The organism is Paenibacillus guangzhouensis, assembly GCF_009363075.1.
GTDB lineage: Bacteria > Bacillota > Bacilli > Paenibacillales > Paenibacillaceae > Paenibacillus_K > Paenibacillus_K guangzhouensis.
Window position 1 is genome coordinate 2,422,198 of the sequence record NZ_CP045293.1, and the last position, 461,373, is coordinate 2,883,570.

General features: G+C 46.7%; 436 protein-coding genes, 3 pseudogenes, 1 riboswitch and 1 other annotated feature (2 of these 441 cut by a window edge). Of the genes and pseudogenes, 80 read left to right on the forward strand and 359 right to left on the reverse strand.

Annotated elements, in window-relative coordinates:
- The 4 genes from GCU39_RS10710 to GCU39_RS10720 all read right to left on the reverse strand — a co-directional run.
- Nucleotides 1-638, reverse strand: the 5' portion of a protein-coding gene (locus GCU39_RS10710) for an alpha/beta fold hydrolase (protein ID WP_227793538.1). Its footprint begins 292 nt before the window's first position; only the first 638 of its 930 coding nucleotides appear in the window; the start codon lies at nucleotides 636-638; its stop codon lies beyond the left edge, outside the window.
- Nucleotides 639-709: 71 nt separating this feature from the next.
- Nucleotides 710-838 (reverse strand): cupin domain-containing protein, encoded by a 129-nt coding sequence (locus GCU39_RS32515; protein WP_407671704.1) that lies wholly within the window; start codon nucleotides 836-838, stop codon nucleotides 710-712.
- A gap of 303 nt (nucleotides 839-1,141) precedes the next feature.
- Nucleotides 1,142-1,312, reverse strand: coding sequence for a LuxR C-terminal-related transcriptional regulator (locus tag GCU39_RS32520; protein ID WP_152393494.1), 171 nt, complete (start codon nucleotides 1,310-1,312; stop codon nucleotides 1,142-1,144).
- Between the two features lie 18 nt (nucleotides 1,313-1,330).
- On the reverse strand, nucleotides 1,331-2,740 hold the full coding sequence (locus tag GCU39_RS10720; protein WP_152393495.1) for an S-layer homology domain-containing protein: 1,410 nt from the start codon (nucleotides 2,738-2,740) through the stop codon (nucleotides 1,331-1,333).
- A gap of 945 nt (nucleotides 2,741-3,685) precedes the next feature.
- Here GCU39_RS10720 and GCU39_RS10725 point away from each other — a divergent pair.
- From GCU39_RS10725 to GCU39_RS10745, 5 genes are all read left to right on the forward strand, one after another.
- The gene (locus GCU39_RS10725; protein WP_152393496.1) at nucleotides 3,686-4,720 is read left to right on the forward strand and encodes a Cfr family 23S rRNA (adenine(2503)-C(8))-methyltransferase; all 1,035 of its coding nucleotides are present in this window, start codon (nucleotides 3,686-3,688) and stop codon (nucleotides 4,718-4,720) included.
- 185 nt (nucleotides 4,721-4,905) lie between these two features.
- A complete protein-coding gene (locus GCU39_RS10730) occupies nucleotides 4,906-5,169 on the forward strand; it encodes a CD3324 family protein (protein WP_152393497.1) in 264 nt (87 codons plus the stop codon).
- Between the two features lie 361 nt (nucleotides 5,170-5,530).
- Nucleotides 5,531-6,154 (forward strand): 50S ribosomal protein L4, encoded by a 624-nt coding sequence (gene rplD / locus GCU39_RS10735; RefSeq protein ID WP_152393498.1) that lies wholly within the window; start codon nucleotides 5,531-5,533, stop codon nucleotides 6,152-6,154.
- 121 nt (nucleotides 6,155-6,275) lie between these two features.
- A complete protein-coding gene (locus GCU39_RS10740) occupies nucleotides 6,276-6,737 on the forward strand; it encodes a DinB family protein (RefSeq protein ID WP_152393499.1) in 462 nt (153 codons plus the stop codon).
- A gap of 128 nt (nucleotides 6,738-6,865) precedes the next feature.
- Entirely contained in the window at nucleotides 6,866-8,635 is a 1,770-nt protein-coding gene (locus GCU39_RS10745; RefSeq protein WP_152393500.1) for a methyl-accepting chemotaxis protein, read from the forward strand.
- A gap of 249 nt (nucleotides 8,636-8,884) precedes the next feature.
- Here GCU39_RS10745 and GCU39_RS10750 read toward each other — a convergent pair.
- Together GCU39_RS10750 and GCU39_RS10755 are read right to left on the reverse strand one after the other, a co-directional pair.
- Nucleotides 8,885-9,307, reverse strand: a pseudogene (locus GCU39_RS10750) (bis-aminopropyl spermidine synthase family protein); the annotation flags it as partial.
- Between the two features lie 494 nt (nucleotides 9,308-9,801).
- Nucleotides 9,802-10,224 carry a GNAT family N-acetyltransferase gene (locus GCU39_RS10755; RefSeq protein ID WP_152393501.1) on the reverse strand — a complete coding sequence of 141 codons (423 nt, stop codon included), beginning with the start codon at nucleotides 10,222-10,224 and terminating at the stop codon, nucleotides 9,802-9,804.
- A gap of 273 nt (nucleotides 10,225-10,497) precedes the next feature.
- On the opposite strand from GCU39_RS10755, the gene GCU39_RS32265 reads away from it, so the two are divergent.
- Nucleotides 10,498-10,623: a hypothetical protein gene (locus GCU39_RS32265; RefSeq protein ID WP_265333512.1), complete on the forward strand. Its 126-nt coding sequence runs from the start codon at nucleotides 10,498-10,500 to the stop codon at nucleotides 10,621-10,623.
- A gap of 487 nt (nucleotides 10,624-11,110) precedes the next feature.
- Here GCU39_RS32265 and GCU39_RS10760 read toward each other — a convergent pair whose 3' ends face one another.
- The 12 genes from GCU39_RS10760 to GCU39_RS10815 form a co-directional block, all read right to left on the reverse strand.
- On the reverse strand, nucleotides 11,111-12,010 hold the full coding sequence (locus GCU39_RS10760) for a LysR family transcriptional regulator (protein WP_152393502.1): 900 nt from the start codon (nucleotides 12,008-12,010) through the stop codon (nucleotides 11,111-11,113).
- Between the two features lie 69 nt (nucleotides 12,011-12,079).
- Nucleotides 12,080-13,699 carry an alkaline phosphatase family protein gene (locus GCU39_RS10765; protein WP_152393503.1) on the reverse strand — a complete coding sequence of 540 codons (1,620 nt, stop codon included), beginning with the start codon at nucleotides 13,697-13,699 and terminating at the stop codon, nucleotides 12,080-12,082.
- Nucleotides 13,700-13,815: 116 nt separating this feature from the next.
- Nucleotides 13,816-14,856: a Gmad2 immunoglobulin-like domain-containing protein gene (locus GCU39_RS10770; RefSeq protein WP_152393504.1), complete on the reverse strand. Its 1,041-nt coding sequence runs from the start codon at nucleotides 14,854-14,856 to the stop codon at nucleotides 13,816-13,818.
- Between the two features lie 209 nt (nucleotides 14,857-15,065).
- Nucleotides 15,066-18,977 (reverse strand): glycosyl hydrolase family 95 catalytic domain-containing protein, encoded by a 3,912-nt coding sequence (locus GCU39_RS10775; protein WP_152393505.1) that lies wholly within the window; start codon nucleotides 18,975-18,977, stop codon nucleotides 15,066-15,068.
- Nucleotides 18,978-19,239: 262 nt separating this feature from the next.
- Nucleotides 19,240-20,091: an SPOR domain-containing protein gene (locus GCU39_RS10780; RefSeq protein WP_152393506.1), complete on the reverse strand. Its 852-nt coding sequence runs from the start codon at nucleotides 20,089-20,091 to the stop codon at nucleotides 19,240-19,242.
- Nucleotides 20,088-20,594 carry a sigma-70 family RNA polymerase sigma factor gene (locus GCU39_RS10785; RefSeq protein ID WP_227793539.1) on the reverse strand — a complete coding sequence of 169 codons (507 nt, stop codon included), beginning with the start codon at nucleotides 20,592-20,594 and terminating at the stop codon, nucleotides 20,088-20,090. The genes GCU39_RS10780 and GCU39_RS10785 overlap by 4 nt, the downstream gene beginning before the upstream one ends.
- Before the next feature lie 162 nt (nucleotides 20,595-20,756).
- Complete coding sequence (locus GCU39_RS10790) at nucleotides 20,757-21,653, reverse strand: DUF2268 domain-containing putative Zn-dependent protease (protein ID WP_152393507.1); 897 nt, start codon at nucleotides 21,651-21,653, stop codon at nucleotides 20,757-20,759.
- Between the two features lie 127 nt (nucleotides 21,654-21,780).
- Nucleotides 21,781-23,439, reverse strand: a complete 1,659-nt coding sequence (locus GCU39_RS10795; protein WP_152393508.1) for a glutamine--tRNA ligase/YqeY domain fusion protein — start codon at nucleotides 23,437-23,439, stop codon at nucleotides 21,781-21,783.
- A gap of 70 nt (nucleotides 23,440-23,509) precedes the next feature.
- Nucleotides 23,510-23,763 (reverse strand) — a binding site (T-box leader).
- 82 nt (nucleotides 23,764-23,845) lie between these two features.
- Nucleotides 23,846-24,472, reverse strand: a complete 627-nt coding sequence (locus tag GCU39_RS10800; RefSeq protein WP_152393509.1) for a TVP38/TMEM64 family protein — start codon at nucleotides 24,470-24,472, stop codon at nucleotides 23,846-23,848.
- 8 nt (nucleotides 24,473-24,480) lie between these two features.
- Nucleotides 24,481-24,981, reverse strand: coding sequence for a C40 family peptidase (locus tag GCU39_RS10805; protein ID WP_152393510.1), 501 nt, complete (start codon nucleotides 24,979-24,981; stop codon nucleotides 24,481-24,483).
- A gap of 211 nt (nucleotides 24,982-25,192) precedes the next feature.
- A complete protein-coding gene (locus GCU39_RS10810; protein ID WP_152393511.1) occupies nucleotides 25,193-25,471 on the reverse strand; it encodes a DUF2277 domain-containing protein in 279 nt (92 codons plus the stop codon).
- A 115-nt stretch (nucleotides 25,472-25,586) separates the two neighbouring features.
- Nucleotides 25,587-28,190 carry a glycoside hydrolase family 84 protein gene (locus GCU39_RS10815; protein ID WP_152393512.1) on the reverse strand — a complete coding sequence of 868 codons (2,604 nt, stop codon included), beginning with the start codon at nucleotides 28,188-28,190 and terminating at the stop codon, nucleotides 25,587-25,589.
- Nucleotides 28,191-28,506: 316 nt separating this feature from the next.
- Here GCU39_RS10815 and GCU39_RS10820 point away from each other — a divergent pair, with 316 nt between their 5' ends.
- The gene (locus GCU39_RS10820; RefSeq protein ID WP_227793540.1) at nucleotides 28,507-29,385 is read left to right on the forward strand and encodes a pentapeptide repeat-containing protein; all 879 of its coding nucleotides are present in this window, start codon (nucleotides 28,507-28,509) and stop codon (nucleotides 29,383-29,385) included.
- A gap of 121 nt (nucleotides 29,386-29,506) precedes the next feature.
- Here the strand turns inward: GCU39_RS10820 and GCU39_RS10825 are convergent, their stop codons facing one another.
- The 3 genes from GCU39_RS10825 to GCU39_RS10835 all read right to left on the reverse strand — a co-directional run bounded on the left by GCU39_RS10825 (nucleotide 29,507) and on the right by GCU39_RS10835 (nucleotide 32,239).
- Entirely contained in the window at nucleotides 29,507-29,881 is a 375-nt protein-coding gene (locus GCU39_RS10825) for a PadR family transcriptional regulator (RefSeq protein ID WP_152393514.1), read from the reverse strand.
- A 487-nt stretch (nucleotides 29,882-30,368) separates the two neighbouring features.
- Nucleotides 30,369-31,475, reverse strand: a complete 1,107-nt coding sequence (locus tag GCU39_RS10830; protein WP_152393515.1) for a kanamycin nucleotidyltransferase C-terminal domain-containing protein — start codon at nucleotides 31,473-31,475, stop codon at nucleotides 30,369-30,371.
- 95 nt (nucleotides 31,476-31,570) lie between these two features.
- The gene (locus GCU39_RS10835) at nucleotides 31,571-32,239 is read right to left on the reverse strand and encodes a P-loop NTPase family protein (RefSeq protein ID WP_152393516.1); all 669 of its coding nucleotides are present in this window, start codon (nucleotides 32,237-32,239) and stop codon (nucleotides 31,571-31,573) included.
- An 82-nt stretch (nucleotides 32,240-32,321) separates the two neighbouring features.
- On the opposite strand from GCU39_RS10835, the gene GCU39_RS10840 reads away from it, so the two are divergent.
- Nucleotides 32,322-33,224: a cupredoxin domain-containing protein gene (locus GCU39_RS10840; protein ID WP_152393517.1), complete on the forward strand. Its 903-nt coding sequence runs from the start codon at nucleotides 32,322-32,324 to the stop codon at nucleotides 33,222-33,224.
- A gap of 401 nt (nucleotides 33,225-33,625) precedes the next feature.
- Complete coding sequence (locus tag GCU39_RS10845) at nucleotides 33,626-33,832, forward strand: hypothetical protein (protein ID WP_152393518.1); 207 nt, start codon at nucleotides 33,626-33,628, stop codon at nucleotides 33,830-33,832.
- Between the two features lie 43 nt (nucleotides 33,833-33,875).
- Here the strand turns inward: GCU39_RS10845 and pdaA are convergent, their stop codons facing one another.
- The 8 genes from pdaA to GCU39_RS10885 all read right to left on the reverse strand — a co-directional run bounded on the left by pdaA (nucleotide 33,876) and on the right by GCU39_RS10885 (nucleotide 44,997).
- Nucleotides 33,876-34,640 carry a delta-lactam-biosynthetic de-N-acetylase gene (pdaA, locus tag GCU39_RS10850; RefSeq protein ID WP_152393519.1) on the reverse strand — a complete coding sequence of 255 codons (765 nt, stop codon included), beginning with the start codon at nucleotides 34,638-34,640 and terminating at the stop codon, nucleotides 33,876-33,878.
- A gap of 199 nt (nucleotides 34,641-34,839) precedes the next feature.
- Entirely contained in the window at nucleotides 34,840-36,648 is a 1,809-nt protein-coding gene (locus tag GCU39_RS10855; RefSeq protein WP_193726869.1) for a glycoside hydrolase family 30 protein, read from the reverse strand.
- Between the two features lie 276 nt (nucleotides 36,649-36,924).
- A complete protein-coding gene (gene rpmJ / locus GCU39_RS10860) occupies nucleotides 36,925-37,038 on the reverse strand; it encodes a 50S ribosomal protein L36 (RefSeq protein ID WP_152393521.1) in 114 nt (37 codons plus the stop codon).
- 98 nt (nucleotides 37,039-37,136) lie between these two features.
- Nucleotides 37,137-37,967, reverse strand: a complete 831-nt coding sequence (locus tag GCU39_RS10865; RefSeq protein ID WP_227793542.1) for an alpha/beta fold hydrolase — start codon at nucleotides 37,965-37,967, stop codon at nucleotides 37,137-37,139.
- A gap of 222 nt (nucleotides 37,968-38,189) precedes the next feature.
- Nucleotides 38,190-39,788 (reverse strand): acetate--CoA ligase, encoded by a 1,599-nt coding sequence (locus tag GCU39_RS10870; protein WP_152393523.1) that lies wholly within the window; start codon nucleotides 39,786-39,788, stop codon nucleotides 38,190-38,192.
- Nucleotides 39,789-39,939: 151 nt separating this feature from the next.
- Nucleotides 39,940-42,174 carry an ABC transporter ATP-binding protein gene (locus GCU39_RS10875; RefSeq protein WP_152393524.1) on the reverse strand — a complete coding sequence of 745 codons (2,235 nt, stop codon included), beginning with the start codon at nucleotides 42,172-42,174 and terminating at the stop codon, nucleotides 39,940-39,942.
- Nucleotides 42,175-42,187: 13 nt separating this feature from the next.
- Entirely contained in the window at nucleotides 42,188-42,718 is a 531-nt protein-coding gene (locus GCU39_RS10880) for a DUF1854 domain-containing protein (RefSeq protein ID WP_152393525.1), read from the reverse strand.
- Nucleotides 42,718-44,997 carry an ABC transporter ATP-binding protein gene (locus GCU39_RS10885; protein ID WP_152393526.1) on the reverse strand — a complete coding sequence of 760 codons (2,280 nt, stop codon included), beginning with the start codon at nucleotides 44,995-44,997 and terminating at the stop codon, nucleotides 42,718-42,720. The genes GCU39_RS10880 and GCU39_RS10885 overlap by 1 nt, the downstream gene beginning before the upstream one ends.
- Nucleotides 44,998-45,207: 210 nt before the next feature.
- On the opposite strand from GCU39_RS10885, the gene GCU39_RS10890 reads away from it, so the two are divergent.
- On the forward strand, nucleotides 45,208-45,495 hold the full coding sequence (locus tag GCU39_RS10890; RefSeq protein WP_152393527.1) for a hypothetical protein: 288 nt from the start codon (nucleotides 45,208-45,210) through the stop codon (nucleotides 45,493-45,495).
- 344 nt (nucleotides 45,496-45,839) lie between these two features.
- On the opposite strand, the gene GCU39_RS10895 is transcribed toward GCU39_RS10890, so the two are convergent.
- From GCU39_RS10895 to GCU39_RS10965, 15 genes are all read right to left on the reverse strand, one after another.
- On the reverse strand, nucleotides 45,840-47,285 hold the full coding sequence (locus GCU39_RS10895; RefSeq protein WP_152393528.1) for a bifunctional 2-methylcitrate dehydratase/aconitate hydratase: 1,446 nt from the start codon (nucleotides 47,283-47,285) through the stop codon (nucleotides 45,840-45,842).
- 22 nt (nucleotides 47,286-47,307) lie between these two features.
- Nucleotides 47,308-48,429: a bifunctional 2-methylcitrate synthase/citrate synthase gene (prpC, locus tag GCU39_RS10900; RefSeq protein ID WP_152393529.1), complete on the reverse strand. Its 1,122-nt coding sequence runs from the start codon at nucleotides 48,427-48,429 to the stop codon at nucleotides 47,308-47,310.
- Entirely contained in the window at nucleotides 48,426-49,316 is an 891-nt protein-coding gene (prpB, locus tag GCU39_RS10905; RefSeq protein ID WP_193726870.1) for a methylisocitrate lyase, read from the reverse strand. The genes prpC and prpB overlap by 4 nt, the downstream gene beginning before the upstream one ends.
- Nucleotides 49,317-49,350: 34 nt before the next feature.
- A complete protein-coding gene (locus tag GCU39_RS10910) occupies nucleotides 49,351-50,493 on the reverse strand; it encodes an acyl-CoA dehydrogenase family protein (protein WP_152393530.1) in 1,143 nt (380 codons plus the stop codon).
- A gap of 35 nt (nucleotides 50,494-50,528) precedes the next feature.
- Complete coding sequence (locus GCU39_RS10915) at nucleotides 50,529-51,386, reverse strand: 3-hydroxybutyryl-CoA dehydrogenase (RefSeq protein WP_152397193.1); 858 nt, start codon at nucleotides 51,384-51,386, stop codon at nucleotides 50,529-50,531.
- A gap of 9 nt (nucleotides 51,387-51,395) precedes the next feature.
- Entirely contained in the window at nucleotides 51,396-52,583 is a 1,188-nt protein-coding gene (locus GCU39_RS10920; protein WP_152393531.1) for an acetyl-CoA C-acetyltransferase, read from the reverse strand.
- Entirely contained in the window at nucleotides 52,583-53,734 is a 1,152-nt protein-coding gene (locus GCU39_RS10925; RefSeq protein WP_193726871.1) for an acyl-CoA dehydrogenase family protein, read from the reverse strand. Before GCU39_RS10925 ends, GCU39_RS10920 begins: the two co-directional genes overlap by 1 nt.
- Before the next feature lie 151 nt (nucleotides 53,735-53,885).
- Nucleotides 53,886-54,425 (reverse strand): methylated-DNA--[protein]-cysteine S-methyltransferase, encoded by a 540-nt coding sequence (locus GCU39_RS10930; protein ID WP_152397194.1) that lies wholly within the window; start codon nucleotides 54,423-54,425, stop codon nucleotides 53,886-53,888.
- Nucleotides 54,426-54,435: 10 nt separating this feature from the next.
- Entirely contained in the window at nucleotides 54,436-55,008 is a 573-nt protein-coding gene (locus tag GCU39_RS10935; RefSeq protein WP_152393533.1) for a bifunctional transcriptional activator/DNA repair enzyme AdaA, read from the reverse strand.
- A gap of 107 nt (nucleotides 55,009-55,115) precedes the next feature.
- On the reverse strand, nucleotides 55,116-56,795 hold the full coding sequence (locus GCU39_RS10940) for an ABC1 kinase family protein (protein ID WP_152393534.1): 1,680 nt from the start codon (nucleotides 56,793-56,795) through the stop codon (nucleotides 55,116-55,118).
- 45 nt (nucleotides 56,796-56,840) lie between these two features.
- On the reverse strand, nucleotides 56,841-57,149 hold the full coding sequence (locus GCU39_RS10945; protein WP_152393535.1) for a phasin family protein: 309 nt from the start codon (nucleotides 57,147-57,149) through the stop codon (nucleotides 56,841-56,843).
- Nucleotides 57,150-57,171: 22 nt separating this feature from the next.
- A complete protein-coding gene (locus tag GCU39_RS10950; protein ID WP_152393536.1) occupies nucleotides 57,172-58,104 on the reverse strand; it encodes a VanW family protein in 933 nt (310 codons plus the stop codon).
- 191 nt (nucleotides 58,105-58,295) lie between these two features.
- Nucleotides 58,296-58,451 carry a DUF1540 domain-containing protein gene (locus GCU39_RS10955; protein ID WP_152393537.1) on the reverse strand — a complete coding sequence of 52 codons (156 nt, stop codon included), beginning with the start codon at nucleotides 58,449-58,451 and terminating at the stop codon, nucleotides 58,296-58,298.
- 110 nt (nucleotides 58,452-58,561) lie between these two features.
- Nucleotides 58,562-60,754 (reverse strand): heavy metal translocating P-type ATPase, encoded by a 2,193-nt coding sequence (locus GCU39_RS10960; protein WP_152393538.1) that lies wholly within the window; start codon nucleotides 60,752-60,754, stop codon nucleotides 58,562-58,564.
- Nucleotides 60,755-60,903: 149 nt separating this feature from the next.
- A complete protein-coding gene (locus GCU39_RS10965; RefSeq protein ID WP_152393539.1) occupies nucleotides 60,904-61,725 on the reverse strand; it encodes an EcsC family protein in 822 nt (273 codons plus the stop codon).
- Nucleotides 61,726-61,923: 198 nt separating this feature from the next.
- Here GCU39_RS10965 and GCU39_RS10970 point away from each other — a divergent pair, with 198 nt between their 5' ends.
- Nucleotides 61,924-62,742, forward strand: coding sequence for an alpha/beta fold hydrolase (locus GCU39_RS10970; protein ID WP_152393540.1), 819 nt, complete (start codon nucleotides 61,924-61,926; stop codon nucleotides 62,740-62,742).
- Between the two features lie 68 nt (nucleotides 62,743-62,810).
- Here GCU39_RS10970 and GCU39_RS32270 read toward each other — a convergent pair whose 3' ends face one another.
- The 11 genes from GCU39_RS32270 to GCU39_RS11020 form a co-directional block, all read right to left on the reverse strand.
- Nucleotides 62,811-62,939 (reverse strand): hypothetical protein, encoded by a 129-nt coding sequence (locus tag GCU39_RS32270; RefSeq protein ID WP_265333513.1) that lies wholly within the window; start codon nucleotides 62,937-62,939, stop codon nucleotides 62,811-62,813.
- A complete protein-coding gene (locus tag GCU39_RS10975) occupies nucleotides 62,940-63,446 on the reverse strand; it encodes an RNA polymerase sigma factor SigV (protein WP_152393541.1) in 507 nt (168 codons plus the stop codon).
- Nucleotides 63,447-63,578: 132 nt separating this feature from the next.
- Nucleotides 63,579-64,499 carry an ABC transporter permease gene (locus GCU39_RS10980; protein ID WP_152393542.1) on the reverse strand — a complete coding sequence of 307 codons (921 nt, stop codon included), beginning with the start codon at nucleotides 64,497-64,499 and terminating at the stop codon, nucleotides 63,579-63,581.
- A complete protein-coding gene (locus GCU39_RS10985; RefSeq protein WP_193726873.1) occupies nucleotides 64,496-65,383 on the reverse strand; it encodes an ABC transporter permease subunit in 888 nt (295 codons plus the stop codon). The genes GCU39_RS10980 and GCU39_RS10985 overlap by 4 nt, the downstream gene beginning before the upstream one ends.
- A 166-nt stretch (nucleotides 65,384-65,549) precedes the next feature.
- A complete protein-coding gene (locus GCU39_RS10990) occupies nucleotides 65,550-66,014 on the reverse strand; it encodes a DinB family protein (protein WP_152393544.1) in 465 nt (154 codons plus the stop codon).
- Nucleotides 66,015-66,040: 26 nt separating this feature from the next.
- A complete protein-coding gene (locus GCU39_RS10995) occupies nucleotides 66,041-66,538 on the reverse strand; it encodes a HugZ family pyridoxamine 5'-phosphate oxidase (protein WP_152393545.1) in 498 nt (165 codons plus the stop codon).
- A 20-nt stretch (nucleotides 66,539-66,558) separates the two neighbouring features.
- Nucleotides 66,559-67,350 carry an ABC transporter ATP-binding protein gene (locus GCU39_RS11000; protein ID WP_152397195.1) on the reverse strand — a complete coding sequence of 264 codons (792 nt, stop codon included), beginning with the start codon at nucleotides 67,348-67,350 and terminating at the stop codon, nucleotides 66,559-66,561.
- Between the two features lies 1 nt (nucleotide 67,351).
- Nucleotides 67,352-68,341, reverse strand: coding sequence for a FecCD family ABC transporter permease (locus tag GCU39_RS11005; protein WP_152393546.1), 990 nt, complete (start codon nucleotides 68,339-68,341; stop codon nucleotides 67,352-67,354).
- A gap of 39 nt (nucleotides 68,342-68,380) precedes the next feature.
- Nucleotides 68,381-69,379: a helical backbone metal receptor gene (locus GCU39_RS11010; protein ID WP_152393547.1), complete on the reverse strand. Its 999-nt coding sequence runs from the start codon at nucleotides 69,377-69,379 to the stop codon at nucleotides 68,381-68,383.
- A 200-nt stretch (nucleotides 69,380-69,579) separates the two neighbouring features.
- On the reverse strand, nucleotides 69,580-70,338 hold the full coding sequence (locus GCU39_RS11015) for a MerR family transcriptional regulator (RefSeq protein WP_152393548.1): 759 nt from the start codon (nucleotides 70,336-70,338) through the stop codon (nucleotides 69,580-69,582).
- Nucleotides 70,339-70,465: 127 nt separating this feature from the next.
- On the reverse strand, nucleotides 70,466-71,461 hold the full coding sequence (locus GCU39_RS11020) for a glucosaminidase domain-containing protein (RefSeq protein ID WP_193726874.1): 996 nt from the start codon (nucleotides 71,459-71,461) through the stop codon (nucleotides 70,466-70,468).
- A 248-nt stretch (nucleotides 71,462-71,709) separates the two neighbouring features.
- On the opposite strand from GCU39_RS11020, the gene GCU39_RS11025 reads away from it, so the two are divergent.
- Entirely contained in the window at nucleotides 71,710-73,233 is a 1,524-nt protein-coding gene (locus GCU39_RS11025; protein WP_152393550.1) for an FAD-dependent oxidoreductase, read from the forward strand.
- A gap of 4 nt (nucleotides 73,234-73,237) precedes the next feature.
- Here the strand turns inward: GCU39_RS11025 and GCU39_RS11030 are convergent, their stop codons facing one another.
- The 4 genes from GCU39_RS11030 to GCU39_RS11045 all read right to left on the reverse strand — a co-directional run bounded on the left by GCU39_RS11030 (nucleotide 73,238) and on the right by GCU39_RS11045 (nucleotide 75,376).
- Complete coding sequence (locus GCU39_RS11030; protein ID WP_152393551.1) at nucleotides 73,238-73,759, reverse strand: hypothetical protein; 522 nt, start codon at nucleotides 73,757-73,759, stop codon at nucleotides 73,238-73,240.
- A gap of 32 nt (nucleotides 73,760-73,791) precedes the next feature.
- Nucleotides 73,792-74,295, reverse strand: a complete 504-nt coding sequence (locus tag GCU39_RS11035) for a GNAT family N-acetyltransferase (protein WP_152393552.1) — start codon at nucleotides 74,293-74,295, stop codon at nucleotides 73,792-73,794.
- Nucleotides 74,296-74,316: 21 nt separating this feature from the next.
- Nucleotides 74,317-75,048, reverse strand: coding sequence for an RNA polymerase sigma factor (locus GCU39_RS11040; protein WP_152393553.1), 732 nt, complete (start codon nucleotides 75,046-75,048; stop codon nucleotides 74,317-74,319).
- Nucleotides 75,049-75,109: 61 nt separating this feature from the next.
- Nucleotides 75,110-75,376 carry a hypothetical protein gene (locus GCU39_RS11045; RefSeq protein ID WP_152393554.1) on the reverse strand — a complete coding sequence of 89 codons (267 nt, stop codon included), beginning with the start codon at nucleotides 75,374-75,376 and terminating at the stop codon, nucleotides 75,110-75,112.
- Between the two features lie 987 nt (nucleotides 75,377-76,363).
- Here GCU39_RS11045 and clpP point away from each other — a divergent pair.
- Nucleotides 76,364-76,948, forward strand: coding sequence for an ATP-dependent Clp endopeptidase proteolytic subunit ClpP (clpP, locus tag GCU39_RS11050; RefSeq protein ID WP_152393555.1), 585 nt, complete (start codon nucleotides 76,364-76,366; stop codon nucleotides 76,946-76,948).
- Between the two features lie 39 nt (nucleotides 76,949-76,987).
- Here the strand turns inward: clpP and GCU39_RS11055 are convergent.
- From GCU39_RS11055 to GCU39_RS11165, 23 genes and pseudogenes are all read right to left on the reverse strand, one after another.
- Nucleotides 76,988-77,637, reverse strand: a pseudogene (locus GCU39_RS11055) (HAD family hydrolase).
- Nucleotides 77,638-77,675: 38 nt separating this feature from the next.
- Nucleotides 77,676-78,557, reverse strand: a complete 882-nt coding sequence (locus GCU39_RS11060) for an aminoglycoside 6-adenylyltransferase (RefSeq protein WP_152397196.1) — start codon at nucleotides 78,555-78,557, stop codon at nucleotides 77,676-77,678.
- A gap of 40 nt (nucleotides 78,558-78,597) precedes the next feature.
- The gene (locus GCU39_RS11065; protein WP_152393556.1) at nucleotides 78,598-79,179 is read right to left on the reverse strand and encodes a hypothetical protein; all 582 of its coding nucleotides are present in this window, start codon (nucleotides 79,177-79,179) and stop codon (nucleotides 78,598-78,600) included.
- Nucleotides 79,176-79,994 (reverse strand): hypothetical protein, encoded by an 819-nt coding sequence (locus tag GCU39_RS11070; RefSeq protein ID WP_152393557.1) that lies wholly within the window; start codon nucleotides 79,992-79,994, stop codon nucleotides 79,176-79,178. The genes GCU39_RS11065 and GCU39_RS11070 overlap by 4 nt, the downstream gene beginning before the upstream one ends.
- A 138-nt stretch (nucleotides 79,995-80,132) precedes the next feature.
- Nucleotides 80,133-80,681, reverse strand: coding sequence for an NUDIX hydrolase (locus GCU39_RS11075; protein ID WP_152393558.1), 549 nt, complete (start codon nucleotides 80,679-80,681; stop codon nucleotides 80,133-80,135).
- Between the two features lie 104 nt (nucleotides 80,682-80,785).
- Nucleotides 80,786-81,376, reverse strand: a complete 591-nt coding sequence (locus tag GCU39_RS11080; RefSeq protein ID WP_407671662.1) for an HD domain-containing protein — start codon at nucleotides 81,374-81,376, stop codon at nucleotides 80,786-80,788.
- A gap of 79 nt (nucleotides 81,377-81,455) precedes the next feature.
- Nucleotides 81,456-83,471: an endonuclease MutS2 gene (locus GCU39_RS11085; RefSeq protein WP_152393559.1), complete on the reverse strand. Its 2,016-nt coding sequence runs from the start codon at nucleotides 83,469-83,471 to the stop codon at nucleotides 81,456-81,458.
- Between the two features lie 419 nt (nucleotides 83,472-83,890).
- Entirely contained in the window at nucleotides 83,891-84,469 is a 579-nt protein-coding gene (locus GCU39_RS11090; protein WP_152393560.1) for a GNAT family N-acetyltransferase, read from the reverse strand.
- Nucleotides 84,470-84,503: 34 nt separating this feature from the next.
- Nucleotides 84,504-85,247 (reverse strand): type I methionyl aminopeptidase, encoded by a 744-nt coding sequence (map, locus tag GCU39_RS11095; RefSeq protein WP_152393561.1) that lies wholly within the window; start codon nucleotides 85,245-85,247, stop codon nucleotides 84,504-84,506.
- 51 nt (nucleotides 85,248-85,298) lie between these two features.
- Nucleotides 85,299-86,795, reverse strand: a complete 1,497-nt coding sequence (locus GCU39_RS11100; RefSeq protein ID WP_152393562.1) for an amidase family protein — start codon at nucleotides 86,793-86,795, stop codon at nucleotides 85,299-85,301.
- A 180-nt stretch (nucleotides 86,796-86,975) separates the two neighbouring features.
- Nucleotides 86,976-87,965, reverse strand: a complete 990-nt coding sequence (locus GCU39_RS11105; protein WP_152393563.1) for an inorganic phosphate transporter — start codon at nucleotides 87,963-87,965, stop codon at nucleotides 86,976-86,978.
- A 146-nt stretch (nucleotides 87,966-88,111) separates the two neighbouring features.
- Entirely contained in the window at nucleotides 88,112-90,025 is a 1,914-nt protein-coding gene (thrS, locus tag GCU39_RS11110) for a threonine--tRNA ligase (RefSeq protein WP_152393564.1), read from the reverse strand.
- A gap of 575 nt (nucleotides 90,026-90,600) precedes the next feature.
- Nucleotides 90,601-91,842 carry an aminopeptidase gene (locus GCU39_RS11115; protein ID WP_152393565.1) on the reverse strand — a complete coding sequence of 414 codons (1,242 nt, stop codon included), beginning with the start codon at nucleotides 91,840-91,842 and terminating at the stop codon, nucleotides 90,601-90,603.
- 64 nt (nucleotides 91,843-91,906) lie between these two features.
- Nucleotides 91,907-93,121, reverse strand: a complete 1,215-nt coding sequence (locus GCU39_RS11120) for a GNAT family N-acetyltransferase (RefSeq protein WP_152393566.1) — start codon at nucleotides 93,119-93,121, stop codon at nucleotides 91,907-91,909.
- A 361-nt stretch (nucleotides 93,122-93,482) separates the two neighbouring features.
- Complete coding sequence (locus GCU39_RS11125) at nucleotides 93,483-95,000, reverse strand: HEAT repeat domain-containing protein (RefSeq protein WP_227793543.1); 1,518 nt, start codon at nucleotides 94,998-95,000, stop codon at nucleotides 93,483-93,485.
- A 141-nt stretch (nucleotides 95,001-95,141) separates the two neighbouring features.
- Nucleotides 95,142-95,978 (reverse strand): helix-turn-helix domain-containing protein, encoded by an 837-nt coding sequence (locus GCU39_RS11130; RefSeq protein WP_193726876.1) that lies wholly within the window; start codon nucleotides 95,976-95,978, stop codon nucleotides 95,142-95,144.
- Nucleotides 95,975-96,787: a GNAT family N-acetyltransferase gene (locus GCU39_RS11135; RefSeq protein ID WP_152393568.1), complete on the reverse strand. Its 813-nt coding sequence runs from the start codon at nucleotides 96,785-96,787 to the stop codon at nucleotides 95,975-95,977. Before GCU39_RS11135 ends, GCU39_RS11130 begins: the two co-directional genes overlap by 4 nt.
- An 80-nt stretch (nucleotides 96,788-96,867) precedes the next feature.
- Nucleotides 96,868-98,235 carry an MATE family efflux transporter gene (locus GCU39_RS11140; RefSeq protein WP_152393569.1) on the reverse strand — a complete coding sequence of 456 codons (1,368 nt, stop codon included), beginning with the start codon at nucleotides 98,233-98,235 and terminating at the stop codon, nucleotides 96,868-96,870.
- A 191-nt stretch (nucleotides 98,236-98,426) separates the two neighbouring features.
- Nucleotides 98,427-98,810: a YybH family protein gene (locus GCU39_RS11145; protein WP_152393570.1), complete on the reverse strand. Its 384-nt coding sequence runs from the start codon at nucleotides 98,808-98,810 to the stop codon at nucleotides 98,427-98,429.
- A gap of 118 nt (nucleotides 98,811-98,928) precedes the next feature.
- Nucleotides 98,929-99,225, reverse strand: a complete 297-nt coding sequence (locus GCU39_RS11150) for a DUF6509 family protein (protein WP_152393571.1) — start codon at nucleotides 99,223-99,225, stop codon at nucleotides 98,929-98,931.
- Nucleotides 99,222-101,156, reverse strand: coding sequence for an ATP-dependent DNA helicase (locus GCU39_RS11155; protein ID WP_152393572.1), 1,935 nt, complete (start codon nucleotides 101,154-101,156; stop codon nucleotides 99,222-99,224). Before GCU39_RS11155 ends, GCU39_RS11150 begins: the two co-directional genes overlap by 4 nt.
- Before the next feature lie 98 nt (nucleotides 101,157-101,254).
- On the reverse strand, nucleotides 101,255-102,346 hold the full coding sequence (locus GCU39_RS11160; RefSeq protein ID WP_152393573.1) for a winged helix DNA-binding domain-containing protein: 1,092 nt from the start codon (nucleotides 102,344-102,346) through the stop codon (nucleotides 101,255-101,257).
- Entirely contained in the window at nucleotides 102,346-104,070 is a 1,725-nt protein-coding gene (locus GCU39_RS11165; RefSeq protein ID WP_152393574.1) for a proline--tRNA ligase, read from the reverse strand. The genes GCU39_RS11160 and GCU39_RS11165 overlap by 1 nt, the downstream gene beginning before the upstream one ends.
- Nucleotides 104,071-104,471: 401 nt before the next feature.
- Between GCU39_RS11165 and GCU39_RS11170 the strand changes: the two genes are divergently transcribed.
- From GCU39_RS11170 to GCU39_RS11180, 3 genes are all read left to right on the forward strand, one after another.
- Nucleotides 104,472-104,798 carry a PadR family transcriptional regulator gene (locus GCU39_RS11170; RefSeq protein WP_152393575.1) on the forward strand — a complete coding sequence of 109 codons (327 nt, stop codon included), beginning with the start codon at nucleotides 104,472-104,474 and terminating at the stop codon, nucleotides 104,796-104,798.
- On the forward strand, nucleotides 104,782-105,534 hold the full coding sequence (locus GCU39_RS11175) for a VanZ family protein (protein WP_227793544.1): 753 nt from the start codon (nucleotides 104,782-104,784) through the stop codon (nucleotides 105,532-105,534). Before GCU39_RS11170 ends, GCU39_RS11175 begins: the two co-directional genes overlap by 17 nt.
- 126 nt (nucleotides 105,535-105,660) lie before the next feature.
- Nucleotides 105,661-107,970, forward strand: coding sequence for a glycoside hydrolase (locus GCU39_RS11180; protein ID WP_152393576.1), 2,310 nt, complete (start codon nucleotides 105,661-105,663; stop codon nucleotides 107,968-107,970).
- A gap of 82 nt (nucleotides 107,971-108,052) precedes the next feature.
- Here the strand turns inward: GCU39_RS11180 and GCU39_RS11185 are convergent, their stop codons facing one another.
- The 8 genes from GCU39_RS11185 to GCU39_RS11220 form a co-directional block, all read right to left on the reverse strand.
- Complete coding sequence (locus GCU39_RS11185; RefSeq protein WP_193726877.1) at nucleotides 108,053-108,775, reverse strand: endonuclease/exonuclease/phosphatase family protein; 723 nt, start codon at nucleotides 108,773-108,775, stop codon at nucleotides 108,053-108,055.
- Nucleotides 108,776-108,919: 144 nt separating this feature from the next.
- Nucleotides 108,920-110,527 carry a sensor domain-containing diguanylate cyclase gene (locus GCU39_RS11190; protein WP_152393578.1) on the reverse strand — a complete coding sequence of 536 codons (1,608 nt, stop codon included), beginning with the start codon at nucleotides 110,525-110,527 and terminating at the stop codon, nucleotides 108,920-108,922.
- Nucleotides 110,528-110,608: 81 nt separating this feature from the next.
- Nucleotides 110,609-111,718: a YheC/YheD family endospore coat-associated protein gene (locus GCU39_RS11195; protein ID WP_152393579.1), complete on the reverse strand. Its 1,110-nt coding sequence runs from the start codon at nucleotides 111,716-111,718 to the stop codon at nucleotides 110,609-110,611.
- A gap of 98 nt (nucleotides 111,719-111,816) precedes the next feature.
- Nucleotides 111,817-113,046, reverse strand: coding sequence for an MFS transporter (locus GCU39_RS11200; RefSeq protein ID WP_152393580.1), 1,230 nt, complete (start codon nucleotides 113,044-113,046; stop codon nucleotides 111,817-111,819).
- Nucleotides 113,047-113,232: 186 nt separating this feature from the next.
- Nucleotides 113,233-113,685: a cupin domain-containing protein gene (locus GCU39_RS11205; RefSeq protein WP_152397200.1), complete on the reverse strand. Its 453-nt coding sequence runs from the start codon at nucleotides 113,683-113,685 to the stop codon at nucleotides 113,233-113,235.
- A gap of 167 nt (nucleotides 113,686-113,852) precedes the next feature.
- Nucleotides 113,853-114,869 (reverse strand): S-layer homology domain-containing protein, encoded by a 1,017-nt coding sequence (locus tag GCU39_RS11210; RefSeq protein WP_152393581.1) that lies wholly within the window; start codon nucleotides 114,867-114,869, stop codon nucleotides 113,853-113,855.
- 454 nt (nucleotides 114,870-115,323) lie between these two features.
- On the reverse strand, nucleotides 115,324-119,856 hold the full coding sequence (locus GCU39_RS11215; RefSeq protein ID WP_152393582.1) for an endo-alpha-N-acetylgalactosaminidase family protein: 4,533 nt from the start codon (nucleotides 119,854-119,856) through the stop codon (nucleotides 115,324-115,326).
- Between the two features lie 181 nt (nucleotides 119,857-120,037).
- Nucleotides 120,038-124,033, reverse strand: coding sequence for a family 20 glycosylhydrolase (locus GCU39_RS11220; protein WP_193726878.1), 3,996 nt, complete (start codon nucleotides 124,031-124,033; stop codon nucleotides 120,038-120,040).
- Between the two features lie 452 nt (nucleotides 124,034-124,485).
- Between GCU39_RS11220 and GCU39_RS11225 the strand changes: the two genes are divergently transcribed.
- Nucleotides 124,486-124,938, forward strand: coding sequence for a RidA family protein (locus GCU39_RS11225; RefSeq protein WP_152393584.1), 453 nt, complete (start codon nucleotides 124,486-124,488; stop codon nucleotides 124,936-124,938).
- Between the two features lie 28 nt (nucleotides 124,939-124,966).
- On the opposite strand, the gene GCU39_RS11230 is transcribed toward GCU39_RS11225, so the two are convergent.
- The 5 genes from GCU39_RS11230 to GCU39_RS11250 form a co-directional block, all read right to left on the reverse strand.
- The gene (locus GCU39_RS11230; protein ID WP_152393585.1) at nucleotides 124,967-125,545 is read right to left on the reverse strand and encodes a DUF1572 family protein; all 579 of its coding nucleotides are present in this window, start codon (nucleotides 125,543-125,545) and stop codon (nucleotides 124,967-124,969) included.
- A 14-nt stretch (nucleotides 125,546-125,559) separates the two neighbouring features.
- Nucleotides 125,560-125,928 carry a glyoxalase superfamily protein gene (locus GCU39_RS11235; protein ID WP_152393586.1) on the reverse strand — a complete coding sequence of 123 codons (369 nt, stop codon included), beginning with the start codon at nucleotides 125,926-125,928 and terminating at the stop codon, nucleotides 125,560-125,562.
- Nucleotides 125,925-126,425 (reverse strand): cysteine hydrolase family protein, encoded by a 501-nt coding sequence (locus GCU39_RS11240; protein ID WP_152393587.1) that lies wholly within the window; start codon nucleotides 126,423-126,425, stop codon nucleotides 125,925-125,927. The genes GCU39_RS11235 and GCU39_RS11240 overlap by 4 nt, the downstream gene beginning before the upstream one ends.
- Before the next feature lie 3 nt (nucleotides 126,426-126,428).
- A complete protein-coding gene (locus GCU39_RS11245) occupies nucleotides 126,429-126,887 on the reverse strand; it encodes a VanZ family protein (RefSeq protein WP_193726879.1) in 459 nt (152 codons plus the stop codon).
- Between the two features lie 144 nt (nucleotides 126,888-127,031).
- A complete protein-coding gene (locus GCU39_RS11250) occupies nucleotides 127,032-127,307 on the reverse strand; it encodes a hypothetical protein (protein ID WP_152393589.1) in 276 nt (91 codons plus the stop codon).
- A 119-nt stretch (nucleotides 127,308-127,426) separates the two neighbouring features.
- On the opposite strand from GCU39_RS11250, the gene GCU39_RS11255 reads away from it, so the two are divergent.
- A complete protein-coding gene (locus GCU39_RS11255) occupies nucleotides 127,427-127,642 on the forward strand; it encodes a small acid-soluble spore protein Tlp (protein ID WP_152393590.1) in 216 nt (71 codons plus the stop codon).
- 66 nt (nucleotides 127,643-127,708) lie between these two features.
- Here the strand turns inward: GCU39_RS11255 and GCU39_RS11260 are convergent, their stop codons facing one another.
- The 12 genes and pseudogenes from GCU39_RS11260 to GCU39_RS11310 all read right to left on the reverse strand — a co-directional run bounded on the left by GCU39_RS11260 (nucleotide 127,709) and on the right by GCU39_RS11310 (nucleotide 137,512).
- Nucleotides 127,709-128,221, reverse strand: coding sequence for a hypothetical protein (locus GCU39_RS11260; RefSeq protein ID WP_152393591.1), 513 nt, complete (start codon nucleotides 128,219-128,221; stop codon nucleotides 127,709-127,711).
- Nucleotides 128,222-128,236: 15 nt separating this feature from the next.
- Nucleotides 128,237-128,713: an SRPBCC family protein gene (locus GCU39_RS11265; RefSeq protein WP_152393592.1), complete on the reverse strand. Its 477-nt coding sequence runs from the start codon at nucleotides 128,711-128,713 to the stop codon at nucleotides 128,237-128,239.
- Nucleotides 128,714-128,963: 250 nt separating this feature from the next.
- Nucleotides 128,964-129,500, reverse strand: coding sequence for a GNAT family N-acetyltransferase (locus GCU39_RS11270; protein WP_152393593.1), 537 nt, complete (start codon nucleotides 129,498-129,500; stop codon nucleotides 128,964-128,966).
- 34 nt (nucleotides 129,501-129,534) lie between these two features.
- The gene (locus GCU39_RS31950) at nucleotides 129,535-130,056 is read right to left on the reverse strand and encodes a hypothetical protein (RefSeq protein ID WP_227793545.1); all 522 of its coding nucleotides are present in this window, start codon (nucleotides 130,054-130,056) and stop codon (nucleotides 129,535-129,537) included.
- Nucleotides 130,057-130,058: 2 nt separating this feature from the next.
- Nucleotides 130,059-130,265 (reverse strand): annotated as a pseudogene (locus tag GCU39_RS32525) (class I SAM-dependent methyltransferase); the annotation flags it as partial.
- Nucleotides 130,266-130,421: 156 nt separating this feature from the next.
- Nucleotides 130,422-130,700 carry a hypothetical protein gene (locus tag GCU39_RS11280; RefSeq protein ID WP_152393594.1) on the reverse strand — a complete coding sequence of 93 codons (279 nt, stop codon included), beginning with the start codon at nucleotides 130,698-130,700 and terminating at the stop codon, nucleotides 130,422-130,424.
- A gap of 14 nt (nucleotides 130,701-130,714) precedes the next feature.
- On the reverse strand, nucleotides 130,715-131,296 hold the full coding sequence (locus tag GCU39_RS11285; protein ID WP_152393595.1) for a TetR/AcrR family transcriptional regulator: 582 nt from the start codon (nucleotides 131,294-131,296) through the stop codon (nucleotides 130,715-130,717).
- 147 nt (nucleotides 131,297-131,443) lie between these two features.
- Nucleotides 131,444-133,291, reverse strand: coding sequence for an ABC transporter permease (locus GCU39_RS11290; protein WP_152393596.1), 1,848 nt, complete (start codon nucleotides 133,289-133,291; stop codon nucleotides 131,444-131,446).
- Nucleotides 133,292-133,307: 16 nt separating this feature from the next.
- Entirely contained in the window at nucleotides 133,308-134,069 is a 762-nt protein-coding gene (locus GCU39_RS11295; protein ID WP_152393597.1) for an ABC transporter ATP-binding protein, read from the reverse strand.
- Between the two features lie 197 nt (nucleotides 134,070-134,266).
- Complete coding sequence (locus GCU39_RS11300; protein ID WP_152393598.1) at nucleotides 134,267-136,114, reverse strand: ABC transporter permease; 1,848 nt, start codon at nucleotides 136,112-136,114, stop codon at nucleotides 134,267-134,269.
- A gap of 18 nt (nucleotides 136,115-136,132) precedes the next feature.
- Nucleotides 136,133-136,894, reverse strand: a complete 762-nt coding sequence (locus GCU39_RS11305) for an ABC transporter ATP-binding protein (RefSeq protein WP_152393599.1) — start codon at nucleotides 136,892-136,894, stop codon at nucleotides 136,133-136,135.
- A gap of 234 nt (nucleotides 136,895-137,128) precedes the next feature.
- Nucleotides 137,129-137,512 carry a c-type cytochrome gene (locus GCU39_RS11310; protein ID WP_227793546.1) on the reverse strand — a complete coding sequence of 128 codons (384 nt, stop codon included), beginning with the start codon at nucleotides 137,510-137,512 and terminating at the stop codon, nucleotides 137,129-137,131.
- A 124-nt stretch (nucleotides 137,513-137,636) separates the two neighbouring features.
- Between GCU39_RS11310 and GCU39_RS11315 the strand changes: the two genes are divergently transcribed.
- From GCU39_RS11315 to tatA, 4 genes are read left to right on the forward strand one after another with little or no spacing between them, the layout of a single operon-like run.
- A complete protein-coding gene (locus tag GCU39_RS11315) occupies nucleotides 137,637-138,413 on the forward strand; it encodes a gluconate 2-dehydrogenase subunit 3 family protein (RefSeq protein ID WP_152393601.1) in 777 nt (258 codons plus the stop codon).
- 31 nt (nucleotides 138,414-138,444) lie between these two features.
- Nucleotides 138,445-140,166, forward strand: a complete 1,722-nt coding sequence (locus GCU39_RS11320) for a GMC family oxidoreductase (RefSeq protein ID WP_152393602.1) — start codon at nucleotides 138,445-138,447, stop codon at nucleotides 140,164-140,166.
- Between the two features lie 8 nt (nucleotides 140,167-140,174).
- On the forward strand, nucleotides 140,175-140,924 hold the full coding sequence (gene tatC, locus GCU39_RS11325) for a twin-arginine translocase subunit TatC (protein WP_407671664.1): 750 nt from the start codon (nucleotides 140,175-140,177) through the stop codon (nucleotides 140,922-140,924).
- A gap of 24 nt (nucleotides 140,925-140,948) precedes the next feature.
- The gene (tatA, locus tag GCU39_RS11330) at nucleotides 140,949-141,146 is read left to right on the forward strand and encodes a twin-arginine translocase TatA/TatE family subunit (RefSeq protein ID WP_152393603.1); all 198 of its coding nucleotides are present in this window, start codon (nucleotides 140,949-140,951) and stop codon (nucleotides 141,144-141,146) included.
- Between the two features lie 77 nt (nucleotides 141,147-141,223).
- Here tatA and GCU39_RS11335 read toward each other — a convergent pair whose 3' ends face one another.
- Together GCU39_RS11335 and GCU39_RS11340 are read right to left on the reverse strand one after the other, a co-directional pair.
- Entirely contained in the window at nucleotides 141,224-142,114 is an 891-nt protein-coding gene (locus tag GCU39_RS11335; protein WP_227793547.1) for a DMT family transporter, read from the reverse strand.
- 99 nt (nucleotides 142,115-142,213) lie between these two features.
- Nucleotides 142,214-142,984: a DeoR/GlpR family DNA-binding transcription regulator gene (locus GCU39_RS11340; protein ID WP_152397204.1), complete on the reverse strand. Its 771-nt coding sequence runs from the start codon at nucleotides 142,982-142,984 to the stop codon at nucleotides 142,214-142,216.
- Nucleotides 142,985-143,273: 289 nt separating this feature from the next.
- Here GCU39_RS11340 and GCU39_RS11345 point away from each other — a divergent pair, with 289 nt between their 5' ends.
- From GCU39_RS11345 to GCU39_RS11360, 4 genes are all read left to right on the forward strand, one after another.
- Nucleotides 143,274-144,473 (forward strand): MFS transporter, encoded by a 1,200-nt coding sequence (locus GCU39_RS11345; RefSeq protein WP_152393604.1) that lies wholly within the window; start codon nucleotides 143,274-143,276, stop codon nucleotides 144,471-144,473.
- 186 nt (nucleotides 144,474-144,659) lie between these two features.
- Complete coding sequence (locus GCU39_RS11350) at nucleotides 144,660-145,514, forward strand: carbon-nitrogen hydrolase family protein (protein WP_152393605.1); 855 nt, start codon at nucleotides 144,660-144,662, stop codon at nucleotides 145,512-145,514.
- An 11-nt stretch (nucleotides 145,515-145,525) separates the two neighbouring features.
- Entirely contained in the window at nucleotides 145,526-146,197 is a 672-nt protein-coding gene (locus GCU39_RS11355; RefSeq protein WP_152393606.1) for a GNAT family N-acetyltransferase, read from the forward strand.
- A 37-nt stretch (nucleotides 146,198-146,234) separates the two neighbouring features.
- On the forward strand, nucleotides 146,235-146,906 hold the full coding sequence (locus GCU39_RS11360; RefSeq protein WP_152393607.1) for a GNAT family N-acetyltransferase: 672 nt from the start codon (nucleotides 146,235-146,237) through the stop codon (nucleotides 146,904-146,906).
- A gap of 76 nt (nucleotides 146,907-146,982) precedes the next feature.
- Here the strand turns inward: GCU39_RS11360 and GCU39_RS11365 are convergent, their stop codons facing one another.
- From GCU39_RS11365 to GCU39_RS11375, 3 genes are all read right to left on the reverse strand, one after another.
- Entirely contained in the window at nucleotides 146,983-151,530 is a 4,548-nt protein-coding gene (locus GCU39_RS11365; RefSeq protein WP_227793548.1) for a discoidin domain-containing protein, read from the reverse strand.
- Between the two features lie 261 nt (nucleotides 151,531-151,791).
- Nucleotides 151,792-152,220, reverse strand: a complete 429-nt coding sequence (locus tag GCU39_RS11370) for a GNAT family N-acetyltransferase (protein ID WP_152393609.1) — start codon at nucleotides 152,218-152,220, stop codon at nucleotides 151,792-151,794.
- Between the two features lie 113 nt (nucleotides 152,221-152,333).
- The gene (locus tag GCU39_RS11375; protein ID WP_193726880.1) at nucleotides 152,334-152,810 is read right to left on the reverse strand and encodes an HAD-IIIA family hydrolase; all 477 of its coding nucleotides are present in this window, start codon (nucleotides 152,808-152,810) and stop codon (nucleotides 152,334-152,336) included.
- A gap of 97 nt (nucleotides 152,811-152,907) precedes the next feature.
- On the opposite strand from GCU39_RS11375, the gene ku reads away from it, so the two are divergent.
- The 3 genes from ku to ligD are packed head-to-tail and all read left to right on the forward strand — an operon-like array spanning nucleotide 152,908 to nucleotide 155,627.
- On the forward strand, nucleotides 152,908-153,762 hold the full coding sequence (ku, locus tag GCU39_RS11380; RefSeq protein ID WP_152393611.1) for a non-homologous end joining protein Ku: 855 nt from the start codon (nucleotides 152,908-152,910) through the stop codon (nucleotides 153,760-153,762).
- A gap of 1 nt (nucleotide 153,763) precedes the next feature.
- On the forward strand, nucleotides 153,764-154,720 hold the full coding sequence (locus GCU39_RS11385; RefSeq protein ID WP_152393612.1) for an ATP-dependent DNA ligase: 957 nt from the start codon (nucleotides 153,764-153,766) through the stop codon (nucleotides 154,718-154,720).
- 4 nt (nucleotides 154,721-154,724) lie between these two features.
- The gene (gene ligD, locus GCU39_RS11390) at nucleotides 154,725-155,627 is read left to right on the forward strand and encodes a non-homologous end-joining DNA ligase (RefSeq protein ID WP_152393613.1); all 903 of its coding nucleotides are present in this window, start codon (nucleotides 154,725-154,727) and stop codon (nucleotides 155,625-155,627) included.
- Nucleotides 155,628-155,630: 3 nt separating this feature from the next.
- Here the strand turns inward: ligD and GCU39_RS11395 are convergent, their stop codons facing one another.
- The 9 genes from GCU39_RS11395 to GCU39_RS11435 all read right to left on the reverse strand — a co-directional run bounded on the left by GCU39_RS11395 (nucleotide 155,631) and on the right by GCU39_RS11435 (nucleotide 163,759).
- Entirely contained in the window at nucleotides 155,631-156,962 is a 1,332-nt protein-coding gene (locus tag GCU39_RS11395; protein WP_193726881.1) for an FtsW/RodA/SpoVE family cell cycle protein, read from the reverse strand.
- On the reverse strand, nucleotides 156,959-157,291 hold the full coding sequence (locus GCU39_RS11400) for a PadR family transcriptional regulator (protein ID WP_152393615.1): 333 nt from the start codon (nucleotides 157,289-157,291) through the stop codon (nucleotides 156,959-156,961). The genes GCU39_RS11395 and GCU39_RS11400 overlap by 4 nt, the downstream gene beginning before the upstream one ends.
- 237 nt (nucleotides 157,292-157,528) lie before the next feature.
- Entirely contained in the window at nucleotides 157,529-158,338 is an 810-nt protein-coding gene (locus GCU39_RS11405; RefSeq protein ID WP_152393616.1) for a PEP/pyruvate-binding domain-containing protein, read from the reverse strand.
- Nucleotides 158,335-159,057: a PEP-utilizing enzyme gene (locus GCU39_RS11410; RefSeq protein WP_152393617.1), complete on the reverse strand. Its 723-nt coding sequence runs from the start codon at nucleotides 159,055-159,057 to the stop codon at nucleotides 158,335-158,337. The genes GCU39_RS11405 and GCU39_RS11410 overlap by 4 nt, the downstream gene beginning before the upstream one ends.
- A 254-nt stretch (nucleotides 159,058-159,311) precedes the next feature.
- Nucleotides 159,312-159,686: a VOC family protein gene (locus tag GCU39_RS11415; RefSeq protein WP_152393618.1), complete on the reverse strand. Its 375-nt coding sequence runs from the start codon at nucleotides 159,684-159,686 to the stop codon at nucleotides 159,312-159,314.
- 188 nt (nucleotides 159,687-159,874) lie between these two features.
- Nucleotides 159,875-160,909, reverse strand: a complete 1,035-nt coding sequence (locus tag GCU39_RS11420) for a FecCD family ABC transporter permease (protein WP_152393619.1) — start codon at nucleotides 160,907-160,909, stop codon at nucleotides 159,875-159,877.
- Nucleotides 160,909-161,964: a FecCD family ABC transporter permease gene (locus GCU39_RS11425; RefSeq protein ID WP_152393620.1), complete on the reverse strand. Its 1,056-nt coding sequence runs from the start codon at nucleotides 161,962-161,964 to the stop codon at nucleotides 160,909-160,911. Before GCU39_RS11425 ends, GCU39_RS11420 begins: the two co-directional genes overlap by 1 nt.
- Nucleotides 161,965-162,235: 271 nt before the next feature.
- A complete protein-coding gene (locus tag GCU39_RS11430) occupies nucleotides 162,236-162,979 on the reverse strand; it encodes an SDR family NAD(P)-dependent oxidoreductase (RefSeq protein ID WP_152393621.1) in 744 nt (247 codons plus the stop codon).
- Between the two features lie 27 nt (nucleotides 162,980-163,006).
- Nucleotides 163,007-163,759 (reverse strand): SDR family NAD(P)-dependent oxidoreductase, encoded by a 753-nt coding sequence (locus GCU39_RS11435; RefSeq protein WP_152393622.1) that lies wholly within the window; start codon nucleotides 163,757-163,759, stop codon nucleotides 163,007-163,009.
- Nucleotides 163,760-163,905: 146 nt separating this feature from the next.
- Here GCU39_RS11435 and GCU39_RS11440 point away from each other — a divergent pair, with 146 nt between their 5' ends.
- Nucleotides 163,906-164,814 (forward strand): LysR family transcriptional regulator, encoded by a 909-nt coding sequence (locus tag GCU39_RS11440; protein ID WP_152393623.1) that lies wholly within the window; start codon nucleotides 163,906-163,908, stop codon nucleotides 164,812-164,814.
- A 65-nt stretch (nucleotides 164,815-164,879) separates the two neighbouring features.
- Here GCU39_RS11440 and GCU39_RS11445 read toward each other — a convergent pair whose 3' ends face one another.
- Nucleotides 164,880-165,638, reverse strand: a complete 759-nt coding sequence (locus tag GCU39_RS11445) for an SDR family NAD(P)-dependent oxidoreductase (RefSeq protein WP_152393624.1) — start codon at nucleotides 165,636-165,638, stop codon at nucleotides 164,880-164,882.
- A 210-nt stretch (nucleotides 165,639-165,848) separates the two neighbouring features.
- On the opposite strand from GCU39_RS11445, the gene GCU39_RS11450 reads away from it, so the two are divergent.
- The gene (locus GCU39_RS11450; RefSeq protein WP_152393625.1) at nucleotides 165,849-166,505 is read left to right on the forward strand and encodes a TetR/AcrR family transcriptional regulator; all 657 of its coding nucleotides are present in this window, start codon (nucleotides 165,849-165,851) and stop codon (nucleotides 166,503-166,505) included.
- Between the two features lie 51 nt (nucleotides 166,506-166,556).
- Here the strand turns inward: GCU39_RS11450 and GCU39_RS11455 are convergent, their stop codons facing one another.
- From GCU39_RS11455 to GCU39_RS11465, 3 genes are all read right to left on the reverse strand, one after another.
- On the reverse strand, nucleotides 166,557-167,549 hold the full coding sequence (locus tag GCU39_RS11455) for a polysaccharide deacetylase family protein (protein WP_152393626.1): 993 nt from the start codon (nucleotides 167,547-167,549) through the stop codon (nucleotides 166,557-166,559).
- A gap of 104 nt (nucleotides 167,550-167,653) precedes the next feature.
- Complete coding sequence (locus GCU39_RS11460; protein ID WP_152393627.1) at nucleotides 167,654-168,199, reverse strand: GNAT family N-acetyltransferase; 546 nt, start codon at nucleotides 168,197-168,199, stop codon at nucleotides 167,654-167,656.
- Complete coding sequence (locus GCU39_RS11465; protein ID WP_152393628.1) at nucleotides 168,196-168,888, reverse strand: oxidoreductase; 693 nt, start codon at nucleotides 168,886-168,888, stop codon at nucleotides 168,196-168,198. The genes GCU39_RS11460 and GCU39_RS11465 overlap by 4 nt, the downstream gene beginning before the upstream one ends.
- A 178-nt stretch (nucleotides 168,889-169,066) precedes the next feature.
- Between GCU39_RS11465 and GCU39_RS11470 the strand changes: the two genes are divergently transcribed.
- Entirely contained in the window at nucleotides 169,067-169,804 is a 738-nt protein-coding gene (locus GCU39_RS11470; protein WP_152393629.1) for an MBL fold metallo-hydrolase, read from the forward strand.
- A gap of 70 nt (nucleotides 169,805-169,874) precedes the next feature.
- Here the strand turns inward: GCU39_RS11470 and GCU39_RS11475 are convergent, their stop codons facing one another.
- Genes GCU39_RS11475 through GCU39_RS11485 form a run of 3 tightly spaced genes read right to left on the reverse strand, consistent with a single transcriptional unit; the run spans nucleotide 169,875 to nucleotide 172,314 of the window.
- On the reverse strand, nucleotides 169,875-170,357 hold the full coding sequence (locus GCU39_RS11475; protein ID WP_152393630.1) for a nucleoside deaminase: 483 nt from the start codon (nucleotides 170,355-170,357) through the stop codon (nucleotides 169,875-169,877).
- Between the two features lie 30 nt (nucleotides 170,358-170,387).
- Nucleotides 170,388-171,611: an amidohydrolase gene (locus GCU39_RS11480; protein ID WP_152393631.1), complete on the reverse strand. Its 1,224-nt coding sequence runs from the start codon at nucleotides 171,609-171,611 to the stop codon at nucleotides 170,388-170,390.
- A gap of 34 nt (nucleotides 171,612-171,645) precedes the next feature.
- Nucleotides 171,646-172,314, reverse strand: a complete 669-nt coding sequence (locus GCU39_RS11485) for an ankyrin repeat domain-containing protein (protein WP_227793625.1) — start codon at nucleotides 172,312-172,314, stop codon at nucleotides 171,646-171,648.
- 144 nt (nucleotides 172,315-172,458) lie between these two features.
- Here GCU39_RS11485 and GCU39_RS11490 point away from each other — a divergent pair, with 144 nt between their 5' ends.
- Nucleotides 172,459-173,346 (forward strand): LysR family transcriptional regulator, encoded by an 888-nt coding sequence (locus tag GCU39_RS11490; RefSeq protein ID WP_152393633.1) that lies wholly within the window; start codon nucleotides 172,459-172,461, stop codon nucleotides 173,344-173,346.
- Here the strand turns inward: GCU39_RS11490 and GCU39_RS11495 are convergent.
- Nucleotides 173,341-173,829 carry a GNAT family N-acetyltransferase gene (locus tag GCU39_RS11495; protein WP_152393634.1) on the reverse strand — a complete coding sequence of 163 codons (489 nt, stop codon included), beginning with the start codon at nucleotides 173,827-173,829 and terminating at the stop codon, nucleotides 173,341-173,343. The genes GCU39_RS11490 and GCU39_RS11495 overlap by 6 nt on opposite strands.
- A gap of 322 nt (nucleotides 173,830-174,151) precedes the next feature.
- Here GCU39_RS11495 and GCU39_RS11500 point away from each other — a divergent pair, with 322 nt between their 5' ends.
- The 5 genes from GCU39_RS11500 to GCU39_RS11520 are packed head-to-tail and all read left to right on the forward strand — an operon-like array spanning nucleotide 174,152 to nucleotide 177,822.
- The gene (locus tag GCU39_RS11500; protein WP_152393635.1) at nucleotides 174,152-175,129 is read left to right on the forward strand and encodes an ABC transporter substrate-binding protein; all 978 of its coding nucleotides are present in this window, start codon (nucleotides 174,152-174,154) and stop codon (nucleotides 175,127-175,129) included.
- Entirely contained in the window at nucleotides 175,129-176,196 is a 1,068-nt protein-coding gene (locus tag GCU39_RS11505; protein ID WP_321575634.1) for a FecCD family ABC transporter permease, read from the forward strand. Before GCU39_RS11500 ends, GCU39_RS11505 begins: the two co-directional genes overlap by 1 nt.
- On the forward strand, nucleotides 176,174-176,983 hold the full coding sequence (locus GCU39_RS11510) for an ABC transporter ATP-binding protein (protein WP_227793627.1): 810 nt from the start codon (nucleotides 176,174-176,176) through the stop codon (nucleotides 176,981-176,983). The genes GCU39_RS11505 and GCU39_RS11510 overlap by 23 nt, the downstream gene beginning before the upstream one ends.
- 33 nt (nucleotides 176,984-177,016) lie before the next feature.
- Entirely contained in the window at nucleotides 177,017-177,460 is a 444-nt protein-coding gene (locus GCU39_RS11515; RefSeq protein ID WP_152393637.1) for an ankyrin repeat domain-containing protein, read from the forward strand.
- Complete coding sequence (locus GCU39_RS11520; RefSeq protein WP_152393638.1) at nucleotides 177,457-177,822, forward strand: antibiotic biosynthesis monooxygenase; 366 nt, start codon at nucleotides 177,457-177,459, stop codon at nucleotides 177,820-177,822. Before GCU39_RS11515 ends, GCU39_RS11520 begins: the two co-directional genes overlap by 4 nt.
- A 144-nt stretch (nucleotides 177,823-177,966) precedes the next feature.
- On the opposite strand, the gene GCU39_RS11525 is transcribed toward GCU39_RS11520, so the two are convergent.
- The 17 genes from GCU39_RS11525 to GCU39_RS11595 all read right to left on the reverse strand — a co-directional run bounded on the left by GCU39_RS11525 (nucleotide 177,967) and on the right by GCU39_RS11595 (nucleotide 187,556).
- Nucleotides 177,967-178,404, reverse strand: a complete 438-nt coding sequence (locus GCU39_RS11525) for an NUDIX hydrolase (RefSeq protein WP_152393639.1) — start codon at nucleotides 178,402-178,404, stop codon at nucleotides 177,967-177,969.
- Between the two features lie 36 nt (nucleotides 178,405-178,440).
- Nucleotides 178,441-178,884: a GNAT family N-acetyltransferase gene (locus tag GCU39_RS11530; RefSeq protein WP_152393640.1), complete on the reverse strand. Its 444-nt coding sequence runs from the start codon at nucleotides 178,882-178,884 to the stop codon at nucleotides 178,441-178,443.
- 141 nt (nucleotides 178,885-179,025) lie between these two features.
- A complete protein-coding gene (locus GCU39_RS11535; protein WP_193726883.1) occupies nucleotides 179,026-179,847 on the reverse strand; it encodes a phosphotransferase family protein in 822 nt (273 codons plus the stop codon).
- A gap of 26 nt (nucleotides 179,848-179,873) precedes the next feature.
- Nucleotides 179,874-180,848: a hypothetical protein gene (locus tag GCU39_RS11540; RefSeq protein WP_152393642.1), complete on the reverse strand. Its 975-nt coding sequence runs from the start codon at nucleotides 180,846-180,848 to the stop codon at nucleotides 179,874-179,876.
- 1 nt (nucleotide 180,849) lies between these two features.
- Nucleotides 180,850-181,332: an NUDIX hydrolase gene (locus GCU39_RS11545; protein ID WP_152393643.1), complete on the reverse strand. Its 483-nt coding sequence runs from the start codon at nucleotides 181,330-181,332 to the stop codon at nucleotides 180,850-180,852.
- A 116-nt stretch (nucleotides 181,333-181,448) separates the two neighbouring features.
- Nucleotides 181,449-181,865 (reverse strand): GNAT family N-acetyltransferase, encoded by a 417-nt coding sequence (locus GCU39_RS11550; RefSeq protein ID WP_152393644.1) that lies wholly within the window; start codon nucleotides 181,863-181,865, stop codon nucleotides 181,449-181,451.
- A 22-nt stretch (nucleotides 181,866-181,887) separates the two neighbouring features.
- Entirely contained in the window at nucleotides 181,888-182,409 is a 522-nt protein-coding gene (locus tag GCU39_RS11555; protein ID WP_227793549.1) for a DinB family protein, read from the reverse strand.
- A gap of 79 nt (nucleotides 182,410-182,488) precedes the next feature.
- On the reverse strand, nucleotides 182,489-182,968 hold the full coding sequence (locus tag GCU39_RS11560) for a GNAT family N-acetyltransferase (RefSeq protein WP_152393645.1): 480 nt from the start codon (nucleotides 182,966-182,968) through the stop codon (nucleotides 182,489-182,491).
- On the reverse strand, nucleotides 182,965-183,888 hold the full coding sequence (locus tag GCU39_RS11565; RefSeq protein WP_193726884.1) for a GNAT family N-acetyltransferase: 924 nt from the start codon (nucleotides 183,886-183,888) through the stop codon (nucleotides 182,965-182,967). Before GCU39_RS11565 ends, GCU39_RS11560 begins: the two co-directional genes overlap by 4 nt.
- 38 nt (nucleotides 183,889-183,926) lie before the next feature.
- Nucleotides 183,927-184,070, reverse strand: coding sequence for a hypothetical protein (locus GCU39_RS31475; protein WP_193726885.1), 144 nt, complete (start codon nucleotides 184,068-184,070; stop codon nucleotides 183,927-183,929).
- Between the two features lie 9 nt (nucleotides 184,071-184,079).
- Entirely contained in the window at nucleotides 184,080-184,448 is a 369-nt protein-coding gene (locus GCU39_RS31480) for a VOC family protein (RefSeq protein WP_193727020.1), read from the reverse strand.
- Nucleotides 184,449-184,603: 155 nt separating this feature from the next.
- A complete protein-coding gene (locus tag GCU39_RS11570) occupies nucleotides 184,604-184,891 on the reverse strand; it encodes an NUDIX hydrolase (protein ID WP_227793550.1) in 288 nt (95 codons plus the stop codon).
- A gap of 30 nt (nucleotides 184,892-184,921) precedes the next feature.
- Nucleotides 184,922-185,284, reverse strand: coding sequence for an NUDIX hydrolase (locus tag GCU39_RS11575; protein WP_152393647.1), 363 nt, complete (start codon nucleotides 185,282-185,284; stop codon nucleotides 184,922-184,924).
- A gap of 87 nt (nucleotides 185,285-185,371) precedes the next feature.
- Nucleotides 185,372-185,878, reverse strand: a complete 507-nt coding sequence (locus GCU39_RS11580) for a GNAT family N-acetyltransferase (protein ID WP_193726886.1) — start codon at nucleotides 185,876-185,878, stop codon at nucleotides 185,372-185,374.
- A 113-nt stretch (nucleotides 185,879-185,991) separates the two neighbouring features.
- Complete coding sequence (locus GCU39_RS11585; RefSeq protein WP_152393649.1) at nucleotides 185,992-186,705, reverse strand: YebC/PmpR family DNA-binding transcriptional regulator; 714 nt, start codon at nucleotides 186,703-186,705, stop codon at nucleotides 185,992-185,994.
- A 156-nt stretch (nucleotides 186,706-186,861) separates the two neighbouring features.
- Nucleotides 186,862-187,062 carry a copper ion binding protein gene (locus GCU39_RS11590; protein ID WP_152393650.1) on the reverse strand — a complete coding sequence of 67 codons (201 nt, stop codon included), beginning with the start codon at nucleotides 187,060-187,062 and terminating at the stop codon, nucleotides 186,862-186,864.
- Between the two features lie 152 nt (nucleotides 187,063-187,214).
- Nucleotides 187,215-187,556 carry a metal-sensitive transcriptional regulator gene (locus tag GCU39_RS11595; protein ID WP_407671705.1) on the reverse strand — a complete coding sequence of 114 codons (342 nt, stop codon included), beginning with the start codon at nucleotides 187,554-187,556 and terminating at the stop codon, nucleotides 187,215-187,217.
- A 215-nt stretch (nucleotides 187,557-187,771) separates the two neighbouring features.
- On the opposite strand from GCU39_RS11595, the gene GCU39_RS11600 reads away from it, so the two are divergent.
- The 3 genes from GCU39_RS11600 (at nucleotide 187,772) to GCU39_RS11610 (ending at nucleotide 190,099) form a co-directional block, all read left to right on the forward strand.
- Nucleotides 187,772-188,695, forward strand: coding sequence for a prenyltransferase (locus GCU39_RS11600; RefSeq protein ID WP_152393651.1), 924 nt, complete (start codon nucleotides 187,772-187,774; stop codon nucleotides 188,693-188,695).
- A gap of 30 nt (nucleotides 188,696-188,725) precedes the next feature.
- The gene (locus GCU39_RS11605) at nucleotides 188,726-189,454 is read left to right on the forward strand and encodes a DUF6081 family protein (protein ID WP_152393652.1); all 729 of its coding nucleotides are present in this window, start codon (nucleotides 188,726-188,728) and stop codon (nucleotides 189,452-189,454) included.
- A gap of 129 nt (nucleotides 189,455-189,583) precedes the next feature.
- Nucleotides 189,584-190,099, forward strand: coding sequence for a DUF2179 domain-containing protein (locus GCU39_RS11610; RefSeq protein ID WP_152393653.1), 516 nt, complete (start codon nucleotides 189,584-189,586; stop codon nucleotides 190,097-190,099).
- Between the two features lie 71 nt (nucleotides 190,100-190,170).
- On the opposite strand, the gene GCU39_RS11615 is transcribed toward GCU39_RS11610, so the two are convergent.
- The 3 genes from GCU39_RS11615 to GCU39_RS11625 form a co-directional block, all read right to left on the reverse strand.
- Nucleotides 190,171-190,917 carry a class I SAM-dependent DNA methyltransferase gene (locus GCU39_RS11615; protein ID WP_152393654.1) on the reverse strand — a complete coding sequence of 249 codons (747 nt, stop codon included), beginning with the start codon at nucleotides 190,915-190,917 and terminating at the stop codon, nucleotides 190,171-190,173.
- 21 nt (nucleotides 190,918-190,938) lie between these two features.
- On the reverse strand, nucleotides 190,939-191,760 hold the full coding sequence (locus tag GCU39_RS11620; RefSeq protein ID WP_152393655.1) for a DUF4362 domain-containing protein: 822 nt from the start codon (nucleotides 191,758-191,760) through the stop codon (nucleotides 190,939-190,941).
- 149 nt (nucleotides 191,761-191,909) lie between these two features.
- The gene (locus GCU39_RS11625) at nucleotides 191,910-193,679 is read right to left on the reverse strand and encodes an ABC transporter ATP-binding protein (protein ID WP_152393656.1); all 1,770 of its coding nucleotides are present in this window, start codon (nucleotides 193,677-193,679) and stop codon (nucleotides 191,910-191,912) included.
- Nucleotides 193,680-193,856: 177 nt separating this feature from the next.
- Between GCU39_RS11625 and GCU39_RS11630 the strand changes: the two genes are divergently transcribed.
- Both GCU39_RS11630 and GCU39_RS11635 read left to right on the forward strand, forming a co-directional pair.
- Nucleotides 193,857-194,348, forward strand: a complete 492-nt coding sequence (locus GCU39_RS11630; RefSeq protein ID WP_152393657.1) for a PCYCGC motif-containing (lipo)protein — start codon at nucleotides 193,857-193,859, stop codon at nucleotides 194,346-194,348.
- 30 nt (nucleotides 194,349-194,378) lie between these two features.
- On the forward strand, nucleotides 194,379-194,924 hold the full coding sequence (locus tag GCU39_RS11635; RefSeq protein ID WP_152393658.1) for a glutathione peroxidase: 546 nt from the start codon (nucleotides 194,379-194,381) through the stop codon (nucleotides 194,922-194,924).
- A gap of 57 nt (nucleotides 194,925-194,981) precedes the next feature.
- Here the strand turns inward: GCU39_RS11635 and GCU39_RS11640 are convergent, their stop codons facing one another.
- Nucleotides 194,982-196,004 (reverse strand): phosphotransferase, encoded by a 1,023-nt coding sequence (locus GCU39_RS11640; RefSeq protein ID WP_193726887.1) that lies wholly within the window; start codon nucleotides 196,002-196,004, stop codon nucleotides 194,982-194,984.
- Between the two features lie 23 nt (nucleotides 196,005-196,027).
- Nucleotides 196,028-197,029, reverse strand: a complete 1,002-nt coding sequence (locus tag GCU39_RS11645; protein WP_152397208.1) for an LLM class flavin-dependent oxidoreductase — start codon at nucleotides 197,027-197,029, stop codon at nucleotides 196,028-196,030.
- 297 nt (nucleotides 197,030-197,326) lie between these two features.
- Here GCU39_RS11645 and GCU39_RS11650 point away from each other — a divergent pair, with 297 nt between their 5' ends.
- A complete protein-coding gene (locus GCU39_RS11650; RefSeq protein ID WP_152393660.1) occupies nucleotides 197,327-197,683 on the forward strand; it encodes a helix-turn-helix domain-containing protein in 357 nt (118 codons plus the stop codon).
- 1 nt (nucleotide 197,684) lies between these two features.
- On the opposite strand, the gene GCU39_RS11655 is transcribed toward GCU39_RS11650, so the two are convergent.
- The 23 genes from GCU39_RS11655 to GCU39_RS11765 form a co-directional block, all read right to left on the reverse strand.
- The gene (locus tag GCU39_RS11655) at nucleotides 197,685-198,482 is read right to left on the reverse strand and encodes a hypothetical protein (protein WP_152393661.1); all 798 of its coding nucleotides are present in this window, start codon (nucleotides 198,480-198,482) and stop codon (nucleotides 197,685-197,687) included.
- A gap of 153 nt (nucleotides 198,483-198,635) precedes the next feature.
- Nucleotides 198,636-200,930 carry a hypothetical protein gene (locus GCU39_RS11660; protein WP_152393662.1) on the reverse strand — a complete coding sequence of 765 codons (2,295 nt, stop codon included), beginning with the start codon at nucleotides 200,928-200,930 and terminating at the stop codon, nucleotides 198,636-198,638.
- 31 nt (nucleotides 200,931-200,961) lie between these two features.
- Nucleotides 200,962-202,296, reverse strand: coding sequence for a UDP-glucose dehydrogenase family protein (locus tag GCU39_RS11665; RefSeq protein WP_152393663.1), 1,335 nt, complete (start codon nucleotides 202,294-202,296; stop codon nucleotides 200,962-200,964).
- 35 nt (nucleotides 202,297-202,331) lie between these two features.
- Complete coding sequence (locus tag GCU39_RS11670) at nucleotides 202,332-203,699, reverse strand: sugar phosphate nucleotidyltransferase (RefSeq protein WP_152393664.1); 1,368 nt, start codon at nucleotides 203,697-203,699, stop codon at nucleotides 202,332-202,334.
- 35 nt (nucleotides 203,700-203,734) lie between these two features.
- Nucleotides 203,735-204,745 (reverse strand): polysaccharide pyruvyl transferase family protein, encoded by a 1,011-nt coding sequence (locus tag GCU39_RS11675; RefSeq protein ID WP_152393665.1) that lies wholly within the window; start codon nucleotides 204,743-204,745, stop codon nucleotides 203,735-203,737.
- A 1-nt stretch (nucleotide 204,746) separates the two neighbouring features.
- A complete protein-coding gene (locus GCU39_RS11680; protein ID WP_227793551.1) occupies nucleotides 204,747-206,084 on the reverse strand; it encodes an oligosaccharide flippase family protein in 1,338 nt (445 codons plus the stop codon).
- Between the two features lie 24 nt (nucleotides 206,085-206,108).
- On the reverse strand, nucleotides 206,109-207,014 hold the full coding sequence (locus GCU39_RS11685; protein ID WP_193726888.1) for a glycosyltransferase: 906 nt from the start codon (nucleotides 207,012-207,014) through the stop codon (nucleotides 206,109-206,111).
- A 3-nt stretch (nucleotides 207,015-207,017) separates the two neighbouring features.
- Nucleotides 207,018-208,049 carry a glycosyltransferase family 4 protein gene (locus GCU39_RS11690; protein ID WP_152393667.1) on the reverse strand — a complete coding sequence of 344 codons (1,032 nt, stop codon included), beginning with the start codon at nucleotides 208,047-208,049 and terminating at the stop codon, nucleotides 207,018-207,020.
- 28 nt (nucleotides 208,050-208,077) lie between these two features.
- The gene (locus GCU39_RS11695) at nucleotides 208,078-208,455 is read right to left on the reverse strand and encodes an acyltransferase (protein ID WP_152393668.1); all 378 of its coding nucleotides are present in this window, start codon (nucleotides 208,453-208,455) and stop codon (nucleotides 208,078-208,080) included.
- Nucleotides 208,456-208,633: 178 nt separating this feature from the next.
- A complete protein-coding gene (locus GCU39_RS11700; protein WP_152393669.1) occupies nucleotides 208,634-209,770 on the reverse strand; it encodes a glycosyltransferase in 1,137 nt (378 codons plus the stop codon).
- Nucleotides 209,763-210,938, reverse strand: coding sequence for a glycosyltransferase family 4 protein (locus tag GCU39_RS11705; RefSeq protein WP_152393670.1), 1,176 nt, complete (start codon nucleotides 210,936-210,938; stop codon nucleotides 209,763-209,765). Before GCU39_RS11705 ends, GCU39_RS11700 begins: the two co-directional genes overlap by 8 nt.
- A complete protein-coding gene (locus GCU39_RS11710) occupies nucleotides 210,935-212,326 on the reverse strand; it encodes a hypothetical protein (RefSeq protein ID WP_152393671.1) in 1,392 nt (463 codons plus the stop codon). The genes GCU39_RS11705 and GCU39_RS11710 overlap by 4 nt, the downstream gene beginning before the upstream one ends.
- Nucleotides 212,327-212,344: 18 nt before the next feature.
- Entirely contained in the window at nucleotides 212,345-213,397 is a 1,053-nt protein-coding gene (locus GCU39_RS11715; RefSeq protein WP_265333514.1) for a glycosyltransferase, read from the reverse strand.
- A gap of 84 nt (nucleotides 213,398-213,481) precedes the next feature.
- Complete coding sequence (locus GCU39_RS11720) at nucleotides 213,482-214,171, reverse strand: sugar transferase (protein ID WP_152393673.1); 690 nt, start codon at nucleotides 214,169-214,171, stop codon at nucleotides 213,482-213,484.
- Nucleotides 214,172-214,173: 2 nt separating this feature from the next.
- A complete protein-coding gene (gene galU / locus GCU39_RS11725) occupies nucleotides 214,174-215,076 on the reverse strand; it encodes a UTP--glucose-1-phosphate uridylyltransferase GalU (protein WP_152393674.1) in 903 nt (300 codons plus the stop codon).
- A gap of 278 nt (nucleotides 215,077-215,354) precedes the next feature.
- The gene (locus GCU39_RS11730; RefSeq protein WP_152393675.1) at nucleotides 215,355-216,050 is read right to left on the reverse strand and encodes a CpsD/CapB family tyrosine-protein kinase; all 696 of its coding nucleotides are present in this window, start codon (nucleotides 216,048-216,050) and stop codon (nucleotides 215,355-215,357) included.
- Entirely contained in the window at nucleotides 216,031-216,786 is a 756-nt protein-coding gene (locus GCU39_RS11735; RefSeq protein WP_152393676.1) for a YveK family protein, read from the reverse strand. The genes GCU39_RS11730 and GCU39_RS11735 overlap by 20 nt, the downstream gene beginning before the upstream one ends.
- Before the next feature lie 236 nt (nucleotides 216,787-217,022).
- Nucleotides 217,023-217,325: a hypothetical protein gene (locus tag GCU39_RS11740; RefSeq protein WP_193726889.1), complete on the reverse strand. Its 303-nt coding sequence runs from the start codon at nucleotides 217,323-217,325 to the stop codon at nucleotides 217,023-217,025.
- Nucleotides 217,326-218,132: 807 nt separating this feature from the next.
- Nucleotides 218,133-218,912, reverse strand: coding sequence for a tyrosine-protein phosphatase (locus GCU39_RS11745; protein WP_152393678.1), 780 nt, complete (start codon nucleotides 218,910-218,912; stop codon nucleotides 218,133-218,135).
- A gap of 186 nt (nucleotides 218,913-219,098) precedes the next feature.
- A complete protein-coding gene (locus tag GCU39_RS11750; RefSeq protein WP_152393679.1) occupies nucleotides 219,099-219,488 on the reverse strand; it encodes a DUF1634 domain-containing protein in 390 nt (129 codons plus the stop codon).
- A complete protein-coding gene (locus GCU39_RS11755) occupies nucleotides 219,485-220,318 on the reverse strand; it encodes a sulfite exporter TauE/SafE family protein (protein ID WP_407671706.1) in 834 nt (277 codons plus the stop codon). Before GCU39_RS11755 ends, GCU39_RS11750 begins: the two co-directional genes overlap by 4 nt.
- A 260-nt stretch (nucleotides 220,319-220,578) precedes the next feature.
- The gene (locus GCU39_RS11760) at nucleotides 220,579-222,870 is read right to left on the reverse strand and encodes a glycoside hydrolase family 3 C-terminal domain-containing protein (protein WP_152393681.1); all 2,292 of its coding nucleotides are present in this window, start codon (nucleotides 222,868-222,870) and stop codon (nucleotides 220,579-220,581) included.
- 191 nt (nucleotides 222,871-223,061) lie between these two features.
- Nucleotides 223,062-223,547, reverse strand: coding sequence for a glutathione peroxidase (locus GCU39_RS11765; protein WP_152393682.1), 486 nt, complete (start codon nucleotides 223,545-223,547; stop codon nucleotides 223,062-223,064).
- 130 nt (nucleotides 223,548-223,677) lie between these two features.
- Between GCU39_RS11765 and GCU39_RS11770 the strand changes: the two genes are divergently transcribed.
- Nucleotides 223,678-223,905, forward strand: a complete 228-nt coding sequence (locus tag GCU39_RS11770; protein WP_152393683.1) for a DUF3951 domain-containing protein — start codon at nucleotides 223,678-223,680, stop codon at nucleotides 223,903-223,905.
- Nucleotides 223,906-223,911: 6 nt separating this feature from the next.
- Here the strand turns inward: GCU39_RS11770 and GCU39_RS11775 are convergent, their stop codons facing one another.
- From GCU39_RS11775 to GCU39_RS11790, 4 genes are all read right to left on the reverse strand, one after another.
- Nucleotides 223,912-224,529, reverse strand: a complete 618-nt coding sequence (locus GCU39_RS11775; protein ID WP_152393684.1) for a TetR/AcrR family transcriptional regulator — start codon at nucleotides 224,527-224,529, stop codon at nucleotides 223,912-223,914.
- Between the two features lie 120 nt (nucleotides 224,530-224,649).
- Nucleotides 224,650-225,174: a hypothetical protein gene (locus GCU39_RS11780; protein WP_152393685.1), complete on the reverse strand. Its 525-nt coding sequence runs from the start codon at nucleotides 225,172-225,174 to the stop codon at nucleotides 224,650-224,652.
- A 62-nt stretch (nucleotides 225,175-225,236) separates the two neighbouring features.
- The gene (locus GCU39_RS11785; protein WP_407671707.1) at nucleotides 225,237-225,887 is read right to left on the reverse strand and encodes an MOSC domain-containing protein; all 651 of its coding nucleotides are present in this window, start codon (nucleotides 225,885-225,887) and stop codon (nucleotides 225,237-225,239) included.
- A gap of 44 nt (nucleotides 225,888-225,931) precedes the next feature.
- The gene (locus GCU39_RS11790) at nucleotides 225,932-226,858 is read right to left on the reverse strand and encodes a Gfo/Idh/MocA family protein (protein ID WP_152393686.1); all 927 of its coding nucleotides are present in this window, start codon (nucleotides 226,856-226,858) and stop codon (nucleotides 225,932-225,934) included.
- Between the two features lie 152 nt (nucleotides 226,859-227,010).
- Here GCU39_RS11790 and xerS point away from each other — a divergent pair, with 152 nt between their 5' ends.
- The gene (gene xerS, locus GCU39_RS11795; protein ID WP_152393687.1) at nucleotides 227,011-228,090 is read left to right on the forward strand and encodes a tyrosine recombinase XerS; all 1,080 of its coding nucleotides are present in this window, start codon (nucleotides 227,011-227,013) and stop codon (nucleotides 228,088-228,090) included.
- Between the two features lie 95 nt (nucleotides 228,091-228,185).
- On the opposite strand, the gene GCU39_RS11800 is transcribed toward xerS, so the two are convergent.
- The 6 genes from GCU39_RS11800 to GCU39_RS11825 all read right to left on the reverse strand — a co-directional run bounded on the left by GCU39_RS11800 (nucleotide 228,186) and on the right by GCU39_RS11825 (nucleotide 232,445).
- Nucleotides 228,186-228,926: a DUF4247 domain-containing protein gene (locus GCU39_RS11800; protein WP_193726890.1), complete on the reverse strand. Its 741-nt coding sequence runs from the start codon at nucleotides 228,924-228,926 to the stop codon at nucleotides 228,186-228,188.
- A gap of 50 nt (nucleotides 228,927-228,976) precedes the next feature.
- Complete coding sequence (locus GCU39_RS11805) at nucleotides 228,977-229,483, reverse strand: DUF4178 domain-containing protein (protein ID WP_152393688.1); 507 nt, start codon at nucleotides 229,481-229,483, stop codon at nucleotides 228,977-228,979.
- A gap of 38 nt (nucleotides 229,484-229,521) precedes the next feature.
- Nucleotides 229,522-229,926: a DUF350 domain-containing protein gene (locus GCU39_RS11810; RefSeq protein ID WP_152397212.1), complete on the reverse strand. Its 405-nt coding sequence runs from the start codon at nucleotides 229,924-229,926 to the stop codon at nucleotides 229,522-229,524.
- A 102-nt stretch (nucleotides 229,927-230,028) separates the two neighbouring features.
- A complete protein-coding gene (locus GCU39_RS11815) occupies nucleotides 230,029-230,697 on the reverse strand; it encodes a PspA/IM30 family protein (protein WP_152393689.1) in 669 nt (222 codons plus the stop codon).
- A 133-nt stretch (nucleotides 230,698-230,830) separates the two neighbouring features.
- Nucleotides 230,831-231,763: a dihydroorotate dehydrogenase gene (locus GCU39_RS11820; protein WP_152393690.1), complete on the reverse strand. Its 933-nt coding sequence runs from the start codon at nucleotides 231,761-231,763 to the stop codon at nucleotides 230,831-230,833.
- Complete coding sequence (locus GCU39_RS11825) at nucleotides 231,744-232,445, reverse strand: dihydroorotate dehydrogenase electron transfer subunit (protein WP_152393691.1); 702 nt, start codon at nucleotides 232,443-232,445, stop codon at nucleotides 231,744-231,746. Before GCU39_RS11825 ends, GCU39_RS11820 begins: the two co-directional genes overlap by 20 nt.
- A 279-nt stretch (nucleotides 232,446-232,724) precedes the next feature.
- On the opposite strand from GCU39_RS11825, the gene GCU39_RS11830 reads away from it, so the two are divergent.
- Nucleotides 232,725-233,540, forward strand: a complete 816-nt coding sequence (locus GCU39_RS11830) for a polysaccharide deacetylase family protein (RefSeq protein ID WP_227793553.1) — start codon at nucleotides 232,725-232,727, stop codon at nucleotides 233,538-233,540.
- 61 nt (nucleotides 233,541-233,601) lie between these two features.
- On the opposite strand, the gene GCU39_RS11835 is transcribed toward GCU39_RS11830, so the two are convergent.
- From GCU39_RS11835 to GCU39_RS11875, 9 genes are all read right to left on the reverse strand, one after another.
- Nucleotides 233,602-234,363: a 3D domain-containing protein gene (locus GCU39_RS11835; protein ID WP_152393692.1), complete on the reverse strand. Its 762-nt coding sequence runs from the start codon at nucleotides 234,361-234,363 to the stop codon at nucleotides 233,602-233,604.
- 2 nt (nucleotides 234,364-234,365) lie between these two features.
- A riboswitch (cyclic di-AMP (ydaO/yuaA leader) is annotated at nucleotides 234,366-234,540 on the reverse strand.
- Nucleotides 234,541-234,710: 170 nt separating this feature from the next.
- The gene (locus GCU39_RS11840) at nucleotides 234,711-236,057 is read right to left on the reverse strand and encodes an Nramp family divalent metal transporter (protein WP_407671708.1); all 1,347 of its coding nucleotides are present in this window, start codon (nucleotides 236,055-236,057) and stop codon (nucleotides 234,711-234,713) included.
- 331 nt (nucleotides 236,058-236,388) lie between these two features.
- Nucleotides 236,389-237,111 (reverse strand): amino acid ABC transporter ATP-binding protein, encoded by a 723-nt coding sequence (locus tag GCU39_RS11845; protein WP_152393694.1) that lies wholly within the window; start codon nucleotides 237,109-237,111, stop codon nucleotides 236,389-236,391.
- Nucleotides 237,104-238,540, reverse strand: a complete 1,437-nt coding sequence (locus GCU39_RS11850) for an ABC transporter substrate-binding protein/permease (protein WP_152393695.1) — start codon at nucleotides 238,538-238,540, stop codon at nucleotides 237,104-237,106. Before GCU39_RS11850 ends, GCU39_RS11845 begins: the two co-directional genes overlap by 8 nt.
- Nucleotides 238,541-238,837: 297 nt before the next feature.
- Complete coding sequence (locus tag GCU39_RS11855; RefSeq protein ID WP_321575635.1) at nucleotides 238,838-240,316, reverse strand: sensor histidine kinase; 1,479 nt, start codon at nucleotides 240,314-240,316, stop codon at nucleotides 238,838-238,840.
- A complete protein-coding gene (locus tag GCU39_RS11860; protein WP_152393697.1) occupies nucleotides 240,282-240,983 on the reverse strand; it encodes a response regulator transcription factor in 702 nt (233 codons plus the stop codon). Before GCU39_RS11860 ends, GCU39_RS11855 begins: the two co-directional genes overlap by 35 nt.
- Before the next feature lie 6 nt (nucleotides 240,984-240,989).
- A complete protein-coding gene (locus GCU39_RS11865) occupies nucleotides 240,990-242,270 on the reverse strand; it encodes a hypothetical protein (protein ID WP_193726891.1) in 1,281 nt (426 codons plus the stop codon).
- Between the two features lie 32 nt (nucleotides 242,271-242,302).
- The gene (locus tag GCU39_RS11870; protein WP_227793554.1) at nucleotides 242,303-243,265 is read right to left on the reverse strand and encodes a polysaccharide deacetylase family protein; all 963 of its coding nucleotides are present in this window, start codon (nucleotides 243,263-243,265) and stop codon (nucleotides 242,303-242,305) included.
- 138 nt (nucleotides 243,266-243,403) lie between these two features.
- A complete protein-coding gene (locus tag GCU39_RS11875) occupies nucleotides 243,404-244,132 on the reverse strand; it encodes a phosphonate ABC transporter ATP-binding protein (protein ID WP_152393699.1) in 729 nt (242 codons plus the stop codon).
- Between the two features lie 126 nt (nucleotides 244,133-244,258).
- Here GCU39_RS11875 and GCU39_RS11880 point away from each other — a divergent pair, with 126 nt between their 5' ends.
- Both GCU39_RS11880 and GCU39_RS11885 read left to right on the forward strand, forming a co-directional pair.
- Nucleotides 244,259-245,173, forward strand: a complete 915-nt coding sequence (locus GCU39_RS11880; RefSeq protein WP_152393700.1) for an ArsR/SmtB family transcription factor — start codon at nucleotides 244,259-244,261, stop codon at nucleotides 245,171-245,173.
- Between the two features lie 52 nt (nucleotides 245,174-245,225).
- Nucleotides 245,226-245,972: an HAD family hydrolase gene (locus GCU39_RS11885; protein WP_152393701.1), complete on the forward strand. Its 747-nt coding sequence runs from the start codon at nucleotides 245,226-245,228 to the stop codon at nucleotides 245,970-245,972.
- Between the two features lie 32 nt (nucleotides 245,973-246,004).
- On the opposite strand, the gene GCU39_RS11890 is transcribed toward GCU39_RS11885, so the two are convergent.
- The 10 genes from GCU39_RS11890 to pdhA all read right to left on the reverse strand — a co-directional run bounded on the left by GCU39_RS11890 (nucleotide 246,005) and on the right by pdhA (nucleotide 257,389).
- Nucleotides 246,005-246,520 carry a DUF1648 domain-containing protein gene (locus tag GCU39_RS11890; protein WP_152393702.1) on the reverse strand — a complete coding sequence of 172 codons (516 nt, stop codon included), beginning with the start codon at nucleotides 246,518-246,520 and terminating at the stop codon, nucleotides 246,005-246,007.
- A gap of 13 nt (nucleotides 246,521-246,533) precedes the next feature.
- Nucleotides 246,534-248,804 (reverse strand): type IA DNA topoisomerase, encoded by a 2,271-nt coding sequence (locus GCU39_RS11895; RefSeq protein WP_152393703.1) that lies wholly within the window; start codon nucleotides 248,802-248,804, stop codon nucleotides 246,534-246,536.
- A gap of 133 nt (nucleotides 248,805-248,937) precedes the next feature.
- A complete protein-coding gene (locus tag GCU39_RS11900) occupies nucleotides 248,938-250,425 on the reverse strand; it encodes a glutamate synthase subunit beta (RefSeq protein ID WP_152393704.1) in 1,488 nt (495 codons plus the stop codon).
- Nucleotides 250,426-250,542: 117 nt separating this feature from the next.
- Complete coding sequence (locus GCU39_RS11905) at nucleotides 250,543-251,034, reverse strand: dihydrofolate reductase (RefSeq protein WP_152393705.1); 492 nt, start codon at nucleotides 251,032-251,034, stop codon at nucleotides 250,543-250,545.
- Nucleotides 251,035-251,047: 13 nt separating this feature from the next.
- Nucleotides 251,048-251,842, reverse strand: coding sequence for a thymidylate synthase (gene thyA, locus GCU39_RS11910; protein WP_152393706.1), 795 nt, complete (start codon nucleotides 251,840-251,842; stop codon nucleotides 251,048-251,050).
- A 102-nt stretch (nucleotides 251,843-251,944) separates the two neighbouring features.
- On the reverse strand, nucleotides 251,945-252,418 hold the full coding sequence (locus tag GCU39_RS11915; protein WP_152393707.1) for an acyl-CoA thioesterase: 474 nt from the start codon (nucleotides 252,416-252,418) through the stop codon (nucleotides 251,945-251,947).
- Between the two features lie 102 nt (nucleotides 252,419-252,520).
- Entirely contained in the window at nucleotides 252,521-253,936 is a 1,416-nt protein-coding gene (gene lpdA / locus GCU39_RS11920; RefSeq protein ID WP_152393708.1) for a dihydrolipoyl dehydrogenase, read from the reverse strand.
- 3 nt (nucleotides 253,937-253,939) lie between these two features.
- Nucleotides 253,940-255,220, reverse strand: a complete 1,281-nt coding sequence (locus GCU39_RS11925; RefSeq protein ID WP_152393709.1) for a dihydrolipoamide acetyltransferase family protein — start codon at nucleotides 255,218-255,220, stop codon at nucleotides 253,940-253,942.
- A gap of 33 nt (nucleotides 255,221-255,253) precedes the next feature.
- Nucleotides 255,254-256,231 carry an alpha-ketoacid dehydrogenase subunit beta gene (locus GCU39_RS11930; RefSeq protein WP_152393710.1) on the reverse strand — a complete coding sequence of 326 codons (978 nt, stop codon included), beginning with the start codon at nucleotides 256,229-256,231 and terminating at the stop codon, nucleotides 255,254-255,256.
- Between the two features lie 90 nt (nucleotides 256,232-256,321).
- Nucleotides 256,322-257,389 carry a pyruvate dehydrogenase (acetyl-transferring) E1 component subunit alpha gene (gene pdhA, locus GCU39_RS11935; RefSeq protein ID WP_152397215.1) on the reverse strand — a complete coding sequence of 356 codons (1,068 nt, stop codon included), beginning with the start codon at nucleotides 257,387-257,389 and terminating at the stop codon, nucleotides 256,322-256,324.
- Nucleotides 257,390-257,638: 249 nt separating this feature from the next.
- Between pdhA and GCU39_RS11940 the strand changes: the two genes are divergently transcribed.
- The gene (locus tag GCU39_RS11940; RefSeq protein WP_152393711.1) at nucleotides 257,639-258,367 is read left to right on the forward strand and encodes an alpha/beta hydrolase; all 729 of its coding nucleotides are present in this window, start codon (nucleotides 257,639-257,641) and stop codon (nucleotides 258,365-258,367) included.
- Nucleotides 258,368-258,459: 92 nt separating this feature from the next.
- Here the strand turns inward: GCU39_RS11940 and GCU39_RS11945 are convergent, their stop codons facing one another.
- On the reverse strand, nucleotides 258,460-258,936 hold the full coding sequence (locus tag GCU39_RS11945; protein WP_152393712.1) for a low molecular weight protein-tyrosine-phosphatase: 477 nt from the start codon (nucleotides 258,934-258,936) through the stop codon (nucleotides 258,460-258,462).
- Nucleotides 258,937-258,957: 21 nt separating this feature from the next.
- Nucleotides 258,958-259,596, reverse strand: a complete 639-nt coding sequence (locus tag GCU39_RS11950; protein ID WP_152393713.1) for a trimeric intracellular cation channel family protein — start codon at nucleotides 259,594-259,596, stop codon at nucleotides 258,958-258,960.
- 141 nt (nucleotides 259,597-259,737) lie between these two features.
- Here GCU39_RS11950 and GCU39_RS11955 point away from each other — a divergent pair, with 141 nt between their 5' ends.
- Complete coding sequence (locus GCU39_RS11955; RefSeq protein WP_321575636.1) at nucleotides 259,738-260,427, forward strand: thiamine diphosphokinase; 690 nt, start codon at nucleotides 259,738-259,740, stop codon at nucleotides 260,425-260,427.
- Nucleotides 260,428-260,496: 69 nt separating this feature from the next.
- Here the strand turns inward: GCU39_RS11955 and GCU39_RS11960 are convergent, their stop codons facing one another.
- Entirely contained in the window at nucleotides 260,497-260,946 is a 450-nt protein-coding gene (locus GCU39_RS11960) for an MUN domain-containing protein (RefSeq protein WP_152393715.1), read from the reverse strand.
- 359 nt (nucleotides 260,947-261,305) lie between these two features.
- On the opposite strand from GCU39_RS11960, the gene GCU39_RS11965 reads away from it, so the two are divergent.
- Entirely contained in the window at nucleotides 261,306-261,839 is a 534-nt protein-coding gene (locus GCU39_RS11965; RefSeq protein WP_152393716.1) for a C40 family peptidase, read from the forward strand.
- A 46-nt stretch (nucleotides 261,840-261,885) separates the two neighbouring features.
- Here the strand turns inward: GCU39_RS11965 and GCU39_RS11970 are convergent, their stop codons facing one another.
- The 23 genes from GCU39_RS11970 to metH form a co-directional block, all read right to left on the reverse strand.
- A complete protein-coding gene (locus tag GCU39_RS11970) occupies nucleotides 261,886-262,605 on the reverse strand; it encodes a response regulator transcription factor (protein ID WP_152393717.1) in 720 nt (239 codons plus the stop codon).
- 112 nt (nucleotides 262,606-262,717) lie between these two features.
- Nucleotides 262,718-264,274 carry an ABC-F family ATP-binding cassette domain-containing protein gene (locus GCU39_RS11975; RefSeq protein WP_152393718.1) on the reverse strand — a complete coding sequence of 519 codons (1,557 nt, stop codon included), beginning with the start codon at nucleotides 264,272-264,274 and terminating at the stop codon, nucleotides 262,718-262,720.
- Between the two features lie 177 nt (nucleotides 264,275-264,451).
- Nucleotides 264,452-267,331, reverse strand: a complete 2,880-nt coding sequence (locus GCU39_RS11980; RefSeq protein ID WP_227793556.1) for a DUF5704 domain-containing protein — start codon at nucleotides 267,329-267,331, stop codon at nucleotides 264,452-264,454.
- A 491-nt stretch (nucleotides 267,332-267,822) separates the two neighbouring features.
- Complete coding sequence (locus GCU39_RS11985; RefSeq protein WP_152393720.1) at nucleotides 267,823-269,112, reverse strand: S-layer homology domain-containing protein; 1,290 nt, start codon at nucleotides 269,110-269,112, stop codon at nucleotides 267,823-267,825.
- A gap of 161 nt (nucleotides 269,113-269,273) precedes the next feature.
- Nucleotides 269,274-270,239, reverse strand: coding sequence for a hypothetical protein (locus GCU39_RS11990; RefSeq protein ID WP_152393721.1), 966 nt, complete (start codon nucleotides 270,237-270,239; stop codon nucleotides 269,274-269,276).
- Nucleotides 270,226-270,780: a hypothetical protein gene (locus GCU39_RS11995; protein ID WP_321575637.1), complete on the reverse strand. Its 555-nt coding sequence runs from the start codon at nucleotides 270,778-270,780 to the stop codon at nucleotides 270,226-270,228. Before GCU39_RS11995 ends, GCU39_RS11990 begins: the two co-directional genes overlap by 14 nt.
- Before the next feature lie 11 nt (nucleotides 270,781-270,791).
- Nucleotides 270,792-271,175 (reverse strand): hypothetical protein, encoded by a 384-nt coding sequence (locus GCU39_RS12000; RefSeq protein ID WP_152393722.1) that lies wholly within the window; start codon nucleotides 271,173-271,175, stop codon nucleotides 270,792-270,794.
- A 63-nt stretch (nucleotides 271,176-271,238) separates the two neighbouring features.
- Nucleotides 271,239-271,724 carry an ABC transporter permease gene (locus tag GCU39_RS12005; protein WP_152393723.1) on the reverse strand — a complete coding sequence of 162 codons (486 nt, stop codon included), beginning with the start codon at nucleotides 271,722-271,724 and terminating at the stop codon, nucleotides 271,239-271,241.
- Nucleotides 271,725-271,736: 12 nt separating this feature from the next.
- On the reverse strand, nucleotides 271,737-273,821 hold the full coding sequence (locus GCU39_RS12010) for a hypothetical protein (RefSeq protein ID WP_152393724.1): 2,085 nt from the start codon (nucleotides 273,819-273,821) through the stop codon (nucleotides 271,737-271,739).
- On the reverse strand, nucleotides 273,811-275,637 hold the full coding sequence (locus tag GCU39_RS12015; protein WP_152393725.1) for a pilus assembly protein CpaF: 1,827 nt from the start codon (nucleotides 275,635-275,637) through the stop codon (nucleotides 273,811-273,813). The genes GCU39_RS12010 and GCU39_RS12015 overlap by 11 nt, the downstream gene beginning before the upstream one ends.
- Before the next feature lie 3 nt (nucleotides 275,638-275,640).
- Nucleotides 275,641-276,474 carry a hypothetical protein gene (locus tag GCU39_RS12020; RefSeq protein ID WP_152393726.1) on the reverse strand — a complete coding sequence of 278 codons (834 nt, stop codon included), beginning with the start codon at nucleotides 276,472-276,474 and terminating at the stop codon, nucleotides 275,641-275,643.
- Nucleotides 276,475-276,478: 4 nt separating this feature from the next.
- The gene (locus GCU39_RS12025) at nucleotides 276,479-277,174 is read right to left on the reverse strand and encodes a hypothetical protein (protein ID WP_152393727.1); all 696 of its coding nucleotides are present in this window, start codon (nucleotides 277,172-277,174) and stop codon (nucleotides 276,479-276,481) included.
- The gene (locus GCU39_RS12030; RefSeq protein WP_193726892.1) at nucleotides 277,174-278,175 is read right to left on the reverse strand and encodes an SAF domain-containing protein; all 1,002 of its coding nucleotides are present in this window, start codon (nucleotides 278,173-278,175) and stop codon (nucleotides 277,174-277,176) included. The genes GCU39_RS12025 and GCU39_RS12030 overlap by 1 nt, the downstream gene beginning before the upstream one ends.
- Nucleotides 278,162-279,682 carry a serine/threonine protein kinase gene (locus tag GCU39_RS12035; protein WP_152393729.1) on the reverse strand — a complete coding sequence of 507 codons (1,521 nt, stop codon included), beginning with the start codon at nucleotides 279,680-279,682 and terminating at the stop codon, nucleotides 278,162-278,164. The genes GCU39_RS12030 and GCU39_RS12035 overlap by 14 nt, the downstream gene beginning before the upstream one ends.
- Before the next feature lie 184 nt (nucleotides 279,683-279,866).
- Entirely contained in the window at nucleotides 279,867-280,931 is a 1,065-nt protein-coding gene (locus GCU39_RS12040) for a 23S rRNA (cytidine(2498)-2'-O)-methyltransferase RlmM (protein WP_152393730.1), read from the reverse strand.
- On the reverse strand, nucleotides 280,928-281,713 hold the full coding sequence (locus GCU39_RS12045) for an ABC transporter ATP-binding protein (RefSeq protein WP_152393731.1): 786 nt from the start codon (nucleotides 281,711-281,713) through the stop codon (nucleotides 280,928-280,930). Before GCU39_RS12045 ends, GCU39_RS12040 begins: the two co-directional genes overlap by 4 nt.
- Nucleotides 281,710-282,036 (reverse strand): thioredoxin family protein, encoded by a 327-nt coding sequence (locus GCU39_RS12050; protein WP_152393732.1) that lies wholly within the window; start codon nucleotides 282,034-282,036, stop codon nucleotides 281,710-281,712. The genes GCU39_RS12045 and GCU39_RS12050 overlap by 4 nt, the downstream gene beginning before the upstream one ends.
- Nucleotides 282,020-282,370, reverse strand: a complete 351-nt coding sequence (locus GCU39_RS12055; protein WP_152393733.1) for a cyclic-phosphate processing receiver domain-containing protein — start codon at nucleotides 282,368-282,370, stop codon at nucleotides 282,020-282,022. The genes GCU39_RS12050 and GCU39_RS12055 overlap by 17 nt, the downstream gene beginning before the upstream one ends.
- 25 nt (nucleotides 282,371-282,395) lie before the next feature.
- The gene (locus GCU39_RS12060) at nucleotides 282,396-283,217 is read right to left on the reverse strand and encodes an Fpg/Nei family DNA glycosylase (protein WP_152393734.1); all 822 of its coding nucleotides are present in this window, start codon (nucleotides 283,215-283,217) and stop codon (nucleotides 282,396-282,398) included.
- Between the two features lie 60 nt (nucleotides 283,218-283,277).
- Entirely contained in the window at nucleotides 283,278-284,084 is an 807-nt protein-coding gene (locus GCU39_RS12065) for a TIGR01457 family HAD-type hydrolase (protein WP_152393735.1), read from the reverse strand.
- 89 nt (nucleotides 284,085-284,173) lie between these two features.
- On the reverse strand, nucleotides 284,174-285,259 hold the full coding sequence (locus GCU39_RS12070; RefSeq protein ID WP_152393736.1) for a Gfo/Idh/MocA family protein: 1,086 nt from the start codon (nucleotides 285,257-285,259) through the stop codon (nucleotides 284,174-284,176).
- Between the two features lie 339 nt (nucleotides 285,260-285,598).
- Entirely contained in the window at nucleotides 285,599-286,534 is a 936-nt protein-coding gene (rnz, locus tag GCU39_RS12075) for a ribonuclease Z (protein WP_152393737.1), read from the reverse strand.
- A 67-nt stretch (nucleotides 286,535-286,601) separates the two neighbouring features.
- On the reverse strand, nucleotides 286,602-290,039 hold the full coding sequence (gene metH / locus GCU39_RS12080) for a methionine synthase (protein WP_152393738.1): 3,438 nt from the start codon (nucleotides 290,037-290,039) through the stop codon (nucleotides 286,602-286,604).
- A 156-nt stretch (nucleotides 290,040-290,195) separates the two neighbouring features.
- On the opposite strand from metH, the gene GCU39_RS12085 reads away from it, so the two are divergent.
- Nucleotides 290,196-290,738 (forward strand): 1,2-dihydroxy-3-keto-5-methylthiopentene dioxygenase, encoded by a 543-nt coding sequence (locus GCU39_RS12085; RefSeq protein ID WP_152393739.1) that lies wholly within the window; start codon nucleotides 290,196-290,198, stop codon nucleotides 290,736-290,738.
- Nucleotides 290,739-290,808: 70 nt separating this feature from the next.
- Here the strand turns inward: GCU39_RS12085 and GCU39_RS12090 are convergent, their stop codons facing one another.
- The 6 genes from GCU39_RS12090 to GCU39_RS12115 form a co-directional block, all read right to left on the reverse strand.
- The gene (locus GCU39_RS12090; protein ID WP_193726893.1) at nucleotides 290,809-291,243 is read right to left on the reverse strand and encodes a FixH family protein; all 435 of its coding nucleotides are present in this window, start codon (nucleotides 291,241-291,243) and stop codon (nucleotides 290,809-290,811) included.
- A gap of 35 nt (nucleotides 291,244-291,278) precedes the next feature.
- Nucleotides 291,279-291,842: an SCO family protein gene (locus GCU39_RS12095; RefSeq protein ID WP_152393741.1), complete on the reverse strand. Its 564-nt coding sequence runs from the start codon at nucleotides 291,840-291,842 to the stop codon at nucleotides 291,279-291,281.
- 185 nt (nucleotides 291,843-292,027) lie between these two features.
- The gene (locus GCU39_RS12100; protein WP_152393742.1) at nucleotides 292,028-292,825 is read right to left on the reverse strand and encodes an HAD family hydrolase; all 798 of its coding nucleotides are present in this window, start codon (nucleotides 292,823-292,825) and stop codon (nucleotides 292,028-292,030) included.
- A 36-nt stretch (nucleotides 292,826-292,861) separates the two neighbouring features.
- Nucleotides 292,862-293,380 (reverse strand): hypothetical protein, encoded by a 519-nt coding sequence (locus GCU39_RS12105; protein WP_152393743.1) that lies wholly within the window; start codon nucleotides 293,378-293,380, stop codon nucleotides 292,862-292,864.
- A gap of 48 nt (nucleotides 293,381-293,428) precedes the next feature.
- Nucleotides 293,429-293,629, reverse strand: a complete 201-nt coding sequence (locus GCU39_RS12110) for a DUF896 domain-containing protein (protein WP_152393744.1) — start codon at nucleotides 293,627-293,629, stop codon at nucleotides 293,429-293,431.
- Nucleotides 293,630-293,737: 108 nt separating this feature from the next.
- Complete coding sequence (locus GCU39_RS12115) at nucleotides 293,738-294,007, reverse strand: LysM peptidoglycan-binding domain-containing protein (protein ID WP_193726894.1); 270 nt, start codon at nucleotides 294,005-294,007, stop codon at nucleotides 293,738-293,740.
- Nucleotides 294,008-294,281: 274 nt separating this feature from the next.
- Here GCU39_RS12115 and lexA point away from each other — a divergent pair, with 274 nt between their 5' ends.
- On the forward strand, nucleotides 294,282-294,908 hold the full coding sequence (gene lexA, locus GCU39_RS12120) for a transcriptional repressor LexA (protein ID WP_152393746.1): 627 nt from the start codon (nucleotides 294,282-294,284) through the stop codon (nucleotides 294,906-294,908).
- A gap of 139 nt (nucleotides 294,909-295,047) precedes the next feature.
- Here the strand turns inward: lexA and GCU39_RS12125 are convergent, their stop codons facing one another.
- Nucleotides 295,048-295,809, reverse strand: coding sequence for an N-acetylmuramoyl-L-alanine amidase family protein (locus tag GCU39_RS12125; RefSeq protein WP_152393747.1), 762 nt, complete (start codon nucleotides 295,807-295,809; stop codon nucleotides 295,048-295,050).
- A 261-nt stretch (nucleotides 295,810-296,070) separates the two neighbouring features.
- Between GCU39_RS12125 and GCU39_RS12130 the strand changes: the two genes are divergently transcribed.
- The gene (locus GCU39_RS12130) at nucleotides 296,071-296,547 is read left to right on the forward strand and encodes a stalk domain-containing protein (protein WP_152393748.1); all 477 of its coding nucleotides are present in this window, start codon (nucleotides 296,071-296,073) and stop codon (nucleotides 296,545-296,547) included.
- A 1,064-nt stretch (nucleotides 296,548-297,611) separates the two neighbouring features.
- Here GCU39_RS12130 and GCU39_RS31960 read toward each other — a convergent pair.
- From GCU39_RS31960 to GCU39_RS12225, 21 genes are all read right to left on the reverse strand, one after another.
- On the reverse strand, nucleotides 297,612-297,758 hold the full coding sequence (locus GCU39_RS31960) for a M23 family metallopeptidase (RefSeq protein WP_321575638.1): 147 nt from the start codon (nucleotides 297,756-297,758) through the stop codon (nucleotides 297,612-297,614).
- A gap of 299 nt (nucleotides 297,759-298,057) precedes the next feature.
- Nucleotides 298,058-298,426 carry a phage holin family protein gene (locus GCU39_RS12140; RefSeq protein ID WP_152393750.1) on the reverse strand — a complete coding sequence of 123 codons (369 nt, stop codon included), beginning with the start codon at nucleotides 298,424-298,426 and terminating at the stop codon, nucleotides 298,058-298,060.
- Nucleotides 298,427-298,514: 88 nt separating this feature from the next.
- A complete protein-coding gene (locus GCU39_RS31485; protein WP_193726895.1) occupies nucleotides 298,515-298,652 on the reverse strand; it encodes a hypothetical protein in 138 nt (45 codons plus the stop codon).
- Complete coding sequence (locus GCU39_RS12145) at nucleotides 298,652-298,999, reverse strand: hypothetical protein (RefSeq protein ID WP_152393751.1); 348 nt, start codon at nucleotides 298,997-298,999, stop codon at nucleotides 298,652-298,654. Before GCU39_RS12145 ends, GCU39_RS31485 begins: the two co-directional genes overlap by 1 nt.
- 11 nt (nucleotides 299,000-299,010) lie before the next feature.
- Entirely contained in the window at nucleotides 299,011-300,750 is a 1,740-nt protein-coding gene (locus GCU39_RS12150; protein ID WP_152393752.1) for a hypothetical protein, read from the reverse strand.
- Between the two features lie 4 nt (nucleotides 300,751-300,754).
- Nucleotides 300,755-301,369 carry a YmfQ family protein gene (locus GCU39_RS12155; protein ID WP_152393753.1) on the reverse strand — a complete coding sequence of 205 codons (615 nt, stop codon included), beginning with the start codon at nucleotides 301,367-301,369 and terminating at the stop codon, nucleotides 300,755-300,757.
- A gap of 1 nt (nucleotide 301,370) precedes the next feature.
- Nucleotides 301,371-301,676, reverse strand: a complete 306-nt coding sequence (locus tag GCU39_RS12160; RefSeq protein ID WP_193726896.1) for a hyaluronate lyase N-terminal domain-containing protein — start codon at nucleotides 301,674-301,676, stop codon at nucleotides 301,371-301,373.
- 11 nt (nucleotides 301,677-301,687) lie between these two features.
- On the reverse strand, nucleotides 301,688-302,713 hold the full coding sequence (locus tag GCU39_RS12165; protein WP_193726897.1) for a DUF2793 domain-containing protein: 1,026 nt from the start codon (nucleotides 302,711-302,713) through the stop codon (nucleotides 301,688-301,690).
- Nucleotides 302,714-302,719: 6 nt separating this feature from the next.
- On the reverse strand, nucleotides 302,720-303,133 hold the full coding sequence (locus GCU39_RS12170) for a phosphoglucomutase (protein ID WP_152393754.1): 414 nt from the start codon (nucleotides 303,131-303,133) through the stop codon (nucleotides 302,720-302,722).
- Nucleotides 303,134-303,136: 3 nt separating this feature from the next.
- Nucleotides 303,137-304,171, reverse strand: a complete 1,035-nt coding sequence (locus tag GCU39_RS12175) for a baseplate J/gp47 family protein (RefSeq protein WP_152393755.1) — start codon at nucleotides 304,169-304,171, stop codon at nucleotides 303,137-303,139.
- Complete coding sequence (locus GCU39_RS12180) at nucleotides 304,164-304,562, reverse strand: DUF2634 domain-containing protein (protein ID WP_227793557.1); 399 nt, start codon at nucleotides 304,560-304,562, stop codon at nucleotides 304,164-304,166. The genes GCU39_RS12175 and GCU39_RS12180 overlap by 8 nt, the downstream gene beginning before the upstream one ends.
- Nucleotides 304,559-304,912: a DUF2577 domain-containing protein gene (locus tag GCU39_RS12185; protein ID WP_227793628.1), complete on the reverse strand. Its 354-nt coding sequence runs from the start codon at nucleotides 304,910-304,912 to the stop codon at nucleotides 304,559-304,561. Before GCU39_RS12185 ends, GCU39_RS12180 begins: the two co-directional genes overlap by 4 nt.
- Entirely contained in the window at nucleotides 304,912-305,865 is a 954-nt protein-coding gene (locus GCU39_RS12190) for an XkdQ/YqbQ family protein (protein ID WP_152393757.1), read from the reverse strand. Before GCU39_RS12190 ends, GCU39_RS12185 begins: the two co-directional genes overlap by 1 nt.
- Nucleotides 305,866-305,878: 13 nt before the next feature.
- Nucleotides 305,879-306,565 carry a LysM peptidoglycan-binding domain-containing protein gene (locus GCU39_RS12195; RefSeq protein ID WP_152393758.1) on the reverse strand — a complete coding sequence of 229 codons (687 nt, stop codon included), beginning with the start codon at nucleotides 306,563-306,565 and terminating at the stop codon, nucleotides 305,879-305,881.
- The gene (locus tag GCU39_RS12200) at nucleotides 306,562-308,367 is read right to left on the reverse strand and encodes a hypothetical protein (RefSeq protein ID WP_152393759.1); all 1,806 of its coding nucleotides are present in this window, start codon (nucleotides 308,365-308,367) and stop codon (nucleotides 306,562-306,564) included. The genes GCU39_RS12195 and GCU39_RS12200 overlap by 4 nt, the downstream gene beginning before the upstream one ends.
- Nucleotides 308,368-308,577: 210 nt before the next feature.
- Nucleotides 308,578-309,000, reverse strand: coding sequence for a phage tail assembly chaperone (locus GCU39_RS12205; RefSeq protein WP_152393760.1), 423 nt, complete (start codon nucleotides 308,998-309,000; stop codon nucleotides 308,578-308,580).
- Nucleotides 309,001-309,015: 15 nt separating this feature from the next.
- Nucleotides 309,016-309,483, reverse strand: coding sequence for a phage tail tube protein (locus tag GCU39_RS12210; protein WP_152393761.1), 468 nt, complete (start codon nucleotides 309,481-309,483; stop codon nucleotides 309,016-309,018).
- Nucleotides 309,484-309,495: 12 nt separating this feature from the next.
- A complete protein-coding gene (locus GCU39_RS12215; RefSeq protein ID WP_227793558.1) occupies nucleotides 309,496-310,809 on the reverse strand; it encodes a phage tail sheath family protein in 1,314 nt (437 codons plus the stop codon).
- A gap of 15 nt (nucleotides 310,810-310,824) precedes the next feature.
- Entirely contained in the window at nucleotides 310,825-311,001 is a 177-nt protein-coding gene (locus GCU39_RS31490) for a hypothetical protein (RefSeq protein WP_193726898.1), read from the reverse strand.
- Nucleotides 310,991-311,428, reverse strand: coding sequence for a phage tail terminator family protein (locus GCU39_RS12220; RefSeq protein WP_152393763.1), 438 nt, complete (start codon nucleotides 311,426-311,428; stop codon nucleotides 310,991-310,993). The genes GCU39_RS31490 and GCU39_RS12220 overlap by 11 nt, the downstream gene beginning before the upstream one ends.
- Nucleotides 311,429-311,698: 270 nt before the next feature.
- Complete coding sequence (locus GCU39_RS12225; RefSeq protein ID WP_152393764.1) at nucleotides 311,699-312,124, reverse strand: ArpU family phage packaging/lysis transcriptional regulator; 426 nt, start codon at nucleotides 312,122-312,124, stop codon at nucleotides 311,699-311,701.
- A 335-nt stretch (nucleotides 312,125-312,459) separates the two neighbouring features.
- Here GCU39_RS12225 and GCU39_RS12230 point away from each other — a divergent pair, with 335 nt between their 5' ends.
- Nucleotides 312,460-312,894, forward strand: a complete 435-nt coding sequence (locus GCU39_RS12230; RefSeq protein WP_152393765.1) for a helix-turn-helix domain-containing protein — start codon at nucleotides 312,460-312,462, stop codon at nucleotides 312,892-312,894.
- Nucleotides 312,895-312,904: 10 nt separating this feature from the next.
- Nucleotides 312,905-313,318 carry an ImmA/IrrE family metallo-endopeptidase gene (locus GCU39_RS12235; protein ID WP_152393766.1) on the forward strand — a complete coding sequence of 138 codons (414 nt, stop codon included), beginning with the start codon at nucleotides 312,905-312,907 and terminating at the stop codon, nucleotides 313,316-313,318.
- Nucleotides 313,319-313,462: 144 nt separating this feature from the next.
- Here the strand turns inward: GCU39_RS12235 and glnA are convergent, their stop codons facing one another.
- From glnA to GCU39_RS12335, 20 genes are all read right to left on the reverse strand, one after another.
- Nucleotides 313,463-314,791 (reverse strand): type I glutamate--ammonia ligase, encoded by a 1,329-nt coding sequence (gene glnA / locus GCU39_RS12240; RefSeq protein WP_152393767.1) that lies wholly within the window; start codon nucleotides 314,789-314,791, stop codon nucleotides 313,463-313,465.
- 37 nt (nucleotides 314,792-314,828) lie between these two features.
- Entirely contained in the window at nucleotides 314,829-315,239 is a 411-nt protein-coding gene (locus GCU39_RS12245) for a MerR family transcriptional regulator (protein ID WP_152397219.1), read from the reverse strand.
- Between the two features lie 80 nt (nucleotides 315,240-315,319).
- Entirely contained in the window at nucleotides 315,320-316,573 is a 1,254-nt protein-coding gene (locus tag GCU39_RS12250; protein WP_152393768.1) for a methionine gamma-lyase family protein, read from the reverse strand.
- Between the two features lie 52 nt (nucleotides 316,574-316,625).
- The gene (spoVK, locus tag GCU39_RS12255) at nucleotides 316,626-317,627 is read right to left on the reverse strand and encodes a stage V sporulation protein K (RefSeq protein WP_152393769.1); all 1,002 of its coding nucleotides are present in this window, start codon (nucleotides 317,625-317,627) and stop codon (nucleotides 316,626-316,628) included.
- Between the two features lie 81 nt (nucleotides 317,628-317,708).
- On the reverse strand, nucleotides 317,709-318,305 hold the full coding sequence (locus tag GCU39_RS12260; RefSeq protein WP_227793559.1) for a YdcF family protein: 597 nt from the start codon (nucleotides 318,303-318,305) through the stop codon (nucleotides 317,709-317,711).
- A 26-nt stretch (nucleotides 318,306-318,331) separates the two neighbouring features.
- Nucleotides 318,332-318,916, reverse strand: coding sequence for a ribonuclease FAU-1 family protein (locus GCU39_RS12265; protein ID WP_152393771.1), 585 nt, complete (start codon nucleotides 318,914-318,916; stop codon nucleotides 318,332-318,334).
- 294 nt (nucleotides 318,917-319,210) lie between these two features.
- Nucleotides 319,211-319,894, reverse strand: a complete 684-nt coding sequence (locus GCU39_RS12270) for a peptidylprolyl isomerase (protein WP_152393772.1) — start codon at nucleotides 319,892-319,894, stop codon at nucleotides 319,211-319,213.
- A gap of 27 nt (nucleotides 319,895-319,921) precedes the next feature.
- Entirely contained in the window at nucleotides 319,922-322,504 is a 2,583-nt protein-coding gene (locus tag GCU39_RS12275) for a penicillin-binding protein 1A (RefSeq protein WP_152393773.1), read from the reverse strand.
- Between the two features lie 153 nt (nucleotides 322,505-322,657).
- The gene (gene hfq / locus GCU39_RS12280; RefSeq protein ID WP_152393774.1) at nucleotides 322,658-322,897 is read right to left on the reverse strand and encodes an RNA chaperone Hfq; all 240 of its coding nucleotides are present in this window, start codon (nucleotides 322,895-322,897) and stop codon (nucleotides 322,658-322,660) included.
- 18 nt (nucleotides 322,898-322,915) lie between these two features.
- Complete coding sequence (miaA, locus tag GCU39_RS12285) at nucleotides 322,916-323,899, reverse strand: tRNA (adenosine(37)-N6)-dimethylallyltransferase MiaA (RefSeq protein WP_152393775.1); 984 nt, start codon at nucleotides 323,897-323,899, stop codon at nucleotides 322,916-322,918.
- Nucleotides 323,880-324,668: a class I SAM-dependent methyltransferase gene (locus tag GCU39_RS12290; protein ID WP_152393776.1), complete on the reverse strand. Its 789-nt coding sequence runs from the start codon at nucleotides 324,666-324,668 to the stop codon at nucleotides 323,880-323,882. The genes miaA and GCU39_RS12290 overlap by 20 nt, the downstream gene beginning before the upstream one ends.
- 44 nt (nucleotides 324,669-324,712) lie before the next feature.
- Nucleotides 324,713-326,704, reverse strand: coding sequence for a DNA mismatch repair endonuclease MutL (gene mutL, locus GCU39_RS12295; RefSeq protein ID WP_152393777.1), 1,992 nt, complete (start codon nucleotides 326,702-326,704; stop codon nucleotides 324,713-324,715).
- Between the two features lie 26 nt (nucleotides 326,705-326,730).
- Nucleotides 326,731-329,439 (reverse strand): DNA mismatch repair protein MutS, encoded by a 2,709-nt coding sequence (mutS, locus tag GCU39_RS12300; protein ID WP_152393778.1) that lies wholly within the window; start codon nucleotides 329,437-329,439, stop codon nucleotides 326,731-326,733.
- A 57-nt stretch (nucleotides 329,440-329,496) separates the two neighbouring features.
- Nucleotides 329,497-331,020, reverse strand: coding sequence for a putative amidoligase domain-containing protein (locus tag GCU39_RS12305; RefSeq protein WP_152393779.1), 1,524 nt, complete (start codon nucleotides 331,018-331,020; stop codon nucleotides 329,497-329,499).
- A 195-nt stretch (nucleotides 331,021-331,215) separates the two neighbouring features.
- Entirely contained in the window at nucleotides 331,216-331,776 is a 561-nt protein-coding gene (locus GCU39_RS12310; RefSeq protein WP_152393780.1) for an outer spore coat protein CotE, read from the reverse strand.
- 191 nt (nucleotides 331,777-331,967) lie between these two features.
- Nucleotides 331,968-332,915: an aromatic acid exporter family protein gene (locus GCU39_RS12315; RefSeq protein ID WP_152393781.1), complete on the reverse strand. Its 948-nt coding sequence runs from the start codon at nucleotides 332,913-332,915 to the stop codon at nucleotides 331,968-331,970.
- 80 nt (nucleotides 332,916-332,995) lie between these two features.
- A complete protein-coding gene (locus GCU39_RS12320; protein WP_152393782.1) occupies nucleotides 332,996-333,805 on the reverse strand; it encodes an ABC transporter permease in 810 nt (269 codons plus the stop codon).
- On the reverse strand, nucleotides 333,802-334,590 hold the full coding sequence (locus GCU39_RS12325) for an ABC transporter ATP-binding protein (protein WP_152393783.1): 789 nt from the start codon (nucleotides 334,588-334,590) through the stop codon (nucleotides 333,802-333,804). The genes GCU39_RS12320 and GCU39_RS12325 overlap by 4 nt, the downstream gene beginning before the upstream one ends.
- Nucleotides 334,591-334,607: 17 nt before the next feature.
- Nucleotides 334,608-335,606: an ABC transporter substrate-binding protein gene (locus GCU39_RS12330; RefSeq protein WP_152393784.1), complete on the reverse strand. Its 999-nt coding sequence runs from the start codon at nucleotides 335,604-335,606 to the stop codon at nucleotides 334,608-334,610.
- Between the two features lie 214 nt (nucleotides 335,607-335,820).
- The gene (locus GCU39_RS12335) at nucleotides 335,821-337,404 is read right to left on the reverse strand and encodes an MFS transporter (protein ID WP_152393785.1); all 1,584 of its coding nucleotides are present in this window, start codon (nucleotides 337,402-337,404) and stop codon (nucleotides 335,821-335,823) included.
- A gap of 170 nt (nucleotides 337,405-337,574) precedes the next feature.
- Between GCU39_RS12335 and GCU39_RS12340 the strand changes: the two genes are divergently transcribed.
- Nucleotides 337,575-338,096, forward strand: coding sequence for a helix-turn-helix transcriptional regulator (locus GCU39_RS12340; protein WP_152393786.1), 522 nt, complete (start codon nucleotides 337,575-337,577; stop codon nucleotides 338,094-338,096).
- A gap of 103 nt (nucleotides 338,097-338,199) precedes the next feature.
- Nucleotides 338,200-338,517 (forward strand): DUF4190 domain-containing protein, encoded by a 318-nt coding sequence (locus GCU39_RS12345; protein WP_227793560.1) that lies wholly within the window; start codon nucleotides 338,200-338,202, stop codon nucleotides 338,515-338,517.
- Nucleotides 338,518-338,588: 71 nt separating this feature from the next.
- On the opposite strand, the gene GCU39_RS12350 is transcribed toward GCU39_RS12345, so the two are convergent.
- Nucleotides 338,589-340,106, reverse strand: a complete 1,518-nt coding sequence (locus GCU39_RS12350) for a carboxypeptidase M32 (RefSeq protein WP_152393788.1) — start codon at nucleotides 340,104-340,106, stop codon at nucleotides 338,589-338,591.
- Between the two features lie 134 nt (nucleotides 340,107-340,240).
- Between GCU39_RS12350 and GCU39_RS12355 the strand changes: the two genes are divergently transcribed.
- A complete protein-coding gene (locus GCU39_RS12355; RefSeq protein WP_193726899.1) occupies nucleotides 340,241-340,564 on the forward strand; it encodes an iron-sulfur cluster biosynthesis family protein in 324 nt (107 codons plus the stop codon).
- Between the two features lie 47 nt (nucleotides 340,565-340,611).
- Nucleotides 340,612-341,166, forward strand: a complete 555-nt coding sequence (locus GCU39_RS12360; protein ID WP_152393790.1) for a beta-class carbonic anhydrase — start codon at nucleotides 340,612-340,614, stop codon at nucleotides 341,164-341,166.
- A 68-nt stretch (nucleotides 341,167-341,234) separates the two neighbouring features.
- Here GCU39_RS12360 and GCU39_RS12365 read toward each other — a convergent pair whose 3' ends face one another.
- From GCU39_RS12365 to GCU39_RS12380, 4 genes are all read right to left on the reverse strand, one after another.
- Nucleotides 341,235-342,140: a DUF4097 family beta strand repeat-containing protein gene (locus GCU39_RS12365; RefSeq protein ID WP_152393791.1), complete on the reverse strand. Its 906-nt coding sequence runs from the start codon at nucleotides 342,138-342,140 to the stop codon at nucleotides 341,235-341,237.
- Nucleotides 342,137-342,694: an HAAS signaling domain-containing protein gene (locus tag GCU39_RS12370; protein ID WP_193726900.1), complete on the reverse strand. Its 558-nt coding sequence runs from the start codon at nucleotides 342,692-342,694 to the stop codon at nucleotides 342,137-342,139. The genes GCU39_RS12365 and GCU39_RS12370 overlap by 4 nt, the downstream gene beginning before the upstream one ends.
- A gap of 10 nt (nucleotides 342,695-342,704) precedes the next feature.
- On the reverse strand, nucleotides 342,705-343,034 hold the full coding sequence (locus GCU39_RS12375) for a PadR family transcriptional regulator (protein WP_152393793.1): 330 nt from the start codon (nucleotides 343,032-343,034) through the stop codon (nucleotides 342,705-342,707).
- Nucleotides 343,035-343,196: 162 nt separating this feature from the next.
- The gene (locus GCU39_RS12380; protein ID WP_265333515.1) at nucleotides 343,197-343,655 is read right to left on the reverse strand and encodes a DUF309 domain-containing protein; all 459 of its coding nucleotides are present in this window, start codon (nucleotides 343,653-343,655) and stop codon (nucleotides 343,197-343,199) included.
- A gap of 223 nt (nucleotides 343,656-343,878) precedes the next feature.
- Here GCU39_RS12380 and GCU39_RS12385 point away from each other — a divergent pair, with 223 nt between their 5' ends.
- Both GCU39_RS12385 and GCU39_RS12390 read left to right on the forward strand, forming a co-directional pair.
- A complete protein-coding gene (locus GCU39_RS12385) occupies nucleotides 343,879-344,307 on the forward strand; it encodes a hypothetical protein (RefSeq protein ID WP_152393795.1) in 429 nt (142 codons plus the stop codon).
- A gap of 3 nt (nucleotides 344,308-344,310) precedes the next feature.
- The gene (locus tag GCU39_RS12390) at nucleotides 344,311-344,589 is read left to right on the forward strand and encodes a YxcD family protein (protein WP_152393796.1); all 279 of its coding nucleotides are present in this window, start codon (nucleotides 344,311-344,313) and stop codon (nucleotides 344,587-344,589) included.
- Between the two features lie 69 nt (nucleotides 344,590-344,658).
- Here GCU39_RS12390 and GCU39_RS12395 read toward each other — a convergent pair whose 3' ends face one another.
- Genes GCU39_RS12395 through GCU39_RS12410 form a run of 4 tightly spaced genes read right to left on the reverse strand, consistent with a single transcriptional unit; the run spans nucleotide 344,659 to nucleotide 347,189 of the window.
- Nucleotides 344,659-345,306, reverse strand: coding sequence for a DUF2306 domain-containing protein (locus tag GCU39_RS12395; RefSeq protein ID WP_152393797.1), 648 nt, complete (start codon nucleotides 345,304-345,306; stop codon nucleotides 344,659-344,661).
- A gap of 23 nt (nucleotides 345,307-345,329) precedes the next feature.
- The gene (locus GCU39_RS12400; protein WP_152393798.1) at nucleotides 345,330-345,962 is read right to left on the reverse strand and encodes an NAD(P)-dependent oxidoreductase; all 633 of its coding nucleotides are present in this window, start codon (nucleotides 345,960-345,962) and stop codon (nucleotides 345,330-345,332) included.
- Nucleotides 345,959-346,798, reverse strand: a complete 840-nt coding sequence (locus tag GCU39_RS12405; RefSeq protein ID WP_152393799.1) for an SGNH/GDSL hydrolase family protein — start codon at nucleotides 346,796-346,798, stop codon at nucleotides 345,959-345,961. Before GCU39_RS12405 ends, GCU39_RS12400 begins: the two co-directional genes overlap by 4 nt.
- 37 nt (nucleotides 346,799-346,835) lie before the next feature.
- A complete protein-coding gene (locus GCU39_RS12410) occupies nucleotides 346,836-347,189 on the reverse strand; it encodes a DUF6220 domain-containing protein (RefSeq protein ID WP_227793561.1) in 354 nt (117 codons plus the stop codon).
- A gap of 193 nt (nucleotides 347,190-347,382) precedes the next feature.
- Between GCU39_RS12410 and GCU39_RS12415 the strand changes: the two genes are divergently transcribed.
- The 3 genes from GCU39_RS12415 to GCU39_RS12425 all read left to right on the forward strand — a co-directional run bounded on the left by GCU39_RS12415 (nucleotide 347,383) and on the right by GCU39_RS12425 (nucleotide 350,435).
- Entirely contained in the window at nucleotides 347,383-348,075 is a 693-nt protein-coding gene (locus GCU39_RS12415) for a response regulator transcription factor (RefSeq protein ID WP_152393800.1), read from the forward strand.
- Nucleotides 348,036-349,415, forward strand: a complete 1,380-nt coding sequence (locus tag GCU39_RS12420) for a sensor histidine kinase (RefSeq protein ID WP_193726901.1) — start codon at nucleotides 348,036-348,038, stop codon at nucleotides 349,413-349,415. Before GCU39_RS12415 ends, GCU39_RS12420 begins: the two co-directional genes overlap by 40 nt.
- An 81-nt stretch (nucleotides 349,416-349,496) precedes the next feature.
- A complete protein-coding gene (locus GCU39_RS12425) occupies nucleotides 349,497-350,435 on the forward strand; it encodes an aldo/keto reductase family protein (RefSeq protein WP_152393802.1) in 939 nt (312 codons plus the stop codon).
- A gap of 77 nt (nucleotides 350,436-350,512) precedes the next feature.
- On the opposite strand, the gene GCU39_RS12430 is transcribed toward GCU39_RS12425, so the two are convergent.
- Both GCU39_RS12430 and GCU39_RS12435 read right to left on the reverse strand, forming a co-directional pair.
- Entirely contained in the window at nucleotides 350,513-351,940 is a 1,428-nt protein-coding gene (locus tag GCU39_RS12430; RefSeq protein ID WP_152393803.1) for an alpha/beta hydrolase family protein, read from the reverse strand.
- Between the two features lie 196 nt (nucleotides 351,941-352,136).
- Nucleotides 352,137-352,709 carry a TetR/AcrR family transcriptional regulator gene (locus tag GCU39_RS12435; RefSeq protein WP_193726902.1) on the reverse strand — a complete coding sequence of 191 codons (573 nt, stop codon included), beginning with the start codon at nucleotides 352,707-352,709 and terminating at the stop codon, nucleotides 352,137-352,139.
- 192 nt (nucleotides 352,710-352,901) lie between these two features.
- On the opposite strand from GCU39_RS12435, the gene GCU39_RS12440 reads away from it, so the two are divergent.
- Nucleotides 352,902-354,011 carry an MFS transporter gene (locus GCU39_RS12440; protein WP_193726903.1) on the forward strand — a complete coding sequence of 370 codons (1,110 nt, stop codon included), beginning with the start codon at nucleotides 352,902-352,904 and terminating at the stop codon, nucleotides 354,009-354,011.
- A gap of 174 nt (nucleotides 354,012-354,185) precedes the next feature.
- Here GCU39_RS12440 and GCU39_RS12445 read toward each other — a convergent pair whose 3' ends face one another.
- Nucleotides 354,186-355,085, reverse strand: a complete 900-nt coding sequence (locus GCU39_RS12445; protein WP_152393806.1) for a LysR family transcriptional regulator — start codon at nucleotides 355,083-355,085, stop codon at nucleotides 354,186-354,188.
- A 109-nt stretch (nucleotides 355,086-355,194) separates the two neighbouring features.
- On the opposite strand from GCU39_RS12445, the gene GCU39_RS12450 reads away from it, so the two are divergent.
- Entirely contained in the window at nucleotides 355,195-355,812 is a 618-nt protein-coding gene (locus GCU39_RS12450) for a histidine phosphatase family protein (protein ID WP_152393807.1), read from the forward strand.
- 188 nt (nucleotides 355,813-356,000) lie between these two features.
- Here GCU39_RS12450 and GCU39_RS12455 read toward each other — a convergent pair whose 3' ends face one another.
- Both GCU39_RS12455 and GCU39_RS12460 read right to left on the reverse strand, forming a co-directional pair.
- Nucleotides 356,001-356,876, reverse strand: coding sequence for an amidohydrolase family protein (locus tag GCU39_RS12455; RefSeq protein WP_152393808.1), 876 nt, complete (start codon nucleotides 356,874-356,876; stop codon nucleotides 356,001-356,003).
- Complete coding sequence (locus tag GCU39_RS12460; protein WP_152393809.1) at nucleotides 356,863-360,036, reverse strand: GNAT family N-acetyltransferase; 3,174 nt, start codon at nucleotides 360,034-360,036, stop codon at nucleotides 356,863-356,865. The genes GCU39_RS12455 and GCU39_RS12460 overlap by 14 nt, the downstream gene beginning before the upstream one ends.
- 966 nt (nucleotides 360,037-361,002) lie before the next feature.
- Between GCU39_RS12460 and GCU39_RS12465 the strand changes: the two genes are divergently transcribed.
- Complete coding sequence (locus tag GCU39_RS12465) at nucleotides 361,003-361,254, forward strand: hypothetical protein (RefSeq protein WP_152393810.1); 252 nt, start codon at nucleotides 361,003-361,005, stop codon at nucleotides 361,252-361,254.
- Between the two features lie 31 nt (nucleotides 361,255-361,285).
- Here GCU39_RS12465 and GCU39_RS12470 read toward each other — a convergent pair whose 3' ends face one another.
- The 40 genes from GCU39_RS12470 to GCU39_RS12670 all read right to left on the reverse strand — a co-directional run bounded on the left by GCU39_RS12470 (nucleotide 361,286) and on the right by GCU39_RS12670 (nucleotide 412,973).
- Entirely contained in the window at nucleotides 361,286-363,343 is a 2,058-nt protein-coding gene (locus tag GCU39_RS12470; RefSeq protein ID WP_152393811.1) for a UvrD-helicase domain-containing protein, read from the reverse strand.
- The gene (locus GCU39_RS12475; protein ID WP_152393812.1) at nucleotides 363,344-365,413 is read right to left on the reverse strand and encodes an AAA family ATPase; all 2,070 of its coding nucleotides are present in this window, start codon (nucleotides 365,411-365,413) and stop codon (nucleotides 363,344-363,346) included.
- 306 nt (nucleotides 365,414-365,719) lie between these two features.
- Nucleotides 365,720-365,899, reverse strand: a complete 180-nt coding sequence (locus GCU39_RS12480) for a hypothetical protein (RefSeq protein ID WP_152393813.1) — start codon at nucleotides 365,897-365,899, stop codon at nucleotides 365,720-365,722.
- A 425-nt stretch (nucleotides 365,900-366,324) separates the two neighbouring features.
- Nucleotides 366,325-367,719 (reverse strand): ABC transporter substrate-binding protein, encoded by a 1,395-nt coding sequence (locus GCU39_RS12490; protein WP_193726904.1) that lies wholly within the window; start codon nucleotides 367,717-367,719, stop codon nucleotides 366,325-366,327.
- Nucleotide 367,720: 1 nt separating this feature from the next.
- Entirely contained in the window at nucleotides 367,721-369,082 is a 1,362-nt protein-coding gene (locus GCU39_RS12495) for an ABC transporter permease (protein ID WP_152393815.1), read from the reverse strand.
- Between the two features lie 5 nt (nucleotides 369,083-369,087).
- Nucleotides 369,088-370,266, reverse strand: coding sequence for an efflux RND transporter periplasmic adaptor subunit (locus GCU39_RS12500; RefSeq protein ID WP_152393816.1), 1,179 nt, complete (start codon nucleotides 370,264-370,266; stop codon nucleotides 369,088-369,090).
- A gap of 16 nt (nucleotides 370,267-370,282) precedes the next feature.
- A complete protein-coding gene (locus GCU39_RS12505) occupies nucleotides 370,283-371,218 on the reverse strand; it encodes a carbohydrate ABC transporter permease (protein ID WP_152393817.1) in 936 nt (311 codons plus the stop codon).
- Nucleotides 371,219-371,257: 39 nt separating this feature from the next.
- Nucleotides 371,258-372,157, reverse strand: coding sequence for a carbohydrate ABC transporter permease (locus GCU39_RS12510; RefSeq protein WP_152393818.1), 900 nt, complete (start codon nucleotides 372,155-372,157; stop codon nucleotides 371,258-371,260).
- A complete protein-coding gene (locus GCU39_RS12515; RefSeq protein WP_193726905.1) occupies nucleotides 372,135-373,622 on the reverse strand; it encodes a HAMP domain-containing sensor histidine kinase in 1,488 nt (495 codons plus the stop codon). Before GCU39_RS12515 ends, GCU39_RS12510 begins: the two co-directional genes overlap by 23 nt.
- An 11-nt stretch (nucleotides 373,623-373,633) precedes the next feature.
- Entirely contained in the window at nucleotides 373,634-374,314 is a 681-nt protein-coding gene (locus GCU39_RS12520; protein ID WP_152393820.1) for a response regulator transcription factor, read from the reverse strand.
- Between the two features lie 605 nt (nucleotides 374,315-374,919).
- A complete protein-coding gene (locus GCU39_RS12525; RefSeq protein WP_152393821.1) occupies nucleotides 374,920-376,059 on the reverse strand; it encodes a toxic anion resistance protein in 1,140 nt (379 codons plus the stop codon).
- 26 nt (nucleotides 376,060-376,085) lie between these two features.
- Nucleotides 376,086-377,771 carry a vWA domain-containing protein gene (locus tag GCU39_RS12530; protein ID WP_152393822.1) on the reverse strand — a complete coding sequence of 562 codons (1,686 nt, stop codon included), beginning with the start codon at nucleotides 377,769-377,771 and terminating at the stop codon, nucleotides 376,086-376,088.
- 12 nt (nucleotides 377,772-377,783) lie between these two features.
- Nucleotides 377,784-378,521 carry a hypothetical protein gene (locus GCU39_RS12535; protein WP_152393823.1) on the reverse strand — a complete coding sequence of 246 codons (738 nt, stop codon included), beginning with the start codon at nucleotides 378,519-378,521 and terminating at the stop codon, nucleotides 377,784-377,786.
- A 408-nt stretch (nucleotides 378,522-378,929) separates the two neighbouring features.
- On the reverse strand, nucleotides 378,930-379,541 hold the full coding sequence (locus GCU39_RS12540; protein ID WP_152393824.1) for a hydrolase: 612 nt from the start codon (nucleotides 379,539-379,541) through the stop codon (nucleotides 378,930-378,932).
- Nucleotides 379,538-380,764, reverse strand: a complete 1,227-nt coding sequence (locus tag GCU39_RS12545; RefSeq protein WP_152393825.1) for a multidrug efflux MFS transporter — start codon at nucleotides 380,762-380,764, stop codon at nucleotides 379,538-379,540. The genes GCU39_RS12540 and GCU39_RS12545 overlap by 4 nt, the downstream gene beginning before the upstream one ends.
- A 75-nt stretch (nucleotides 380,765-380,839) precedes the next feature.
- Nucleotides 380,840-381,670 carry an AraC family transcriptional regulator gene (locus GCU39_RS12550; RefSeq protein WP_152393826.1) on the reverse strand — a complete coding sequence of 277 codons (831 nt, stop codon included), beginning with the start codon at nucleotides 381,668-381,670 and terminating at the stop codon, nucleotides 380,840-380,842.
- 78 nt (nucleotides 381,671-381,748) lie between these two features.
- A complete protein-coding gene (locus GCU39_RS12555; RefSeq protein WP_152393827.1) occupies nucleotides 381,749-382,444 on the reverse strand; it encodes a DUF7002 family protein in 696 nt (231 codons plus the stop codon).
- 136 nt (nucleotides 382,445-382,580) lie between these two features.
- Complete coding sequence (hcp, locus tag GCU39_RS12560) at nucleotides 382,581-383,873, reverse strand: hydroxylamine reductase (RefSeq protein WP_152393828.1); 1,293 nt, start codon at nucleotides 383,871-383,873, stop codon at nucleotides 382,581-382,583.
- A gap of 106 nt (nucleotides 383,874-383,979) precedes the next feature.
- On the reverse strand, nucleotides 383,980-384,930 hold the full coding sequence (locus GCU39_RS12565) for a sugar phosphate isomerase/epimerase family protein (protein WP_152393829.1): 951 nt from the start codon (nucleotides 384,928-384,930) through the stop codon (nucleotides 383,980-383,982).
- A gap of 24 nt (nucleotides 384,931-384,954) precedes the next feature.
- Nucleotides 384,955-385,734 carry an HAD family hydrolase gene (locus GCU39_RS12570; RefSeq protein WP_152393830.1) on the reverse strand — a complete coding sequence of 260 codons (780 nt, stop codon included), beginning with the start codon at nucleotides 385,732-385,734 and terminating at the stop codon, nucleotides 384,955-384,957.
- Between the two features lie 27 nt (nucleotides 385,735-385,761).
- Complete coding sequence (locus GCU39_RS12575; protein WP_152393831.1) at nucleotides 385,762-386,559, reverse strand: DeoR/GlpR family DNA-binding transcription regulator; 798 nt, start codon at nucleotides 386,557-386,559, stop codon at nucleotides 385,762-385,764.
- A gap of 12 nt (nucleotides 386,560-386,571) precedes the next feature.
- Nucleotides 386,572-387,597 carry an ABC transporter ATP-binding protein gene (locus GCU39_RS12580; RefSeq protein ID WP_152393832.1) on the reverse strand — a complete coding sequence of 342 codons (1,026 nt, stop codon included), beginning with the start codon at nucleotides 387,595-387,597 and terminating at the stop codon, nucleotides 386,572-386,574.
- Entirely contained in the window at nucleotides 387,594-388,403 is an 810-nt protein-coding gene (locus GCU39_RS12585; RefSeq protein WP_152393833.1) for an ABC transporter permease, read from the reverse strand. The genes GCU39_RS12580 and GCU39_RS12585 overlap by 4 nt, the downstream gene beginning before the upstream one ends.
- On the reverse strand, nucleotides 388,400-389,248 hold the full coding sequence (locus GCU39_RS12590) for an ABC transporter permease (protein ID WP_152393834.1): 849 nt from the start codon (nucleotides 389,246-389,248) through the stop codon (nucleotides 388,400-388,402). Before GCU39_RS12590 ends, GCU39_RS12585 begins: the two co-directional genes overlap by 4 nt.
- A 40-nt stretch (nucleotides 389,249-389,288) precedes the next feature.
- Nucleotides 389,289-390,353, reverse strand: a complete 1,065-nt coding sequence (locus GCU39_RS12595; protein ID WP_407671709.1) for an ABC transporter substrate-binding protein — start codon at nucleotides 390,351-390,353, stop codon at nucleotides 389,289-389,291.
- Between the two features lie 235 nt (nucleotides 390,354-390,588).
- Entirely contained in the window at nucleotides 390,589-392,994 is a 2,406-nt protein-coding gene (gene galA / locus GCU39_RS12600) for a beta-galactosidase GalA (RefSeq protein WP_152393835.1), read from the reverse strand.
- A gap of 52 nt (nucleotides 392,995-393,046) precedes the next feature.
- Nucleotides 393,047-395,302, reverse strand: coding sequence for a glycoside hydrolase family protein (locus tag GCU39_RS12605; RefSeq protein WP_152393836.1), 2,256 nt, complete (start codon nucleotides 395,300-395,302; stop codon nucleotides 393,047-393,049).
- On the reverse strand, nucleotides 395,299-397,725 hold the full coding sequence (locus GCU39_RS12610; RefSeq protein WP_152393837.1) for a hypothetical protein: 2,427 nt from the start codon (nucleotides 397,723-397,725) through the stop codon (nucleotides 395,299-395,301). Before GCU39_RS12610 ends, GCU39_RS12605 begins: the two co-directional genes overlap by 4 nt.
- Before the next feature lie 29 nt (nucleotides 397,726-397,754).
- Nucleotides 397,755-399,692: an alpha-galactosidase gene (locus tag GCU39_RS12615; protein ID WP_152393838.1), complete on the reverse strand. Its 1,938-nt coding sequence runs from the start codon at nucleotides 399,690-399,692 to the stop codon at nucleotides 397,755-397,757.
- Between the two features lie 85 nt (nucleotides 399,693-399,777).
- Nucleotides 399,778-401,412: an extracellular solute-binding protein gene (locus GCU39_RS12620; protein ID WP_152393839.1), complete on the reverse strand. Its 1,635-nt coding sequence runs from the start codon at nucleotides 401,410-401,412 to the stop codon at nucleotides 399,778-399,780.
- A gap of 56 nt (nucleotides 401,413-401,468) precedes the next feature.
- Nucleotides 401,469-402,341 carry a carbohydrate ABC transporter permease gene (locus tag GCU39_RS12625; RefSeq protein WP_152393840.1) on the reverse strand — a complete coding sequence of 291 codons (873 nt, stop codon included), beginning with the start codon at nucleotides 402,339-402,341 and terminating at the stop codon, nucleotides 401,469-401,471.
- Nucleotides 402,335-403,306 carry an ABC transporter permease gene (locus GCU39_RS12630; protein WP_152393841.1) on the reverse strand — a complete coding sequence of 324 codons (972 nt, stop codon included), beginning with the start codon at nucleotides 403,304-403,306 and terminating at the stop codon, nucleotides 402,335-402,337. The genes GCU39_RS12625 and GCU39_RS12630 overlap by 7 nt, the downstream gene beginning before the upstream one ends.
- 119 nt (nucleotides 403,307-403,425) lie before the next feature.
- A complete protein-coding gene (locus GCU39_RS12635) occupies nucleotides 403,426-405,129 on the reverse strand; it encodes a sensor histidine kinase (protein WP_152393842.1) in 1,704 nt (567 codons plus the stop codon).
- Nucleotides 405,126-406,676: a response regulator transcription factor gene (locus GCU39_RS12640; RefSeq protein ID WP_193726906.1), complete on the reverse strand. Its 1,551-nt coding sequence runs from the start codon at nucleotides 406,674-406,676 to the stop codon at nucleotides 405,126-405,128. The genes GCU39_RS12635 and GCU39_RS12640 overlap by 4 nt, the downstream gene beginning before the upstream one ends.
- 169 nt (nucleotides 406,677-406,845) lie before the next feature.
- On the reverse strand, nucleotides 406,846-406,998 hold the full coding sequence (locus GCU39_RS12645; RefSeq protein ID WP_227793563.1) for a glycoside hydrolase N-terminal domain-containing protein: 153 nt from the start codon (nucleotides 406,996-406,998) through the stop codon (nucleotides 406,846-406,848).
- A gap of 70 nt (nucleotides 406,999-407,068) precedes the next feature.
- Complete coding sequence (locus GCU39_RS12650) at nucleotides 407,069-408,649, reverse strand: extracellular solute-binding protein (protein ID WP_152393844.1); 1,581 nt, start codon at nucleotides 408,647-408,649, stop codon at nucleotides 407,069-407,071.
- Between the two features lie 32 nt (nucleotides 408,650-408,681).
- Nucleotides 408,682-409,575: a carbohydrate ABC transporter permease gene (locus GCU39_RS12655; protein WP_152393845.1), complete on the reverse strand. Its 894-nt coding sequence runs from the start codon at nucleotides 409,573-409,575 to the stop codon at nucleotides 408,682-408,684.
- Nucleotides 409,576-409,579: 4 nt separating this feature from the next.
- A complete protein-coding gene (locus GCU39_RS12660; protein WP_152393846.1) occupies nucleotides 409,580-410,521 on the reverse strand; it encodes an ABC transporter permease in 942 nt (313 codons plus the stop codon).
- A gap of 432 nt (nucleotides 410,522-410,953) precedes the next feature.
- On the reverse strand, nucleotides 410,954-412,048 hold the full coding sequence (locus GCU39_RS12665) for a DUF3626 domain-containing protein (protein ID WP_152397222.1): 1,095 nt from the start codon (nucleotides 412,046-412,048) through the stop codon (nucleotides 410,954-410,956).
- A gap of 52 nt (nucleotides 412,049-412,100) precedes the next feature.
- Nucleotides 412,101-412,973 (reverse strand): LysR family transcriptional regulator, encoded by an 873-nt coding sequence (locus GCU39_RS12670; RefSeq protein WP_152393847.1) that lies wholly within the window; start codon nucleotides 412,971-412,973, stop codon nucleotides 412,101-412,103.
- A 131-nt stretch (nucleotides 412,974-413,104) separates the two neighbouring features.
- Between GCU39_RS12670 and GCU39_RS12675 the strand changes: the two genes are divergently transcribed.
- On the forward strand, nucleotides 413,105-413,455 hold the full coding sequence (locus GCU39_RS12675) for an antibiotic biosynthesis monooxygenase family protein (protein WP_407671710.1): 351 nt from the start codon (nucleotides 413,105-413,107) through the stop codon (nucleotides 413,453-413,455).
- A gap of 25 nt (nucleotides 413,456-413,480) precedes the next feature.
- Here the strand turns inward: GCU39_RS12675 and GCU39_RS12680 are convergent, their stop codons facing one another.
- The 7 genes from GCU39_RS12680 to GCU39_RS31495 form a co-directional block, all read right to left on the reverse strand.
- Nucleotides 413,481-414,356: an AraC family transcriptional regulator gene (locus tag GCU39_RS12680; protein WP_152393849.1), complete on the reverse strand. Its 876-nt coding sequence runs from the start codon at nucleotides 414,354-414,356 to the stop codon at nucleotides 413,481-413,483.
- Between the two features lie 130 nt (nucleotides 414,357-414,486).
- On the reverse strand, nucleotides 414,487-415,512 hold the full coding sequence (locus GCU39_RS12685) for a phosphotransferase (protein WP_227793565.1): 1,026 nt from the start codon (nucleotides 415,510-415,512) through the stop codon (nucleotides 414,487-414,489).
- A 117-nt stretch (nucleotides 415,513-415,629) separates the two neighbouring features.
- Nucleotides 415,630-417,366 carry an ABC transporter ATP-binding protein gene (locus GCU39_RS12690; RefSeq protein ID WP_152393850.1) on the reverse strand — a complete coding sequence of 579 codons (1,737 nt, stop codon included), beginning with the start codon at nucleotides 417,364-417,366 and terminating at the stop codon, nucleotides 415,630-415,632.
- Nucleotides 417,335-419,170: an ABC transporter ATP-binding protein gene (locus GCU39_RS12695; RefSeq protein WP_152393851.1), complete on the reverse strand. Its 1,836-nt coding sequence runs from the start codon at nucleotides 419,168-419,170 to the stop codon at nucleotides 417,335-417,337. The genes GCU39_RS12690 and GCU39_RS12695 overlap by 32 nt, the downstream gene beginning before the upstream one ends.
- A 241-nt stretch (nucleotides 419,171-419,411) precedes the next feature.
- Nucleotides 419,412-420,365 carry a DeoR/GlpR family DNA-binding transcription regulator gene (locus GCU39_RS12700; protein ID WP_152393852.1) on the reverse strand — a complete coding sequence of 318 codons (954 nt, stop codon included), beginning with the start codon at nucleotides 420,363-420,365 and terminating at the stop codon, nucleotides 419,412-419,414.
- A gap of 196 nt (nucleotides 420,366-420,561) precedes the next feature.
- Complete coding sequence (locus GCU39_RS12705) at nucleotides 420,562-420,954, reverse strand: SET domain-containing protein (protein ID WP_152397224.1); 393 nt, start codon at nucleotides 420,952-420,954, stop codon at nucleotides 420,562-420,564.
- Nucleotides 420,955-421,117: 163 nt separating this feature from the next.
- The gene (locus GCU39_RS31495; protein ID WP_193726907.1) at nucleotides 421,118-421,282 is read right to left on the reverse strand and encodes a hypothetical protein; all 165 of its coding nucleotides are present in this window, start codon (nucleotides 421,280-421,282) and stop codon (nucleotides 421,118-421,120) included.
- Between the two features lie 191 nt (nucleotides 421,283-421,473).
- Here GCU39_RS31495 and GCU39_RS12710 point away from each other — a divergent pair, with 191 nt between their 5' ends.
- Nucleotides 421,474-422,232: a YwaF family protein gene (locus tag GCU39_RS12710; RefSeq protein ID WP_152393853.1), complete on the forward strand. Its 759-nt coding sequence runs from the start codon at nucleotides 421,474-421,476 to the stop codon at nucleotides 422,230-422,232.
- Here GCU39_RS12710 and GCU39_RS12715 read toward each other — a convergent pair.
- Both GCU39_RS12715 and GCU39_RS12720 read right to left on the reverse strand, forming a co-directional pair.
- Entirely contained in the window at nucleotides 422,208-422,933 is a 726-nt protein-coding gene (locus GCU39_RS12715) for a hypothetical protein (protein ID WP_152393854.1), read from the reverse strand. The two genes, GCU39_RS12710 and GCU39_RS12715, sit on opposite strands and share 25 nt — an antisense overlap.
- A 9-nt stretch (nucleotides 422,934-422,942) precedes the next feature.
- Nucleotides 422,943-423,383 carry a flavodoxin gene (locus GCU39_RS12720; RefSeq protein WP_152393855.1) on the reverse strand — a complete coding sequence of 147 codons (441 nt, stop codon included), beginning with the start codon at nucleotides 423,381-423,383 and terminating at the stop codon, nucleotides 422,943-422,945.
- Between the two features lie 172 nt (nucleotides 423,384-423,555).
- On the opposite strand from GCU39_RS12720, the gene lepB reads away from it, so the two are divergent.
- Both lepB and GCU39_RS12730 read left to right on the forward strand, forming a co-directional pair.
- Nucleotides 423,556-424,104, forward strand: a complete 549-nt coding sequence (gene lepB, locus GCU39_RS12725) for a signal peptidase I (RefSeq protein ID WP_152393856.1) — start codon at nucleotides 423,556-423,558, stop codon at nucleotides 424,102-424,104.
- Nucleotides 424,105-424,278: 174 nt separating this feature from the next.
- Nucleotides 424,279-424,608: a helix-turn-helix domain-containing protein gene (locus GCU39_RS12730; protein WP_152393857.1), complete on the forward strand. Its 330-nt coding sequence runs from the start codon at nucleotides 424,279-424,281 to the stop codon at nucleotides 424,606-424,608.
- On the opposite strand, the gene GCU39_RS12735 is transcribed toward GCU39_RS12730, so the two are convergent.
- Entirely contained in the window at nucleotides 424,601-426,676 is a 2,076-nt protein-coding gene (locus GCU39_RS12735; protein ID WP_152393858.1) for a sensor histidine kinase, read from the reverse strand. The genes GCU39_RS12730 and GCU39_RS12735 overlap by 8 nt on opposite strands.
- 133 nt (nucleotides 426,677-426,809) lie before the next feature.
- Here GCU39_RS12735 and GCU39_RS12740 point away from each other — a divergent pair, with 133 nt between their 5' ends.
- Genes GCU39_RS12740 through GCU39_RS12755 form a run of 4 tightly spaced genes read left to right on the forward strand, consistent with a single transcriptional unit; the run spans nucleotide 426,810 to nucleotide 430,403 of the window.
- Entirely contained in the window at nucleotides 426,810-427,517 is a 708-nt protein-coding gene (locus GCU39_RS12740; RefSeq protein WP_407671672.1) for a response regulator, read from the forward strand.
- 45 nt (nucleotides 427,518-427,562) lie between these two features.
- Entirely contained in the window at nucleotides 427,563-428,426 is an 864-nt protein-coding gene (locus GCU39_RS12745) for a class I SAM-dependent methyltransferase (protein ID WP_152393859.1), read from the forward strand.
- 2 nt (nucleotides 428,427-428,428) lie between these two features.
- The gene (locus GCU39_RS12750; protein ID WP_152393860.1) at nucleotides 428,429-429,115 is read left to right on the forward strand and encodes an RluA family pseudouridine synthase; all 687 of its coding nucleotides are present in this window, start codon (nucleotides 428,429-428,431) and stop codon (nucleotides 429,113-429,115) included.
- Nucleotides 429,108-430,403, forward strand: coding sequence for a CapA family protein (locus GCU39_RS12755; RefSeq protein WP_152393861.1), 1,296 nt, complete (start codon nucleotides 429,108-429,110; stop codon nucleotides 430,401-430,403). Before GCU39_RS12750 ends, GCU39_RS12755 begins: the two co-directional genes overlap by 8 nt.
- Here GCU39_RS12755 and GCU39_RS12760 read toward each other — a convergent pair.
- On the reverse strand, nucleotides 430,400-430,810 hold the full coding sequence (locus tag GCU39_RS12760; protein WP_152393862.1) for a MarR family winged helix-turn-helix transcriptional regulator: 411 nt from the start codon (nucleotides 430,808-430,810) through the stop codon (nucleotides 430,400-430,402). The two genes, GCU39_RS12755 and GCU39_RS12760, sit on opposite strands and share 4 nt — an antisense overlap.
- A gap of 244 nt (nucleotides 430,811-431,054) precedes the next feature.
- Between GCU39_RS12760 and GCU39_RS31500 the strand changes: the two genes are divergently transcribed.
- Complete coding sequence (locus GCU39_RS31500; RefSeq protein WP_193726908.1) at nucleotides 431,055-431,222, forward strand: hypothetical protein; 168 nt, start codon at nucleotides 431,055-431,057, stop codon at nucleotides 431,220-431,222.
- A gap of 114 nt (nucleotides 431,223-431,336) precedes the next feature.
- Here the strand turns inward: GCU39_RS31500 and gyrA are convergent, their stop codons facing one another.
- The 6 genes from gyrA to purT form a co-directional block, all read right to left on the reverse strand.
- Nucleotides 431,337-433,769: a DNA gyrase subunit A gene (gene gyrA, locus GCU39_RS12765; RefSeq protein WP_152393863.1), complete on the reverse strand. Its 2,433-nt coding sequence runs from the start codon at nucleotides 433,767-433,769 to the stop codon at nucleotides 431,337-431,339.
- 14 nt (nucleotides 433,770-433,783) lie between these two features.
- Nucleotides 433,784-435,766 carry a DNA topoisomerase IV subunit B gene (parE, locus tag GCU39_RS12770; RefSeq protein WP_152393864.1) on the reverse strand — a complete coding sequence of 661 codons (1,983 nt, stop codon included), beginning with the start codon at nucleotides 435,764-435,766 and terminating at the stop codon, nucleotides 433,784-433,786.
- Between the two features lie 35 nt (nucleotides 435,767-435,801).
- Nucleotides 435,802-436,788: an ABC transporter permease gene (locus tag GCU39_RS12775; protein ID WP_152393865.1), complete on the reverse strand. Its 987-nt coding sequence runs from the start codon at nucleotides 436,786-436,788 to the stop codon at nucleotides 435,802-435,804.
- Nucleotides 436,781-437,749 carry an ABC transporter ATP-binding protein gene (locus tag GCU39_RS12780; protein WP_152393866.1) on the reverse strand — a complete coding sequence of 323 codons (969 nt, stop codon included), beginning with the start codon at nucleotides 437,747-437,749 and terminating at the stop codon, nucleotides 436,781-436,783. The genes GCU39_RS12775 and GCU39_RS12780 overlap by 8 nt, the downstream gene beginning before the upstream one ends.
- A gap of 15 nt (nucleotides 437,750-437,764) precedes the next feature.
- Complete coding sequence (locus GCU39_RS12785) at nucleotides 437,765-438,580, reverse strand: GDSL-type esterase/lipase family protein (RefSeq protein ID WP_152393867.1); 816 nt, start codon at nucleotides 438,578-438,580, stop codon at nucleotides 437,765-437,767.
- A gap of 212 nt (nucleotides 438,581-438,792) precedes the next feature.
- The gene (purT, locus tag GCU39_RS12790; protein WP_152393868.1) at nucleotides 438,793-439,971 is read right to left on the reverse strand and encodes a formate-dependent phosphoribosylglycinamide formyltransferase; all 1,179 of its coding nucleotides are present in this window, start codon (nucleotides 439,969-439,971) and stop codon (nucleotides 438,793-438,795) included.
- A gap of 155 nt (nucleotides 439,972-440,126) precedes the next feature.
- On the opposite strand from purT, the gene GCU39_RS12795 reads away from it, so the two are divergent.
- Nucleotides 440,127-441,275, forward strand: a complete 1,149-nt coding sequence (locus GCU39_RS12795; RefSeq protein ID WP_152393869.1) for an FAD-dependent oxidoreductase — start codon at nucleotides 440,127-440,129, stop codon at nucleotides 441,273-441,275.
- Nucleotides 441,276-441,343: 68 nt separating this feature from the next.
- Here the strand turns inward: GCU39_RS12795 and GCU39_RS12800 are convergent, their stop codons facing one another.
- Nucleotides 441,344-444,655: a DEAD/DEAH box helicase gene (locus GCU39_RS12800; RefSeq protein WP_152393870.1), complete on the reverse strand. Its 3,312-nt coding sequence runs from the start codon at nucleotides 444,653-444,655 to the stop codon at nucleotides 441,344-441,346.
- A gap of 63 nt (nucleotides 444,656-444,718) precedes the next feature.
- Nucleotides 444,719-446,092 (reverse strand): MATE family efflux transporter, encoded by a 1,374-nt coding sequence (locus GCU39_RS12805; RefSeq protein WP_193726909.1) that lies wholly within the window; start codon nucleotides 446,090-446,092, stop codon nucleotides 444,719-444,721.
- Between the two features lie 147 nt (nucleotides 446,093-446,239).
- Here GCU39_RS12805 and GCU39_RS12810 point away from each other — a divergent pair, with 147 nt between their 5' ends.
- Entirely contained in the window at nucleotides 446,240-447,109 is an 870-nt protein-coding gene (locus tag GCU39_RS12810; RefSeq protein WP_152393871.1) for an AraC family transcriptional regulator, read from the forward strand.
- Nucleotides 447,110-447,178: 69 nt separating this feature from the next.
- On the opposite strand, the gene GCU39_RS12815 is transcribed toward GCU39_RS12810, so the two are convergent.
- From GCU39_RS12815 to GCU39_RS12860, 9 genes are all read right to left on the reverse strand, one after another.
- Nucleotides 447,179-449,011 (reverse strand): ABC transporter ATP-binding protein, encoded by a 1,833-nt coding sequence (locus GCU39_RS12815; protein WP_152393872.1) that lies wholly within the window; start codon nucleotides 449,009-449,011, stop codon nucleotides 447,179-447,181.
- Complete coding sequence (locus GCU39_RS12820) at nucleotides 449,008-450,780, reverse strand: ABC transporter ATP-binding protein (protein ID WP_152393873.1); 1,773 nt, start codon at nucleotides 450,778-450,780, stop codon at nucleotides 449,008-449,010. Before GCU39_RS12820 ends, GCU39_RS12815 begins: the two co-directional genes overlap by 4 nt.
- 262 nt (nucleotides 450,781-451,042) lie before the next feature.
- Complete coding sequence (locus GCU39_RS12825; protein WP_152393874.1) at nucleotides 451,043-454,717, reverse strand: dynamin family protein; 3,675 nt, start codon at nucleotides 454,715-454,717, stop codon at nucleotides 451,043-451,045.
- 80 nt (nucleotides 454,718-454,797) lie between these two features.
- Nucleotides 454,798-455,070, reverse strand: a complete 273-nt coding sequence (locus GCU39_RS12830) for an NAD/NADP transhydrogenase alpha subunit (protein ID WP_152393875.1) — start codon at nucleotides 455,068-455,070, stop codon at nucleotides 454,798-454,800.
- Nucleotides 455,071-455,101: 31 nt separating this feature from the next.
- Nucleotides 455,102-455,767 carry an endonuclease III gene (gene nth, locus GCU39_RS12835; protein ID WP_152393876.1) on the reverse strand — a complete coding sequence of 222 codons (666 nt, stop codon included), beginning with the start codon at nucleotides 455,765-455,767 and terminating at the stop codon, nucleotides 455,102-455,104.
- 307 nt (nucleotides 455,768-456,074) lie between these two features.
- Nucleotides 456,075-458,963 carry an S-layer homology domain-containing protein gene (locus tag GCU39_RS12840; protein WP_193726910.1) on the reverse strand — a complete coding sequence of 963 codons (2,889 nt, stop codon included), beginning with the start codon at nucleotides 458,961-458,963 and terminating at the stop codon, nucleotides 456,075-456,077.
- A gap of 88 nt (nucleotides 458,964-459,051) precedes the next feature.
- Nucleotides 459,052-459,567 carry a GerMN domain-containing protein gene (locus GCU39_RS12850; RefSeq protein ID WP_193726911.1) on the reverse strand — a complete coding sequence of 172 codons (516 nt, stop codon included), beginning with the start codon at nucleotides 459,565-459,567 and terminating at the stop codon, nucleotides 459,052-459,054.
- 15 nt (nucleotides 459,568-459,582) lie between these two features.
- Nucleotides 459,583-461,061 (reverse strand): N-acetylmuramoyl-L-alanine amidase family protein, encoded by a 1,479-nt coding sequence (locus tag GCU39_RS12855; RefSeq protein ID WP_227793566.1) that lies wholly within the window; start codon nucleotides 461,059-461,061, stop codon nucleotides 459,583-459,585.
- Nucleotides 461,062-461,276: 215 nt separating this feature from the next.
- Nucleotides 461,277-461,373, reverse strand: the 3' end of a protein-coding gene (locus GCU39_RS12860) for an N-acetylmuramoyl-L-alanine amidase family protein (protein WP_152393880.1). It continues 1,418 nt past the right edge of the window; the window shows 97 of its 1,515 coding nt (coding positions 1,419-1,515); the start codon falls outside the window, past its right edge — the gene reads right to left on this strand; its stop codon occupies nucleotides 461,277-461,279.

Consider the following 461,373-nt stretch of genomic DNA (forward strand, 5'->3'; position numbering starts at 1 on the left):
TCCGTAGAAGGTTTCGTTACGAAGCCGTCTGGGCTGACTGCAAGTGTTTTAGGGCGGTCCTGGGTCAGACCGGTTACGAGGCCATCGATTGCTTCCTGCGGGATTCCCCATTTAGGTGTGGGGGCAGAGGTGAGTATTAATTTGGAAACCCTATTGTCTTTATATTGGCTCATATATTCGGTTGCGACGGTTGATCCCATGGAGAAGCCTACCAGTGTGGCGTCTTTTAAATTGAGTTTCTCGATGACGGCGCGAACATCATTCGCGTAGGTCTCCATATTATTGCCGTCATAAGGATGGTCAGATTTGCCGAATCCCCTGAGGTCGATTGCAATGAACCGAATACCTTTGGCAGGCAATGTGTTCTGTTGATACTCGAACATTTCATGGTTAAACGGCCAGCCATGAAGAAATATGACCGGTTTGCCTTTACCTACGTCCTCAACGTACAACCTCACGTTTTTATCAACGGTGACATAATGACCATTTCCTGTGTCGGTTACGTCATTGGAATAACTAGGAGTAGCTGCATTCGCAACGTTTGCTTTGGATACGCTGCCTGCGAGCCCGACTCCGGTTACGACGAGTGCTGCTGCCAGTGATGCGGTTAACATGGATTTGCTTTTGATGAATTTCATGATTTCTATTCCTCCTGAATTTATATGTATATTCCTATGAACCTAGCCAATAGCCGTGCGAAAGGGGAACTTCAACAAGATGCTGCATACCATTTTTCTTCCACCCAGGCTTCAATCTCCCCAGAAAGAACAAAGAATGTTTCTCGATCCTCATGACTATGAATAAGCACGAAAATCCCTGGACCAAACTCGCCTTTCATCAGACAGTAGGTTTGATCGTCCGATAATTCCGTAAAGTGCTGAATACGTGATCTAAGTACATCCAAAACCTCGGATTACCTCTTGTAAAGATTAAGTTTTTACACAGATTCCAATCAAATTTCCGACAGCATTCTCCGACAGTGCAAGAACTTTTCTTATTTCAATGTCCAACTTTATGCCTGTCCACCTCCTTGTTCTTTACACATCGATTGTAACAAGAAGGGAAAGAATGCAAACCTGTGAGAAGTCATGTATTACAAAGCAAAAAAGCATAACTTTTGACCATCAAAGCATGAAAAATTTCATGCATTAATGCCAAATGTCATGCCTCGCGATTTAAAGGAGATGTTGAACCGAAAATACAGTATAGCTTGCGTTCTGGCGTGCAGCCCAAGCTTGGCGATGAAATTTGAAACGTGATTTTTCACTGTTAGGGGGGTACACGATCCCGTTAGTATAGAAAAGGCTGCCATCCGGCAGCCCTAGACCCCTTACTTATTGGTTTCTTTCACAATCTCTTGCACACGATCGACCATAGCCGTCGCGTCTGCAAGTGTAACTCCGTTTTTCGGATTGAAGTTTCCTTCCGAGTCCAATTGCACGAATTTCAAAGCAAGCGCCGTCTGAATCGCGCCTTGGTATATGATACCAATTTTGTCATTATCCTTGATCTCTATCGGGATTAATTTCAACATCGGCAGCTTGCCTCCCGCTTGAAGCGTGTGGACCAGCAGGTACGTGAACGATTCGCGCGTCACGTCGGCCTTCGAATCGATCTTAATCTGCAGGTTCGTATCTCCGGCGGCTTTCTTGATTAATTCCGCGGCTTGTTCCACCGTGATAGTTTTGCTTACTCCGCCTTGCTCGGGTGCCGGGTGAGCTTTCAAGTATTTCACGGCTTTGCCCACGATATCGATCGCATCCTTACGAGTGATTCCGGCCTTAGGATTAAACTTGCCCTCTTGGTCTAATTGAACGAAGCCCAGGGCAATCGCTGTCTGAATGGCACCTTGGTTCAGGATATCGATGTTGTCGTTATCCTTGATCTCTGCTGGAACCAGTTTGAGTATTGGCAGCTGGCCGCTCGTTTGAAGCGTATGAACTAGCAGGTACGTGAACGACTCTCGGGTCACGACGGCTTTCGGATCGATCTTGATCTGCAGGTTTGCAGCTTCTCCGACAGCCCCTTTGATCAATTGCGCGGCTTGTTCCGCCGTGAGAGCTTCGCTCTCGCCGACCTGCTCCTGTGCGGAGTGAGCTTTCAGATAATTTAGCGCATTGCTAATTTCGATGGCCGCTTCAGCGCGGGTGATTTCTTTCTTAGGATGAAGCTTCCCGTTTTTATCCAGCTCGACGACGCCGTAGTTCAGGGCGCGCTGGATCGAACCGGCATAATCGACTTTGACTTGATCTTGGTCTTTGAATTCCACGACAACCGGCTTAATAATAGGCAGCTTACCGATAATTTCGATCGTATGAATGAGCTGGTGCGTGAAGGCTTCGCGCGTCAGCTTTTCATTCGGATTCAGATCGGAAGGCAGGTCCAGTCCGTTGACTGCTGCGATAATGAAAGCATTCGCGTACCAAGCGGAATCCTTAGCATTCTCATAATAATCGGAAGCCTTGGGCTCTTTAACGAAACGGACAAGGTCCAGATTCAACCCCAACGCGTTGACGAAAAACTGTACGCTCTCGGCCTGCGTGACGGTCTTGTTCGGAGCAAATAGTTCTGCAGTAATTCCCTTGATCAGGCCGCTGTCATACATGGCAATGATCTTGTCTTTGTCTTGCACGCTATTAATATCTTTAAAAGCGGCAGCAGAAGCGAAGTCTTGTCCGGCCAAGCTGAGTGCCAGGGCAACGGTTGCGGACAGGGTAATGATTTTGGACGGTTTTTTCATAAATATCACCTCTTGAAGTAGTGTGTTTGTCTAACTTGCCATCATTGACGTACCTCCGCTCAAAAAGGTTTCTCCGTTTACTACAAAAAATATCCATTTCATCTCCATTTGCTTGGAGCTGGTGAAGTTTAAGTATGGCGGTACGACTAACAGAAATAATGATTGCAGAATGGGCATTGGCGAATGCCCGCGGCCATGAACCAAAACTTAGAGGCTAACTCTTGTCCCTTTCACTCCATAATAAATGTACTCTTTCTCGAATAATAATTTCATAAATGGATAAAAGTTGAAATGTGAAATTGGTTGTGCTAGAATGCAACTAATTAACGTACGGGAGATGAGGAGAATAATGTAAAATTTCTTGCTTAAATTACGAATGATAAAACAAAACTGTTTTATTCTTTGTTAAGTAAGAAAGTTACTTATTCTCTTCACTCAAATAATATTACAATGTCTAATCCATTAATTAGGTTGGATTTTAGTTCTAGTTTATTTGAGCTACAAGAAAGGTAACTTTCTTGTAGCTCTTTATTTTTTCTATGGAGGGTTTTGACAATACGATAACATCTTCGAAAATGTTAGCTTTCATATCAATACGGATTGGAAATTAGGTTTTACTGGAAGTAAGAATACTTTTTATAGAGCATGATAACGAATTTTGTAAAAATACCGCCAGCAAGAACTGTAAATATATCTTTAGCTTTTTATCTTAGGAGGTTGAAATAGATGTTTGAAGTTGTAAATGTTCATGTGAACCGTTCATTGTCCGTCGGCACGGTTCACGATCAAACTAAACAGATGCCGGAGCATTATCCATCTATCGATAGATGCACGTAGCGTTCTAGCTGCAAGCTTCGTGGGTTTTCATATGGTTGGTTAATGTACATGTTAGGCACCTACAAAGGTTGCTAAAGGCATTTTCTCCGGCTCAAGAGGAGAAAAAACATGAAATCAACTTCGAAATACGAGATGATTCAAAACATATTGACAGAATTAAAACAACCTGCATATCGGTTTCAACAAATTGCAGACGCGATCTTTAAGCAAAAAATTGGTGAATATGACCGAATGACCATACTACCTAAAGCTATAAGAAACGAATTAATTATGAGGCTTGGCGAACATGTTTTGAACTTAACTCCTGTCATACAAAAGACATCCAGACAGGTGAATAAAGTACTTTTTGCCATTGAGGGCGGTGAACGCATAGAAGCAGTTCAACTAAGCTATGAGCGTGGCTGGAAATCATACTGCATTTCCAGTCAGTGCGGATGCGGATATGGTTGTAGCTTCTGTGCTACAGGTACAATTGGACTGAAACGAAATCTAACTGCTGATGAAATTACTGATCAATTGTTATACTTCCATTTAAATGGTGATGCCTTGGATAGTGTCTCGTTTATGGGCATGGGAGAGGCATTAGCCAATCCTAATATTTTCGACACGCTTAAGATTCTAACAGATCCACGAACTTTTGGATTGGGCCATCGAAGAATTACAGTTTCAACCATTGGAATTTTGCCGGGTATCGATCGTCTGACAAAAGAATTTCCACAGGTTAACCTGACCTTTTCACTGCACTCTCCGTTCGACGAACAGCGGAGCGAGTTAATGCCCATTAACAATCGGTTTCCGCTTAATGATGTCTTGAACAAGTTGGATCAGCATATTCGTGATACGGGTAGAAAAGTATATATTGCGTATATATTACTTCGGGGAGAAAATGATTCAAATGAGCATGCGGAAGCCATTGCTGCTTTGTTAAAGCACAGAGGTCCTTGGGAACATTTATATCACGTCAATTTGATCCCCTACAATTCAACTGACGTGACGCCTGATAGCTTTCATCAATCAGACAAAGAGCGGGTTCAAAAGTTTGTCAGTATCTTAAAGTCAAAGGGAATCAAAGTAACGGTGCGAACTCAATTCGGGACGGACATTGATGCAGCATGCGGTCAGCTATACGGACACAACAAGTAAGACTAAAGTAAAAAAAAAAATTCTATAAAGGAGAACAGATTTTGTCTCATAAGAATATTACAATCACCCATGTTCAATTCCATGCAAAGACAGATATTTGGTGATATTTGCATGGAATAACATGATCGCCAATCATGCTGGCTTTGCTACTTGAGATTTAACATTTATTCAAGGAGTGAGTCTACATGAGATATACCAACGCTAATGAAATTCTCCCAAAAGAATTGATTGAAAAATTGCAAGATTTTGTACAAGGTGAATACATCTACATTCCCGCAATAAAAGATCAACATAAAAATTGGGGAGAATTATCCGGTTTTCGTGAAAAGATTGATAAGCGAAATAGTGAAATAATACAAGCATATAAATCTGGTAATACGATTCAAGAACTTGCAGAATCTTACTACCTTTCTGTTTATGCGATCAGAAAAATAATTTATCACAAATAAAGATCGCTGAAATGTGATCCTAATTTGGACGAATTAAATACACTACGCGGTCAGAAGGATGATCCCTGTACTCACACGGGTCATCTTTTTTTAATGTCCTCTGATGAAGAAAGAAAAAGAGATTTGTTAATGGTTATACCAGACATTACAGAACCGTTTTGTATATAGTTTATGCGATCTCTATCTGTTACCTTTTTAACTATGGGCTCTTCTAAAATGTAGCAGGACAAATGGAGGTTAAAATAATGGATACCATTGTAAATATTCAACGAACGTTAATCAACAAGTTTTCTAATAATGAAGCTTTTAATGTGAGTATGGGACAGATAAAGTGAAAGTTGAGGATCTGGAGGAAAGAATAATGTTGAATGTTACTATTTTTAATATGGAAGGTAATCATGTTGGTGAAATGGAACTTGAAGAATCCATCTTCGGTATTATTCCCAATGAATCGGTTATGCATGATGCAGTAATAAACTATCTGGCAAATAAGCGCAGTGGAACACAATCTGCATTAACACGTGGTGAAGTTAGAGGCGGTGGCAGAAAACCGTATAAGCAGAATAAAATTGATAGATCTAGAGCAGGTTCGATTCGTATGCCTCATTGGCGTGGCGGAGGCGTTGTGTTTGCGCCTAAACCTCGCGACTACAGCTACAAACTCAACAAAAAGGTTAAACAGCTTGCAATAAAATCTGCATTATCTAGCAAAGTACAGAACAAAGAAATCATTGTCGTCGACGAGATCAAGTTAGAGAATTACAGAACAAAGTCTATAGTAGCTATGCTTCATGCTCTTGGGGCAGATAAAAAGGTACTGATTGTTATCCCTTCGATTAATAACTTTGTTATTAAGAGCGCCAATAACATACCTGGTGTAGAAACCGCCGTAGCTGATTCCATTAATATATACAATGTTCTGAATTGTGATAAATTGATAATCGCTAAAGAAGCTATCACTATGATTACGGAAATACACTCTTAAAAAAAGGCATCAAGCGGAGGAAGATCATTAGGATCACTACAAAAAAAATCTGATCGGCTGTAAGCTTATCCAGTTTGATTACCACATCTCTCTGGTTGACCATTATGAGGAGGTATGAAGCATGAGAACAGATTTTATTTTCGACATTTTGAAGAATCGTCACAATCAATTGGTTGAGCTGGTAGCCCAGTGTCCGGCGGACAAGCGAAATCTTGTGCTGGATGGCTTCAAGAACAGCATTCATTGGCACATTGGTCATGTGCTTACTGTGACAGAGTTCCATGTATTCGGCCTTTCGGAATTCGCACTGAATAAGAAGCTTCCTGCAAGCTACCAGGACTTTTTCGCCTATGGAACGAAGCCCGGAGACTGGCAGGGCGAACCACCTACATGGGATGTGCTGATTGACCAATTAAGGAAGCAGCCGGACGAGATCCGGGAATTGCTGGAGAGCAAGTTGGACGTACCGGTAAAAGAAAACTTTTTGAAGGCCGAGACTTTTGGCGAGCTGATTGTCTCCACGGTACTGCATGAAACCGATCATATCGGCTTTGTCTCCGCCATGCTGAAGTCATTGAAATAATCGATCTGATTCATGACAGCAGTTCAAAGGTTACTTTGGACTGCTGTTTTTGATCATCCGATTTCATCAGCGTGTACGATTTACTGCATTTGGGCAGGGGCTATAAGGGACTTTACGGGGGGATAATCATGAAAACAAAGACAAAACCAAGTACAAGACAATGGCGGTTCACCATCCGGAATAAATTACTGGTCATCTCGCTCGCAATCCTAATCATTCCCACATTGTTGGTAGGAAGCATGAGCATCTGGGTTTCAGCCCGTGAAAGCGACCTGCAGATGGAGACCAACCTCAGAAACACGGTTCATATGGCTGCGGAGCTTATCGTTTCGTTCGAGGATGCCGTCAAGAAAGGCGCATTACGCAAGGAAGAGGCTCAGGAGAAGATGAAGCAGCTGCTTCTCGGGGCAAAGCAGGCGGATGGTACACGGACAATCAATACAAATATAAATATTGGCGAGCACGGGTATTTTTTTGTTCTAAACGACCAAGGTGATCTGGTTGCTCACCCAACACAGGAAGGGGAGAAATTTTGGAACAAGCAGACAAGTGATGGCTTTCATCATATCCGGGATATGCTCCAGAAGGGGCAGCAGCCAGGCGGCGGAGTTACCGTATACAGGTGGCCGCTTCCAGACTCGAAAGCAGACGCTATGAAAATAGCCTATTCGCTAAGGGACCCAAACTGGGGATGGACGATTGTAGCTGGCTCCTACATCAAGGATTATAACACTGGACAGCAACATATTGTGCAGAGCACAGTGTATACGCTGCTAGGCTGCATTATAATCGGCGGAATATTCGTTATCCTGCTTGCGATGCGTCTAACCAGACCGCTTGTCCAGTTGACGCAGCAGGCCAAACAGGTCGCCGCAGGCGACTTGTCACAAAGAGTGATTGCCATACATGGCCGGGATGAAATTGACGACCTGTATACCTCCTTCCAGACCATGCATAACCGATTAAGAGAGCTCACGCAGGGGCTGCTTTCCCATGCTGACGCCCTGTCATCGGCCTCCCGTGACTTGTCCGTTACCTTCGGGGAGACGACAGCGGCTACAAACCAAATTTCCGTATCAGCACAGGAAGTGGCCTTGAGTAATGAAACACAAAAAAGAAGCCTGCAGGAGAGCACTCATGCTATGGATTGGCTGTCAGTCAGCGCACATCGCATCGCATCCACCTCATCGACAGCCTTTGAAGCTTCACAGGCTACCTTAAGCCATGCCGAAAATGGAAATAGGCTGATCACACAGTCAGCAGAACAAATGCTTGCCGTATCCACAACGGTAGGAGACCTCTCACTGATCGTCAATCAGCTGAACGAGCGGTCGCATCAGATAGGCGAGATCATTGATGCAATGACGACCATTTCATCGCAAACCAATCTGCTGGCGCTGAATGCAGCGATCGAGGCTGCACGAGCTGGCGAGGAGGGCAAAGGATTTGCAGTCGTTGCAGATGAGATCAGAAAGTTGGCGGAGCTCTCCAGGAAATCCGCCATGGAAGTCACTGAGCTGATTCAGGCAACTCTCACCGATATTAAAAAAGCCGCCACTGCTATGGATCAAGGCGAGCACGAGGTGCAGGCTGGTGTTGATTCCATTCGGCGCTCAGGTGAGACGTTTCAAAGAATTCTGCTCGCAACACGCAGCGCCGTGTATCACGTACAGGAGACCTCTGCTGCGGCTGAACAAATATTCGCAAGCTCCCAAGAGTTCAATGCTTCCCTGCAGGAGATCGATCACATGGCGCTTCGATCCAACGATCTGGCACAGGCAATTTCAACCGCCACGGCCGGACAGCTCACAGCCATGGAAGAAATCTCTGCATCGGCGGACTCGATGAGCCGGATATCCGAAGAAATGCTTCTACTCGTGAAGCAGTTCAAGCTGTAGACTTGCAACTGTGAGGAAGCCAAACGATGATCTCTAGCGTCTCCAAGTCCATCCATTTTCCGGTGATGAATGAACGGCCGAACGAAGACAAGCCATGCTCCAGTATTGATTACTGGGCATGGCTTGCTTGCTAGTATAATTCCTTGTATTTTCCTGGCGTAATTCCTTGCATTTCCCTGGCATAATACGTTCGCATTTTTTAAATATTCGGATTTTTGTATCCTCTGAAGAAAAAATTTGTCCACATGCAGCCCGACGCAGGCTCGTTTCCGGCGTGCATTTGGACTGGTCAATCTGAACATCCACGGAAGGCCGCAGCGATAAAAGTTCCTCCAAAATAGCCAGCGTATCTTTAAGACCCTCGCTCCATTTTGACTCATTAAGCAGATCATGATAAAGGGAATGATTCAAGCCGCGGTATCCCCATTCCTGTTCAATCGATGCGAGTCCGTCTGTTGTACAGCGGACACCGCGTTCCTGCACGAGCGCCCCCGCTTTAATTAATTCCCGTTTGATTGCCGCAGCCACAGGGGTAGGGAGTAGCGTTTTGCGTGCTAACTCTTTCGTTGAAATACCCGGGTTCAAGTAGCATTCGAGTAGTAGTTGCTCGATCACCTGTGGTCCTTCTTGCAGCCGGATATGCTGACTTGCTTGTTCAATATACGTATTCACACAATCCCTCCTAAAAACTGTAAATTCACCACAATAAAAATACAAAAAGGGCAGGAATGAACATACGTCATCCCTGCCCTTTTTGAACACTACCTAAATTTACACCGCAAAAAACAAAAAACCGCGCTGAAGACAGCACGGATTGTGGGTGCATAACAATAGGCAGCACTAAGGCTTTGATTATTATCCGCTGTTCTTAACTAATTCCGAAGCCTTCAAAATGCCCGTCAAAAAAAACCATGCTATATCAGCAATTGGTCCCTAGGACTGTTGAAAACTTCAAGTATGGAATTTGGTTAGTTAAGAACTACCGCCAACATCAACATTTCTCCCTTAGTAAATATTACTATATATTACTATACACGTTTACTAGAGTCAAGTTGATCAGTGCGGGCTAAAAATTATATTGAAATTCGCACTTGACTTGAGCCAAAAGAATGGCTGTCGATACTTTCGCGACAGCCCTGACAAGGAACCAAATGCGGTTCCTTGTTTTATTTATATTCCATAACCCAGTACTTCTCTTCTCCCGGACGGCCTTCCTCAACAACCTTCTTCCATCCGTTGCGTTCATAAAATGACAATGCCTTATAATTTTTAGATACGCATTTTAATCGCATCGGTTTATTCATTTGAACGTCAGCTGCTTGCAGCAAACGACTGCCGACTCCTTTCCCTGAGCAATCCGGGTGAACAAAAAGATTATGAATGAAGTTATCCGGCAAAAACAAGGAGGTAAAGCCCATAAGGATACCGGCCTCTTCTGCTACGATGATGAATTCGCCCTCCGTATGCTTGTCGAAATCCTCCAAAGTCATTTCATTAATATTGTCCCATACGAAGGTATTGTGCCGTGATTCGAGGTACAGCTTTCTTAGTTCAGGATAATCCCCTTCATGAGCCTCTCTAATATTCAATTGCTCACTCCCTCTGCACTGAAGTTTTGATGTGAGGTATGCCCCTTTTCAAATATTCACCATTAATACCCAACTATCCTGCACGTTAACAAAACAGATATCACTATTTCCAGGTCTATAGTTTCCACTTGCTAATGAGCCAATCACTACAACAGCTTTTAAGTTTCTTCCAGTAATTTTCCCGTTAGTTGAACGGTGGCTCCAATTTGAGCGAATCGAGCATGACTTTTGGCATAGCTTATGAGATTCGTCATGCGCAGCAGGCCCAAGGTGATGCTTTTATTGCGTCCGATTCATGACGTTCAACAGATTCGGCCGTCTGTTATTCTTGGTAAGATCAAAGGGCAAGAACAAGGGGAAGTCGGCAGCGAATCTCCTAATAAACTCAAGAATCGATAGGAGAGTGGACGTGATAGCGGAGAAAAAAATCGGTTTGGCGTTGCGGATCGTGACGGTGTCGCTCCTGCTGACGCTGGTGGTCGGATCTTTCTTTGAACTCAACTGCTTCTTGAATTATTGAACGCGCATGCGGAGGCAATGGATTCCTCAGAGGTGAAGGCTTGTGAACTTGAAACGATTCGTGCTTCCTGTCAGGTTGAGTGCCGTGGATTGTTTGCCGCATAGGGTTCCATCACAAACACGATACTACGGAGACGAAAGGTATGAGTAACAAGGTGAATCGACTCACCGACTTATGAGAAGGTGCCTACCGGGAAAGACAAGCCATCTAGAAGTGGCGCAGTCGAGGGCTCAACACGATACCATAGCTGTCTAATGCTGTTAAACTTGCTGTGAATAAAAAAACAAAACCATTGTTCGAGTCCGAACGATGGTTTTGTTTTTTATTTAATTGGAACTTCACCGTATTTGTCGGTTAGGGATTCTTTCATCGCGTGGCTGCAGTAAGCGCTTCGACATAAGCTAGGCCGAGTTTGGACATGGACGTATTCCGATGGGCAATCCAGCCAACATTGATCGTCTCCTCACAATCTAGCGGCACGGGAATGATCTCGTTCCCGTTCAGATCTTTACTTAGTACCCCTGTCGAAATGGTATACCCATTCAGACCGATTAATAGATTGAACAACGTCGCACGATCATTGACGCGAATACTCTTCTTATGCGACATGGTGCTTAGAATTTCTTCCGAGAAATGAAACGAATTGTATTCCCCCTGATCAAACGACAAATACGGGTAGTGTTGAAGTTCATCAATTGTTACCATCGACTGCTTGGCAAGCGGATTCTTAATGCTGATAAAAATATGCGGCTTCGCGACAAACAAACTATGAAACTCTAAATTGGCGCTTTTGAGCAGCTTATTGATGACTTTCCCATTAAACTCATTCACATATAAAATTCCGATTTCACTGCGCATGTTCTTGACGTCTTCGATAATCTCATACGTCTTCGTCTCGCGCAGCGCCAGCTCATATTCATCATGACCGTACTGCTCGACCAGACTTACGAAAGCATTGACCGCAAAGGCATAGTGCTGTGTCGATACCGAGAAATGCTGCGGAGAAGGCTTCGCGTTCAAATATCGGCTCTCGAGCAGTTCCGCTTGTTCGACGACTTGCCTTGCGTAGCTAAGAAATTCTACCCCTTCTTTGGACAGCGAGATGCCTTTATTGGATCGATCAAAGATCGCAATCTGCAATTCTTCTTCCAAGTCTTTAATCGCATTCGATAGACTGGGTTGAGAGATGAACAACCGCTTGGCTGCTTCATTGATAGAGCCGCGGTTAGCCACCTCGATTACATATTTCAACTGCTGTAGTGTCAATCCGATTCCCCCCTTCTACTAGATCATAACTCGTTTCCCCTTGATTCGTATAGTTAGATGTTCGGCTACCTACTTCATTTCCTGTGTGCTCAATAACTGCAGCATAAACGGCTTTAAATCGATTATTCGCAAATGTTCAGGTTTCTTGTCCGTCCCGCAGATGATGAGCGGTACCAGCGATTCTTCATGACGAAGCGAACCATGTCCGCCTCCGCCTTTATGCGTCGGTGAGCTTCGATCAGCCAGTTCATAGCCCGGCTTCGCCCCAACGACAAGGAATTCGCCTGGATGGGAATGAAGCGCACCGCTCAATCGCATGAGTGCATCTGGGTATTGTCCATAATTCAAGGTATGGTGTTCCTGGTCTACTCGCAAGTCCAGCACATCCAAATCTCCTTCCACAGTCCATGGCTGCTGGTAGGGATCCATAAGATGTCCGTCAGCTGTATACCTTAATTCTTTGACTGTGCCGCCTTGCTTGACGATCATCCCCTGTGGTTCACGCCATGCAACATAATCGATGCGCGGATCAAGAGCGATCTCATCCGCCAAATTTCGGAGTGAATATCGCTGTTTGAGGTTATACACGTAGGCCATCGTCTCGTTTACGGCAAGCACAATCTCCGTATCATCCATTACAGACTTCCCCGGTTGCAGTACGCGGTGATGCCTTAAGAGATCTGGCAGTTCGATAACCGGATGTTCGCTGGCAGGGAGAATTTGAGTCATACCGCTATCTCCCGCAATGATGATCACGGCTTGATCCAACATTTCTTTCGGAGAACCGAACGCTTGCAGCATAGAATGAAGTTGTTGATCTACAGCCTTGATCTCTTTTACATCCTTCATATTCGCTGGGCCCTTCTGATGCAGCTCATGGTCAATATCTGGCAAATATACGAATGAAAAATCGGGGAGTGCCTTGGTTCTGATCAGATAATTCAACGACTCGATTGCATACGCATTATTCATGCCCAGCCGGTGCAGTAGACTCTTAGACAACTTCGCTTTATCTTGTAACGGATCCGACAGAGCACCCAATGCCAAATATTCCGGACCAAAAACACTGATCTCTCCTGGGAGGGAGGTTAGGTCTTGAGCCCATGAAGGAATCGTTAGCTTGTGCATACTTCTCCCCCGATAGATCATCCCGTTAATGGATGCCGAACGTAATCCACGACTTGCTAACTCTTCGTAGAGGGTCGGTAGTCGCGGATTTAGATGCGAGCCATTCAGATGAACCAGGCCGTCCAATATCACCTTCTCCATCCCTTGCTTCATGATTTCCATCGGTCCGGTTCCATAGTTAATTAGCTTCTTGCTGTCCGTAGAAAACCATGTAAGTCCCGGCACGTGGTGTCCATTCGGATAACTTCCTGTAAGAAGTGAGCTGTCAATTGATACCGACATCGTCGGATAAGAACTCACCATATTCTTGTAATACTGACCTTGTTCAATCAGATATTGCAATGTCGGAAGCTCCTGGCGTTGTATACCTTGATCAATGGCTTGTGCCATTAGCGAATCAACCAGGATAAAGATCACTTTCTTCGATGTATGCTGCTGCGCTGTATGTAAATGTACAAGATCTTGTTCGGTTGACTTCGGCTGCTCATGCAGCGGCCGACAGCCCCACATCATCAGTAGTAATAGCATAATCGTTAAACACGATGTTAGTCGTTTTCGCATGTTATACCCCCTAGCCTATTCTTTATGGCATATTGTGTCAGCTTACGAACATCGTTATACATTTCACTCTCTTCATGAAAAAACCGCAACGCGATGCGCGCTGCGGTAACGGTTATTTATTTAATTGGCATTACCAGTTTATTCACTACTTTACCTGTGGCTTGATCGATTTCGAATAACTCGAACGTGAGCGGTTTATTCCCTTGCAACTTGTTCATCGGAATGCTTACTTGCTGCGAGAATGTTCCCCATTCCGGGCCGCCCATGGATGCTTTTCCATAGCCTTTGGCTAATGTCTTGCCGTCTTGCTTCACAGCATATTGGTACGTGCCTTCAAATACGCTTGCTTCACCTTTTACGGTAAAGGTAACGACAGGTGAAGAAGTTTCTACTTTACGGAATACTTTATTTTCATTCGTTAGTTCGGCTTGTTTCATTTGGATCGTCTTCTTATTGACAATTTTGCCAGTTGCTTGGTCTACTTCGTATAGTTCTAAGAACATTGGCTTATTGCTTACTACCTTACTGCTTGGAATCGAGATTTGTTGCGTGAATGTACCCCATTCCGGTGCACCGAAGGATGCGGTTCCGAAGCCTTTCACGAGAACCTTGCTATCTTGTTTGACAGCATAATGATAGGTTCCTTCGTGCACTTGAGCTTCCCCTTTAACGCTGTAAGTTACCTTGGATTCCGAGAGCTTCATGTTACGGAACACCTTATTTTTAGCAGATTTATCGGACTTATTCAGCGGAACCGTAATGTTATTTACTTGTTTGCCCGTTGCGGAATCGATTTCGTACATTTCAGCGGTTAAGCCTTTGTTACCTGCTAACTTATTGCTGGAAATGGAGATCTGTTGGTTGATCTTCCCCCATTCTGGTGCACCCATGGATGCTGTCCCGAAGCCTTTCGCAAGAATCTTTCCATTCTGCTTCAACGTGTAATGATATGTGCCTTCATGGACTTGTGCATCACCTTTAATCGTGTATGTGACGGTGGACTCAGACAATTTGACGTTGCGGAACGTTTGCTCCTTCACCTGCTGCTGCATGAGATCAGTAGGCTGCTGTGCCCAAATGGTGCCCACAGAACCTGCGATTGCTGTACCTGCTAATAGTGTTGCTGCTGTAAATAATGCAATGGTTTGTTTTTTCATAACGATATAGTCTCCCTTGTGAGTAAATGTTGTGTGTCATTTTGTTGTAGCTTCATGAAGTTTACATGCGTTAGACGGCGGTTGTGCAGAAAAAGTCTCAACGAGATATAGGTAATAATTCCCTACACAAAATAAAGACACCTCCACCCCTTCATGGGTAGAGATGTCATAAAATGATGGATACGCTACATCACATTATTACGCCGAAATTACGTCAAAATCTTGCCTGCAACCGTCGCGAGGTCGGTAATATCAATTTTACCGTCACCATTCATATCGGCCCGTTTCGCTTGCTGCCAATCTGGACTGCTCGTATTCTTCCCATAGTGGGAAGCAACAATTGCAAGATCGCCAATCGTCACTTTGCCATCGCCGTTGACATCTGGTGATTGCTCTGGATTAACGGTCGGCATTACCTCGATCTCTGTCTCGGAAGCGGTAGCCTCCACCTCACTCCCCTGGTCGTCTGCAAGGATCGCATTCGAGACAGTTAACTTCCCTTTCTCTGTTTCCGTGACTTCCTTCGCCTTGAACGTTAGCTCGATGACCTTGGTGGTGTTCGTAATGCCATGATCAGCGCCTTGGCTTGCAATGATTAGTCGGAGCGTTCCAGCCGGTTCTTGCTTCGCTTCCACGACACTCACCCCATCAACCAAGGATGCATGGCTCACGAATTCGAAGCGATCAGCATCATATTGAAGCCGCATATCTTGAGCGTAGACGGACTGGCTAACGCGATCGAGTCCTAATTGTACATTGAACGTTTTCCCTGACTGGATTTCTGTCGGACCGTTCAATGTCGTTGCTGGACTCGTGACTTTTGGGAACGGTATATATTCAAATGCATCAATCATTGCAATCGTATCGAGGGAAGATGTATTTTTTACCCCTTTGACGACAATTTTGATTGTATGCGTTCCTCGTGCTAACCCTGATTTTTGGAACAGGATCTGTTGTTTGTTCGTTGAAGGCGCATATCCATCCGTGTCCTCAGCCACACGTTCCCCATCAAGATACACGTCGAACTTCCCGTGGTTACGTTGTATGGCGCTAATGAATTTAATCTCTGATCCTTCGAAAGTCAAAGAAGCCGATGCATTCGCTGCATTGCTGTATGTTTCAGTTCCTTGATAATCGCCGCCATCCTCATAGTGGTTCCATGTGCCGGTATACACGATGTGTGGATCTCGATCATCGACCTTAATCGGCTTCACAGGCTCCTCAGGTAATTTCGTATTGATCACGATCCGGTATTGTTCCCCTGCAGTTGTCGCAAATTGAATCGTATCTTGATTAGCGGTATGTGTAATTGTCTTGCCATCACGGACACGCATAACCTTAATCACCTCATGCTGCGTAAAGGCCTTGTTCCGGATCTTCGCAGGATTGCCTTGCTTAGACGTAATGACAGCACCTGTTAACGTCGATGCTTGCCAATTCATCGTCACATCGAAAGCTCCTCTTGCGACCAGACCTTTTACGCTTCCTTTCGCCCATGCGTCAGGCAATGCCGGTAAAAGATCGATGCGGTCCGTATGACTCTGAAGCAGCATCTCCGCGATGCCGGACGTCGCGCCAAAGTTGCCGTCAATCTGGAACGGTGGATGCGTATCGAATAAATTGTCGAGCGTGCTGCCTTTCAATTGCTCCCCTAACAGCTTGTGAGCTCGGTTGCCGTCCAGCAGTCGTGCCCATAAGTTGATCTTATTCGCTTTACTCCAACCGGTTCCGCCATCCCCGCGAGCGTTCAGCGTTACTCGCGCCGCCGCGAACAAATCCGGGGTATCTACGTTATTGATCAATGTCCCTGGATAGAGTCCGACTAAATTCGAGATATGGCGATGCTGGTTGTTCGGATCGTCGATATCATTTTTCCACTCTTGCACTTGACCCCAACGGCCGATTTTCGGCATCGACAGCTTGCTGCGCATCGTGCTGACCTGTGCACGAAGATCTTGATCCACGCCAAGCGTCTCACTGGCTTTCATGAATTGTGTGAACAGCTCCCAGACTAATTCTTGATCATAAGCTACGCCAATTCCGACATCGCCTTGCTCTGGCGAATACGATGGGGACGACACCAGGGTTCCGTCCGTATCTTCCACGAGATACTGTACCCAGAACTGCGTTGCTTCCTTAATGATGTCGTAGATCTTGTCGCGCAGCAGGTCTTTGTCACCGCTAAATGCGTAATGATCCCATGCTTGCTGCACCATAAACGCGTTCGCTGCTGGCGACCATCCCCAGTAGAAATCGGATCCTGGCGCCGTGTAACCGAACGGATTGTTAACCGTATGAATGACCCAACCTTCGCCTTGAATGCCATGATGTCTCTTCGCTGTCTCCCGTCCCGGCTCACGTAAAGAATCGATGTAATCGATATAAGGAATATCCGTCTCCGCAAGATTGACCACCTCGGACGGCCAATAGTTCATTTGTACATTGATATTGGTATGATAATCACTATTCCAAGGCGGATTATTGACTTGATTCCATATCCCTTGCAGATTCGCTGGGAGAGCTCCTTCCCGTGAGGAAGCAATTAACAAGTACCGTCCGTATTGAAAGAACATTGCTTCAAGTTGACGCTTCTCTGCGTCGGTTGCGTTAGTCTTATATTTCGCCAAGAGTTCATTCGTTGGAAGCGGTGACACCTCCCCACCTAGATCAAGCGACACACGTTCGAACAGATTCGTATAGTCCGCGACATGCGCAGCTCTTAGCTGCTGATATGTTTTCGCCGTCGCCTGATTCATATAGGCTTGAACGATTTCCTTCGGCGTTTTATCTCCGCGGTAGGTTGGATACTTATTCGCATAATTCGTTGCAGCTGATAACAGAATCGTGACAGCGCTTGTATTGCTAACCGATAGTTTGCCCGCATTCGCTGTGACGGTGCCCCCTTCGTTCAATACCTTCAGCTGTGACTCGTACGCCATTTTATTGCTGGGGACAAGCCCGCTTAACACCAGGGTGTTGCTTCCTTCTGTCACAACCGAATTCGAAGGCTGTGCGCCAGTAACTCGTACATCAAAGTTTAATGGCGATTGATTCTCTGTCGTAACGCGCATGACCATCACTTTATCCGGATAACTTACGAAAAATTCACGATGATAACGCACGCCATCGCGCGTATAGGCGACTTTCGCCGTGCCATCAACGAGATTCAGCTCCCGCCGATAGTCCGTCACTAGTTTGTTCTCTCCTGCCGGGCCAGCAAAGCTCACCTCCGACATTTGAATCTGCGTACCGCCCTTGCTAACTAGATCAAACTTGAAGAACTTATACGCCGTCTGATTGTTGAACGTATAGGATTTCTTCATCTTCCGTGAAGCGAATTCCTCATTCGACCGCGTGTCGAGCATGGTCCATTGCTGTCCATCATTGGAGCCTTTGAGCGTCCAATACTTCGGATCGCGAGCAGGCACATCATTAGCAGAGGTGAAGGAATACCCGGTAATCACTCTCGGTTCGCTATATTCCCATTGCAACCAAAATGGCGGGGAACCGTCGCCTGAATACCATTTGGTATCCACCGACCCGTCCATCAGGTTCTCGACGCCTTCACCATAGGGCTTCTGGTCTGAGCTAGCTGTTAATTTGTAAGTAGCCTGCTTATCGAAGTCCAGATAGACATCCCCAAAGGCTTGATAAGCGCCAAAAGCAGAATCGTTCGCGCCCATGTCGCCTGTAATTTTGCCAAGTAGAGCCTTAGCTTCATTGATCTTTCCGCTCTTGAGCAATTGTCTGATTGTATCAACGTGAACCTGCGCGCCATCTTTAATCCCATATTGATAATTCGGATCCGAGCCAGGCCCGCCGCTCCATAATGTCTTCTCATTAAATTGAATGTGCTCTTGCTCTACCCCGCCGAACACCATGCCACCCAAATGTCCATTACCGATCGGAAGGGCCTGCGTCTCCCACTGCGTGGCGGGTTTGTTATACCAGAGCGATAAGTTATCATTGACGGTTGCTGCAGCAGCAGATGCATAAGCCTTCGAGCCTCGTCCCTCAGCGTCGGGATGGATCCAGCTCGTAAGTACCGAATACATCATGACCAAAGATAATACGGCCGCAATTCTTGCGATACGCTTTGTTGCATGAATGTGTATACTCATTTCATCGATACTCCTTTATTGTTCATCTCTCTGCCTTATTCGTCGTGTCGATACCTTATTTCATGTTCAGGGGTTCCATTCTTCGTATGTACGGTGTCGCATCACCTCCTGCAATCCTCAGTTTGTTTTCATTATAAGTGCTCAAAATAGCAATAAAAATAGATTTTTCTCCTCTGAAAGATTGAAAAAATTACGTTCTGATATCACGCAATAAAATACCGCAACCCCCATGAGGGGACTGCGGCTTTGTTACGTCAACTTCTTATTCCGGACTTGCATTGCTCATCCAATGATCCACGTGCAGCGGTTCGAAATAATCTTCCCGCTCCGACAGCTGCTTGAGGAGCGCCTCGGCTTCCTCTCGTGTGTTGAATCCGCCCATCGCCAAAATGAATTTGCCTTGCTTCGTCTTTATAATGCTGCTATCATCGGCCGAATACTGTTCCTCCAATATGGCGATCGATTCACCCTGCTCCATCGCTTGGCTGCGCACATAATAAACTTCATGCGGCTTCTTCGCTTCCGTTGCGCCGAACAATTTCAACTGAATATATCCTGGCTGCTGATACTCCGACACGGAATAATCGATGTTCTCTTTTAACTCAACGACGAATCGGAAGGCCGAATCATCCAGAATGATATTGTTGTAGACGTCCTTCACATTCGATAAGGCGCGCATATCCTTCTCCAGTTTCTCGTAATCCAGGTTACGCACCCCATAGAAAGAGAAGATCAAGCGGTTCGGCGCGGTTTTGTAATCCACCGTATAGGCAGGGGCCGTCGATGTCTGTTCTCCGTTCAACGAAAAATTAATGTTCAATTTGTTCTCTTCGACGTTTGTCGTAATGGAGACATTATCTGTACGTTGTCCGCCGCTGCCAATCTGCAGCACCTTCACGATCGAACCAATGACAGGAACATCGGATAGAGCCATCGCAACATTCGGCACATTTACCGTGATCATGATCGCCGCGGCACATGCCGCAGCCAAAGAAGATCTCCGCACCACGTTTCTTCTACGTTTCTCCATTCTCCCACGCAGCTGTGCCTGTTGAATCACTTCGGAAAGACGAGCCGGGATCTCGATATTGTCGTAGCGTTCCTTCCCTGTCATAGCGCATCTACCTCTTTTCTAATCAGACTTTTCTTAAGTTTTTCTATAATCCGGTAAAATTTCGTCTTCACTGTGTTTTCCGGCATCGATAAGACATCAGCCATATCTTTAAATCGCTGATCTTCGAAAATTTTGAGAATAATGATGGCCCGATCTTCGGGATCCAGCTGATCAAGCGCATCATATAAATCCATCTTCTCTTCGAGTGATACTGCACTTTCTTTTGCTGCAACTTCAACCTGGTTATCTTCGAGATAGGTTACTTTCTTCTTCCGCCTGATATGATCCAATGCACAGTTGATGACTATCCGTCCCATCCAGCTCTCGAAATATTCGGGACTCTTCATTCGCTTATAAGCTAAAAATGCCTTGTAAGTCGCTTCCGATACGATATCCAGCGCTTCCTGCTCATTCTTTACATAGCAGTAAGCAAATCGATACATTTTCTCTTTACAGGCTTCTATACGTTCACCGAACTCTTGTTCAGTTAGTCTCGTATTCACATGGTTCACCTCTTTAATGACGTTAGCACACATATGACTGACAGAGATGTGAAATAGTTTCAAATCATCTAAAATAAGATCCGCTTCTCTCTATTCTTGCCCTAATAGTGGGAATAAATGAAAAAACCGATCCGCGGATGAATCCAACGAATCGGTCGTATCTTATCGAAAAACACGGCTTCCTTCCATAATCTCCTGAGCAGATAAAATCGTTGCATCATAGATCGAGGCTTTCGTATTTCTCAGAAAAGCTTGTACAACATGATATCCTACCGCATACCCTGCCGCATAAGACACGCCAACAGGCTGGTATCCTTGTTGTCTTGCAATATCGTCCCCGAACATATAACTGCTAACTTCGGCGAACCCTTTGATATCCCGCGCTTCTTGCATCACAGCAATCGAGTATTCGAGATCTTCTGAATCCATTGAAGTCACCCATGGCCCTAGACTTTCCTCGCCATACAGCGCACTTGCGAAGGAATCGGCTAATCCCTCAATGATCATATATTCGGCCAACGTCACATTGCCATGATCCCAATCAAAATAAGAAAATCGAATATTATGATGAAACTCATGTGCAATAATGGCTGGAATTCTCGGAATGTTGTACGTATTCGGGTATATTATCAGTTGAATATAGCCTGGAATCCCTCCAAAACCTGTGTAGCCTTTCGTGTAAGCGAGCTTGTTCGGATCTGCAAGATACGTCCCTAAGCGCAGCGAATCTGCCTTAACCTGCAACCCAGCTTGTCCCATACATGCGATGCAATACAGTAGGGTCTCCTTAGCCGTCGACAGTATATCGATCTGCTTCAACTGATCAAGACCCCTCTGACCTAAATCTGTGTCATGCATGTTGAGGTACCCAAGCATTGTCGCAGCCATCACGACTTCGTAACCTCCAGCTTGATTCGCCTTCATCGGCACGTTAATGATCCGCCACATCGGTTCGAATGGCTTCATCATCGTATAACGAAAGTAATCTTCTCTCATTTCGTGCGGCAATTCGAACAATGATTCATAATCTTCAATGGTGTTCTCAATATAGAGTTTCAAGCTCCATCCCCTCCAATAAGGTCAAGATACAGTATGACGTAACGACAAGGTCAATACCTTGTTTTCTACAAAAAAACCGCCCTAGAAGGGCGGCTGCTTCATGCCTTGCAACATATTTGAATCGGTCTTACCGTTTATTCCACGAATCTTTGAGCGGAACAATCCGGTTCACAACCAATCGATCTACTGTTGTATTCTTCGAATCAACATGGAAATACCCATGACGGAAACATTGGAACTTCTGATCCGGTTGGATGTGCTTCATGGATGGCTCGAATAGAGCATCCTGTACGGCCACAAGTGACGCAGGATTCACACGATGGGCCCAATCCCCCTCATCGTCCGAAGCCTCTTCTTGCTCTAACAGGAGTCTATCATACAAATGCACATCAGCCGTTACCGCATGATCCGCAGACACCCATTGGATCGTCCCCTTAACCTTGCGATCGGTAAACCCTGTACCGCTCTTCGTAAGCGGGTCATAGGTGCAGCGGAGCTCCGTAATATCGCCGGTGACGGGATCTTTCACAACTTCCTCGCATCGGATAAAATACGCGCCTTTCAATCGAACCTCACCGTGCAATGTTAGTCGGTGGAAGCCCTTCGGCGGATCCTCCATAAAATCGTCTCGTTCAATATAGATTGTTCTCGTAAAGGGCACTTCTCTTTTCCCAAGTGATTCATTCTGCGTATTGTTCTCAATCGATAGCCACTCGAGTCCGTCCTCCGGATAATTCGTAATAACAACCTTCAGTGGTTGAATCACAGCCATGAGGCTGACCGACTGATCCTTCAGATCCTGTCTCAGACAGTGATCCAGCAATGAGATGTCTACGGTGCTATAGGATCGAATGCTCCCGATTTCGTCAATGAAGTTCCGAATGCTAGATGGTGTGAAACCTCTTCTTCTGAGCCCTTGGATAGTCGGGAGTCTCGGATCATCCCATCCATCGACGAATCCGCCTTCGACGAGTTGTCTTAAGAACCGTTTACTTGTCACAACACCGGTTAGATTGAGTCTGCCGAATTCCCTTTGCCTTGGAGGCTCAGGAACCTCGAGCTCGTGCAGCACCCATTCGTACAATGGTCGATGATCTCTAAATTCCAGAGAACATAACGAATAAGTGATCCCTTCCATCGCATCTTGGATCGGATGAGCAAAATCGTACATCGGGTAAATACACCAAGCATGGCCAGTACGATAGTGCGTAGCATGAATAATCCGATAGATAACAGGATCCCGCAGTGTTAGATTGGGTGAATGCATATCGATTTTCGCGCGCAATACTTTGGAGGCGTTAGGATAGATCCCTTTTTTCATATTCCGAAAAAGTTCCAAATTCTCTTCGATGGAACGCTCGCGATAAGGGCTGTTTTTGCCAGGTTCCGTCAGCGTCCCGCGATAATCCCTCATCTCCTCCGGTGACAAATCACAGACATAAGCTTTCCCTCGCTTGATCAATGTGATCGCAGCTTGATAGATTTCTTCAGAGTAATCTGAACCATAATAGATGTGTTCGCCAGGATCATAACCTAGCCACTTGATATCTTCGATAATGGCATTCACGTAAGTGATATCTTCTTTGAGCGGATTCGTATCGTCCAAGCGAAGATGAAATGTACCATTGAACTCCTTAGCCATCATATAATTCGTGTGGATTGCATATGCGCTTCCGATATGAAGAAAGCCATTGGGCTCCGGCGGGAACCGCGTGCACATCTCTCTGTTGAATTCATTCGTCTCAAGTTCATCGCAAATCAGTTTGTATAAAGCATTGTCATCCATGGTTGACGCCTCCTAATGAATGGTGATTGGTGCCAAGAAATAAAAAAAATTTCACCTCCAAGACCTCTGTCTTGGGGACGAAATTTTCGTGGTACCACCCCAGGTTCATTAATATGTCGCCATATTAACCTCTTCAAGTACGGCATGCGTATCACCATGCTTATACTCTAGCTCAATAACGGGAGCTCCCGTCATGCCATCCCCGACCGGTTCCGACATGATGCTCAGAGGCTTGGTTCAGGGAAATGTGCTTCGCTCCCTCTCAGCTGCCGGAGCTCTCTGTGCAAGTCCATTTTCCCTTACTCTTCTCATCATCGCATTTGAATATTGTTATATATCTTAGCAAAGAGCACCACAGTTGTAAATACCGGCCCGTAGAATCAAAAAATCACCCCGAAGGGTGATTTCATGTTGATTTTCGTAACATGACCAACTTGTACAATGAATACACGATGGCAAGAAAAACAAGATAAATCGCGATGGCGATAATCCATTGGTAGGCACCTGACCAGAGGTTATCCCCTACATAGGCGTATACAACCATGATCGGTATTTTGCCGATGAATGTCGTCATCATAAATGTAACGAAAGGAATACGAAATACACCGGCATAGATATTAATTGCGACCGCGGGGAGTATCGGAATCATTCGTGCAATGATCAAAGACCAGAACAGATGGCTATGAATATAGCGGTTACATCGATCGATCACATTTGATCTGGTCAGAAGAGCCTTTCCCCAAGATTGTAACAAATATCTCGTTACACCATAAATCATCACAGCGGCAAGCGTTGAAATGATCAAGTTGTACATACTGCCTGCCATCACGCCGTATTTCGCGCCTACGATCCCCCCAACAATTCCGTAAGGTATGCCAGGAACTGCTGCTATGACCGTCATCACCAATATGACCAATAGAGGATTTCGATCCTGATCGGAAGCAATCCAGCTGAACAGAGCGTCTCGATTCCACCAGATCAGCGATAATACAAGGATATTGATGAGTGCGACGAACCACTTCCTCCATTGCATAAAAGGAATTACTTAACCAAAACTTCTTCTTGTACTTGTGCAGGTTCAACGACCGCAAGGATGTTCGTGTCCGCCATGACGCGACGGGCACCCATGTAGCGCTGCTTGTAGTAGGTTTCGGATAATTTGCTGATCATGACCCCCTTGGAACTGGAGGAATGCGCAAATTGATCTTCGCCTAGATAAATGCCAGCGTGAGATACCCCTTTGCCATCTGTGTTAAAGAAGACAAGATCTCCGGGTTTCAAGTCAACTTGTTCTACCGCTGTACCGAACAAGGACTGTTCTTTGGATGTACGAGGAAGTTCAATCTTGAATTGGTTGAATACATGCAAGATGAACCCTGAGCAATCAAACCCCTCCGTGGTCGTACCGCCCCATTTGTAAGGGGTTCCTATCACTTCGTTGACTGCAACCTTCAGATCGGGCTTTTCCGCCGCAGCGACTGTTCCAGCACTTGCACCAAGCAAGATTGCAGCCGAGAGCAATGTGATAAGTAGCTTCTTCAATGTATTAGTTACTCCTTTCGTAGATGTATTCGCCGTTATTTACCAAAAAATTTACGACGTCCGCCTCTAACATTCGACTTTCGATGCCAATTTCCTTCTTTTTCTTCAAAAAAAGAAACGCTATTCGATCACATAATATATCCAATAGCGCCGCTCTCAACTAAAAAAGCATGACGCTCTTTCACTTAGAAAGATCACCATGCTTCATTGACTACTCCACGGCTGTGCCGAATCGTCTGGCGTTACGCTCGCGCGCCCGTTCCAATTCCGTTTCGCGGTTACGCGGTTCTGCTTGTGTGACGAGTGAATCCAACAGCTTTTTCGCTGCCTCAGCTACTTCATCGATCGCTCGGTGAAAAGCCTCTTCGTTGGCTTTGGATGGGCTGTTGTAGCCTGACAATTTACGTACAAATTGCAACGCAGCTGCTTGAATTTCGTCCTCCGTAGCTGGCGGATCGAAATTGAATAACGTTTTAATATTCCGACACATAACCATTCTCCTTCGACAGGTAGACTCTTGAATACCACGAATTATACAATAATTTGCATGATTTAGAAAATAATAAGATCCCGATCCGAAACCGGACCGAGATCTCTATCTATTACTATTGAACGTTGAAACCTTTGGAGGTTCGCGCACTCGCTAAATGATTTTTTGTCGTTCTCTCCACGTAGATGCGACCTTCCAGGTTGGACAAGGCCACCCCTTCAAAAACAACTGTTGAAGATTCCTTCGTCACTTCCTCAGATGTTGCGATAGGCGTATTGGAAGTAAGCGATGCATATAGGGAAATGACATCTCCTTCCTTCACATCATGGATCGTGATCGTTCCGGATGGATCAACCTGAATATCTCCGCTAAGCACCTTCTCTGACAGATTCGGATAACGCGCGTCGAATAATTCAAACGCATAAATTCGTGTATGACCGCTGCCATCGATACTAATCTGTGCAGGTTCGATAATTTGTAATCGAATAAATCGCGCAGTTACCTCATGCAATAGAATTCGATTGATCGTATGTCCTTTGTTATCCAGGATATCGTCGATGAGGATGAAGTTCTCACCATCATTACTGGCCAGAATCTGTGCTTGTCTTGTGTTCCAGAACGGCGTCTCTCTAGCCTCAGGATGACCACAGTTAATCAAGCGATACTGCTTAATCGTCTGCGGTTGCTGCAAATCAATCGTCAGATATGGTCTGTGCTCCGTCGAGCACCATTTACCGCCTGCGATGGACCCGGTGATGACCTTATCGGCATTTTCATTCTCGTTCGCACTGCTCGAAGCCGTTGCGGTTACGCCTAATGCGCTTAATGCGATATTGTTCATGTCATAAGCAGGTTCTACGGCTTGCCCTTCTGTCCCGGCTGCAACCGCCGTTAGGAGGATCATATCTGCAATGAACGGCTTAATGACATGTGTTCCGACATCCACCGTAAAGTCTGTTGGAACCCCCTCTTTGAGGCGATTCACTTTGCAATCTTCCATCGCATTCAGGAGGTCCCTAGCGGATTCATGATGTACTTCCATCGCTAGCAGGTCACCATTCCCCATACAGATCATCGCATGGATCACTTGCTGTGCTGCACGTGCCAGTAATGAGAATGCATCTAAGAATGGATTCAACTCCTGAACAAGGTTTACATTCGAGCATTTCGTCCGTATATTCGTTACCGCGTCTTCCATCCGAGTGAACTGCGTAAGAAGTCTATTCGCCGCTTGACGAACATCCGTGCCTTGTGCGATCCCTTCCTTGACGGCACGAACATCGTCTTTCAACATCCAACTCTCGTCAAATAGAAAATCACCGCTCACACCGCCATCATCCAAAAGATAACAGCTATTCGACGCGAAGATTTCGAGATCTTCCGCAACTTCAGGCGCCAGCGCCTTGAAAGAGGCGGAGAAGCTTATGTCACAGTCAAAAGCATCCGTATTCCAGTTATGATCAGCAATGCAGAACAATGCTTGCTTGGAAGCTTGCGCTTGGTTCATCGGATTGGAGAAAAAGCCGTTGACATTATTCAGATCAGAGCTGACGTTCTCGATCTTGCCCATCAAAATTTTGTTGTCGCAATAATCATTCACAGGGTAATTCCACCATACGGATAAGTTCTTATCGGATCCGATCGTCCGTTTCGGGGAATCAAATTGTTCTCTCGAGATATTGGACATCGTCGCTGCCCCGGTCCACATGACTTCGACATCCTCATGGAGGATTTCGACGAATGGTTTGAGATATTCCGTCATCGACGGTCCCCATGCTTCGCAATACCGCGTTCCGACCGTAAGCAACGGTCGAATATCGCCTTTTGCTTTTACAAATTCGGTATCAATGCGATTGATAAATTCCGCTTGCTCGGGTCCATTCGGAACGCCGACCAAATCATCGAATAATACACCGAACTGCCTTACACCAAGTTGATAGAGCTGCTCTAACTTCGTTATACAAGATTGGAAATCTTCCTCTAACGACAGATCAATCGAATCGCCAGGATGAATGGTCCATACGAAATTCAAATTATTGCGATGTCCAGCAGCAGCGAGTTCTGCAATCTCTTGCGCTTTCTCCGATGGATATAGTTCTCTCCAGCTTTTACGATGATAAGGATCATCTTTAGGTGCATAAATAAATGTGTTGAGCTTCTGCTCACCACCGAATTTCATCAGATCGATACGGTCCGCATGACTCCAAGGGTAGCCGTAGAAGCCCTCTATATAACCGCGATACAATATTTTAGGATAGTCCGTTATGCACACACGCTTAACCATCCGGTTGATCGATTGATTCAAAATTTGCTGCAAGGTAATAACGCCATAATGAATGCCGTCAGCGTCATGTCCGATAATAGCAATATGCGTTAGACGCTTACCGTCAATAATAAGTTGGTATCCTTCTCGACGTGTTACCGCTTCCATAGATTCTGAATCAATGCCGGCTGTTAATAATAGATCATGCTGCAATCCTTGCTTGGTGAGAATCAAATTCGTTACATGATCCTTGAATGTATCCGAGACGGAATACGAATAGCCATGCTGCGTTAACAATTCTTGCACCTTTGGCAGCGTTGCTATTTTAAGGCCTTGCTCGGCAATGATATGAATGTGATCCGTAAGATAGGTCTCGCCTCCGAGCGCTTGCACTTGTTGTGGAACGGGGAAAATTGAAAATTCATTGCTTAATGCTTCATTTGTAGGTTTCATCATCGCTGTCCTCTTCTCCCTCCCGTGTCGTCGTGCTGAAGTAAGAGCTGCACGGGTTTCTACGTTTTGTATTTAATATCGAGGTGTTTTTGACTAGTTCAATATATCACACTACTCCATCCTGTCAATAAAAATGACCAGGCCACTCATCTCAGATGAGCGATCTGATCATTATTGCTAGTCCCTGCATGTCCAACGCTGAAAAGAAGGTAGACGATAGGCAAGTTCTAAGCTTATAGGGAATTGCAACATTGACGATGCAGAAAAACCTATTGTACGATATGGACAATAGTAGATGACGGAAAGAAGGATATTCACCTTGAAAGAGAATCAAACCCACCCGCTCGTGAACTTCGAGGAGCGTAACGCTACGCTGCGCGCCGATTGCGAGCAATGCTTCGGATTATGTTGTGTATCACTAGCCTTTGCAGCCTCCGCTGACTTTGCTATCGATAAAAATCCCGGGCAACCCTGCCACAATCTGCAAGAAGATTACCGATGCGGTGTTCATACGGATCTTGTCAATCTTGGATTTCGAGGCTGTACCGTATTCGATTGCTTCGGTGCAGGACAGAAGATTTCACAGTTCACGTATGAAGGCAAAGATTGGCGTCAGGACAAGTCCTCCGCACAAGAAATGTTCGAGCTCTTCCCGAAAATGTGGCATCTGCATGAGCTGCTCTGGTACTTGAGTGAAGCGCTTATGCAGCCTGCTGCGAATTCAATTCATGAGCAGCTGCACGAAATGCTGGCAGAGACGGAACGATTAACCCTGCTCAGTCGTAGCGAGCTGATCAACGTGGATGTCGCCTTACACCGCATGCACGTCAATACTCTTCTCCTTCAAGCGAGCGAACTGGTCAGAGCCGAGGCACTTCGTGGATTGAAGAATCCTCCACGTTATCCTAAAAAGGTTGGCCGGGGCGCCGATCTCATGGGGGCGAATCTTCGAGGTGCCAATTTGCTCGGAGCGAACCTGCGAGGAGCTTATCTGATCGCGGCAGACCTTCGCGGCGCGAATCTACAGCAAGCCGATCTCATCGGTTCGGATTTCAGAGATACGGATCTGCGCGGGGCAGATTTGAGTACAAGCTTATTTCTTACGCAATCACAGGTGAACGCTGCAAAAGGCGATGAGTCGACTAAGCTACCCGCTTCGCTAATACGACCGCCGCATTGGTCCAAGAAAACGGGTTGAAGGTGCGCGCACAAGCGGACAAAGCAAAGACTTCATCATCCATGATGGATGATGAAGTCTTTTTGTTGCATCACATGACGATAACGCCTACCAGGCAGCGTGTCCCCAGTCCGCTTGACGTTCATTTGCTCAAAAATTCCTCAAACCGCTTATACACCTTCATCGCAATCGCCACTCGTTCCGGCAAATCGCGCTTCAGTTGATTAAAATACTCATGTCCGCTGTCGGTAATCTCGTAGAATCGGTTAAATCGATTATCCGACTCCCACTGGCTAGTCACATGTCCTTTCTCTGCGAGCACCTTCAGCCGTTGCGCGAGATAGGAATCGTTCACACCAACGCCGCCTAGCGATTTGGTTATCATCAAATCGAGCTGCTTGCCGTAACGCCGGCCATGCCGAAGTTCACTGAGCACCATGAAGTCCATCACCTGCTGAACTTTGACGATATGTCCAAGCGAGTTCGTCTTCACCATTTTATCTTCTGAATTGCGCATCGATCATGCCCTCCTTATGTACTATAAATCTATGATTCTAGTATATTCCAACTTGAAAGTAATACCTAGCAGAGATCTAACACGCCACCATTCATGCTTCCGATCGGTATTATACTCTTTTCTGCCTTTTTCCAAGGTTTTCTGATGCATACCGTATTCGTAGGAACAAAGTCCGATCGTCGTATGGAGATCATATATCAGAAATAGAGTGCGCAAACGGATGGCTGATGCAGAACGGTAAGAGAATTATGTGCAAACACGTATTTTTATATCACGCTGTTATTGGATGGTCTACCTATTTATTTTGAGCCTTACCCCAGTTTATTCTAGAACATTTGTTCCCATTTTGTCAAATTTCGACTTGTTTCCTTAACAATAAAAACCTAACGAATCCTCACTTGGCTCTCTGCTCTTTCTATTTCGTGTTAGAAAAACCCCAGGATCTCTGAGGTTTTAACGATCTAATGACCTATGGGACTCAAGCCATTCACGCTCGAGTATGAAGAAATTCACGAAACTGCTCTACGGAATGAAATTCTAAGATCTCCACGCCACGTGCTACGATGTGCTCTCTAAACTTAGACTCAAGTTGTTGTACGGCTCGTTCAAGCGGCAATAAATTCTGCGCATCGAATAGGTCGACCAAATTCGGAAACCCGGCTTTCACATATATGTCTTGGTACACTAAATTCGGTTCCAGTTCAACGGGCCAATATCCACGTTCTGAATAATACAAAAACTTGGCGATGATATCTTGCAGACTAACGGACCAGAAATAGGCTGTATCCCTATCCTTCTTTTCACACGCTTCCGTCAATTTGTTGAATATCCCTTTGAACTCCTCATAGAATCCTCTCATCCGATCCGTATACGAGGGTCCATTCGTATACGATTCCTTCTGCTGAACGAGAAGTTCAACCGTCTCTTGTACAAGCTCCTCACCGTTGACTTGCATTTCTTGGCAGGAATTCGAATGCACCAGGGTATGTATGTAATCAGCAAGTCTCGCAGGTCGTATCTCGAAATTTAGGATCTGGTCCATGTTCTTGCCCCACCCTTTTCGCAGGTATGTCCCGTTGATTAACGCGAGACTATAGAGCACTTTCGTTAGCACCTCTTGTGATTCGATTCGGAAAAATGCTAGATTCTCCCGACCCGACGTAGATCTCATTTTGTACAAATGCACATAGGCGCGTTGAAGTTCAGTCTCTGCTCGATCGAGCAAATTCAGACCCGACGGATTCTTAATTTTCTCTTGCAATTGATAAAAACGTTCACGATCCGCATCCGATCGCGCATACAACAGACGGCAGTCCGCAATAATCGAAGTATTCGATTCCTCGTAATTCGCCATTCGTTCGGCTCGATCCCAACCGATCGGCCAGAAATCAAAGCTAATGCCATCAATGATGAACTGGATACTCGCACGATAACCATCGGATGTCGCTGGAATGAAGAAGAAATCGAGATCCGATTTAGGGTTCGCTGTCCCTTGGACATATGAACCGTAACAGGCGACAATTGCAATATCATCTGGGCAGTGCTGCTCGATATGTGACACTAATGCGCTAGAAACATCAAATACATGAAACATATTGGATTTCAACTCCGATGCGTATTATTTAATCGTCATTTAGCTCATAGGGTCAATACAATCTCGGATCGCTTCGATGACGACGCTTGGTTCGGTCAGCGATGTTCCTGGCTCCGAGTCCATTCCGATTGAACAAATGCTCTCATCTGCTGCGTATATTCCTCCCACAGGTAATCTTTATTCTCAATAATCAATTTCGGTACGTTCCACGCTTCAATCGCCTCTCGTACGAACGTCTGGCTGCGCGACCATAACGCCGCGGCTTCTCTGAAATCTTCATCCGTGTGCAAAGATACAGGTCCCCATTCGTTCCCACGAACGCCGCAAATGTAGCGCCACTGCCCTTCTACATTTAGATGATAGGTATAGATGACTGCAGGTGATAGAGGCGACAGAATTTGCTGAATGGAACGGACTAAGCTTGCCAATCGACCACGCTCCATGCCCATATGCACCGCCATGCTAACCGTATCTTGGAACAATACGCTTTCAATAATCGTCACTTCATAGTTACTACTAAGCTGGTCGGTTACAAATTGCTGATAGCACGATTGGAAAAGCTGGCTGAATCGATCTGCCTCAGCTTCTGATGCCAGACTTTCGAAAGATTCATTCAGCAGCATCAGCGGATGGTTCTCTTCCAACTCTAAAATACACCGATGGTTCACCCCCCACTGTGACAAGGATTCAGACAGCATCTTCGCACTTGTCGTCTTTCCTGAACCAGGCATGCCATCAATAATAATTAATCTCGTACGGTTCATGTACATCTCCTCCTTCAATTTCATTTGATTCGCATAAAAATAAGGGGCAAGCATATCCATATAGGGATAGGGGGCATCGTATATGCAACTCATACTATTTGCTATTTTATTCGTTCTACTCGCTATATGGTTGATAAGCTTTACTTTCACATTCCGTAGCCAAATTCCTAGCATGACGGGCATGATGTCTGCTATGACGCTTGGCATGACAGTTGGGCTTGTCTTAGGCAGCATGATCCCGCTATGGTTGCCAGGACTCTTCTTCCAATCGACTGTCGTTAGCATGATGATCGGCGGATTAGCCGGGGTGATCATCGGATGGCCCATTAGTCTTATGGCCGTCTTGGATGGTCTATTGTCCGGGATGATGGGCGGTATGATGGGCGCGATGCTCATGTTCATGATGCCTGAAGCGTACATATCCGTCACGGTCAAAATCATCTCCATCCTGTGCAGCGGCATTCTGTACGTGTTGTTCATCATGCTGCAGGCCGAGGTAGGAACAGAACTGCTCAAGCAGCGTTCGTTCCTAGTCGCCAGACCTGCACCGATGTTCTTCGTGATTCTTGTTCTACTCGTCATTGGGCTGCAGGTGCCAACAGACACTAGGGACGCCCGTTCACCTCTCGCGAACCTTACGCCTGATGCGTCCAACACGAAGCATCATCATGGGAATTCAGCCTTACCAGAGCAACATTATGATAACGCGGATCAAGAACTTCGTGTGACAGCAAGCGAATTTACCTTCGTCCCTAACAACATTCAGGTGCGTGCGAACCAGCCAATACGGCTAACGCTCCACAACTCCGGTCAGATGGAGCATGATTTCGAAGTCGTCGGTACGGACATTCACATACATGCCGCAGCCGGCAAGCAAATAAGCAACATCGTTCAGTTCACAGAGCCTGGAACCTATGAAGTCATATGTACTTTGCCAGGACACCAAGAACCCGGAATGACTGCAACGATCCAAGTCGATGCGTAGGCGGTCATGACACCTCCAAGTTCGGTCAGCAGCCACTCGCAACCCTTCCGCTTCCAAGCACGCTAAAAAGCCGTGAATGAACAACGTTCACCACGGCTCTGTTAACCATACATGCAAATGGGTAGCGGTAATGCTTCAATTGCGGGATGGACAAATCCAATTCGATCGGATGATATCGTTCAAGAAGGCAGTATGCAGTTGATATAATGTGTTCTTGAACTTAGCCATCAGAATGTGATCCCACCATTTCCACGATTTGTTATCAGTATACTGGAATACCATGAAATTACAACCCTTTTTTTTCCACATCTCTGAACCATGATTTACATGATGTAGATCATATCCTTTCTACACATTTATCTTATATGCTTCAATCGTACAGTCAACTGGAGGTGACATCGATGAAAATGAAAGTTTTTGCCGTTCTCATGACCGCTGTAATTACCATCGGCATTGGAACCGTAGCGTATGCGTCAAATGTTCTACCGGGCTCTTTCAAAGAAATGCTTCCGTTCATGAAGGAAATGCATCCACAGATGAATGATACGGAATTAGAGCAAATGTACAATAACTGCCATTCCATGATGAATGGTTCATATGATGCCTAATGAGCATGCAAAAAAAAGACCCGGCAATGGCCGGGTCTTTTTGCTAATAATTTTTCGTTTGCAGTTGATCTAAGCTTTTGAACTCATAACCTTGGCGCTTCGCTTCGGTGAGAATTGCCCCCAACGCCATGGTGTTGTCTCTCGATACCGAATGAAGCAAAATAACGGCGCCCGGATGCAGTTGGTTCATAACCGAATCATAAGCATATTTCCAGCCGCGCTGTGCATTCGTATCCCAATCCTTATAGGCAATGGACCAGAAGACACTTGTGTAACCAAGTTCCTTGCTCGCCTGCAGGATTCGTTCATTAAAAATGCCTCGCGGCGGTCGTAAATACGTCATCGGCTTCTGATTCGTGAGCTGTTGCACTTCAGACTTCACCTTATCCAATTCCTCACGCAGCTTCGCGTTCGAGATTTGGCTCATATCCGGATGACTCCAGGAATGGTTGCCGATCAGATGGCCTTCCGCGACCATACGCTTAATGAGCTCCGGTTCTTCCTTTACATAATGCCCTGTCACGAAGAAAATCGCAGGTACCTTATGCTCCTTGAGGATATCGAGAATTTTTGGCGTAAACCCGTTCTCATACCCGTTATCGAAGGTGAGATATAATTCCTTCTTCGTCACATCGCCAAGGAATATGGAGCTATGTCTCACCAGAATATCTTTGAACCCTTCTTCTTGAATCGAGGCTGACTGATGATTTTTGCTCTTCTTAAATCCAAAATGATAAGGATTACCGCTAGATGCATGTGCTGTGTGCGTCATATATGGCAGCGCCGTTGTGACGAACAACATGATCATAACGGTCAGATATCGTACGTGTTTGATGTCTGTGTTCCCCTTTCTATCCGATCGTGGTGTCGATCAATCCATAGATAATATCCCCGATCCTGCCAATGCTATTCCTTATCATGGTAAAAAAACGGCGAAAGGGTATGAATTGAAAAAGAAAGGGCATCCATGCCCTTCAGATAAACTGAATGCACCGATGCCCCTATTGCTATGGCAGTGAATGAATCGATACTTTCGAGACTTGCTTCTCCCAAGAATCGCTGCCGGACAGCTCAATCTTGAAGTAATTCGTTCCTGCAGGGATCGCGGACTGCGGCGTGTAAACCTTGCGGTACCACTGACTTCCCGTATAGACACCATCTGTACTCACATGAACGATTTGACTCCAATTGACGTTATCCGGTGAGGCATAGAAAGCTACGCCATTCCACTGATTGAATTGGTAGAGCGTTGCCGAGAAATTCGTCATATTCGGGATGTTATAGACGAAGCTCTCTGTCGTGCCACTCGTTCGCTTCACTCGCGATGTATCGCCATTGAAATAACCGCTGTTCGACGAGTCCAACGCGAGACCGCTCGTATGCGAGAATGTCTTCGACCAATCATTTAGGTCATCCGTCATACTAATTTCCGGATCTGGTGTTGAGCCATTCTCCCCAACGAATGTAACGACACTCTTCGGAGGAATGACACTATTGAACTTTCCATTCACGAGCTGTATGTTACGGCCTTGGCCTAGGCTTAAGCTATCATTGGTTGTGTATGGCGTAATTTTACCGGCTGTAAACCCATTCGGTACGAAATTGAGATCGGCGGAAGCATTCGTATCATTCACGGCAACGATTGTGAACTTGCCCGTAGCCGGATCTTTGTAGGCAGACGTATAGACACCGGATTGCGGATTATCGGTTGCACCGATCCGAACATAACCAGGCTTAATGAACTTGCTATAGTTGCCGAATGTAAAGTAACGTTTCGTTAACTGGTATGTGCTCGTATCTTTATATACATTGATCAGACCTTCGTCATTATTGCCTGGGATGGCACCCGTCCAATACATCCATGCGTTGACGTTCGCCTTCGTCATGAAATCATGGATTTGTCTCGCAAATTTGAGGCCCGATCCCATGCCCGGGTCATACGAATCGACTTTGGACACTTCGGTCATCCATACCTTTTTCCCTTTGGCCACCGCTGTGCTGAAAGGCTGTGTCGGGAGCTCGACATTAATGACGGGTACAGGATAATTGTGCCCACCGACGATGTCGATGCGCTCCGCAGATGCCGGATTATTCAGCGCGTCCTTCATCAGATCTTCCGACCACCAGGACGGTTCGCCCACGACGACCTTCGTCGCTTGCACGCCTTCGTTAATCATTGCTTGTTTGAGATAGTCTTTCACGAATACTTCAATATTGGTGGAGTTCCATTCGCTTGAATCCCAAGTGAGGAAGGTCATGGAGTTGGGTTCATTGGCGATGGATACGGCATACAGATCGATGCCGAATTGGGATTTGTATTCTTTAATGAATTTGGACATGAGCTGCGCATAATCGCCATAGTTCCCGGATTTGAGATAACCGCCATTTGTTGTGGAGTTGTTCGTCTTCATCCAAGCCGGCGGGCTCCATGTGGTCGCCATAATCTTATTCACGCCTCGTGCCTGTGCTTGCTGCATGACCCAGACTTGATCCGGTCTAGCATTGAAGTCGTATTGCCCTGGGGATGGGTTAAATTGTGGGAATATCGCACCTCGAAAGATCGAAACGCCAATACCATTATTCGGATCGAACAATAGATCCATAATCTGACTTCTTGCCGGTTCTTGCAAATCGTAGATGGCATCTGACCATCCTGCTTGCGAGACGCCGAATCCATCAATGTCTTGCTTGACGTCGTTCCAATTCACTGTGACATCGGTAGCTGCGCTTACGGTCGTCGGTGCGGCTATGATCGTCATCATCAGCATGCTGCTTGCAAGTCCTCCAGTGAACAGCTTCTTGATCCATTTTCTCATCAACCATGTACCACCTTTCAACATTGAAATGGGTTTAGGAACATGTGAATCCGATGCTGATTGGATATGTGAGATTCATCACATCGCCATTATATTTCATTTTTAACTTATTTACTACTCATTTTGTGACTTTATTTGTGTATTTTTTTGACTTTAACGATAAGTTAATATTTCTTTGATACCCATTCCGTGTCTACTGGGCAAGACGAATTTCGAACAAACAAAAAGAGCACTGTCATGCTTGCGACAGCGCCCTTGAATCCTATAGATAGAGAATTAACCTTGTTTTTGCTTATGCTTGGCATTCTCACAGATGACCATAACAGTTCTATTTCTTCGAATGGTTTTACATTTCTCACACATCGGTTTTACAGATGGTCTGACTTTCATTCGTCATTCCTCCTTGTTCAATATGAAATGAAATTATTGATTATCATATCGATTTGGTCGTGACAAATCAATTGAAAATGACTGGAAACTCGCTATGACTATGTTTCCTTGAGAAAAGGTATGATCCGGCTCGTCTGCTGAATAATGATATGCCCGACATCCGGAAGAAGTGTGATGTGCGCATCAGGCCGCAGCTTGGTGAGTCTATCGACGGTCTTTTTAGCATCAAGCATCACATCTTTTGCGCCAGCGATTAACAGGATGGGCATTGTCAACTCGCGGAGCTCCGTATCTGTGAAGATAGGCACCGGTTCACTGCGAAAGCGAAAGTGGCGTGCGATTTTTTTGACATGCTTGGAGGCTTCTTCGGGAATGGTCTGGTTACCATTGACAAGACGCGTAACCTTATCCCTTCCTTTCTCGCCGAATAACAGGAGCGGCATGGCCCGAAACAGGAATGAAATTTTCTGAGGTCCAATGCCAGAAGGGGATATGAGAACGATATGATTAACCTTACTCGGATGTTTGACTGCATAATGGATAGCCATCCATGCGCCGAGCGAAATACCGATAAATGATGCACTCTCCAGTTGGAGCAAACGTAGAACATCGTCCAGCCACTCAGAATACGCTTGGCCTTTTAGTGTATATTGTTTCTCTTCGCTCTTCCCTGGATCACCGGGAATATCAACGGCATACACCCTGTAATGCTTCGAATACGCAGCAATATCGCCAATCCACATCGACGAATTAGAACCGGAGCCATGCAATAGAATAATCGGCGGCGAGGATGGTTCCCCACATGCAATAACACACGTTTCTCCATATTGCGTATTAAGCAGCATTTCTTCAAATGGAACAGTGCATTTGGCAAGAATTCGGTTATAGTCATTTAAGATCGCGTCTTTTCCTGATTTTGATTTAAACAATGATTTGTTATTCACCATAAATTCCTCTCTCATCTCAATTAGTTATTAATAACATAGGTTAAAAGTAACACAATAATCCGTGATAGTAAATAAGGTCGATATCATTTAGACACCTCGCGCGCCCTTCTGAAAAAACAAAAAAGAGCAGCTGTCTAAGCAGCTGCTCTATTTTCAATGTGGCATATGATGTAGACGACATGCGGCATGATGATCGTCCTAAGCTTAGATGTTGCCGTTGTCTGCGTTTCGCTTCTCCTGTTCACGCAGCTCGATTCGACGAATTTTACCGGAACTCGTCTTCGGCAGATCATCCACAAATTCGATTTTCCGCGGATATTTGTAAGGCGCCGTGAGATGCTTCACGTGATTCTGAAGCTCCCTGACAAGCTCGTCGGATCCATCGATATGTTCCTTTAAGACAATAAAGGCCTTAACCACATGACCACGGATCTCATCGGGACTTGCAACCGCTGCACATTCCTTCACAGCCGGATGCTTCATTAAGGCGTCCTCAACTTCAAAAGGGCCAATCGTATAGCCAGAACTGATGATGATATCATCTCCGCGACCCTCGAACCAGAAATAGCCTTCCGCATCTTTGGAAGCGCGGTCCCCGGTAATGAAGTAATCCCCGTGGATGTTCGCTTCCTTCTTCTGAGGATCCTTGTAGTATGTCTCGAATAATGCAGGCATGTTGCGATGAACCGCGATATCCCCGACTTCACCCGGAGGCAACACATTGCCTTCCGCATCGATCACTTCAACCAATCCTGGCGAAATGGATCTTCCCATTGATCCGAGCCGGAATGGCGCATCTTTCAGTGCTCCTATCAATAGCGTACTCTCGGTCTGACCATAACCATCACGAATTGTTATCTGATGCGCCTGTTGGAACGAATGGATGACTTCTTGATTCAGCGGTTCGCCAGCGGATACAGCACTGCGCAGTGAAGTCAGGTTAAAGTTACTCAAGTTCATCGATTTCGCCATCAACCGGTATTCCGTTGGTGTGCAGCATAAGACTTCAATTTGATATTGCTGAATCAGCTCCAAATATCGGTTGGGCTGAAATCCTCCATCGTAGACAAACCCTGTCGCACCGGAACCAAGAACAGATACGAACGGACTCCAAATCCATTTCTGCCAACCTGGCGCCGCAGTTGCCCACACAAGATCATCCTGATGAATATCTAGCCAAGGGTTTGTGATTCGCAAATGAGCATATCCCCAGCCATGACGATGCACGACGCCTTTCGGATTGCCTGTTGTTCCCGATGTATACGCGAGAATAGCCATATCATCCCGATGCGTTCTTACCGTCTCGAAAGATAATGGCTTGTCCTCGATCAGTTCATCTAGAATTTGCCAATGGGATGGTGCAGAATCGCGCGTCTCGAAGGCCGCAATCCGGTAAGCCAAGTTAGGAAGATCCTCATTGATCTGATCCACCTCTGTAATACCGTTCGCACAGGCGATGACAGCACGAGCTTCGGAATGCTGCAAGCGATAAGATAGATCCTTCGCACGCAGCATCTCGGAGGAAGGAATAATAGCCAACCCTTGCTTCAGGCAAGCGAGATAAATCACATAGGCCGTGATGCGTCGAGGAACCATGACGAGCACGCGATCTCCTTGACGTAATCCGAGCTCTCTCATCCCATTCGCTAATTGATTCGCTTGCTGAATCAATTTCCCATATGTAATCTCCTCATAGTCCCCAGCCGCATTCAGCCATTTGAGCGCAAGCTTGTTCGGATCGTGACGATCCATCTCCGAGGTCAAATTATAATATTCTGGTGCAATCCAATCCTGGTAATCCATCGTACCGTCTCCCTGTGTTTACATAATATTTCTTTCACCTATTTCATATTATAGCACGTGCGTGCGTTGAATCCATTTAACATCTCTCTTACGAACAAAAAAGAACCACGCATACACACGTGGTTCCCTCAAGATACAATTCCTATACTGCCTAACTATTCACCGCTTCTTCTAGCTCTAACACCGTCTCAGACTTCGCTTTGGACATATTTCGCTGTGCCATAACCAATTTATAATATATCCCTTCCTCGTGCATGAGTTCATCATGAGTGCCCACTTCAGCGACAGCCCCCTTCTCTAACACCAGTAGACGGTCTGCGTTCTTCAATGTTGCTAGTCGATGCGCAATGGCAATCGTCGTGCGATTCTGCGTTACCCGCTTCAGCGCTTCTTGGATTTCAGACTCGGTCTCAATATCGAGTGACGCCGTGGCTTCATCCAAGATGAGAATCCGAGGATTGTTAAGCACCGCCCGGGCAATGGCCAGACGCTGTCTCTCGCCTCCGGAAATATTGTTACCGTTCTCATCGAGCTTCGTATCATAACCGTCCGGCGATTTGATAATAAAATCATGCGCGTTCGCGATCTTAGCAGCCTGGATGACTTCTTCTAGTGTTGCACTCGGTTTCGAATACCGGATATTCTCCATAATCGTGCCGCTGAACAGTAAAGTCTCTTGCAGAACGACGCCGACTTGCGAGCGAAGATCCTCTTGCTTGATGTCACGAATGTCCACGCCATCAATCTGGATCGAACCCTCATTCACATCATAGAACCGAGAGATCAGATTGATGAACGTCGATTTGCCCGCACCCGAATGCCCGACAAGTCCGATCATCTCCCCTTGCTTGATCTCGAAATTAATCGATTTCAGGACCGGCTCATATGATTTATATCCGAATGTCACATCGTTGAAAGTTATTGTCCCATGCAATTGATGTGCGACTGATTTCTCGGAATCGTTAATCTCCGGCTGTTCATCAATAACCGAAAAAACGCGTTCAATCGAGATCAATGCATTCGCAATCCATCTTGGGATATTCATGAGCCAAGCGAGTGGACCATAGATCATTGCCGCATAACCTGTGAACTGGATCAATTCCCCAAGCGATAGTTCATTCCCCAGAATCATGTTGCAACCAACGAGCAAGACGAAATATTGTCCAATCTGAATGAGATAGAATGAAATCGGCGACAGATAGCTGTATACGTTTTCACTCTTTATCGCGGCCATTGCGAATTCACGATTATATTGCCTGAACCGTTTAATTTCCCGTTCTTCCTTCCCGAAGGACTTCACGACACGGATCCCACTCAAGACATCGTGGAGGAAGGAGTTCGCTTTATCGAAGACGCGCCATTGCTGATGGAATAATTTGCGCAGCACAACGCGCCACACGAAATATTGAATATAGGCAACGAGTGGTGCCGGCAAAATAATGATCAGAGCCAGCCGCCAATCCGTACTGAACAAGAGTGCGCCTACCGATATCAGCATGATGACTTGGAACAAGGCCATCGTGAATACTTCTTGAATCAAATTTCGAATCCGGTCTGTGTCCGACGTGATCCGATTCATCATATCGCCGGCGCGCTGGGACGTAAGGAATCCGAGAGACAGACTCTGCACTTTATCAAATACGAGATTTCGTAGATCCGCGGCAATTCTGGAGCTGACACGTGCCATGACTCTTCCTCGAAGAACACCTAGCAATTCCCCCGCAACCAATCCGAACACAATCCCGCCAATCGCAATCCAGAACATCGTTAGGTTAGCGCTCTGGCCAGCAGGCGGCGCTAACGCTGAGTTTACGAGGATTTTCTGAAAATAAGGTCCCGTTAACGTCACAACAGACATCACACAAAGGATAATAAGTCCAAAAACAAGCATTCGCCAGTGTGATTTTGAAACCTGCCAAAGCTTCTTGAAGGCTGCGGCTTTGTTCATGCATTTCGGACATAAGCGCGTACCTGGAACGAGTGCACCTCCACAGTTCGTACAGATCTGTTCTGCCTCATTATTATAGATTCGTATCTTGCTGTTCGAAGACATATAATTGAGGATTTGTGCCATGTAAGTCACTCGTGCCGCATGCTGCATCGTGCTCCGAATGATAATTCTTCGAATATCACGATGGGTCGCTTCCATAATGACGTTGCCAACGAGCGGAATCACTTTGTAATCGCTCGTCTCATGGATGGCACACGTCTCAAGCACTTCACCTTCCAAGACAACCGCCCATTTCGTCTCCCCGATGACAAAAAAACCGTTCGTTCGTCTTCCATCAAGCGCTAAATCTGCCGGAACGCAGTACGTAATGGGCTCATCCAGAGCTTCCATTACCGCATGATGATCTTGCTCGGACAGTTCGAATTGCAGATTCATCGCAGTCGACCTCCTATATACACATTTCCACCATCCGGTATTCCTTCTCGCTCAGCTGCTTCACATTTTCAATCACGAACCGATTGCCATCGACATCGATGACCAGCAGCTTGTTCTCAGTCACCGATTTCACATTTCCTCCGCCGCTGCGGACTGTAAAGTGACATTGTCCTGCACTTGTCTCTGCATGCCAATAAGAATAGCCGAACTCTTCTTTGATCGAGATCACTTTCGTTATGACGGGCGCGAAATAACGAATATCCATTTGCTCTTCCAGCAGCTGTGCAATTTCTGGCGGAAAGTCTTCATCCAATGCTTTGATGATGCCTATTTCTTTATGTTCACTTGTCCGTACGGAAATATAGATCCTTTTGTTCGTGTGCGGGAAGGAACAGTGCAAATACACCCCTTGAACATCTTCATCTCCCACGTGAACAGCGAGCATATTGCCCTCTGTCTTACGGAAAGTTGCATTCTCAGCCGTTAAGTAATTTAACTGTGCAGCCACTGATAAATCCGTACGTTCTTCAGCTGTCGATTGCATTAGACCACCTCTCTCATTTTCAACGCTTCATCATGCTTCTTCACCATGCCAGCATACATGCCATCCTTCGCAAGCAATTGTTCATGCGTCCCTTCTTCAACGACTTTCCCGCTATCCATGACGAGGAGATAGTCTGCATTTCTTAAGGTCGATAAACGATGTGCGATCGCGATCGTCGTTCTTCCTTCTACGAGCGATTCGAGCGCCTCCTGGATTTGGAGCTCAGTCTCTGTATCCAGCGATGCTGTTGCTTCGTCGAGGATCAGGATCCGCGGGTTATGCAGGACAGCTCTCGCAATCGAAATTCGCTGCTTCTCCCCGCCAGATAGATTATGTCCGCCAGTACCGACGATCGTATCGTAGCCGTCTGGGAGCTTCGTGATGAAATCGTGCGCGTTCGCGATTTTCGCTGCGTGGATAATATCCTCCATCGTACAATCAGGGTCAGCATAAGCGATGTTCTCCGCAATCGTACCGATGAAGACGTATACTTCTTGAGATACGATCCCGATTTGATTCCGCATGGATGCAATGCTCAAGCTGCGTACATTATGGCCGTCAATTCGAATCTCGCCTGCCGTCACATCATAGAGACGCGAGATCAGATTGACGAGTGTTGATTTGCCTGCACCTGAATGTCCGACCACCCCGATCATTTGACCCGGTTTCGCTCGAAACGTGACATTTTGAAGGACTGGCTTATTCGGTTCATATCCGAATGTCATATTCGATACATGGATCTCGCCTTTCATGCGCTCCAGGTGAACCGGATTCGGTTGTTCTGCAACTTCGGGCACAGCATCTTGTATTTCGAAAATCCGCTGCGCAGCCGTCATGCAATACGACCACCAGTTCACGATATTGTTCATGAATTGAATCGGTCCGTAGAGCATGTAAATGTAGCTGACGAACGTCATAATCTGACCGAAGGAGATTTCCCCGCCTATAACCTTCCAACCGCCGAATGCCCAGATGAGAATGCCTCCAATTTGCGTGAGCATATTCAGGATTGGGAAGATCGTGCTGCCCATGAGGTTAAATGACTGCTCCGCATCCGAGAAATTATAATTCGCCCGCTGGAAACGTTCCGACTCTTGACGCTCCTTGCCGAATGCCTTCACGACACGCGTTCCGCGGATCGAATCACTGATCAGGGCATTCAAAATGCTCACCCGCCGGTGTCTGCGCCAAGATAATCGCCATAGCTTCGGAAATACCCAGCGCATGAGCAGAATGACAATTGGAATCGGAATGAAACAAATCAACGTAAGCTTCCAATCCATGATAAGCATTACCATCGTGATTCCGATGATGTTCATCGCATTCACAATAAAAAACGATATGCCGTCGACGAAAAAATACTGTAATTCCGTTGCATCATTATTGACGCGAGTCATCAGCTGTCCCGTCTGCTTCTTCTGGAAGAAATTAAGCGAGAGGCGCTGCATGGACTCGAATACACTAGCTTTGAGATCAAAGGCAACATTCGCAGCGAGCTTGGCATTCAGCATGCTGAACACGACGCCAAATCCGAGTGATATCGTACGAAACGCAAGAATAAGTACAATGACAAGGCCAATCTGACCAGCAAAAGCACCTGTATTATTCAGCGCTTGATCGAAGAGTACCGTCCCTTGCAAGTAAGGGATGACAAGCCCCGATGCCGAATTCAATAACATAAATAGAACAATAAGAACAATAAGACTCTTGTACCCGCCTGCGATCGAGAGCAATCGGCCGAAGATCGCGTGTTTCTTCATACATTTCGGACAAATCTGCCTGCCTTCCTCCGGGTAGATCATGCCGCATTTCGGACACGACGTTTGTTCCGCATGCTCCTCAATCTCGTCCCCGTAAATCTCTTCCTGATTCTTCAGCTTCGTAACGAAGGAGGCCAGCTTAGCTGCTCTCGACATCTCCCCGTTCGTGAAGGCGCCGATGGCGCGATCTTCTTGTTCGCGGATGACGACGAGTCCGGAGGCAACTAAATTAACAATAGATATGGACTCCATACGGTGTAATGGAATGGATTCTACGAACTGATATGTAGGCGTTCGCGGTGCTTCTTTTGGCGTTCGATGAATCCCCTTGAATATTTTTTGTGTAATCTGACCCTCTGTACTCGATACGATATGAAGTGCGACGTTCGTAAGAATTAAATACGTACTGGCGAAACCTTTGCCATCCTTGCTCCGATCACAATGCATCCAATAGACAACATCGCCTGCTTCCACCTGTTGTAGAACAGACAGCACTTCAGCTTTCAACTTTTGGTTCATAGGCACCCCTTCCATTATTCAAATCATCATCATCGTTGTGACATGCAAGAAACGAAACACAATGATATTACCATAATTACTAGGTACAGGAAATGATAATATTTCGTTAAAAATTGTTTTTGGTACTGTGTATTGTCCTAGTACAACCTTGATAGATCTCACATATTGTATAGTACGCAGTCATTCCTCCTGCGGAGGAGGTGAGTTGAAATGACATTTGTGCTAACCGGTTGGATGCTCTACACGATGTGGGTTCTGTTTGGTTTAATGGGACTTAGCTTTTTGCTCGGATTGTACCGTGCAGTCGTAGACAAGAAGTTCTCCAGCTCTCTCGTGCTAGATTATTTGAAGGATGTGTTGTATTACGTTCTTCCGCTATTCGTACTTGCAAACGTTGTCTCCTTGGATTACACGGGCTGGTTACTCCTCGGCGCTTATTATGTCGGTGCATTTGGAGTTGCCCTGAAGTATCTATCCGACATGAAGAAAAAACTGTAATCGGATTCACGTTCATTCAACACGAATAAGGCTGCCGATGCGTCGGCAGCCTTTCTGTCTGTTCAAGTTCAAAAAGTCGGCATTTCAGCACCGAGAAGGTTGCGAGAACCCGAAGAAAGAGGAACGGAGTTTAGGCTGAACCTAAATGAGTACCGGATTTCAAGGGTGAACGCAAGATTCGATGTCGAATATGCTTCATGAACTACTTCATGATGTATAAACCTTTATCGAAGCAAATTCTTGGGTGAGCGACCGCGATCGTAATGTAGGTTTAGACGCCAATCAGAAAGAACATTACTTTCTGATGCGGACAAATGATGACTTTTTGAACAACCTCTGTCTGTTCAAGTAGATGCAAATCGATCCATGAACAGATGCACTGGCATCCGTTCGATCTCCTCTTGATTCGAACACATGTCGATGATGCCGCTTGCTTGCTTCGCTGCAAATCGGCTTCGCACATTGGATTCGAACTTCTCCATTAATAGAGGAATCCCCTCCTCTCTTCGCCTCCGATGTCCGATCGGATACTCAATCTCTACTTTATCGGTTGCTGTCCCATCTAGGAATATAATCTGAATACTATTCGCGATGGAGCGTCGATGCTCATCCAGATACTCACGGGAATACCGCTCATCTTCAATCAGGATCATCTTCTGACGCAAGGCATCAATACGAGGATCCGCCGCAGCATCATCCTCATAGTGATCCGCATGGAGCGTGCCATGAAGAAGAGCTATCGCCACCATATATTGCAGGCAGTGATCTCGATCCGCAGGATTATGCAGCGGACCCGTCTTATCGATAATCCGCAGCGCTGACTCATGTGTTGTGATCTGAATCAGGTCGATCTCTGATAGACGATGAATGACCTTCGGATGCAGCTGCAACGCGCACTCGACCGCTGTCTGCCCATGAAATTCCGCAGGAAATGCGATTTTGAACAAAATGTTCTCCATGACATAGGACTGAAGCGGACGTTCAAGCCGAAGGGGCTGACTACGGAACAATACATCTTGGAAGCCCCATATCTTCGCAGTTAAGGCTGTAGGGTACCCCATCTCTCCCTTCATTGTCATCAGTACTAATTGGACGGCGCGACTGGTCGCATCTCCCGCTGCCCACGACTTCCGCGTTCCCGTGTTTGGCGCATGTCGGTAAGCTCGCAGCGGATGCCCATCAAGCCATGCATGAGATACAGCTGTAATGACATCATCTTGCGTTCCGCCTAGCATCGCTGTAATGACAGCTGTCGATGCGACCTTAACGAGAATCACATGATCGAGGCCTACACGATTGAAGCTATTCGCCAGTGCGAGGACACCTTGAATCTCATGAGCCTTAATCATCGCTGTAAGCACATCCCTCATCAGCAGCGGAGCTACTCCAGCGGCAACTCGACATCGACTTAGGTAATCCGCCGTGGCTAGAATCCCACCTAAATTATCAGAAGGATGCCCCCACTCGGCGGCTAACCATGTGTCGTTGAAATCCAACCAGCGGATCATTGTCCCGATATTGAAAGCGGCATTCACCGGATCCGTCTGATAAGCAGTGCCAGGAATACGGGCACCGTTCGGCACAATCGTCCCAGGTACAATAGGACCCAGAAGCTTCGTACATTCAGGATACTTCAATGCTAGCAGTCCACAGCCTAAGGTATCCATGAGACACAATCTTGCAGTATGATACGCTTCTTCGCTATCAACCGAGTACTCTTTCACATAAAGCGCAATGTCAACAAAGAGTTGATCGGGATCAGGTCTCGCAGCAGGCTGATATTGGGACATACGTCTACTTCCCTCCCCCTCTTCATGTGCGCTGATGGATTGGCACCCAAGCTGTCAGCTCCGGACCTGTATAATCTGCTTGCGGACGAATAATTCGATTGACCTCACGCTGCTCTCGAATATGCGCTGACCAACCGCTAATTCGGGAGATGACGAAGAGCGGTGTGAAGAGTGGCGTAGGGATGCCCATCATTCGGTAAGCTGAAGCGCTGTAGAAATCAAGATTCGGGAACAGCCGTTTTTCGTTCCACATCACCGTCTCGATCCGCTCAGAAATCTCGTAGAGCATTATATCGCCTGCTTCTTCCGATAGCGTCCTCGACCAAGCCTTAATAATATCGGACCGCGGGTCAGATACGGAATAGACGCGGTGCCCAAATCCCATAATCAATTCCTTCCGAGCTAACATCTCGCGAATCCCAGCCTCCGCTGCATCCGCGCTATCGAATTGTTCAATTAACGCCATCGCCGCTTCGTTCGCGCCGCCGTGAAGAGGACCTCTAAGCGCTGCGACCCCGGTCGTGATCGCAGCGTAGAAGTCAGATCGCGTGGACGCCGTAATGCGGGCAGCAAACGTGGATGCATTAAATTCATGTTCCGCATAAAGAATGAGTGAGGCGTCCAAGGCTCGTTGATCGAGTTCACTCGCTTCTTTGCCATGCAACAAAGCAAGAAAATGGCCTGCGATAGACGGGCTATCGGTTGCCGTTTCTATTCGTACACCCTTGCCGTGGAAATGCACCCAATAGAGCAGCATCGATGCGCTAACCGCAATCAGACGATCCGCAATATCCTGAGCAGCACCACCATCGTACTCAGGCTCAAATGCACCTAGTGCAGAAATGCCCGTGCGCAGGACGTCCATCGGATGAGTCGAGGCAGGCAATTGTTCGAGTATATGCATAAGCCCGGCTGGCATTTCTCTTAATCCCATTAGCTTCGCCCGATATTGCTGCAGCTCATCACTGTTCGGAAGCTTCCCATAGAGGAGCAAGAAGGCCGTTTCTTCGAATGTCCCAGCGCGTGCAAGATCTTGAATCGCATAACCTCGGTACGTAAGTCCTTTCCCTTCTTTACCCACCGTTGATATCGCTGTCTCGCCTGCGATGACATCTGCTAAGCCGCTCTGATGCCGATTCGTCATGATGGATCACTCCTCTCCGCAGCGAATAACCGATCCAGCTTCTGTTCATAGCTCTCATAATCGAGCACATCATACAATTCTGCCCGCGTCTGCATTCGATCTACCATGTGAACCTGCGTCCCGTCCCGTCGAATAACCCGATAGACCTCCATGGCTGCCGCTGACATGGCTCGGAAGGCAGACAATGGATAGAGCGCGATGCGCACGCCCGCAGCTTGCAGCTCCTCAATCGTATAGAGCGGGGTTCGACCGAACTCCGTAAGATTCGCAAGCACTGGAACTTGGACATGTTCTGTGAACCGCCTGTAATCCTCCAGATTCGTCACCGCTTCGGGGAAGATCATATCCGCACCTGCCTGAACGCATGCGCAAGCGCGTTCAATTGCCGCCTCAAGTCCCTCAACGGCGATCGCATCTGTTCGCGCCATAATGACGAAATGTGGATCGATGCGTGCATCCACAGCCGCTTTGATGCGATCGACCATTTCCGCTTGAGGGACTATGGCTTTATTGGGGCGATGCCCGCACCGCTTGGCGGCAACTTGGTCCTCAATATGAATGCCGGCAGCACCGGCGCGATGCATCTCTTGCATCATCCTAGCGATCTGGAATGCGCCGCCAAAGCCTGTATCTGCGTCGACAAGCAGCGGTAAGTCCGTCGCGCTCGTGATTCGTCTAATATCCTCCAGACAATCTTGCAGTGTTGTCATACCAAGATCCGGAAGCCCATAGGATGCATTGGCTATCCCCGCGCCGGAGAGATAGAGCGCTTGAAATCCGACCTGTTCCGCCATCATGGCTGAATAAGCATTGATGGCGCCTACAACTTGAAGTGGCTGTTCCACCTCGATGGCCTGTCGTAATTTTTGACCAGGTGTATGCACCATGATTCTGTCACCACCTTTTCAGATATCCCACACCTTATCGCAGCATAGAACCACTAATTACAATGCGATGAATCTCATTGGTCCCTTCGTAAATTTGAGTCACTTTCGCATCGCGAAACAACCGCTCTGCTGCATATTCATCGGTGCAGCCTTGACGACCGAGCATGCTTACTACCGCGCCGGTGACTCGCATCGCCGTATCCGAAGCGAACATCTTCGCCATGGAGGATTCTTTCGTACATGGTAGACCGGCCTGCCGCATGGAAGCGGCACGATACACGAGCAGCCTTGCGGCCTCAACTTGCGTCGTCAGCTCTGCGAACAGATCAAGCTCAGACGAAGACCATCTTCGCCTTCTTGCGAGTGAGTCTCCCTTCCGTATTCTAGCTCCTTCCACGAGCTCCAGCGCTGCCTGGGCTATCCCTAAGGCTTGCGCTGCGATGCCGATGCGCCCGCCATCGAGCGTCCCCATCGCAATGACGAAGCCTTCCCCTTCGTGTCCTAAGCGTTGTGTGACTGGAATTCGCACGTCCTCGAGTGTTATTTCACACGTATTCGAGCCATGAAGACCCATTTTCTTCTCCGCTCTACCAACGATGAACCCCGGGCAATCCCGTTCAATAATAAATGCCGAGATCCCACGGGCACCTTGCGATGCATTGGTCACAGCAAATGTGATATAAGTATCCGCCTCACCCGCGTTCGTAATAAACATCTTCGAACCCTTCAAGCGATAATAATCCCCTTCGCGAATGGCTGTCGTTCGAATGGATGCCGCATCCGATCCCGCTTGCGGCTCCGTTAGCGCAAATGCGCCCAACGCATCCCCCGAAGCCAATTTCCGAACATATTTCTTCTTCTGCTCATCTGTTCCGTAATACAAAATAGGCAGTGTACCTACGGATGTATGCACCGAGAGAATGACGCCCGCAGCTGCGCTAACCTTGGAGATTTCATGGATCGATAGAATATAGGAAATGAAGTCAGCCCCTTCACCGCCCCACGCCTTTGGTATGGGAATGCCCATGAGTCCGTTCGCTCTCATCTCCATCAATAATTCCCTCGGAAAAGCACCCACTTGTTCCATACGAGCAGCATGAGATACAAGGATGGACTCCGCAAACTGCCTTGTTCTGTTCTGCCAATGCGCTTGTTCTCTCGACAATCGGAGTTCCATCTGCTGGCACTCCTTTCTCAGGAAGCACGTCATTCTTATTCGTCATATTCGAAGAACCCCCTACCCGTTTTTCGCCCAAGCCATCCTGCACTCACATATTTGCGCAGTAATGGACATGGTCGATACTTCGAATCACCGAAGCCTTGATGCAAGGTCTCCATAATGGCTAGGCATGTATCGAGTCCAATGAAATCAGCGAGCGTAAGCGGTCCCATGGGATGATGCATGCCCAGCTTCATGACCTGATCCACGGCTTCAGGAGCTGCTACCCCTTCATAGACGGTATAGATCGCCTCGTTAATCATCGGCATAAGAATGCGATTAGAGACGAAACCCGGGGCGTCCTGCACTTCCACCCCCGTCTTGCCCAATTGTTGCGTTACGAACTGAATCTGTTCGAAGGTGTCCACTGAGGTCGCTAATCCACGTATGATCTCAACAAGCGGCATGATCGGAACAGGGTTCATGAAATGCATCCCGATCACCTGCTCCGGACGTCTCGTTGCGGATGCAATCGCCGTAATCGAGATGGAAGAGGTATTGGTTGCGAATATCGTATTCTGCGAACATCGATCATCCAATTGCTTCAATATTGCTGTCTTCAATGCAATCTTTTCTGGAACGGCTTCAATTACAAGCTGTGAACGCGTTGCAATATTCAAGTCCGTAGACGGATGAATCCGTTGCAAGATCTGACTTTTGTCTTCCTCTGACAAGCTCCCTTTCCTTACGAACCGCGATAAAGATTCTTCGATCCCTGCCAATCCTCTCGTGACGGCGGCTGATTCAATATCATAGAGTCCAACCATATAACCATGCTGTGCAAAAGTCTGAGCGATTCCGCTCCCCATCTGACCTGCGCCCAGCACCGTAACTTCTCGAATCATTGGCATCACCTCGTTCTATCCGTCCACTCGAACCATAATGGCGTCGCCGTGGGCTCCACCGCTGCATATTGCAGCTACGCCTAAACCTCCTCCCTTGCGCCGAAGCTCCATAATCAAACTCCACAATATCCTTACACCGCTTGCGCCTAACGGATGTCCTAACGCAATTGCACCACCATTAACATTCACCCGCTCCAAATCCACCGGTATCATGCGGGAGCAAGTGAGAATGACTGCTGCAAACGCCTCGTTGATTTCAAAAAGATCAATATCCGAAAGCCGATGTCCCGTCTTCTGCAGCAGCTTCTGGATCGCTACTGCCGGTGCTTCGGCGATATGACGCGCGTCCAGCCCAATGGTCGCATGACCGACAATCTCCGCTAGTGGCTTAAGCGCTCGGCGCTCAACTTCTTCCTTCGACATCACGAGGAGCGCTGCAGCTCCATCGTTCACACCAGGGGCATTTCCTGGCGTTACGGTTCCTCCGGTACCAACGATAGGTTGTAATTTCGTTAACTTATTGAGATCCGTATCCTTCCTTGGACATTCATCTGTATCTGTTTCTATATCTGACTCGCGTAAAGCTATGGATGAGGGGACAGGAAAGATCTCATCGCTAAACTTCCCTTGCGTCATGGCAGCAACAGCACGCAAGTGGCTTCGCAGCGCCCATTCATCTTGCTCTGCCCGGGTAATTCCGTGCGCTCGAGCTGCGTCATCGCCGTATTGCGCCATGAGTACCTGCTCATAAGCACATAACAGACCGTCATGTTGGATTAAGTCCACTAGATGAGTGGGACCCAGCCTTGCCCCCCATCGCATGCTCTGTGCCGCATATGGAACTTGGCTCATATTCTCCATCCCGCCTGCGACGTAGATCGTTCCGTCACCCGCACGGATCATTTGATCAACAAGGGTAACGGCTCGCAGCCCCGAGGCGCAGACTTTATTTACCGTCTCCGCTGTGACAAGATGGGGAAGCCCTGCCTTCAAAGCCGCTTGTCTCGCCGGGCTCTGCCCTGCGCCGGCTTGAAGCGCCATGCCCATGAAGACGCCATCCACATCCGCTGGCTCCAATGCGCTTCGCTGCAAGGCACCTCGAATCGCTGCAGCTCCAAGGTCAATCGCCCTAATATCCCGCCACATTCCTCCGAATTTGCCGAATGCGGTACGAGCGCCCGATATGATCACCGTTCCCTGCATTACTTCACCGCCTTCGAATTCATCCGAATACGACTCCTTACATCCGATTGAAATCCTCCTGTCCCATAGTCCGATTCCAGACATTTCGCATCGCGCATATATCGCTCTAATCCCACCTCCTGCATATAACCGTATCCGCCGAAAATTTGAACCGCCTCGGTCGTAATGGATACAGCTGCTTCAGCAGAATACATTCTGGCCATCGCGGCTTCCCTTCGGCTAGGTAACCGTTGATCCATGTTCCAAGCAGCTTGATACGTGAGCATTCGTGCAGCCTCTAATTTCACGGCCATATCAGCCAATTTGAAAGCAATACCTTGCTGACGTCCTATCGCTCTACCGAACTGAACCCGCTCTCTCGCATAAGCTGCAGCTCGATCTACTGCGCCTTGGGCAATACCCACAGCCATTGCCGCAGCACTCAGATAAGTCAGATCGCCCCATAATACTGCTTTGCTATTCGAATGACTCGCGCGCCCTAGACGATTAATTTCCGGGAGTACGCATTGCTTCAGCACAACATTTGCTGTTGGATACGATCGAAGCCCAATTTTGCGATGCGGCTTGCCAATCTCGAATCCCATTGTTGATTTCTCAACGACGTAAGCTTGATACCGCTTCCGAGACCCGCTCTGAACCCTGGCGAAGAGGATGTACAAATCTGCAATTCCTGCATTCACGACACAGGGATGATTGCCTTGCAAAACATGGACATCGCCTGACTTATGTGCTGACAAGAGCGTGTCTTGATCCTCACCTCCCACATGACGAACCGGAAAACCGATCCCGCCAAGCTTCAGCCCCTGCGCCAAACCATGCATATGCTCCCATTTCAACCTCTCCGTCCCGCTGCTATGGATCACCCAACTCGTAAATGCAGTATGGGCTCCAAGGACAGCTGCGGAAGAAACGCATACCGCCGCCAACTCCTCCATGACAACCGCAAACGTGAGATAATCTCCCGCAGCACCTCCGTAATGTTCTGGTATGAGCATACCCGTAAGACCTATGTCCGCCATCTTCCTGACCAGAGCTCTGTCAAAAAGCTGGTGCTCATCTCGTTCCTTCACACGAGGCATTAATTCACTGCGAGCAAAATCTCGAAGAACAGATCGCGTCATCTCCAGCTCTTCTGAACCAAGAAACTGCATATCTCCTCCCTCCTCACCGCAATCTGCAGATGGACAAAGTTCGACGTAAACCGCAGTCATCGTATTATATGAGCGGACTAATCGGATTAAGTACGGAGATTTCAATACAAAAAAACCGCTGCCTAGGCAGCGGTATCTTCATTGATTCTTATCAGCACGTGATTTGCTCACGGCTCTGTTGTTGTTCCAATTGCAACAATTTGGTCTTCATGTCCAGACCACCTCGATAACCCGTCATCGCTCCATTTTTACCAATCACACGATGACATGGAATAACCACTAGCACAGGATTCGCACCGATGGCTGCGCCAACCGCACGAACGGCAGCCGGTTTCAAGATAGCTTGGGCGATCTCTGCGTAAGACCTGGTCTCACCATATGGAATCCGGCATAATGCCTGCCATACTGCGAGCTGGAACGGGGTGCCAATCAAATCGAATGTGAATGAGAAATCGCGCCTCGTCCCTTCCATGTATTCCACCAACTCCGCACGAACCGTCTTGAGTCCTTCATCATCTTGAATCCAAGTAGAATCCGGACGATGCCTGGAGACGGCCGTCACCATTTCTTCGTAAGGCCGGTCCGGTGACCCCACATAGCAGAGACCTTGGTCCGTAGCTGCGAAATAGAACTTCGAGCCACCATGTAAGGCGGTTGACCAATACAATGTATGATTCTTCGCTTTGGTTATTTTCATAGATTCACACCTCTTCCTTCCATCGATTACGATAAGATTCCCGGTATGCAGCTGGGGTATATCCCGTGTTTTTCTTGAACCAGGTCACGAAATAGGGAAAGTTCGGCATCCCTACCCGCCCCGCAATAGCCGAAATTGCCGTATCCGATTGACGTAACGATTCCTTCGCTGTCTCAAGTCTCTTTTGGTGAATATATTCTGCCGGCGTATATCCCGTAACACGTTTGTAAATTCGGTGCAGATGGTATGGACTTCCATGACAGGTATCCGCAATCATTTGGAGTGATATCGGATGTTGGAAGTTGCCATCAATGAAACGCGATATTTGCTCAGCCCACTCCGCATCAGGCAGTCGCTGACCCGTCGGCTTACATCGTTTGCAGGGACGATACCCCGCAGATAGCGCTTCATCCGCATTCCGGAATATACTCACATTATCTTTGTTCGGCGGTTTCGATTTGCAGGACGGCCTACAGAAAATACCTGTCGTCTTCACCGCGTAGTAGAATTGATGATCGTAATCAGCATTATTTTGCAGGATTGCCTGCCACTGTTCGTCTGGGATTTGGGCCTTCATTCGTTTCACCTCTTTCTACAGTATAACCAAGAGACTTTATCGATGATAGCCTGATGGAATGGAAGCGCAAGATTTTGAAATGAATGAACCGAGCGATCACACTCCACTCATCGCTGCTTCGAACGAATGGATCTGATCATCTCGTAGACAAGCCATAAGACGAACAATCCAGCAATACTCATCCCAATCTCTATTACTGGATAACTTGATAGACTCGTCTTATGACCTATCGATGACCCGATGATGAGTCCGACCATCAAAATGCTGAACGCGAGGAGTACGATACTGAACGATAATTTATCTGTCACGCGATCCAATTTATTGAGAAATTCCGTTAACTCTGGGGCCGTGACTTCAATTCGTACCTTGCCTCTTTGCACCTGCGTGAGGATATTCCTCAAACTTGCAGGCATTTGTGTAAGGAGATCAAAAAATTCCGGAATGTCATCGAGCCATCGCCGCCCAATTCGAATCGGATCGAATTGTTCCTTGAATAACCTCCGTCCGTAAGGCTCGGCGATTTCAAATATGCTAAAATCCGGGTCCAGTGCTGTAACTACGCCTTCCATCGTAAGCAGCGTCTTGCCGAGCATCGTTAATTCTGAAGGTATCCGTATGCGATGTCTGCGAGCAACCCGAAATAAATCGTTTACCGCTTCACCGATACGGACTTGACTAAGTGGCACTTGAATGTATTTATCTCTTAACTCGTCAACATCGAAGCGCAGGGCCGATTCATCTACATCCGTCGGAACAATCCCCATCTTCCCGATTGCGCGGATGACTCCTCTAGAGCTCTGATTGCGTAACGCAATGACGAGCAGCGCGAAATGCTTCTTCATCGCCTCTGTCAGCCGGCCCACCATCCCAAAATCTAGAAGGATAAGATCCCCGTTCTCTTGCACGATCACATTCCCCGGATGCGGATCACCATGGAAGAATCCTTCGATCAGAACTTGATGTAATATAATCGAAGCGAATCGCCGAGCAACGTCAGTAGGATCATGTCCGGCTTCCATTAATCCAGCGTGATCTGACAACTTAACCCCCGTTACATACTCCATCGTGAGGATGCGCCTAGAACAATATTTGGGATACAGCGTCGGCACACGAACGTGCTCCAGATGTTTGCATTGCTTCGCGAATTTCTCTCCATTCCGTGCCTCAGCTGAATAGTCCAGTTCTGCATGGAGCGATCGGGCTAATTCCTGCACGATCTCAGCCAAGCGGTAGTCCTTCGCCCATACTAATCGTTTCTCTGCCAGCATCGCAAATTCTTCGAGCATGCCGAGATCGGTCTCTATGATCTCTTGAATGCGAGGCCGCTGTACTTTCACAGCCACTTTTGTGCTGTCATGAAGCGTGGCTTCATGAACTTGCCCGATCGAAGCTGAAGCGATTGGCTCCACATTAAAATCAAGAAACAGATGCTGTAGACGCTCACCAAGCTCATCTTCCACGATCTCCACCACCTCATCGGAGTGAAATGGCGGCACCTGATCCTGCAGTTGTTCTAACGCGGAAATAACATCCGTGGGCAGTAGATCCGGACGTGTGCTTGCAATTTGCCCCAGCTTCACGAACGTCGGTCCTAACTCTTCAAGAATCAGTCGTATTCGTTCGCCAACGGATTTCTTATGTACATCTTGTTTTTCATTTCGAGGCAAGAACGGAACCAAATCCAGTAAATCCAAATCATGTACGATAAAACCGAAGCCATTGCGAACGAGCGCAATGGCAATTTTCCGGTACCTTTTTAGTTGGCGTATTCGTTTCTTAATCTGCATCTGCACCCTCCTCGGTACCGGATTGATCTACAATGATGTCAAGCCTTATTCACTCTCTCCAAGTCGTTGCTCCAGCTTCGTAATTCGCTCTAACAAGGCGTTGAACTCTTCCCGTGTCACACCTTCATCTCGACGCTCCCCGATCGTACGCTGGACACGTTCCATCACATTCGATTCGATCTTTTGCCTAGCTTCTTCACCTTTCTTAACGAGCTCGTCCACCCATTCTGCCGACTCCTTGCGCGTCAGTTCTCCTTTATTCACGAGTTCTTCCATGGTCTTCTCAATCTGTTCCTTACTCTGTGCGATGATACCAATCCCTAACGATAATGATCGATTCAATAAATCTTTCATATTGCACATACCCTCCTATGTTTTACTGTTGATTGCTCCTGTCATAGGTCTCAATGGAAATCTCTTCCGGAAGCTTCTCGGAAGCACTCGGGACACCCCTTGCTTTATAATTAACCCCTTCAGAGGAGTAGATCATCACTTGAACAAGACCGCCTTGCACCAATGCACGTATAAAAATCGGTTGGTTGTACTTATTCTCGAATACCAGATCCGGACCTCCCCAACTAACTGTCGCATCTCGGCCAGGTGGCACATAAGGGACGTTCCGACTATGAGAATAGCGCTCAATGATACGAAGTCCCGCTCGATCAACAGCGTTAAATAATGTAGAAGAGATCTGACATATTCCTCCCCCAATGCCTTCGGCGATTTCCCCTTTGACGATGATTTTAGCGCGTTGATAGCCCTTTGACTCTGTTCGTATGCCTACGACTTGATTGAAGGAGAACTTCTCGCCAGGAAACAGGACTTGATTGTTCACAGCTCGAGCCGCGAGCATGATATTCTGAGCACGATTCTTATTCCTCGGGTTGAAATAGGTTGTATAGTAACCTATTTGTTTCTCGCGAATAACGGAGAGCAGCTCCCGATCAACCTTAGGGAATGAGGGACGCTGCGGAATTTCAATCTTCGCCGGCCCGCCCTCATAGATAAATCGATAGAACTTTTCCATGAATAAACGCCGATCCAGCTTCCTCCCCATTTGTTCCGGGATAATTCTCCCAGCGTCATCAAGGCCTGCATTGACAGGTGCGAGATACACTTTGTTGCCGATATTATCGAGAAACAGCTGGAACTTCTTTTCATTGATAAGAGGAATTCCGGGTTGCGGCAATGAATAATCCGTACGATGAACGGTCGCTAAGGTCTCACCCTTCCATTCCACAACGAAACTGTCCGGTGAGATTAATCGAGATATGAGAACGATTACCGTCATAAGCCCATATGGCCCCATGATTGCTTACCTCCAGTTGACATCTCATTACGTTCTATAATGTGTATCAAAGTGCCTCGATTTATCCGATTTTTATCCTATTTACTTGAACCTTATGTGTAGTTGAAATATGTATGAATCCGATGGCGTTACATCCGTCATTTACGTGTAAATGGGGTAGCCCGGATCGATCCGATACTACCCCATTTACATTAGATTTTTGATTCGAATGTTTTACAATCCGTTTCTTCCGAATTTCTAGCATTCGTTCCGCGGTTGTTTACAACATAGATAGAAGTAGCATTACATTTGTTACCGTTCGCCCAGAATTTACAGTTATTCACTTCGCACATTACGTCTTTAGCCATGTGATTTTTTCACCTCCCTCTCTACTAGCATTGCGGTTTTGGGGAGGTTTATACACATGTGGAATATTCTCAATTGATTATCATTTTCATAGAGTATCGGCCGCCCGGATTCATTCGCTTCTATGCTGCTTCGTCAGTCGCAGCGCATTGCACACGACCGTCACGGAGCTGAATGCCATCAGGAGACAAGCGGTCATTGGCTCTAGGAATCCAACGGCTGCCATCGGAATGGTAATCATATTGTAGGCAAGCGAAAAACCCAGATTCTGGCGAATATTCCGCATCGCTCGCTGGCTTAATCGAATCGCGGCAGGCACTTGGGTCAGATCCCCCCTTAACAGAACAACATCGCCTGCTTCAATCGCTGTGCTCGTCCCCGAGTCCATTGCGATCCCAATATTCGCGGCTGTCAGCGCTGCTGAGTCATTCACGCCATCCCCGATCATGGCGACTCTGCGTCCTTCGGATTGCAAGCGATTCACTAACTGTAACTTGTCCGCCGGGAGCATCCCTGCGTAGACTGTCTCGATTCCGGTGCGACGCGCGACATCAACGGCTACGGCATGCTCATCTCCGGTAACCATCATAACCTTCCCATGTTGCTTCAATCGTGTAATCGCCTGCGATGAGGAGATACGAATGGGATCTGCAAGATAGATGGTCGCCTTCCACACGCCTTGGCATGCAACATGCAGCTTCGACTCTCCGGCATGCCGCACACGCGGTTTTATGTCACTTGGGATAGGGATATGCAGGGATTGCAACCAGGATTCACTCCCGATATGGAGATGAATCCCTTCGACATAACCTGTAATGCCTTGGCTTGCAACCTCCTTCACGTCTGTCGCATCAGGCAGCAACAACTGTTTCTTCTCCGCTGCCGTGACGATCGCACGGGCTAACGGGTGGGCAGAGTACCGCTCCAAAGCTGCAGCCATGCGTAAGAGATAGCTCACTGAAAGTCCTGGCGCATCGATCGATTGTACGCTGGGCTTGCCTTCGGTGAGTGTGCCTGTCTTATCGAGCAGGAAGCAATTCATGCGATACAGACCCTCAATATGCTTGCCTTCCTTGAATAATATCCCCCGTCTTGCGGATAAACTCGACGTGATGAGAATCGAGATAGGTGAAGCTAAGCCTAAGGCGCATGGACAAGAGACGAGTAGGACGGCCATCGCATGATGCCATGCCGTCTCAGGGCTTCCAGGTAAGATCCAATAGTTCCATACTAGGAATGTCAGCATGCCGCACAAAATCATGACGGGGACAAAAATAGCAGCCAATCTGTCTACCTGGCGCTGGATAAGCGGTTTACTGTGCTGTGCCTGTTCAACCAATTGAATCATTCTGGACAATTGCGAATCGGCATGATGTGTGGCCGTCCGAATATGTATCCTGTCTGTTATGTTCTTAGAGCCGTTATACACCATTTCTCCAATCGATTTCTGAACTAGCTTGCTCTCTCCCGTCAAAAAGGATTCATCGACCTCCGTCTGTCCTCTGGTCAGCTTTCCATCGACCGAGATCACTTCTCCTGGATAGACGATAACTGTAGCTCCTAAGCCTACATCCGTTACGGGGATCCACACCTCCTGCTTCCCATCCAGAATCCGAACCATTTGGGCTTGTAAAGATTGCATATGGCTCATGCCTTTGAGCGCTTTCCCTTTCGCAATGGATTCCAGCCATTTCCCTAATAGTACGGCGGTGAAGATCATTGCACTCGTATCGAAATAATAATGGGTATGATGCATCGCCTGCGTCTGAATGGCATTAAAGATTAGATAATGACTATACAGATAAGCCATCGTTGTACTCAGCGCAACGAGCACATCCATATTCGCTGATCGCTGCTTGATCGCTTGATAGGCTCCTTCATAGAACGGATATCCGATGAAGAATTGCAAGATTGTCCCGATGATTAGCTGCGTCCAAGGAGATGCGATTTGTGTGGGTACGCCCAGATCCGGCATCCAACTGAAATGGCTGAACATCACCCAGAATAGCGGAATCGACAGGATGGCTGAAGCAATGAAGCGGCGTTTGTAAAATCGGATTTCGCTGCTGGCATGCGTCTCGGCATCTTCCAGTTCCTCTTTCGCGCCATAGCCAATCTGCTGAATTTTCTCCATCACTTGTTGAACCTGAATCACATTCGAATCCAGTTCGATATGAGCTTGTCCGAATGGCAAATTGACCGAGATGTTATCGACACCTGGCAGCTTGCGCAGCGTCCGCTCGATCCGAGCGGAACAGGCAGCACAGGTCATCCCCGTAATCTGAAGCTGAATTTGGGTATTCATCACACGCTACCTCCCATGCTCTTCGTAAATCGATATATTATATGCCTCAGAACATAGAGCATGCCCCTGTCCAACCCAGAATGAGCAAATAAAAATAGGAGTCACGCCGCAGCATGCTCCTATGTCTTTTCGTGATTACGCTATCGCTATTATTCTGGATGATGATACTCCATCTCCGCGATACGAAGCTGTATCCGTCGCTTCCGATACAGCATGTGCGCTGCCTCAGCAACGTCCTGCAGCATGCCTCGATTGATCCATGCTCCGAACACCATCCCCGCGATGGGCACCATCTGAAAGAGCTTCTTCCAACCCCAATTATCCCGGTAGACCGTCATCACTTCACGCCAGCCTTGAATGCGAGATAAGGTTGCATTTCCCGCTTCGGAATCCTTGTACTCGGACGCGGATTCAGCATTCATATCGTCCAGAATAGCACGTTTTCCCACAATATCTGATGAGGTAAATTGCATCACCTTCACTGTGAATATGCGTTCTTGTTGTGAATTCGGATCGAACCCATAACATAATCCAATCTCTTGAATCACCTTCAAAGATAATCCGAGAATCGCTGGAATATCAATCGCTAGGGTGAAGATACCGCCAATTCCCGTCGTTGCGCCTTGTAGTGTAGCAAATGTACTCCGACTGTCCGATAGGTCCTTCGCAACAGCATCCATGACCGACAGCGGTAATTGATCAACGGGAAAGTTCCCCGGCAGATCGCCACTTTCACGTAGTTTCTGATGGATTTGCCCGCTGGATACGAGATATTTGCCCCCATCTTGAATGTAACCGCCTAGCTCATCGAGCGCTTTCCCAATTTTTTCATGAATGAATTTCGGTGTAAGCCGGTCTAATATTTTAAAAGGAAACCGAGCGATGCGATCCCATATCCACAAATCACGCTGCTCTTGTTCCCACTTCGTAATCCCATTAAGCGCTTGCTTCAATTCTTCTGCCGTTTCCATGCGAGCGGACCTCTGCTCATCCACAGTTACTCAATCCTTTCCTATTACCCCAATAGGGTTGACATGTATGTTCTGTACGTAGATTTATTCCTATTCGTTTCAATTTTTTAATATCTCTCCCGATTAACCAATTGGGCGCACTAGGCATATGGTAGAAACATGTAGAAGAGCCTATTCGATGAAAGGAATTGATTATGCATGTTTATCCCGTATACTCTCGTTCGTTATTCCAATCCATGGCCTTATTTCGTTCGATCTACGTATGATATACAGCCTAAACCACTGACGTTCGTCCTCATTCATGGATCATGGGCGGATACGAGCTTCTGGGATGAAATCGCAGCTGAGCTTCGGCAGTTGGGTCATACGGTGTATGTGCCGGAATACGCTGGACATGGCGCAGATCCGAATAAAGCCGTTACCCATGCGATGATCACCAAATCGGTGGTCGATTACATTGTGTCCCACAACCTTCACAATATCGTTCTCGTTGGCCACAGCTTCGGGGGGACTGTCGTTCAGAAAGTAGCTGAGCAAATTCCAGATCGCATTCGAAGAATGGTGTTCTGGAACGCTTTCGTGCTCAAGGACGGTGAAAGTCTTGCAGATGAGTTCCCCCCTGCAGGTCGTGAGATGTTCATACAACTGCGCAAAAGCTCGCCCGATGATACCATCAGGCTCCCCTTCCCTGTGTTCCGTGAGAACTTTGCTAACACCGCGAGCTTCGAGTTCGCCTCTCATATGTATCACAATTTACCAACAGAACCGGCTGCACCGTTATTCGAGAGGCTGGATCTGAAGAAGTTCTACACCTTGACAACGCCCCGCAGTTACGTCAATCTTACCGAAGATACGGCGATCCCCCCACAGGCCGACAGTGCCTACGGCTGGCATCCGCATATGTCGATCCGGCTCGGTTTATTTCGCTACATTCAAGGCGTTGGCGACCACTTCTCAACAGCCAAGACGGACCCGCGATCCGTCGCCTTCAGAATCTATGAAGCTGCGCGAGATTAATACCAACTACGACAAAAGCAGCGACGACAGAACTTCCTCTGCAATCGCTGCTTTCATTGTGCCACTGTTCATGATTTCAGCCCAGGTCTTTTCATTCCTTTGCTTTGCTCTATCGCTCCCTGGACTACCTTCTTTAATGATTCTGGGACGGGAATGGCTTGGTATCTTTTCTTTAGCTCCTCCATTTGATCGGACATCTATGGATCCTCCTCATCTGCATCGTACTTCAATTGTACGCGCAAGATTCGCAGCGCTTGATATAACCTTGTCTTGACTGTATTCACATTCTCCTGCAAAACTTCGGCAACTTCATCAATTTTCATATCTTCAAAGAACCTAAGGATAATAATACTGCGGAACTTCCACGGCAGCTCCTCAAGCGCTCGTTCTAGGTCAAGATCGGTGTAAATATCTATTGTACCGGTGCTATAAGCATCTAGCATGACATCATCAACGACCTGAATTCTTTTGTGCTTCCGCAGGAAATCAAGCGACATATTCACCACAATCCGAAAAAACCAACTTTTCACCGCATTCGGATTTTTCAATGTGTCTGCAGAGACTAACGCGCGATGAATCGATTCATGCACAATATCTAGGGCATCCTCTGGATTTCGAACATAGCTATATGCGAGTCGGTAGATATTCTCCTGATGATCTGTCATGCAGCGGATTAAGCATTCTTCAAGTTGACGTTGAAGCATGAGAATCGAATACTCCTTCTGGATGGGCAACATGGCTCCAAAAAAAATAAGGACTGCATCAGTACCATTGGTACTCATCAGCCCTTTACTAGTATGTCTCATATCCGAATCAATCATGAAAACAATTGTACCTTAAATATGTGATACCTTCGAATATTTTTCTTTGTAGATCGACTCCAGTCCGACAGAAATCAGATGGAAGCCGAAAATAAAAATAATGTAAGCCGCAAGCGGGATGAGCAAGATCCATTGGTAGATGAACAAATAGTTCCTCGCTTGACCGATCAGGCCAGTCCATTCATTTGTTCGGCTCACATATTCAAAGGGGTCAAAGTACATTAAAGAACCGCCGACGAAAATATTGAATATAGCCAATTGACCCATTAATCCGAGAATCAGTACAATCTCTTGTACGAACAAAATGATGAGGCTTTCCTTCAGATGCGGTAAAATGTGCGTTCGTATAATCGTTACGGGACCTGCCCCGATGGATCTCGCTGAGATAATAAATTGCTTCTCACGAATGACCATGGTTTTATCTCTCACCGTCGAAGCGACAGACGGAATTCCGACGATCGTCATCACGACCGCGAGGAAGAGTGTTAGATCGAACGGCGAAGCAGCTGGATTGATTGATAGGCCTATCATGACCATCCATACGATGATGAATATCGGGATCCCATTGAGTACATTCCATATCGGCAACCTTTTGCCACGATGTGTCTTATCTTTACCGAAATAACCAAGGAACAGTCCTAAGATACCTCCTAGGCAAATACGAGTAAATGCAACAGCAAGCGAGACGAGGATAGTATATTTGGAGCCATCAATTAATTTCACCATAAGGTCGTTTCCTGCTTTATCTGTCCCAAAAGGGTACTCTGCATTCGGTGAGACCGGTGGTACGATCAGATTGCCTTGTCCATTCGCATCGACCGAGTAATGAACGTCAACTTGATCGCCCAGATCATGCGTTGTAAAGTACTGTCCGAAAAAAGAAGCAGCGATCATGGCAACGGTGATCATCAGACCAATAAGTAATGTTCGATTCATCGTGTCAACACCTTCTCCCACCCTAGAATCATGAGCCGAAGCAGCAGATACACAATCGCATAGAGCAGCAGGAACGTCAGTATGCCGTTGACGACAAGGCTATACTGGTAGTTTTTCAAACCAAACGCATTCGTGAATACCATCATCGTGACCCCATGTAGATTGTACAAATATTCGAAAATAAATAAGTTACCGAATAAGATGCCCATAAATTTATGCAAATCCGCCTTGATGAAAGGCAAGACATTGGGAAGCGCATGGCGGAAAATGATGTACCCTTTGCGAAGTCCCCTCGATTTGGCGAAAATGATGTAATCCTCCGTGAACGTGTGCTTCATGTGCAGCGCAACATTACGGATCATGTAGTTCGCAGGAATGATGATCGTCGATAGTAACGGGAGCAGGATGGCTGGTTCATCCGGCTTGAAGCTTGCCACTTTGGCGATGACGAACCCCGTCTTCATCGCGACGAGCACAATCAGGAATTGCAAGACAATGACAATAATGAAATCTGGCAGCGCTCCCGTCAATTCCAAGAGACGCTTGAACCATTCCGCACGTGTAACGGCGAAATAAACACCAAGCAAGACGCCTATCGTCATACCCATCAATGCACCGAGAATCATATAGAAAGACGTGACTGCGACGCTGCTTCCAATTTGTTCCCAGAACGATAACTCATTCTGCCCAGCATAATATAGGAAGGAATGTCCTGTTCGGATACCTTCTAAATACTCCCCGATCTTCGAGAAACCATTGGACCACTGAAAATGTATTGCGCCTCCAAATGGATCAGCTTGCAGCACTGCGGGTAACGTGGCAAATAGAAGAACGATCAATAGAATCCCAGGAACAAAAAGTGAAACTTGTAATAATTTTGGCATGTAAAGTTTCCTTTCAATCAAAATGGCGAATGAATCATCGGCACCTGCACAATGTTCAAGTATGTTGTATTCGACAACATCAGGTAATTTCCTCCATTTTTCTGTAAATTGTCTCATCTGAGAGCACAACAAAAAGAGCACCAATATCGGTGCTCCTTGATATGTATTATAATCGACTGATTTGCCCTGCAACTTTGCGGATCAAAGCAATCTGGCCCGCATGCAGACCCGCGTGATAGAGTACGCGGCCCAATGCTTCGCGCGGTGTCGAAAGTCCCATCGGCGATGTCACCGGTTGATCCCATGCCTCATCCGGAAGACTCTCCATCGCTTGCGATAAATATTGATCCGATGCTTCGGAGAACGCAATCAGCTCAGATAAGTCAGTGAATGCGGAATCATCTGTCGATGGGCCATTCGTCTGATAGATCAAACCTTCCGGTGCTTTCCTTTGGAAGAACCACTCTGCGAACATGTACTCGACTTCGGCATTATGCCGAACCATGAAACCAATAGAGGATGTATCATCTGAGAGTTTAAGGGATAACTCTTCCGATTTCAAGGCAGACATTGACTTCTGGAACCGATCTCGGACGGCTCTCCAGACGGGACGAACAGATTCATAAGACATGAACGCGTGAACCTCCTTCGGTTTCGTTATTTATCTTTCTTATCGACGACGACATGTTCAAACTTATCGCCTGACAAACTCACATCGAATGCTTGCCCGAACCCAACCACGAATCGGCCTTCGACTGGCGTTAATTCGAACAAGGAGAAATCTAGTCCACGCAGCATGGTCATCAATTTCTCATTGAACGACGTGTTGAATAAATCAAAAATCTCTTCATGCCCTTCTTTGCCAAGGTTCGCCGTCGTGCATGACCAACGTGCACGCTCACGAGCAAATACATTCTGTGTCGCACTCTCGTCCGCAATCATCATGACATGAACGCGTTCGTTGCTCTCGACATAGCGATAGTGATCGGAAATCCGGCTAATGTAAATGTACAGTCTGTCATGATGCTTCACGAACGGCGCATAGCTGATGAATGGCATGCCTTGATCATCGATGCTGCTAATTACTAATGTCTTGCGACTGCTCGTAAAATCAATATATTTCTGCTTCATGGTTCCGATATCCATTGTCTTCATTTCTGATTTCCCCCTCTAATTCAGCCTACATTGGCAACTGCTCTACGAATCGGATGGATGCGAGGCGAAGTTGATTCCGGTAGATATTCTACTTCGGCCTCGACGCCATATACATCGCGGATCATTTCGTGCGTCAAGACTTCAGATGGTTTACCGACCAGCTCTACAACGCCTTTACGGATGACACAAATTTTATCGCTATATGTGCTTGCCTGATTCAGATCATGCAAGACCATAATCACGGTAATGCCAAGCTCTTTGTTCAGTGATCTTACCAGTTCTAATACTTCAAGCTGATGCGCGATATCAAGGTAAGTCGTTGGCTCGTCAAGCAAAAGTACCTTCGGACGCTGAGCCAAAGCCATCGCAATCCATGCACGTTGTGCTTCACCTCCTGAGAGCGATACGACGAGCCTTGTGCGGTACGAAGTCATTCCCGTCTGTGACATTGCCCAATCAATGATCTCATGGTCCTCGTTCGTTAATCGCTCGAACCATTTCTTATGCGGCGTCCTACCGTAAGAGACAAGCTCCTCCACCGTCATATCGACCGGTGTCTGATTGGATTGGCATAAGATGCACATCATCTGCGATATTTGCTTGCTGCGCATGGAACTTAGCTCTTGTCCCGCGATACAGACACGTCCGCTCTCGCAGGGAATTAATCGAGACATCCCTTTGAGCAGCGTCGATTTACCCGATCCATTCGGTCCTATGATCGAGACGATCTCCCCCTCTTGAACGTGAAGCGAGACATCTTTCACAATACGATTCCCATCATAACTAATGGATAACGAGGTCGCTTCCAGCATGCTACACATCACCTTTCCTCATCAGATATAGAAAGTACGGTCCGCCTACGACGGCCATCACGATCCCAGCCGGAATATCCAGCGGAGCGAAGAACGTTCGACCGATTGTATCCGCCACGAGCAATACGAGTGCTCCGAGTCCGATGCTCATCGGAATAAGATGCTTGTAATCCGATCCAACCAGCATCCGTGCCATGTGAGGTACGACAAGGCCAACGAAGCCGATCATCCCTACCGTCGATACCGATACCGCTGCCAAATAGACGGCGACGAATGATAGGAGAATGCGGACACGATTCAGGCTCTCGCCAAGATTTAAGGCGACTTGCTCGCCAAGACGCAAAATATTCGCTTGGCGAATACAGAATAACGCCACGATCCAGCCAACGACGGAGTATGGCAGCATCACGCGTAGATCCCCCATGCCTTTTCCGGACATACTCCCGTTCAACCATTGCAGAGCACCAGGAAGCTTATCGCTATAGAGAATCGACAGAAGGCCGATAATCCCGCCGAATACGGAATTGACTGCCACCCCCGCGAGGATCACTCTAATCGGTGTAATCCCTCTCTTCTTCCATGCCAATGCATAGACCATCAGCGCAGACAGGCTTCCGCCGATAATCGCCGCAAAAGGAATGAACGTCGAGAACTGCGGCACGACCAGCAAGATGAACAAGACGGCGACGGAAGCTCCGCTCGATACGCCTGTAAGTCCTGGGTCTGCCAACGGATTGTTCATGACCGCTTGCAGCATCGCGCCGGACAATGCAAGATTGATACCGATGACGGCCGCTAGCATGACGCGAGGAATTCGAATATCCCATAGAATGGTATCTGATACTTCTCCCCCATTGCCGAAGAGTGCCTTGATGATCTCCATAGGCGAGAAATGAACGCTGCCGAGCCCCATGGACACGATAATGGCCAAGATGAGTAGGACGAACGTCAAGCCTATGGTGATCCCGGTTGCCTTCTTATGTACAAGCACTTGTCATCCTCCTATTCCATGATCCTATGAGCCACATGATTATGGATACAGAATGCTTAGCATTTGCTGATAGGCATCCGATGCTTTGACAACCGATGCTACACCGAAGAGGTTATAATCCAATGCTTTGACTTTGTCGTTCTTGAAGGCATTCAACTTCTCCCATGCGCCGTTCTTCTTCACGTCTTCTTCGAACTTCTTCACCGTGGTATTCGCATCACCGTGTGCAACCAGCAGAATCACGTCCGGATTCGCGGCAACGACATTTTCCATATTTAGAGGTATATAAGTTTCTTCGGATTTCAGTACATCGGACACGACATTCGTCGCACCTAATTTCTTCGCGATGCTGCCTGCGAACGTATTCTCATTCATCATCATGAACGATTCGGCAGAACCAAAGAGAATCATAATTTTTGGCGCTGTCTTGTCGTTCGCCTGTTCCACACTGGATTTCTCTTGTTCCGCAAGTTTCGTTAAGAAGGCATTCGCTTGATCTTCTTTCTGGAAGATACGACTTAGAACGACGGTAGATAACTTGAGCTCTTCCAATGAATCTGCTGGCAAATAAGCGGTCTTGAGGTTTGCTGGCTTGAATTGCTTAACCAGACTCGTCTTGATCGATTCGGGTCCGATAATAACATCCGGCTGAAGCTTCGTCACCTGCTCTACATCCGGCTTAAGCGCCGATCCGATTCGCGGCAAGTCCTTAAAGGACGCGGGTAATTCCAATGTTGATGTCGGGACGCCGACAGGCATCACGCCTAATTCGTTCAAGATCTCCGAAATCGCTACAGAAGCAACAACAACCTTGCTGGGTGCAGCATCCCCGAATTGTGCTTGCAGCTCTGCAGCTTTGGCCTCATCTACGGTATACGCTGCAGCCGGAGCTTCCTTCTTCTCTTCTACTGTCGTCTGTGTTGTCGCAGGTGTCTCTTGGCCAGCTTCTGCGGATTGCTCTTTGCTGCTGCAGCCAACAGAAAGTGCCAATAGCAAGGCTCCCGTCAATAAACCCCATTTGCGAACTTGTGAATTCATTATGTATGTCTCCCCTATTATTCATTTGATACTGATAATCATTATCATAACTAGCAAGATATTAACATAGGAGGTGTGACATTTTCAATAGATTATTTTGAATATCTAATAATAAATCCAAGCAGAAGGTGAAATTGTACTATTGAGATAGATTAAAAAAAGCCCCTTCCATCAAGGAAGAAGCTTTTAAGTGCCTAAGACTAATGTCCTGTATAGATATGAATCGCATCACGCAGAAACGCCGCCGCACCCGGGTAATGGTTGTCGTAATAAGCGCGGAAACGTTCATCATCGACATACATCTGGGCGACTCCCGCATGAGCCTCTTTGCTGTATTCGCTCCAATAGTAGGTCAACCACTGCTTGTGCAAATCCGCTGCCCGCTGCGCGATATCACTCGCGGGGTCTCCTGTCTGAATCGCTTCGCCTAATGCTGCAATGACTTCATTCGCAAGGCGCGTCACTTCATCATGCTGTTCTTGGGTCATATTTTTCAGCTTTTCATTCGATTTATTGACGGTATCGTTCCCGTATTTTGCTCGAGTTTCAGCACCATATTTCTGTTCGTTCTCATCGATCATTTTCTGTTTGAATCCTTCGAATTTCTCACGGTCGGTCATCGTTATTCTCCCTTCGCTTAAGGCAATCGATTTGTCCACATTCGCGATTAACGCATCCAATTGCCGCCTTCTGTCAAGGAGTTGTTCTCGATGCTCTCGAAGCGCGATGGCCCCGTTGAAGCTCGGGGAAGTGACGATCTCTTTAATGCGATCCAGACTCATCCCAAGTTCACGATAGAATAAGATCTGCTGCAATCGGTCGACTTCCTTCTGACCATAGATTCGATACCCCGACGAGTTCACCTTAGCCGGCTTAAGGAGTTCGATCTCATCGTAATACCGAAGCGTTCGAGTGCTGATCCCTGCGAGTTTGCCTAGTTTCTGGACTGTATATTCCACTTGTTCGCCTCCTGACACCCTCAGGGTACACCTTTACGCAGCGTCAAAGTCAACCCTATGCCACAACATTTTTTTATGTCATTCCCATATCCCGTATGTACTTCATTCACACATGAATCTATGTCAATTATAGCTTCTTATAGTCGCTTTTCATAATCCCTTTGACCAGACTCGGCCATTTCGGATTGACTGGGCAATATTTCGTAGCAACCTTCTCGATCGTTGTATAGCCCTTTTTCACATAATTTTTGGAGAGCAGCTGTCCGAACTTCTCAACACTAGCACCCTTGGACTTGAAATTGAACGCATTTTTATTTGAACCACCTGTGGCATTTAGACCAAACAAATTATTTTTAGTTTTCGCGAGCTTGCTCTTACCATTCCCGCTCTCAAGCTTCATCACTGCAATCGTAAAATAAGCATTGATTCCATATTGTTCTTCAATTTCCAAGACAGCTTCCTCGAGTTCGTGTCCTGCCAAGGCCGTACCTTTAAAGAGCTGCGCAATATGTTCTTCTGATAATCCAGAGTCCGATTGTATCGACGATGTCGGCTTTGCCGGTTCGGTTGCGACTGGTTTCGGAATCGTTCGTGCTGGACGCTTCGTCATCTTCACAACATCTGGAAATAAGCGGTCTGGATCAATCTGTGGCATTTGCTCCGTGTACCCGCCATGGACGTATCCGCCATCCTTCAGCTGCAGCCAGCCATTCGGCATCTTTCGAACGACTTGCAAGACGGTCCCTTTCTTTTTCATATCCATTTTCTTAGACGTGGCATATGGATTCGCCCGCACATTAAGATAGGATGCTGTTACCTGATAACGATCGAAGGAAGGTTTTGCGACAGTAGCGATTTTTTGGGGTGAAGGCTTGCTAATGGACAGGGTTGTGACCCGGCTGGATTCTTTCGCGAGGGACTGGGCAGAGCTCAAATGCACCGGGAATACAGGACCAAGGATGGAAGCCTCATCGATTACAGGAGATGATACAGGACGGGGATTCGGCACATTAAGATGCGTACCCGCAGCTTGCGTGGATGTCAGGAAATCCATACCGACCGTCAGAAGCAATGTCAAACATAATACATATACGAACAATGAATGATTTAATAATTTACGCATGATTACACCTCTTCCTTCGTAGTGGTGAAGTATACCTGCTTCAATATAGGTAAGATTGTACACATTCGATCGCAAAAAGCGTGTCAAACCGTCTGTAAGGAAAACTTGTTTATTTGTCGACCAACGCTGAATCCAACCAATTTGACTCGTATTCATGGATCTTTGATGTCATTCTTTGGGATGTCCATACATTTTTTTGGTGCGAATTGGGAAAAATGCAGCGAGAACATCGAAGCAGGAGGATTCTTATGAACTCAACTGATGCATTCCCGCAATACCCCGATTCCTATTGGATCGCTTCATCCGAGAGGATGGCATTCCCCGCCTTGCAAGAAGATATCCAGGCCGATGTTGCCGTTGTCGGTGGTGGAATTTCCGGCATTACGACCGCATTGTTATTAGCCAGAGAGGGACTCCACGTCGTACTCTTGGAAGCTGGAGAACTGCTGAAGGGTACGACAGGCCACACCACAGCCAAGGTTACGGCACAACATGATCTGATTTATCACGAGTTGATTCAGCATGTAGGACTTGAGAAGGCGCAATATTATTATCGTGCGAATCAAGAGGCCATCCAGTTTATCAAAGAGCTCGTTCATCAAGAGTCCATCGATTGTGGATTAACGGACCAAGATGCTTATATTTACACGAACGATGAGCAATATTTGCGGAAATTAGAGCTAGAAATGCAGGCTTACGAGCAGCTCGGCATTCATGGCGAACTCGTCCACTCTATGCCCCTCTCACTGTCCATGAAGCAAGCGCTCGTCATGCGTAATCAAGCTCAATTCCATCCATTGCATTATTTATATGCACTTGTCCGGTTGTTCATGAAATTAGGAGGCAAAATTTATGAACACACGACTGTGATGACCGTCGAGAACGGGGATCAACCAAAGCTTGTCACTCGTGATGGGCATCATGTTACATGTCGTCATACGGTTTCTTGCTCCCATTTTCCGTTCTATGACGGGATGGGGTTTTATTTCTCAAGAATGCACGCTGAGCGTTCTTATGTACTGGGGGTCAAATGCTCCGATCCCTATCCTGGCGGGATGTATATTCGTGCCGAGAATCCTACACGATCGATTCGCAGCACGGCCATGGCGGACGGTCAGACGCTTGTGCTCGTCGGCGGCGAGGGACATAAGGCGGGGCAAGGTGTGTGTACAATACGTCATTATGAGGCGTTGCAGCATTTTGCAAAGGAACAGTTCAAGGTGGAAGACATCCCCTATCGTTGGTCTACGCAAGATCTCGTCACACTGGACAAAGTTCCATATATCGGGCAGATCTCTTCCAGCGTACAAAATGTCTTTGTGGCGACGGGGTACCGAAAATGGGGCATGACGCAAGGAACCCTGGCAGCGCTCTTGCTGCGGGATACCATTCTCGAACGTGACAATCCTTATCAAGCGTTGTATACGCCATCTCGATTCCATGCCGATCCTGATATAAAGACATTTGTCACGCAGAATGCGGATGTTGCGAAGCATCTTATTGCCGGCAAGCTCGAAATGGTACGTAAAAAACCCGAGGAACTAAAAGCTGGAGAAGGCGATGTCGTCACCGTGGATGGTCAACGCGCAGGTGCCTATCGCGACGAGCAAGGGATTCTGCATTTGGTTGATACAACGTGTACCCACATGGGCTGTGAAGTGGAGTGGAATGCTGGGGATTTAAGCTGGGACTGTCCGTGCCATGGATCACGGTTCTCGATCGATGGTGAGGTCATGGAAGGACCTGCGAAGAGGCCCCTCACACGCTTGTAATGCGTTAGTCGGAAATGGCGAAGCGATGTTGATATTGTGCGAGCCGTGGATGAAGTCGTGCAGGCTCTTCCGTTAGGACAAGACGCAACTTCACGATCCAAGTTTCGAAGGAATCGTAGGATGCGAACTGATTCGCTAAATCAGGAGTGACATATAAAAAATACGGGGCAGGATATTGGTCAGTAAGATGACGCAGCGCGGTATCAATAGGTGTATACTTCTTGCGTTTCCCATCAAACTGCTCAATCTTTACCGGAAATCCAGTATGCTGCTGTTGCCAGTCCTTCAATCGATCCAATCGTCTGTAGAAGGCACTAATCGGCTCCTTCGACATCCGCTTTACCGTCTCTTCATGCAGCGGATAGAGCACGAATTCCTTGAAGTCATGTGCTGCGGCATAAGCTGCAGCGCGGTCCAGGTCCAGATCGGAGATCTGTTCAAAAGCATCGTAAAAGATTAACGTCCCTTTCCGTGTTTGAACCGGGGGTTCATAACCGAAAGGGACTTGATGTGCGGATCGAGCCAAATTTGTTCCCTCCATGCTGAATCAATATATCGTTATGAGATGACTTTCTCGAGACAATAAAAAGGGACGTGCGTGTGCGGAAAAATAACCGTCCCTTTCAGTTCATACTGTAAATGCCGGTACAGTTCATAGGCTCTTCGATTCTTGGTGTAACAATCCATCCGTATACAGGAAAAAGATCGGTTACGTGCAATTTGCTCCGCATAAGCAATCAATTTCTTCGCGATACCTCTCCCCTGCCAGCTTGGGTCTACAGCCAGTCGATAGATGGTAAGCACCGACACGGTGTTTCCTGTTGACCATGGGATTTCTTCATATTCTGCAGGTTGTGTATCGCCGAGCGTGATGAGTCCGAGGATACATCCATCCTCACGATAGACATATACGTTACCTAATGCAATGTCTCCCCCAACCAGTTCTGTTGTAGGGTAATACTCATTCCATTGATCGATTCCCAATTGGTTCAGATGATCTGTGCAACGGTGAACAATGTCCATGATGCGTTCAAGGTCAGCTGGATTCGACTTCGTAATCATTAAGGTTCTCCTATCCTCATTTTAAGCGGCCATCATCTGGATCGTATGCTTGCTATATGTGCTAGCCTGGACCGCGTTCGATTTCTTCAGTAATTGATTCTGGATTTGGCCGATCATCGCGACCGATTCCATATTGTTCTTCTGAATCAGTTGAATCAACGTGCCGATGTCTCCTTCAAGATAGGTGGTCGCGAGCCGCTCAATTTGTTCTTTGGCTATGTGATCTTCAGTTGACGCGGAATCCTCCTTAACGTTATCCTCTCTTGCATCCGTAAGGGATTGCCTTGCCCGATGAAGTGCTGCTTTGATTGCTCCTTCGGAGGTCTTCAAGATGTGAGAAGCTTCCGTAATGGAATACCCGAGAACATCCCGTAGTAGAAATACGGTCCGTTGAAGTGGAGAAAGATGCTGCATGATATAGTGAAAGGCAGCCTCCACTTCCAGCCGGCTATGATCCGGATATGCAATCGAATCCTGCCGAGATTGCTCCACAATGCGGTTCAAATGTGTATTGCGGCGAATCTGATCAATCCAAGTATTCTTCGCGATCCGCAGCAGCAATGCTTCCGGGTTGATATGTGCAAGTTCAGGGCTTGCTTTTAGCGCTTTTACCCATGTATCTTGTGCCAAATCTTCCGCATCATCTTGGGATTTCGTCAGAGAAAGACAGTACCGCTGAAGAACAGGTTGCAGATGCTCCACACGCTCCTGTAGCGTTGATTGCGCCGTCTGTATGAGTTCGAGATAGACCATTGCGCATCCTCCTTTGCTCAATAAATATAGTTCCCCTTATGAAGAAAACGAATGGCTCTCTTCATAAGATACGCGCTTCAATAAAAAAGTGTATTTCGGGCGTGGGGCGCCCATGCGAGACATTTAACTGCTTTTTTGCAGATATTTCGGGCACAAGGCGCTCGGGCGAGGCAATTAACTGCTTTTTTGCAGTTATTTCGAGCGCTAAGCGCCCGGGCGAGGCAATTAACTGCTTTTTTGCAGTTATTTCGAGCGCTAAGCGCCCGGGCGAGGCAATTAACTGCTTTTTTGCAGTTATTTCGAGCGCAAAGGCGCCGGGGCGAGACATTTAACTGCTTTTTTGCAGTTATTTCGAGCGCTAAGCGATTGGGCGAGACATTTAACTGCTTTTTTGCAGTTATTTCGAGCGCAGAGCGCCCAGGCGAGACATTTAACTGCTTTTTGACAGTTATTTCGAGCTCTGAGCGCCTGGGCGGGCCCAATTAACTGCTTTTTTGCAGTTATTATGAGCGCAGCGCGCTTGGGCGAGCCAATTAACTGCTTTTTTGCAGTTATTTCGAGCGCAAAGGCGCTCGGGCGAGACATTTAACTGCTTTTTTGCAGTTATTTCGAGCGCTAAGCGATTGGGCGAGACATTTAACTGCTTTTTTGCAGTTATTTCGAGCGCAGAGCGCCCAGGCGAGGCAATTAACTGCTTTTTTGCAGTTATTTCGAGCGCAGAGGCGCCCAGGCGAGACATTTAACTGCTTTTTGACAGTTATTTCGAGCTCTGAGCGCCTGGGCGGGCCCAATTAACTGCTTTTTTGCAGTTATTATGAGCGCAGCGCGCTTGGGCGAGACAATTAACTGCTTTTTTGCAGTTATTTCGAGCGCAAAGGCGCTTGGGCGAGACAATTAACTGCTTTTTTGCAGTTATTATGAGCGCAAAGGCGCCGGGGCGAGACATTTAACTGCTTTTTTGCAGTTCTTTCGACCGCAAACCGCCCAGGCGGGCCAATAACTGCTTTTTTGCAGTTATTTCGAGCGCAAAGGCGCCAGGCGGGCCAATTAACTGCTTTTTTGCAGTTATTTCGAGCGCAAAGGCGCCCGGACGAGCCAATTAACTGCTTTTTTGCAGTTATTTCGACCGCAGAGCGCCTGGGCGAGACAATTAACTGCTTTTTTGCAGTTATTTCGAGCGCAGAGGCGCCCAGGCGGGCCAATTAACTGCTTTTTGGCAGTTAATGGCCCCATTTTCTTATCTATCGTATCTTATGCCATCCTTGAATCGTTTACTTTAAGAATAACAATAAACCAATCCCTTGGAGGTAGAACGATGAGCAACTATATCCCTTATGTCGTGGAGCAGACTCGCTTAGGCGAAAGATCCTATGATATTTATTCCCGATTATTGAAGGATCGAATCATTTTCCTCGGCTCCGCCGTTGACGATCAAGTCGCGAACAGCATCGTGGCGCAGATGCTCTTCCTATCAGCTGAAGACCAAGACAAGGACATCTATTTGTATATTAACAGTCCAGGCGGTTCTATCACAGCAGGGCTCGCGATTTATGACACGATGCAATACATCAAGGCACCCGTGCACACTATCTGTACAGGATTTGCTGCTTCCTTTGGCGCACTCCTGCTCTTATCCGGTTCACCTGGCAAACGATTTGCCCTTCCCAACAGTGAGATTATGATTCATCAACCAAGCGGCGGTGCCCAAGGTCAAGCGACGGATATAGAGATCTCGGCGAGACGGATTCTGAAGATGCGTGAGCAGACCAACAAAATCATGCAAAAGCATACAGGTCAACCGTTGGAACGGATCCAAAGAGACGTGGAGCGCGATTTCTTCATGTCCGCCGAGGAAGCGCTCGAGTACGGAATCATCGACAAAGTGATCTCCCATATGTAACCAGGAAGAAGAGAAGCGGAACGTACGCTTCTCTTTTTTCTATTGCCGGGAGAAGAACTGGATCAGTTCATCCACATTCTTTATGACGTATGTCGGCTGGATCTGCTCGATTTCATCACGGCTGCCATACCCGTATTCAACACCGATGGACGCGATACCATTCTTCTTGGCGCCAATCACATCATGCTTACGGTCACCGATCATGATCACATGGTCCTTATCTACTGAATAACGAGCTAGAATCGACTGAATAATCTCTCCTTTATCGGACATCGTACCATCCAGGTTACTTCCACAGATCTCGTCGAAATACTTGTCTAGATCAAAATGCTCAATTACCCGTTTCGCAAACACCGTCGGCTTCGAAGTGGCTACAATCAACCGCCGCCCCTGCTCTTTCAACTCAGCTAGAAGGTGATGAATGCCTGGATAGACATCATTTTCATAGATACCTGTGTCTTTGAAATATTCCCGATAATACGCAACCGCCTGGTTCGCTTGATCCGCATCGAATTGATAGACTTCCTGATAGGAATCCCAAGGGGCGGCCCAATGAAGGGGATAAGCGCATCCAGATCCTCCACGTGTATATCAAATTTACGAAGTGAATATTGAACCGATTTCGTGATTCCTAATTTCGGATCCGTTAATGTGCCGTCTAGATCAAATAGGATCGTGTGAAAATTCATTTTGTGTCCTCTCCTCCCATGCGCCGCATCTCGGATCATCAATAGATCCCTTCGGCATCATGCGGTAATGCGCGTACTCGCTTCAAATAACCGCTCATGTTCTCATCATCGCTCTTGTTATACATATATCCACAGTGACTCGCGACATCGGTTGCTAGTGTGCGGAACAAATCGCAAGCAGCGAATACGGCATCCCAGAAATGCTCAGGATCGGGGTTCGCATAAGTCGATTCGTATTTCTCCCAAATCTGAGATGGTAGAAATGTCTTTAAGTATTTACCCATTTTCCCAGTCGATACGTCAAAATGATGTTGTGCACCGACCCACCAGGAGACCATACGGTCCAACATTGCTTGTGACGTCTGTTCGTACATAGATCTCGCATACGGCATTTCATCCCGCCAAATGCCTTTGGCTACATTCTGCAGACACCACCAAAATTCATTGCACGCATTGTGAAATTCGGCCTCCGACGGCTTCTTCACATGGTAATCTTCGTCTGATGGCGGTGGGATCAACGGCAAGCACTGATCCTTATCTAGCAGCGGCATTGTCAGCTTATCACTCAGATAGCTTTCCTTCATCGATTCTTGCGTCTCGATGTGCAGGTCGATTCGATTGCCGTCCATGAACAGCATGAGATAGGTATAGGATCGATCGAAATTCATCGAGATTCCTGCGGCCTGATCCATTCTGTCCGGTTCTTGGATCATCAGTAGATCCCCGAATACATGAATCCACCCTTCATCTTGAATAAATGAAGCGGTCTCCGTTACAACATACACAATATCATAATCTTGAAAAATATCTTTTGGCGCATTCGGGTTCGTCCTCGAACCGTTCATATATACCGCACGAATGCGGTCATCTTCCTTCGCGACGCGCAAAATGAGATCGAACATCTCCTGTTCACTACGCATCGTCATTTGTTTCTTTTTCTCCGTATCCCCTCATCCTCTCTTACACGCGCACGTCAATTGATCTTATTTTTCGATTCGAGAAGCGGAACAGCAGTCGGATGAACAACACTTCCATGATCATTTGCAGTACACCAATGAGAAGTAATAGATTGATCCAACTCTGTTCGACATTGAATAAAAACGGATAGAAAACAAGTTGGAATATGGCTAGGAACATATAAAGATTCCTTCGGAACACAACGGATTGTTGCAACTCGGACATCCTCTCGGCAGCAGCAATATCCCGCATTCCCTGGCAGATCCAGTAGACGATCAGAACATGACAAGCCAACAATGCTTCAGAATAGATGTGCAGGGATAACGATATTTCGCCGAAACCATCGAAAGTCACATTCGATGCCATCAGGACATGCGGCAAAGATAGTGCGATCATGCCGATTGAGAGCCATTTCGCCTTCTTAAAGATACCATGCTGCGAACCTAACTGCTGCAAGGCAGTCGCAATCATGATATATCCTACGAAATCCGGCAATACATCGAAATAAAATACGCGGAAATCAATGACTTCAAAAACAAAGCCCCAACCTAAAAGCCTGTAGGCACGATATAACCCTGGATTCATTGTTGGTCACCTCCAGATCGAACCAAATGACGCACTTGCACTTCAGACAAATGCATGTTCTGACTTATCGGAACGTCATTCACGATTGCATGACCATCCTGCGTTCGGAAATGAAACCGAATGAAGGATTGGAATAAACCTTCAGAATCCAACTCATCGTCTGGGATGTCCCAGTGATACGACAAGGTGATCGCTTCGTTGTTATTCAATGCCATAGGGAATTTCAGATCTTCAACGGGTACACCATTTAGCTCCACATCTACCCATGCTTTCAATTGATCTTGTACGGCGACATCGACTTGATCAAGCTCCACCTTTTCCAATAGCCGTGCCATATAATCTCCAGCCCCGCCCGAAGAGCTGCTAGCAGATACCATGTCAAGGACACGCTTCTCAGACGCTTTCTCAATCCGAATCTCCCCGATCGGCACGGTCGCCGGCGGACCTTCATTGTAGTATACGAGCACTTCCTTGATCGTTAACGGAAGCTTTGCTCCAAGTTCGTCTTGGTTTAAGCCCGCTGCTGCTTTCATCATCACATGATGCGTATAGGTCTGATCCGGGTATATTTGAAAAAGGATTTGAGGATCATCGGGCAGCTGTATCGCCGTCACTTTCTTCCCCTTGTGTTTATTCTCAAGCACGTTGAAGTAGAGCATTTCAGCATAGTCGCTTTTTAGCGTCAACGTCATATCCTGCTTGAGGATAATCGGCTCCTTCAACTGCAGCTGTTGATAATACAAAATATTTCCTATCCAACTGCCAAGAATCAGCATACAGATCAAGCCGCCTAGCATCGCACGCTTTAACATCAAATGACTTCCCTCCCTAGAACATATTCTACCATTTATTAGGTGGTTGGTCAGCTTCGTCATTTCGCATGCATACAAAAGAAGAGCCCTCCACGATCATGTGAAAGGCTCTTTTGGTATGAATCTGCGCTCATTTCCTATTTAAGCCATTGTGAATTGCTTATGCCCATGCTGAGACAGATACTCATGAAGCAGATGATCATCATACTCCATCCGGGCATCGATAACGTGGGAGACCATCTCTCTCAGTTGCGATCCCTCATACATGCAATGATGATCATAACACACCGCGTCTTTCAGCATCATCGGCAGTGTATGCGGTATGTTCGTCGCGATACCGTGATTCTCCGGGTGTACGATCCAAGAGATCTTTTTCCAATCCAGAATCCCTTCGTCCGTTCGAATCGGCGTAACATACTCGAAATCTACCGGAACTTCAGCCATATAGACATACATCCCGCCGAAGCTTTCTTCATCAACCGTCCATGTAATCATGCCTTTGAACTGAAGATGATCAATCTCAATACCCGTTTCTTCCCGAATCTCACGAATCATGGAAGCACGTATGGTCTCATTGGCTTCGAGCTTGCCGCCTATCCCGTTCCAGCATCCCATCCAGCTCGATTTCTCGCGATTTAATAGAAGAATCTCTTCCCCTCGCTTCATAAAACAAATATTATATTTCAGCATGCTGCTTCACTCCTACACAATCTGGGCACAGGACTATCGAGGTCGAATACATCCTGATCTCATGACGTTCTCTACATCCTGAACCGTCTTAATCTCTTATAAACTTATTCCGGGAGAAAACCTTGCGCAATACTCTGATCGATGATCTCTTGCGCATATCTCCATAATGCTTCAGAACCTTCTCTGATCTTGTTGCTTCTTTCTCGCACTTGCGTACTCGTAATACCATTTGCCGCCCAAATGCTGCCTTGATTCTTATAGTTATGGATGAGCGGCTGCAAGCGATCCAGCGCGCTCGCGAACTTAGCCTCAGCGCTAATGCCGCCCTCGAATTCCTGCCACAGGTCCACATAGGCTTGCTTCTGATCCGCTGGCAATAATCCGAATATTCGTTCTGCCGCTTGACGTTCCCGCTCATATTTGTCTGCATGGCCAGATACATCGTAGGCGTACGTATCCCCGGCATCAATCTCCACAATATCGTGAATAAGCACCATCTGCATCACTTTGCCGATGTCTAAGTCCGGTTCATTGGCATATTCAACGAGGTTCATTGCCATCACCGCCAGATGCCAGGAATGCTCTGCATCGTTCTCGTTGCGATCCGCATAGATCAACTTGGTTCTACGCACAATGTTTTTCAGCTTATCGATCTCCATAATAAATGCCATCTGTTCTTGTAATCGTTCCATCATCACCGTCAGTACTCCCTTCGATGCACAATATCCCAATTATATCGACAAACTCATAGAATGGAAACCTATGCCGCTCAGCTTACTCTTCCGGAGACATCTCAATCCGCAGCCCTTCAACATGCTTGCGATGCATCAGTTTACGCTTCTTACGGTTCTCTTTGGAATCGAGAACAATGCTAAGATCATAATCTTCCCCATAGAGATCCTTGGCTTCGATATAGAGTTCGACCCGCTTCTTATTGATCTTCAGCTTCTGCTTCTGAATCATCACGCCAATGATGCCTTTGGCATCCTCTGTCTCATAGATGACCCCCGTTCGATCCAGATATGGAATCCGCACGCGATCTCCAAGCTGCAGCGGCCTTGGCGGACTGGGAACCTCTTCCGTCTCAGAGCAAGGATGATCATGCTCTTCGTTCGACCCAGATTCACGATCCTTATCGCGCGATTCGCCTTGTAATTCAACCACACCTTCCTTCCGTTGATGCTGGTTCGGTAAATCAATCGTGACATGACGAGCGGAAGATTCGGTAGCCTTTGACTTTAGGACCTCCGAAGGCAACGGTTCCGTCACACCTTGCGAAGTGATATCCCGTGAACGAGCGATAATCGCCTCTGGCAGACCGAGCTTCTTCGCGATCAAGAACGCATAGCTCTGTCCTGCCTCTCCGATAATTAACCGATAGGCTGGCTGCAATGTCTCTGGATCGAATGCCATACGGGCGTTCTCGAAGCCTGGCGTAACGGATGCGAAATTTTTAATCTCGGTAAAATGCGTCGTCGCGACGACCGTCGAACCCCGGCGATGCAGCTCTTCCAGAATGGCGATCGACAACCCGACGCCTTCACCCGGATCCGTACCAGAAGCCATCTCGTCAATCAAGATCAGCGTTCCAGGTCCAGCAACGTCGAGGATCTCAATGACATGTCGAATATGCGCTGAGAATGTGCTAAGTGCATGTTCAATACTCTGACCATCTCCAATGTCGACCATGACTTGATCGAAGACGGAGAATATGCTCTCTTCCGCCGCTGGAACCAGCAATCCGGACTGAACCATTAAGGTCAAGAGCCCAACCGTCTTCAGGGCTAATGTCTTACCCCCCGTGTTGGGGCCCGTAATAATAAGGGACTTGTAATTTCGTCCGATCGCGAACTGAAGCGGCACCATATGCCGTAGCAGTGGATGTCTTGCTGCAATGAGCTCCAATACCCCTGCATCATTTAATCGTACATTCCTGCCATCGATCGTCATCGCATATTTGGCTTTCGCGAATACGAAATCATAGATCCCTACAGTATCGACATTCACTTGAATCTCGTAAGTGTACTGCTCGACGTATGTCGTTAAATCGCTTAATATCTTGGCTTCGATCCGCGCTTCCTCCGCTCTGTAACCCGCAAGCTCGTGCTGAATATGGGCGATATCTGCTGGCTCCACGAAGACCGTCTGGCCGCTTGCCGATTCGTCCAGGACTGTGCCCTTGATGAGTTTGCGATGCTCCCGACGGATCGGTAGCACATACCGATCGTTGCGCATGCTTACGATCCGCTCCTGCAAGATCGAGCTATGCTTGCTCATCAGCGCATCGAGCCGGCTTTTCAGCCGCTCTTCGATGACTGCGATGCGTTTGCGAACCTTCGCAAGATCCTTGCTCGCGTAATCCGTCACGCGACCATTACGAATGCATCGTTCAATCTCCGTTCTGAGCGCAGACAGTTCATACATGGATGTGGCATAGGCATGAAAATGCGGAGCAATCTTGGCCTTCGTCCCCATATATTTGATTAACTGCGCACAACTATGCAGAAACGTATGAATATGCATGAAGTCTTGTTCCGTGAATACATACCCCGTATCCATTAAATCCAAAATGTGTTCGAGACCTTCAAGGGACGGGATGGGCACGCTCCCCCCGCTCTGAATGATTTCCTTCGCTTCAGCCGTCTCATCCAGCTTCTGGCGAATCAGCTTAAGCTGTGTCATCGGCTCCATCGCTTCAATATGGCGTCTACCGAGATACGAAGCGGCATGCTGAGCGACGAGTTCCTTCACTTTCACGTATTCGAGTCGTTGCAAATTGGCTTGATTCATCTTCGTTTATCCTCCTTAGAATAAAAAAAGGCAGAGCACGACCGTAGTCATGCTCTGCCTAAAAAATGTGTTCCCTATCTTCATATTCAACGAAAAAGTCCACAAAAAAATCCGCGCTGAAAACAGCACGGATCTGGGTCTCATGAATGATAGGTATACACCTAGGGCATTGTATGATATCCGCTGTTCTTAACTAATTCCGAGGCATTCCGCTAGTCAGCACAAAATAAACATTGTCTCACTCCAATTTCTGACAACGTTAAGAAGCGCGTGCGAATCCTCATTATGGAATTGATTAGTTAAGAACAACCACCAACATCAAATTCTCTCCCTTAAGTGCAAGATACCGATATTATAGCGAAGTTCAGAAGGAAGATCAAGGTACAATCATCACATGATGATTCCTCCGAACAAGGGGATTACCATAACTTTCGCTCGCCAAGCTCCACATATACATCCTTCATTCGAAAAGATTCCGCATCGCGCTTAGCTTCGTCTGAGAGGAAGCTAACCATCGTAGCAAGTCCGAATGAATCACTGCGAAATGGCTTCTTGCGCGTCCCGCCAATGAGATGGGTACCCGGCATATATGTCCAGCCAGCTTGCTCATAGAACGAAATCAAATGCGGCTCACATGTGAAAATACTCAAATCTGGCCGCTGATCTTGAATATAGGCAGCTGCTTCGCGCAATAGTTCTAATCCGTAGCCTTGTCTCCGATATGCCGGATTCGTCATCATTTCGCTAATGCCATATGCCGTATAAACTCTGCCTTCATGCTGAATCTTCTTGCGCGGCACCGCAACATGACTGATGATCGTATCACCATCAAGATATACGAGTGAGACGGGATGCGTATCGGGTGTATCCGGCCAGATGACTTGCTCATCACTGACATCGTCAAAAGCGTTAGGCCACGCCTGGCGCATCAGCTGGATCAGCTGAACTCTGATCGGTGTCGGACAATCTTCCTGTCTAAATTGCTTCTTCGTTACCATAAAATCGAATTTTTCTCCTCTGAATGTGTTACATCTATAGTCTCGTTAATAACTCAGGTCCGTGCTCCGTAATCGCTACCGTATGTTCATATTGGACACAGATTGAACCATCGATCGTGCGAGCCGTCCAGCCGTCCGCGTCAATAAACGCATTCCAATCCCCAAGCGTGAACATCGGCTCGATCGCAAGAACAAGTCCATTCTTCAATACAGGCCCGGAGCCTTGGCGGCCATAATGCGGAACGGCAGGCTCTTCCCAGAGGTCTTGACCGATGCCATGGCCTGTAAACTGTCTGACATTCCCGTAGTTATGCCGATCTGCAAAGGTCTGGATCGCATGACCAATATCGCCTATGCGCTTGCCGCTCACGGCTTGCTCGATGCCAAGCATTAATGCCTTGTGGCAGTCTTCCATCAGCTTCTTAATCGGATCGGATACTTGCCCTACAGCATATGTCCAACCTGAATCGCCGTGATAGCCTTTGTAATGCGCCCCAAGGTCAATAGTAATCACATCCCCGTCCAGCAGCGGCTCGTTGTCCGGAAACCCGTGACAGATCACATCGTTCCTGGCTGCGCAGATCGAAGCGGTGAAGCCATGATGACCTTTGAAGCTTGGCAGAGCACCTCTCTTGCGAATATGCTGTTCAACCATTCGATCCAATGCTAGCGTGGTTACGCCTGGTTTAATCTTCTCTGCGAGAAACGCATGACATTCAGCAACGATACGCCCCGCTTCCCGCATCCGTGCTAATTCTGGTTCTGACTTGATGATCATCGTGCACACAACCTCCAAGCAAATTTTCCTATAGAATTCGTCTTGATAGGCCTATGACTTCATTACATATTCATCAAGCGAAGGCTGTACGCGATGTCGCGTAGCTTGCTCGTAGCTATACGCAATCTTCAGCAAGGTTGGCTCGCTATACGCCGTGCCGATAAATGTAATGCCTTGCGGTCCTTTCGTGTTATAACCGCCTGGCGCCGTCACTCCATTCTCCGCGTATCCGCCCGGAACCGTAATGACTGGATAGCCCGCCATGGCTGCCAGATCGACGCCATCCTCGCAACCTAGAAGGACGAGCGCATCCAATTGATGCTCCTGTAGGACATAGTCTATACCTTGATCCGCAGCCAATGCCTTGTTCCGCGCGAGGCTCTCACGATATTCCGGCTCAGTCAGATCGCCGCGCGTCTCTTCTGCCCACGTCAACACATCCTGACCATATTTTAACGCAAGACTCGCATGGGCCTCATTGTACTGAATCACATCAGCTAATGTACGAACAGGTACGGTATCATCTAACCGCGCTAAATAATCGTTCAGGCCTTTCTTGAACTCATACCTCATAATATTAGATCCCCATGCCGCATGTTCGCAGGGAAGCGTCACGGGATCGACAATTGTGGCTCCCTTGTCCCGCAGCACCTCTATCGCCGCTTCAATCAGGTTACGACGATCTTGATCTAAATCCCGAATGTAACATCGAGGAACGCCAATGCGGGCATGCGGAAGATAATCTGCATCCAGGAATTGTGTATAGTCAGTATACGCATGTCCTTCACTTGAAGCCGTGGCCGGATCCCTCGGATCTACACCCGTCAGAGCCCCTAACAATATCGCGGTATCCCGAACTGTTCTTGTCATCGGTCCTGCTGAATCTTGGGATATCGCAATCGGGATGATACCTGACCTGCTCACAAGCCCAACGGTCGGTTTGATTCCAACGATGCCATTCTGACTCGCTGGACTGATAATCGACCCCGAAGTTTCGGTCCCAATCGCGGCTGCGGCTAAATTCGCGGCAATAGATGCGCCAGATCCTGAGCTGGAACCGCCCACGAAAATTTCTCCCGGTCCATAAGGATTTAATACAAGTCCACCTCTTGAGCTATACCCCGACCACATCGTGCTCGACATGAAATTCGCCCATTCGGTCATGTTGGCTTTTCCGAGCAAAATCGCACCGGCAGAACGCAACTTCGCCGCAACAAAGGAATCTTCTGCTGCATAGGAATTGGCAAGCGCGATCGAACCTGCACTTGTATGCATTCGATCATGGGTGTCGATATTATCTTTTACTAGAATAGGAATTCCGTGTAATGGTCCTCTGCTCCCATTGCGCTGCCGCTCGGCATCCAATGCCTCTGCGATGGCTAGTGCATCTGGGTTGATCTCTAGAATCGTATCTAACTTCTTGTCATATTGCTCGATCCGATCCAAATAGAACTGCACAAGCTCTACAGCGCTGAGTTCTCCCGACGCCATAGCGGCTTGCATTTGTTCGATATCTGCCTCAATTAACCAATCGAATGTTGCGGTCATTCGGGTGGGTGACCCCCTTTTCTAATCCTCATATTCGTTCATAGAACAACCCTATATTACCATTATGTGGAATTGTATGTATAGACGCTGCGTAACCGCACTTGAATACAAAAATAAAACCCACACGTCTATCCGTCTACCATGGATATCAGAAATGGGCTAATCCGCTTTATCAAGTTTTTAGAATAACAACTTCACGATGATACCCGCTAACACCGCCGTAATCGGAATCGTAATCAACCAAGTCATGACGATGCGTGTCGCAAGCGACCACTTAACTGAAGAAAAGCGCTTCGCGGACCCTACGCCAAGAATGGATGAAGTAATTACATGTGTCGTACTGACCGGCAAGTGTAACAGCGTACTCGTAATAATAACGCCGGCTGCAGATATATCGGCTGCGAAGCCATTGATCGGTTCAATCCGGAATATTTTGGTCCCCATCGTCTTAATAATCTTCCAACCACCAACTGACGAGCCTAATGCCATCGAGGTTGCGGCAGTAATCTTCACCCATAACGGCACATCCAGCGTATCTTGAATCCCACCTGCCACAAGCGCAAAAGTAATGATCCCCATCGCTTTCTGTGCATCATTGGTTCCATGTGCGAAGGATTGCATGGCTGCCGTGAAAATCTGCGTTATGCGGAAACCGCGATTAACAGCATGAGGACTGCGACTCGCGAAGATCCATTTGAGCAGTGTCATCACGAGATAACCAATTACAAATCCGATAACCGGTGAGAGAATAAGGCCCTTCACGATGCCGATAAATCCGCTCCAATTGACATGATCAGAGCCAGCTCCCATGAACACAGCCCCAGCCAAAGAACCAATAAGCGCATGGGAAGAAGATGAAGGAATGCCGAACCACCACGTCACTAAATTCCAGAAGATTGCGGCAATTAACGTTGCAATGACGATTTGAACACCATTATCCAGCGTCGCAGGGTCTGCGACACTGCCGCCAATCGTCTTCGCGACACCAGAGAACATGAGCGCACCAATGAAGTTCATCACTGCCGCGAGCAAGATCGCTGCTCTAGGTGTAAGCGCCCTCGTCGAGATTGACGTAGCAATGGCATTCGCCGTATCGTGAAATCCGTTAATAAAATCAAATGCGACCGCAAGAAAAATGACCAAACCTAATAACCATAAACTTACTTCCATGTTGTTCCCCTCCAATGATGAAACCTATCCAATGAATCCCAGTATGTGTCTAATTTTGCTCGAATTGAACCTGAATATACACGCCAAAAAGATCGCTTCATCGCAAACCTGCAAAATTAAGGTTTGTGATAAAGCGATCCGATGATCTAACGTCGCGCCTGTATCTCTTCTTTCAGCTTGTTGATCATTTCATCGAGTTGCTTGACGCCTAAATCTCCCTCATCTCTTTTTCGAACGGATAGGGAATTGGCAAGTCTCTCTTGGGCGCCCAGGACGAACATATAAGGCGTCTTCTCCAGCTGCGCCTCCCGAATTTTGTACCCGAGCTTCTCTTCTCGCACATCCACTTCAACGCGTATCTGTGCCGCCTCCAGCGCTTCCTTCACTTGGAACGCGTAATCCAGCTCATGCGTGGATACAGGCAGCAGCTTTACCTGCACAGGCGAGAGCCATAATGGAAAAGCGCCGGCAAAGTGCTCCGTAATAATGCCGATAAAGCGATCAATAGAACCGTAGACAGCGCGATGAATAACGACCGGGCGATGCTTCTGATTGTCTTCCCCAATGTAAGAGAGATCGAATTTCTCTGGCATCTGGAAATCAAGCTGGATCGTTCCGCATTGCCAGCTGCGCTTCAGCGCATCAAGAATATGGAAGTCGATCTTCGGTCCATAGAAAGCTCCGTCTCCTTCATTGATCCGATAGACTATCCCACGATCATCAAGTACGCGCTGAAGCGATTTCTCTGCAACATCCCATAATTCTTCGGATCCCATAGAATCCTCGGGTCTAGTAGATAACTCGATCGTATACGAGAACCCGAATACTTCATAAATCAGATCGATCAACGAAATAATCCGACCGATCTCTTCCTCGATCTGATCGGGACGAACGAACATATGCGCATCGTCTTGACAGAAGGAGCGTACGCGCATCATTCCATTTAAGGCGCCCGAAAATTCGTGGCGGTGAACTTGACCAAATTCGGATATCCGCAGCGGCAAATCACGATAAGAACGCAGCTTATTCTTGAACACGAGCATATGCCCCGGACAATTCATCGGCTTCAAAGCATACTTCGTCTCATCTACCTCTGTGAAGTACATATTCTCTTGATAGTGATCCCAATGTCCGGATTGCTCCCATAGACGTTGATTCATCATCAGCGGCGTCCGTACCTCGCTGTATCCTCGCGGCACTTGCAGCTCGCGGGCGAATTGCTCAAGTTCATTGCGAATCGTCATCCCTTTAGGTAAGTAGAACGGCATTCCTGGCGCCTCTTCTGAGAACATAAAGAGCTCCAGCTCTCTGCCGAGCTTGCGGTGATCTCGATTTTTCGCCTCTTCTAGCATCTGAAGATACTCATCCAGATCTGCTTTCTTCGGAAATGCTGTCCCGTAAATCCGCTGCAGCATTTTATTGTTCGAATCGCCGCGCCAGTAAGCGCCGGCAACATGCATCAACTTAAACGCTTTGATCCGTCCTGTCGATGGCAAATGCGGCCCGCGGCATAAATCGGAGAACTCCCCTTGATCATAAATCGTGATCACGGCATCATCTGGAAGACCAGCAATGAGTTCGAGCTTCAATGGCTCATGCAGCGCTTCATACATCCGAATGGCCTCTTCACGCCCCACCTCGCGTCTGATAATCGGAAGATTCTCTTGCACAATGTTACCCATTTCTTTGGCAATCGCTTCAAGATCATGCGTAGACAAGGGGTGTTCAATATCAATGTCATAGTAGAATCCATCTTCGATCACCGGTCCAATCCCGAGATGAACCGCGTCTTGACCATAAATTCGTTTGATCGCTTGCGCCATGACATGGGCTGTACTGTGACGATAAATCTCTAGCCCAGCCTTGCTATCTAACGTCACGATTTCAAGATGACAATCCGCTGTCAGCGAATGACTTAGATCATGGGGCTTCCCATGGATCAACCCTGCAATGGCTTGTTTCTTAAGGCTCTGGCTAATAGATTCTGCAACTTGTTCAATGGTCGTGCCTTGTGCATACCTCCTAACTGTTCCATTTGGCAAAGTGACTTGAATTTCCATGTGAATTCCTCCATTTCTTCGTAATCGCAATCTATTATTGAACGCAAAAAAACGCATCTCTCCCGACAAGGGACGAGTGCGTTCAGCTCGTGGTTCCACCCTAATTCAATCTCCTTCCAGCTCTGATAGACGCTTCGTCCGTTCGAAGCAGAAGGAAAATCCTTATTGGTATCCAATATCGTGGATAAAACGGTGCCGCTTACCGCCGCATTCTAGAACATGCAGGTTCAACGTCACAGCTACAAAGGGGTAACCTACAACCGGTAACTGAGGAAGCTCACACCACACACTTCCCTCTCTGACAGTTCGTATTGAAGATCATGTCTCTGATCATCGCCGAAATATTAACTTGCATTCATCATACCTAACATCGTAAGTAAAAGTCAATAACTTGTTATATGAAAGTATTTTTATCAGCGATTGTTCGGTATGCATGTAGAACCAACGACTTGCCCAATCTTGTCGTCATTCAATAACGCGCAGCACAAAAAACTACTCGGAGAGGGGCCCTCTTCACACAACACAAGAAGACCACGCAGAGCTCTTTGAAACTCTCATGGTCTTCTAGTCTTGCATTAAGATGTTACAATAACCCAGTTGCCTTGCCGGAATAACGGTTCCACTGTTCCGTCTTGCCGCTCGCCATCGATATCAAGTTGTGCGGAACCGATCATAAAATCAACATGGGTCATACTCGTATTTGCACCCCGTGCTTCGAGTTCTTCTTTGGATAGCTTTGTCCCATTCTGAACATTGAAAGGATATGCACTGCCAATCGCCAGATGACACGAAGCATTCTCGTCCAATCCTGTATCGTAGAAAATACGGTTCAAATTCGAGATCGGAGAATCTTGCGGTACCAGTGCAACTTCACCTAAATATTTCGCACCTTCATCCGTCTCAAGCAATTCTTTCAAAGATTCATAACCAACGTTGGCTGTAAAATCAACCACTTGTCCATCTCGGAAGGTAAGCGTGAACCCATCAATGAGTCCACCGTTATAATTGAGTGGCATCGTACTGGTTACATAACCGTTCGTACCGGAGCGGTGGGGCATGGTAAATACTTCCTCCGTCGGCATATTGGCAACAAAATAAACCCCGTCCTGATTCCATCCACCGCCGCCAATCCATACATGTTCTTGAGCGAGCGCTACCGTTAGATCTGTTCCTGGCCCTTTGTAATGCAATTTCTTATAGCGTTTCTCATTCAATATCCCCGACAAGTGCTGCAGGGATTGAATATGCTCCTTCCAGGATGCAACCGGATCTTCATGATCAATTCGATTGATCTTGAAGAGAACATCCCATAAGGCTTGAACCCGCTCAGCATCTGCAAGCTCGGCGAACACTTTATTAGCCCAAGCGCGTGTCGGAACATTGGCGAGGCACCAGCTTATTTTATTCGACCGAATATAGCTGCGGAACTTCTGTCTTGCGACCGATGCAGCCTTCGCAGCAGCCGAGATTTTGCCGGCGTCAATCCCATTCATTAGATCTGGATCGTCTGCCAACAGGCTTAGCAGTGCGCCTCCTGATTCGCATAGCTGCTCCATCGTCGACGCAGTCCACTGTGGGTAGTATGTAAACGAATCGTCTGGTGCTGACTCGAATCGAATTCTGGATATCGTCTCATCCACCCAGACAACCTGTACGAATTTCGCGCCTGCCTCATAAGCTTTTCGAACGACAATACGCGTAAATTCCGGGACTTCAATAGGAGATTCCAAGTACAATACTTGACCTGGCTGCAACTTCACGCCTACTTTGATCAGCAGATCTGCGTATTTGTTTAACTGCTGTTCATAATTATCCAATGGTTGATTCCCCCTCGACATCTTTCTCAACTCGCATTATATCAATGCATTAAGAATTCTGTCATTAAAAATAATCTGCGAACCAAGGCTGCGCATCAGGGATGATCTGCTCCAATTGGTCGATCCATTGCAGTGAGGCTTGTATTCGATCAATACTATGAAGATAGGCGGCGCTGCGATAACTGAACATCATTGTTGTAAATGTCTGGATATCCATCTCCACATCCACGATCAGATCTTCATTACGTTCGATCGAACTCACCTGACCAGCTTCGATACGAATGCGGAAGGTCCCTTGATTCCAGTCAGCCATCGGATCTAGTATACGGAGAACAAGCTCACAATCAGCCGATTTATGAAAAGCATACTTCATCAGGAACTGCTCGACATCAACGATGCGGGCCATATAATTCGGGCTGATCCGCTGCTCGATCTCTCCATCATGCAGGTAAAATGCAAGCTGCTCATTCGTATAGATCGTGCCCTTGACATGATATACCATTGAGAAATGCGCGTGAATAAAATTCCACAAGCCTTGGTGAGCTTCGTTATCAAGATAAACCATCTCCCGCACATGGAACATCTCTTCTTCCACTTTATAACAGAGATATCCTGAGGGCAGCTTCTCCTCATTGTAATAGATCGCAACGGACAGTTCATGCCGCTCCCAGCGGAATCGCTCGTCCCAGGCCAGATGCCCGCGGATCATGGCAGCATGGGTTCTTGCAGAGAACAACTCATAGACCCGTTCTTTATCCGGATGTTCCCAGTCTACTCTTGCGGTTCGACCGGGTACATCAAAGAGCTTCGGGAGCTGCGTGTCGCGTATTTTATATTTGACGAGATCCGAGATAATCTCCCAGCCTTGCTTCCGATAGAACGGAATAGAGTATGGATAAAGATAGGACACGCACTGTCCTCTCTCCTTCATACGTCGCAGCGCCTCTCGCATGAGCGCATGGATTAACCCATGACCTGCGTACTCGGGATACGTTCCTACCCCGGTAATGCCCCCCATGGCATAGATCACCCCATGAATATTCACATGGAACGGGTAAACCATCAATTGGGAGACAAGCTTATCATGATCGAACCATCCAATCACATCACATAAGCTAAGCAGCGGTCTCTTCTGTTCTTTCAAGAATTCGCTCCCGATTTCCTCGATATCATGATTCGTTATTTGAAAGACATAATTCAGCAAATCATAGAATTGCTCCATCTCGGATACATCCACTTGACGCATCACCAATTGATCTTGTAGGTCGGATTTCTTCATGGCTAGCCCCTTTAACCATAGCATGGATACATTTATTTCCTACCTAGAGGTTGTTCAAAAAGTCTTCATTTGATCACGAAGTCATTCAAGAAGCATTATCAACATCGAATCTTGCGATCACCATCGAACTCCGGTACTCATTTAGGTTTCGCCTAAACTCCGTTCCTCTACAAGTTTTTCGAAGAAAAACTCGCTACGGAAGCATACGCTCTTCAGGTTCTCGCAACCTTCTCGGTGCTGAAATGCCGAATTTTTGAACACGCACTCCTAGTGTGTCACCGGGGATCGCTTTTATGCTTAGGACTGCCTCCAAGACGCAAGAAAAAGCCGGGCGAATGGATCGCTCCGGCAATATTGTTGTTTATGGATAGAATGTGCTTGCTGGTGTAGTGGAAGGACACCAACGTGCAATTTTGAGGAAATGTATCAATGCGCGCTCCGCCTTCTCTGTTCCGATATAATATAGTGCCTCTGCGGCATGGGCTCTTACATATCGGTTCTCATCGTCCAACGCTGCAATGAGCGAAGGTACTGCCCCTTCGGCCGATTTGCCTAATTTGGCAAGGGATAGTCCTGTCATGAATCGGACTTGCGTATCGGCATCTTGGAGACAACGTGAGAGCGCATCAACGATAAGTTGTTGCGGTTGACCGATATTCCCGAGCGCTTCAACAACACTGATACGCACATCCGGTGCGGCATGTTGTAGCAATCCGATTAATAAAGGCACCGCATCGGATGCAAGCGTACGCAATTCACCCAGTGCAAATACCGCACGTGTTACGGTCTCTTCCCGATCGTTATCCAGCGCCTCCATCAATCCTTCAATCGCACCTGCACCTGCCACGGAAAGACCATATGCGGACGATAACGATACAATGCGATCTTCATGTCGTAATCCTTCAAGAAGCGCCTGAATGCCTTGGTCGCCATATCGTGCCAACGCATAGGCTGCATTGAGTGCTACGGGTTCATACGAATCACTTAATGCCTTCGCCAGCGCAGTCACCGCTTCAGATGCCATGTTGGTAGTTCGTAAGAGTCCGAGCTGATCGGCTGCTGCAACCCGTTCCTCGTTCGAACCTCCATTCAATTGTGAGATCAAGCTGGATGCGTCTCCGGCCTGAATCGAGGCTGCCGAAGCACTGCTTCCAACCTCACCGCGCAGCCAGTTCCAAGTTTCCTGCCAGATACATGCATGCGGATGAATCGGTGCGGAGAATGAAGCAGGTGTAACCCATTCTGGCTGCTGATGATCCCAACTTGGTACAGTCGGAACTTGTGTACGCATAAATTCGAATTTCAGCATGTAACGCTCTTTGCCGAGGATATTCGCCGTAGAACGGTGCCAGATATCGTAAGCAATCAGGGCAAAGGTACCTGCGCCTCCGCTCGCCTTCGCTTCTGACTCACACTCATCTTGTTCAAATACTCTCGTAGCGTAATTCTGTGTTCCAGGCATGATACCTGTTGGTCCTAGCTCTACAGGCGTGTCTTGCGGGAAGTACATGATCATAGCCCACCACGGGTGATGATTGCGAATCCGGCTATAGCCGAAATAACTGTCTTTGTGCCATCCGCCAGGCTGCGGAGAATTATTGAAATGACCATGATGATGTGCATGAAGCATATAATCTGGACCCAGTACACTCGTCAACGCACCGGTAATGATCGGATGATCGATCACTTTCTGCAGCTCGCGTACACGCGGCAAGAGGTTATTGCCAGGGTTTCCTTCTTGAGTGTACACGTAATTTAATTGCTCGAGTAATTGCTGATGGAACTCAGACGAAAAATCTGTCTGCAGCAGCAAGAATCCTTCTGTAATAAACTGTCTCATTTGTTCATCAGTCAATAAACGCGGTTCGTTCATGCTCATGGGTAGACCTCCTCAATTCTCCTGGTAAGGAATGGAATGTTTCTGAAATCTACCCTTATTCTAATCATGAACAACGCATGATAACATGGCTAATGCTCACACGTATTTGAACAATACTAACCTAAATTTCGTCAAATGAAATTAGAACATTTTACGATAACCAGAGGGCGGCAGCCCTGTATGTTTCTTGAAGACTCGGGAGAAGAAGCATAGCTCCATGCCAAGCGCACGCGAGATTTCTGAGACCGAATCGTCCGTTGCTGTAAGCATATACTTGGCTTTCTCCATCTTCATCTGATGGACATACTGGATAGGCGTAACCCCCATCATCTCGTTGAAGTAACGGATAAAATAGTTCGGATGGAAGTGCACCACATCGGCCATCTCTTGCACGGTAATGTTCTGATCCAAATGTTGATCGATATACTTCAGCACAGTTTGAATCTTGTGCATTCGGTGGTTCGCGTCATAATGCAGTTGATGCTCGTATTGCCCTTGCAGCGAACCTTCGAGGAACACGCTTACAATCTCCAGCAAGACGGAGCGCTGCATAATGATCGCAGTGAAATCCTTGCTCTCCTGATAATGAATCAGCCGCTGGAACAGGTCTGTCAGATGCGCGTGATCCGAGACATCAATATAATGCGGAAGCTTCAGCAGCTTGAACAAATCCAGATCGCCAATCTGAGCGGTAAAATGGCACCAGTATTTACTGAACGTATTCTCGTTCACGACGCTATACGATTGCCTAACCCCAGCAGGCATGACAAATAATTGGCCTGGCTTCGGACGATATGTCGTACCGTCGATGGTTAATTGACCTTCCCCTTCGAGAATATAATAGAAACGGTTAAAGTCAGGGACATAATTGATCGATCTCCAGCTGCGGTCTACCTTTGTGTGGGCAGCGACGGACAGATGTACCTGTACATTGGCAATCACATTGCGGAGCCTTGATAGCTGTTTGGTTGATTTCACGATTCTCGCTCCCAAGTTGCCCGAACATATCCGATCCGCATGCCTGCGCGTTCCATATTTCGATGACTGCTCGATAGAAATGCGCATTGACTAACAACGAGCCGGCACTGCTTGCGGTATGCTTCTTGAATCCGGTGTATGATCAGCCTGTATTGAAGGCCCCGATTGCGATATTCAGGCAACGTAGCTCCGAACGTCAATGAAGCGATATCATTCTGCACATACATGACACCAACGGCTGCAGGCACATCCTCTACGGTTGCAAGGTAGAATTTCCATCCCGCGCGATCATGTAAGATTCGGTTGTTCATAGCCACATAAGGCACGCCTTCCATCTCTAATCCCGTTGCTAGACAATGAATCGTTGCATACACATCGAACTCATCGCCATGCAGCTCACGAATGACGATCGAGCTTTGTTCATCAGATGGATCCACCCTTGGTTCCATATAGAGTGAAGTATGAAAGCCCGATTGATAGAACCCTTCCTGCGATAACTTCGCCATGAAGCTCGCATCGACTTGGGAAGGAATAAGCTCAAGCCGAGGTTTCCTCCCTCGCTCGCGATAGAAGGCTAACATCGATTCGAGATGTTCAAGATCTTCATTGCTTAGTCCCTTCACCGTATTGAACATCGGCCACGGCATCGACTTACTATAGAAACAAGTCGCATGACCCATATGTAAGATCTCGACACCCTCTGGATTGCCATCACGCAATTGAATGGATCGCATCCGATCCACCATGTAATCGATCTCAGATTGTTCAATATCTTCTATCAATGATTTGGTTGGCAAATAGCGGCTCATCTACGCCTATCCCTCTCTTCTTGGCACATGATCGTTTGCTAAGAAAGCAGCAGCCATAAATGACTACTGCCTATATCTACTTAATCTTCAATTGATATATTCTTGACTCGTACTCTACGCTCAATAATACGAAGACGCGAGAATAGTGCTATGGCTCCTACAGCAAGCCCCGTGATCAACCCCACCCAGTAACCATAGGCTTCGAGTGAAGTCAGCTTCGCAAGCGCCGTCCCGACTGGCAGGCCGATCACCCAATATGATACAAGAGCGATCACGAAGACGCTATTCACATCTTTGTACCCACGCAGCGCACCTTGAATCGGTGCTGCGATCGCATCCGATAACTGGAAGAACAACGCATAGACCAGGAAAGACTCTGTCATCGCAATGACAACCGGATCATGTGAATATAGACCTGCAATTTTGACGCGGAAAAGAACGAGGAATACCGCACAGATGATGGCAAGGGATACTGCAGAGGTCATCCCAATTCTCGCATACTGCTTCGCATCCTGATAGCGTTTCGCACCAACCTCAAATCCGACGAGAATCGTCAAGGACATGGCGATGCTAAGCGGGAGCATATATAGAAGTGAAGCGAAATTAAGCGCGGATTGATGGGAAGCGATTGTCACAGTATCATAGCCACTCATGAGCAGCGTAACCATGGAGAACACGCCGACCTCTAGGAAAATCGATAGCCCAATCGGCACTCCAATCCGAAGGATTTCTTTCCACTCTCCGAATCGAATGCGTTCCCAACGACTGAACAGCGCTAATTCTCGCATTGCTGCATTCCGTTTCACAAAGAAGACCGCCACAATCAAAATGACAATGTACGTGATTGCAGTTGCCACCCCGGAACCAACGCCACCTAGTCGAGGAAATCCAAAATTACCGAAGATGAACAAATAATTCAGCAATACGTTAACCGGGAATGACAGCAGCGTGATAAACATCGTTACTCGCGTCATCCCGAGCCCGTCGATCATTGCGCGAATGACTGTATATACGAAGAGTGGGACGACCCCAATCCCGATTGCCTTTAAGAATGATTTGGCCACACGATCCACTTCAGGTTCCAAGTTCATCATGTTAATTAACGGATCAATCGCAAGTACACCTAAGATGAGGACGGCAATGCCGATCAGGACCGATAAATAAGCCGCTTGCGTAACACTTGAAGCGATTCTAGAACGATTGCCCGCTCCTATATTCTGAGCAACGATCGGTGTTACTGCGAGGAATATCCCCGTTAACCCGGTGTACACCGGCACCCAGTAACTTACAGCAACGGCCACCCCAGCCAAATTCTCTTTATTGAAATTCCCTGACATGACCGTATCGAAGAAGCTCATACATTGCAGAGCCACCTGCGTCACGAGGATCGGAAGCAGGATAATGACGACCTGCTTCAACTTCTGATTCATAGTAAACGTCTGTTTCATGTTGTGTTGTTCAACCTTTCTCTCTTTCTCCTTACCAAGTGTAATTGTTATGTAACTAAAAAGATACTAGTTCATTGTAAAAAAATCGTGAGTAAATTAGATTCTCAGATGAAATAGGTTCGCCGGTTATTCGTATCAACTACAACAAAAGCGCAGCAGCTGCCTTGTGCAGCTTCATGCGCTTTTGCTTACTACTCCGACGTTAGGGTTCTGACGCTGCTCAGATGCTCGTGCACGATACGCCATGTTCCATCCTGGTGCCTGCGGAATACATTTGCTGCTCGCCCCTGACCGGAAGCAAACTCGCCTTTATATTTACCTTCCCAATGATACGTATATAGGCATACCGCTGTATTCGCATCCTCCGCGATCCAGGATATATCTGACGCGGAATAGACCTCATCCTCAATGATCTGCCATGCTTGCTCGAAGTAAGCCTGAATCTCAACCGGTGTAGTACAGGATCGATCCGAGAACCAATATACCGCTTCAGCATCGATGACTTGCGCCACTTGATTAAAATCATGTGTATTGGTCGCGGCAATATATTGCTGCAATGCTGCCTGATAGCCCATACCATGGCACTTCCTTCCCGCTTTTGGTTTCTTTACATCCTTATCATTCATCATGGATAAAGCCTGAGGCGCGCAGCAATAGCTTGGCTCAGGCTTTATCTATTTGCAATTCATCCAATTAAGCAGTTGCTTCCGCATAGTGCGCTTGACAGAAATCAGCGACTGCAGAGACTTCGTCCTCTTCGAGGTCGATATCCAAATACTTTCCTGTCGTTTTCTCATATAACTCATATTTCACAATGCCTGTCCGGCTCTCTTCGACAACATAGATAACGCGTACGTAAAGCCCATTCTCAGACCACAACTCATCATCTTCCGGCACCTCAATGTCTAATTTAAACTCATATCGTGTGCCGGATAGAATACCGAACGGGTCTTTAATCAATTCGACTTCAAATGCGGTAATATTCATTATACGTGTATCCCTTCTAATGGTTGTGGTAATAGTCCTTCGATTCTCGCTCGGATCGATGCTTGATCCATCTCCTTACTGAAGATGGTGACGATCCCCCGATCATCCCGTGAACGAATTAATCGGCCAATCCCTTGTCGAAGACGCAGCAGCATATACGGCATGTCCACTTCTTCCAGCGGATCCCCTGCATCCTTTCTTTTGGCTGCAAATACCGGATCATTTGGCGGGAATGGCAATGCCCAGATAATCACATGCGATAAGGAAGGGCCTGGAATGTCGAGACCTTCCCAGAGCGTCACTGCACAGAGGACACTCTGTTCATCACGCTGGAAGTCCGCAATCACGTGGCTAATCTCAGCTGAGCCTTCATATAAGAACCGATAGCTCGCAAGACCAGGTATCTGCGACTGCTTACGTTGGAATGTTTGCAGTTCCTCCTGCGACGGGAATAAGATTAGCGCTCTGCCTTCAGATTGCTCTAGCAGCTGGCGAATCTGATCCATCTTATCCGCTGTTGAATCATCTAAGATCAATTGACTTCGCATCTGATCTTCATAATCATACGGAGAAGGCACGGAGAATGATAAGAAATTTTGAATACCGAGACTGTTCGCCATATATTCAAAGGAACCCTCAACCGAAAGCGTCGCTGAAGAGAAGATGACAGGCATTTTCTTCGCAAATACCCGCTCGCTCAATATTTCCTTCACCGTCTTCGGCATCATAATGAGCGTAATGCCGTCTTCTTCCTTCGTAACCCACGTAATGAGCTGCTTAGGCTGATCGAATAGGGCTAATGCAATTTGGATCATCTCCAGATGTTCCTCGACAATTTTCAATTGATAGTCGTCAAGGGAGAACATGCCGCTCTCGAATACCAACTCTTCCTCGATCACGTCGATACGATTGCGGAATCGCTTCACTTCCTGCATCAACGCATCAGTTAGCATCAATTCTCTTCGATCCGAAGCCGATATGTGACGGCTATTCCGCTCCATCATGTCGAATAATAACTCACTCTGCATAATCGCTTCTTCGACCGCTACGGCTAAAGATTCTCGCACTTCCCCTTCAAGAAGCCTAACGACAAGACTCTCAAAGAGGTTGTGCTTCAATTTGTAGGTGAGCGCGTTCTGTGCTGCCGTCTCCAATAGATGTCCCTCATCGAATACGACGGAGCTATGTTCCGGGAGAAGCGGTAATTGCCCCTCGCGTTTCCTTGCTTCATAGGTCCAGACATGCTCCATATAGAAATCATGCGAGCAGATAATAAGGTCTGTTGATTTCCGGTAATGATCCCTCGATAACGTCTGACCGCACCGATGGCGCTGCTGACAGACAAGGCAATCTTGGAACACATCCCAGCCGATTCGTCCCCACTGCTCATCCGATAGATGCGGATATTCCTTGCGGTTGCCGTAGGGATGGAATGCCTGCATCGTGTCAGTAAAATGAACGAAGTCCGGCAGTTCTTGATAGATCGCTTGATAATGTTCCGCATCCTCGAATCCAGATCTTGCTTCATCCAGTTTATTAAGACAGAGATACTGTGTCTGGGATTTACTCAGTCGCGCGTCAATCGTAAGGTCGAGGTACCGAGCTAACTTCGCGATATCCCCTTCCGGCTTGACCAATTGCTCAATGAGCGATTCATCCGCACAAGCAATAATCGCAGGCTTGCGTGTATATCTTGCATAACTGATGGCATAGAGCAGGTAGACGAGCGTCTTGCCAGTCCCAACCCCCGCTTCAGCGAAAATCGTCTGCTTCTCATTGTAGGCGCGTTCCAGCTGGAACGCCATATAGATCTGCTCATCTCGAATTTCAAATCCAGCTTCCGGCAGAATCTCATAGAAGACATCCGCGATCCAATCACCAGCTTGTTTCATGAAAGGTTCTGCGGGGTTAAATGCAAATGGGTACGTAGTCAATCGAATTGTGCCTCCAAACCTATAACAAAAATACTTAAGCATGAGCTTCAAAAAAACACATCCTACTACTATACACTAAAAATGGTGATTTGTGTGCTTCAAATGCCTTGTATTTCCCGGAAAGCAGCGTCTCGTGCCGCAAAGGATAACAACTTTGCCCCCTCATCCATCAGTGCAGTCTTTATATCCGCTGTTATAGGAATAAAAGGTTCTATCGCTAATATGGCATGTTTCTTCTTGCACTCGAGTCTCCACACCCCCTGCACGAATCCATCGATCAATAGGGTCGATCGAATGATTCCATTATCGGTAAATACACGGGTGCGATATTCATCCGACATAATTCGGCTGCGGTCTGCGTAAGAGAGCAGCATATTATCGAATTCTCCAAGGAATCGCACTGGCACTTGAATATCCGGCGCCGGACGTGGAGCCCCTGGTAAATCGTAGAGGACGTTTCCATGCTCATCCTCGAATGTAATCAGTTGTTCCAGTCTACTGACCGCCTCACGAAGCTTTGTGAGACCGCTCCATATCTGCATATCCTTCACCGAAGCCGGACCGAACGCAGCAAGATATCGCAGGATCATGGCGTCAGGCTCCGTTGATGCAGCGAGAGGTTGGTGTAGCCACGACTCGACGGACGTATGCTTCGCGCTCCCGCTCTTCCCCCACAGGCCGCGCGGCGGGACTTGAACCAGCGGTACCTTGTTCCGAACAGCATTCGCGAGGGCTGCCGCATCATGATCAGGCCAGTAGTACGTCTGGAGCACCTTACCTAATTCAGCCAAGGTTCGCGGTTGCTCTTCGACCAGATGACGACCAACCTCCGCGATCTCATCCAGATCAGCACCCATTAGCTGACGTCCGAAGGAACCCTGCAGTCCACGATCCATCATAGGCTGGAGCACGGGTCTAAAAGCGAGGCTATCTTGATCTGTCACCAGATGAATCGTAGATCGCATAAGACCCATCCGAACAACACGTCGAGATGAAATTAATGATGATAAATCTTCAGGATGAAAATCTCGAAGCCTTGACCATAACCCAAAGTATGGCGGGCTCGGGACTTGTGACTGCATCCCTGCTAGATGCTCAATCGCCTCGTAGGCAGACATCGTCGAACGCTCTAATAATAATTGGCGCGCAAGCAGCGCTCGGTTCAATGCTCGTCGATGCAGCACTTGCATCAGCGTTCCTCTCCCTTAGAGGGTCCAACAATCCGCGCGAATAATTCCTCGACCCCGAGGATTTCCGATTCCTTGCGGCCCCGATGCTTCAGTTCAACCTTTCCTTCCGCTGCATGCTTCCCGATCACGATGCGATAGGGAATGCCAATCAAGTCCGAATCCTTGAACTTCGTACCTGGGCGTTCATCACGATCGTCGATCAGCACTTCCATACCAGCTGCGCTCAATCGTTGATAGATCGATTCTGCTAAGCTCATTTGAACGGAGTCCTGCGTGGAGATCGGAACGATATGAATACGGTATGGCGCGATGGAATCCGGCCATAGAATGCCCTGATCATCATGCCGTTGCTCAATAACGGAGGACAAAATTCTGGAGACACCAATTCCGTAACAACCCATCATCATCTTCTGCTCTCTTCCGTTGGCATCTAAGAAGGTTGCTCTCATCTTCTCACTGTACCGCGTACCTAACTTAAAAATCTGACCGACCTCAATACCGCGGCTGAACCGTAAATGTCCACCATCACAGCGCGAACAGCCATCCCCTGCGACCACGTTTCGTAAATCCAATACGTGATGAAGCGCAAAATCTCGTCCTGGCTGCACATGTCGAATATGATAATCCTGTTCATTGCCTCCGACTACCGCATCACGCATCCCTGCAACTGCTAGATCCACATAGATTGGTACCGATAAACCGAGCGGCCCAGCAAAGCCGACTGGCGCTCCTGTAATCCGTTCAACGGTCGCCGAATCGGCTAGCTCCATTTGTTCAAGGCCAAGCGCATGCATTAGCTTGATATCATTCACTTCATGGTCGCCACGCACCAAGACTGCAATTGCTGAATCGCCAGCCCGGTAAATTAATGTTTTGATCAATTTCTTCGCATCCAGCTGCAATTGCTGTACTAATTGATCGATGGTGTGGATGCCAGGCGTGTAGAATCGTTCAGGCTCTCGGCTCGCTGGATCGTGCTGATTGACCGGTGCCATCTGGCCTTCCCGAGCTACCGCTCTCTTCAAATTCGCAGCATAATCACAGTGATCGCATGATGCAATCGTATCTTCCCCGATATCCGCCAGCGCCATGAACTCCTGTGTGCCGCCTTCCCCGCCGATCGCACCCGCATCCGCTTCCACCGCTCTCACTTGGATGCCTAACCGATCAAAGATGCGATGATAGGCTGACGACATCATCCGATAAGATTGATCAAGGCCTTCCATGTCCACATCAAAGGAATACGCGTCTTTCATCAGAAATTCTCTGCCGCGCAGGAGCCCGAATCGCGGTCTTCGTTCGTCTCGGTATTTCGTCTGAATCTGATATAAGATGAGCGGCAGCTTACGATACGTATTGATCTCGTTGCGCACGATCGAAGTGACGACCTCTTCAGCCGTCGGACCCAGCGCAAATTCGCGCCCATGTCGATCATGAAGTCGCATAAGTTCAGGACCGTAGATCGAATATCGTCCGGATTCCTGCCAGAGCTCAGTCGGCTGCATGGAAGGCATCAACATTTCTTGCGCTCCTGCCGCATCCATCTCTTCCCGAATGATGTTCTCGATTTTCCGCAGCACTCTTCTTCCTAGCGGCATATAACTATAGATTCCTGCCGCTAACGGACGGATCATCCCTGCACGCAGCATAAGCTGATGACTAATCGCTTCCGCATCGGAAGGGACCTCCCGCATGGTAGGTAAGAACAATTGACTTTGACGCATACTGTATTCCTCCTTTATCGTCATACAACAAAAAGACACATTCGTTAGGGACGAATGTGTCGTGGTACCACCCTGATTCCATCATCGCAATACTAAGAATGATGCTTCATCGATATAACGGTCGAACCCGGCATTGGTCACATCAGACTCGCAACATCACCAACTCAGCTCCCAAGACAGGGGCATTCTTTCGTGGCTAGAGACCTTGCAGCCAAGGGTCCCCTCTCTGACGCGACGAAGGTGTGAATACCATGATTCCCGGTCAACGCTGTTAAATATTAACGACAAATCTACATGATCTCTAGGGCATTGTCAAGCAAAATATGGAAACAATAAATACCTTGTATTACGATATACCATGTGTTATTCTGGTAACCACAGACTAGAAAGGAGTGAAAACCGTGAACAAAGAACTGTTAAAAGGCAGTATCGATCTCATCTTGTTGAATCTCATTGCACAGAAAGATCAATATGGCTACGAACTATCCAAAAAAATTCGATTGCTCAGCAATGATGTCTATGAAATCGGGGAAGGCACACTCTATCCAGCACTCAAACGTTTAGAGTCACAAAAAGCCGTCGAATCCTATTGGGGTGAATCGATTGAAGGCGGTCGTCGCAAATATTACCGAATTACGAACGAGGGAACCAAAATCCTACAAGCGAAGATGAAGGATTGGCAGATGCTGACACGCCTCGTGACACTAACGCATGAAGGGAACGAGTAGCATGGATTTTGAACAATATACATCACAGATCGTTCAAGGACTGCCTTGTTCCAAGCGTGAGCAACGAGATATGCAGGACGAACTCAAGGATCATCTGGGCGAACTACATAGGGATCTGATGGAAGAAGGCTGCGACAAGCACACGGCATCAGCTATGGCGATTGAGCGCTTCGGCCAACCGAAGTTCATCCGGAGTCAGCTATGTCACGCGCTCCCGCTCGTGGACAAATATACGCGTAAATGGATTCTAGCGTTCTTCATCCTCTACACTTCCGTTCTGAGCTATGTCATGCTATTATCCAGTGACCGCTGGGCACGTCGTGCATTTACAATCGAATGGAAGCGCAAAATGCTGTCATTTGGCTATTCGCAGAGCATGCACTTATACGAGAATACGATTCCATTCCACACCTTGCGTGATTATATTGTGAATCATCATCGCTATTCCTTTATGACAATCTTCTTGAATCTATTCGGCAATATTGGGGCGTTCATCCCGCTTGGTCTATTATTACCGCTACTCTTCCCATACTTTCGTTCGATTCATCGTATCTTTCTCGCTTCTTTCACCGGATGTGTACTGATCGAAGTGCTGCAGTATGCCTTCACGTTAGGGAGCTTTGATGTCGATGACTTGATCTTGAACTTAATCGGCGGAATGATTGGATTTAGCTGCTACAAAGCCATTCATGCCATCGTGAATCGATACAAACAAACCAAATTTCAAATGGAATAAGCACAATACGTGCTGCACCCTTGCCAAGAAGGAATAAAAGATCCCTCACTTCAACAAGGGTTTTCATTTGCCTAAGTACATCGTATTACGATCTATATAGTGATATATTCTAGAAGGAGTTCTCTTATGAAAAAGACTATCTACATGCTATTCATTTTATTACTTAGCCTCTGCATCGGAATGACGGGTTGCTCGAATCCTGCGTCTACAGCAGACGTGGCTGACCCCATCCTCGTAGACCGAGCCGCCCTATTCACTTATGATGTCGATCCCGAGACTTTCCATGTCACCATAACGAAAGACGGAAAGACAGAGACGGCTTCCGAAGCAGGGCCTAAACGACAAGTCGATAATGTCAAGCGAGATGGCAACACGATCTCTTGGACCTACCCTGATGACGGCCTCCAAGTTCGCATCCATCAAACCCATCAAGCCCTAGAGGTTCAGATCACATCGACCACGGCGAAGTCCATTACTTGGCCGACGTTACAAGGGGACAGCTACATGATTCCATGGGGCGAGGGCAAATGGATTCCCAGTGATGATCCGAATTGGAAGGCGTTTCTTGCGGATGAAAGTTTATCCTTCAATGAATTCTTCTCCATGCGCTTCATGGCGGTGAACAAAAGCCAATATGCTATCATGTACGTGCTAGATAACCCTTATAACAATACGGTTGATTTCAAGGTCGACCCGCGAATCGGGATCACATTAACGCATGATTTCCCATCAATCAATCCAGATAAGTCGTATAACTTCCGGATTTATGTCACGGATAATGATCCCGTCGCAATCACAGGCATTTACAAAAATGAACTGCTCGAACAAGGCAAATTCACCACACTGAAGCAAAAAGCAGCGAACAATCCGAATATTGAGAAGCTCTATGGCGCGCCGCATATGTACATTTGGAATAAATCTTTTCTCTCCGAAGACGATATCCAATGGCCCAAACTTAAATCGAAGCTCGATCCACCTTTTCTCGATTGGATAACCTCAGTACTTCCAAGTGTAAGTGACGAAGGCAAAGAGCAAGCAGCCCAGTTCCGTGTGGTTATGAAGCAGGACTATTTCGATAAATACCAGAAAAAGAGCATCATTGGCGGGTTTAATGCCCTGCTCAAAATGAAAGATTTCTACCAGCCTAATCTGTTCAAATCTTTGGATCCGCCAACCCATGCAATCATCGATAAAGGGATCGACAAGCTCAACCCTGTACAATTATTCGAATTGAACAAACGATTACTGAAATCGAAGCTCGGTGATGCGGCAATCGACGTCGATCGCTGGAATGCAGAGAATACAACTCAATTGGTTCAAGAATTTCAACAAACCGGGATAACCAAGGCTTGGCTTGGTCTGCCGGATTGGACGGCTGCTTACATGCATCCGGATTTCGTAAAGGCAGCAGTGGACTCAGGCTATTTGATCGGTCCCTACGATTCCTATCATTCCATCCACCAAGAGAGGACGGGGGATTGGGAGACCGCGTTCTTCCCCGATGCCAGTCTCTACGAAGATGCCACGATTACAAAAGCGAATGGCGAGAAGAAGACGGGATTCCTCAAGAAAGGACGACTACTCAATCCAACCCTATCCTTGCCTAGCGTCAAGCAGCGTCTACAAGAAATTATGGACACAGGGCTTGCATTCAACTCTTGGTTCATCGACGTTGACGCCGCAGGTGATTTCAATGATGATTACACACCGGGCCATGAGACGACGGAAGCCCAAGATATGCAAGCTAAGCTTGACCGGATGACGTATATTCGTGATGAGCAGCATATGGTTATCGGCTCAGAGACGGGAAATGATTATGCAAGCCAGACCATTGCTTTTGCGCATGGCTTGGAAGCGCCCGTCATCAAATGGGGAGACGCTGACATGCGAACGAACAAACAAAGTCCTTATTATATCGGGGGTTATTGGGGTCCGCTCGGACAAATTCCAGAGCGGTACAACAAATCGGTACCAATCAAGGAACTCTATGATCATATCTACATTAATCCTACGTATTCCCTTCCGCTCTTCAAGCTCGTGTACAACGATTCTGTTATTACGACGGCGCACTGGGAATGGGGCTCCTTCAAGATCAAAGATGAAGTCGGCACGCGAATGCTAAAAGAACTTCTCTATAACGTTCCTCCACTCTATCATCTGAATGAGCATGCTTGGCAAATGAATAAGCAGCAGATTACGAACTACTTGAAGGTCTGGTCTCCGTTCCACGCAGCAGCGGTTCAGCAGCCGATGACGGACTTCAAAATCTTATCCGAAGATAAGCTCGTTCAACAGGCCTCGTACGGCGATAAATTGCAAGTTATTGCGAACTTCTCGAATCGCAAAGTCAACGTGTCGACCGATACGATCCCTCCACGCGCGGCGCTCATTCTCCAGAATGGGCAGTGTACGTTGTTCCAAGCGCCTGAGGAATAAGTTGTTCATAGCACAGAAGGACATCGCGTTCACATTCGGAACGGATGTCCTTCTTCGCAATAATTTACCTAACAACAATTCGTTACCCTCTCCAGGTTAACACCGCAAGAACTGGCCGATGATCTGATGCGACATCTTCTCTAAGCAGAAATGCCTCTTCCACATGCCATTGATTTTTCGTGCCAACCATAATGTAGTCGATTTTCCCGTCTTCGGGATTCGTCCAATCGGTGATGTTCGCCGTGGCATCGGTCCACGCTTCAGTCAAGCGTTTCATCGTATCTGAGCTGGGTACAGCATTCAAATCTCCTGCAAGAATATAAGGCGAGTCCTGCCCATGCAGCTTCAAGATCACTTCAGCCTGTGCCGCTTGGATCTCTTTGGGGTTCCATTCCAAATGTGCTGCGGAGAACGTGACTGGAGGCACATGGCTCCCAACATCCAGCTTTGCCGTTAACACGATGCGCTGTTCACCATGTTCCATGTTCGGCAGGTTCGTCTTCTGTGCTGAGATAATCGTGAATCGCGTTAAGATGGCCACGCCGTACTCGCCATCCATCAAGTCGATCGCATGTCCGAATACCCCCGTCATCCCCATCAGTCGGGCAAGCTCCGCTGTCTGATCCACATCATCGCTGCGCGGAACACATTTATCTACCTCTTGCAGTGCAATAATGTCCGGCTGCAGTGATTTCATCACCTTCGCGATCCGCTCAAGATCGACAACCCCATCCATCCCTTCTCCATGATGAATATTGTAGGTCAATACACGCAGCCTTACAGATGATTGCTCCTTCCTGTTCATCTCCATACGCTTACAACCCATCCTCTCCACTTAGACGGTTCATCTGCTTTTCTTCAAGATATCACACTTCCATCGAAAAAGGCATGCGCCTCAGGAAAAATCTTCTTGAGGGAATGCCTATATTCTCTTTGCGCTGAACAACGTTTACCTCAAGAGCACTTCAGTCTCCATATTCCGATACATAATCACGCGATTCCGTCCTGCATGTTTGGCCGCATATAACGCCTCATCCGCCTTCTTCAGTAAGAGATCCATACGTTCTTCCGAACCCTCTGCATTCGAAGAAATGCCTATCGATAACGTGACTGTCCGACCAATCGGACTAATGGACTTCTCCATCCTAGCTCGTATCCGCTCCGCAACGATAAAGGCTTCTTGTTCGGTCGTATCCGGCATAAGAATCGTAAACTCTTCCCCGCCATACCGACAGCAGAAGTCCTGGTCCCGTTTCTCTTCCATCATCACCATCGCGAGGAATTTCAACACTTCATCGCCACGTTGATGACCGTATGTATCGTTCACAGACTTGAACCGATCCAGATCCAACATTGCTAATGCATAAGATATTCCTTGCTCTTCCCAGAGCGACGTTAGGTCCATCATCGTTCGACGGTTCGTTAAGCCTGTTAATGGATCCGTCTTCGCTTCTTGCGAGAGCTCATCCGTCTTCTGCTTCATCCGATTGAATGCAATGGCAATGGTCTTCGCAAGCTCATTCGTCTCGTAATTCCAGCTCGGTTGAAGCGGAATCGAAGTTAGACTCTCATCCCCTTGCGAGAGTCGCGACGCCGCATTCGCGAGCTGGTATAAGGGCTTGGATAATCGGCGGGCAAGCCAGATCGACAACAACAATAGAACAATCAAGTACGGCATAGAGAACACGAGCATATTCTGAATAAGCTTGTTACTGCGTGCTTGAATATAGCTCTCTGGCGTCTGTGATACGATACCCCAACCGACTTCATCCACTTTCGCAAATCCAGCTAGATACGTAACTCCCTTGATGTTAGTCACGGTTTGTTGACCGCTGTTCCCTTGAATTAGATTCTGCACAACGGGATTCTGATCTACCTTCTCTGCAATACGTGATGAATCTGGATGATAGATCAATCGTCCCGACGCATCGACGACATAATAATACGATCCATTCTTATTTTTATTCTGAGTGCCTAGAATGTTCTGAAAAATATTCGGGTGCTGCAAATAGATAGAACCCGCAACGAATCCTTTGTACTCCCCTTTGGAGTTGAAGATCGGGTGACTGACGAGTACAATCAACCGCTTCGTAATCCCCATATAGGGCTCTGAAATGAGTGGGGTCCGACGTTCGAGCGCCTGCTGTGCAGCCTGTGAGCTCAGTTTCTGACCGATTAAGGACAGATGGCTTGGTGAAGTCGAGACGATCGTCCCCCCTGCATTGACGACGACAATGGAATTGAAATAATGATTCGTATTCATGAAGAAGTCCAGCTGTGACAGGACATTCGCATCCGTTAGCGGCACATCCTTGAAGTATTCTGCCGTCACTTTCATGCTCTTCTTCATCGATACCACCAACGATTGCGTCGTCTTACTTAAATCCGTCGCATTGATTTTGTTGAATTCTATCGTGTTGTTGTATAACGAGATTCGTTCTGCTCGATACCCGACAATCGTATTGATAATGATCGTGACGAAGACGGAAATGAGTACAACAATAGAGATGATTGCTGATAATTTTAAGCCTTTACGCGGCTGCCTGATCGGTTCCATATCGCTCCTTATGAATGGTTAATCGTCGATTACAAATATTGTCGAATCGATGGTAGAATCTAGTATCTACTTCCTAAAAGCCTATTGTAGCACTTTCTTTTTCGATTGTTCAAGATTTGGTAATTTCGATTTGGAGCTCTTTTTCTTCAATAACAGAAATTTGGCATACCGCAGCGGCGTTTCATACGTTTTATAGAAAGTCTTCTTCATATTGGCTTTCCGGAAAGAGTAACGTTGATCCCTGCAATTCATCTCAATTAATTTCACTTGTCCTGTCTCATCGATGCCAATATCGAGACCAACATCCGCTAAAAGAGGCAGCTTCGTGCTAAGATATTTAACCATTTGAAGCGAAGACTTCTCAACGGTACGCTTCATCTGGTCCGGGTGAAAACCGCTTCCTCGGAACAAGACCTGCATCCGCTTCACTTTCCCACCTTTGGCGACATTGGTCACATGACTTCCTTTCGCCGCCACCTTTCCAACGATTCCGGTAACCTGCCACTTCCCCGTTCCCCCGCGCTGAACGGAGACGCGCAAATCGTAGACATTCCCATCGTGTTTGGCTAATTGGATCGCTTCTTGAATCATATATCTTTGTTTTCCAACCTTTTTCTTGATCCAAGCGATTGCTCTGTCCTCACTTAACAGATAGGTATCTTTCTTCTTCCAAGTCAAGTTCCACAGTCCGTTTGTATTCTTCTGAATCTTGATGATCCCTTCTCCTATACTGCTGCTTGTTGGTTTAATATAAAGCGCACGATGATTGATCATCGCTTTTCGCAGTTGTTCACGAGAGAATTTCACAGACCATGGCAAGTAGCGCCGCATTCGTTTATCTTTGTACATCAACTGATAGATATAGAATTTATCAAACCGATTCACACGGTTAAATATCGTGCTGCGTGTGGCCAACCTCGCCATCATCTGTTTACTCGACTTCGACAGAGCCATGGCGCGATTATGTGTCACACTCGGAATCGGACGACGAACAAGATGGAATTTAGGATGTCTATAAATCAGTCCGACAACTGCATTACTCCGTATGGGCCGTAGTGACATAAAGAAGGGAGTAATGCCAAGTTCTTGACCCGCTTTCTGATAAAAAGCAATGCGTTCACTTCCTGTTTTCCCACTTCGTATTCCTGCATACGTCTTCGGATCGAGGAGAACACCAACGATTGCACCCATCTACTCACCACCATCTATTAATCATATGCCACTCACAGGGTATGCATGGCCTATTCGGAATAACACGGTGGAAGCCTACGGCACGGAATTAATGGCAACTATTGCGCTTCAGCGTCTTGAATCGAGGTCGAGACTCCCGCCGCACCTTGTACTTTTCTACGATATAGCGGCAATAATACCAGCATGCCGATGAAGAACAGACACCCGCTCATCAGATAGACGGTGGATAAGGATAATGCGCTCTTCAGCATCCCGGCCGAGGACATCCCGACGACCATCATCCCCATGAATAGCGGCGTCATCACGCCCCCGACGCGTCCAATGTACGCGCCTTCCGTATTCTGAATCATCAGCGTATTAATCCCGATCATAATGAACGGATAGAAAAATCCGCCGAAGATTTGACATAGGATCGTAAGCGGCAATGCATGCGAAAACCCGTTCCCAATCGTCGTGAACGTGCTGACGATCAGACCGATGGTCAGCAGCGTCTGAGGCCTGATACGCTTGGCGATCGCCATAACGACGGCCCCGCCTACGAGCATCGCCGCCCCGTTCGTCATCATGAGCCATTTCAATTGCCCCTTATCCAGTCCCAAATTCTCCATTGTGACGAAAATGAGCAGCGGCTGAATCAATCCTGCCGCGATACCAGAGAAGAAGAAGGCTCCACCTAGTGATTTCAGTTCTCTCTTGCGCCATACATAACGAAGTCCGTCTTTCAGATCCTGCAGAAAATGAGCCTTCTGCCCTTGCTGATAATCTTCGGTGTCCTTCGGCAGCCACGAGAGAATCCCCGCTGCCCCGAGGAACAAGACGGCCGTGGTCGCTAGCGCAATTTCCAGTCCATATTGTTGATAGATAAACGTTCCTACCATCGGCCCAATCACGACAAAGACCGCTGTTAACGTCTGGTAAATCCCCATGACTGCTTGCAGCTGTTCTTCCGGCACATGCTGCTTATAGAGCTTCATGGCGGAGGGTTGCGAGAATTGTGACAAGATCGAAGAAATTAACGTTGCGAAAAACAAGGCATGCCATGACCCGTACAAGATGATGAGTAACACCGCAAGGATCGATAGTGCGGATAATAGATCACTACCGATCATTGTCCTTCGCGGCTTGGACCGATCGGCAAATGTACCTCCGATAATCGCAAAAATAAAAATTGGCGCGTATTCCATCACCGAGATTAACGACACATAGCGTGGATCGTTATGCGTCATATCCGTGACATACAGCAAAATTGCAAAGTTCCTAACCCATATACCCAAGTGAATGAGCACGCGGGATAAGATGATCGTCCGAACATACGGATTCTTAAACATCGAACTTCCTTCCCCTTTCATGAAATAAATTAAGGTATAGACAAATTATCATGGCGTCTATATTAACAATGGATATATTAACATTATGTTTATAATAACGTCAAACATTTTTTCGTTTTGTCTAGTTTTAGAGAAGCACAAAAAATCTCCAGAGCGGTTGCTCTGGAGATGGATGATCTTCGTATATTACTTCTGAATCATGCGGAAATCGTCGAAATGAAACCCGGGTGCGACAACACAAGAGACGAATACAGGCTCATCGCCTAGCGGTTCTGCCTTCTGCCAGACATGAGCCGGAACCAACGCTTGTGGCTGCTGTCCCTTCAGGATGTCGGCGCCTAGAATAATTTCTTTCTCTGTCTGCGGTTGGTCTGCGAGTCCACCCAGGGTAAGGCGCAGCGGACTTCCTGAATGCCACAACCATAATTCATCGGACAATACCGTATGCCACGCCGAGGATTCACCCGGATGCAATAAGAAGTAAATGGAGGTTGCTGAGAATCGTGGACCGGAATAACTCGGGCCTAAGACATCCTGTGGAATGACGAATGATGATTTCCATAATTCTTTGTACCAACCGCCTTCTGGATGCGGCTGCAGATCAAGTGCATGGACGAGCGGCGAAATCTGTTGTGTAATCATAGCTGTCTCTCCCAACTGTATATTTATCTATAAACTAGGAGTTACCATACAAGATATACGCTTGATTGTAAAGCGAACATCATTGGTATATCGAATACAACTTGACGAAGGTCAGCGACGTCAACAAAAAGGACCCGCCAATTCGCGGGTCCAATCCGTATCTCTTATTTTGAATCCAACATGCGAAGTACGATTACCGTAGCTTCCGCACGAGTCGCTCCAGCTTTCGGAACAAACTTATTGCCGTCACGCCCTTTGATGATCGTCTTATCCACGGCCGCTTCGACCCAGCCTTTAGCCCACGCTGGAATCGCATTCTTGTCCGCGAAATTCAGAGTATCGCCCGAACCCTCTGTCAGCTTCAATCCACGTGCTGCCATTGCTGCAATTTCAGTACGTGAGATCGTGTTGTTCGCCCGGAAGGTATTGTCATCATAGCCTGTGATGATGCCTGCTTTGACTGCTTTGGCGACTTGCGGCTGCGCCCAATTCGGGATCTTCAACAGATCATTGAATTGCAGTGCGTCACCATCCGGCAATTGCAGCGCGCGTGCCAGAATAGCAGCGAATTCCGCGCGTGAGATCGGCGCATCCGGCTTAAATGTGCCGTCCGGATATCCATCGACGATGCCCTTCTCGACCGCTTCTAGAATTTGATCCTTCGCCCAATGGTTCTGAATATCCGTTAGTGCAGGTGCGCTCGCTTTGCCGGAAACCTTGAACGATGCCGAGCTATTTACCGTGACGTTCGATGAATTCAAGTTATGATCTACCGTCTTCATCGCCGTCCAAGTCACTTGAATATCGCCCTCTTTTTTCACTTTGAACGATATGGTGCCGATATCGAAATCCCCATCCTGACCATTCACTTTGCCAATTTTCGTATGCGCGATCGTTATCTCCTTATCCTTCTTGATTGGAGATACGGAGAACCCCTCCATCTTGGACTTCGCCGTGACGACTTCCAATTGATTCGGATCATAAGTGAATTTCGCTTCATAAGCGTACAAGTCCTTGATTCCTTTTCCGCTTAACGTCAGGGAGACCGTCTCACCGATTTTGGCTTGCTTCTGATCTGCTTTTAAAGAGAACACAGGTCCTGTAGCTGCGAATGCTGTATTCAATACGAGAGGCAGGCATAGAATGCCGGCGAGCAAAGTCGATAGGATTTTCGTTTTCATAGGATCGTCCCTTCAAATATCATTATATTTTTAGTATGGGTATGGAATTCACGTTTTAACACTTGCCTGACAACGCGAAGCATCACTCCTTCGGTCAACAAAATCTAGTAACGCTTTCAAAAGAGTTTTCATTTTCGAAACAAATGTTACTATTTGTATCTAAATTACCGCGATTCCGCACATTTTTCAAGGCATTCGACATAACTTCCAATAAACTTATAAAATTCATCATAGAACTATAAATTTATTGTAAAGACGCGGTTTCGACCATATGATTCGACAAAATGTCGAGGTAGTCTTCCGGATCTAGGTCTATTGTACGAAATGAAATGAATGGACCAAAAGTTACAATTTGTATCGAATTAATATAGCAAAAAATACCTATAGCTATGATCTGAAACATGAAGGAAGTCCCCATAGATTCATCGATGGGGACTTCCACCTATACAACAGGTTAGTTAATCAGCTTCTGCGCAATCGCAGCTAAATCGCTGATATCTATAACACCATTGTTATCGAAGTCGGCGAGCTGCACTTTGCTCCAGTTCGGACTTGTCTTCGTCGCGCCATAGTTCGCTGCTGCAATCGCAAGATCACCGATCGTCACTTTGCCGTCGCCATTCAAATCGCCCGTCGCAACCGGTGGCTGCTCCTTCGAGACTTGAATCGTTGCACTAGCATTGCCGATCGTCACTTCTGTTCCAGCAGCATCCGAGATGATCGCCTTCGTGATCGCGATGATACTGTTCACCGCCGCTTCGGCGACTTGCTTCGCTTTGAATGTCAGTTCAAGAACACCCTTCGTACCTGTGACGGCATTCCCTGGTCCTTCACTCGCCACGATGATACGCAACTTGCCGTCTGGCGTTGTCTTCTTATCGACAATACTTACGCCCGTGATCAGTGATTTGGCTCCCATAAATTCAAGTGTGGCTGGATCGAAATCGACCGATAAATCCTGAGCATATACGCCTTGCGTGACGCTGTCCAGGCCGACTTGTACCTTGAATTCTTTCCCCGAGTAGGCCGAATCAGGTGCTGTAATCGACCCCGCTGGAGCAGCTGTTGCGGTGACGGTTATTTTACTGACGGCTTTGAATTTGCCATCCTCTGTCGTTACCGTAATATCCGCGGTTCCCAGTTTCTTGGCCGTAACAACCGCTTTACCGTTCGTGATGGCCACGGAAGCCACGGTATCGTCGCTGCTCGACCATGTCACATTCTTATTCGTCGCATTCGCCGGCTCGACGGTTGCATTCAATTCGATCGTCTGACCCACGGTGAGGGTGGCTTCGGCCTTATCGACTTTCACTCCGGTTACCGCAGTCTGCGTCGTCTCATCGATGACGCGAATCGTATCGAGCACCATCGTGCCGGTTAATTCTGTTCCGGTATTCGACGTGAAGTTCTTGTTAATCGCAAGATAGATATCTTTAGCATTCGCCGTATCGAATCGTAAATCCAAGGTTCCTTTACCTGCATCCAGCTTCTGCGAAGCCAAGTCCTTCACCGTGCCTCCGACATTACCGCGCACTGCGATCGTATACATATCTTTGACTTCAGCGTTGTAGGCCATGGTGAGATGATATTTCTTATCCCCCTGGAACCGTATGGTTTGAGGCAGTGTGCGCAGCACCTCACCTGTGCTCTCCTCATTCGTCTTGAGTGAAGTTGCGCCGTCGATGACATAAGATTTGATCTGCCCATCGAGCTTCTCGACCAGATGCGTACGTACCGGACTGTTCTTCGAATAGACAAAAGGACCATACCCTTCGTCAACATTCTCGAAATCCTCATAGTAGAAGGCACCGCCGTCATGTTCATCCGTCTTCGATGGATTCTCCCATACACGCACATCGTCAAATTGAACAACAGCAGTACCAGGTTCCACATTCAGCGCCAGGGTTGCTGTCGTACCCGTCGCATCAAAATTCACTTTTAGCCGCTCGAAATTCGTATTTAAATATTTGTGCTGCTGTGCCCAGAACTTCACATTGGTGTTATCCAAGTAATTGCTATTCTCTTGCTCACCTTGCTTGACGCTGATGGTCGTGCGGCGCTCGCCATTCACCTTCACCCAGACAGAGGCACTGTATGTCTTCCCTGGCGTTAATCCCGTAAGCTGTTGCGTGACCTCTGCATCCTGAGGACCTGCAACTTGTAGCTTATCATCTGCGTTCCCATCCTTCACGATCGTAACGTGGTCGGTATTTCCGCCTGTCGAGGATTTCTGCCACTTCGTAAAGCCTTGGCTGTCAAATCCGACATCCTTCGCAGCGCCATTGCCTCCCCAATTCATATCTAACGCAGCAGGCGCGTCGCTCTTATAGAGGGCATAACCGATTTGTTTGTCCGCCGTGATCGTTACTTTACCACCCACAACTGGAACATCTGCAACGAATTCACGCCCTAAATCCGAGAGTTTATAGAGCTTCGCGCTGCCAACTTGGCTCCAGGAGGCTGGAAGATCCCAAGTCGTTGCGCCGCCCACCGGATTCCAATGATAGATCTTATCTTCTTTCACTGGGTCCCAAGGGATGAATACCGTGCTGTCGCTAATTTCGCTGCTGTACGTCATGATGGCGATATCTTTGCCATCCTTCGTCAGATGCACTTTGCCATCTTGTTGACGTGCAACCGATACGTTGTTCGTGAAATCTACGCGATCATTGGTCATTTTCGTAATCTGGAAATATTGCATATATTTCGTCGGCAGATTGTGCTCGAAGAAGGCTTCTGTTGTCTTTTTGTAATCGTAGAAGGCAGGATTGTTCTGCCAGTATCCTACACCGACCTGTTTATTGCCTTTCAATAGCGGATCGCTCAAGAAGCCATCCATCGTGTCATTTCGCAAGAAACGCATAATTTTGCTTATATTGCCTTGGTTCGGATAACCTGGATCTGTGCCCCAATGCACCCACGATACTTGTTCATTGAATGGTCCCGCAAATTCGGTGCCGAGCATCCAACCATTGTCTTTCGCATATTTCGCGAGCTGCGCCGCATTCCAGCCAAGGCCGGTATAGACATCGACGTAGAGGAAATCCAAGTTATTGCCAGTATCGGCTTTGAGCATATCGAGACGCCGCTTCAGCTCTCCTGATTCAATATCCTTCGTCTTATCAACATAATAAGCTTGATCGAGCCATCCCCAACCTTTGCTTAGCGGTTGAACCAAATTCTCCATCTTTGTCTCTTTGGCATCGAGAATATACTCAGTCGCGTTAATATGTACGCCGCCCTTAATGTTGTACTTCTTGCCTTCTTCCAGAATATAGTTGAAGTCCTTCGCTCCGCCTTGACGAATACCGATATGTCCGCCGTAATCCGGATGCGAGTCATCGTGACCTTCCGCTTGATATCCTTTGTGCAGCACGATTTGACCGAATCCATCCGTTAAGTTCGAGATTTTCTTCGCATCATCAAATGCGCGCATGAACGGATTCGTGTTCGTCGACCCCAGGTTAATTGCAATGTACGAGATATTATCGCGAATCATATCGCTTCGATATGGTGCAGGGGCATTCGCTCGATACGCGATCGCTCCGTCCTGCCAGTCGAGAGCCCCATCGCTATTCGCATCCGGCGTTAGAATGACTTTGGACCACGGCAGTTCCTCCGGTCCGAATCCAGGCGCTACGCTGCCGCGATACGTCCAGGCGCCATTCCATAACGCTGCCTTTTTCACGCTATCCGAACCCGTAGAGACCTTCACACGAACTTTATCATCGCCATTGATGACGTTATTCACGATCGTTGCTGCTAACTTATCATTATTAATGAAAGCATACGTGCGGCTGCCGCCGCCATCCGCTGCCGTGCCCTTCAAATCTTTGTATTCCTCATTGATCGTATTCCATTGGGATGTGACTTGTGCTGCCGTCTCTTGGGCTGCAGGCTCCGAAGAGAGCACGGACGCGAGATCATGATTCGGGAAATCGATGGTCCGCACCTTGGTCGTACCGTTCTCCGCAATCCGGGTCACGCGGAAGTTCAGCAGATTATCCTTTACTTCAAGCTCAACATCCATCTCCACATTCTGCTCAGGGAAGTTTAAGGTATAGGTAGCGAACTCCCCTTTTGTTGCCGTTGCAGCATGCTTCGTATAATTCGTTGCGATCGGGTAAGAGGATGCGCCATTGATCTTCACTTCATTTAACCCGTTGATCTGACCTTGCATCACAGCGCCCGAGGATCTCCACGTAAATTGCTTCACACGCGGGAACTCCTTATCGATCTCAGCCGTTACCTGGTTGGAAGAGATCGTGTCTGTAATCGTAATAGGTCTAGCATTGGCACTGCTGGATTCCTTCTCCGTCAATTTGATGTCATCAATATGGATAGTCTTATTGTTGAACCAGCTTCGAATGCCGATCTTGCCTGGAGCCATTGGGATATTCGTCAGTGTTGCATACAACACTTCCTTTCCATCCACCCATAATTGAACGCCATCATCGATATAGCGTAATTTGAACGTATATTCTTTGTTCGCCTCAAATACAGGGCTTGAGACCGTCTCGATTCCGCCGTAAGTCTCCGTGCCGTTCTTAAGGAAATCCCAACCCCAATCATTATTATCGTAATGGATGAGTGCATAGTTGTTGGCATCGACATAGCGGATGAGAAGACCAATTCGCGAAGGTACATCCTTGAATTTCATCTTGATCTCATATTCCCCGTTCTTGATCGAAGGCGAATCCGTGTCGACGAGAACGGTTGATCCAACCGTCTCAGCCTTCAATGCGCCATTGTCCGCCGAGAGCGTTGCCGATCCCTTAACGACCTTCCAACTGGACACATTATTATCGTTAAAATCCTTCGTATAGCTCGCTAATGCAGCAGCTGCAACAGCAGAAATGTTCGATGTCACGGCACTCGACGAAGCTTCATCAGCGAATACGAGCGTCGCTGGAACCCCCATCTGCACGCTCATAAATAGTGCTATGGCAGCGCTCGTCTGTTTCATGGCTCTTTTCTTTGTCTTCATTGGTTATATTATCCTCCCTTTTCAGATAATGTTGTTCCGCCTCGAAAGACGAATATTATGACTTAGCACCTTAGCGTTCATGGATCCCCCCTCCTACGTAGTCCGTCAATGCACACAGAAAGACACGGCGTTGTCTCTTCGTTCTCATGGAGCAAGCCGTGTCTGTTATCGAATCAATTATTTAATTGTTCGTGCCCATAATACGCTGTGCGACCCATACCAGATCATCAAGATCCACCTTGCCATCGCGGTTCACGTCGGCTTTCCGCGCGATTTGCCAGTCAGAATCTTGATCCGTCTTGCCATAATTCGCCGCGATGATCGCGAGATCCCCAATACTGATCTTGCCGTCGCCGTTCAAGTCGCCAGGTATGCCCGGTTCATCCACGGTGACTTGGATCGATATGGATGATGTCTTCGCAGTGACTTCAATACCGCCGCCATCCGATAGAACCGCATTGTTCACCGCTATGGTCGTATGTGTTCCTGTCGTTAATACTTTGGACTTGAAGGTGATCTTCAGCACATCGGCATTTCCCGTGAGCGTCCGTTCTGGATCAATACTCGCGAGAATGAATCGCAATGTTCCATCCGGTTTGTAGACGGACTTGATGACGCTGACGCCTTCGATCAACGAGCTGGCATCCACATACTCCAGCACCGCTGGATCAAATTGCATGGAGATGTCCTGTGCATATACGCTTTGCGTTACATTGCGCAGTCCTAATGTGATATCGAAGGACTGACCCGATACAACAGTCGAAACTCCTGTCAATGCCGTCGATAATTCCTTGTTCGCAGCTTTCTCAATTGTTACCTTGGAGATCGCCACGAATTTGCCGTCCGCGGTAGTGACTTTAATGTCTACCGTACCTTCCTTCAAGGCCGTAACCTTCGCTTGCCCAGCGCTTATTGACGTTACCATCGCTAGCGTATTGTTGCTCGTAGACCAAGTGACCTGCTTATTCGTCGCATCTGCAGGAAGAACGGTCGCTGTCAGATCCGCTGTCTCGCCTTCCTTCAAGGTGATCACAGCCTTATCCACGGTGACGCCTGTCACTGCAACATCTGTAACGGGGACATTATTGTTATAATGGAAGTCATCGAACACGGCAGTCGTCGTTCCGAATACCCTTGCGCCCATCTTCCCTGCTGTATTCGGAATTCCCGGAATGACGCCGTCATAATACGTCACGCCGTTCACCATCAATACGACGGCATTGCCTTCGAATTTGACCTTAACCGTGGCAGGAACGCCTTTCGTTAACTTCGCTGCCGCACTGCTCGTCATCAGACCGTAGCTGTCTTGCGCATTGACCCAATACCACGAAGTCTTATCAAATCCAACGGATGCCCATGAATCATTCGAGTCGTAACGGAACAGAATGCCAAGACGCATATTGTCCGTCTCAGGTAGAACCTTGAACTCCACTTCACCATCCTTCACGGCTGGAGAATGTTGATCTACAAATATGTTGTTCGTTCCGTTGGAAGCCAGGCGAAGCGCATGCCCGCTAGCAGCCGTCGGATCGTCCACCAATGCCATCGTTCCTACCCCTTTGCCAACCACATGCTCCCATCCTTCGATGTTGTTATCCTCGAAATTCTCCGTATAGCGAATCGCTACAGGCATGGGGACAGGATCATTTGGGTTCGGTGGGTAAACTTCGAACTCATAAAGGGAATAGCCATACGTACCCACCCGCTTCGTGCCTAACATCTTTACATATCGAGCCGTTGTCTCCGGGAATCGAATGATCTCCGTTCCGCCTGCACCTGCCGTTGTCGTATAGACATCTCGCCAGGTCTGATCATCGTCAGAGACTTGAATCTTATACCCTTTGGCATAAGCAGCCTCCCATTTCAAGACCACTTTATCGAATGCCTTACGTTCTCCAAGATCAACGCGAATCCATTCGTTATCCGTATACTTCGATGCCCAGCGAGAACTGCTCGACTCGATCTCATCGAATGCGAGATTCGGTGTCAGATAGTCCACTTCGCTCGACGATGCTGTCGCTGGTTGATGTGCAGCGATATTGATCGTCCATGGCGGTGAGCCAGCTGCTGCTGCAATTTCTTTCGCGGTTAGTCCGCGATTAACAACTTGCAGATCATCTAGCGCACCGACGAATCCATGGCTTCCGCCAATCGTCGCGATCGGCAGCAAGGTTGTATCCTTCAGCGTATCTTTCAGTACGCCTTCCAAGAAGAGCGATGTCCCGCTTAGATCGCCACGCAATGCAGCATGTACCCATTTGCCTGTTGGCATAACGGCATTGAAGCTGTAATCATATCCTTCACGCGAGAATCCGATTTTGCCTGTGCCGGTTTGTTTCCACTGGATTTTGCCATAACCCGATTGCAGGAAGGTTGCTTCAGATGCTGCACTCGTTGCGGCTTCATCCAGATTCACCCATGCCGAGACGGTCCACGGGAAGCCTTTGTCCGGGAGGCCTGTCGTAATGAATCCGCTCGCGTCATTGAATTGAACTGCTCTGCCATGCTTACCGTTATCAGACCATGTTCCACCCTGCATGGATCCATCATAGCCATTGCCCGATGTATCGCGCACCGTCTGTCCATTGCCCTCTTCGAACGGATACGACAAGATCACTTCGCTCTGTGATGCAACACGATGCTGTAGGTCGGTTCCTGGCACATCGCCAATCGATTTGCTGACTTGTTGGAACTGTGCGTAAGTCGAATCCGTTGTTTTACCGCCCCACATTTTCTGCGCCAACGCTGGAAGCGCTTCCTTTACGCGATCATGGACATCCTCCACGCTCACTTTTTTGCCCAATAAATCGTTCCATACCGCGAACATCGCACCTTGGAGCTTCGGCTCGTTCTCGCTTAACTTGATCGAACCGCTGAAATAGGTTGGATCCCAGTTCTCATAGATCCATTTCGTGTTCAGGTAATCGTTATAATAGCCTGCCTTCGGTACGATATATAAGTTGCCATCGACCGTGTTGATAATGTTGAATCCGTCGCGAATCGCCTCATTCGGATTATGCCAACCGTTATTCCAGATATTGATCGTGATGTCTTTGTTCACAGGCGTCGTCCCTGGGAAGTATGAGAGACTGCCCCACATCCGTGACTGCTTGCCCTTACTCTTGAAATAGTCGTCCATGTCATTCAGGAATTGTCGATAAGCCTCGACGGTCGACTTGTCATTCCGGTCGAATTCATCGCCGCCAAAATGAAGTTCCTTCGCGTCGAACCAACCGCCATCGATATACTCGCCCCAGATGTCCTTCACAAACTCAACCGCCTCGGGTCTCGTTATGTCTAGATGGTCAACTGGCAGCGTATCTTTGACGAGTTCAGGTCGAATCTTCGTCAAGGATAATGCGTGGCTTGGCGACTCCAATTCCGGGGTAATCGTCATCCCGTGCAGATTCGCCAGATCTTGCAGCTCCCGGAATTCTTTCTTCGTGTAATGCCCGTCTTTTGCCGTCAAATTCGGATACTTCGTGCTCTCCAACCGGAATGCCTCGTATTTATCCCAATGCGTTCGGCTATTATCTTTGAAAATCTCATTGTCATTCAAGTGAATCTGGAAATCATTCATCTTGTAATACGACAACAATTTCACATAATCTTTGAGAAAATCCATCGGGAAGAATTTGCGCCCGACGTCCAGCATGAAGCCGCGCACCTTATACTTCGGGAAGTCCTTCGCATTCCCCTTAGGGATCTGTGTATGCGCACTGGCTTGCGCTAGAATTTGGAGCGCTGTTCGCGTGCCATAGAATACGCCAGTATCCGTATTCGCTCGAATGGTGACGTAATCACCAACCTCGAAATAGTATCCTTCATCACCAATCGACTCATCTCGTTCCTTCGTCATAGTGAGCACGATATCGCCCGATTTCGGCAGGTTACTGACAGCGGATACATATTTGCGGCCGGATAATTCCTTGAGGTCATTCTGGAATACGACAGCGGTTGCGCCTAACTTGCGAGCATCACTCGTCGGAAGCACGATGCGCGAATTCTCGGACAAGGTGAAGCTTCCTGTCGCTCCCGACCATTCTTGAAGGCTCGGAATAACGGTTGGCTTCGGGTTCACACCGCCTTCCGCTGCATTCGCCGTTGATCGTGGTGCACATGAGAGAATCATACCTAGCAGACATAATAGTGTTGTGACGGATTTGATCTTCTTCACGATTCGTAGGACACCCTCCTTCAGCATATTTGCAATGATTACGCTAAGACTGACCCCTCAGCATCTCAAACCATTCATTACCCATTGCCCTCGATCCTGCGTGCCAAAACTTCATCGCTTCATCAGCTCCTTCGCTTTGAATTACCCAAATCGTTGCCTAAAAAGGGCGTAAAAAAAGCACGAGCAAAAAGAGTTGCCTCTTTAAGCTCATGCCTGATTCCAGTAACACGCTTAGAGTTGAGGGGTGGTATAACCCTAAAATAGTGGATTCCTCTTCCTATAGCAATACATTCGACAAAGGTTATCAGAATAACTGTTAATCCTACGCCACTGTCGATTTGCGCATGATTTTAGCGGTTTACGCAGGCAGATTCAGATAGAGCATTGAATCCCCCACTCCGTTGTGGTATGTTTTTCCATAATTTATAATTCCATATTGGAGGAGGATCAATATGACCGTAGAGCAGCGTCTCGCAGCGTTAGGATTCACCCTGCCAGAAGCCAGTCAACCCGCAGCGAAATACACGAATCTCGTGAACGTTAACGGCCTCGTATTTCTATCAGGGAAAGGGCCTTCCGGGCAGCCAAAAGGCAAGCTCGGCATCGATTTCTCGACAGAAGAAGGATATCGTTATGCTAGGCAGGTGGGGCTTGAGGTGCTTGCCGTGCTCAAAGCTGAACTCGGATCGCTCGAACGGGTGAAGCGCGTTGTCAAAGTGCAGGGCTTCATCAATGCATCCTCCGAATTCGAAGAACATCATAAAGTATTAAACGGCTTCTCCGAACTGATGATCGATGTCTTCGGCGACGAGGGATTGCATGCCAGATCCGTCTTCGGTGCCGTGTCTGTCCGAGACAATCTACCACTCATCGTGGATTCCATCTTTCAAGTTGACACGCACTAATCGAATAACCATAAAAAAGGTTGTAGTCTCATGACTCCAACCTTCTTACTTCCCCATCTATAAAATGGCGAACACCTTTGTCTTGGGCGAACTTCGCCTCATTGTATTGCTTGGACCGGTTCTTCGGAACCGATAGACTATTCCAAGAACCCTCCTTCAGCGCCTTGGCTGCGTAGATGATCTGACCGACATGATACGGATAATGCGCTAGCTGCCGATTGATCGCGTCCATAATCGTATGCCCCTCATTCCGGATATAGATGATATCCAACAATTGATCGGGTTCGATGGAATCCAGCGCATCGAAGAGACACGCCCAGCCTTCATTCCATTGCTTCATTAATTCAGTCGAATCTTGTTGATCGCTCTCGAATTCCGCATCGCGGTCACGCCACTCTTTCTCCCCATCCGTCGTACGGAACTCCGACCAACGTGAGCGCATATTGCCCCACAAATGCTTCACAACCGTTGCAATCGCATTCGAATCTTCATTCGGCTTGATAAATAATTGCTCTGGTGTCACCTGCTCCATTGCCTTCTCGCCCAGCATTTTATAATAGCGGAACTGCTTCTTCGCACTGTCAAGATAGATTTGATTGATCTCCATCCGATCCCACGCTCCTATCTTGCATCTACTTCATAGAATACCAATCGATTTCCAAAAGGATCCGTCACGGTCATCTCCATATTGTCCCACGGGGTACGTTCAAGGCCCGGCCTTGCATACTTGTACTTCTTCGCCAATAAATGCTTATGATATGTTTCTAGCCCCGTCACGCCGATCCGTATCGTCGAGCCTGGAATGGCATCGCCATGATGTTCAGACAAATGGATCGTCATATGAGACATCGTGATGGACATATATAACGGAAAACCCTCCTCAAAACGATGCTCAAATTCCACCCCGAATTCTAAAAAGTCCAAATAGAACTCCTTCGCCTTCTGTTCATCGAAGATGCGGAGGATCGGGGTCACGCTATGACAAATCATGCATTGCCCCTCCTGACCATGAACTCAATGACCGGATAGGAAATCATATGCCGATCACGCGTCGTCATTGTCACCACCTCTGGCGTACTCACAATGCCTTTCTCCAGCATCACAGTATTGAATCCCCGTTCAATCGCGCCATTATACGTGAACAGTACGCATTGGTCCGCCGAGAATCCGGACACGATCACCATCCCAACGCCCTGATCTCGAATCATTTGTTCGAGTTCGGTCTGCCAGAATGCATTCGAGTGCATCTTCTTCACGTGCAGATCATTCGCTTCGACATGAACCTCAGGTATAAAATCAAGCTGCGCTGCATTATCTTCCCTTGCATCTTCAACGTCCTGGACATGGACGACGCAATGACCGTTCGTACGAAGCTGATCTGCTACATGATTGATGTATTCGCAAGCTCTCGCAACCTCAAACTTCTCCATGTGATCTTCTAAAAATAAACGCTGCATATCCACGACGAGTAAAGCTATTTTCTCCATTGTTTACGCTCCTTTTGATGAATCGAATGAGGATGTTCCTTGCCTACATACTTTTTTTGTAATGACGAGCCCTAACCATGCCCCTAACGTGTTCAGCATAATATCATCGACATCGAAGCTACCGACATAAGTCAGCATCTGGATACATTCGACGACAAAGATCAAGACCGCCACGAAGATAACAAGATTTGCGACTCTCAGATACCGCTGATTCAACAGTGGAATGAATACGCCTAATGGCATGAATAAGATAATATTGCCGAACAGGTTCTTCACCCACGTCTCCGGGTTATAATGGTCTCGATGCATCACGAGTTGTTCAATCGTTGCGAACGGTATCATGTTGTAATGATACAAATCCAAGGTATGCCTAGATCGAAAGAATAATAATGCTGCTATCACAACGCAATAACCGAACAACGCGATGATCACGACCGTCGTAACAACTTTACTCTTATACATTCTGTGTTTGAACATGTCGATGCTGCCCTTTCCCATTCCATGCCGGTTCATTCATGCTCATTGTACCATAATCATCCATTTCTGATCACGCCAAAATAGGCAACATCCCGTGCACCCCGTACAGCTCGATTATTCGAAATTCATCTACGTCCTCTTCCGAAGCCGAAGAATGGCGATTCGAATGCCATAATACATTACGCTAAGTCCAAAACAACCAAGCAGTCCATATATCGAACTTGACCCATGACTTGTCCCAAAAGATACCTTCTCCTCTAACGTTTCGACGGACGTATACGTTTCAATCACATCAGGCGTATCATTTAATGTTAGCAGCATGCCGTTTAGAACTTGCCATCCGTAGTAACCGAGCAATAGCAGAACACATAGAATTGTCGATTCTACAAATATTCTTTTATTCATTTCATTTAAACTCCTTTTACGATGTAATCCCTTATGCGATGTATAATATCCTTCCATAATTGTCATCTTAAAGTTGAATCTGTTCTGCACTCTATATATGACAAGGAGCGTTATAACTCGTGACGACATCGAACGATAACTCTAAAAGCACAAAAATACTGCAAGACGCTGTGGATAGTTCAATCCAGCATTATCAAGCCGTTGAAAATTTCTTAGACGAGCATGCTGACGAACTGGCGCCAGAGAACGCAAGACGTATACGTGAGAAGAATATTCACTTGAAACATAGCATTCAAGGTCTACAAGCGGAGATTAAGAACGAGACCACGCCATAGGGAGTCTTCCCGATAGAGCAACAATCCGATAAGCCGAAGGCATGAAGCGCCCCGGCTTATTGCCGTTCACCTCCGGTGGTGCGTGATTGCAGCCCATAGATAGCCTAGCATGATCGAACCGACCCACCCCAGTATATACGTAATAATATTGAAAAATGCCGTGTTCGTATATTGATTCAGGACACCCCAGCCTTGGATCATCGAATAAGGACTGTTCGGCCACCCTCTGAGACTCCCGAAGATCAGGCTGGCGTATAGCCTTTCCAAGAATATCCCGATTGCTATCATTGCCATTAGGAACAGGAACATGCCAGCATGATAGGAACCTTGTCGGAATTGATCCCGGAATAAAGTGCCAGATAGGATGGCGATGATCCCAAGCATGATCAAATAGAGGGGTACGAAAATGAATATAAAGAGTAGGGCAGGGTTGCCATTGCCTGAGAGATGTCCTGACGGATTCATCCGGAAGGTGAATAAGTCTACCATCCCCAATAGCATAAGCGTGAGCACAAACAACACGATCATGATCTTACTGGCAATGCTATGCTCTTTGAAAAAAGCGGTCATCATTTCCATGAATTCGTTGCTCCTTCAATTCTTACGCTGATTCCGCCATTCTTCTTCAATGATTTGCTTCAGCTTGTCATTGCGGTATGTAATAAATTTGGTCATATATCTCTTCAGCACATATCGATCAGCCCATCGGCCGATGACACCATATGGAGCAGCAAATTTCAGCTCATCCCGCATAATGGTCATTTCGCCACGATCGAAAAAGACATGCTTATGACGCAAGAACTGAAAGGCGCCGGACACCATTTCATCTACAAAATACCGTGGCCTGTCATATTCCGTAACAGTTGAGGTTAGACGCTGACGAATACCGAAATGCGTTGCTTCGAAAGTGACTTGTTCACCGAAGGATACCTGACCTCGCATCTTGCCCTTCACGATCCGTTCTTTGGTGCGCGGCCATACCGTTCGAGGATGCAAATCCATATCCCGTGCCATGTCAAAGCATAATTCGATCGGTGCATGAATCACCGTCTCCGTTCGGATTGTAACCATGAACTCCCCCTCCCTGCATGCCAATCCTTTTCATTGCCGTGGTTGATCGCCCCAGTCGATAAAGTCGGCTATGCTGAGATGGCCGTCCACAGTCGGAATAGGAACATCGTTAACTTCATCCGATGGAATCCCTTTCACGTCCATTCAGGCATCAGCTCTGGACGCAATCTATGGATTATATCCTGATGAACTATCCACACCTTTCCTTCTCTCCACTCTATGCCAACCTAACCTGTCAACATGTTTCTTTTCATGGAAGCTTTGCAGCAGCATCCGACGATAAAATCGAGAATAGGTAAGAATCGTGATATTTGCCTTTATGATACATGTGCTCCCGTAAATGCCCTTCCTGCTGCATGCCCAGCCTTCGCATGACATTCGCTGAAGACGTATTGCCAGGCCGACAGGTCGCATATACACGGTGAACGCCTTTCTCCTGAAACCCAAAAGCTAACAATGCCTGAGCTGCTTCTGTCGCATACCCATGCCCCCAATGCGCTGGATTGAAGCAGTATCCGATCTCCGCATTACGGCCTTCGATGTGTATGCCGCATCCCCCAATCAATTGATTCGTATCCCGCAGCACGACAGCCAGCTCGTACCCAGTACGTTCTTGCTGCTCCTGCATTCCGATTGCATATTCCATATAGGCTTTCGTCTCTTCGATGGTATTCGGTCCCCAGATCATAAACGTCGCCACGCCAGGATCTGAAGCATACTGGTGAACCTGCTCCCAATCTTCTTGCACAAATTCGCGAAGAATTAATCTATTCGTCTCAAGCTGCATGATATACGCCTCTTTCTAATTAATTTTTACATCTTCAACCCAACCTCCTGCGGCGCAACACGACGACAGATGCTTGATGTGGAACATCGAGCATGGCTGGGTGCCCTTGTAACCTCTGCCTCAATACCTCCGTGATACGGATTCGCTCCCCTTCCGTCACATCCGCGAGCCAAGATACCGATCGAATTTTGCCGCACCAAGCGTCATGGTCGTATGGCAATCGATAGTCGTATTGCCACTCCCCAATCACGTCTAGATGATGCTGATCCCACTCTTCGAACCAACCCGCAGGAAATCCGTTCCGCCTCAGCTTGGAACTAGAATAACTTCCTACCGGATTCAACGCGATTCCTTGCGTCTGCAGCACCTCAAACGTTAATTGTGCAATATCCGAATCCGAACGAAAAACGGAATTCAAAATGATCAGCGCACCGTTATCCTCAAGGAATTGATCAACGCGCTGAAGCGTTCTCTCCCGATCGAACCAATGCCAGGCACGCACAGCCATAATGATCGGTACCTGTGTGCCCACTTCAAAGGATTCTGCCGCACACATACATAACGCACGGAACCTGATCCACTCGCCAAGACCGCGCTCTCCGCTTGTTCAATCATCTGCGGAGAAGGTTCAACTCCCGTGACATATGCGCCAAGCCTTGCTAAATCTCGGCTAATTATGCCTGTCCCCGAACCAAGTTCAATGACTTGCCGTCCTCCCCAAACGATGCCTAACGCCGCAATCTGGTCGTAAATCTCCTGCGGCAGTGAATCACGGTATTTCGCATAAAGACACCTTACCGAATTGACTTGTCATTCGCATCACCTAACACAAGAAATTTTGTTATATTATACCATCTTATATGCAATAACGGCCGTTTCCTTCGCAGAAAAAAAAGAGCGACAACTGTCGCTCTCTTCCGATCATGAATGTCTAGATCGACGCATCGCAATCATATTGGATACAATCGTTATCGCCCCCGCGAATACGCCGCTCAGCCCCCATCCCGTGCTACCAATCAGCAAACCTAACACCCCAACACCGATCAGTATGACTCCAAGTGTTGCGCCCACCCGATACCCAACTTTTAAAATACTTGGTGGCAAATGGGTCAGCCGCTCAACCGTTGCATTGGATTTACGCAGCGTGTCTTCCGATAATTTTTGAGACATCTTCAATAGCTTCTCATTATGACGTTTCATGCTCTACCCTCCGTTCACACATAAATGTCGTCCAGCGCGCTATCCAACAGGAAGCTGAACACTTCAAAATGATCATAACCTAGGATATCCTTGTTCAAAATCAGCGACAGCAGTCCGTTGAATATACCAACAGCCTTTGCCTGATCTATCTTCAACGTCAGATTGGCATTGAATAATGTATCCACCATAAAGTGATCGCTGATCATCTGACTCGACGCGACCCATTCGCTCGGCGCTCGGTTCAAAAAGGCAACAAACTCTGGACTGTTCCGCTGCGTAATGATATTTGTCTTCTCGTACTCACGGTAAATGAGCTTCAATACGCGACCAATCTCCTCCTTTGTCGGTGTATTCGAGATCGTTGATTGAACCAATGCAAGCAGTCTCGCCTGAATCACATCCAACACATCGCAGAACAATATTTCCTTCGATTCGTAGAACAAATAGAAGGCACCCTTGGAAATACCCGCTTTGGCACACAGCTCGTCAATGTTCGTTCGCTTATATCCGTTAAGAGCCCAGCTCTGTTCACAGGCTAAAATCAACTTCGCCTGTATGGCTTGTTTCTCCTCTTCCGTAAAACCTCTCGCCATCATGACACCTCTCACACAACATATGACTTAAAAATATATTATAGTCATATAGTAATTATATTGAAAATTTCTCCATCCTGTCAACTCGTGATCAGGGGAAAACCATATCAAAAAAACCTCCCGCATACGCAGGAGGATTCATGTGCCACTCTATTGCTGACGAGGCAAAACAATGCCGCGATAGAGTTGAACTGTTATGAAATAATAAACAGCATAGATCATGAGGAAAATGGCGATCGGCAGCCATACTTTAAAGTATGGATCCACGAGAATAAAGGAGAAAATGTTCATCCCGATCAACACGTGAACCATGCCGATCGCGGCCGGGAACAAGAAGACCATGAATAACTCTTTGTACATCGACCTCATCAATAATTGACGGCGTACGCCAATCTTGCGGAGCATCTCATAGCGATGCGTATCTTTGGCTGCCCCCGTAAGAATCTTGAACATGAGGCAGCTGGCCATCATAGCAAGGAACGCGATGCCGAGGAAGAAGCCCATGTATTCGGTACCGGACGACATAGCTTTGGATGCGATATAATTGCTGTACTTCGAACTCATGTACCCATCCGGCGCGATCCGATATTTGCTGCGTTGCAGCGCATCTAGCTGTTTCCATTCGGTCAAGTGCGATTCGAACTGATTCGATTTCACGAGGAGTGCTACGCCTTCTTCGCCTGGGATGCGATCATATGTCTTCTGATCTGCGATGATGACCCTTTGATCTTGATACACAAAGTAGGGCTGAACAATTTCCATCGCCCGAAGCCATTCGAATGGCATTGAGGGAGCTTTCTCATTCACTACATCTCCACGAACTTCCGATCCCGTAGGAAGCTCTGCAATCGGGAACTGCGTCTTGCCATATTCCTTACGATCTCCAAAGACAGGGATACGAGGCGGGTTCTTCACTAATTCATCCTTTGCGTAATAAATCGCCTTCTCATTCTTCTTGTAATGATAGGATTGCTGCACATCTAATGGAATTTTCGCAAGAATGGCTTGCTCCTGTTCCGTAGGATTATGAAGTGTCAGATCGTAATATGAAGTACCTTCGACCATAATCGCGACATTGTTCTTGAATGCCATACCAGCGGAGATTGCTCCCGCCGATAGTGCGATCAGCATTGTAACGGTTGCCAGGACTTTCGTGAGCGAGCGAACACGGAAATTAAGCTGTGCATAGGTGAAGGCATTAAGCCCCTTCTCCGTCCGCTTCTTGTTCCGCTTCATTCCAGCAATAATAAGTGGCAGGAACGTGATAAATAAAAGATACGTCCCCGAAGTGACTGTGATCAGTGCGATAATGATACCATTTTCACGAAGCCTCTCCATATTAATCATGGACGCATAACCGATCAACAACAAAATGATGGATAGAACCGCAGAGAAGACTCGCTTCTTGCCTTTCGTTACGACACGATCGGTTTGTGCCTCTGCATGAATCAGTTGAAGGACCGTTACGCGCATCATCTTGACTGTGTTTAATATCGCAGAGACGACGAATAACGCGAGGAAAAAGATCCCGGTTATGAGGAGCGACGGCATGTAGAAGGCATAATACCCTTCGGAGCCGAGATCCAGTTCTTTCATCAGGAGCAACCCGATGCCTTGAGCAAGACCAACACCAACAGCGATTCCGATGACAAGGGAGATGAGTCCGATCACAATCGTCTCGATGAACATGAGTCGCATAATTTTGTTCTTACGTGCGCCGAGCATCATGTACATCCCGAATTCTTTCTGTCTGAGCGACAGCAGGAATGAATTCGCATAGAGAATATAGAAGAACGTAACGATAGATAAGAGCACCGATCCCGCCTGGAAGACGAACATAATTGATTTGATCATGGAATTGGCTAGCAAAAATTGTTTATTCATCGCGAGCGTCTCGAACATATAGAAGATCGAGATCGACATCACAAGACCCGCGAGCAAGACGATATAATCCTTGAACTTACTGCGTAACCCGGACATGGATAATTTGAATAACATACGTGTGCCTCCTCCCCTAAACCTTCGTAGTCCCTAAATCCGCAAGGACGTCAAGAATTTCGCGATAGAAGTCTTCCCGGGAGAACTGACGGCGAATTTCCTTATACAACACGCCATCCTGAATGAATAAAATCCGTTCGCAGTAGCTTGCGCTATAAGCATCATGGGTTACCATCATAATCGATACGCCGTGTTCTCGATTCAGATTCGTCATCGCGGTTAGGAGACTTGTCGCATTCTTCGAATCCAAGGCACCCGTCGGCTCGTCACCGAGGATGATCGCTGGTTCATGCACGAGTGCACGGGCTGCCGCACAACGCTGCTTCTGTCCCCCAGATACTTCGGCAGGATTCTTATGCAGAATCTCCGAAATGCCTAGCGTCTCCGCTACCTTCTCGACCTTCGGCCCGATTTGTCGCGACGGCACGCCTTGTAGGGATAACGGCAATGCAATATTTTCATAGATGGTTAAGTTCTCTAAGAGATTGAAGTCTTGAAAAATAAAGCCGAGCTTCTGTGAGCGAAAATCCGATAACGCCCCTTGCTTCAGCTTCGTAATATCGCTGCCCGCGATACGAACCATCCCTTCTGTCGCATGATCCAAGGTGGAAATGACGTTCAAGAGCGTTGTTTTGCCCGAACCCGAAGGCCCCATAATGCCCACGAACTCACCTTCATGGATCGTAAAGGACACGCCATTCAGTGCGTAAGATTGATTTTCTCCGGCTTTGCCGTATACTTTCTTCACTTGGCTTACTTCAACTACTGGTGTTCTCATTTGAAACCTCCTATACGATATAACCGATCACGGTCAAATATCAAACGATGTAATATGTTCTGTCATTAAAAATAACATCAGCACCGCACAAACACGCATCGATTCTGATGACATCTGTCTTACATTGTTGTAAGACGACAATCAAATAGCGCACCCCTCCATCATGGAGAGATGCGCAATCTCGATGCGTCATTAATCTATTTCTTACGCGGCATCACAATGCCACGATAGAGTTGTACGGTAACGAAATAGTAGACGGCATAGATCACGAGGAAGATCAAGATCGGCAGCCATACTTTGTAATACGGATGCACAAGGATAAAGGAGAACATCTCCATCCCGATCAGCACATGGATAATCCCGATAATGGCCGGGAAGAGGAAGACATAGAACAATTCTTTGTACATCGATTTCATAAGCAGTTCACGTCGAACTCCGATCTTACGCAGCATCTCATACCGATGGATGTCCTTCGAGGCGCCTGTCAGGATCTTGAACATGAGGCAGCTCGCCATCATCGCGAGAAACGCAATCCCTAAGAAGAAGCCCATATAGACCGTTCCTGCCGAGAAGCTTCTGAAGCTGGTGTAGTTACTATATTTCGTATTGATATACTGATCTGCAGCAAGCTTCAATTTCCCCTTCTGCAGTTCATCAATCTGCTTCCAAGTCGATAAATGATCATCGAACTGATCCGATTTACCGAGCAGGACGAGCCCCTCTTTCCCCTCGATTCCATCATACATTTTCTGATCCGCGATCGTCACACGTTCGCCTTTGTAGACATAATACGGTTGGATCAGTTCCAGCGCGTCACGCCAGTCGGCCGGCATGGCAGGACCACGACTCTCTTCCTTCTCTCCACGAATACCTGCTCCGACCGGGAGATCTCCAGCTGGAATCTTGGTTTTACCGAAATCCTCTTTGCTTGATCTGATCATAATGCGCGGCGGCTGATTCATCAGATCGTCTTTCAAATAGAAGATCCCTTTGTCACTCATTTTGTAGCGATATTCCTTCTGTTCCGTAAAGGGAATGCTATCTAGCAACTCCTTCTCGGCCTTCGTCGGATTATGAATCGTCACATCATAATAATCAGCGCCATCGACCATAATCATTACGTTATTCTTGAACGACATTCCCGCAGTAATCGCTCCGGCAGATAGTGCAATCAGCATCGTGACCGTCGCAAGCACTTTCGTTAAAGAATTGATGCGGAAGTTGAGCTGCGCATAAGTAAACGCATTAAGTCCTTTCTCCGTGCGCTTCTTGTTGCGTTTCATGCCATGGATGATCAGCGGCAAGAACGTCATGAAGAGCAGATACGTGCCGGACGTAATCGTAATGAGCGCGAGAATGATCCCTAATTGCTGCAGATAGGACATCATGATCATGGATGCATACCCGATGAGTAATAGAATGATGGATAAGATGGCTGCAAATACGGTTTTCTTGCCGCGTTTCGCAATTTTATCCGTCTGTGCATCTGCATGTACGAGCTGCAAGACCGTAACACGTAACATTTTGAACGTATTCATGATCCCTGAGATCAGAGATAATATTGCAAAGAAAATCGCTGTCACAATCAAGGACGGGAGATAGAACGCATGGTAACCATCCGAACTAAACTCTAGCTCTTTCATGAGCATGGACCCGACCACTTGCGCGAGACCAATCCCCACCGTAACCCCGATGACAAGCGAGATGAGTCCAATAACGACCGTTTCCATGAACATGAGCCGCGTAATCTTGCTCTTACGAGCCCCGAGTGTCATATACATCCCGAATTCTTTTTGCCGAAGCGAGAGCAGGAATGAATTCGCATAGAGAATGTAGAAGAAAGTAACGATTGAGAGCAGCACCGAACCCGCGTAGAAGACGAACTGAATCGGACCGATCATGGCGTTTGCTTCGAGAAATGCATTGTTCATCGCGAGCGTCTGGAACATATAAAAAATCGAGATAGACATCACGAGACCCGCAAGCAGAACGATATAATCTTTATACTTGCTGCGCAGTCCTGACATCGATAGTTTGAATAACATGATCAATAATCCCCCCTTCTACGCCTTCGTCGTCCCTAAATCTGCGAGCACATCGAGAATTTCTCTATAGAAATCTTCGCGGGTGGATTGACGGCGAATTTCCTTGTAGAGCTCCCCGTCCTGTATGAACAAGATTCGCTCGCAATAACTGGCGCTGTATGCATCATGGGTTACCATCATAATGGATACACCATGCTGCTGATTGAGGTTCGTCATGGCCGTGAGCAAGCTTGTCGCATTCTTCGAATCTAGCGCCCCTGTCGGCTCATCTCCGAGAATAATCGCCGGCTCATGAACAAGTGCTCGTGCTGCTGCACAGCGCTGCTTCTGACCCCCGGATACTTCTGCCGGATTCTTATGTAGAATCTCGGAAATCCCCAGCGTGTCAGCAACCTTCTGCACTTTCGGTCCGATTTGACGTGATGGCACACCTTGAAGAGATAACGGCAATGCAATATTTTCATAGATGGTTAAGTTCTCTAATAGATTAAAGTCTTGAAAGATAAAGCCGAGCTTCTGTGAGCGAAAATCCGATAGAGCTCCTTGCTTCAGCTTCGTAATATCACTGCCCGCGATACGGACCGTCCCTCCCGAGGCTTGATCAAGGGTGGAGATAACATTCAGGAGCGTTGTTTTACCAGAGCCCGATGGCCCCATGATGCCGACGAACTCGCCTTCATGGATCGTGAATGACACGCCATTTAGCGCATAAGATTGGTTCTCCCCAGCTTTTCCATATACTTTCTTCACATTGTTTACTTCAACGACTGGCGTTCTCATAGATATCCTCCTATACGTGATATGCAGCCGCTTAGGCCGCATATGAGACGATGTTTTGTTTTCTTACTAGAATTTACCGGATTCACGCCTAATCGCCCATCGATTCAGATTACATCTATCTTACATTGTTGTAAGACTTCATCAGAAAAAGGCATCCTCTTGTAAGAGAGATGCCTAGAAGTACAAAAAAATGCAGCCGTTCATCGAAGAACAGACTGCATTTTATGCTCTCGCTTATTTCTTTGTCGATAACCAATCCGCAATGCCGGCAATTTCCTCACTCGATAACTGTCCTTTGAAGCTTGGCATCCCACCGCGTCCATTCGTGACAACCGCATCGATATCGCCTTTAGATAATTTACCGCCAACTTTTTGAAGGTTAGGGCCTACGGCACCCTCAAGATTATTTCCATGACAGCTTACACAATTTGCTTTGAATACCGCTTCTGCATCCACCTTCGTCGTTGTTGTTGTCCCAGTGCCTGCACCTGCACCTTCTTTGTTCGTCTCCGGCGCCTTACTCGTTGCACCTCCGCATGCGGATAAGCTGATGATGATCATACATGAAAAAAGTATCGCAGCTGTTCTTTTCAAATTGATGACCTTCCTCTCAATCATGCTCAAAAAATGACTTTGCTACGAATACCATGCCCCTTCTTTTCACATTTCATGTATAAGAAATTCCAATTGGAACAAAATACAATTGCATAAATTGTCCAGATTCGTAAGAGGAGGTACAACATTGGCAGAACAACACAATCATCAGCCACCAGATCGGTCCAGACGACAATTCCTTAAATATTCAGGCGCAGCCATCAGCGGTGCTGTCATTGGCGGCGTTATCGGTGGAGCCATTGCAGGCGGGTTCAAGAAAAAAGCCCCTGCTCCCGCACCTACGCCTACCACACCAGGTGGTCAAGCAGCTGCCGTAGCTGATTACAACCAAGCAACCATGTATTTCACACAGAGTCAGCTCCAAATTACGCAAGCAGCGGTGGAACGCATCTTCCCCAAAGATGATCTGGGACCAGGGGCGGCCGAGCTCGGCGTTGCTTACTATATTGATCACCAACTAGCCAGCCCTTGGGGAATCAATGGCCGCGAATATCGAACAGGTCCGTACGTCAAAGGCGAGGCGACGCAAGGTGATTATCAGAGCATTCACCGCACTGAAGTGTTCAACCTCGGCCTCATCGCCATTCAGGACGCGAGCATGAAGAAATACAACAATAAGTTCCCTGACCTCGCGGATGATCAGAAGGATGCCATTCTAACACTACTGGAGAAGGGCGATATAGAAGTCATCAACGGAATAACAGGTACCAGCTTCTTCAATCTATTACGGACCCTTACGTTAGAGGGTGTATATGCTGATCCGCTGTATGGCGGCAACAAGAACATGCAGGGCTGGAAAATGCGTAAATATCCGGGCAACCAGATGAGTTATACCAATATTATGGAGAAAGCAGAATTCGTCACCATGGAACCGATGAGTCTTCGCGACCACATCGCACATTAGTCCCTACTAAGCTAGAAAGAAGGTGCCTAACATGGCAACAAAAATGCCAAAAGTCCCTGTCGTGATCGTCGGGATGGGTTGGCTCGGAGGCATAATCGCCGCTGAATTATCCAAACAAGGCGTGAAGGTCGTCGGGCTCGAACGCGGAAAGCCGCGCGCAACGGAAGATTACTACATGGTGCACGATGAATTGCGTTACGCTATGCGCTATGACCTGATGCAAGATCTGTCCAAAGAGACGATTACCTTCCGCAATACCAGTAAAATGACCGCGCTGCCAATGCGTTCTTACGGCTCCTTCCTGCTCGGCGAAGGACTCGGCGGTTCGGGTATTCATTGGAATGGACAGACCTTCCGTTTCCTCCCGTACGACTTCGAGATCCACAGCAAGACCGTCGAACGGTATGGTAAGAAGAAGATCCCCGACGGGATGCTGCTCCAAGACTGGGGTATTACATATGACGAGCTTGAACCGTATTTCTACAAGTTCGAAGAAGTAGCGGGAATCTCGGGTGAACAGGAACAAACACCTATGGTAGGCAAGCGTTCCAAGCCTTTCCCAACCAAACCGATGCTGAAAACCCCGATCCTGAAAATGTTCGAGGACGCAACAAAAAAACTCGGCTACCATCCGTACATGATGCCGTCGGCCAACCTATCTGAGCAATACACGAATCCAGACGGGATTACGCGTGCCGCGTGCCAATATTGCGGATACTGCGAGCGGTTCGGATGTGAATATGGCGCAAAAGCGGATCCTGTCGTAACCGTCCTCCCTGTGGCGAATAAAACGGGTAATTTCGAACTCAGACCTTATTCCAACGTCGTCGAAGTGCTGCATGACGGCAAAAAAGCTTCCGGCGTCGTCTATGTCAACACCGTAACGGGAGAACGGTACGAACAGCCTGCGGATGTCGTCATTCTCGCGAGCTATGTATTTAATAATGTACGTCTACTCCTGACATCCAAATTAGGAAAACCATACGATCCGAAAACAGGAAAAGGTGTCGTCGGCAAAAACTATTGCTATCAGACAAATGGCGGTTCGGCAACAGGCTTCTTTGATGATAAAGAATTCAACCTTTACGCAGGCGCAGGTTCGCTTGGAATGGAGATTCCGGATTTCAATGGAGACAACTTCGACCATACGAACCTCAACTTCCTGCACGGCGCAGGCATTCGCATCTCGCAGACTGGGCAACGTCCGATCGCGACGAATCCCGTTCCGAAAGGGACGCCGACATGGGGAGCAGAATTTAAGAAACAATCCCTGAAATATGCGAACAACACCTTAACCGTATCACCGCAAGGCTCTAGTCTCCCATGGCAGCATCATTATTTGGACCTGGATCCAACCTTTAAGGATGCCTATGGATTACCACTTATGCGCATTACGTTCGATTTCGAAGATCAAGACCGTGAAATGATCAAGTTCATGGCTTCGAAGACGGAAGAAATCATGAAGGAAATGAATCCGACATCGATCGGCGTGTCGAACAAGCTTGGTCCGTACAATATCGTTCCGTATCAATCCACGCACAATACGGGCGGTGCGATTATGGGAGCTGATCCTTCGACGTCGGTTGTCAATTCCTATCTTCAAATGTGGGATGCAGAGAATGTATTCGTCGTCGGCGCTTCAGCATTCCCGCATAATAGCGGATACAATCCAACGGGGACCGTCGGGGCATTAGCTTACCGGGCCGTGGATGGAATAGCTAAATATTTGAAATCAGGCGGCATGGTTGTTTAATTAACACCATGGTTAGAAGCGGAGGGCTTCAGATGGAACAGGACAACTGGGTATTTCATTTTGCGGAAGCGCGCAAACGGTTAATCATCGTAGCCATTTGGTTCATCATGACCTTTAGTGCAGGGCTCTATGTCGCTCCCGCGATCTTGCTGTACTTGAAGTCGCAGCCGCTGGCGGAGCCAATCGCTTGGAATGTATTCTCCTTCACGGACGGGCTGTTGATCTATATGAAGTGCGCTCTATTATTCGCATTATTGTTCACTGTGCCTGTCATGCTCTATCAGTTGTGGGCATTCGCGAGACCGGGGTTAACCGACGAGGAAGCATCCAGCGCCTTCCCCTACATACCGGTGGCATTCCTGTTGTTCTTGACAGGGTTATCCTTCAGTTATTACGTTGTCTTCCCGATGATGCTGCGATTCATGAAGCGAATGAATCACACGATTGGTGCGATAGAAACCTATGGTATTGACCGATACTTTTCCTTTCTGTTCGACTTGGTCATTCCCTTAGCTGCCGCCTTTGAGTTGCCAGTGATCATCTTATTCCTAACCCGAATCGGATTATTGACACCGGACCGTCTCAAAATGACACGAAAATATGCTTACTTGGGACTTGCGATATTCGGCTCATGCATTTCGCCGCCGGATTTCATTTCCCATCTGTCTGTTACGATCCCTCTAATCCTGCTGTTCGAGATTAGCATCTATATTTCGAGTCGACAATGGCGCCATATGCAGACAAGAACTGAACCATGAAAGCATGAGAAAGGATGAAGTTACATGTTCAATAACATCGGAGTATCCGGATTGATTATTATTCTGGCGATCGCGCTTATTCTCTTCGGACCATCCAAGCTGCCGCAGCTTGGACGAGCATTCGGGGATACACTGCGTGAATTTCGCAACTCAACCCGAGGTATGGTTGAAGAAGAAGATCATGCAGAAAATACGCAGCCGAAGCAAATTGCTGAGAAATAAGTCGGATCGATAACGTCAAGACAAAAAAGGAAGCTAACCACTTAGCATGTGGAAGCTTCCTTTTTCAGTGAATTCGATTATAAACCCGAGAAGGCGATCAACAGAATCCCCGCTACGACACTGCACGCTGCCGCAATTCTTCGCATACCGCTCTTCTCTTTCAATACAAGAATACCTAACACAGTACCGAACACGATACCTACTTCACGCAGCGGCGAAATGTAGGACACCTCGACATGCTGCATCGCGAACAAGAACAATAAGTATGAGCCTGGCGAGAGGATGGATCCGATGACGAACGTCATCCGGTTAGACCGAAGCACGTTCTTCACCCGTCTGGATTTGATGACGCTTGGTGTCAGACCAAGAATGAATCCGATATTCGACAGAGCCAGTAGACTTAATGGAGATAAGTATAATAAGTTCTGTTTATCAATCAACGTATAACTTGTGACACACAATCCTACGGATAGCGCATATAACCATGGTTTGTACGAAGAAGGCAACGCGTTCTTCTTCCACGACCAACCGCTCATTAGAAAGAAACCGATTAACATGCATATTATACCGATCCATGCCCAAGACGCTAACGATTCACCGAATACAAGGACACCTAATAGGGGTATCAGCAACGTCGCTGTTCCGCGCATGACCGGATACACTTGGGACAAATCCCCCATCTGATACGTTCGAGACAACAAGGTTGCATATATTCCTTGCATCACCATCGATAGCCCCATCCATACAAAGGCAACGACCGGAAATGATTTCGATGCCAGTTCCACAATAAGCGTGGGTAATAAGACGACGGTTACAGGAATGAATATTAACCATAAAAATACACTCTTATCCTGACTTTGCTTCGTGAATAAATTCCATACGGCGTGAGCCATCCCCGAGCAAAGGACGAGGATCAAGGAGATTACGACCACCTGTTCCACCTTCACTTCTTCTGAATGTTGTATCAACACAATAACACACAAACACACATAAACACAATATTAATATTTGTATTTTTGTGTATAACATAAAAAACCCTAACACCTCACGTGTCAGGGTTGTTGAATTTACAGTTGATACGTAATTTCTATGCCATGCTCTTTGTACTTCTGAACGATCTCCTCCGAAACATGAGAGTCTGTAATAAATCGCTCGACTTCTGTTGCACCGCAGACTTTGATTAAAGAGACCGCATCGAATTTACTGCTATCTGCCAGTGCGAAGGTGCGTTTCGCATTCTGGTGCATGATTTTCTTGATCTGTATTTCCGCTATCCCGTAATCTGTTATGCCCTCGGTTAAAGTCACGCCGCTCATACTCATAAAGAATAAATCTGCATGGAACCGGCTCGCGAACTCCTGCGCTAGATCTCCGATGGTACCTTGTTCAGAATTTCGAATAACGCCTCCGATCAGAATGATCGTATAGTTCGGCTTCGACATCAGGTCATGCGCGATCGGGAGGGAATTCGTAATAATGGTTAACCGATCGAATTTCCGCTTGAGCACTTGCGCAAAATGATTATTCGTTGTACTCACATCTAATGCAATGGATTGGCCTTCTTCGACGAAGGACGCAGCAATCTCCGCGAGTTCATTCTTCTCTTCCAGGTAGGTATTCTCTCGCAGTGTCCGAGGAATTTCACGGCTGTAGTCCATTTCAGTCAGAATCGCACCACCATGAACCCTTCTTAGAACCCCTTCACTCTCTAGGAATTCCAAATCTCTGCGAATCGTCTCGAAGGACACCTGAAAAATCTGAATCAAATCCGAAGCTCGAACAGATTTCTCCTGCTGCAGCTTCTGTAATATGGCTTGATGTCTTTCTTCTACGAACATCATTTCCTCTCCTTTCTTCTTCTTCGAATATCGAAGGACAACCCCAAACACTCATTCCTTCAGTATATACGACCGCTGCCCAAAAAGAAACGTACTGGCGTATCCATCACTTTTCTGCCTTAATTTTCTGAAAAAGCTGGGTTAGCACCACCTAGTCCCCCCTCGTTCCGATTTTTGCTCTGATATGCGCTTATTTCAAGGTTGAATACAAATCCCTGTATTTATATTCATGGTACAATTAAGTTTCAAAATTGATCGTGACAAAATTGCAGAACAGGATGTGAACCCCATGGATTCTTGGAAAAAAAATCTCTATGTGCTCTGGGCTGGCGTTTTCTTCTGCAGTACCGCGTTCTCCATGTCAGTCCCTTTTCTATCCCTTTTTATCAGCAGTGACCTCCATGTGACAACGAATCTCTCTTTATGGTCAGGCATTGCTTTCGGCATTACGTTCCTCGCAAGCGCCATGATCGCCCCGTACTGGGGATCGCTAGCAGACAAATACGGCCGGAAGCCGATGCTGCTCCGCTCTGGCTTCGCACTTGCCGGCATTTACGTCTTAACCGCGCTCGTACAGAATCCTTATCAGCTGATTGCAGTCCGCATTCTATCAGGACTTCTCGCAGGATATGTACCCGCAGCGATTGCGCTCGTCGGAACCAACACGCCGGAGAAGCATGTCGGCCATGCCTTAGGAATTATGGCAACCGCAAGCGCAGCTGGAAGCATTATCGGACCGATGATTGGCGGAACAATGAGCCGGTTCTTCGGTTATCGCGAGACGTTCTTCCTCTCCGCGATTGTAGTTCTTATCTCAGCGCTAATCGCGCTTATCGGAATTAAAGAAGAGAAATTCGATCGCAACCGGTCCCGTTCGCATGTGCTCGATGATCTGAAGCAAGCGGCAAGCAACCGTCCGCTCATGAATCAATTTATGACGGTGTTGATCGTCAGTGGATCGGTCATGATCCTTGAACCCCTGCTCACGCTATATGTCCTCGATATGGGGATTACGCATGGCGATGCCTCGTTCAGCTCCGGCATCATTTTCTCCGCCGTCGGGATCGCAACCGTGATCGCCGCGCCGCAATGGGGTAAGCTTGGCGCCAAATACGGGTATCGTAAAATATTGATGATCGGACTAATCGGAGGCGGGATTGGGAATCTCCTTCAAATCTTCTTCCACCATATTGTAGGATTCGGCATTTTACGGTTCGTCTACGGGCTCTTCTTCGCCGCCGTCTATCCTGCACTCAATGCGCTTATCGTGCAGGCGACGACACCGGATTTTCGCGGACGCGCCTTCAGCTTGAACCAATCCGCGAACCAGCTCGGCACGATGGCAGGTCCAATGATCGGCGGAGCGCTTGGCGGATGGCTTCCGATTCCCTATGTTTTTGTCTTAAACGGCTTACTTCTCTTAATGACAGCCTTAACCATCCGCCTCCAAGACCGCAAACAGCAACAAGCCGTCAAAAAGCTTGCATAACTCCAAAGACGTTGCCCTGGCATATATTCAGGGTGAACGTCTTTCTTATTTCTAGGGCCTAACAGAATGATCTGAATTGATTCAAATCTCATGTACCCCTACAGGGTTATTTAATACTTGTTCAAAAGCCCGCCGTGCTTCATAATAGGTATGTTATTGGCAAGGTAAATTAAGGGAGGCGATGAAATGAAATTGCGGGTATCTGCCGTACAATATCATTTACACACCATTTCGAAATTTCAAGAATTCGCGGATCAAGTCGAACATTATGTTAGAACCGCGGATGAATTCAATACGGACTTTGTCCTCTTTCCCGAATTTCTGACAACACAGCTTATGTCCATCGGGAATGACAAAGCGGCTGCATTAACCATACAAGAACTGCCAGACTACACAGATGCTTACTTAAGCCTCTTCACCGGCCTCGCGAAAAAATACGGGATGCATATCATCGGCGGCACGCATGTGATTCGCCGGAACGATAAACTGTATAATGTTGCGCATCTCTTCTACCCGGATGGCCGCGTAGCGGAGCAAGCCAAAATCCATATCACGCCTACCGAAGTCACAGAATGGAATATGTCTGCTGGCGATGGCGTCGAAGTGTTCGAGACCGAGAAAGGGAAGATCGGGCTCTTAACCTGCTACGATATCGAGTTCCCTGAAATCGTGCGGATGGTGCGCGCAAAAGGCGCCGATGTCATCTTCTGCCCATCTTGTACCGATGACCGCCACGGGTTCCACCGTGTCCGTTACAGCTGTCATGCGCGTACAATCGAAAATCAAATCTACGTCGTGACGACCGGTACGATCGGTTCCTTGCCGACCGTCGACTTCATGCGCGGGAACTTCGGACAAGCGGCGGTCTTGTCGCCGAACGATGTGCCTTTCCCACCTCGCGGCATTATCGCAGAGGGCGAGATCAACAATGATATGATCATTACCGCGGATCTCGATCTCTCGCTCCTGCATCAAGTTCGGGAGAACGGTTCCGTAACGACATGGCGCGATCGCCGTACGGATCTCTACCCGGATTGGTAGGACCTGAATTCATGTCGTATAACAAATCATTTTACGTCTTTCAGGAAACGACGCCGCTGCCTGTCACGATTCGCAACTACCGGGTATCCGATATTCCGGAGATGATCGACATTCAACGGGAGTGCTTCCCGCCTCCCTTCCCTTCCGAGTTGTTGTGGAATGAGGAACAACTTCAGAGCCATATCGAACGATTCCCGGAAGGCGCGCTATGCGCTGAAGCCGATGGCCGGCTGATCGGATCCATGACCGGACTGATCACGCAGTTCGATCCCGACCATCCGCAGCATCGTTGGGAAGACGTCACGGATCACGGCTATATCCGCAACCATCAACCGGACGGGAACTCGCTGTACGTTGTCGATATCAGCGTCCGTCCTGATTACCGCAAATACGGCATCGGCAAGTGGCTGATGCAATCGATGTACGAGACTGTCGTCCAGCTGCGATTGGAGCGACTCTTGGGGGGCGGGCGCATGCCTGGATATCATCGCTTTGCGGACCGTATGACGCCTGAGGCGTATGCCGACGCGGTCATGAAGGGCGAGCTGCGCGACCCGGTCATTACTTTCCTGCTGCGCTGCGGCCGCACGCCCGTCGTCGTCGCACGCGACTATCTGGAAGACGAAGAATCGTGCAACCATGCCCTATTGATGGAATGGAAGAATCCGTTCCTGTCCACCTAATAAATCTACGAACGAATTGAGAGGAGCAACGTTCCCTATGGAATATATCCGCATTACATCCATTGATGACCCGCTATTCACGAAAATGCATAACTTAATGAAATCAATTTTCCCGCCGGAAGAGGTGCTAGCTTTCGATCTCTGGCGCGAACCGCTGCAAGATCCGGATATTCGCGTCTTCGTCGCTGTACATGAAGGCGAAGTCGTCGGCGCAACGGAATACCGCTACGTGAAGCCGCTGAATGTCGCGATGACGGACTTCACAATTATCGGCAAGCCTGGGCTTGGGATTGGTCGCTTCCTCTACAAGAACCGTGAACGCGATCTCGATCAGCTCGCTGCGGAAGCCGGTATCCCGATGCTTGGCATGTTCGCGGAAATCTATGATCCGTACCAATCCAACGACCATGCGTTCGGCGGCGTTGCGCCTATGAACCCGATCGTTCGCCGTGAAGTCTTATCGCACCTCGGTTACCAGCGTCTTGACTTTCCATATGTGCATCCATCATGGGGCAATGACGGCGAATCCGTCGAAGGTCTTGACTTCTGCTTCATGCCGATGGATGAGCAGACGACGACTCTGCCTGGTCAGTTAATCGTTGACTTCCTCTCTTGGTACTACGCTGTGCTTCCGAACAAACCACAAGCGTGGCTTGATATGGTTGATCAATTGAAGCAAACGCCGGAGGTTGCGCTTCGACCGCTATAATCAACAATCGATGACGATAGAAAAGACGCTCACATCACCCTGTTCAGGGGATGCTGAGCGTCTTTTGTTAGAATATCTATTCCTTGCCTGGGAAAGCCTTCAGCAACACCTTCATCGACTCCGCACGCGTCGTAGACGCATTCGGTGCGAATTGGTTGCTGCCTCGCCCTTGAATCCAGCCTTGCTGCACGGCTGCATCAATGGCTCCGAGCGCCCATGCCGGGATGAGCTTGTCGTCCGCGAAGCTCGTTCTTGTGCTGTCATCAGTCGACAGCTTCAAGGCTCTTGCGACCATCGTCACCATCTCTGCGCGGCTAATCGGCTGGTTCGGCATGAACCGCTGATCCGCATACCCTTGAATGAGTCCGAGTTCTATAGCTTGCGCCACAGCTTCGCTCGCCCATGCTGGGATCGAGGCTTGATCTGCGAACACCTTCGCATGCCCTTCACCGCTCAGCTGCATTGCCTTCGTGAGCCATACCGTGAACTCCGCGCGCGTTACGGACTGATCCGGTCGGAATGTTCCATCCGGGTATCCGTTCGTCATGCCACGCTGTACGGCTGCTTGAATATCCTTCGCAGCCCAGTGATCTGCGATGTCCTGGAAGACAGGTTTGGACTCGGCTGGCTTACGATCGACGGCGAAGACGGCGAAAATCCCGACACTGCGCGTATCCGCTTGGATCGTACTGCCCGTTACCGTGCCGCCGAGTTCCACCCAACGCGAAGCTGCTTTATCGTATTGGAACACGAATGCTTGTTGGTCTTTGCCTAGCTTACCGGCATCGAATGCCAAGCTGATCTGGATCGGCTTCTCGAAGTCGCCCTGCCCATCCTTCGACAATTCGAATACCGGACTTAAGACATTCGGCTGCTGCTTCAGTAAATCAGCGGCATTGTCGATTTTCTTCAGCTGCACCTTCGTCGTTGCTTTGACGGCGCCTGCCGGAATAGAGATGTTGATCTGATTTCCTAAGCTGACCGTTCCCGCTTTGCCGGCTTGAATTGTCGCTTCGCCTTCCTTCACGGCTGGCGGTTGGACGTTGCCTCCGGACGTTGTAGTTGAGCCAGGCCCAGGATTTTCAGGATTTGGATTTTCTGGTTTTGGCTCCGTTTCACTGAATGATTTCTCAAACAGGTCATTCAGACCGCGGAGTTTCTCCACGACTGTCTCAAAATGATACGGGTATCGATCGAGCAGGAACATCAATTGTTTACGAAGTTCCTTGTTCCCTTTGTTTTCCTTTTCACTTCTCTCGACCAATTTCTCGGCTGCGTCGATTAATTGTTTATACGGTACCATCAGATCTTCCCCGTACACTTCGAACTCATAGATGGAATAGCCGTAGTATTCGCCATAGACCGGCATGCGCTCTACGCCTTGGAATTTCACGTACCTGGCCTGCTTCGGCTCGAATTTAATTGTACTCGTCTCCCGCTTATCGCTAGCCGTCAGAATTTGATCGTCTTCCATTACATTATTCCATGTTACGTTGTCGGTAGAGTAGAGAATCTTGAACCGTTTCGCGGCTGTCTCCCATCCGATAACGACTTTACTAATATTTTGCGTTTTGCCCAGGTCAACAGTGAACCACGAATCGTCTTTGTACGTACTCGACCAACGTGAGAGCATATTACCATCAACGGCTTGACTCGAAGGAACCCATGCCGCCTCCAATCCCGACGCATCGGTTGGCTGGTGCAGCGCATAATTGTTCACATCAAGCAGCGGAGTGAACCGATTATAGACTTGCAGATTATCGATTGTTCCTTTGAACGCGTTGGTTGCACTGCCGATTTTCGCAACAGGCAGGACAAGCGTCTGAATGCGCTGTACAGGCTGCGCCAGCTTCTCAACGTATTCATTGCCGTTCACATAGAGCGAGACGCCGTTACTATCCCCTGTGAGGAGAATATGTGTCCATTGGCCAGCAGGCACTTCATAGTTGAAAACGCTGTTATATCCTTCTTTCGAAAACCCTAACTTACCTGTTTGGCCTTGCTTTAGCTTCACCGTTCCCGCAGGAGACTCCATCAAGACGGCATCATCCGGATTGTCTTGATCCGGATTAATCCACATCGAGACGGTCCAACCGAAGCCTAAGCTATTTAGCGGAGTCTCCAAATAACTCGCGCCGCCGTTGAAATGCGCGGCTTGCCCATATCTTCCTTTAACAAAGTCAACGTTCGTACCTGTTGCATGATATCCGTTACCAGAAGCGTCATTGAAATTGTTCTCGAACGAATAATTAAGGACGATCCCTTCCGCATTGTTGACTTTGACGTCATAAGTAAGTTGCGTATTCGGCGCATCGCCCATTTTCTCGGCCGTCTTCACGAAGGTATCGTAGTCCACGTCGCTTCTCGCGCCATGCCACATTTTCTCGGACAACACCTGGATGGCGGGTACTAAGCGGACATGCGTATCGTCGGAGGACAGTCCTGCCTCGTACGAAATATCATTCCAAAGTGCGAGCATGCCTCCCTTTAATTTAGGATGACCGAATGGCAATGTTTCGCCGTACCATTTCACTGGCTCCCATTCGTTATACAGCAGTGAGGCATTTAAATAATCCGCATACAGCCGCGGTACGAGATACAAATAGCTGTTATTTGTGTTAATGATGTCATAGCCTAGTTCGATCGCCTGACTTGGCCCGCCATACGGCAAATGCCAGATCGCCATCGTCGCTTGGTTGCTGATCGGTGTCTTCCCAGCATAAGCTTGCATGCCGCCCCATAAGATTGGATGCTTGCCCTTGTCATTGATGAACTTGATCATCGTGTCCATATACTTACGAAAATCTTCCGTAGGACCCGAGTATTCGTCCGTTCCAATTTGAACGTCAGGGCCGAGGAAGGTCGGTTCCCCGCCGTTGTAGCCGTCGATATACTCAGCGAAGAGGTTCTTCACGAACTCGACCGTTTCCGGCTTGGAGATATCCAGATGCGAATCGTTGCCAAGATCCTTGTTATACGTTGTAAACACACGTGAGTGTCCTGGCGTATCGATCTCCGGAATGATGTTAATGCCGTAATCTTGCCCTAACCGCTGCAAATCGCGGAACTCTTCCTTCGTATAGTGGCCGTTCTTACTCGCCAGCCCTGGGTAGAGCTCGCTCTCCAGCCTGAACGCTGCACGCTGGTTGTTCGGCGGCAATGGAGACCCAACATCGTCATTCAAGTGAATTTGCAGGTCGGTCATTTTGTACCAGGCCATCATCTTCACGTAATCACGCAAGAAATCAATCGTATAGAACTTGCGTGCCACGTCGATCATGAATCCGCGTGTCTCGTATTTCGGATAGTCGCGGGACTGTCCCGTCGGAATGTTCTGATGAGCCGCATCTGCTTTCAGAATCTGCAGTACGGAACGCGTACCGCCGAAGACGCCTTTTACCGCCAACGCCTTAATCGATACCATATCAGCGACATCCAGAAAATAGCCTTCCTCACCTAAGGTCGTATCGTTCGAATCAATAGCCAAGTAGATATCGCCTGCGGACGGAGCCCCCTGCACCACAGGAATATCCCATCCCGTAATCGCTTTCAAATCTTCTTGCGTAATGGCAGCCGTCTTCGCTAGCGCCTCGTTGTTATAGACAATATGCGCATCTTTCTTTAGCTCGAAATAACCATTGCCTCCATACCATTCACGCAGCGATGGAACGACCTTCGGCTCTGGATTCAAGCCTCCCGTCTGCTGATACAATCCTGGCACCATGACCTCATAATCTGGTGTAATTGCCTTCTGCGTCGGATCATTTATGTTCTGCACTTGCAGCATCACGTGAACCATTTGATCGACGAGCGGCGTATGGATGACGCCTTGCTTATCGATGACCGGCAGCGCATCCGATCCGTAAATGGATACCTGATAGCCTTCCGGCATCGCAGGGAACGGGAACCGCGTCTGTCCTTGATTGAGCGGCTCAATGCCCTTGATTTGATTGATCACTTTGACCAGCGGATCTTCGCTGTACACTTCGAACTCATAGAACGAATAGCCGTACAGAATGCCATCGACCGGTTTGCGTTCGACCCCCTCGAACTTCACGTATCTCGCTTCCCGCGACGGGAAATTGATGATTTCCGTCCCGCCTTTGCAGTTGATGAGATCGCTGTCGTTCTGTAGGACAGGCTCCCATTCTTCCCCATAGACGGACGTGAGGACGCGGTAAGAATTTGCTGGCGTCTGCCAGCGGATGATGACTTGGCCAACGTCTTTCTTCTCGCCTAGATCCACTTCGAACCACTGATCATCGAATTTGTCAGAAGACCAACGACTCGTTATATCGCCATCGACAGCGTTTTTAGGGAAATGTGCATAGTCGACTTCATTGCCCGATACCTTAACTTGCTTATGTAGCGCATAATTTTCCCTTGCGCCGCTTGACGCTGCTGCCGGTACAATTTCTTGCGCGTTAGGCATGTCAGGTGAGACGATCGCATCCGGCATATCTTCCGGAGGAGGTGCCGTCGGTAAGTCTGGCTGAGTCCCTGGTACCGGGTTCTCCGGTGCCGTCTGCACAATCTCGTCCGTCCCCCCGTCTCCTTCTGCAAACATCACTTGCGGGTGAACGGAAAATACGATCGAAAATAAGAGTACAAATGATAATAACAACGAACACCTTTGCTGATTCTTATGACTTCGCTTCATGCCTCATCCCCATTTCCTAGATTGAAATGAACCATTCTGTATTTGGAGCAGTTGCGACAGGTCCCGGGTGCCCGTCTTTTGACCAAGAAGCCTCTTCACAGTTAATACTATGAGACGTATTCACCTAAGAAAAATAGATAAATCGTTACATTCATATACATTTGTTTACTTTTCATCATAATATAAATAAAATCCCATCAAATATAATTGATGGGATTCGGAATTCTATGAAATTGACTTTTTCAGATAATAGCGTTGATGACCTAAGGGGCAGTCTTCTAGTACACCGAAAATCTCGTAACCGTGCTTCACATAAAAATCTTTGGCTTGGAAGTCAAACGTATCGACATGAATCAGATGACATCCATATGCCTTTACCGCATTCTCGATCTCTCGCAGCAACCGGGACCCCAGACCCTTTTTTCGATAGTCCTCTCGAACCCATAGTGCATCAATCGCGATGCATTTCCATGCATAATGGATACAGTTGATCCCTGCAACAATGTCACCGTATTCATCTTTTATATGCCTATTGATTGCCTCAACCGGAATGGGTGGTTCAAAAGGCACGTGTGATTCGTTATAATCGCAGATTCCTTTTTCAATAAAATCCATATCATGTTTTGTGCTTTCAACGATTCGAAATGAACTCATGATCTTTCTCCTACCTTTTCGTTTACTCCTGTATCCAGGTATTATCAATTGTATAGGAGTAGGAAATAATGTATAGGTAAAGAATCGTTCTAAATCAGTTATGCCCTGCGTTATCAAGCCGGAAAGAACTTATCTGTCCATACAAAATCAACCTCAGCATCCATCGCCGCAGCCTCGTCCTCCGGACGATCACCGATATAAATCACGCCTTCTGCCGCTGCATCTGGGTTCATGGCGATATGTTCTCGGATCATAGCTCCTGAAGGCTTCCGGCGTGCAACGGCATCCCGCTTCCGATACTTGTGAATCTTTGCTTTCGGATGCGCATAACACACCTGAACAGCTGGATAAGGCGAGAGTTCTAACGCTTCGAATACGGCATGGATTCGTTGCATCGCTTTTTTCTCCGTAACATGACCGAACGCTACACCCGCTTGATTCGTGACAATACCAATGGTATGCCCTTGGTCTAACAAGGCATGTAGGATCTCTTTTCGATATGGCAATAGAACCCATTGATCATAATTCCGATCTGGGTGATCCATGTAAGAGCTAATCAGCGTTCCATCAAGGTCGAACAAGACCAGCATTTTGCGATGCCTCCTCCCTTTTCCCATTATAAATCATCGTTTCCTCGACCATACTAATGACAAGCCTGTACGAAAATCGTTCAAGGAGGTTGATGTCATGCATACAGTCTGGAAAGGCGCCATTAGCTTTGGGTTGGTCAACGTTCCTGTGAAAATGTTCTCAGCAACAGAAGATAAAGATATCTCCATGCGTTACATTCATAAGAAGTGTAATACGCCCTTATCCTATGTAAGAAAATGCAAAACATGCGATACCGAAGTGGAATGGGAAGAAATTTCGAAGGGCTATGAGTATGAGCCTGGTAAATTCGTGATTTTCGAGAAGGATGAACTGGAGAAGTTGTCTGGAGAAATCACCAAAGAAATAAAAATATTAGACTTTGTTCATTTGAACGATATTGATCCGATTTATTTCCAGAAAACATACTACTTGTCTCCAATCGAGACAGGCGCCCATGCGTATAATCTGCTGCTCGAGTCCATGAAACAAACACAGAAAATTGGCATTTCCCAAGTATCGATTCGTTCCAAGAGCAGTCTTGCTGCCATTCGGGTGATTGACAATTGTATTGCGATGGAGACGATCTTCTATCCGGATGAGATTCGCCCGGTCAGCCAAGTGCCGAACTTGCCGCAGACGCCTGTGATGGTGAATGAAAAGGAACTCAATATGGCGAAAATGTTAATCGACCAATTGACGACACCATTCGAACCCGAGAAATATAAAGATAACTACCGCGCGGCATTGCTCGAGGCGATCGAGCATAAAATTGCCGGAGAAGAGATTAATGTGGCCCCTGCGGCGCAGAAGACCAATGTCATTGATCTCATGTCTGCCCTGCAGGCAAGTCTGGATGTCGTGAAACCGGTTATTGCAGCTGATACGGGCGCACCAACACCAACCAAGCCAAAGCCGCGCGGACGCAAAAAAGCGAAGGAGACTGCTTCATAACATGGGATTCACCGGACTGCAAGTATATGGCATGACCCTACCGGTCAAGCCGATGTCCCCCATCTATCAAGATCAGCTTCCGAAGGGAACCGATATGGGATATCAGTTAAAATGGGACGGCGTGCGGTCGCTCGCTGCCCTCTCGAAAGGGCAAGTGATGCTCTATTCCAAAAACATGCTGACACAAAATGCGGCTTTCCCTGAAATCGTGGCCGTGCTGCAGAACCAGTTCCCCGATAACAGTCTCTTGTTGGATGGGGAACTCGTGATGTTCGATACTGTCTTGCAACGGCCAGATTTCAAACGGATCCAACAACGTGTTCGGAGCAAACGGATCGTATCCACGGAATCGCAATATCCGAATCATCAGCCCATATACGTTGTTTTCGATATCCTCTATGAGAACGGCTATGATTGGTCCAACCAGCCTTTTGAGGCGCGTCACCACCGTCTTGGCGAATTACTGCCAGAGAAGCTGCCTCAGCTCTTCGTCACTGATCTATTCCTCGATGGCGATCTCCTCTGGAACTGGGTCGAAGAGCATCAATGGGAGGGTGTCGTCAGCAAACGGTTAACAAGCCGTTACCACGAGGGCAAGAAGCATCAGGATTGGTGGAAACGGAAGACATCCATCAACCTAGAAGTGGACATCTATGGGATCACAATTCGAGAAGGCCGTGTCGCAAGCATGGTGATGGTCTACGATGGCGCTTACTTCGGCCGCGTGTCTCTCGGACTAAATGGAGTAGATAAAGGCCGATTAATGGACTACGCGACATCTCACCCCGCTGCGCTTGCTCCATTCACTTCCTTACCAGAGGATCTAAAGAAAGAACAAGTCCTGTGGCTCTCTCAGCCTTTACGCTGTGAGGTGACAGGACTTGAAATTACGCACCAGGGCGTGTTGCGGCACCCTAAAATCAGCCATAAGCCGAAACTATTACTAGAGAGGAAGTAAATTCATGAGCGTTGGCCAGAAAGAGAAAATCATAGTCGAAGGCAACGAAATTACCATTTCGAATCCGCATAAGCTTCTCTGGCCTGAGGTGCAATTGACGAAGCTGGAATACTTGAACAAGCTCGTCTTCCTCGCTCCCTATCTGCTCCGCTACTGCTCCAACCGCCATCTGACGACGATTCGTTATCCAAATGGCGTCGCGGATAAGTCCTTCTATCAGAAAAATTGTCCAACAGGGAAACCTGACTTCGTGCAGATCGCTCCATTAGAGGACATTGACTATGTGAACCTTAACTCATTATCGACCCTCATGTGGCTTGGCAATCTAGCTTGTCTAGAATTCCATCCTTCGCTTCATTATATTGGACGTACGGCACCCGTGGAATGGATTATCGATCTCGATCCAAGCCGCGATCCTGAGCCGCGCATCATGGAAGCTGCACAAGCGATCGGCGAGATCCTCGACTCTTTGCGTATTACATCCATACCCAAAACATCCGGCGCGACCGGCGTGCAAATCTATATCCCACTTCCGTCCGATGAACGGTATTCCTTCGACCAATTGCGTCAGCTTGGGCATTTCATTGCTTCATTCGCCGTTCAGAAGTACCCGAAGTTGTTCACCATTGAACGATTCAAAAAAAATCGCGGAGGTCTCATCTATATCGATTATCTCCAGCACGGTTATGGAAGGACCTTATCTGCCCCTTATACACCGCGTGCGAGAGCTCATGCCACCCTCTCAACACCGCTGCTCTGGTCCGAAGTCGCACAACGTCCCGATGCGAAGGAATTCAATTTGCGTAACATTGAAGAACGCTTGAATAAACTTGGCGATCTTATTACCCGTGTTCCGGGACAGAATTTGGATGCGGTGTTGGGAAAGTTGAGCTCCGTGAGCCATTAAACATTATTTTGCAAATTGGCTGAGCATATTCTTCCGTCGATATACACTTAGCATGATCCCCATGACGGTCATATTCATAACCAAAGCATTCCCTCCATAAGAGATGAGCGGCATGGCTACTGATGTAATCGGCAGTAGACCGACTGACATGAGTATACTGTAGATAAACTTGAAGCTTATCACGGTTGATAATCCAATGATTAATGCTCGTCCGAAAGGATCTTTAAGTTGTAAGGACATTCGAATCGTATGCCCTATCAAAATACATACCATACTGACCAACAACAGCCCAAAGCACCAACCCAAGCTATATATCAAATAGGGAAAGATCATATCATTATAGATATACGGCAAGTGTTTCATTTGAACACCGAAGCCTTGTCCCCACAAACCAGCGGAACGAATCACTTTGGATAAAGTAAGATACATATACCCGCTACCTGACGGATCTTGTGTAGGGTTGAACCAACTCGTAAGTCGCATGAGGATGAAGCTCATCTTGTCCTGATTCATGAATACCGCGAGGGCAATCATTAACATGAATGAAGCCATGCAACCGAGCAGCAGCTTGAACTGACGCGTCATAACAATATGTAATACGGAAATTCCGACGCAGTGAACGATTAATCCATCCATTAAAGGGGACATGAGGTAGAAATAGCCTGGTAGGACGACATACACTAGGATAGTTATCCAAGTATTCATCTGTCGTTCTTGTCCTCTCCTCCGGTCCATAACAATCTTTCCTGCAAAGGCTATCATGAATAAATAAGGGACTACTTCATAAACGTTCACACCAAACCTCCCGATAGCAAGGAAACTTCGAGAACCATTTACCCACATGCCAAACCAATGACAGAGCACCATTAGTCCTAAGGCACACCCATAAATCCACCACGAATAGTTCTGTAATTTTCGATAATCCAAGTAGTAGACCAGGACCATCATGACAACTCCGATTCCCGCATAAGTTAATTGGTTAGGCAAAAATATGTCTCTGAAACTCTGGTCTACTGCAAATTTCATTGCATACATGGCCAAGAATCCAATACCAACTAGAATCGCAACAATTGCAGCTAGCCCCCACTCCATGACAGGCTTATGCGCCGCATGAAATTGCTTACCGATGAGAATTGGATCACCGATCTGCGATAGCGCTTGTTCAATAGCTGTTTCTAATGAGATCCCAACGCTTAACTTATCATCAATAAGTTCCTCCAGGTGACTTAACAACTCCATCTGAATGTCTTGATGTACTTCTTTCGCGCGGACTTGCTTGCATACCTGTTGGAGATAACGATGGACTGCCTCGTGTTTCAGTAATATCTCGTTCATGCTTGTCCCTCCCCGATCACTTGATCCAGTGTCGTTCGGAAGAGTGCCCATTCCTTCTTCTTCTCTTCTAGCTGTTTTCTCCCTTTTTCCGTTATACGGTAATACTTACGATTTCGTCCGCCTTCATCGGACCAGAACGACTCTACGAGGAGATCAGACTCGAGTGTGTGCAAAATCGGGTATAACGTTCCTTCTTTTAAAGTAAACAGTCCGCTGGACCGCGTCTCCATCTCTTTTGTCATTTCATAGCCATACATTTCTTTGCGGCTCAATAAGGTAAGGATCAAGATCACCGTACTGCCCTTCATTAATTCCTTGTTAATCTTCATTGCGGCCTCCCCATTTACATCGAAGTTAGATGCATCGAATATCTAGGTATAGTATAAATATAATCCCAGAATATAACAATAGAGAATGACGCAAAACAACAAAAAAGAATTTCACCTGCAATGATGAACCTGGACTGATCACAATCCCAAGCAACACATCTTTATAATTCAAGGAGTGGGAGCCCCAACAGTACTTCTTTTGTAACGATAGTTGCGGCCCCTAATGTAATTTCAATGTTAAATCGTCATTTTCCGGCACTGGAGTAGATATAACGAATTGCTCGCAAAAGCCCACTCCAAATCGAGTCCTGCTCCGAAATATGCCTCACAGCAATCGGCTAATCGATCTAGTTGTTGAATTTGATCATCACGAAGACTGGCTGTGTCCTTCAGATGATCGTCTAGCGGGACTTCAATCGTACCACCCTCCGAACGGGTATACACCCCCGTCTCCTTCGTCCCGATTATCAATTGCGTGCTAGTCGCACCTCTACTGACCATGTATTGATCAGGAATAATTCTTCCCCCTACGACACTCTCTCCGAACCCCCAACAGGATTCTATCATCCGTACATCGCCATGCGTCACTGGGTGCCGTGTGAACAGCACACCTGAACAATCCGCCATGACCGTTTTTTGAATAATTACAGCCATCTTAGGAGATGAACTAATCCCTATTCTGCTTCGATACACACGCACTTGATCGGAATAACGGGACGCAGCAACCCGCTGAATCGCCTGCACTAGCTGCGTTCGATTGGTCAGATGAAGTTCTGTCCGGAATAAGCCTGCATAACTTGCTAGCACCCCATCTTCACCTACAGCAGAAGATCTCACCACACATGAATCTCCTAAATGTGCCATAATTTCATCCAATTGATGCAATACACTCTGATTTTCAGTATCTATAATTTCCTCCACGAGCTGATGCGATATGCCGTATCCTGTTGGAACAGGTAATCCCGCTCGTGCCGCTGCCCCTAATTGCACGGCTTTTCCACCAAAAGAATGCTCATCGTATATATCTTCAAGTCTCAGAATGCTCATCGTTCCATCCTCACCACAATCCCAGTATCTGAATCAAGTCTAATTCGTTCTCCGTCTTGAATCGTCTTTGTTGCATCTTTGCAGCCGACAATACAAGGTAAGTTAAACTCTCTAGCGATGATTGCTGCGTGACACACTAAGCCCCCTTTATCTGTTATAAGACCAGATACAAGATTGGCATAAGGCACAAAGCTTGGTGTTGTCATTGCAGTAACCAAAATATCTCCTTGTCGGAGCTGTTGTAGATGACCTTCCTCCAGGATCACACGTGCGACACCTTCAATCACACCACAATTGACACTCACACCGCTCGTAATGTACTCGACAGCGGATCCATCACTGGCATTATCCTCAGACGATATATCCTGTCTCTCGTTCAATAGATCCCTTAATTCCTTACTCCATGGTAAGTCAGCGTACACACCTGCTTCTACCCGTGCATGCAACTCATATATGGCTCGATCAAAACAAATAATCAAATCATATGCAGCTAAAGTTTCTTGATTCTCCAACAATTCGATATATCGTTGTTTGTATGCGGGGATATTCGCCTTAAATAACTGTAGAAAAGGTAGTGTCGCCTTCACGGCTTCCCGCATCTTCATTTCGTTACGTAATATGCGCTCTTCCTGATACCTGAGTATGTCTTGATATACGATTCTTAGAATCCCTTTCAACTCTTCGATTTCATTAGGATACAAATTTCTAATTGTATTCATTCACGTACCTCCTTCATCCACATAGACGACAAAAAAGACCATGGCGTACATCACCATGGTCCGATTCCCTTTACGCAATCATAAATCACGCATCCAAAATATGCGCTTCCAATAAGGGAGGTACAATGAGATTACAACGCATGTTTATCATTCGATCGAACTTGAATTCAAACTGCTTCTTCATTGGACGCTCACCCTCTCACATCTTAGTAAATTTCTTCCACTATCATATGGTTTTTGGTGTGAATTGTCAATTACATCCATTCCAAAAATTCAATGCGATTCCCAAAAGGGTCTTGTACATAGAATCGCCTAACGGCTTCTTCCACCCGTGCCATATCATCGATCACATGGATGCCATTTTGGAGCAAATAAGCACGCAGTTCATCCAACCTCTGAACATGAAATGCCGGATGGGCTTTGGTCGCAGGCACAAAATCCTTCTGTACACCAATATGAACCTCATGCTTACCACAACGGAACCATACGCCCCCTCGCTGTAGTAAAGGTTCGGGCTTCGGGATTTCAGGCCATCCGAGGAGATGATGGTAGAACGCTCGGGCTTCCGATTCACAGCCCCCTGGCGCTGCAAGTTGAACATGATCCAGACCAACGTATTTGAATGTCATGAATTATCCGCCCTTCATTTGTTTCATTTAATGAAACTTAGTTTCATTAATTAACTCCCATTTTATAGGAATTCAACGAACATATCCAGTGAAACTTCTGCGTTAATAAAGAAAAAGCATATCGTCACCAGGCTATACACCTCGACGATATGCCGCTGCTAGTTCATGTTCACCACGAACACATTCGTTTAACTTCTTGATTTTGCGAGCAAATATAAGAAAAAAGGGGCGCCAATGACGGCCACGACGACACCTGTCGGGATTTCGGTCGGTTGAAGAATCGTCCGCCCGATCGTATCCGCCACGATGACGAGCAGCCCGCCCGTTAATGCCGACGTTGGCAACAGTAGTTGATGCTTGGGGCCAACAAGTCGATTCGCAAGATGTGGCGCAATAAGACCAACGAATCCGATCCCCCCGCTTACCGCTACACACGCACCGGCTATACCGACTGACGCACCGATTAACTTCATTCTCTCCCTCTCTACAGATGTACCCAATCCGGTTGCTAATTGATCCCCCAGATTCAAGATGTTCATCACTTTTGCCTTATAGATGACAAATGGAATGAGGATTACGATCCACGGCAATAGAGCAAGGACATGCTTCCACGTCGAACCCCAGATGCTACCAGCCAACCATGTGGCGACGAACTGATATTTTACCGGATCAATGATTAAGGTCAATACGATCGTCACGGCACTTATTCCCGCCGCGACGGCAATCCCGTTGAACAATAATCGGATCGGCGATATGCCTTCATGACGCTTGTACGCGAGGACATAGATCAGCGCGGCCGTCGCGCTCGCACCGATGAATGCAAGCACAGGCAGCATAAACACGGGTGCCCCTGCCGTATCCTTATAGAAACCGATGAATATCATGACCATTAGCCCCGAACCTGCATTAATGCCTAGAATCCCTGGATCTGCAAGGGCATTTCGCGATACGCCCTGAAGAATACATCCGGATACGGCAAGTCCTACGCCAACCAGGACAGAGATTACGATCCTCGGCAGCCGGAAGCCGAACAGAATCAAAGATTGTTGATCCGTCCCCATACCGAACAGCGTCTTGAGCACCTCGAGGGGCGATAAGCGAATGTAACCCGTATTCATGCTAACAATGAATACCCCGATGATGAGTATTCCTAAGATCGACATCACAATCGCACCATGACGTGCTCGAAGCCGATCCGTAGATAAGGCTGGCACAGATTTCATTACAATGCCCTCCTTTCTTTACGTGCGAGATACATGAAGAACGGAACCCCAATCAGTGCAATCAAGGCCCCAATTGGCGTCTCATAAGGCGGTCGGATCATTCTTGCAGTTAGATCCGCCAGCACAACCAGCAAGCTCCCAAGAACGGCTGAGCACGGAATGATCCATCGATAGTTAACCCCAACCAAGAAACGGGTTAGATGCGGGATAATCAGTCCGACAAAGCCTACCGCACCGACCACCGCAACCGCGGAACCCGCAAGGATCAAGACAATGATTGTACCGGCAAACTTGATGGTTCGTGTTCGTTGACCGAGCCCTGCAGCAATCTCGTCACCGAGACTGAGGAGTGTAATCGAACGGGACAACATCATAGATGCGATCAATGCACCTATAATCCATGGAAGCATGACCTTAAGCTGGAACCACTTCGTTCCAGCTAATCCGCCAGCATACCAGAATGCTAAATTTTGTCCAATATTATAATGAAGAGCTACCCCCTCACTCAAAGCACCGAATAAAGCACTGACGGCAGCACCAGCCAAAACGAGCCGCACCGGCGTAAGTCCGCCGCGCGACAGTGAACCGACACCAAATACGAGTCCAGCTCCAAGGCCCGCACCGATAAAAGCAAATAGGATCAGCTGATTAAAAGACAAACCAGGGAGAAATGCAAAGCACAGCGTAATCACCAAACCTGCCCCAGCATTTAGTCCGAGCAGACCGGAATCCGCCATCGGATTTCGCGTCATTCCTTGCATAAGTGCTCCTGCTACAGCAAAACTCGCCCCTACCATCGCTCCGCCAATCACCCTTGGAAGACGAAGTTCTTGAATAATTTGATGCTGCGTAATATCTGGATTGAAGGCGAAGACAGCTTTCCAGACCATATCAAAAGAGATGTCTGCTGCACCAAAAGTGACCGATAAAGCCATCGCGAGTGCTAATCCGACAAGACCTCCAATGATAATGACACTTGCAGCAGCCGGTCTTGAGCGCAGCTGGCTTGTCGCTGCATCTGTTGAATCTTTTTGTTTATTGGACACTGCTAACATGATTCCTCTCCTTTTTACCTCTATGTATAATAGTGACGAACAAGTTGACCAGGGTTGAACGAATACTCGAATAACACCTAGGATTTAATTGATAATAATTATCATTATCATTATATAGATGAATCTATCATCTCGCAACCAATAAATCGACAAAATTTAGGTAAAAAGACGTGTGAAACGAATCCGTCTCATGCAAATGAACAGCACAAAAAAAGACGACAGCCACCAATGAACGCTTGGTAACGATCGTCTTTTTCTTCGTTAAATCTAATTATTGAGCGGTATAACCGCCATCAACGAGCAAGCTTGTTCCGGTCACGAATGATGCATCATCGCTTGCAAGGAATAGAACTGCCTTAGCAACTTCTTCAGGTTTGCCGAGTCTTCCCATTGGATGAAGACTTACGAGATGTTCATTCAGCGCTTCATTCCGTCCTTCAATTAATGGCGTATCAATGTACCCTGGGCAAATGGCGTTGACCCGGATGCCTTCTTGGGCATAGGTAATGCCTAGCGTCTGCGTCAATAGCTTCACGCCGCCTTTGGCGGACGCATAAGCAGTTACTCCGTGCTTCCCGACATGGCTATGAATGGATCCACAGTTCACGATCGCTCCGCCTGTTCCTTGCTTAAGCATTTGTTCAATCGCATATTTGTCGCAAAGGAATACACCGGTCAAGTTAATATCAATGGTACGCTGCCATGCATCCATATTCAACACATGGGCAGGACCGTCTTTCGCAATCCCTGCATTGGCATACAGGACGTCCACTCGGCCATATTTCTGAACGGTCGTGTCGATCATATGCTTTACTTGTTCTTCATTCGTTACGTCCGTCTTAATGAATAGTGCATCTTTGCCTTCGGATTGCAACGCATCAGCCAGTTGCTGTCCACGGTCAGAGAAATCGGCAATGACCACTTTCGCGCCTTCAGCCGCAAATAATTTGACCGTCGCTTCACCAATACCACTTGCTCCACCTGTTACAATCGCTACCTTGTCCAATAATTTCATGGTTTGTGCCCCCTATTCGTCTTTTACTTACTTCGCTGTTGCCCCGCCATCGACTACGAATTCAGCGCCTGTGACATGCGATGCTTCATCCGAAGCTAGGAACAGCACCATGTTCGCAATATCTTGAACAGATCCCAATCGACCGTTCGGCGACAGATCCGCTAAGTTTTCTTTAGAAGCCTTCGTCGTTGCTGCCGCATAATCCACCATGCCTGTGTCAATGTACCCCGGATGGATAGAATTCACGCGAACGCCCGCAGCCGCGTACTCGATCGCAGCGTCCTTCGACATTAATCGAACCGCGCCTTTGCTTGCCCCGTACAACACATGGCCTGATGCGCCTTTGATCCCGGCGATTGACGAAGCATTAATGACAGAGCCTTTCTTCGCTGCAGCCATGATCGGCATCACATGCTTCATCCCGAGGAATACACCCGTGACGTTAATGCCCATCAATCGATTCCATTCCTCGATCGTAATCTCCGCTAGCGGCTTAATGATATAAATTCCTGCATTATTGAACAAAATATCAATATTCGCATAAGCTTCCTTTGCTTGCTTCACCACATCAATCCAGTCGGATTCTTGAGACACGTCATGGCGAATCGCCAATCCTTGTCCGCCCAGACGAGTGATTTCTTGCACGGTTTCCTGTGCGCTCTGTAATTGAATATCTGTGACAATGACGTTAGCACCTTCTTGCGCGAATCGGATCGCAGTCGCTCTTCCAATCCCTGTACCGCCGCCTGTTATGAGTGCAACTTTCCCTTGAAGTCTCATTGCCCAACACCTCTCAATTTGTGTGATATAATTCATTGCGTTATGTTGTTCTTTATGCATTCATTGTAGCACCATTGATCATTTATTAATAATTAATTATAGTTACTATTAGTTAAGTAATACTTAAGTAATAGAGGTGTATGGTATTGAATCTCGAACAGCTCGAATATATCGTGGAAGTAGCTAAGACAGGCTCGCTAACCAGTGCTGCACAGAACAAACATGTGACGTTATCTGCAATCAGTCAGTCCATCAGTCATCTAGAGACCGAATTAGGCATACATTTATTCACTCGCTCTCGCTTGGGGGCCACATTAACGCCAGAAGGCAAATTAATAATTCAGAAAGCTTATGAAATTCTACATAAAGTACAGGATTTACGCGATGAAGCGGAAGGATATTCGAACGATGTTAGCGGCGAACTCCGTGTTGCTTCAATCCCAGGCCCAATGTCTTTATGGGTTGATTCATTAATGGGATTCAAACGCGCCTATCCGAATATCCGTATGGAGATTACCGAGAAAGGATCCCAAGAAATCCTCGATGACATCCGGCATAACAAGCTGGACATTGGACTGATCATCAAATCGGAGCACATCCATCAGAATCTCACTGGGCTTACGTTCGAGCCGCTGTTGCAAGGGCGAATTGTTGCCGGAGTCAGCCGTCAATCTCCGTTAGCACTGAGGAGTACCATCACCGCCGAGCAGTTGCGTCATGAGACGTTAGCGATTTATCAAGACGACTATGTCACTTGGTTTGTTCAATACTTTCAGGAACAGTATGGTTCGGTCAATCTGCTCTATACTTCGAATAATACCGACGCAATCCGAACTTCTGTGATCAATCATCACGCCGTTACACTCGGTATGGATTTCTCTTTCCTGCATGGTCCTGATCTATTTGCATCGAAAATCATTACCCTCGAGCTCGAATCCATTGAACAGCAGCCAGTCTACTTAGGCTGGGTCCGCGCTGAAGGGAAGCACTTCTCCGGGATTTACCGCAATTTCATCGCAAGGCTGAAAGAAGATATTGAATCCTCCCATGGGTAAGCCAAAAGAAAAAGGACCTCCTAAGAGGTCCTTCTGATTTTCTTCGCCATAAGCATAAGTTCGTATTACAGTGTCAATCCGCCGTCCACAGCGACGATCGAACCTGTCATGTAACTATTTTTCGGAGATGCTAGGAAAGTCACCACTTCTGCAAGCTCTTCGGGCTGTGCATAACGGCCAAGTCTCATATTCGGCAATTCCTCAGGAATGTATCCCGACTCCTGCATCATCGCTGGAACCGCCTGTGTAAGCGTCGTATCTACGCCGCCTGGGCAGATTGCATTCACACGGATTCCTTTCTTCACATATTCGAGTGCTGCCGATTTTGTCAAACCGACAACCGCATGCTTGCTAGCGGAGTAGACTGCCAAGCTGTGTTCACTGCGAATACCCGCTGTCGAAGCTGTGTTAATAATGACGCCGCTGCCTTGCTTTTCCATCACTTTCAACACATATTTCATGCCAAGGAATACACCTTTTACGTTAACCGAGAGAATACGATCCAGTTCCGTTTCTTCAATATCCGCGAATAACGCCATCTTCTGCAGCACACCAGCATTGTTGAAGAAGACGTCAATTCGGCTGTAAGCTTCTACGGCTTTGTTCACATAATTCTGTACATCTTCAGTATTCGCTACGTTCGCTTGCACGAAAATTCCTTCGCCGCCTTGCTCCTTCACCATCTTCAATGTCTCTTCGCCTGTCTGCTGGTTGAAATCAACCAATACAACTTTGTCGCCATTTGCCGCAAATTTTAAGCTTGTCGCACGGCCAATCCCACTACCTGCACCTGTAATAACAACAACTTGTTTTGTTTCTGACATGTTCACCGACTCCTTAAAAGTAGTATAAAATCGTGTCGTGATAGCTATAATATCTGTGTGATAGTGTGACTATCATCACATACATCATTATATACCCTTTCATTGTGGAGTACAACTTTTTCGAAAAAGCGTTTCCATTTGACAATCGACGCCCATTCTGTTAATATCTATCACCAAAAATGTGCGCAAGGGAAGGAACGTGGGGAACACGTGAATACGAAGACTAGATGGGACCTTGAACGCGAGGATGCCAAGCAGCAGCGGATTGTTCTGATCATTGAAGCGGCTGAGCGCGTCTTCAATCGCAAAGGTCTCGATAAAACAACCATGCAAGATATCGCGACAGAAGCTCATATGGGCGTCGCAACGGTATTTCGGCATTTCCCGAAAAAGGATAAATTGATCGTTGCAGTTGCTACGCGAATCGTCGAATCACAGATTGAGACATTTGATCGCGTCGTAAATCGACCGGGAACTTGTTATGACAGGCTCGAGCATATGCTAGATACATTCATTGGGTTCATCGGCGCGGAGCATAGCCAGAATACGAAGCTCCTCGAGGCATTCGAGAGTTATGCCGCACAATCCACAGAACCGCTCGAGGATCTTCCACTCTATACAGAAGCGATCGGTCGGATCAAGAACTCCTTAAGCCAAATCGTCAAAGACGGCATCAATGACGGGTCTTTGCGAGCCGATCTACCGCTTGAAGAAACGCTTGCCACCGTCATGCATGCATTCGGATTATTCGCGAAGAAATTATCCCTTCAGAACAGTATCCCGATGCTGGAGTCCGATATCGATCCCGACAGACAACTCCTTATTCTCAAACGTGTACTGCTTGATTATTTGAAATCGAACACATGAATACGGATCGGCGCGAAAAAAGCCCAAGACTAATGTCTTGGGCTTTTCGTATTAGGCAGGTCTTAGCATCTCGAATAAGGAACCCATAAATGTAACTGGCGGCGAGGCCGCATTCCGTATTGATTGAACTAAATCCTGCGGCGAAATGCGGGGTGAGCCGCCATTAATGCGCGGCAGCAGCATCCGATCCGTATCTATTGCGCTCAGCCCCGGCTTTGTCGTAAACGCATAATGAATGCCGTTTGCTTCCAGTACCCGAATCGAGGCCGCATTATGGAGTCCATAAGGATATGCGAACGAATCAATGGCATGCCGATTCATTGGCGCAAGTTTCTGCACACAAGCCTTAATATCTTGCGAAATCCGAGCTAAATATTGCAGCTTCGTCTCCTTCTTGCCATCCACGTTGAGGAATCCTGTTAGCCCATCGTGACCCCGATCTACCTTAAAATGCAGCTGATCGGTATGTGGTTGGACCTCCGTTGCAGGATCTTGCTGCAGCATATCCCGTATTTCATCTGGCGTCATGTGCGGCGTGAAGACCGCAGCGCGCGGCGTGAGATCTCCCGTGATAACGAAGCTGACGCCCGAGATGTGCCGCTTCTTCATAATTGGATAGGCATATCGATAGTAACTCTCGTACCCATCGTCGAACGTCACAAGCACAGCATTGGTCGGCACATGGCCTCCTTTCATAAAGGAGCGGAACTGGTCCAAAGAAATGAACTGCATATGGTTCCGTATAAGCTCGTCGAGCTGTGATGCAAATAAGTCAGGTGTGATGGTATCTCCATTCTGCAGCTTCGGATCGATGTGATGATACATGATCACAGCGACCTTGTGGTCATATAAAGTGGTCGACGCATTGCTCGAAGTGTCCGCATCTTTCCCGGTCGTTGAAGATCGAACGGCGTTGGGCCGTAGCGGCACCGATCCAACTCTGGCCGCATGTTTATGCCCATGATGCCATGGCATCAAGATAATCGCCAGAATGGCTGCGGCCATTAATGCCAGCATTCGAAGATGTTGCATATTTAACTTCATGATCAATCCCTCTTTCTCTTCGAGCACACAATCTCATGTCGTCACCATACCATCCGAAGCTTAAAATAAGCTGAATTCAATTGGATTATTTTGGATAACTCGTCCTATGAGCCTTGGTACTCTTCGGCCGTCATCGCGAATAAGACATGATCCTCCCAGACACCGTTAATGTGAATATAACGTTCAGCGAGACCTTCTCGTCTGAACCCTGCCTTCTCCAGTACTCTTGCGGAACGGAGATTTCTTGGCATGACACCGGCTTGAAGACGATGAATGTTCAATTGCTCAAATGCGAACTTGATGCACAACCCGACCGCTTCGGTCATGATCCCTCTCCCATTATGAGCCTGATCCAAGAAATACCCGATATTCGCATGCTGCGCAGGGCCACGGGCAATTCCCGTAATTGCGATTCGGCCAATTAGCTCATCCGTCTCCGAATCAAAAATACCAAACGTATGCGATTGATCCGACTTTGCTCCGAATTCACAATTCTCAATGTCTTGAAGCTGCCACTCGAGCGTTAAATAGTTCGCCCCGCGAAGCGGTTCAAAAGGTTGTAAAAATTGATGGTTGCGCTGACGCAGCAACAGCAATGCTTCTGCATCTTCTACCGTTAACGTTCTTAAATAAATTCGATTCCCTTTCATTTTCCACCTCGTAATTGTTCGTTGTCATACGCAACTTGGTCTGCCATTTCATGCGAGAGATGAACATGAGTTCCCTTCTCCCTTTTCTCCGCCGTCAACGCCATGGCTAACGCCACAGTCTGCGCTTCAATCGATCGATATTTCCGCAACGGCCCCAGCAGCAGCGGATTAACGAAAGGACTGATTCTCTCGGCGACACGTTCTCCAAATCGATATTCTTCTCGATCTCCCGTTAACAGAGACGGTCTAAAAATATGTAATGCAGGAAGACCAAGTGCTGCAAGCTTGTCCTCCACTTCTCCTTTCACGCGGCTGTAAAATATCGACGAGGCTGCATTCGCTCCCATCGCAGTCACGATATAATAGCCGTCTACGTGTTGAGATTCGGCGAGACGGCCTGCTTCGACTGGGTAGTCATAGTCTACTTTGCGGAATGCCTCTCTCGTCTTCGCCTTTTTTATCGTCGTCCCCAGACAGCAGAAAACATCATTCACATCAAAAAGATGTTGATGCCGCTGAAGCTGATCCATATCGATGATATGCTGAACACAACGCTCTGAAGTGAGCTGTAGCGGTCTTCGAACAAGTAGATAAATTTGCTGGTAGTAGTCCCTTGAGGCAAGGATCTCAACCAATGCCTTTCCAACTAAGCCAGATGCTCCAAGCACGAGTGCCGTTTTGTTCCCCATAGGCAGACCATTCCTTCCTATTGCGATGTATCTTTTTATCATAATATATAGAATAGCCAAATTTATATATTGACAAATTTTAATTTTTGTGTTATGATTAAAATTTATTGTTTGACATTGTTTTTGTGACACGTTATGCTATTCTAGCATCAGTCATATGAACAATGGAGGGATTCATTTGAACACAGGGATCGCTATTCAAGCACTAGAAATATCAGCACATCTCATGGGAGAGCAGCGGACGATCTACCCTACCTTAATCTGGGATGAAAGCGACGCAGTTCTGATTGATACGGGGTATCCGGGGCAGCTCCCTTTATTTCAAGAAGCCTTCGAACGGATCGGCCTATCGCTTCAATCACTTCGCAAAATCATTATTACACACCATGATCTAGATCATATCGGCGGATTGCCAAGCATCCTCACGAATGCTGAATTTCCCATTGAAGTCATTAGTCATGCCATTGAGAAACCTTATATTCAAGGGGAACGCCGAATTATGAAATTTACGGATGAAGTGATCGCATCGATGGATACTTGGCCGCCCGAACGTGCAATACCTCTTAAGCGATTACTCGCCAATCCGCCTGCAGGACCTGTGAATACGCTAGTTGCTGACGGAGAGGTCCTTCCTTATTATGGCGGCATGATCATTATTGATACACCTGGGCATACGCCAGGACACATCAGCGTCTATCACCAACCGAGCAAGACACTGATTGCAGGTGATGCGTTAGTCGTCGAGCAAGGTCATTTGTTAGGTCCTGATCCGAGATTTTCAATCGATATTGCTCTAGCGAACGAATCCATCAAGCAATTCACGCAATATGATATTTCGCGCGTCATAGCCTATCACGGCGGCGTATATGAACATAACGTCAATGATCGCATCGCTGAACTTGCGGCGCAATCCTAAGAAAAACGTCCATCCCTGCCAGGCACAAGCCTAACGGGATGGACGTTTCATATTTCATATCTATTTATGATTAACGTGCATGTCGGCTCCACGCCTCTAACGGCTTCAGCTCGGAGCAGCTCGGATCAATTTGTTGCAATCGTACATCGCGTTGATCCATCGGCAAGGCAACTTGTTCATAAATGTATTGCGTACTTAGCCCTGCTTCTGCCGCCTCTGCTTCGCCGTAACCGTAATAGACACGCTGAATATTAGCCAAATAGATTGCGCTTAGACACATCGGACAGGGTTGACCACTGGCATATAACTCATAACCAGAGAGATCTGTCGACTTTTCCTTACGCGATGCTTCTCGAATCGCTTGCATCTCCGCATGCGTCGTTGGATCGCACGTCGCTACTACTTCATTAACTCCTGTTGCGATAACCTGCCCATCCTTCACGATGATCGCACCGAACGGTTTGCCATGATGCTTCGCTGTGTTGGCATAGGCAAGCGCAATTGCCTTCGCCATCATCTCTTGTCTGGATGCTTCGTCCTGTTGATGCTTCATCTTGTTACTCCTCCTTCAGGGCCTGCCGTCTTATCTCGACCCATCGCTAACTTTGTTGCCTCGATACCATACGGATTGACGCGGCGATCTTCTAGCGACCGCCTCTGCTGAACAACTCGCCTGAACGAGTACGAAATCCGCATCGTCTCCAACGCGTGGCCAGACTTGGTTACCGTTCGGATCGAGCGGCGTAATCCCGCCTGTAATGTATCGCAGCGATTGTGACAGTTTGCGTTCGTCATTGTAATGATAGAGCTCTGCGAAACGTCCTGCTTTCTCCAGCATATCCCCGTTACCAAAAGGAGACCAATGATCCGTCAAGCTATCGGTCCCGAGGCTGACACGGACACCCTTGCTATCAAGCATCGGGAGCGGCATATGTGTCCTGCCGATCGGCACCGTTGAAGCAATCGAAATACCGAGTTCGCTGAATCGATCCGCCATCAACTCCGCTTCAGAAGCTTCAGCGCCCGCGAACCAGAACGCATGACTCACGGTAACGCGCCCAATCAAACCAGCTTCTTCGGTCAAATCCGCTAGGCGCAAGAGGGTATGCTTCGCATATTCTCCGCCTTCATGCAGATGCATATCGATGCCAGCATTGGCTTCAATGGCAATCTCGAACATCGTTTGCAATGATCTCTCGATATCTCCGTCCACCGAACGTGGGTCCAGCCCGCCGACATGCGTCGCCCCCTCACGCATCGCTTCGCGGACCAATCCAACAGAATCCGAATGCAGCAACCCATGTTGCGGGAAGGCAACGATTTCTGAAGACATTTTATTCGCAAATGCTGCTAATGCCCGCTTGGTCGCCTCTAGACGATGCAAGCCGCTAACATGTTCGATATTGCAATGGGTGCGGACATGCGTCGTTCCTAATCCCTGAATCAGCGTCATTATGCCCTCAGCTTGCTGTTGAGACTGCGGTAATATGCGCGGCAGCAGCACCTTCTCTTCTTCAATCCGGTCAAAGATACTCGAGATTGGCTTCACCGCCTGCCACGCATCGCCATAATACGTCTTGTCCAAATGGATATGTCCATCTACGAAAGAAGGCAACATAAGTAGATTACTACCATCATAAGTCGCCAGCTCGGTATCGAGCGGCACATCGGCATCGATAATCTCAGCAATCTTTCCTTCTTCTATCTTTACATGGCAGCTCTTTGTTTTTGTTCCGGTAACCCGTTCATTTTCTACAATATAGGATTGCTCCAACAACACGCGGGTCAGCCAAAATGATGTTTTCATCCGATTTCACGCATCCTTTGCTTCATAGTATCGATTATGATGATTGCAGCGCCTCGATTAACAACTTTTCGATTTCCGTAAAATGACGGTTCTTCGCGTGCTCTAACGGCGTTATGCCATTTTTATCCGGAATCGTAACATCTGCTCCATGCGCAATGAGTAATTGAATGACTTGCTGTTGGTTCGGGCCACCGTTATTCAGAATGATGGCTTCCATTAGCGCCGTCCATCCCAGGTTATTTATGTGGTTCACATCAATCGAAGTTCTCGTTAGCAGCTCACGTACCATTTCAACATACCCATGCTCAGAAGCCGGGATGAGTGCGACGCCGCCATACCGATTCGTGATCGCGGGGTCTGCGCCAGCATCAATCAGCAGCTTCACGATGTCGAGCAACCCTTCGGCTCCAGCATAGAGGAACGGATTATCCAATTGATTATCCTGAATATGGATGTTCGCTCCCGCTTCTATCAATGCTTGCACCGTTTCTGGATGGTTCCCGTGGGTAGCTGCCAGGATTGCCGTCCGCCCTCGCTCATCACGCGCATCAATATGCGCCCCTTGCTCAAGCCACTGCAATACTGATTCCGTACTTCCTTGCTCGGCAGCTAGAATAAGCTGACTGTTCATCCTTGCCACATCCTTTGTCATAGAATTGTCTGGCTGCTGACATGCCGTCAACATGAAGAAACCGCAATACATGAGAATAATTCGTATCACGATGACGCTCCCCTCTTTCACCGGGTGTTGATGATATGGTACCATAGCCCATAACGAACGAAAAATATTTAAAAAGTTCAATTTGCATACTTATATCGTTCGCTAGTAAAAGGAGTGGATTCACGTATGGATATTCGTCAGCTTCGTTATTTCATAGCCATCGCAGAGGAAAAACAAATTACGGCAGCCGCGCATCGTCTACATATGGCACAACCTCCGCTAGGACAACAATTGAAAGGGATGGAACAAGAACTAGGTGTCCAGCTCGTGAAGCGCACGGGGAAAACGTTGGAGCTGACCGATGCAGGACAAGCCCTCTACCGGCATGCGGTTCAACTCACCAAGCTGCTTGAGGAGTCGCAGATCGAAGTCCAAGAAATCGGACAAGGGACACGCGGCAAATTAACGATAGGCGTCAATACATTATCGTCTGCTGCCTTGCCGAAGCTGCTGCGGATCTTCCAAGAACGGTATCCGCAAATTACGTATCGGATTCAGCAGAACGAATCGGCTCAGATCCTACGACTAATTCATGAACGCGCGATTGAACTCGGCATCGTACGGCTTCCGCTCGATGTAAGTGAATTTGAAGTAATGGCGTTACGATCAGAGCCATTCTATTTTGTCAGATCAAGTACGCATCCATTCGCTGGAGCGCCAATTACGTATGAGGATATTGAACCGTGCCCGCTTATTCTGCCCAGCACCGAGGGTCTCGGACTCTATCAGAATATTCTCGAGCAATTTACGATGCGGGGGTTACGTGCGAATGTCATTGGGGAATGCTCCGATATTGTCACACTGCTCGAATGGGTGTCTACAGGTCATGGAACGACGATCGTGCCTGCATCGATTCTGCAGTTGTATCGAGGCTACGACATCCAAGCCGACTCGATTACGGACAGCGAGAACGCCTTTGCGACCGGCTTAGTCTGGTTGAAAGACCGCTATTTGACGAAGCCGGCGGAGCATTTTATCGAACTAATGAAGGAATTAGAGCTGGGGGAACTATAGCAGGTTAACCAATCTTAGTACCCTCTCGCTCATATGATACGCTAGGATGATGTCACCATTCGCTTCGAATTCCCCGGTCTCGACGAATCCGCATTTCTTATACAATTGATTCGCGGCGGTGTTATGCGGAACATGTGACACGCGAATCTGTGTGCAATTTTTTCTGGTATGCAACTGATCTATCACTTCACGAATAGCTGCAGTCCCATAGCCATTTCCTTGATAACGCGCATCAATCATAAATCGAAGAATCCAATAATAGCCATCTGGATAAACTTCCTGATCGAATAAGACAAAACCGACCATGGTGCGGTCTGTGTATATCCCGTAAGGCTTGGAGGTTACCTCATTGTTGGCATGGATGAGTGAATCCGCGTTAGATGCGACGAGGTCCATTTGATCCGCGCCTGGACTGAGCTGGATGCAATCACGTTCATTCTCTGCCGTGATTGGGATCAGTGTAATTCGTTGTGGCATATTCATAGATCATCACTCCTGTTACTAGAATCATAGAATTATCCCAGCCATTCTCAATCATAGACACACCTTGGATAAAAGAATAAGCGTTGGAAAATATTACAGTCAATTTCACTTTATCACAACCAACTTCTATGATCTACGCTTTTGAACCTCTCCTCCAACCTCTGAACCCACGAATAATCCTTCCATTAAATTCAAAATAGATGTTGACACTGAGAACGATTATCAATTAGTATACTGATAATGAATATCATTCTCATGACCAAGGGCCCGGTTTGTTGATGATACTCCATCAAATGAACAAGATTCTAGGAGGAACTCTCGCATGAAATGGTCTATGTCTAAAATCAGTATGGCTATGCTATCCTTAGCACTTATCGTTGCATCTCCGCTCACTGCTGGCTCCCTCGCCTACGCTGCACCTACAAAAGCCGCACCAACTGCGAAGGCAGCGGTGACGAAATCTTTTACTGTGAAGGACTTTGCGAATCGAGAAATCACATTTACGAAACCCGTCAGCCGCGTTGTGGTCCTCAGCTCGGGCGATGCTAGAATCATGTCCGACTTGGGCGCTACGGTCGTAGGAAGACCAGCTATTCAAGATCCGACCTTCCCGCAAACCGTCATGAAGGCCGTTGAAGTCGGCTCGACGCACAAAGTAGATTATGAGAAGGTCACTTCTCTGAAGCCTGAGCTTATCATCGCGAATGTCGCCAATCTGAAAGATGTCAAATCGCTTGAAGCGACTGGAGCAAAAGTGTTCCTGGGCAGCGCCAGCTCGATCAACGACATCCAGAAGAGCATTACGCTATATGGTCAGATGACCGGCCGCGATAAACGCGCAACTGAAATCAATACATACATGAACAAACTGCTCAAAGAAATTAAAGTCGATAAAGAGAACCCAAAAAAAGTGTTGCTCGTCTATGGTGCCCCTGGCACTCTGCTCGCTGCACTCCCATCTTCACTATCCGGTGATCTGCTCGCCAAAGCTGGCGGTAAGAACGTAGCCGAAGATTACCCTGCTATGAAAGAATATAGCGGCTATGCGCAATTAAGCACGGAGCGGATCATTACGTCTGATCCGGATTACGTCATGCTCATTACACACGGCGATCCGGCTGAGGTCGAGAAAACCTTCATGACTGAAATTCAGAAAAATGCTGCATGGAAAAATTTAAAAGCGATAAAGAACAAAAAAGTGATCGTCTTGCCATCCAATTTATTTGGGGTCAACCCAGGCTCCAATGTAACGGATGCGCTGCAATTTTTAACGAAGAAACTTCAGGAAGAGGATAAATAATGAGCCTTGCTCGTCCATCCCAATCACCACTTACGAAATCGGCGATTCCGAAGGTCATAGCTCCCGTTGATCGTCGATTGTTCACGAGGCAAATTGCGATTGTGGTGTCGATCCTATTACTAATCGCAGCGATGCTGTACGGTCTGATCATCGGATCTGTACATGTCCCGCTGCAGACCATCTGGAATGTTCTCGTGTATCATGAACCCTCCACCGAAGAGCAGATTATTTGGAACTTCCGACTTCCACGTGTCCTAATTGGAGCATGTGTTGGCATGGTATTGGCCATGTCTGGCGCATTTATGCAAGGTGTCATGCGGAATCCTCTTGCTGATCCAGGCATAATCGGAGTCTCTGCAGGGGCTGGATTGATGGCTGTGCTTATCATGATTGTGTTCCCTGAGTACTATTATCTCATTCCTGTTGCTGCCTTCGCCGGGGCATGGATTGCTGTGATGTTGACGTATGCGCTCTCTTGGAAACAAGGGGCCGTGCCTGTTCGCATTATTCTTGCTGGGGTAGCTGTCAATTCGCTGCTCGCTGCAGTGACTTCGGGCATAATGCAGCTCTACAGCGATCGCGTGCAGGCGGTTCTCCCTTGGCTCGCAGGTGGTTTATCCGGAGTCAGCTGGTACCACCTCGATATGATATTGCCATATGTCGCTGTCGCGATCCTTCTCTCAATCTTCGCGATCCGGCACGCGAATATCCTATTGCTCGGGGATGAAGCTGCGAAGCTACTCGGCCATCCGACGGAGAAGAGTCGAATCTTCCTCATCGTCGTCAGTACGCTGCTCGCGGGGATCGCGGTCAGTGTATCCGGATTGATCGGCTTCGTTGGTCTCGTCATCCCGCATATTGTACGGATGATCGTCGGTAGCAATTATAAATTTCTACTGCCGATGTCCGCGATCTGCGGCGCAGCACTAGTCGTGTTCGCAGATACTGCGGCTCGAAGTTGGTTCGATCCGGTCGAGCTGCCTGTCGGGATCTTGTTAGCTGCGCTTGGCGGACCGTTCTTCTTGTACTTATTGCGGCGTGGAGGTGCTCGTATTGGCAATTCTTGATGCGGAACGAATCTCTTTTGCTCCTACTCCACGTTTTTCAATTCAAGATGTCAACATATCTGCTGAACAAGGCGAACGCATCGCCATCATCGGCCCTAACGGCTCTGGCAAATCAACGATGCTGCGGCTGATCACCCGCTTGTTGCAGCCGAAGACAGGTACCGTCATGCTCGACGGCCATGATATTCGCACGTTGCGCGGCAATGAGATTGCCAGAATATTAGCGATGCTTCCCCAAATGCAAGCGGGTCAGCATGATTTAACGGTACGTGATCTTGTTCGTTATGGACGGCATCCTCATCAGCGCTGGTTCTCCGGAATGAGCCCGGAAGATCATGAGATTGTTGCTTGGGCCATTCAATCGACGCGGATGACTCATCTAGCGGATCAGCAGCTTCAGTCCTTATCGGGTGGTGAACGACAACGCGCCTGGATTGCCATGTCTCTTGCTCAGCTGCCTAAGGTCCTATTACTCGATGAGCCTACCACTTTCCTAGATATCTCCCATCAATTCGAGATTCTAGAGCTCATCACGCAATTAAATAAAGAAATGAATATGACCATCGTGTCCGTCCTGCATGATATCAATCAAGCCGCACAATATAGTGATCGATTAATTGTGATGAAAGAGGGGCGTATGGTCACACAAGGCACACCTACGGAAGTTCTTACACATGAGATGTTCGAGGAAGTTTTTGAGATTCGTGTACGTATTCACCATGACGATCCTTATCCTTATGTTCGATTAATGCAATGCTTGCGCTGCGATAAACCGTCATGTCTCTAACCGAATAATTCAGGATGAAAGAAGGCGTTGAACATGGAACAACCATTAGAACAGCAATCCACCCCCTCTGCCATTCCAACAGAGCTCGTCCGGCAATTTGTAGCCAGTGCACATCATGATCTGGCAACGGTTCAATCCATGCTGGAAGTAGAACCCGGCTTGCTGCATGCCGCGATGAACTGGGGTGGTGCGGATTGGGAGACCGCCTTAGGAGCCGCTGCCCATGTAGGCAGGCAAGACATTGCTCGCTATCTGCTCGATCAAGGCGCACATTTGGATCTATTCGCAGCTGCGATGCTCGGGTATGTGGACGTGGTGAAGAGTATTGTTGAGGCTCATCCATCAGCGAGGTTTGCCACAGGTCCACATGGCATCTCCCTCCTCCGTCATGCTTATATGGGCGGAGAAGATGCACGAGACGTCGTAATTTTTCTAGAGCAAAACATAAATTCATTCCCAAGGAGTGTCGATCCATGATTGTTGTGACCAATACAATTCAAATCCGCAAAGGCCATGGCGAGTCCATCGCTGAGCGATTTCAGAACCCGAAAGGCGTTCACCTCATGCCTGGCTTCATCTCCATGGAACTCTGGCTAACCCAGAACTTAGAAGAATATGATGAGCTCAAAGTAAACACGGTCTGGGAACATCGCGAAGCATTCGATGGTTGGGTGAAAAGTGATTCCTTCAAGCAGTCCCATGGTGAACGGAGAAAAGAAAAAGCGGAGCGGAGCGAAACGGCGGAAGATGGATCCGGTGAAGGCACCATCATTCTCGGCAACAGAGTCTCCATGCACACCGTTCTGTTCACCGTGAAGGCTGATCCAGTAACTACCTAACAGCAACTGAAAAACCCCTGTACCACAGCTATTCACTAGAACGCTGTAGTGCAGGGGTTATATGCTGTTCACCGTACGATGAATTAATAGGACAACTTATTTCCTACAAAATGATAGTACGGGCCAAGGCAGAGCACATCATCTCTATGGCTTGACCCCTTCAAATGCATAAAATGCTAGCGATTTATCGTGATCCGTGTTCAATCGAAACCTCTCGATGAAGTCTGGCATGAGCTCCTTCGCTGTATGCACATCAACCCAACGCACATCGACAATATCTTGGTCCGGATCTTGTAATTGGATCGATCCGCCAATAATTATAGCGGTAAAAGTAATAATGAGGGCATGACTTTCCCGCGCAGTAAAGTACATCTCCCGCAAGGAATTTAATCCCGTAATCGCAATATCATATCCCGTCTCTTCTTTGGCCTCACGGATGGCGCCTTGTTCCAGCGTTTCACCCTCTTCTACTTCACCACCGGGCAGACTCCAGTAAGAGGAAGTTCCTTGACCGTTCTGTACGACTAGAATTCTTCCTTGCTCATCATGGATTAACACAGATGCGACATTTACACGTTTCATCGATATAGCCTCGTTTCTATTATCTAAGTTGTTCTCTCAAAATGTATACTTCGCAACGACTTCACCACCGGACCATGGCATGATACCTAATTCCTTAAAGCCTGCAGCGGTGTAGAGCCCTCTCGCCTGCTCATTCATAGGCGCATAGCTGATCATAAGAACATCGGTCCGATCCTCACGTTGTCTAATCGACTCGATGATCAGCTGGAATGCCGCCTTGCCATATCCAAGACCCTGAAACCGCTCATCGATCATGAAACGATAGATCCAATAGTTACTGTCATCGGAATCTAGTCCAAATAACGTGAATCCGACCATCTGCTGGTCAACATAAATCGCTTTAGCCTCAAATTGCTCAAGAAATTGAACTTGTGCAATCGAATAGAGATTTGACGCAATGAACCGTTCCTGTTCCTTTTTCGTCTTAAGACTGATACATTCTTCCCAATTTTGTTTATCAATCGCTTGCATCGTGATCATTCCGAACTCCTCCTAAGTGTTGTAGAGAAATCCGACGATAAATGGACTCTCTACGTTGTTAAATACCTGCCTAGTTTAAGTAATTGCTGATGATCCTTGTTATTCATACCACATCACTCCTTTCAAAAATATAACCATCGTTCACTTTGATCCTATTTGAGCCTTGTTGAGATTCTGCCTAATAAATTTAACAATCGTATGCTTTTCTTGATCGGGCACACCTTCGGCGAGTCTCGCGGCTGCGACCGGAATCATCCAATCATCAATCGATTGTTCGGTTACGTTCGAATTCGCCAGATACTGCCTGAGATATACGGAAAGAATGAGCCTTCTCCAACGTGAGAATACATAGACTACCCATCGCGGTGTATCATCCGGCATTGTACCTATCTTAAGCAAGATTACTGTACGCGCGATATCCGCTGCTGGTTGTCCCATCGTCCCCGTCATCCAATCGATAATCCATTCACGCTCTGACAGCACAATATTATCCGGATGGAAGTCCCCGTGACACAGCTTGGTATCTCGCTCTAGTTCGGACATCCTGTGCGTAACATCCACTTTTTCATGTTCTGTCAGCAGGGGAGCCTGAGCAATTTGCGCCATTAAAATGTCATATTGGGACGGCAGATCGATCATGTTCATTCGATGGATTGCGGTGTGAAGCTTCGCCATTCGTTTTGATTCTCGGATCATTGACCATGGTCTCTTCTTGATTCGATTTAGCATTGTCTCGCCCGCGATTCGTTCATAGACGATGCCTTTGCGATCCTGAATATGTACCATCTTGATCGCCTTTGGGACAGGTACGCCTGCATGATGCACAGATTGACTAATTCTAAATTCTTGATCAATGATCCCCTCAGGAATGCTAGATTTGAATAATTTTAAGACATAACCATCTTCATATTCGAATATCTCGGCCGTTCGACCTGATGCTATCGCTTCTTGCAATTCAATCATTCTCATATCCCCGATTTGCAGCATTTCTATAAACTGATCACATAACGAAAATTATGCTGTGAAGCCTCCCCGATCGATCGGGGTACTCTCTTTACATGGTTGTAATAGCTATAAGTAAATTTAAACACATGTCCAAAATCCCAATCCGACTTCTGATGATCGTGTGTCCAGAATGCCTTCTCGAGCGGCAGATATTGCACCGATTGCTTCTTCATCATTGGTAACCGGTCAACAGGAGAAAATAAAGGAACATTATCGTCCGGCTGCATGTTTTGACTCATTCTCAATACTTTGACCATCTTAAACAGTGGATGCAATCCCTTATGAAACAATGATTCATAGCCCAGATCATGCAGAATATTCAATGCATGGGCGAACGTAAGCATATGGCCGATCAAATCGTGGTGGGCTTCTGCGTGATAAATGACTTCAAATGCAGCTAGCTCCGATAATACAAACGCTGATAAGTCACTCGGGTTATGGATCTGTGGAAAAACATCATCAGCATCGATCCCTAGCTTCTTTACTTCCTTCGTTGATAGACCGAACCAAGAGCGGCCAGGAATGGTATTCTCAAAAGAGCGGACCAACTGTACAATTCCATCGATTTGGCTCTCTGTCCCCCATGCTTCGAGCTCTCGGATCGCAAGAAGAGCAATAGCCGAATAGATAACATGGTGCCCTACCCAATGCAGTTCATGAATCGTCCTCTCCAGCGCGCTAATTATTTGTTGTTCTGCGTATCGATACGTCTTGATTTGAGATTCGTCCTCAGTCATTTTTCCGAAAGTATGGGTCTTCAACATCTTGGTGGCTTGATCTAGAATCAATGTCCGAATGTCATCAGGCAACGGATTTTCTTTCACGAAAAAATAACTTGCGATGCCTGCTGCACCGTAATGAGCATGCCACACGTCTTGGGTCATGGCCTTACACAGCGCAATGATCTCTAATCCTTCTTCTAGCAGTCGTTCTTCCCATTTCACGGTCTCTTGTACCATATTAGACCTGTCTCGTAAGCTTCAATTCGAATTCAGGTTTGGTATCATACGCCACATAGTTCACTTGCCCCGTGAAATCAAGATAGGCTTGATACCGTAGACGAATTGCGAGGGCCGTGATCAGATCGAGAACTTCATCTTTCTTGACCCACCTACAATCCGACGTTTCCTCCGAAGTCGTCAGTTCACCGCCAACTGGAATACAGATAAAATCTAATATCACTTTGGTCGGGACATCCGTGATCCCGTCATACCACTTGTATGTACTTGTATTCGAATAGACACCGATCATCTGACGAACGACCGTATCTATGCCGCTCTCTTCCTTGATTTCTCGACTTAATCCTTCGATCAGGTTTTCACCAACTTCAACTTGCCCTCCAGGGAATACCCAGCCGCCATCTTTCGTCTTCACGAGTAAGATCTCCCCTCGCTCATTCTCCACAATACCGCCTACCGCTACAATGTGCGTTGGCATCATCATAGTCTTCACCTCCACTTTCATTCAGTCAGGACGCTCACCTTGTGCAGCAAGATACGTCACACAATCTCTTGTCAATACGACCGGTTCTCCATCTCGATCGATCTCATAGGCAAAGTCTACGTCAGCTCCTTCATGAAGTAGTAGTATTGATGACCCGTAGGCGCGTTATCGACCGTAGCAAAAACACGATAACCTAACTTCGGATAAAATTCAGGCGCCTGAAAACTAAATGTATGTAACTTTATCATCGTACATTGTTGTTCTCTTGCGATCCGTTCCGCCTCTGCTAACAATTGCTGTCCATATCCTTGCCGGCGGTGATCACGGTCAACCCACAAGATGTTAACCTCCATCCAATTCCATTTGATCGCCCCATTTAGTCCTGCAACAATCTCGTCCTGGGCATTTTTGACACATAACTTCACCTCCTCATAACGACCGTTCGGTACGTGCGAAGCATTATATTCAAGCAATTTGCTGAAGACATATTGCGATTCTTCGTCGGTACTGGTTACAATTCTTGTCTGATTCATCCTTGTCTCTCCATTCAGCTTCTTATCCGAATCTCTTACGAATCATTCTGATCTGGCCTCTGTGGTTAATCTCATCTTCAAAGACGTGATACCACATGAAATAATAATTGGCTGGCTTGTTGTACCAGAAGGATTCTTCCGTGTTCAACCAGTCATCATCGACCGTTGCGAACAATTCAAAAGTTCTCGTCCTTACTTGTTCCAACCGATCGATGTAGTAATTCAGTTCATTCCCCTTGATCATGCGACGCCCTTCGTCTCCTAATCGAAGCGCCGGGCCCCATTCTAACCATTCTTCTTCCGATAATTCTCTTTGCCCGAACGTCATTACTTGATAGGCATACTCTACCGCCGCAGAATGCAATAACAATGCACCGATCGAATTATGATCGGAATCGATTAAATAATCCAATTGCTCAACAGTTAAGCCGCGGGTCGCCTCCAGTGTCGTATGCCGCGCATAGTTCATCATGGAGATTAGACGACTGATTTGAGGGGTAAACCCGGGTATGTCAGTAATGAGGTATATCTGATCCATATTCATTATCCATCACTCCTCTTGTTCGTCATCAATCTGACCTAATCAGATTGATTGTCAGGTTCACGGCCTACCTCTCTAGACGTTATCGATTACGCAATACGACAGACGTCTCGATCTGTCTTCTCGGGACGTTCCAATATTTCTGCAGCAAGGTTTCTTTCTCCTCGTGAGAGACAAGATAGAATCCATTCTTCTCATAAAAACGAATGGCCCATGTGGCAGAATCCCATGTTCCGATGAGGATTGGTTTGTTCGTTAATCTTGTCAGGTGAGAGAGCAGCTTCGTACCCACGCCACTATTTCGTTGATTAGTTCTAACGTAAGCATGTCGAATTAAGGATACATCCCCTTTATCCTGAATGCCCATGACGCCAATGAAATGGTCATCCTCTTCATATCCCCAGAAAGTGACTCCGTCGGAGATTTCACGGGTTAACTCATCCAATGCCATATAGGGTTCATGATACCGATCATCCGGTATAATCCCTTTATACGCTGATGCTGCGTCATTAATAATCTGGAACATGGCATCGACATCCGTTGCCGTACATTGTCTAATCATTCTCGAACCTCCGCCGTTTCATAAATTGGTGTCGTATCCCGTAATCGAGTCGTGATCCAATGGAAAATAGGTCCTTCATGGAAACCTGACTTTATCGCTAATCGCTTCATCTCAGGCGTATCCGTCCAGAGGATGAACCGTTTGAACCCGAATACCGCACAGCTGTTATACATATGTGATAACATGGCATGCCCTAGACCTTGGCCCCGATACGCCTCTGAAATTTCAATCCATTCGATGGCAGCACAGCCTTCATCCGTTAAAGAACGAGCTTGGGCCGAAGGCGTCCAAACGTCGATTTCACCGATCATGTGATCATCTGCCATAAGTTCGTAACGGAGCTGCAGCTCTTGCAGATTGTTCGATAGATTCACATGATAACCATGCGGCAACTCTCGTAGTTGCAATGGTCCGTCAGACCAATAACATGTCCAAAGCTCCTCTTCATAACCATTTACGCTGCGTACAGCATCTAGTAAATGTGGCCAGCAATCCGGTATACCTGCCCAGCCAGCTCCAAAAGGATTCCGAGATATATGAATAGATTCGCATCCGTAATCAAGAGCGATTTGATGAAGATGATGATAGAACGCCTTGAGTTCCTTCAATGATACTGGGTCTCCGACCATCCAGAGCAAATCCACATCTTGTTCAGATGCGCCTTGCTCGCTTGGACAATCAGGCAACGGGAACGATAGCCCTGCCGCTGCAATCAACTCGCCTTCTTGGATCGCCAAGAAGATTTTGCAATCTCGTTCTTCGGCACCATACCATTGATCCGTCATGTGACCAGGGTGATGCAAGATCTCCAGGAACTCCTCATACTTCAATTCGATAAATGGAGGAACTTGACGCACATGGCTGCGAACCATGTCAAACAACTTCGTTTGATAGGATTCTTGATACATTGTAATCTTCATACGTTTCCCTTTCATTTCTCCCACATATTTGATTAGAATTAAAGTCTCATATGCCATGGCTTCAGCGTTCCGACAAGAGCTATAGGTTTCTCCTCTTGTATAGCCCGAATGATTCCAGCCGATAATGAAATCATCTGCTTATGTTCAGGATACGTACCGCCAACGATCAAAATATGTGCCATACCGCCACCTTATCGAGCGTGAGGTTGATATGCGCCGAGCTCATTGCCAAATGGATCCACGAACTTGAGGACAATACCGAATCCTTCATCTTGATACATTCGAATGAAGACGTTGTTCTCGATTAAAACGCGATGTAATTGCTCAATGTTGTTGGATAATAACATAAATGCCGGCATAGGAAAGTCCGTATCGGAACGCCAAGCAACCTTTGTATCTTTGTTGGTGTAGTGAAGCATAAGTACTGGTCCCTCGCTAAATTTCAACCACCCTTCGGACATGACTTCTAATTCGAGTATTTTGGAATACCATGCCGTAGCTTCTATTAGGTCACTAACAGGTAATTGCACATGATCTACGCATACAATACGCTTACTCATCTTCAGATTCTCCTTTGCGACTATACTCTGTTCATTAAAATAGGTAACTTCGACATCTCTACGAACAATCTCACGCAGCCCTTCTAGATAATAAGGCATCAATTGATCCGCTTGCTCTAAGTCAATCCATTGAATATCTTGAATCTCGTCAGGTCTTAATATGGTTTGTGTACCCCCAGTAATTTCTGCTTGAATGTAAAAAACACCGCATGCTCCTGCTGTTTCTCCAAGATGGCTTCATTGACTGCAACGATGCCATGAACTTGAATATCGAGGCCCGTCTCTTCTTTGGCTTCTCGAATGGCAGCAGATTCAAGTGATTCCCCCTCTTCTACGAGGCCGCCTGGGAGCGTCCATTTTCCGTTGTCATCATTCTTCACCATTAGGATCTTAGATTTCGTCTCATTCGTCATTAATGAATATACAATGTTTATCCTTCTCATCGTAGGCGCCTCCGCTCCTCACAGGTTATCTCAGTTACTCCTGATCAAATCCAATATCGGCCTGGTATAGGTATCGAACTTCGAATCATCTTGCATTGAAATCCAAGCAACTTCTACAATATCGTCATTGTCAGCATTGGACCTATCCAATCCTATCTCGCCGCCAATGATCTGAGCTTCATACGTGTATTTCCCATTTGTGTAGGATAGTAATTTCGATATTTGGATCTCATAGCCCGTCTCTTCTAATACTTCTCTTATACACGCACGTTCAGGCGTTTCTCCATCCTCAATTCCGCCGCCAGGATAATTCCAGATGATATCCCCTCTGTCGACGAACTGCCTGACCATCAACACGTTATGATTCTGTATAATGATTGCTTGTGATATCATCCAATCTACCAACTTTCTTCGTTCGCATTCTTATTCTAGGATTGGGAAATAATAAAATAAAGAGACCAGGGATCGTTACCAAGCGATTTAATTCTCTGCGATCATACATAGAAACTCCACATCTTGCCCCTGAACGCTGCTAATCACCAAGCCATGCTCTACGAATCCATTATCCCGATAGACTTGTATTGCTCTTTGGTTAAAACTCGCGACAACGAGACGGAATTTCGATTGATCGAATTGATGTCTAAGATAATCCATCCCTTCCTGCACAAAGGCTTTTCCCATTCCTATTCCAGTCCGTGACGGCGCGAGACCGAGCCCAATATCCATGAAGCTGTCATCCACATAGATTCCCGCCGCGTATCCCCCTGGTACTCTAGCGGTGTTGCCAATGCAGAAGAATCCGATGATCAACGAAGGATCTTGATCTTGATCTTGATCTTGAGAGACACTGTAATATTCACCACTCAGCAGTTCCATCAACACTTCATCATCATTGTCAAAATTATAGAAATCGTATGGCGTCTGGTAGCGCCAACGCATGATGTTCTGCGCATGCTCTCTTGTCATCGGTTGGAAAATGAAAGTCATAACCGAAAACCTCCTTTGCGTACCATATAAACCCATATAATCCAAGTCTAACATTATTCATGAAATAGACGCAAAAAAAAAGCCGCATCATCTGCGGCTTTCATCAGCAATTTCTATAGTTCTACGTTGTGATACACTTGCTGAACATCTTCAAGATCTTCGAGCGCATCGATCATTTTCTCGAATTGCGCTTGGGAGTCTTCAGGTAATGTTACATCAGACTGAGCCAACATTGTAAGCTCTGCAACGGTGAATTCCGTAATTCCCACTTGCTTGAAGGCCTCTTGAACAGCATGGAACTGATCAGGATCAGCGTATACCATCACTGTCTCGTCTTCCTCAACGACGTCACGAACATCAACATCAGCTTCGAGCAAAATTTCGATGACTTCATCGACAGTTTTCCCTTCAAGACCGATTACGGCAGTCGCATCGAACATATATGCAACGGATCCGTTAACACCCATGTTGCCGCCATTTTTGTTAAAAGCTGAGCGTACTGCGGAAGCCGTACGGTTAACGTTATTCGTCAGCGCATCGACGATCACCATCGATCCGTTCGGACCGAATCCTTCGTAACGAAGCTCTTCGTAATTCTCTTCTGCGCTGCCTTTTGCTTTATCCAACGCACGATCAATGATCGCTTTCGGAACGTTGTATGTCTTTGCACGCTCAAGAACAACTTTTAGGGCGCGGTTCGATTCAGGATCTGGTTCGCCTTTCTTAGCCGCAACATAAATCTCGACTCCGAACTTGGCATATACTCGACTCACGTTTGCGTCTTTCGACGCTTTCTTTTCCTTGATGTTATTCCACTTACGACCCATGCTGTACCTACTTTCTCAATATCTAATATGTACTTACCCTCTATTATAACGAAAAACAACAACTTTCGCATCCCTCTTCGTACAAGAGCGGCCCTGTCGAAATAAAAAAACCGTACCCCTTAACTACCGGAGATACGGCTTTCCACTATTATAGGATTATTTCACGTCGTAACCTTGGTCTTCAATCGCTTCTTTAATTTGTGCAGCGGATAATTTACTGCCATCGAACTCAACAGCAACCGTACCTGCCCCAAGATCAACCTTGCCATTCGCACCGATTTGTTTCAATGCACCTTCAATCGAATTCACACAATGATTACAAGACATACCTTCTACATTAAATGTTTTATTTTCCATGTCGCAGCAGCTCCCTTAGGCTCATTTGATGCAATGCATCGTCTTATGTTTTTAGTATACCCCTCTACCCTATAATTGTCAAGTGAAAAATAGGATTGCCCTTTATCTTCTTTTTTACCACGATTCGGGGCGCTCCCTCTTCTTATTCTGCATTACTTCATTAATTTATTCATCGTCGTCAGCAGCTCATCGAGCACCTCATTATCGCCTTCTTGAATCCGTTCGACGATACAGCTCTTCATATGATGCTCAAGCAACAGCTTCCCTACGCCATTCAGCGCGGATTGAATGGATGCGATCTGATTCAGCACATCATCACAATACGTATCCTTCTCAATCAAGCCCTTCACGCCTCGCACTTGACCTTCAATCCGATTCAACCGACTAATCAGGTTGCTCTTCGTTTTATCCGAATGATGACTCTTCCGATGGTTCCCACTTCCGCATGAATCATGCGTTGACATCTCTTGTTGCTCAACTTGCTCTTTCTCCATCATGAATCACTTCCTCTCTAACGTACATCCTCATGACTTTATTCTAACATAGCCCCCCCTCCTATGCAATTCCCAAGTGTGATCCCGATCCCCCCGCATCATTGACAGGTTTGAGAACATTAGGCAAGGAAATTTAGATAGATTAATTAATTAGATTGCTTTATAATTGGTTTGTTTATTATCATGGGACATTTGTCATAGAAAGGAGAATTTGCATGAACGACAAGTTAAGAGTCCTCATGCGAGCAACGCGGATCCGTGTGATTCCCGTCATGCTTATTCCTGTTGTATTAGGGGCTCTCGGCGCGTATGTCTGGGACGGCGTATTCCATCCCATTCTTCTACTCATCACTTTGCTCGGCTCTGGCGCAGCGCACTTATTTTCGAATATGATCAATGATCTATGGGATTACCGCAACGGTGTCGACGAAGCAGCCAAACAGACCGAAGGTTTAATCTCGACGAACTCCGGATTCCTTGCGAATGGCATCATCCCTGAACGAGTCTTCGCTTCTATTACTTGGAGCTTATTCGGGATTGCGGTGCTGTGCGGCGTCATTCTTAGCTTCCTGAGCGGTTGGTGGGCTTTCGTGCTCGGATTAATCGGCGGTCTGATTGCATATTTCTACGTTGCACCACCGCTTAAATTCGGCTACCGCGGCAAAGGCTATAGCGAAATCGCCATCTTATTATCTTTTGGGATTCTTCCCATTGCCGGTGCCTATTATGTACAGACGGGGCATTTCGATTACCGCGCGGTATTATTGTCATTGCCGGTAGGACTGCTTACGACACTGCTGCTATTTAATCACCATTTCTTGCATTGGCAAGCAGACAAGGCTTCGGGGAAAAATACGCTTGTCGTCGTCTGGGGAGAGCAGCGCTCGCTGAAATTCTCAAGATTTCTCATGTTCCTCTCCTACGGATCCTTAATCTTATGCGTGGCGTTAGGAATTCTACCGATTTATGGGCTGGTTGCGCTTCTTACGGCCTATCCGATCTATAACGTATACGGACGCCTTGCGAGCACGAATCAATCCCATGCTTATCTTCCGCTCATGGGTGCATCCTCCAAAGCTGCCATTCGATGCGGCGGCATTATGGCCATTAGTTTAATCATTCAAGGACTCATCCAATAATCGAACACTAGACAGAAATGAGGCGCTAACATGGAGAAACAACTTATTTTTGGAGATTTTGATACGATTCTATCCGAAGGGAAGGTCTGGAAAATTGGCGGTTTCCCGCTTCCTGACGGTTCTTTCTGGGAATATCGCGAGCCAGACGCCGTGGTTATCGTTCGAAACGGCATCCTCTACGTTCGTGCGCCGCTGAGCAGACAGAATAACAACATTCAGATCTTGGACAATGCCAAGCATATGTATTATTCCGTCGAGAACGTCATCGTCCCGGAATCGGGCGAAGTCAGCTTCGAGCTTCAAATTCGCGCACGAACGCAGAATACGATCCCAGGAGATTTGTATGATGGGTATGTTTCCCTAAACCTGCTTGATTTTACGACAGGTGCGGCGCTTGATTTCTTCGCAGGCAATGATAAGTATGCTAGCGTCTATGCCGTACTTCCCTTCCCAGGCGTTGAAGTGCCTAAAATGGATAGAACGCGATACTTCTGCATTTTCAAGGAAGATACGAACTTCAAACCAAGAGAATTCAACACATACAAAATAACATACAACCGCGTCAAAGATGAAGTCGTCTTCTATCTCAATGGCGAAGAGGTTCGTCGGGAGACCGGGGTACCGATTAAATTCAATCAGTTCACCATCGCCCTTGGCATCATGACCGAGAAGGATTTAACGCCAGAAGGCAGCGTATCCGTCCACGGGCAAACCGTGATCGCAGAGTATTCACCCGTAACCGTAACGATTACCGAATAACACCGGACACGTGCCGTACTTGTCAAATAGTACTAGTGTACACAGACTTTCTCCCGTCTTATGATTATGAAGTCACGTTTCGAACATGGACAACTTCGATCAATCATAGGAACGGGAGAGACGGATTTCATGTTATCTGTACTTATTAGTATATTTGCGATTCAAATCGTGTACGTATCTTTTTTTACTCTAAGAATGATTCTGACCTTAAAAGGTCAACGGTATTGGGCCGCAGGGCTCAGTACGCTGGAAATTACGATTTATGTGCTTGGATTGAATATGGTGCTGCAATATGTGAATCAACCGATTAGTCTGATTGTCTATGCCTTAGGATATGGACTAGGTGTTCTCGTAGGGTCATGGATCGAGGAGAAAATCGCCCTCGGTTATGTCACGATGAAGGTCATCGTAACGGACGTCCAATCCGGGATTCCGAATCAGCTGCGTGATTTAGGTTATGGCGTCACGTCGTGGTTAGGTGATGGCCGGGACGGCCATCGACTGATTCTGGAAGTCCTCGCGAAGCGGAAGAATCAGAACCAACTATACAGCTCCATCCTCGCTAGTGATCCAAAAGCCTTCATCGTCACAATGGAGCCAACACGATTGCATGGAGGATTCTGGACACGCGTAACACGAAGATAACGATCTATAGACAGCAAGAAGCAGCCGGTCGCTCGGCTGCTTCTTTCATTAACTCATCCCCTTCACTTTCATTAGGACTTGCGACACACATAGATCAATTCTCTGCTCTCCTCTGTGACCTCCCCCTTATTCCATGAACCATAACGATGTTCAATTCTAAACGCATGCTCTTGAAGCAACCGCTCTAATTCGAGTGGGAATGTATATCGGATTTGGCGTAATTCCTCCGTCTGTTCGGGATGGTTCCCTCTACCATAAATATTTTTCACGATATGGAACGACAATACCTGCGTCATTGGATTATAGATTTCCTCATATTCCTCGACGACAACTTGATTCAATGCATTCCGATAACGTTCCTCATAGTTCTGAATCGAGCCAAGCTCCTCGAGATTCGGCATGCGCAACCCAAATATAAAGATCCCATCCTTTTGCAAATGTTCATGTACGGTACGAAGCAATTGATCCTGCTCAAGGTTCGTCAGCAAGTGCTGGAATGTATTCCCGGCCATAAACATCATCGCATAGGGCTTATGTACATTCAGCTCTGTCACATTCATCACGTAGAATGGAATATCAAGGTTCCGTTCTTCCGTCTTCGATCTCGCGAGCTTCAGCATCGATTCACTGATGTCGACACCTTCTACATCAAAGCCTTGCATGGCCAGTGGAATCGCGAGTCGCCCCGTCCCGCAGCCCAGATCCAAAATCGTACCCTGAAGACGCTTCGCCCATTCTACTATCAGGTCATAGCCCTGCATGTCATTCGAATATTTCATATCATAATCATAAGCGCTTTCATAAGTACACTGAACCATTTAACCCTCTCCTATTAGTCGTTATGTCATTGCTCCTTTTGACTGTATGATCTGTAGAATACGTTCTGCCAACCGTGTCATTTGCTTCCCATGTGTGCTCTGATCACACGCGCTCCATTTCACATGCTGCTCACCTCCATTGATCCGTACCTTGAGGTCATAAAGAGTATGCGATTCCTCGCTGCATGCTGTGTCTAATGGCTTGTCGCTCAAAAAATTCGCGAGCACCATCTCTTTATAAATTCGCTGCCTTTCTTCGATTGCTAGTTCTAACTCACGCTGCACAGGTACTTCACCATTTGGTTGAGATTGCACCCATTTATGATCAAATGTACTCATCTCCATCATTTGTTCCGTCGTAGCCGACGTACTCGTCTTCACATTTAATATGAATTCGAAAACATCCTGTGCAGCAACATCAAAGGAGATATGGAGAACATCAACCGTACCTCTCCCATCGCATTCCTCTAAGGTATAGGTCAGAGCAGTCGCCGTCTCCTTCCTCTCCATCCGCGAACAAGTCGTCGTTGTCACCGCCGGTGTACCATATTGATCTTTCGAATTATCATGACGCATCTCGATCAACGACCCCTTATGTGCGAGATCAAGGAAGATCGGATCACCTTCGATCGTGTATTGCACGACGCGGACAGCATTGCGATCACGGTCAACAAACGCATCGAGCTTGTCCCGATTCTCGATCACGATCCCATGATAATTCAGCACATCTTCACGTTCATCGATGGCATAACGCACTTGCTGTCCGTTCATCGAATAGGCATCCGAGCATCCAAGATTGATGATGAGCACCACAAAAGATACCAGCACAAAGATTCGTCGCATGATGTCGGCCCCCTTCCCAACTCCCCTTCATGCATCTAACATTACCAACGCAAAGCGAATGGAAAATGTTTCAATCGATGAAATATTTATGCTGTTCTGGATGAACACGAATAAACCATGTAGCGTCCCTGCATGGCTCTTCGTTGACTCTAATCTGCATATACCGATTGTTCTTGCAGCCGCAGCTGCTGCGTCGCGAACTCATGATACATCGGATGTGACTCTAGCAGAGACTCATGTGTGCCAATCCCCGTCACGGCGCCTTTCTCAATAAACACAATTTGATCTGCATCCACGACGGTAGATAGACGATGTGCGATAACGAGTGTCGTACGGCCTTGCATCAAGTTATTTAGCGCTTCTTGTACGACAATCTCGGATTTACTATCTAGACTGGATGTCGCTTCATCTAACATTAGGATTTGCGGATCGCGAAGAAGTGCTCTTGCGATAGCAATCCGCTGCCGCTGTCCACCTGATAGCTTCACGCCTCGTTCTCCCACTTCCGTCTCGTAACCATTCGGCAGACCATCAATGAATTGATCGGCATAGGCCATCGCTGCAGCATGCTTCAACTCCTGCTCTGTTACTTTGCGATCGACCCCATAGCAGATATTCTCCCGAATTGTGCCGGCAATAAGCGGACTTTCCTGCGAGACATACCCAATTTGCCTGCGCCATGATTGAAGCGAGTAGCTCTCAATCGATTGATTGCCTAACTTGATCGAACCCGATAATGGCTTATAGAATCGTTCGACGAGTGAAAATAACGTCGTCTTCCCACCCCCGCTCGGGCCTACAATGGCTGTCACTTTGCCAGGTTCAATCGTGAAGTTCACTTTCCGCAGCACCGCTTCTTCCTCGCTGTATCCGAATGCGACATCCTTCAACGTAATCGGTTGGTTCGGATTCATCAGTCTTTCACCCGACGTATGATCTTCCTCATCCGCTTCAAGGGTAGCAATGATCCGATCTGTTGCGCCGATCGCCTTCTGGAATTGCGTGAAGAATTGCGTCAATTGCGTCATTGGAATCACGATTTGGAACAGGTAGAGGATAAACGCAACGAGCTCCCCTGCCGTTAGGGCGCCTGAAGAGACGCGCATTCCGCCATATCCGATAATCACAACAAGCAGCAGCATCATAACTAGCGAGATCAGCGGCGAGATAAGTGCTTGCACCTTGCCTTCTTTTAACCCATATCGGAAAAGATTCTGTATGCCTTGGCTTCCCGTCTCATATTCTCTCGACTCCGAATTGGAGGATTTCACGAGACGAATTTCGGATAGCACCTGACTGAGCACCGACGTGAACGATGCCGTCTCATCTTGCAAACCACGGGAAATCTTCATCATTTGTTTGCCGAGCGGCACAAGGATGAGGACGCATAACGGTATGATGAGCAGCATAATGAGCGTCATTTGCCAATCTAGATAGATCAATACGGCAAGTGAACCGATGACCGAAATAATCCCTCCGAAGAAGCCAGTTAGATGCTCGGCGATCAGTCCCTTCACCACCCCCGTATCATTCGTCATTCGGCTAATCGTCTCGCCTGTCCGGTTATTATCGTAATAAGAGACCGGAAGAACGAGCAATTTCTTCCAGAGTCGATCCCGTAAATTCGCTACAATTTGCTGCCCTACATAGTTCAGCATGTAAATGGATAACCCCCCGGCAATTGTCTGTGCGATGAACGCTGTAACAAGTCCTACAATTTGCCACGTGCTGAGTGAAGAGACGGAGAAGCTATCCACCAGCGTCTTCGTGAACATGGGGATGACTAACCCGACGAGGGTTGCGATGATACTTAGTCCCAAAGCTACCGTAAGCATCCAGATGGATGGTTTGGTCTGCTTGATCATCGCTAGAAATTGCCTCCAGTCTCCACTTTGTTGTCCCTTCTGTACTTCCTCCATATGCTCCAGCTCCTTCATTTCTTATCCCTCTATTTTCTATGGTGATAACAATACAGGACGAATGTAAACAGAATTTAAACAGCAAAATTCTACCGATATTTGTCATAAGAAATTCCGAAATCGGGCGTAAATCGTGATATAATTCATGTGAAAGATACGAACAAAGGAGTGAATTGATTGCGATCCGTACTTACACGTATGACAGCTGGTGTCATCCTTGCACTCATGATTCTTCTAGCGGGATGCGCAAGCAAGACGGCCGAGCATGAACAGCATCAACTTCCAAATGGGGATTTGCAGGAAACGACATCCTCGCTGTCCACGCTGCCTACTTTTCTTGATCAGGCTTCAGACACGATCCGCTCCGCCTATAAGACGGCTTCAACCGTGAAGGATACGCTTCCTTATATGCCTTGCTATTGTGGTTGTGCCGAGAGCGCTGATCATAAGAGCAACCTGAACTGCTTCATTCACGAAATCAAGGAGGACGGTTCCGTCGTCTGGGACGATCATGGCACGAGATGCGGCGTATGCATTGAGATCGCGACAACGACAGCCCTCTTGAAAGAAAAAGGCATTTCCGATCAAGATATTCGTACATATATCGATAAGACGTATGCCGAAGGCTACGCTGCACCGACACCAACACCAACACCAATGCCATCCTAATCAACGGCTTATTATAAGGAGGAAGATACAATGACCATCCACAACTATGCGTTAGAGACGATAAAAGGCGAACAAGTAAACCTATCAGACTATCAGGGCAAAGTTCTCGTCATTGTGAACACAGCGAGCAAATGCGGATTTACATCGCAATATGAGGGTTTGCAGAACCTGTATGCTGAATATCATGCACAAGGACTCGAAGTTCTCGGTTTCCCGTGCAATCAATTCGGTGGCCAAGAACCAGGAGATAACCATGAAGTGGATTCCTTCTGCCAAATCAACTATGGCGTGAACTTCCCCCTCTTCGCTAAAATCGATGTGAAAGGCGCCAATGCACATCCGCTATTCCAACAATTGACAGAAGAAGCGCCGTTCGCTGGATTTAATCTAGACGAGCCAGCCGGTGCCCGCTTCCAGGCCATGTTCGAGAACAATATGCCAGAAGAATTGAAATCGAATGATATTAAGTGGAATTTCACGAAATTCCTCGTTAACCGCGATGGCCAAGTCATCAAGCGTTATGAATCGTATGTGACTCCGCAGAGTATGAAAGAGGATATCGAGAATTTGCTCTAATCCGCTGCGAACGACCAAAAAGACGCACTCGACCGTGATCGAGTGCGTCTTCTTTTATTATTTTACGGCCATCTGTTCACGAATGACCTGCCGGTACATATGAAGGATCTGCTCTTCCTCTTGACGCAGCGTACCTAATCCTCTCGCGACATCCCGAATCTGCTGGCATAACACTTCGGGCGCGTCAACGCCATCGAGATACCTACCCAAGAAATGTATGAATACATCCAGCTTACGCAGCCGGACTAGCAATGGTATCGCATCGATCTCATCGTCGGTGAGAGATATGACCTTGTTGTAACCTCGAATAAATGCTTCAACCTGGATCCAGTCAGGCGATTCGGACAAATACCCGGATAATACGACAGCCGGTTCGATCGCTCTTACATCCCATGTACAGAATTCAAAATCAAGAACCGCAACCCCTTGCCCTTGATCCGAATCAGAGACAAGTACATTCGAATGATTGATGTCACCATGCACCAACTGATGCGGAAGCTTCCTAAGATGCGTTAAGTTCGCATGGAACATAGTGAATTCCTCATAGATCCGTACCAATGCATACGCTTGTTGCCGAAAAGCTTCCGGGGGAGATAAGCAGAACGATGCGATCCGTTCCTCAGTGCAGGTTGGATGTGCGGCTTCAAGCTCATAATAAGGCGGGTAAGCGGTTGCTCGCGAGACCTGAACTCGTGCTAATGCACGTGAGAGATGCCCCGTCATCTCCCCGATCGATACAGCTGTGTTCGGATGATTTGAATTCGGCCGAACACCGTCAATGTAGCGGAACATACAGGCATAACGACCTGTGCCATCTTCGAGCACCGTATAGGTCAGTCCCTTATCCGTTCGAAGCGGCAGTGGAACTGCGCAAGGCATCTGCTGCTCGGCTAGCGCAATTAACACGTCATGCTCGAATCGAACTTTACCAAGATCACGATGCGTCTCATAAATACGCAGTACAGCCCTTCCCTCGGGCGTCGTCACAAATCGTGTAGTATTATTCCAACCGCTCTCCCCTTGCTCCACTTCAAACGAAGCATGCGGCATATATTTCGATACAATCTGGTTGAATGGCATGTCCATTCTCCTCCATGAACCGGTTATAGATTGAATGCTTCTGCAATCAATTGATAGGAACGAACCCGAGCGTCAAAATCATGTATTGGCGAAGCAATCATGATGTTATCCGTCTGATAGCGCTCGCTAATGGCCAGAATTTCTTCTTTCACTTGCTTTGGCGTTCCAACAATTCGGCGTTGGCGTCCTTGATGAATCCGCGCGACATCATAATCAGAATAAGGGAAATTTAATGCAGTCTCTACCGATGGGAATGCAGGCAGTTCCATGCCTTTCTCTAATTGTAAGAAGAACAGGTTCGTACTAGCCGCTAGCTTCTGGGCTGCCATCTCGTCCTCAGCACAGATCGCGAGCACGCACACAAGCGGCTTCGGTTCAGCATACAACGTCGATGGTGTAAAATGTTCACGATAATACTTCATCGCCATCTCCCCGCCCGGCACACCGAAGAACTGTGCATAAGCGAACGGTAACCCTTGTTGCGCTGCAATTCTCGCGCTGCCGTCGCTTGAACCGAGGAGCCAGAGCTCTGGAGCTGTTGACAGAATCGGTGCAGCGATCAGCTTCTCGAAGGAATGCCCTGATGGTATCGAATCATGGAGGTATCCGTTCAAATCCGCAATCTGCTGCGGGTACCCATCAATCCCAGAGTACGCACCATTCTGGAGCGCCCTCGTTGCGAGCGGCATGCCGCCGGGGGCTCTTCCAAGCCCTAGATCAATCCGGCCTGGATAGAGTGCTTCAAGCAAACGGAAATTTTCGGCAACTTTATAGGCACTATAGTGTGATAACATGACACCGCCAGATCCGACGCGGATCTTGGATGTTGCTGATGCGATATGTGCGATCAATACTTCAGGACTGGAAGATGCTAATGCTCTCGTACCATGGTGCTCAGAAACCCAAAACCTAGCATATCCTAGTCTCTCAGCCTCTTGCGATAATCTCGTTGTATCCCTTAATGTATCTGCGGCTGATTGCCCTTCACCAATATGTGAATGATCAAGTACCCCTAATGTAATCATCATGTTCACCTCTCAATCTAGTGTATCTCATCTCTATATCTGATTCAAATCATACAGGAAGCAGTAGAAATAGCTCCCCTCGAATATAGAGGTGAGCTGCATGTCACATTGAACAAAGCTGGAATAAGGGAAAAAGAACGGGATTCATAACACAATAATAAATTTCACAATTTTCCGAGCTTCGTTGTGCACAGGACTAGGGAACATGCTATAATAAGGGTTGCGTTTATAAGGTGGGGATACACAAGTATCTCACTTTAAGAAAGTTGTTCTTGTGTATAAAAGGGGGGCCTGGAGATGTTCGCCAAGCGACTTAAACAATTGCGAAAAGAAAGAAAATTAACCATGCAAGAAGTAGCCGATTTCGTTGGCGTTGCAAAGAGTACCTACGCAGGGTATGAATCGGGATATCGCCAGCCAACTTTGGAATCGATTCATACCTTGGCAAGGAAACTTCGAACCTCTTCGGATTACCTTCTTGGGCTTACGGATTATCCCGAGCCGCCAGAAGAGTTAAATCATAATGCCAAAGAGTATTTAAATTACAAACAACTTCATTGGGATGGCGTTCCCTTGGAAAAAGAAGATCTGGACCTCATTCGCATATTGCTCGAACGTGTCATTCGCGATCGCAACTTACCAAAGGATCATTAACTTAACCCCCCATTAAACTTTGCAGCTTCGCTCTCGATTCATCTTGAAGTTTCACGATTAGCGCGTTATACGTTAGTGTCCACTCATCAATCTTACTCGCAGAGACAGCATCCTTCTCTGCTGCTTGGATGAGATCTAGATAGTTCCTTTCACATACCGATTCGGCATTGGATACCTCATTCGTGATCTTGTCTTGCCAGGCTTGAACCTCGACGGGATTTGTCTTATCCAGCTGCGGGATACTCGACTCCGCTCCTTCTAAGATGACATTCATATCCTTCATACATTTTGCCTTAAGCTCCACCAATTTCTGTTCATATTTGGATTCCTTAGACGCAATCGTTTCCGACGGAGAACTTGAATTGGAGTTCGTGTCTATACTGTTTGATGATTCATCAGATTGCTTAGACGTATTCGGCTTCGCTTGGCTTGTCTCATTCGATTTTGTCACAGGCCCTTTCGTCAGCTTGACAGTTTCCGAATGCTTATTATCTTTGACCTGCGTGGTTGGTGCTTCCGTATGCTCTGTTTCGGTTCCATTCTGAACCGCGTTTGGCTGCTCCGTCTTTATTTCCTGCTTGGAAGTTTCCGGCTGCTTCGCATCATCTTGTCCTTGTTGTCCACCTGATTGGCCATTTGCAACCGGTGTGGTCTTTTTGCCATCCTCTGAACCGATTGGCGGTAATGCGTCTAGCTCATCCCAATTGTGCATATACTCTTCCTTCGGATCATGAAGCGCTATCTTCGTAGACTCCCTCCAGTACAGTCCACCCCATACGATTATCAATAGGATCGTCATCGAAGATAGAATAACTATAGGAATATTCTGTTTTTGAATGCGACGGCGTCTTTTTTTTCGTATCCGTTGTTGTCCCATCGTTATGCAACCACTACTTTCTTGTAAAATATGGAATAGGCCAACCCTCCTTCTTCAAGGAGAGTTGGCTCATCATTAGAATTTCATTAAATGGTCGATGATCAAATCAATCATCTGATTTACCTGTTTTTTCACCTTATTGATAGCTTCGTTCTTTAATCCTTTAGGACCTTCTACTTTGTTAATCTGCTCGTAGCTATCATTTCCGGCTTGGATCACTTCAAGAATGAATTGCACCTTCTCCGAATCTGTCGTTGCCGTATCGAATCTCTTTTGAATATCAGCTAACTTGCCTTCGAATGCCTTCAGAATGTTTTGGATCAACACTTTTGGATCATTCGCTGCATCTTCGTTGATCAGTGTAATCTCTTGCTCAAAAATAACCTTCGAGCTGCCTCCCAAGAAATCCTCAAACGATGCTTGAATGACCGCAGTTCCTGTCGCAACTTTCTTGTCGATGGTTACTTTACCGTTCGAGTCCACCTTCACATCCTTGCTGCCTGATACTTTCTTCCACTTCAGGCTATTGGAAGGCAGTTCTACGCCTTGGACTGTCAGACCATAGAGATGCTGACGGCCACGGTCAGAAATCTTAACCGTCGATGCCGTCTCGGAACGAACAAATGCAGCAGTCAACGCTTTGGTCGCGGCCTCTTCCTGTTTAAGCTTATCTTTCCATCCAAGGATCATAGAAGCTACATCTGTCGATCTGACGTCTAGATTAGATAAGGCCTTGCTTAGCGCATACCCCTTCGTATCATTGAGCACTTTCGCCAAGGCTGTGCTTCGAATGATGGATAGCCCATTTTTGCTGCTTAATACGTTAGCTAACTCTTTCGAGCTCATCGAAGCGAGCTTGTCCCGAACACTTGCCTCTACGCCTCCATGACCTTTGTTATCGCCAAACATCAAAATGAGGATATCGTCAATGTTTATTGTAGGAACACCAGCAGCCTTCCCGATTATTTTCAACGCAGCCCGGTACTCTGGATTTGATCGAATCGATTCCAGCTGAGACGCTTCTACATCAACTGGGAGTGATCCTACTGCTTGAATGATCTTGAGCAAAGTTCTCTTCAGCTCAGCTTGATTGACGGAATCTGGAAGTTTTTTCGCTATCGGTTTCCAGATCGGATCAATCAAAGCTTGATTCTTCGCTAAATCCAGCCCCATTATCTCATCAAGCAACTTCTGAACGCTCTTCACATCCGAAGATCCCGCAGCGACAAGCGCATTTCGAATCTTTTCTAATCGTTTCAGGTATTCCGCCACCGGGAACACATTTTCTTCCGATGCAGATGTATCTGTCAGGGTCACTTCTTTCTCGAAGATCACCTTGGCGGGCCCTCCATTTGGATTGACTAACTTCGCTTGAATCACAGCCGTTCCGCTTGGCACCCCTTCAGGGATCCTAACGATCCCGCTAGCGTATACCTTCACATGTTCACTGCCCGATACCTTCGACCACTGCAATACAAAAGAAGGAATATCCACACCGAACAATTTCAACCGATAGACATGCTGACGTCCATTTTCACTAATCTCTGCTGATGCCTCTGTGGCTGAACGGATGTAAGCAAAGCTTATCGCTTGAAGCGCAGCATCATCCTGCTGGAGTTTGGCCTGAAGGTTCACGACCAATGTTCTAATATCTTGCGATGAAATATTCAATTTTTGGAGCATTGAACTGATTTTATAGTCACCAGTCTGACTGAGTTGGCTATCCAACGCTTGAAGTACAATCTCCGCAATCCCTTTACTATTGCCTACTAACTGGATCAATTGCGTTACGGACATTTTTCCCAGGATACTTTTCACTTTACCTTCCAAGCCATCGCGACTTCCGCCATCACCGAATACGAAAACGACAAGATCATCGACTCTAAGATTCTCGTCTCCTGCAGCAGCTGCGATCAGCTTGAGCGTCGCGCGGAATTCAGGATCAGTCCGAAGCGCCTCGATATCCGCAATCGATTGGATCGAACCAACCGCTTGGATCAGACGGAATAGACTTTCTTTCAGTTCCTTCGGATCGATATTCGCCGGAAGCTGGGCAATGACTTTTTTCCAGATCGGATCTACTAAATCCTTATTCGCCATCCAATCAAACTGAGCTAGTTCATCCCGCAAACGCATGACCGCTTGTACTTCTTGCGGACCGCCGGCTGCAAGAGCAGCATACCACTTTCTTATTTGTTCATATAAAGCGACCGACAACGGCGATACATCCGCAGCATTCGCTTTTTGAACCAAATTCAACTTCGCTGCGAAACCTTGCTGACTAAGTGGTATTCCTCCCAATGTAGCAGCAAGCATGGATAGTGCAACAGCAGACACCGTCACTTTCTTCGTCAAAGTCAACTTATTCAAGCTTTCAGCTCCTTACTAGAATCGTTATTTGTTACAACACAGGCATTGGTTGTCTAACGCCCTGGTTCAGATTAGGACGGCCTACCGAATAATAGATGAAATCCGTCCCTAGCAAATCCTCCTCATGGAACACATTGCGTCCGTCGATGAGAATCGGCTGTTTCAATACGTTCTGCAATTGATACAGATCAACCGATGCAAATTCATCCCACTCAGTTAATAAGCACAACGCATCCGCATCTTGAGCCGTATCAAGCGCCCTCACCCCCCATTCAACGCCATGCTTACCATATAGCGCTTGAAAACTATCCATCGCGATAGGGTCGTACGCTTTTACCTTCACACCTTGATTAACCAAGTGCTGAATAATTTCTAAGGCTGGTGAATCACGCACGTCATCGGTGTTCGGTTTGAACGCTAACCCCCATACCGCAACCGTCTTCCCCTTGAGCTCGCCATGGAAGATCGTCTCAAGCTTACGAATGACATTAAATCGCTGATCTTGATTCACTTCCACGACGGAGCGCAGCAATTTGAACTCGTAATCGACATGACCCGCAATTTGAATGAGCGCGCTGGTATCTTTCGGGAAACAGGATCCCCCATACCCAATGCCTGCCTTCAGGAACGATGGGCCGATGCGTTTATCATGACCCATCCCTTCTGCAACCTTGGTTACGTCCGCACCGACCTTCTCACAGATGTTCGCAATTTCGTTAATAAACGATATTTTCGTAGCGAGAAATGCATTGGAAGCATATTTAATCATTTCCGCACTCCGAATATCCGTGACGACGATTTGCTCAGTCAACGGCTGATGAAGCTGAATCATTAATTCGGCAGCACTCTGGCATTCAGCTCCTACGACGATCCGGTCAGGATGCAGTGTATCCTCAATCGCGGATCCCTCACGCAAGAACTCTGGTAACGAAATGCTGTCAAAATTGTAATGCGATCGTGACCGAATTAACGCTGCAACCCGCTCATTCGTTCCGACAGGTACAGTACTTTTCACAGCGATGATTTTGTACCCGTTCATCGCTGCTGCGATTTCTAGGGCAACTTCATCAATATATGCAAGATTGGCTTCGCCACTTGGTAACGGTGGCGTCCCTACCGCGATGATAATAATGTCCGATTGCTTCACAGCACTCGTTAAATCTCCCGTAAAAGACAGCTTCCCCGCTGCACGATTGACCGCAGCCATTTCCTTGAGTCCCGGCTCATAAATCGGGATGCCTCCAGCATTCAACATGTCAATCTTGCGAGGATCCTTATCCACGCAAATAACCTGATGACCGATCTCCGCATAACAAACGCCTGAGACGAGTCCTACATAACCGGTTCCGATAACCGTAATATTCATTCTTAACACTCCTTCATTGGATTTGTTCTCTCACACTAGGTGCACAGTTGTTTTATCTCATTCCAATCAAAGGCGAGCCTCACAATATCTTCTTCGATTAGCTCCGTCCCGGTCTGTACCTCGATAATCTCCATTTCCGATTCTGCGCGCAGGCTATGTCTGCTATCTTTCGTAATGACTAAGACATCACCTGACTTCACGGAAAAATGCTTCCCATCGAGAACCATCTCACCCGTGCCTGCTACGACCGTCCACACCTCGTCTCGAAGCAAATGGTATTGATAACTTAAATTCTGGCCCGCTGTGATGCAGATGCGTTTGGTCAACACTTCTTTGCCATCGGGATATTTCAAATAATCGAGTACACGGTAACGCCCCCAGCGCCGTTCTTCATACATCGGCCGCTGATCCGAATGTTTCATGACTTCTTTAATCATCGGACTCGCAGCTTTATCTGAGACGAGAATGCCATCCGGACTTGCCGCTACGACAATGTTGGATACATTAAGCAGCGTAATCGGGATGTCCAATTCATTAATGACATGGGTATTATGCGTCTCACCGCTAAGAATTCCTTTGCCGATGAGCGAGCTCTCGATTTCTTCCGTCAGCGTATTCCATGTCCCCAGATCCTTCCACTCGCCATGATAAGGCAGCGCGACGATATGATTCGCTTTCTCCACGATCTCGTAATCGAAGCTATTCTTCGGAAGCCTGCTGTACTGCTTTGACATCTCGTCGTATTGGATCGGATAGCCCTTCTCGATTAACATATTAATGAGGAAATCCAGCTTAAACGCAAAAACACCGCAGTTCCAAAGCGCAGCCTGCTCTATCATCGCTGCCGCTTCTTCCTCGCGGGGTTTCTCTCGAAAACTATGTACGGTTAGGTAAGGCTCATCAGCCTGTGTACCGATCTCAGGGACAATATATCCATATTTCTCGGATGGATAAGTTGGCTTTACGCCCATCAGCGCCAAATCCGCACCCGATTCATTCAGTACCTGATCCAGCTCTTTGGTCTTATGGAAGAACGACTCCTCTACATACGGATCAACCGGCATAACGACGACGGTCTCATTAAGACTTACGCCTTGCACCGTATATAAATAGGTAGCTGCCAATGCGATTGCAGGAAAGGTATCTCTTCTCTCCGGTTCAACGATGACTTCGACCTCATTACCGAGTTGACAGTGAATCATTTCCACTTGCGAATTACTCGTTGCGATAAAAGCATGATCACGAAGTCCGGCCCTTGAAATCTGCCCCCATACACGCTGCACCATCGATTCACGATTGCCATGTTCACTTGCCAGCACCTTCAAAAATTGCTTGGAGCGTGATTCATTCGATAACGGCCAGAGGCGTTTGCCTGATCCCCCAGATAGAAGCACAATTTTCATTCTGACTCCTCCTAAAATTTTTGTGGTATAAAAATTCACTTTGAAAGACTCAGCTTCGTTTTATTAAGCGTCGCTTCCTCATGCAGTCTCGCAATCTTGTGAGTTTGCACGGCGAGCTGTGCGGTTTCCAAGCCGCTGATCCACGTATTGTAGTAATTAGAGTTCTTGCCATAGGAGTTATCGAGCAGCGTATTGGGCTTATCCATCAAGCAAGCGAGAATATGACCATGGAGTCTAGACGTCTGGATATTCCGATAATCACTGAATCGCTTGATCGCTTTGTTCACCAAGTAATCGCTATACTTGTCCCAGATCTTATACATTGGTAAGGGTCCGCTGCCTTTTTTCATTGCGCTCGCGATCCATTTGATCGATCTCCGCTCCACACGGTTGTATAAGGAACCCCAGTCCAAGAAATCTCCATCCGCATCCGATTCGAACTGTAACTGATCCTTTGTTTTCTCGATATCGGTACGGAAGAAGCACAGCAATTCTTTGCTTGGGCTGCTTGTTGGCTTAATGGGCCACAATTGATGGGCCATATCCGGAGATAAATAAACTCTGCATCCGTGAAATTTCTGAACAGCCTTCTCATAAGTCAATGTATCTCTGACGAAGAGATGAATATCGCCATGTCGATTAAACAACTCCGCTGTCTGGTCGTATGCCGACTCTTCTTTGAAAAAGATCGTTTGCGGGAGCAATACAATCCGGTTCTCGGGATATTCTACGACGATTTTCTCACGTAATTTCTGATGTGCGTGATACAAATCTCCAAAGTTTCCACCGCCCTGGAGTACGATGATCTGATCTTTCGGAATCGTTAGCTTGTCAGGAAAATCAAGCACACTGTACCGCGCTTGAACGTGGATCTTATTGTCTCTAAAAAACGCCTCCGTGCCCTTCATGATCAGCAAATCGCCGCCATTGTTATATACGGGATAATCAATATAATAAATGCTTGACCTAGGCGGGATAACACTCAGAATGAGTCGTAGCCGTTTTTTCAATGCATCCATCGGATGGAAAGTCGGTTTCATTTGCATATTAGCGCGCTCCTTTGCCTTTTGTTTTTTCTATCATTCGGTCGATTAGAAAACGAAAATCGTTCTTGTCGAACATCATGTTACTTATCTTCACCTGAAAGACGATCCGCATCGAAGCCATCGTCACCGCGAGACGAATGATCGCTCCAATCAGTAAAGCAATCGCAATCCCGTTCAACCCATATAATGGTGTAAACACGAAGAATAACCCGATCGTGATCGTAAGGGCGATAATCTGACGTACAAATACTAGCCCCGGTCGTCCCATCGCATTAAAGGAGGAAGCGAGTATCCACGAACCGCCTCCGAGAATACATTCAATCGATAGGATGTAGAAAGCCCCACTAGCCTCTAGAAAAGGGGCGCCGAATAATATACCCATGAGATATCGACCGATGAACATACAAGGAATAACTACGATCGACATCAAGAGCATGGAAAGCCGAAACGCACGGCCCACCGTCGCAACAATCGCATCCTTCTCCATGCCGGTGACTTTCGGGAAGATCACGTTCGTAATCGCTGTCTGTACAACATTGAATACACGAGATAGCGCATAGACAACGGTATATAATCCCAAATCCCTTGCGGTTAGCATTGAGAGAATCACCATTTTATCGAATTGCGAATACAGCGTCCCGAGCAGCTCTACGCCAAATACTCGGCTGCCGTAGCCGAATAATGATTTTGCTACCTGCAGATTACCTACTCCCTTGAACCAATTCATGCGAAGTTCGTCTCTCATGCTGTAAATGGCCCACAAAATGACAAATACACTGGTTACGAGAAACACCAGTGCTGCAGAATGAAGGCTTAAATTGTTCATCGACCAGAGTGCCAACAGCCCTATCAAATTGATTAAAGGAAACCCTAGTCGAACGCCATTGTAGACGTTAAATTTCCCTGTGCTCTGTGCCAGCGCAGAAATTAAATTGACGGCCAACAATATTGGCAGCATAAGTACCGTGTACCACTTCGCCGTCTGAATAACCGCCTCCGGATAATTCCCAAGCCATGTTGGCAGCCAGATCCAAGCGACGATCCCCACAATGAGGCTGACTGGGATCTGGAACAGGAATCCCGCTCTGACGAAATCGGCTCCATTCCCTTTATTTTGCTTCAAGTTATAAATGAGTGACGTTGGCAGACCAAATCCAACAAGTCCTGCGAGCAACGTCGGCCAAAAAAGAATCGCCGAAAACTCCCCTTTGCCCACGACTCCGAACATCCGAGCTGTGACAATCGACGTCAACGTACTAATGATCATCACCAGTAGATTCGTTGCACTCGTACGAAGTATCGTTTGAAAGATTCCGTTGCTCTTTAATGCTTTATGCATAGTAAGCTCTGCCATAACCTAACTTCAACCCCTACCGGAATATCGCAAGATACCAACGAGTGAACCGTTGCGGTAACATACTTTAACCACTTGTCTGATAAAAGTCTTGAAATGAAAGATGGAGAACAGCGATGATAGAATCGCCTGGAGCATACGAACCGTGTGCTTCATGACGGCAATGCTGCTCGTATCGTTGCGCTTCACCGCATCGCTCACCCCCTGCCAGAAAATCCGTTTCAAGAACCATTTCTTTGTCGTTCGTTCTTTTGCGATTTTGTGTTGAACCGGAGCGAATGGCGTATAGTATACCTTGTACCCTACACGTAGTCTCGCAATCAGCTCGCTTTCTTCACTGGATAAGAGATTGGTTCCGACACGTCCCAAGTCTTCGCGAAATAGCTTCATATGATGGAAGACACTCATTCGAAAAGCGACATTCGCACCGTATGGGATGGACGGAGCCGGCATCTCCTTCACTTCACTTGCATAATCGAGAATCGTGAATACTGACCGATGTTCCTCCGGAATCCATTCTGGCTCCTCAGCCTCCCAGATCGGATCGATTCGTCCCCCGACACAGCCAATCGTCGCATCACGCTCAAATACTTCGACGATGTTACGTACCCAGTCACGCGAAGCCAGCGCATCATCATCTAAGAAAAGAATGTATTTCCCACTTGCTTCCCGAATGGCTCGATTGCGCGCAACCGATAATCCAAGCTTATCTTCGAAAATATATCGTATCCTGGAACCGTGCCGTTCCCTTAAATCATTCACGACCTTCGCGGTGCCATCTGTCGATCGATTATCTACCACGACAATTTCAATTTCATCACTTGTATAATTTTGCCGCAAGACGCTCTCAATGGCTTCACCTGTGTCCTTCGCTCGATTATGCGTGCAGATGGCTACCGTTACTGTAATCTTCATCGATCATCCACTTCCTTGATACACGTTTTTGATCTGCTGTGCTATGGTGTTCCAATCTAATTCCTGCAAGACTTCATCGTAATTGGGTGACTTGTCCTCATGTTTCATATTCAAGGCCACTTTCATCGCGTTCTTCAGCCCGTTATCATCTGTTGGATCATATCGAACAACCATATCTTCTTTAAAATATTCATCGATGAAATCGTTGTTCGGCATGACGATCAGCTTCCTGAATGACAGACCAAGAATGGCAGAACCGGACGTCGTAATCTCTTTATAGGGCATGACCATAACATCAACCGCACTGATCAGATCCGCGATCGATTCATTCGGGATGAATCGTACATCAAGCACGATATGATCCATATCCTTAACGCGCTTCAGATAGTCGTTCATTTTCTGATCAGCTTTGCCTGCAATGATGAGATAACTCCGCTTCGTCTTCACCGCATGGAAGGCTTCAATCAGATCCTCGACACCTTTATAGGCTTGGATGGCTCCTAAAAACAAGTAAACATCCGCATCCTCAGGAATGTTATATTTCTCTCTGAAATTAAGGCCATTCCGCTTATACACGCCCAAATAATGACCATGCTTCACGACGAACAGCTTCTTCGCCGGGACATCGAATTCAGCCATCACTTTTCGCTTGATCGAATCCGATGCTACAATCAATTTGCCGCAGAAGCGGCATATTAACCGACGCATGAATCGCTCCATCTTGTGATACTTCACGTGATGCGGGTACAGATTATGGATCGTCCAGATTAACTGAATATTCCGCACCTTCAAATACACCATCGTCAACACAAACAAGAACGATTTCACAAGAAACAACAGCAAATTTCGATTCTGATAGGCATGATGCATCCAGTGAATGTGGACAATGTCGCCCGGTTTTGCCTGGCCAACCCGTAAGAACAACTTGCCATGCTTCAAATCCTGAATATCTATGCCTACCCCGCATAACGAATCCGTTAATAAATTATTATAGAAATTCAACTCGCTTGATTTCGGCCACATCCATACTTTCATCGCTTTACTCTCCCTAAACTTGCTAGAATCAATTCCACCGGACATCTTTATGTATCACCTTGGCCGGTATCCCTGCTACAAGAGTATAAGGCTCTACATCCTTCGTAACGACGGAACCTGCAGCAACTACGGCACCGTTCCCTATCGTTACGCCTTTTAGAATAGTTGATTTGCAGCCGATCCATACCTTATCACCAATAACTATTGGCTTCGTCGATACCGATCCTTCGATCTCATGGTAATCCGTATCCGAAATTACGACGTCCCATGAAATCGCGCAATCATTACCGATCTTAACCAAAGATTTAGACATGATCTCCGTGCGACGGTTGATGTATGTTCGATCGCCGATCACAATCTCTGCTCCGGACGCATCGAGATAGAAATTAACTCGGTCATAGAGCATCACCCTATTGCCAAGAATCAACCTCGTATGGTGACATCTCGATATGAGATGAGAACCCGATACTTGAAGCATTGAACCACTTTTCGTTACTCGAAGTCCAAAAAGAAACCCTCTGAGCACACGGTTTGTCTTCTTTATGACATGCTTTACATGATGTAAAACCATGATGGAGCCCCTCTCAGGCATGATTCGCATTCCTAGCTCTCTTTGACTTTATGCGATTGGCGAGCAGCGCTTGGTAGGTTTTCTCAACCTTTCGGGCAATCGTGCTCATGTTGAAATCACTCATAACACTGGTATGGCCTAGGTTCGAAATCTCTTGATAATTGACTTGGTGATCGTAAACACGCTGAAGGATCTGATATAACTCTTCAACATCGCCATCCTTTACGATAAACCCTCCCTTAGTCTGGTGAATAATCTCAGGCGCACCGCCGGAATCGGATACAATGGCGGGTGTCTGAACTAACATCGATTCAATAATCACTCTCCCAAATGGCTCATTTAACGAGAAATTAATGGTCAGATCGCATTCCTTCATTAAATCAAGCGGTTTCTTGCTGTATCCATAAAAGATAACTTTTTCTTCTAAGCCATATGCAACCACTTGCTGGATCATATCGTTTAAATAACTCTCCGAACCATCAACGGCGGTGTCTCCTACGATCAGCAGCTTCCAATTATGACACTCATGATCTGACAGCTTCTTGACGGCTTCGATCATCAGATGATATCTCTTCCACTCGACGATCCGCCCGAACGTCCCAATCACGAGTGTATCATCCTCCATAAATCGCCGTGTTTTCATACTTAAAGCAAGCCCTGGATCAACGCCATTATAGATGATCGTCTTATTATCCCCATGGATCGAATTCGCGACAAAGCGTGAAATGCATATCACCTGATCGAAGAATCGGGGCAAAACACGATTGTACATTTTCGATTGCATGTAATCCCGATGATGCCAGATTAATTTACATTTCGTTAGGAATTTGAGCGGTGCAGCGTACCACGGCGCCCGCCAACCATTCGCATGAATAATGTCAATCTTGTATTTAGACACGAACGACTTGATTCGAAGCACTGTCTCCAAATACCCGAAGCCGAATTTCTTCTTAATGCTATTGAGGCGAAGCGGAATGTGCTTGTACGCCGTTCGAATCTCGCCCAGATATTCCGTATTTTTAGGACTTAAGAGAAAAATCTGATATTTTGAAGTATCCAAATAATTGATCAAATGAATCAGACTTTGCTCGGCGCCTCCCTTTTTTTCCGCATGGGTGATAAACATGACATTTATTTTTCGATTATCCATTCATAGCACCTGCTTCATGATAACGTGAATGTAGTGAATTGATGTAACGTTTCAATACTTCTTTATGGTCATAATTTGTGCGTATGTACCGCTGTGACGAAGCTAGCAGCTTCCGCGCTCTCGGCGGATGGTCGAATAACAGCTTAATTCGAAGATAGAATTCCTCCGGACTATCTGCGACCAAAATATGCTCGTTATCTACGAGTCCCGTGCCCTCGCAACCGATCGAAGTCGAGATGACAGGCAATCCATTCTGAATGGCTTCGATTGTCTTGAGCTTCACACCCGCTCCGTTCTGCATTGGATTCACAAACAGATATCCCTGTTGATAAATGTCATCCAGACTCTCCGGTGTATCATGTACAATCACATTCGTCATATCGTACCCATCAAGCCAGTTCAACCCTTGCTTTCTACTGTTACCAGCCACAATAAATTTGTACCCTGGCTCCTTCAGCATGGCCGGATGAATATGTTCCAAATACCACTGAATCGCTTCACGATTATTCGGCATGAATAAAGACCCGATAAATACAACATTCTTGCTCTCAAATGAACTTGTGAGGAACGTCTCCTTCGTCACAGGAGGTGGTAGAAATAAGCTTTTTGTTGTAGGATGAAGCGATTGAAATGTTTCAAATTCCTTGCTTGAGATAAATAAATACTTATCTACCTTCTTCAGCATGTTCTTCTGCAAATTCCTGAATTTGCTGCTCTCCATGTGATAGTACAGCTTATGAATCCGATTGGATGTGCTTCTAGCCAATGCCTTGAAGTAAACCGCCTCATCGTTATGAACTCTCAAAATCACATTTGCATGTTTGATTAGTGGGTTCTTCAAGATAGGATACACATAGTCGCCTTCCAACAGCACATAATCATAATCCTCATCAATATTCACATATCGCAGCTCATTTCTCGATTGTACCTGCATAGGTACTCGATAGAGGAGATCCACCAGCTTACTTCTCCGCTCACACAGCTTGATATCTTCCACGTAGCGATATACGACATTCATATCCTCTGGCGTAGGCATTTGTTTGCCGCATACGAGCAGATGGATTGTCCACCCAAGCTCGGCCAGCACCTGTATTCGGCCCCACGTATCAACTCTGCCCCCATGATCGGCGGGATATGGAAAATCACTACAAACAACAAGTATTTTCATTTGGATACCCCCGACATATTCGAATGATGTACTTCCTTTTCCCCTACAAACGTACTGATAAATGCGAACAACATCCAGATCTCATATTTAATTTCAAGAGCCACAAAAAGTAAGGAGAGCAGCATGAAAATAAGCGCCAAGTACAGGATAATGCTTGACTTCGCTTTGATGATCAAGTTTTTGGCTAGCAAATAGAAAAATACGAGTGAGAAGATCCCCCCGAACATAAACCATTGGAAAAAACCTGATTTAACACCTAAATTTTTAGCCGTTCCCGTATATTGAAGCAATTCTCCCGCATTGATCTGGCTTATGCCTAAGGTATTGTAATAGAACCTACCCATGAACTTAATCGAGTCATCTAAATAGTTATCGAAATACATTAAGTAAGCGCCTGTACCTACCCCAAGCGGATGATGCAAGACCGTCAAGATGGCGATAATGATCGTCCCCATCCTCGTATAAGACGATGTATAGTTCTCGATATCGTTCGTAAAGGAACTGATCAAGCCTGCCGAGAAATAAACAATAAACATATACACGGCTAGCAACGCGACGATGAGCACAATAAAGTTTTTCTTCTTCCTGAAATCCATAAATTTCATCATGGTCACGACAAGCGTCAATAGACAGACGATGAGAAACCCTTTTGATCCCGTCACGGATAAATAGGTTAGAAAAAAAATAGCGACATAAATGTTCGATAGAATCATAGCCACACGATTTAAATTAGAGCTCAAATAAACTAGAATCGCAGAATACGCCATAACGATGGTTCCCGTCGTACTGCTCTCCGAAGTAAGCAGCCTCACTCTCCAATAGGGCTGACTCCCGGAATGCAAGGCGGTGAACGCATTCGGCATCGCAGCTAATTCAACCATCATAATCACGAGCAATAGACTTACCGCGATAAAAAAACTGGCATACAGGAGCTTGTAGCTTTTCATTTTGGAGAACACAAGCTGCATGTGCCTGATATAGAGCAGAATTAATACAAAATAAATTAAGACCTTGATCCCTTTACCGAGCAGGCCCTCCGACCAGAAGCTATAGCTCCCTTGCATGAATTGAATGAGAATGTAGCCTAAAGTGACAAAAGTTAAATAAATAATAAAAGCGAACAAGTATTTCTGAAGCTTTGGCACAGCCATAAACCGCTTATATTTGGAGAGCATCGCGATCTCGCAAAAAACAAACAAAGGCAGCAGCAGGATGATCGGCGATCTGCCTATTTCTCCGACGATGTTGACAAGAGGGAAATCCTGATAGACTGTCAGCACCAATAAGATACTGAGATAGATCGTCAGGAAGTATCCCCCTTTGCCTGACTGCTTCTCGGCAAATGCTTCATTTATCGTATGACTGCTTTGTAAGCCTACGTTCTTCATCTCTTCAACTCCGTAAATCTAGACATATTTTTTGACAGTTACGGAATATCGATCACCTTGTTTCTTCAAGGCATCCATGTACAGTCGCTCGATTTGTGTGTTCATCTGATTCGAATGGAATTTCTCATAAAATATTTCTTCACCGTTCTCGCCCATCCACTCGAGCTGTTGCTTCGATAGTCCCTGAATGATGTTGACCAACGCTTCCTTGTTGTCAAAATCGAAAATATATCCATTCACACCATGCTGGACAATCTCCGGCAGTGCGCCGCGATTACTTGCAATGACTGGCTTCTTATTTCGTAATGCCTCGATCGCAACGATCCCGAACCCTTCCCAACGCGATGGCACGATAACAGCGTCACAGGCTTTCATATACCGGTCAATTTCCGAATTGTCCACCCAGCCGATTTTCACTGCATTGCTTGGATAATCGTAATCACAGTCCTTCAATACCGTATCGCCAACGAGATAGAGATGAACATCCGTAAATCGATTTTCTTTAAATACCTCCAGCAGCAAATCAAAGCCCTTTTGCCGATCGAAGCGGCCGACGTAGAGTAGATTAATCTTATCTCGCTTCACATCAAAGGGTACTGCCGGTGAAGACGGCGCATCCGATACGCCATTATACACAACGACCGATTTCTTCGCAGACAATCCATACTGGAGCGCCATCTCGTATTCATGTTTTGAGATGTGGATGATGAAATCCGTCCGCAGCGACAAGACTCGCTCTACCGTGGCGAACACCTTTCTCTTCCAGGAAGAGGTGTCCATGAGAAATGCCCAACCATGCGAACAATAAATCACGACAGGACGTTTCTTCTTGAAAAAAAACAACGTTCGCAGGAAAAAGCCTGCGAACGTTCCATGGACATGTACAATGTCCGGATTGATTTCTTTGATCTTTCGATGAATTGATTGCATCGCCCGGAAAAAATAATGCGGACTCCGCTTATATGGATAGAGTTCCAATCGATCTGAATGAATCTGTAACGTTTTGCTGTTCGAGTTCTGTTCAGATGCGATCAGGTAAATATCATGTTTCTCCGATTGATACCTAAGCACTTCATTCAGATGGGTTTCAATACCCCCCTTTGTAAATTCAGATATATGAAGGACTCTTACCATGATCTCCCCTCCATCTCTTCATTAGAACGCATCCTTGGAGCCAAGCATCGTCTTCACCGTCTGCAAAATAATTCGAATATCGAACAGAATGCATTTTTTCTCAATATAGGTCAGGTCGAGTTCAACCATTTGTTTGAAGCTAAGATTGCTTCTGCCACTCACCTGCCAAAGCCCTGTACATCCAGGTGTAACGGACAACCGTTGCTTATCATATCGCGTATATTCTGCAACTTCTCTCTTCAGAGGCGGTCTTGGTCCTACCAGAGACATGTCCCCACGAAGTACATTGAATAATTGAGGAAGCTCATCAATACTCGTCTTCCGAATGAATTTACCGACCTTAGTCACACGCGGATCGTCTTTCATCTTGAACATCGCTCCGCTGATCTCGTTCTTATCCAATAGATCCTTCAACTTCTCTTCCGCATCTGTATACATGGAACGAAGTTTATACATCCGGAATAGTCGCTCGTTCTTTCCTACTCGCGTCTGATAGAATAAGATGGATCCGGATGGATCCTCCAATTTGATAAGAATAGCAACAAGAACAAGCAATGGACTTAGTAGGATTAACCCGACTGATGCGCCAATGATATCAATGGTCCGCTTTAGTACCGAATATAAATTCATCCCCTCTTCTCTCACTTGTGTATTCGAATAATAATCCACAATGCCTAAGACCGCTTCTTCCCGATATTGTGAATACCTCATTGTTATACTCTCCTCCCGGTCATTAATGCCTTGCTAAGTTCCCGCTCCATGATCTCTTCCAGCCCTGCCATCAGTTGTGGTCTAAGTTCATTATTCCGAAGCGCAAAGTCGATCGACGTCATAATAAATCCGATCTTCTCCCCCACATCATAACGAGTCCCTTGGAAATCAAAGGCGTACACACCTTGATCTACGTTTAATTTCTGGATCGCATCCGTAAGCTGAATCTCTCCGCCTGCACCACGTTCATGCCTTCCCAAATACTCAAAGATGTCAGGTGTCAGAACATAACGTCCCATAATGGCTAGATTGGAAGGTGCTTGCCCTTGCGGCGGCTTCTCCACGAACCGATTCACTTGGTATAAATTAGCCATTCTCTCCCCTGGATCTACGATGCCATAACGATGCGTCTGATCCGCCCCTACCGTCTGAACGCCAATGACTGAACGTCCCGTGCGCTCATATTGTTCAATCAGCTGCCTTGTGCATGGGACATCCGCTTCGACGATATCATCACCAAGCAGGACGGCAAACGGCTCATTTCCGATAAAATTACGTGCACACCACACGGCATGTCCAAGGCCTTTAGCCTCTTTTTGCCTAATATAATGAAGGTTTACATTGGACGACTTACGCACTTTCTCCAAAATATCTAGCTTTCCTTTTTCCTCTAACGTATGTTCTAACTCAAATGCGATATCAAAGTGGTCTTCAATGGCGCGTTTACCTTTACCTGTGACAACGATGATATCTTCGACGCCAGATTCAATCGCTTCCTCCACGATATACTGGATGGTTGGCTTATCGACGATGGGAAGCATCTCTTTGGGCATCGCTTTCGTTGCTGGTAAAAACCTGGTACCTAGTCCTGCTGCGGGGATAATGGCTTTTGTTACTTTTTTCATTTGGAATCACCCTATCCTATTTTTTTTATTCGCATTGTAACGCGATGCTAAAAATGCGAGCTATGCTCTCCAAACGCGGAAAGCATAGCTCGGACTTTCAGATTTCAAATCCGAGGTGTTGCTATACTAACTAGGGCATTGAACCCTACCTCACATCACACCCTTGACGACGAGCGTCTAAGGTCAGTTGACCCACAGTGTGACCGAGTGCCTCCGGTGATAGAGGTGCAGGAGACATTACCTTCTTCATTCCTTGTATCTTTCATGAAGGAACAAGACTATTGGTCGTTACTTTCGCCGTAATAGTAGGAGTAAGAATAGGAATCGGATTGATTGCGATTGATGTTATTCAGCACAGCACCAATGATCTTGGCATTTACATGTTCTAGCGATGCTTTTGCTTTCAATGCCACATCTTTCTTCACGATTCCCGAATGGACGACAAGAACGACTCCATCACTATAGGTAGCTACAATTTGAGCGTCTGTGACGGACAAAATCGGCGGCGTATCGATGACGATGACATCGAACATCTCTCTTGTTGTTGCTAGCAAACCCGCCATATGCGCAGAAGAGAGTAACTCTGATGGATTAGGCGGTGTAGGTCCAGCATGAATAATCGATAGATTCTTCGTATTCGTAGACTGAATCACATCTCCCAGCGGCTTCTGTTTGAACAACGCTGTCGTTAATCCAATTCGATTCGAAGTCCCAAAGATAAAATGTTGAGATGGTTTTCTAAGGTCTGCATCGATCAGGAGTACACGTTTGTTCGCTTGAGCAAAAGCAACCGCCATATTGGCGCTGGTCGTGCTCTTTCCTTCATTTGGCTTCGATGACGTTACCATGATAACTTGCAGCTTCTGGTCGAGCGTTGAGAATTCGATGTTGGTTCTCAGCATCCGATATCCTTCAGAGATTGGTGATTTCGGATTACTCTCCGTAATGAGCTTCTTAGGAATCAAGCGAGACATGTACATCCCTCCCAGCAGTTGGCGTAAGCGATTCTTTATGATGATCTTGATCAATATCTCTTGATGTAAACTTCGGAATGGAGGTCAATACAGGCACCCCTAACACGTTCTCAATATCTTCTTCCGTCTTGATCGTGTCATCCAAGTAATCGAGCAGGAAGGCGATCCCAACACCGAGCATGAGCGCCAGCATGAAGGCAACAGCAATATTCATCTTCGGATTCGGCGCAACCGGATTGTGCTTTTCTTTTGGATCGGCTTTATCTAAGACCGAAACATTGTCCACCTTCATGAGGGCTGGAACCGTCTTCTGGAACACAACGGCTACCGCATTGGCAATATTGGCGGCCTTTGCATAGGAGTCATCCCGGACCGAAATGGACATGACTTGCGTTTCATTCACAGAGCTTACACTTACTTTTCCGATTAGCTCACCATAGCTCAACCCCAGATCAGGATACTCTTTGAGAACAATCTTCATCATGCGTGGTGTTTTAATAATTTCTTTATAGGTTTTGATCAGCCCAATGGTTGAATTGATGGAACCAAGATCGATACTCGGCAGCAATGACCCACTGTCCTTATACTGATTCACGATTAATTTCGCGGAAGCTTCATATTGTGGTGTCATGAAATAATTAGAGTAGATGCCAATCGATAAGCAGCTGACTGCGATAATCAATGCGATTAATAGGAGCCTTCTTTTGATAATTAACCAATATTGTTTAAGTTCCAAATGGTTCCCTCCGTTACTCTAGTTAGGTGATCTCTCTATTCATGAAGTTTAAATAGTTTTCATATCGAATATAATTTGTTTAGTTATTATTCAAAACGCGACCTTTGGGGTGCGCCTTGCCATAGCGAATGCTTCTCTATGGTTATCTTCTTTTTGAATATAGTCTCTCTATTATTATTCGTTTCGCGTACTTTAAGGCATCGTTAATTATATGCGTACGAACTTATTGATCTACGCTAACCTTCATTTTGAGACGATATCTCATGATTCATGAAGTCCTCGACTTTTCCACCATTCATGATGTACTCCATCATCTCTTCCGATCCAGATGAAATTCCCATCTTTCTCAAGAGTAAGGATGACAATTGAGCCATATCTACCGTTCCATCATATTGCCGATATCCCGAGACGATAAGAAGTTCGGATAACGGTCTCATTTCTGTTTGTCCCTGTTGATTCAATAGAGTAGGATCTTTGGATAGTATCTTTAGAAATTGCTTCAGCCTTGCTCGCTTCGGCTCCCGATCCGGACCATTCATCGCTTTACTTCCTCCATTCATCAAGGTATGCGATCATGTACATTGAATAATGGAGTTCACTATTCTGTTCTAACATATTCGATCGTAGCAAACCTTAAATTATTACAATTTTGTAAACAACTTTAGTTAGGATGATGCCACTATTGAATGTCCTCTGTTTACTAGTATGCCATAGATGGACAAATTTCTTGAGGGGATAAAGACATGGTTAAGCGCTCCTAATTTATTCAGAAAACTAACATAATTTTCATATTTTCAGAACAAAATCATAGAATTTTGTCATAAAAATACGGTTATTCTGATCCATGATTTGATCCTTTTTGGGATGTAATGATTGGAACTGAATTACCACTTCTTTCCCTTATATGATAAGGGATCTTGGGTAACAATACGCGACGCTTATGATTAGAAATTTCCACTCCATTTGTGCAGAATTAGGGACTATTGGTCACCCTCCTAAAAAAACAGGACAAAAAGGAAGTTTCGACATATTTTTCACTCGAAAAAATAATCATGTAAACGCTTTACTTTCTTAAAAAAATAAAAAAACCAAGCTTTTCCACCAAATCGCGGAGCTGCTTGGGCTATAAATTTCATGAAAATCCTGTCATTTCTCTAATTCTTAGCCTCACTGACTTACCATTGGATCACGAATCAGGATAATTTTGTTAAATGAGGTGGAATCCGCAACTTCGGTAATACAAAACCTGCTGATTTGTTATTACTCTACTCCCAATGTATCCGTTTAAAGCAGTGCAGTTGTCCTATGTCTATCGATTATTCCTGTGTACCTAGCTTTAGCCCTTCCTATCGAAAAAAGGATCTTAGTCGTTGTATGACGCCTACTGAGCTGGGATTATCCTTAGGCATGCTGCCAAAAGGTAGGTCTTCAATAATACGTCTGGCATTGTCTTGGAAATAGTTCTCCCATGGCTGACCCATACGCTCACGAATCACTTCATACGTCTCGCCTAATCGAAATCCTCTACGTTCGACATGATGGGCATCTGACGAAACAATATGTATAAGGCCGCTTCGGCATAATGACCAAGCCGCTCGCTCAATTTGTCTTCCGAAATCACCAAGGAGTGAATGAGTTGTCACCTGTGCAAAAGCGCCTATTTCAATCAACTGTGCCAGTCGATCCGGGTCCTTTACGATTTCTGCATTCCGCTCCGGATGCGCGATAATCGGTTTTAGCTTCATGACATGGAGCTCATGGATGAACTCGACGATCTTCTTCGGGATGTTCGATGAGGGAAGCTCGATCAAGATATAACTTGAATCGGCCAGTGGCAGTAATTCCTTCCTCAGCCAAGCATCTATGAGATCATGATGCAGCCGAATCTCTTGTCCAGACTGGATCGTTAGAGGCACCCCCATCCCCTTCAACTGTTCATTCATATGTCGAACGTGGTCTATGACTTCTAATGCTGTGTTATGGTACCTCCCATTGGCATGATGCGGCGTTGCAATGATGGTCGTTATGCCTTCTGCCACAGCCGCTCTAGCCATATTTATGGCATCGCTCCAATTCGCTGCCCCATCATCGATTCCTGGGAGGATATGCGTATGTATATCTATCATCTTCGTTTCACTCCATAGAACGATTTATTCAGCTTGCCAGCTCAACAAGCTCCTGATCATTCTATCATAGGAAGTTGAGATCGTCAGCTTACAATAATCTTCACAGAAAATCGGCTAATGGACAGAAAAAGCTCTAGATCTTAGATCTAGAGCTTTTATACGAACTCACAATAGATATGAAAATATTTAACCCGCTTTACCGAGAAGAAGACTAATAATCAGGATAACAAAGACAAGACTTGTAATCCCGACATAAAGATAGTCCTTCGCTTTCACGAAGACCAGAATGGTAATGCCAACACGAAGAACAGGCGTCAATATCAATAAGAACAGCCCTAGGAGTATCACGGCAGCAGGTTTCAAGCCCCCTGCCCCTTCGATGATTCCCCTAAGCGTCGTTGGATACGTATCTGCTGGGTAACCACTCTCCCCTGCGACAAGATACAAAATAAGTCCAATAAGAATAACCAAGCCACTGACAAGTACGCCGATTCGCAGCACTTTACTTACCACGATTTCGGCAGAGATGAGCTTCTGCTCCTCATTTGTTTGATGTTTCGATTGTTCTTCACTCATATTTTGATCCCCAATCCTTGCAGTATCATCTGAATCGCCACATAAGCCATAACCGGAATGAAAATTTTACGTATAGTTTTGCTCTTCATTCGCTGCATAATTCTCGCGCCGACCGTAGCTCCGATTAAGACGCCCAGCGCGACAGGTGCAGCGTAGAACGGGTTGATCTCCCCGCGAAATAAGTACACGCCTGCACTCGCAGCGCCGGTGACACCCATCATGAAGTTGCTCGTTGCGCTGGATACCTTGAGCGGCAGCTTCATAAAGACATCCATCGCCATCACCTTGAAGCTTCCGCTTCCGATCCCGAGCAGTCCCGAGATGACGCCTGCACCATACATGACGCCAAAACCACCATATACGCGATCCACATTGTACGCTACGTTCTTCTGGAGCGCCTTATCATAATACTCCCCCTGGAGATTCAACCTGGCGGCTGCGGGATGCAGCGGTACATCCTGTGGCAGCTCCTGCTTCGTCTTCTTCACCATCGCATACGCCGAGTACATCAGCAGCACGCCAAAAATAATATAAAGGACGCTCGGTGCCAGTAGGCCCCCGATAAATGCACCCGTTATCGCACCGACCGTCGTCGCAACCTCCAAGAACATCCCTACGCGCAAATTGGTAATCCGATCTCTTATGTACGCAATGGCTGAGCCGCTTGAAGTCGCTATCACGGAAATGATGCTCGCACCAATGGCATGCTTAATATCAACTCCGAATAGCATCGTCAGTGCTGGTGTCACGACGATCCCGCCCCCAAGCCCAAGGACGGATCCGACAATACCCGCTAATATGGCAATGCCGAAAATTTCGATCACCATCATGGACAATTCGTTTCGCCTCCGTTTGCTATTTATTCTGCATGCTCCATTGTAGCCCGAACTTCCTGAATGAACAACCACATTCCACATGGAAGCGTAATTAGCGAACGCTGCGGACACCGAAGAACATCTCCAGTATATCCATCTGGGTGGCGGCCTATCAGCAATTCTATCTTGCATCCCCCCTCGAAGTTGCAAAAATAAAAAACCGGCGTACTTGCGATTTAAGCAAGCATCCGGTTTAAGATTGTGATCAGATCTATCTATGAAGCATGGACACGGGATGCATTTAATTGCATCAGCAGCCCCTCGAGCATCTCGTCTGTGAACGCGCCTTGCGCAAAGGCGAGCAAAGATCGGATGGGCATGTCATTCATCATCGCCAGCATCATTTCCGGCGCATCTTGTTCAAGCCCATCGCCAAGTCCCGATTGCTCCCGGAATTTCCGAAGCAATGGCTCTGCGATCTGCGCACCATAAGGATCTCGCAAGATATCACCAAATGTTGAATTCCGCGTAAAGATGCGCTGCACTTGTACCGTAGATTCGATGTGAATTCGCTGCTCAAGCTCGATCTGCCGCGATGATTTCCCGATCAAAATATCGAAATCTCCGGTCTCCACATGCCAATCCTTTAACTCCACGTTGTAATATGCAAATGCACGGCGATCAAGTGAGAAGCTCACGACCTTCTCTTCGCCCGGCTGAAGATCAACCTTCACGAACCCTTTCAATTCCTTCTCTGGACGAATCACCTTCGACTCCACGTCGCGTACATAGAGCTGGATAATCTCTTTGCCCGCCATGGTTCCAGTATTCTTCACATGGACTTGGACCGTCACTGTGTCTTGATCCGTTAGCGCCGTATGATTCACCGTCAGGTTCGTATATTCGAATGTTGTGTAACTTAGGCCATACCCGAACGGGAACAGCGGCGCAATTTGCTTCGTGTCATAGTAGCGGTAACCGACGAAGAGCCCTTCTTTGTATTCCACGGTATCGCCTTCTCCCGGGAAGTTCAAATAGGATGGATTATGTGCAAGCTTCATCGGGAACGTCTCCGCTAGCTTGCCTGATGGATTCACGCGTCCGAAAAGCAGGTTCGCAATCGCACTGCCGAGCGCTTGGCCGCCTAAGTGACCTTCAAGGACAGCTTTGACAGATTGGATCCAAGGCATTTCAATCGCAGATCCATTCATTAGCACCACGACAATATTCGGCTGTACCTCAGCAATCGCTTCAATCAGCTGCTGTTGGTTGGCTGGGATTCGAAGATGCTTGCGATCATATCCCTCTGACTCATATCGATCCGGTAATCCTGCGAGTACGACCGCGACATCGGCCGCCGCCGCTTCGTTCATCGCTTGCTGAACTGCCGCATCATCGATATCATCATGTTCTAAGCTATAACCGGGCGCATAAGTGATCTGCACATCCCCCATACCCGCAACTTTGCACATTTCTTCATAGACGTTGTCGAGCTTCGTTGGATTAATATGGGAGCTGCCACCGCCTTGATAGCGTGGATTTTGTGCGAAAGCCCCAATCAAAGCGATTTTACGTTCCGTTGGAAGCGGGAGAATTCCCCCTTCATTCTTCAATAGCACCATACTTTCTTGTGCAACCTCCATCGCTAAGCGGTGATGTGCTTCTAAATCCACCGTTGCATTCGGCTTCGCGTTGTCCACAGCTCTGAATATAACATCTAACAATCTCCCCACTGCGTCATTGAGGACCTCTTCCGCAAGTTCTCCATTCTGAACGGCTTGCACGATCTTACGGTCCGAATAACCGTTCGTCGACGGCATTTCCAGTTCAAGCCCCGCGGCCAAGCCTTTTACGCGATCGACGACAGCGCCCCAGTCCGAGACGACGAAACCATCGTGGCCCCATTCCTTCTTCAGAATATCCGTCAGTAGGTATTCGTTCTGTGACGCGAACTCACCGTTCACTTGGTTGTATGCGCACATCACGGTCCAAGGTTTGCCTTTCTTGACAGGTGTCTCGAAGCAGGTTAAATATATTTCGCGCATCGTACGCTCATCGACCACCGCATTGACCGACATCCGGCGATGCTCTTGATTATTGACGGCAAAATGCTTCAGGGACGTTCCTACGCCTTGACTTTGTACCCCAAGGATATGCTGCGTTGCCATTTCCGATGTGAGATATGGATCTTCTGAGAAATATTCGAAATTCCGTCCACAGAGCGGCGAGCGCTTCAAGTTTACACCAGGGCCTAACAATACCCCAACATTCTCCGCCTGACATTCCTCACCAAGTGCGACTCCGACTTGGTAGATCAAGTCACGATCCCAGGAACAGGCCATACCCGCTGCCGAAGGGAAGCAAGTTGCAGGAACACTATTCAGGAGACCCAGATGATCACTATTCCCATCCTGTTTGCGAAGACCATGCGGTCCATCCGTGACCATAATCGATGGGATTCCTAGACGCTCAACAGCTTTTGTATGCCAGAAATTTAACCCTGAGCATAACCCCGCCTTCTCTTCCAATGTCATTTGTTCGATGAGTGTAGAAATGTCTCTACGCATACCAATCATCCTCTCATACTTATTTGAGTAGAACGCTTACAACTTTTCGTTATACTGTATATGTTAAAGGATCTTCGGTTTTATTTATGGTATTTATTCAATGTCTTTAGGATGATTTATAGCGTAAAAAAGCGAGTTATCCATGGTGCATGAATAACCCGCTTCCTTTTATACAGTATATGAATTCAACTCTATTGTGATAACAATGCCTGAATATCTTCTTCGATATGTTTCGGTTCTACCGTTGGCGCATATCGGCGAACAACTTGCCCTTTTCGGTCAACGAGAAATTTCGTAAAGTTCCATTTGATCTCGTTAATAAGGACACCTTTCGCTTCCTTTTTCAGGAATTTGTATAACGGATGCGTGGAACCGCCATTCACATGAATTTTGGCGAACATGGGAAATGTAACACCATAATTCAATTGACAGAACGATTCGATTTCCTCATTGGTCCCTGGCTCTTGCGACATGAATTGATTGGTCGGAAAGCCTAACACTTCGAACCCTTGGTCGTGATAAGTCCGGTATAATGACTCCAGCCCTTCATACTGCGGTGTGAATCCACACTTGCTCGCCGTATTCACAATAAGCAGAACCTTCCCGCTGTAGTCAGACAATGATTGTTCTTCTCCTGTAATCCGTGCTGCAGAATAATCATAGATCGAGGTCACCATGATCCCTCCATTCTTGTACTGTTCGTTCCTTCACTATAGCGAAGCAGCCGATTTGCTGTCAACTTCACTGAAACGAACCACCGCTTCAACCGTATGTAAGTCATACCGATCGTCAAAGGAGAACCGTCAAATGGACAATGTTACCCCATTCATTATATTGTCGCTCATCCTCCCGATTTTTGTATTACTAGGCATCATATCGGTGAAGATGATTCGACGTAAGGAACTACCGAGCAATCAGTACACCCCGTTCGATTATATTATGGGGCAATCGGCGGTTGAATTCCATGTCGAGAAGGAAGAACATGAAGAACAGGATGATCAAGGTGATGATAAGAACAAGAACACACGCCGTTGATGCGTCTTAGGCTCCATCTACTTTTCGATTATAACCGTGCATGATCTGTAAGAACGCACTCTTCACTTCCAGCAGCACCGTTGCGTCGTGATGTACCTCTGCTAACACGAGAGCACCTTCCAGCGAAGAGACTAGCAGCACCGTCGTTGATTCAATCGGAAGATGGGCCGACCAGGTTCCCTCTTCCACCCCTTGTTCAATCAGAGATCGGAATACCTGTGATTTCTGTTCAAAAAACTCATGAATTTGTGTTCGAATTAATCGTGCATCCATCGATACTTGATTCCATAGCGATATGAACGGGTTCCCCCCAACACAATTCCGTTCGTTGATTTCGCGATACAACTTCTCGAACAAGATATCAATCTTATTCGCAACCCCTAGCTGCAGCGCATTCAGTTCATCGATCAGCCGTTCATATCTTGAAATGCGCCAAGCAATAACCTCTAACGTCAATTCCTCCTTGCTCTTAAAATGATAATAAATATTAGACTTGGACACACCGCTGATCGCGACGACCTCATCCATACTCGAATCATGATACCCTTTGTGCAAGAACAATTCGGCCGCAGCTTCCACTGCTTTCTGACGGTTGGATCGTTTGGAAACATTTAATGTCATCATACTAGTACTATAGATAGCTACACTAGGACTGTCAACGGATAAAATTGCATCATAAATGGGTAATATTGTCTAATTCTCATGCAGTAAAAAAGCCGCCCTCAGCTAGAAGGCGGCTTTATATCAAGGTTTTTGGGCGCTTTTCATTACATAGGTGAGAATGAGATCGACTGTACCTGTGCTCTCATCCTTTGCGATGATCGCCGAAAATTCGGTATTGTCTTTCTTCCCGCCAAGTGTGGCTGACGTATCAACTACGAAGCTGCTAATGTCTTGGAATCCACCACTGTTCAAATAATCCGTAATCTCTTGAACCACTGCTTCAATCTTCGCATCACCACTGCTGGTGACCATAACGGATATATCGCCATTCTGTTCCGTTCTCGCAGAGCCTTTCAATTGAAACCCTGCTGGGATCGGAGCATCTTGCGGAAAATCCTTCGGCAGCTCTGTCATGGAATATTCTGATTTGATCTCCGTTCCGTCACTCGTCTTCCCGGTAATGGACACATTCCCGCCGTTCTGATCGCCTGTCACGGTCACCGTGCCCTGATCTGTCTTAATCGTTGTTGAATCTGAACGTCCGCATGCAGAGAGGACCATCATGCTGCTTAGCACGATCACTCCCCACATCCTTTCTTTCTTCATGGAACAACTCACCCTTTCATGATGTCAATAGAACATCATATGTGAGGAGCTCTTCCAACATACTAAGATTTTACATTCAATCGTTTGCCTAATGTCGTGCGCCAGCTTGCAGACAAGGCGGGGATCGCAAGAATTCGCTCAATCCCTTCACGGTTGTTCTTGTCGTGATGCATGATCTGATTTGCTGCTTCCAGCGTAACTCCACCCGGATCTTGCTGTATCCGTTCAAGTGTGGACTGAGGCGATACCCAGCCCTCCTGTAGCACCCGGAAATAGAATCCAGTAAACCCTGTATTTTGAACCTGTACAGCGAGGTCTGCAATACCGTGCTTTGCCGCTAGCTTATGACAGGGTTGGCGTGGCTGACTGACTTGCACTACAGCCTCATCTAACTGGAAGATATCACCGATGCAAATGTCCGTCTCGCGCATCCCCTGCACGGTCAAGTTCTCCCCGAACGCGCCATAAGCAAGTTTGACGGCTAAGATGGATTCCCAATACGGATAATGATCATACGAATAGACGCAGACGGCCTTATCTTCACCGCCATGATGCACCAAGTCGGCTTGTTCATCTCCCTTAAAATTCACTTTGGATAAATAGATCCGCTCCTGTACGGGCGCCTTATTGATTGCTGAGATGACCTCTCGTTTCTGGCCCGGCATCTGAGCTGGTCTGCCTACATTGAGCGACAGCAGTTCGTATACCATCATCACCACGCCTTTCTATCCTTATATGTTACACATCATCTGATCTATTATCGAAATGTACTAATCTGCTCTGCCAAGCGATGACTCTCCAAGACCTGGTCTGCGCGAACACTGCATTGTTCTGGGCGCTTCAAGCTCGATAGGAAATGATACACGATCCCTTCAAATCCCCTGCGCCGGAGCACCGTATCCCAGCTACCAAAGGTATGGTGGGTTGGTGCCTTCCCTTTCTGGGCGAACATCGCTTGCTCCATATTCGTGATTTCCGCGGAGCGTCCATGCCCGTGAAGCTCGAGCTTCTCGAGATCAGCGCCAGCGAGCCGAACCATACTGTAAGCAGCATCCGCATGATCATAATGAAGCATCCCCGAAGCTCGGAGCATTTGTCCTTCATCATTCGTGTAGAGCGACTTGGTGCCAAGCTTATACTTCTCGCCGCCAAGCCATAGCATCATATCTAAAATATGAATCAAGTCATCGTACACCGTCATCTTCGCATCGTGCGACTGCATGCGTGTTCGATGCTTCTGAACAGCGAGATATTCGATTCCCCCTTGTTCCTCGAGCCACTGCTTCGCATCCATATACTGCGGCGCAAATCTGCGATTGAACCCTACAGCAAGTAATACGGCTTTCTCCTCTGCACGAGCAGCCATCGCAATCGACTCATCTAGTTTGTAAGATAACGGCTTATCGACATATACCGCAATCCCTCGATCCAAACATGCCGTTACGAGCTCATAATGCGATTCTGTCGGACTATGAATGAAGACCGCATCCAAGCTGCGATCCAGTAGCTCTTCAAGCCTGGTTGTGCCGAAAGGCAAGCGATACTGATGCATCACCCGATCAACTGTTCCTTGCGTCGTACTCATCACACCCGCAATCTCCACTTCTATATGGACAGATAGCAGCGGCAAATATACCTTTTGTGCAATGTCTCCTAATCCAATGATACCAATACGAAATGTCATCCTGCGCCCATCCTTCCTTTTCTAATCCGTTTATCTATTCTCTAGAGTACAGGAACCGTCCCATTCGAACAAGTGAGCAGCAGACGACCCTAGGATAAACCACCGAAATCCACTATAATGATGAGGAGACTGAATCAAAGGAAGTGAATCTGTTGAACATCCAGAAGTTGAAAGACCGACAAGATCTGGACCAGAAGGTGCACCGATTCCCATGGTACGTTCAGCAGTTTATCGATTATAAGCTGCCGGACCTGTCGCCATCCACACTTTTGGAATATACCCGTGACTATGAGATATTCTTCTCATGGCTTATGGCTGAAGGACTTACAACAGCGCAAGAAATGAAAGATATATCCTTAACAGACCTTGAAGTGTTACATATGGAATCCATTGTGAACTATCGCATCTTCCTATCGACCTTCAAGGAAAATGCAAATGCGAAGATTACGATATCGAGAAAACTATCATCCCTTCGTTCATTATTCCATTATCTGAGCCAAATTGCAGAGGATGAGCAGTTCTATCCGTTGTTGAAGCGTAATATTATGGCCAAAGTAGAAATCAAACGGATCCATAAACCAAAGGATACCGCATCAAAGCTCAAAGGGAAGCTGCTCGAGGATCATGAGCTGAATGCGTTCATTCACTATATCCAAGAAGGGTATGGACAGGATGTTGCGACGAACAAGCAAGCACTATACGCGTATGAACTGAACAAACAGCGGGATGCATGCATCGCCAGTCTGATTCTGAACTCGGGACTTCGGGTATCCGAGGTCGTGAACTTAAATATTGAAGATGTTGATCTGGCGAACAAACTTGTCTATGTCTACCGTAAAGGGAACCACGACGAGACCTTCAAAGCGCCCGTCTATTTCCGTGAGGAAGCCAAAGGCGATCTTATTGCCTATCTGGAGATGCGTCCCGTACGTTACAGCGCACCGCGCAAGGAGAAGGCCATGTTTCTCGCGATCCCGAACGGACAGCAGGAAGGCAAACGCATGACCAAACGAGCGATGCAAGAAATGATTATCAAGTATGCTAAGCGGTTCGGAAAACCTTACTTGACGATCCATAAGCTTCGCCACTCTTTTGCCACCGATTATTATTTACAGAATGATATTTACAAAACAAAGGAGCAGCTTGGACACGCCTCCACAGAGACTACCGAAGTCTATGCGCATCTCACCGATAAGACGATGTCGGATGCCATTGAACGTCGAATTACATAAATCACCTGCTAAACGCCAAAAAACCTTTGCTGGCCCCACTGATTTAACGGGGTTGCAAAGGTTTTTTCCGTGTATCGCGAAACGAGCTCGCTAACTTATCGCCTGCCTCGCTTGAAGATCTTGCCTGTACCTGACTTCGTCTTCGGCGCCTTTGATTTCGATGGGGAGAAGAATGAGCCCGAACCGCTGCTCTTATTTTTGGATATACTGCCAGAAGATTTCTTCTTGCTGAAGAATCCGCCGGAATCATCCGATTTCGATGAGCTGCTGCTTGAGCTTCCTCGTTTGAAGATCGAGCCTTTCCGCTCTACAGTCATCGGAGGAATTGCTTTTTTCTCACTCGTGCTAGGCTTATGGTATTGCGTATTCGGCTTATACTTCTCATAACTCGTATAGCCGCGGTAGTTCCCATATTTCTTGCCGCCGAAAGAATCAAATAGATCGCTTACAAGACTGCCTATAAGATAAGCTTCCAAGAAGCTCGGATTATAATTGCGCTGGACATACTCTTTCGAATCCACCTCAATGAGCGAATCCTCAGGTTTCTTCTCATCCTTCATCACATGAATCCACTTGTCGGAATAGACAAGGAACATATGATCCGGATCTTCCTTCGATGTCTGCTCCGGCTTCTGCTGATCCGTCAGCTCCGCCGCTACGACCGGAACGGTCTTCCCTTCTGCACGATAGATATACGAGGTCTCGGAGCCCGATTTATTCACGGACTCAAGCGGATACGTATCGCTCACATTCGGAGAACCACATCCCGTAAGAACCGAAGCCATTAACGCAACGACGAGTACACTTTTGATGATATACTGCAGCCACTTCGACACTTGGTTCACGCTCCTGAAAAGCCGACTTTTTGAACTATTGATTATAGCAGTTACGTTCCTCTCAGAACCTGAACATCGCCAGGGATCACTTTCTCACCCTCATACAACATGAAACGACCGTTCTGCCATTCGATACGCAGCAGTTTATAATCATCCGATTGATACTGCCACACATATTGCTCTCCCGCTTGCATGAACGGTGTCTTGCCTGTTACGAGCACCATGCCGGAATACTGCTCTTCCATATAATAAGTACGATCTTCCATTTCGATCGTGGTCGGAACTTCATCCGGCTCATCGAGTCGGCCATCAATTGGCTCGTATAATGCATAGACGACTTGCTCGCGCTCCTCAATATGGAGGTAACGAATGGTATTCCCATCCTGCAAGGTCAAGACGACGGCATTTCGCTGCCGGTTATTCGTTCTTCCTGTAATCTGATACGTAACCAAGGATACTTCAACTGCATCTCCAGGCCCCAGCTGAAGGATACTTCGCTGCGCTTTGGGCGGCTCAGGCTTCGCTAGTATGTTCTTGATCCGATTGAATATACTCATATCTTACGCTCCTTCAATCTTAGATACCATCATTTCATTTATAGACAAGCAGAGATGATCAACGCTCCCACAATATGCAAGGAACCTGCGAATAATGCATGCGGCATGAATCCTTCCTTCGTGCCTTCATCCAGCTTCAGACCGAAGCTTCCGCGCAATACCAAGCGAACGAGCCATTCGAGTACGAGCAGGATGATAAAGGATACAACCGATATGACAAGCCCGTCCCAGAGACTGTCTGTCTTTGCGATGGATGAGGACAGGATATACCCTTGCGCTAACAGCTTCATGACGAAACGGGTGGTGACAGCTGTATTCCCCTTCTTCATCTCTTCCATATCTTTATACGGTGTAAAAAGTGAGTCCACGAACATGATGACACAGAGCAATACGGTGCCCATTCCCGTCCAGACAAGAATTCGCAGAATATCCTGAATTGCGATTGTCATGTTAAGCCTCCTCCAAAAAGGTTCCATTCATTGTGAAAGGAAGAAGAACGTTATTCACGTTCCCCTTCCTTCCCGCTTCAATCGTCATGATCGATATTATTTATTTTCGTATTGTTTCATCAAGGCTGCAAGCTCATCATCAACCGCTTTATCTTTGTTCAAAGCTGCGAATTCATCATCGAGCGATTTGCCTTTGGAAGCCATTTCGTTGCTTGCTTCAGCTTGGGCTTCCATTTGAAGCATTTTCTCTTCCATTCGTTTGAGGCCCGCTGCTGCTGTATCCGAACCGAACCCTGTCATCGCTTTGTTGATTTCATTTTGTGCTTTTGCCGCATTGTAACGAGCAATCAACGTCTCGCGTTTATTCTTCATTTCGGTTAATTGCTTACGCATTTCGTCCAGCTTGCCGCGAAGGTTATCCGCTGCCGCTTTATTCTGATCATACCCAATCTTGAATTCATCCATTTTCTGCTCAGCAGATCTCTTCTCTTCCAGTGCACGGCGAGCAAGATCAATGTTCTGTGCTTGTGCTGCCATGTGCGCTTGTTCTTCACGCTTCTTCACGAGCGCGACTTGCTCTTCATATTGCTGTTTGAATTTCTTCTCAATTGCGATTTGCTGTGCAACAGCCTTCTCTGCATCTTCCAGATCCTCTGTCATATCGCGAATATATTGATCCGTCAATTTTACTGGATCTTCAGCTTTCTCAATGAGAGCATAGACATTCGATAGGGTAAGGTCGCGTAATCTTTTGAAAATAGACATGTGGTAATCCTCCTCAATGGATCTGTTATTATGTTTATGTTACTGTATTACGTCATCATTTGGAATCCGGTTTCGAAAATTTTAAAAAAACACAGGGAAGTCCACTCTCCCTGTGTTCATAAGGTATAACATTCTACAAGATCCCGCGTATCTCATCCATCGAAACGATCTTCTCCTGCTCCATCCATTTCAGAATGCCATCCGCCATCTGCTCTCCAGCACGCGGGTTCATGAAATTATACGTTCCGATCTGAATCACGGACGCTCCTGCCATAATGAACTCGATGACATCATTGGCTGTTGTGATTCCACCCATCCCCATAATGGGAATCTTCACATGCTGTGCCACTTGGTGCACCATGCGCAGTGCGATCGGCTTAATCGCAGGCCCGGATAATCCGGCATAGAGATTGTGGAAGACGCTCTTGCGCAGCCGTGTATCGATCTTCATCCCCGATATCGTGTTAATGAGCGATATGCCATCCGCCCCTTCTACCTCGCACATGTAGGCCATTTCAACAATATTCTCCGCATTCGGTGACAACTTGACGACGAGTGGAAGTGATGTCGCCTGACGAACTTCGCGTACAACCGCTCTCGCAGTCTCCGTCTGAACGCCATACGCAATCCCGCCTTCCTTCACATTCGGGCAAGAGATATTGAGTTCTATGATATCGATGGAACAGCGTCCTCCCTCTCTCAGCCTTTTCTCGTGGGCTGTAATTAGTTCTGCACCAATCCGGTAATCCTCTATGCAGCCGCCGCCCAGATTCACGATCCTTGCCGTATCCAGCGTCTCCCAGTATGGCGTTTCTTCCTTTAGGAAATATTCAATCCCCGGGTTCTCAAGTCCTACGCTATTCAGCATGCCGGATGGGGTCTCCCATACTCGTACGCCGGGATTCCCTGCCTTTGGCGCGAGGGTTAATCCTTTGCCGGATATCCCGCCTAGACGATTAATATCATAGAGCTTCGCATATTCTTTGCCGAACCCAAATGTCCCTGACGCCATTACGATTGGATTTTTAAAATGTACGCCTGCAACCTTACACGCCATGTTCTGCATCAAATCGAACCTCCTCCGCTGCGAATACCGGACCATCCACACAAGCTTTTCGGTTACCACCTTGGCAAATGACACTGCATACGAGACATGCTCCAATGCCGCACGCCATACGTTTCTCAAGTGAGACATAGACTTTGGCCCCTGATCCACGCGCACGTTCCGTTAATGCTTTCATCATGACATGCGGTCCGCACGTGATCACAGCGTCATACCTCGTATAATCGATCTGATTGACAATGATTCCGCCTACATCACAGACGACTTCGCCTGCGAAAGGTCTAAACTCATCGACAAGATATGATTCTCGGCTGAATCCTAGATAAATGTCCGGTTGCTGCAGCTGCTTCGCTGCGAAGTATAGCGGGGCGATCCCAATTCCCCCGCCGACTAGCGCTACCTTGCCTTGCACTACAGGGAAGCCGTTCCCATAAGGTCCTTCCAGTTGGATCGGATCGCCCGCTTCAAGCTGCTTGAAACGTTCTGTCCCTTCCCCAACTACATGATATAAGAAGCTGATCTCTTGCACACCGATATCATATATGCTGATCGGCCTGGATAACACGGGATAATCTGACCATGCCCGAAGCATGTAGAACTGCCCCATTCGGCCCTCAAAATGTCCTTCAATTTTCATCAGGTATACGTCTTTTGCGATCTTCACATTGGATTTAACGGTATTCACATGCGCCCTCCTTTTAACAGGGTTTTGCCTTCTTATACTATGCCTTGCGGCGCTTGCCGAAGCTGTGACAATGTTCACATCGATGCGTTTGATTCGATTGGAAACATTCGCATAATTCACCATCGAAAAGGACATAACAAAGAGACGGATTCCGAATGTGCAAAACAGTGTATTGAAGGGAGGGGATTCGCTTTGCGTTCGTGTTGTATACTGTTCCTAGTCCTCATCATGCTCTGTAGCGGTTGTTCAAATTCTTCTGATCCGTCACCGCTACCGAAAGTGCTAGAGACATCCCCCGTAACACTCCATTCCAAAGGGGCTGAGACAGAGACCAAGCAGAAGTTGTCCGAACCGGATGCGACGAGACAGACGGTCTCGCATCGCAAGAAATCAGAGCGGACCAAATCCAATCGCCGATCTCGTGCAGAAGATAGTTACCGTGCCTTGTCATCACTGCGTCATAAATACCCTGCCATCTTCAAAAATAACGGTTCGTCCTATGCGAGACGTGTATCCTTAACGTTCGATGATGTGCCAGATGAGTTCACAGGTAAAGTGCTGGATGTACTCAAAGCCTATAACGTCAAAGCGACTTTTTTCGTGATGGGCTATCGTGCCGAGAAGCACCCCGATATCGTAAGACGGATGGTGCGGGAAGGCCATCTCGTCGGCAACCATACATACAATCACCCTTTGCTGACGAAGGTGTCCATGGTGAAATTCAAACGGCAAATCTTGCGAACGGACGCGATATTGCATCGAATCATTGGGTATCACCCCAAATTCATTCGCCCTCCATACGGTGAAATCAACGAGCAGCAAGTGCGATGGGCTGGAAGCCAAGGGTATATTATCGTGAATTGGGATGTCGATTCCCAAGATTGGCGAGGACTAAGTGCCCAGAGAGTCATGAGCAATATCCTAACGACTACACGGCCGGGTTCGATTATTCTGCAGCATGCAGGCGGGAATGTTGGAGGGGTCTTAAATGGGACGCTGGAAGCTCTGCCACGAGTCATTGAACGACTGAAAAATAAACGTTATCAATTCGTTACCTTGACAGATATGTTCCATGTCCGAAAGAGCAATTCATAAAACGAAGAACAAAAAAACGCTTCCTTCATCCTTATTCAAGGATGGGAAGCGTTTGTCGCTATTAAGAAAGTATAAATACTTTTACATTCTGAATACCGAACTTGCTCGCACTCGATTGTGTCGTATCGACGAAGATATCAATACGGTTCCCTTTGATACTGCCGCCAATGTCATTCGCTCGACCCACAAATCCGCCTGCTGGTAATCCGTTAAATGAGTAGCCTGTTACGAATACTTTCGTACCAAGCGGAATCATGTCCGGGTCAACCGCAATTGTACCGTGCTTCAATTGATTACCGAAATAATCTTTCCCTGCCCATGATCCATTTTCACTTGCTGCAGCTGTATAGGCTGTCGCTTTCACATTTATCGATTTCTTGTAGCTTGTAGGCTCGCCAGAAATATGGACCACATTATCTGATGATGCAAAGGCAGACACTGTTGCTTCCTTTTTCTTCGGCTCTGGTTTCTCTACCGGCTTCTCCTCATTCTTTGCTGTAGGCGCAGGTGCAGATTTTGCAACTGCTTTTGCTTCTGCTGCAAGCGGTTCGGATGCTGCTGCCGGTGCTGAGGCAACCTCAGCTTTTTGTTCTTTGGCTCCAGGAAAATCAATCTTTAATCCTTGATAGATATTGAGTGGATCGACGTTCGGATTCGCCTTCATGAGATCATTCATATCGATGTTATTCGCCTTTGCGATATTGAAGAAGGTATCTCCGTCTTTCGCGTAGTAAGGCGCTGCTGCAACAACAGTAATCGATTGAACAGCTAAGAATGCAGTTATCAACGTAATGGACAATTTCTTCAGATTAAAAATTTTCATAATTCCTCCTTTTCATACGCCTACGAGGTTAGTTGTCGGGTTTGGATTGAGGATACAACCCTACGCTTACGCGTTTCACCCCTAGCTGAATCGATTGTTGTGGATTTTGTTCTTCATCCATTCAGCTGTGAATCATCCCCCGCACTTCAGCAATCGAAGTTTCGGCTCAATCAATATATCACAATTTTGTAACCAGTGCGCAAGCAATTTTTGACAAATCGCTCAACCATGCGGTATATCAGCGTTTTTTGTGATTAATTTTTTGATACAATTACAACAAAAAGACCTATTCACCGAGTGCTGGACTCGATTCGAATAGGTCTTCCTCAGCTAAAAATAACGTTTAATTAACCGAAAAATGTGCTGTACAGTAGATACGCATTCAAGATAATGATTACGATCGTTACGAACCATGCCGTCCATTTCATCCATGGTTTGTTGACGAATTCCCCCATTTTGGCAGGGTCGCTTGTGAATTTCACGAGAGGTACGACAGCAAAGGATAGTTGAAGCGATAGAATGACTTGACTTAAGATAAGCAAATCGCTGACACCCTTCTCACCATACATGATGGTTACGATCACCGCTGGAATAATCGCGATCATCCGTGTAATTAATCTGCGCAGCCAAGGCTTAAGTCGTATATTCAGGAAGCCTTCCATGACGATCTGCCCCGCTAAGGTACCTGTTAATGTTGAGTTCTGTCCTGATGCTAAGAGCGCAACCCCAAAGACGATACTACCAAGCGTTGTGCCGAGCAGCGGCGTTAACATATGATAGGCATCTCCAATATCCGCAATACTCGTCATCCCCGCCTCATGGAACGTTGCGGCTGCGATAATAAGAATGGAAGCATTAATGAACAGTGCGAACAATAGTGCAATGGATGAATCCCATGTTGCATATTTAATCGCTTGACGTTTCCCCGCAGAATTCTCCTCGAAGCTCCGCGTCTGTACAATAGATGAGTGCAAATACAAGTTATGTGGCATCACAGTGGCCCCTAAAATCCCGATCCCGATATACAACATCGTTGGGTTCGTAATGATCTCTGCGCTCGGAATAAAGCCGCGTGCGATGCCGCCAAGGTCAGGTCTAGATAAGAAATACTCTACTGCGAAGCAACCGCCGATGGTCGCGATCAAGACGATAACCAATATCTCAATATATCGGAACCCTTTGTTCTGTAGGAACAGCACGATGAGAACGTCGACTGCCGTAATTAATACACCGTATACAAGAGGTATCCCGAATAGCAAGTTCAGCGCGATCGCGGCCCCGATGACTTCAGCCAAATCACAAGCTGCGATGGCCAGTTCACAGAGCACCCACAGGACGAAATTCACTGGCTTCGTATAATGATCACGGCAAGCTTGCGCAAGATCTCGACCCGTCACGATCCCAAGTTTGCCGGCGAGTGCTTGCAAGAGCATCGCCATAAGGTTCGAGACGAAGATGACGGACAATAGTGTATAGCCGAACATCGAACCTCCGGCAATACTCGTCGCCCAGTTCCCCGGATCCATATACCCTACCGCAACCAGATAACCTGGCCCTGCAAAAGCTAAAAACTTCTTGAGCCATGAACCTTTCTTAGGTATTTTCATCGAACGATGAACTTCTGGCAATGACGGTTGATCCCGCTCCTGCCGCCATGACTTCTTCGCAAATGATGGTTTATTCAATGATTTCATTTCTACATTGTTCTCCATATCGATCACTCCTATCCTGCTCGTGCTACTTTCCTCATATCTATCTATGTCAATTGTGTATTGGACAAAATATTTTTCCTTAGTGCAACTTTTGGTTAAAAAAATATAGGCCACTTCAACATCTTATTCAGAGACAATGCAAATGTTCTATACTCTAAATTGTACTAGGGAAACTTTTTTTGTCAATACCTAAACTTCGGCCCCTAACCAACAATTAAGCAAAGAATCCACGCCACACCTGCATTATTAGCTTTCGTTAGGTTAACAAAAAATCCTCCGCCCTGACAGGGACGAAGGATGATGTGGTTCTAGATTAGAGTACCTTGCTAAGAAATTCTTGTGTACGCGGATGCTGCGGTGCACTGAATACGGTCTGCGGATCGCCTTCCTCGACGATCTTCCCGCCATCCATGAACACGATGCGGTCGCCAACTTCTCGCGCAAAGCCCATCTCGTGAGTTACGATGACCATTGTCATCCCTTGTGCCGCAAGGGATTTCATTACATCCAGCACTTCCCCGACCATTTCGGGATCGAGCGCTGATGTCGGCTCATCGAACAACATCACGTGCGGCTGCATCGCGAGTGCGCGGGCAATGGCGATACGCTGCTTCTGTCCACCGGATAATTGCGAAGGATAGACATGCTTCTTATCTTCAAGCCCAACTTGGCGAAGTAAATCGAGCGCAATTTGCTCTGCCGAAGCTTTGTCCTTCTTCAATACCTTTATTGGTGCAAGTGTAATATTATCTAAGACAGTCTTATGCGGGAATAAATTAAATTGCTGGAACACCATGCCCATTTTCTCGCGCGTGGCATTGATATTATGCGATTTATCTGTGATTGCATCCCCTTCGAAATGAATCGTTCCTTTCGTAGGAACTTCCAGCAGATTGAGGCAACGTAGAAACGTACTTTTCCCCGATCCACTCGGACCGATCACAACAACGACTTCCCCTTTTTCGATGGTCATGTCGATGCCTTTTAAGATTTCAAGCTTGCCATAATGTTTGTGCAGGTCTGTTACCTTAATCACTAGTCTTCAGCCTCCGTTCTGCAACTCCAAGGAGCTTGGAGCACGTAAATGTAAGAATGAAGTACAGCACAGCCGCAATAATAAGCGGCGGCAACCCTGCATAAGTGCTCCCACGTACAACTTCTTCTTGGAACATAATATCTGTAATCCCGATCAAGGATACGATGGACGATTCTTTAATAATGACCACGAACTCGTTACCAATTGCCGGCAGCACTTGCTTCAAAGCTTGCGGCAAGATAATGTAACGCATCGCCATACTTTGCTTCATTCCAAGTGAGCGTGCGGCTTCCAACTGTCCTTTATCCACGGATTCAATCCCAGCACGGAAGATCTCAGCGAGATACGCTGCACTGTTCAGGGACAATGCGATTGCGCCTGCAATGAATTTAGGGAACTCAATGCCGATGGACGGCAGCCCGAAGTAGATAATGAACAATTGAACCATCAGCGGTGTGCCGCGTAAAAATTCGATGTAAGCGACGGCAATCCATTTCAGCGGCTTGATTCGCGAACGGCGCATCAGAACAAGAATGACACCAAGAATAAAGCCGAATACTACCGTAACGAGTGATAACAGTAATGTCCACAATACCCCTTTGAGGAACGTCGATTTATATTGTGTGAATAGAGACCAAATGTTCGTGTCGCCTTCTTCGGCCAACTTCGTCGCATCCGTAACGTATTTCTTCACTTTATCTTCACTAAGTAAGCGATCGATCGACTTATTCAATTGACCGACAAGCTCTTCGCGTCCTTTCTTCACTGCGATCGCATAGCCATTATCTTCGGATGTCGGATGGGCTTCGGCAATCGCTAACGTCGGACGATTCTTCTCATATGATTCCGCAACAGGCAGCTCTACGATCAGAGCATCTACACGTTTGGACTCGAGGCTAAGCAGGATATCAGACATTTTACTCAGTGCATCGACCTTGGCATTCGGAATTGAACGAGCGATGTCTTCATAGATGGTTGATTTCTGAGCCCCAATGTTCTTGCCTTCGAGATCAGCCATCGTCTTGAATTTATCTTTATCATCAGCACGTACCAAGACGGCTTGATCTGAAGTATAGTAAATCGATGTAAAGTCCACATTCTTCTTACGTTCTTCTGTCGGATTCATCGCTGCCATCGCGATATCAATCTTACCGGAGTTTAGCGCAAGCAGCAGACTATCGAACTTCATATCTTCAATGACGAGCTCTGCACCCATATCCTTCGCGAGCTCTTTGGCGATCTCGATATCAAACCCTACGATTTCATCCGTACCGTTTATTTTCTTATGAAACTCATACGGAGGGTAATCCGCACTTGTACCGAGTACCAATTTTTTACTGTTTGTTGATTGTTCGGTCGGTGATCCGCTACACCCAGCAATCAATAGGACTGTTAATAAACATGCAAGTAATGCGCTAATTCTTTTCATTCGATCAATCCTCTTATGTCTTTTTATCATGGTGCAAGGAGAATTATACGTTATCATGCATGAATATACAACACTTATTTTCGACATTTTTCGCACTTTCCATAGTTTACCTATTTTCGATAAATATAACGACGGTCAATTCCTAAATCATGGATTGAACATGACTTCATCATCATTTTAGAATGCCCTTCCATCTCATCGACCATGCTCCATTTTCCACGCCAAAAAGGCGATACTTATCCGTATAAGTACCGCCTTGCCTATTCGTAAATGATTCATATCGACGCGTCATACGCATCATGCTTCAGCCTGGTCCTCTTCGACGTCCTGGATGAGTTCATGTACTTTGTCGCATTTCGGCAACGAGACAATAACCGATGTCCCTTCACCCGATATGCTCGTGATCGTCAACGTCCCTCCGTGTTGTTCGACGAGCTCTCTTGTGATCGCCAGTCCTAATCCCGTACCTCCGCCGAGCGGATTGACCTGATAGAACTTCTCTGTCACCTTGGTAATATGCTCCTGCGTAATTCCGATTCCCGTATCTCGGACTGTTACAATACATTCTTTGGGCTCATATTCAATGTGAATGAAGATGTTCGACTGAACATGCGAGAACTTCAGTGCATTGTCGATAATGTTCAAGAATACTTGTTTCAACCGGTTGAAATCGCCGATGATTGGCACAGGTACGCCACTAACATTTATCGTAAGCCGGACTTGTTTCTGCTCTGCCTTGGTTCGAACTTGAAGCTTCGTCTCCGTTAATAATCCGACAATATCTACCGGATCTTGATGGAGCTTCACTTCCTTCTGCTGCAGTCGTGAGAAATCCAGCAGTTCCTCAACCAGTCCAATCAATCGATCCGTCTCCTTAGCAATGATCGTCATGCCAAGCTTCGTCTCTTCTGGATCAGAGAAATTGCCGGACACGAGGGTCTCCGTCCACCCTTTGATCCCAGTTAACGGGGTACGGAGCTCATGAGAAATCGAAGATACGAAATCATTCTTTACCTTATCGCTGCGGACGATTTCTTCCGCCATATAGTTCAGCGATGACGCTAGTTCACCAAGCTCATAGCGATAATCCCCTTCAACCCGTACATCAAACCGTCCCTTCGCCATCTGTGCCGAGAACGCAGTAATATTGTTTATCGGTTTGACGATCGAATTTGCAAGACCAAAGCTGATGAGCAGTACCACCGCTAGAACGACAATCCCCACTGCGACGGAAATGAGAATAATATTCGAAATTTTATTATTAATGGATTCAAGGGAAGTCACATAACGCAGAATATAGATCGTCTGGCCTTGATCCATAAGCGGTGTCGAGACAGCCATGACGTGCTCACCCGTCCCAACCTGGCTTCCTATCCATCTTCCTTGATTCCCATGCACCGCCTGTGAAATATCGGAAGTCTGGATGCCTTTCTCCACTTGGAATCCGGATGAACTAATCAGCACATCGCCTCGTGTATTTAAGACCTGCAGCTCCGCATTCTCCAGATTGAACATTTTCAGAATATCGGGTAAATAATTCGGATCGTTCTCCGAAGCATAGGACACACCAACGAACTTCTGATAATACGAAGTGGCTTGATTCGCATGATTGGACATGTAGTTCGAAATCGTATTGTAATAATAGGACTGAATCGAGATCATGAAGATCACTTCGACGATCATAATCGTCAAGAATACGACGATGAAATAATGCATGACGACGGATCGCCGCAATCCTTTCTTAAACATGTCTGCTTCCTTTCCACTTGTATCCATGTCCCCACACGGTCTCGATGAACATCGGTGTCGATGGGTCGTCCTCTAGCTTCTGACGCAATCTGCGGATATTCACATCAACGATTTTAGGGTCTCCCATATATTCCTTGCCCCAGACATGGTCCAGCAGCACATCACGACTTAACGGCACGTCCTCCCGCTCTAAGAACAATTGAATCAAGGAGAATTCGGTTGGCGTTAACTCAATAATTTGATGGTTCTTCTTAAATTGCTTCGCGATCAAGTCAAGGGTAAACGGCCCCGATTCGAAGCTAATCTTCGCACCGGACTCACTGTGTACATTGACTCGGCGGAGCAAGGATTGAATCCGAGCGATGAGTTCCGTTGGACTAAACGGCTTACTGACATGATCATCTGCACCGACGGAGAGAGCATAGACCTTGTCCTGTTCTTGCACCTTTGCTGTTAAGAAAATTATGCCGATCCGCTCGTTCGTCTCCCGAATTTTGCGACATACCTCAAACCCGTCTATGCCAGGAACCATCACATCCAGCAATGCAATATCAAACGTAGGATCCGCGTAGAATTTCTCCAGCGCTTCCTCTCCGGTCGCAGCTTCAACAACTTCAAGCCCATTTCGTTTTAAGTTAATCACGATAAAACTGCGAATCGATTCTTCATCTTCAAGAATAAGAACTTTACTCATGATATGTCACCTCTTCGTTATTTCAATTGGCGTGAGTTCAATATTTCCTTTGCCTGAACTCAAATCGTAACTGCTGCGGAGTCCGATAATATGTTCCTCGGTTCTCGCGAGCATCTTCCATCCGGTATGACTCTTCTCCCATGCAGATAATGAGAAGAATCGGATCTCGGCCATCGTCTCTCCTGTATCGATGTTGATGAAGTTCAGATACTCTTCCAAGATCGATCTTCGAGAAATCGTCACTTTATGATGCCACTCCGGAGGGAAATTGAAATAGAACCGATCTTGTAAATCCCGATACTGCTCAAGCACGAATTTAAGTCCATGATCTCCATCCCATTTATGATACGTCATGAACCATGGGATCGAGGCAAGGCTCATATCTTCCCAGCCATAAGGCGTCTCCATCATGGCAATCTCCAGAATCCCGTCCTTATCCTCATCGGAACTGTACGTGGCATAGGGCTTATACGTCTGCTCGGATGATAGCACCTTCGTAAGCTTATTATCCTTCATAATAACAACATCCGTATAGGCGGAATGTGCCCCTACAGAAGCATCGAGAACGATCCCTTGGACATCCTCTGATACCTTCCCTGTTACGACGTTGTAATACACATTGACGCTCGGGTCGAGCTGTAGGGAGCTGAACGGCTCGAACTTCCCTGTAATTTCATTATATTGAATCGATGTCAGTTCTGCCGTCTGACCTTGCTTGAAGTTCAAGACGCTAATCTCGAACTTTCCGTCGCCGTTCAAATCGTTAATGACATAAGAGGAGTATGGCTTCTCCAGCATTTTAATTAATTGATTATCTTTGTAAGAATAGACAATAAGACCTTTCTGTACCTCGGTATCACCACTCGAATACCCAACAATCATCTCAATGCTCCCATCATGGGTGACATCGACCAAATCGAAGGAATCAAGTTCAAAGCCTTCGCCATCAAAATCCAATTTCTTACGCCACGTATCCCCGTTGTTCTCCCAGATCATCCCATGAATTCGTACGGCTTGATCCGGCGTACGGTAGAATACAACAGCTTCACTGATGCCATCATGATTCAGGTCCGTAATCCGAATGGCGCTCGTATCGTTAATATTCGTCGGCCGAATGATCGAGCCTCCCTCGGGTAGATCAGCCATGATCAGGCTGTGTAGATTTTCTTTGTCATCAGGCAACCTTGGAATACTCATGAGTGCCCGTGGGTCTTTCGTTATATCACAGCCGCTCAGCACGATCATCAGGCAGCAGAATAGGAGAATAGCGGACAACCTATATTTCAACCTTGATCACGCTCCCTTATTTCACCTTGCCATTAGCCTTTACTGAATTGAATCGGTTTAAGCGTCTCATCTAATGTCTTGAACTGATATCCACGATCTTTGAGGAACTTCAACACTTGCGGCAAATGCTTAAGTGTCTCCTTCCGATCATGCATGAGAATGACCGGCGATATATTTTTCTTCTCGAGTCCGAGTACTTCTTTCTTCACGGTTTCGACATAACGCGCATCTTTATATTTCCAATCGAGACTATCAACATTCCAGTCCCAAAGCGTAAACCCAGCATCTTTTACAGCTTTCATATAGTCCTTCTTCATATAGGGAGCACTGCCATAAGGCGTGCGGATTAGCCATGTATCTTCGCCAGTCAATTTCTTGATGGTCTTCTGTCCTGCAGCCATCTCGCTTACAACCGATGTTCTTGATGCATAGTACTTCTTCACCTGATGCGAGACGCCATGCATAGCCGGCATGTGGCCCTCTTGGACTAAACGCTTCACAGCATCCGGGTACCTGCGCATATTCGGTTCTAGCATGAAAAAGGTTGCTTCGACATTGTACTCTTCGAGGACGTCGAGTAATCCCATCGTATATGGGCTCGCTCCATCATCAAATGTAATATAAGCAATTTTGCCAACAAGCGGTTTCGTTGCTTTTTCTTTATCAGAATGCTTCGCATCCGGAAGCTTCGGCTTCTCTGATTCTTGCTTCTGATCTGGTTTGTTCGTCTGCTTCTTCTTGTCCTCCGTAGAACGTGGTGGTTGTTTCTTCGTCTCATCTTTCTTCTCGTTGTCCTTCTGCGTTGTTGAAGGCTCTGAAGGCTCCTTGGCCTCGCCAGGCGTATACGTCGAGGTGGTAACGCTCGGTGACGGCGCCTCCGTTAAGTTGCTTTTCACTTGAACCTTTGATGAATCTCCCAAAACAGTCATTTGAAAAATAACATAGGCACACGCGATCAGCATGATTACTAGCGCTAGCTTCGTCTTGTTTTTCATATTGATCTCATCCTATTCTATGTAATCTAATCTATCATTACACCTCTCAAATTATAGAGTAGCACAGCAAAAAAAGAGTGACAAAGACATTACAATACTCGTCATTTCGATCACTCTTTCGACATCACTTGGCATCGTTTAATTAAATATTTTATTCTTCTCCGCCTGCATCAGTCGGCGTCCCTTCACATCGACAACGATCTTCCCTTCGGATAACCCGATTAACCGGCTCGCGTACCGTTCTGCCAGTTCAACCTGCTGAATGACCGCAATCACCGTGATTCGTTGCTCTTTGCATAGCTTCTGGAACTCTTGCATCACCGAATCGACGGATTTGGGGTCGAGTCCAAGCACGGGTTCGTCCGCTAGAATGACTTTCGCTCCATGCACGAGCGCTCGGGCTAGAGCAACGCGCTGCCGTTCGCCGCCACTTAACTGTTCTACCTTCAGCTTCGCCTTATCTAGCAGTCCGACTTGCTCAATCATATCCATCGCGCCCATATAATCATCGGAACGCACCATACCTGTCGCCATGCGCCATAATGGCGTTTGATGAACTTGACCAATCAGGACGTTCTTCAGCGCCGTCTTCTTCGGATGAAGCATCGGGCTCTGCTCGATATAGGCACATTCACGTCGAACTTTGCGCGTACCGGCGAATTTGTTCGCGAAAATATCCATATCGTCGACGATATACTTCCCCGAAGTCCATTTTTCGCGTAGCGCCAGACATTTCAAGAACGTGGATTTACCACTGCCGCTTGGACCTATGATCGCAATAAATTCTCCTTCTTCTACTTCAAGGCTAATATGATCAAGGATTGTCGATTCAGGTATTTTTTTCAACAATTTTTCAACTTTCATCATCACGTTATTCTCCTTCTGTAGAACTATCGTTATACTGAACATAATAGTGGACAATTCGCTGTAAAACAAGCCATAATAACAAGAGCAGTTCTATGAACTGTGACTTGTATGGGAGGAATTTGAATCATGAGTTATCAGATCAAAGTCTATCATTCTTCAATGTACGAACTACTGTGCAGCTTCTTAATATATACGACGCGGAAGTGGACTGATGATTTAGATTGGGGCAAGGAATGGATTGATGACGTATCCCACAAGCTCGATCCGACAATCGTTGCACAAATCGACACCTATCGTTCGTCTGAAATGATAGACTACGATATTCTCTATTTGTGGACGATTCAGCGTGAGCCGGAAACAGATGTCCCTTCGTGCATTGCCTATCTTGAGACTTGTCCGCTGGACGAGCTGTATGCGCAGACCACACCTTATGTTGACGATGTGACCATTGAAGAAGTTGCGCGTATTCGCGATTCCTATACACCATTGATCAAAGCATGGTACGAGCAATATTTTGCTAAGATTGAGCATACTATAATACCGCTTCTTGAAGAAGATGCGAAGGAGAAGCAGCAGCTCATCTCCAAGATGGATCCGATCGACCTTGTCGAATATGCGACGAATGGTGTCGTCGTTGAGCCGCTTGATCACTTACATACGATTGTCCTCATGCCGATGATTCATAGCCGTCCCGTGAACTATTATGTCAAGTTAAATGGGATGCTCTTGATTCAATACGCGATCGACTTGCCGGAGACCGATGAACTTCAAGTGCCCATTGGACTAGCTCGCTTCACACGTGCGCTGTCCGATCCGAAGCGATTGTTGATCTTGCGCTACCTCGCTCAAGAATTGCGTACAACATCCGAAATCGCCGAGATCATGCAAATGACCCCCGAAGCAGTCGGTTCGCATATTCGCATTTTACGCGTCGCAGGATTACTGCGCACACATTTGAATGATGAGAAGGAGAAATACAGTATTCGTGCAGACGGCATTGCAGAAATGCAGCTCTTCTTAGAGTCGTACTTACGTCTCTAGGCCCTGCACATCTCCTACGCAACAACTGCTCTCAGAAAGGAGTGAAATCACGATGACACAGCAAACAACACAGCAGAATATTATCTTCGATCTCGACGATACGCTTATATACTGCAACAAATACTTTTACCTGATTATCGAACAATTCCTAGATCTTATGGAGACGTGGTTTCACACCTACGATATCAAGACGGAACAGATTAAGAAGAAACAGATCGATATTGATCTTGAACGCGTGAACCGTGATGGATTTGTGAGCGAGCATTTCCCTGAGTCATTCGTCGATACGTACCGTTACTTCAGCGTTCTACACGGGAGACCTGTTCATCCAAGAGAAGAAGAACAGCTGATGCGGCTCGGACGAAGCGTATACGAACAACCTGTGGAGCCTTACCCTGGGATGTTCGAGACGTTATCGCATCTTCGGGAAGAAGGCCATACCCTCTCCCTTTATACCGGCGGTGAGATTCTCATTCAACAACGCAAAATCGATGAGATGAAACTCCAGGATTTCTTCCATGATCGAATCTTCATTCGTCAGCATAAGAACCGTGATGCATTGGAATCGATACTATCCGAAGGTCAATTCGATCGCCAGAACACGTGGATGATTGGGAATTCACTGCGGACGGACGTCGCTCCTGCGCTTGAAGCAGGGCTTAGCGTCATCTACCTGAAGCAGCAGAATGAATGGAAGTACAATATGGCGGATTACACGCTTGGCCCAGAATCTACGTTGTACACCGTCACGTCTTTGAATGAAATCCCACAGGTGCTGGATCAGCATTTTCAATCTTAAAGGCACACCAAAAAGCCTCTATCGTAATTACGTTACGCTAGAGGCTTTTTGGTATTACGCAACATCTGGAAAAAATACCAACCGATCGTTCCAAGCAACACAGCAATAAAGACAGGCAGCAGCCAAATGCTGATGCCACGGTATTCACCCACCGCCGTCTGCAGCATGCTCCATTCGATATAACTCAGCACAAGAATCATCTCAACTTTTATCCAGCTGACAAGCAGCCGGGATAAGGTATACTTCTCTTGCGCATTCTCCTCGGTAATGACGATCGGATAATTAAATCGGTGTGGATACCGGCTCACGATCGAAAAACCAACGTACAGCAGAAGGCTGATTCCCGGCAAGAGCAGTAAGATGGTCCTGCTGCCCCATCCATCCGCGTTCCCTTCGGTATTGAAATGGATCGGGACTTGCCCGGGCAGACTGTTCCACAATAATCCGATATATAGAATGATGACACAGAGAACCGCAATGGAAATGGTATCATGCCATATTTCAGAATAGGTTTTGGGAATGGAAATACGAATTCGCTGTGAAGCCATGGAACTTCACTCCTTATGTTCGTTCTATCTTTAGTTCCCCTGTCTCGGGGTTCACAAGAATCATACGAGCCTTAAATGTCGTACCATCGTCCTCCTTGAAGGACAACGGCTGGGTCGTGCCTTTGGTGAGTAGAGCGCGAATCATCGTGTCTGTCATTGTCTTGCCTAAGCTTGACTTCCAGATCACGAATTTACAGCCTTCCTTAAAGTGATTGCAGCCATAGCCTTTACGCCCCATAATAATGGAGCCGCCACAACCTTCTCGCGGACAAGGACCTATCGGCTCAAGAGTCAATGCCCCTGCGGCATTCGAATCCTTGGCTTCGGATGCCGAAGCGCTTGATGCACCGCCCGATGACTTACGTTCCGTCTTACGGGGGGATTTCCCCTTCGCCTGCTTGGACGGCTCATTCGGGTCACCGAATGCCTCCTTTGAGACCGGTCGCTGCATCCGAACCTTATCAATAATGAACGTCGTAAACTTCTTCACGTTCTCCATAAAGCGTTCGTTCGATGCTTCCCCTTTGGAGATTTGGTTCAACCGTCGTTCCCATTGACCTGTCATGTCCGGCGAAGTTAATAGATCAACGCCAGCATGACGTATAAGCTCGATCGCCATTCTGCCTTTCTGCGTCACGGTAATCCGCTTGCCCTGCATCACGATGTAACCAACATGCTTCAGTCGTTCAATCGTTGCCGCTCTTGTCGCAGGTGTGCCTAGACCCGCATCTTTCATTGCATCCCGCAGCTCTTCATTCTCGATCTGCTTCCCGGCGCTCTCCATCGCTTTCAGCAGTGTTCCCTCGGTATAAGCTTTAGGCGGCTGCGTGTTCTTCTCTTTGATCGTCGCCTCAACGCAATTCGTCTCCGCATTCGGGTCAACCTGGAAGGGCTCTGTCGTTAATTCTTCCGGCTCTTCCTCTTCCCCATCCTTACCTGCCGAACCTTTGCCTTTTGATTTGCTGCCTGATTTGCCTTTAGGCTCATCTGACACGACCGCTTTCCAGCCAATGAAGAGCAGCTCCTTCACGTTCGTCTTGAACGTCTCCCCTTCAACCTCTGTCAGCAGCGTATGCTGCTTATATTCCGCAGGCGGGTAGAACTGCGTGAGAAAGCGGCGTACGACCAGATCGTAAATTTTCTGTTCATCAGGTGCGAGCGTTCCTGGCCGCTTCAGTGTTGGAAGAATGGCATGGTGGTCTTCGACTTTACTTGGATTACAGACCGATTTATTATTCACATGCACAAGCGACGGCTTCGCCCCTTCTGCATATTCCTTATACGACGTCGATTTGAGCATATGTAACGTCTTATGCATCGGCTCGATGTTCTGCTCTGTGACATAGTTCGAGTTCGTCCTTGGGTAAGAAATGACCTTGTGTTTCTCATACAACGCTTGCGCTAAGTCCAAGGTCTTCTTCGCTGAGAAGCCGAATTTCGCGTTCGCGTCCCGCTGCAGCAATGTCAAATCATACAGCTTATAAGGATATTCTTTCGTTTCTTTCACATCATAGCTCGTCACGGTCGCAGGCTTGTCCTTCACCTTCGCTGCTAACGCATCAGCGACCTCCTTCGAGGTCATTCGTTCGCCTTGCCATGTCCCTTGATAGGTCGATTCCGGCTGAGCGAAATCGGCGATACAGTCATAGAAGGTAAGCGAATCAAAAGCTTCAATCTCTTTCTGCCGGTCATAGATCAGCGCAAGCACCGGGGTCTGAACACGTCCAACAGACAGCAAGTTACGATGCTTGGTCGTAAACGCACGGGATGCATTCATCCCAATCAGCCAGTCCGCTTCACTCCGTGATCTTGCAGCGAGCGTCAGATTCTCGAAATCTGCCCCCGCCCGAAGAGACGCAAAACCATCGCGAATCGTCTCCGCCGTCAAATCCGAAATCCAGAGCCGTTCCACCGGCTGGTGAAGCTTCAAATACTGCTGGATGAGTGCAAAAATATACTGTCCTTCACGCCCCGCATCGCATGCGTTAACCAGATGATTACATCGTTTGGCAAGCTCGCCGATAACCTTCAACTGATCTTTCGTCTTGGCATTTGCGATAATCTTGAAGTGATCCGGAATAATCGGCAAATCGGCGAAATTCCATTTCTTATATTTATCATCATACAAATCAGGCTCTGCAAGTCCTACCAGATGCCCGATCGCCCACGTAATAATATATCGCTCCCCTTCAATATACGTTCGATTATTCTTGCCTTTCGGCTCCATGACAGCGGCAATGGTTCGCCCCATATCCGGCTTCTCGGCAATGACTAACGTCTTCACGGTTTAGCGCCTCCCCTTTCAATCCGCCTTGCACTTGCATCGCCATATGTATGCCGCAAGGTCAATAACGGACAAAAAGAGCCGCGCCCTGCGCAGCTCTATACTTACGTACATATTCTAATTATGACTGAATTTACGGCAAAAGGGAAGAGCCCATCAAGAATTTGTCGACTTCACGCGCAGCTTCGCGCCCTTCGTTAATCGCCCAGACGACCAAACTCTGACCGCGGCGCATATCGCCGGCAGCGAATACTTTCGCCGTGCTCGTCTGATATTTACCATATTCCGCTTTGACGTTGGAACGGCGGTCTTGCTCTAATTGCAGCTGGTCGATGATCGTCGACTCCGGTCCGTCGAACCCGATCGCAATGAGCACAAGCGACGCCGGGAAGACACGCTCTGTGCCTGGAATCGGTTGATAGATTTTACGCCCCGTCTCATCAACGATCCGCTCGATTTGTACGGTGTGAAGTTCCTTTACGTTACCGTCTTCATCGCCGACGAACTTCGTCGTCATGATCGAGAATTCGCGAGGATCGTTCCCATACAACGCCTTTGCTTCCTCTTGCGCATAATCGAGCGTGTACACGTTCGGGAATTGCGGCCAAGGGTTTGCGATCGGATCGCGTGTGAGCGGTGCCTTCGCATGCGTACCGAATTGCGTTACGCTGCGGCAACCATGGCGTAGTGCCGTCGCAACACAGTCCGTCCCTGTATCGCCGCCACCGATCACGATAACGTCTTGGTCCTTAGCCGAAATGTAGTTGCCATCCTCCAGATTGGAGTCCAAGTAGCTCTTGATCGTTCCGTTCAAGTAATCCATCGCGTAATGAACGCCCTTCAGCTCGCGCCCCTCAATGTTGAATTCACGCGGTTTCGTCGCCCCGCCGCACAGTACGACGGCATCGAATTCATCAACTAGCTGCTGTGAAGAAATATTTTTGCCGATTTCCGTGTTGGTTACGAACTTGATGCCTTCCGCTTCCAAGATTTGAACACGGCGCTCGACAACCTTCTTGTCCAGCTTCATGGTTGGAATACCGTACGTTAAGAGCCCACCAATGCGATCCGCACGCTCGTACACCGTCACTTCGTGGCCTGCTTTGTTCAGTTGTGCTGCAGCTGCAAGTCCAGCAGGACCAGAACCGACAATTGCCACACGTTTCCCTGTACGCGTAAGCGGCGGCTGAGGCACGATCCAACCTTCGTCAAATCCGCGTTCGATAATGCTGTTCTCAATATTCTTGATCGTTACTGGGCTGCCGATGAGCCCTACCGTACAAGCCCCCTCACATGGTGCGGGGCACACGCGACCCGTAAACTCAGGAAAGTTATTCGTCTTATGCAAGCGATCTAGCGCATCTCTCCACTGATCACGATAAATCAAGCTATTCCACTCTGGTATCAAATTGTTCACCGGACAACCCGAAGTTCCGCTGCTAAGCTCCATGCCCGTATGACAATACGGCGTACCGCAATCCATACAACGCGCGCCTTGGCTGCGCAGCTCTTCGTCTGATAAGTGCAAATGAAATTCTTCCCAGTCTTTAATCCGTTCTACCGGATCCCGATCTGCCGGAAGCTGCCTTGTAATCTCCATAAATCCTGTCGGTGTTGACATGTTCGTTCCTCCATCCGAGCTTCTATCTCTACAATCCCAAAAGAATTTCTCATTATCGTATCATCCGGCGTTCGGTTCTTGAAATGGATTTTCAAGATAACAATTTGTACTATTTACCTATGATTTGGACAATCTCTCGTAGACCACGAATTCGTGCGGATAGAGATTTTTCTCATCCACAACGCCTTGCGTACGCTCGACAACCTTCCAATCTTCCATAGAGAATTCAGGAAAAAAAGCATCCCCTTCGAATGATGCCCCGATCTCTGTGATGTGAAGACGATCGGCAATCGGGAGCAGCTGCTTGTAGATTTCGGCGCCGCCGATGACCATGATCTCTTCGTGCGCCGCTAGGCGCTTCACCTCATCAAAGGTATGGATCACTTCGCATCCGGGCGCTTCAAAATCCTTGTTCCGCGTTAATATAACGTTTCGGCGATTGGGGAGCGGCTTGCCGATGGACTCGTACGTCTTGCGGCCCATGAGGACGGTCTTCCCCATCGTGACGCGTCTAAAATAAGCCATATCGGATGGCAGACGCCATGGCAGCTTGTTGTCCACCCCGATCACGCGATTCTGATCCATGGCCCATACAAATGATAATCCCATCGCGATGCGCCTCCTAGATCGCTACTGGCGCTTTGATTCCAGGATGGTGCTGATAACCCTCGAACTCAAAGTCGTCATACGTATAATCAAAGATAGACTCCGGCTTGCGTTTAATGATTAGCTTCGGCAACGGGAATGGCTCGCGGGACAATTGACGTTCTACTTGTTCGAAGTGGTTCGAATAGATGTGGACATCGCCGCCCGACCATACGAATTCGCCAACCTCTAAATCGCATTGCTGCGCAATCATATGCGTCAATAAAGCATAACTTGCAATATTAAACGGCAAGCCTAGGAATGTATCTACCGAACGCATCGTTAACATGCAAGATAACTTTCCGTTCGCCACGTAGAATTGGAACAATAAGTGGCATGGCGGCAGCTTCATTTTGTCGATTTCGCCTACGTTCCACGCGCTGACGAGGATACGTCGTGAATCAGGATTATGCTTAATCTGATGAATGACATTCGCAATTTGGTCAATCGTACGTCCATCTTTTGCTTCCCAATTGCGCCACTGCGAACCGTAGACAGGTCCCAAATTGCCATCTTCATCGGCCCATTCGTCCCAGATTGTAACGCCGTTTTCCTTCAAATATTGAATGTTGGTATCGCCTTTCAGGAACCACAACAGTTCATGCACAATCGATTTAAGATGAAGTTTTTTCGTTGTCATAAGCGGGAATCCTTGGGACAAATCGAAGCGAAGCTGACGGCCGAAAACGGAGATGGTTCCTGTGCCTGTACGGTCTTCTTTCTTCTCACCATGATCTAGAATATCTTGTAGTAAATCTAAATAGTTTCTCAAACGAAATAACACCTCTTTTTCCAAGCTTTCTTTAGTTTAGCATAGATCAACTACGCTGTTGATATAGATTTTCTCTCACCCGACATACAATTTCTGTTCATTCTACTTCGATTTATGTCTTCTAAGTTTGCGTTGGTCATAACGTTCTTGCGCCGATTCGTACAGTCTCTTCTCTTCCTCTGTCTCTGGAATAATCGGCGGAACAGGTGTAGATTTTCCGTTCTCATCCACAGCAACAAAGGTCATAAAGGACGTTACCGTTAATTTGCGTTCTCCTGTTAACAAGTTCTCAGCAGTCACCTTCACGTAAACTTCCATTGAGCTCTTATGTGTCCACGTGACGAATGCTTCCAGTTCAATCGCTTCCCCCACTCGGATCGGGGCTAGAAAATCAAGACTATCGCTTGATGCCGTAACCGCCGGTTTCCGTGCATGACGCATACTCGCAATGGCGCTAATCTTATCGATGTATTCCATGACAATGCCGCCGAACATAGTGCCATGCATGTTCGTATCCGATGGAAATACGAGTTGTGTCAGGATTGAACGTGATTCGCGGACATATTTTGGTTCCATGTATCTTTTTCCTCCAAACGATTTTGTTGAAAAAAAGAGGCTCGCGCTCAGAGCGACAAGCCTCTTCCTTATAATATGATAACCAATCTCGTTCTAACAATATTAACGAACGATAGCGTGGATTGGGTGGCCGAGTGCCACTTCTGCTGCTTCCATTACAAGCTCACCCAATGTTGGATGCGCATGGATTGTTAGAGCGATATCTTCAAGCGTCAATGCGTTCTCGATCGCAAGAGCGACTTCCGAGATCAAGTTCGAAGCTTCGATACCGACGATTTGCCCACCAAGAACAAGACCTGTCTCAGCATCCGCTACGATTTTAACGAAACCTTCTGCACCGTTCAAGGACAATGCACGGCCGTTACCCGCATACGCGAATTTACCCACTTTAACTTTGATGCCTTTTTCTTTTGCTTCTGTTTCGTTATACCCAACGCTGGAGCATTCTGGATCTGTGAAACATACCGCTGGGATACATTTGTAATCCACAACGCTAGGCATTCCTGCAATCGCTTCTGCTGCCACTTTACCTTCATAAGAAGCTTTGTGCGCAAGAGCTAGGCCAGGAACGATGTCCCCGATAGCGAAGATGTGAGGAACGCTTGTGCGACCTTGATGGTCAACTTCGATCAAGCCACGATCAGTCATTTTCACGCCGATCATGTCAAGGCCAAGCTCTCCGTCAGTATTTGGACGACGTCCTACTGTAACGAGCAAGTAGTCAGCTGTAACTTCTTGTTCTTTACCGTCTACTGTGAATTTCACAGTTACGTCTTTGTCAGTTTGTGTAGCGCTTTGTGCTTGTGCTTTCGTGAAGATTTCGAAACCGTGTTTCTTCATGTTCTTCGACACAAGTTGCGTCAAGTCTTTATCGAAGCCAGGCAATACCATGTCTGCACCCTCGATGATCGTTACTTTTGTACCGAATTTCGAGAACATTTGGCTAAGCTCAGCGCCGATGTAGCCACCGCCGATAACGATCAAGCTCTTAGGAATTTCAGGCAATTCCAACGCTTCTGTCGAAGACAAGATGCGGCCGCCGTAAGGGAACGGCTTAAGCTCGATTGGACGGGAACCTGTTGCGATAATACAGTTTTTGAATTTGTAACGTGGCGCTTCTTGATCATTGAACACGCGTACTTCGTTCTCGTTGATGAACATTGCTTCACCTTTGAACATTTGTACTTTGTTTCCTTTAAGAAGACCTGCTACGCCGCCAGTCAATTTGCTAACGACACCACGTTTGAATTCTTGCACTTTCGAGTAGTCCACTTTGACGTTCTCCATTGTGATACCCATGGAAGAAGCGTTTTGAACTGTTTCATATTGATGCGCTGCAGAGATCAACGCTTTGGAAGGAATACATCCGCGGTTCAAGCACACGCCGCCCCACTCGGATTTATCCACGATCAATACGCTTTGTCCAAGTTGTGCTGCACGAATCGCAGCGACATAACCACCAGGACCTGCACCGATTACGACTGTATCAATTTCTAATGAAGCATCTCCTACTACCATTGATTACACCTCCATAACTAATAGATCTGGGTTAGCGAGCAACATCTTGATGTAGTTCATGAAGTTTTGTGCTGTCGCGCCGTCGATTAGACGATGGTCGAAGCTTAGGGACAACGCCATCACTGGTGCAGCAACGATCTCTCCATTTTTAACAACGGCTTTCTCGGAAATACGTCCTGTACCAAGGATTGCAACTTCTGGGAAGTTGATGATCGGTGTGAAGAACATACCGCCAGCGGATCCGATGTTCGTGATTGTGATTGTGCTTCCTTTCAACTCGTTCGGGCCAAGTTTACCGTCACGACCGCGAGTTGCAAGGTCTTTGATGTCGCTAGCTACAGTCCAGATGTTACGACGATCTGCGTCTTTGATAACTGGCACGATCAAGCCGCTGTCTGTATCTGTTGCGATACCGATGTTGTAGTATTTTTTGTAGACAATTTCGTTGTTCGCTTCGTCGATCATTGCGTTCATCGCTGGGAATTGACGGCAAGCTGCAACGAGTGCTTTAACGATGAATGGCAAGTAAGTTACTTTAACGCCTTTCTTCTCAAAGACTGGTTTCATGCGTGTACGGAATGCAACCAATTCTGTAACGTCAACTTCGTCCATGATTGTAACGTGAGGAGCTGTGTAAGCCGATTTTACCATCGCATTGGAGATCGCTTTACGGATACCTTTGAATGGCACGCGCTCTTCTTCACCGTTCGCTGTTACTGCTACGTTAGCCGCTGCTGCCGCTGCAGTTTCAGTTGCTGCCGCCGCTGGCGTTGCTACTGCTACTGGCGCTCCACCGTTAGCAAATGCTTGAACATCTTCACGAGTAACTTTGCCGTTCTTACCTGTTCCGTTCACTGTCGCAATGTCAACGCCTTGCTCACGAGCGAACTTGCGAACGCTAGGTGTTGCAAGTACTTCTTTGTTCGGTGCTGCGACTGGCGCTGCTGCCGCTTGAGGAGCTGCCGCTGCTGCTGGTGCTTCAGCTGCTGCCGGAGCAGGTGCTGCTGCAGATTCAGCTGGAGCTGCTTGCTCAGGAATGTCGCCTTCTGCATCGATGATCGCTACCACTTGACCCATGTGGCATACTTGACCGTCTTTTGTAAGAACTTCAAGTACTTTACCGTTAACAGGGCTTGGTACTTCTACAATCGCTTTATCGTTCTGAACTTCCATGATGATATCTTCATCTGTGATGGTATCACCTGGTTTAATGTGCATTTTAATAATTTCGCCTTCGTGTAAGCCTTCGCCCAATTCTGGGAACAGATATTCAAATCTAGCCACGCGAGAACCCTCCCTTATCGTCTTCTACGTTAGTTAAAAGTTAAGTACTTTATTGACACCTGCGATAATACGCGCTGGGTTAGGAAGCCATTGATCTTCGATTTGTGCAAATGGGAATACTGTATCCGGACCAGAAACGCGGAGAACCGGAGCTTCCAAGTGCAAAATCGCTTTTTCGTTGATTTGTGCGATAACTTCAGCGGCAACACCGGAAGTTTTTTGTGCTTCTTGTACGACGATCGCACGGTTTGTTTTCTTGATCGAAGCTACGATTGTATCGATATCCAGCGGCATCAATGTGCGCAAGTCGATGATCTCAGCAGAAATACCGGATTTCTCAAGCTCTTCTGCAGCTTTCATCGCTGTACGAACCATTAAGCCGTAAGCAATAATTGTTACGTCTTTACCTTCACGAACCACGTTCGCTTTACCAAGCTCAACCGTGTATTCACCTTCAGGCACTTCATCACGGAATGCATGGTATAGGTTCAAGTGTTCCATGTAGAATACAGGGTCATTGTCACGGATTGCCGCGATCATCAGACCTTTTGCATCGTAAGGGTTCGAAGGAACAACCACTTTGATACCAGGCGTCTGAACAAGCAAGCCTTCCAATGAATCTGTGTGAAGCTCAGCTGCTTTAACGCCGCCACCGAATGGTGTACGGAATACGATCGGCGAGTTGTAACGGCCGCCAGAACGGAAACGCATGCGCGCTGCTTGAACGCAGATTTGATCGAGTGCTTCATAGATAAAACCAACGAACTGAATTTCTGCGACAGGACGGAAGCCTTGGATACCAAGACCAACAGCCATACCGCCGATTGCGGATTCAGCAAGTGGTGTATCGAATACACGCTCTTCACCGAACTCTTTTTGTAACCCTTCTGTTGTACGGAACACGCCGCCAACATGACCTACGTCCTCACCGAATACTAACACATTTGGGTCACGTTTTAACTCAACGCGAATCGCGTCGCGAATTGCTTCTTTCATATTCATCTGTGCCATTGCTTCGTTTCCTCCCTTAAACGTGTTCGCAGCAATTTGCTTCGAACTTGGTTGTCTTGCGCTCTATATGTCGAATCATTTCAATCGAGTTTATTGGAAATCAGCTTTTTGCTCTTCCAAGTGCTGTGGCGTTGTCTCGAACATGCTGTCGATCAAGCCGGAAACTGTCATTTTCTCTGTTTGCTCTGCGCGTTTGATTTCTTCGTTGACTTTCGCTTTTGCTTCTTCTTTTACGCGAGCTGTTTCTTCATCGTTCCAAAGACCTTTTTTCTCAAGGTATTTACCAAAGCGAACGAGAGGATCTTTGATTGCCCATTCAGCTTCTTCTTCTTTTGTACGATATTTTGTTGTATCATCCGCCATCGAATGCGGACGGAAACGGTAAGTCAATGCTTCGATCAATGTCGCGCCTTCGCCTTGACGAGCACGTTCTGCGGAGAGTTGAACCGCTTTGATAACAGCAAGAACGTCCATACCATCAACTTGCAAACCGTGAATACCAGCTGCAAGCGCTTTGTGTGCGATCGATTGTGCTGCAGTTTGCTTCGCAAATGGTGTTGTGATCGCATAACCGTTATTTTGCACGAAGAAAATAACAGGCAATTTGAATGCGCCCGCGTAGTTCAGACCTTCGTAGAAGTCGCCTTCGGACGAACCGCCATCACCTGTGTATGTGATTGCAACTTGTGCTTGTTTTTTCAATTTGAAGCCCATAGCAATACCCATCGCATGCAAGATTTGCGCACCGATGATGATTTGCGGCATTAATACGTTAACCCCAGCTGGGATTTGACCGCCGTGTTGATGACCGCGGGAGTATAAGAATGCTTGGTATAACGGAAGACCGTGCCATACGATTTGCGGCATATCACGGTATGCTGGTACAACGAAGTCTTCTTTTTGCAATGGGTATACGCTACCTACCATCGAAGCTTCTTGACCGGATACTGGAGCATAGAATCCAAGGCGTCCTTGACGACCAAGGTTAACTGCACGCTCGTCCCAAGTACGAGTAAATACCATACGGTACATAATTTCTTTTAACTGCTCATCTGTAAGAGAAGGCATCATTTCTTCGTTAATAATTTCGCCATCAGGAGAAAGTACAGATAATGCTTGAACATCTTCTGACTTTACTTCGAAAGAAAGCTTACTCATTTTCTTCACCTCAACAAAAAGTTTGAAAATCATTTTCCTCTGTTATAGAATTTATTATACACCTGTTATATGTAATTGGTCAAAAAATATCGCTAATAACGACATATTTTGTTGTTTTGTATGTATAACAGTTGAATAATTTTTATAGTACAGATTAATACAATCATGAATATTTTGTAAAAATCTTTACCCATACACCCCTATTATTTACAAATTAGTTGCATACTACTACGAAAAAGGTGATTCTACATGGCGGATGCCAAATATTTGAAAAGAACGATCGTCAAAGAAGAAATTGAAAGTACCTATCTAAATGAAAAAAGATCTCTTCGTGTTTACCTGCCTCCTGGTTATCAAGCCTGGATCAGCTATCCCGTCGTATACTGTCAAGACGGCGAAGATTTCTTCAACTTCGGAAGAGTAGCGACACTCGCGAATCAACTCATTCTCGACGAAGAGTTAGAACCCTTCATTATTGTAGGCGTAGAAGTGGATAAGAAAGTGCGGACTTCGGAATATTCTCCTGTCGGTGAACGGCATCAGCCTTATGTACAATTTTTCGCGCATGAATTAATCCCTTATATAGAAGGAAAATATCCGATCCGCGGAGATCTGGATGCCAGAATACTAGCAGGCGACTCCCTTGGCGGTAGTGTCTCCGTTCATATTGCGCTACAATACCCGAACTTATTCCAGAATGTGATTTCGTTATCAGGCGCTTATTATCCCGACTCGCAATCCATCATTGCAGCAGAATCAGATTTATCCTGGCTACGACTGTATATGATCGTCGGACTCCAAGAAGATGTCGTCGTGACAGATCACGGAACATTCGATTTCGTCACGTTCAACCGCGACACGAGGGAAATCTTCCTTGCAAGATCAGCGAGCGTCCACTATCTGGAACGGGATGGACAGCATGTATGGGGGTTCTGGCAGCAATATATACCGGATGCATTGAAGTACTTCTTGCAGTAAGGTAAACCAAGCATCACTTTGACTAATGTAGTCAAAATAAAAGCGACATGCCATGACGGATGTCGCTTTCTTCATTAAGAATAATTCTTCTATTATAATTCTTCTCGTTCGATCTGATCTAAAAGAGCTGCACAGCCTGCCTGCACGAGCCGATACACTTCTTCAAAGTTACCGGTGTAATACGGATCAGGAACGTTCTCTTCCTTCTCATCGGGCAATAAGTCCATGAATCGAATGACTTTGGCATGTTTATCGCTGCCTGGGATCGCAAGCACATCGCGTAGATTGTTCGAGTCCATGCAGACGATATAATCAAACGTATCAAAATCTTGTCCAGAGAACTGACGCGCGACCATGCCTTCATACGAAATCCGATTCGTGTCGAGAATGCGTCTCGTGCCTTCATGCGGCGGACGACCGATATGCCAGTCTCCGGTTCCCGATGAATCGATCTCGATCTTATCACTGCATCCGCGTTCTTTCACCATATGGCGAAAGACGGCTTCCGCCATGGGAGAACGACAGATATTCCCGAGGCACACAAACTCTACTTTTATTTGCTTACTCATCCTATCTCCTCCTCTTTAACATTAATTCAACTTCTGCAACGTACGCCGCGGCAACTTCCATTTATAATAAACGGAGAACATTCTTAGAATAATGACGATAAAGAATAAGGCTAACAACTCGACGGATGTCGTGAACCACCCAAGTCCAATGACCATTCCGGCGAGCATCGCCCAGACGGCATAAATTTCATCATGAAGAACAAGCGGCTTGCGACCTGCGAGCAGGTCTCGAATCATCCCGCCTCCCATGCCTGTAAGACATGCAGCGACCATAACGACGGTAACCGGATGATTCATATGCGCCGCATAGAGCGCACCTTGGATTGCGAATGCGGATAAGCCAATCGCATCAAAAAATGCTTCTATTCTTCGCCAGTGGCGAATCCACTTCAGAGGAAGGATGAACGCAACAGCGGCTGCGATGACGCCAATTTTCAAGAATAATCCTTGATTCCAGAGGGTCGCCACAGGGATACCAATCAATACATTCCGAATGACGCCTCCGCCAAATGCTGTGACGAGAGCCAGAATGAACACACCAAGAATATCATACTTCTCTTCCATAGCTACGACCGCACCGCTCATCGCAAAAGCAATCGTACCAATAATGCTGAATAGTTCAAACACTTCCAAATCCAACGTCAAGCATCCTCTCTCCATCGATGATGAAAATTCAATATTGCGCATTCCCTATTTTATATGCAATTTCGACAATTGCCAACAATAAAAATACGCCATTTCCGGTGCAAAAGATTGCGATAATCGAAGGAGATTGGTAAGCTATTCGCATGTACCTTAAGGGTGAATTGTCAGAATAATCGGAGGCACACGATCGATATGGTAGATCAACAATCCAGAATAATCATTTTCTCGGGCGGAGAGCTTACTACATCAGCTCTTACCGACATTGAACCAGAAGACTTCATCATCGGTGTAGATCGTGGAGCAGCATTCCTGATGGAACACCAAATCCACATGCATATTGCCGTTGGCGATTTCGATTCGGTGACGAAGGAAACGAAGGAGCAGATTGCATCCATCAGCGATCGTTTTATCGATTGCGACCCCATCTACAAAGATTTAACGGATACCGAAATGGCTCTAGAGCTTGCGCTTGAACATAACCCTAGCAGCATTGTTATTCATGGAGCACTCGGAACGCGCATAGACCATTCCCTCTCCAATATTCATCTCTTGCGAAGAACACTCGAGGCCGGAACACAATGTACGCTGGTCGACCCGCATAATGAAATTACGATCATGGACGCCAGTCGTCCCTATCACGTTAAGCGAACTTCATTTACATATGTATCTTTACTCCCGCTTTCTTTGCAAGTGACCGGTGTATCCTTAGAAGGATTCCGTTACCCGCTCCATCAAGCGACATTGACCATTGGCAAATCGCTATCGGTCAGCAATGAACTTACTGCTGACGTTGGGACAATTACGATCACAGATGGTTTGCTCCTCATTATGTCGACCAAAGATTAAACGAAAAAAGGTTGCTGAAGGATCCTTCGGCAACCTTTTTTTCATGTATTGGCAAGTTCTGAAAGAATACTACTCGGATAAGGTAGCTTGCGTCTTATGTATCGATACCTGACGCATATCTTTACGCTGTGAATCGATCATTTGATCAATGTGATCCGCAAAATTTTTCTTCATCTTGTCCAATGCTTCGCTATGCGCCTCAATCATTGTCTTCTTGAGCTGATCGCGCGAAACACCTTGGTCTTGCGCTATTTGAGCCAATGTCTTCCCTTCCTTCAACTTTTGCCGGAATGTCTTCTCATCCAGCTTGAGGAGCGTTAACAGCTTTTCGCTAACGGTCTTTTGCAAGCGATGCCCCCGTTTGAAATGCCCCTCATGCGGATGGGCGATTAACGCAGCCTGAACCTCAGCAGGTTCCTTACTAACAACTATCGATTGCCCCTCAGATGCATAAGCACTTGCTGGAACCACAAGAACGAGCATCGTGAGCACAGCAATTTGAATCCAATTTTTCTTCACGATTTGTCAGCCTCCTTCATTTCTTGTGTGCTTCATGCACACTAACATTATTCAGTGTCGACCAATGGAACGAAATTAATATAAGTACAAGCTTAAAAAAAGATAAAAATATAATGACAATTCTGTCATCAGTTTCAGTAAGCGAAACCCTGTTGTATCAAGGGAATGATACCGAATTGTAACCTTTAAATCGGTGTCAAGCATGAGAATATGACTAAATTTTCATTGTTTTTTAATAATTAGGCGGGAAGCCTTACCAGTCCTAGATTTGTACCACATGAGGTAAATAATAGGATATATATAAAATGCTATACTCCGATCATGCCAGACAACACCAACACGAGATGACGGAGGTCACAATGAAAAACACAACATTCATCAAAAAATTAATTGTCCTTGGACTAAGCGCCACCATCGGATTGGCTGGAACACTGACATTCCAATCGCCACATCAAGCCTATGCCGCCCAGACGGGAACAGCAAATGCATCCGCACTATCTGCGAGCACAAAGGCAACACGGATTATTAATCTGGGGGAAAAGTTCATGGGACGCAAATACCAATTTGGCGCTCCAACCACTTCGACTAGAACATTCGATTGCTCATCCTTTACCAAATACCTATACAAACAATATGGCGTGAACCTGCCTCGATCTTCGATTAAGCAATCCAAAGTCGGCAAAACGGTATCCAAATCGAACTTGAGAAAAGGCGACTTGGTCTTCTTCTCGACAACGAACCGCAATGGCAAAGGGAAAGTGAACCACGTTGCAATCTATGCAGGGAACGGTCGTCTCCTTCATACTTACGGCAAGCCGGGTGTAACATATTCGAATATGAATTCGGGGATATGGAAGAAGAGTTTTGTTGTTGCAAAACGTGTACTATCATAATAAAAAAATGGACAAGTCCTTAGGTAATCTAAAGGCTTGTCCTTCTCTATTCTTCACGTTCTAATGATTCTTGTTCTCCTTCTTGAAGGGAATATCCTATCCCGCGAATCGTCTGTATTAGCTTATTTTTACGTCCTTTATCTATTTTCTGACGTACATAACGGATGAAAACATCAATCACGTTCGTATCTGCCATAAACTCATAGCCCCAGACAGCATTCAGAATATTTTCACGTGAACAGACTTTATTCTTATTCTTCGCTAAATGAAGGAGCAGATCGAACTCTTTCGGTGTAAGGTCAATGATTTCTCCACCGCGAATCACTTTTCTGGCATCGGGCTCAATCTGTAAGTCATCGATGATGATGCTTGCCGCCTCAGCATCGTCCACACCCACATGGCGGAAAATATTCAGCAAATTACGCACACGGACAAGGAGAACATCCGAGTGGAATGGCTTCGTAATATAATCGTTCGCCCCAATCTCAAAACTCTCCACAACACTCTCCGTCCGATCGAGTGCAGTAATAATGATGACAGGCGTCTTCCTCCCCTGTTCCCTATACGCTTGAAGGACTTCAAGGCCGCTTAGACCTGGTAAGCTCAGATCTAGCAGGATCAAGTTCCAGCTCCCTTGTAAAGCCGTCGTTAATCCTTGCTCTCCATCACTAGCGATTTCCGGTTCGTACCCATTCGTCGTTAATAATTCTTGTATCCGTGCCGAAATATCATGATCATCTTCTATAATTAATATCCGCTCTGACACTTAAGACTCCACCTGTCAATCTGTCGTTCTCCATAGTGTGTCATTTTCATTTTCATTCCATGCATAGAAAAGCCACCCTGAGCGATATGCGCAGGATGGCTTCATTAGATGGTTATTTGGAATTCTGCATCGACCATTGTTCCACGTTCCATGTCTTCGTTACCCAATCTTCATAAAATTCAGGTTCGTGCGATACGAGAAGAATCGTCCCTTTATAGGCTTTAAGCGCGCGTTTAAGTTCTTCCTTCGCTACAACATCCAGATGGTTCGTCGGCTCATCAAAAAGAATCCAATTACTCTCGCGCATGAGCAACTTACAGAGGCGGACTTTCGCTTGTTCTCCCCCGCTCAGCATACTAAGCGGTCTCGTGATATGCTCATTCTTCAGACCGCAGCGAGCAAGCGCAGCACGCACTTCATGCTGGTTCATGGAAGGGAACTCTTCCCACACATCATCGATTGGCGTTAAACTGCCCGCTTTTACCTCTTGCTCAAAATAGGCAGGAAATAAGTAATCACCTAAATAGGTCTTTCCGCTGATCGCTGGAATTTTGCCGAGAATCGTCTTCAACAGTGTTGATTTACCAACGCCATTACACCCAACGATCGCAATTTTCTCACCGCGTTCAATGGTCATCGACATCTTTGGCAGCAGGGCATGTGAATACCCAATCTCAAAATCGATTCCTTCAAACACGATCCGGCCACTTGCACGGGATTCCTTAAAATTGAAGGTCGGCTTCACCGCTTCTTCGGGACGATCGATGCGTTCAATGCGCTCAAGCTGTTTCTCGCGACTCTTCGCACGGCTCGAGGTGGAGGCACGCGCTTTATTCCGCTGAATGAAATCCTCTTGTTTTTTGATATACTCCTGTTGCTTCTCATAGGCTTCGATATGTTGGGTTTTGTTCAAATCCGCCATCGTTAAGAATTTCTCATAGTTCGCCGAATAGCGCGTCAGCTTAGCAAACTCCAGATGATAGATCACATTAACGACCTGATTCATGAACTCCGTATCATGCGAAATCAACATAAACGCATAGGGATATTCCCTCAGATAATTGGTAAGCCAGTTAATATGCTCTACATCTAGATAGTTCGTAGGCTCATCGAGCAGCAGAACCGTTGGCTTCTCAAGTAATAGCTTAGCGAGGAGAACTTTCGTACGCTGCCCTCCACTCAGTGCGGCCACATCACGTTCAAGCCCGATTGCGTCAATCCCCAGCCCGTTCGCCATTTCTTCCACTTTCACATCTAACATGTAGAAATCACCCATATCCAGCTGCTCTTGAATCTCGCCCATTTGTTCGAGCAAAATTCCGAGTTCTTCCGGGCTGGCATCCGACATTTTCTCGGTAATCACCATCATCTCTTGCTCCAGCTCAAGAAGCGGCAGGAAGGCATCCTTCAGCACATCCCGAATCGTCTTCCCCGGCGTCAGTACCGTATGCTGATCCAAATACCCGTAACGTACCTTCGGCATCCACTCTACGCGGCCTTCGTCCTTCAGCAATTTACCCGTTAGGATATTCATCAGCGTAGACTTTCCCACGCCGTTCGCACCGACAAGCCCCACATGTTCACCCGCTAGCAGACGGAATGTCACATTTCTAAATAACTGCCGTTCTCCAAAATTATGTGCAACATCTTCAACCGTTAATAAACTCATATTTGTATCTTAACTCCTTATACGGATCAATAGTAAATTGAACTTGAAATTACAACTTCACATTGTAACATAGGATGTCGTGTTTCCATAGCTGTTTTTCATACCATTTCAAATAAAATAAGGCAACAAAAAAACGCCTAACAGATCAGGTATCTGTTAGGCGTTGATCGAAGAGTTTTAGATGATCCCTGCAGATTTAAAGTCATCTAGCATCGATTTATCACCATCAAAGAATATGACGTCACCATCCTGAAGCTTGAACACACCGCCATAAGCGTCGGTCACGCTGGATCTGAACCCTTCGCGCCTCCATTGATTCGTAAGCGGTGCATCGATGTACTGTAAGTGCGGGTTCTTCTGATCGCCTTTACGAAGCGTCTCGATATTGAAGTTTACGATCAGATAACCATTTTTCAGGAAGAAAGAAGCTTTATCGTTGAATCGGCCTTGTTGATAGACATTCAACCCTTTTGGAACAATATACGACTTCGTCGGAACACTGTACTCCCCATACCATTTCTGTTCAGATGCATGGGCCCTTGGGACATTAACGCCGGCCGGCACTTGCATCGGACCAAAGAAGGTACGCATCGATTGCGATAGAACTAAGCCATGGAATCCGCCTATCCCCACTTCACGCTTGGCCAACTGCAAATACCTTTGGATGTACGTCGTGCGGTCATTCGCTCCACCTAGTGCTAACCCTAGATCGAAAAGGGTCGCCGCAGTCATCGACAGCTCATTTTGCGGGACATTTCGTAGTCTGGTATCTAAAGTTGCTTTTATTGGGAAGACATCATCCTTAGAGCCAACTTTCACGAAATACTTGTTCTTGGTGTGATAATACAGATCAACTTCCTGTCGGTTCTTCCCTTTCGCATCAACGAAATAGAAACGTGGTGTGATTCGAATATGATCGTGTTCCTCGAACATGTTCCCTTTCGTCTTTAGATCGAACTTGAATTTATAACCTTGCTTGACGGTAACATTCGAGTATCCTTGCAGTGGATTACTCCCCTTCAGAATCGGCAGTACGAATGGTGCCTGATTACCTCGTAAAGCCCCATCAATGCCATTCGGACCGACCCAATAGGTATTCCCCGTATGAACTTGACTCCCTTTTCCCGTTCGAAACACGCCTTCCCAGAGGTAGTCTTCAATATCCGTCACTCGGAAGTCATAGACCCGGCCGATCACTTCTACATCAACGCTATCCGTCGCTACATGGTTCACGAGATTGAGGTTGGCATGGGTCTCCGTCGTAAACCCAGATCCCGGCGCATTCTCGGCAAAGCTACGGAACAATACCGTGTAGTCACCTTCATCCACCCAAACAGGTAAAAAGAAATTGGAGCTTTGATCACTGACCGGTACGCTGTGCCATGTTTTCTTCGGAATGAACGTACCCGACGCATTCTTTACATCAAAAGGAAACCAGACTTCCTTTCGTATGATATATTTCTGATAGTCTCGATTTCCGTAGCCAGGTTTATTCGCATGCTGACCCTTGGTCGGCATTGTGATCGTAAACGGACGATCCAAGATAAGCGCGGACCTTGCCGCGTTAGGTTTCGTCTTCTGGTTATGCTCTCGGTCATCACTTACGCCAGCATAGATGACGGTAGGCGTATGAACGGTTACGGTGTTGATGCCGTAAATCGGAAATTGGGTGTTAGAACCGCCGTTAATGTTTTTCGGCAGCAAATCATAGTAGATTGTTCCCTGACTCGGGGTATCCGCTCGGTTTAACAACGAACGGCTAATGATTTGATTGGGCTGATAGAGAACATCGTCCCCGATCGTCGTTGGATTCGGAATATTTACCGGTGTTGGTCCGTCTTTCGTAGCTTCGGAATGATCCATGATCGTTGCGTTATTAAATTTGACCATGTCGTTATTAACCTTGCTTTGTCCCGTATTCGATTCTGCCATCCCTTTCAGCTTACTCGTGTCATCAGGCAGTGAAGGCGGACTATTCAATGAACCATGTAACGGACTAGGTGTATAGTTAATTGAAGACGTTGCCGCTGGTCGAACATGACTGCTCACATTCGAATCATGCTTCGTATCCAATGTTGGCGGCATATATCCACTAGGATTCATCGTAATTGTTCCACCGGGCAAGGCATAATTGCTCATTATGGCTCGATTGATTTTGTATACTTCTATATTATTGATCTGCCAATAGGAGTAATCCCTTGTAAAGGTAAAGGAATAATGCTTATCCTGCGTATCGGATCTCTGAACCGGCGGTCCGTCGACACAATTCTTGCCTTTCTCATCGCACTCTTTCGGTCCTGGCACCGTCCAATTTCGAGCGTATGTTACCTTCACAGAACATGTGTAAGTGATTTTGCCTGACATTTTGGCAAAGTCTTGTTTGAACAGATAGCTATCTGCGAACGCATTTGTAAATAAGGATTCCGATGTGGGGATGCCTTGGCTTACATCGAACTTCTCAGATCCTCTATTATCCGCTCGGATTACGCCGTTCGCATTAGGGTCCATATCACTCGATCGCATGAACGGTCCTTGCAAAGGGGGGCCCATGCTTGGTGTACAATCTCCGCTTCCTCCCGGCGGATCCGGATCTCCACCTCCACCGCCATTCGTGGTGACAGTAATGACAACAGAAGTGGTTAACTGGTACCCGTCTTTTTTCCACAGAATTGTAATCGTCGTCGTACCTTCACGGACTGCTGTTATTAACCCCGCATTGTCGACTGTAGCAACAGATGTATTGGATGATGACCATTCGGATGTCCCTCCGCTGCCTGTATTAACGTTGGTCTCTTGTCCAAAGTCACCATCGCCAAGCTTCGTTTTGACGGTAGCATTTAGTTGTTTGGTCTGGCCTTTCTTTAACTCCCCCCCAGCAGCTAGGTTGATTTCTTTAGTTACTTCTGATGTTGCGGTCCAGTAGAGGTCAGTTGCAAAAATGTAATCAGCTGCATATTTCGGTGGATTATATGGTCTATAGTCGTCTGGTTCAATCGATCCACCTATTTGTGTAGTAAATTTAACTCTTTTGCCTGTAAATGAATCTACCCTAATCAATTTAGGATCTCCATTTTCATAATGATATGTATCATCCATATATACAGGGTGTAATGAAGTCTCGGTAAACTCAATTTTGGGATGAGGTTCATTGAAATAGTCCAAAAATGATGAAGGAATATAGTTCGGATGTCCTAAATCAAGATCAATACAAACCAAAGATGAAGCAGGCTTGTTCGTTGAAGGATTTCGTTGTAGTAATTGCCCATTACATTCACCGTCAACTTTCCATCTCAAATCATCTTGCTGATAGATGTAAACACCAATATTGGTCTTTCCCTTGCCTAATAATGGAGAGGTTTTCTTTTGTGATTTTGCTGGTATTTTAGGTTCCACACTAGGAGGGCTTAATACAGGCGGATTAGCTCCCGGACCCCCACCTGCGAAGGTTACATTAGTGATCATGATAGATGTTAAAAGTATCACTCCGATAAACAAGAAACTTAATAAAATTTTTATTGATTTTGTGTAATATCTCAATTACATCATCCTCAATTAATTGATAAAATCGCGAAATCAAGACCATCTTTTGTTTTAAGACGAACAAAAGGTTGGTGTGCTTTGTCGAGTTGTAATAATCCTCTGCTCCAATAAATAGGATTCTTTACAGTAAAAACACCTCTACTCTTAGTAAAATCGTTAATTAGTGGTAACGAATATTCTAAGACAGCTTTTGAAGTAGGTGATTTCAAAGGATTGATAGTTGATGAACTAAGTAAACTGCCAGCTTGCAATTGGTTCATCGAAGTCATCTTGACATTCAAATCAAACTCAGTAAAGGAATAATACGCCCCATTATTTAAGGTATCTCCATTATCCAAAAAAACAGGATAATAAATACTTCGTTGATCTCCCTTGACGTATGGATTAACCACAATCCAGTTTCTCACCTTTAGTGTTGCATAATCTGTATCTGTAACTAACTCCTTATTTCGAACTTTAGTAAAATCGTCGGTTACTTTGTTATAGTCAAAACTTTCAGGCCATGATTCTTGTGGCTGTTTCACATAACTAGGTGCAATCACCTTAATATTCGTCCCCGTCAGCCCCACCGCGCGCAACTCTTCCAACCCTTGAAACTCACTCGGCTGCTTCTTGGCAACAGCAGTATATCGCGCAAGTAACGTTGCAACCTCAGCTCGAGTTGTCGTACGATCCGTTCCGAAGTTTTTATCGCTGCCGACACTCATCAATCCGGTCCCCATCGTTACGGCAACTGCATTTTTTTGATCGGCGGACATTTTGCCAGTAAAGTATTCCTTCGCAGGGATGACGGTGTCCGTCACGTCAGAAAGCGCCTGCTTATAGTCAGGACTCACTGCAGCCAACCCTTGGGCTAACCATGTCGCCATCTCACCACGGGTTAAAGCTGCCTTTGCATTTAACGTTCCGGCATATTTCGCAGGATCGATAAATCCCTTCTCAACTGCGGCTTGAACACCATCCTTCGCCCAATCCAGCAGATCTGAAAAATCCGAATTAGCACCTGCTGCAACAACAGGCTGTTCGGACAGCCGCCCGAGAATTGTCGCCATTTCAGCTTTCGTTACTGGAGCATTTGGTTTAAATGTCCCATCGGTATACCCTTTGAAATACCCGTCTTGAACCGCTGACGCAATTGCCGCAACAGCCCAATGCGTAGCCGGGACATCCTTAAAGGACGAATTTGTACTACTCATCGCGTTATTCGTCGCAGTCGCCTTCACTTGCGATGGTGGTGTTGCCATACATCCACCCACAAGGATCGCTGCAGCCATCGTTGATACCATTACTTTTCTCATTATTCTCCTCCTGAGCGTAAATAGGATTTGGAACGTGATATCGACACTTTCATCCGATTTCGTTAATCCCAAATTTCCCATTATTTCATTATATAACCTCAAAATTATACCATATTATGACATAAACTGACTCCATTCTTGCTAGTATTTGTCTCGCTGCACTAGCATCGTTTTGGAATGTATCCTTCCTTCGCAGCACCTTTAGGTGAGGTGAAGACTTTATCCGGATTAGCGGAGGTACAGTGGCTAGGATAAGCATATTTTATACCGTTCTTCATCACCCCGTAGTATAGCGAAGCTCTGAGAATACGCGATCCGCCCAGTGCGTAGTTGTTATACACCCCACTCCCAATGGGAAGACCTTGAATAAGTGCTATGACACCGACATCATTGATGCTGTTCTGCCACTCTTCATCGGGTATCGTCGGGAGTGTAAATGTATAGCTAATCCCATTCCTTCTCGCAATCTCATTATGCTTGTTAATAGCATTCGCAAGTTCATATTGTATACGCTCGATGATCGCCTGCCGACGAACAGCATCGAATAACTGCCCATCCCTCAAGAGGGGTACATTGGTATGATTCTGCAGCTCCTGTCGGTATCCACGTGACCAATGCTTCGTCATTGGTTGATAGATGACAACATAATCATCTAGCGTGAAATGAATCACATTACCTTCTTCATCTACATGCGTATAAGACTTCACTGGCCTCATTATATGCTTATTATAGGTCTGTCCTAAAGACGAGTACGTTTCTTCCGTAAACAGGCTAAACCCATCATAGCCTATGACCCCAACAGCTGGGATATAATGTTTGATTACTTCTTGCAGCGTTTGATCTTCAGTAGCATTCATATTAAGAAAGATCGTATTAAAGAATGTACTCGCTGCTAGCTGAACATCCAGACTATACCTTTTGTCCGAGTCGTACCCGGCATACTGCTCGGATTGTTTGGACTTCGATTGCAATGCGTAAGCTGCATCATCGACTGCCGTATCGAGCATCGCATTGTAAGATGTCTCCGTGAATAAATTATAGGACTGTTCTGAACCGTGCAGCCTGTTTAGCCAAGTAAAAGGAAACGCAATTAACACAAAAATGATTGCCAATTTAGTGATCTTCATTGCGGATTAGACCTCCGTACGGAACTACAATCTTAGGATTCCCTGACCATCCTCCAGTGAGTGCATCCATCATAACGGTTGCTGCTGTTCGATTCGTATTTGTTACGGTCACTGCAAAATAATCACCAATATTCATAACATACCGTCTCGATCCATCATCCTTTGTTTTCGCATTGTCCGGAAATAAGATGGCAAGGATCTCCCCGCGACCGTGATACTCGTAATGCAAGAGGACATCATCCTGAAATGTTGCTGGATCCATTGGGTCGAGATACACGGGGTCATACCGCTTTTGACGATGTTCCATTTGAATATCATACGTATTCCCTGTGATCGCTAGCTCATCAAAAAAGTCATTGTACATTTGGGGTGTAACATAACCGATATCTCTTGCTGCATCAACAAAGTTTGTGACACTCTTATAGACCAACATCGATGAGATATCATCCTGCCTTTGATATAATTCTTGATTCGGAAACACGAATAACAATAATACGGCTAGCAGCAGCCCAGCGACCTTTGCGATCGAATTTATCATCATCGATCCTCCTGTCAAGATTCATAAATGATCGCCTGAATCGCGCCATCGGAGCTTCTCTCAACCCTTTCGGTGTATCGCTTCTCTACGATAATGACTGACAAGTCCATGTCCTCCATTGAGCTTCCAGGCTCATATCGGTTACCCTCAACGATAATGGGAACATCGAATTGCGCAATGGAACCGATCACCGAAATAATATCAGCACCCGTTACATCATAATCTCCCTCCGACTTGATACTTGTCCTCAAATCGCGATCATTCCATGCGTTCACTTCATAGACTTGCTGCAGCCCTTTGTGTGTCATTTGATTCGATACGATGAATAAATCTATTACAACGAGAAGAACGATTACTGCAACGGCAACCTCGATCATGTGCCTGACACGTTCATCCATAGATAGGCACCCTTTCTAATCAATAGAGGGGGCTAGAAGACCTCCCTTTTTGCTCACTCAGCCTTAATTCTGAATAAATATAATGCCACGAATGACATTACTGCTATCCATAACAATCTTCGATCTGAACTTCCCACTCGGATTCACATAGTCCGGCTTTGCTTCATCAATCGCCTCTGCCATTTTCCCGGTAGGAGGAATATTGTCTACTACGGATCCATAGTTAGGGTCATCTATTTTACTCGTTGTATCAATCGTCTTCCCATACCAGGATCCTGAACGATTCTTCCCTGTCATGATCTGAATCCCGAATTGATCTTTATCCGAAAATTTTCTTAATGCATTCACTACTTGCGACCCGCTCACAACCGTATTATCGTATACGGTAAAAGCCGTCTGTGAGAGCTCTGTCTGGATATTCGAGAAATTGTTCTGCGCGGTCTTTGTCGCTTCCTGTGCGGAAATGAATAGCACCACCGCGATTGTAATCAATGCGATTGCCAAAAAAATACCTGCTGCCATCACTAGCGCTTTCTGTGCATTCCCCATCTTTACCAACTCCTAATTTAGTTTTTGAATTTGATCATAATAGTTCTGCATTTGATTCATACTCGTATACACGAGCGGGATAACTAGATACAAGAAGATCAGTGCATAGAGCGGCGTAAAGCCGATCATCTGACCCCAGTTCGCTTTCGCATCCAATACGCGCTCCATTTCTTGCTTTCTGAGCTCACGGTAGTACGATTGCTCCGATTCCAGGTCATCGAATGCCTCACGGATCGGAATTTTGTCGACAGCAAGCATAAATTTCTCAATCGTTCGAATAAATGGAATATAAGATACTTCTTCCTTCAACTCCTCTAGCGCAAGCTCCGCTCCTGCTTCATAATGGAGTAGGCACCGTTGAAGCGGCTCTTTGAATAATTCCGAGAAACGTTCAAGCCATTCAAGAATGTTCTCAACCGAGATGCGATCCAACTCACACAGAATACCAATCAAGGTATGAAATTGATCAACTTCGTTCTTCAAATCCATTTGCCGCATCCGTCGCTGGAAATAGAGGAGTGCAATCGGTATATAATAAGCGAGCCAACCAATGAAAAAACTAATCAGCACCTCCCACCACTTCACATATTCATCGCTCAGATGCTCGATCTTTGTGACGATACGTTGTACAACACTCTTCTTTTCTATTTCATTTTTGAACGCTACTTCACTTTGTTCCACGGCTCCCGCAACCTTCTCGTACACAAATTCATGTTCATCTTTCATGGTTAGTGTAATTTTCCGCTCGAGTTCCAGCCTTTCATTCGCCTTCTCTTGTGACTGCGCATCGACTTGCCCTAACATCATGCCAGGGTTGTCCATCCCATTTAGGATTTGATCGCTTCCAACAATGTGAAGATAACAGCATAACATCAGAACGCTGACTCCAGTGCCAACAGCATAGATCAAACGATGCAAATACAGCCATTCCATCGGGATCGGAGCGTTCCCGTCTTTGAGCAGATTCTTTATGTGTTCATAGGGCTTAGAGAAAATCGGTGGGACAAGCCGATCAACGATAAACCGAATCCAAGGAATCGAATAGAATGCCTTCTCCCACTTCTTCTTCCGCTTGGACCTAGCAAATCGTCCTTCATCGTTCTCCTGAATTTTGCGAAGCAGAACGTAAGCAATGATGATCGCAAGATAGACGATCGCCTTCATGATCATCCCAAATTTCGAGTCATAGAATTGCGCCATCACGGCAAAATGATCTTTCGCCCATCGCTCAATGGGATCGGTAAATAGTACAGGGGCCACCGCGATGATCGTCAAGCTTCGAAGCAAATAACTCAGCTTCTCCCGTCGAAGCAGTTCCAATTGCACCTCTTGCGTCAATTTCGAGAGTGCATTGAGATACAGCGAACCCGATGTAAGAACTTTATCTCCATACTCTGAAATCAGATGTGAAATTCCTGCGAAGCCTTTCAAAAAACGATTCGGAGCGACTTCATAATATTGCTCCAATCGCACGTCGGCCTCCGCAGATGTAAGAATGTCATAAATCTTCTTGCCATGCTGCTCTGTCTCATGTGTTGCCTGCTCGGACGCATCCCAGATCGCTTCTTCGATCATGCCGTGAGCGTGATAGTAATGTCGGACATCCCCCAAAAAATGAACAAATTGCTTCAACAGTCGGTTCTCTACACGGTGAACGAACATATCAATGATCATATTGTTAAGAATTAGGAAAGTAAGGCACATCATGACTAATGAAGTTAAGCTCTGATGCAAAAGCAGGAGTAGTCCCAAGGTGAGGATCATCAACAACAGTGTTGTTAGCACAATATGGATCGTTTCACGTCGCATCGTCCATTCATCATAAGCATGGATGCTAGCAATTCGTCGACGAATTTTGCTCACATATCGCCGGAGCAAGGGAATTCGTCCAAAAGTAAAGTAACACTGCTGGTAGATCCTACTTAACTGCTCATGCCATCTTTTTGAATGCAATCGATCCCATACTTGCCTGGAGCGAACCTGCCCAGGATGCATGCGCCGATGTCTACGCTCAACAACACGATAGATGATGGCGAGTATGGCTGCTAGCATTAACGAGCACCCAACAATGAGTAGTAGGATTGATTTATGCTCCACGACATTCCCCCCAATGCTTATTCAGGAAGGCGGCAAAGTCTACAGCATCCTGCTCAGACATTAGTTCTGTCATCGCTTGCACGCTGTGATCCGATAATCTGTTGCCAGCGATATACGCACCATCTCGGTATTCTACGATATTGAAAGCCTCGTATGTATTCTCACTCGTTAAATCATCCGATGGCACACATTCTGTAATACGTTCAATCAATCGACGACCATCGCGATCCATACGAAGATGAATATCGAAGCCAATGACACGAACCACTTGCTGCTCTGCGATCCGCTCGTTGGAGAAAACCCCAATTTTGAGCAACGAATTTCGCAAAGAGAAGATAAGATCATTAAATGTCTTCGCATGATGCGTGAACAGGGTGAACAAGCTTGCCACTTGAGAAGATTGAATGACCCATGCAGCTACTGGATCAGTTGCGGCCTCGCCAATGATATTAACCGCTCCGTCCGTCTTCTTCTGAACATCCAGCCCATCCTGACCTCGAATATGATCCGTCTCTCGGAAGCTAAGAATGTTCCGATGTGGATATATTTTCCGAAGATGCAGCTCGAACGCCATTTCTTGAACGCGAAGGGTCAACGTTCCATAAATATGTCTAACAAGTGCCATGAGCAGCGTCGTCTTACCGCTTCCCTGTTGCCCCGTAATCGCCGTGATTCTTGCGCCTTTCATCAAATACTTCAGTAAATCGATCACCAGCTCCGCATTCGGATCCAGAATTAAGGACTCGAGCGAAGCATTCGGAATATCGAACTTTCTCACAAAGAATGCCCATGATTCTGCGAAATGCGGACGAACGACAACAATACGTGACCCGTCCTTCATTTCATTCACTTTATACCCTACCGTCTCTGATAATTGACCGGGATTATTGTACTTGTAAATGTTCTGACATACCCGCTTCAATTCAATTTCCGATCCAAAACTAAGAAATGATAAGTGAATCGATTTCCCTTTGTAGAAGATCCATACGCTATCATAAGATCTCGGTACATCGTCTTGGAAAGCTAATCCCTTCTTCCTGCCCGTCATTTGTTCTTGTAAATGCAAGAATGAGATCGATCCAGAGACCCCCGATACGCCTCCAGACACGCCATCAATGCGCATGTCGCGAATTTCATCTACCACGCTGAACCCCTTGTAAGATTGATAAATGCGTTGAACGATGATATGCAACTTCTGCTCAAAAGTTAACGGTCGATATTCATTGAGATAGATAAAGCGTATATCTTCGGCTGTAATCCGATACCCTTCCGTTCCCGGTTCATCATGAAGCAATCTCAGCGCATCCAGTTGATAGGTTTGTATTAATGATGACAGTGCATTAAGGCCAACATCCCCTTTGTACCAATAAAGAATAATTTCGAATAAGTCCTGAGCCGTACACCGATCAACCTCTTCAAAAGGAATCACTTGGTTAATATTGCGTTCATTCAGTCCATAGGTTGTCACAAGCAAATCATAGATTAAATCCTTGACGAATTGCTTATCTTGAAGATCCCCGTACACACATCCTTTCAGCGCGCGGCGCAGCTCCAATCGTTTGTTATTCCGTCGTCTAAGTTCTTCACTTGATAATCCTAATGCGTAAATATTCTCGTTCACATGCTCATGAAGATACTCCCTGACGTAGGCTGTCATTTGTGCGATTGTGAATTGTTGGTCCTGCAAGACTTGCGAAGGCAACTGTTCCGAGATCTGCTTGATTTCTGGACTCGACAACTTCAAATACAACAGCACACCTATAATCACAATAATCAACAGGATTAGTCCCAGATTTATCACTTGAGATCCATCCATGTATCAAGCCCCTTTCTCGCAAAAAAACTCAGCATCCACACCAGCGTGCTTCAGAATCGTATTCGCCAATCTCCTCGTTTCTTGAATGAATATATAATTCGGATGCCGGGGTCCTACATTCCGATGTCGCAGCACGAACTCTAGTACACTATGATCATTGCATGCATCCATGAAATCGACACATCGCGGAATGGTACATAACTCTTGTACGAACTTATATTTACGCGCGATATTTCGCGCCGTATATTTAGACCCTGTCTCATATTGTCCAAGGACATAGACACAAGTTTTCGTCTGAAGGAGCTGCATAAGTCCCTCATCGCTACTAAACTGCTCCAGAATAGCTGCATTCTGGTTCAAATTGATGACGATCACATCGGATGTCTGAATCATCTGCTGTGTGCTCATCTGCCCGATTCCACTGTTCTCATCGAGTATGACAAGATCATACGCTTGCTTGGCATGACCCAGAATGGCTTCCCACACCTCCGTATCGACGGCGTCCTCCTGAGCCATCTTGCGCTGTGAACCTCGAAGGATATCCAGCCTTTGATATAACAGAGGTGTGCTGTAGTCAGATAAATTCATCGCGTTCAGTCGCTGATTCCGCGCTAGCCGCTCTAGCGCATCTAATCCTGACCGTTGAAATGGTTCTCTCACGGTATATTCCGAGGGCTTCAATACGACTGATTCAATCATAGAATAGGAGCCTTGTGTGCTACCTATTAACGTTCGAATTGGAGATTCCAATCCGATCATACAAGCTGCAGAAATACAATTGGATGTCGTCCCCATCTGACCGTGAACCGGTCCCCAGAAGACCACTTGTTTGCCCATGTCATCATCTCCTTCCAGCCATGCGATATGCTTGTTTTACTTGTTTCATCTCTAATCCTGATATACGCTGAATGAATGAAATGATTTGTCGTCTGTAAGCCCGGGGCAACTTCCTCAGATTCAACCGCTCCGCGAACTGCCCATCAATAAATCGTTCATACAATCGCTCATCATAAGGTATCCGGACCTTCTCCTCAGACCATTGGACTGCAAGCTTATTGTATTTCTCCTCGATGTACTCTTCTTGAATGCTGCATACGACATACGGGACATAGAGTCCGATGAACGGTATCACAGGTCTCTCGGATAACCTTAAATCTGTAAGGATCTGTTCATTACGCTGGATGCTCCCCTTATCGAACTGCGTTAGAATAACATGTGCATCCATCCCCTCAAGAGAACATCCTCCATAAAAACTCCGATCATCTGATTGAAAAATGACATATTCATACGCATCTTCATCTTGCTCTGCCAACCACTTCAACACATCGGCAACCGTTGAAAAGTGAACGCCGATATCAAACCCTTCAAATTCGACGATCTCCCCGACATGCAGAAGTGAGGATATATAATGCGTGGTGCTCCTTGACTTGGAACCATCGATGAAGAGCACACGTCCATCAGCACGGGATAACACTTTACAAGCTAATAGTAAGAAATCACTCTGTTCACAGCTGCCGATGACCATCACTTGGCGCATTATTGATCACTCCCTGCGTCATCGTTAGGTATCGGTGCTTGCTCGAATAACTTTGTCTGCTCTTCTTTCGTTAACACACCGTCATCTCGGTTATCAATTGGCGACGTCTCCGATGTCGTTGATTGAACTTCGTTCTGCACCACCGATTGAGGCGTCGTAGATGGTCCAAGTGTTAGATTGCTATAACGCATCTGCTGCTCAGCAAGTGCTGTCTCCAGCTTCTTCCGCGCCACCTTCGCGAGAGCCGTCTTCGCTTCCTCCACAATATTGGGATTAGTCTCAATCAATGCAAGCACTTCCGCATTCGACGGATAATTCACAATCGCGCTGGACTGCATACCCGGATCAACATAGGTTAGTCCATAGATGGAACCATGGTGAATCAATGCATCGACCATTGCGCTCGACATCATTAATATTTCCTGCTCCGTCAGCTGCAGGCTGATCGTATTTCCTGCGACTCGCTTCACTCGCTTCTTGGATAAGACAATATAATCCTGACCCGTTGGAAATTGGATACGGACATCAATGACATCCTGATCACGCAAATTCAGCGGTAGTTGGATCTGAGCAAATTGCTCATTTCGAAGATCATTCGGCGTTGCTTGCCCTTCGTAGAACATGGACGGGATAAGAACGGTATTCGCGGACAAGTCGATTTTAGATATTTTTCCAACAATCTTCTCTTTCGTGCCGACCACGTTCGCAGGAAGAAGACGAAGTTCCATTTCTTGCATTTCTACCTGTTGTGCTGAAATACGCGTACCTGCAGCAACATTGCCTTTTAGAACCCATACGTTCCCCATCTTGGCTTGCTGCTCCTGCCGTGCGGTCTGTAGTTCAGCGATTTGCTGTTCATATTGCTTCTCTGTATCCCGTTTGATTTTCTGAACGTGTAATTGCGAGTACACGGCATAACTTAGGAACAAACATCCCATGATGGCAGCGCCACTGAGTCCGGCAATCCATAAGTTTTTCGTCCGTTGTCTAATTTTTGACATCCCTTCTGCTCCTTCTTGAGAATAAAAGCTTACCGAGTCCTGTCCTCCAATTCGAATGCGTCTGTTCCATCGGCAGAATAGCCGAGAGGGCCTTTCGTGCCATATCGTCAATGTGGAATGGATCCACATGATACGGAATGGCATACAGCTGTGGAACGATGAAATTCTGTTCCATATCTCGAATCGTCTGCTGAGTCGCAAGGGGAATCAATCCTATGAAGCTGGCAGCTTGATGGGCGAACCCCGCTCGACGCATGAAATCGGATAAATCTTCTTGCCTCCACTCCGCGCCGGAAGCAACCACACACGATATATTGGCACGTAGAAACTCGGCGAACATAGCAGCATTGTCCCCATATACACCTAGATCAAGGACGATCACATCATAATCGGTATGGAGCAGAGGGATGAGGCTGCGTGATTCGAGATAAGGATAGTAATCGACGCCATGAATGGTGAAATGCTCTCCCGAGCGTCGGATGGGTTCTCCATCGAATATGGATCGAATACGATAAAAGGCTTCAGTCCTCATACACTCGACACATGCAACACGCTGATTGGATGCCGCTAAATAATGTGCGAACATAATTGCAGTATGCGTTGTTCCCACTCCGGAATCGATACCCAGAAGTGCAATTGTGCCTGTCCCGCGCCAACGATGCGTGGTTGATACAGGTTGATTCCCTCTCCATGTTTTGGCCATCTCCATATGAATCTGTTCCAGCTTCTCACGGACTTCCTGCGCCGTTTGAATCCGCAAATTCGGATCTCGATCTAACAGATGCTTCAGCAATTGCCGAAAAGCCAGTGGAACTTCTTGCGGCATCGCGTCCATCCCGGCTTGACCGAACTGACTCGTACGCCCTCCCGTTATCAAGTGCATCAATAATGCACCAAGACCGTAAAGATCGCTACGTGTATCGCTTTGCTTGCCTGTATACTGCTCCGGAGCAGCGAAACCAACGGTACCGAGACATACAGTGTCATCCTCCTGATTCGGCTTGAAATGTCTTGCGATGCCAAAATCAATCAACCGGATCTGACCATGCACATCCATCATGACATTCGTAGGCTTCAGATCCCGATAGACAATTGGCGGCTGGCATTGGTGTAGATATTGAAGCACCTCACAGAGCTGTATACCGAGCCGAAGAATATGATCGAAGGCTAACGATCGTCCCCGACGTTCGAAGTCGACAGCCAGCGTCTCCCCTTCGATATAATCCATGAACAAATAAATATACCCCTCTGCATCAGGACCAAGAAAATCGACAATTTGCGGTAAATTCGGATGATTCAATCGAATCAACATGGCCGCCTCCGCTGCTACGCCTGCCGCATTTCCCGGTTGCTGCAGTCTCGTCTCCTTTACAGCCCAACGCTTACCGACAAGCTTCAGATCCTCGACCAAATAGACATAACTCATCCCCCCTTCACCAATTTGTTTCATCACTCGATAACGCCCACCAAGCACCTGATGAATGCTTAGCCTAGACTCCCATTTCACGAGTCCACCTCCCTAGGAACAACAAAAAGGGAAAGCCTCTCGAATCATGACAATCGACACATCGGTCAATTCTCATGGCTTCGGGATGCTTTCCCTATCCATTTCATATTAAGTTGCATTGGACACATTATATATCATCTATTCCAAGATTGTCCATATGCAAATTTCATTTTATTGAATACTATTAATATTTCACCATGTACAACGTGATTTCATCGCGATTATGAACAAGCTGCTTCATGCGCCGAATTTCCAAATGCTCACTGAATTTTTCGCTGATATCACGTATCGTTTGCAGCGGCTTTTTATGCATGAGCTTGACGGTTACGATCGCTGTACCGCCTGATCTCAACGCGTACAACAAATCCATTACAAGACGCACCATTTGCATTGGACTCCAGCTCATGTCGCAGACGATGAGGTCGAATTGCGATTCGCGGAATTTCACTTCAGATGCATTTTTCTTCAGCACCGTTAGCCTACGATTCTCGAGCAATGAAGGATGCATTTCCGCCGGATCGATAGCAGTAACTTTTAAGCCCCGCTCGAGCAATAACGATGTCCATCCCCCAGGGGCTGCACCAATATCGAGCCCTTCAGAGAAACTCGCAAGATCCAGACCAAATGCTCGCTCTGCTTCTAACAGTTTGAATTTGGCCCGCGAGATTTGTCCTTCTTCCCGCTGAAACCGCAATGCCCCGCCAGACCAATCGCTTAGATTATCTTCTGGCGTCGAAATGCCGACATAAACGGTATCTTTTCCAGCAAAAATCGATACAATCCAATGAGAATCCCGTGTGACGGTTTCCATACCTGACTCGCTCAATCCCGCTTCCAACGCTGACTTCAGAAGAGCTAAGTCGACTGCGCCTGCGTCATTCGACGCTTTACGAAGCTGAACCGCAACCGATTGGCCCCGATGAAGAGCTTGATTCGATTGAACGAAGCTCAGAATCGCAGCGTTTCGTTCCTCTTGCCCCGCTTCCGCAAGAAGAAACTCTTGTTGAACTGGCTGAATATGACGTAAGAAAATAAGCGGATCCGTCTGCAGTTCACGGATGACCTGCGATTCATCCACCGGTAACGTCACCAGAATGACTTCGCTCGGAATAAGCACCATTGCTTTCACTTGTCCGAAACGGCGGCGTAACTCTTCTTGCGCGTAAGCAATAAAGCCATGATTGGCTGTACAGATCCATTTGGATGTTATTTCATGCTGTTGTTCTTGATGTTCAAGTTGTTCATTCAACGGTTATTGACCTCCAAGCCTTGCACCCGAATCCACGGCCGTCCATCTACCCATTCGAGTGAAAGAGGCACTTCGTATGCTTGTATTAATATTTCAGGGGTAAGTACCGATTCTTTCGTCCCGGCAGCTACCAATTTTCCTTGATGGATTAAGGCGACGTGCGTAAATAATGGTACGATTTCTTCCAGATGATGTGTGACGTAGACAAGTGCAATGTTTCTTTTCTTCAACAAGTTAATCTGATCAAGGAATTTCTCTCGCTCATACAGATCTAACCCTGCGCATGGCTCGTCCAAGATGAGGACTTGCGGGTCCGCCATTAAGGCGCGTGCGAGCATGATTTTCTTCCGTTCACCTTGTGATAAGGTTCCAAGTGGATTGTCCGCGACATGCCCTAACTTCATTTCATCGATCAGCCCCCGGGCTTTCGCAACGACTTCCTCGGGAATATCCTGATAGAACCGTAGAAATCCGTATTCCCCCGTAGCAACCACTTCCCAGACAGGATCGCGAAGCGTCAATTTCTCCATCAAGGATTGACTGATATACCCGATTTTTTTACGAACCTCGCGAATATCGCACTGGCCATATCGATTCCCCATCACATCAATCTGGCCTGAGCTCGGGAACATGTAGCCTGTCATCATTTCGAGCAGTGTCGTCTTCCCTGAACCGTTCCGTCCAAGGATCACCCAATGCTCCCCTTCATTCATTTGAAGCGTAATGTCATTTAGAATTTGTCGTTCTTCACGTCTCAGCTTAATGTGCTGCATCGAAATCATCGAATCACATCCTTAATGATGTTGAATAAATGTTCTACGGACCGCATCTCGTAGACTTGTACCGGTTCGCCTCTCCTCTTCGGGTCGAATAAGAATAACCCTGGGACGCTTCGTACGTGATACCTCGCCACGAGACGAGGGGAGAAATTCAAATTGATCTGTAGCAACTCGACATCCGGCAGCATTGCTTCAACCACATGCAGCATCCGCATTCCTGCCTTACACGTCCCACAAAGCGGTGTGTATAGATACAGACCGAACGGCCTGTACACGTCTACATGATCGATTCGATCGAGTAAATCTTGCTCATTGATTTCTTTCATGGGCAGCCTCTCGAATGCGCGTCAACACCGATTGCGGCATCGGGCCGTTATGGAGGATGACATGATCGGGTTTGTTCTGATAGAACAATTCATACATCGTCTTACGACCGGATAAACTGGAGGTATGTAAGTATATCTCTCGCGGATATAAACCTCGAAGCACCATTTGCTTCACTAGCTGTGTCCCATTCGGCTGATTGATGCCCAGATCATGATCCAAGGACAGAATATTGACGTCCGCTTCCTCCAGCAGCAGTAGGCATTCCTCAGCCGATCGCGCATAGACGAATCCCTCAGGACAACGGCGAATATCGTCTAAAAATACATGTATCATGCTCATTCCCCTTCATCTACCAAACCTACTTTTCTTTTTGACAGCTTGCGCAATAATACGTTTTTCGAGAACCAACCTCTGCCTTTTGAATCGTCGCACCGCAACGCTCGCATGCTTGACCGTCTCGCTCAATAACACGTACATGCGATTTATAACCTCCCGTGAGGTCATCCTTCGCGTTCAGACGCTCCTCGCCCATGCCGCCATATTCAATTGCATCGTGCAGGACCGTCATCGTACTGTGATACAGCCGTTCTATGCTCTCCTCCGATAAATCCTGTAACTTCGCTGAAGGCAGCAAGGCTGCTTCGAACGCAATTTCATCTGCATAACCGTTCCCGAGGCCTGCAATGAACGACTGATTTACAAGCGCAGATTTAAGCATCCCACGTTTACGAGCGAATAACGTCTGGAACTTCTCCAGATTCATTTTACGATCCAATAACTCTGGACCTAGATTACTTAGTTCTTGATCTGCTTCTTTTGCACTGAGAAGATGGATATACCCCTGCCGAATCCCCAGCAAACGAAGTGCCTGATCGCCAAAAGATATCATAACTTGTGCGTTAGCATGGCTTCCTTCATCCACTTCCAGTCCATTGAGTTGAATTTGCCCCGCTGCACCAAGGTTTAGCAGCAGTCGTTTTCCATTATCTAAGTGAAAGAGAAGCTGCTTCCCGCGACGCTCAATGAACAGAACTTCTCGCCCTTGCAATTGCTTGGACCAAGCAGCTGTATCACTATTAATCAGTTTATCTTCCTTTACTTGCACACCTGTGATCCGTTTATTGATAATTTGCTCGGAGAGCAATTTTTTGTAGGTTTCTAGTTCCGGTAGTTCTAACACGTATTTTCCCTCCATGTTGCGTACGAGATGATGAATCCAATAGGTAGGTATGTAAGTATTCTATTGCGCGTTTCTGCCTGATGTGACTGCAGCCGCCTCGTACAAATCCTTACAGATCCACGATGGCTGTACATCCGCTTGCGCCAATAATTGGTCTTTATTCGCTTCAGTCGCGAGCCCCGTCAACACGAGAATCGTATCACAGCCTGCTGCTTGTCCCGCGCGTAAATCCGTCAGCGGATTATCTCCAATAACAATCGCGTCTTGAGGCTCACATCCAAGCCTAGCGAGCGCGTAATTCATAATAATCTTAGAAGGTTTACCCATGACAATGGGTTCCTCGCGTGTTGCGGCTTGGATTGCCGCTGACAATGTGCCGGCACCCGGCATGATGCCAGTATCTGAAGGCAAAAGAAGATCGGGATTGGTGAGAATATACGCAGCGCCTTCACGAATCCATTGTACCGCTTGCGTTAATTTGGCGTAATCAAAAGATCGGTCGATCCCTTGCACGACGATCTCCGGTTGGTCCTCCGTGATCTCTACGCCGGCTTCGCGAAGTGCTGTCTCTAATCCATATTCTCCGATCACCGCTGCTCTTACACCTTGAGGGTAATGCTCTTGAATATATTGTGCCGCAGCCAATGCTGATGTGTAGACGTCCGCATGCGTGGCTGGAATCCCCATCTCCGCTAAATGCGCAGCAACATCCTCTGGCGTACGTGATGAATTATTCGTCACGAACAAATAAGGAATCTGAAGTGATTTCAACTCTTGAATCCATAAGTCAGCACCCTCTATACGATGCTTCCCATGATATAATGTACCATCCAAATCAATTAATAGTGCTTTGTTAGAATTCCCCATATCGGCCAGTATCCTTTCTTCAGCCTATCTTGAACACCCATGTTCACAATGCTTTTATCATAGCGAATTCATCGCATGCCTGCAATCCATTATACCTTCGAGCGAAGAATTCGATCGATCCACATCTCCGCATGCGCCGCATCCTTCATCGTCGGAGCAAGACCCTCATTCGCCCATGCATCTTCGCCAATATAACGGTGCAGGAAGTGATTCAAGGCACCAAAGTGACTATCTACGAATACGCCCATCGTTGTTTTGTCATTCGGAATCAGCTGTAGACTCGAGGGCACTGGAAGCGCAGGCGTCGCCCCCGACAACATGGAGACTTTCGGCGTAATGTCTTTCTCAAGATCGCAAGTGATACTTCCTCTGGTCCCAACGATCTGCACACTGAACCGATCCGAACCCCAAGCAATACGGGACACTTCACCCGTTCCTCTTACACCGCTTTTCGTCGTATAAAAGAAACTCGCCCAATCATCCACTGTCATTTGTACGCGCTCATCTGACCCTTGTGCTTTCGGACGTTCTTTGACGAAAATATTCGTCTCTCCGTGTACATCCGTAAGTTCCCCGAATAGATGGGCGATCAAATCAATTACGTGGATGCCCAAATCCGTAACGGCACCGCCGCCTGATATCGTATCGTCTAACCGCCATGAAACGGGACGCTCAGCATTCAAATATCCTGAACGCAGGTAAGAGCAATTGCACTGGAGAACGTCGCCAATGATCCCTTCCTGCAATATCGCCTTCATCTTCATAACAGCCGGGTGATAACGATAAACGAGTGCAACTTGCTGAAGCGTGTTTGCAGGAATATGATTCATTAACTCTTCCGTTCTACTGTACGCTTCTGTTAATGGTTTCTCAAAATATATAGCCTTGTCAGCGGATGCAGCAGCCGTCCCTTCCGTAAAATGCATCGCATTCGGCGTACAAATATCGACAATATGTACCGTGGGATTCGTTAGCGCCTCATCAAGACTGTTCGTCACCTGCTGAAACCCCATAGCTAATGCTTGTTCCCGATTCCCATCTGGGTTTCTGGTCACTAACGTGTCTAATACAGGCACAAAAGGAGATTTCTGAATGACAGGCATAGCACGTAGTGCGACAATATGGGTTTTGGCAATGGCACCGAGCCCTGTAAAAGCAAAATGTATCGGTTTCATAACGATATCCCTCTCTCTTATAAAGTATTTCCTATTGTAAAAGATGCGCAAACGATGTTGCAAGGCATCAATTCATGTCAAATCCTGCGCTTTCCCGGGAAAGTATTATATATTGCCTAGTAAAAGACGGAAAGCTTGTATGCGATGGAATGGATCGAACCGCATCAAGCTTCTTGGAACTTAGCGTAACATATAAATAACATATCCTGCTATACTCAGGAGGATCATCAATATCGCAATGACATTAAGAAAATTCCGTCTGTTGCCGGGGCTGTCGAAGCGATTTCTGCGGTGATCATCAAAGTCTGACATCGGTAAGCGACCTCCTTTTTCTACTCATTATGATTGCCCTGTGTGACTTCGCCTGTGGATCGGGATGAGCTCCAGTTGATTAGCAGCGATCGTATGCGGAAAAATCACATTAGCTTCCGCCACAAGCGGTTCGATATCACTATACCTAGCGCTGAAATGGGTTAAGACGAGTTGACCAACGGCTGCATCTCGCGCCGTCTCAGCTGCTTGTCTGGTTGTACTATGATAGAAGTTCTCGGCTAAAGACTCGAGTCCTTCCATGAAGGTTGCTTCATGTACGAGCACATCGGCATTCTGTGCGAGGTATCTCGAACCTGCACAAGGCCTTGTATCCCCTAGAATCGTGATAATCATGCCTGGAATCGGCGCTTGGATGAACTCATCGGGAGTGATAACTGTTCCGTCATCAAGAACCACATCTTCGCCCTTCTTTAACTTGCCATAGATCGGACCTGGAGGAATGCCTGCCTTCGTTAAGGCCTCAACATTGATCCGTCCCGGGCGATCCTTTTCCATTACCCGATATCCAAAAGATTCAATGCGATGATCCAACCTTGCTGCTTCAACCTTGCACTGCTCATCTTCAAAGACAATTCCTTCATCAACCTCTATAATCCGTATCTCATAATTGAGATGGGACTGACTTAATTGCAATGATGTCTTGAGATATTGACGAAGACCTGTTGGTCCATAGATTTCAAGCTTCTCCGTTCCTCCTTGATGGGAGCGACTGGATAACAATCCTGGAAGTCCAAAGATATGATCTCCATGCAAATGGGTAACGAATATTTTCTCAAGTTTACTCGGTTTAAGCGGCGACTTCAATATTTGATGCTGTGTCGCTTCGCCGGCATCGAACAACCAGAAGGTACCACGCTCGTCGAACATGCGCAGCGCAATGGACGTCACATTTCGCTCTGTCGTCGGCATCCCTGCACCTGTCCCTAAGAAATAGAGTTCCATAGCCATCCCTCCATTCTGCACCAAGAGCCTCCAACGAAATCGGAGGCTCTTGTGTCTTTATCTTATATTATACTTTCTCTACGTTAAAATATTGCGCTTGCGGATGGGCAAATACCATCGCGGATACCGAAGCTTCCGGTTCCATCATGAATCCCTCTGTCAATTGAATACCAATGTCCTCAGGCTTCATCAACTCGAACAATGGTCCTTGATCTTCCAGATCCGGACACGCAGGATACCCGAAGGATACCCGAATGCCTTGATATCTCGCACCATGACGTTGTTTCATTGTCATCTCTTGCGGATCCGGATAGCCCCAAATATCGCGCATCATGTGGTGAACCCGCTCAGCTAGACCTTCGGCGACTTCTAACGCTGTCGCTTGAATCGCATGGGATTTCAGGTAGTCCCCTACTTCCTTATATTTCGTCGCGAGCTCACGCACGCCATTGCCTGCAGTTACCACCAAGAATCCAACATAATCCATGATACCACTATCAACGGATTTAAGGTAATCGGCTAAGCATAGGAACGGTTCCACTTGCTGACGCGGGAAGGTGAAGGTATGAAGGACCTTCGTCGTGTCCTGCGGATCATAGATAATAATACTATCGCCAGATGATTGCGCCGGGAAGAATCGATACATGCCTTGCGCTCTAATCGTTCCATCCGTGATGGCGTTCTGTAATATTTCATCGACGGTTGCTTTTAACTCAACCGCCTTAGGATTTTTCTCTGCCAGCATTTGTTCTACCGAACCGCGTAATCCAAGATGATGCCCCAGCAGCATTTGCATATTTACATAAGGAATAATATGCCCTAATGGATAGTCGCGTAGAATATGACGATCGAGATCTGGCGGAATGAATACCGGTGCATCTTGCGAAATGTTCGAACGCACGGCTCTCGTGAGCTTCGGCAGCGGCTTCTTCTCCTCTTCTTCGCCTACACTTTCCTTGATCGCTGCAGTCTCTGCTATCATGAGCTGACGGTGCGTCGGATCCATAATTTTGTTCGCAAGATCTAAGCCGTCCATCGCATCCTTCGCATAGAGAACGAGCCCGTTATATTCGGGTAAAATACGTGTTTTGGTGAATTTCCGTGTCAACGCTGCACCACCAACCATAATCGGAACATCAATATTCGCATTGCGTAAATCTTGTGCGGTCAACACCATCTGCTGCGCCGATTTCACGAGTAGTCCCGATAGTCCGATCGCATCTGGCTTCTCTTTGCGATAAGCTTCGATGATCTGCTCAGGCGGAACTTTAATGCCTAGATTCACGATCTCATACCCGTTATTCGATAAAATGATCTCAACCAAGTTTTTGCCGATATCGTGCACGTCGCCTTTTACCGTCGCGAGCATGATTTTACCTTTAACCGATGATTCATTTTTTTCCATGAATTGCTCTAGATGAGCAACGGATGCCTTCATAACCTCTGCACTCTGCAGTACCTCAGCTACAATCAGCTCATTATTATTGAATAATCGACCAACTTCAGACATCCCTTCCATCAGCGGTCCATTAATCACTTCAAGTGCTGTGTACTTCTTAAGCGCCTCGTCCAAATCTGGAATAAGGCCTTCCTTGGTTCCTTCAACAACGTAAGATCCTAAACGCTCTTCTAACGTCAAGTTCGAAGCCTTCTCTTTCTTCACGACCTTCATATCCCGGAAAGCCGCTACAAAAGCAGAAAGTGTCGCATCATTCGTATCGTAGAGCAACTCTTCGGATAGGCGACGCTCATGCTCAGGGATCGAGGCGTAACGCTCTAACTTCTCGGTATTAACGATCGCGTAGTCAAGTCCTGCCTTCGTACATTCATACAAGAAGACGGAGTTCAGCACTTCACGACCAGCTTCCGGCAGACCGAACGAAATGTTACTAATGCCAAGGATGGTCTGACATTCTGGCATCGCTTCTTTAATGAGGCGAATCCCTTCGATTGTCTCTTTGGCAGAACCAATATACTGTTCATCCCCTGTCCCAACCGGGAAGACGAGCGGGTCGAAAATAATATCTTCAGGCTGCATGCCATATTTGTTCACTAATAGTTCACGCGAGCGCTTCGCAACTTCTAGCTTATCTACTCGCGTAATTGCTTGTCCACGTTCGTCAATTGTTCCGACAACTGCAGCAGCGCCGTACTTATGAATTAATGGGACAACATGTTCGAATTTCTCTTCCCCATCCTCTAAGTTAATGGAGTTAATAATCGCTTTCCCTTGTGAGTACTTCAGCGCCAAATCAATAACCTTCGCATCAGTGGTATCAATAACGAGAGGTACTTTGACCTTCTTCACGACTAGCTCCAAGAATTTCTTCATATCCTCGGCTTCTTCACGATCCGGATCTTGTACACAGACGTCAATGACGTGTGCACCGCTCTTCACTTGCGCTCGTGCGATTTCGGACGCTTCCTCGTACTTCCCTTCTGCGATAAGGCGTTTGAATTTACGTGAACCCAATACATTCGTCCGTTCACCCACCATGTAAGGCCGGTTCTCCGATTCAATATATACCGTCTCAATACCTGATACGGCTGGAGGGTGTGTTCCAAAAGCACTACGCGGTTGGAACTGACTCATTGTATCCGCTAATGCACGAATATGATCTGGCGTTGTTCCGCAGCATCCGCCTGCAATATTCAGCCAGCCTTGCTCCGCGAACCCTGCCATTTTCTTCGCTAACGAATCCGGGGATTCATGATAGTGACCATTCTCATCTGGTAACCCCGCATTAGGGTAACAACTAATTGCCGTATCGGCAATTTCAGATAAAGAACGAATATGATCACGCATAAACTCTGGGCCTGTCGCACAGTTTAACCCCACGGAGATTGGCTTCAAATGCTCCAATGAAATATACAAAGATTCGATGTTCTGACCAGCAAGTGTCGTACCCATCGGTTCAATCGTACCTGAGATCATCAGCGGAAGCGTCTTTCCCGTTGTCTCAAATGCGCGTCGTATGCCGATACTTCCGGCCTTCACATTCAATGTATCCTGCGATGTCTCGAGCAATATCGTATCAACACCGGCTTCAATAAGTGCAACGGTCTGTTCATAATAAGAATCGACAAGTTCATCAAACGTGACTCCACCGGTTACGGACAATGTCTTCGTCGTCGGTCCTAACGCACCCGCAACATAACGCGGCCACTCCGGTGTTGAATATTTATTCGCTGCATCTACTGCGAGCTTGGCTGCTGCCAAGTTCAACTCTCTTGCTCGATCTTGCAAATCATATTCTGCAAGTACCACGCTCGTGGCACCAAATGTATTCGTCTCCAAAATATCCGCGCCAGCTTCAAGATATTCTTCATGAATCTTCTGGATCACATCCGGTCGCGTTAGAACAAGAATCTCATTACAGCCATCAAGTTCTTCGCTCCCAAAATCATCCGCCGTTAAGTCTTCACGCTGAATCATCGTTCCCATTGCGCCGTCAAGGATAAGGATTTTATGTTTCATTTGTTCTTGTATGCTCAGCTTATTCATGCCCAATCCCCTTCCTTCTGCAAAAACGTTAAGAATTAGTTTAACAGAATACCAATGTTTAGAAAAGTGTCAATGCATTAAAAGTCGACAGCCAGCTCAAAATCCACTATAATACAATCAAAATCAAGTTAATTTATAGGAAAGAAGGGATTAATTTTGGCTGAAATTTACATTCGTAATACAAAAGAGCGTATTTCAGGTGAAGAAGACGTTCGTGCATTTCTAGCGAACCAAGAAGTATTATATGAGCATTGGGATCCAACGAAGCTGCCAGAAAACCTTCGTGAACGGTTCGTTCTCTCCGATGAGGAGAAAGCCGAAGTTCTCGCGACCTATGATGTAGAGATTCGTGACCTTGCTGCACGTCGTGGCTATCAGATCTGGGATATCATTACGCTATCCGATGCAACTCCGAATCTTGAAGAACTACTCACAAAATTCGAAGACGTCCACACGCATACGGAAGATGAGATCCGCGCTATCACGGCGGGAAAGGGGATCTTCATCATCAAGGGAAAAGACGACGTAGGTTATTTCAACGTCGAGTTAGAAGCTGGTGATGTCATCTCCGTTCCTGAGCACACGCCGCATTTCTTTACGCTCATGGATAACCGTCAAATCGTTGCTGTTCGCCTCTTTATTGAGAAAGATGGCTGGATTGCTACTTCTTACGATGACCCTGCGTTCCAAAAGGCCTAATGAATTCATTTCTGCGCTAAATATTCAAAGCCCGCTTCGTCTTCTTCAGACGGAAGCGGGCTCTTCTTGTTTATTTTGCAACTTCGAAAGTTTTCTTAGGCATGGAATGCATTTCACGGGCTGTAACATGCGCGATCATCGTATATTCCCCGGATTCTGCGAACTGCTTTTCAATTTGATATACGCCATTACTGGTAAGTTTCGCTTCAATTTTCTCATGTTCTTGTTCTTCTCCACGCCATAGCTCAAACATGACTTCCTTCGCATCATCGACAGGTTTGTCCGTTTGCGTTACTTTCGCTTGAAGCACAACATCTTTATTGGCGGTAATCTGCGCTGGCAGAATAATTTCTACTTTGATCGGATTCATGGCATCTTCGCTCATGTCCATATCCATGTTCATGCCGTCATGATTCATACCCTCATTCGATCCTGAACAACCTGCTAATAAAGCGATCAAGAGGATACAAGCAATCGCAAGCATACTCATCTTTTTTCTTTGCATGATTTGCATTCCTTTCTAATCTGCTTACTTGTTCGTTAGATTAAGTCTTTAACATCCTTAATGATTTGATCGTATGGAACATCTTCTACGCCATCATACTTCTTCATGATATATCCTTCTTTACTTACCAAATAGAACGATGTGCCATGAATCATCTGATCCGAACTAGGTTCCTTCTCTACAATCGTCTTAAAGGATGATTTTGCGAAAGCCTGAATATCTTCTAGCTTGTAATTGGTCAAGAAATGCCAGCTCGCAAAGTCAACGCCGAATTTGTCAGCGAACGCTTTCATAACCTCCGGCTTATCTCGGTCAGGATCAACACTAAAAGATACGAATGTAACGTCTAAGTTCTCAGCTTTCAATCTCTTCTGAAGATCCGTTAAGTTGAACGTCATCGGTTGGCAAACGGATGTGCAATTCGTAAATACGAAATCAGCGAGCCATACTTTACCTTTCAAATCAGCAAGACCGAACGCTTGACCCGCTTGATCCGTATAAGCGAAATCGCCAACTTTCATCGAGCTTGTCTGCTTCGCTCCACCACAGGCAGTTAATAACAGCATAACCCCAAGCATCAAGAACATTAATTTTTTCATTTTAACCTCTCCTCTATGTATCGCGGAACAAATTTCCTTTTTCATTATAATTTGATTGTACATGAGAAGAATGACTCATTCGGGCTATCTTTGTCAATTCTTTGTGACGATTTTGTATCAAATGTCATAGCCGAGCACAAAAAAAAGCCCTTGTTCCGATTTCGGCAACAAGGGCTACTTCTTACTTAAGCATGTTGATTAATAATATTGTGTAGTTCCGAGAGATGTGTGATTTCATAATCTGGAACAATTTCATCCGAACGTTGGACACCATGTCGATTCACCCAAACAGCATGCATACCTACGCCTAGCGCACCCTTGATATCCGTCGTAAGCTTGTCACCCACCATAAGACCTTCATGAGGTTCAATGTCAAGCGCAGCCATCGCATGTCTAAAGATAGAAGAAGCTGGTTTACCTTCGCCGAATGCCCCTGAAATCACAATATGATCAAAATAAGGAATAATGTTAGGAACTCCGTTCAACTTCTCCTGCTGCAGGTCAGGTGATCCATTCGTTAATAATAGAAGCTTCACATTCCCTCTCAACTCGTCGAGAATTTGGAACGTCTCCTCATAGACATAAGGACGAGCCCGGCGTTCAGTCGCGAATAATAAACCTAGACGCTCGCCGAGCGCTGCATCTTCGACACCTAACGCTTGTAGACCTTTTGTCCATGCTTCCGTACGATAACCTGGCGCTAATGCCTGTAATTGACGAAATTCTTGTTGTTCCCCATGTGTGAAATTCGCCCACAATCCTTCAAAAGGATTAATCCCGATCATCTGCGTGAAGGGGAACGTTGGGTACGTTTCATAGAGGGCTCTAGCCTCTCGTCTCACCGCTTCTTCCAACGCAGTAGGTTGAATGTGAGGATACGCTTGCGCAGCTGCAACACATGTCGCTTCAAACGATTCCTTCACACTGCGATCATCCCATAATAAAGTATCGTCCAGATCGAATAATACGGCCTTAATCGTCATCTCTCTTCTCCCCCATACCTTTACAGTGCTCTATCCTTAACGTTCTTCAAAAGGAACATGATTAACGCGTGCAAACTCTTTCAATCGCTCACCGATCACTGCGGTCTCATAACGGTTCATTAATCTGGAGAACACCCAGTTGGAGCCTTTAGCCTTTGGACTAATAACGACATAACCTTTTTGTACAGTAATCTCTTTGATTTGACTTGCATCCAGCCGTACGTCTCGATTGAAACGACGTGTCCCGATAGAAGATTTACCTACGCTAATATAGGGTCTACGAAGGAAGATCACAACTCCCAGGAATATGTATAAACCTACGGTCCCCCAAAATAAGGCTGGCGAGGTTTTTTGATCTACTGCAGAATATAGAATTGCATACAATAAACCGAATGCAACTAATGTAATTGGCAGAATCAGATTTCGACCAACATACCGATCCACATCTGATTTCGCTTCTCTACTCGATCCTATCATTTGTTGCCCTTGCTTCTTACGAACCTTATTTACATTCTTCGTGTTCTTACGCACCATTCTTTCCCATGAGCGGGCCATCCAAATCCTTCCTCCTTGGAAGTTTTCCCGAAGGAAAACTTGCTTCATCTAATGTTTAATTGTTGGATTATTATCATCCTCATCAACAATCTCAATATTATCGAGCTGTTGCTTCAAGGAACGTTTGAACCCATCAATATATTGTCGACGAAGCGCGTCCCGTTCAACCGTCTCTTCCGGTGTCAATCCTACCGATTTATGTTTACGAGCCAATTCATTAATTCGCTCAACAATTTTTTCGAAATCCATCCCTATCCCCCCTATTCTGTCCTTATTACTTTGACATTTACAATAGAGGTTGTCAAGGGTAACCCGTCCGCTCCCAGCATGTGCCTATGCCTTACACTTGCATACAATTTATCCTTTAAGAACTGGTAACTTAATCACTTCACCAGATTGAATAGAACTGTTACGTTTACCATTTAATTCTTTGATCTCTTCAATATAATTACGAACATCCATTCCGTCTGGCTTATGTTCCTTCGCGATCGCCCACAACGTATCCCCCGGAGAAACAACAATCTGAAGCGGTATGTTCGCATTCCGTTCCCCATCACGTGTATCCGCAGCAAAAGCATTCAATAACCCCATACTCGTCAAGCTGCATACAAGAACTAAAAATAACACGACCTGAACGACCTTCTTCTTAAGGAAAGAGCCTCTATTCACGACTTTGGACTGGTTATTATAAACACTTTGATATGAGCTATACTTTAGCATTTTCAGCACCCCAAACGTTTGTTCTGTTTTCTATGTCCATAATTTAACACGAACATTCGTTTGTGTCAATAACTTTTTAGAACATTCGTTCCCCTTGTTCGTATATTTTAGAACTAATGTTTGTACGAACGGTAGTTCTATGCTATAATTTTGTAAAAGTCTACTAATGGAGTTGAACCTCATGTCTAAAATATCCAATAGACAACAAGCTATTTTAGAATTTATAAGGAATGAAGTACGATCTAAAGGTTACCCTCCTTCTGTTCGTGAGATTGGAGAAGCTGTCGGTCTAGCTTCCAGCTCCACTGTGCACGGCCATTTGGATCGACTAGAGAAGAAAGGCTTAATTCGCCGCGACCCTACCAAGCCGCGGGCAATCGAGCTTCTGAGCCAAGAAGAATCCGAACATACGCATCTCTATACGCAGATGATTGCGAAGGTACCAATCGTGGGGAAAGTTACCGCAGGTGCACCGATTACAGCAACGGAGAACATCGAGGATTACTTCCCGCTGCCGGAGCAATTCGTACATGACCAGAATGTATTTATGCTTTCTGTTATGGGTGAGAGTATGATCGAAGCAGGCATTCATAATGGAGACTTCGTTATTGTACGCCAACAACAGACAGCGAATAACGGCGATATCGTCGTCGCGATGACGGAAGACGATGAAGCAACGGTTAAGACTTTCTATAAGGAAAAGGATCACATTCGACTGCAACCTGAGAATGCAACGATGGAACCTATCCGATTGAATCATGTGACTATTCTAGGCAAAGTTATTGGTCTTTTCCGTAACATGCACTAATCCGCCCTACATATTAGCCGTGTTGTTTAAAGAGCGATGCGCTAATTCCTATAACATTCGTTGAACTAGGACATGTTTAACGACAACCAAAAAACAAGCTGGTATCTGTATCACACAGATCTCAGCTTGTTTTTTCGAATCATTGTGGAGCCTGCCCCGAAGCTTTTCGCAGTTCATTCGCTAATCGATTCGCTTCTTTCTTTCCTGCCTCGTCCCCTTTTTGCTGCGCTATTTCCCAAGCTGGTTTTAGATACAGATCGATTAATTTATTGGCATCTTCCTTCGCTAACATGACATTCGCCTCCGTTTCAACATACGCGATCCCAAAATACTGGCAGACACCTCTTGCAATTTCTTCAGCACATAGGTCTCGATATGCGTCCGACAGCAAAAGCTTGGCTTCTTCCATGTTATCCATAAAGCCGCACTCCACGAGGACTGCCGGCATTGTAGATTCCCTTAGCACATGGAGATTCGCCGGTTTGACGCCTCTGTCGCGGAGCTTCGTGCCTTGGACCAACCTTGCATGAATCGCTTCCGCAGCTTTCATGCTGGTCACACGTCCGGGATAGTAGAATGACTCAATCCCATTCACACTCCCCCATGTCTCTCCTGCTGCGTTCGCATGAACGGATACATAGAGGTCTACACCGGATTGATTCGCTGTGTCCGTCCGGGTCTTCAGGGGAACATCGCTATCTCCTGGCGCCACGAGCAATGTACGAAAACCACATCGTTGTAGGTGCTCGTCCAAAAGAGCAACAACCGCACGGTTGAATTCGTTCTCGTGCATAAATGGCTCACCGGTTTCTTTTGACCGCGTCCCATCCTTGAACAAAGGCGTCCGCTTACCTGGCGGTTGCATTCCATGTCCATCATCTAAAGCAATAAATAGACTCAATTGTCTTCACCTCTCTTCCTACTCTATTAATATGCATCAATAGAATTGAAGCGAATGATAGATACCATGGTCTAAGTAGCCTGACTGCTTTCTATATCGACTGGGCTGAGGGTTTTGTAATGCACTTATAAGTTCTATCTGAGGACCGTTCACCACAGTTGCATTGGCTTATGTGACAAATTAATCAATTCCTCACATTTTAATGTAAAATCATGCCACTTTTTCACTTATAATAAGGTCTAATGAATAGGGGGGGATACCTTGAATAAGCAATTTATTAAAACAACCGCAACTCTTTTCATCGGCATGATGCTCGGTACTGTTACAATTGCAGCAGCTGCACCGGAAGTATTCCAAGCTTCCATTGCAAAGTTAAAAATCGTTGTGAATGGAAAAGAGCAAAAGCTTAAAAATTCACCTTTGCTCGTTAATGGCACTACATATTTACCAGTACGTGATGTAGCTGGTCTATTGGGAGCAAATGTTGATTTTAATAAAGGCACGATCACTATTGCTCAAAAAAAGGTCCAGCCAACTGTGAATACAATAGAGTCAATAAATGGACGGGATCTTGTTGAGATCTTAGGGAAAAAATACCCTGATTTTAAGATCTCCCTTTCTAATGAGGGGCTGCTTAAATTAGGCGATAACATCATTCATTTAACAGTGAATGATGACTCGACTCTCAATGTCACTCCACTTAAGGATTCCGGCTTTATTTCTAAATCTGATCTTTAGTAGATTCCGCTACCACGACTTTACGCGAAAAAATTGCGTACTAATGTGACTACACGCCCCAGTTAATTCACTGGGGTTATTGTTGTTTCTTGAAAGTTCCTCGTTGAATCTTTCCAGAACTATCATTCGAAAGATAAGGGAACCAACATCGAAACTTGTTCCATACTCACTACTACCTTGCCATCAACTTTTACATCCACTGTTGATGGACAAATATGAGACTCATCTTCAAACCATCCTCGATAATTAATTATTTGTGGGTGCTCATGCCCTCACAACCATCTCGCGAAAAATACCCACACAAACAAAAACCCCCGACGCATACAGCGTCAAGCTTAGTATAGAGTAATGTATTGATCGCGTTCCAATAGGTGGACTTGCGTGCGATAGTATATTATGCCGTGTTATTCCTTATATTATATGAAGAAAAAAATTTAAAACTTGGCTATTAAAGGTTCTGAATTGATATGTCTGGGGGCATTTAGGGGGTGACCTTGGGGGCACATTATTTAACTTCAAATGAAAAATAGCCTCGGTTTTCCCGAGGTTATTTTATTCCTATAATTTTGAAAATGCTGATATTTTCGATCTTACATTTTTAAATTAACTGTCCCATGTTGTTGATCAACACAGTCACGACTCCACTTAATTCTTCATTTATAATCTCATTAAATACGACCAAAGTTATCTTGGACCCTATGGAATATGATTCTCCTAATGCTACAGCAATAAACATCTCTTGTGGGGATGGGTGACACTCTTAATGATGCAGTACAATTTTACTATAGTGGTGGAAGCCATTCGGTAGCATATGCATGAATAGATAGTACTTCGGATTATGATTATTATGTTATCGATAATATAGGATCAAGTGATCCTGTAAGATATGCTCTAACACTAAGATCTCCCGCAGGAAAAAACTATGACATGCAGGTTATTTTAGTTGATCCAAATTGAAATATATTTGACTCGAAGTACGCCACTATTGACGGTGCGGGTGGTACTGAATTATTTAATGGAATCTCTACAATGTGCGGTTGGAGAACATATGTAAAAGTATCTTCTCAACTCCGTCTCAGTCCAACCGTATGATGGCGAACCTTCTTCCGAATCTCGTAATGCAGATGTGGCCCTGTGCTCACTCCCGTCGAGCCTTGGTGCCCGATCATTTCCCCTTTACCCACTCGTTGCCCCACTTTGACCGTGATCATGCTCAGATGAGCGTAACAATGCAGGAACCCATATTTACCCTTGATTGCTACAACCTATCTCATGTTTCCGAATCCAGTCCCTGGCTTACCGAGTGAAGCGTGTAATACTTCACCTGATACGAATGCATATATCGGACTGTTGGCGGGACTGACTACTAAATTAACGCCACGATGGAATTTAGGAACCTTGTATACTGAGTGAATCCGCGATCCGAACGGACTGGTTAGTATATTCATCGTACATTCCCGTTTCTAGATTTAGCACGATCGACTTTCATATCAGTTCACTCTCGACCCATTTAATGATCTAATACCTTTTGTGGGAGCCAATCTGCCCAGCCGGCCCATACTGCATTTGCCGTCATCGACTGCAGCGTATGATACAATACCCCAACCGCTAAAGCACCGAATATGATATCCGGGAACCCGAATACTTCATCTAGCAAGTGGCCGGCAGCGGGTAGCAGCAGAATGAAAAAGGTTCGAACCACTCCGTCAATCCCATATTTACTGGCGTATGTTCGATCCATCTTTGCAGCCCATACACCCGTGATCCAATCCATCACAATAAAGAAAACAAGTGCGATCATCAAGCCACTTGCCATTTTGTTACCTCCATAGAAAAAATTGAACACCGGCGCACCGATCGTTCCCACAATTAAAGCCATGATTTTTCCATTACCTCAATCCTCCTCAATGTAAATAGCCCCCGGAAACCCGAGGGCATAATAATAGCGCCAACCTTATTGGCGGCGCTCAGGCAGTGATTAAATCTTCTTTTCCTTTTGATTTCAAATAGGTGTCGATTCCTGCTTTTAGGTCAGGACGCTTGCTAATTACATAATCGTACTCCTGCGCCCCGTCAATAATGCGCTGTGCCATATATGCCACCATTATAAAGTCCCTCCTAAAATTAAAACATCTAGTGCGGATTGCATTAAGTTCTGTTTGGTTTTTAAAGATTCGTTTTCTGCTTTTAGCTTATCTATCTCTGTTGGATCAGATACAAAATCACGCTTAGCAGCTTCACTAAAAATTTCAGCGGTAACTTCTTCGACATGCTCTTTCGGTGCTTGTGTTACTTTTTCATCAATACAGATATAAGCAACTTCTTTTCCATTTTCCATTCTAGGAAAGCCGCCTAATAGCTGATCAATGGGAACACCTCCGTAGGTATAAGTAATGGAAGCCCCGATTTCAATCTTAAAATTATCTGTTAACCTGTAGTATTTTACGTTCATATTAATTCCTCCTAATATAAATTCCCTGTATAAATATACTGACCGTATGACTGAGGCTGGAAAAGCACCGTACTAGGTGCATTCATACATAAATATTTCTTACCATCAAGCCCCTTAATCATCGAAGGAGGGTCACTTCTATTAAACATTCTATCGTAGAAATTAGTAGTAACCTTATAATGGTATTGTATTACACCGTTAGCAGTAATGATCATAGTTTGCAAAGGGGTATTCTGATTAGAAATCATAAATTTACCTTCGCACATCGCATATGTCATAGTACCAGAACCCCCGCCGATCTCGTACTCATATGAACCAGAATAGTTATTTAACAGAACCCCTGCTGTATTGTAGATTGATAAAGTGTATGATGTAGCTCCTCCGATAATGGTATAAAACTTATCGTTATAAAATTGACAGTCATCGTTACCTATCTGGTATCCCTTCACATTTGGGACTGTGCCTAATTCAGTATAGTTCCATCGGTTATCTCCAGCTGCATATGAAATTTGAACTTTTCTTAGATAATTTCCTGCAATTGATCCACAATACCACGTTGTATCATATGCATGACCTTTTGCTCCTCTTAATTGTTGAATTGCTCCATTGTCATACTGCCCTGCCGGAATTGAAAAGAATTCATAAGAATTTCCGTCCCCGCCTATTTGCCATACCTTTGCAGTAGAATTAGAGCTGTCATAAAACCCAAATAACCCCTTATTAACATCGAATCCCAAAGGCGCATTGACCATTCTCGACGTTAAAGCTGTCAATCCTCTTGGAGTGCCGACGACTTTAAGCAGTTCGTTTGTTATTTGTGATTGCTCTGCTGTACCTACCACCCCAAATATACTCTTTCCTTTAATAATATTGGCAGGAATATAATTAGTGTCTGACGCTATCAAAGCACCGTAGCCGTTGACGTTTTTACCCTGTTTGTAATAGCCTGTTGGCGGCTCCATTATAAGGGAAGTCATGCTGTCCCCTTTAGTGCTCAAGGCGAAAACATACCCACCGTTATTGGGATATGCAGAATAGTCAGGCATCGTCCCCGTCAACTGTACCCCAACATCATTCGTGAATGTCTTAGTGGCTAATACATCTGCTGTAGTCGCATTACCCGATCCCCGAATGATCTGCGAAATCTTATTGACTAATGCCGTAAGAGTCTCGGATGCCGACGCTGCCACGCCCTTCGCGGTTAAATTTGTCGCCGCTGTGGACTTAATCGTGTTGATCTTACTTTCCATTTGACTCGCATCATCGGTTGCAGAAAGCGGCGCGCCAATAGCCCCTGCAACCTTGGATTTCAGGTTATTGGCAAGCGACTTTAAACTTTTTAATACCGCGAGTACCGTTTTCTCTGTGAAATCAGTATCGTTCACAGCAATCGCCGATGCGTCATGCGCCGCTGTTGTCTTGTTTGCGTGATTATCAACTTTTGTTTGTGCACCTGTGGTCGTTTCTTTGGCGTTCCAACTGGTTTTCTCTGCGTCTGTGACAAGCCTATTATTAGCATCTTGTACTAGGATACTTGCTGGATGCGTTGCGGGATGTACGTACTTATTCGCCCCGGCCTCGATCCCGTCTAACTTCCCTTTATCCTCTTTTGTCATTCTCCCGTCAGCTGTACTAGATGCCTTTTTGACTACTTCTGCGTCCAATGTATCCATGTTTCCGTTAAGGTCATCGATATTGACAATATCCGTACCCTCTGGTTTTTTCAGCCCCAAATTAGCGGTTGTCTTCATTCTCTCACTCTCCCTTATATGTCCTTAGTTCGCCCCATGATTTGGTGTTAGCTTGCTGCCAAGTCAGACCTTTCAATGTCTCCCACCAAGTATACGTGTACTTGAATGAGTAGGTCAGATGTGCCGGCTTAATTTCTTCTAGAACCTGTTTAAGTCCAGCCATGTTGGGTGGTATCCCCATTACACCAATAAACTGTACCTCGAACCGGTGTTCAGATGGATACTCGACAACTTCTGTTTCTCCACCACTAAAGGCAGCTGCTACACCTTTAATCATCTCTTTTGTTGTAGTCCCTGATCCTCTTAGTTTAGCCAATATCATTTCTCGTCTGCGCTCATAGGGTTTGGTATTGTCAGTTGTGAGGCCCAGCTCTCTTTCCCAGTACGCTAATCCCCAAGTTGCAGTTTGAACAAAGAACTGGTTGCCGAGTTCACTAAGCGCAAACCTTGCGGATCCAATTTCTCTAGCAGCTACATCTTGGATACATGCCATTTCAGAAATTTCATGCCAGTATTGTGGTAGATATTTGAGCAGATCGGGTATGTAGCCGTCTATTGGGTCTTTTCCCTCGACTTCCGCCCCGAATTGTAATGATCCGTATTGATATTGTCCGTACATATCACACCCCCTTAAGCTGATTCCATGTAAGAGGCCCTTTTGACATGAGTTCCGGTTTACCTGTGATACCAGTCCACGAGACGGATTCAGCCACTTCCGCGATATCTACTTTGCCATCATTATCCGTATCATATATGCTTTTCAACATATCCCCGGCTGTCTGAGCGGCCACTAGTAACACATTGCCGGAATCAAATCCAATGTATAATTTTTTTGTATCTGTGCAGAATCCCATTTCTCCTAATGCAAGTTGGCCAATATTTGCTTCAACACCTCGGCGGATTTGTATCAATGCTTTTCTAGGCATTTGTCATCCCCCTAAAATGTGCCGCCATCAACGATAGACACCATTAATTTATTCCCATTTGCAGCATCATACGAAATACTTGTGCCGTCTATATTCGCGGCAACGCCGTTCCCATCAACAAGTACGCCTTTACCGGCCTTCACTGAAACAGATTCCGCCGCTACAGTGATACCATTGCCCTGTCCTACAGTTAGTGTCACGGAATCAGCTTGTCCTCCACCCGTTAAGCCATTCCCTGCCGTAATGGTCTGGAGCGCACCACCGGTTCGAACCCATGATGTACCATTCCAGGAGTATATCTTTTGCTCATCATCTACATAACACGTCCAACCAACCGCGGGAGGATAATACATCCATGTTCCGGACTGCCACTCTGCAATTTGATTCTGTTTGCCTGCCCAAACACCGGATGCACCCGATGGAATAACGTACCGATCAGCTTCAATAGGGCTTGCAGGTGGGGCTGCTGTAGTACGGTTTTTAACCGATGCCTGCGGCTCAATGTTATGCTTTGCTAATTCGATTTCATTTTTAATTTTTTGCGCTGACCACAAATCAACTGATGATCCACCCGAATCGTTAATTACACGATGTTTCGTTACATCATCAATATGAGTCTTTATTTCAGCTGCTGTTTTGGTATTTATTCCATCCGATACCTTATTGACTTGTCCATTTGTTATTTCCGACTTTTTCACCCTTGCATACGTAGTGCCATCTGCACCATCATCAATTGTCCCTATTAATTCAGAGATTTTTTGTGCATTCACACGCTGCCATGCAGTTCCAGTGTCAAAGTACAAATATCCTGAGTTCGTTCCGCTTGTTACAAAATAGAACCTACCAAGATTCGCTGCAACTGGTCGCGCTGCTTCCGTTCCTGACATCGCTCTACCAACAAAGTTATTTACTGCACCATCCCCAATGAATACCTCTTTCGTATCCGTACAAAAGCCCATTTCTCCAGTCAACAATGCTCCTAATGCGACTAATTCGGCCTTATTGCCTCGTCGAACTCGTATTGTTTGCTGTGCCACTATGGATCACTTCCCCCTCGCAAAATATCCGCCATCAATAATCCCCACTTCTTTGTACCTTTCTAGTTCAGCCTGAATCGATATAATGCTAGACTGTAATTGGTTAATATCATCAGCTTCTACAATATCCCCGTTTGTTTCATAAGTAACATAGACCTTCGAAACCTCCGTATAAATCTTGATTGATCGACGCCAAGGTGTATCGGCTGGAACGGATATTACATAGTCTGTGATTTCCTTGCCGGTTAACTTCGGTCCGGTATAAACCCTAATACTGTTATTTGTGATGTTATCGTGAGCGAGTAACCCCTCAAATGATCCTCCCGCGATCACAAGTATTTCTTCAATCACATACACGCTGCCGTCTAACTTTTTATTAAGTTTCTCCGTAAATTTGTCCACTTGATCGGGATAAGACATCTATTACACCCCCAACTCGACTGAACCGAAAACAGGTATTTCTTCATCAGCCAATGGGATGTTGACTGTCCCTCCGTTTAATGACATAGCCGAATAATCCAATACGCCGGGCACACTCATTAACAACGTACCTATTCGAGCATAGCTAACATACGTCATCTCAAATGCGATACTCTTCAAATAATCCGTAAGAAGCGATTTGAAACCCTCGGTTACACTTTGTAATGTGTAGCTAGTTGCTAAAGCCACTTTAGCCTTCACTATGATTGCTTTGCCTACACCAGACACAACGGTCACATTCGCTCCAATCGGACGTACCTCCTCGATATAATCGGATGTCTGTGCTACCGAAGCAGGGTCAGCTGGTTTTTTATCCAAATCGGCAATTACGACCTTAACGCTGCCCGGACCATTCCATAGCGGAAAGACTTTCGCATCCCCTACACCTTGAACTGTTATCGCCCACTGCTTATATTGATAGGCATTTCCTGAAGTCGAGGCCTGCTGGACACGAAGCTGATATTTGGCTAGAAGCTTCTCATCGGGCTCCTCGTTGACCCCTTCTTGTACGATGTCGGTTAACACTGCACGCGTGAGTTTTGGCACATAGTCTACGGGTAACAATGGGCCAATTGGGGTATTGCCGACATTTCCAGCAACTTCACATTCCAGAATATAAATTCCTGGATCGATCCGATCCCGCGCGACATACGTCACATCATCTATTGAGAACCGACTACCCAATGGGACATCCAAGTACTCATTACCTGAATAAAAAACGCCTTGACGTTTGGCCTTTGTTGCCGGATTACGTGAAACACCCATTTCAGCTGCACGTAACGCAAGGTATTCGCCGCTTGATGTGGATGCAAATGTTAAGCGTAGAAACATGTCTATGTCCATATACATCTGAGCCATTTCCGCTGCAGCTGGTGCCAACGCATCATAAATAACGCTACCAGGTCGCTTATCGACGTCATTGGTAACCCGATTGAGCATGCGGTTCAAAATAACTTCAAAACTTTGTGCTTCATACATCTCTTATCAACTCCATTCTGAAATCGCCATAGGTGGATACGACCGTGAAATCCACTAGAGCTTCATCGCCTTGGACAATGATCTGTACATCGGTAATATCGGATATCCGATCATCCTGCATCAAGGCCTCGCGAATTCGACGTTCCAGTTCAACGCGTAGAACCGCTTCACTTTGACCGATCAGATGATTCCCTTGAAATCCATACCAGTTGCCATAAATGAGATGAACGAATCGCTCCGCGTTTAGAATTTTATAAACTGATTGCTTGACAGCATCAATGCCCTCCGTCATGCCTATCACGCGTCTAGTCCCAAAGTTTATTTTGTAAGTTCTGCTCGTCTCAACCTTTTCCTCATTATGAGGTTCAATATCGCCACCAATCGGAATCACGTCGTCACCACCTTGTCCCACACCACATATTTTTGTCCGCCTTGAATACGCAATAGGATAACAACATCCCCAACCTTAAGTCCTTCGCGGATAATTACTATATTTTTCATAGACTGTTGCGTTTCCGTTTGGGTATTGCCACTCATATTCACATACGCAAGTTCTAGATCCACCTCATAGCGTGTCAATTGCTCGGTTATAATCAAAAAATCCTCATCGAGCGTAAACCGTTGATCAACGATTACCTCAAGAGGATTGATTTTCGACACCTTTCCGAACAACACAGCAACGGGATTTCCTGCGCTTATCGCATCTATTCCTAGTTGTCTTATTTTATCTGCAATGCTCATCATATCACCTTCAAATCTAATGTCATGGTGTACTCTTCACCACTGAAATTATGCGAACATTCATCAATCAGATAAGGACTATGAATTGCTAAGTGGGCAATTTGCATATGGACATAGCAGCCGGCACGCACGCTTGTCTCTCCAAGGGCTTCGATTCTTAATTTTTTCGTTGGTCTGTTTTTCAATCGTGCCAGAGTGTCAAGCAGATTTCTGATTTGCGCATCGTTTTGGTTCTCGCCAACTTTCTGGTAGAGCTGCAGCCTACCCCATTTTGCAATATTCTCGCTGTCCTGAGCAATATGCACATCGCGTCCGCCTGTTTCTTTGTTATCCCTGACTAATTTGATCCGGTTGTACGTATCCTGATCAATCGATCTTTCGAAAGAATGATCGATCATAAGGCTATCGTCGCCAATCATCAAATCTAGCATCATATCCCTCGCATCACGCAAGGCAAGCGCACCGAACTCATCGTAAAAATTGTAAATATTCCCTGTGTTGATCACGGTCTGATCCAATGCCTTGCAGATGATATCCATAAGCTTCTGACCATCTTCATGAACGGTCGGAATAATATACTTGGTGTCAACAATCATCCCCGATTTCAAACCGAAGTCATTCGCGATTCGCTTAAGCAGAGCAGCAGCCGTTATATTCTTCAATACATACGTGTCGCTTGCCATAAGGTATCTGATTTGGTCATAACACTTTACGGCGATTTGCTCATCTTGCCCACTTCCGATCGTGAACACATATCCATAAAAAAGAGGACGTCCATCCCATTTCGCTCGAACGATGTCCCCGTGATTCATCCTGAAGTTCCCGTCGTTAAGGACTGAAAAGTCAAAACTACCTGGCTTGCCAATTCTCGACGTCTTCCATGTTGCATCATATACTAGTTCAGATAAGTCCCACACGTTACCATCTTTATTATCTAGTAATACTTCTAGCATCGTCCCCCTCCTATCATGACAGCTTGATGACCTTGCCGACAGGCAGACGCTTTAGTTCTGCATCCGTAATCCCGTTTAACTTTTGTAGAGATCGCCATTTCGAATCATCGCCGAGAATTTTCTTGGCTACTTTCCATAGATTATCGCCCGGTTGTAACGTATATGTCGTTGGTAGGATACGGGTATCCGGACGCGTCGGCCGGGATTGATGCTCGTTCATGATAACCTTCTTACTGCCGGAATCCGTTGCCAACGTTTGAATATTGACCTTCTTAGCCTCATAAGGACGATATTCCTTAAAAGAGATTTGATATTTAATGTCTCCGACAGCCCCAGCTTCTTCGGAATAAGTGAATTTCTCAATGCTTACGTACATGCTTACTCCTAAATTTGACCCTATTAGGTTCAACATGACAGGCTGCTTTTTTGTGCGCCATGAATTAATTTTCTTAATATAATGGGCTGGCCCAAAACATTCGCGGGCACTAACATTCGCCCCTGGGTACCACCGATTCGGGAAGAAACTTTCAAACGAAATTTCAGCCAACTTCGTCTTTCTAATGACATTAATTTCCCCGACGATGGATATTTCATAGGTCTTGTTGTTACCGCTCTCCGTCACTTCGAGGACTTCAGGTAGCACAGGAAAAGCTAATGCTTCCGTTTGATTATTGAAAGATAACGTCAATGAATAACTCATTTGTACACCCCCGCCGCCGTGGCCGCAATCTCTTCTTCCAACGTTCGTTCAATTCTCGCAATGATCGAATCAATATCCGTTGGTTTATTGACTGGGCCTGTGGTGACTTGCACCGTTGGGGTTAAAGATACGAAGTTTTGGATGGATTTCATTTCAGCAAGCTCGCGCATCGTCTTCAAGTCTTCGCTTGAAACATCTACCGTGTCTTGAATCTTCCCAACTTCGCCAACTCGATCGATATTTCTCATCGAAGATAGTTCTGAACCCGGATTACTGGATCCTGTTATCTTTTTTTCTCCATTTGTTATCGTTGATAACTTCTTCATGAAGCTATCCGCCCCGTTGTAGCCCTTCGCATACCCCGATTTATAAAAGTCGTTAAGATTTTTCTGCTCCATTCTGTCAAACTTTACGACGTTTTTATCGCTGACGGGTTCTTGAATTTGTGACATCAAGTTTTTTAATCCATCACTTAAGATATGCGTATTATTCGTATCGATCATTGCCGCTGTTTTGAATTCCGTACCGAATAGATCATTCGCTTTTTTTACGAACCAATTGAATCCTTCAAGAGCTTTATTTACAGCCGAGAGAATAATCTTTACAAATCCGCCACCAAAATCCTCCGCAGACCGTATCATATTGACTAAATAATCGCCAAATGTCATCGTGAGATCATAAAAAAGTTTTTTTACTGCATAGACCGGGTCAATAAATAAGTTGATCAGAAACTCTGCAAAACTAACGAGCGTATTCCAGATCAACGCGATCAAATTGTATACATTGGCATATAAAGCAAAGAAAAAGCCGACCACTGCACCCACGACTTGCTGTGCGGAGACGCCGAAATAAAGCAAAGCCGCTACGATCGCCGTGATCAATCCGATAATGATGAGCATTGGCGCATTTAGCGTAGCCCATACGGCTAAATTCGTAAGAAGAGCCGCTGTCATACTCCAAATTCGTTGAACCATCATCGTGAGCCAATAAGAAGCCACCGCCATTAAAAACCCGATCACGATCGGCTGATTATCTCGGATTATGTTCATCAGCCACATGACGCCATCTAATAAAGGCGACGCAGCACTTGCCGCGATCATCATGCCATCTGTTAGACCATTGAAGAAGTCATCCACCGCCTTGCTATCAAGGAGACTCACTAAGGTATCAAAAAATGGCCCCAATGCATTTACGACTTTTTGTCCAACCGAAGCGAATTTGAACTTGAATGTTTCGATGATCCGATTCCATTTCGCAGCCGGCGTATCCAGCATCTTTTCAAATGCTTTTTGAGTCATATTCTGCTGGTTCAACAGTTGATCCATCCCTTTAATAAAACCATCAATGTCCCCGGAAGCTCCTGCTTTTCTCGCATCACTATCCTTAAGCACAGACTGCGGAATATTGAACTGTTTCGATACGGCTGCATAGTCGCCCGACATGAAATCCTTGAGTGAGCGGGCTGCCCCTTCAAGTCCCTCTGCTGGATTTAGCTTGGCAAGCCGCATAGCTAACAAGTTGAGTTGCGTTAGCTTCTTCGGATCTGTGGTGGAAGACATGAAAGCATGAGTCCCATTGAGCGTCGCGTTAACATCTTGACCATATTTCAGAGCACTCTTAGTCACTTGATCGAATATCTCTTCTCCCCGAGCCTCATTTCCCGTTCTGGCAGCAAAAGTATCGATCATGCTTTGCTGGGACATGCCGGGTTTAATCATCATGGTGTTCATCGCATTTGTAATCCTTTTTATTGGCCCTGCCATCTTATCAAACATTTTTATTGTATCGGAAACCGTTGCCATCGCTTACCTCCTTTCGAACAAAACTAAGCGCCCTGATCTCAGGACGCTTGCCTTACGATTTAGCAGCCTTTTCTGCCTTCAGTCTGATTTGGATCATGGCAATCAATGCTGCTCTTTTGCGCGGCTCGAGTTCAACGAAGTCCCAAGGCATGATACGTAATTTATGGAGGGCATAGTAAGCGTAATTCCCCTCACCATCGCCCCCCTCGATTAGTTTTTTACCTCTTCAACCAGGTCGTTGATATCTTGATCGAAGCCGTTTACCGATTGAACCGCTTGAAGCAATTGACCATATTCGCCGGCTAGAAGCATTTTGCGAAGCAGGTCATCGGCGCCGATGACGCCATATGACTTTTGCAAGTCAGCCTCCTTCAAGTCAGGGAAGACGACACTAGCTACGATCATTTTCGTCATGTAAGACTCATAATCAATTTCAGGTGTCGTCACGCCGCCTTTACCTTTCACCTTCTTCGTAGCTGCTTTACGCAACTCCGAGTTTTCCCCCTCAGAAAGTCCACGTATTTTCCAAAAAATAGGCTTCCCGTTATCGCCTTTAAACCGATCCGAGACAATGACCTCTTGCGTGACTTCAGAAACCACGTTATTGGCGAAAAAAGCGCTTAATGTACTCATATTGATTTATCCTCCCTAGATCCCTTGGATCGAATTGAATTGGTCCAGAATATCGTAACCCTCGAATGTGAAAGGAATTTCTTCTTCGAGCATATCGTCACTTGACGCATCGAATTTAGCTGCAATAATGCTGTCAATATTGCAATTCTTAAGCAGCGTTGTTTGCTTGCCTGTGGCGCTTCCTGGTTGCTCATTCACCACTTGAAGGTCGAACCAGAAGTCTGATCCCGTTTGAATGTAATCTCGCATCAACTGGCGGAATGCAGTTGAGATATAATAAATCGTAAGAGTGCCACTCCCTTTCCACCCTGCAGAACGCTGAGGTGTATTGGTTCTTCCCAACATCGGAACATCCACTTTATTTTTTTCAATCGTCGCTTCTAAGCTTTTTGCATAGAATAATTCTTCAACACGTCCGTTAATCGTTACGAACGCCTTTGCTTGCTTCCCACTAATTGCATCCTTCACGTTAAAAATTGCCATCTTTATTCCTCCTTACTTGACCGTTACTGTCATATAGATTTTTTCAATGCTATCAACGGGTTGAATCGCCAAATTAACGACAACGGCGTCTGAATCGTTACCCTGCACTATGACAATGTCCGTTTGTGAGTTGAAATTTTGCACGGCCCCTAGCCCTTGAAGCGTCGTCATGTAATTGATAATCTCGGCTTTGAACAAGTTCCGCCCTTCAGCGTTATTGCTCACTTTACCGATATAGCTCGTACTGAAAATACGCTGCAAATCATTCGCGATCGAGTCAAGCACTCTTACGATTCGGTTCTTCCGGAATTGCTTTCCTTTATCCGACGTGAATGTTTTCAGCGAGTTAACGTCCTGCTCGATACGCACTTCTCCGTTAACAACCGATAGCACCAACTCACCGTTTTTAAGTGCCTGGCCGATTTCCGTGCTTGTATATTTAGGGAATACGTCCACCGCATCAGGAATGACCGTATAAGTCAATGAATCGTCAACGTTCGCGGCAGCTTCCATCGCGGCAATTTCCCAGAGCATATGCAACGGATCTACCTTCATCCCATCGGATGCAATAATGCTATTCTTAAGGTTGATTACCCCCTCATGATCTGCACCAGGATGATTGTATAGCACGGTCTGCATCTTCTTCCCTTCACTATCTCGCAGACGCTTCGTATAAGCCACTGCCAATTGTTTGATTGAACTGTCATCCGTAGGTACGGTCAAGACATTGAAATCTTCAACCTCGAACGCTGTGAATGCTTCAGCATACTCGCCGTTACCGCCTGTTCCTGCCGTTCCGCCGGTTAAAGAAACCCCGGCGTTAGCCGTCAATGCGCCAGTACCAGAGAAAACAACGAAATCGTTCGATATAAGTTTATCGGCAGTCGCGACCATCTGCGAATCTACCTCTTCACTTTCAAGTAAGGTTTTCACGTCAAAGGATCCCGCTACATCGACATTTGCTTCGATAATAATCTTCAAATCATTCCCGCGTACTCCCTCATACTTTGCTGTGGCTGTTAAAGTGCCAGCCGTAGCCTTCGCTTTTACTCCACCTTTAGCAGATAGTCGATACAGCAGGATTTTGCTCGCATGTCCCATTGCTGCCGTAATATGACGTACGCGGTCATCGGTCGCGCGATATCCAATCAACGCTAATGCCTTGTCCAAATACGTCTCAGCATTTAGCACGATAAGACCGTTCGGATTACCCCAAGATAATGCGGCTGGTACCGCTAAGATTCCTCGTTCACCCATTGAACCAACTGATGCTTCCTTTGATTTAAAATTGATATACAACCCTGGTCTATCTTTGCTTTGACTCACCCATGTTCCACCCATTTATTTCGCTCCTTCGTTCATAAAATTTTGAATAGCAACCGTTACTTGTTCTTCTGTAAACTTACCGTCTGCATCAAGCACGACAGACATAATATCCTTCTCCACGCCTGTAAAGCGGATCGAAGATAGAAATTGATCCTTGGTGTACGAAATTTCCTTCGATTCTTTAACTGCCATGTTTAATTACTCCCTCCTCCGTTAGCGTCCGCATTTTCGGTTCGTCCGCTTCGACTAACCATATCCGAATCTCGAGATCGAAAAAGAAATGCAAGACTTGATCTGCGACATTATGATGCATATGGATCCCGTTATAGGCAGAGCCGTCAATCGTAAAGCTATCTAATGTGCTATAAAGCCGCTCTGCCATTTCATGGGCATCTGCATTCGTCCCTGATTGCGCGATATGCTGAACTTCAAATCGATAGATTCGATGATACCGGCGTTTTAGTTCTTGATCTTGTCTGCATGATAGAAGATGCACCAAAAAATATGGAGCGCTAACTCCCTGCCCAATCTCTTCACCAGAAACGGTCACCCCATCGAAATGATCATGCAAAGTTGAAATGACCCCTTTACGTATGCTATTAATCGTTACCTCCGACATGTAATCACCCCCTTTCGTATGATTGAACACTGTGTTGACCGCCGTTGAACGCACAATAAAAGCACTCTCCATGACGGAAAGTGCCTCTTCTACTTCATTGGGTATCAAATTGTATCAATCAAATGAATCGTTTTCTCATTTGCTCTACAATACAATCTTAACACCCCAAAAACCTAATAACACATCCGTAAGCAGGAAAAATCACGACCTTTTCTGGCCCTTAAAGATAAAAAAAAGAGAATCACCATTTCGTGATTCTCTCTCAGATCGTTAGTATTGCAAAATATTTAATGCGCTGGCTATCCGTTGAACTGCATTCCATCGCCATTTTCTGTACGTCTTCTCGCTAATCGGCGGATCAAATACAAAGTTGTAAACCTGATAATCCTTCATATATTCCTTCATGTATCGATTTTCGATAATGAGACGTTCCACGGGATGCAGTTTACTTACAATGGCTTCAATTCTTTTACAATGCATGAGTCTATCCTTAATCTCAGCATTCTTTATACCTGCACGAGCTGTCGAATCGTTAATCATCCCAGTTGAACCGCTATGTAGACGATATTCATAGGATTGTGTTACTGTAGGCTCGTCCGTATTTATCTCACAAAACTTATTTAGACGGTACAGTTCAAATTCTCTTTCCACCACTCGATATGTTGCCTCTTTATCTACTGCTTGAACGGAAATCATTCAATCACCTCATCGATTTTTTATATTTCAGAACATTACAAGTGCTTGCGATTCAAATGCCATAGCGAAGCTCTGCTTACATATAAATCATCCATCTCCTTTCATCAAGTAGCATTTCGACCATATTTTTGATTTGTTGCTTAATAGGTTCACTTCCTTCTTGAGATAAATATATAACTCTATTGAGTTATATACAACATCTCTTGCAACTCAAAAGTGTTCTAATTTCCGTTATTTCCTACATATTCCTTCATCAATCTTGACTTATCGCACTTTTTAGTTATAGAATAACTTTATTGAGTTATAACTACTTAGTTATAGTGGAGGTATTGGAAGTGGAGATCGCTGAAATGATACAAAGGTTAATGGACGAAAAGGGAATATCGATATACAAATTGTCCAAAGAGACCGGTGTTTCCTATACCGGACTCACGAAGATATTGAATGGCCAGACAAAACATCCTCAAATCGATTCGCTAAAATTGATCGCTGATTATTTCCATAAACCTGTGGATTATTTTACAAGCACTAGATCACCTGACGTAAGCCCTCTCCCAGAATGGGCAACCTCGAAAGACAAGATGGATTTCAAAAAAATGCTTGAGGAAGACGCTCCTGTGATGTTCGATGGGGTTCCGATTGAAGGTCAGGCACGACAAAGGGTACTAGACGTACTTACAGGTCTTTTCTGGGAAGCAAAAGAAATGAACAAGAAAACGTACGGCCAGAAAAATTCTAAAAAAGAAAGTTCTAATGAAGACAATGAGTAGGTGACAATTATTGGATAAGACTATCCAGAAGCTGGTGCGAAAATTTAAGACGAATGATCCATTTATCATTGCATCAGGATTAAACATCATTGTTAAATATGCAGATCTCGGAGAAGGTACACGGGGTCTTTATTATAAAAAACTGAGAAGAAGATTTATCGTATTACAGGAAGGGATGGATGATCACTGGCAACGACTCGTACTAGCGCATGAAATTGGCCATGATCGACTACATCCAGGAATCAGTAGATTTTGGCTCGATGAACAATCTTTCTTTAATGCGGGGAAATACGAGAGGCAGGCTAATGAATTTGCAGTAAAATTATTAATTCATACGTCTAGTATCGAGCAAGATGAGTCCGTTTTTCATTTTTTACTCAGATGCGGAATACCGTGCGAAATGCATCAATATTATTATGAATAAGTTTGACATTTCACCATCGATAGAAAAATCTACATCCATAATAAAAGAATTCATATTCCGAATTATTAGGATGTATGAGTAAATAACGAAATACCCCCCATAAACAAAAACCCCCGACGCTTATAGCGTCAAGGGTTCCCCGTATTAGTAAAGAGTAATGTATTGATCGCGTTCCCATTGGTGAACTTGCGTGCGATACATATCCCACTCGATTTCTTTCAACTCATAGAAGTGAGTCAATGCGTGCTCACCTAGTGCATTACAGATGACTTCATCATTCACAAGCTCTGATAATGCTTCACGAAGATCGGACGGCAAACTAGGAATACCTTCAGCGATACGCTCTTCTTCGGACATGACATAGATGTTGCGGTCCGTAGGTGCTGGAAGCTCCATTTTGTTCTTAATGCCATCAAGACCTGCTTTGAGCATGACAGCAAGCGATAGATACGGATTCGCAGCTGGATCCGGGTTACGCACTTCTACACGTGTTCCCAGACCACGAGATGCAGGAATACGAATCATCGGGCTACGGTTACTTGCGGACCATGCCACATAGCAAGGCGCTTCATAACCTGGAACCAACCGTTTGTAGGAGTTCACTGTTGGATTCGTAATCGCTGCGAATCCACGGGCATGCTTCAAAATACCTGCCATGTATTGACGAGCTGTTTCGCTAAGACCCAACTTGTCACTTTCATCATAGAACATATTTGTTTTGCCATTGAATAGCGACTGATGGCAGTGCATACCTGAACCATTCACGCCATATAACGGTTTCGCCATGAATGTTGCATGCAATCCATGTTGTCTTGCAATCGTCTTAACAACAAGCTTAAAGGTCTGAATTTGGTCAGCAGCTTTAATCGCATTTGCATATTTGAAATCAATCTCATGTTGTCCCGGAGCAACCTCATGGTGAGACGCTTCGATCTCAAACCCCATATCTTCCAGCGTCAATACGATTTCGCGACGGCAGTTCTCGCCAAGGTCGGTTGGCGCAAGGTCGAAGTAACCGCCTTGGTCATTCAACTCCAGGGTAGGATTGCCTTTCGCATCTGTCTTGAATAAGAAGAATTCCGGTTCTGGACCAACGTTCATCGTCGTGTAGCCCATTTCTTCCGCTTCTTTCAGTGCACGCTTCAGAATGCCACGTGGATCGCCTTGGAATGGCGTGCCGTCTGGCATATATACGTCACAGATCAGACGCGCAATACGATCTTCCGTTACCCAAGGGTAGATCAACCATGTATCTAAATCCGGGAACAAGTACATATCCGATTCTTCAATACGTACATAACCTTCAATCGAGGAACCGTCAAACATCATTTTGTTATCAAGCGCCTTCTCCAACTGACTTACAGGGATTTCTACGTTCTTGATCGTACCAAGCAAATCAGTGAACTGTAGACGAATAAATCTAACATTCTGTTCTTTGGCAATGCGCATAATATCATCTTTGGTATAACTCACGGGTTTCCTCTCCTTTGGCCATCTTCATGATGGATTATTATTTATTATAAAATCGAGACAATTCACCTTGAATCAAGGATACTTGACCCGGTCTCTTTCCGTTAAGCAGCTGCTGCTTGAGCAATCGGTGCAATTGCGAATCGGATAATTCCTTCCGCTTCACTTCCGTATCCGGTGTAAGAACCGTTGCTTCATCCGACTCCTTCGACATGGGAACCATCACCTGCTTGATCCCAGCAATATTCACGCCTTTCTCAATCAACGACTTGATCTCGAGCAAGCGCTCAACATCATTAAAAGAAAATAAACGCTGGTTACCAGAGGTACGAGCAGGAACAATCAATTCATGTTGTTCATAGTAACGAATTTGCCTGGCTGTTAAGTCCGTCAGCTTCATTACGATGCCTATCGGGAATAGAGCCATGTTTCTGCGAATATCATCGCCCATTCTACGCATCCCTTTCTCTCATGGATATGTTAATATCATAGCGCCAACCTCACAACGTGTCAATAAGATGTTAGATAACTTTACAAAAGATGATGATTAATCATCTCGTTCAGTGCAGTTAACACACCAAACTTGACATGAGAATAGGTCAGTCCACCTTGCATGTACGCAATATAAGGTTCACGAATCGGTGCATCGGCCGATAACTCTAAGCTTCCGCCTTGAATAAATGTCCCGGCCGCCATAATGACCGGATGTTCATAACCAGGCATGTCCCATGGCTCGGGAACGACATGCGAGTCCACTGCAGCCGCTCTCTGAATACCTTGAACAAAGCGAATCAAATGATCCGCACTGGTGAACTGGATAGCCTGAATCAAATCTGTACGCGGATCGTTCCAGCTTGGTTTAGTCGTAAATCCAAGCTGCTCGAACATCGCAGCTGCGAACACACTGCCCTTGACAGCCTGTCCGACGAGCGTTGGCGCGAGGAACAGTCCTTGATAGATCGCTCGCGTCGTGCCGAGCATGGCGCCGACTTCACCGCCGATCCCAGGCGCTGTTAACCGATATGCCGCTTTCTCCACCAGATCGCGCCGCCCTGCGATGTAACCCCCCGTCTCTGCGAGACCTCCGCCAGGATTTTTAATCAACGATCCCGCCATGATATCTACGCCAACTTCCGTCGGCTCTAGCAGTTCAGTAAATTCGCCATAGCAGTTGTCTACGAATACAACGACATCCGGATTCATGCTCTTCACCCTGCGAACCATCTCACCGATCTCCGCAACCGTGAACGAGGATCTCCAAGAATATCCGCGCGAACGCTGAATGCCAACAACCTTCGTATTCGCTGTCATGCGCTGACTGACGACTTCCCAGTCCACTCCACCATCCGCGAGAAGATCCACCTCATCATATTCAACCCCAAAATCCTGAAGCGAACCCATGCCGTCTTGCGGCTTACCAATCACCTTGTGCAATGTATCATAAGGCTTTCCCGTGATGTAGAGAAGTTTGTCCCCAGGGCGCAAGACGCCGAACAGCGCCGTACCGATCGTATGCGTCCCAGACACAAAATGAGGCCGCACGAGTGCCGCCTCTGCTCCAAATACCTTCGCATATACTTCATCCAGTACTTCTCGTCCGCGATCATTGTACCCATATCCCGTGGATCCCGCAAAATGGAAGTCACTGACTTGAAATTGCTGAAATGCACGGATGACCTTCCATTGGTTCGCATCCACAATACGATCAATTGACTGAATACGTCCAGCGATTAATTCCTCTACTTGTTCTTGCAATACCGTTAATCGTTCTGAAAACATTGTCATAATTCTTTCGTCTCTCCCTGTTGCCATCTTCATTCATCGTGCATTCCTGCAGTTACATTCGTCCAGACTTTTCTTTATCAACCTTCAAATCATCCGTCTTTAGCGTCATAAGCTCAGATCGGCTCGGCGATTGATGTTGATATTGATTAAGCAGACGCACAGCTTGATTTCGAATTGATTTTTCAATCACATTTCGTACATATCGCGCATTACTGAACGCATGAAACGCATCGTTCTTTTCTTGGATTAAATGTTGTCTTAATTTCATGATTGTCTGCGGCATTAACGTGTAATCCCGCTCTTTGACCATCAGTTCCGCAATTTGAATCAACTGGTCGATCGTGTAGTCGGGGAACTCGATTTGAATCGGGAACCTGGAGGGCAGCCCTGGATTCGTCTGCAGGAAAAACTCCATCTCGTTCGAATATCCTGCCAAGATCAGCACGAATTGATTCTTCATATCCTCCATTGCTTTGACTAACGTATCAATCGCTTCTTTCCCGAAGTCCTTTTCCCCGCCACGGGCAAGGCTGTACGCCTCATCGATGAACAGGACACCACCCAGCGCTTTTTTGACCAGATCCCTCGTCTTCTGTGCCGTATGCCCGATGTATTCGCCAACCAAATCAGCGCGTTCTACCTCAATGAGATGTCCTTTGCTCAGCACACCCATTTGCTGAAATAATTTGGCCACAATCCGCGCAACCGTTGTCTTCCCCGTCCCGGGGTTGCCTTTGAACACCATATGATAGACATGCGTGCTGCTGAGCAGTCCGGCATCCGATCTCATTTGTGAGATTTGCAGCAGCGCATATATTTCATAGACTAACTCTTTAATATTTTCCAGACCAATCAATTGGTCCAATTCTTTCTGCATTTCTGCAAAATGACTGTTGTGCACAGCCGCTTTGGCTGCTGGTTGACCTGTACTTTCTACTTCTGCGAGTGACTGAACTGCAGCGTTCGGTTCTTGATTTCGTAGAATAACACTGATTTGTCTCGATGGTCTTGATTCACTCCGACCATTCGTTGAAGCCACTACTCGCCCATTCATGCTTCATCACCTCATTTTAGTCTAGGTGCAGACCCTTTAATCAATGTATTCTATCTTCGTCCCCGATATTAGCAGTTTTGGTCAACCTTGCAACCCTATTGTAATCCACAGTTGTTCCAGTTTCCATTTCGTATAGGCAAGCGACTCCCGCGTCTGGTGCCACGCCATGTTCAGCACTTTCGATTCCGTAGTTGCCACAACTGGATCATGATACCCTAGAAATTTCGCAATCTCTAGCGATCTCGCACCATGATAACGATGCGTGATAATAATAGCAGATGAATAGCCATGCTCATTCATGATCTCTTGGCTATAGCGTAAATTCTCATAGGTGCTTGTCGCCTGATTCTCAAGCAGAATGCGGTCCGACGGCACGCCCCGCTCTATTAAATAGGCTGCCATGCCTTGTGCCTCTGTCAATTGCAATGAAGGATGATCAAGCCCTCCGGTGACGATAAAAGAATCGAAATGGCCCGCTTGATACAACGATAATGCGTAATCCAACCGTTCAGCCAGTCCTGGACTCGGCTTGTTATCCCAGAGAACTGCGCCTAGAACGATTCCTACATCCGAATGAGATAATTCGCGATCAGACAATTTGTTATGGATGACCCATTGCGTATATACGAACCAGATCAGCCCACAAACAACGAAAAGGAGCACAACTCTTAAAATCATGCTCCCCTTCATTTTTGATCTCGTCCTTAACATATAGGCCCCGGTGCCGAAGCATCTCCAGGATGCGCATCCATACCGATACCGAACTCCGACCGCAAGTCACGCTCCGACATAACAAAGTATGGGAATAAGTGGGCTGTAATAATTCGCAGCAATTGCCGTGCCGTTTCGGTCGCCAACTCGTAATCCTCTTGCGTAATATCGCCATCGATCAGCGCATCGTCCAGCTCGTCTTCATCCATTAAAAAAACAGCCCCGGTTGGGAGCACTACAATATCCAAGAACAAATCATCGAACCACGGAACCCCTTGTTCCGTTACGCCTTGCGACTTGCAGATGTCGATGTACCATTGCACAATGCGCTGTTTGTCATCGAACATTGCGGTCACAATAAAGTTCTCATTCTGCGGAAAGTATTGCAGCCACGAATATCCTGCATCCGCTAGACACAGTTTCTTGCCGTCATATTCTTTCCAGAGTGGATCCCGAAGCCGCTCGATCGTATACAAAGTCACAAAGCCAGTAAACTCCGGTTTATCCACAAATTTCGATGTAAAGTGCTTACTGATAATTCTCCGCCAATTGGCGCGATCCGAAAATTTACGTTTCATGGGAATGACCCTCTCCATACGTTCTACTAAAAATCTTACCACAATTAGTAATCCTACACCAGTCATCCCCTACGGCCCCATGCAAAAAACATTCACACGCCCCTCGGTTCATAGGACTTGGAACTTCTTCTCCCTCTGGGATAGCACCAAAATCGATATGCAGACACGTTAAAGATCTCGATCACCCTATCACTCTCTTTCATGTTGTTGCAAATATGAACAGCGCCATAGACTTCTTGGTAAAGTTTCCAACAAAAAAAACGTGCCAAAGGCACGTTTTTCTCATCACACGAACTATTCTTCTGTAATTGTAATCGTATTAATCGTCACAGCCTCCATCGGCTTGCTTTTCTCTCGACCAAAATCATCGAGCTCCGTTGGCGTCGCAGCGATTTTCTTGACGACATCCATGCCATCGGATACTTTTCCGAAAATCGGATAGTTCGGCATGCTGTTCAAGGAGTCAATATCTGCGCCTGTTCCAATGAAGAACTGACTTCCCGCAGAATTCGGCGCGGTCGTCTTCGCCATCGCTACCGTGCCTTCCTCATACTTGTGCGGGCCGCCAAGCTCATCTTGAATCGTATAGCCAGGACCGCCTGCGCCTGTACCTTCCGGGTCACCCGTCTGTACCATGAAAGTCTCGATTATCCGATGGAACGTGATGCCATTATAGAAGCCTTCTTTCGCAAGAAACACGAAATTATTCACTGTAATCGGAGCATCCTTCGCGAACAATTCAATCGTGAAGTCGCCTTTAGATGTCGACACTTTGGCGGTGTATTTCTTATTCTTATCGATCGCCATTGCCGGTGCTTCCTTCCATGACTTCGATTGCTGTTCCGTTCCTGCATTCGATTCTGGTGTTGGCTTCGGTTGCTCCTCAGTCGCGTTCTTGTCTCCACAGGCACTTAAGATGAGTACCGTGGACAGAACCATGATCAGCATGAGCATCCATCGGTTCAACGGTTTCTGCATTGATTAACACGCTCCACATTTGTTCATTTATTGGATTTGTGCGGTATCCATGGAAGCCGCATTTCCTTGTTTGTCTTTTCCCTTGTCTTTTTCTTTATCTTTGTCTTTTCCGTGACCCGGATTGCCAGCATCCTTGTTTCCAGTTGTCTCGGGGACAGCCACGCCCTGGTCTGGGTTACTCGTACCCTGATCGACCTGACCGCCATTAGAATTATCCGGGTTTCCGGGATCTGGTGTTACACCGCCGTTCCCATCTGGATTCTCCGTCGATGGATCTGTACCATCCGTGTTATCCCCGCCTTGATTCGGGTCAGTCTCTGGATTATTCGGATCAACTGGTGGTACTTCAATATCAGGTAAATCATTATCGATCTTAATACTAACCTTCGCAGATGGATCTGTCTCTATATTTGCATTTGCCAAGTACGCCGTTACGTAATATTCATATTGCGCATTCGGCACGACTTGAATATCTTCATAACTGTTCGATGCAACTTCTCCAACCATCGTGAACTTCGATTCTGTAGATTCTTTACGATAGACTCGGTACGTCGGCTGATTATCGCTAGACAGCGCCGACCAGTTCAGTGTGACAGACTGCGTAGCCGCTGCATAGGAAGCAACTAGGCCATTAACCTTTTCTTCCTTCACCTTCTCTTCAACGACACCGGATGGCTTCGAGAATTCACCTTTCTTCTTGTTCGCCAGCGCCTTGGTCATTACTTTCTTAAAGAGTGAAGCCGCTTGGCTCGACCCCTTCTTCACAACATGGTCTCGGTCTGTTTTATCATACCCCATCCATACGGCGCCTGTCCATTCAGGTGTATATCCAACGAACCAGACGTCCCGGTTAGCGCTGCTCTTAAATCCTTTAATTCCGTGCTGCGTCGTACCTGTTTTCCCTGCTGTAGGTCTTCCACTGATCTTCGCAGCTTTACCTGTCCCGTTATTTACAACCTCTTGAAGGACGTTCGTCATGTAATATGATGTTTGTTCTTTCATGACGCGATCGCCTTGGCCTTCTTTGAACGAGTAGACCGTTTTATTATCCCGGTCGACAACCTCTATAATAGAGTGTGCCGGATCGTAATATCCGCCATTCGCGAAGGCGCTATAAGCTGTCGCCATCTGGATTGGCGATGCCCCATACGTTAGTCCTCCTAGCGCAATGGTCAAGTTACGATCTTCAGGCACCAACGGGATCCCTAATTTCTTAGAGAACTCATATCCCGTCTTGACACCAATCTCATTCAATAACCATACCGAAGGCAAGTTAATCGATTTCTGCAATGCATACGTGAAGCTTACAGCACCAATATACTTATTGCTTCCTAAGTCAGAAGGGCTATAGTCCCCGAAGCTCTGCTTATCATCCCGCACTGTCGACCAAGGGAAGAACTTCCCAGTCTCTAGAGCAGGACCATAACTTGCAATTGGTTTAAAAGTAGAACCTGGCTGCCGCGGTACTTTCGCCCGGTTCAAGCCTTTACGAATGTAATCGCGACCGCCCGCCATCGCAACGAGCCCACCCGTATGTTGATCCATGATAACCATGGACCCTTGCATTTGCTGCTCGTCCTTACTCTTCTCGAAATTACTGTCATCCGCGAATTCTTCCTCAACAGCGATTTGAGCCTCCGGAACGAGCGTTGTATAAATCTTGTAACCGCCACGGTTGAGTTCATCTTCCGTCAACCCTGTTTTCTCACTCGCTTCATCGATTGCATAATCCAGAAACGCCGATGATATACGTTTGGTTTCCGTTTGAACATCCGGATTGTAATCCACTTTTGCTGCAGTATTCATCTGCTCTTGCGTGATGTAGCCTTGGTCCGCCATCAGCTTCAGAACAACGCCGCGTCTCTCCTTGGATTTCTCCGGATTCGATAGCGGGTTATAAGAAGAAGGTGCCTTCGGCATCGCCGCGAGCGTCGCTATTTCCCAGACCTCAAGATCTTTCAGATTACTTTTGCCGAAATAGCGAATACTTGCTGCTTTAATCCCATAAGCCCCTTTACCGAAATAAATTCGATTCAGATACATTTCTAGAATCTCATCTTTGGTCTTATGATTCTCAAGCGCGAGGGCAATCGACACTTCCGTTGCTTTCCGGAAGAACGTCTTATCATGAGACAAGAACAAGTTCTTCGCTAACTGCTGGGTAATGGTACTACCACCCTCAACTTTGCTGCGGGCAATAACGTCCTTCACAGCCGCACGTCCGATGGACCAGAGATCGACACCTTGATGTTCGTTAAACCGTCTGTCCTCGGTTGCAATAAATGCATTACGCACCATCTCTGGAATCTCATCAAATGTCACAGGCTCTCGGTTCTCAGCGAAGAGCTTCGTAAATTCATTTTTGTTCGCGTCATAGATGATGGACGCTTCTTCCATGGTCTCGTATTTATCGCCATTCTCTTTCAGTATGCGTTCCCCATTTAAGATAATCCATAAATACCCTGCGATCGCGCAAAATACTGCAATTGCAATCGTAAAAAACAAGAGCAGCATTCCTTTTTTCCACGTGAACGGCTTTTTCCCTTTCGACTTCGTCTTTGGCTTACTCGCCGTGCGTGATGAACGACTGTTACGTGGTTCATTAGGCATCTCTACCGACTCCCTTTCGGCGTTTTCTCTCTAGTAGTATGATATTAATCATTATACCGCATGAATGAAAAGAACAACCCATATCAGGGTTGCTCATCCAATCCATGACTATTTCATTAAACGAAACTTGTCGTGAAAAAGTTTCAAAAAAGATTATTCGCTTGCGCTGTTATCCTGTATGAGCGATACATTTCGCTGCGGTGTAAACGTCGAAATGGCATGTTTGTACACCATTTGCTGACGCCCTTCACTGTCAATCACAATCGTAAAATTATCGAATGCTTTGATCACGCCACGAATCTGAAAACCATTGGTTAAATATACCGTAACAGGAATGTTATCCTTACGTAATTGGTTCAAGAATGTATCCTGAATATTAATGGATTTGTTCATTATCCGTACCCCCACATATCATTTAGATTGTTTTGAAATATATTCAAGATCGAAGTGAAACTTTCCTGCTATTATATCACGAATTAGTTCCTTCTTCTTAGAAAAATTTTCTGGATTCGTTACATCGACCCAGTGAATATCTTGCATATGACGGAACCAGGAGAGCTGTCTTTTGGCGAATCTTCGGGTGTCTCGTTTGAGTAGTGTAACAGCTTCCTCGAATGAACATTCCCCTTCAAGATATGCCGCAATTTCCTTGTATCCAAGCCCCTGCATCGACACAAGCTGCCTCGAGTACCCTTGCTTCAACAGACGCTCGACTTCCTGAACAAGACCTTGCTCGATCATGACATCAATGCGTGCTTCGATCCGTTGATACAGGAGAGCGCGATCCATGGTGAGTCCAATAATACATAATTCATACGGCGATGTCTTGGTCTGTCCCGCTAGCTGTTCGGACAACCGGCTCCCTGTCAGATGGTATACCTCTAATGCACGAATAATACGGCGTTGATCATTCGGATGCAATCGATCGGCTGAGACCGGATCAATGGCTCTTAACTTGTCATGGAGCGCTTCAGCGCCGTGCTGCTCGGCATATTGAACTTGCTCTAGACGGAATGCTTCGTCAGCTCCGCGCTCTGTGAACTCGAATCCATAGCATACCGACTCCACATAGAGACCTGTGCCCCCAACAATAAACGGAAGCTTGCCCCGCCCCTCAATCTCTGAGATCAAGGTCGTGCAGCGTTCTTGAAATTCCGCGACGGAGAACGGTTCGTCCGGTTCGTGAATATCGATCATATGATGCTCGATACCCTCCTGCTCTGCAGTTGAGAGCTTTGCCGTTCCGATATCCATCTGGCGATAGACTTGCATGGAATCGCCTGAAATGATCTCGCAATTGAAAAATCTCGCGAGGTCTAGACTTAGTGCCGTCTTGCCAACTGCAGTCGGCCCAATCAACACGAGTAAGCGCGGTTTATGATTCGTTGTTGTCAATGTGTATCACTCCGTAAGCAATTTTGGACGGGTTGCGGTGAACACACGAGAACCCTAACCGTTCAAACTCTGTACTGTCACGCTGTTCCTTTAGTACGACAGTCTTGCGAGCAACACGCTTCGCATGTGCAATACTCTCCTCAGATATCGCTGCATGATTCGCTAGATCGCGCAGCGAATTGAGCGCGCTCGAATCCATTAACGGTTCCCTGAACATCGGATCGAAATAGACAACATCCACACTGCGATCCGGAAGCTCCTTCAGATATAGATCATGACTCGCATGCTTCATCTGAATCCGGCGCATGGCTTCATTCATCGATTCCACGTCTGTGTGGTACGTCTGAAGCCCTTCTCGCACGAGTGCGAATAACGGAAGTTGACTCTCTAGCGATATCACCCGACCGCCAGGACCAACGCCATAAGAGAACACGATTGAATCCGAACCGAGGCCCGCTGTACAATCAAGTACGATATCGCCAGCTTGAATGCCAGCCATATCGAGCATGGGATCATGCTCTCCTCGGATGAGACGTTTGACTCTGACAAATGACATACTCGGGTGGAAATGCATCGCTGGCTTCTCCGGATGAACATACCGAACCTCTTGATCCGTGATGATAATCATGTCCGGATCTTTGTAAGTCGAATAGAGCTTCGAGACCGAACGCCTCTGCCTTGTAACATATCGACACTGAAGCTCTTGCGCAAGCTGCTGAGCCCGTGTCACGGACTGCTCGGAAGACGAATCTGCCGTCGTAATGATCATAACCTCACCCTTATTATAAGACTAACAACAGGTAATTCTCAAATTTACATCACCCGTTTGAACATTTTTTCCAATTCATAGGTTGAAAAACTAACAACAATCGGACGTCCGTGCGGACAAGTATATGGCTGCTTGCATGCTGCCAGCCGCTCGATAAGAACCTCAGCTTCGAGCGTCGTTAGCTTCTGATTCGCTTTGATCGAAGCTTTGCAAGAGCACATAATGGCTGATTTCTCACGAAGCTTCGCAATATCGACGGATTTTTCTTGCAGGACCCAATCAGCCATCTCTTGAATCAGCGATTCGGCCTCCCCTTCCGGGAACCAGTGCGGATAGGCACGTACAAGGAAGGTTTGTCCTCCGAAATGTTCCAGCAGCACGCCTGCTTGCTCGAACAACGGAATTCGCGCCTTAATCATCTCCGATTCCGTAGGCGTAAACTCAAGAGTGATCGGGAGCAGCAGTTCTTGGGAAGCCGCCGCTGGGTTGCCGAATTTCTCATAATAATACTCATAATTAATACGTTCATGCGCCGCATGTTGATCGATTAGATATAATCCGGTATCATTCTGCGCAATTAGATAGGTGCCATGCATTTGGCCAATCATCGATAACTCAGGGAATGCGGGCAATGTCATGCTCGCCTCCGGCGCCTGATACAACTGCTCCATCGCCTCTGAGGATAGTGGGTTCGAAGCCTGCTGATTCTTCGTTCCATACGTTTTTGAGCTATCATTTCCTCCACCTGCATAATCAGCATAAGAACCGCGTTCACGTACAGCTGGCATTGGTTCGAGGAAGCTTCTGCGATCTGCATCATAAGACTTGCGATTCGGCTCCGCTTCCGGCAGCCCAATATTCACGCGTGCCTGAGGCGCCACTCGGAATCCTGAGTCTTCTGATCGGCTTGGGCTAATGTATGGCGTCGATGGCGTGTTCACGGATGCTTCCGTCGACGTTCCCGCTTCTCTTCTCACGAACTGAAGCTGCTCCTGAATATATGCAGCCTTATCCCCGCTTTTCGGCTTTGCCGCTGCTGGGATAAGCACTTGATCCTGCAACGCTTGACCAAGCGTCTGCTGAACGAACTGGCACAATTCCGCTTCTTTGCTGAAACGCACTTCGAGCTTCGCTGGATGCACGTTCACATCGACCAGCGTAGGATGCATTTCAAGATGTAGAACGACCAGCGGATAACGATTAATAGGCAATAACGTGTGATATGCTTGCTGGATCGCTTGATTGAGCGCATAGTTCCGGATAAACCGTCCATTTACAACCGTGGAAATTGCATTCCGGTTCGACCGCGTCTGCTCCGGTTTGCAGATATACCCCGTCAAGCGATAATCCAGCTGCTCCCCTTCGACTGGTATCATCGATTTGGCGACAGATGTGCCATAAATCGCCGCGATTACTTGGAGCAGATCTCCGTTGCCTAAGGTCTGCAGCAGCATATTCCCATTATGACGAAGCGTAAAAGCAATTTGAGGATGCGCAAGCGCCATGCGATGCATCGTATCCGAGATATGTCCAAGTTCTGTCTGGATCGTCTTCATATATTTCAATCGCGCTGGCGTGTTATAGAATAATTCCTTCACGGTAAAGTCGGTCCCGCGCGCAGCATTAACGTCGCCGTTCATTTTGAGCGAACCGCCTTCAATAACGATACGACGCCCAAGTCCGCTATCTTCGGCAGAAGAAGTACATTCTACCTTCGAGACAGCCGCAATACTTGGCAAGGCCTCGCCGCGAAATCCTAGGCTGCGAATCTGGAATAGATCGCGGCCATTCGCAATTTTACTCGTCGCATGACGATAAAATGCGCGTTCGCAGTCTTCCGCCTCGATGCCAGAACCGTTATCGGCGACACGAATCATCTGAAGCCCGCCTTCCTCCACGGTCACATCGACGCGCGTACTCCCTGCATCGATGGCATTCTCGACAAGCTCCTTGATGACTGAAGCAGGTCGTTCGACAACTTCACCGGCAGCAATTTGGTTGGCGATATGCTCGTCCAATACATGAATTCTCGACATCCTTCATCCCCCTCTTCCGTTGTCCGTCACGCTAATCCTTTGACTTGCTGCTTGAGCTCATTTAACAACTGCATCGCTTGCAGCGGCGTCATATTCATAATATCCGCAGCTTGCAGACTCGCGATGACACGCTCTGCACGGGGATCAGCCTTCTTCACAGGTTTCGTGGAAGAGAAATCTTCATCGCCGAAGATCGACAGCTGCACGACGCCTGTGCGCTGATCGGCTTCCTGATCCGCCACCTTCATCGGTTCGACTGGCGCAGCAGCTTGTGTCATTGGAAGGGATCCTTCTTCTACAGCAACTGCTGCCTCTCGTACGACTTTCTCTTTCCCTTCATGCGTTGCTTCGTTATATTCGAACCCTTGCAGCAAGGTATAGGCCCGATCGATAATCAGTTCAGGCAGACCAGCCAACCGTGCGCAATAAATTCCGTAACTTGTGCTCGCTGCGCCTGGGATCAATTTTCTTAAGAATGTTACATCATTGCCATTCTCTTGCACCGCCATACAATAGTTGCGAAGTCCACCCAGACTACTCTCCAGATGGGCAAGCTCATGGAAATGCGTTGATACGAGCGCTTTACAGCCAATTCGATCATGAACGTATTCGATCACCGCTTGCGCAATCGACATCCCCTCGCTCGTCGAGGTGCCGCGGCCTAACTCATCAATGATCACTAGGCTGCGCGGTGTGGCTTTCTCCGTCATGACCTGAATATCCATCATTTCCACCATGAACGTGCTCTGTCCGCCGATCAGGTCATCGGCAGCGCCGATTCGTGTAAAAATACGATCGATCATTGGAATTTCCGCTTGCTCAGCGGGAACGAAACACCCCATTTGCGCCATGATGCAGATGAGTGCAACTTGACGCATATACGTACTTTTACCTGCCATATTCGGTCCTGTAATTAAGAGAATCTGCTCCTCATCACGAATCAACTTCGTATCATTGGCGATAAATGTCCCGCCATTCATCACGGCTTCGACAACCGGATGACGACCCGCCTTCACGATGAGATCCCCACCATCGGTTAATACTGGCTTCACCATACGATGCTGGGCACTAACCGTCGCAAGCGATTGGTAGACATCGACCTCTGCAACCTTCTCGGCAAGCTTCTGCAACCGCGTAATCTCTGCCGCAATCCGCTCGCGCAGCTGAACGAAGAGACTATACTCCAAGTCAACCATTTTCTCTTCCGCTTCCAGAATGAGCGATTCCTTCGATTTCAACTCGGGTGTCACATAACGCTCAGCATTCGCAAGCGTCTGCTTCCGCTCGTAACGCCCTTCTGGCAACGATCCGATCTGCGACTTCGTTACTTCTATATAATAGCCAAATACTTTGTTAAACCCAATCTTGAGCGACTTAATGCCCGTCGCTTCTCGTTCACGACGCTCCAAATCCGCAATCCACCGCTTGCCGTTTACGTTCGCTTCACGAAGTTGATCCAGATGTTCGTCATACCCCGTCCGAATGAGGCCGCCGTCCCGCACAGAAATCGGTGGCTCGTCCATCACCGCAGCCTCGATCCACGAGAGGACATCGGTGCAGCTGTCCACATCGGCGGCGAGCTCGCGAAGTGTCGACGAAGGCGAGTTCAGGCACAATTCTAGCAATGCAGGAATCTGCTGCAGCGAAGTTCGGAGTGCGATCATGTCTCTACCATTCGCGTTCCCGAAGGCAACCCGGCCCACGAGACGCTCAAGATCATAGATTTCCTTCAATTGCTTGCGTATATCTTCTCGCACGATAAATTGATGGAACAGCTTGTCTACAGCTTCGAGACGGGATTCAATGGCCGCTCGCTGCATTAATGGCTTATCAATCCATCGGCGTAATAACCTAGCTCCCATAGACGTTTCCGTCTGATCCAAGAGCCAGAGCAGCGATCCTTTCTTCGCGCGCTCACGCACCGTCTCCACCAATTCCAAATTCCGTCTCGTAAACGGATCGAGGATTAAGAAATGCTCTGGTTCATAACTGCGTATTTGCGTCAGCTGTCCAAGCGACCGCTTCTGCGTCTCATTCAAATAGGCAACCAAGCGCGATACGACACGTCGACGCACGGCTTCCAGTCTCGACCATGCTGTATCGCCAAATTGGCGCACGACAAGAGCATCGTCGCTCTTCAGCCACGACGTTGTGAGTACCGGTTTCCCCAGCGTAAATTCTTGCCGAACATGCGGAAGCAATTCCTCGTCACAGAGAATTTCGGATGGAGTGTATATATTCATTTCGTCGAGCAACCGCTCATTGGAATGAGGGAATGAAGTCACATACAGTTCACCTGTTGATAAATCACAAGCAGATAGGCCAAGCTGCCCATCCAAGACAGATAAACAGACCATGTAGTTATTCGCGGCTTCGCTCGACATGCGGCTGTCCATCACCGTACCCGGCGTCACGACACGCACGATCTCTCTTCGCACGACGCCTTTTGCCGCCGAAGGATCTTCCACCTGCTCGCAAATGGCTACTTTATATCCTTTTTCGATTAATCGATGAATGTAGTTTTCAGCGGAATGATAAGGAATTCCACACATCGGAATTCGTTCTGCTGCGCCGCCTTCACGGCCCGTCAATGTGATCTCTAATTCTTTGGAAGCAAGAATGGCGTCATCAAAGAACATTTCATAGAAATCGCCCAGACGGAAAAATAAAAACGCATCCTTAGCGTCAGCTTTAATCGATAAATATTGCTCAATCATTGGCGTATATTTGGCCATGTCCGAACCTCCACCTCTTTCATTACCGTCTCATTATAACAGAAATGACGGTACAGATCATTGAAAGGGAGGGATTTTCCACAGCTTGCGAATATCTTGCTGCTCATCCCATGGGACGCGGTGCCTGATCCGATCCATGAGCGGCTCTATGTACCCTGCATATTTCCCATAAGAAGGAAGCCTTAATAAATCATCGTACAACGATTCGAAATAACCGGCGAGTAAGGAGGAATTGCCTGCATAAAAAGCTTCAACCACCCGTTCATCACGCGTATAGCGCAATGTTAATGAACGGTACTCTGAAGCGACGAGCTGCGCAAGCGCAATGACACCTTTGGTCACCACCGGAGAGACCAGCCAGCTAGGCAAGGTTCGATATTCGAACCCATGGTGAGGCTGAACGCGAAAATCCCCAAGCACACCATACCTCGGTCTTCGTCTCGCGGATGTGTTTGCCTCAATGATCGCTAGGGGGAGCGCGATATAATTATCTAATACCCGAAGCAGCTGAGCATTTAACCAAAGTCCGCTGAAATGAATATGGCCTCCGATCGCAAGTCCGGGCATAGGCATACCGCCAGCAAGCCAGCGTAAATGTCGATCCGGAATCGATCTGGCTGCCATTTGCATCGTTCGCATTAATTGGATGATCAGTTCCCGCGGCTCTTCGCGTGGCTCCGGTCTAAGCTCGACGAGCGGATAAATCGGCGAATTCATCGTCACGGTCTGCTCAAGCCCTTCTTCATCCAGTCGATTCCCACTGCTTCGAATCCAGACGGCATCGCAACCGACGGGACCATCCTTCGGCAAATATTTCGATGCAGACACGGTCTTGCCCAGTTCCGCGTCATACAGAATAAACTCGGGGTCCATCCCGAGCATCGCTGGTGTTGTTCGTTCTGCTTCCAACCGGAATCGATCTCGATCATGAATCATCGCCAGCGCAAATTGTGTTGCGAGTTCCTTGGAACTGAGCTCTGGCGGGGATAGCAATGACACCACTACCATCCCACCGCTCTGCTGCTGCTCAATATGAACTTCCCCAATATCCCAACCAACGCAATAGAGTGCGCGAATTGCCAATCGGCAAATACGACGAATGACAGCATCTGAGCGGTCTAAATCGATAGGCTGTTCCGAAGATAGGCCATTTGGCCCGATAAGGACACCACGATGAACGGCAAGCACACGCAAATGATAGACATGTACGGTATATCGTCGTATGCCCTTCTCTTGCGAAATAGGTATTCCATGTCGAGCTAATATTGTGCTTAAATCCACGTCCTGCCGGCGTTGTACATACGATGCATCACAATTGGTTCGATAGATGAGAGCTTGCGGCGTATGAAGTCGATTAAGCCAACGGTTCGTTGACTCATCTGATCCTTCCCAGCGAACCCACGTCAAGGTCTCGGATTCAGAAGTAAGCCTAGTCAGAGGCATCAGCTCATCCGGATGTCTCATGACCTTTCCTTCCTGGCCGCATCCCTGCCGAAGCGCGCGTATTAGATCATGAGGCGGATGATTTCTGGCGAATTCCAGAGCCATTCCTTCTCCGTCCGTCCATATCCACGTATTCATCCCGCCACCCCGTTTCACGCACACCGAAGATTTTGAGCAGGAACCCTGCTTCCAAACCCTCGTACAACGCCATTCGCATACGATCCGTGAATATCAAATGACTCGTGCCACTCCCTAATTAATATTTCAAAAAAAAGGAGGGCTCCTGCCCTCTACACCGCCCCTCTAGATGCATATATTAGACTATCGAAGCCCTCATACTTCATCGTCAAGCAAATCCGGGTCTAGATCGTCATATTCACCGTCTTCATAGCTGAAATCATAATCTTTGTCATCATGATCCGCGCAGCCGTTCGGGCAGACCTTGACACAGACTTTGGTCTCAGCGACCATCTCAACAGCAAATTCGCGTTCCACACGGATCGATACACTCGACTTGTTAGAAGATACGCTCGCTTCTACGCAGTTCGGCTCTTGCGTTGCCTCCGCAGCCACCTCTTGCGTCGATGCTCTATGTTTCGGATCCAGATACGACAGTGGAACGTGTTCTACATAAGATACCGTTTCTTTGGCTACATCCGTTTGCGAGTTTTTGTCGTATGAATACCAAATGTTGATATCGTAAGTACCAATAACTTCAATGCCGTCGCCTGCACGAACTGCTTCGTACTGATGGTTTATAACCCATGCCCCCAGGATGCTGGTTGGATTATGAGGCGGAGTCACGGTATGTGTTACGGTAGAGAACTTACGACCCTTGCCGCAGACTGCTTTCGTAATAATCTCTCTACATTGATGTTTATCTGCTAATGCCATCCTTTTAACCTCCTCCATACAATCATTCATTTAAAGTGTATGCAGGACATAGGCGAATGTTGATAAAATGGTCAAACATAATTTTATATGATTCTCATCTAGCAAAATAACCCCACAAAGTGGGGCCTTGACTTCGAAGTTGATTCAGGTACTTTGCGGGGGGCCCCGAAAAATCCTATTGTTCAAAGAGATCAATGTCGACGCTGTTTATCCTTCCGCGCAATAGCCAGAAACTGCTCAAGCTCGCGACATAATTGAAGAATCGCTGAACGAACCTCGAATTCCGACCGCGTTGCCGGCAACGGCATTTGTTTAGCCTCTTCAATGAATTCATTTAATTTGGCTACCGACAATCCGGTATAATAGCTAACTTTGACGTCCTCGCTGAGCAAATGAAAGAGATCCGCCGCCTGATCGCCCTGCGGTAGGTTCTGATACACATGGGAGAGCAGATCAAGCATGCGCTCTACGGAATTCAACTGCTGCTGCCGCATATAGAAATAGGTGTACCAGCCTTCATCCGTGCGCAGCAACTGATTATCGACACCACGCTTCGAGAGCGCAATGCCTTGCGCCACCACGCGCTCCACGGAGAGCAGCTCCTGCCCGTCCCACGCATAATTCACATCCCGAAGATTCCGTTCAATTTGCACGAAAATATCGGAGAACAGCTGATCCACTTGCGTACGAAGCACCATCAGTTGCTTTTCCATATTCGGCATATACAGCAAATTCACGATCGTCGCTGATCCAAGACCAATGCCCACGGAGAGCAGCTCATTTCCAAGCGTATGCAGCGTAATCGATTCCGCGCCAAAAATATGGAATACAGCCACCGTACTTGGAATAATCCCGTCCTTCATCCCGAATCGTGATAGGAGCGGAAAAGCCACTAAGATATAAACCGCTAGAGCAAAAATTTTGAATCCCAGTATGTAAAATAGGAAACTCCCCAAAAGTAGAGCAAGGATAGAAGCGCAGAAACGCTCCGTCACGACCCGGATGCTCCGTTTCCGTGTCACATCGACACCTAGAATAGCAAGCAGCCCCGCTGACAGCGGAGCTGGTAATCCAATCCACTGTGCGACGAGTATCGCAAGCAACGTGGCAATGGCAGTTTTAACTACACGAAATCCCATACAAGTCAACCCACTTTACAAAAGATCATTGAACTCTATGGTACTCTATTTCGCGTGAAGGAACAACTTGGGCAACGGGATCACGTCAGCTTGCGCTCCAAATAAGCGACGAACTGGTACATCACCGTAGCCACGACGGCAATCAGGACGAGCGTCGACAGCACCAGAGTGAAATTGAACACTTGGAACCCATAAATAATGAGGTAACCAAGTCCTACCTTCGAGACAAGGAATTCCCCGACGATCACGCCCACCCAAGCCAATCCGACATTGACTTTCAGCGTGGAGACGATGGCAGGAAAGGATGCTCGTAAGATCACTTTATAGAAGACATCCCGTTTGCTGCCGCCGAAGACTCGAATGACTTTGACGTAATTTGGATCCACCTCTCGAAAGCTCTGATAGACGGTAAGTGTGGTAATCATTACGGTAATAGACAAGGTGGTTGCGACAATCGCCATGAAGCCGGGCCCAAACCCCACAATAAACAACGGTCCGAGTGCGACCTTCGGCATACTATTGAAGACGACCATATAGGGATCGAGGACTTTCGCAGCGAAATCCCACCACCAGATCACCGCGGCAAGCGCCGTTCCAAGCAGCGTCCCAAGCACAAATCCAACAATGGTCTCGCCGACCGTTGCGCCTAAGTGCACCCAGATCGACCCGTCAATCATGTCATTGTAGATTTGCATGAATACTTTGCTCGGAAAGCTAAATAACAGCACATCGATCCATTTATTCCGACCTGCAATTTCCCACAGGGCTAAGAAAACAACAAGAATTAACAATTGTGTACAGAGTACTTGGCGCCCAAGTTTGCGTTTGCGCAGTACATGGGCTCGATGAAGCTCTTGAATCGGATCGGTTCCCGCCATAGTCGATTTCATGATGTCGTCCTCCTTTCCGTCGATTCAAGTTCTTTCCAGACTTCATGAAACAACGCATTAAATCCTTCCTGCTCGCGAGCATAGAAAGGTTCCGCGCTTCGTATCGCTTCCGGAATCTGGAACTCCTTCCGTAATCGTCCTGGATGCGACTCGAGCACGATCACGCGATCGCTAATGGCCACGGCTTCCGACAGGTCATGCGTAACGAGAATTGCTGTCTTCTTATGCTGCTTCATCGTGAAGGCGACAAGGTCCTCAAGCTGCAGCTTCGTCTGATAATCGAGTGCCGAGAACGGCTCATCAAGCAATAGAATATCGGGCTTCGTCGCAAGTGTTCGCACGAGAGCTACTCGCTGACGCATCCCGCCCGATAATTGATGCGGATACAGGTTGATCGCATGCTGCAGACCCATCTCTTCTATTAGATGTAATGTATATTCCCTAGATGCTGCATCCTTCTGACCCGTGAGTTCAAGTCCAATCATCGCATTCTCCTGAATCGTACGCCAAGGGAACAGGTAATCTTGCTGCAGCATATAGCCTACCGCAGGAGTTGGTCCTTGCACGGCTCTTCCGAGTACTTGCACCTGCCCTGAAGTTGGCAGCAAGAGACCTGCAATCATCGAGAGAATGGTCGTCTTGCCGCATCCACTCGGTCCAACTAAGCTCACGAATTCACCAGTCTGTACGGTAAGGGAGAACCTGTCAATCGCGAGCGTCGCCTCTCGGTCTGTGACATATACTTGTGTAACGTCCTGAAGCCCAACCTCGGGAACCTTTGACATCGCCTCTCCCTCCCCTACTATTTCATTGATTTTTCTGCGTACTGCGTATTGACGATTGATTTATACTCGACTTTGGATTTCAGTTCACCTGCTGTGGACATGACATCCATCAGATTATTCCATTCCGATTCATCCAGAATCGGGTCTGTTGCATAGGAACCCTGCTCTTTGTACCGCTTGACGACCGATATCGCGATTTCCCGATCGGTATCTTTGAAATAAGGAAGAATCGTATCCGCAATCGCTTCCGGCGTGTTGTCTTGCACCCACATTTGCGCTTTATGCACCGCATTCGTGAATTTCTGTACCGTATCACTGTTCTTATCGATGAAGCTTTGCTTTGTCATAAATACGGTATAAGGCAATTTTCCGCTCTCCACGCCGAAGGACGCGATCACGTGGCCTTTGCCCTCTTTCTCGAAGATCGAGGCCTGCGGCTCGAACAATTGCACATAATCCCCTGTACCTGAAGCAAAAGCAGTAGCAATGTTCGCAAAATCAATGTTCTGTATCAACTCAAGATCTGTTTGCGGGTTAATGCCGTGCTTCTTCAGCGTGAACTCGCCGGCCATTTGCGGCATGCCGCCTTTTCTTTGACCAAGAAATGTTGAGTTCTTAAGTGAATCCCAATTGAACGAATCCACCGCTTTCCTGGAGACGAGGAATGTACCGTCTGTTTGTGTCAGCTGCGCGAAGTTGATCACCGGATCCTCTGCACCTTGCTGCGCGACATAGACCGAAGTCTCCGAACCGACGAGGGCAACATCAATCACGCCCGAGAGAAGTGCAGTCATCGTCTTGTCGCCCCCAGCAGTCGTCTGCAGGTCAACTTCCAATCCTTCATCTTTAAAAAATCCTTTGGCCAGCGCAACGTACTCTGGCGCGTAGAACATCGATCGCGTCACTTCGCCGACTTTGACTTTGACCGGACCCTCGCTCGAAGTCGAACATGCGGATAGTACGATACTGCTGAGCATCACGATCACCAACATGCTAAGCCATGTTTTCCTTTTCAAACAAACCCCTCCCTGACCTTACTTTGGTATTAACAATGTATGCACTCGCCTAGGAAAGGGTTAAAGGAAGTCACGCAAGAAGAAAGGAACTCGTCGTCCTTTATCGGACGATAAGCGTATCTTCGAGTAATATAAGAACAGTTTATCCGTAAAACTTATAAACACTTATATTTACAGAAAAAAAGCGCCCAACGGGCGCGGGCGCTTCTTCTCTTTACTTATAATCATGTTGAAGTTGTTGATGCTGGGGGTGACTCCCCATCTTGTTCTTGCGTACCACGCCAATAACCACCGTCGTCACGAACAAGAGAATACAGATCGTCATCGCCGTGTAGAACAACCCATGGTACCCTCTTCCCGCAACTTCATGCAAGGCATCCATCATCGGCTGCTTCGTCGATGGATCTTGAATGTGGGCGAATCCTGCTTGCAGCGTGCTGAAATCCATCTGTCCTGTCATGGCCGGCATCGCACCAGCATCTGCTTGAATATGTGCTTCACTAAGATGCGACTGAATCGCATCCCCCATATGCATGAACGAACGAGCAAGGAAGCCAGCGAACAACGTAGGCGCAAGTGTTAATCCGATTTGACGCGACAATGAGGTTGTCGCAAGCGCAATCCCTTTGTTGTCCCCTGCATTTTCCGTCGCGAGGATATTCACCGGCGCCCCGAGCATCGAGCCGAACCCAACGCCTACCATACAGCTCGCGATGACCATCTGCCAGATATGCTCCACCCATACCGCGAATAACAGGAACCCGATCGCTGCAATCGCACTTGCTGTCAGCATCGTGAAGACTGAACCTTTGCGGTCTACCAATCGACCGCCTAATGCGGCGCCAGCGCCCGCTGCGAGAGCAAGCGGCGTGAACCAATAGCCGGACACGGCCGAATCAACACCTAAATATTGTTCAATAAAACCGGGAACGAAAATAATGGAAGCAATGATCGTACCGGATAACATCGCATAGAACAAGGTCCAGCAGAATACGCCGTCTTTAAATAGGAAGGTTGGCAGAATCGGATCCTTTGAAGATTTCTGTACCCCACGTTCTACGAACACGAGTATAACGAACAGCACGAGCCCTAAAGCAATAAACCCAAGGAAAGATCCGGATGTCAGACTATCGATCACATTGACCCCATCGAGCTTGGTTAATCCGTACATCATCGACAGAACCGCCATACTCAAGACGACGACACCGGCATAGTCCAGGCGTGCTTCCGTCAATTTCTGCTCTTCATGAATGAATTTCATGCCTAGCACGGCAAGTGTGATCGCAATCGGTACATTAATGAGGAACAACCAGTGCCAGCTACCCGTCATATTCAGAATGAAGGATCCGATGTTCGGTCCCAGAACGGATGCGATGCCATTCATTCCGCCGAGAATCCCGAGCATCTGCCCTTGCTTTTCGCGCGGAAACGTATTTAAGACGAAGGAACTTGCGATAATAAAAATTCCGCCGCCGCCCATCGCTTGGATGAACCGAGACACCAGAAACCAAGTGAAATTCGGACTTAAGGCAACCAATAAGGATCCTAGACCAAACAAGGTCACTTCGAAAATAAACAATTTTTTACGTCCATACCGGTCCGATAGTTTGCCGATAATCGGCACGCTTATCGCAAGACCCAATGTATATACCGTAATCGTCCAAGCACCCCATGTTGGCGATACACCAAAAGAACGATTCAATGTGGTGAGCGCTGCTGTAATAATGCCGTTATCCAGTGCGCCCATAAATACACCTACAGCAAAAATAATTAAGCTCCAGGTTAAATTCCGCTTCATCCCTCTCACTCCATTCACCTGACTTGTTGAGCATGATCCGCTTCCCATGTATAATGTCAGTATATAGTCACAAGTGACTAATTCGTAATATCGTAAGTTTACCACTTCCTTGCGTATAGTCAAGTATGACTAATCACGAATGGAATAATAACTTCTTGGAGGATTCACAAATGGACGAGCGTACATTACTCATTCTAGGGCTATTGAAATCCCAGAGTCAGCATGGATACCAAATTAACGATTTTATTGAACGCAATCTAGGGCGCGTATCCGATATGAAAAAGGCGACCGCCTATTCCCTATTGAAGAAACTGAATGAATCCGGATTAATTGAAGCGACGACAGAGCAAGTGGGTAATCGACCGGCGAAACAAGTCTACTCCATTACCCCCGCTGGCGAAGAGAAATTCTTCAAGCTGCTGCGCATGTCGCTTGTGCAAGTTAATGATTATTTGCCGCATGGTGATATTGGCATCTGTTTCATGGATCAATTGCCTGCGAACGAAGTGATCGGTTATCTGCAGGAAAGGCTGTCAAAAACGGAAGATTTACTCACAACCTATGAGCAAGTGCCTTCCCATGTGAACCATCTATACGGCATGAATCTGACCATCAAACATCGGATTGCCTTGTTCCGCTGCGACATCGAATGGATGAAGCAGACGATCGAAGAGCTTCAAACCCAACCCTAAATTCACAGTTTTTCATCCTTATGGAAATAATTTCTTTGCCAACGATGGCATGATCCGCTACAATGTTATGGAAAATATGTAAATAACAAAAGGAGCTATGTTCATGGATCCCATCCATACCCCCCCGCACTACCAACATTATCCACCAGTTCGGAAGACGAATTCGAAGTCGATTGCTGCGCTTGTGCTCGGCATACTAGGTGTCGTCGTTCCGTATCTTGGATTTATTATTGCGATTATCGCGATTGTCTTCTCTCGTCTGGCAGCCGGTGAAATCAAGCGGACAGGCGAAGAAGGACGAGGAATGGCGACGGCTGGTCTTGTGCTCGGCATCGTCGGCACGGTGCTGTACGGGATTATTATTCTTCTCGCCGTCATTGCATTTCTTGCCTTCGCAGCATCCGATGTCACGACGTTCTAGCTCGCGAGGCGGAACAACAAAAAAAGCTCATCCCCCTTACGGTGGGATGAGCTTTTCTATTATCTATCGTGTTATTGCAGGTTATATACTTCTTTGAATTTGTTCTCCAAATATTCGATGAGGTAGATCGGGCTCAATTCTTCACCCGTAATGCGCTCGATGATCTCTCCAGGCGTCTGGCTCTTGCCGTATTGATAGATCTTGTCCGTGAGCCATGCTTTGATCGGCGCGAGTTGGCCTTGTTCAATATAGCTGTCGAGCTCAGGCAGTTCTTTTCGCATCGTGTGCATGATCTGCGCGGCGTACATATTTCCGAGCGAATACGATGGGAAGTAACCAAAGCCGCCGCCACCCCAATGCACATCTTGTAACACACCTAGTGCATCCGTCGGAGGCGTAATGCCGAGATACTCCTCGTACTTCGCGTTCCATACCTTCGGCAGGTCCGCAACGCTCAATCCCTCGTTGAACAGCATCTTCTCAATTTCATAACGAATAATAATATGTAGATTGTACGTTAACTCATCAGATTCCGTACGAATAAAGGATGGTTCTGAACGGTTGATCGCGCGGTAGAACGTGTCTTCCGACACTTCAAGCTGACCTGGGAATACGCGCTGCACGTCTTTGTAGTAACGGTTCCAGAACAACCGGCTACGACCGATCATATTCTCCCAGAACCGGGATTGGGACTCATGGATGCCCATCGACGTACCTGTGCATAACGGCGTTCCGATCAAGTCCTTCGAGATGTTCTGCTCATAGAGCGCATGCCCGCCTTCATGCAAGGAACTGAACAACGAATTCGGAAGATCCTTCTCGTCGTAACGCGTCGTAATCCGAACATCCCCTGGGTTCAAACCGGTTGCGAATGGATGTACACTCACATCAAGTCGACCCGCATCAAAGTCATAGCCCATTTGCTCCAACAAAAAGAGACTGATCTCGCGTTGCTTATCAATATCGAATTTCTGTTCCAAGCAAGACATATCCGGCTTGTTGTTCGATGCTGCGATCGCTGCGACGAGCGGTACCGTTCTTGCACGCAATTCGCCGAACACTTCATCGAGCTTCGCTACGGTTAATCCCGGTTCGTACATATCTAACAATGTATCGTAACGCGTCGCTTTGGGACCCCACAGGTCGATGAATTGCTGATTATAAGCAACCACCTTTTCCAGATACGGCTTAAACAATTCGAAATTATTCGTCTCACGCGCTTCTTCCCAGATATTCTCCGCTTGGGTCGTTAGCACGACATATTCCTGGTACATTTTCGCTGGGATCTTCTTGCTCTTCTCATACTCTTTCTTGCACTCTTCGACGATCTTCTGGTTCATCTCATCCAGCTGTGCAAATACCTCGGGTTCAGACAGAGCCGTTACAAATTCCCCCATCTCATCGGATGTCGACAATTTGAACATTTCGGTCGATAGAACCCCGACCACCTCGGAACGTGCTTCCATTCCTTTTTTCGGCGCGCCCGTTCGTAAATCCCAATAGATCACACCAAGTGCTTCCTCATAGCTTTTAATTTTTTGAACCAATTCGCGAAAATCTTTCACTTGTTGTTCAGTCGATGGATTCATTCGATTACCGCCTCTCGATTTATTTCTCATGCAAGGGTTCACACTCACCTCTTGATGATACTTTTTGCAAAGCGTATAATCAACTGTTAAGAGAAAAAGATGATATATGTCACACTTGGGAGAGGAGAACCTGCATGTACATTCATCTGACAGACGATGCACGCGAAGCGATTAACGAGCGAATTGGCACGGGTTCGACAGCCTGTTATCTCACGTTGGTGTACGATACGGAAGATTGCGGATGCAACGGTTTGCCTGCGCTGCACCTCGTATCGACCATCGAAGAGACCGATGTCCTCGTGGATTCGAACGGTCCGCCGATGGCGACGGACAAAGCGCGCATGATCTATTTTGAAGAACGTATGAAAATCGATCGAAGCGGATCGTCCAGCTTCAAATTATCCAGTGACAGCCAAACTTACAGCTCTAACATCAAGCTCGTCGATCGTCGGAGCTAAGCGGTTGGAGTCCTATACTTATTAGACCTATTCGAGGAGGAATCCCTGTGTCAAATCTTGAGACCATTTTAGAATTCAACCATGCCTTCGTAGAACAGAAAGGCTATGAGACGTACAAAACGGACAAGTTCCCGGAGAAGAAGCTTGTCATCTTAACTTGCATGGATGCTCGCCTTGTCGAGCTGCTGCCTAAAGCGATGAACCTGAAGAACGGCGATGCCAAAATCATTAAGAACGCCGGCGCGATTATTACTCAGCCCTTCGGTTCCGTAATGCGGAGTATTCTCGTTGCGATCTACGAGCTCGGCGCCGAAGAAGTGCTGGTCGTGGGCCATCGCGGCTGCGGCATGACGAAATTGAATTCCGATAATATCGTAGAGAAAGCGTTAGAACGCGGAATCTCGGAGACGGTCATTACAACGCTTGAAAATTCAGGCATCAAAATGAACCGTTTCTTGCGCGGGTTCGATAGTGTTGAAGAAGGCGTCGTAAGCAGCGTCTCCATCATCCGCAATCACCCGTTGATGCCAAGCAGTGTCCAAGTCCACGGACTCATCATGGATTCAGAGACAGGGAAATTGGAAATGGCTGAAGTCAAATAAATCAGATAAGGTATCGGAATCAAAAAAAACACGCCGCACGATCAAATGTCGTGATGGCGTGTTTTTTATTATCTTTTTGTGATGCTAATGTTACCTGACGTCGTGCGCGCCTTGACCAGATCTTTTGTCGAGACGGTCGTCTTCGGAACATCGATATCACCAGTTGATGTCTCCACGTCGAAATAGCCATCAAAGGCCCCTGGAAGTGTCACATCCACATTGCCTGATATCGACTCCAGATGGAGTTCCGGCACTATTTGCAGCTGCGTTAATTCCACATTGCCCGAAGCCGTGCGGAGATTCGCTTTCCCCACATGGTCTTTCACTTCCATATCGCCAGAGATCCCTACCGCCACGATATCACCGCTCAACTGACTAAGACTGACGTTGCCTGATTTTATGCTGAGTGCCACTTGTCCTTGCAGCTGCTCCCCCGTAATATTGCCTGAAGTCGAACCTAACTTCACCTGTTCCGCTTCCAATTGCTTAATCTCCAGGTTGCCCGACGTTGTCTTAATCTGCACATCCTTCGCCTTTGCCAGTTCGACATCAAGGTTGCTGGACGTACTGTGGAGGTCCAGCTGATCCAGCCGCTCGCCCTTTGGCATGGCAATCACAAGCTTCTGATCCGACGAAAATGAGAAATTAAACACTTGGAATTTGAAATCCTGAGGCAGTTCCAGTTTCAATTGCGAATTCACGAGTTTGGCATCCTCGAGGGATGCGACCGTCTCCTTCGCAAGCTTGCCTGTCAGCTCGACATAGCCCGTTGCGTCTGTGCTCTCGATAAACTCCACATTGACATCATAATCGCTATCAAGGACGAACTTCTTCAGCTCGGCTGCTTGAAAATCCCACTTTTTCTTAAAATCGACTTCCTGCGAGTTCGGATCCTTGATCCCAACCATCAATATCCCAATAACCCCAACGACAATACAGCATGTCGCGATAAAATAAGTAAATTTACGAATCATCGTCCATCTCTCCCCATAACCACATTCTTATTCCACACGATATAGCGCAGCGTAAGCGCCAGAATCGATTTCCACATGTTCTTTACGCCGAATATCATGAACAGGCCGATACCAACCATAATGAGTGCGAGGAATATTTTGTACATAACAAACTGCCCATGGATGAGGAAATCCACAACGACGAGCAGCGGTGCAGCCAAACATGAGACCATAATTCCTGTTACGGCAACACCAAGCGAATATAGCGCAGCCATTAAGGGAATCACGAGCATAACATTCAGAAAAAATAATCCAATCCCCTTACCGATCTTACTCCCTATCGAAGACGTGCGTATCAGCTGTGGCTGTGACTTTGGTGTGTATAATTGAGGATCCACGTATCGATCGCCTAGAATCTCATAGGCCAACTCAACCGGATGACCCAGCTCCTGCGCAATCTCTTCCTCCGATTTTCCATTCTGCCGTCCGAATTCAAAGTGCGCTGCGTACTCTTGCAGCAATTCACTACGTTCCTGCACCGGCATTAATACGATATGTCTCTCAAGTAATGTCATAAACTCTGCTTTATTCAAGGGTCTCATCCTTCCCGATTAACTTCGTTACGCTTCCAACAAATTTACGCCACTCCTTGATCATTTCCTTCAAATAGATCTCACCCATTGGCGTAATCTGATAATACTTACGAGGCGGTCCTTCCGTTGATTCCTGCAAATAGGTCGAACAATATCCATCATTCACCAGCCGCCTTAATAATGGATAGAGCGCGCCCTCAGCCACTTCGATATGCTCCGACACTTGCTGAGCCAATTCGTAGCCATACTTATCTTGTTTATGAATCAAGTAAAGGACGCATAGCTCCAATACCCCTTTTTTGAATTGTACTTGGACGTTCACTCGGTTCACCTGCTTTATTTATAGTGTTATAAATCCATTAATCAGTACTGAATATCATTCAATACCTAAGAAGAGTATATAGCACACTACTGAACAATGCAAGATACTAAATGTAAATTATTACACATGCACGAAAAAAAGGGCCTCTGCCGCCCTTTTCTCTTAACCGATATCCTGTTGTCGTTCTCTTTGCCTTGCCGCGAGCTGACGCGCACGCTCCGCCACCACTTCGCTCCGGTCACGTAATTTATGACGATGTATAAGTTCTGGTTGCGACATATCACTTGGTGTCTTCCATGACAATCCCCGCTCGAAGCACAGCTGTTTGCACTGATCAATAAGCGACTCGTCGGCAAGCGGAACATTTAGATCCTCAAACCGCATATCATTTTGCTGCAATGCCTGATAACGATTTCGTAGCATGTCCATCCACTCTTCCGCGTGAATCCCGAGCTTCGTCAAATGATCCGGATTGCTGTGCTCGATCGTCGCCTGCATCATTTTCATCGCGCCTATGCGGTTCCCGCGGCGATGGTGATAGCTCGATACGGCTGCTTGAATGAGGCCTAGCCACGTCGTGGTGAACGGATCCTTCGCATCCACCTTCCAATGTTCTTCCATGATTTCATGGCACTCGAAGTAGTCCCTGGTTCCATGAAATTCGACTAGATATTCTAGATAAGCCTCTGGATAGTTCGTCATCCGAATCCCTACTCTCGTATGATCAAAATTTTCTATATCATTATTCTAATCGATTTAATAAAAAAATTGAAACCTCTTTCGCTAGTGTTCGTATTAGATGTGAGGAATATCATACACAACCTATAAAGGGGAATCAGAAAGCATGCGCAAATTGGTATTAGTCATGATGGCTTTCTTACTCATGATGGTCGTCGTTACACCAAGTGTGATCGATGCCAAGCCACGTGGCGGGTTCAAATCGGGTACGAAATCCTACAACAACACGCCGTCGAAGTCACAGAATAACGTGAATAAATCCGACAGCGGCACGAGCACCAAATCCGGAACGACAGCTACGACTGGTAAAAGAGGATTTTTCAGCGGCGGTAGCTTCTTAGGCGGATTGATGATGGGTGGACTTGCTGGTATGTTATTCGGAAGTATGTTAGGTTCCGGATTCATGGCCAATATGTTCGGACTACTGATCAACATTGCAGCCATCTTTATTATTTTCGCAATTGTTCGCTCCCTGTTCACTTACTTCATGAACCGTCGTAAAGTAGCAGATGGCGATCGCCATAGAAGGTACTAAGTTATGCGATTATCGATGGATGAGATCGTCAATGCCATCTGTATTCACATGGCAGAACGCAAACAAGTACGACCTACCGATGTTCTCGTTGAATTATGCTGGGATGAAGATAACGGATTTACCGCAGAAGTTACCATTCAAGGACGTCTGCAATATCTCGTCGAAGCAAACATGCTCGAGGCCATTGAACGTTATATGTTCTCCGAATACAATCGCCGTGTCTATCGCGACCAGATTCACTTGGATGTCGAAGATGAGATGTGGGCCGATATACATGATTAGAGCAAAAGGCAGCCAAAATGGCTGCCTTTTTTTATTGGGTTACCTGCAGGGAACACGGGAATAGGTTCATTACTTTTTCAAGATCCGATGAATGATTAACCACTCCGCAATCACGATATTGACCACTAACCCTACCCAAATATTGACCTCCAGCACGTGATTCAGAATGGCTTCGATCCCTTCGAACGGCAAGTCCTGATGTCCTGCCAGATAGATGACGATGCATAGCGGGGTAACGAGCCGCGCCGTTGCAGCAACGAGGGTCACGGCATAGTTGCGCGTCATCCATACGCCGTGAGCTGCGAACTTTCGCTGCCTCGCTGACGCGTATCCCTTCCACCCAGTAAACAGCCATAAAACCACTAAAGTCAAAAAGGCCATCTGTCGAATGTAACTCGACGTATACATGCCAACCACCAGCCCGGTAAGGCTACCGATCAGGACAAACCCAAGATAAAATCGCCCCACGATCCGATGCAGCTCCGGCCTTCTGCCTCGTAGCCAAGGGATGAACTGCAGCCAGCCTACCACAAGGGCAAGAAGCGATGCGAAGATATGAACGAGCAGCAAAGGATAATGAAGCGGAAACGAAGCATTAAGCTCCACTCGGCTCTGCCCAGGATCAAATAAAACATAAGGTGCTACGGCAAAAGCAGCGGCACCTAACGTAAGAAAGACGATCAATTTCCATCTGAATTGGATTTTCCGTTCCTCCACAGTCCTTCCTCCTCCGTGTCGATCTAATAAGCTATTTCAACGATGGTCTGCCTTAACGATGCGTCAGAAACGGATCGCAACATGAAGTCTGCCAAATCTTCGCGCGAGATGCCTTGCGCCTTCGGAAGGTGATGATTCGCTGCCGTCCGGTATATGCCTGTCTTCGCTCCGTTCGTCAACCGCGGCGGACGAATAACGGTCCAATTCAGCCCGGATCGTCGAACCGACGCTTCCATCCGATCCATATCCTCGTAGGGGTGTTTGTACATTCGTTGGATCACGAGTTGAATCACCAACCTTTGTAGGATCGGCGTATCGGGGGGAATGGCCAAGCCCGCTGAGGAAAGGCAGATCAACCGCCTTACCCCTGAAGCATACATGGCCTTTGCAATATTTTCCGTCCCCTCCGAATACACGGTCGTCGGCTTGCGATGATTGACGCCAAGCGCGGATAGAACCGCATCTTGCCCAGCGATCGATCGGCTGAAGGATGGTAAGTCCAGGACATCTCCTCGCACGATCTCCAGACGATCATGACGTATGCCAACCTTGTCTGGATTGCGTACGATGGCAGTCACTTCGTGTCCAAGCGCAAGTGCTTGCATCACCACTTGCCGCCCCGTACCGCCTGTCGCGCCGAATACAGCCATTTTCATCGATCGTTTCCTCCGGTCAGGCCTTCCACTACCCAGCGCACGATAGCCTTGTGTCCATCGATTGTTGGATGAAGTCCATCTATGCCCAGGAAATTCGCCATCGCCGATTGCCCGAAGCTCGCTTGTATATCAATGACGAGCTCCGGCATGCTGCGAATCCGTTCACCAACCTTGATGATGTCTTCGTTGCGCCAGCTGAGCTGACCCATCTGGAAGTAGGGATAGGCAGCCATTCGTTCTTCATCACATGTCGGCGGTGTGATCCAGATCCATGCCGATTGAGATCGTGCTGCGGCAATGCGACGAATTTCTTCGATGTTGCGAGCGGTTTCCTCCAAGCTAACAAGTGTTTTGGTTGCCGCAGAACTTATGCGCATCACATCGTTCGCCCCGATCATACAGAGAATCCAATCCGGCTGTCTTGCCATCACGCCGTTCATTCGTCCTAGCACGTGAGCTGTCGTATGGCCGGAGATACCCTCATTGATTAGACGGATAGCATCTTGTGGTCTCCGCAGCTCGAGCAGCTTCCTAAGAATTTCGAACCATGACACCAAATCATCGGTCGTGCTCTCCCCTAGTCCGACCACCGTCTCCCCCTGCTTGAATGGAAGGTGATCCACCCGATCGACAAAGGCCGGGTCTTCCAGCAGCTGCTGTGCTGCCACGTTTACCTGTTGTGACAAGGCCTCTCGTACACGTCGATACGTTGCCAGGTCCATACCATATAGAGCTGCTAGGACTCCCTCATCTATCTGTTGAACAAAACTTAACATTTTCTCGGGATGCTGGCTTTGGACAAGTTTTACCCATTGCGGGTTTACGTTAGGTTCCACCTGATCATCATTCTCCTTTTTTCTTCGAATCTTCTCATCAAGACGCTCTTCTTACGGTAATAACCGCACCCCAGAACAATAGTAAGGCAATGACTGGGTGAAGCGCCGCCACCACGAAAGTGGACGAGAAGACTTGCACCGTCAAGAACTGCATCACGATTAGCGCAAATAATCCAAGACTGATCCAGCGCTTGTGCCCCTTCATTCCACCCACAAATGTAAGCAAGAACATGATCAACGGAACGAGAGCAAACATCTGCACGAATGATTTGTGCACAGCCCAATTCGCCGCATCGGAGAACGAAGCCAATCCGGCGATAAATACTTGCGCCACGATACAAGCAAGAAACCCCCATGCTAACAGTTTGAACAAGAAGTTCCATATCTGCATAGCGCCATACCTCCCTCATGTACTTTGGTTGAACCATGCTCTTACACTAACTTGCGAATCTCACAAATCATTGGATGGAAAAGTCACAAAACGATCAACGATCCCTAACATTCCAATCAATTCATCCACGTGTTACAGCGGATATGCTACAATATTGCCAAATCATTGCATGACATCGTGTGGAGGAATGACGATGAGGAATCGAGGTACGGTATTAATCGTTGATGATGATCAAGAAATTGTGGAGTTAATGAAGGATTTTCTCGAAGACGAGCAATTCGAGACGGTCGAAGCGTATAACGCGAAGCAAGCGCTTGAAGCATTGGAACGTACGCGCATCGACTGTATTCTATTGGATGTCATGATGCCCGGCCAGAGTGGGCTTGAGCTGTGCAGACAAATTCGGAAAACGCAGGATACGCCCATCCTATTTCTTAGCGCACGAGGCGAGGACGTGGATAAAATTCGCGGACTCAGCATAGGCGGTGACGATTACATCGTCAAATCCGCTACGCCTGAAGAGGTGGTCGCACGGATCAAGGCCGTTCTGCGCCGCTACGGTAAGAACGAGAAGAATCCTAAGCTCGAGCAACACTTCGGCAGACTCGTGCTGGATGTCCTCGCGCATGAAGCCAGAGTTGATGGCATGCCTGTGCCGATGACACCCAAGGAATTTGACATCCTTCGCTTATTGGCGGAATATCCGCGTCAGGTGTTCACTTACGAGCAGCTGCTGCAGCGGTTCTGGGAAGGAATCGGAGACAAACACACCGTGACCGTCCATATCGGAAGAATTCGCGAGAAGATTGAGGAAGATCCGAGAAAACCAACACTCATCGCTAATGTGTGGGGCGTAGGTTACCGGTTCGAAGGGGTGCGACAATGAAGCCGCTGCGCATACGTAAATGGATGTTGATAGGTATGCTTATCATTCTCATTCTCCCGCGACTGTTCTATGAAATTCCTAGTCTATGGCCTCACCTTGTCGGGAATCCCTCCACGCTTGCACAGCAGCAGTCAGCCATAAATACCTTGGTACGTAAGATTAGCGATACGAACATCGCTAATTGGCATGATCCAGACTGGCAATCCAAAGTAAATGCAGAGCTATCCTCCTCCCACGTCGGATTCATCCTGCGCGATGCGTCCGACCAAGAAATCATTCATGCGGTCCCGAACGGATCAGAGACCATCCCGTCTCGGGAAGTCAGCTTCGTTGAGGGGGGTCATTTCCTTGGAAAAGCCTCCTTCTACATCCCCAAGGAGACAAGCGTCTGGGGGACTCTACTAGCCATCATCGCCGGATTATTCGCCATCTTATTTATTGGCTGGCAAATGGGCCGTGTAGTCGTGAAGCCATTGGAGTCAATGAGTGCAGCAGCGCGACGCATCGCTGGCGGCGACCTCGAGTTTCAGCTTCCTAAGTCTACCGTCATGGAAGTATCGGATGTCCGCAACGCCTTCCAAGCCATGGGCAAGGGGCTGCAAGAATCATTGATTCGGCAGTCCGAATTGGAAGAGGAACGGCGTTTCTTCATTAGCTCGATTGCACATGACTTAAGGACACCTTTATTTGCGCTGCGCGGGTTCTTAACGCGACTAGAGCGCGGTCTGATAAGTCAACCCGAGAAAGCACTGCGATATGCCGCAATCTGCAGCAAAAAAGCTGATCATTTGGAACGTCTCGTATCTGATCTTTTCGCTTACAGCCAGCTCACCTCCTTGAATCTGATTCAGCGGTTTGAGCCACTGGTGATCGACGCACTATTCGATGACATTGTGGCGGAATATCGACCGGCAGCCAAAGAAAGAGAGATCAAAATGGTCTGCGACCTGTCAGCTAAGGGGGGATTCGTCCACGGCGACGCGCATATGCTGCATCGAGCGATCGGGAACTTGATCGATAATGCTCTTCGGTATACCCCATGTAACGGCACCATTACTGTCTGTCTATACGTCGATGAAACTCGAATTCATTTCACGGTTGAAGACACAGGACCCGGGATCCCGGACGGCGTCCTGCCACATATCTTTGAAGCCTTCTATCGAGGAGAAGAATCGAGAAATCCGGCATACGGCGGCACAGGGCTTGGACTTACCATCGCGCAACGGATTCTAAGAGCACACCATGGCGATCTCTCTGCTCGGAATCGGAGCCTGACAGGCGGCGGAATATTCAGCGGGTGGCTGCCTCTAAATACTCAACCGCCGATCGAATCGGATTGAACTTCTGCATCCGTGCTCCCGCTCATATACTGAGGTGGAAATGGTCTGGCATGGATCACAAAAGGAAAGGTGGATTGTGGCATGAAATACAGAAGACTTGGCGGAAGCGGACTTAAGGTCAGCGAGATCAGCTTGGGCAGCTGGTTAACCTATGGAGGGTATGTGGAACGTGAAAATGCGGTGAAATCGATTCAAACCGCTTATGAATTGGGGATTAATTTCTTCGATACGGCGAATGTCTATGAGAATGGTGCTGCAGAAACGTTGGTCGGCAACGTGCTAAAAGACTACCCGCGCGAATCCTACGTATTGGCGACGAAAGCCTTCTGGCCGATGGGAGACGGTCCGAATGACCGAGGCCTGTCGCGCAAACATATTACCGAGCAAGCCCACGCCAGCTTGAAGCGACTCGGTCAGGAGTATATCGACATCTTCTATTGTCATCGGCATGACCCGGAGACGCCGCTGCATGAGACGCTCCGTGCTATCGATGATCTGATTCGCCAAGGCAAGGTGCTGTATGCCGGCGTCAGTGAATGGCAAGCCTCTCAAATTGCGGAAGCGCTAGGCGTTGCGGATCGTTATTTGCTAGACCGTATCATCGTGAATCAACCGATTTATAACATGTTCGATCGCTACATCGAAAAAGAAATCATCCCCCTTAGCGAACGTTCCGGCATCGGTCAGGTCGTATTCTGCCCACTAGCGCAAGGTTTGCTAACAGGAAAATATACGTCCGTGGGCGGTATCCCGGAAGACAGCCGTGCTGCCCATTTGGAATGGGTTCGCCAAGGGATCACGGATGAGAAAATTGCCAAGGTGCAGCAGCTTGCAGCCATTGCTTCTGAACTCCAGATCACGGTTGGAAACTTAGCGTTGGCATGGATTCTGCGCCAAGACAATGTATCCAGCGCGCTGGTCGGGGCCAGTCGTCCGCAACAAATCACGGAAAATGCGCAAGCCTCAGGCATCGAGCTCAGTGAAGACGTTCTGAATCGGATTGAAGAAATTCTGCAATAGATGGAAATAGAGGCTGTCTCACCGACGAATCGGTTAGAGACAGCCTTTACTGGAATCTGAATCTGAATCAGTCATGATTAGGACTTGATCAACTCGATATCGGGATACCGAGCACCGATGTCGTCCAACACAATCGTGTCATCCCCCTTCACATACTTGTCGAAGAACGATAGACTGACATCGCAAATGATACGGTGGGTATAACGTATATCCGCTTCCTTCCCTATGAACAATGGTGAGTAGAGTGGGAAGTCGGTGTAACTCATATGGTCCGTGTGTGGTATCGTTACGGAATATCCTCCCCCCGCCAACGCAAGTTGTCTGCGATGTAGCAACTCTTGCCATATGCCTTCATAGGTATCCAGCGACATGTCAGATGGATTCTTGACGGCTTGCTGATAGTGTATTTCCGTATCCTGTGCATTCATTAACATAAAAGGTTTGCCGATGCCTTGTTCCGGGGCACGTATTCCGTATAACCCCCCATCCATATCGATACCCGCCTTCACGCGGTCATCCTGCAATAACATCTGCATGGCCGCTGCCCCGCCGTAAGAATGGCCGAACATACCAATCCGACTCATATCGATTGCTCCTTGAAAGCGGCTGTCCGGTATCCCTCTGTTCAGTCGCTCCAATTGATCCAACACGAATTTCACGTCACTTACCCAGACAGGCATACGTGCGTCTAATGCGGGAATGCCGTCATCGAGCTGAGATCTGCTATATGTAACTCGGCCGTCTGGGAATACGGTAGCGGCCGCATCATAGGTGTGATCGATCGCCGCCACGATATATCCGTGACTTGCGAGCTCCTCCACCTGAAACGTATTGCTATTACGAAATCGATCCATGCCGTGCGAGAATACTAATAATGGCCAAGCTTGTTCCTGATCAGGCAGTAACGCTTCTAGATGCGAATGGGTCTTGACCTGCCCCAATTGCTCTAATGCAATAGCCGGAATGGATATCGACGTACCTAGGCCAATCGCAATTTCTTGAGGGGTTGCGGTATAGGGGGCTGTCGGTTCATCGCTACCGGTCTTTGCGGGATACCAGAGCTGTACCATCAATTCCCGGCGTATGCTTGGATCCTTGGCATATTCCTCCTGTCGCTTATCATCCGTAAAGTGAAAAGTCATCGTTCCTACAGCATAAGGTCCGGAAGGTTTATCCAATGAAAATACAGGCATAAGAATCGGCAGCGCAATCGCCACGAACATATATAATCCGAGCACCCCTCCCTTGCAAATTCGAGACACCGCAGAAGCGGACACCGTATATTTACTGGGATCGATAACAACTTGCAACAGGATCCATACGAACATCAAATATGCGGGAATCATTTGTGATCGATAACCTTCCAGTCCGATTTGCAGCGCTGTTATCACTGCAGCAACGCCGATGAGCATGACATTGCCTGGAGACCCTCCCCTCCGAAAAAATAGCAATCGGACTAAAATTAAAAAATGAACGATGATAACGATAAACTCCATCGTCCGCATGCGGTTCCTCTCCTTTCTATCAACGAACTTTTAATCTATAACCGACAGACTGTCGGTCTAGTTATATTTTAACATTATCATCATTGCCGAAGCAAGATGACCTTTGATGACTCGACTTCCCTAACTGCACAACAAAGAACGTTAGGCAGTGTGCCTAACGTTCTTACATAACAAGCGTAATTACCCAAAATCAGTCTTATCCAACTAATTTCTTAATTAGTTTTTTCACCGCATTCTTTTTTTCTTCCAGCTTAGCAGCCTCCCATTCGAAGATGCCAGGGTCTAACATAAAATTAACGGCAGTCAATAAAAATTCAGCCGTTTCTTGTGGGTGTTCAACTTTAAAACTTCCTTCTTTCGTTCCCTCAGCTAAGATTCGCGACAAATATGGCGTTATGCCATGAATTTTTTTAACGAGAAATTTTTGATGGATCCAAGCATTATTTTCGTGGTGAAGAACATCCGCGACTTTGGGATGAAGTGTCGAAGTGAACAATATTGCATTTACTTTTTCGGCCCAAGACAAATGAACATCCTCATCAATGGTTTGAATATGCTCCTCGTGGATGACCATAAATCGATCAATCAGCGCGACCATAATGTCTTCTTTCGTTTTGAAATAATAATAGAACGTGCCTTGCGCCACGCCGACTTTTTTGACGATATCACTTACTGCTGTATTTTCGTAACCCTTAATGGCAAACAGTTCTAATGAGGCATCCATAATTTCTGCTTTTCGCTCTTCAGGATTTTTGGATATTCTGGCCATGTATATCCTTCTTTCGACTAATGTCATCATTCAAATTTAATATTAAATCTTGACTGACTCAAAGTCAATGATGTAAGATGCGTTATACTGACTAGTAGTCAGTCAATTAATTTGTGGAGGGTCATTATGAAATTACGAATTATTTTATATCTAATAGGATTGAGCGCATTTGTTGCCTCATTGGGACAAAACTTGTACAACCCGTTGCTTCTCCAAGTCCAAGAAAAGCTGCATACAACGAGTTATTTGATTAGTCTGTCCGTCTCTTTGTTTACTTTGGCCCTAGCCATCATGCAGATCGTATACGGACCATTAGCGGATAAGAAAGGGAGAAAATCGGTTCTCATACCATCCATTATGTTGTATATCGTCGCATCGATCGGTTGCGCATACGCTCCATCCATCGGTTTATTGCTATTCTTTCGTGTTCTACAGGGAATCGGTGCTGCGGCTGTTCCCGTTGTAGCTGCGGCTGTGATCGGCGATCTATTTCATGGGAAAGCCCTCAAACAAGGCATGGCAACTTACCAATTGCTGCTCATGCTTGCTCCTGCGCTAGGGCCGTTAATTGGAGGCATCATCGGGGGGCGGTTCGGTTATGGCGCAACCTTCCTATGTTTGGGAGCAATCAGCTTGTTATTGCTAATCGCGAACATGATTTTGTTACCAGAGACAATGCCTGAAAATTCAGGCCCGAAACATGGCAGCGCTCAGAATTTTTCTTTAATTTTCAAGAATTCAACGAGTGTAGTGATTTTAATCTTCGGATTTATTCAATTCATGATCTATTTCGTATATTTGACCTTTATACCTCAGATTCTAAGCAATCATTACTTATTCAAGCCTGCGAAGACTGGCGTCATCCTACTTGTTATGTCCTTCGCAACCATTATCAGCGTGAAGCTTGGGGGAGGGATGTTGAACCAGTTAGGTGCTCGAAAAAGCCTGATTTACGGATTTTCACTGCATGCATTATCCGTTATTATGTTTGCTTTCACAGCTCAAATCTCGCTTTCATTCCTCGTTATTGATGTTTGTCTTTTTGGTTTTATGATGGGACTGACAGGTTCCATACCTACCACTCTTCTTACGGAGCTGTTTCCAGAGGAAAGGGCTACAGCGATTGGGGTGTTCAATTTCATCCGTTATCTTGGTATGGCGGTAGGTCCGATGATCGGTACCCTGTTGTATTCCGGCGGGAGTATTATACCGCTCTTCCTGACTTGCAGTATTGCTTTTGTAGCAGCGATTGTCTGGGGGATTAAGTTAATGTCCAACGATCCGGTACAAGAGGCATCTTAAAATAGATCTCGTTCATTGCAATATATGTCTTGTCTATTCAGCTTCCTGGTATGATATCACGATGTCCTCGAACAGGGGGACTTGCAAAGTAGTTGATATGCTCCAGCGAAGCTCAAAGCAAGACGCGTAGAAGCTCCCTCAGCCTATTAGCCACGAGAACTTCTAATTATGAATTCACGCGTCCAAATTATGGATAACTAAAGAAACGAAATCATTAATAAACTTCTCCAGATGCTCCTTTCTTCTGGAGCCTAGCAAAATTGAATTTGCTGAAGAAATCTCCGACACATCCACTTTGGTAAGAACACCCTGTTTAAATAAAGGTTCAGCTACGAGTGAAGAAACAAAGCTTACGCCATAACCAGCCATTACAGCATGAATCGTCTCATTCAGTCCATTAAATTGCAATTCAATTTTGGGAGGCGTGATCTGCTGCTCCTTGCATAGCTGAAATAATCTTTCTCTCGCTGCACTTCCCTCTTCTCTCATAATAAACGGCTCAGATGCAATTTCGCTAAGTGTAACCTTTTGCGTTGAATACTTATGTCCGGGGGCTACTGCGAACAAATACTTATCCCTGTAAAGCACTCTCTGTTCGAATACATCTGAATCCGGGAAGGGCACGCCAATGTCGCTATAGATCGCGATATCCGCCTCAAAGTTGATTAATTTTTCAATCGCATCATGAGAGTTGGTCGTTGTAATTTGTACTTCCACGTTAGAGAATCTTTGTTTAAATAAAGATGCCCACTTCGGAATGAGAACACTCGTAGCAAGATAATTTCCAGCAATCCGTAATTTCCCTTCAGGATAGTTATGATGGTCGTTGATTATACCCTGAATCTGCTCTTCGATACTAAATAATTTCTCCAGCGGAATAATCAGCTTCTTTCCTAATGGCGTAAGAACCAGACTTCTGCCCTGAATTTGCAATAATGTAATATCGTTTTCTTTTTCAAATTTGCGTATTTGCGCCGATATGGCTGGTTGGCTGATATGTAGTTTCTCTGAAGCTTTCGTTACACTGCCGGTTAACGCAACATAATAAAATAATCTAAGCACATGAAGGTTCAACTGTATCGCCACCTATAATGTTCATCTATGTATCTTAAATATTATATATTATCCGTTTATACATCCACTCATTATACTAGACTTACATTTCAATTAGGAGGAATACAGGATGGCAACGACGTTATATTTGACCCGTCACGGACAAACCGAATGGAATCTGGTGCAAAAGATGCAGGGGCATCAGGACTCTCCCCTTACACAATCCGGGGTTCAACAAGCCGAGTGGTTAGGAGAACGGTTATCTAACGTTCCATTCGACTCGATATATTGCAGCTCCAGTCCCCGAGCGATAACCACGGCAGGTATCATCTCAGGAAATCGGTCTACTGAGATCGTGAAACTTGATGCACTAAAGGAAATCAACATGGGACTATGGGAAGGCCAGCATATCAATCAAATTACGCAAGATTTCCCTACGCAATATAGACAATTTTTCAATGAGCCTCATTTATACGAGCCCACGGGTCAAGGGGAGACCTATAATCAATTAATGAATCGAGCGCTTCCTGCGCTCCAAGATATCCTAACGAGACATCAGGGTCAACAAATCCTTATTGTAACTCACAGGATCACGTTAAAAGCGATTATGAGCTATTTTATGAAAAAACAGCTGCATGAAATCGGGACCATGCCCGACATTCACCCAACTGCGCTATGCAAAGTTACGATTCATCATGATGTCTTGAGCGTAGATTTATATGGTGATACCGCTCATTACCGGGAATAATCGATGCTTTCTCAGCGATTCATTTATTGGGTATATGAATTCGTTTACCCAATCTCGAAAGAAACCGCGCTATACAGCAGTAACAATCCCATCAAGAAAAGAACAAGCCATCCCCTTCGTCGTTCTCCGGGGTGGCTTGTTCACTTATTCTTCAATCCCTCAGTCAGACTTTGCCGACGCCGCTGTTCTCAGAGCGCTGCAATTCGCTGCTGAATCCGAGGGAACAGTCTTATGGCATTCTCGTAAAATACGTTCTCGTGGTGCTGCTCCGGCACGAGCCGGCGGACGAATTCCGCATACAGGTCAATCGGCGCGAGCGGCCAGTCGGTTCCGAACAGCATTTTCTCATAATGATCAGAGTATACTAGTGCTCTGCGGAAGTGATCCATGAATAGGGGTTCATTCATGAACCGCTCAAAATGAGGGCGATCACCGACGACGAGGCCTGACAAATCGGCATAGACATTCGGATTCTTAGCCACGACTTCGGCAGCGTCCATCACCCAAGGATCGCCTAAATGACAGATCATAAAGTTCACGTCTCGCTGCTGGTAGGCCAAATCGTCCACGGTGAGCGGATGCGAATATTTGAGCAATCCATTCTTGGAGTACGTATCACCGGTATGAATGACCACCGGCATACTGTAAGTAGCAGCCAGCTCATAGATCGGGGTATAGATTTTATCATAAACATAATGGTGATAGTACCCGGCATACAGTTTTATTCCTGCGACCTCGGGTGCCTTTAGCCGCGCTTCGATGCGGTCCAGCTCCTCTTGCGCGTCCTTCCCGGTGAGCCTATTCGGATTGACGCCCACACATTCCATGAGGAACGGCGGAACGCTTTCTTCCAGGTTAAGACCCATCGGATTGGGTGAGGTAGAGTCGGGAAAAGCCCCTCTACTCTGTTCCGTAACCCCCATGCCTATGCCAAGAATGACGTCGTTCTTGTCAAACTCGGCCTTAAGTCCAGCAGCCGAATAATCGACTTTGGACAGCTCCCGCGCCGTCTGGTGAAAGCTATCAATATCCGACAGATGAATATGAATGTCAATGATGGGCATCAGAATTCTCCTTCTCGTCAGTAGGATTGGCAAAGGTCAGCTTAAGCAGGTCACGTAGATCTTCTCGTTGCAACGTAGTCTCCCCAAAAATCAGGAAGGTCGGCTGAGTCCAAGCGGTTTCTCCATTCCGAAGTGGAAGTTGATGATTGACACCATAACTGAACACCTGATTGTTCACATAGGCATAAGCCTTCTGATCGGGGTGATGATTGATGAGATGAAGCGTGTCCTTACTCGAAGCCGCACCGATTCGTAAGAGCCCCTTGGGCTCGAGATCGCCTTCCAACTTCCCAAGAAGAAATTTGCCTTCTTCGGGCAGCTCCATCCATCCTTCCGAGAAGACAGGTGAAGGCTTGAAATAATAATTATCGGCTAGACTGAACTGCGGCATAACCATCCCGCTTCTATTGTTCACCGAATGCAGCACGCAAAGGACAGGCACGCCAGGCAGCATAAGGTAATGTTGGTTGATCGCAAGCCCTCGGTTGGCTTCCTGCTTCTCGATGGAAGTGGTGATTCGGAGCCCCTTCCACACGTTGCCGTGGATATCCTTGTACTCCGCCCAATCCATGCTTCTTGGCTCCTGTTGTCGGCTGAACCCGCTGATGCCAGGAATCTCGGTACCAAGTCCTCCGTACCACGGATTCCACCAGGAACGTGGGACCGCTTCTGGGTAAGAGCTGTCAAGCCATTCTTCCCCTTGATACGTTAGGGAATGCACGCAGCTTCCGAATGCAGGTGCAGCCGCAATAGCGATCACGCCGTTGCTTATCGTGTAAATGGGACCAACCGGTCCTTCATCCATTTCACAAGCGACGGTTGATTCCGTCTGAGGCAACCACAGACCAGACCGCTCCTGAATGCGATCCTCACCATGATATACAGCCCGAATCTTCCTAGCGGATCTGTGATGAAGATGTTGTGATTCCAATGGTTCGGGTATAAATTCGAAGCGTGCGGAGCGTAAATCCTGCTCTCGTCTGAGATCCATGTCAGCGATCATCCGCTCCACTCCGTCATCGTTCTGCACGAACAGTTCAATGTCTCCTGCAAGCGGAATCATCTTCCGTTCGATTAGTTCCACCTGAAGTGTCCCCATGGCGAACGGATTTCCGCCGCCGAGCGTTAATGCAAGATGATCATCCAGCACGGGGATGACCTTATCCCGCTGCTTCCTTGCGAAGGAGCGGAAATCCGACCAATGGGTGAACGTATTCAGCGCAAACACCGTTGTCTTCGTTCGCACGACTTCTCCGGCAGCAATTTGGCCAACAGGATGCTCAAGACCGAGCGTATACTCTGGTCGAAGCAGTCTCAGTGAAGCGTCCCAGCAGATTCCGCACGTCACGTTGTCTTCCTTGCAGAACAGCCAATTCTCCGTGATTTGTGCGCTATCCCAATGACTCGGATCGCTGGCATAATTGTCGCCCATGTCTACGTATCGGCCCTGGTATGGCAGGATGAGCCGCTTGCCGAAGAAGCCGAAATTCGTTAGCGCGTACATATTCTCTTCGAGCGCTTGTCCGCTGTTATTACAGATTTCGTTATGAAACTCGGCGATTCCATTTGCGTGCAGCTTGACCACCGTTTTGATCTCTACGCCTGGGAATTCTTCCGACACATAGATGGCTTCGAGCACCTGGCTATCGCTTTCCGAATAAATCTTCACTTCACTTGCCTGCTTCTTGGAGAATTCTTCAACGAACGGCTTACCTAGCTTCGGATAGGTCCACCAGAAGTTGTGGCTGGATCCCGGATATTCGATCCACATATTGTTGTCGATCTTGTTGAGATGGAGGGAAAATGCGCCGTTCACGGCAACCCACTGATCTCCGTCCTCCCCTCCATAGCGTCCATACCTTCCTTTCACGAGGATAGATAGTTTGCTTGTGAAAGAGACTGCGCTCTCGCCCACTGGCATGGCTGTCACTTCAATATCGTGTGAGTAAAGCCCATAAGTTCGCAGGGTGAAGGGAACACGAATCGAGGTTTTGCTCTTCGCCGGAACCTTGAATCTTACCTCACGGTTCGTCCATTCCAAGCACGCATCCTCAGGCAAATCGAAGGCAAAATCCGCTTCCGAGGTGAAATTATTCTCCACGTTCAGATACAGTTCGGCCGGCGTGCCCGGATACAGCTCACGGGTTGGGAGCACCATTTTCATCTTGAGCGGGAATTTAGGCGCGACACCTATACGGAACTCTGCGCGTCTACCGCCGATGATCCATTCGCTCTTCACGACAGGATGGGTCTTTTTCGCATTCTGTTCCTCCCGAACGGGATTCAGCTCGAACTCGCCTTCCACGATGACCGTTTCGCCTGGAGCAAGCGTTGGCGCAGTGTCTATGGCAAATCGAATATTCTTATCGTCCCGGCCTTTGATCTCAATCGACAGCTCCGATGCCGAGCGATTCTTGATATGGTAGCGAATCTTGTATATGGAGCCGAACACAAGATCATGGTCATCGATCTCCGTGAAGATTTCATAGTCAGGCGTGTCAAGCGCGGTCAAACCGCGACCGCTCTTCTCAAATTCTGCTCGCAAGAACAGCTCGCCCTTTTGCCACGTATAATCGAAAAAATCAAAGCCGCGTTCCCGGTGGCCATCCGGTTCAATGACAAGTTCGCGTGTGCTGTCTGCATACCAATCAAGTTCCTCGAAATAGGGTGCAAGGGCATCGGTCTGCAGAACAGTAGGGATGAAGTTCATCAGGTGGACGTAATCATCACTTTTCTCCCAAAAGAATCCGCATTTCTTATACATTGGCACGGCCTTCGTATTCCCCGGCCAAGTGAACAAATCAAGGCGAGGCCAACCGGCTTCAACGGTTTTGCGGACGGCGTTCAATATCAAATTGCGACCGACCTTGTAACCGTGATAATCGGGGCGCACATTGAGCAGCGGTACATACAACGCCCCTTCGTCATGACGATAATGCGAGAAGCTGCAGAACCCGACGACCTCTTCGCCATCGACAGCAATAAACACATACAGGTTGGAGGAAGTCTCCATCTCCCGGCGTACACTGTCCTCGGTTCGCGTGTCGGTTCCGCCGCCCCAGCTCTCGTTGCTGCGGTTCCACATCTCGGCGACCGCCCTAGCGTATGAAGGCTCATATTCGATAATGCGGATGCGTTCCGCGGTGGTATTTGAAGTCATAAGCTCATCTCCTTATTTGTCATTAAATCATGACGCATGAATTAGACCCTATTAACTTCTTATTATACTATTATTTGGAAGGATATTACGAGCGTTAGGTCTCCGTTCACTACAAATAACATCCGCTTTCCAAAATCACTAAAACTTCTAATAAATAGACCCCCACGAACCTGTCATCAATGACAGGTTCGTGGGGGTCTATAACGTAGTAGGAATTTGCTTATCTAAATAATCAATAAAATCTTTAGTGCTGAATTGCCCTTTACCACTTCCAATTCCAAAATATTCAATGAGATCGTTATATTCTGAATGCCCAATAATAGAAAAACGGTATCCTTTTTGAATTGGAACACATAGAACATTGCCACTTTGCTCTTTTGATAAATGTTAACTTCCACCCACCTGAATCTCTAGTATCAAATATTGCATCTGATATAACATTATTATATTTATGTTCGAAAGTTCCAATCTCCACATTAAGCTGACGCATAGAATTATAAAATGTTTTTAAACCATCTACCATGCGGCAATAAGAGTACCCCATATTTCCTGTCTCCAACCCATATTTTCACCATTTTTTGGTAATATAGCTTTTCAAAAAGTTAATGTATCCCCCAAGTAACACTCCGTAACCAGCAACACATAGCAAGTTCATCGGGTTATGTTCGTGTTGCAGCAAAATACGGTGAATTTCCCATGGCTAATCTATTCGTTACTTTGTGAGTTGTCATGGGCACTATCTCCTTGTTTGCTGGAATTTTATTGTTATGCTTAGAGAACAGCACGACCGAAAAATACCTTGAATCTCGTTTACACATCGGATCAGAATGAACAGAATTACATATCTAGTTGATTCCACTCTTTTAAAAAAAAACGGCTTGATTGTACTTTTAGATCAAAAGAATGAATATATTTTATAAAAATGGTTACAGACATATATAACTAAACTATTAAGGAGCGGTAATAATGAAACAACCCAAAATAAAGATTTTCGGACAAATATATAAAGTAATTCAAATTGAATTTGATAATACTGGTCTAATTAAAAAAATTGTTTATCAAATAAATGCACGGCAAAACAAAACCGTATTTAAAGGTACAGAAATAACAAATAAATCATTAACCTCAAAGAGTATTATACAAGAACCAACTTGTCATCCTTACCATAATTACGCTTATGCACCTGATTTGGAATCGTTACTTGTAGAAAGCTACTAATAAAAATGTAATTTACACCTGGTAAACCTTTTCATTCGAAGGGATATATATCACCGAAAATTTCCATAATACCACTTTCAATTTCTTTAACGTCGTCAATATATAAAATTCGTAAATTTTTAATCGCTCTGGAGCAAGAAACATAAAGCAAATTTTTAATTTTTTCAAATTTTTGTTTATCGACATCATCTAACTTATTAGAATCTTTGAAGTTTTCAAAAAAGAAATTAAAGTAATTTTGATTTTTACCAAATGAATTTTCTATAATGATAACAACATTGTCAAACTCTCGCCCCTTTGTACCATGATAAGTATGGTAAATAACATCTTTCTCTTGTTTATCAATAATAAATTTATACCACAATTCATATTCATTAATATCAATATCTAATAACTTCTGTATGGTTATGTTTGAATGATCAATATTATCATCAGATATATTAGGAAATAACTTCTCTAAAAGATAATTTCTAAAACGTTCAGATGTGATATTATTGAAACCAAATATCCAATCAATTATATCTTTGTATTTTTCATCATTATTTTTGGAATAAACAATCGATATAGAGTTGATATAATCACCTAATGTATTCCCTTTGCTTTCCTTTAAATATTTGATTAATCTCCTTAAATCTTCTAAATTCATCCCCTCAAACAAGTTATCTTTAGATGAAATCTCAATAACAGAAGTTTTATTATCCATAACATCATTGTGTAATTTCACTATATTAAATAGTAACTTAGAAACCTCTCCTAATTTAGATATATCATGACTTAATAGCTCAGTATTAAGTTGATTATAGTTATAACCCGTGTATTTCTCCGTGTTTCCAAAAGTTTCATATATGTTTAAAAAACCACTATACTCTGCAACAATTTTATTAGTTAAAACAAGACAGTGTAGTGGATTTTTCACAGTAACATTCCATTCGTGAGCATACTTGGCTATAAAACTTTGAACACTGTCGGGAGTGCCCTTATAAAACTCTACACTACCGCCTTCGCAATCATCATAAATCGATTGTTGTTCAATGTTATCTTTCCTAATTTTATTTATTACATCAATTACTTCTTTAGTGGACCTTCTGTTGAATTCTTTATTTATCGGTTTTAAACTGGAGTGGGCTTCTGTTATTCTATTACCTACTCCTTCATCGTAAATATTTTGCGCTCCATCACCAAAATATCCAATAAAAATATTATGACCTATTTTTTTTGAATATTTATCTAAAATACTCATTATCAATATAATCTTTTCATTAGTATCCTGATACTCATCAATAAAAATAAAGGGATATTTATCAATGATAATCTGCTTGAGCAAATCAAATTTTTCAATTATTTTTAAACCATAATCTAACAAGGTATCATGGCTTATCCACATTTTGTGAAGTTGGTCGTTGTTAAATATAGGATTATATTCAACTTTTTTATATCTTTGTTTCTTCATTTCAATGGATTCACGACATTCTCTATAATTTTTCATTTTAAACAATGTATTTACTAGTTTTTTGAAATTTCCAATATTCCTCAATATATCAGAATATTCATGTAAAAATGGTTGAAAAGCTGCCCTGAAATCTGCTGCTGTAGTGTTAGTATTTTTATAATATAATTCCTTATTTTCAATCATAATCTTTTGAATATGTTCTTTTTGTTCTCCATCTAATTCATGATACTTTTCATATTCCCGATCGACTTTCAATTTCTGTTCTAATTTTGAGATTTCTTCATCCAACTTCTCTTTATGAATCTCAACTAATTCTCTTTGGTAGTTTTTAATAAGAGTCCAAATTCTTTCATGAATTGTTGAAACTAATACTAGATCCGTATTTCCTAATCTTTCTTTTACTTCCTTAGTCGCCACATTCGTATATGTAATACAAATGATGTGTTGGTTATGTTTTTTGAAATTCTTCTCATAACTTCTAATTACATATTTTAAACATTCAATTAGAGCATAAGTTTTTCCAGCTCCAGCTCCAGAATTAAACACGACACTCTCTTTTTTATAAATAGATTGAAAGATTTCATTTAGTGAAGCAAATTCCCTTTCTCTATTAGATGGAGATATTTTTGATAAACTCATTTATTTCTCCCCTTCTAATTTTATAGTTAACCATGTAAGCCCATTTTCAATATATTCGGGCAGGCTGGGAATCTTAACTTCATGAGTTTCTGTAATAAATTTGTAAAGTAACTCATTAGCAAAATCACTTTTGTTATCTGATAATTTATTTTGAAGTTTATAAGAATTCTCTTTTATGTTATTTAAATTATTTTCTTCACCCATAATGTGTTGACAGATCATTGGTTTTACTTTTTTCAATATACTTACTAACATATCATTTTTAAAGTTACTTAAAATAAATGCCTCTTCAAAACTTGTAGCAAAATACCCATTTATTTTCCCCTGATATGCAATATACATGTTATCAATTTCAATCTTCTCATGATTTAAATTCTCTAATTTATTTGAGCCGTCATTAAACTTCATAATAGTTTTATTAGTTGTTTCTCTACAACTTAAATCAGAAATTTGTTTGAAGTTCTCTTTTTCTTCGTCACTTCTTTTTATATCGAGATCTGTAATTATTAATGCTGGTACTTTAAGTAGCTTGATCAGTTCATGGTAAACAAGTCCATGAGCTCCATCAATATTAAAAATTGATACGTAGTATTTATTTAATTCTTCATTTTTATCTATATAATATTTAAGAAGTGTCTCTTCCGTTACTCCTTCAACAAATATAATAGCATCTGAAAAAAACAGATCAGAAACTTTATATTTAATATGTTTTTTTAGAAATTTAAGATCATTCTCTTTGCTAATATCATTATTATCATTCTTAGGGACAATTACATCGTCATACAAATTAACCACACTAGTATGATTATTTTCTATTGTGATGTAATTTATATTATTAAAGGTATTGCCGCTATGTATTTTACTATTCAATATATGTGATGAATGAGTTGTAATGATTAACTGGCTATTTACATTTTTATTTTTATTCTTCAATAGAGAAGCGATAGTCTCATTTATATTTTTTATAAATAACTCTTGCATTTGTGGATGCATAAATGTTTCAGGTTCTTCAATTGCAATTAAGTTAACCTTGCTGTTAAAAGAGTTTTCTGGATATTTTTCCATATAATCAATTAGGTCCGCTATTATCAACATCAAATTGGTATAACCTAAACCGAATTGATTCTCCGGTATATTTAAATCACGTTCAATATATTCGTATTTGATTAAATTATTCATCAATTTTTGAAAAGATAAATCGGCACTCAACAGCACTTTAAATCTATCTTTAGATTCTACTTCTTCCAAAGATTCATTAATACTATTTGTATGTCTTTCACTGATCAACTCAGTAAGTTCTTCATTTATACCATCGATTTTTTTGTTAAGTTCATTTCCTTCTTCTGTTAATAATGACTTGTAGCGATACTCAATTATTTTACTAAAAGCTTTTGACAGGCTATTCTCACCTTCAATGTTATTAGCCTTAATAGGTCTCAATTCTATTAGATTCTTTATCTTAAAATTAGCAATGTGATCATTATCTATATTGTAATAATTGATATTAAATTTCGACTCATCTACCAAGTTCAAAAATTTTCTAAAGAGAACACTTTTAGTTACGACCGTTTTCTCCTGTAACAGTTTTTTAACATCCCTGATAAATACTTCGTCATTATCTAATTCCACTTTTATAACAATTTCCAATTCAGAATTATCAACATCAATTAGTCTCATAAATGGCACAATATTAGTTATTAAATCATTGCTATTGTCTTCAATTCCAATACATATATTAAATTGTAGGATTGGTGTTTCTAATTTGATACTTGAATCTTCTTCTTGCTTTGGAAGTTGTAATTCAAATTGTTCAAGTATTTTTTTTAAATAGAAGAAATTAAAATCATTTGCCTTAAATGAGTTTTTATTATTAATAAGATTATCAAGAGCATTAATAACAGTGCTCTTTCCACCATTATTCTTACCTACTATTAAAGTTGTTGTAGGAGCAATATTTATCTCTTTTTGATTTTTTTGATCTTGATAACTTTTTGCATCAACAAATTCAATCTTATTGTTATTATCACTAAATTTTCTGTAATTTGCTAACTTTAAACTTTTTAAATACATAACTTATCCTCCTATTCTTTGTAACCCCAAAAATAATACATTCTAAAAATACAGCCAATATAAAGCAATTGGTACGCAAAATAAACTTCTTATTCAGATCCCTATCAAAGTAGGCCGTAATGCAATTTTAATATTCTGGACTAAGTCACCAACGAAACATATTATCGATACAAGAAGCTCTCTTATTCTTAAAAGATTCGACATAGTTCTCTTTCCCCCTTCCAAAAGAACTAAAATTCTCCATGTAAAAAGCCTCCAGAAATTTTCCAGAGACTGCGTTGTTAGTTATAATTCACTTATGATTACCTATAACTCCACCCGATTCCCTTCCCGATCATACACAATTCGCTCCACCAGCTTCTTCAAAGCCCGATTCTTCTCTTCGCTCGTCACCGCAACACTCCATAACTCCCTAAACTCACCTATCCGCTCATATATCTGCTCCACAGCAGAGTAATTCCCTTCATTTACTACAACCCTCCGCAAATCCTCCAACTCCTCCAGCTTCTGTATCTGCCGTGACCGGATAGCTTTACGCTCTAAAAATACTTGCTTCGTTATCTTGTCCTCCTCATACGATTCGAGTCATGAACGTTGAGACTCCGGTAAGTGGGGGATTTGACGTTTATGACGCGAATGGAATGGTTGTGAACTTTTCAAAGGTAACGAACAATCATTCGGTAGTCCTACCTGAAGGTGGGATGATCGTTTTTGGTGGTAATAAGGGGGATCGATTTAAAATTAATTTGAAGAATAAATAAACGTGGAGCACATCAAGCTTATTCATATTGGCCGATGTGGCCTCTCACAACATTTGCAAGTGTTGCCACGATATGAATAAAAAATGTCCAATCGTCATAAAAAGGGCCGGGGACTACTCCAAAATGGAGCTGTACCCAGCTTTTTTATGACTATTCCTCCAGATAGAGACTTACTTTGTTTTGAATACTATTGGCAACCGTTTCAGCCGATTTTTGCCCGCTAAAGAATGGTGCTGTTTCGTCGGTTAAAATTTTCTTGATTTTCGGATCGAGTCCACTATAATGCTTCAACTGCGGAAGAAGTCCCTTGGCCGCTTCAATAAATTCAGGGCTCAGCTTCATATCTTTGTTGGCTGCCGAAGCATCAATTTGAGCTTGACTTGCTTTTTTATTCACAGGCAGTCCTTCCAGCTCCGGCGAGGCTTGCATCTCCTCCGAGATTAAGAATTGCAAGAACGACCACGCTTCTTTTTTATTCTCCGACTTATTATTAATCGAGAGCAGCATATTCGACTCAAACGAATTTCCATCTTTTGGTTCGCTTGTAGGAGCTTGATAAAGCAATGGTTTGTCGTAAAACATCGATGCGAAGCTTAGACTTGAATAGGTCGTTATTTCAGACAGAGAGAGTGCATCCTTAAGTCCCAGCGATTCTCCCATTTTTATCGCCTTGCCTGGCCCCTTTGGTTGCTCTAGTGGACTAATAATTTTCAAATCGTAAAAAGACTTCGCTTGTTTAAGCATGTCGATAAAGGCTTGATCTTGAAATTTGGCTTTCTTCTCGTTGACATCCAAAAATTTGTCCATATCTTTGCTAACCATTTCAAGGAGCAGTTTATCTGGGCTTAAATAGCGAACGAGAGGATCTTTACTGCCGTCATTTGCCAGAGTTTTCATTTTTTTCTCGAACTCATCCCACGTCCATGCTTTAGCAGGATCGAGATCCAAGCCAGTTAGACGTTCCTGATTGCCAAACCATATGCTAGTCATTACGCCATAAGGCAGAGCATATAAACCATCTTTATACTTTAATGCGTCTAATACGTTCATAAAATAGTCATCTTGGTTAAAGCCGTTTGTTTTGTCCATGAAATCGATTAAATTAGTTAACAGCCCTTTTTCTGCATATTTGTTGTAAGCCAGTTCGTCAACCGCAATAATATCAGAAGCATTGCCGTTCATCAGCTCTGCATTTACAGTCGTCACAAACTTCTCAACCTCAACGGGATTGATCCCGCCACCTACTGCAACTGTAATTCTGCCACTGACTTCTGGTACGGTATAAGAGGGCTTGATTTCAATTTTAATCGTCGGATTCGCAGCTTCAAACTTCTCTTTTGCCAGTTCAAGGAAACGAGTGGACTTTATAACCGAAAGCGTAATTACTTTTTTCTCATTCGAATCTGTAGCACTTTTTTCTTCATTTGAAAGACTATTTACTGGGCTACTTGCAGAAGGATTTGAAGAGCTGCATGCCGAGAGCACCAGCATAAGGGTAATAAGACTAAGAATAAAGCCTTTCTTGCCAATCATTTTATGTTTCATTTCAAACATCCTTTCGTTTGGGTTGATTATAAATAGCGGCGATGATACAAAATCCGAATACGGTAATCCATAGTCCGCGCTGAATCACCTGCGGCATTCCAGCAAGTATTAAGGTAAATGCCGTAAAGGCGTAACAGGCGGCCATGCAATAAAAAAGTCGAGTGATTTGACCTTGCTGCGAAAGACCGACCAGCCGCCATTCGCGAATGCCCATAAGAAACAACGGCAATCCAAGAAGAAGACCGATCACAGTAAGTATAGGTACAAATGAACGAAGTCTTGACTCCATGAGCTGAAATTGAAAAGCTTGCTCAGCGAGTACAGGCTTTTCGCTCCAAAATTCGAACAACTTTGTTTTAAAGAAATCTAAATCGATCCATCGCTCTGGTATCATTTCAGAAGGAATATAGAAGGAATAACGGGTGTACGGCCATAGCATAACCACCATCCCTGCAAGGCTCAAACAAGCTGTGACCCGCGTCCATATCAATCGGCGTTCTTGTCTCAGCGCATCACTTGCATAACCCGTGTGCAAGGCTGAACGTAAACGCCGAAATACGTGTAGGAGCAGCTTACGCATCAGAAGCAAGGATAGCCCAATAACCAAGAAACCCGTCAAGGATGGAAGCAAACGCGGCAATTGCTGCATCAAGCGCATTTTGTGCTCCCCGATTTGAATCGTATAACTGTTAAGCGGCAATTGGTTTGCCTGCAGCACCACTTGCACATCACGCTCACCGCTCACGATGGCATCGGATGCTTCAAGCTCGATCGTTCCCACTCGCAAATCTGGCAACAAATCGCTCAAAACCCCTGCTGGTAGTAGCACTTCCGGCTTGGTGCCACTTGTCATCCATTCCAGTAAATGATTATCCTTCTGATAAACACCTATAATTCGGAGTTTTTTATTCCGTATTGTGACTTCCATACCAATGACGTCGGTAGAGCCAAAGAGTCGTTCTGCCAAGTCTTCGCTTAGTACAACAACATTGGAATCCTCCGACATGGATCTCTCCGTCATCATGCTGCCTTTCGATAGCCATAACGTTGTAAAATCAGTATATTTCCCGCCGATTCCCGCAACTTGAACCGCTTCGGAACGCTTCCCTGCTTGCACAGGTACTTCCGCCTGCATTTTATAGGAACCCTTTCGCTGCCAAGCTTCAATAAGCTTGTTCGCCTCACCATTCGTAAACCCTGGAGCTCCATCGTTGCCTTGCACGGCGTTCACCTGCATGATAATTCTATTGGAACCAACCGAACCACCAGATTGCTTCCATGTCATGATTGCCGCTTCGGAGAACCCGCTGCTGAAGCACATCAGCAAGATGCCGATAGCCGCTAGAAATGTTCCCCAGCGCATCGTTCTCACTCCTCTCCCTCTCCACCTGCAAACAATACTCGTTGGCCTTCTTTGAGCTGTTTGTTGCTAGATATGACGATTCGCTCGCTTCCATTGAGGCCATCTTTGATCTGAGCATTCAGATCGTCAGAACTCTTTACAACCACCTTTGTTTTGCGAATGAAGTATTCCTTGCCAAGTGAACCTTCCCTTTCACCGATGTAATATACAAACGTACCATCCTCCTCACTTTTCCTTATCGCTTCATTAGGAATGAGAAGTCCTTTCATATCGGCATCCGCATCAGGTTCCTGCTTCCATTCAAAATCCCCATACTCACCTCCTTGAAGTCGCTTGTCATTCAGAGCAACGCGAATCTCCTTCTGCCTGCTTGGAGGCTTCGACTTGTCTGACTCTTCTTGCTTTTTGGTTTCAATGGCGCTTATTTTCCCTTGAACTACGGCATCGTCCAAGCTTGGGAAGGTAATATCGATTGATTGACCAACCTTAAGATATTTTGCTTGTTCTTCGGACACATCCGCTTTGAAGACAAATCCTCCCATTGACTTCTCTGTCACGGTAAAAGCCGCTGTACCGGGAGGAATCGTCATCCCAACCGTCGCCAGAACTTCTTCAACCGTTCCGTTCACGGTCGAAGTGAGCTTTGCGTTTTGTTCGACCTGTTTCTGCAAATCATTTATTTTGCGCTTCTGTGCGTTAAGCGTCAATTTGGCGCTTTCGATATCAAGGGCGATGCTGTTTAGTAGCTTTTCGTCACCGTTTTGATACGCTTCCTTGTAGCTGGTTTGCAGCTTTTCCAGATTAATCTGCTGCTGGTCGTAGATGAGCTGTTCATTCGCGATCGCTTCCTCAGCACCCTTCGTATCGAACTCAATCAAGACTTGTCCTTTTTTGACTTGGTCTCCGACCGCTACCTTGACTTCTTTTACCGGCCCTGACGTTTGTACGGAATTTATTTTGACCGTTTCTGCCGATTCAACAGCTCCCGATCCATTCACCTTAAAATCCAAGCCGCCAAAAGTCGGCATTTTAGCGGTAATCCTCGGCAAAGAATATTGAAGCAGTGTGTTGGACATCAACGTGAGCACCAGCATCATCAGAATAAAAGCAATGATTAGCCGACCTGTTGTTTTCCTCGTTGACTTGCCTGAAGTGACAGTTTCTTCTGCAGTAGCTGCTGCCATCGTTATGATCTCCTTTCTATCCTTTTATTCCTGACAGTTGGACGCCTTCAACAAGCTCTTTCTCCGCATACAACATAAGGAGAATCGCCGGAAGCATATACAAGACCGATGCCGTAAAGGCAATGCCAATATCCCCTTCATTGATATAGCTGAGATAAACAGATAACGGCTGCTTCATAGCATCCTTTAAAAAAATAAGAGGCTGCTCCACCATGTTCCAATGATCGATAAATGCCAGCACCGCTAGCGCCGCCATGCCGGATCGACACATCGGAAGTACGATGGTTAACATGATCGTGAAGTGTCCTGCCCCATCCATACGAGCGGCTTCCACATAGCTGTAAGGAACAGCTTGCATAAACTGCCGCATCAGGAACACGCCAAAGGCACTAAATATGCCAGGCAAAATAATCGACCATTCGCTGTTTATCAGTCCCATCCAATTCGCCATAATATAGTTCGGTACAAGCGTCACCTGAAAAGGCATCAGCATCACAACGATATAAGCGAAGAACAAAGACTCTCTCAGTCGAAACCTAAGCTGAGAGAACGCATACCCAGCTAATAGGGAGACAATAAGCTGCCCGGCAACAATCGGTATCGTCATCTTCATGGAGTTCCAAAAAAGAAACAAAAATTGCGGCTGCCTTAGCAATATGTCATAGTACGCATTCAGAGTTACTTGAAAGGGAACCCAGTGCAAGCGAACATATTCACCTTCAGACAGCATCTTCACGAGAGAGTCTGCGTTTTCCTCATCGGATTTTGCCCCCAAAATCGGCGCAAGCTCTATTTTTATTTCGCTTGGAGACATGAATGAATGGGTGACCGTAATGACGATCGGAAAAACGATAACGACAACAAGCATCAGCAGCAACAGCGTTAGCAAGCTTTTGTAGATCGTACTTCCAATACTTGCTTTCCGTTCTCGCAAACGCCTTATGAGTTCCATCCATCTCACTCTCCTTCCACGAATCTAGTTGTCATGCGACTAGAGCCAACGACTAAAGCGCCGTTCCACCATAAAGAGGATCATAACCAGCATTACGATTACGGTCGCCATCATAAAAGCAGCCGATGTCATCTTCTGATAATCCAGCTGTTGAAACATGTTGTTCATAAAATGCTGAAGCATATACAAGCTAGGATGCGGGTAAGGGCCAGCGAGCATATACGTTTCTCGAAACACCTTAAACGAATTGATAATCGACATAATAAAGACGAAAAAAGTCGTGGGCGTCAAATAGACAAGCGTAATGGATCGCCATTGCCTCCATCTTCCCGCGCCGTCAATACGCGCAGCTTCATAATGATCTATTGGAATGTTTTGCAGCCCTGCGAGAAACAAAAGCATGTTATAGCCGACATTTTTCCATACATAGATCATGATCGCGATGTAAAGCGCTGAACCACCCTCCATCCAATCCTTAGATGCCATGCCCCATGCATTCAACCAATGGTTCAGAATTCCATTCAAATCGAAAAAAATTTGCCAAATCAATACAATGGATGCTACCGGAATAACAAGCGGCGATAAAAACGCAATTCGAAACCATCGTTGGCCGAACACCCGCCCATTTAACAACGAAGCGAGAAGGAGTGATAACAGCATATTAATGGGTACGCACAGGACGGTGAACAAAAACGTGTTCCATATCGCTCTGCGAAAAGAGTTGTTTCCAAGAAGATCAACATAATTCCGAATCCCCACGAACTTCCCGTCGATCGGTGTATCCACCAGCGAGTAATAAAACCCGATTCCAAACGGCAGGAAGAAAAAAATAGTTACTCCCACCAAGCTCGGGATCAGAAATATGGCGGCATGTGTTCCATCCGAACGGATCATTCTTACAACCCAGCGTCTAAGATTACCAATCTTTCCCAAGAACATCGGCAGCATCCTCCTCTGGCAGCGTCAACCTGAATGCAACCCCGTTATTTTTATGAATAATCTCGATTTGCGCTCCAATGTTATTTAAAATTTGCTTAACGATCGCCAGGCCAAGCCCGAATCTGCCATGAGGTCCCATTTTAAAAGGGTCGAACACGTCCTGAAGCAGTGACTCCTCCATAGGCGGACCGTCATTGTATATTTCTAACGTTAATGCCCGGGATGTCCTACTCCTCTGAGCTGAAATCAAAATTTCGCTGGAAGCATAACGGATTTGGTTGTCGATAATATTTTCGAAGACCACCTTCCACTGTTCTTCGTTTCCACTCATAAACCAAATGGGCATTTCAACAGACCATTTGAGTTCCGGACGCCGATAACGAAGCCGTTCTACAACATCCACCAGCACTGCCTTTATATCCATTGGTTTCATCGTTGATTGACGGGATGTGGACCTGATGTATTGCAGCCTGTTCAAGCTCAGCAAGCTGTGAATCTGCTTATCCAGGCGCTCTGCTTCTGAGATAATCGTTTCAATACTATTTTCAATAGATCCCTTAGGATAAATACCGTCTTGAATCGATTGAGCATAGCTGTGGATCACCATCACCGGCGTTTTTAATTCATGGGAAGTATTTTGCAAATAAGATTGCTGTGCTTGATCCTGTTGAACGAGCCGCTGACGCATCGTCTCAAAAGCTGTTGCTAGTCGTCCGATTTCATCCTTCCGTTCCAAATCGAATGGCTCATGCCAATCATGCTCCGCGATGCGGTTAATCTGCTTTTCCATAACGGAAAATGGCTTGGACAAATAACGAGCGAGCCACATGCACGGAAGCCAGCTAACCAGCATTAAAGCGATCAGCAGCAGACTGAGATTTCGGAATAACGTTCCGATTTGTTCCTCCCGATAATTGTTCCATGTATACGAGATTAAGGAGCCTGATTGACGATCTTCCGACTTTTGGATGATATATAATATTTTTTGTCCGCTAATTTCCCCTTCATAAGTCTCCGATGGATTCTTCTGTGATGCCATCTCCAGCTTGAGTTTCTGGATAAATGAATCAGGCAATACTATGCCGCCTGCCATAGGAATTAACTTATCCTTATAGAAAAACAAATGATTAATATCTGCTCCTCTGTGTACGATGGTTGTTCTACCAAGGGATGGCGTCGCCGGAGCACTTATATCCGAGTTCGTGCCCACTTCTAACTCAGGCCTTTTAGCAATAGATACCGTAAGAAAAGATTTCGTCTCGTTCCCATCGGCTGAGATCCTGATGGCGAGGCTGCCATCTGCCTCGCTTACCGTAAATCCGGCGAATAGCTTTTGCGAATCTTTAATCATCCCATAGATCTGCCCGGTAAAAAAACTTCTGAGCATAGAAGGCATCAACAGCGATACGGCTAAAAATAGACAGAGTATGACTGCTGCAAATACAGTCCAAATTTTTACTGCCATCGGCCAATGCTTCATGTCTTCACCAGCCTATAGCCTGAGCCGTATACGGTTTCAAGCCGCAGTTCCGGCATTTTTTTGCGCAAACGCCGGATTAGATCATCGACAACACGGTCTGTGCCGTAGTAGTCATCTCCCCAAACCTGTTTCAAAACCTGCTCGCGCTGTATCAGTTGTCCGATATGAAGGACAAAATACATTAACAAATCAAACTCCTTTGATGTTAGATCAATTGTCCCATCCAACCCGCACTTCACAATTCGAGCTTGACCTTCGATGACATAGGGTGCGATCTCTATGCTATGAATCGGTGCGATTTCCTTTACGAGATGGCCATAGACACGATCCAACAGCTTTCGGGTACGGATGACCAGTTCACGAGGCAGAAATGGTTTAGACAAATAGTCATCGCTCCCAAGCTCCAGACCAACAATTCTATCCAGATCAGCATCTCTGGCGGAAATAAAGATGATTGGCGTGCCGTTATTGTGCTTTTTAATTTCTTTCAGCAACTGATAGCCGTCCATTCCAGGGAGCATAATGTCCAGAATCCATATATCCGGCTTTTGCTGAATCATCCGCCTTGCTTCTTCACCATCCATAAAACTGCTAACCTGCCAGCCTTCCTGCTCTAAGTAATAAGCAAGAATCTGATTCAAGTTCATATCATCCTCAACAAGGTAAATTGTGTACATCGCATGATCTCCTTCATCTCACTGAGCCTAGTCTAACAAATGATTATCGCAAAAATATTAAAAAATTATGTGAAATTGTGTGAAAACAATTGCCAAGTAAAAATGATTCGAAGAAGTTACAATTATATTGCATAATGAGTAATAATAAAGGGCGTCATTGTGCTCTTGCTTGGTCATACCGATATCCGAGCCACTCTGGATATGTATAGCCATGTTTTACCTAATGCCCACAAAGAGACCATAAAATTAAGCACTATCGTGTGACCATGTACTAAATTCATATTTCTCTTCCTCCAAAAACAAAAAAACGATTGGGAACCCAAGCGTTACGCGGTTGTTTTATGGTGGAGCCTAGGGGGATATCCGCTCGTCAACTCGCTATCCCTTTCGATGGCATGTCCCATTCCTGATTTACTTGCTGCCGATGATGACTCAATGTGGACTACCTTATAGGAAGAATGAGACGCCGTGCTCCTTTATTAGAAGTTCTATCTTCGAAGCATCTTTTCATTTCGTCCGTGCGGACTGAACCCAGAGATTCATATATACGAAAAAAAAGCTCCCGCCGATTCATTCAGCAGAAGCCTCCTGTCATTCATAAATCTTTATAACCCCAACCGATGCCCCTTCTCCAATCGCTGAATCTGCTGCTCCCCTGTGTCCGCGAGCTCACGGAATTGGTTGATCGTATCGCGCATCTTCGGAAGTGCTTCTTGTTTGTAGGTACTGATCGAATCCAGCGCAGCCAGCACATCTGTGAAGGCTTGCTTCAACGTCTCCACATTGATATTCGCTTCTAACGATTGTTTATGGATTTGCGCGCCCTGGTCTTTGAGCATGCGCGATGTCCCCGCAATCAACTCATTCGTCGTCTGATTCAGCAGCTCAATCTTCTTCAAGACGATCTTCTGATTGTAGAGGGCGCTCGCGACGGTTACGGATATTTTCAATGCCGAGATCGTGACGTTCTTCGCTCTGTCGACGCCGCGTATTAATTCCTTGTTGTTGCGCATGACGACTTCAATTGCCATGATCCCTTGTTGATTCACGACCATCATTTGCTGCATATCCATCACCCGCTGCCGCAGAGGGAACAGGACTTCTTCCGTAATAAATCGGATTTTGTCCGGATCCTCATTCCGCGCTCGAGCTGCTTCAATCTGTCCTTCGATCGACGTGTCCATTAATGTGCCTAGCTCGATCTCCTTCTGAAGTTTCTTCGTCAGATCGCGCAGCGCTTGCTGTTCAATCTCGAGCGTCGTATTGTCGTTCTTCAAGGTTGTCTTCCCTTTGTCTAATGAGACAACAATATCGGCAATCATCGCATCGGCTTTTTCATATTTCAGAAAATATGCGCGTAACGGATTGAATAACTTGCCGAGGAATCCCGTTTTGGTAAAGTCAATGACGCTAGGGTCCAGATCTTTTAATTGCATATGCAGCTCGGTTAATCCTTTGGCGACCTGGCCTCCGTCATCTCCTGTTTTGGACAAATTACCGACGGAAACCTGTAGTAAATTGTTCTTATTGGAGGAGGTTCGCATCGTGTTCAATCCGAAACTATCAATCGATTGCAAGATTTCTTTCCGCTTCTCCAGTGAATCCAGATCTAAATTCATGATGGATTCGACATTGGAATCGGCCAATGCTTGCAGCTTAGCAACCTCTTCCGGTACGGGCTTTACTTCTTGCGCAATGGCGGCTTGAATCTCTGCTGGACTTGCGACTTCCATCGAAAATGACATCGAAATCCTCCTTTGGGTATATGAATTTACATTTGCACGTTGAACAGGTTCGCGATTTTATAGACAACATCATCCGTGTCGGCATTGATGCTCGCAGCTTCATTTATACTCGAAATGCTCTGCAGCGCTTGGATATCTGCATTGTAGCCAATGGTGTAGATCGGTACTTTGTACGTTGCGATCAGATCCTTGATATCTTTGAGGGAATAACCGCGATTGGTCTCCCCGTCACTAAGCACGAAAATCATCGGCTTCATGGATGGGTTCGCGGCCTTCTCATCCTGCAGCATCTTTAACGCAACAATTATGCCGTCGAAGGTCGCTGTACCGCCATCGGCTTGCAGACTCTCCACCGCGCCAACGAACATCGATTGCTGCGTCGTGTCATACTTCTTAATCGGAAGATTAATCGTGACATCGTTCGAATACGAGACCAGACCAATACTATTGTCTTTGCCCAAATATTTCTGTCCCTTCAGCAGCGACTCCTTCAACCGGTTCAGCGGCTCGCCAGCCATGCTGCCTGACACATCGGTAACGAACACGGCAGCAATGGGCTTGCTTCCGTTCTTCTTCTCTTTCCATACTTTCTGCGCGGAAGAGAGAAGTCCCCCCTCGACAACACCTAGTTCAGATTTATAGTCATTGAGCTCATTAAAGCCTTTTTCCTTCGCCATCTTCTGATATTTGTCTTGCGTCACAAATTCTGCGAACTTCTTAATCAGATCGATTTTATCCTGCGGGAGATCGCCTAACGCGTATAGCGGACTATCGTGTCTCATACCAAAAGGCGTAAAGACGTACCCGCTCTTGAGATCGGGTGAATTGAGATAAGATTGATATTCCAAGACGAACCCGTCTAACATCCCGGACTTCGCTGCATCGCGCATTTGAATGGTGGTCGAAGCGAGAAACGGCACATTCGCTTGGAATTTCTCGAAGCCTTGGATCGCTTTCTCGCTAAGAATATTGGAACTGTCAAACGTATTTAGCGCTGTGATTAGGAAGTTCAATCCCGTTGAGCTAGCGAACGGATCTGTATACCCCATACTGAATTCATTGTTGGCGATCGCTTCCGTCACCGTCTTCACATTCACCGACCCATAAGAGGCGACAAGCGTATCGTATTTCGCTTTGGAAATCACGATCCCAGGAACGTTGCCCACGAGCCGCTTGGAGATCAGTTGCGTTTTGACCCCGCTCGCCTTAACCATTTCGCCCCATAACTCGTTCGAAGGGGTATAGGCATCCGGGATATATTTGCCGGATTTGATATAATCGGCCGCCGTACCGGAAGCGATATTGCGAACTTTGACAGAGGCTGGCTTCCCATTCACTTGAATATTTGCCTGATTGAACTCCGTTGCCACATCTGCTAACCAGCTATCCATGCCGGTTCCTGATTTCTCTGTGGAAGAGAAAATTTCCACAAAGTCATTAGTCGTATTATTCACGGTAATCGGGAACTTCGAAATATCCGGGAGCGTCTCGCCTACATCCGCGGGGTTAATATCGATTTGACCTTTTACAGGCGTATCCGTCGTCACGGAAATGTTCGCGTAGAGCTTGCTTAGCTGCTTGCTTGCGTCTTCCGCCGTGACCTGAGTTTTCGTTTTGCCCAAGTTCGAGGTGAAATTCACCCCGAGATAGACGAGGATAAATACAATTACCAAGATAAAGACAGATAATAGAAACTTACTCTTCCCAGTCATTCGCTGCACCTCTCACGATTTATAGTATTTGGTTTGCTTGATTAGAGCGTCCAATTCCTGCATGCATGTCAGTTGTTCTATTTCACCGGGCTCAATATGGTCTAGGCTGGATATTTCTAGAATGAGTTGATCGAGCTTGACGAGAATTTCCTCGTTATTCGCAATGGAGCTTTTCATGGATGTGAGGTAGTCATTGTATACGTTTGCTTTTTTCTGGAGTAGTTCTGAGGAGAATTGAGATGACTTGCGTGCGAGCATGCGCTGATATTCCGCTTCATCGAATACATTCAAGATGTTCAGTATATTCCTAATGTTCAAATAAAATAGCTGTTCAACGGATTGAGCGACGGATGCGAATTTCTTGAAGCTCATCTCCGTCTCTTCGAACCGCTGCTTCAGCACCTCGAGTAAGGTGCTCTTCCGCTTCCGCATTCTCTCCAATTGTTCGAGCGCGAGATGAATGTCGTTGTCAATGCCTTTGATATGACGATAGCGCGATAAGTGCTCTACATATTCTTCATGGGTCTTCATTTCCTTGACCGGAACCACGACGGGCTTCTTGAACAATAATTGATAGATTCCTTGAACGAGAACCCATACGCTTGCGACCAATAACGTCACACCGGTGGCCGTGGATAACGCACTAGCGCCAATCTGCACGCCGATCAACCCGGGGGATAGCACGAGGATGTTCACAGCAGCTACAATCAGCATAAGACCAATGAGTTTAATCAAGTTTGTAATCGACAATATGCAATCCTCCTCTGCCATTAACAAGATGCGTTCGTATGTACTTCCATGTATTGGATGACCATCTTTGCATTCTATTTACGTTGCATCTCGGAAAAAGTCACAAGAATTGTTCATTCCACTTCAGCGAAATAACCGCTTGCTGCTCACTTGTCATGAACAGTAGATGCAAACATCGACAATCTTTCACCATTCGACAAAATTGCCCGAAAATACGAGGGATGCTCTATCCATTCCACCTTATCCATTTCCAAGACATGGGAATAGAACATGAAAATTATACCATTGCAACGATAGCGGGACAATTTAAAATTTTCGAACCCTGTCCTATTCTACCTGGCCAGAGAACATGCCAATAGAAACACCCCCATCCAAATGAATGGGGGCTTAGGAACTTGAGCACTAGGATTACAAAGCCGATAACACTTCCTCCGTCGTACGTATCCGTCCGATTCGTGGAAAAATCACGCGGCAGACATAATCATGTTCCTCTTGGGTTGACGCTGTCATCGCATCTTCCACGAATATTTGATGATACCCACGCTGGTACGCCTCTCTCGCTGTTGTGTCAACGCCGATCGATGTTGATATGCCGCAGAGCACAATGGTATCCATCCCGCGGCGTCTTAGCTGCAAGTCAAGATCTGTCCCATAGAACGCTCCCCACTGCCGCTTCGTAACGATATGCGCATGCGGGGTGTCCGCAATTTCAGGTACGAATTCATCCCAGCCTAAGGGGAGTTGTACAGGGGCATGGGTCATATCTGTGCTCGGATGCAGCATGTCTTTGCCGTCGACCGACGAGACTCTAACCAGCACGACAAAGCCGCCTTTCTCTGTAAAAGCTTCTATCAATTGACTTGCTTTCTGTACCACCTCTGCACCTGTGTAAGGCGCAGTCTGACGACCGCTGCCGGCAATCCCCCTCTGCAAATCGATCACGACCAATGCCGTTTTCTCTACATTCCATGCACTAACCTCAGATGGTTCTATCGTCTCCACGCCTATCGCTCCATTCATTTGATTTGACTCGTCTGATCGACGGTTATCCATGTACTACGATTTAACTTCTTGTAGACCTTAAAATATACCCACACCGCATTCATCAGCAGCAATGCGCTTGTTATGAAGAACACATCGCGGATACTCAGCCAGGCTGCCACTTGACCACCGATGAGCGCCCCAGCAAATGTGCCGAGATATCCAGCAGACATATTGAAGCCAAATACCCTGCCCATTAAGGAATCCGGGGTGATCCGCTTCATCAGAATGTTAATCGAAGGAATTAACCCCGCAGCTGCCAACCCGAAAAGAAATTGTATCCCCATCAGCTGCCACGGATTCTGTACGAAAGCCTCCGGGATAAATATCAGTCCTGCCGCAATGAGCGCAACCAAGATCACTTTATGTGCCCCGACGCTGTCTGACAGCTTCCCAAGCCTTGGCGCGGCAACAATATTCGCAAGTCCTGATGCAGAGAAGGCAAGACCCGCGACCAAGGCGACATGGCTCGTGTTGCTGGATAATTGGGTAATATAGACGGTAATAATCGGTTCCACGGAATATAGCGCCGCCATCAACACGAAGAAAGTTATGAACAACGTGATCGTCAGATTTTTCTCCGGTACAGCCCGCCATATTTCCTTCATCTTCAGTGTCTTCTTGTCCGTTCTAACAAAAGATTCCTTCACGAAAACAAAGGTTGTCACGAACGCGATCATCAGCAACGCACCCGTGATGAAGAATGAACTTCGCAGACCCGCGTGCTCCGCAATAAATCCTCCAACTGTAGGCCCGATTAAGGATCCAGCAATATTCGCTGTAGATAGCGTCCCTAGCGCATACCCTGCATGTTCTTTATCTGTCTGCGTCGCAATCAATGTCGTGCAAGCTGTACTGTACCCCGTGATGGTGCCCTGCAGTAATCGAAGACCAATCAACATATAGACATGATGCACGAGCCCCATACACCCGACGACAATCGCCATCCCAAGACTTGCGCGCAGGAGCATCGGTTTGCGTCCAAATCGGTCTGCCGCTTGCCCCCATATCGGAGAGAAAATCGCCGAAATCATGAATGTGATCCCAAAAGCGATCCCAGAGAATTGCGCAATCAAAGCTGGATCCGTTACGCCCAGTTCTTTGATATAGAGTGGCATAATCGGGGCAATCTGACTCATTCCCACACCGGTTACGAACATGCCGAACCAGCATACGATTAAATTTCTTTTCCATATCGGCATGATCTTTGCCTTCTTTCTGCTGAACAATACTAACCTGATGTTATCAACAAGAAGCGTTATAGACCATGCATGATCTTAATCTCCATGGACATTTTTGCTGTAAAATTCCGATGGGCTCATGCCTTCGATCTTCTTAAACATCCGGCTGAAATAGAACTCATCCGTGTATCCAACCGCTTGTGCAACCTCTCTTATTTTCTTATCGCTTTCCAGCATCAATTCTTTCGCTTGGTCTATTTTCATCTTATTGAAGAATTCAATCACCGCGTAACCGGTAATCCCTTTGAACGTTCTCGATAAATAGGTAGGAGACCATAACACCTGATTGGCCAACTCTTGTAAAGTTATTTTTTTACTTAAATTTTGCTGCATGTAGACGATGATTTTTTCAATCTTCAAGGATGAGGCATCGATCTGATCTTGTTTCCTGATGTTCTGCCAGAGGGCAATCAGCAGCTGCTGGAGGAGCGTTTTGGTCATAAATTCGTATCCGAGTCCTTTGGCGTGCCACGTATCCACGAGCTTCTTGAATAATTCCTCAACTAGATAGTAGTCCTTCAGCTGCTGTCCCGAAGGGATCGTTAAGATTGGCGCCTCATTCGATATATCTAGACGGCCATCCGTATGCGTTACGAATGCATAGTTGAAATGCACCGTCATCACATATGGCAGATCTTCCCCGCTTAACTCGAACGTATGCAGTAAACCTGGCGCAATATAGAATAGCATGCCGGGCTGAACTTGATACTTCCGCCCATCGATCGTAATACTGCCGCTCCCGCCCGTTGCCAGAATGAGCTCATGATGTTGGAGTGTTCTCGTGATTCGGCGTCTGGGTCCGTTTGAATCTTTTAATTTTCTGCCGTTGCAGTAATGAATATAGAAAAAATAATCTTTCAAGTACATGGCAATCCTCCATGGTATGTAACGGAAATGTACCTATTGTAAACCCTCCAGAATCAAGACTTCAACATTTGACAGCGGCTAGCTGCCGAACGCCTGCAACGGCATTGCATAACTTCTCCAACCTGCTGGGAGGGATTCGTCATGTTGAACATAAATACACCGGAGATACGAAGACACATTCGTTACCTGTTCTTCGATTAATATCTCTTTGATGTCTGAGGCTTTTTTAGGCCAAATGGTATTCAATGGCTCGACATGACCGAAATCCTTCAATGGCAGGAACATGCTAGGGCTTTTGCGATAGGTACAATGCTTGGGGAATCGTGGGGCACTTCCAGAATCGTATTTGGATAATTTCACGGCGTCGTAATGTGCAGTTAGTAACGCGGACGCTTCAAGTTCAAGAATCGCAAAGGCCTCGCTTGGTTCTCTTCGTGTGTATGTGTCCAACATCTTCAGACAATCCCGCTTCGTGGGCCAGAAGAATACATGGCGATCCAGTGTGGCACGAAAAGCCTCCAACGTCGTGGACGCATCGACCATGAACTCTGGAATGCGAAGATGGGCATTAATCATGATCTGATTGCCCCCATATTCGACTTCTATAGGTTGTATTCGACGCTCCCCTGCTTCATGCGGGTGAATACGATAACTGGATAATAACGTATCGAAATGAGCCATCACTTCTAAATTACGTATACGTGTAAAATGATACAATGATTGCCTTCCTCTCGATCTGGTGACCTTCTGGATTACTGCTTCTTTCTGATTCACTGGCAACACCCCTTCCTAAGATTACCATGTGCCAATCACAGGAAATTTATAAGAAATGCAATATGCAAATAAGACCCTGATCGTAGGTCAGAGTCTTCATCGTTCAACAGATTAAATTATTGGTCACACCTATCACTTAAGATAAAGCGAGCATGGCTTGCATGTCTTCCTCAACGGTCGTAATCAATTTCAATCCGAACATTTCCACCAGGACGTCAAGTACGCCCGATGAGATAAATTCCGGCGGCTTCGGTCCAATACGAATATCTTGAATGCCTAAGCTGAATAGACCAAGAAGAATCGCAACCGCTTTTTGCTCGAACCATGACAATACGATACTGACCGGGAGCTCATTCACCGTGCAACCGAATGCATCCGCTAAAGCGAGTGCAATTTTGACCGTTGAGCCTGAGTTATTGCACTGCCCAAGATCGATATAACGCGGGATACCCGTATCCCCTACCGTGCCGTAATCCACATCGTTGAAGCGGAACTTGCCGCAAGATGTTGTCAAGATGACGGTATCGTTCGGTAAAGAAGTTGCTAGCTCACGATAATAGTTACCGCCTGTACCCGGCGCATCGCAGCCTGCAATGACAAAGAACCGACGAATATGTCCGTCTTTAACGGCCTGGATAATCTCAGGCGCTAAACCGATCACCGTCTCATGGTGATACCCTGTTGTGAGCACTTGTGCGGACTCAATATTCGCAACAGGCAGGGATAGAGCGCGTTCAATCAGTGGGGTAAAGTCATCATTTACGATCTTCGTGACATTCTCGAGACCTGCAACCTCATAGGAATAGAAGCGGTCTGCATAGGTGCCCTTGATCGGCATGACACAGTTCGTCGTTGCGAGAATCGCACCTGGGAATTGCTCGAATAATCGGCGTTGGTCATACCATGCTTTCCCGATATTGCCTTTCAGATGGTCGTATTTCTTAAGCGCCGGATAGCCGTGGGCAGGCAGCATTTCGGAGTGCGTATAAATGTTGATCCCTTTGCCCTCTGTCTGACGCAGCAATTCCTCCAGCGCATAGAGATTATGTCCCGTGACGACAATGCAATGGCCTTCAATCTTATTCTGGCTGACCGTAATCGGTTGCGGAATGCCAAAGCGTGTCGTATGGGCACGATCCAAGACATCCATGATCCGGACTGCCGCATTGCCGACTTTCATCGCCATCTCCAGATGCTCCTGCAAGTTGAAATTGGAATTGGTTAATGTCATATACAAAGCTTCGTGCGTAATTCGATCGACTTCGGGATCCGTATAACCCAGTTGTCTCGCATGGGTCGCATAGGCTGCAATCCCTTTTAACGCAAAAATCATCGTGTCCTGCAAACTCGCGATCGTCTCATTTTTGCCGCATACGCCGACAACGGTACAGCCACCGCTTGGTGTCTGCTCACATTGGTAACAAAACATAGCGTTGTCCTCCTCAAGAACATCATTTGTTACCGTCAGCATACCAGAGCGATTCGCCTCAAATTGTGATTACACACACATTAATTTTGAACGTTTCATGCCATCTTTATCTGCAATATTTATCTCTCAGAGCCAGGGTATATTGAACGGATTGTTCAACACCCTTGGCTTGATCTTCAATCATCTTCTCCAGTAACTCCTGCGGCGGATCATAATAATCAAGCGGCTTGATGAGTGACAAGTCATATGGAGTCGGTCTAACTGCAAACGCGCCTTCGCCAACGGCTGACACACCGCCCGCTGCTGGTTCTCTCTTGAACGAAACCGCATACGGGTAACACATTTCTACATTGATCCGAGTCAACGTGGATGACTCCACCAACGTTCTAAAAATTTGCTCCAAGTCAATATTCCCTGTTCCGACAGGAACGCCACATACCAGGTAATCGTCGCCGTCATGAACGATAATATGGTCTTTGAAATGGGTTGTAACGGCATACGGCGCCAACTTCCTGACAGCGTGAACCGGGTCTTCCCATGCCATCATCGCATTGCCGACATCACAATGTGCGCGTACCCAAGGGCTATCGACTTCATCGATCATACGGATTACCTCGCTCGATAGCTCTTCCTCATGATTTTCAAGAGCCAGTTTGATTCTGTATTTCTGCAGCAGAGGCACTATCTGTCGGATGTTGTCTGGCGCTTGATTCATTCGATCTTCGTCATATGTCCCCATGCAGACGTATGTCCGAATGATATCGGCTCCGATGCTATGAGCAACCTCGATCACTTGCTCCAAACGCGCCGGATCCGTGCCGTTCGTATCGATTTCAGCGAAAAAACCGTATTTCTGAATTTCCGCCTTCACCCTCGCCAAATATTCCGGTTCAAACGATGCAAGCGTCCCCCATCCAGGGAGATTCGGCCATTTCACGATATTGATCATGACACCGTCTAAGCCAAGCTCAGCCGTTTTTCGAATAAACTCAAAAATATCCATTCTTCCCGTCATAAATTGCAAATGATAACTCTCTGTCTCTAGCCCAATCTTCATCGTGCCTCTCCTCCTGTTATCCGATCAGCCTGTGGAAGAAACTTGTTGGTTAGTATCTTTCTGCCATATCCATCGTTCATCCGCCTGTACAATGTCCGCCACAGAAGGAATCACAAGATCAGCAAGATCCTGCAGATCGGACAGGCCGCTGACACCTGAAAGCACGCCAATAGCCATACCTGCCGAACTGTTCCTAGCAAACCGGATATCTGTCTCGGTGTCGCCGACAACAGCCACCTCCTCCGCACGTAACCCGCTAATCTCACAAAAAGCACGCATCATGCTCGGACTCGGCTTCTTCTCGTAGTGATCTGATGTACCGATAAAGTCTATATATGAAACGACCCCAACAAGCTCGAGGAAATATATCGTCGACTCAAGATCATCCGCCGTTGCAATGCCGATTTTCAGACCTTGACGGCGAAGCTGTGTGAACAAATGCTGCAAATCTGCTGTCGGTCTCAAATTGTGCCGATTATCTAGCGTCTGCTGGTAAAGTCCCTCCGTTAACCAACCCTCCAGATCCTCTAACTGAGCGGGATCGACCTGCTGCTCAAGCAGCACGCGTCTAAATACTTCCGACATATCCTGTGTTGTGCCGCTAGCAAGAATACCTTTTGGCTCAACTCGATTTCCATGTAACCCGATAGCCTCTAGCAAGCTTACTTGCAACGAAAGTTCGTTCTGACGGCCAACACGCTCGAGCAATTGATTAACAATACGGATTGCAACCGGTACCCAGCCCGAATGAAAATCCAATAACGTTCCATCTTTATCAAATAAAATGCCTTTGATTTCCTTCAACGTCTATTCACCCATTCTTCTATTTGTTTATTCGCCCACCACAGCTTCATCGCCCGCGGTGATCCAATCGATATTGTCCAGGTAAGGCTTCCAAGATGACGGTGGCTCCTGGTCGCACACAATCGCGTGAATCTGTTCCAGCGTCGAAAATTTACATAACGCTTCCACCCCAATCTTGGAAGAGTCGATGACAATCATCGTTTCTTTGGCTGCTTGTATCATTTTCGCTGAGATCGAAGACTCTTCCAGCGTATACTCCATCAAGCCTGCGAGTGAAATTCCCCCTGGAGAAATAAACGCTTTGTTCACACTGAATAAATCGAGCATCTTTTCGCACACCGTACCGCCGGATGAATATTGTTCTGTATTCAACTCTCCACCCAGTTGAATGACATTGCCATGAAATAATCCTTGGTTCAACGAATCCAACAGCACATTTGCCGTAGGCAGCGAATTGGTCAGGATGGTTACCTTACTGACACCGCGAACGCAATGAGCCATTTCGAGGATGGTTGTTCCTCCGCCCATGACGATCGTATCACCGTCTTTGACCATTTGGGCAGCTCGCTGTGCCGCTATTTTCTTCTCCTCCTGTCGAACCTGTCTACGCTGAACGAACGGCGGCTCCCCCCGCTGAAAATTGACTTTCACGGCTCCGCCGTGCACACGTGTCAGATACCCTTCTTTCTCGAGGACGTCCAGATCCCGCCGGATCGTTTCCATTGATACGTCAAGAAGCCGGGCCAATTCGGCTGCATTGACTTTGCCATATGCATGCAGTCGATCAAGAATTTCTGTTTTTCGTTCCATAGACAAGACTGACATCACGATCCCCCTCTATTCCAAAAAAGTACATGCGGTTTCCGGAATCCGCACACTAATGAACAATCCTTCATCCAATGCGCCTTTGTGCGGAACATTCAGCTCGTCGATTGTCAAGGTCACATCCTGAGACTGAACCTGGTACCTGCGCACATTGCCGCGAACGGTCATACTCAAAATAACGCCTTCCAGCCACAATCCTTGATTATGCGCAATGTTGTACGTCTCACCGTTCGGATACAGCTCCATCACTTCCGGACGAATGGCATACGATCCGGGCTGCATCGCATGGCCCGACAAGCGCAGAATGTCCTGATCAGTCAATACGTTGTAGCTGCCAATAAATCGAGCGACAAATTCGGTTTTGGGTGAAGTGTAGATTTGTTCCGGTTTGCCTTGCTGGACGATCTTGCCGGCATTCATGACGAAGATTCTATCCGAGATGGTCATCGCTTCTTCCTGGTCATGCGTGACGAAAATCATCGTCATCTTTAGATCCCGTTGTATACTGCGGAGATCGCTCTGCAGGATTTTCCTGATTTTGGCATCCAGCGCGCTTAATGGTTCGTCCAGAAGCAGAATGTCCGGTTCCGTGACAAGTGCTCTGGCAAGGGCAACGCGCTGCTGCTGACCGCCAGACAACTGATGCGGATAGGATAACGCTTTGCCGGACAAATGCACAAGCTCTATTACTTGGTTCACTTTCTCTGCAATTTTTTCCTTCCCCAGCTTCTTCATTTTTAGACCAAAAGCGATGTTATCAAAGACGGTCATGTTCGGAAACAAAGCATAGGATTGAAACACCATCCCCACATTACGACGCTGCGGAGGCAGCTGGGAGATGTCATTGCCGTTCACGCAAATCGTTCCGCCATCAAGCGTCTCTAACCCAGCGATACTGCGCAGCAGGGTACTCTTGCCGCAGCCGCTTGGTCCGAGCAAGGTGACGAGCTCCCCTTTCTCGACGTTTAGAGAGACCTGCTGCAGTACAACGGATTTCGCGAATTGTTTATAGGCCTGATCAATTTGTACATAGCTCATGCTGCATTCTCCTTGTTATGTTCATTCTTCTGGAAACGTGCGCCCAGCTTCAGCATCATCCCGGACAGGATCAAAACGATGACAAAATATGCGATAACAATTGCACTCGATACATGCCCGTTCTCATTCAATCGCCGCATCAAATAAATTTGAATCGTCTCATAACTTCCGCCAACGAGGAAATTCGCCATGACAAACTCGCCGATCAGAATCGAGAACGATAGCAAGGCGGAGATTAAGATGCCGTTCATGATATTCGGCACGATGACTTGCAAAAATGCCTTTATTTTGCTAGCCCCAAGGATTTCAGCCGCCTCCATCAGTCTTCTAGCATCAATCGTGCGCAAGCTGTTGCGGATGCCTTGATACATATACGGGATCACTAGCACGTAATAAGCCCCGACCAAAATCCAGATCGTTCCGGATAAGACGATTGGACCACTGGAGTACACTTTAATGAGACCTACAGCGGCAACTACGCCCGGAACGGCGAATGGAATCATCGTAAGAGCTTGCAGATACCGCTCCAGCTTCGGCAGGTACATATACACGACAAATACCGACACCGTCATGGTCGATACGCTCGCCGCAAGGGCGATTCCAGATACTGTAAGCGTACGCCCGACAGCCGATAGAAACCGAGCATCGGTGAACAATTGCTTGTACCATTCCAACGTATACGATACCGGAAGCACCGTGTGGCTCCACTCTTTGGCAATTGAATACATCAACGTTGCTGCAAGCGGCAATGCTAAGTAAATAAGGGCAGCCGCGATAACGAGAACCGATATCCATTTTTTATTCATTGTAAATCTCTCCTGAACCGCCGCATCAGGCGTTCGTTGATCCACATCGCACCGACCATCATGAGACCCAGAATAACCGCCATCGCGCTTCCGAGCTGGGGCTGCGTGACCACATCCCCTGCGATGAGCGAGCCGATGCGGATGGTCATTAAGTTGTAATTGCTTCCTACAAGCGCATAGGCCGTTGCATAGGCACCCATCGCATTCGCGATCAGAATGCTGAACGTTCCAACCAAGCTTGGTAGTAACACGGGAATACCGATACGCAGCCAAAATTGGAGATTTGACGCGCCGAGTAAGGCAGCCGATTCGCGCCATTGCTTATGAATGCCGGAATAGGCCGGGTACAGCAGCAAAATGGCTAGTGGGACTTGAAAATAAACGTACACGAACACCAATCCACTCCAGCTGTACAAATTGAACGTTTCCGTGATGTTCCATCCCCATCCTTTGAACATGAGCGTGAAAAGTCCGCTGTTTCCAAGCAAAATAATGAACGCGAATGCAAGCGGGACGCCGGAAAAGTTGGATGTCAAATTGCTAAAGGTAACCATAAAAGATTGAATCTTCTTGGGCATTCGTGTCATGGCATACGATACGACGAACGCGATCGCGATCCCGATGACACTGGAATATAACGAAATCTTCAAGCTGTTGACAATGCCTTTGGAATAATAAGGACGGGTCAAAGCGGTTAGATACTGCTCGAGCGTATAGCTCCTGCCGTCGGCGGCGAGAAAGCTGTCATGGATCATTGCGATCAATGGCAGCATCAGAAATCCGACGACAAGCAGGGCAAACGGAAGCAATGCAGCAATGGCAAACAGCGTTATCTTGCGATTCATTCGGGTAAACCTCACTTTTCCATTCCTCAAGCGATGAAGGCTAGTTCATATGAATCAAGACTTGATCCTGCCACATCAGAGGCAATTGTTTGGATGTTTCTTCCCAGGCCTTATAGTCTTTGATCGGTTTTGCATTTTTGTATTGCTCCGCTGGAATCAGCTTCTTGGCAACGTCTTCTGGCAGCTTCACATTCTCACGAATCGGACGGGCATAACCTCTTGCCAAATTGATCTGGCCTTCATCGCTCAGAATATATTCGCGCGTAAGCTTAGCTGCATTCGGATGAGGCGCGTACTTATTGATGATCGTCGTATAGCCGCTGACGACACTGCCTTCTTGAAGAATGCTGACTTCAAAACGGTTCGGATCGATTTGGTCGCGATAGCCCAGCGCATTAAAATCCCACAGCAACGCAACAGCAACCTCACCCTTTTCCAATACCCCCGTATTGATTTCCAGCGTCGTCAATCTTTTCTGTTCCGCTAATTTCGCAAAAAAGTCCAAACCCGGCTGAATGTTACGCTCGTCTCCTCCATGCGCAATGGCTGCCGCCAACACTCCCATTTGGGCCTGCGTTCCTTTTGTAACGTCCGTGATCGACACTTTGTAATCGCCTTTAAGGATGTCGTCCCAGGTTTTCGGAGGATTCTTCACCTGATTTTTATCGGTGATGACGGCAATTGTTCCTTGATAAGCTACCATCCAATGTCCATCCTTGTCTTTGGCCCAGTCCGGGATCTCGTTCCAATGGGTAGGCTTGTACGGCATCGTTAAGTCTTTTTCTTTCGCGAGCGGTCCGAACGAAATCCCCACATCGCCGATATCAGCCGTTGGATTATTCTTCTCTGCTTCAAATTTCGCAAGTTCTTCAGCACTGGACAAATCCGTATCCGAGTGGGTTAATCCATATTTGGAAGTGATATCGTCCCAGGTCCCCTTCCAATTGGCCCAGTTGTCAGGCATGCCGACACTTACGATCTTCCCTTCCTGTTTCGCTTGCTTCTCTATCTCTTCGATCGTCATTTCCTTGGCAGGCACGGCATTGTCGTTTGTTACTGGAGCCGTTTGCTGAGCAGGACCGCATGCCGATATTCCCAAAGCCATTACACTAACGACTAACGCTGCTTTCCATGAACGAAATTTTTTCACGTTGTTGTTCTCCTCCATATTTTTGGTGATTTGTTGGTTTGTGTTGTTTTCAAGCACATTCACAGTATGCAATCGCAACATTAACCACATATCAACTAGATGTAAATGTTTTGTAAATTAGCACATGAGAAAAGAAAAAGACACCAACATTACGTTAGCGTCTAAATAAACGAGTGGATATTTAATACTTTTAAATAGACGAACGCAATACACACGCCTTCGTCTGTATCATTACTATGGCAGCAGCTAGTCCGGTCGACTCAGCCGTAATACAGAGCTCGCCCGGTTCTTGCGTGGACTGGACGATTGCCATGCAAAGCCCCTTGAACGCTTTCCGCTTCCAAACTGCGTCACGATCGTAGAATTTATCCGGTTCGTGGCTGCTCGGGTTACCATTGCCGACACCGATGAACACACCTGGTCCTGTGATCGAAAATACCACCTCATTGTCGGCGACAGGCACCACCCTGCCTTCATCATCCACGATTTCCACAGCGACACATGACACATCCTCCCCGTCAGCATGAATCACCGAACGATCCGGGACCAGTCGCAGCGCGACAGGCGCGTTTGCCGTTTCCCTAGAGACCGTCGCGATTTCCTGACCATTTCGATAGCCGATGGCCATTAATATGCCTGGCTCATAGGGCACCATCCAGCTCACATGCCCCAGCTGCCGCATTGGCGTACGCCCGATGCGACGGCCGTTCAGCAGCAACTCTACTTCCTCGCAGTTGCTGTAACAGCGCACATCGATGTCCTGTCCTTCCTTGCCCGGCCAATTCCAGTGCGGGAGTAGGTGCAACACCGTCTTTTCCGTCCACCAAGCCTGATAATAATAGTAGTTGTCTTTAGGAAACCCACAGGTATCCATTAAGCCGAATTGCGAGCTAATACAAGGCCAGCGATAAGGAAGCGGCTCGCCTCGGTAATCAAATCCGGTCCATACAAAAGCGCCTGCCAAATACGGCCGCTTCGCATAATAGTTCATCCATTCTTCGGCACCAGATCCCCAGTCGGGGAAATTCTCGTCATAAGCCGAAACATATCCTTGCTCCGCATCGTTCTGGTACATGCCGCGCGTGCACAGTGTGCTCGCTTCCTCGCTGCCGATCATAGGCTTTTTCGGATGATGTCGATGATATTCATCTAAATTTGCGCCGATTTTCCAATAGTTCCAGCCACGTACATCGACCACGCCGTTAATCCCTGCCCTCTGCCCGCCGTTATTCCCGCCGTAGCTGACAAGACGTGTCGGATCAAGCGCCTGTACGATTCGCTTCATCGTTCGCGCTGTACGAGCACCGGCTTCCGTGTCTTGAATCCCGCCCTCTTCATTGCCGATCGACCATAATATGATGCTGGGATGGTTGCGGTCGCGCTTCACTAAGCTGCGCAATTGATTAGCGGTCTCCTCGCTGCAGCCCACCTGCCGATGCTCATCCATGACGAGCATCCCTAGTCGGTCACAGGCTTCGAGCAGCTCGGGGGTTGGCGGATGATGTGATGTTCGGTAGGCATTGACGCCGAGCTCCTTCAGCTTCTCGATGCGGTAATATTGCAGGCGGTCCGGCAGCGCCGTCCCAACACCGGCATGGTCCTGATGGCAACAGACGCCTTGGATCGTAACATGCCGCCCGTTCAAGAAAAAGCCTTGATCTGAATCGAAGTGAATGTTGCGAATGCCAAACGATGTTGCATATTCATCAGCATTCGTCTCGCCATCCTTGACGATCGTCACAAGACGATAGAGGTGCGGTGAATGAAGGTCCCAGAGCAGCGGATGATCCACGCGTACACGCTGGATAAATTCATGTTCCTTCCACGCTCCGATCAGGCATGAATCCGACTGGACTGTCGCTACGCATCGGCCATCAGCATCATAAATCGCCGACTCAATCCTACCGATTGTTGCATCATCCGATGCGTTGGCAATCGTCGTCTGAAGGGTCACCTCCGCGAATCCGTCATGGACCTCTGAAGTCACATACGTTCCCCAATGTGCTACATGCACCGGGTTCGTTTTTACAAGCCAGACATGCCGGTAGATGCCGGCACCTTCATAGAACCAACCCTCGACGTGGCTTGCGTCGGCACGTACGACAAGCACATTCGGGCCGTCGAATCTGACGCAATCGGTTATATCGCAGCGAAAACTCGTATATCCGCTCTCGTGGCGTCCGAGATAATAACCATTAAGCCAAATCATACTGTCGCGGAAGATCCCGTCGAATTCGATGGAGAGCCTTTTTCCTTCGTCGCTTCTCGAGACCATAAACCTCTTGCGGTACCACCCGATCGAAGTCGCCGGATGGAGCCTGCCGATCGGCTTATAGCCGTGATAATCGATGTCATTGTCTGACGAATGTACGAAATCCAGCTCGACCGCCCAATCATGTGGCAGGCGAATTTCGCGCCAATCACTATCGTCAAAATTCGGATGAATCGCACCCCGGCCTTCCGCTTGTTTGGCAAACGGCTTACCTGCCCAGAAATCGAAGTCGCGCTTGATGTCTGTTGCGTGACCCAACGCGAATCGCCAGCCGGCATCCATCAACAACCGCTCCCGAAGCGGCTGTGTTACTTCTTTATCCATGAGATATAACGCTCCTTTTATCCCTAGATCCTATTTATTCGAATGTGGTTGATCATTTATGAATCATGAATGAGTACTCAGCGTATGGTTCGATAACCATCGTTCGTTGATCAAGCAATGCATTTTCACCTAGCACCTGCGCCATATCCGCTCTACTCTCAACGAAAACGTTGACCTTCGCCGTAAATTTCGTACGATTTATGAGCTTCACCGACATCGTTGCAGCATTATTGTCGACGACTTCAACATCCACATGATCGATCGCGCAGATGAACCCCGTATCTTTTTGAATGTATACACCTGGAACCTCGAAATACGTTAGCATGCAGGAAACCTCACACCAGCAAGAACCGCCAGCAACCTCGCCAATATTCTCTTTTCCTTCCCAGTCGCTTAGATTGACCCGCTCGCCCATCCAACCTGGAGGCGAATATGATGATCCATCGCGATTCCCGCCCCAGGATATGCGAAGCGGACGATCCGCTCTGGACAAATATTGTGGCAGGTTATGTGCGATATCTTGAAGCAGTTCCAGATAAAAACCATTTCCTGTCGCACGGTACAGCTTAAATAAGGATGCGCCCGAGAACGTGCATATTCCCGGCGCCGCGTGCTTATTCTGAACACTTGCCCAGACTGCTCCCGTCGATCGCAAATCGAGCTTGCGGAATTCCGCTTCCTCGGCATATTGAAAATCGTAAGACACAACCCATGTCGCGCATAATTTGGCTGTTTCCTCTGCCATACGAAGCCACTTCTGGTCTCCCGTCGTTTCATATAAAACAACATATGATTCTAGTAACGCAAACGCCGATTCGCTGTCCGGGCATTGGCAGATTTCACCCGGGGCACCGGTCGTAACGCCTTGCTGTACGAAATGATCGTAATAATATTGCCCTGCAAGGTCTGCTATGGCGGTGTAATCCGGGCGATTAAAGTATTGCCCTGCCAAGGCCAACCCCGCAGGTGCGATTCCTGCACTGCTGCTGCCGCCGATAATCATTTCTTCTTTCTCCAGATCCACGAACTGGCCGAATTGTCCGTACTTGTTCCACAGGCGAACAAACGCGTTGCAGGCCCGGATCAACCCTTCTTTCCAACGGTCCGGAATGGGTTCGCCTAATTTGTCCATTAGCATCAGCTGTTTTGCCATGAAGTATAGGACATCCGCATTTTTGCGCAGCAACACAATCGAAGTTTCTTCATGACGGCGGAAAGCGTCGCCTAAGCGATTTCCTTTGCAATAAATGCCGTAAAAAAAACCTGATGGCGCTTGGATCGTGTCGAACAAGAAATTCAAGGTCTTAACCGAACGTTCTTTGGATAACCCGTTTCCGATGGCGAGCATTGGGTATGTATTTATTGCACCCCCGACCCACCCGGTCTGCCATTCGCCAAACACGGGATCCGGTGAAGTCGATGAGCGGTAAAACTCAAAATCGCGCTGCCAATTGTCCCGGTTATATTTCTCCTCCAATAGATCCCAAGCGGCTGAGAAAGGGATTTCATGCCTGAGCTCGGTAGGACCGGTTAAATCTTTGCGAACCTTCGCGAAATAATCGAACAACGTCGAAATGTCGGAACAATCGAAAGCATACAGTCTGAATTTGATCGTCACCTCGTCTTGTTCGTGAAAATCGAATCCACGGTCATCGGATGTCTCTTTCGTGTTGCACATACTGTATTTACTGCTTCGAACCGCTGGAGCGGAAATCGAGATCACCGCCTCGGAGCGATCGCCGCTTTCTTCGGCGGTCAAGCCGGAATCGCCAAGTACCGTTCCTTGATAGGTCAGCAGCAGCAAGCCCTTCTTCTGCGAATGCAAATAACATCCGACAGCTGGCGTAGCTAGGTCCCCTGTTCGCAGCTCAATGATTGAAGGTCCTGGCTCCAAGCTCAGTCTTGGCACATCCGTAATCGTCGTCGGAATATCGACGCTGATCTCCTCTTCGCGCTCCAACATAGGCGGGTATTGCTGCTCGCTGACCCGAAAGCGGTTGCCGTTGTAAGCTGCCGCTGGCATGAACAGATAGTTGTCCTGCGACCAGCGGTCCAGCTTTAACCCAACCGATACGTTGGCATTGCTCACGGATCCCTTGTCAACTTTAAAGGTTGCTTCACCATCGATCGCATCTTCATTCGATGCGACCGATTGCCTTGTATAATGGACATGCCATATCGATTCACCCAGCACAAGCTCCTGCTCAACGCTGGATTCACCGAATTCGCATGATGCCGAACGAATCGGTTCAGCTTCATCAAATTGAGTTAGCTTCAGGGTAATGGTGCAGCTGGTTTCGTTCATCATATCGATGTAACCTCCGTTGCCCCACCTATCGCTTCCACCGTCTCCGGCTCGCCATAAGCGAGCAGTTTCACGCTGACAGACGGCTTCGGATCTCCCTCGAACTTACAGCTGAACGAGACCGTCTGCCCGCCGTTTCGGATGATCGGCGCATCCGCCGACGCTTGCACTGTCTGCAGCAAATTCCAGTTTTGATCGTAAATGCGCCCAGTTCGCCCGCCTTCGAAGACGAGATATTGGTTTGGCCCAATCTCTGTATCGAATGTCAAGTAAACGCCGCTCGTGTACAAGGTAGGACGCTTCACCGAAGCGTCTTCGTTGCCGTACGACGGAATGACGCGCATGATGAACTTCAGTGGTTGATCAGCATATTTGTTGAAATACGTCCAGTCCGCCCCGCCAGGCTGGCCTGGCTGCAGCTCAGCCGGATCGCAGACAAGCGGCTTCGAGATGTGAACCGGATACAAGCTCCAACGGCCATCTTCCATCGCCTTCAGGTGCCAATCCCCCTTCGGTTCACGCAGCCGTTCGCGCTGTTCCGGCGTAAACGCCCCGGCTCGCCGTGCCTTCTCCCATTCGCTCACCAAGGTGAGCAGCGTCTCGATATTGCCGTTTCGCCGCAGCACAGCAGTATCCGCGACCAGCGCAAACCCTGAACCAAAGCCTGCCGCTTTCGACAACACCCATTCGATTTCATCCGGCGATGTCGCCTCGAACCGTTCGGAGGCGGAACGAACAAGAAACCATCCGAGCATCGGCGGAATGAAGTTACGCGCAAAATAGCGCTGGTTGCTGAGACGCCATTCGAGCTGGCCCTCCCTTGTTGCTGCTCCCCAAGGCTCTCCCCAGTTAAAGCGCGTGAACACATGCCACAAATAATTCGACACGACGATGCTCGCGTCGTTGATGACTTCATCTCCCCAGCCGTCATAGCACATCTTGACGAACCGGTTGACGCCATAGGCTTCATGCCCGGTAGCATACAAACCTTCCAGGCCATCGAATGAAATCTGCTTCAAACCCGACGTACGGAACAGCTCCGCAATCCGCCTGCTGTAATGATCCTGCAGCTCGATATTCGGGAAAAAGACGTCATAAGGGTGGTCCCACAATCGACCGATATCCGTACCCGCTTCATGTAGAGCGACAGCCGTACCATTCGCGCCGCGCCGTACGCCGAGCAGCTTCCACGGCGCGTTATCGGTCACCGCATCGTATTCGATCAGCTCGCTGCCGATTTTCGCCGAGCGGCGGAACAGGTTCGCCGTAAACGGCGCAGGATCGCTCACCTCGATGACCTGCTCTTCTACCCCAATCGCCACTACCAGTTGCGCCTTGCCAGCCATTTGCAACCGCTCATCCGGTATCGGCGTCACATACGGATCGTTCAGCGTCGTAAAGTTGGACAGCGTATGTACGCCGACATGCACACCCTCGCGTTCCGCAAGAGCAACACACGCCTTGAGCCCTTCATCACCATTCGGAAAGCTACTCTTCTTAAGCGAAAAATGCCCCCACTGTCCAAACGGGTCGGAATGATACACATAACGGAGGCCAGCCATTTTCGTATATCGCACTGCATCCGCCATCGTCGCTTCGGAGAAATCAGTGATCAAATACGATTGGTTCGCAGCCGGGGAGATTTTGCCCCATACGCCTTCGATCAGCGGATGAGGGAGCCCTTCACCGAGTTCGATCGCTTCAATCGCCTCGAGCACTTGGTCGACCGCGCAGCCGAACACGGCGATCTTGGTTCCGACGATTAGCGCGTCGTCACCATCGCCGAGCGGAGCAACGTCAACATCCGGCAAATTCCATACCGGGCGCCGGGCCGCTTTCGTGCGGTTCCTTGCAAAAGCTTGCAGCAGACTTCCATCAACGGTCGGCCATGCCGCACAGACATCGTATTCAAATTTATTGTCGGATAGCTGCTTACTGTCGGGGTCCGGCACGCCGTCATGCGAATATGTTCGCTGGACAAACCCCATTCGTTCAAGCTCGATCGGCCAACCTCCGACCGTCTTCATATTCAATGCCTGCAGGCCGATGGCAAACGTTCCGTCATGCACGACGCCAACCGACTCTCCGATCGATCCCGTAATCGTCGTGACATATGGCCCCCAGATGACGGCATCCACATCACCTTCGATATGTCGCACTTCGAATGTCGCATACAGCCCTTTCTCTTCGACCATGACATCTACTGCCGCTCCGCAAGCCGCAAACTTCAGCTTCACGATGCCGGATACCGCATCAAACGTTGCCTCCGAAGGCACCTCTGTACGGCCGTTCACGACAACGCGAATCAGCGATGACAAATGTATCGCTGATTCATATCGCTCTCCGGTTGCCGTATCGATCAGATCAATCACATTCCCTTGCCCGTTCATTTGAATCATCAAATTTCCCGCCGAAATCGTAAGCATCGAAGCCTCATCTCCATCACTTCGTTATTTTATCCTTCAGATGACAAGCTGCTCGTTCTGTTCACTGGCATGATCGCGATTTCATACGGATCAAGCGATACTGTGACGACACCATGACCGCGTGAATCCAGTTTGATCTCCCCTATATTCGCGATGTGCGCCGTGTCTTCGCTGGCAAATCCGGCATAGTTCAATGGCAGCTCAAGCGAAATGACCTTATCGGTATGGACCGGATTAAATATGACAAGGACAGCGGGAATGTCCGCCTCTGTCGATACATGCATCACTGCATCCGGTTCATAGCCGTTTGGCCGCGCCAAATGGACCATTTCACCGGTGAGCGTTTTTCGATACTTTTTGTAAAATGAAATCCATTTGTTGAATATTCCCTTCGTCTTGTCTCCGAAATAGACGTTTCTTCCATACAATACGCCAGCGTGCCCGTACCCGAACATGCCGCCAATTGCATGATCATACGTAGCTGGATTTTTTTCGGAAGGCTCAATGCTATGACCGTGGTACATGTCCAGGTTGCAGGACGTCCATGTTGCACATGCCGGATCTTTATACCGCGAATCATAGACAAATGCCCGTGTTTGCGTAACAAGGTTCATGCCGCCCATTTCATTCTGATCTTCCTCCCGATACCCTCCGGGCCGCTGGGCCAAACCGAGGAACATCGACTGCATTTCCTGCGGTGCGGTGATCATTTTCCCACGGGCTGTAATCTCCTTGAAGAAGTTCTTCTCCCACATCCAGTTCATGAATTCAACACTTTCCGGATTGGCATGATGATGATCGGTCGCTTGACACGGCAGACCATGATAAGGCCCGTCAATGGCCAGACCGTCGAACCCGATCTCATCCAGCAGATGGAGCAGCTTCTCCCTGATGTAACCGCCCCAAGGCGACTGATAGCACATATTGCCCAGTCCTTCTGGTGAATAGCGAAGCCCGTCTGGACCTAAATACTGCCAATCCGGGTGCGTCTTGCACACCTCGGTCGAGTGCCACGCAATCGTCGTCGAACAATACGGGAGCACCGTTAATTGCTTGCTGTGATAATAATCGACCAGCCTCTTCATGTCCTCTTCCCCGTTAGGGAATAAATCCGGACGAGGCATGTAATCTCCCGTATTGGTGAACAGCTGCCCTACGAATAACTCGACGGATTCGAAGCCATCTTCGGCGGATTGGTCCGCAATTTCGCGTAACTCTTCAATTGATTGGCATGCATTGACGATCCGTTTGATCTGCGGCGACGTAATCCATGGCGCAATAGTTTTGTACAGTCGGTGCAAGATAATCGCTGCCTCGTCTTTATTACCCGATACGACCGCTTCGTAGCACTTAAACGTTTCGAAATGCAGCCCCGGCATCAGCTCCATGCCGATCGACTTTGGAAACTCAAACCGGGAGAACGGGACGTAATAGTCGTCTTCTTTTTGTATATTCCAGTAATAATCACTGAATACCGCCAGCTCGATTTTCCCTTCGAACAACCTTACAATGTCAACGGTGACATTATCGATCACGATCGGAGCTGATGAGACGTTACGCACGCGTACGCTTTTGGTTAGCATCGGAAGCTCGTCGGCAATTTCATATTCGATGACAAGTTCGACAGGCGGTATTCCTTCATGGCGCCCCGAACAGGTCAAACGCAGAATATCCCCGAAACGGCCCCTGTCCTGCTCGACGCCAATTACAGCAAAAGCCCCTTCCCGATGCCAATTCAACCGATGCTTCCACGGCCCGGCTTCATAGGTGATGCCTCCGATGCTTACTGCAGCCTCATAAGGAAGGTTCGACTCAAATGAAAAAACCGGGTACCAGAAATCTCCCCTCTGCTCCCCGTTCGGACGAATGTGGAATGCCGTTGTCGCCACACCTGCGGAAATATCGATCACGCGGTGAATATAATCGTTTTGAATGACCATGGTATGGTCTTGAATGGATATGCTCATATCATCGATTGCTCCTCTCCATCGCTACGAAAATTGTCCGGATAAACGTTGCGGCCTTCGCATGAAGGCCGCCCCTACTATACTGCTATTGCTGCTTCAACTTGTCATAAGCTTGCTCCGCTTCAGCCATGACCTTGTCGCCGCCCATGTTGTTCCACTCGGCCACGTAGCTGTCGAATTCACTAATCGGTTTTTTGCCGATGATCATGTCGATGAACGTCTGCATCGTCAATTTATCCAATCGTTCCTTGTAATCATTATAGATCGGTCGATCGATCGGCCCGAGAATGTCATATTTCCCTGTACCGAGCTCCATCAGCTTGCTGCGAAGGGGAAGCAAGGATTTATCCTTCGTATTAAAAGCAGCCAACTCCTCGTTATAATCATCATTCCATCCGCCAGGGACAGAATAAGCACCGCCGAAACCGTATTTCCACTGTTCTTTTTGATCATCGTACGGCTTGATGTATTCGAATCCGCCATCCGCTGTTTTCTTGAACGTCTTTCCTTCTTCGCCATAGGTCAGCGCGATTTTGGATTCCACCTCAAAGGAAGTGAATTCGAACACCTGAAGGTATTTGATCATTTTGTCATGGTCTTGCTCCAATTGTTTACCGAACATGATATCGACTCCGAACAACGCATTTCCCTGCTGCATCCCGTAATCCCCATTCGGCCCTTTCGGTCCTGGAATCATAGCAAAGCTTGCGTTCGGATTCTTCTTGTGCAGCGCCGAATAGATATCATTGCAGCAGAATACGCCGTCCTGAGCAAGCCCGAACCAATACGTCGAGACGGCTCCAGCTTTTTCCTGAACCATTTTGTCTTGGACGTTATTCCCTTTGTTCACGATAAATTCCGGATCGATCAAGCTCTGTTGATACCAACGGTTCAATACCGTTAAAGCTTCTTTGGCTCCAGGCAGAATTTCGCCGCGTACGATCTTACCGTTATCTTCCGTAAATGCCCCCGGGTAGACGCCATATGCTCCGAAGACGAAGCTAAACAGATCCCCGATACTGCCAGCTGTTCCCGTAATTCCGTACGTATCCTTCTTGCCATTTCCGTCCGGATCGTCATTTCGGAATTTATTGAGCGCTTGCTCCATTTCATCCAGCGTCTCCGGTGTTTTGGTAATTCCGACCTTTTTCAGCCAATCTTCACGGAAACCTACAACGCCGCCGTGTGGAGCTAAATCCCATATCCCCGGCAATCCGTAAATTTTCCCGTCCCTCCGCAAGTATTTGAACGGATCGTCTCCCAGAATCTTATGCAGGAATGCCAAGTACTTGGGCGCATACTTTTCAAGATCCTCCAACTTGATTTCAGCAACGACGTCTTGTTTGATCAGCTTATCGTATTCCTGAAAGCTCAGACTTTTCCACCAATCAGGGGTGTCGCCAGAAGCGATCGCCAGGTTCAGCTTTTCTTTCTGTGTATCGGAAGATGCCACATAGAACTCGGCGTCAAAATCGAATTTCTTCTTGAGAAAGTTCATGAAATAACCGTCGATTTTGGTCTGTTCGGGATAATAGGTCCAAAAATTCAGCTTCATCTTTTCGCCTTGTTTCGATCCCTCATCGCCAGTCTTTTGTGTTTCATCGGACTGTGCAGTTTCTTGACCTTTCGATGGTCCCGAATCCGAACCGCATCCGCTAAGCATCGTAACGAACATCATCAAGCAAATGAGCACAGATAACCCGTACTTCTTTTTGTTCATTCCAAACCCTCTCCCTTTTCACATGTTAATTTCTATTCCAAGGTCTACAGGTACGATCAACCTTTCACCGCACCCACCATGATGCCCTTCACGAAATATTTCTGCATAAATGGATAGACAACGAGCATCGGAAGGATCGATAACATGATGACAGTCGCCTGCAGCTGCATGCCCGAATAAGGATTTTTCTCTTGCAATTTCGTTAATATGTCGCTGAATTGCGTAGGGTTGTTCTGGATAATAATTCTTCGAAGTACGAGTTGCAGCATCTCTTTATTCGTATCGTTCGTATAAATCAAGGCGTCGAACCAGGCATTCCAATGCCCGACACCTACCCACAACGCTTCCGTCGCAATGATCGGCATCGACAGCGGAAGAATGATTCTGACAAATATTCTTAAAAATCCGGCGCCGTCCACCATCGCCGATTCTTCCAAACTTTCCGGAAGCGAGCGGAAAAAGTTGCGCATAATCATCACATTAAACGTGCTGAGCATGCCGGGAATGACTAACGCCCATATGGTATTGTACATGCCGAGATACTTGATGAGCAGATAGTTCGGAATTAACCCGCCGCCGATAATAAATTGGATGAGCATAAATCGTGTAATCCATTTATTGAGCGGCAAATCTTTTTTCGACAAGGGATACGCCGTGATGGCCGTTGCCAATATGCTGATCACAACACCGAGGCAAGTTCGAATGATCGTATTCTTGTAGCCGACCCATAAGGCGTCAAAATCAAACGCAAGCTTATAGCTGTCAAAGGAGATTGTGCTTGGAAAGAGCTTAAATGAACTGTGAGCGGCATCCCCGCCATCCAGCGAGATCACCACTTGCGTCCAGAACGGATATAACGTGATGATCAAGACACCCGTCATAAAGGCATACAGCAAGATGTCTGCGACTTTACTGCCATATCTCACCATAAGGTATAATCACCGCCTCCCATTCGCTTCGCGAGTCCGTTCGCTGTCAACATCAGAATGAGGCCAATCACGGATTTGAACAAGCCGACCGCCGTCGCATAACCGTAGTCCATATCCACCAAACCTTTTCTGTACACATACGTATCGATAATATCGGCCACATCATAGACCTGCGAATTGTACATGTTGAAGATTTGGTCGAACCCGGCGTCCAGAATGCCCGACATGGACAAGACGAGCATAATGCTAATCACCGGCATGAGCAGCGGAATCGTAATGTACATCATGCGCTTGATCCGACCGGCGCCGTCGACGACAGCAGCCTCGTGTAAATGCGGATCGATGCCTGTAATGGCTGCGAAATAGATGATCGAGCTCCAGCCAAAGCTAGCCAGGATCGACGTCACGACGAGAATCGAGCGGAAGTACTTGGTGTCTGCCATGAACAAGATGGGATCGACGCCGAAAAGGCTAAGGATCGCGTTGACAGGTCCTTCAAGCGACAGGATGCTCATGAAAATACCGCCCAGAATAATCCATGAAATAAAATGAGGCAAGTATGAAGCAGTCTGAACAGCCTTCTTGAACCTCACGTTCTTCACTTCGCTGAGCAGCAGCGCGAAGAGGATCGGAATCGGAAATCCCCAGATCATGCGATACACGCTGATCAGAACGGTATTCTTAAGCACGAGATAAAAACCCGGGTCACTGAACGCTTTTTCAAAATGGGCGAGCCCGACCCAAGGACTGCCGAAGAAGCCTTTCGTAATGTGAAAATCCTCAAATGCGATCAGCAGTCCGTAAATGGGTACGTAATTGAAGATGGTGACGTACAATACGGCAGGAATCAACATGATCAGCAATAACCGGTATTTCTTGTACGCAAAGCGTTTGGATTTCTTCTGCTCGGTTTTTGATCGCTTATTCCATTCAGGCTGCCCGGCCAAAACGGTCGTTTTGCTCATCCCTTTGTCTCCTTCCTGATTTCTATGAATGCGCATTCATTTCTTATCGAAAGTATAACATCGGGTTTCGCAAACGATCATTATCAGTTATTTGCTTTCCTTATCGTTTTTCTGACCAATTAGACGAGGGCTAACCCATTCTCAATTTGAGGGATGGTAATCGTCATCGTTGTCCCTTCCTTCGCATCGCTATGAACCGTTAGACCGTAACCTGTGCCGAAGAATAACTCGATTCTTTCCTGCACATTTTTCAGACCATATCCTGCCGTGCGAAACGTCGTAATTTTGCGAATCTGCTCTTCGTCCATTCCCGGTCCATTATCCCTGACGGCAAACTGTAGGGTGCCTTCGCCAAAACAGGCCGAGATGGTGATACGACCTCGCTCTTCCGTTAACCGGTCTACGCCATGTTTGATCGCATTTTCCACGAGCGGCTGCAAGATCATATTGATCGTGTAGAACCGCTGGACTTCCTCGTCCATATCGTAGATGACATCGAATCGAGCATCATGGGTGATGTGCATAATGTCCAAATACGATTTCACATTATCCAATTCACTCTGAACCGCGATAAAGTTATCTCCTTTATTCAGCGCCGTACGATAATACTTCGACAACGACGTCACGATATGGCTAATTTCATAAGATCTAGACTGCAGCGCTTTCCAATTGACGGACGAGAGCGTGTTATACAAGAAATGCGGATTCATCTGCGCTTGCAGCCGTTGCAGCTCCTTCCGGCGCACCTCTTGAATTAACTCTTTAACGCGATAAAGCATATTGCCGAAACGATCGATCAACTCGCCGATTTCGTCCTTGGACGAGTTGTGAATGTTCAGTTCGAGACCTCCGTTTTCTACGCGCTTCATCCAATGATTCAACTGATAGATGCGCCGCAGCATGCCGTTGGCGAACAGCGAGATGATGATGAGCACAATAACGCTGCAAATGCCGATCACAATGAACGTGGCATACAGGATGGGAGCCGGATTCCCAGATACTTGGTGCATGGGAATATAACAATGAAAACGCCAGTTCGTATTCGGAATTTGCTGCGTGATCGCCATCATACGTGTCTCGTTCATCATGACCGTGCCATCCTTCGAGCGGAGCTGAGCAGCGGAAGGCATTTCACTGACCGCGCGTGAATTTGTAAATAGCGATGCACCGTCCGCATCCGAGATGATCACGCCGTAATCGCTTAGCAGCTTCACGGAATCCATAAATAAACTATCTATGCTCATGTGAACGTAGAGGACGTGGTGGCCGGGGTTGAAGGTTTCCGGAAATTTACATACGGCATAAACCGCTTGCTGCGATTCATCATAATACCAGCGGATCCCGAATTTGCTCACCGCATCGGTATACCATTTTTGGTTCGATACCCCTTGGGCCGATCGCAAATAATCCCCATACTCCGGAATCGAACTTTCCGTATAAATCGTCAGCTTGTCGATGCCGTGATAGGACGTAAGCATCATGCTGAAATAAGGATCTAAATATTCTTTCAATTGATTGGCGAGCGCAGATAAATCGCCCGACTCTCCGTTCTGTGTCGACATAATGTTCTGGATCGTGCGATTGGCGACAATCAACTGAATCAAATTGTTGTATAAATCCATTTTGTACGCGATGCTGTTCACCGCCGTGCCCATATTTCGCTCAATGCTCTGCTCTGCTTGATGGCGAAGCAGCTGGCTCGATTGACTGTACGAGTACACGCCAAGCACCATCATCGGAATAATCGTAACGATCAAATACGAAACAATCAGCTTCTGCTTCAATCGGAGGCGAGAGACAATCCAATCGATTCTCTTCATCATAGGCCATGTTCTTCCCTATACTGGGATGGTGTTTTCCCATAACTGTTCTTGAACAACGCGGAAAAATAAGCGAAATTGGGGTAACCGACTTCCTTACCGATATCCGTAATTTTCTTGTTGGTCGTAAGGAGCAGTTCTCCCGCCTTTTCCAGCCGAATGGACGTGATATGTTTAATAATGCTTTTGCCTACATGTTTCTTGAACAATCGGCTTATATATCCTGGACTGAGATACACTTGCCTTGCGATGCTCTCCACCGTGATTTCACTGCTGTACTCCCGTTCGATCAATTGCAGCACATCATCGATCACTCTGCGGAACATTTCCTGGGGTTTTTCTGCACTGCATGCCATATCTTCGGCGATTGACCGCATGACCTTTGATAGCTCCACCAGCGATGATGCATGATAGATTCGTTCTAGAATCATCATGTATCCGCTTACACTTTGCTGTTCCGGACGACTTAAGATCGACTTCAATAATTCGGTGCATATAAATTTTACGTAATTTTCCGAGACTGTCCTCCCCGCTTGAAGCATCTCGATCACTTGAATGATTCTAGCAGCATCCACATCGATTTCCCTTAGCCATGCCGCCATGTCCATCAGTACATTACGCGTATATAACGAGACATCCCGGTCTCCCGCAAGCAGCTCTCCCGTGTACAGCACCGCCCCCTGGTCCATGAAAAACTTGTTGGACAGCATCGTATCCATCACATTGTATTCGCTGCTGATTTGCCCAAGATTCTCGATCAGCCCGCTGATGGCGATCATGACGTCTACACTGTACTTGTTCTTGAATAATTCAACCAGCAGCGTTCCCGTCTGGATAATTTCGGCTTCAGTTTCTTCTGGCCTGCCTTCGTACAATAACACGCTCTGCACTTCATTCAGATTCACAAAATCGGCCGTTCTGCCTGTCATGCCGGTCAGCGCCGCCTCGGCATCCAGATCAATCATGTCAAAAAAACGACTCTCGGTATGTACCATCACCATTCTTAAATAACGGTACCCGCTGAAGTGGATGACCGTGCCCGCACTCCCCCGATCTTCTTCTGCGGCAACGCCTCGGCCGTGAATGAGATCGTAGAGAAACTTTTGTTTTTCATAGCGGATGCCCTTCCAGTAAACCTCCTGAATTCTCTCATTTTTCATTTTCTCTTGCCGATCTTCATCACACATCGTAATCACATTCGATACCACGCGCATAAATTCGCCGATTTCTACGGGCTTTAAGATGTAATGAATCGCTTTTAAATCAATGGCTTTCTGGGCATATTCAAACTCGCCGTAGGCGCTCATAAAAATGATTTTCGTATGCGGCGATATCGCCTTGACTTGCTGCGCAAGCTGCAGCCCGTCGAGCTCCCTCATTCGGATATCCGTCAGCAAAATATCGATATCGTTATGGTCGCGAATGTAATTAAGCGCAGCTTCCCCACAATCCGCTTCGGCTACTTCAAGCTCCCAATTAAACTGCTTCGTCAAAAATTTGACCCCTTCGCGTTCCGTACGGTCGTCATCGACAACTAACAATTTATACATCGCCATTCATCCTTTCCATCCTAATCTAGTAGATCGTAGCATACCGCAAAGTATACGAGAAGGCGATATATACCTAAAAAAGATGAAGAGCTGATTCATTCAACTCTCCATCCTAGTCGCTAGCTAAAAATTTAAAACTGAAGAGAAACTTTTTGATCTTTACTTATCTTCAAGGACAGATAACCGTTGGTCGGTTCAAGAGTCCGGCCTTCCTTGGGTCCTCCCCTACGCCGCCAAAATGCATGGCGCCTATTCTTCCATTGCCAAGCGGTAATGCCTCCGTCCAGTGCATCGCAGCCTTGCTGTATGACAAACGTTTCATATCGTTTCCTCCAATTAAAATAAGAAGCGTGAGAACATCACGCTCCTTCGTTTAACTCAAGTTATATTCATTATTTCTTAAAAGTCTCATCATAGGCTTTATTGATTAGCTCCAGAGCTCGGTCAGAGCCAAGTTTTTTAACCTGTGGTATCACTTGTGAATCCCAGGTATCAATGCTTTGCTTACCGATAATCACGTTTACCGAAGCTTCCTCTACATAGGTATCAATCGCCGTTTTGAGGTCGGTATATTCTTTTTTCTCATTCGTATCGCTAAATTTCGCATCAAAGACTGCCTTGCCAAAGGCGTGGTTTTCTTCCAAAAATGCTACCGATTTTTTCATAGCAGCACCATTTAACTCAAACGTATTAATAGCCGCTTGATTGACAACACCGAAAAGGCTTTGGTCGTTTAGCCCCGAATTCTTAATGGTGCCATTTGGCGTAGCAGGCGTTTGAAAATCCTTCAAAAATTTCACAGTACCATCCGAATTCTTTTGATAAGATTCGCCTTCGATACCAAATTGCATGGCATCGGTACCTTGCGGGCTGTACAACCAATTTAGAAAATTAACCAATTCATCTTTGTATTTCGTTTGGTTTGAAATCACTTTATAACTTTGGTAATAGCCGCTCAAAACAGAGGTACCCACTCTTTTATTGTTGTAAGCAGGTTGAAGCATTGCCGTAAATTCAAAGCCCTGTGGAATTTTGCTTCCCATTCGACTAACAATCTCGTCGCCAGCTTGTGGGTAGTCAAAGGTCACTAAACCTTTGCCTGTAGCTAACATTTCATCCCATTCATCATCTGTAATCGTAGCAAAGTTTGGATTTAACAAGCCTTCGGAATACAATTTTTTCAAGTAAACCAACGTATCCTTGTAAGCTTGGCTTTCTGGACCGAATAAATATTTTTGCCCCTCTGAATCAAGATAAAAAGAGGTGTACGTTCCTCTAAAGTAAGCTTGGTTAGCGATTAAGTGATTCGTACCCCATCTTACAAAATAGGGGTAAGAATCTGGGTAAAGCTTCTTCAATTGAACTAAGGTATTGTATAAATCGTCGAACGTTTCGAACTTCGTGGATAGATTGTTTTTTGCAAAGATATCAGTCCTACCTAACATAACTTCGTCGGCGCGATATGGCACATCATAGATTCTTGGGGCGCCATAAAATTTGCCGTTAGGCGAACGAGTCAGATCCATGGCAGGTGGATATTTTTCCATCATCGCTTTGTAATTATCAAGCTTCCCTGCTTCCATATAAGGCGTTAAATCTAAGAATGCTCCTTGTGGACCATAACGGTCCGCATTATCTCTTGATAACGTAATCAAATCTGGTAGTGATCCAGAGGCTAACATGGTGTTCAATTTTTGTGTATAGTCTGCACGGGCTACGCTAATCGGTTTGATTTTAATATTGGTGTACTTTTGAATGGTCTTAAATATTTCTTCGTCGCCAGTGTATGGGGTATTAGCCATAAAAAACCAAGAAACTTCAATGGGTTTTTCGCTAATTTTTTGTTCGGCGGCATTAGGGTCTGACGTCTGTGACGGCTCTGTGTTTTTGGTAGATTCGCTTGGCTTGCTGCTGCTGCACCCTGCAGCAAACAACATCATGGTAGCTACAAATAAGACCAAAAATCTTTTCACGATAAATCTCTCCTTTTAATAAATTTTATAAATTATCCTTTTATTGAGCCGACCATAAGACCCTTGACAAAGTACTTTTGAATAAAAGGATAAATACACATAATAGGAAGGGTCGTGATGACAATGGATGCCATTTTCAAAGATTCCGTTGCCGAGTGATTTAATTGAGCATAAGCGTCTTTTTCACTTGGATTGAAGGTTGCAGCTACCAATATACTTCTTAAAATCATCTGCAAAGGGTACTTTTCGGTATCATTTAAGTAAAGCAACGCATTGAAATATCCATTCCAAATGCCAACAGCTGTAAATAAGCCGATGGTTGCCAGGATTGGCTTGGAAAGTGGCAAAATGATTTTTACTAAGATTTGAGGATCCGTGGCCCCATCAATGTAAGCGGATTCACTTAGACTTTCAGGTATATTCCTAAAGAAGGATCTCATGAGAATAATGTTCCATGCGGATAACGCCCCTGGAAGAACCATAACCCATATGGTGTCTAAAATATGAAGGGACTTATAAGCCAGATAGGTTGGAATCATACCGCCACCAAAAAACATGGTTACAAGGTACACCTTGGAGATAAATGAACGCATTTGAAACTTATCTTTGGACAGTGGATATGCGGTTATAGCGGTGAAAAACAAGGTGAAAAATGTTCCCAGGACCGTGTACAAAATCGTGTTTTTATATGCCGTGAAAAAAATAGGATGGTTGATCATGGTCTTGAATGCACCTAGGTCAAACCCTTTTGGAAAAAAAGTAACTTTCCCCGCAATAACTTCTGCTGGTTCGCTAATCGACACAGACACAACGTAAACAAAGGGATAGAGCAAAGCCATGACAACAATAGCCAAAATAACGTATACAACGGAAAGAAAGACCCGATCTCCTATTGGTTCTTTGATTTTGTAAGGATTTTTTGTCATGACATCACCATAAACTTTCCTTTAGAAGTTTTCTGGAAAAATAGTTTGCTCCGAATACAAAAACAATGGAAACCAAGCTGTTAAACAACCCAATCGCACTTGAAAAGCCATAATCTTGGTCGATAATACCTTTGCGGTAAACATAAGTAGAGATAACATCGGCAACATCATATGTCGCAGGGCTATACATTAACAGAATTTTATCGAATCCAACGCTGATAATACCGCCAATAGCTAAAATGAACAGAGTAATGATGGTCGGCCGGAGACTGGGCAGGGTGATGTGAATAATCTGTTTAAACTTCGAACAGCCATCCATCTTAGCCGCTTCATACATTTCTGCGTCAATCCCTGTAATGGCCGCCAAGTAGAGTATGCTGGAATAACCAATTTCCTGCCAAATGCCTGAGCCAACATACAAGCTTCTAAAGTAACCGGATTCGTTAAAAAATTGGATCGGGTCAACTCCGAAATTGGCTAATAATTCATTTACAATACCATTACCACTAAAAATGGATTTCATAATGCCCACAATGACAACAACCGATATGAAATAAGGTAAATACGTAGCGGTTTGAATAAATCTCTTCATTTTGGGATGTATCACTTCGTTAATCAACAAAGCCAGAATAATAGGTGCTGGAAAAGCCCACAGCAAGTTCACAGAACCAAGAACAAACGTGTTTTTTATAATTCTAAAAAAGTTGGGATCTTTAAAAAATCGGATAAAGTTGTCAAAGCCAATCCATTCGGAGCCACTAATCCCTAAAAACAAACTGTAATTTTGAAAAGCAGTTACGATACCTACCATGGGATAATAAGCAAACAAGGCAATCATGATTAACCCTGGAAACGACATCAGCAGGAGAAAGCGGTTACATTTCCAATCGTAATTTAACTTAGAAATAAATGACTTTTTAGATATTTTTCCGATAGTCGTCGACAAGATCTCACCTCATCACTTATTTTTGAACCGATCCCGTATGAGTCAATTGCAAACCACGACACCCCCTTTTCTTAATCAAGCAACACTCGTTGTAAGCGCATTCTTTTTATGTCGTGAAGATCGATAAATCCATGTCATGATTAATGCTTATATCTTACTCTTCCGCCAATGGGAGGTTAATGATAATAATTTAGATTTCTTGATTTATTTTACGAATTATCCCGTAACAGTAACATTTGTCATTGCACTTATCAGACTCTTAATTAATCACATTTTATGGGTTTTTGATATCTAAAAATACTGCACTTAGCAACGATTTCTGCACTCTATCAACGAAATTCATAACAACTCGTGATAAAATGACAAAATAAAAGGTCAGCCAGAATATATTGGCTAACCTTTTATTTTGTGATGCTATAAATATTGAACATCTCATGCCTTGACCCTGTGAAGCGGCCGCCCATACTTGACCAATACATGCCATATGAGCTTTAATTCCTGAAGAACTTCCGCATAAGTCCCGCGATCACGCCAGACATCCGGATGACGCTTCAGTTCCTTAGCAGCAGCCCCGATCATACATGTATCAATATATCCGTCTCGTCCGATTCGCCGCGCCAATGCAGGCATCGCTGGACCTCTAAAATCAGCAGGCACCTCATCCAATGACAGCGCAAAGCCCTGATGCCAATAGAGAACAATGGAATATCGAGAACTGATCTGCTTCAGTGTGACTTCGATCGGCGTTCCCTGGAAGGAAGGATCCGCTACGAGAATTTCCACATCGTCCTGCAGTCGGATATCGCCATGCACTTGAGCTTCAATATAATGATTAAGATTGCGACTTGGCCCGCGGCCCGAAGGATCTACGAAACCTTCCATCCTATTCGATTGCAGATTCTCGATGAATGGCTTTGGGCGTATACCTTGTTCACCTAAGGCGGAATCTCTTAAGAAGATCTCCTCTAATAGTGCCGCCATGATATCATCGAATGCGGCATAGGTTCCTTTTTGAACAGGATTTTGATGCGAATCCATATACGTATAAGTGCTACGATATGACACCTTCGGCGATAAAAGGAAATAACATGAACCAAACCGTGGTGCGGGGCCATCTGCATGCCGCATCACATCAAGTGCGCCATATTTGGGACGTTCGCTATTCGTTACACCCTCCCGCTGATAAGCGCCGCCAAATAGTCTGTCCTCCCACAAATCACGTTGTCCACCAGGGTAGGCAGACACGCTGCCACTCGACAGCATCGTCTCAAATTGGCTCTTATATACACCTTGCTCCAATAGCGCCTCTGCAACAGTCTGATCTGTAGGGTCCAACCGATCGGGGTGAAAGTGCAGTGCAATCCTCGCATGCGATTTCATCATCGCTACAGCATTTTCGTAACAGTCATGATCGATATTAGACATATGCAAAATTTCGTGAATGGTGTGACGGGCCTTCTCTCTCCGCTGCATCGCATAATCAGACACGAACGCTAATGCAGCCGCTTGTGATGATGACAGATTTATACTCTCCATGACTTACTCCCTCCTCTATAACCGTCTTACAATCCTAGTCTGCTTATTTTACGACCCAATGGCATATGCATTCAATCATTTTCTGAGCAGCGGGTGAACAATCTCTCAACGATTTGACCGCAATGCCGATTGAACGATAATGTGCTCCCTCCAATGGGCGAATGCACACCTCATCGGGGAGACTAGAAAGAATTAATTCCGGCAGCATGCTGATCCCTAATCCGCTCTGCACCATCGCTAAGATCGCTTGGTCATCCTCTAATTCGAACTTGATTGAGGGTACGATGTTATGCTGGTTGAAAATCCGCTTAATATCATTGTCACATCCCGCGATCGGCATAATGAAAGGCTCATCCCTGATTTGATTTATTCGTATTGTGGATTGATGATGCAAGGGATGGTCTTTAGGCAAAACACACATCATCCGATCCTGATGCAGAGGGATGACTTCTAAAATCGGATTCGTTGTCGGTAAATTCACGAACCCTAAATCCGAAATGCCTGCCAGAACAGATTCCTCGATCTCAACGTAGCTACCATCGACTAACTTAATATCGATCAATGGAAATTGTTCTTGAAATTGCTTCAGAATTCCTGGCAGCCACTGAATCGATACACTGGAGAAGGTGCCGATCCTCACGGTGCCTCGCTCAATCCCTTTAATCGCTGCGATCTCTTGGTTCAACTTCTCATTCATCTGCAATATCTCGCGGATATGTACAATTAGGCGTTCCCCATTGTTGGTTAACTGTACGCCTGATCGATTCCGAATCAAGAGGCTGAGTCCGACATCTCGTTCCAAGCTCGAAATCGCATGACTTACGGCGGATTGGGTGAGATTTAATCGCTCTCCAGCCTTGGTTAGACTCTTACATTCAACCACTTTGCTGAAGATCTCGTATTTGATCAGATTCATGTGTACTTCCACCTTCTGCATGAACGTTATTCATGTAACTTATGTTAAACATTCATTTTATTTATCTATATTATATCGCTATAATCGAATTATTCTATTACACATTCTTACGAAGAGGAGCGAGTCAATTGATCAACAATGAAGATCCAGCCAAGAAATCACATTATGCCGTAATTTTTACAAGTCAACGTACAGAAGGAGATAATGGCTACCATGCCATGGCAGATCAAATGTCGGAACTAGCCTCGAAGCAGCCTGGTTTTCTAGGTGTAGATAGTGTAAGGGATGCCTCAGGCACGGGGATTACCATCTCGTATTGGGACAGTCTTGAGGCCATTCGCCATTGGAAACAAGTAGAATCCCATCTCGTAGCCCAGGAGCGCGGCAAGCAGGAATGGTATGAGCACTATGAGGTCAAGATTTGCAAAGTAGAAAGAGCGTATTCTTCTGAAAAGCGTGCCCATGACAAAAGAGACGCCTAGATTCAGGCCTCTCTCTTGTACAATGCTATGATTGTTTCACGACAGGTATCCATATTTCGCTGCGAAACTTTGGCGACGTAACATCTTTCTGTTCGTTCCATAAGATCTCTGGCCCACGGGCCAGTTCATAGCTCGAAGACGGGAGCCATTCCGAATAGATGCGACCCCATACGTTCTGAAGCGTCTCTGGAAAAGGTCCGACTGCTTCAAAAACAGCCCACGTGGAGGATGCAACATCAAGGTTGGACAGATGTGATGGACAGGGATGCGTTGTAGCCACGCCAATATAATGATCGAGCTCTCCCTTCTCCTCCATCCGCTCTTCAGAGAAATTCGTGGATGCGCTGAGCAACCCGTGTGGCGCGATATTGGACAGGCTTTTAAGTTCCTGAATCTTATCGTTGTCCAAACTGCTCCACATCGCCGCAATTTCCGGATTCACGCCATGGAATATAATCGGTACTCTTTTCTGGATCCCAATGATACGAAACGCCTCTTTCTCCTCAATCCGATAATTCATTTCATTACCTCCTTGAATGGTTAACTGAAAGGTCATAGGAGGGTACAATTTGAGTGATTGACCTCGAGTTCTAGACTCCGATGGCGTAATCCCATGCAATGCTTGAAAAGCTCGTGTAAACGAATCAGGCGACTCATATCCATATTTCAGCGCAATATCGATAACTCGGTTGTGCTGATCGTTCAACTCAAATGTGGCAAGCGTCAATCGTCTCCGGCGGATATATTCTGATAGCGGTACCCCGGCAAGAAATGAGAACATACGCTTAAAATGGTATTCCGAGCACATCGCGATTCTTGCAACTTCTCTGAAGTCGATCTCTTGCGTTAAGTGCTCCTCCACATAACGTAATGCGTTATTCATATTCTCCAGCACATTCATCGTCAACTCCCTCCTACATCTCTAGCATAGCAGTACTCATCTTCGCCGATCCGACAATTCGTGCCCCATTCTGAGGGGTTACAGAATCGAAAAAAGCTGGCTCCAGCGATATTCTGGACCAGCATAAATCTTAGTGTTCTCGCAACCAACGTTCAATCTCAGGAATCCCATCAGCGTATCGACAAAGGGCCTGAATCGTCTCGATGACCTGCGCCGTCCCCATCTTCTGCTCTTCTTCATCGGAACACGCAATGTTCAACGACCGCTTCAAATTATATTCCAACCAGCCTAATTTGCCCGTATAACCATAATCAAGCACCTTGCGCCAAGCGGTCTGAACAACCTCTGTTTTCTGTTTATAGCTCTGGATAAACACGATAAATCGATTCTTATCTATACTACCCTGTTCATCTTCAGACCAATATAATGCCGTCTCAACCAAATCTTGCATCGGATTGATGGAACCTGCTGATTCCCAATCAATCAGCATAGGCTTATCAAGATGCCACATCACATTCTTAGGATCCAAATCCCTATGGCTAATGACTTGATCTCCTGCAAGGAATTGTTCTGCATGATGGGCTAGCGCATTCCACGCATACAATGAATCTCGGATAGGAAGGAGTTGATCCACCCACGCTGCTTGGTTTTCTTGCCCCATTCGAGCGTACGCATCCCAATCGATGATGGCTATATGAGAATTTGCTTGTAATACGCCTAACGCAGTGAAATCCGCAGCATGAATATCTGCGAGGATCGCACCTATTTGCCCACAATGAACTGTCTCTACTTCACTAGGTCGAAGACACTTGCCCTCCACCCAAGGAAAAACGAGATAGAATTGATCGTCGATTTCATGGATTGATACACCATCAATTTGTATGGCCGGTAAGGCTGGCACATGGCTAGCTGCTCGTACAGCGATCCGTTCTGAGCGGATGAAATTTTGCATCGCTTCAGGTCTTTGCATAATTTGAGGATTTAGGGCCTTTATTGCATATTTACCTTGTGAGGTCGTTATCGAATACATACGGTGTAAGAACCCGCCCGATACCGCTTCGGGAGCATCTGTCAGCTCACCAATACGCAGCATGGCACATAATTTCTGAATTTGTACATGGATTGGATTCTCGCTCATCATAACATTCCTTTGCATGATCCTTATATTGGAATAGCCCACTTCCATGTTACTGTAAATTGATCCATAAATACACATCATTTTCTGGGTATATACAGAGTCCCTCACTCCATCCATGAAATGAGGGACACCGCTCTATCCTGTAATTTTCCAACCGTTCGACTTCGTCTGCCGTCCCCACAGTCTGGCATATAGCCCGCCGGATTGCACCAATGCAGCATGACGCCCCTGCTCTACGACCTGACCTTTGTCTAATACGACGATATTGTCAGCGTTCACGATGGTTTTCAATCGATGTGCGATCACGATCACTGTTCTACCTTGAATTAACTGATTAATCGCTTGCTGGATTTCTGCTTCATTCTCAGGATCAAGTGAAGCCGTCGCTTCATCAAGGAGTACGATCGGCGCATTTTTCAGTATGGCTCGCGCAATGGAAATTCGTTGTTTCTCCCCGCCGGACAGCGTACTGCCCCCTTCACCTACGGGGGTATCGTAGCCTAACGGGAGCTTCATGATGAATTCATGACAGCAAGCCAGCCTCGCTGCCTCTTCGACTTCTTCCCGCGTAGCGTCATTTCGTCCGAATCGTATATTATTCGCAATCGTATCCTGGAAAAGATAGACGTCTTGAAACACCATCGTCACCTTGCGCAGCAATGCTTCTGGATCCACCTCGCGAATATCCTCGCCGCCGAAGGTCACCTTGCCATGATTCGGATCATAGAATCGTGCGATAAGACGCAGGACGGTGCTCTTGCCGCTGCCCGAAGGACCTACCAAAGCCGTTAATGAACCCGCCGGCATTCGAATGTTCACATCGCGGAGAACCTGTAGATCCGAATACCCGAACGCCACCTGTTGAAATTCGATATCATGCCCAGCAGGTTCCTGGCGTTCCCCTTGCATAACGGGTTCTTCGAGCAGGTGAACAATTCGCTCCCCTGCCTGCTTCTGATAAGCAAATTCTGCGTATCGGATCAGTGCGGATGACAGTGGATCGAAGATTCGAGAACCAATAACAAGGAAAAAGACAAATGTAATTAAGTCCAGATGTCCATCGGATAACAGATAGACGCCGATGATGACCATTATCGTAAGGCCTGCGCGTATGAACGCGATCGCACTTAACACGATCGGCCCGAGCATTCCTTCCGTACGTATGCTCTGACGCATGAACTCGCGAAACGAGCCATCTAATCTTTCGAATCGTTCACCAGTCATGTTATAGGATTTGATCAGACGAATTCCGTTCAAATACTCTTGTAATCGGTTGGCCATATCGATTTTGGCCCGCATATGTTTGCTGCCAAGCTTCCGCTGCAGCCCGGAGGTCAAGAGTATCAGTGAGATGGCAACAGGGAGGGCCGCGAACAATGCCAGGGCCATACGCCAATCGATAAATAAGAGACTGACTATGGCAATGAGAGGCATGATGAGCGCCCCGATCATTTGCGGCAGGAGATGAGATATGCCCTGCTCAATCATCGCAATGTCGCCCATCATCATATTGGTTAGATCACCTGGATCGCGCCGGTCCAGATAACCTAGATGCAATTTGCGCAAATGCTCAGCAAGTCGTGTCCTACTCTCCACGGCAGCGCTATATGCATTTCGGAATTGTGTTCGATAAGCCGGCACTTCACAGGCGTAGATCAGGACTAAGGAAATAAACATCAGACCACAGATCCACCAAAGTCTTGACGTATTTAGCATCATCCCAGGATCCATGAATGGCTCGAAAATTAGCCTCACGGCTTCTACCAGTAGTACAAACGGCATAATACCAACCACATTCGCGATCGTCGTATACACGACGGGCTTCAGTAATACCCGTGAATTACCTGCCGTAAAATGATGCAACATGTTCATCGGTTATTGATCCTCCTCTCTCATTTTCGAGCTGCCAATGCGTTGAATCCGTATAAGCACGCCACATCCTTGCATACAGGCCGGCCTCTGCGATCAGTTCATCGTGTATTCCCTTTGCCACAATACGACCTTGATCCAATACGACAATCTGCTCTGCATCCTGAATCGTAGACAACCGATGTGCAATGATAATCACCGTCTTCCCTTTCGTTAATTCTTTTAATGCGCGCTGGATTTCATATTCGTTCTCTGGATCCGCAAATGCCGTTGCTTCGTCTAAGACGAGGATCGGAGCATTTTTGAGGATGGCCCTTGCAACCGCAACACGCTGCTCCTCTCCACCGGATAGATATACCCCGCCTTCTCCAATTCGTGTATCGTATCCATTCGGTAGCTGTTGAATAAACTCGTGGCATTGTGCGGCCTTGGCTGCAGCGATCACATCCTCATGCGTTGCGTGAGGGCAACCAACAGCTATGTTGTTGTAGACCGTATCGAAGAATAAGAAGGTTTCTTGGAAGACAAAGCCGACCGTGTTCATCAATTCTTCCGTCGACATGTCCCTAATATCCACACCACCAATGCGAATAGCGCCTTCCGTTACATCCCAGAAACGCGGTACCAGATTCGCAAGCGTCGATTTCCCAGCTCCTGATGGTCCAACTAAAGCTGTGACTTCACCTTGGGATGCCAATAACGTTACCCCCGAAATGACCTTCTCACACGAGGACTCTGGACCATAAGCGAATGAAACATTGTCAAATAAAACATCATAGGACTCGGGTTTCTTCGGCTGTATAGGTTCAACGACGGCTTGTTTCATCAGGATCCGATCCATTCGATCAACCCCCTCATGAATATCGCGAAGCAGGGAGGTTAAGAACATGATCTTGAACATCGGAGCAGACACCCCGGGCGCCATAATTAAGAAAAATAATAAAACCGAAGCAAATGCGATATCGCCTGGATCCTGACTAAATATCAATACGCCCACCGGTAAGATGAATGCAGCAAAGGAACTGAGTAGTATTTTGAAGCCCAAATAACCATTCTGCATCTGGTCAGTGAATTTGACGCAGTATTCTTGATAATTCAACATATCGTTATAGAACTTACGGAAGGAACGAACGGTCTGACCGAATACTTTAATCGCAGGCATTCCCCGTACATACTGCACCGCTGATGCATTCAATTGCTCGAGGGAATCGTAATATTTCTTTACATTTTCTTGTCCCCCGAGGGCCGTCATCATCTTAAATTGCACGAAAATTCCCAGCGCAATCGGGACCATACACGCGATAGCCAGCCACAAATCAAGATAGAACATAACGCCAATCATCGTGACCGTCGTGACAATGACACTTACCAAATCGGGCAATTGATGCGCAATAAATCCTTCAATCTTCTCTACATTCTGTTCTAGCGTCTTCTTGACCGCCCCAGTGGACGAATTGTTCAACCAACCGAGTGGAAGCTTGCCAATATGCGAGGATAGCTTCACACGAAGTCCATATAAGATGCGAAATGCCGCAATATGCGAAGCCATGCCTCCGGCATACATCGTGATAAGGCTTACGAGCATCCCGATTAGCGCAATAACCCCCCACTGTATCATCACCACCCAATCCGCAGATGACAAATCTGCGGCATGCAAGAGCAGTTCTTGTAGAATATAGTAGACCGATACATATGGGATCAGCATGGATAATGCACTAATGCCTGATAACACACATGAGACAATAAGCAGACCCCGCTTTTCGTCGGCAATGTCAAGCAAGCGGGCAAAACCCTTCTTCTGCACCATTCGATAATCCTCCTTTTCTGCTTAGCCCTATTTTATTGAGAATGATATTCATTATCATTATTTTAATCATACTGCTAATACCTATTTCTTATCCACCAATTGCGGGAGTATTTTCACGGTCTTTATGCAATAAAAAAACTGCTCATAAGAGCAGTTCAGTTGAAGCCTTAGTTTGTGAGTTGATTTATCAATACGCAAAGGACCCCATCACAAGTGAGAACCATGAGACCTCTTTGGTGTACTATTGGCCTTCCTTCATGATCTGCGTCACCGCACGAACACGAACATCCGAACGTCTGAATTGAATCTGCGTTTGCGCATCAGCCGCACTTGCAGCCCATACATTCTCATAGTAAACGACACCGTTAAGATCCTGGAATTCTACGGTAAATTCTAATCCCTCACTCTCTATGCCTTGAGCAGTAATGACCTTCACCCCTAGCAGCCGAATTCGTTCAATCACTTCTTGATCCGCTTGATCATCTGTGATGAGGACGTCCAGATCCTCAATCTGACCCGCCTTCGCAAATCCATCTTGACCTACCGCATGATGCGTCGCGATCCCAATGCATCTTCGAGATATTGAGGATACCGCTCGCGCAAACGCAGCAACTTCCGGTGTAGCTACGAAAATCCCTTCATCGGATATCCCTCCACCGGTTATGAAGCTCATATCGAATTTGAACTGCCGAATAAATTCAATGGCGAGCACATCCGTAATATTGCCTGAAGCTTTGACCAGTCCCCCAACAAAATACGTATCGATCCACTCCCGACCACGCAGCTCATCAGCGACACGCATGCAATTCGTCACAATCGTAAGAGGCATGTGATCAGGCAGATGCTTCAGCAGCGCATAGGCAGTAGACCCGCTCCCGATAAATATCGTATCTTTGTCGCGAATATACGACACAGCTAACTTGGCGACCGCATGGGCTTCAGGCGAACCTACACCATATCGTTGTTCAGGCGGTGGGGGCGATTGACGAACCTTCATTGCGGGTATGGCACCGCCATGGGTCTTCTGCAGCAGCCCTTGCTCTTCCATCATTGACAGATCTCGCCGAATCGAGTCAATCGATACTTGAAACGTCTCAGCCAATTCTTTCGCAAGAACCCGCTTCTGTTGATGCAATAACGCAAGAATTTTCTCGCGCCGTTCCTCAGCGAACATCCCAGCACCTTCATTAACCATGCAATATCACTCCTGTTTATGCTTTTTTACCAGCTATCTATATTCCATTATATTCCGTTTTATTCATTTATCAACCATTATTTTCTAAAATTATTGAGTTTTGATCCACGATTTATCCGTATTACGCTGTATTATTCAGCGAACAACAAAAAAAGAGGCAGAGTATAATCCTCTGCCTCGCTTTTCCCGTATGATCCTATTCAGACTTCGCAGCGTCCTCCAAGAACCACAACGGATCTTTACAATCTTCATCACCATTATAATTAATCAGAATTTCTTCTCCTGCCTTAATATCCGTATACGCGTAGAAATCAACCGTCAGTTGATCAAAGTTGAGATCGTACGAGGCGTTAGGCTCATAAGAATGATTAAATAGGCTTCCGTATCCTAACAACACGGCGGAGTGATTCACACCAAATTCGAATACATAATCAGCGAGGATGGTCTGTTCAATGTGCACATGCTCTTCTTCCGGATATGGAATAACGGGGGCTTCATGAAAAATAACACCCTTGGGTATATCACAAGTAGCGAATACACCACGATTGAATTCGCCATTGCTTAGTTTGGATTGCTTAATCTCGATCATGCTTGTCACCTGCGCGTCCTTTGTCTGTATCAATATGATAGGGCTAGAAAGGATCATTTTAACTCACCTAGACGAAAAGCGCAAATGAAGTTGACATCAATTTACGCAAAAAAAGCAAGCGTCATCCTGAAAACTACGGACGACTTCTTGCCTTTTGAAAAGATTAATGAACCTCAGCACTCGCTTCATCCCGTTCTTGCGAACGATAAGCAAGCAGAACAACTTCCGATCCTGCTTTATCTCGAATCTTCGACTCGAGGGATTGCAGCTGCGTTAACGTCGCATCATCCAGGTCCGCCGGAATGAGATGTGCGGATTGCTTATCCATCCCTATGCCTCCTCCATTTCAACATATATTTCCTGCCTAGTATACCCATACTAGTTCCATTCAACCCAGCAGTTGCAATAACACCTATGGTGATGCGGTACTATGCAAAGTTAGGACTATGAGCACCCCAGCGGAACACCTACAATAGCTATACAGCATCGAACGAAATTATGATAAGGGGTGCACGATTTATGACATGGATTTCGATGATCTCCCTCTCGGTTCAAGCCCAACCTCGCTTTCAAATGTATCATCCGTCTCATCTGATCTGGATTCTAATCTTGTTGGCGCTGACGATCATCCTATGGCTCACGAGGCACGTCATTCAGAAGAGTCCGTCTATCCGCCTTCGAATACGTTGGGTATTGATCAGCGCAATGATCATCCCACAGCTTATCTTGTATGGCATTTACACCATCCAAGCGACTTGGGATCCGAGAGTTCATCTCCCGCTTGAATTGTGCAGCATCACGCTGTACCTTTCCTGCATCATGCTCATAACACGGAGTTATTTTCTCTATCAGATCATGGTCTTCGCAGGGATTGGCGGAGCGATGCAAGCCATCCTTACACCCAATTTACTGGAACCCTACCCGGATTTCATTTATTTTCACTTCTTTGTCTGCCATCTAGCCATTGTCCTTGCTTCATTATATATGACCTGGGGCGAGAATTATCGGCCTCGTCTCCGTTCGATTGGGATTACGATGATCTTCTTGAATGTTCTCGCAATCCTCGTCGGTACGGCGAACTGGCTCCTGGATGCGAACTATATGTTCTTAGCCTATAAACCCACTACTCCATCCATACTTGATTTCCTCGGACCCTATCCTTATTATCTATTGGCAGAAGAAATCGTCGCTTTATTTATCTTCTTCGTGATCTATGTGTTGCTCGGTCAGAAGCGTAAATCTAACAATGACACTCAGTGGCGTAGGGACAACGAATGATGATGGTTGCTCACGCACTCCTGCATCAGACGACTCACGACACGAACATAATCGAGGGAACGCTCAATATCTAAAGGTTCTGGTGTAATGATATACGATTTACCTGTTAATAGTGTTATGACCTCCATCCGTTCCGGCATTATGCCGAACATACGCGTGGTGAACAAGAGACAGATATGTAAGTACGATTTGATTAGCTGCGGTTCGTCATGGATGAATAACTTTCGAACGATGTAAGAGGATTCATTCGCGGTGCCTCTCCATTCAATCACCTGAAACATCATGGTGAGATGGGCCCCGAGTTCTTCAATCATCGTCGTCATTTCCGTCAGTAGGTACATCGGATTCTCGCATAATCGAAGATCTGTAAGCAGCATTTTGAGATGCATTGTAATGTAGGATTTCACGTAATGATGCTGGTCTTCCGATTCGAACGCAAGGATTTTCCTCGTCCACCGTCTTTCAATGATTTGTGCGATCATCTTCTCTGTCCGCTGCTCTGGCAGCAACGCATAAAAATCAAGCAGCACGTCTTGAATGCTCTTCTCTACATGCTCTTCCCACCGGAGATGCGGCTTAGGCTGCTCCTTCAATTTTCGCTCATAGCAGCACGGACAGCGCAGATACAACGCCACATCTTGTTCATGAATGACCGTATCGTATACGGCACCAACCTTCCAATCGTGATTATGCATCATCATTTTCCTTTCTTAATCCAAGCCGAGCAATCGTCGACCAAGCTCCCTGCATTGCTCTTTTTCTTCTGCTGAAGGACTGAATTCTACTTTTAACCCCTCAGCTACGACCGTACAGCCGCGTTCCTGCAGCTTCGCGATCAAAATATCGACTGCTGCGCCGAATTGCGGATAACTCGAATCTGCGGAACCGAATACAACCGCTTTTTTGCCGCTGAGATCAACTTCATCCATCTCTTCGTAGAAATCCAGAAACTCATCCGGCAGTTCTCCATCACCCCATGTATATGCACCGAGCACAATACCGTCATATGACTCCAGATCGGATGCACTTGCGTCGAATACTTCTTTGATCGTAATGTTGGCCTTTCCGAACTCTAATCCCTCTTTTACGGCATCCGCCATTTCTTCTGTATTGCCCGTCATACTCGCAAATACCATCAACACATTCTTCATCGATCCAAACTCCTCTTTATATATAATTGATAATGATTATCATTTTCATTAGGATTATAACCTCAACGCATCCTGATTTCAATACCCAATTCTCATTTGGAACTTCGCAACTTATTGGGATTCCTGAACGTATAATGAATTATGATCGTTGCAGAGAGGAGTACAACTACAAATGCGTATCTTTCGTGAGGCCATGCGATGGGTATTCTCAATCGCGGTGTCCTTCATCCTTGCCTTATTTATTTGCACCTATATCATTCAACCGACCAAAGTGAGCGGACATTCCATGGAGCCGACCCTGCACGACACAGAACGATTATTTATTCTCAAATGGACACATACCTTCTCGATGACCCCGGATTATGGAGATATCGTTGTTATCGATAGCCGGGTCGAGCGCAATCGTTCGTTCGCTGACGAGTTTCTGGACAATCCCTTCTTTAATTTCCTCACCCAGAACGGCGAACAAGAGATATTCTTCATCAAACGTGTGATCGGCAAGCCTGGCGATACGATTGATATTCGGGACCAACATGTGTATCGCAATGGCCAGCTTCTAACCGAACCATACATTAAAGAGACGATGCTGGATATGCCTGAACAAACCTTCATTGTGCCTAAAGACCACGTCTTTGTGATGGGTGATAATCGCAATCATAGTAAAGACAGCCGGGATATTGGATTTATTCCACTCTCCCATGTACTAGGTAAAAAGTTATAAGCGCACATGAAAAAAGAGAGCTCATTCTGAGCTCTCTTTTTATCTCGATACAAAACGTAACTTATACTAGAATATTTTGAATTTTATATGAATTTACCCTTGACACGATACAAATTGTATCATAAATTACTATTAGTAGGTTTTCGTTATTAACGATGAAGGAGTATGCCAATCATGACAATGGGTGAACGTCTCAAACAACTACGATTGCAACGGAAAATTTCGCAAGAAGAAGTCGCACGCACCATCGGAATCACTCGCTCTGCCTACAGCCACTATGAGATTAACAATCGCCAACCTGTCTATGAGACGCTTATCAAACTATCAACTTTCTACGAGGTGTCCCTTGATTATATCGTCGGTGGAGATACCTTCACCCCGGCCCCAGCTTCCAAAGATACACATGAGATGATTCGTATGCTAGATACGATGGATCATGTGAAACGCAAGAACACCATTAATCTCTTGATGGATGTCCTGAAGAAGAATAACAACGTCATGTAATTCGCCTACGCATCGTTGCTGGCAATGTAATGTAGAAATGACAACCTTGTCCCAGTTCACTCTGCACCCAAATTGCACCATGATGGGACTCTATGATTTCTTTGGCAATAGATAATCCAATCCCGCTTCCCCCGCCTCTCGAATTACGAGAATAATCATTCTTATAGAATCGTTCGAAAATTTTGACCGTATCTTCCTTCGACACACCGATCCCGGTATCCATACATTGTATACAGAACTTCTGCTCTTCTTCGAGATAACTGAAATGCATGCGAATCTCGCCACCGATCGGTGTAAATTTCACAGCATTATACACTAAGTTGTTAAATACCTGGAACATTCGCTCCAGATCCACCTGAATTGATAAACCGCGAATCCGCTCAACATGCTCGAACTGCCTCTCACTATAGAAATGCAATCCCCGGTTCTCAACCTCAAATGCATAGGTTTGTTCCACCTGATCCATGAATTCTAACGCGGACATTTCTTTGATATGAATCGGAACTTGCCCAGATTCTAGCTTGGATAATTCGAACACATCAGAGATGAGATGATTTAGTCCCGTCATTTTGCGCAGCATCAGCTGCATATATTTCTTCCGCTCTTCAGGATCTACAATGATATCGTCATGCAGTGCTTCAAGGTACCCTTGGATCAGTGTCATCGGCGTACGCAGGTCATGGGATATATTCGTAAGCAATCTCCGCCGGGCATCCTCCATCCGTTCTAACTCCAAATTTGACTGTTCTAGACTCGCATTCATCTGCAGTAATTCCACGGTTCGACCCTCAATCCGCGTCTCTAGATTATTATTCAATTCTCGTAGTTCGCTCGTCACATTTTCTAACTCGTCCATCATCTGCGATACGCGTTTCGAGACAATCATACTCTGCATGATCACGAATAAGAGCAGCCCGTAATGTGTAATATCGCCGGTGTACCAAATTTCATTGTAATAGAACACATCATTAATGGTCGAAGCCGCAAAAATCACCACGCCGCCAAGCGCTAGCACGGCATTAGGGCGACGGTGCCGGACCGCACGAATCATGATGATCACCGCTACGACGGCGATGAATCCCAGGCAAGCTTGGAAGACGACTATATATTTCGAGAATACAATCGGTTTCGTCAACAGCACGAACAATGTTAATACGCCAGCGACCACGAGTAATACTCTATTTATGCGAGGATAGGCTTCGCGTGGGAACATGCTGCTAACATAATACATCCCGCATACGGGAGCTATCGCAAGACAGATATATTCCAATTGAAGGGACGCTTCCCACGGTATCCAAGGGAACCATTGTACGAGGAAACACTCTCCAGTAAACATCCGAACGCCAATGAAGACACAGACGAGTCCAAAGTAGAGAGCCGCTCGTTCTTGACGACGTAAAAAGTACAACCAGAAATGGTATACGCCCATCATAAGAATAATGCCTAAAATGAGCATGTCACGCGACGTGACGATGTATTGATGATGTACGACTTGTTCGCTGACCCCATATTCAAATTCCTTCCAGATCCCGCCACGGCGGTGATGAAAGTTCGAAACTTGAATCACGAGCTCATCTAGATCGCGATCACCAAACATAAATACGACCTTCGGCATTTGCTCCGGGATGGCTTCTGCTATGGATGTCCCTACGGTGCCAACAGAAGCAACCTCCTTCCCGTTCAACCACATCCGATACGATGTCAAAATATTCGGAATCCGAATTGCAAGCGTCTGATCCATCGGATGATGCAAAATTTTCAACCGATATGTCGCATAGCCTTGCGGTGATACATCTTTCCCCTTAAACTTCCAAGAACCTGGCACCTGGATGAAATCCTGCTGCGTCTCATCCTTGAAGTCCCCCGGTTCCATCAGCTGATGCCATACGAATTCCCATTCCCCTTTCATCATGACTGTGCCCTGTTGGTCGAAGTCCCAGCCCCGTAGATCCAGTATCCCCGCTTCAGCCACTGGGAATGGTGTTGTCGGCTTCGCACTGCAGCTGGTTAAGCCCATGAGAAAAATAACCAGGAGTATGGCAATAAGTCCTATGTAACGTCTGATCAATGCGGTTTCCCCTCCTGCATTCCATAGAATGTATTAAAATAACCCTAAATTTCCACAATTTATTTAAATTTTGACGTTTGCATTGCCTTCCCATCGCACAATTCGCTATAATGTTCTAGCGGAGGTGTAGTGATTGGGTCCCATGAACATTCTTATCGTCGATGACGAAGTCGAAATAACAGAACTCATCTCTTTATATTTACGAAGAGAAGGATATCAGGTTTATGTAGCGCATCGCAGTGATGAAGCCCTCAATATCGTGAATACATCCGAGCTGGATTTAATTATATTGGATATTCTCCTGAAAGATAAGGACGGCATCGAAATTTGTAAAGAAATTCGAGAACAGTCCATGGTACCGATCATCTTTCTGAGTTGTAAGAGCGAAGATCAAGATATTATTCACGGTCTAACCGTTGGTGGCGATGACTATATTACGAAGCCTTTTAGCCCAAGCCAGCTCGTTGCCAGGGTTAAGGCACAGTTAAGACGCAATCGCTTCCCTTATATTAACCGTGAACGCCAGCCGCAGCAGATACTATCCTTTCCTCAGCTGGAGATTGATCTTGCCAGTCGATCCGTCCGACAGGAAGGACGGGCGGTGTCGCTCTCAACGAAAGAATTCGATTTATTGGTCTATTTGGCTCAGACACCGAACACCGTCGTCAAAATCGATCATCTCTTTCAACATATTTGGGGCTCGGAGAGTTTTGGAGATACACGAACACTCATGGTACATATCAGCAATTTGCGCAAGAAAATTGAACCTGATCCAGCCAACCCAACGTATGTCATCACCGTTCGCGGTGTAGGCTACAAGTTCAATAGCGAAATATCATAAGTAAGGACAACAAAGACTATTTTAACTGAAGGATGGGGCAATAACATGTATTTAGCAAATCAATGGCAAGATTATGAACTAATCGATACGGGCGGCGGTGAGAAGCTGGAACGTTGGGGAGATATTATCCTGCGCCGTCCAGATCCACAGATCATTTGGCCTCTAGAACAAGAGACGAATGAATGGCGTCAAGTCCATGGCCACTATCACCGCAGTTCGTCAGGCGGCGGTCAGTGGGACTGGAAGAAGCAAATTCCTGAACGCTGGACCGTTCGTTACGGCGATCTTGCCTTTCATATCAAACCAACGAGCTTCAAGCACACTGGCCTGTTCCCAGAGCAAGCGGTGAACTGGAGCTGGATGATGGATAAAATCAAAAATGCTGGACGTCCGATCAAAGTCTTGAATCTATTCGCCTACACAGGCGGCGCGACCGTTGCATGTGCATCGGCAGGTGCTGAAGTATGTCACGTCGATGCAGCCAAAGGCATGGTGCAATGGGCCAAAGAAAACATACAGCTCTCTGGACTCGGTGAACGTCCTGTCCGTTTCATTACGGATGATGTCTTCAAATTCGTGCAGCGCGAAGAGCGCCGCGGCAATAAATATGATGCAATTATTATGGACCCTCCATCTTATGGACGCGGACCTAACGGAGAAATGTGGAAGCTCGAGAACAATCTCTATCCATTCCTTCAATCCTGTACACGAATCATGTCGGACAATCCACTATTCGTCCTCGTGAACTCTTATACGACAGGTTTATCTCCAACTGTGCTGCATAATTTGCTTAGCATGACGATGAAATCTCGTTATGGCGGAACGATTACATCCGGTGAGATTGGCATTCCGATTTCCCGTTCTGGACTCACTTTGCCTTGTGGTATTTTAGGTCGTTGGGAGGCTTAATTTTGAAGCCGGTGCATATATTATTTGAAGACAATCATTTGCTCGTCGTGGAGAAACCGGTCAATGTTCCTTCACAAGAAGATGCGACGGGTGATCCTGACCTGCTTACCCTACTCAAAGAAGATATCAAAGTACGATACAACAAGCCTGGGAATGTATATCTCGGGCTCGTTCATCGCTTGGACCGTCCTGTCGGCGGTGCCATGGTCTTCGCGAAGACCTCGAAGGCAGCGTCTCGATTATCCGAGAACGTGCGCAATCGTTCGCTGCACAAGCAGTACCTCGCGGTCGTCCATCATGCTCCTCCTGCGCGGAGCGGTAAGCTGGTTCATCATCTATTGAAAGATGTAAGAACCAATACCGTATCCGTCGTTTCTAAGGGGACACGAGATGCCAAGGAAGCGATTCTTGAATATGAAGTTCTCCGTACGAAGGACCAAATGAGCCTTGTACGAATCCTACTTCATACAGGTCGCCCGCACCAAATTCGTGTTCAAATGAGTACCATCGGTTGCCCATTAGTTGGCGATCAAAAATACGGGGCACACCTCAATAAGCCGGGGCAACAAATTGCATTATGGTCTTATGAACTTGGATTCCCACATCCGGTTACCAAAGAACCATTGCTATTTCATTCCTCGCCTCCAGACGTGTTCCCATGGAATCAATGGAGTGAGTTGCATGTCTAATTTGAACAACCATGATAAGCGCAGGTCCAGACTTGCGCTTTTTTTCGTCTTGATCGCAGTGATATTGCTGCTCGTGAGCTGCCAAGTGCCATCGCAAGAGGTTCAGCCTAAACCGGATGCATCCCGCCAGGTAGATGCTCTTCCTGTGCCTCCGGCACCGACAACAGAAAAGACGGAGAGCTCAGAAGACACCGATGTACAGACCGAGGAGCAGACTATAGCCTCCTACACGAAGGAAGCCAAGCTAGTCGCCGTCGGCGATGTCATGATGCATATGCCACAAATGCCAGCGTATTATGACAAGGCGACGGGAAAATACAATTTCAACCCTTATTTCACGCAAGTGAAACCGATTCTGGAGCAAGGCGATTTCGTCTGGGCCAATCTAGAGACGCCCATTGCCGGTGCGGATTTACGCTACTCGGGCTTCCCGATGTTCAATGCACCGCCAGAGCTTGCATCCGCGCTCAAATATGCTGGATTTAACATTGTCACAACGGCTAATAATCACGCGATGGACCGAAAGGAAATAGGCATTATCCGTACCTTAAAACGGTTGAAAGAACAAGGATTCGTCACAAAAGGGACAGCAGCCTCCGAAGAAGAATCCAAGCAATTAACCATCATGACAAAAAATGATATCAAGATGGGTATTCTGGCTTACACGTACGGGACGAATGGCATTACGCTGCCGAAAGATAAACCTTATCTCGTAGCCCATCTCAGCCCGCTTCGCATCAAGGAAGATATTCGAGCCTTGCGGGAGGCTGGTGCCGATGTCGTCGTCATCGCGCTTCATTTCGGGATTGAATACCAACGGGAGCCGAACAGTACGCAGCAGGAGCTCGCTAGATCACTGATCCAAGCTGGTGCTGATATCATTCTGGGTTCGCATCCACATGTTATTCAGCCCCTTGAGCAAGTTAATGTTAAGGAATCAGATGGGTCTCTTCGCAAAGGATATATCATCTACTCGATGGGCAACTTCATCTCGAATATGAAGGATGAATATACAGACTACGGCGTCATCTTCCATGCCGACATTCAGAAGACCTTCCCTAGTGGTAAAATCGACATCCGACAAGTGGATACACAGCTAACCTGGACACAAAAAACCGGCAAAGGAAACGCACGTAAGTACGTCATTCTGCCGGTCGAGAAAACAATTCAAGAACATCGCTTACAATTATCCGCTTCAACGTATCAGTCACTGAAAAAGAAACAAAAGGAATTAGATCATCACCTTCATTCTCTTGCAGTACCCGTACTCGTCCAAGCAGCGCCTTAAGCGTTGTTCGATATTTTGCCTAATAAGTATATAAATAATTGCTGATTATGAGCCGAGATCCGATTCAAGACGTTACTGATGTATTCGTTGCGAATATGCGAGCCTCGGCTCTTCTCGTTCAAGCCGCGATCTGTTATCTGAATCCAGACGATACGACGGTCATTCGAATCCCGTACGCGCGCAATAAGCTCATTCTTCTCCATTCGATCGAGCAAAGTCGTAATCGCAGCTGGTGTGGTTTCTAAGTAAGGCAATAGATCGGATGGTTTCATCTGCTCATGCTGCGCAACGACTTCCAACACTTCAAGTTGAGATTCCGTCAGTGTAGGCGCAAGATGATCCTCCATATGATTTTGATAGTCTTTGGATAATTTAGACCAAAGCTTTACAAAGTCCGACGTGTGCATGTGATAGCTCTCCCCCTAGAACATATTCTGCGGCAGCTCTTGCTCGTCTTATTCTCCAAATTATACCACAAGGTGTCACAGGAACATAACTGAACTTTTTGACATAGGATGTAATAAACGCTCTAATCCTCTTCGTGCATAACAGTGCAACATCATCCATAATATCCATTCATCATTACTAATACGGTTGCATTCGCGCTAAGCCCCATTGCGCAGCAGGACCAAGGTTAAAGGAGGGCTCAATATGGACCTAAAAAAACGTACAATCGGCTTAAAAGCCATGGAAGCTGGACTGATTAAGGACCCTGAGTGGTTAGATCGATTGGATGAACCGGCCCCGTTGTGGCTCATCCTAGACATTGCACTGCAGCTGAAAGAAGATGTAGACCCTCCGCACAAACCATTTGATTAATATATCGGTTGAACAATCCTATCTTTTAAATACGTCAAAAGCCCCTAAGAGAGGCATGGGTTAGAACTTCAGTTCTAGCTCATGCCCGCTTAGGGGTTCTTCATGTCATGTCGTTTAGACGCGCCAGATGTCCACGACGGTCTCTTTCTTCTCGAGCGGCACCAACGATTTCCCAACGGACTTCCGTTCATCAATCGGTGGCTGTTCGGTTGAGAAGGTATGCAGTTTATGATCACTCGTTGCAACTGTGAGTACATAGGATTCTCGGCAATAGAAAGCACGTACAATCTCGCTTCCGTTCGGACGGACGCGCTTGCCTTCCTTGAATTCAAACGTAATAATTCCTTTACCGCCGCGGCCCTGTACAGGATAATCCGCGAGCAAGGAACGTTTACCATACCCTAGATCGGAGACAACAATCACTTCACCTTCATCACTATCGACCCATAACGCGGAGACGACCTCATCCGTATCTTTCAACTGAATGCCTCGCACACCGCCGGATACACGGCCCATGCTGTTCACTTCGGATTCCTTGAATCGAATGCTCATGCCTTCCTTCGTAACGAGCAGCAGCTCCTTCGTTCCATCGCTTAAGGAGACCGAGATCACTTCATCATGATCGCTGACTTTGCACGCCGCGATCGCATTCGAACGATTCGTCATATACTCCTTCAACTCGGTCCGCTTCACTTGTCCCTTCTTAGTCACGAAGACAAGCGATTGCCCTGCTTCTTCGAAGTTCTTCACAGGAATCATATTCACGATCCGATCTTCCTTGGCAATCGGAATCACGTTAACAATGGCTGTCCCGTTATCCTTCCACTTGAACTCCGGAATCTGATGGATCGGCAAGGAGAAGTATTGCCCCTTATCCGTGAACAGCAGCATCGAATCGATCGTATTCACTTCCATCAGATATTTGACGTAATCGCCTTCTTTGACCCCTGAGCTCTCAAGCTCGCCGCCAGAACGGGTGAAGGAGAGCATGCTTGTCCGCTTCAAGTACCCTTCATTCGACAAGGTGACAAGTACATCTTCCGGTGTCACCATGACTTCGAGGTTCACCTTGATCTCTTCCACTTCACCCTGAATGATGGAACGGCGGTCAATGCCGTACTTCTCGCGAATTTCTAACAATTCGTTCTTGATGACACCGATCAGCTTCTTGTTGCTGTCTAAGATCGAACGCAGATAAGCGATCTTCTTCATCAGGTCTTTATGCTCTTTCTCCAGCGAAGTAATCTCTAAATTCGTCAGACGATAGAGCTGCAACGTTAGGATTGCGTCTGCTTGACGTTCCGTGAAATCAAACTTGGCAACCAAGTTGTTCTGCGCATCTTGACGATTCTTCGATGCTTTGATCGTCGCGATGACCTCATCCAGAATGTTGAGAGCTTTCACTAGACCTTCGAGCACATGTGCGCGGTCTTCAGCTTTCTCCAGCTCATACTGTGTCCGATGCGTTACAACTTCTTTTTGGTGATCGATGTATGCGCTCAGAATCGAACGAATACCAAGCTGCATCGGCGTCTTGTTCACGATTGCAACCATATTGAAGTTGTAGGTAACCTGCAAGTCAGTCTTCTTCAGTAAATAAGCAAGAATCCCTTGCGCGTCCGCATCCTTCTTCAGCTCGATCACAATACGAAGGCCATCACGTCCACTTTCATCTCGAACCTCGGTAATCCCTTCAACCTTTTTCTCGAGACGAATGTTCTCAATCGCTGTGACGAGGCGAACCTTCACAACCTGATATGGAATTTCCGTAATAACGATCTGTTGGCGGCCACCACGCAGATCTTCAATTTCAGTCTTGGAGCGAATATAGATCCGGCCTTTTCCAGTATGATAGGCGTCACGGATGCCTTCCTCGCCCATAATAATCCCGCCGGTTGGGAAGTCGGGACCTTTTACGATCTGCATCAGATCTTCAACAGTCAAGTCTTCTTTCTCCATCAACGCGATACAAGCATCGATGACTTCTCGTAGGTTATGGGATGGAATCTCCGTTGCGAAACCCGCCGAAATCCCGCTAACCCCATTAACGAGCAAATTCGGATAGCGGGCCGGTAGGACAACAGGCTCCTTGGTTGTATTATCGAAATTATCCTTGAATTGAACCGTACGTTTCTCAATGTCACGAAGCAATTCAATCGCGATTGGCGATAATCTGGCTTCGGTATAACGCATAGCCGCCGGTGGATCATCGTCGATCGATCCCCAGTTCCCATGTCCATCCACGAGCATATGTGCCATTTTCCATGGCTGAGCCATACGCACCATACCATCATAAATCGAAGAGTCTCCGTGAGGATGATAGTTACCCATGACATCCCCGACGGTCTTCGCGGATTTGCGATAAGGCTTGTCCGGCGTGTTGCCGGAATCATACATCGCATACAGAATACGGCGTTGTACAGGCTTCAGCCCATCACGCACATCGGGAATCGCCCGATCTTGGATAATATATTTGGAATATCGGCCGAATCGATCACCGACAACTTCTTCTAAAAATGCAGGTAAAAACTGTTCCGATAAACTCATCAGTTCTCCCCCTTCTACTCTTCAAACTCAGTAAAATCAACGTTCTCAACAATCCAACGCTTCCGTGGATCGACCTTGTCACCCATGAGTGTCGATACGCGGCGTTCTGCCTTCGCAGCATCCTCGATCTGAACTTGCAGGAGGGTACGCGACTCAGGATTCATCGTCGTCTCCCACAACTGATCGGGATTCATCTCTCCAAGTCCTTTATACCGCTGTAATTCGTAATTTTTGCCGAATTCCTTCAGATAATTGGCAAGCTGCTCATCCGTCCACGCATATCGCACGGTCTCCAGCTTCCCGGATTTCCGTGTGATCTTGTAAAGCGGCGGCTGAGCGATATAGACGCGGCCTGAAGTAATCAATGGTTTCATATAGCGATAGAAGAAGGTTAATAGCAACACCTGAATATGCGCACCGTCCGTGTCCGCATCCGTCATAATAATGACTTTGGAGTAATTGCTCTCTTCGCTCTCGAACTCAGGTCCCACGCCAGCGCCAATCGCGCTGATAATGGCCCGGTACTCGTCATTTTTCAGAATATCTGCAAGTTTCGCTTTCTCCGGATTCATCGGTTTGCCTTTAAGCGGGAGAATCGCTTGGATCTTCGAGTCACGGCCCTGCTTGGCCGAACCGCCCGCAGAGTCCCCTTCGACGATGAAGAGCTCTGTTCGTGAATAATCTTTGGATTGCGCAGGCGTCAGCTTCCCGTTCAAGTTGGAGCTCTCGCTGCGTTTTTTGCCATTACGAACATCCTCACGCGCTTTGCGTGCAGCTTCACGAGCTTTCGAAGCTTGAACAGCCTTCTTAATCAGTGTCTGTGCGACCTGAGGGTTCTCCTCCAAGAATAAGGCCATTTTATCCGACACGACGGCATCGACCGCACTACGTGCAGATACGCTGCCTAACTGGTCTTTCGTCTGACCGACAAATTCCACTTCGGACATTTTAATATTAATGACCGCCATCATACCTTCGCGAAGGTCATTCCCGTCGAGATTTTTCTCTTTTTCCTTCAGGAAGTTATTCTTCCGGGCATACTCATTCATTGCACGCGTATAGGCCGTCTTAAACCCGGTCTCATGCGTACCTCCACCGCGCGTTGGGATCGAGTTCACGAAAGAAGCAATTGTCTCCGTGTAGCCATCATTGTATTGAAGCGCGACTTCAACCTCGATCTCTTCTTTCTCCGCCGTAAAGTGAATCACATCGTGCAATACCGATTTATCTTCATTCAAGTATTGAACGAATTGACTTGCGCCGCCCTCATAATAGAACACGTCTTGCTTATCATTTCGTTCGTCCTTGATCGTTACTTTCAGACCTGAATTGAGAAATGCAATTTCTTGCAATCGCTCGGCTAATGTATCGTAGTTAAACTGTATTCCGCCATGAAACACGCGTACATCTGGTTTGAACGTAACTTTCGTCCCCGTACGATTCGTATTGCCAATGACCTCAAGACCTGTTCGCGGCTCACCGACATGTTCTTTCCCATCCGCATCGACCCAATATTCGAACCGTTGGCGATGGATTTTCGCTTCCCGGTAAATTTCGACTTCGAGCCATTCCGATAACGCATTCGTTACCGAGGCCCCAACACCGTGTAATCCGCCAGATTTCTTATAACCAGAGCCACCAAATTTACCGCCCGCATGCAGGATCGTAAAGACGACCTGCGGGGTTGGTATCCCGGTCTTATGCATTCCTGTTGGAATTCCACGACCATTATCAAAGACGGTAATCGAGTTGTCTTTATGTAATGTGACGTCAATTTTCGTACAATATTTCGCTAAGTGTTCGTCGACCGCGTTGTCGACGATTTCCCACACCAAATGATGTAATCCCGATGTGCTGGTGCTGCCGATATACATACCTGGTCTTTTCCGTACGGCAACCAGCCCTTCGAGCACTTGAATGTCGTCAGCATCGTAGCCAGACACGGAATTTCCGCCCTGTGCTGTTTCGTTGCCAAACAAATCGATCTGCTCGACCATTCATGCTCCCCCTTTAAATGTCATAATTGTTCATTTTAATTCAATATATCCTGTTTCGTAAAGACACGGAAGCTCACAAAGAGCGCTGCCAGTGCCCATAAGCTAAGAACCGTCAAGGAAAACAGCAATGTCATTCCTTCAATCGGAGGCGGCGAACCCGCCAAATACGTTGTTAATTGTAGGTTCACCATAAACAAAAATTTCGCGCTCGGCCAAGACGAAGCCATATTCGTCAGAATGCTGCCCGCAATAATCGCAGCCATCATGGTCACAATGCTCGCTGCGGTACTGCGCACAAGCACCGAAATCATAAATGCCAAAATCGCCACGACCATACTGGAGAACCAAATCAATCCGCATTGCATGATTAGATACAGCCATTGCGGCACGGGATGCACTCCTGAGCTATCCACTTCGACACCGGTGATCTGAAATCCTGTAAATACGGGCTGATTCCAGCCATTATATCCAAATACGCTGCCGGAGATCAAATAACTAAGCACGAATGTTGTCAATATAATCAATCCGACGAAGATCGTCAACGTCAATAATTTACTAAGCAAAATTCTCCACCTGCGGACAGGTCTGGTGAGCAGCATCTTAATGGTACCCGACGTTCGTTCTGAGGAAACAAGATCAGAAGCGACAGCCATCACCAGCAAAGGGATAAATAAAGATGAGGAATTCTCCATGAATGAACGAACAAAAGTAACCCCATTCGGTGAGCTCGGATCCACATCATGATCGAGATAATATTGCCACTGCTGAACCATGATCCGTCTGTATTTTTTCCATTCCTCCGGCACACGGTCACTGGCAAGTGAATTCTGATTATCTGTAATCTGCTGCTGCAGCGTATGACGCCAATCTTTAAATTTCTCCCGATTATTCTCGGCAACTTTCATCTGAGCATAGGTGAATACCGGAATAAGCACAAGTAAAATCAGGATAATAACCAGAAATCGTTTCTTCTTTATCATCTTGATCGTCTCGTTCTGAACAAGAGGCAGCATTCTATTCAATGAATTCACCTTCCGTCATTCGCAAGAATAATTGTTCAAGCGTTGGATTCATCTTCTGTACGGAATGGACCAGAACCCCCGATTCAACGAGATCCTTCACCACGTAGGAAATGCGGTCTGCATCCATTTGGGTTACCAATACATCGTTATCCATCCCGGCGAGCATGGCTTCATCCAGCTGAATATCTGCTACATGAACAAGCTCGACCCCTGGCTGCGCCTGGAGCAAGTCTCGCCCCATCTGCGCTGGCTCAAGATGCCACACCACATAATTGCTTCCTTCTTCGATAAGTTCATCAACCTCACCGACCGCGAGGACCCGACCTTGATTAATGATCGCAACTCGATCACACATCAATTGGATTTCTGACAGCAAATGGCTTGAGACGAACACAGCCATCCCATGATCTGCCAGCTCGCGGATAAACGCCCGAAGCTCCTTAATCCCCTTCGGATCCAGACCATTCGTTGGCTCATCCAGGATGAGGAGCTTAGGCCTGCCGAGCAATGCCTGCGCAATGCCAAGACGCTGACGCATCCCAAGCGAATACGTCTTCACTTTATCGTGAATTCGGCCTTCGAGACGTACAATATCTACGACTTCTTGAATACGTGTCTGGTCAATGCCAGGCTGCATTCGCGCGAAATGCTCGAGATTCTCCCAACCAGTCAAATAGGTATAGACCTCTGGATTCTCAACGATACATCCAACATATTGGAGGGCCTGCTCCGGATCACGATTCACATTAAAACCGCACAGTTCTATTCGACCTTCTGTCGGCTTGATCAAATCCACCAACATTCGAATCGTCGTTGTCTTCCCCGACCCGTTCGGTCCAAGGAATCCGAAGATCTCCCCTGCTCGCACATCAAAGGAAACGCCATGAATGATCCATTTCTTCCCGATTCGCTTCTTCACTTGATCAACATGCAATACGACGGTCTTCTCATCCTTTTGCACAGCTCTTCCCCCTCCTTACGGCGCAATGCCTTGTACGATTCGTGTAGCAATTTGTTCATAACCGAGCGCATTCGGATGGAAGTGATCCGACGAAATCACCTGGGAAAGCGTGCTCTGGAATAGATCCGCAGTCGGAACAAGCGTCATATTCGGGTGTTTGTTGATCGTCGCATAGGCGAGATTGTTCCATCGCTGTACAACGGTGTTCCCAATTTGGCGCATATCTTTCATATCGGCTAATGGATTGTATAATCCAACATAGACGATTCTGGCATTCGGATTCAGCTCTGATATCTGCAGTAGAATGGACTTTAAATCCTTCCCGCTCTCATCGACCTTCTCGAGCATCTTGTCAAGTTCGAACGACTCCGAGGAGAAATCACCATCGACTGCACTACTAAATAGATCATTGCCACCGATCGTTAGCAAAATGAGGTCCGACTCCATGATGGCATTCTTGAACCCTTTCTCTTGCAATTTATGTACAAGTTCATCTGCACGCAGTCCGTTGATTCCTAGATTATTAAGTAATTTGACAGGCTTATTCCACTTATCTCCAAGCATCTTAATGACATTACGAACATAGCCATTCCCCGTTGAATCCCCCGTACCTCGCGTTAAGGAATCTCCGATGGAAGTGACTTGTATCGTGGATTTCTGAGATAAATCTGAAGTTGTTGGTACTTGCGGCTTCTGAGCCGATTCATCCGTCAGGGTCACGCCCTTCGGATTCAGGATATCATTTACGCCATAACCAAATCCAGCCATTAATAGCAATGTTGATACAACACCGGTAATGGCCGTCAACCGCCAAAGCCGATTCGAATTCATCCTATCCCTCCTAGCTCAACTGCGATCACGAATAAATGTAACGTATTCACCTTTAAATTTAAAAATAATCGTTCTTTCAGTATTTTGCAAATTCCGCGGGCGAAGAATAGTCTGGTATTTCAGTATAGAACATACATTCGCTTTTTGCAAAAGAAAAAGAGCAATTCAAGTCCATTGTCACTTGAGATTGCTCCACATCGCGAAATAGCTAATTAATCATACTTCACAACGATTTTTCCTGCTGCCGCCTTCGCCTCAGCTCTTGCCGTCTCAACATCCTCGGCTGAGCTTAGTGCAACGGCCATACGCCGACCAACCTTCGTCTCCGGCTTGCCAAAAAGCCGAACTTGGGTGTTCACGCCTGATAACGCCTCCTCAACCCCATGCAATGAAAAAGCATCCGACTCACGATCAGCCTTGACCGTGGCCGATGCCCCTGGCGTCAGAAGGCGAATGGAAGGAATCGGGAACCCAAGAATCGCGCGGACATGCAGTGCGAACTCAGACAGATCTTGCGTCACAAGCGTGACAAGCCCCGTATCATGCGGACGCGGGGAGACCTCGCTAAATACGATGCCATTTGGTGTGACGAACAATTCAACGCCATATAACCCGTACCCGCCAAGCGCATCCGTAATCGTCTTGGCAGCCTGCTGAGCTTCAGCGATCATCTCGGGTGTCATCGCATGCGGCTGCCACGACTCAACATAATCGCCATCCTTCTGAATATGTCCGATTGGCTGGCAATACGTCGTGCCCGATACGGAACGAACCGTCAATAACGTGATCTCCGAGTCAAAAGGAATAAATTCTTCAATGATCACACGCGTCTTCTTCGCACGACCGCCTTCCATAGCAAGATTCCAGCAAGCTTCCACATCTTCCGGTGTTCTGCAGACACTCTGCCCTTTACCCGAGGAGCTCATTAACGGTTTAATGACACAAGGCGTGCCAATCTTCGCTACCGCTACTTGCAGCTCAGCTAGACTGTCAGCGAACTCATACTTCGCCGTTGGTAATTGTAAGGTTTCCGCCGCCAAGCGACGAATGCCTTCCCGATCCATCGTAAGTCGCGTTGCATTTGCTGTAGGGATAACACGATATCCCTCTTGCTCTAGCTCTACAAGCGTAGCCGTCGCGATCGCCTCGATCTCCGGAACGATAAAATCCGGCTTCTCCGCTTCGATGATGCGTCGAATTTCTTCACCATCCAGCATATTGACGACATAACTGCGATGCGCCACATGCATGGCAGGTGCATGCGCATAACGATCAACTGCAATCGTCTCTACACCGAGGCGCTGTGCTTCAATAATTACTTCCTTGCCAAGCTCTCCTGAGCCGAGCAATAACATTCTTGTAGCGGATTTCGAATAAGGCGATGATAGCATTGTTCCTGAACCTCCACATCGTAATATTCTCCATTGTGCTTCGAATACCCCAGAAATGCAAGCTCATGATATGATAGAGTTATAGAGATTGTTCATAAAGTCATCATTTAATCACGAAGTCATTCATTTCGTTGACGAGAAAGTGGGCGATCAGCATGAAACCTTCCATCATCATTGCTGGCGGCGGCATTGCAGGTCTAAGCACGGCGATAGCGCTACAGCAACAAGGAATACAAGTCACTGTCTATGATGCGCAAGATCCGAATGTCACCCCCGGCATAGGACTCGGGATTGGAGCGAATGCCATCCAAGCTCTTGATACGCTTCAGCTTAAAAGCAGTTTCATCGCACGCGGCCAGTCTCTCTCTTCCATACAGTTCATCTCTGCGAGAGGCCGCAAGCTGAATGCTACGAAATTCGCATTACAGGATTCGAACGAAGCACAATATGTCTCGATCTTGCGCAGCGAGCTGCTAGAGCTGTTGCGAAGTAAGATCGAAGATCCGAGTACGATTATTACCGGTAAGAAATGCGTTGACGTAGAACAAAACGAGAACAAAGCCATCCTCCGCTTTCAGGACGGTTCAGTCGCTGAGGCTGACGCTGTCATCAGCGCTGATGGTATCCATTCTCGCATTCGAAGACAACTATTCAAGACTGCCCGGATTCGCCCTGCAGGGTATAGCTGCTGGACAGGCGTAGCGCCTCGAGTGCCTGACGGGTTCGATGGTACGTTTGCGACGGAGACATGGGGTCCTGCCGGTCGTGTTGGGATTGTGCCGCTATCCGATCGTAGAGCTTACTGGTTCATTTGTATTAACGATCATATGAACAAGCGAACCATTGAGTCGTTAGATGGCTTAATCGATCATTTTAAGGGATATCATACAGCCATCCTCGACATCCTGCGGGCAAGCGATCCAGATCAAATCTCCTACCAGCCCATCATGGACTTGCAGCCGATGCCTCGATTCACGAAAGGACGAGTTGCACTCATTGGTGATGCCGCACATGCTGCGACACCTAATCTTGGCCAAGGCGCATGTCAGGCGATTGAAGATGCTGTCATTCTAGCCAAAGAATTAGGACGCCAAGCCACGGTGGAAGGAGCCCTACGGCGTTATGAGCAATTGCGATTGAAAAGAGTAAATAAAATCACCCGTATCTCCCGAATGCTGGGTGTCGTAGCACAAATTGAAAACGAATTCATTACGTCCGTACGCAATATCGTCATGCCGATGCTCCCTGCTTCCTTCAATAACAAACAGCTTGAGTTTATTTATCGTGTGGATTTTAATGATTGATATGTAGGTACATGAATAGCCCCCACCGATCTCCCGTCGATCAGTAGGGGCCTCCTATATCCTCATGTCTATAGCATCAAGATTTCACGAATATCCTCTTCCGTTAATGAGGACGCTCCGCCTTCGCCAGTATGAATGACTTCATCAATGAGATCCTTCTTTTTCTGCTGCAGTTCATACATTTTCTCTTCGACCGTCCCTTGCGTCACAAGCCGGATGACCTGCACAACCTTCTTCTGACCCATTCGATGGGCACGGTCCGTCGCTTGCTGCTCGACAGCGGGATTCCACCATAAGTCATACAATATCACCGTATCTGCGCCAGTCAGATTAAGTCCCGTTCCCCCGGCCTTCAGCGAAATTAAGAAGATATCATGTTCACCGTCATTAAACCGATTGCACATCGTAAGTCGCTCCTCCACCGGTGTATCTCCTGCCAAGTAGAAACAGGAGATTCCCATGCACCCTAGCATGTCATGTATCAAATCCAGCATCCCTGTAAACTGGGAGAAAATGAGCATGCGACGTCCGCTGCTGAGTCCTTCCTCGATCAGATCGAAGAGCTGTTCCATTTTGCTCGATGAGCCTTCATAATCTTCTACAAAAAGCGCGGGATGGCAGCACAGCTGTCGAAGTCGCGTTAGGCCGGCTAAAATTTTCATCCGATTCTTCTGGAAGCCTTCCTCTTGCATGTCCTCTTTCGTCTGCTTACGCAGCCTCTCCAAGTAAGCGGTATATAATTTCTTCTGGTCTTCCGATAACGCCGTGACCTGCAACGTCTCAATCTTCTCCGGCAACTCGGCCAGCACATCCCGCTTCATCCGACGCAGGATAAACGGACGAACCATCCGCGCGACCTGCTCGGTTGCAAGCTCTTGGAACTTCTGCTTCGTACCGAATAACTCCGGAAAAATCGCATCAAAGATCGACCATAACTCCTCTAGAGAATTCTCAATCGGTGTACCTGTGAGCGCAAATTTCTGCTGCGCTCGTACTTGACGTACGGTCTTAGACGTTAATGACGCATGATTCTTGATCGCTTGAGCTTCATCAAGGAAGAGTGCTCCGAATGTATGCTGCTCGTAATGATCAATATCGCGCCGCAAGAGCGGATACGACGTAATAAGTACATCCGGGCGCCGGCCGCCATGCTCAATCAATTTACTGTGCAGCGCACCAATCTGTGCTGCTCGCTCGTCCTTCTCACCTACAACAACGGAGACGCGCAAGCTCGGTGCGAACTTGTGGCATTCCCGCTCCCAGTTATAGACAAGCGATGCGGGCGCTACAATTAATATCGGTTTCCGTGTAGCAACCTCCCGTTCTTGTTCCGATAACATGAATGTGATGCTCTGGAGCGTTTTCCCAAGCCCCATATCATCCGCGAGGATGCCTCCAAATTGATACCTTGCCAACGTCTTCATCCAGTGGAATCCAACCTGCTGATAATCGCGAAGAGTCGCAGCGAGCCCGGATGGCATTTCACATTCCAATCTCTCCGGATGTCTTAACTGATCTAAAAACGATCGGAATTCATTCCCGAATCGAATCCCTTGATACGCTTCTTCATCGATCAGCTGCAGCCCGCGTAAGACCGGCATCGCGATTTGGGGTCCGCGAACTTCGGTTGCGGTAACCCCTAACTGATCAAGTAACCGCCCCACTTCATGGAATGCCTCTTGATCCAAATTCACGAACGTCCCCTTACGAAGACGGTAATATTTCTTCTTCTCGATAATCGCTTGCACCAATAGCTGGATTTCCGCTCGATCTACATCCTCCATCTGGAAACCGACTTCAAGCCATGAGCCTTCGCCTTTTATACTCACGGTAGTCCTCGGTCCAGACGTTGAACGACTAGGTGTATACATGACCTCCTGTACCGCGGTTGTCGCATAGATTTCACTATACCGTTCAAGCTCTGGAAGTACGTGATACAAGAAGTTATAGGTATCTTCCTCGTGTTCGAACAGATATCCTTGCCGATACGATTTCGCCGGGATACTCTCGATTAAAGCCGTAATGAGACGCTCCTTGTCCGAATCGCGAATGCATAGGATGTCCGCATTCAAGGCAGACTTCGGTTCGCCGGTCTTTTGTTCGAAGATTTGGCTGCCATATACGAATTCCGCGCGCACGAGTAGATTGTCTTCTGCGCTGCGGTCCAAGTAAATTTTAGCTTGCAGCGGAAGGAATTGAAGCTTGTCCTTCATGCCCTCCTCAACCTGAACCGTGCCCAGATGATCCAGAAATGGCAGTACACGCTCCATGAAAGAACTCATCTGGTCTCTCATGATGAGAACGGAAGATTCCTTCTGCATGATTTGTTGTAAGCTTGCAAGCTGCCGAGCATCACGCTCGCTTAAGGCATACCATACGTCATCTAGGACCGCATACCCATACGAATCGAGCAGCAGAAGCCGTTCAAATCCAATCGCACTTAAGCGATATCCTTGATCAGCCCCTTGAATGATAAACCTGATCGGCAGTCGATTACCTTGCGGCGCAACGCTGAGCTGACCTCGTATCACGTGATTTTCCTGATAGACCGCACCGATCTCAACGAGTCTCGGCAGTAGTTTCGACCAATACTGCGGCGGAATCATGAGCTCCCGATCCGTATCATACGATGTCATCGTGGGTGCAATACCCCAACTGTCTCGATATAATCGCTCATACTGTTCAATCTCCATTAAGCGTTGAAGGACAGCCTGAAAATGTTCATCAAACGCGTATTGTGTTGGATCGTACGTGAACAGACGCGTAAATGCCATGGATTGCCCTTCGCGAACATGCCGCAGAAAATCCCCGATGTCTTGCACGTTATACAGCTTCTTCGGTCCGATCCGCATCTGGATCGTAATAATCGATGGCCTTAGCGGATCCGTAATCGCGTGACAGATCAATTCAACCTGGAGGTTCTCACGTGGCTTCGCGTGGGGGTTCTCCCATGCTTGTTCATCAAACAAGGTTAGAAATTGATTCGTTAACAGACGCTGAGCTTCATGCTCCCTCTTCTGAGTGAGCATTCTCTGTGACGCTGCAGACTTGCGATGTTGTTCCTTTTCTGGCTCTTCATTTCTCGCACCCTGCTCATAAACCATGACGTTGTATAATACCGCCGCAATATGCTGGCAGTTCGAATAATACTTCTGAAATGCTGCGCATTCGCATGTCGCCTCAAGATCACCGAAAGGGTCCAGCATCATTCGCACATGATATTTCTTTTTGCCTGAGACAACGGCATCATAGGTCATCTGGTCGGCATCGAAGGTAAGCTGCAGGACATGCCCCGCTTCGTATTCTTCGTGGCCCTTCTTCGCAGACGCTGGTCCGCATAACTCCATAATTCGTTCATTCGTCATCTTTGTTCGATTCATTGATCATCCGTACCTCGCATGAATAAAATTTGCATGTCTCTTATTCTATCATCTGCGCAGGTCTTATAACACTTCCGATTGAATGCATGTCTTAATCGAAACTGGCTCTAGACGCTCGGCGTACCGTAGTTTCTTCTGCCCTTTCCAGCGGAACCATACGAGAATTCCCCGCAAATACTCATCTGCGATCATGCAGCAATAGATTCCGATCAGTCCCCATCCCAGATGGATGCCAAGCGCGTAAGATAGCCCTGTTGCAATGGACCACATGGAGAGAATCGCAATCGTCATCGTATACCTCGAATCTCCTACGGCATTCAATGAGTTCCCTAGCGCCATATTCATCATTTTTCCTGGTTGCAAGATCAAGTTCAACCCAAGCAATGACGCACCGAGGGCAATGATTTCAGGATTGGTCGTGAAAAATCCAAGAAATTGACGCCCGAACAAATAGATGATGAACGCATTGACCGTGACGAGCACAAGTCCAATGCCTAACGCCCGATAAGCGCTCCGGTAAGCCAGATCCGTGCGTTTCCCGCCGAATAGATGGGCAACTTGAATCTGTACAGCCATGGCGACGGATGAACCAAGCAAGAAGCAGAAGGATTCTAGCGTATTCATATAGGTACGCGCCGCCATTTCCTTGGATCCCAGCATCGAAATAAAGGTAAAAATAATAAGCTGCGAGAACACCCAACTTGCCATATTCACCCCGAGCGGCCAAGCAATCCGCATAACATCCTTGAATAACTTCGCATCGAAGGTCCATAAATCCCGCCAAGTGACCCGCCGTTCAAACGTGTTCAGGAACATGCCCATCAGCATAATCGTCCCAAGTACCCGGCTGAGCAAGGTAGAGATCGCAACCCCGGTTAATCCCCACTGCGGGAACCCGAAGGCGCCGAATATAAACGCATAGTTAAAAAAGATATGCACGACATTCATCCCAATGGCGATAAACATCGGACCTTTCGTATTGCCCGTACTCCGAATGACGGTGCTAAGCGTGGACATAATCGCCGTAAGCACCATCCCACCGCCGACGATGGCAATATAGATTTTCCCGAGCGGAAGCAGCGGTTCAGGCATTTGGAGCATTCGAGCGATCGGCACAGGGAACAAAATAAGCAACAGACTTAACAGCAGCCCGATCGCTGTCCCGACGTTCAACGCCATCATCCCGATCGTTCGTGCATGCTCCTGCTGCCTTGAACCCATTTTCTGCGCGATCAGGATCCCCGCACCGCTCGCAACCGTCGTAAACAGGATCATTAACGCATTAAATAATTGGTTCGAGAAGCCCACGACGGCCACCGCATCATCCGAAATGCGGCTCACCATTAACGTGTCTGCCGTACCCAGTAGAAACTGCAAAAAGACTTCAATGAATATGGGCCACGCCAGCACCCATAATGTAAATTTCTTATCATCCATATCGATAATACAAACCTCCTGATGTTCAACTCGCACATGATAGATCGACTAAATTATAAATGCTATACTGAGAATTGAATATTAAGATACCAACCGATATTTATAAAATTCAAACCTTGCAATCTCTCAGAAGGGGAACGAACGCCCATGCTAAAATTTACTGCCCCGCCGCTTCCGCATTACATCACGAGCGGGCCCCATACGCTGCTCAAAGGTCAAAAACACCCCAACCGTTCGAATATTCAAGTCTTTGATCTCCTTGTGATGAAGAAGGGTTGCCTGTATATGGGCGAGGAGCAAGAGACATTTGAGGTGCGTCAGGATCATGCCCTCATTCTGCTGCCGGACCGCTATCATTACGCAACCGCTTCGTGTGACGAAGACACCGATTATTACTGGTTGCATTTCCAGACTGACGGTCCTTGGTCGTTCCTACCGCAGCATCACATGAACCCTGTTACCGACGATATTTCGAAAAAACCGGTATCCAAATTTCTAACCCGTACTTTTGACTTATATCTGCCGCAATTCACCTGCCTTGAACAACCGAGTAAAGTTTTCAGCATTATCGAGCAACTGAATGCCTTGGAGCAGGGACTTGATTCTCAGCAGGTACGTTGGCAGCAGCAGGTTGTATTTCAAGAATTGCTGCAGCTGCTCTACGCTTCGATGAAGGCACAGGGTGGCAATACGTCGACACACTGTGCCGAGCTTGCAACTGCTTATCTCCGGCAGCATTTTCGGGAGGAGATCACAGCTGCAAGGCTCGGTGAGGAGACCAATTTCCACCCCGTCTACATCGCTCGCTGTATGCACCGTCAATACGGCTGCTCACCCATGGAGTACCTGCAGCGTTATCGCATTGAGCAATCCAAGCTGCAATTGCTGCAGACCGATGATTCCATTGCGAGAATCGCGGAAGAAGTCGGCTTCAACCAAGGGGCTTATTTCACTTCCTGCTTCACGAAGCTGGAAGGGATCTCGCCGAGTAAATACCGGCAGCGGTTCCGATCCTAGGCATCGCACGACAAAAAAACGCTTACCGCCCTAGGATGGGCGGTAAGCGTCTCAGAAACCCGTATGATGCTATAAGAAGCGATATTGCGCTTCAATCAATCCGAAGTAGGTCCCCCGCTGCGTCATTAACGATTCATGAGTACCTTGCTCCTGGATTCTACCATGATCCAGCACGACGATATGATCCGCGTGACGAATCGTCGAGAGCCGATGCGCGATGATGAAGGAAGTCCGGCCTTGCAGCAGCGTCTTCAGCGCTTCTTGGATCTTCACTTCTGTCTCGGTATCGATACTTGCCGTTGCTTCATCCAGAATGAGGATACGTGGGTTCGCAAGCAAAGCGCGTGCGAATGACAAAAGTTGCCGTTGTCCCATCGAAAGAACATTCCCGCGTTCTTCAACCTGCGTATCATAGCCATCCGGCATGTTCGTAATGAATTCATGCGCGTTGACCGCTTTTGCAGCTGCTTCAACCTCTTCATCCGTTGCATCTAATCGACCGAATCGAATGTTATCGCGAATCGAACCCGAGAAGATGAACGTATCCTGCATCACGATCCCGATCTGCGATCGCAAGCTCTCGATCGTCACCTCACGGATATCGACGCCGTCGATGAGAATCTGCCCCTCTACCGGATCATAGAACCGACTTAATAGGTTGATGATCGTACTTTTCCCCGAACCCGTATGACCGACGAGCGCGATCGATTGTCCGGCCTTCACATCAAGCGAGATCCCTTTGAGCGCATGGCGGCCTTTCTCATATTCGAATACGATATTCTTGAAATTCACGTCGCCGCGAATTGGCGGCAATTCCTTCGCATGCTTGTCTTCCGCCACGTTCGGCACTTCATCGAGGTATTCGAAGATACGCTCCGAGGAAGCCATCGCCACGAGCAGCTGCGAATACAACTGTCCAAGTCGATTGATTGGATCCCAGAAGTTCCCGACGTAGTTCGCAAATGCGACGAGCAAACCTACTGTCAGAGCGCCCGATTGAAGAAGATGTGCGCCGTACCAGAACAAGATAAATGTCCCAATGGCTCCCGTAATTTCAATCACGGGTCCGAACGTCTGGTTCATCATTGAAGCATGGTCCCATGATTTACGGTTCACGGTATTCATATCGTTGAAGAAGCTGATATTCTCCTTCTCTTGGGTGTACGCTTGCGTTACACGAATCCCTTGGATCGCTTCGTTCAAGTGCGAGTTAATACGAGACTGCTTCACACGCACATCCTGCCACGCGATACGGATTTTCTTCCGCAGCTTTGTCGAGACGATGAACATGATCGGTACGGTAATCATTACCGCGATCGCGAGCTTCCAGTTCAAGAACAACAGGATCACGATAATCCCCGCGAGCTGGACGCAATCGATCATCGCGTTGACAACCCCGTTCGTGAACAAATCTTGCAACGAGTTCACGTCATTCGTGATCCGAACGAGCACGGAACCTGCTGGTCTTGTGTCGTAGAAACGGAATGATAATTTCTGAATATGCTTGAACAATGCGGTACGTAAATCATAAATAACACGTTGACCGATAATGTTCGTAAATTTAATGCGGTACGTATTTGCTGCCCACTGGATAATATAGAGCACGAGTACAACACCCGTATACGTATAGAGTAATGAGTAGCTTGGATTGCCGACTTTTGGCGCAATCGCCCTATCAATCGCTAGACTGATCAAGAGCGGTACCGCAAGCCGTGTAATCGTACCAAGAATCATCATGACGATAATGACTGGGAGCATTTGCTTCGCATACGGTTTCATAAAAGCAAATAATCTTGTGAATTGCGCCCAGTTAAATGACTTCTCAATCTGATCGTCATCTTGATAGATGAACCGCTGATTCACACCGCGTTTGGCTTGTGCTTTCTCCGCCTGTGCACTCATGATATCACCTGCTTTCCTAATGCAATCGCTTCGAGCTCGGCGCGATCCGCATATTGAATATCATAAACATCACGGTATGGACCCGGTTTGGCAATCAATTCGTCATGGCCGCCACGTTGCACAACCTCACCTTGATCTAAGACGAGAATCTCATTCGCATGCCGCAACGAGGAGATCCGATGCGCGATAATAAATGTCGTTCTGCCTTTCATTACTTCTCGGAACCCAGCTTGAATCTCATGTTCGGTCTCCATATCCACGGCGCTCGTGGCATCATCCAGGATCAAGATCTTAGGATTGATCAAGATAGCCCTTGCAATCGCAATCCGCTGCTTCTGTCCACCGGATAGACCCATACCCCGTTCGCCGACAACCGTGTCATAACCTTCGGGTAACTCGCTAATGAAATCATGCGCTTTCGCAAGTCTAGCAGCACGCTCGATTTGTTCGTCGGTCACGTCACGCAATCCGTATGCGATATTGCTGCGGATAGTCGCTGAGAACAGGAACGTCTCTTGGAATACCGTAGCAATCTGACTGCGCAAGCTCTGAATGTCCAGATCGCGCACATCGACGCCGTCCAGCGTTACGCGTCCTTCTTGGACATCATAAGCTCGCATGATAAGGGAGATGATCGTCGATTTCCCTGCGCCTGTACCGCCGAGAAGCCCGATGATTTTGCCTGGAGCCGCATCAAGCGAAATATTGTGCACCGCATGAGGAGCGTTCCCGTAGCCGAAGGAAACGTTCTCAAATCGAACATGACCTTTCACTTGATCGGGATGCAAGACAATCGCATCTTTACGATTCTCGACATCCACCGCATGATCGAGCAATTCAAGAATCCGCTCACCGGAAGCTTTGGATTGCGTGTAGTTGTTGATGTGATAGCCAATTCCCCACATAGGTCCGATAATGTACCAGATCATACTGAAGAATGCGACGAGTTCCCCAAGAGTTAAATTCTTCTCAATAACCTGTACGCCGCCGTACCCCAACAGGATCACAACGCTCATACATGCGAGAATTTCCATCACCGGGAAGTAAGTTCCCCAGAGCATTGCGGTGCGAATTTGATTCGCTTTGTAGAGTTCATTCTTCGTGCCAAATTTATCAACTTCATGGGCCTCACGTGCGAACGATTTGACCGTCCGAACACCTGTAATATTTTCTTGCACCGCCGTCGTCAGCTGGCTCATCGCTTGACGCATTTCGCGGAATGCTGGATGAATCTTCTTCTCGAACCGAATGGCTGTGTAGACCAGCAATGGAATACAGACCATCGTGATCAACGTCAGCTGCCAATTAATCGACACCATCATGATCGTACCGAACAAGACCATCAAGATCATGTTCAGAATCTGCGCAAATCCAAAACCTATGAAGTTCCGCAGTGCTTCTAGATCGGCGGTTAGACGCGACATCAAGTCCCCAGTCTTCGCCGTGTTATAGTACTGGTAAGATAAATACTGCAGCTTCTCGTAGCATGCATTTCGGATGGAATAAGCAACCCGGTTGCCTAGTCTTCCCCCGAAGAAACCGTGTAGAAATTGCAAGCAGCCTTTGATGCTCACGACCACAAGTACGGTTAGGGATAGCGGTAACACAATGCCGTAGTTCTCTTTCCCGATCACGTCATCAATCATGATCCGCAGTAAGTTCGGGTACACCAGACCCAGCGCCGTTGCAACAACCAAGCAAAGAATCGATAACCCGAGAAAACGTCTTTCCGGCCAGTAAAAAGTTTTAAGTCTCCTGAAAACGTCCATTCTCTCTCTCCTTTTTTTCGTTAAAACTTTTTTAACTTCATGCAGTTTAACATCATGCTCAGATCACTTCAAAGAGCATCTGAGGTCATTTAATCCCTGTAACTAGATTGTGAAGGCGAATTAAGGAACAAATGTACGATGTTCTTTTAAATCATCCAAATACATCGCTTTCTTTGGCACATTCAATTCATAAAAACACAAAACCCCGCACAAATACACGATTTGTACGAGGCTTTGATATTTTGAAAATTGGGTTAAAAAATCATTTGGCCGTTCGAAGCGCATGGATCAGCACTTCCAGGCTATCGATGTCCGTCTGCTGTACGAGCGAGTTTCGAATCCCTTCGCATTGCTCTGCTGCCGCAGCCTGTATTTGCTCTGCATAATGCTGTAGGACTTGCTCGGAGTATGCAGTGTAATGCATAACGAATCCCTGTTCATGTTCATGAACCGCGGCTTGAATTGGATCGACATACGCCGATTCGATCACTTGACGGAGTCGCGCCTTACCTTCCCCTTCGAAGAAGGATTTCGGATTCTTGAAGATCGACCACAACTCACGGAAATCCACATTCGGCGACGGCAAGTTCTCCTTCACCGCAGGCGGCGTGCTCTGTGAAGCCTGCAACGCGCCAGACTCAAAAGCTGGAAGTACAGACTGTATTTCCTGAACCGTCTGCTCCGCATGGCGTGCAGCCAATTTGAGCACGGCTTGCTCCAGCCGGAGCGTCGTCGCCAGCAGCTCCTGCGATAGCTCGAGCGCAATTAACCGATGGATCTCAAGAATGCAGCTCTTCAGGGCGAGCTTCAGATCCTGACTATCACTCCGCAGCGTGGCTGGGTTAAAAGCATAATTAAACAAATCACTAAATCGGTACCGGATCCGCTGCTTCACGTAATAAAGCAGCTCTTGCGCCTCTTTCGACAGCAGCGGTGCGTCTACTGCCGCTTGGCGCAGCAGCGCTTCGCAATATTGGCCCGCTTGCTGTTCATTCTGTTCGAGTTGTACGAGCTGCCGCTGCTTCTCTTGTTCATCCGCCTGCGCGGCCTCCATCCATTGGCGAATCATCCGCTCTGCGCGGACGAGATCCTGTTCACCCGATTGGATCGCCATCTGTCCTAACTCTTCGATCGTAAATCGAATGAATTCCTGCTCGAAGGCAGGAAGACCTGATGCTTCATACGCCGCTGCATCGCTGTTCAATTTCGCGTCAAGTGCATGAAGGCTGGAGACCGGATACAGTCTTGGGAATCGAATGCCATATTCCAAAAGTTGGTTCTCAACGTATGTCAGCACGCCTTGAAGCTCGTCTTCGGAGCCTGCCAAATCCGCTGCATTGACAATAAAAAACATTTTATCAAGTTCAAAGGCATCTTTTACCCGTCCAAGCTGCTGGAGGAACTGCCGATCCGCTTGGGAGAATGCATGATTATAATAGGTAACAAAAAGAATCGCATCCGCGTTCTTTATATAATTAAACGACACCCCTGTATGCCGCGCATTGATTGAGTCCGCACCCGGCGTATCCACTAAGACGATCCCTTGATCGGTTAATGGGCAGCTGTAGTGGAGATGAATCACGCTCACGAAACAAGATTTGTCTTCCTCGGCAACATAAGCCCGGTAGCGCGGGAGATCCGCTTGGAAACTCGAACCAAGCAGCGATTCGGATGCAACCCACCCCTTGGCGACTGCCTTTAGGAAGCTGTAATGCGGCCGACCTGCCGGTTGAACTTGTTCCGGCTTCAAGCTGCGGATGGTGTCCAGCAGCTTACCTTCGGACGGCATCTCAAGTCCAAGCATCGATAACGAGAAGGCGATGTCTTCGAGCATCGCTTCCCGACTCTTCATGATGATCTCCGCCGTTCCGTGCGGAAAGTCTTCGGTCGGCGCCATCAACTGATTGATGGCGGCTGTCGTCGGGTTCGGCGATACCGGCAGCACGTCCTCGCCAATGAGCGCATTGGCGAAGGAGGACTTCCCGGCACTGAACGCGCCGAACAAGGCAATGGTGAAGCGGCTGTCGTCCAGCCGCTCCGCTTTGCGCGCAAGCCCTGCCCCGAGCGATTTCATCGCGGGGTAGGGCGCGAGCAGCGCCTGCGCGCTGCGCAGCCGCGCGGCCGCCTGGCGCGCGTGCTCGCGTGCGCGGGCCGCGGCGCTTGCTGCAGGCGCTGCGGGCGCGCCCTGCGCCGCTGTGGCGCGCTGCGCGGCTGGCGCTGGCGCGGCGGCGCCCGGCGCAGCAGCGGCTGCGTCCGCGCTGCCCGCGCTTGCGCGCACAGGCGCCTGCGCCACATCCGGCAGCATGCCGGATGCGGCAGCGCCCTGCGACGCCGCGAGCGCCCGCATGCGCTCCGCGTGCGCACGCTCGCTGTGCTCGAGGCTGCGCAACTCTGCGAGCGCAGCCGAACGGGCGAGCAGCTGCGCGTGCTGCTCGCGTACAGCCGCAGCCTGCGCCTCAAGACCACGGCGCAGCTGCTCGAGCAGATCTTCCGCAATCGCTAGCGCTTGTTTGCGATAGAGCGCCTTCGCGTCAGCGCTAATCTGTTTCGAATAATTCATCGTATATTCATTCGTGAACGAGGCGCCCTCGCTGACGCGGGCTGCTAACCAGGCTGGCGTCACTGCCCCTGACACCTCGGCGAACGTCGATGACCATGCCGCCTCCGGCACGCTTGCGCGCTCCGACAATTTCCGCAACAAATCCCCGACATGCCAATCGACATGCGCACGTACTTGCTCTATGAAATGATCATAGAGTGCCGTTAACCGACGCGCTTGCTCTTCTTGGGTCTTCCCTGCCGTAAACAGGAACCCGACCTTGAATCCGGGTTTTCGACTCTGTAGATACGTATCCGCCAGATCACGTGTCTCCGCAGGAATAATATTCGCTTGGTCCAGGAGGCGATTCAGTTCCTCTCTAAACTGAGCTTGAATACGATCTCCCTCGCTCGCCAGCCGCTTCTCTTCAGCTTCTAGCGCCGCGAGCTCTTCAGCAAGCCGAGATGCTTGTTCCTGACCGCCCATCCGATCCATGAGCTCCTGCTTCTTCGGTTCCAATAACGTAGCATATTGCCGCAAATGCGCTTCGACCACCTGCGCCGCCGAACCGACAACACTGTGTTCTCTTAGCACTGTCTGACGGGTCATCAAAGCTCCCATCAACCAATTCAGCTTCTCCCATTCATCTTGCGGATGATCCGGATGCTTGAGAGACAGGTAGAGGATGCCAGCCGGCTTGATGTTCCATGCCGCAAAAGCTTGCTCTACCCCGGCACGATAGTTCTCGAAGGACAACTCCCGCTCACGGTGCTTGTCAATTTGATTCACAATGAGATAGATCGGTTTGCCCCAATCAGCTAATTGCTTGGCAAATGTAAAATTAATCTCGGATTGAACATGATTGTAATCCATGACGTAGAACACGACGTCAGCCAGATGCAATGCCGATTCCGTTGACATCCGGTGCGCATCATCCGTCGAATCCACGCCTGGGGTGTCAAGCAGTGTCCCATGCTCGCCAAGAATTGCAATATGGTCATAGAGATCAACCGATTCAAAATCTACACCATTCACACAATACGCTTCCAGATCATGAAGCGGTACCGAGATTTTCTCTCGTACAGCACCTGGCTCCGCTAGCATCTTCGTAATGATGGCTTGCGGCTGGCCATTATGAATCCGCACCAGATTGGCGCTTGTCGGGATCGGACTCGAAGGTAGAATACGTTTCCCGCAGATTCGGTTAATCAGACTCGATTTTCCAGCTGAGAAATGTCCACAGAACGCAATCGTAAATTGATCTTGTTCCCACTTCTCGATCAGGTCTTTCATTTTTCCTGCATGAACCTCATCGCCCGCTTCCGCTAGCTGCGCTGCGAGCGGCTCTAGACTTAACTTGCAACCATTTTGTAGATCGTTCGTAGTAAGTACACGCATCGCTATTCTCCCCGACAAAAAAATAAAACCGAATCTCACGGCATTTAGGTTTCCCTGAATTTTCCGTAAGATTTCGGTTTCTAGTGTACCATATTTTGTTCTTCTGGAATAAAGATTTCAAAAACTTTTCCATGTTGTAGGATCGTAATATTGCCTGCTTTCACTTTCATCACGACAACTTCAGGCTTAGCTTTCATTTTCTCCAGATAATGTTCAGGAACGCTTCCCGAATCGCTCACCGTTACGCCTTCGATTTCTGTCTCTTCGTTTTCTTTCAAATTTGTACCCATTACGGTCTCATAGATGTCAGAGAACAATTCGAAATTGTCCGTGTACACTGAGATGCATTTCATGTCATTTCATCCTCTTCTTTGTTAGATTGCTTTAATCCTTATCTTTCCTTACTTGGATAGGTTTCATACGTTTTTTACCTTCACGGCAAATGCTGAGTAACGGACAACTTTCACATTTCGGGTTCTGCGCTTTGCAGTGATATCGACCGAAAAATATGAGTCTATGATGCGTTAACGTCCATTCTTCCTCCGGTACGCGGCGCATCAATTTTTTCTCCACTTCAAGCACGGAATCCTTCCAATTCGCAAGACCAAGTCGTTTGGATACACGTTCAACATGTGTATCCACAGCGATCGCCGGAACATCAAAAGCGTTCGACATGACGACATTCGCTGTCTTTCGACCCACACCTGGGAGCTCCACAAGCTTCTCATGCGCTTTGGGCACTTCGCCATTATAACGCTCTAGTAGCATCATGCACAAGTGTTGAATGTGTTTTGCTTTACTCCGAAATAATCCAATCCGGCGAATATCTTGCTCTAATTCTTCAATAGGCACCGCGATATAGTCCTCAGGCTTCTTATATTTCTGGAACAAATTCACAGTTACCTTATTCACCGTCTCATCCGTACACTGCGCTGACAGCAGTACGGCGATTACGAGTTCGAACGGATTTGAATGATTCAATTCACAATGCGCATCAGGGAACATTTCACCAATGGTATCCAGTATATGCCTCACGGTCGCGTTATTCATCCCTCATTCATCCCTTCTCATTGAACATAAAACCGCCTTGACGCGGGGCTACCACATCAAGACGGTCATACAGATGCAGCCTAAGGTAATTTAAAAAGACCTCTTTTGATCTCGAAGCATTACATACAGCCAAATCGACATCGAATCTTGATTTCACCCTCGAAATCCGGTACTCATGTAGGTTTCTCCTACACTCTGTTCCTCTAAAAGTTTTTCGAAGAAAAACTCGCTACGGAAGCATACACCCTTCAGCTTCAATCAACCTTCTCGAACCTGAAAAGTTGTCTTTTTAAATTTGATTAAATTCCTACAATTTCTCAATCTCAATGACTTGATTATTGTTGAAGACGAGGATAATCTGATCCCCTTCTGTTAAGGACTGCAGATTCAGCAAAGAATCGCCTTTATGCACATACACATTCGTCACGAAATTGAACTTATAGTTGTTATCGGATAACGATGCGCGTTGCACATAAATTTCATTGGACGAAGCAGTGTAGCGGTTAAATTTGCGGCTGAGCGTATCCAAGACACGTACCACCGTATTTCCATCCGCATCAAGACGCACTTCGACACGATCTGATGTCGATAAGCTATTAATGTTCGTACTGATCGCTTGATTGCGAACAATCTGATAATTCGCCGTCAGTTTCATTTCTTTCTTCTGACCGGAGAAGTCTTTCAGCGTAATTTTGGCGTTCGCCGCATCAATAGATTCCACTTTACCATAAGTGAGTGTTACTTTGCGAACCAATTCTGGAACATTTCCTGAAAAATTCACATTTACGATTTGGCCTTGCGCAAAATCCGATGCTTTGAGCACTGCACCGTTCTCGTCTAGCAAAGCTACCCCATCATTTACTTGTTCGATATATCCTGTGCTTGATTTAATTTTTAGCATATTTTTGCTTGCGTCGACAGAGTAAACTTCGAATTGCGCTTGGGATTTGATCGAGATGCGCCCAACTTTATCCTGCGTCGTACGAAGCTGCGCCGAGATCATATCGCCAACTTTCACATCCGACAGCGATGTCCCTGTACTCTTACCATAGACGAATACGACAGCTGAGCTATCATACGACAAGGTCATTGTCTGACCTGCATCCGTTAGAAGCGTTAGCGTCTGTTTCCATGTATCAAGGCTAAGCAGCTTCCCGTCGTATTTATATACTTTTTGCAGCGTTAGTACTTTATCGCCAAGAACCGTCAGATTGACTTTTGTCTTCTCAGGAAGCTGTGCCTCAAGGTCTTTCAGGGTAACATTTCCTGTGCCAAAATCAAATTTCGTCGTATCTGTCACATAGAAGGAGAATGCTTTGCCCTTCGCGTTCGTTGCAGTCAACAATTGCAGCTTCGTATTATAACCCGCGACCGTTAATTCCTGCATCTGCTCCATTTTACGGCCAACCACTTGAATTTTGGAAATCCGATCATCCGGCGTAATCGTCATTTCGATCACGTCGCCGTTCGTATCATCTGCGATCAGGTCAGCAATTGTAGGCGTCTTGATGCCGTCTACGACGACTTCAACTTTGTCTGCAAGGAGATTTACTTCCGGACGGGAAGTCCCTTCCTTCACGTAGGTAACGAGTTTGTTCGCCGTGCTGATGTTGATCAAGGTACCGCGGACGGTTCTTGCGCTCGTCTGCTTCACTTCGAGCTGTGTCACTTGGCCGTTCTTCACGACATAGGAGATCACGTCGTTGACTTTGACTTCCGACAAGCTCTTCAGGATTTGATCCTGGTAGAGCAACATCGCATCCGACGAGAGCGTCAATGTCTCTTCCACATTCGATGCATCTCTCACCTTAAAGCTCTGCTTGGCAACATCAATTGCCGTTATCGTACCAGCGCCTGATTTATTCACGGGAGCCGATTTCACTTGTACTAATACGACTTTCTTCTGTCCAGAGAATGTCTCACGTTTAATATCTAATGTACTATCTGGCGCAAGATCCTTCGCAGAGATGGCTTTACCATTCTGATCCAAGAATGCGGTTCCTGCATCAAAATCATAGGTCACATAATCATCGCTGCTGAGCACCGTAAATTTCGTGCCTGTGCTGTGTAAGCGTTGGAATTTACCCTCAACGGACTCGAGCTGGATCTTCGAATCGATCACCTCAACATAACCTGCTGTGCCTTGCGTATCAATGACTTTGACTTTCGTATAGGCTTGTACTGTTGATGCGGGTACCGAAGTCTCGGAATCTGCTGTGTAGTAGGAAGTTCCTTTGAGGGTGAAATTATGAATTTTGCCATCTTCCCCATATAGACTAAGATTCGAATCCGTCAAATTCGTAATAACACCTTGATATACATTGTCATACTGGATGTTCGTATGTTGATCCCCACGGCTGAAGAACGTCGCTAATTGCGCGCGAGTGACGTTACCCGCAGGATTGAATTTATTGCCTTCCATCCCGGTTGTCAGCTTCAAATCAAGGGCTACGTTAATATAGCCTAACATCGAAGGCGAGATCTTGCTGTTATCGGCAAACGTCGTCGCTTTATTCATCGCGAGCTTCGCTTCCGCTTGCTTATTCAAAGCACGCACGAGAATTTTCGTAATCCATTCACGCGATGCTTTTTTCGAACCCCATGCCTCTTTGGAACCGGATGGCGTCATTTCTTCATTTTTGTCCAGAAGTCCTTTGGAGAAGGCTAGCGCAACATAAGGCTTGAAGTAGTTGTCAACAACGAATCCGCTCTGGAATGCGACTGAGTTCGTTGTATCCACTTCTTTCTCCAGATTCATATAGCGAATCGCCATCGTTACCGCTTCTTGTTGGGTAACCGGATCATTCGGTCTGAATTTCCCGTTGTTCCCAAGTAGAATTTTCTCAAGCGCTAGCTTCGTAATATGCTTCTCTGCCCAGAACCCGCTCTTCACATCGCTGAACAAGGCGCTTCCGCTGCCTACGGATGTATTGGAGGACCCTGTCCCTGTATTTCCTGCATTATTGGTGCTGTTGGTATTTCCGGTGTTGCTTGTGTTGCTTGTGTTGCTTGTGTTATTGGTGTTGCTCGTTCCTGTATTTTCTTTATTTGTACTTGATGTCGAATTATCTTTGCTATTCGATGTTGACGTAGATGATGTATTCCCGTTTGCTGGCGTGACTGCCGCATATGCACTTCCTGCCGCACCAAATACGAGAACCGCTGATAGAAACAGCGTGACGAACTTTTTAGACATGATGTGACTCCTCTCTCTATGTAACCTATTAAAAAACGCTAAGGATAATAAATTCAACAAAGAAGCAGGAAGATCCTGCTTCTTTATCTTAATTTCTGCTAAAAGGATGCTCTAATTCGACATGACCCATCAATGTATCGACAGATTGGCCTTCGACAAGAATATCCACGGTTTTTACTTCATCGAACTGAAAGCTTGTCTTAAGCACCGCTTGCAGCGCCAGATCTTCCCCCGATGCGCCAAGATGCGCGTTCTCCGGGATTTTCACATCCACGGTTAATGCACCATCATCGCTAAGCGTTGCTGACAGAAATTCCGATTGATCCCACAGTGCAATCAGCTTCTCGTCATCCGCATGCTGCAACGTCTTGAGTGCTGCAAGGTACTTGTCCTTCACGTCCGTGAATTTAATCTCTTTGTCCTGCGGCACGAGATTCAAGATTTGATCGTCCGTGTAGAATGACTGAATCTTCAACGTCTGTTCAGCCGGCTGCTCAACCTGCGGTTTATCGCCTGGCTTCGGATCGGCTGACTTCTGTCCGCATCCTGCTGCAATGGCTATCGTTAATAATAATGCGCTAAGTACTAGAATCGTTTTTTTCAACTTTCTCACCTCGTATTAGGACTGTAATCCCAAATATTGTTTAATCCCATCTTTAATGGATTGGGCCACACGATACTGGAAGTCTTCCTTGTAGAGAGCCGATTCATCTGTTGCATTCGTTAAATAACCTACCTCTAGCAAACATGCCGGCATATTCGTCTCACGTGTCACATGCAGACTTTGCTTGCGTACGCCTCGGTCCGGGAGTCCGGTGCCTTTTACAAGGTTGTTGTGCATCACTTGCGCAAATGCCTTACTCTCATCATCTCGGGAATAATACGTCTCCGTACCACTGATCGACGACTTGTTAATACTGTTCGCATGGATCGATACAAATAAGTTCGCTTGATGCTGCTTCGCAAACGCAACACGATCTTTAAGTTCCAAGAACGTATCGTCTGTACGTGTGAGAATAATCTCTACGTCAGGATCGTTCTTGAACACTTCTGCCACCTTCAGCGCCTGTGCAAGATTAAAATCCTTCTCATTCCGCTTATTAAGGCTGATAGCTCCAGGATCCTTCGCACCATGCCCTGCATCAATCACAACGATATATTTGCCAGAGTGCGGAGGCTGCGTTCCAGGATCCGTTCCTGTGCCCGGGTCTGTCGTCCCACCGTCGTTCAAATCAACTACCACGGTGTTCGGATCCTTCGTCGTAGAGACGGAGAAATTCTGGCTCTTCTTCATGTCAATCACGACCCGAATGGTTGCTGGACTGTCACTGTATTGCGAGTAACGAATTTTATTGACCACCGGATGATCTTGAACGATGAACTCCGCTTGCCCGTTCGATGAGAAATTCTGCGTGGTATTGAAAGCCTCCGAGAACTTCGCGTTCGGAATATCAACGACGATGCGATCAGGACTTGTCAGCCGCTGCTGCGTTGGCTTCAGGTCACCTTTGCTGACGCCAATAATTAATCGATTGTCTTCAAAGGACATCGTCTGGATCTCGGACAAATCTTCGTTCTTCGAACCGTTGCCTGCGTTACCATTATTCGAAGAATTGTTCCCTTCGTCTTTGGTTCCATCCCCTGTTGTACCGCCTGGATCCGGTTCCGGTTTGGTTACTGGCGGCTTCGGTTCTGTCACTTCAGACCCGGCATCCGATGTGAAGAGATAGACTGATTTCGTCTCATTCTCCCAGTTTACTACAAGCCCCATCGTCTCGCCAACGAAACGCAGTGGAACGAGCGTTGTATCCGACTTGATCATAGGTGCTACATCGAGGTTGACTTTCTTGCCATCTACTGTCGCCCATTTCTGGGACACTACGAGTTGTATTGTCTTCTTGTCATTATGTATAGTTACCGTGCGCGTCTTCTTATCCCAGTCTACCTGGAAGCCAAGCTCCTCAACGACGACACGAATTGGAATCATTGTCGTACTCTTAACCATCTGCGTTTCTGCGGACGGCGAGAGTGACACACCATTGAGATACAAATGTAATCCCGCACTCGCATGACTCAGACTCGGTAACGTGAACAACATCAAACAAAAAAACATCAAAGTACCAATTTTCTTCATCCTTCACCCCTGCTTTTCATAGATTTACTTGCGTGAACATACGGCATCGAACCTACGACACCTAACCACATGATTAGACGTCTATAAATCTACAAAAGTTGCGCTAAGTCGACAAAAAAACAAGCTTCAATCCCTTATCTGCAAAGGAATTGAAGCCCTTCCAAAATATTTAAATTAATTTAAGGCTGTAATCCGAGATAGACATAAATTCCGTCTCTAATCGATTGCGCAACACGATTCTGGAACTCATCCGAGAATAACGCTGTTTCATCCGTT

Bases quoted from the DNA above. Each gene is read 5' to 3' on its own strand.
- GCU39_RS32515 (WP_407671704.1), bottom strand. From the start codon at position 838: ATGAAAGGCGAGTTTGGTCCAGGGATTTTCGTGCTTATTCATAGTCAT.
- GCU39_RS32520 (WP_152393494.1), bottom strand. From the start codon at position 1,312: ATGGCAGCCTTTTCTATACTAACGGGATCGTGTACCCCCCTAACAGTG.
- GCU39_RS10720 (WP_152393495.1), bottom strand. From the start codon at position 2,740: ATGAAAAAACCGTCCAAAATCATTACCCTGTCCGCAACCGTTGCCCTG.
- GCU39_RS10725 (WP_152393496.1), top strand. From the start codon at position 3,686: ATGAAATCAACTTCGAAATACGAGATGATTCAAAACATATTGACAGAA.
- GCU39_RS10730 (WP_152393497.1), top strand. From the start codon at position 4,906: ATGAGATATACCAACGCTAATGAAATTCTCCCAAAAGAATTGATTGAA.
- rplD (WP_152393498.1), top strand. From the start codon at position 5,531: ATGTTGAATGTTACTATTTTTAATATGGAAGGTAATCATGTTGGTGAA.
- GCU39_RS10740 (WP_152393499.1), top strand. From the start codon at position 6,276: ATGAGAACAGATTTTATTTTCGACATTTTGAAGAATCGTCACAATCAA.
- GCU39_RS10745 (WP_152393500.1), top strand. From the start codon at position 6,866: ATGAAAACAAAGACAAAACCAAGTACAAGACAATGGCGGTTCACCATC.
- GCU39_RS32265 (WP_265333512.1), top strand. From the start codon at position 10,498: ATGCTTTTATTGCGTCCGATTCATGACGTTCAACAGATTCGGCCGTCT.
- GCU39_RS10765 (WP_152393503.1), bottom strand. From the start codon at position 13,699: ATGCGAAAACGACTAACATCGTGTTTAACGATTATGCTATTACTACTG.
- GCU39_RS10770 (WP_152393504.1), bottom strand. From the start codon at position 14,856: ATGAAAAAACAAACCATTGCATTATTTACAGCAGCAACACTATTAGCA.
- GCU39_RS10775 (WP_152393505.1), bottom strand. From the start codon at position 18,977: ATGAGTATACACATTCATGCAACAAAGCGTATCGCAAGAATTGCGGCC.
- GCU39_RS10780 (WP_152393506.1), bottom strand. From the start codon at position 20,091: ATGACAGGGAAGGAACGCTACGACAATATCGAGATCCCGGCTCGTCTT.
- GCU39_RS10795 (WP_152393508.1), bottom strand. From the start codon at position 23,439: ATGGATGACAATGCTTTATACAAACTGATTTGCGATGAACTTGAGACG.
- GCU39_RS10800 (WP_152393509.1), bottom strand. From the start codon at position 24,472: ATGCAATGGAGGAAGTGGTTCGTCGCACTCATCAATATCCTTGTATTA.
- GCU39_RS10810 (WP_152393511.1), bottom strand. From the start codon at position 25,471: ATGTGTCGGAATATTAAAACGTTATTCAATTTCGATCCGCCAGCTACG.
- GCU39_RS10815 (WP_152393512.1), bottom strand. From the start codon at position 28,190: ATGATGAAACCTACAAATGAAGCATTAAGCAATGAATTTTCAATTTTC.
- GCU39_RS10825 (WP_152393514.1), bottom strand. From the start codon at position 29,881: ATGCGCAATTCAGAAGATAAAATGGTGAAGACGAACTCGCTTGGACAT.
- GCU39_RS10830 (WP_152393515.1), bottom strand. From the start codon at position 31,475: ATGTTTCATGTATTTGATGTTTCTAGCGCATTAGTGTCACATATCGAG.
- GCU39_RS10835 (WP_152393516.1), bottom strand. From the start codon at position 32,239: ATGAACCGTACGAGATTAATTATTATTGATGGCATGCCTGGTTCAGGA.
- GCU39_RS10840 (WP_152393517.1), top strand. From the start codon at position 32,322: ATGCAACTCATACTATTTGCTATTTTATTCGTTCTACTCGCTATATGG.
- GCU39_RS10845 (WP_152393518.1), top strand. From the start codon at position 33,626: ATGAAAATGAAAGTTTTTGCCGTTCTCATGACCGCTGTAATTACCATC.
- pdaA (WP_152393519.1), bottom strand. From the start codon at position 34,640: ATGATCATGTTGTTCGTCACAACGGCGCTGCCATATATGACGCACACA.
- GCU39_RS10855 (WP_193726869.1), bottom strand. From the start codon at position 36,648: ATGAGAAAATGGATCAAGAAGCTGTTCACTGGAGGACTTGCAAGCAGC.
- rpmJ (WP_152393521.1), bottom strand. From the start codon at position 37,038: ATGAAAGTCAGACCATCTGTAAAACCGATGTGTGAGAAATGTAAAACC.
- GCU39_RS10870 (WP_152393523.1), bottom strand. From the start codon at position 39,788: ATGGATTACCAGGATTGGATTGCACCAGAATATTATAATTTGACCTCG.
- GCU39_RS10875 (WP_152393524.1), bottom strand. From the start codon at position 42,174: ATGAATCTGCAATTCGAACTGTCCGAGCAAGATCATCATGCGGTAATG.
- GCU39_RS10880 (WP_152393525.1), bottom strand. From the start codon at position 42,718: ATGCAATCGACAGCTGAAGAACGTACGGATTTATCAGTGGCTGCACAG.
- GCU39_RS10885 (WP_152393526.1), bottom strand. From the start codon at position 44,997: ATGAACCAAAAGTTGAAAGCTGAAGTGCTGTCTGTTCTACAACAGGTG.
- GCU39_RS10890 (WP_152393527.1), top strand. From the start codon at position 45,208: ATGACATTTGTGCTAACCGGTTGGATGCTCTACACGATGTGGGTTCTG.
- GCU39_RS10895 (WP_152393528.1), bottom strand. From the start codon at position 47,285: ATGTCCCAATATCAGCCTGCTGCGAGACCTGATCCCGATCAACTCTTT.
- prpC (WP_152393529.1), bottom strand. From the start codon at position 48,429: ATGACGAATCGGCATCAGAGCGGCTTAGCAGATGTCATCGCAGGCGAG.
- prpB (WP_193726870.1), bottom strand. From the start codon at position 49,316: ATGGTGCATACACCTGGTCAAAAATTACGACAGGCCATCGAGGTGGAA.
- GCU39_RS10910 (WP_152393530.1), bottom strand. From the start codon at position 50,493: ATGGAACTCCGATTGTCGAGAGAACAAGCGCATTGGCAGAACAGAACA.
- GCU39_RS10915 (WP_152397193.1), bottom strand. From the start codon at position 51,386: ATGCCAATGATTCGAGAAGTTACGGTGCTGGGCGCAGGTCAGATGGGG.
- GCU39_RS10920 (WP_152393531.1), bottom strand. From the start codon at position 52,583: ATGCAGGGAACGGTGATCATATCGGGCGCTCGTACCGCATTCGGCAAA.
- GCU39_RS10925 (WP_193726871.1), bottom strand. From the start codon at position 53,734: ATGCAGTTTCTTGGTTCAGAAGAGCTGGAGATGACGCGATCTGTTCTT.
- GCU39_RS10935 (WP_152393533.1), bottom strand. From the start codon at position 55,008: ATGAAGGCCCAAATCCCAGACGAACAGTGGCAGGCAATCCTGCAAAAT.
- GCU39_RS10940 (WP_152393534.1), bottom strand. From the start codon at position 56,795: ATGCAGATTAAGAAACGAATACGCCAACTAAAAAGGTACCGGAAAATT.
- GCU39_RS10945 (WP_152393535.1), bottom strand. From the start codon at position 57,149: ATGAAAGATTTATTGAATCGATCATTATCGTTAGGGATTGGTATCATC.
- GCU39_RS10950 (WP_152393536.1), bottom strand. From the start codon at position 58,104: ATGGGGCCATATGGGCTTATGACGGTAATCGTTCTCATATCTCGATTA.
- GCU39_RS10955 (WP_152393537.1), bottom strand. From the start codon at position 58,451: ATGGCTAAAGACGTAATGTGCGAAGTGAATAACTGTAAATTCTGGGCG.
- GCU39_RS10960 (WP_152393538.1), bottom strand. From the start codon at position 60,754: ATGAATACCCAAATTCAGCTTCAGATTACGGGGATGACCTGTGCTGCC.
- GCU39_RS10965 (WP_152393539.1), bottom strand. From the start codon at position 61,725: ATGGAAACGGCAGAAGAATTGAAGCAAGCGCTTAATGGGATTACGAAG.
- GCU39_RS10970 (WP_152393540.1), top strand. From the start codon at position 61,924: ATGTTTATCCCGTATACTCTCGTTCGTTATTCCAATCCATGGCCTTAT.
- GCU39_RS32270 (WP_265333513.1), bottom strand. From the start codon at position 62,939: ATGTCCGATCAAATGGAGGAGCTAAAGAAAAGATACCAAGCCATTCCC.
- GCU39_RS10975 (WP_152393541.1), bottom strand. From the start codon at position 63,446: ATGCTTCAACGTCAACTTGAAGAATGCTTAATCCGCTGCATGACAGAT.
- GCU39_RS10980 (WP_152393542.1), bottom strand. From the start codon at position 64,499: ATGAATCGAACATTACTTATTGGTCTGATGATCACCGTTGCCATGATC.
- GCU39_RS10985 (WP_193726873.1), bottom strand. From the start codon at position 65,383: ATGCCAAAATTATTACAAGTTTCACTTTTTGTTCCTGGGATTCTATTG.
- GCU39_RS10990 (WP_152393544.1), bottom strand. From the start codon at position 66,014: ATGTCTTATGAATCTGTTCGTCCCGTCTGGAGAGCCGTCCGAGATCGG.
- GCU39_RS10995 (WP_152393545.1), bottom strand. From the start codon at position 66,538: ATGAAGACAATGGATATCGGAACCATGAAGCAGAAATATATTGATTTT.
- GCU39_RS11000 (WP_152397195.1), bottom strand. From the start codon at position 67,350: ATGCTGGAAGCGACCTCGTTATCCATTAGTTATGATGGGAATCGTATT.
- GCU39_RS11010 (WP_152393547.1), bottom strand. From the start codon at position 69,379: ATGAATTCACAAGTTCGCAAATGGGGTTTATTGACGGGAGCCTTGCTA.
- GCU39_RS11020 (WP_193726874.1), bottom strand. From the start codon at position 71,461: ATGCGTAAATTATTAAATCATTCATTGTTCGTATATGTATTATGTTTG.
- GCU39_RS11025 (WP_152393550.1), top strand. From the start codon at position 71,710: ATGAACTCAACTGATGCATTCCCGCAATACCCCGATTCCTATTGGATC.
- GCU39_RS11035 (WP_152393552.1), bottom strand. From the start codon at position 74,295: ATGATTACGAAGTCGAATCCAGCTGACCTTGAACGCATCATGGACATT.
- GCU39_RS11040 (WP_152393553.1), bottom strand. From the start codon at position 75,048: ATGGTCTATCTCGAACTCATACAGACGGCGCAATCAACGCTACAGGAG.
- GCU39_RS11045 (WP_152393554.1), bottom strand. From the start codon at position 75,376: ATGTCTCGCCCCGGCGCCTTTGCGCTCGAAATAACTGCAAAAAAGCAG.
- clpP (WP_152393555.1), top strand. From the start codon at position 76,364: ATGAGCAACTATATCCCTTATGTCGTGGAGCAGACTCGCTTAGGCGAA.
- GCU39_RS11060 (WP_152397196.1), bottom strand. From the start codon at position 78,557: ATGCGTAGTGAACAGGAGATGTTCGATCTCATTTTGCGCGTCGCGAAG.
- GCU39_RS11065 (WP_152393556.1), bottom strand. From the start codon at position 79,179: ATGAATCCAGGGTTATATCGTGCCTACAGGCTTTTAGGTTGGGGCTTT.
- GCU39_RS11075 (WP_152393558.1), bottom strand. From the start codon at position 80,681: ATGCTGAAATATAATATTTGTTTTATGAAGCGAGGGGAAGAGATTCTT.
- GCU39_RS11080 (WP_407671662.1), bottom strand. From the start codon at position 81,376: ATGATGGAACGATTACAAGAACAGATGGCATTTATTATGGAGATCGAT.
- GCU39_RS11085 (WP_152393559.1), bottom strand. From the start codon at position 83,471: ATGAATCAAGCCAATTTGCAACGACTCGAATACGTGAAAGTGAAGGAA.
- GCU39_RS11090 (WP_152393560.1), bottom strand. From the start codon at position 84,469: ATGGTAACGAAGAAGCAATTTAGACAGGAAGATTGTCCGACACCGATC.
- map (WP_152393561.1), bottom strand. From the start codon at position 85,247: ATGATCATCAAGTCAGAACCAGAATTAGCACGGATGCGGGAAGCGGGG.
- GCU39_RS11100 (WP_152393562.1), bottom strand. From the start codon at position 86,795: ATGACCGCAACATTCGATTGGTTAATTGAGGCAGATATCGAACAAATG.
- GCU39_RS11105 (WP_152393563.1), bottom strand. From the start codon at position 87,965: ATGGAAGTAAGTTTATGGTTATTAGGTTTGGTCATTTTTCTTGCGGTC.
- thrS (WP_152393564.1), bottom strand. From the start codon at position 90,025: ATGGAAATTCAAGTCACTTTGCCAAATGGAACAGTTAGGAGGTATGCA.
- GCU39_RS11120 (WP_152393566.1), bottom strand. From the start codon at position 93,121: ATGAAGAAATCCGACCTACAAGATCAATTGGTGATGCGTCAAGTGGAT.
- GCU39_RS11125 (WP_227793543.1), bottom strand. From the start codon at position 95,000: ATGAGCATGAACGAACCGCGTTTATTGACTGATGAACAAATGAGACAG.
- GCU39_RS11135 (WP_152393568.1), bottom strand. From the start codon at position 96,787: ATGAGCCGCTATTTGCCAACCAAATCATTGATAGAAGATATTGAACAA.
- GCU39_RS11140 (WP_152393569.1), bottom strand. From the start codon at position 98,235: ATGAAACAGACGTTTACTATGAATCAGAAGTTGAAGCAGGTCGTCATT.
- GCU39_RS11145 (WP_152393570.1), bottom strand. From the start codon at position 98,810: ATGGGCTATCAGGCAGCATTGCAGCAATATATTGCCGCGACCAATACA.
- GCU39_RS11160 (WP_152393573.1), bottom strand. From the start codon at position 102,346: ATGCAAGTGCTGCATCGACGAGCATTGAACCGAGCGCTGCTTGCGCGC.
- GCU39_RS11165 (WP_152393574.1), bottom strand. From the start codon at position 104,070: ATGCGTCAAAGTCAATTGTTCTTACCTACCATGCGGGAGGTCCCTTCC.
- GCU39_RS11175 (WP_227793544.1), top strand. From the start codon at position 104,782: ATGAAGGGAACGAGTAGCATGGATTTTGAACAATATACATCACAGATC.
- GCU39_RS11180 (WP_152393576.1), top strand. From the start codon at position 105,661: ATGAAAAAGACTATCTACATGCTATTCATTTTATTACTTAGCCTCTGC.
- GCU39_RS11185 (WP_193726877.1), bottom strand. From the start codon at position 108,775: ATGAACAGGAAGGAGCAATCATCTGTAAGGCTGCGTGTATTGACCTAC.
- GCU39_RS11190 (WP_152393578.1), bottom strand. From the start codon at position 110,527: ATGGAACCGATCAGGCAGCCGCGTAAAGGCTTAAAATTATCAGCAATC.
- GCU39_RS11195 (WP_152393579.1), bottom strand. From the start codon at position 111,718: ATGGGTGCAATCGTTGGTGTTCTCCTCGATCCGAAGACGTATGCAGGA.
- GCU39_RS11200 (WP_152393580.1), bottom strand. From the start codon at position 113,046: ATGTTTAAGAATCCGTATGTTCGGACGATCATCTTATCCCGCGTGCTC.
- GCU39_RS11210 (WP_152393581.1), bottom strand. From the start codon at position 114,869: ATGAAAACGAAAATCCTATCGACTTTGCTCGCCGGCATTCTATGCCTG.
- GCU39_RS11215 (WP_152393582.1), bottom strand. From the start codon at position 119,856: ATGAAGACAAAGAAAAGAGCCATGAAACAGACGAGCGCTGCCATAGCA.
- GCU39_RS11225 (WP_152393584.1), top strand. From the start codon at position 124,486: ATGACCGTAGAGCAGCGTCTCGCAGCGTTAGGATTCACCCTGCCAGAA.
- GCU39_RS11230 (WP_152393585.1), bottom strand. From the start codon at position 125,545: ATGGAGATCAATCAAATCTATCTTGACAGTGCGAAGAAGCAGTTCCGC.
- GCU39_RS11235 (WP_152393586.1), bottom strand. From the start codon at position 125,928: ATGATTTGTCATAGCGTGACCCCGATCCTCCGCATCTTCGATGAACAG.
- GCU39_RS11240 (WP_152393587.1), bottom strand. From the start codon at position 126,425: ATGGAGAAAATAGCTTTACTCGTCGTGGATATGCAGCGTTTATTTTTA.
- GCU39_RS11245 (WP_193726879.1), bottom strand. From the start codon at position 126,887: ATGTATAAGAGTAAAGTTGTTACGACGGTCGTGATCATCGCGTTGTTC.
- GCU39_RS11250 (WP_152393589.1), bottom strand. From the start codon at position 127,307: ATGAATAAAAGAATATTTGTAGAATCGACAATTCTATGTGTTCTGCTA.
- GCU39_RS11260 (WP_152393591.1), bottom strand. From the start codon at position 128,221: ATGGAAATGATGACCGCTTTTTTCAAAGAGCATAGCATTGCCAGTAAG.
- GCU39_RS11265 (WP_152393592.1), bottom strand. From the start codon at position 128,713: ATGGTTACAATCCGAACGGAGACGGTGATTCATGCACCGATCGAATTA.
- GCU39_RS11270 (WP_152393593.1), bottom strand. From the start codon at position 129,500: ATGCAGCTTGAGACGAATAGATTAATTCTTCGCGAATTTGTGCAAGAA.
- GCU39_RS31950 (WP_227793545.1), bottom strand. From the start codon at position 130,056: ATGTGTGCGGCAGAATCCTTTGAAGTGGGCACACAGGTACCGATCATT.
- GCU39_RS11280 (WP_152393594.1), bottom strand. From the start codon at position 130,700: ATGAAACGTCATAATGAGAAGCTATTGAAGATGTCTCAAAAATTATCG.
- GCU39_RS11285 (WP_152393595.1), bottom strand. From the start codon at position 131,296: ATGATGGCGAGAGGTTTTACGGAAGAGGAGAAACAAGCCATACAGGCG.
- GCU39_RS11290 (WP_152393596.1), bottom strand. From the start codon at position 133,291: ATGTTATTCAAATTATCCATGTCCGGGTTACGCAGTAAGTTCAAGGAT.
- GCU39_RS11295 (WP_152393597.1), bottom strand. From the start codon at position 134,069: ATGAGAACACCAGTAGTTGAAGTAAGCCAAGTGAAGAAAGTATACGGC.
- GCU39_RS11300 (WP_152393598.1), bottom strand. From the start codon at position 136,114: ATGTTATTCAAACTATCGATGTCAGGACTGCGCAGCAAGTATAAAGAT.
- GCU39_RS11305 (WP_152393599.1), bottom strand. From the start codon at position 136,894: ATGAGAACGCCAGTCGTTGAAGTAAACAATGTGAAGAAAGTATATGGA.
- GCU39_RS11310 (WP_227793546.1), bottom strand. From the start codon at position 137,512: ATGATTGAGAGGAAGGTCATCAATTTGAAAAGAACAGCTGCGATACTT.
- GCU39_RS11320 (WP_152393602.1), top strand. From the start codon at position 138,445: ATGGCAACAAAAATGCCAAAAGTCCCTGTCGTGATCGTCGGGATGGGT.
- tatC (WP_407671664.1), top strand. From the start codon at position 140,175: ATGGTTAGAAGCGGAGGGCTTCAGATGGAACAGGACAACTGGGTATTT.
- tatA (WP_152393603.1), top strand. From the start codon at position 140,949: ATGTTCAATAACATCGGAGTATCCGGATTGATTATTATTCTGGCGATC.
- GCU39_RS11340 (WP_152397204.1), bottom strand. From the start codon at position 142,984: ATGTTCGTAGAAGAAAGACATCAAGCCATATTACAGAAGCTGCAGCAG.
- GCU39_RS11345 (WP_152393604.1), top strand. From the start codon at position 143,274: ATGGATTCTTGGAAAAAAAATCTCTATGTGCTCTGGGCTGGCGTTTTC.
- GCU39_RS11350 (WP_152393605.1), top strand. From the start codon at position 144,660: ATGAAATTGCGGGTATCTGCCGTACAATATCATTTACACACCATTTCG.
- GCU39_RS11355 (WP_152393606.1), top strand. From the start codon at position 145,526: ATGTCGTATAACAAATCATTTTACGTCTTTCAGGAAACGACGCCGCTG.
- GCU39_RS11360 (WP_152393607.1), top strand. From the start codon at position 146,235: ATGGAATATATCCGCATTACATCCATTGATGACCCGCTATTCACGAAA.
- GCU39_RS11370 (WP_152393609.1), bottom strand. From the start codon at position 152,220: ATGAGTTCATTTCGAATCGTTGAAAGCACAAAACATGATATGGATTTT.
- GCU39_RS11375 (WP_193726880.1), bottom strand. From the start codon at position 152,810: ATGCTGGTCTTGTTCGACCTTGATGGAACGCTGATTAGCTCTTACATG.
- ku (WP_152393611.1), top strand. From the start codon at position 152,908: ATGCATACAGTCTGGAAAGGCGCCATTAGCTTTGGGTTGGTCAACGTT.
- GCU39_RS11385 (WP_152393612.1), top strand. From the start codon at position 153,764: ATGGGATTCACCGGACTGCAAGTATATGGCATGACCCTACCGGTCAAG.
- ligD (WP_152393613.1), top strand. From the start codon at position 154,725: ATGAGCGTTGGCCAGAAAGAGAAAATCATAGTCGAAGGCAACGAAATT.
- GCU39_RS11395 (WP_193726881.1), bottom strand. From the start codon at position 156,962: ATGAACGAGATATTACTGAAACACGAGGCAGTCCATCGTTATCTCCAA.
- GCU39_RS11400 (WP_152393615.1), bottom strand. From the start codon at position 157,291: ATGAAGATTAACAAGGAATTAATGAAGGGCAGTACGGTGATCTTGATC.
- GCU39_RS11405 (WP_152393616.1), bottom strand. From the start codon at position 158,338: ATGAGCATTCTGAGACTTGAAGATATATACGATGAGCATTCTTTTGGT.
- GCU39_RS11410 (WP_152393617.1), bottom strand. From the start codon at position 159,057: ATGAATACAATTAGAAATTTGTATCCTAATGAAATCGAAGAGTTGAAA.
- GCU39_RS11415 (WP_152393618.1), bottom strand. From the start codon at position 159,686: ATGACATTCAAATACGTTGGTCTGGATCATGTTCAACTTGCAGCGCCA.
- GCU39_RS11420 (WP_152393619.1), bottom strand. From the start codon at position 160,909: ATGAAATCTGTGCCAGCCTTATCTACGGATCGGCTTCGAGCACGTCAT.
- GCU39_RS11425 (WP_152393620.1), bottom strand. From the start codon at position 161,964: ATGTTAGCAGTGTCCAATAAACAAAAAGATTCAACAGATGCAGCGACA.
- GCU39_RS11430 (WP_152393621.1), bottom strand. From the start codon at position 162,979: ATGAAATTATTGGACAAGGTAGCGATTGTAACAGGTGGAGCAAGTGGT.
- GCU39_RS11435 (WP_152393622.1), bottom strand. From the start codon at position 163,759: ATGAGACTTCAAGGGAAAGTTGCACTCATAACAGGCGGCGGTACAGGG.
- GCU39_RS11445 (WP_152393624.1), bottom strand. From the start codon at position 165,638: ATGTCAGAAACAAAACAAGTTGTTGTTATTACAGGTGCAGGTAGTGGG.
- GCU39_RS11455 (WP_152393626.1), bottom strand. From the start codon at position 167,549: ATGAAGTTAAATATGCAACATCTTCGAATGCTGGCATTAATGGCCGCA.
- GCU39_RS11460 (WP_152393627.1), bottom strand. From the start codon at position 168,199: ATGAAAGGGAATCGAATTTATTTAAGAACGTTAACGGTAGAAGATGCA.
- GCU39_RS11465 (WP_152393628.1), bottom strand. From the start codon at position 168,888: ATGGGGAACAAAACGGCACTCGTGCTTGGAGCATCTGGCTTAGTTGGA.
- GCU39_RS11475 (WP_152393630.1), bottom strand. From the start codon at position 170,357: ATGAAGCATCAACAGGACGAAGCATCCAGACAAGAGATGATGGCGAAG.
- GCU39_RS11480 (WP_152393631.1), bottom strand. From the start codon at position 171,611: ATGAAAACATCATTTTGGCTGACCCGCGTGTTGTTGGAGCAATCCTAT.
- GCU39_RS11485 (WP_227793625.1), bottom strand. From the start codon at position 172,314: ATGTATTGCGGTTTCTTCATGTTGACGGCATGTCAGCAGCCAGACAAT.
- GCU39_RS11490 (WP_152393633.1), top strand. From the start codon at position 172,459: ATGGATATTCGTCAGCTTCGTTATTTCATAGCCATCGCAGAGGAAAAA.
- GCU39_RS11495 (WP_152393634.1), bottom strand. From the start codon at position 173,829: ATGAATATGCCACAACGAATTACACTGATCCCAATCACGGCAGAGAAT.
- GCU39_RS11500 (WP_152393635.1), top strand. From the start codon at position 174,152: ATGAAATGGTCTATGTCTAAAATCAGTATGGCTATGCTATCCTTAGCA.
- GCU39_RS11505 (WP_321575634.1), top strand. From the start codon at position 175,129: ATGAGCCTTGCTCGTCCATCCCAATCACCACTTACGAAATCGGCGATT.
- GCU39_RS11515 (WP_152393637.1), top strand. From the start codon at position 177,017: ATGGAACAACCATTAGAACAGCAATCCACCCCCTCTGCCATTCCAACA.
- GCU39_RS11520 (WP_152393638.1), top strand. From the start codon at position 177,457: ATGATTGTTGTGACCAATACAATTCAAATCCGCAAAGGCCATGGCGAG.
- GCU39_RS11525 (WP_152393639.1), bottom strand. From the start codon at position 178,404: ATGAAACGTGTAAATGTCGCATCTGTGTTAATCCATGATGAGCAAGGA.
- GCU39_RS11530 (WP_152393640.1), bottom strand. From the start codon at position 178,884: ATGATCACGATGCAAGCGATTGATAAACAAAATTGGGAAGAATGTATC.
- GCU39_RS11535 (WP_193726883.1), bottom strand. From the start codon at position 179,847: ATGATTGAATTGCAAGAAGCGATAGCATCAGGTCGAACGGCCGAGATA.
- GCU39_RS11540 (WP_152393642.1), bottom strand. From the start codon at position 180,848: ATGGTACAAGAGACCGTGAAATGGGAAGAACGACTGCTAGAAGAAGGA.
- GCU39_RS11545 (WP_152393643.1), bottom strand. From the start codon at position 181,332: ATGATGATGCCAACGCACATTGTAGCGGTAGGCGGTATTGTGGAGAAT.
- GCU39_RS11550 (WP_152393644.1), bottom strand. From the start codon at position 181,865: ATGAATCAGACAAGAATTGTAACCAGTACCGACGAAGAATCGCAATAT.
- GCU39_RS11555 (WP_227793549.1), bottom strand. From the start codon at position 182,409: ATGAATATGGATCAGATATACCTCATTACTGACATACCCGGGTTTACC.
- GCU39_RS11560 (WP_152393645.1), bottom strand. From the start codon at position 182,968: ATGATTAGACAATGTACGGCAACGGATGTCGATGCCATGTTCCAGATT.
- GCU39_RS11565 (WP_193726884.1), bottom strand. From the start codon at position 183,888: ATGAAGATTACAATGTATCAAGAATCCTATCAAACGAAGTTGTTTGAC.
- GCU39_RS31475 (WP_193726885.1), bottom strand. From the start codon at position 184,070: ATGGCACATATTTTGATCGTTGGCGGTACGTATCCTGAACATAAGCAG.
- GCU39_RS31480 (WP_193727020.1), bottom strand. From the start codon at position 184,448: ATGAGTAAGCGTATTGTATGCGTAGATCATGTGCAATTACCTGTTAGT.
- GCU39_RS11570 (WP_227793550.1), bottom strand. From the start codon at position 184,891: ATGAGAAGGATAAACATTGTATATTCATTAATGACGAATGAGACGAAA.
- GCU39_RS11575 (WP_152393647.1), bottom strand. From the start codon at position 185,284: ATGATATCACAAGCAATCATTATACAGAATCATAACGTGTTGATGGTC.
- GCU39_RS11580 (WP_193726886.1), bottom strand. From the start codon at position 185,878: ATGACTTTCATTTTCCAACCGATGACAAGAGAGCATGCGCAGAACATC.
- GCU39_RS11585 (WP_152393649.1), bottom strand. From the start codon at position 186,705: ATGGGTCGTAAGTGGAATAACATCAAGGAAAAGAAAGCGTCGAAAGAC.
- GCU39_RS11590 (WP_152393650.1), bottom strand. From the start codon at position 187,062: ATGGAAAATAAAACATTTAATGTAGAAGGTATGTCTTGTAATCATTGT.
- GCU39_RS11595 (WP_407671705.1), bottom strand. From the start codon at position 187,556: ATGGAGAAAGAGCAAGTTGAGCAACAAGAGATGTCAACGCATGATTCA.
- GCU39_RS11600 (WP_152393651.1), top strand. From the start codon at position 187,772: ATGAACGACAAGTTAAGAGTCCTCATGCGAGCAACGCGGATCCGTGTG.
- GCU39_RS11605 (WP_152393652.1), top strand. From the start codon at position 188,726: ATGGAGAAACAACTTATTTTTGGAGATTTTGATACGATTCTATCCGAA.
- GCU39_RS11610 (WP_152393653.1), top strand. From the start codon at position 189,584: ATGTTATCTGTACTTATTAGTATATTTGCGATTCAAATCGTGTACGTA.
- GCU39_RS11615 (WP_152393654.1), bottom strand. From the start codon at position 190,917: ATGGTTCAGTGTACTTATGAAAGCGCTTATGATTATGATATGAAATAT.
- GCU39_RS11620 (WP_152393655.1), bottom strand. From the start codon at position 191,760: ATGCGACGAATCTTTGTGCTGGTATCTTTTGTGGTGCTCATCATCAAT.
- GCU39_RS11625 (WP_152393656.1), bottom strand. From the start codon at position 193,679: ATGGAGGAAGTACAGAAGGGACAACAAAGTGGAGACTGGAGGCAATTT.
- GCU39_RS11635 (WP_152393658.1), top strand. From the start codon at position 194,379: ATGACCATCCACAACTATGCGTTAGAGACGATAAAAGGCGAACAAGTA.
- GCU39_RS11640 (WP_193726887.1), bottom strand. From the start codon at position 196,004: ATGCCATTCAACCAGATTGTATCGAAATATATGCCGCATGCTTCGTTT.
- GCU39_RS11645 (WP_152397208.1), bottom strand. From the start codon at position 197,029: ATGATTACATTAGGGGTACTTGATCATTCACATATTGGTGAAGGGCAA.
- GCU39_RS11650 (WP_152393660.1), top strand. From the start codon at position 197,327: ATGTTCGCCAAGCGACTTAAACAATTGCGAAAAGAAAGAAAATTAACC.
- GCU39_RS11655 (WP_152393661.1), bottom strand. From the start codon at position 198,482: ATGACGATCCTATTGATAATCGTATGGGGTGGACTGTACTGGAGGGAG.
- GCU39_RS11665 (WP_152393663.1), bottom strand. From the start codon at position 202,296: ATGAATATTACGGTTATCGGAACCGGTTATGTAGGACTCGTCTCAGGC.
- GCU39_RS11670 (WP_152393664.1), bottom strand. From the start codon at position 203,699: ATGAAAATTGTGCTTCTATCTGGGGGATCAGGCAAACGCCTCTGGCCG.
- GCU39_RS11675 (WP_152393665.1), bottom strand. From the start codon at position 204,745: ATGCAAATGAAACCGACTTTCCATCCGATGGATGCATTGAAAAAACGG.
- GCU39_RS11680 (WP_227793551.1), bottom strand. From the start codon at position 206,084: ATGCATAAAGCATTAAAGAGCAACGGAATCTTTCAAACGATACTTCGT.
- GCU39_RS11685 (WP_193726888.1), bottom strand. From the start codon at position 207,014: ATGAAGATTACAGTAACGGTAGCCATCTGCACGCATAATCGAGCGAAG.
- GCU39_RS11690 (WP_152393667.1), bottom strand. From the start codon at position 208,049: ATGAAAGTATGGATGTGGCCGAAATCAAGCGAGTTGAATTTCTATAAT.
- GCU39_RS11695 (WP_152393668.1), bottom strand. From the start codon at position 208,455: ATGCTCTATGACCGAGTTAATTTCTATCTCGATGCGTCCGGAGCAGAG.
- GCU39_RS11700 (WP_152393669.1), bottom strand. From the start codon at position 209,770: ATGGATAATCGAAAAATAAATGTCATGTTTATCACCCATGCGGAAAAA.
- GCU39_RS11705 (WP_152393670.1), bottom strand. From the start codon at position 210,938: ATGAAAATACTTGTTGTTTGTAGTGATTTTCCATATCCCGCCGATCAT.
- GCU39_RS11710 (WP_152393671.1), bottom strand. From the start codon at position 212,326: ATGAAGAACGTAGGCTTACAAAGCAGTCATACGATAAATGAAGCATTT.
- GCU39_RS11720 (WP_152393673.1), bottom strand. From the start codon at position 214,171: ATGAGGTATTCACAATATCGGGAAGAAGCGGTCTTAGGCATTGTGGAT.
- galU (WP_152393674.1), bottom strand. From the start codon at position 215,076: ATGAAAAAAGTAACAAAAGCCATTATCCCCGCAGCAGGACTAGGTACC.
- GCU39_RS11730 (WP_152393675.1), bottom strand. From the start codon at position 216,050: ATGTCTCGCTTGATTCCTAAGAAGCTCATTACGGAGAGTAATCCGAAA.
- GCU39_RS11740 (WP_193726889.1), bottom strand. From the start codon at position 217,325: ATGAATGGTCCGGATCGGGAGCCGAAGCGAGCAAGGCTGAAGCAATTT.
- GCU39_RS11745 (WP_152393678.1), bottom strand. From the start codon at position 218,912: ATGATAGATATACATACGCATATCCTCCCAGGAATCGATGATGGGGCA.
- GCU39_RS11750 (WP_152393679.1), bottom strand. From the start codon at position 219,488: ATGAGTGAAGAACAATCGAAACATCAAACAAATGAGGAGCAGAAGCTC.
- GCU39_RS11755 (WP_407671706.1), bottom strand. From the start codon at position 220,318: ATGATGGTGATCGAAATTTTCGGCATTGCCATATTAGCGGGTATTGTC.
- GCU39_RS11760 (WP_152393681.1), bottom strand. From the start codon at position 222,870: ATGCGTAGAGACATTTCTACACTCATCGAACAAATGACATTGGAAGAG.
- GCU39_RS11765 (WP_152393682.1), bottom strand. From the start codon at position 223,547: ATGGTGACCTCGATCTATGATTATTCTGCAGCACGGATTACAGGAGAA.
- GCU39_RS11770 (WP_152393683.1), top strand. From the start codon at position 223,678: ATGGACAATGTTACCCCATTCATTATATTGTCGCTCATCCTCCCGATT.
- GCU39_RS11775 (WP_152393684.1), bottom strand. From the start codon at position 224,529: ATGATGACATTAAATGTTTCCAAACGATCCAACCGTCAGAAAGCAGTG.
- GCU39_RS11780 (WP_152393685.1), bottom strand. From the start codon at position 225,174: ATGAAGAAAGAAAGGATGTGGGGAGTGATCGTGCTAAGCAGCATGATG.
- GCU39_RS11785 (WP_407671707.1), bottom strand. From the start codon at position 225,887: ATGATGGTATACGAACTGCTGTCGCTCAATGTAGGCAGACCAGCTCAG.
- GCU39_RS11790 (WP_152393686.1), bottom strand. From the start codon at position 226,858: ATGACATTTCGTATTGGTATCATTGGATTAGGAGACATTGCACAAAAG.
- GCU39_RS11805 (WP_152393688.1), bottom strand. From the start codon at position 229,483: ATGAGTATATTCAATCGGATCAAGAACATACTAGCGAAGCCTGAGCCG.
- GCU39_RS11815 (WP_152393689.1), bottom strand. From the start codon at position 230,697: ATGTCTATTTTCAAAAGATTACGCGACCTTACCCTATCGAATGTCTAT.
- GCU39_RS11820 (WP_152393690.1), bottom strand. From the start codon at position 231,763: ATGCAGAACATGGCGTGTAAGGTTGCAGGCGTACATTTTAAAAATCCA.
- GCU39_RS11835 (WP_152393692.1), bottom strand. From the start codon at position 234,363: ATGAAAATTTTTAATCTGAAGAAATTGTCCATTACGTTGATAACTGCA.
- GCU39_RS11840 (WP_407671708.1), bottom strand. From the start codon at position 236,057: ATGAAATCATTGAATAAACCATCATTTGCGAAGAAGTCATGGCGGCAG.
- GCU39_RS11850 (WP_152393695.1), bottom strand. From the start codon at position 238,540: ATGAAAAGAATTAGCGCATTACTTGCATGTTTATTAACAGTCCTATTG.
- GCU39_RS11855 (WP_321575635.1), bottom strand. From the start codon at position 240,316: ATGGATACAAGTGGAAAGGAAGCAGACATGTTTAAGAAAGGATTGCGG.
- GCU39_RS11860 (WP_152393697.1), bottom strand. From the start codon at position 240,983: ATGAGTAAAGTTCTTATTCTTGAAGATGAAGAATCGATTCGCAGTTTT.
- GCU39_RS11870 (WP_227793554.1), bottom strand. From the start codon at position 243,265: ATGAAAAACAAGACGAAGCTAGCGCTAGTAATCATGCTGATCGCGTGT.
- GCU39_RS11875 (WP_152393699.1), bottom strand. From the start codon at position 244,132: ATGATGAAAGTTGAAAAATTGTTGAAAAAAATACCTGAATCGACAATC.
- GCU39_RS11880 (WP_152393700.1), top strand. From the start codon at position 244,259: ATGAGTTATCAGATCAAAGTCTATCATTCTTCAATGTACGAACTACTG.
- GCU39_RS11885 (WP_152393701.1), top strand. From the start codon at position 245,226: ATGACACAGCAAACAACACAGCAGAATATTATCTTCGATCTCGACGAT.
- GCU39_RS11890 (WP_152393702.1), bottom strand. From the start codon at position 246,520: ATGGCTTCACAGCGAATTCGTATTTCCATTCCCAAAACCTATTCTGAA.
- GCU39_RS11900 (WP_152393704.1), bottom strand. From the start codon at position 250,425: ATGTCAACACCGACAGGATTTATGGAGATTACAAGGCAGCTTCCGGCA.
- GCU39_RS11905 (WP_152393705.1), bottom strand. From the start codon at position 251,034: ATGGGATTATCATTTGTATGGGCCATGGATCAGAATCGCGTGATCGGG.
- GCU39_RS11915 (WP_152393707.1), bottom strand. From the start codon at position 252,418: ATGGAACCAAAATATGTCCGCGAATCACGTTCAATCCTGACACAACTC.
- lpdA (WP_152393708.1), bottom strand. From the start codon at position 253,936: ATGGTAGTAGGAGATGCTTCATTAGAAATTGATACAGTCGTAATCGGT.
- GCU39_RS11930 (WP_152393710.1), bottom strand. From the start codon at position 256,231: ATGGCACAGATGAATATGAAAGAAGCAATTCGCGACGCGATTCGCGTT.
- pdhA (WP_152397215.1), bottom strand. From the start codon at position 257,389: ATGAGTAAGCTTTCTTTCGAAGTAAAGTCAGAAGATGTTCAAGCATTA.
- GCU39_RS11940 (WP_152393711.1), top strand. From the start codon at position 257,639: ATGGCGGATGCCAAATATTTGAAAAGAACGATCGTCAAAGAAGAAATT.
- GCU39_RS11945 (WP_152393712.1), bottom strand. From the start codon at position 258,936: ATGAGTAAGCAAATAAAAGTAGAGTTTGTGTGCCTCGGGAATATCTGT.
- GCU39_RS11950 (WP_152393713.1), bottom strand. From the start codon at position 259,596: ATGGAGAGAGGATGCTTGACGTTGGATTTGGAAGTGTTTGAACTATTC.
- GCU39_RS11965 (WP_152393716.1), top strand. From the start codon at position 261,306: ATGAAAAACACAACATTCATCAAAAAATTAATTGTCCTTGGACTAAGC.
- GCU39_RS11975 (WP_152393718.1), bottom strand. From the start codon at position 264,274: ATGAGTTTATTAACGGTTGAAGATGTTGCACATAATTTTGGAGAACGG.
- GCU39_RS11985 (WP_152393720.1), bottom strand. From the start codon at position 269,112: ATGAGAAAAGTAATGGTATCAACGATGGCTGCAGCGATCCTTGTGGGT.
- GCU39_RS11990 (WP_152393721.1), bottom strand. From the start codon at position 270,239: ATGAAGATCACTAAATTGGCAATCATTTTTGTGTTAATTGCGTTTCCT.
- GCU39_RS11995 (WP_321575637.1), bottom strand. From the start codon at position 270,780: ATGATGATAAATTCGATCGCAAAGGTCGCTGGGCTGCTGCTAGCCGTA.
- GCU39_RS12000 (WP_152393722.1), bottom strand. From the start codon at position 271,175: ATGGATGAACGTGTCAGGCACATGATCGAGGTTGCCGTTGCAGTAATC.
- GCU39_RS12005 (WP_152393723.1), bottom strand. From the start codon at position 271,724: ATGGGGAATGCACAGAAAGCGCTAGTGATGGCAGCAGGTATTTTTTTG.
- GCU39_RS12015 (WP_152393725.1), bottom strand. From the start codon at position 275,637: ATGGATGGATCTCAAGTGATAAATCTGGGACTAATCCTGTTGATTATT.
- GCU39_RS12020 (WP_152393726.1), bottom strand. From the start codon at position 276,474: ATGGGCAAACAAGTGGTCTTCTGGGGACCGGTTCACGGTCAGATGGGG.
- GCU39_RS12025 (WP_152393727.1), bottom strand. From the start codon at position 277,174: ATGCGCCAAGTGATGGTCATCGGCAGCTGTGAACAGAGTGATTTCTTA.
- GCU39_RS12030 (WP_193726892.1), bottom strand. From the start codon at position 278,175: ATGTCAAAAATTAGACAACGGACGAAAAACTTATGGATTGCCGGACTC.
- GCU39_RS12045 (WP_152393731.1), bottom strand. From the start codon at position 281,713: ATGATTTCGATGCAGCACATTAAGCTGAGACGTGAAGAACGACAAATT.
- GCU39_RS12050 (WP_152393732.1), bottom strand. From the start codon at position 282,036: ATGAAAGAAATCAATGAGCAAGATTTACTCGATCGAATCGATCATGTA.
- GCU39_RS12055 (WP_152393733.1), bottom strand. From the start codon at position 282,370: ATGATACATGTATTTTTAGACGATATTCGCCGTTGTCCTGAGGGATTC.
- GCU39_RS12065 (WP_152393735.1), bottom strand. From the start codon at position 284,084: ATGGGGAATTCTAACAAAGCACTATTAATTGATTTGGATGGTACATTA.
- GCU39_RS12070 (WP_152393736.1), bottom strand. From the start codon at position 285,259: ATGAAACCGATACATTTTGCTTTTACAGGGCTCGGTGCCATTGCCAAA.
- rnz (WP_152393737.1), bottom strand. From the start codon at position 286,534: ATGGAACTCTATTTCTTAGGGACAGGTGCAGGGATGCCGACGACAGAG.
- metH (WP_152393738.1), bottom strand. From the start codon at position 290,039: ATGAATAAGCTGAGCATACAAGAACAAATGAAACATAAAATCCTTATC.
- GCU39_RS12090 (WP_193726893.1), bottom strand. From the start codon at position 291,243: ATGCAAAGAAAAAAGATGAGTATGCTTGCGATTGCTTGTATCCTCTTG.
- GCU39_RS12095 (WP_152393741.1), bottom strand. From the start codon at position 291,842: ATGAAAAAATTAATGTTCTTGATGCTTGGGGTTATGCTGTTATTAACT.
- GCU39_RS12100 (WP_152393742.1), bottom strand. From the start codon at position 292,825: ATGACGATTAAGGCCGTATTATTCGATCTGGACGATACTTTATTATGG.
- GCU39_RS12105 (WP_152393743.1), bottom strand. From the start codon at position 293,380: ATGGCCCGCTCATGGGAAAGAATGGTGCGTAAGAACACGAAGAATGTA.
- GCU39_RS12110 (WP_152393744.1), bottom strand. From the start codon at position 293,629: ATGGATTTCGAAAAAATTGTTGAGCGAATTAATGAATTGGCTCGTAAA.
- lexA (WP_152393746.1), top strand. From the start codon at position 294,282: ATGTCTAAAATATCCAATAGACAACAAGCTATTTTAGAATTTATAAGG.
- GCU39_RS31960 (WP_321575638.1), bottom strand. From the start codon at position 297,758: ATGATCACGGTCAAAGTGGGGCAACGAGTGGGTAAAGGGGAAATGATC.
- GCU39_RS12140 (WP_152393750.1), bottom strand. From the start codon at position 298,426: ATGGCTTTAATTGTGGGAACGATCGGTGCGCCGGTGTTCAATTTTTTC.
- GCU39_RS31485 (WP_193726895.1), bottom strand. From the start codon at position 298,652: ATGGTGGCATATATGGCACAGCGCATTATTGACGGGGCGCAGGAGTAC.
- GCU39_RS12145 (WP_152393751.1), bottom strand. From the start codon at position 298,999: ATGAACGTAAAATACTACAGGTTAACAGATAATTTTAAGATTGAAATC.
- GCU39_RS12150 (WP_152393752.1), bottom strand. From the start codon at position 300,750: ATGAAGACAACCGCTAATTTGGGGCTGAAAAAACCAGAGGGTACGGAT.
- GCU39_RS12155 (WP_152393753.1), bottom strand. From the start codon at position 301,369: ATGTACGGACAATATCAATACGGATCATTACAATTCGGGGCGGAAGTC.
- GCU39_RS12160 (WP_193726896.1), bottom strand. From the start codon at position 301,676: ATGCCTAGAAAAGCATTGATACAAATCCGCCGAGGTGTTGAAGCAAAT.
- GCU39_RS12170 (WP_152393754.1), bottom strand. From the start codon at position 303,133: ATGTCTTATCCCGATCAAGTGGACAAATTTACGGAGAAACTTAATAAA.
- GCU39_RS12175 (WP_152393755.1), bottom strand. From the start codon at position 304,171: ATGTATGAAGCACAAAGTTTTGAAGTTATTTTGAACCGCATGCTCAAT.
- GCU39_RS12185 (WP_227793628.1), bottom strand. From the start codon at position 304,912: ATGAGCATTGCAGATAAAATAAGACAACTAGGAATAGATGCGATAAGC.
- GCU39_RS12190 (WP_152393757.1), bottom strand. From the start codon at position 305,865: ATGCTAGAAGTATTACTAGATAATAAAGATGGTAACGTGTGGGACTTA.
- GCU39_RS12195 (WP_152393758.1), bottom strand. From the start codon at position 306,565: ATGAGTTATTCATTGACGTTATCTTTCAATAATCAAACGGAAGCATTA.
- GCU39_RS12200 (WP_152393759.1), bottom strand. From the start codon at position 308,367: ATGGCAACGGTTTCCGATACAATAAAAATGTTTGATAAGATGGCAGGG.
- GCU39_RS12205 (WP_152393760.1), bottom strand. From the start codon at position 309,000: ATGAGTACATTAAGCGCTTTTTTCGCCAATAACGTGGTTTCTGAAGTC.
- GCU39_RS12210 (WP_152393761.1), bottom strand. From the start codon at position 309,483: ATGGCAATTTTTAACGTGAAGGATGCAATTAGTGGGAAGCAAGCAAAG.
- GCU39_RS31490 (WP_193726898.1), bottom strand. From the start codon at position 311,001: ATGGCAGTTAAAGAATCGAAGGAAATTTCGTACACCAAGGATCAATTT.
- GCU39_RS12220 (WP_152393763.1), bottom strand. From the start codon at position 311,428: ATGTCGGAGGTAACGATTAATAGCATACGTAAAGGGGTCATTTCAACT.
- GCU39_RS12225 (WP_152393764.1), bottom strand. From the start codon at position 312,124: ATGATTTCCGTTCAAGCAGTAGATAAAGAGGCAACATATCGAGTGGTG.
- GCU39_RS12245 (WP_152397219.1), bottom strand. From the start codon at position 315,239: ATGGGCGATGATATTCGCAGAAACATGGCTCTATTCCCGATAGGCATC.
- GCU39_RS12250 (WP_152393768.1), bottom strand. From the start codon at position 316,573: ATGACAATGTTTTCAGAACGATTAACGGTATTGCAAGAACAAGTAGAG.
- spoVK (WP_152393769.1), bottom strand. From the start codon at position 317,627: ATGAATGGGCGAGTAGTGGCTTCAACGAATGGTCGGAGTGAATCAAGA.
- GCU39_RS12260 (WP_227793559.1), bottom strand. From the start codon at position 318,305: ATGATTTTAAGAGTTGTGCTCCTTTTCGTTGTTTGTGGGCTGATCTGG.
- GCU39_RS12265 (WP_152393771.1), bottom strand. From the start codon at position 318,916: ATGAAACGTAAATTTTCGGATCGCGCCAATTGGCGGAGAATTATCAGT.
- GCU39_RS12270 (WP_152393772.1), bottom strand. From the start codon at position 319,894: ATGCAGAAACCGTTGAACCGATGGATGCTCATGCTGATCATGGTTCTG.
- GCU39_RS12275 (WP_152393773.1), bottom strand. From the start codon at position 322,504: ATGCCTAATGAACCACGTAACAGTCGTTCATCACGCACGGCGAGTAAG.
- hfq (WP_152393774.1), bottom strand. From the start codon at position 322,897: ATGAACAAATCCATTAATATTCAGGATACATTCTTGAACCAATTACGT.
- GCU39_RS12290 (WP_152393776.1), bottom strand. From the start codon at position 324,668: ATGATCATTACGACGGCAGATTCGTCTTCCGAGCAGTCCGTGACACGG.
- mutL (WP_152393777.1), bottom strand. From the start codon at position 326,704: ATGTCGAGAATTCATGTATTGGACGAGCATATCGCCAACCAAATTGCT.
- mutS (WP_152393778.1), bottom strand. From the start codon at position 329,439: ATGGCCAAATATACGCCAATGATTGAGCAATATTTATCGATTAAAGCT.
- GCU39_RS12305 (WP_152393779.1), bottom strand. From the start codon at position 331,020: ATGAATACGTGGATATGGACGGACGGAGAAGGAATGGCTCTGGAATTC.
- GCU39_RS12310 (WP_152393780.1), bottom strand. From the start codon at position 331,776: ATGGCATTAGCAGATAAACATCAATGTAGAGAGATTATTACGAAAGCA.
- GCU39_RS12315 (WP_152393781.1), bottom strand. From the start codon at position 332,915: ATGGGATTTCGTGTAGTTAAAACTGCCATTGCCACGTTGCTTGCGATA.
- GCU39_RS12320 (WP_152393782.1), bottom strand. From the start codon at position 333,805: ATGAAATCGACTATGGCGGGAACCGATCCGATTCAAGAGCTTCATCGA.
- GCU39_RS12325 (WP_152393783.1), bottom strand. From the start codon at position 334,590: ATGTCAAAGGTTCCCGAGGTTGGGCTTCAGGACGTTACACAAGTATAT.
- GCU39_RS12335 (WP_152393785.1), bottom strand. From the start codon at position 337,404: ATGAAGCGGAATTTAACCTGGAGCTTAATTATTTTTGCTGTAGGTGTA.
- GCU39_RS12340 (WP_152393786.1), top strand. From the start codon at position 337,575: ATGGACGAGCGTACATTACTCATTCTAGGGCTATTGAAATCCCAGAGT.
- GCU39_RS12345 (WP_227793560.1), top strand. From the start codon at position 338,200: ATGGATCCCATCCATACCCCCCCGCACTACCAACATTATCCACCAGTT.
- GCU39_RS12350 (WP_152393788.1), bottom strand. From the start codon at position 340,106: ATGAATCCATCGACTGAACAACAAGTGAAAGATTTTCGCGAATTGGTT.
- GCU39_RS12355 (WP_193726899.1), top strand. From the start codon at position 340,241: ATGTACATTCATCTGACAGACGATGCACGCGAAGCGATTAACGAGCGA.
- GCU39_RS12365 (WP_152393791.1), bottom strand. From the start codon at position 342,140: ATGATTCGTAAATTTACTTATTTTATCGCGACATGCTGTATTGTCGTT.
- GCU39_RS12370 (WP_193726900.1), bottom strand. From the start codon at position 342,694: ATGACATTACTTGAGAGACATATCGTATTAATGCCGGTGCAGGAACGT.
- GCU39_RS12380 (WP_265333515.1), bottom strand. From the start codon at position 343,655: ATGGAAGAACATTGGAAGGTGGATGCGAAGGATCCGTTCACCACGACG.
- GCU39_RS12385 (WP_152393795.1), top strand. From the start codon at position 343,879: ATGCGCAAATTGGTATTAGTCATGATGGCTTTCTTACTCATGATGGTC.
- GCU39_RS12390 (WP_152393796.1), top strand. From the start codon at position 344,311: ATGCGATTATCGATGGATGAGATCGTCAATGCCATCTGTATTCACATG.
- GCU39_RS12400 (WP_152393798.1), bottom strand. From the start codon at position 345,962: ATGAAAATGGCTGTATTCGGCGCGACAGGCGGTACGGGGCGGCAAGTG.
- GCU39_RS12410 (WP_227793561.1), bottom strand. From the start codon at position 347,189: ATGCAGATATGGAACTTCTTGTTCAAACTGTTAGCATGGGGGTTTCTT.
- GCU39_RS12415 (WP_152393800.1), top strand. From the start codon at position 347,383: ATGAGGAATCGAGGTACGGTATTAATCGTTGATGATGATCAAGAAATT.
- GCU39_RS12425 (WP_152393802.1), top strand. From the start codon at position 349,497: ATGAAATACAGAAGACTTGGCGGAAGCGGACTTAAGGTCAGCGAGATC.
- GCU39_RS12430 (WP_152393803.1), bottom strand. From the start codon at position 351,940: ATGCGGACGATGGAGTTTATCGTTATCATCGTTCATTTTTTAATTTTA.
- GCU39_RS12435 (WP_193726902.1), bottom strand. From the start codon at position 352,709: ATGGCCAGAATATCCAAAAATCCTGAAGAGCGAAAAGCAGAAATTATG.
- GCU39_RS12450 (WP_152393807.1), top strand. From the start codon at position 355,195: ATGGCAACGACGTTATATTTGACCCGTCACGGACAAACCGAATGGAAT.
- GCU39_RS12455 (WP_152393808.1), bottom strand. From the start codon at position 356,876: ATGCCCATCATTGACATTCATATTCATCTGTCGGATATTGATAGCTTT.
- GCU39_RS12460 (WP_152393809.1), bottom strand. From the start codon at position 360,036: ATGACTTCAAATACCACCGCGGAACGCATCCGCATTATCGAATATGAG.
- GCU39_RS12465 (WP_152393810.1), top strand. From the start codon at position 361,003: ATGAAACAACCCAAAATAAAGATTTTCGGACAAATATATAAAGTAATT.
- GCU39_RS12470 (WP_152393811.1), bottom strand. From the start codon at position 363,343: ATGAGTTTATCAAAAATATCTCCATCTAATAGAGAAAGGGAATTTGCT.
- GCU39_RS12475 (WP_152393812.1), bottom strand. From the start codon at position 365,413: ATGTATTTAAAAAGTTTAAAGTTAGCAAATTACAGAAAATTTAGTGAT.
- GCU39_RS12490 (WP_193726904.1), bottom strand. From the start codon at position 367,719: ATGAAACATAAAATGATTGGCAAGAAAGGCTTTATTCTTAGTCTTATT.
- GCU39_RS12495 (WP_152393815.1), bottom strand. From the start codon at position 369,082: ATGCGCTGGGGAACATTTCTAGCGGCTATCGGCATCTTGCTGATGTGC.
- GCU39_RS12500 (WP_152393816.1), bottom strand. From the start codon at position 370,266: ATGGCAGCAGCTACTGCAGAAGAAACTGTCACTTCAGGCAAGTCAACG.
- GCU39_RS12505 (WP_152393817.1), bottom strand. From the start codon at position 371,218: ATGGAACTCATAAGGCGTTTGCGAGAACGGAAAGCAAGTATTGGAAGT.
- GCU39_RS12510 (WP_152393818.1), bottom strand. From the start codon at position 372,157: ATGTTCTTGGGAAAGATTGGTAATCTTAGACGCTGGGTTGTAAGAATG.
- GCU39_RS12515 (WP_193726905.1), bottom strand. From the start codon at position 373,622: ATGGCAGTAAAAATTTGGACTGTATTTGCAGCAGTCATACTCTGTCTA.
- GCU39_RS12520 (WP_152393820.1), bottom strand. From the start codon at position 374,314: ATGTACACAATTTACCTTGTTGAGGATGATATGAACTTGAATCAGATT.
- GCU39_RS12525 (WP_152393821.1), bottom strand. From the start codon at position 376,059: ATGTCATTTTCGATGGAAGTCGCAAGTCCAGCAGAGATTCAAGCCGCC.
- GCU39_RS12530 (WP_152393822.1), bottom strand. From the start codon at position 377,771: ATGACTGGGAAGAGTAAGTTTCTATTATCTGTCTTTATCTTGGTAATT.
- GCU39_RS12540 (WP_152393824.1), bottom strand. From the start codon at position 379,541: ATGAATGGAGCGATAGGCGTGGAGACGATAGAACCATCTGAGGTTAGT.
- GCU39_RS12545 (WP_152393825.1), bottom strand. From the start codon at position 380,764: ATGCCGATATGGAAAAGAAATTTAATCGTATGCTGGTTCGGCATGTTC.
- GCU39_RS12550 (WP_152393826.1), bottom strand. From the start codon at position 381,670: ATGTACTTGAAAGATTATTTTTTCTATATTCATTACTGCAACGGCAGA.
- hcp (WP_152393828.1), bottom strand. From the start codon at position 383,873: ATGTTTTGTTACCAATGTGAGCAGACACCAAGCGGTGGCTGTACCGTT.
- GCU39_RS12565 (WP_152393829.1), bottom strand. From the start codon at position 384,930: ATGAAGATTGGGCTAGAGACAGAGAGTTATCATTTGCAATTTATGACG.
- GCU39_RS12575 (WP_152393831.1), bottom strand. From the start codon at position 386,559: ATGTCAGTCTTGTCTATGGAACGAAAAACAGAAATTCTTGATCGACTG.
- GCU39_RS12580 (WP_152393832.1), bottom strand. From the start codon at position 387,597: ATGAGCTATGTACAAATTGATCAGGCCTATAAACAATTCGCGAAATCC.
- GCU39_RS12585 (WP_152393833.1), bottom strand. From the start codon at position 388,403: ATGAATAAAAAATGGATATCGGTTCTCGTTATCGCGGCTGCCCTTATT.
- GCU39_RS12590 (WP_152393834.1), bottom strand. From the start codon at position 389,248: ATGAATCGCAAGATAACGCTGTTTGCCATTGCTGCATTGCTTCCGTTT.
- GCU39_RS12595 (WP_407671709.1), bottom strand. From the start codon at position 390,353: ATGGCTTTGGGAATATCGGCATGCGGTCCTGCTCAGCAAACGGCTCCA.
- galA (WP_152393835.1), bottom strand. From the start codon at position 392,994: ATGGATAAAGAAGTAACACAGCCGCTTCGGGAGCGGTTGTTGATGGAT.
- GCU39_RS12605 (WP_152393836.1), bottom strand. From the start codon at position 395,302: ATGATGAACGAAACCAGCTGCACCATTACCCTGAAGCTAACTCAATTT.
- GCU39_RS12610 (WP_152393837.1), bottom strand. From the start codon at position 397,725: ATGCTTACGATTTCGGCGGGAAATTTGATGATTCAAATGAACGGGCAA.
- GCU39_RS12615 (WP_152393838.1), bottom strand. From the start codon at position 399,692: ATGAGCATATCCATTCAAGACCATACCATGGTCATTCAAAACGATTAT.
- GCU39_RS12620 (WP_152393839.1), bottom strand. From the start codon at position 401,412: ATGAACAAAAAGAAGTACGGGTTATCTGTGCTCATTTGCTTGATGATG.
- GCU39_RS12625 (WP_152393840.1), bottom strand. From the start codon at position 402,341: ATGGTGAGATATGGCAGTAAAGTCGCAGACATCTTGCTGTATGCCTTT.
- GCU39_RS12630 (WP_152393841.1), bottom strand. From the start codon at position 403,306: ATGAGCAAAACGACCGTTTTGGCCGGGCAGCCTGAATGGAATAAGCGA.
- GCU39_RS12635 (WP_152393842.1), bottom strand. From the start codon at position 405,129: ATGATGAAGAGAATCGATTGGATTGTCTCTCGCCTCCGATTGAAGCAG.
- GCU39_RS12640 (WP_193726906.1), bottom strand. From the start codon at position 406,676: ATGTATAAATTGTTAGTTGTCGATGACGACCGTACGGAACGCGAAGGG.
- GCU39_RS12645 (WP_227793563.1), bottom strand. From the start codon at position 406,998: ATGAAACGTTTGTCATACAGCAAGGCTGCGATGCACTGGACGGAGGCA.
- GCU39_RS12655 (WP_152393845.1), bottom strand. From the start codon at position 409,575: ATGACAAAAAATCCTTACAAAATCAAAGAACCAATAGGAGATCGGGTC.
- GCU39_RS12670 (WP_152393847.1), bottom strand. From the start codon at position 412,973: ATGAATCTGATCAAATACGAGATCTTCAGCAAAGTGGTTGAATGTAAG.
- GCU39_RS12680 (WP_152393849.1), bottom strand. From the start codon at position 414,356: ATGAATGTGCTGGAGAATATGAATAACGCATTACGTTATGTGGAGGAG.
- GCU39_RS12685 (WP_227793565.1), bottom strand. From the start codon at position 415,512: ATGCAAAGGAATGTTATGATGAGCGAGAATCCAATCCATGTACAAATT.
- GCU39_RS12690 (WP_152393850.1), bottom strand. From the start codon at position 417,366: ATGAACATGTTGCATCATTTTACGGCAGGTAATTCACGGGTATTACTG.
- GCU39_RS12695 (WP_152393851.1), bottom strand. From the start codon at position 419,170: ATGGTGCAGAAGAAGGGTTTTGCCCGCTTGCTTGACATTGCCGACGAA.
- GCU39_RS12700 (WP_152393852.1), bottom strand. From the start codon at position 420,365: ATGGTTAATGAAGGTGCTGGGATGTTCGCTGAGGAACGGCGCGAGAAA.
- GCU39_RS12705 (WP_152397224.1), bottom strand. From the start codon at position 420,954: ATGATCGAGATTAAGCAATCCAAACTAAGCAATGGCGAATTCAATCGT.
- GCU39_RS31495 (WP_193726907.1), bottom strand. From the start codon at position 421,282: ATGGATAAGCAATCCGCACATCTCATTCCGGCGGACCTGGATGATGCG.
- GCU39_RS12710 (WP_152393853.1), top strand. From the start codon at position 421,474: ATGACATGGATTTCGATGATCTCCCTCTCGGTTCAAGCCCAACCTCGC.
- GCU39_RS12715 (WP_152393854.1), bottom strand. From the start codon at position 422,933: ATGATGATGCATAATCACGATTGGAAGGTTGGTGCCGTATACGATACG.
- GCU39_RS12720 (WP_152393855.1), bottom strand. From the start codon at position 423,383: ATGAAGAATGTGTTGATGGTATTTGCGAGTATGACGGGCAATACAGAA.
- lepB (WP_152393856.1), top strand. From the start codon at position 423,556: ATGCGTATCTTTCGTGAGGCCATGCGATGGGTATTCTCAATCGCGGTG.
- GCU39_RS12730 (WP_152393857.1), top strand. From the start codon at position 424,279: ATGACAATGGGTGAACGTCTCAAACAACTACGATTGCAACGGAAAATT.
- GCU39_RS12745 (WP_152393859.1), top strand. From the start codon at position 427,563: ATGTATTTAGCAAATCAATGGCAAGATTATGAACTAATCGATACGGGC.
- GCU39_RS12755 (WP_152393861.1), top strand. From the start codon at position 429,108: ATGTCTAATTTGAACAACCATGATAAGCGCAGGTCCAGACTTGCGCTT.
- GCU39_RS12760 (WP_152393862.1), bottom strand. From the start codon at position 430,810: ATGCACACGTCGGACTTTGTAAAGCTTTGGTCTAAATTATCCAAAGAC.
- GCU39_RS31500 (WP_193726908.1), top strand. From the start codon at position 431,055: ATGGACCTAAAAAAACGTACAATCGGCTTAAAAGCCATGGAAGCTGGA.
- gyrA (WP_152393863.1), bottom strand. From the start codon at position 433,769: ATGAGTTTATCGGAACAGTTTTTACCTGCATTTTTAGAAGAAGTTGTC.
- parE (WP_152393864.1), bottom strand. From the start codon at position 435,766: ATGGTCGAGCAGATCGATTTGTTTGGCAACGAAACAGCACAGGGCGGA.
- GCU39_RS12785 (WP_152393867.1), bottom strand. From the start codon at position 438,580: ATGAATTCGAATCGGCTTTGGCGGTTGACGGCCATTACCGGTGTTGTA.
- purT (WP_152393868.1), bottom strand. From the start codon at position 439,971: ATGCTATCATCGCCTTATTCGAAATCCGCTACAAGAATGTTATTGCTC.
- GCU39_RS12795 (WP_152393869.1), top strand. From the start codon at position 440,127: ATGAAACCTTCCATCATCATTGCTGGCGGCGGCATTGCAGGTCTAAGC.
- GCU39_RS12800 (WP_152393870.1), bottom strand. From the start codon at position 444,655: ATGAATCGAACAAAGATGACGAATGAACGAATTATGGAGTTATGCGGA.
- GCU39_RS12805 (WP_193726909.1), bottom strand. From the start codon at position 446,092: ATGGATGATAAGAAATTTACATTATGGGTGCTGGCGTGGCCCATATTC.
- GCU39_RS12810 (WP_152393871.1), top strand. From the start codon at position 446,240: ATGCTAAAATTTACTGCCCCGCCGCTTCCGCATTACATCACGAGCGGG.
- GCU39_RS12815 (WP_152393872.1), bottom strand. From the start codon at position 449,011: ATGAGTGCACAGGCGGAGAAAGCACAAGCCAAACGCGGTGTGAATCAG.
- GCU39_RS12820 (WP_152393873.1), bottom strand. From the start codon at position 450,780: ATGGACGTTTTCAGGAGACTTAAAACTTTTTACTGGCCGGAAAGACGT.
- GCU39_RS12825 (WP_152393874.1), bottom strand. From the start codon at position 454,717: ATGCGTGTACTTACTACGAACGATCTACAAAATGGTTGCAAGTTAAGT.
- GCU39_RS12830 (WP_152393875.1), bottom strand. From the start codon at position 455,070: ATGAAATGCATCTCAGTGTACACGGACAATTTCGAATTGTTCTCTGAC.
- nth (WP_152393876.1), bottom strand. From the start codon at position 455,767: ATGAATAACGCGACCGTGAGGCATATACTGGATACCATTGGTGAAATG.
- GCU39_RS12840 (WP_193726910.1), bottom strand. From the start codon at position 458,963: ATGTCTAAAAAGTTCGTCACGCTGTTTCTATCAGCGGTTCTCGTATTT.
- GCU39_RS12855 (WP_227793566.1), bottom strand. From the start codon at position 461,061: ATGTTGTTCACGTTACCGAGTCTGAGTCATGCGAGTGCGGGATTACAT.